Genomic DNA, 458,798 nt, shown 5'->3' with positions numbered 1-458,798 from the left:
GGGGCGACCGCGCTGGAAAAGGCCCACGGCGGGCGCGGGGTGCTGTTGGGCGGCGTGCCGGGCGTGCTGCCGGGCCGAGTGCTGGTGATCGGCGGCGGCGTGGTGGGCTTCAACGCAGCGCAGATGGCCGTTGGCCTTGGCGCGGACGTCACCATTCTGGACCGCGATCCCGAAGTGCTGGAGCGGCTGGGCACCCACTTCGAAAGCCGGGCCAAGACCCGCTTTTCCAACCGCGCCAACATCGAACAGATGATCTGCGAGGCGGAACTGGTGATCGGCGCGGTGCTGATCCCCGGTGCCGCCGCCCCCAAGCTGGTCACGCGCGACATGCTGAAATGCATGAAGCCGGGCGCGGTGCTGGTCGATGTCGCGATCGATCAGGGCGGCTGCTTCGAAACCAGCCGCGCCACGACTCATGCCGACCCGACCTATGTGGTGGACGGTGTGGTGCATTACTGTGTCGCCAACATGCCCGGCGCGGTCGCCCGGACCAGCACTTACGCGCTCAACAACGTCACCCTGCCCCACGCCCTGCGCATCGCGGACATGGGCTGGCAAGCGGCGCTGAAAGCCAACCCGCATCTGGCGAACGGGCTGAACGTCCATGCTGGCAAAGTGACGTATGAGGCCGTGGCGCGCGAACTGGGCTATGCCTTCACGCCGGTCGCGGACGTGCTGGGGTAAGGCCCTCAGCACACCATCGCTCGTCACCCTGAACTTGTTTCAGGGTCCATTTCGCCGACGACAGCAGGCGCTCCTTGACGCAGCAAGACCTGTCCGCTGAGCTGCCACCGGATGGCTCTGCGTTCGCGGCATGATGGACCCTGAAACAAGTTCAGGGTGACGGGTTTTTGGGCGGGTGCGCTGCCCCCTAACCCTCATTCCCGAACGGGCGGAACGGTTCGGCCACCTCCTTCGGCACCCGCACGATCCGTCCCGCCGCGCGGTCGATGATCGCCCAGGTGGTTCTTGCGCTGACCAGCACTTTCCCATCCGCACCGCGGAAATCGACCCGCCGGTCAAACCGCGCGCCGGTCGGCCCTTCGGGAATGAAGGTTTCCGCCGTCACGCTTTCGCCCAGGCCGATGTTGCCGCGATAGTCGATCTCGTGCCGGGTCACGACCCAGACGTATTGCGCCTGATGCTCCGGCGCGGCGACGGCGGACCAGTGCGCGGTGGCGATCTGCTGGATCCAGTCGACCCAGACCGCGTTGTTGACGTGGCCCAGCTCGTCGATGTGTTCGGGGCCGGCCGTAAAGGTCTGGGTGTGGCGGTTGCTCATTCCTCCACCCCCAGCTGCCACAGGATAAACGCGAACTCTTCGGCCGTTTCCTTCAGGCTTTCGAACCGGCCCGACTTGCCGCCATGCCCCGCGCCCATGTTGGTCTTGAGGAGCAGTTCGTTGCGGTCGGTCTTCATCTCCCGCAGCTTTGCCACCCACTTGGCCGGTTCCCAATAGGTCACGCGCGGATCGTTGAGGCCCGCCGTCACCAGCAGCGGCGGATAGTCCTGCGCGCGGACCTGATCGTAGGGGCTGTAGGACCGGATCAGCTCGAACGCGGCCTTGTCCTCGATCGGGTTGCCCCACTCGGGCCACTCGCCAGGCGTCAGAGGCAGGGTCGGGTCCAGCATCGTTGCCAGGACATCGACGAACGGCACGTGCGCCACCACTGCGCCCCACAGACCGGGATCGGAATTGATCACCGCGCCCATCAGTTCGCCGCCCGCCGAACCTCCGGAGATGCTGATCCTGCCCGCCTGCGTCAGCCCGCGCGCGATCAGTCCGTTCGCCACATCGACGAAATCGGTGAAGGTGTTGGTGCGCCGCTCCAGCTTGCCCGCCTTGTACCAAGCGCGGCCCAGATCATCCCCGCCGCGAATGTGGGCGATGGCATAGGCAAAGCCGCGATCGACCAGGCTGAGCCGAGTGGTCGAAAACCCCGGCTCGATCGCAATGCCATAGGCGCCATAGCCATAGAGGTGCAGCGGCCCCGCGCCCACCCGATCGCGCCGCATCACCACGCTGACCGGGATCGCCGTGCCATCGCGCGCGGGGATTTCCAGCCGCTCCGTCACATAGAGCGACGCGTCATAGCCGCTGGGGATTTCCTGCACTTTCAGCGTGGTCAGCGTGCGCGCGGCGACCGAATAGTCCAGCACGCTCGCCGGGCTAACCATGCTTTCATACGACAGCCGCAGCGTATCGACCGCCCATTCCGGATTATCACCAAGGCCAGCGGAATAGCTCGCTTCCGGAAACACGATCGGTTCGACGCGGGCCGGATCGTCGTAATAGCGCACCTCGATCTGGTCGAGCCCCGCGCGGCGGCCTTCGATCACGTAGAAATCGCGGAACAGGTCAAACCCGGTCAGGTAGAACGCATCGGACCCTGCGATCAGCGTCGTCCAATTACCCGGATCGGCCAGCGGCGCGGTGGCGAGGCGGAAGTTCTCGTGGGTATCGTTGGCGTGGATGAACAGCGTGTCCCCGCGCAAGTCGACGTCATATTCCACCCCGGTCTGGCGCGGCCTGACGAGGATCGGCCTGGCCAGCGGATCGGCGACGGGAACCAGCCGCACTTCGCTGGTTTCATGGTCGCTGCTGCCGATGATCAGCCATTCCTCGTTGGCCGACAGCGACGAGCCGACGCGGAAGCCCTCGTCGTCCTCGTGATACAGCTCGATATCGGTATCAAGCGGCTGGCCCAGCCAGTGCAGCCGGGCGTTGTCGGTGCGCCACTGTTCGTTGGCGAGCGAATAGACCAGCCCCTTGTCCCCAGCGACCCAGACGAGGCTGGAGAGCGTGCCGGGGATCTCGTCCGGCAGCAGTTCGCCCGTCGCCAGATCCTTGATCCGCGCGGTAAAGCGTTCAGAGCCGTTGTCGTCGATGGCGTAGGCCAGCAGCCGCCCGTTGGCCGAAACTGAGAGCGCGCCGAGGCGGAAGTATTCGTGGCCCTGCGCCAGCGCGACTTCATCCAAGATCAGCTGGTCCGCACCACCGGACACCGGCCTGCGCCACCACTTCTTGTACTCCGCGCCTTCCTCGAACTCGATCCAGTAGAGGTAATCGCCATCCTTCTGCGGGACGGACTTGTCGGCTTCCTTGATGCGCGCGCGCATTTCCTTGAACAGCGCGTCGATCCGGCCCTGCTGGCTGGCCATGCGCGCCTCGAACCAGGCGTTTTCGGCCTTGAGGTGGTCCAGCACGGCCTTATCCGTCACTTCGGGATAACCGGGATCGCGCAGCCAGGCGTAATCGTCGGTCACGGTGGTGCCGTGATGCGTGGTGCTGGATGGAATCTTTGCGGCCAAAGGGGGTGTAGTAAGTGTCATCCGCCGAGTCTATGTTGCCTGCATAGTTGTCGCAACCCGGACTGAACACACCATGCTGATGAATACCCACGAAGCCCGCCTCGATGCCCTGCGCAAGGAACTGAAAGCGCGCGGGCTGGACGGCTTCGTGATCCCGATCTCCGATGAGCACATGAGCGAATATGTCGGGGGCTATGCCCAGCGGCTGGGCTGGCTGACCGGGTTTGGCGGATCGGCCGGCACCGCCGCCGTGCTGGCGGATCGGGCCGCGATCTTCGTTGACGGGCGCTATACGATCCAGGTGCGCGAGCAGGTCGACGGGCGGCTCTATGAATTCCAGTCCGTCCCGGCGACCAGCGTGGCCGCATGGCTGGGCGAGCATGCGCCTGCCGGCGGCAGGATCGGCTATGATGCATGGCTGCATGGCAAGCCGTGGGTCGATGCCGCCGCCAAGGCGCTTGGCGCGCACGGCGCGGCGCTGGTGGCTGTGGAGAGCAACCCGATCGACGCGATCTGGGCCGACCGCCCCGCCCCCTCGCTTGCCCCCGCGATTGTCCACACGACCGAGCACGCCGGTCTGGCGAGTGAGGCGAAACGCGCGATGGTTGCCGAATGGCTGGGCGAACGCGGACTGGACGCGGCGGTGATTTCCGCGCTCGACGGCGTCGCCTGGCTGCTCAACATTCGCGGCGCGGACGTGGACCGCACGCCTGTGGCGCTGTCGTTCGTGCTGGCCCATGCCGATGGCACGGCGGACCTGTTCATCGCCGAGGAAAAGGTGACGCCGGAACTGCGCGCGCATCTGGGCAACGCCGTCACCATTCGCCCGCGTGAGGCCTTCGTGCCGCAGTTGCAGGCGCTGGGCGGCAAGAAGGTGGCAGTCGATCCCGAACGCTCTGTCCACGCGATCTTTGCCGCACTGGAAGGTGCCGGGGCAAGCGTGGTCGAGCTGACCGATCCCACCGTCCTGCCCAAGGCGGTCAAGAACCCCACCGAACAGGCCGGACAGCGCGCCGCGCAGGCCCGTGACGGCGCGGCGATCGCCCGGTTCCTGCACTGGCTGTCGGTGGAGGCCCCGAAGGGCACGGAAACCGAGCTGTCGGCGGCGGCGCGCCTACAAGCCTTCCGCGAAGAGACCGGCCTGCTGCGCGACCTGTCGTTCGATACGATTTCCGGCGCGGGTCCCAATGCGGCGATCCCGCATTACCGGGTGTGCGAGGAATCGAACCGCACGATTGCGCCGAACAGCATCTACCTCGTCGATTCCGGTGGGCAGTATGCCGATGGCACCACCGACATCACCCGCACCGTCTGGATCGGTCCCGGCGAACCGACCGCCGAACACAAGGATCGCTTCACCCGCGTGCTGAAAGGCCACATCACGCTGGCGCTGGCGGTGTTCCCCAAGGGCACCGTGGGCAGCCAGCTGGACAGCTTTGCGCGGATGCACTTGTGGGCGGCGGGCCTCGATTACGCCCACGGCACCGGCCACGGCGTCGGCAGTTTCCTATCGGTCCACGAAGGGCCGCAGCGAATTGCCAAGGCGCAGGGCGGGCAGGCCGGGACCGGGCAGGAACTGCTCGCGGGCATGATCCTGTCCAACGAGCCGGGCTACTACAAGGCGGGCGATTTCGGCATCCGCACCGAGAACCTGGTGCTGGTCGAGCCGCGCGACATCCCCGGCATGGAGGGCGAATACTTCGGCTTCGAAACGCTGACTTTTGCGCCGATTGACCGCACGCTGGTCGATTGCGCGCTGCTGACGCGCGACGAGGTGAGCTGGTGGAACGACTATCACGCCAGGGTGGAGGAACTTCTCGCCCCGCAGCTGTCCGGCGCAGCGCTCGACTGGCTGAAAGCCGCCTGCGCGCCGCTTTGACGGGCGCAGCTTGCAGCCGGATGAACAAGCGCGCGCAATTGTGACAATTGACGACAAAACAGCCGCGCTTCGGCATAATCGCGCGACAAGGCAGGTCTAGACACAAAACCATGAAGTCGCGGGGTTCCCCGGTTCCCCCCTCCCCCCTCCCTTCCGGGACCTCCGCGACTTCAACCCTTTGATGGATGGGAACTTGTTATGATCAAGAAAGCTATGCTGGGCGTTTCGGTTGCCCTGTTCGCCGTCAGCGGCGCCGCGATTGCGCACAACCATGGTGCCGGGCACGGCCCCGGCCACGGTGACCCGATGGGCGACAAGACCGTGACCCGCGCCGAAGCGCAGACTCACGCTGCCGCAATGTTCGCCAGGATGGACGTCAACAAGGACGGCAAGATCGACGCCGGCGATCGTGAAGCCCGCCAGATGGCCCGGTTCGACGCGGCTGACGCCAACAAGGATGGCGCCGTGTCACGCGATGAGTTCGCCGCCGCCCGCAAGGCAGCCGGTGAACGCCGCGCCGAATGGAAGGCCAAGACCAAGGGCGACCATGCCGAACACGGCAAGCGGATGGGCCGCCACGGTCCCGGCATGAAGGGCGGCATGATGATGCTCGCCATGGCCGACACCAACAAGGACAAGGCCGTGAGCAAGGACGAGTTCCTGGCCGCACACGCCAAGCACTTTGACATGGCGGATGCCAACAAGGACGGCTCGCTGACCCCGGATGAGCGCAAGGCGGCCCAGGCCAAGATGCGCGAACACATGAAGTCGATGCGCGGCAAGGGCGGCATGACCCCGCCCCCCGCCGGCTGATGACCTGGCGCGGAGCCTGCTGCCCTCATGCCTGACACCGCGCCAATCCGCCTGCTGCTCGTCGATGACGAGCCGGGCCTGCGTGAACCCCTGGCCGAGTACCTCTCGCGCCAGGGGTTTGCCGTTACCCAGGCGGCCAGCGCCGCCGAAGCGCGCAGCATCCTGCGCGACGATGTGCCCGATCTGGTGCTGCTGGACATCATGATGCCGGGCGAGGACGGACTGTCCCTGTGCCGGCATTTGTCCGAGGCCCGGGCCATTCCCACCATCCTGCTGACCGCCAAGGGCGAGGCGATGGACCGGATCATCGGGCTGGAAATCGGTGCCGACGATTACGTGGTAAAGCCGTTCGAACCGCGCGAACTGGTCGCCCGCATCCGCTCGGTCCTGCGCCGCGCGGCCAAGGGTGCCGCCGCGCCGGTAGAGGACGAACTGTTCGAGTTCGAAGGCTGGCAGCTCGATCCGCTCAAGCGCCGCCTGACCTCGCCCGAAGGCGCGCTGGTCAGCATTTCCTCGGTTGAGTTCCGCTTGCTGATGGCGTTCCTTGAGCACCCCCGGCAAGTGCTGGACCGCGACCGCCTGCTCGACATGGTGCAGGGCCGCGAGGCACACCTGTTCGACCGCGCGGTCGACAACCAGGTCAGCCGCCTGCGTCGCAAGATCGAGGTCGACAGCCGCAACCCGACAATGATCCAGACCGTGTGGGGCGGCGGCTATATGCTCGCCGCTGATGTGCGCCGGATCAAGGCACCGGCGTGAAGCCAGACCACCCGTTTCTGGCGCGGCTCTGGCCCCGCAGCCTGCAAGGGCAACTGCTGCTGGGCATCGCCCTGGCAGTGCTGCTGGCGCAGGGCATCAGCGCCGCGCTGCTGTGGCGCGCGCAAGTGGAGCGCCGCGAAGCCGCGCTGATCCACACCGCCGCGATCCGCATCGTCACCGCCAGCCGCGAGGCCGCCGAGGAACAGATCGAACGCCGCCGTCCCGGCTCTCGCCTGCTCGCGGCCGCGCGGCAGCTGCGGATCGAACGGCTGGATGCATCACCTCTGCGCCCCGGCGACGTGCGCGAGCACGAGGCCGAGGAGGAACTGGCCGAAATCCTGACCAATCAGGGCATGGAAATTACCAGCGCCGTCGTGGTGCACCGTCCGCTGGGCGACGATCCGCGACTGGCCGGCAAGCTGGCGCGGCAGGCGGCAATGATGGGCGAGCATGGCCGCCCGCAGCCCGATCACCTGCTGGTCGCCGCCGTCGAGCAGAAGGCTGGCGGCTGGCTGCTGGTGCGCGTTCCCGTGCCCAAGGGCGATCCGGCGATCATGGCGTCGTTCATCGGCCAGACGCTGTTGCTGTTCGCGCTGCTGGTGGGGGCCATCGCGCTGATTGTCGGTCGAATCACCCGGCCACTGGCGGCACTGACCCGGCGGCTGGAACGCTTCGCGGCGACCCGTACCGCCGACGGCCAGATGCAACCCGAAGGGCCGGACGACATCCGCCGCCTGATCGTGGCGCACAATGCGATGGAAGGGCGGATCGCTGCCCTGCTCGATGAAAAGGACGTGATGCTGGGGGCGATCGGGCACGACCTGAAAACGCCGTTGGCCGCGCTGCGCGTGCGGATCGAAAGCGTCGAGGACGAAGGCGAGCGCGCCAAGATGGCCGCGACGATCGAGGACATCGTCCGCAGCCTCGACGATATCCTCTCGCTCGCCCGCGTCGGCCGCCCCAGCGATCCGCGCGAGCCGACCGAACTCTCCGCGCTCGTTGCCAACATTGCCGAGGAATTCGAGGACATGGGCGAGCCGGTCAGCTTTGCCCCGTCCGAACGGATCGTCGTGCCGCTGCGCACCACCTGGCTGCGCCGCGCACTGCGCAATCTGGTCAGCAACGCTCTGCGCTATGGCCAGAGCGCGCGCATCACCCTCACCCGCGAAAACGGCTTTGCCGTGATCCGGGTGGAAGACGACGGTCCCGGCATTCCCGACGCCGATCTGGAACGGATGCTGGAACCCTTCACCCGCGGCGACCCGTCCCGCAACAGCGTAACCGGCGGTGCGGGCCTGGGCCTCACCCTGGCGCGCGCCATTGCCGAACAACACGGCGGCAGCCTGCGCCTCGCCAACCGGCAGAGCGCGGGCGGGGTCAGCGGACTGATCGCGACGTTGATGTTGCCGCTGGGTTAGATCTGTTCAGCCCGAACAGGCCGCGCAGAGGCCGCGCAGTTCCACGACCGGGCGGATATCGGCAAAGCCCGCCTGCTTCGCCGCGCTGACCAGTGCGCCGGTCAGGCGGTCGTCGTCGATGTGGAGCGCCTGACCGCAAGCGTCGCAGATCAGGAAGATGCAGTCGTGGCGGCAGCCAGGGTGGGGGTTGGCGATGTAGGCGTTGGCGCTTTCCACCCGCCGCGCCAGGTTCGCTTTCACGAACAGGTCGAGAATGCGGTAGACGCTGTTGGCGGCGACCCGCTTGCCACGCGCATTCGACACCCCTTCGGCGATGTCATAGGCGGACGCGGGGCGATCCTGCGCGGCCAGCACCTGAAACACTTCGGCGCGCATGTCGGTCCACTGCTCACCCGCATCGACCAGCGCGCGCTGCGCGGCGTCGACCAGGCTTTCGCCCGAATGTTCGTGATGGTGGTGCTGATGCATCGCAGTCATGGCGATGGCTATAGGCCCAAGGCGCGGCGGCGGCAATCAGCGCCGCGCTGCTGCAATCAGCGGATCAGCGCGTCCGGTCCGGATGGGCCGGTGCCGCTTCGGCCGAGGGGATCACCTGATGGGCCAGGCTTGTGCCGCCCTGCAGGCCAACCGCGCCGAGCAGACCCAGCGCGCCCAGCACGAAGCCGATGGCGAATGAACGGTAAAGATCCGGCTTGAAAAGACCCATCGGTAACGGCTTGCTCTGCTGTTTACTCTTGCTGCGGCTGCTCTGCCGATTTTCGCGTTACCGTCGAGTGAACAAGCGCAGGTTTTGCGCCGCAACACGCCCAAGCGAAGGATCGCTGCGACGAATTGCGGCACAGGTATTTGTCCGCAGGCAGATCAGTGGCGGAAGTGGCGCATTCCGGTGAAGACCATCGCCAGGCCCGCCGCGTCCGCCGCCGCGATCACTTCGTCGTCGCGAATCGAACCGCCGGGCTGGATCACTGCCGTCGCGCCCGCTTCGGCGGCGGCCAGCAAGCCATCGGCAAACGGGAAGAACGCGTCCGATGCCACCGCGCTGCCGACGGTGCGGGGTGCGGTCCAGCCGAACTTCTCCGCTGCTTCCGCTGCCTTCATCGCGGCGATACGCGAGGAATCGCGGCGGTTCATCTGCCCCGCGCCGATCCCGGCGGTGACGCCGTCCTTGGCATAGACGATGGCGTTGGACTTGACGTGACGAGCCACCGTCCAGGCAAAGAAGCAGTCCTTCAGTTCCTGCTCGGTCGGCGCGCGCTTGGTCACGATCTTGAGGTCGTCCAGCGTGATCGCGCCATTGTCGCGGCTCTGCACCAGCAGCCCGCCGGTGATCGGCTTGACGTTCAGCCCGCCCCGGCGCGGATCGGGCAGATCGCCGGTGAGCAGCAGGCGCAGGTTCTTCTTCCTGGCAAAAGCCGCTCGGGCGGCGTCATCGGCATCCGGGGCAACGACGACTTCGGTGAAGATTTCGCAGATCGCTTCGGCCGTCGGGCCATCCAGCGGCACGTTGGTTGCCACGATCCCGCCAAATGCCGACACGTCGTCGCATGCCAGCGCGCCCTGCCAGGCTTCGAGCAGGGTGAACGCCTGCGCCACGCCGCAGGGGTTGGCGTGCTTGACGATCACCACCGCCGGGGCCTGCCCGCGGAATTCCGCCGCCAGTTCGAACGCGGCGTCGGCGTCGTTGTAGTTGTTGTAGGACAGTTCCTTGCCCTGCACCTGCTGCCCTTGCGCGATGCCGCGAATGTGCGGGCCGTTGGGGATGTAGAGCGCGGCCTGCTGGTGCGGGTTCTCGCCGTAGCGCAGCGTTTCGCGGCGGGTGCCGGTGACCGCCAGCATTTCGGGGAACAGCTGCTGCTGGTCGGCAAATGCGAACCACTGGCTGATCATGCTGTCATAAGCGGCGGTCGCGGCATAGGCGCGCGCGGCCATCAGCTTGCGGAACGGCAGACGGGTCGCACCGCCGGTTTCCTCCAGTTCGCCCAGCAGCCCGGCATAGTCCGCCGGGTTGGTCAGGATCGTGACATAGGCGTGGTTCTTCGCTGCCGAACGGACCATCGAAGGGCCGCCGATGTCGATGTTCTCAATGATCTCATCACGGTCCGCGCCCTTGGCGACGGTTGCTTCGAACGGATAGAGATTGACCACCACCAGATCGATCGCGCCGATGTCATGCTCTGCCATCGCGGCGGCGTGTTCCGGGTTGTCGCGCACCGCCAGCAGCCCGCCGTGGACCTTCGGGTGCAGCGTCTTGACCCGCCCGTCCATCATTTCGGGAAAGCCGGTCAGGTCCGAGATGTCGCGCACAGTCAGGCCCGCATCGCGCAGCGCCTTGGCCGTGCCGCCGGTGGAGACGAGGTCAACCCCGCGAGCGGCAAGGGCCTGCCCCAGTTCGACCAGGCCGGTCTTGTCGGAAACTGAAAGTAGCGCGCGGCGGATGGTGACGTCGGTCATGGATGCGAATCTCGGTGCAGGGGTTGGAAGGTTTGCGCGTTCCCATAGGGATTTTGCGCGCTTTGACTACCGCCCGTGTGCCGTTTGGCCGGGCAAATCAGCCCATTTTCTTGAGCAGCCAGGCGAAATTCCCGCCCCCGCGCGACACCAGCCCTTGCAGGACCAGCTGCTGGATTGGCTGCGGGCGGCCTTGCCCATCGGCCCAGATGCTTTCCTCGACCGTGATCTGCCCCCCGCCGCTGCGGAATTGCCAGAACGTGCCGTCGGGCAGCGCAAGGCCCGCGCCCTGCCCGTCTTCCGACAGGCGCACGTCGATGCCGGGGCCAAGGTGGAAGCGGATGGCGAAACTGACCTTGCCGTTCTTGCCCTTGCCGCCCGCCGGGATCAGCAGGTCTTCGCCGCGCAGTTCGGTGCCGTCATCGCGCAGGATCAGGATGCGACGGTGGGTCAGGCCATAACGCGCGGCATAGCCGTTATGGCTCGCTTCCAGCCGGGTTGCCCCGCCGCCTTTCGCTCCGGTCAAGGTCCGGCGATCGATATCCACTTCGGACACACCGCTGCCGATCTTGCCGTTGATCAGGATCGCGGTGGAATTGACATCGTCCAGCGTCAACGTGGAATGCGCCGCCGTGGCACGCAGGCCCTGCTCCAGCCGCACCGGCATCAAGCCGCCCGCGCAGCCCGCACCGCCGCAGTTGACGATGATCCGATGCCCCGCATGGCTCAACTCGAACGCCAGGGTAGAAGCGCAGCCCAGCCGGGCATGCTTGGCCAATGGCGGCGGCGCCGCATCGAACTGCAGGATTGCCTTTTGCGCAACCACGCGTTGGTAGCCCCACTGTCGCACATCGCGCAGCGGCCGCACCCGCACGCCAGTGGCAGCGATCAGCGCGGCCAGTTCATCGCCATCGATCGCCCACGCGCCCTGCCAGCTACCCAGCGAACCGTCGCCATGCGTAAGCGCCAGCAACGGCGGCACCAGCAGGCTGAGGATCGCTTCCAACGCGGTCGGCGGATCGGTGCGCAGCGCGTGATAGCAAGCGCGCAGCCGCACCAGCAGGGTGATCGCCTCGATCTGGCCCAACGGGCTGCGCGACAGCACGCCGCCATCGTCACCCACCAGTTCGCCCAGCGCACGGATCAGACCCGCTTCACCATAAAGACGGCGCGGCTTGCCATCGGGCAGCAACAGCCCGGCCGCGACAATCCCGCACCAGCCCGCCACTTCGCCCAGCAGATCCTCGGCCCGGCCGACGTTCTTGTCGAGCCAGCGCGCCGTATCTTCCAGGGTGGCAAGAACCTTGGCGCGCAACGCCTTGTCGCTGCCCGACAGGATAAGCGGTGCGTGGACCAGCCAGTTGAGCTCGCGCGTCCCGGCATTGGCAACGCTCCATGCCGGTCCCTTGCCCGGCCGCGCGGGCGGCTTGGGATTGGCCGCCAGCCACGCAGCCAACACCCGCTCCGCAATCGGCGCGACTTGTTCGCGCGGGGCGCAGGCTTCGAGATCGGCCAGCCAAGAAAAGCTGTGCACCACCCGCTCCAGCGGCGGGGCAACCCGCGCCGCGCCCGCGAAATCGATCTGCGCAATGGGTGCCTTGACGCCGTAGACTAGGAAATGTCCGGCGCGCAGCGCGGTACCCCCGGCGCGGTTGCCGGGCAGCGGATTGAGCACTGTGGCCAGCAGGCGCGGCTTGGCCTGTTTGCCGAACGGCGTGGTCAGCGCGCTGGCCGGAACCCCCAGCCGGTAGGCCAGCCGCACCAATCGCTCCCCCGCCGAAATCGCGGGCGGAGTGAAATCGGCCAGCGCCAGCGCCCGCCCCGGCTCGACCACTTCGCCCTGCGGGAGATAGGGATCGTCACCGGATGCAGCGCTGTCGTTCACCAAAGCCTCCGCAGTGTCGGGGTGCAGCGGAATCGCCCGCCCTTCCGCTACCGAACCGTCATTGTCCGTCGGGTCGCCCCGAGTGGAAGTGACGGCCTCCACCATCGCTCAGCCCACCGCCTTCAGCGCGGCGATATTGGCGGCGTATTGCTCCGGCCCGCCCTTGAAGGTCGCGGTCCCGGCCACCAGCACATCCGCCCCGGCCGCCACGCAGAGCCGGGCGGTATTCACATCCACCCCGCCGTCCACTTCAAGCCGGATGTCACGCCCGGTCTTGTCGATCATCTTGCGGATCGCCTCGATCTTGCGCAGCTGGCTGGAAATGAAGCTCTGCCCGCCGAAACCGGGATTGACGCTCATCACCAGCACCAGGTCCACTTCGTCGATCAGGTAGTCGAGCAGCTTGGCCGGCGTTGCCGGATTGAGCGAGACGCCCGCCTGCTTGCCCAGCGCCTTGATCGCCTGCACCGTCCGGTGCGCGTGCGGCCCGGCTTCGGGATGGAAGGTGATGATGTCCGCCCCGGCGTCGGCAAAGGCCTGCAGGTAGGGATCGACCGGCTGGATCATCAGGTGCACATCGAACACCTTGGCCGTGTGCGGACGGAGCGCCTTCACCACCATCGGGCCAATCGTGATGTTGGGCACGAAATGGCCGTCCATGACGTCGACATGGATCCAGTCCGCCCCGGCGGCATCGATGGCGCGCACTTCCTCGCCCAGGCGAGCGAAGTCGGCAGACAGGATGGACGGTGAAATCAGCGGTGCGGCCATGGCGCTTCAGCTTGCTCCCTTTTCTCGCGCTTACCCACCACATCTTGGGGCAACAAGGCACAGGCAGGGGTTTTCCACACTGGATGTCGCATATCCGGACATCCGCGTAGTGCACTGCGGCAATTGACCTCTCGCCCCTCGCCGGGCAGACCGCGCAGCATGACCGATGCTTCCCCTTTGGCGCACCCTGCCGTGGCCATGCTGGCGCGCGAAACCCGGCTGCACGAGGGCGTGACTCCGCGCGAAATCGGAAGCGTAACGGTCCCGCCGGGCAGGCATTGGCTGCATGAAGACAGCTTCCTGCTGGTGACCGAAAGCGGGCTGCGCTTCTTCTATCGCCGGAGTGAAGGGGTAACGATCGAGCGGCCAAACGGCCCGACCGACCCGGCCGAGGAATACCTGTGGCTGAACGGCAGCATCTATGCCGCGATTGCCTGCATCAACGGGCTTTACCCGATCCATGCCTCGGCAGTGGCCTGCGGCGGGCAGGTCTTTGCCTTCACCGGCCCGTCAGGCGCGGGCAAGTCCACGCTGGTAGCGCAGCTGACGCGGCACGAATTGCCGATGTTCTGCGACGATACGCTGGTGCTGGACCTCAGCCAGCCGGGCCAGGCGCTGTGCCTGCCGGGGCACAAGCGGCTGAAACTTTGGCCCGACGCGGTGGAAATGACCGGCGCGCGACCTGCGGAACAAGTGATGGCCAGCGTCCCCAAGTTCTACTCCGAACCAGCGGGCGGCACAGTGGTCGACGTGCTGCCGCTGGCCGAACTCTGCTTTCTGGAGGAGGGCGACACGGCCCGGATCGAACCGCTGCACGGCGGGGAAAAGCTGGTCCGCCTGCAGGACGATCACTATACGACCGACCTGATCATGGCGGCTTCGCGGCCGGACCGGATCGCCCGGTTCGCGCAACTGGCCAACCTCGCCCGCACGATCCGGCTGACCCGGTTCGTGCGGCCGCGCGATGCCAGCCGTTTCGCAGTGGACGCGGCGCTGGTCGAACGTCATGTAAAGGCGATGGCCCGCCCAGTATCGGAACAAGCGCAATGACCGGAATCCTGAACAAGTGCCCCGACCGGTTTGTAGAGACCGAGATCGACGATGAAATCGTGGTGATGGATCTCGAATCGGGCAATTTCTTTTCGCTCAAGGACACCGCGCTGGATATCTGGCGGTTGGTCGACGGAACCCGCAGCCCCGCCGACATCGCCGCCGAGCTGGCCAACGACTATGACGTTGCCGAGAGCGAGCTGGCCGACGACGTTGCGGCGTTCCTTGACGAGGCACTGACGGCGGGACTGCTCGAAGCCCGGTGAGCGGGGCGATGCGCGCATCCGAATCCTGGCGGTTGCGGCGCTTGACGCTGGAGGCGCTGCTGCGACTGTGCGCCGCGTGGCTGCTGGTGCGGTTCGTGCCACTGCGCCGCTGGCGCGACCGCCTCGGCACGGTCGTTACCACTGACCAGATTGCCGCCTTGCCGCCTGCCGATCCCCAGGCCATCGCCGAGGCCCGAAGACTGGCCCTGCACGTAGAGCGCGCGGCCCCCCGTCTGCCATTTGCCACCAAGTGCCTGCCACGCGCCATCGCGCTGGCCCGGATGCTGCAAGCCCGCGACCAATCCTACTGCCTGCGAATCGCCACGCGACCGGCGCACGAACGCGGCGACCGGGACGATCTGCACGCCTGGGTCGAAATCGGCGGAGCAAAAGTCATTGGCGACCTGCCCGGAACCTGGGTAGTTCTACTTAATTTGCTTGATTGACAATGCATTAGGGAATTCCGCCCGACCGCAATCCGACCCGTTTGGATTAACGTTGTTCGCAGTTGCAAAACCCAAGAGAATCGGGCACATAAAGAAAAAATTTACGGATGCAGGGGGTCGCGCACGCCGCCAATGTTATCCAAGGAGTTATTGTAGTGACCAAGACTGCCCCCAAGAAGGTTTGGACCAAGCCGACCCTCGCCCCGCTCGGCACCATCAACGATGTCGCCGCTGCGACCTCGGCTGCCTGCCAGGTGCAGGGCAATCCGCAGTGCACGGGCTCCAACTCGGTTCTGTCGTAAGCTTCAGGCGATTGACGGGCCACGGCCTGCAATCGACCTGCATTCACGACTAGATGTATTTCTATACACGTACTTGGGGCGACCCTGACTGGGTCGCCCCAACTCGTGCAGCCCAGTCACTTGGCCTGTTTGCCGGTCATCCTGCCGACCACTGTCGGGACGGGGCTGATTTCTTTGCAGAACTGCCCGCCCCCCGCGCCCGCGCCCGTCCCGGCTGGCGGGTGCCCCGCTCACCCTCTGGCTGCGCGGTGCTGCTGCTGGGCTGGATCGACAATCTTGCAGAACTGCGCGCCCAGCTGGGCGTGAACGGTTCACCCGAGCAGGTCTATGGCGCCGCCGTGGACCGCTGGGGGCTGGAGGCTGACCGCCATGTCGTGGGCGAATATGCCGCGCTGGTGGTCCAGTCCGAAGGCGCGATCCGCATGGCCCGCAGCCCGTGGTGCAGTTTTCCGCTCTATTTCCATGTCGGCAAGCACGGCTTCATGGCGTGCAACATCCCACGCCCGTTTTTCGCCGCCGGGCTGGACAAGCACCTGCACGAAGACGCAATCGAGCGACTGCTGGCATTCGAATTCGAAAGCGCTGAGCACGGCCAGTTCGAGGGGCTGGAACCCGTCCCTGGCGGTCAGGTCCTGACCATCACGCAGAGCGGTCGATCGGCCCACGCCTGGTACGATCCGCTGGCCGTTCCGCAGGTCCGCTTCAAACGCGATGAGGACTATGTCGAAGCAGCGAACGCCATGCTGGCCGAAGCGGTCGGCAAGGCGCTCAGCAACGCCCAGAAGCCGGCAATGACACTGTCTGGCGGGCTCGACTCCTCGATCGTGTGCGATGAAGTTCTGCGCCAGCTACCAGCCGACCAGCGGCTGACCAGCATCACGTTCGTGCCGATCCGGGAATGGGATGGTCGCACCGTCTCTAGCCTGTTCGGCGACGACGGCCCCTATGTACGCGAGTTTCTGCGCACCCACCCCCGGATCGATCCGATCTTCGTCGATAACCGCGACTATGACTTCCTGAGCTATAGCCAGGAAATGTTCATGGGGGCCGATGCCGGTCACCCGGCACAGGCGATGGGGCTGGTCCACACCGGCGTCTCGGTTGCCGCGCGCGATGCCGGCTGCGACTGGATCCTGTCCGCCGGGATGGGCAACCTGACCTTCAGCCAGGAAGCGCCGTGGGCCCCTGCCGAGTTTTTCCGCACGCTGCGCTGGAAACAGCTGTGGCACACCGCCCGCAACCGGATCGACGATCCGCGCCCGATCTGGCGGCGGATGGTGGCGATGGGGGTGATGCCCAACCTGCCCGAAGGGCTGCGGTGGAAGCTGCGCGATCTGGTCCACCGGGGCCAGGAAACGGGCGCGACGACCAATCCCTACCTCGCCGCCGATGGCCCGCTGGCGGCAAAGCTGAAAGCCCGCAATGCCGATGGCAACATCAGCGACCTCGATTTCTACACCTCGCGCGAGCGGCTGATCCGCAATGTCTATGACATATGGTGGCGCGGCGGGGAATCCCGGCTGGGGGCGTGGCAGGTGTTCGGCACGCGCGGGCGCGACGTGCTGGCCTATCGCCCGTTCATCGAGCTGTGCCTTGGCATGCCGACCGAGCAGTTCACCCGCAATGGCGAACGGCGGCGGCTGGCGCGGCGCATGGGCATAGGCCGCCTGCCCGAAGCGCAGCGCACCGAAGTGCGCCACGGCGACCATCTGGTCGACTGGCACGCCCGCATGACCCCCATGATCCCGCGCCTGCGCGAGGAAGTGCGCCAGATCGCCGAGCACCCACAGCTGGGAGCGCTGCTGGATACCAAGGCCATGCTGCGCGATCTCGACAACTGGCCCACCGAGGCCCCGACCGATATCCATTCGGTCAGCCGGCTGCGCTTTGCGCTGCCCGCGATGATCTATGTCCGGCGGTTCGTGGATTTCGAAACCGGGCGCAACCCGCAGTGAACCAGGACACGCCGCCCCTAGCAGACCGCCCGCGCCTGTTCGATCCGGCCGAGCATGGTCTGGCGGCTGCTTGGCTCGCTTTCCTGATGGTGCTGGGCGCGATTACCGAGGGGATCGGGATCGTCCTGCTGGTCCCGCTGCTGACCATCCTGGGCGACGGCGCGAGCGACGGGGGCCGGATTGGCGCCGCGATGGTGCAGCTGGGCCTGCCGATGCGGCTGGATGCCATGCTGGCGCTGTTCGTGGCGCTGGTGATCGTCCGCGGGCTGATTACCTATTACCGCGCGCTGGTGGCGATGCGCTTTGAAATGGTGCTGATCGACCGGCTGCGCGCGCGCGGCTGGCGATCGCTGCTGCATTGCGACTGGCGTGTGCTGCTGGGGATGCGCCGGTCCAACACCGCCAGCCTGCTGATCAGCCAGGTCGACCAGGCCGGCCTGTTCATCAACCAGGCGATCCTGGCGCTGGCCACGCTGGTCACGCTGGGCGGGATCGGCCTTGCCGCACTCGCGATTTCGCCACGGCTGACCATCGGCGCACTGATCGCAGGTACGGCCGTGCTGCTGGCGTTCCACGGCATGCGCCGCCGCGCCGCGCACCTGGGCGAGGCGCTGGGCGCAGCCTATGGGCGGATCTACAGCCAGCTGAACGAGGGGCTGGGCGCACTGCGCGTGATCAAGAGCCTGGGCCGAGAGGACCGCGCCGCGCGTGACCTGGCCGACCAGTTCGTCGATTTGCGCCGCGCGCAGCTGGATTACCAGCGTGACCTCGGCCGGGGGCAGCTGGCCCTGCAGGGCGGGGGCGCGGTGGTGCTGGCGCTGCTGGTCTGGGCCGCGCTGGAACGCTGGCACGCCGACGTCACCGTGGTCCTGCCGATGGTCGCGCTGTTCGCCCGTGCGCTGCCCTTGTTGGGGCTGCTTCAACAAGCGGGGCTGACCTGTGCCCATGCCCGTCCGGCAGTGACCGCCGCGCTTGACCTGATCGCCACTGCCGAAGCCGCGCGCGAGCCAGAGGCCGACCCGGCTGCCGCCCCGGCGCTGGCGCAGGCGATCCAGCTGGACAACGTAACCGTGCGGTTCGGTCCCGATGGCCCGCCCGCGCTGGACGGCGTGTCCGCCGCGATCCCGGCGCGCGGCGTCGTCGCACTGACGGGGCCATCGGGTGCGGGCAAGTCCACGCTGGCCGATCTGCTCGGCGGGCTGCTCTCGCCCGACAGTGGCACGGTGCTGGTGGATGACACCGCGCTTTCCGGCACGGCACGGCGCGCCTGGCGCGGCAAGGTGGCCTATGTCCAGCAAGACCCCGTGCTGATCAGCGGCACCATCCGCGACAATTTGCGTTGGGCAGCGGCGGAAGCCGAAGACGCCCGCCTGGAACAGGCGCTGCGCGATGCCTCCGCCGCGTTCGTGCTGGACCTGCCGCAGGGGCTGGACACGGTGATCGGCGATGGCGGCCGCGCGCTGTCTGGCGGGGAGCGTCAGCGTCTGATGCTGGCGCGCGCGTTACTACGCGATCCGGCGCTGCTGATCCTCGATGAAGCCACCAGCGCACTCGACGCGGCCAACGAGGCCCAGATCGCCGCCGCTGTTCGCGGGCTGCGCAGGCGGATGGCGGTGGTCATCATCGGCCACCGGGGGGCTCTGCTCGATCTGGCCGATGCCGAGATCCGGCTGGAAAGTGGCCACATCGTCGCGCCGCTGCCCCGATAATGCCCAATTCAGTCCATATTCACGCCCCGAATCGCATTGGGGAGCGGTAACGGCCGTCGTGCCGATGTGTTGAATGCTCCTGGTTCGCCGTGCGGACGAGGCTGTTTCCAGACAGGATAAGTGCCCATGATCATGCCGAAAGGTTTGCGTGCCCTGGCCGCGTCATTCGCGCCGATTGCGCTGGCATCCGCCGCGCTGGTGACCGCGACCGGCACTGCCGCGCAAAGCACCCCCACCCCGCCGCCGGGCTGCACCGGGCCTGCCAGCCAGACCTGGCTGAACGTCGTGGCCGAAGGGCTGAAGAACGGCGAAGGGCTGCTGGCTGTGACGCTTTACGCCGACGATTCCAGCAAGTTCCTGGTCAAGCGCGGGTCGTTGTATGTGGGCCGGGTGAATGCCCAGGCTGGCACCACGCGCGCCTGCATTTTCGTGCCCAAACCCGGCGTCTATGCGCTGGCGCTGTACCATGACGAAAACGGCAACCGCTCGTTCGACCGGACCGGTGTGGGCTTTCCGGCCGAAGGGTTCGGGTTTTCCAATAACCCGGCCACGCTGGCAGGGCTGCCGACGTTCAAATCGGTGCGGCTGAACGTGCCCAAGGCCGGGCTGACCACCCGCATCCAGATGAAGTATCCCTGACCGCCTGACCGGATCGGGGGGGCACCCCGGTTCGGTCAGCCGTAGATTTCAGGCAGTTGCGCCGGGGCCTGCGCTTCGGCGAGAGCGTGCATGTGCGGATCGTCCACGTCCAGCCACCATGCCGAGCCGATGTCGAGCGTTGCGGCGCGGCCCGCATCGGCCAGCCGCTGCATCCCTTCGGACAGACTGCCCGCCTGGCCGGCGTCGATCGCCGCCTGGATGGCCAGCGCCAGTTCCGGCGTGGCCAGAAACGCCCCGCAATCCACCGCGTCGTATTCGGGAATGGTCTTGCCGATGGCACGGATGAACCCGGCCTCGTCCATCTTGACCCAGGTGGCGTCATCCGGATCGACCAACGGATTGTCGCAGCGCCGATCAATCGCCAGCGTCACGCCCCGGTCCGCGCCCCCGGCCTTGGCAAGATCGCGCAGGATCGGCGCGGAAAAGATGTGGTCCGACATCATCAGCAGGTAATCGCCGTCGATCACGCTGGCCCCGGCCATCACCGACCAGCCGTTGGGCTTTGACCAATCCGCCACGCGCTGCGCCTCTACCGGAATCCCGGCGCGTTCGGCCAGCGCGGGCAGCGCCGCTTCCAGCCGATCCGCTTCGTGGCCCGTCACCACCACCACCCGCTTCACGCCCGCCGCCTTGGCCTGGCGCACGCCCAGTTCGAGCAGCGGGATGCCGGCAATCGGCGTCATCGGCTTTGAATCGGAAATGTCGCGCAGGCGGCTGCCAAAGCCGGCGGCAATGATCAGGGCGTCCATGATGGGGCTTTCAGGTTCCGGAAGGCTCAAAAACACAGCGGCGCCGGTCAGCCTGAACCGACCGGCGCCGCCAGTGTGCGTCAGTTAGACCGCGCGCTTATTCAGCGGCCAGCGGCGCAACCGCAGCGTATTCGTCCACCATCTGGGCAGCAACGTCATCGTTGAACTGCTCCGGCGGGTGCTTGCAGAAGTAGGCCGACGGACCGATCAGGGCGCCGCCCTCGCCACGCTCCAGCGCGACCTTGCAGCAACGGATCGCATCCATCACGCACGCGGCCGAGTTCGGGCTGTCTTCCACCGACAGGCGCAGTTCCAGGTTCATCGGAACGTTGCCCCACTGGTTGCCTTCCAGGCGCAGGAAGCACAGCTTGTTGTCCTTCTGCCAGGGAACATAGTCGGACGGGCCGACGTGGATGTTCTCGTCCTCGAGGCGGGTGGCAAGCATCGCCTGCACTGCTTCGGTCTTCGATTCCTTCTTCGAACCCAGGCGCTGGCGATCCAGCATGTTCATGAAGTCGGTGTTGCCGCCGGTGTTGAGCTGATAGGTGCGCTCAACCGTCACGCCGCGGGCGGCGAACAGGCTGGACAGCACGCGGTGGACGATCGTGGCGCCAACCTGGGCCTTGATGTCGTCGCCCACGATCGGCACGCCGGCAGCGCGGAAGCGGGCTTCCCATTCCGGACGGCTGGCGATGAACACCGGCATGCAGTTCACGACCGCAACCTTAGCTTCTAGCGCGCATTCCATGTAGAATTCGGTGGCTTCCTGCGAACCGACCGGCAGGAAGTTCAGCAGCACTTCGGCGCCGCTGTCCTTGAGGGCGGCGATGATGCCTTCCTTGGTCGCTTCGGGCGCGTCGGCCACGATGAAGCCCTTTTCACCGACCGTGGTCATGTGCGGGGCAACGCCGTCCGACACGCGGCCCATGATCACCTTCGCGCCGGTGGCGGGAACGTTGGGCATGAACACGGTGGTGTTGTTCGGCTGGGCGAATATCGCTTCGGCGATGTCCTTGCCCACCTTGCGGGCGTCGACATCGATGCCGAGCACGAACTCTGCATCACCAGCGCCATAGCCGCCGATCTTGTCGTGGATCAGACCTTCCGACGAATTGTTCTGGCGGTAATAGGCAACGCCCTGCACCAGCGAGCTGGCGCAGTTGCCCACACCGATGATGGCGACCTTGATAGGCTTCATTTTGGTTCGATCCCTTCCGAACGAAACTGCGAGTTTCCGCGAAACCCGCCTCATTGTGAAATCGCGCGCCAAAAGCAAGAAGTTTAGCGCGCGTCAAGCTGAATGACGGGCCATCACCGCGATGACGACAACCAGCCAACCCGCCGCGACGATGGCAAATGCATACAAGGCGAAGCTGGCCAGCCCCGCCACGATCAGAACCGCCCCGGCAAACGCGAAGAAATCGCGCATGGTCAGCCAGGTCAGCCATTCCATCACGCGTGAGCGGCGCTGGCTGAAGTGGACCTTAACCGCGTTGAACGTCAAGCCTTCCTTGCCGTGCCTGCTGCGCAGCCCGATCACGGTCAGCCCGGTGACCAGCATGGCCAGTCCGGCTGCCCCCGCCAGGGCTGCGTCAGTGATGCCCTGAAGCTGCAAATTCCACGCAACTCCGCCAATGCAGGCGAAGTTGGTAGCCGCATCGATCAGGCTGTCGAGCCGCGCGCCCTGCGGGCTGGAGCGGAACGTGGCGCGGGCGATCTCGCCATCGACGCCGTCGAAGATCGAGGCAGCCTGGAACAGCAGCGCGCCCGCGATCAACCCGCCGCGCGTCCCCAGCAGCAATGCCGCAAGCATCGCCACGGCCAGAAGCGCAGTGCCCCAGGTGGCGTGTACCGGGCGGATCCAGGCCAGCCTGAGCAGGCGGCGCGAGATCGATTGGGAAATCGGACGGTTGATGTGGCGGGAAATGATCCCGTCGCCCGCCTTGGCCGTCTGCCGCACGATTCGCCGTTCCAGCTCGGCAAGCGATTCGCCAGCGGTGCGCAGGCTGGCGATGCCTGCCGGGGCGGCCGGGGCAGGCAGCGTGCCTCCGGCCAGCGCCATGCCGGGCAGCGCGTGCGCGGCGGGGTGGGCGGCCAGGGCCTGTGCCTCGTCCATGAATTCAACAACCGCGCCTGCGGCGAGCCGGGCGACCTCGGCCTGCAGTTCCGCGCCGGGCTGCCAGGGGGCCGGCGCGGTTATCACGATGTGGGAATATCCGCCCTCGGCAGCAGTGCGAACCGCCCGCGCGGCAAGGGGCAGGCCGGCCACCAACTGATGCGCCACCGGAGCATCGGCGAACACGAGGAGGGCCGTGGTCTTGATCGTTCAGTCCTTTGCGGCTGGTCAGACTGCAATTAATTGCGGCGAAAACCGCGCGAGACACTGTTGCTGGCGACCGAACGGCATATAAGGGCGCACAAGGCGCTCGCCAAGGGGCGGGCGGGCACAACAACACGGGGCAAACGTGGCAGGATCAGCCGGAGCGGCACAACCACCCGTGGGCGCACCCCAGCGCCCACAGCGTCCGCGGGAATTGCAGGACCCGCTTAACCACTACCTTTATCATCCGCTGGCCTGGCAGCTGGCGCGGCGGCTGGCGCATACGCCGCTGACGCCCAACATGGTGTCGGTGTTCGGCGCGCTGATGGTGATCGCGGCGTCGATTGCCTACACCAGCCTGCCCTATCCGATTTCGGCGGCGCTGGGCATGGCGCTGCACATGGGCTGGCACGTGGTCGACGGGGCCGACGGCGATCTTGCGCGGCTGACCGGGCGGTCCAGCCCGATTGGCGAGATGGTGGACGGGCTGTGCGATTACCTCAGCCATATCGTGCTCTACCTGGTGCTGGGCTGGTGGCTGTCGGGCACCGGCGGCACGTTCAGCGGCGGGATGGCGTGGGGCCTGATCGTGTTCGCGGGCATCAGCCACGCGGTGCAGGCCAACCATGTCGAGGTGCAGCGCCGCCAGTACCAGTGGTGGGTCTATGGCACGCCCTGGCTGCGCCATTCGCATGGCTCGCAGGATTCGGCGACCTCGCGCACGATGTTTTCCGGCCTCGTCTCGGCCTATCTCAATGTTGCCAGCGGGATGACGCCGGACGCCTTGCGGATCGACGCGGCGGTTTCGGCCGCGGCGGGGGACCGCGCGCGGCTGGACACCATCGCCGCCGCCGTCCGCGCCGAAGCGCCGCCGCTGCTGCTGCTGTGCAAGATCCTGGGGCCGAACCCGCGCGCGATCGTGCTGGGGCTGTCGATGTTCGCGGGCAGCCCGGTGTGGTACATGCTCTATCAGTCGCTGGTGCTGAACGCGCTGCTGGTGGTGTCGGTGCTGGCCCACAACGCGGCGGCGCGGCGGATCGCGGTGAAGATTGACGCCTGATTTCAGGGCCTGATCTCTCGACAGGCGGGCAAGGGCGGCTATCATGCCGCCCATGCTGACCTCTCCCCTGCTTGAAGCCGCCCGCACCATCGCGGATGACCTCACCGCCCTGCGCCGCGCGATCCATGCCGAGCCGGAGCTGGGCCTCCACACGCCGCTGACGCGCGACAAGGTCCGCGCCGCGCTGGCGGGCCTGCCGCTGGAGTGGCGGGAAGGCCCCTCCACCACCGGCCTCGTCGCCACGCTGAAAGGCACCGCCGGTTCAGGCCGCAGCGTCCTGCTGCGCGGCGACATGGACGCGCTGCCCATGCCGGAGGAAACCGGCCTGCCCTTCGCCTCCACCATCCCCGGCACGATGCACGCCTGCGGACACGATGCCCACACCGCGATGCTGGCCGGCGCGGCGCGGCTGCTCTGCGCGCGGCGCGATAGCTTGCGCGGCGAAGTGCGGTTCATGTTCCAGCCGGGCGAGGAAGGGCACCACGGCGCGCGCTTCATGCTGGATGACGGGTTGCTCGGCGGCGGCGCGCATGGGCCGCTGCCCGATGCCGCCTTTGCCCTGCACGTCATGCCCAACGCCCCGCACGGGCTGGTGACGGGCAAGGCCGGGCCGCTGATGGCGGCGGCGGACCAGCTGGAGATTACCGTGCGCGGCGCGGGCGGCCATGCCTCGATGCCGCATCAGGCGCACGATCCGGTGCCCGTGGCGTGCGAGATCGTCACCGCGCTGCAAGCGCTCGTCACCCGCCAGTTCGACGCGCACGACCCCGTGGTCGTCACCATCGCCCGGATCGAGGGCGGCACCGCGCACAACGTCATTGCCGACTTCGCGAAGCTGAAAGGCACGATGCGCACCCTCTCCCCCCGCCACCGCGCGCGGCTCCACGCGGCGGTGCAGCAACTCGCCACCGGCATCGCCAGCGCCCACGGCCTCAGCGCGGACGTGGTGATCGAGGAAGGCTTCCCCGTCACCATCTGCGACCCCCGCGCGGTCGACCTGGCCGAAGCCGCCGTGACCGATCTGTTCGGCCCGCCCGCCTGGCGGCGGCTGGAACGCCCGATCATGGGTGCGGAAGACTTTTCCTATGTGCTGGAACAGGTCCCCGGCGCGATGCTGTTCCTGGGCGTCTCGCACGAAGGCGAGGACTGGACCCAATGCTGTGGCATCCACTCCACCCGGATGCTGCTGGACGAAACCGTCCTGCCCCAAGGCGCGGCGCTGCTGGCCGGACTGGCGGAGCGGTTTTTGGAGCGGGGGTTTGGGTAGGGGTTTATGCCACCCTTAAGCCCGCACCCCAACAAGCCCAAAGCCGCCCCACCCCCAAACACACCGTCACCCCGGACCTGATCCGGGGTCCCGCTTTCACTTCTCAAGCTACGCCTTCGACAAGCGATGGTTGCTCCGGTCTGGGGGGATTTATGAAGCTCTCAACTTCAGCCTCATTCAAGAACGGCGCCGCCTTGAGTGCATCATATAGATTAAGCATTCGACGTTCTGCTCGTTTGATGAAGTTCTCAAAGATCATACCTTTGGTTATGACCTTGCCTTGAACGATGGGCTCCCAGTTTACCATGTCCAAGCGCGTCCCAAGCACAAAGCACGTCACAGCTGTCGATGATGATATGTAGCCCAACCGAAGGAGCTCGCGTGCATATTTGCTCGCCTGCTCCATCTGTTCGTCTCGAATCACTACACCCGGCCGCTTCAATTCGACGATCACCAAATGTTCAATCTGATCCGGTTCCCCGTCGTCGCGACCGTACGATGGACGGCTATAAAACCCAATGCTGCTGTCCGGGAGGATCGCAAAATCAGGGCGGTTTCGCGTCGGCTTTACCTCCGCAGCCCCGACATCCCCTTTGAAAAGTTTCGTGATTACCGTCGCCATTGCCATGTTGGACGTGAACTCGATCGACTCGTATTCTGGCCCGAATACCCATAAAGAGCGCTCAAATAGCGGCTGCAAATCCCGGACCTCATCAGCCGTCTCGTCTCGCAGAGTCTCGTGCATCTGCCGGACCAGTTTCAGCCGTGTTTGGATTTGATCCAACGCGTCTTTGGCCACCCGCAGAGTCCAGTCAGTCAACAATTGGTTGAGTGCATCGAGATCCCCGGGCGGAAGGTCGTGCAGCTTTCCTATCAGCGAGTACTTGGAGGATGAAGCTTCAAGGTTCGCAAGTATTCCAGCAACTTGGGTCAGCTCGTCCCCGCTAAGGTTCGGACATCGATCAGCGACCTGTTCAACGAACTCATTTACCCGCTCTCGACTCAGTGGCGGCAGTCCACGCGAGTAGCCGTCAATACGCTCGTGCACTTCGGCCTTAATCTCCGCACGGCGGCTAGAAATTGCGTGTCTGACAAGATTGCGAATATGCTCGATCACTAGGTTTCGGGCTTGCTTCCACGCATCGTCATCTGAATCGAAATCGGACCAATCGGCCTTCACAGACTTCTCCAGAAAATCGGCCAGAACGATGAATGTAAAACGTTTTGCCTCGCTTGTACGCCCATCGATGACAGTAATCAGATCGTTGCCGCGCCACCCGATTTCACCAACAAGGCGCTTATTTACCCACCAGGCGATGCCATGCTGCCGTGTGGTTTTGTCCGCCTTCTGAGCGTCTATCATTAGGACTTTGGCGACACCAAAGCCTGGCACGTCTACGTCTGACCAGGCCATCTTCTCCTGCGAAAGGTCTTCGAAAGTAACGGGCACTCCGTCCACGCTCACAACGAATGCTGGGTCGGTCAGAAAACGCGAGCCGATGATTTCGCGCACCTGGTCAGCATTCAAGCCAAGCGGCGTTTCGCCCCCCGTAATCTCCGTTCCATGTCCATTTACGTCCTTCGAAATGTCGACTTGTTCAACATCAAAAGGCCTCTCCATGGTCCGGCAGCGTGACACAACAAAGGTGTGTTCCTTGCCATCACGCCAAGTACGGACCCGATAGGGATCTCCAAATAAGAATGCAGCATGGCGCCCCTTTCCGTTTTTACCGTGTACGGTACGCGGCGCGGCATTCTCTAAATCAGCCGGCGGAATACTCCGGGAGCCCTGTGCCTCCAGTCTGTTGTAGTTAAGCATTCGCCAGCGAAGCATGAAATCCTGAGCGCGCATGCCTTCACCGTTGTCACGAATCCGAAATGGACGTCCCACACGTGGCCAATCGATGTCCACCCGCGTGGCATGTGCGTCCCACGCGTTTGCGACAAGCTCGACAATAGCGGTTGATGGATCAGTGATAATTTGTCCCGCATAGCTCGCGAGAAATCGATCTCCAAAAAGTAGCCCGCTATCGGTCACTCACTTTCCTCCCCTCAACGTCCTGCAAGCACTATCACAAATAGTAACGTGATGTTGCAAAGGGGGAAGAGGCTTTAGGGAAAATTACTTTCGATTCAAGATTCTGCTGATCCTGAATTTTCTCCAAGGTGAAGCTGATATTCGGCCTTCGAACCCAGCACTCCCCCGCCAAGCCAACTCAATGCACGAACCGCGCCACCACATCACGATAGCTGCGCGACACTTTCACATCCGCCCCGGATTCCAGGATCAGGAAACACTCGCCGTTGGTGTGCGGTTTGACCTGGCGGACCTGGTTGAGGTTGACGATCCAGCTGCGGTGGACGCGCTGGAACACGCGCGGGTCCAGCCGGCGTTCCAGGTCCTTCATCGTTTCGCGCAGGATCAGGCTGTTGTCGGCGGTGTAGATGCACATGTAATCGCCCGCCGCCTCGATCCGCTCGATCGAATCCACATCGACCCGGAAGATCTGGCCGCGATCCTTGATGTTGATCAGCTTTTCATAGCGGGCGGTGCCTTCGCCATCGTCGGGCATCGCCTCGATCGCGTCGGGGGCGACTTCGGCCAGCACGGTCTTGAGCTTTTCGGCTTCCTCGGCCGAGCGCTTTTCCGCCAGGCGGGTGCGGACGCGTTCCAGCGTGTCGGCCAGCTTGTCCTCGTCCACCGGCTTCATCAGGTAGTTGACGGCGTTCGCCTCGAACGCGCGGACGGCGTGTTCCTGATAGGCGGTGACGAACACGATCAGCGGCGGTTCGATCTCCATCACGCCCTTGACCACGCTGAACCCGTCAAACCCCGGCATCTGGATGTCGAGGAACACCAGGTCGGGCTTCTCCGTCTTGATCTTGCGGATCGCCTCGCGCCCGTTGGAGCAGGTGTCGATGATCTCCACGTCGGGGAATTTTTCCAGCCGGAGCATCAGCCCCTGAATGGCAAGCTTTTCGTCGTCGACGATGATCGTGCGAATGGTCATGGCATTTCCAGGTCCTGTCCGCCGCCCGATGTGCGGCGTGGGAAGTATCAGCCCGCGATCCCGGCGCGCCGCTGCTCTGGCAGGGCGGCGGGCGCGGTTTCGCGGCGTTCGAAAGGCAGCTCGATCAGCACGGCAAACCCGCCTTCCGGCGGCTCCATCGTTTCGAAGCGATGGTTCTCGCCATAAGCCTGGGCCAGCCGGTCACGAATGTTCGCGAGGCCCACGCCAGTCGATACAGGTTCGCCGCCATCAAAGGTCACGCCGCTCAACCTGTTGCTGGCCGCGCTCATTTGCAATCCCGGACCCGTGTCCGAGACGACGATACGAAGGTTCTGGCCGACGAGTTGCGCCGAAATCGTGATCTCGGCCCCGGCCTCCTGCGTGCTGACCGCGTACTTGATCGCGTTCTCCACCAGGGGTTGCAGCAGCAGCGAGGGCAGCAGCGCCTGCTCGGTCACCGGATCGATCCGGAAACTGGTGCGCAGCCGCTCCTCGAACCGCATCCGCTCGATATCGAGGTAGAGCTTCAGCGTGTCCACTTCCTGCGCCACGGTGACCCGCCCGGTCGGCTCGTTCACCAGGGTATAGCGCAGGAACGAGGACAGGCGGCTGAGCATCGCGTTGGCCGGCTCGGTCTGTTTCAAGAGCACCAGCGTCGAGATCGAGTTCAGCGTGTTGAACAGGAAATGCGGGTTCAGCTGATAGCGCAGCATCGCCAGCTGGGCCTGGGTGGCCTGGTTCTCCAGCTGGATCAGCTGGTCGTTCTGCTCCTCGATCTGGAGGAAGAAGTTGATCGCATAGTACAGCGCCGACCACGCCCCCAGCAGCGTCGCATCGAGGTAGAACAGGCCGATGAACCGCTGCGCGAAGCCGACCGTCGCGTCGCCGTAATAGAGCTCGTTCACCCAGGCGTCGATGAAGGCATAGAGCGCCACCGCGAACGGCAGCATCAGCGCCGTCACGCCCCAGGTGATCAGCGGGCGGCGAGTAATCAGCTGGCGGTAGATCACCGACAGGATCAGCGTGATCGAGAACCCGGTCAGCGTGGAGATCAGCACCAGCACCAGGAACGAGAGCGACAGCCCGTTGGCCAGCCCCGACATCGCGCGCAGCAGCATCGCCCCGCCCCAGCCCAGCGCCTGCAAGCGCCAGAACGCGCGGTTCTTGTTGGCGAAGAACGGGGTCGGGCGAAAGGGCAGGACGGCCATAGACGCGTTCTAGCAGAAAACCGCGTGGCCAAGCCACCGGTTTGCAGGGCCGATAAGGATCAGGATTGCTCGGCCTCGCGAATGGCCTTGGCCAGCGCCTCGCGCCCGACCGCGCCGGTCATCAGCTGGTCGCCGACCACCCAGCTGGGCGTGCCGTCGATCCCCAGCGAGCGGGCATAATCGAGGTTGCCGCTCAGCTCTGCGTTCACCAGCGGGTCGGCCAGGAACTTGCGGGCCCGCTCCAGGTCCAGCCCGGCGGTCTGCGCGGCGGCGGCGATCGTTTCGGCGCTGGGCCGACCGGCCGCGAACATCGCGTGATGGAACTGCGCAAAGCGGCCCTGCTCGGCCGCGGCAAGCCCCCACTTGGCCGCATCCGCGCTTTGCGGCGAGAGGATCGGCAGATGCCGCACCACCACCTTCAGCTGCGGGAACTCCTTGATCAGCGCATCCACGTCAGCCACGCTGGACCGGCAGAAGGTGCAGGCAAAGTCGGTGAACTCCACCAGAGTCACCGTGCCCTGCGGGTTGCCCAGCACTGATCCGGGGAACGGCTCGAACAGTTTGCCGCCCACGCTGGTCAGCTGCTTTTCCGCCTCGCGGCGCTGCAGTTCCTGCATGGCCTGCGGCAGGATTTCCGGATTTTCCAGGATCGTGCGCTTGACCGCTTCTTCCGTGCGGTTGGATTCGAACAGCCAGCCGCCGATGGCCCCGACGATGAGGAGAATCAGTCCGGCGAGTGCGAACAGGATCGATCTGGCTTTGCTTTCAGTCATGACGGACAGCGCTACTTGCGTTTGCGCTGCTGTTCAATCGCCGCGCGGGCCTGCATGGCAATGTCCTGCGCGCGGATCCAGTCGGGCGAGCCCTTGGGCAGGGCCGCCTCGGCCGCCTCGGCGCTGCGCAGCGCCTGCGGGAACTGCCAGCTCATCACCTGCTGCTCGGCACTGGCCAGACGCGCGCGGGCGGTATCGCCGTTGGCGGCATAGACCACGCCCAGCTGGTACCACGCGAAGGGATTGCGCCGGTCCCGCGCGACGGCGGCCTTCAGCACGCGCTCGGCCTCCTTGAAGTTGGCCGGGTCCTCGGTCGCGATCAGGGCGTGGCCGAACGTGGTGGCGATCAGCGGCTGGTTCTGGGTCTTCTCGGTCGCGCGGCGCAGCGGCTCCAGCGCTTCGTGCGGGCGGCCCGATTCCAGCAGGATCTGCCCTTTCAGTTCGAGGAAATAGGGATCGTCCGGCGCCTTGGCGAGCAGCGCGTCGGCCTCGGCCAGCGCTTTATCGACGTGGGCGTCCTTGTGATAGGCATAGGCGCGGGCATAGCGGGCGGGAATGCCCGACATCGTGGCCGGCCACGCCCGCAAGGTCTGCTGCGGTTCGGAAACATAGCCGGACAGCTTTGCCTTTACCCGCTGGAACCGGGCTTCAAGTTCCGGATCGTAGGGTTTGTTGTAGGCCGGATCCTGTTCGTAAGTGTCCTGCAAGGTCGCGATGCGGTCCGACGTCATCGGGTGGGTGCGGTAGAACTCGTTGTCGTAGGTGCGCGAGTAGCCATAGCGATACTCCATGTTCTGGAGCTTCTTGAAGAACGCGATGGACCCCTTGCCGGATATTCCGGCCTTCGACAGGTACTGCGCCCCGGCGGCGTCGGCGCTGGCTTCCTGGCTGCGGTTGAATGCCAGATACTTGCCCAGCGCGGCCTGCTGACCGGCCATGATCACGCCCATGGCCGCTTCGCCTGCCCCGGCTGCCGCCGCCGCCGCACCCAGCAGCAGCGACATGATCGAGATGCCCTGCGCCGCCTTGCCGCCACCGTCGCTGATTACGTGGCCGCCGGTGATATGGCCGAGTTCGTGGGCAATCACGCCCTGCACTTCCCCCACCGACTGCGCTTCGTTGATCAGGCCGCTGTGCAGGTAGATCGCCTGCCCACCCGCAACGAAAGCGTTGAGCGAAGGATCGTTGATCAGCACCACGTCGACATTGTTGGGGTCCAGCCCGGCCGCCGCGATCAGGGGGGCGGACATGTCGCGGAACAGGGCTTCGGTTTCCGCGTCGCGCAGGATCGATTGGGCCGCGACCGGCTGTGCAGCCAGCACCAGCAGGGCCAGTACGGCCCCCAGGTGGGCCAGCAATCGAGAGACAGCGCGCATCAGGGAACCTATCGCGACCCAGCCTGAACCGCCGCTGAAGGCGCCCCCTGCGCCGCCAGGAACGCCAGCGCCGCATCCAGCACACGCGCATCGCGGCGGAACGGATGGGCCAGTTTCATCACCGTTCCGGCATGGTCCACTCCCTTCAGCACGACCGCCTGGGTCGGCGCGCCAGCGGCGGTCAGCGCCTTGGCCAGCGCGATGGAATTGCGCGGCTTGACCGTGACGTCCTCGTCCCCGGTCAGGAGCAGCATCGGCGGGGCGCCGGCGCGGGCAAAGCGGACCGGCTGGGTCTGCGCCGGGTCGGCCACATGGCCGAACGCGGCGACCGCCGAGTCGGTAGTGAACGGCGCGAAATCATACGGCCCGGACAGGCCGATCACCCCCTTCACAAAGCCGTTGGGCACGCCCTGCCGGTCCAGCCATTGCTGTTCCAGGCCCAACATTACCGCGTTGTAGGCTCCGGCGGAGTGTCCCATCAAGAACACCCGGCCCGGATCGCCGCCCAGCCGCGCGGCGTTGTCCATGGTCCAGCGCACGGCCGCGGCGCTGTCTTCCAGCATCGCGGGATAGCGCCCATCCGCGCCCAGCCGGTAACCCGGCAGCACCACCAGGTAGCCAGCGCGCGCCAGCGTGCGACCGACAAAGTGATAATCGCCCGGAATCCCGCTGTGCCACCCGCCGCCGTGAATGAACACCACCACCGGGTGGGGTCCGGGCTGGTCCGGCGCGATCACTTCCAGCCGCTGGGCAGGATGCGGACCGGTCGGCACCTCAGCCGCCGCCACGACCGTCCCGGCCGTGCCGCCCAGCACCCAGTCGGCCCCGTCAAGCAGCGCCACCGCATTGGTTGCCATCGCATAGCGCCAGGCGCCGAACAGCGCGGCTGCCACCAGTGCCAGAATAATGAGGGTCCAGCCCATCCAGCCAATCCGCCCGCGGTCAGAAGTTGCGTTCATCCCCGCTACCTAACCCGCAAAGCAACAGGGCGCCATGCCCAAGCATGACGCCCTGCCGGTCCCCTCTCGCCAGGGTATGGGTTCAGCCGACCAGCTTGCGCGCGGCGCGTTCCAGCAGCGGCACGTCGTCGGGCACTTCGCCAACCAGCACCACGGTGCCATCGGGCATCCGGCGGGCGATCAGCAGGGTAAATTCGCTGCCTTCCGGCGCGATGTCGGCAAAGCTTTGCGGTTCGATCTTGCGCAGCTTGCGGGCCAGCGCTTCACGCGGGGTTTCGCGGGCGGCGGCTTCCTTGCCGCTTTCCTCGCGCTTCAGCCGGCGCTCTTCGTTCACCACGCCCTTCAGGCCGCCGGGTGCTTCGGACAGGAAGCGCGAGAGCGTGCCGCGCGGCAGGCCGATGCGGTGGGCATGGCTGAGCGCGGAGGCATATTCGGTCAGGCGCGTCTTGTCGTAATCCGCCCCGAACACCAGCTTCACCACCGGTGTCATCGGCGCACGATCCTGCACGGTCAGGCCCGATTCGGTCACCAGTTCATCGAACTGCGCCGGGGCTTCGACAGCGGCCAGCGAGAAATCATAGGCCCGGCCAATCGCGGCATAGAGCGCGCTGCGGGTGCGGTCTTCGGAACCACGCGCAGCTTCGGCCAGTTCACGGGCGGACGCCAGCCAATCGGCCAGTTCCATGTCCGCCGCGTCAGGCTCTGGCAGGGCTTCGGACAGGACCAGCGCATCGTCGTCCAGCGGGAAGCCCGGCATCGCCAGGTCTTCACTGCCAAAGGCGGGCGACGGCAGGCTCAGCCCGCCCGGAGCGGACGGCGCGAAATCGGCCAGGTCCAGAACGTCGTCGCCATCGTCCCAGTCGTCATGGCTGCTGCCGGTCGCGACCAGATCGGCCGGTCCATCGGCCCAGTCGGTCAGGGCATCGGGCGTACGGTGCGATTGCGGCTCCAGCGCCTGGTCGATTTCCTGCAGCAGCGCATCGGTGGTGCGCTGATCGGCCAGTTCCTTCCAGTTGATCACGCCATAGATGAAGTCGATGGTGTCATCGTCGCTGGAGAACGGCAGCAGGATGCCGCGATAGAGAATCGTCGATTCGCGCTGGTTGACGAATTCCGCTTCGAACCCGATCGGCGCCTGATTGGCGATGATCTGCATGTAGTGGTCGGTAATCCGCGACAGCAGCGAGCGGCTGGGCACGTCCTCCAGGGTCTGGATGTCGCCCTCGGTCCCGCACTCATCGGCCAGCTTGTCGCCCAGGTACTGGATCGAGGGATTCTCGATCCCCCCGGTGAAGTCCAGCAGCACGCTGTACGGCCCGAAATCAGGCAGTGCTGCCGGATCGAGATCCTCGATCGAGGGAAAATTGCGGTTGTCGAGCAGGCTGGCCCAGTGGTTGTAGGCCCGCACCTGCATGCGGCGCTCGTCCTGCCCGACCGGGCTGGGCGGTACTTCGTGGCCGTCTTCGTCATCGGCGTAATCGTACGCCGGCGCGTCATCCGCGCCGCGATCCATGAAACTGCCCCGATACGTGTCCATGTGGCTTTCCCCGCCAAGTCCCTGTCTCAGGAACCCTTTTGGCGCGACATGGTAAACGAACCGTTAAGTTGCGCCGACGATATCCGCAAAGTCGCGGCAACGTGACGTCATGGCGCCATCCCGCCTCAAATCCGTCCTTCCTCGCGCGCGGGCATCGGGGCCAGCCAGCGCATGACCGGCAGGCTGAACGCCAGAAACGCGGCCGCGCCGTGGATGGCAGTGGGCACGCCCGTCAGGTCCGCCATCAGCCCCAGCGCATAAGCGCCCAGCGCCAGCCCGCCGAACGTCACCGCCTGATAGATCGCCAGACAGCGCCCGAGGATCGTTTCAGGCGAACGCAGCTGCATCGCGACGTTGAGCGTGGTGAACGTCGCCACCCAGGCCCCGCCCGCGACCAGCGCGCTGGCCAGCAGGGGCGCCAGCGTGGTGGCACTGGCCAGCGGCACCATCATCGCCGCAAAGATCAGCGCCGCCATGCTGACCACGGTTTCGCTGCCCAGCCGCCGCCGCGCGGGGGCGATCCACAGCGCGGTCAGGATCGAGCCGACCCCGAACGCGCCCAGCAGCAAGCCGTAATCCACCTCTGTCCCGTGAACGCGCTCGCGCACGATCACCGGCAACAAGGCGTGAAAGCCCGCCGCCCCCAGGCCAAAGGTCATGCCGCGCAGCAAGATCCGCCGCACCGGGCTGGAGCCGGCGCAAAACGCGATGCCGGTGCAGATCGAAGCCAGCATCGGCTGGCGCTGCGGCGGCGGCGCATCGGGCCGCCAGCGCAGCAAGACCACGATCAGCGCCAGATAGGACAGCGCGTTGAGCGCGAATGCCAGCGCCGGGCCGGTCAGGGCGATCAGCAGCCCGCCCAGCGCCGGGCCGACGCTACGCGCCAGATTGAACGCGATCGTGTTGATCGAGATCGCCTGCGGCAAATCGCCCGGCCCCACCTGCAACCGGACCGAGGCCTGCCAGGCCGGACCGTTGAGCGCGGTGCCCGCCCCGACGGTCAGCGTGAACGCCAGCAGGGTCAGCGGACCGATGGCCCCGGCCCAGGTCATCAGCGCCAGCGCGGCCGATGCCACCAGCATGATGCCCTGCGCCGCCAGCATCACCTTGCGCCGGTCGTGGTTGTCGGCAATCGCCCCGGCAAAGACCGCTAGCAGCAGGATCGGAATGGTGGTGCTGGCCTGGACCAGCGCGATCAGCTGGTGCGACTGCGTCAGGTCGGTCATCAGCCAGGCTGCCCCGGTCGATTGCACCATCGACCCCAGGTTGGAAGCCAGGTTGGCCGTCCACAGCGCGCGGAACGCCGGAAACCGGAACGGCGCCAGCGCCCGCCCCGGCGCGGTCAGGCCGCGCCCAGCTGACGGCGCTTCATCGTTCACAGCAGATAGCGCATCTTCGCCTGCTGGACGACATCGCCGCCGGTCACGTCGAACGCGGCCTTGGCAAATTTCGGCGGACCAAAGCTGACCGGGGCGTTGCGCGAAAAGCCATAGCCTTCCTTCGGCATCATGATCGCCATGTCCATCTTGCGGTTGCCGTTCTCGTCATGGATCAGCGAGATCGCATAGCGCCCCGCCGGAACATGCCCGAACTCGATCCGCACGGTACCCGCCGCCGGAACGATCGCGGTGCGCGCCGCCGGGTCCTTGCTGCAATCGGGAAAGGCCTTGGGCTGGGCCGTCAGGCAGGCCAGCACCTGGCCCTTGGCATTGCGCAGGCCGGTGACTTCCATGCTGACCTTGCCACCACCCGCAGCCGGTGGGGTGGCAGCCAGCAGGACCGGCGCGGCAATCAGAGCCGCGACAGCCCGCGATCCGTGCCGCACAACCGGTCCCAGACGCGGAAATAAAGTCCGTAATTGCATAGATAGCTTTCGTGATGCCGCTGGTGATGGCTGGCGGTTATCAGCCAGTTCCCCAACCGCGAATGAACCAGCCAGCGCGGGAACAGTTCCCAGCCCATGTGATTGGTGACGCCCATCAGCGTCATGGTGGCCAGCACCAGCCCCAGCACGCCGATGTGTACCGGCACGACGAACACCAGCGCGGGGATGACGATCGCCCCGGTCACCGCTTCGATCGGATGAAAGCTCATCGCCGCCCAGGCCGTGGGAGGCTTGCTGGCGTGGTGGACCGCGTGGGCCAGCCGGAACACGCGCGGGCGGTGCATCCAGCGATGGGTCCAGTAGAACCAGGTATCGTGCAGGAACAGATAGACCAGCAGCGAAACCGGCAACCACCAGACGGGATAGGCGTCGACCTCGGTATAAATCCGCGTCCAGCCGTGCTGCTGCCAGCCCCAGGCGACCAGTCCGGCCGGTGCGCCGTAGATTCCGGCAGAGGCCAGCGACCAGCCCAGTTCCTGGCGGATCTGCCGGTCCAGCCCCTGGTACAGCCCCGGTCGCACGCGCCGGGTTGCCCAGGCAAATGCCCCGGATGTGATCAGATAGCGCACCGCCACGATGACGGTCATCACCAGCGCGGAAAGCGCGGCGGCGGTCCAGCCGGGATGGTCGGTTGCAAGCATGGCAGGCTTATGCCCACGCTATCGCTGCTGGTGCAAGCGGCTGCGTGGGCATCAGGCCTGTTCGTGGATCAGTTGGCGCGGATCAGTTGGCGCGGGCCGCCGGGCCGCGCTGCTGCGGGCGCCCACCGCCATTGCCGCGCGGGCGGCGGTCGCCCTGCGGACGGCGATCCCCGCCGCTGCGCTCACCCTGCGGGCGCTCGCCGCGCGGACGGTCGCCAGCCGGGCGGGCGGTGGCAGGACGGGTGGCTTCCACCGCGCCGCGCCCTTCATTGCCCAGCGGGTTGAACACCGGCCCGCGCTGCGGCGCGGCAGGACGTTCGCCGCGATACGATTCGCGTGCCTGAGCATCGCGCGAGCGGCCATCGCGGCCCTGCCCGCCCCGGCTCTGGTTGTTGTTGCGGCCACCGCCGCCAGCACCGCGGCCACCCTGCCCGCGCGCCGCCGGACCACCACGCCCGCGCGCATCGCGCGCCTCGCGGCGGGCATCCTGCTCCGCCTCGGCCGGCTTGCGCACCGGCAGCGGCAGACGGGCGGCTTCCTGCTGGAAGTTCTCCGGCAGCGGCATCGGGTCCAGCTTCACCCCGGTCAGGCGCTCGATATCGCGCAGATAGGGCTTTTCGTCCGGCGCGCAGAAGCTCAGCGCGATCCCGTCCGCTCCGGCGCGCGCGGTGCGGCCAATGCGGTGGACATACTGCTCCGGCACGTTCGGCAGTTCAAAGTTGAACACGTGGCTGACGCCCGAAACGTCAATCCCGCGCGCGGCGATATCGGTCGCCACCAGCACCGGGATGCTGCCCTTGCGGAAGCCCAGCAGCGCGGCGGTGCGCTGTGCCTGGCTCTTGTTGCCGTGGATCGCGGCGGCATTGACCCCGGCGGTCGCCAGATGGCGCACCACGCGGTCCGCGCCGTGCTTGGTGCGGGTGAACACCAGCGCGCGGTCGATCGAATTGTCGGCCAGCCCGGCCTTCAGCCGCAGTGTCAGCAGCGCCTGCTTTTCGGACTGGTTGATGAACGTCACCCACTGCTCGATCCGCTCGGCCGTGGTAGCCTGCGGCGTCACTTCGACGCGCACCGGGTTGCTGATGAACTGCTTGCCCAGGTCGGCGATCGCCTTGGGCATCGTCGCGCTGAAGAACAGGCTCTGGCGGTCCTTGGGCAGCAGGTTGGCGACCCGCTTCAGCGGCACGATAAAGCCCAGGTCCATCATCTGGTCGGCTTCGTCCAGCACGAAGATCTCGACATGGCGCAGCGTCAGCGCGCGCTGGTCGATCAGATCGAGCAGGCGGCCCGGCGTTGCCACCAGGATATCGCAGCCCGGCACCAGCGCACGGGCCTGCTTGCCCACCGGCACGCCGCCGAACACGCACTGAACGGACAGGTTCAGGTACTTGGCATAGCCGCGCATGTTTTCGGCGATCTGCGCCGCCAGTTCGCGCGTGGGGGACAGCACCAGCATCCGGCAGGCGGCATTGTTGCGCGCCTTGGGATTGGCGGCCAGCCGGTGCAGCGAGGGCAGCGAGAACGCGGCGGTCTTGCCCGTTCCGGTCTGGGCGATGCCCAGGATGTCGCGGCCCTGCAGCAGGGCGGGAATGGCCTGGGTCTGGATCGGGGTGGGATCGGAATAGCCCTTGGCTTCAAGCGCACGCAGCAGCGGCTCGGCCAGGCCAAGGTCGGAAAAATAGGACATGGAAAACTCTCAAAATGAAGCGGCGCGCACGGGATCGAACCCGCAACGCGAAGCAAGTGTCGTTCGATGCGACCCTGCGTGAAAAAGGTGGCTTCAGGCGATAACGGCGACCGTAAGTCCGGGCAGGTCTTGCGCCGAAACGCTGACCTCACGCTGCCGGGACTGCACGGGAGACTGGCTCCGCGCGCCGATTGCTGAAACTGCATATAAGCAATGTTCGCAATAAAGCAAGATAATTGCGGCCTAACAGGAAATGCGCCGCTTAAGACTTGCGAATGACTGCCGAATCTGATTGCGTCAGGTGAGTATGCATCAGCCTCCCTCCCCTTGCGACGGCACCTGTCGGATCGATCCGGTGCGGCAATGGTGCCAGGGCTGCAAGCGCACACTCAATGAAATCGCCGACTGGCCGATCCTGAAGCCCCGCGAAAAGCGCGCCATCCTCAACCAGCTGCCCCTGCGACAGGGCTAGGCCCCCAAGGGTCGGCTGGCCCAGGTCAGACGCGCTGGTCCCAACTGGACAGGCGCGGGTCCAGCACGGACAAGTGCCGCCGCAGCGAGGCTCGCGCCAGGCGCTCAACCTCCACCTTGCGGCGCGCCGCCGCCAGCGGGACCGTCGCCGCCGGGCGCAGGATTTCGGCGTCATAGCCATCCGCCACGATCAGGCCGCAGCGTTCCGGCAGAAAGCTGGCGTCTTCCATGCACGCCCGGTCCAGATGCGGGGCAAGGCCCCAATAGAACCGGTCGCAAAAGTCCAGGTAATCGGTCCACTTGCCATCGCCCAGCAAATCGGCCCGGCTGACCTTGATCTCCACGATCACCAGTTGCCCCTTGGCGTCGATCCCCATCAGGTCAGCCCGCCGCCCGTTGCGCAGGGGCATTTCGGGCAGGCACCAGATGTCGTTGCGCGCGAACAAGCGGCAAATCCCGCGCGCCACGGCCTGCGCCTCGCGACTGAAGGCGTCATCGGCGGACGCGGGTAAACTGGGGGAGGGCTCGGCCATTGTCGAACCATAGGAACATATCATGAACCACGCAAGCCTGCGCGGCCGGTCCGTCTACATGAACCGGCGCGGCATGGGCGAATCGGCCGGCGGGGTCAGCGCCAGCAGCGCGGCGCGCGCCGCATGGAACTCCTGCCACAGGGCCAGCGCCGCCGCCGCCGGGCTGACGCCGCGCGCGTGCACCGCCAGCAAGGCGGCCATGCCCGGCTCCATGATCGCGGTCAGGTCCTCGATCCCCTGCTCCGCCATGCTGCGCCGCCAGCCCCCGGCATCGCGCATGATCGCCGGGAAATTGCGCACATCCGCCCGCATCGGCTCCGCGGCGATTCCCGCCAGCATCGCCACGACCCCGGCCGCATCGTGCAGTGCTGACCACTTCATGCTCATGGCACTGGCCGAAGCCTGCCCGAATTCCGCCCGGCCAGAGCCAGGCAGCGCGCCCCCGAGAGCAGAGCCGGGAGCAAGCGAGGACGGACCGAAATTGGTAGGAGCGTTCATCCGGCGAGTCCTAGCACCGCCGTGCTTGCCAAATCGCTAACTGCAAATGAGTGATAAAAGACACTGGCGCACCGCCGCCCACACTGCTAACCGCCCACCTCACAAGCACCCGTAGCTCAGCTGGATAGAGCGCTGCCCTCCGAAGGCAGAGGCCACAGGTTCGAATCCTGTCGGGTGCGCCACCGCTTCGCGTTTTGTCTCAAGGGCTTACGCCCTCGACAAAACTGCTCGCGAGCTCAATTTTCCCATAAACAGATCATAAGCAAATTCGGCTCATCGAATCTGCGCTGATCGGGCTGTGATAGAGGCTGTCTGCACGGTGTTTCACACACGGTCTTGGGCACGGCGTCAGAACTGCGCCGTGAAGGTGGCTACAGCGTGGAGACGCTTGATTGAGCAACTCACGATGCTGACGAGCGTGAGTGACGCTCACTCCCCTCCGAGGAACGTTGCCCTTCTGGTGTAGCCTTCGATCCCGCAAGTCTTGGCTTTTTGCAGCTCGGCCTTGGCTATGGTCAGATCACGATGGGGGCCAGTGAGGGTAATGTACAAGCTCGGTGCCAAACCCTCGTAGCGAACCGTTGAGTCGCTGATGGCGGCAATCCCACAGCGTTCGAGTTCAACAATCTTGGCCTGTGTAATCTCGACTTCTTGCGGGTGGCCTTCTTGGACCGAGGCATAGATGTTGAAAATGTGGGGATGTTGCGTTTGCGAAGGCTGCGCAAGAACTGGCATCTGCGTGACTGCACATGCCAGTGCAAGGAGGCTGAAGACTTTCGCTTTCATGTGTACCCCATTTGGACATTGGGCCACCGATACCGCGCTGACACGCTCATCGACAATCATAAATAGGCCCGGTAGCACAGCGTTTCGAAACACGGTGCTTCGGCACGGTACATCGGCCTTGATGCTGGACTAAATGCGCATGGAGCACTCAGGGGCGGGGTGCTCGACGGTGGATTACTGTGAGTGGTTCAAACAGCCATCGCCGCAGGCCCAACGGCAATCTAACCTCCGTGCGCTTGTGAAATTTGGCGAAAAAGGCCCAGCCCTCGTGAAGAAAGCTGGGCGTGAGTTGGAGGTTATGGATATGCATGCATATCCGCCCCTTGGGTCGCAAGATGCTCTTAGCGAGATGGGGGGCGCGGAGCAACATGCCTTCAATTATGAAAGCATTTATTCTGACCATTACGCCCCAGCCTCGATGAGAATAGCCAGTCTTCCTTGATCGAGCATATTGACAGCAGCAGCTCTTGTTGAGACATCCGACCGGTGTCTGTCGAACCCCTCCACATCCGGTTTTTAAACCTGTTGGGCGCTATCCGCGGCCTGTCGCCGTTCGATGTGATGACGGCAGAAGATGACCAGCTGCTAAGAAGCTTACTGATCCGATGGCATAGCACCACAGACATCTCTGTCGGCGAAATCATGAACAGCATGACTGAAGTGTCGGCGGCAACAGCCTATCGTCGGATTATCAGCCTGCGCGACAAAGGGCTGGTTAAGCTGCGAGTGGATCAAACTGACAAGCGTGTGAAGTTCGTCGACCCCACCGACTTGGCTTTGGACTACCGTAATCGCATCAACATCGCGCTTGAAGGGCTGGTAGAGGAAAGCCGCCTTGCATGAAGTTTGATGCCAAGACGCTGATCAAGCCGGTTACCAACGTTCTTGGAATAGCGATCGCTTGGTATGCACTTGCCCAATTCAACGCCTGGCTCTTTTCTGGCCTAGAGCACACATCGCGTGCACACTGGATCTTCCTACCCGCTGCCTTTCGTCCGCTGATAATTTTGATGTTTGGCTGGGTTGGCGCCGTAGGTCTGGTTCTGGGTGCGTACCTTACCGTGTATGGCACGGCGGATGGTGATGCGTTTCATGAAATGATTTTCTCGGTCATCTTGGGCATTACGCCTTGGATTGCTGTTTCTTTGGGTAAGTGGGCGCTGAACATCCCGCGCACTCTTGCTGGGCTTGGGGCGTGGCATATCGTTATGCTGTGCACGCTCTGCGCCAGCGCCAACGCGGTTGCCTTGAACGGTTATCTATGGGCGTCGGGACGCTTTGAAGGTGGCTTGATCCAGATTGTCACGGTGTTTGTCGGGGACTTGGTTGGGGCAGCACTTGTGCTTTTCCTAGTTGCGAATGTGCTGGCTTTCGTCATGCCTCGCAGATCGAGCATGTAAGCTACTCAAATTTTGGCGTGATAATCCAATTTCGACCGGCGTTTCCGGTCGACAGCCAGCCAAGTCTCACATGACGATCTGGGTGCGGCTGCGAGCACGGTGTTCGCAACACTGTGCTTGCGGCGGCTGGATCACGGTGCTGTCGCGGTGGATCATCGTGAGTGGCTCAAGCTTCAGAGCAGATGCCCATCTATCTCACCAAGCTCACCTAGTGCAGAACTGCGGGCAGTATCGCGCTTGCGCTTATAGGCGAGTACAGTCTGCAGCCTGACCTGCTGGTGACCACCAATGTCTTCAAATTGAAGGTCGCCGCGCTCGGCCAATACAGTCAGGAAGGGAACATGCACGTTCAGGATTTCGGCTGCGTCCTCGAAGGATAAGGTCATCAAGCTGCTAACTCCAACCGCCCTACGGCAATCTCGTCCTGATGCGCCCGCGCTTGTGCAAGCTCATATGCCGTCTGCATTCGCAGCAACGTGTCAGCATTGACGCCAAACGCCTTCTCGAAGCGAATGGCCATATCGGCAGACAGGCTTGCGTGGCCGTTCAGCAAGGTACTGAGTGCCTGACGGGAAACGCCGAAATGACGGGCAAGCGCAGCCACATTCATGCCGCTAGGCTCGACAATCTCGGTCTTCAGCCAATCTCCTGCATGAACTGCAAGGGAGGGGTGCATCTTAAGCGCCATGATAATCCTCCAAGTCCATATCAATCAGTGTCCCCGCGCTATCGATCCTGAATGTCAGGCGCCAGTTTCGGGTTACGGTCATCGCCCATGTTCCCGCCCTATCGCCCTTCAACTCGTGCAGACCAAAATTGGGCGGCACCGATAGTTCATCCAGCGACGCAGCGGCGTCGATGAAGGCCAGCATGTTGCGCAGGCGCTTCACATCTCCCACGAGGCCTTTGGCATTGCCGGTTTCAAAGAAGCGGCGCAGGCCTTTGTGGCTGATGCTTTCGACATCCATATGTCATGCCATACTTGACAGTATGAGAGGTGTCAAGTGATGCTTGACGCATCATTCCGGTCGACTTCATCCCCGAGCCGACATTAGCGCAATGGCATGGCCCGAGCGCGAGCAGACAAGGCGGACCTCGATAACCGCACTTTCCTTGACGGCGCCATCTACCTCTACCGCCGCAAGAACTCCAAGCAGGGTAAGTGGGACATCAGGCTCAAGGTGCTGGGGCACAAGGGCTACATTATCCGCAGCAGCGGAACAGCCAACGAGCACGAAGCCTACAATCGCGCCCATGAGCTTTATCTGGATTGCTTGGCCAAGCAGCGAGCAGGGCGTCAGCTGGACAGCAAGCGCATTGCATCAGGCTTGGACGATTTCCTTGCAGCGCATGAGCAGCTCAAGAAGCCCGCCGACTTCCAAACGGTGTTGGGCATGGCGCGAATGCTCAAAAGCATGGTTGGCAAGGATAGGTTCGATGAGCTCGACACGGCCTACATCGTGCGGATGCTGGACTACGTAGCGGCCAACGGACGCAAGGGCACCGCATCGCAAAACACCTGCCGTATCGAGGCCATTATCAGCGAGAGCAGTGTTCTTCAGGCACCAGCTCATCGCACTGCCAGAAGCTTTGCCGTTGTTCAGGACCGGCACAGGATCACGAGACAGCTCGTAGAGCGAACGTTCGGTGCGATCACGAAGCTTGGCCGCCAGCGTATTCCGGGAGGGCTTGAGCATGTACAAGTAGTCCTGCGTCTGCACGAGTTTCTCCGCGATATTCGGGCCGGGCTTGGCGTGCACAACAACCGAGGCCGAGGTCATGCAGCCCGAAATCAGCAGCTTCGACCCCGCACCATCGGGCACCATAGAGAGCAGGCTGTATTCCTGAGCAAGCTTGGCACCCGCAATCTTGCTCACCCGGTGTTTGGTCTCCTTGCCCGTGTCGATCAGCTCACCAAGGCTCAGCGCCCGCGACACAAACTCGGCGGCATCGTCAACCGGCAGCAGGGCCTTATTGTTGAGCTTGCGCAGCATGCCGTCGATTTCGCTGTTCTCGAGCGGCAGTTCGTCAATGATCGAGACAGTGCCGTTGTCATAGCGCCCGTACATGACCACCACATTGTCGCTGGTCGCATAGCTGGGAGCCATCGAGAAGCTGGTCTTGGCATCGGCGGCAGCGATGGCCTTCTTGATCTTGTCCTTGAGCGCCTTCTCAATGATGTCACGGTCCCCGGCTGAATAGCCCGCTTCGTCCGGTTCGCCGTGGCGCTGGATAAACAGCACCTTTTCGAAGCCGCCCGCGTCCTTGAGTGCGTCTACCAACGGCTTGATGCTGGTCAGCAGGTGGTCCTTGAACTTTGCATCCAGCCACTCGAGCACTGCGCAGTACCGGCTTGTGTTCGAAGCATGGTATTCGTGATCGAACTCAAGCACGAGGCGGCAGATGGTGGTGAAGCTGGACGCACCCTTGCGCGGCGTGTCGATCTTGTTGCGCTTTTCCAGCGCCCATTCTTCTTCTGTCAGGTTGGCATCTTCCACGATCTGCTTCGACACAACGGCCTTGGGGTTCTTGGCCAGCTCTGCCTTGAAGGCCGCCGCAGCTTCCTTGCGACCCGGAATAGCCTTGTTGTGCTCGTCGATCTTGTCATTACGAGCCTTGATCTGCTTTTCCAGCCAGTCCTTACCATCTTCCGACAGCGTGTTGAGATAAACAAGATACACGTGGGCGACGGCTTCCATTGCGGAATCCTTCGAGGCGATATAGGCCTTACGTGCCGCTGCCTTGTGCTTTTCCGCAATCACAGATGGCGACTGGGAAATGGTGTTTTCGGTTTCGGTGTAGTTCGTCATTTTGAGGTACTCACATTAAGAGTGAGCGTGTCCGTGGGATCACGCATCAGCCCGAGTTGGGCTGATGGGGAGACCATCTATTTTGACGAACGAGGGGGTGCGACGAGACTATCCTCCACGAAGGATAATCTCGCTGTGAGGCCAACACATCTGCATCGGACTGCTTGGGAAAGGCGCGGAAATGACCGAATACGGCGATATAAAGTTCTATTTCCAGTACGCCAATCCGGTTGAGACGGAAGATGAGCTCGCCGGGCAAAAGCGGCCCACCATGCGCGGCACTGAGCATACATGGCAAAATAGTCCGTACTTCTGGTGGTGGGCCTTTCTCCGAGAGAATGCGGATTACATTGCGACCTGTGACGGCAACGGCCAAGGGCCGTGCGGCACCCTCTATGCCGATTTTGGCGATGTTCGGCCTGACAACTTTATGGCTTGGTGGTGGGATCGCGGTCGCCAGCTATTCTGTGAGCCGCATGGTGCAGCGAGTCGCATCGTACCGCCCGGTGATCGCAGCTATGCTGATCCGGCATTTCGCATTGTGGTTGAGCTAGAAAGGTTCGGCGATACAGATCGCGCAGTTGCCGAAGTGCGCAGATTTCTCCAGCAGCAGCATCCCGAGGGTGAATTTGGGCGTGGAGGCCGAAACGTAAGTCGCGCACTCTATCAGCTATTCACCAAGCCCAATCTGCATTCTCTCCGCGAGCACTATCAGGCTCACCTGCTACTCAAGGCGCGGCCCGACATAAGTGATGACGAGTTCGTCAAACAAGCCAAGATCAAAGTTGGCAGTGCCAGTGTGGCAAGTGCCGCGAAGGCCTATCGGGCAAGCATCGCTTCGATGATCAAATACGCAGGCGAAGGCGTTTTTCCGATTATGACAGCTGCGCAAGCCAAGCGAATTCCTGCCTATCGCCAAAACCGAAAGCTTGCTGCACAAGAGCGCCGCCGGGAAATTGCAGCAGGCGTACACTGCATACCTTTTGGGCGACCGGAAGAGCCTGAGCCCGTGTTGTCAAATTCCATGCCGAACCATGGCTTTCGGGGTTTCATCCAACGTACCCGGTGCGATAAAACAATTCCGTCAGAGAGTTAGGCCGTTTTGGTTGTCCATATCAGCCCCTGACCATACAATGGGAATGGTCAGGTCCAAATCCATAACACCTTAAGGAACTCAAGATGAGCAAACTCGCTGAGCTGTTGGCCAAGAAGGCCGAACTGGAAAAGCAGATTGAAGCTGCCAAGCAGGCTGAGCAGGCTGATGCCATCAAGCAGATCGTAGAGTTGGCCAAGAGCTATGGCATTTCCTACGCAGACCTGAAGCCGCACCTGACCCGTCGTAGGAAACGGCGTGTTGTTGCGGACGCAAGCTGAGCCGAAGCTCGCCGCGATTACAGCGTTCAAACGCCATCTTGAGTACCTCACGTAGCGGGCAAGCTTGCACACTGCGCTCACGTCCGTTATTACAAACGTATGAACGCGACTATCAAGCTCACCAAAGTCGGCAACTCCACTGGCGCTGTGTTCCCCAAGGAACTGCTGGCACTCTTGCGTGTGGGGCCGGGTGATACGCTCTATGTCAGCGAAACCCCTGATGGTGGTGTTCGCTTGACGGCCTGCGATCCGGCGTTCGAGGCCAAGATGGCAGCTGCCGAGAAGATCATGCGTGAAGATCGCGACATTCTCCGCGTTCTTGCGCAGTGACCAGCAGCGACAAGGCTGAGCCTACTTGGATCGAGGTCGAAGTAGCCTTGGCCATTCATGACCGGCAGTTGGCTGAACATGGAGGCTTGTCGGGACTGCGCGATGCAGGCGGATTGGCATCGGCGCTTGAGCGTCCCCGAAACAAATGGAGCTATGGCGAGATAGACGCTGCTGAACTGGCAGCTGCCTACGCCTACGGCCTTGCTCGCAACCACCCCTTCGCTGACGGCAACAAGCGAACAGCATGGGTGCTGGCCCGACTTTTCCTCGTCCTAAATGGCCAGACGCTGCGATTTGCCCCTGAGGATGCGGTGCACACGGTTATGGCCTTGGCTGGCGGAACGCTAAGTGAAGAAGCGTTGGCGGACTGGTTCAGAGCTCATTTGACCACGGCCTGACGCAGCAATGGCGTCTAGCTTGCGCTGCAACAGCTCGTACAGCGTTCAAACGCCACATTTAGTAGTCAGTTAAAGGCCAAAGCCCGCCGCAGTGAATTCGAAATGCGCACTGGACGGAAACGCGGACAGGGCCAGCAATCGGCCATCCTGATACCGAAAATGCCAAGTCTGCTTTATATGCGGTGCTCGCTCAGCGAATGCGCTGGGTTCCAAGATCACGACATTGCAGCCACGTTGAGGATCGCGCACTGACGTCGTGCGGATCAGGGCAGTCTGCACCTCTCGTGCAGCACTGGCCAATTTCTGACATGCTAAATAATCCACCGGATCGGTCCAGCTTGCTTCCTGCGCGGCAAAGGGCTGCACTGTCAGATCAAGCGCCCGGTCACAGGCCACCTTCACATAGAAGCTGGAGTGCTCAACGGTTGCATTGGGCGGCGCGAAGCCGGGTGATCGGCTATAAAAGCGAAGGCGCCAGTAAGCCGCTTCGGCAATGGCGGTCGCCTCGGTTTCCGCAGAATAGAAAATGCCGGGGCGTTCATGTGCTTGCCGAAAACGACTGGCCTGCTTGTGGCCATAGCGGAATGGTGCTGCGAGTAGAAAGTCGAGATGTTGAGCACTTTCCGGCAGTGCAGGCTTCACCTCATCTGCCAACTGTTCGAGCACAGCTTGCGTGTCAGTATCGGTGGCTAGACGATTGGTCGATATGCGGTGCTGCGCTTCGACAACCCGCCATACCACGCCGGCATAGTGTCGATGCTCAGACGCGAGCGCGGTAGAAGTCCACATATTCACAAACACTAATGAGGCCACGCATTGTGTCGATCTCGTCGATTGGCTTACCACCTAGGTCGAGATTGGGTGTCGTCAGCCACCGCTTGGCCGCTGCATCGTCGCTGCCCAGCATGGCATCGAGACTACGGAACAGGCGCAAAAGGAACTGCCCTGCCTCGAAAGACTTGCTTGCCGGATCAAGGGCCGCAGTGCCTCGCTTTAGCCGGGTCACAGTAGGAGCAGAGACACCCAGAATGGTTCCCAGCTTGGCATTGCTCAGCCCCCAGAACTCAGCAATGCGAGCTATGGCAGCGGTAAGCGTTGAGCCTCGATCCGGTGTGGCGTTTGCTAGAGCAGACATTTCGCGCTCCTTTCATATGATCGATATATGGAAAATCGCATCAAATGAACAAGGAAAATGTGAGTGCGTTCGTTCGGCGTCAAATCTGCGCTGCAACAGCCCACACAGCGTTCAAGCGCCATGTTGAGCTACTCACGTAGCGGGCAGCATGGTCAGGCTACGCTAAGACGCTGTTTTTCAGGCTGAACTGTACGGTAGGGCACGGTTGTCTACGGCATAAACAAATAGGCAGAGGTCTATGCAAATTTGTGTCGAAGTTTCCGAGTGTTGGGCGCCTTGCACTGGCGGGAAATAAGCAGATCATAAACAACCGGAAAAATCGGCTAAATTTTCTCAACCCTTTCAACAGCTTGCAATAGCGTTTTGCCCTCCGAAGGCAGAGGCCACAGGTTCGAATCCTGTCGGGTGCGCCAGTTTCCCTTTACAAGCCCAATTCGCGAAGCCGCGCGAAGTCCCGCACGCTGGCCAGTGCCAGAGCTGTGGTTGCGTCAGACTGGGTCGCGAGACGTGCCAAGGGTAGCCGCTTGGCTGACTTTGGGCTTCGGGCGCTGGCCCTAAAAAAGCGCCCAGCCCTCGAATAGAGAGCCAGGCGTTAGTTGGGGTTACGAATATGCTGCATATCCGCCCCTCGGGTCACACCCATTCGGCTAGCGTCGCCAACGACTGCTGGCAAGATACTTTCATATTTGATAACATCTGTGTTAACCATCGGGGGCGATGGGAGGCAAGACGGTCGGCTCCGCTTAGTTGGGAGCCCGTATTGACAGGTGGGCCGATGACTGGAACTGAAACGCCGTGACTTCTAGCCCTCTCCATATCCGGTTGCTCAACCTGTTGAGCGCAATCCGCGAGTTGTCGCCGTTTGACGCGATGACTGCGGAAGAGGAGGAGCTGCTCAGGGACCTGCTGGTCCGCTGGCACAACGCCAGGGATATTCCCGTCAGTCTGATCATGAACAGCATGACCGAGGTTTCCGCCGCCACGGCTTACCGCAGGCTTATGAGCCTGCATGCCAAGGGGCTGATCGAGCTGCGCGTGGATCAGAGCGACAGGCGCGTGAAATTTGTCGATCCCACCGCACTGGCGCTGGACTATGGCGCGCGTATTCAAACTGTAATCAATGGATTGTTGGACGAAAGCCGCAGCAGGTGACCATCGATGCGCGCAGGTTGCTTCGCCAGACCCTGATCGTAGCAGCCGTTGCTCTGTCATGGTTCGGGCTTTTCAACCTCAATGCATGGCTGTTCTCAAACCTTGAGCACACAGCCAGAGCACATTGGATTTTCCTGCCGGCCGTGTTGCGCCCCGTGTCGGTCCTGCTGTTTGGCGGATGGGGAGCTTGCGGCCTTGTCCTGGGGGCCTACCTGACCGTTTACGGCACGGCGAACGGAAGTTACCTGCACGAGATCGTCCTTTCGTTGCTGTCCGGATTGCTGCCCTGGCTGGCGGTTTATCTGGGCAAATGGGCACTGGGTATCCCCGAAAGCCTGGCGGGTCTGCGCGCAATGCACATTGTCGCGATTTGCGCCCTGTGCGCGGGCGTCAATGCAATCGGCCTAAACGGCTATCTGCTGCTCGCCGGGCGGCTTCAGAACGATCCGATCCAGATCCTCACCATTTTTGTGGGCGATCTTATGGGGGCGGCAATCCCGCTCTTCATCATCTCCACCGCGCTCGCAATCGCGCTGCGCCAAAAAGCGAAAATCCGAGCCACGCAGGTTTTCCCCACCCGTTCCGGCCCGGATTTACGGTAAACAACCGCCAGCGGGGATCGGGACCAAGACGCGCACTAGCGGCGAACCAGAGAGACCTCGCCCCTGGCGACACAACTGCCGGACAAGGCGCGCTGCCCGATCATGCCCCTACGGCCGCGACATCGCCCGACGGGAAGGGCGAACGCAGGACTGCTCACAACCGCAGACTTCAAGGTTTCAGGGGATACCCAGACACAGGGTAATGGTGCCGCTTACGTGACTCGAACACGTGACCCCATCATTACGAATGATGTGCTCTACCAACTGAGCTAAAGCGGCGCTCCGGCGGTGGCGTTTAGCCGGGGGATTGGTCCGAGGCAACGCTGTCGACCGAATTTTTTGGAGGCCCGAGCCGGAATCGAACCGGCGTAAACGGATTTGCAGTCCGGTGCGTAACCACTCCGCCATCGGGCCTCACCCACGGTTGCCCGCAGGAACGGCGCCACTAGCCGAGGACGGCGGGCGGTGCAACTCGATTCATGCAGGAGGGGCATCGATCCGGGAAAAGGCCAGGGTGCGGCGGATCGGGTCGGCGGCATCGAGGCGAACCTGGAGCGGCATGCCGGGGACCACGCCGGTTGCCGGCGTCCGGGCGACGACCGGCAGGTCGCAAAGCTGGATGCGCGCGCCGGTTTCGCCGAGGTCAGTGACCACTGCGGAGAAATGCTCCCCCTCGCGGCCCGCCAGCATGGCGGTTTCGGCGAGATCGATCACGGCCCGTTCGACTTGTCCCGCACGGGCATCGGCCTTGCCCATGACCGACGGCAAACGGGCAAAGGCCGCGTTGACCGCATCGGGCACGGGTTGCCCGTTTGCCACGGCCAGCGCAGCCCGGATCACATAGCGATCAGCCAGCCGCCGGAGCGGCGCGGTGGCGTGCGCGTAAGTGGCCGCCATCGCGGCATGCCAGGGAACGACGCCGGGTTGCCACGGCTCGTAGCTGGCCCCCTGTCCCGCCCGCCGGATCGCCAGCATGAACGCAGCATCGCGCGGAGAGGCGGGGTCCAGCGTCCGTTCGAACTGTTCCAGCGGCATGGCATCGTCCCACGTCAGGGCAAAGGCGCGAGCGGTCTGCCGCAAGCGCGCGACTGCGAAGGCATCGGGCGCGGCCATGACCCGGAACAGGCCAGTAGCGTGGCTGTGGAGCAGGTCCGCCACCGCCATGTTGGTGGCCAGCGAAAGGGCCGCATTGCGGGTTTCCGATGGCAGCATCGGGCGAAACCGCAGAGCATAGCGCCCCTGCGCCGTGCGCTCCACTTCCTGTTCCGGTGGATCGACGCGGGCCGCCCCGCGTCGTTGTTCGGCCGCCGCGATGCGCGCGGTGACGTCCGCGAAGCCATCTGGCAGATCCTTATCCCGCACCGAATCGTAAGCCAGCTTGGCGCGGCTTTGAACGATCGCGCGCGTGATGGCATCGATCCGCACCGCACCATCGGGTGCAATACGCGTGGTGAACACCACCGCGGGGCGCGGCCCATCGGGCAGCAGGCTGGCCACCCCTTCGGCCAGGACGGGCGGATAGAGACCGGCCTTGCCATCGGGCAAATACGTGGTGACACCCCGCCGCCATGCCTCCTGGTCGACCGGGTCGTCATCGCCAACGAACCACGCCACGTCGGCAATGGCATAGTGCAGCAGGAAGTCCGCGCCGGACCGCTCGATCGCGAAGGCCTGATCCAGATCGGTCGCGCTGGCGGGGTCGAGCGTGACGAAATTGCGCCCCGTCCAGTCGGCATGATCGGTCGGCACGCGCCGCGCGGCCCGTTCGGCTGCGGCGAGCACATCGGGCGGAAAACTGTCCGGCACGCGGAACTGGGCCCGGATGGCCGCAAGTCCTTCACCCAGCAGGCGATCCGGATCACGAATGGCTCTCATCCGGCCAGCGCTAAACCGCCGCTGACGACTTGCCAAGCGATGCCGCAATGGGCGAGATAGCGGCGCAGCGGCATTGACGCCGCCCCCAACCCTTTTGTATGCATCGCTTACAAAATCCCACACCCGATGTGGAGAGGAGCATTTCGGACATGAAGACCCGCGCCGCCGTCGCCTTTGCGCCCAAGACCCCGCTGGAAATCGTCGAGCTGGACCTGGAAGGTCCCAAGGCCGGCGAAGTGCTGGTGGAAATCATGGCGACCGGCATCTGCCACACCGATGCCTACACGCTGGACGGGTTCGATTCGGAAGGCATCTTCCCCAGCGTGCTGGGCCATGAAGGCGCCGGGATCGTGCGCGAAGTGGGCGCGGGCGTGACCAGCGTGAAGCCGGGCGACCACGTGATCCCGCTTTACACCCCGGAATGCCGCCAGTGTAAGTCGTGCCTGTCGGGCAAGACCAACCTGTGCACCGCAATCCGCGCCACGCAGGGCAAGGGCCTGATGCCGGACGGGACCAGCCGGTTTTCCTACAAGGGGCAGACCATCTTTCACTACATGGGCTGCTCGACGTTCTCGAACTTCACGGTGCTGCCGGAAATCGCGGTGGCGAAGATCCGCGAGGACGCGCCGTTCCAGACCAGCTGCTACATCGGCTGCGGCGTGACCACCGGCGTCGGCGCGGTGATCAACACCGCCAAGGTGCAGGTGGGCGACAACGTGGTGGTGTTCGGCCTGGGCGGGATCGGCCTCAACGTCATTCAGGGCGCGCGGCTGGCCGGGGCGAACAAGATCATCGGCGTCGACATCAACCCCGACCGCGAGGAGTGGGGCCGCAAGTTCGGCATGACCGACTTCCTCAACACCAGGGGGATGAGCCGCGAGGACATCGTCGCCAAGATCGTGCTGATGACCGATGGCGGCGCGGATTACACTTTTGACGCGACCGGCAACACCGAAGTCATGCGCACCGCGCTGGAAGCCTGCCACCGCGGCTGGGGCACCAGCATCATCATCGGCGTGGCCGAAGCGGGCAAGGAAATCAGCACCCGCCCGTTCCAGCTGGTGACGGGCCGTAACTGGCGCGGGACGGCGTTCGGCGGGGCCAAGGGCCGCACCGACGTGCCCAAGATCGTCGACATGTACATGACCGGCAAGATCGAGATCGATCCGATGATCACCCATGTGATGGGGCTGGAAGAAATCAACACGGCGTTCGACCTGATGCACGCGGGCAAGTCGATCCGCAGCGTCGTGGTGTTCTGATTACCTGAACGGATTCAACGGGAGAAAAGCAATGTTTACGCACATCATGGTTGGCACCAACGATCCGGCCAAGGCCAAGCAGTTCTATGACGCGGCGCTGGGCGCGCTGGGCGTGGCGCCGGGTGCGAATTTCAATGGCCGCGTGTTCTATAGCGGTGCCGGCGGCAATTTCGGCGTCGGCACCCCGGCGAACGGCGATGCGGCGACTTATGCCAACGGCGGCACGATCGGCTTCGTTGCGGCGGACAAGGACCAGGTCGATGCCTGGCACGCTGCCGGCCTTGCCAATGGTGGCACCTGCGAAGGTGAACCGGGACCGCGTCCGGGCGCTCCGGGCAATGCCTATGGCGCGTATCTGCGCGATCCGGACGGCAACAAGATCTGCGCGTTCTGCCAGCTTCCGGGCTGAGGACGCATAACTGACATGGAGCAGGTCAGCACCAATCGCAGCCACGGCGGCACCCAGGGGGTCTATACCCACCAGAGCGCTACCACCGGCACGCCGATGACCTTTTCGGTCTTCGTGCCGGACCACGAACCTGGGCAGCGGCTGCCGGTGCTTTGGTATCTGTCGGGGCTGACCTGCACCCATGCCAACGTCACCGAAAAGGGCGAATACCGCGCCGCCTGCGCCAGGGCGGGCGTGATCTTCATCGCCCCCGATACCTCGCCGCGCGGGGATGACGTGCCGGATGACGCGGCATATGATTTCGGCAAGGGCGCAGGCTTTTACGTCGACGCGACGCAGGAGCCGTGGTCAGCGCAGTTCCGGATGCGCAGCTATATCGAGCAGGAACTGCCCGCGCTGGTGGCGCAGCATTTCCCGGTCGACATGGACCGTCAGGGGATCACCGGGCATTCGATGGGCGGCCACGGCGCGCTGACCATCGGCCTTCGGAACCCCGACCGCTTCCGTTCGGTCAGCGCGTTTTCGCCGATTGTCAGCCCGCTGAACTGTCCGTGGGGCAACAAGGCGCTGACCGGCTATCTCGGCCCGGACAAGGCCGCCTGGCGCGAATACGATGCCTGCGCGCTGATCGAGGATGGCGCGCGCCTGCCCGCCCTGCTGGTCGACCAGGGCGAGGCGGACAATTTCCTGCACGAGCAGCTGAAAACCGGCTTGCTGGTGATGGCCTGCCGCAAGGCGGGCATCCCGGCGACAATCCGGATGCACCCGGGTTACGACCATTCGTACTACTTCATCTCCAGCTTCATGGCCGATCACGTGGCCTGGCATGCCGAGCGGCTGAAGGCATGACCGACCCCGCGCGCCTGGCCGAAATCATCGCGGACCACGCGCACCGCGAAGGGCCGCTGCTGCCGATCCTGCACGCTTGCCAACGCGCCTTCGGCTGCGTCGATGCGGCGGCCGAAGCGCAGATTGCCAAGGCGCTCAACCTGTCCCGCGCCGAAGTGCACGGGGTGGTCAGCTTCTATCACGATTTCACCCCTGCCCCCGATCCGCGCCCGGCGGTTGAACTGTGCCGGGCAGAGGCCTGCCAGGCGCGCGGAGTCGAGGCACTGGTCGCGGCAGCGCAAGGCGCGGCCGGTGGCCGGGTGAACCTGAAGACCGTCTATTGCCTGGGCCTGTGCAGCGTCGGCCCCGCCGCGCGGGTGGGGGATGCGCTCCACGCCCGGCTGGACGAGGCGGCGCTGGTCGCGCTGGTGAACGCGCAATGACGCCCTCCCCCACCACAGTGCGCATTTCCGACGACGCGCTGGCGCTGGCCTGCGGGGCGGACGGCGTCGCGGCAGCGTTCGCAGCGGCGGGCTGCACGGTGGAACGCGTGTCCAGCTGGGGGATGCACTGGCTGGAACCGCTGGTGGAGATCGATGGACTGGGGTTTGGCCCCGCCACTCCGGCGGATGTAACCGCGATCCTTGACGGCACCTCATCCAAGGCGGTTGGCCGCATCGCCGATCACCCCTTCATCGCCGGGCAACAGCGGCTGACCTTCGCCCGCGCCGGGCGCACCCGCCCGACCAGTCTGGGCGACTATATCGCGACCGGCGGCTGGGCCGGACTGACGCGCGCCCGCGCGATGACGGCAGCCGAAGTGCTGACCGAAGTCACGGCATCGGGCCTGCGCGGTCGCGGCGGAGCGGGCTTCCCGGCGGGGATCAAGTGGCAAACCGTTGCGAATGCTCCCGGCACCCGCAAATACGTGGTCTGCAACGCCGACGAAGGCGATAGCGGCACCTTTGCCGACCGGATGCTGATGGAAGGCGATCCGTTCCAGCTGATCGAGGGCATGGTAATTGCCGCCCACGCGGTCGGTGCCGGGCAAGGTTACATCTACGTCCGCAGCGAATACCCCCACGCGATTGCCAAGCTGAACGCCGCGATCGCGCTGGCGGCCGAGCACATCGCCCCCTTCAAGATCGAAGTGCGGGTCGGCGCGGGCGCTTATGTCTGCGGCGAGGAAACCTCGCTGCTCAATTCCATCGAGGGCAAGCGCGGCGAAGTGCGCGCCAAGCCGCCGCTGCCCGCGCTGGAAGGGCTGTTCGGCTGCCCCACGGTGGTCAACAACGTGCTGACGCTGGCGGCGATCCCCCACATCCTGTCCGAAGGCGGTGCGGCGCTTTACGCCAGCCTGGGGGTCGACCGCTCTAAAGGCACAATGCCGATCCAGCTGGCGGGCAATATCAAGCACGGCGGGCTTTATGAAACCGCGTTCGGGATCACGCTGGACGATCTGGTGAACCGCATCGGCGGCGGCACGGCATCCGGCCGTCCGGTGAAGGCGGTGCAGGTCGGCGGTCCGCTGGGGGCCTATATCCCCCCGGCCCAGTTCCACCTGCCGTTCGATTACGAAGCCTATACCGTGGCCGACGCGCTGATCGGGCATGGCGGCGTGACCGTGTTTGACGACAGCGCCGACATGGGCGCCATGGCCCGCTTTGCCTTTACCTTCTGCGCGGCGGAAAGCTGCGGCAAATGCACGCCCTGCCGGATCGGTTCCACGCGGGGCGTCGAACTGATCGACCGCATCCGCAGCGGCGGCAAGGGCGCCCCCGATGCGGTGGAAAGCCTGCCCCAGATGCACAACGCCCGCAAGGCGGGTCGCAGTCGCGCGGACGATCTGCAACTGCTGGAAGACCTGGCCGAAACGATGAAGTTCGGCTCGCTCTGCGCGCTGGGCGGGTTCACCCCCTATCCGGTAATGAGCGCGCTGAAGCACTGGCCGGAGGATTTCGGGGAATGATCCTCGGCGCGGTCCTTGCGGGCGGGCAATCCAGCCGCTTCGGCAGTGACAAGGCGCTTGCCCTGCTGGACGGGCAAACCCTGCTGACCCGCGCGGTCGATACGCTGGCGCAGTGGTGCGACGCGGTAGTGGTCGTGGGCCGCCGCGAAGCCCCTGCCCCTACCATCCCGGACTGGCCGCGCGCCCAGATGGGGCCGCTCGGCGGGGTCGCCGCCGCGCTGCGGCACGGCGCGGCCACCGGCCACAGCGAAGTGCTGACGTGCGGGGTGGATTCGGTTGGCCTGCCCGACGATCTGCCCGCGCGGCTTGCCCCTGCCCCGGCCTATCTGGCGGATCAGCCAGTCGTCGGCCTGTGGCCCGCCAGCGCGGCAAGCGATGTGGCGGCCATTCTGGCCGGCACTGGCAAGCACAGCTTGCGCGCGCTGGCCGAACGGCTCGGCGCACGTGCCGTGACGCTGCCCGTCCATCCGGCTAATATCAACACGCCCGCCGATCTGGCCAATCTGGAGAATCGCGATGGGGTATGAACCGCAGGCCGATTTCGGCACGCCGGAAGTCCGCTCGGACACCACTGTCACGCTGACCATCGACGGACGGCAGGTCACCGTTCCCGCCGGGACCAGCGTGATGCGCGCGGCGGCGGAATGTGGCGGCTCGATCCCCAAGCTCTGCGCGACCGACAATGTCGCCGCGTTCGGTTCGTGCCGGATGTGCCTGGTCGAAATCGACGGACGGCGCGGCACGCCGGCCAGCTGCACCACCCCCGCCGAAGCGAACATGGTGGTCCATACCCAGACCCCGCGGCTGGAAAAGCTGCGGCGCGGGGTGATGGAACTCTACATTTCCGACCACCCGCTCGATTGCCTGACGTGCAGTGCCTCGGGCGATTGCGAGCTTCAGGACACCGCCGCGCAAGTGGGCCTGCGCGATGTGCGCTATGGCTATGACGGCGCCAACCACCTCGGTCTCGCGCCCGATACGTCGAACCCCTATTTCGATTTCGATCCCAGCAAGTGCATCGCCTGTTCGCGCTGCGTGCGCGCCTGCGACGAAGTGCAGGGCACGCTGGCGCTGACCATCTCAGCGCGCGGCTTTGCCTCCAAGGTCAGCGCGGGACAGACTGGCGACAATTTCCTGTCGAGCGAATGCGTGTCCTGCGGCGCGTGTGTGCAGGCCTGCCCGACCGCGACCTTGCAGGAGAAGGCCGTGAAGGAGATCGGCAAGCCCGAACGCGCCGTCATCACCACTTGCGCCTATTGCGGCGTCGGCTGCACCTTCCGCGCGGAAATGCGGGGCGAGCAGCTGGTGCGGATGGTGCCGTGGAAGGACGGCAAGGCCAATCGCGGCCATTCCTGCGTCAAGGGCCGGTTCGCGTGGGGCTATGCCAACCACCAGGACCGGATCACCAAGCCGATGATCCGCGACAGCATCGACGAACCCTGGCGCGAAGTCAGCTGGGACCAGGCCCTGTCCTTCACCGCCGCGCGGCTCAATGCGATCAAGGCGCAATATGGCGCGCGGGCGCTGGGCGGGATCACCTCCAGCCGCTGCACCAACGAAGAGACGTTTCTCGTCCAGAAGCTGGTCCGCTCCGGCTTCGGCTCCAACAACGTCGATACCTGCGCGCGGGTGTGCCATTCGCCCACCGGCTACGGCCTGTCCAAGACCTTTGGCACCAGCGCGGGGACGCAGGATTTCGACAGCGTGATGGACGCCGACGTCATTCTGGTAATCGGCGCGAACCCCACCGATGGTCACCCGGTCTTCGCCAGCCGCATGAAGCGGCGGCTCCGCCAGGGCGCGAAGCTGATCGTGATCGACCCGCGCCGGATCGATCTTGTCCGCAGCCCCCATATCGAGGCCGCGCATCACCTGCCGCTGCAACCCGGCACCAATGTCGCCGTGCTGACCGCGATGGCCCACGTGATCGTGACCGAGGGGCTGGCGGCGGAAGACTTCATCCGCGAGCGCTGCGACTGGGACGAGTATCAGGACTGGGCGCGGTTCGTATCCGACCAACGCCATTCACCCGAAGTGCTGGAAGCCGTAACGCGCGTTCCCGCGCATGCCTTGCGCGAAGCCGCGCGGCTCTATGCCACCGGGGGTAACGGCGCCATTTACTATGGCCTCGGCGTGACCGAGCACAGCCAGGGCTCCTCCACCGTCATGGCCATCGCCAACCTCGCCATGGTCACCGGCAACGTCGGGCGGCGCGGCGTGGGGGTGAACCCGCTGCGCGGGCAGAACAACGTGCAGGGCGCGTGCGACATGGGCAGCTTCCCGCACGAGCTGTCCGGCTATCGCCACATTTCGGACGCGGCGACGCGCAGCCTGTTCGAGGCGGAATGGGGCACGCCGCTGGACGCCGAACCGGGCCTGCGCATCCCCAACATGCTCGATGCGGCGGTCGATGGCACGTTCCGCGCGATCTACATCCAGGGGGAGGATATCCTGCAATCCGATCCCAACACCCACCACGTCGCCGCCGGGCTGAAGGCGATGGACTGCGTAATCGTCCACGACCTGTTCCTCAACGAAACCGCCAACTATGCCCACGTGTTCCTGCCGGGCAGCACGTTCCTCGAAAAGGACGGCACCTTCACCAACGCCGAACGCCGCATCCAGCTGGTCCGCAAGGTGATGGAACCGGCGAACGGTTTCGGCGACTGGGAAGTGACGCAGGAACTGGCCCGCGCGCTGGGGCTGGATTGGAACTATGCCCACCCCAGCCAAATCATGGACGAGATCGCCCGCCTGACCCCCACTTTCGCGGGTGTATCGTTCGCGCGGCTGGAGGCGGAAGGATCTCTGCAATGGCCGGTCAACGAAGCCCATCCCGATGGCAGCCCGATCATGCACGTCGATGGGTTCGTGCGCGGCAAGGGCAAGTTCATGGTGACGGACTATGTCCCGACCGACGAGAAGACCGGCCCGCGCTTCCCGTTGCTGCTGACCACGGGGCGTATCCTTAGCCAATACAACGTCGGCGCGCAGACCCGGCGGACGGCCAACACCGTTTGGCACGCCGAAGACCTGCTGGAAATGCATCCCACCGACGCCGAAAACCGGGGTCTGAACGATGGGGACTGGGCGCGCCTGACGAGCCGCACCGGCGAAACCACCCTGCGCGTCACCGTGACCGACCGGGTCGCGCCGGGGGTGGTCTATACCACCTTCCACCATCCCGCGACGCAGGCCAACGTCGTCACCACCGAGTTTTCGGACTGGGCCACCAACTGCCCCGAATACAAGGTGACCGCCGTGCAGGTCATGCCCAGCAACGGCCCTAGCGAATGGCAGGAAAGCTATGCCAGCTGGTCCGAAAAGAGCCGCCGGATCGCCACCGAGGCCGCCGAGTGATGGATACCGCGCCGCTCATCCACATGGCCAACCAGATCGCCCGCAACCTCGCCGCACAGGGTGAGGCAGCGGCGATCGAGCAGACCGCCCAGCACCTGATCGCGTTCTGGGACCCGCGCATGAAGGCAGGTATCCTCGCCGCCGATCCCACCCCACTCAGCCCGATTGCGCGGGCGGCGGTGGAGCGGCTGCGGGGCTAGCGGTTAATCGCGGCGGCTGATCAGCAAACCCGCGATCATCGCTGCGCAGAACGCACCGGCCTGAACGGGCTGAATGAACAGGTCGATCAGCGCCGGTCCGGGGCACAGCCCCGAAACGCCCCAGCCGAGGCCAAACAACGCCGAACCGCCAATCAGCTTTGCGTCGATCGTCTGTTCCGCCGGTTCACCCAGCGCATCGCCGCTGAGCGCCGCGCCCCGTCGCCGGGCGATCAGGAACAGGGGTGCGGCGACCAGCAGCCCCGCGCCCATCACGAAGGCGAGGCTGGGATCCCATGCGCCGGTAATGTCCAGAAAGCCGATCACCTTGTCCGGGCTGGTCATGCCCGAAATCGCCAGGCCGATGCCAAACAGCAGGCCCGCCAGCAGCGCCGCCGCACCCCTCACAGCCAGCCTCCCGCGCGGCGCACCAACACGGTTAGCACGGCCACGGCCATGAACGTCAGCACCGCCACCAGCGACCGCTTAGAGAAGCGCGCCAGCCCGCAGATGCCGTGGCCGCTGGTGCAGCCATTGCCCAGCCCCGTGCCGACCCCCACCAGCAGGCCCGCCACCACCAGCACCGGCAGCGACGCGCGCTCCAGCCCGGCGGCGAGTTCCGGTCCGCCGCGCCATGCGGCCAGCAGGCCGGCCAGCGCCACGCCCAGCAGGAACGCCGGGCGCCAGCTCCGGTCCGGCCCGCGCAGGCCGATCCGCAGGATGCCGCTGATCCCGGCAATCTGACCATTGCCAAGCCGCAGCACCCCGGCGGACAGGCCGATCAGCGCGCCGCCGACAATCGGGGCGATCAGGCTGGCGGGATCGAACGCCATGCTCTTAGAACTTGAACCCGGCCGACAGGCCGAACGCGGTTTCACCCAGCGAGATGTCCGCATCACCCGCGCCGTAGGGGGCAGGGATCGAGCCCGCGCCGCGCACCGTCTGCTTGGGCGCATGCATGACATAGCCCGTCAATTCCACGCCCGAACCGGTGGTGTAAGTCGCGCCCGCGGTCAGGTGGTGGGAAACGACGCCGGGTGCCAGGATGTTGAACAGCGTTTCCGCTGCCGGCACCGGGTTGCCCGAATGGCCATAACCGGTGCGCAGCGTCCACGTGTCGCTGGCGACATAGGTTACGCCCAGTTTCCAAGCGGTAATGTCGCGCCAGCCAAAGCCGGGGCCGCCCTCAGCGCCCAGCGGCTTGCCAAGGAACAGGTTGGACAGCGGATTGCCGACCGACTGGATGTCCGAATACTCGATCCGCTTGACGTCGGCGGCGATGGTCAGCGCGGCCGACGGCTTGACCGCGATACCCGCGCCATAAGAAGCGGGCACATCGAACCCGCCACCTTGCGCGAACAGGCCCGCATACTTGTCGAACTTGCCCGCCCAGATCTTGGACTGGTAGAACGCGCCGATGCTGACCGCGTCGCTGAACTGGCCGAGATAGCCCACGCGCACCCCGCCCCCGGCGGACCAGTCGGTACCGCGATCAGTGAAGTTGGCGGGGCTCTGCGAGGCAGCGGCGAAGGGCGAAATGCCGGTCGCGCGGAAGCCCTGGATAACCGCGATCGGCGAAACGCCAATGCTCTGCCCTTCGGCCAGCTTCACCGCCACGGTGGGGGTAACGAAAATCTGCTTGAGATCGATCCCGGCAGGGCCGGTTGCACCAAAGCTGGCGAAGGGATTGCTCTTGTAGACGGTGTTCATCCCGCCATTGCCATAGACCGCGATGCCCACGGCGACGCTGTCCGACAGCTGCCGGACATAGCCGAATTCGGGCAGGATGAACGGGTTCGCGCCATTGCCGCTGTAGCTGCCGTTCAGCCCCGCGCCATTGCCGCGGATCGTCGCGCCGCGATTGGGAATGAAAATCTCGACACCCACGTCCAGCCGCTCACCCAGCTGGGTTGCGGCGGCGGGATTGGCGGCAATCGACAGGGCATCCTGCGGCTGGGCGATGGCGACCCCGGCCGAACCCTTGGCCTTGGCGCCGATCCCGTTCAGGAAATAGCCGTCAGTGGCGTGGGCGGGGCTGGCAGCCAGCATGGCCAGACCGAGCGTGCCTGCCGAAACCAAAACGGCCGAAAGCGAAATCGTCTTCATCAAAATGCTCCGTCGGAAAATACGGTGGAACGACGAGCATCCTGGGCAGGGTAGCGCATCTGCTGATACGGACGAGAGCAAGCCCCGTTCGCATCAGCAGCCCCTAATATAGCGGGTTTAGCGCGGTCAATGCCGCGCCGCCGCCAAGACTGGTAGAAATTCTGGGGGCCGAAAAAGCCCCGGTTTACGCCATCAGGGATCGATGAAAACGCCGGTGCGCTTTTCCATCTGGCTCATCACTGCCTCGATCTGGTTCTTGGTGCCCATCAGCTTTTGCTGCTCCACGCTTTCCGCCATCAGGATCTCTTCCGGCGAGGCATGGAGGTAGTGGTTGAACAGGCGCTTGGCCGCACGCTGGGCATGGGGATTGCGGTTCGCGATTTCATGCGCCATCGCGGTAGCGCGGGCCACAGGGTTGGCATCGACGATGGTGGCAAAGCCGTATTCCAGGGCCTGTTCGCCGGTGAATTCGCGGTTGGTATAAGTCAGCTCGCGCAGCATGTCATCGCGCACCATGCCCCGCCACAGGGCGTAACCACCCATGTCGGGCACCAGCCCCCACTTCATTTCCATCACCGCCATGCGCGCGGTGGGATCGACCACGCGGATGTCTGCGCCGCTGGCAATCTGCAGACCGCCGCCAAAGCATACGCCGTGCACCGCCGCGATGACGGGCACCGGCAGCCTTCGCCACTGCATCGCCACCTGCTGGGCGTGGTTGGCGCTGCCATGGGTCCGTTCGGTCAGCGGCACGCGGTCATGCCGGTCGGTCTGGGCCATGCTGGTCAGGTCCAGCCCGGCGCAGAAGCTGCGCCCTTCCCCTGCCAGCACCACGCAGCGCAGCCCCGGCAGGTCATACAGCACCCGCCCCGCATCCAGGATCGCGGCGAACATGTCCGGGTCCAGCGCGTTCATCTTGTCCGAACGAATGAGGCGGACCTGCGCCACCCCGTTGCCTTCCACCCGGATCGAAACGCGGTTCGCCGGCTTGACCTCGTGTTCCATGGTAATCGTCCTGCTCCCGTCAGGTTGTGTGGTATGCGGCGGGAACCTTGCCCAATCCGGACCCTTCGTCCAGCGGCAAATAGCCTGTATCCCATGACGGTGAGCCATTCGTCCCCGGTACGCCTCCCACCCCGCCGACCGCCAGGCGATAGGCGCCATCGGGCAGCGTTTCGATCAGGCCGTCCAGCCCCGCGATGCGCAGCTTGCCGCGCAGCCGGCTGATATGCACGGCGAGGCTGTTGGTTTCGGGGCGAAAGGCCAGTCGCCAGATATCCTTCAGCAGGCTGCCGATCAGCACCGGCTCTCCCGGAGCATCGGCCAGCCGCCAGAGCAACGCGAATTCGCGCGGATGAAGCCCCAGCGGCCGCCCTGCCACCACCCCATCGCGATGCAGCAGGTCCAGCCGCAGCGGCCCGACCTGGCGGAAGCGGGGCAGCGATTGCATCGCCTCGCAGATCCGCAGCGCCCGGATTTCCAGTTCTTCCAGTTCGGGCTGCGGCCCCATCGCGTCGCCAAAACCCAGCCGAAGCAGCCGGGCACGCTCAAGGGCATCATCGACTCCGACCACCAGCGCGCGCCGACGACGCGACGGCGCCGCGCCAGAGAGTGTGACCCATTCGCTGATGCGGACACGTTCGGGCATGGCCAGCAGCGGCAGGAATTCACCCTGCGGCAGCACATCGTGCTCTCCCAGCAGTTTCCAGCCCAACCGGCGCAGATCGCACCGCGCTGGAACCGGTCCCGTTGCAAACCACTGAAATTGCCGCAAGGCGGCCCCCGGAATCACTATGGCACTTGCGGACAATCCGCACCACAGATCATCCGTCAGGGCAAGCGGGGAACACTACGGACCGGGTGGCCATACCACCCGCCCCGCAAGCAGCGCTGGTGCGGCGCGGCGATCAGGCCGCGCTGCTGTTAACGCCCATGCTGGCCAGATAGCGCTTGATGTTGCGCGCGGCCTGCCGCAGCCGCTGCTCGTTCTCCACCATCGCGATCCGGACGAACCCTTCGCCATCCTCGCCATACCCCACGCCGGGGGCAACAGCGACTTCGGCCTGAGTCAGCAGCTGCTTGGAAAATTCCAGGCTGCCCATGTCCTTCAGCGCCGGGGGCAACGGCGCCCAGGCGAACATCGACGCCTTGGGGCTGGGGATTTCCCATCCGGCGCGGCCGAAGGCCTCGACCATTACGTCGCGGCGCTTCTGGTAGAGATTGCGGTTCATCTCGACGATGTCCTGCGGGCCGTTCAGCGCGGCGCAGGCCGCAGCCTGGATCGGGGTGAACGCGCCATAATCCAGATAGCTTTTCACCCGCGTCAGCGCCGCGATCAGCTGGCGGTTGCCCACCGCAAAGCCCACGCGCCAGCCCGCCATAGAGTAGGTCTTGGACATCGAGGTGAATTCCACCGCCACGTCCTTCGCCCCGGGCACTTCCAGGATCGAGCGGGTCGGGTTGCCATCATAGTAAAGCTCGGAATAGGCGAGGTCCGACAGGACCCAGACCTTGTTTTCCTTCGCCCAGGCAACCAGCCGTTCATAGAACGCCAGATCGACCGTTTCCGCCGTGGGGTTCGACGGATAGTTCACGATCAGGATCGACGGACGCGGCACGGTGAAGCGCATCGCGCGTTCCAGCGATTCCCAATAGCGCTCGTCCGGCGTGGTCGGCACGCTGCGGATCGTCGCGCCCGCGATGATGAAGCCGAACGTGTGGATCGGATAGCTGGGGTTGGGTGCCAGCACGACATCGCCAGGTGCGGTGATCGCGGTCGCCAGGCTGGCCAGCCCTTCCTTCGAACCCATCGTCATCACGACTTCGGTTTCGGGGTCCAGCTCAACGCCAAAGCGGTTGGCGTAGTAGTTCGCCTGCGCCTTGCGGATGCCGGGAATGCCCTTGGACGCGGAATAGCCGTGCGCGTCGGGCTTTTGCGCCACTTCGCACAGCTTGTCGATCACGTGCTGCGGAGGGGGCAGATCGGGGTTGCCCATGCCCAGGTCGATGATGTCCCTACCGGCCGCGCGTGCTGCTGCCCGCATGCCGTTGACTTCGGCGATGACATAGGGCGGCAGTCGCTTCATGCGGTAGAATTCTTCGGACATCGGACCTTTCCAATCAGGGCGCGGAATTGCGCCGGTTTCCTTGCTGCCTTAGCACCAGCGCCGTCAATCCCAACGGCACACTCCACGCGACCCACGCGTCGACGGCATAAAACAGCTCGTAATGCCGCCCTTGCGCGAAAATTGCCCACAAAGCGAGATAGACCCGGAAAAAAATCGCTCCGGTCATCGTCGCGGCCATCAGCAGCATGCAGGCGCGGTGCGCTTCGGTCCGCCCGGCGCGGATGTGGCGCAGCCCCAGCCCCAGCAGCACCAGCCAGACCACGCCCTGCGCGGCAAAGCCCCAGGCGGACCAGCGCGTGACCGGGGCCACCAGCGCCACGGGAAAGGCGGTCACCCCGGCGAGCACCACATCGAGCGCGGCGATCCGGGCCAGCGGGCGGTGCCAGCGCGGCGCCCCGCTCAGCAGGATCGCCAGCGGGACCAGCACCAGCGCCAATGCGCCGCTGACCATATGCAGCGTGAAAGTAACCGGCAGCAATTCAGCCTTGACCGCCAGTTCTTCGGGAAAGTCATCGACGTGCAGCGGGGCCAGCAACGCCTTGTATGCGGTGGCTATTACAAATCCCGCAATTGCTGCTAAGACCACAGCCGAAAGCAACCGCGCCAACGGCTTGCGATTGATATCCGGATTACTGCGGGAATTGAACATCATGGACTTATTCCATCGCATGGCATGCTTGTCGATTGGTCTGCTGGGCATGGCGGCTAGCACCTCGGCCCTCGCCAACGCTCCGGCCACCAGCCTCTATTACGGGCGCTGGACCGTGGCGGAAGAACGCCCGGTCTTCACCGCTCGCGGCAAGCTGTACAAGACGATCGACATCGCCCCGTGCGGCAAGGATTTCTGCGGTGTGAGCGTGGCCGACGGTGGCAAGTGCGGCCCCACCCTGTTCCGGTTCCTGGGCAAGCGCGCCCGCGACGACTCGGACGATTACCTGCGTGGCCACGGCCTGTGGGGCAAGGTGAAGAAGAACATCGTGATCTATTCCTACACCGACGATGAAGCCACGCCGGTCACCCGCACGCTGGAACTGTACCTGGGCGATGGCTACGACTTTGGCGAACGGTCGGCCAATATGCCCAAGTTCCATGCCAATTATGCCCGCAAGACCGCCGCGATCTGCAAGGCGAAGTGAACGGCCAAATCAAATGACCGGGCCGCTGGCAAGTTTGTCACGGCGCTGCCATGATGCCCGCCCAAGCGTGAATGCCCCTGCGGCCTGAATGCCCCCTACGGAGTGCCGAATGCCTGACCAGTCCAGCCCGTTCGACAATCCCGCCGATGCCTTTGCCCAGATGCTGAAAGGGCCGCAGCAACTGTTTGCCCAACTGATGCCCGGTGCCGCCGCCGCGGGCGAGGATGAAGCCGTGGGCGATGCCGCGCAATGGGCTGCCAACGCGCAGCGGCTGCAGGCGCTGTGGCTGGATTTCCAGGCACAACAGGCCGCCGCCGCGGCCGACAAGCTGCCGGGCCTGGTCGGTGAACCACTCAACTGGCTGACCATGATGCAAGGCTGGATGCGCGCGCTGCCGCTGGCCAATCCCGACGCGCAAAAGCGGATGTGGGAAGACAGCCTGAAGCTGTGGGAAGGCGTGCTGGGACAATACGGCATCGGCCCGAAAGCCGCGGACAAGGGCGACGGCGGCCCCGATCTGCCACGCAAGGACCGGCGCTTTGCCGATCCCAAGTGGCGCGAACAGCCCTTCTTCGCGCTGGTCCACCAGACCTACCTGATGCTGGCCGAACAGATCATGGCGATGGCGGAAACGGTCGACGCGGGCGATGCCGTCAACCGGGACCAGCTGAAGTTCGCGGCCCGCACTCTGGTCGAGGCGCTCAGCCCCGCGCATTTTCCTCTGACCAATCCGCTGGTGGTGGAAAAGACGCTGGCCTCGCACGGCGAGAATCTTGTCAAGGGGATGGAACACCTGCTGGCTGACCTCAAGCGCGGCCAGCTGACCCATGTCGATCCGCAAGCCTTCCGGCTGGGGGAAAATATCGCGGTCACACCGGGCAAGGTCGTCCACCAGACCCCGCTGTATCAGCTGGTGCAATACAGCCCGGCCACGCCCAACGTGCTTGAAGTGCCGCTGGTGATCTTTCCGCCGTGGATCAACCGGTTCTACATCCTCGACCTGTCGCCGCAGAAAAGCTTCATCAAGTGGGCGACCGAGCAGGGCATCACCGTGTTCGTGGTGTCATGGAAATCGGCCGATGACAGCATGGCCGATGTGGTGTGGGACGATTATATCCGCGCCCAGATCGACGCGATCGACACCGTCCGTGCGCGGCTTGGCGTGAACAGCGTCCATACCATCGGCTACTGTGTCGCCGGAACGACGCTGGCCGCGACGCTGGCGGTGCTGGCCCGCCGGGGCGAGGCCGACAAGGTGAAGAGCGCGACCTTCTTCACCGCGCAGGTCGATTTCGAAAAGTGCGGGGAACTGAAAGTCTTCATCGACGACAAGCAGTTCGAAACGCTGGAAAAGCTCTCGGCGGAACATGGCTATCTGGACGGGCGCTACATGGCGGCCACGTTCAACCTGCTGCGCGGGAACGACCTGATCTGGAACTACGTGGTCAACAACTACCTGCTCGGTAACGATTACCCGGCATTCGACCTGCTGCACTGGAACGGCGACGTTACCAACCTGCCCGCGAAGTGGCATCAAAGCTACCTGCGCGACCTTTACCGTGACAACAAGCTGGTGATCCCCGACGCGCTGAGCGCAGACGGCACGCCGATCGACCTGACCCGCATCCAGACCCCGGCCTACATCCAGGCAGGCCGTGAGGACCACATCGCCCCGGCCGAAAGCGTGTTCCGCCTGACGCGGCACTTGCGCGGCGACAAGCTGTTCCTGCTGGCGGGATCGGGCCACATCGCCGGGGTGGTCAATCCGCCGTCCGCGAAGAAGTACCAGTACTGGACCAATCCCCGCCCCTGCGACTCGCTCGAGGAGTTCATCGCCGGGGCAACCGAGACGCCCGGCAGCTGGTGGCCGCACTGGCTGGACTGGCTGCGCGCGCAGGACAGCGCCGAAGTGCACGCCAAGGGCAAGCGCGTGCCCGGCGGACGCGGCGACAAGGTGCTGGAGGACGCCCCCGGCAGCTATGTGAAGGCCCGCTAGCCGGCGGTTTTCATGCTGCCGCAGCGTCTTTTGCTGCACTGCACAAAAATCATCTTGACTTCGCAAGTGCACAACCTATTTTGTGCACTGCAACATAACCCGTGCCGATGGTCGGTGCGGGCGCTGCGAAGGAACGCTTGCGATGGCTGAAGCCACCGACACCCAGACCGCCAGAACCAAGATGGACCAGGCCATTGCCGAAGTGACCGCCCAGGCCGAAGCGCCCGTGGCTGCCGCTGCGGATGCTGCCCCCGTCGACGCTGCGCCGGTTGCCGTGAAGGCCAAGCCCGCAAAGGCCGCCCCCGCCGCCAAGACCGCTGCCCGTGCCCCCAAGGCGCCGGCAGCTGCGGCAAAGCCGGCCACCGCTACCAAGGCAAAGGCAGCCCCCAAGAAGGCTGCCGCGAAGAAAGCCGCGCCGAAGAAGCCGGCGAAAATCACCAGCGTGAAGCCGGCTGCGCCCCGCGCGGCCAAGCCCTCCACCGTTTCGCAGATCAAGGATACCATCATGGCCAAGACCCAGAACACCGCCGAAGAATTCACCGCCAAGGTGAAGGACGCCGTTTCCGAAGCGCAGGACCGCGCCAAGGTCGCTTTCGAAAAGAGCACCGCTCTGCTGGGCGAAGCCGGCGAATTCACCAAGGGCAACGTCGAAGCCGTTGTCGAATCGGGCAAGATCCTTGCCGCCGGCCTGCAGGGCATGGGCAAGGACTATGTCGCCGAAACCAAGTCGGCGTTCGAAACCATGACCGCCGACGTCAAGGAACTGGCTGCGGTCAAGTCGCCGGCCGACTTCTTCAAGCTGCAGGGTGAAATCCTGCGTCGCAACTTCGACGCCGTGGTTGCCGCTGGCTCGAAGCATTCGGAAGCGATGGTGAAGCTGACCAACGAATCCTTCGCCCCGATTTCGAACCGCGTCAGCATCGCGATCGAAAAGGTCAAGAAGGCCGCCTGAGCGCGGACCTCTCCTCGCGGGCCCGGCACTCCCTCTCCTTAAGCCGGCCCCGCGAGTCCCCATACCGGGCCGGACAGTCACCAGGCTGTCCGGCCCGTTTGGTATTTCGCAACCCTTGACAGGCATTGCGGCGCATCCGGGGTTGTAACCGGCCCCCTCCTTGCGATATTTTGACATGATGCAGTCCTATCAGCCCACCCTGCCCCGCCCGATCCGTGCTGCCGAGGATTCCGATGGCGATTCCGGCACGGGTGGTCAGGGCCAGGTCGGAATCGCCACCAAGACCCGCGCAAAACCGAAGAAGCCCAGCCAGTTCAAAGTTCTGCTGCTGAACGACGATTATACCCCGATGGAATTCGTGGTGATGGTGCTGAAACGGTTCTTCCACATGGACCTGGAACAGGCGACGCGGGTGATGCTGCACGTCCACCAGAAGGGCGTCGGCGTCTGCGGGATCTTTCCCTATGAAATCGCCGAGACCAAGGTGAACCAGGTGATGGACTTCGCCCGCCAGAACCAGCACCCGCTGCAATGCACGCTGGAAAAGGCGTAAACCGGCTCCCGGCCTGAACCTTACGCCACTGCGGTTCCGAATAGGCTGCCGATCGCATAAGTCGCGGCCATCGCCAGCACGCCCCAGAACGCCACCCGCAGCACACCCTTGCCGACCGGCGCGCCGCCCACCGCCGCGCCGACGCCGCCCAGCAGCATCAGGAACAGCAGCGCCGCGACCGAAACGCCCAGCGCCAGTTGCCCCAGCGGCAGCAGCACTGCCGCACCCAGCGGCAGGGCCGCCCCGACGGCGAACGTGCCGGCAGACGTAATCGCCGCCTGCACCGGCCGGGCACGGTGCATCTCGCTGAGGCCCAGCTCATCGCGGGCATGGGCGCCCAGCGCATCGTGGGCCATCAGCGCATCCGATACCTGCAAGGCCAGATCGATCGGCAAGCCGCGCGCCTGATAGATTGCCGCCAGTTCCTGCCGTTCGAACAGGGGATCGCTGGCCAGTTCGGCGCGTTCCCGGGCCAGGTCGGCGGCTTCGGTGTCGGCCTGGCTGGCGACCGAAACGTATTCCCCCGCCGCCATCGACATCGCGCCCGCGACCAGTCCGGCGACACCCGCAATCATGATCGGGTCCTTGTCAGCCGCGGCAGCCGCCACGCCGACGATCAGGCTGGCGGTCGACACGATCCCGTCGTTCGCGCCCAGCACCGCCGCGCGCAGCCAGCCGATCCGCTCCACCGCATGCGTTTCGGTCATCGCGGCGAGGTCCTGGGACATGGCATGGCTCCTTGCTGGCTGCGCCTGTCTCCAGCCTAGGCCCGGAGTCTTGCGCCGCAAGCACGAATTGCCACTTTTACAGCGCCGCCCCCGCGTCTATGGGATGACACTGAACTGCGGGGCCGGCCCGCCAGAAGGTAAACGCCAAGCGCCCCTGTGAAGTTCCTGCCCGCCATTGACCGGTATATCCTGCGGCTCGTGCTGATGCCGATGTTCGCGGTGTTCATCATCGCGGCCTCCTTGCTCGTGCTCGACAAGATGCTGAAGCTGTTCGACTTCGTGGCGACCGAAGGCGGCCCGGTCAGCGTGGTGTTCAGGATGCTGGCCAATCTGCTGCCTGAATATGCCAGCCTGGCGATCCCGCTGGGGCTGTTGCTGGGCATCCTGCTGGCCTTCCGCAAACTCGCCACGTCCAGCGAACTGGACGTGATGCGCGCGGTCGGGCTGGGCTATACGCGGCTGCTGCGCGTGCCCTATGCGATCGCGCTGGTGCTGGCTGGAGTAAACCTGGTCATCGTCGGCTACCTCCAGCCGCTCTCACGCTATTGGTACGAACAGCTGCAGTTCGAATTGCGCTCCGGCGCGCTGGGCGCGTCGATCAAGGTGGGCGAATTCACCACCCTGCAAGACAAGATCGCCCTGCGGATCGAGGAAAGCCGCGAGGAAGGCCGCCAGCTGATCGGCATTTTCGCCCGCGTCAGCTCGCCGCGCGGACAAGTGCTGACCATTTCCGCGCGCGAGGGGCGGTTCCTGGCGCTCAAGGATTCCCCCGATACGGTGATCCTGCGCCTGACCCAGGGGCAGATCATTCAGGATGAACCGGGGAAGAGCCCCCGCGTCCTGAGCTTTTCCAGCCACGACCTGCCGATTGATCTGCCCGCGATCGAGAAGTTTCGCCAGCGCGGCGGGATGGAGCGCGAATACATCCTGCCCGAGTTGCTCCAGATCGGGTGGAACGATCAGGTGAGCGAAGCCGCCCGCAACGAAACCCGCGCCAGTTTCAACTACCGGATGGTCGAAGTGGTGATGATGCTGTTGCTGCCGCTGCTGGCCGTCGCGCTGGCGGTGCCGCCCAAGCGCTCCACCTCTGCGCTGGGGGTGTTCGTCTCGATCGTGATGGTTGTGGCCTATCACAAGGTCAACGAATACGGGCAGGCCGTCGCTGCGCTGGGCCGGGTCTCGCCAGAACTGGCGCTGTGGGGGCCGTTCGCGATCTTCGCCAGCCTGATCGTGTGGATGTACTGGCGGATCGCCTATGTTCCCGGCGGCCAGCCGATTGGCGCGCTGGAACGGTTCGCCGCCAATTTCGGCAAGTGGATGCGCAAACTGGCCGCGCGGTTCGGCCGTGACCGGGCAGGAGCGGCCTGATGCTGCAATTTTTCCCCTCGCGCACGCTGACCTGGTATCTGGCCAAGCTGTTTGTCGGCCGCATCGTCGCCGTGCTGCTGATGCTGGTGCTGGTGCTGCAGGCGCTCGACCTGCTCAGCGAAAGCGGCAAGATCCTGGGCGTGGCCGGCAATGACCAGTCGGACCTGTGGCACTATGCCTCGCTGCGCATTCCGCAGCTGGTGGCGCGGTTCCTGCCCTATTCGGTGCTGCTGGCGACGATCATCACCCTCGCCACACTGAACCAGAACAGCGAAGTCATCGCGATGAAGGCATCCGGCATGTCGGCCCATCAGGTGCTGGCGCCGCTGCTGATGACCGCCGCGCTCGTCTCCGCCATCAGCTTCGTCTTCAACGAGCGCGTCGTGACCCGCAGCACGGCCGCGCTGAAGGCCTGGCAGGCCGTGGAATACAAGGCCATCCCCAAGGACCCTGCCACCCGCACCAACGTCTATTTCCGCGACGGAACCAATATTCTGGCTGCCGGAGCGGTCAGCGGCAGCGGTGCCGCCACCGTGATGGAAAACGTCACCTGGTATCGCCGCGACGCGAACGGCATGGTGGTGGAGCAGCTGCGCAGCCCGCGCGCGACCTTCGCCGGCCCCGGCTGGACGCTGGTCAGCCCGGTGCGGTTCGATGTTGCCTCCACCGTGCGGACCGAGCTGCCGACCCGCGTGGTCGCAAAGGATGTCACGCCCGCGCAGGTCGCCATCACCAAGGTCGATCCCGATGCGCAGGATGCCATCACGCTGTATCGTTCGATCCAGGCGATGAAGGCCGCCGGACAGCGCACCAGCGAGCTGGAAGGCAAGTGGTGGCACAAGTTCTCCGGGCCGCTGTCGGCCCTGCTGATGCCGCTGCTGGGGGCGATTGCGGCGTTCGGCCTGGCCCGCTCCGGCCAGTTGCTGATCCGTGCGGTGCTGGGGATGGCGCTGGGCTTTGCCTATTTCGTGGTCGACAACGCTGCGCTGGCAATGGGCAATTTTGGCGCCTACCCGCCACTGATCGCGGCCTGGGCGCCGTTCGTGCTGTTTGCCCTGATCGGCGAGACAGTGCTGGTCCGCACCGAGGAATAACCCTTCAGCGCGGCAGCCCTTTAGCGCGGCAGCATCGTGCTGCGCGCGATTTTGGCCACCAGCGGGAACAGCCCCGGATAGCTCGCCCGTGCGTAAGTCGATCCCGCGCCGAGCTGCGCACTCAGCCGGCGGTGCGCTTCGCCCAGCGAATGATAGGGCATCGACGGCAGCAGGTGATGCAGCGCGTGATAGCGCAGGCCGACCGGCGCCCAAAGCCCGGCCCACAGCCCCGGCGGCGGCACGTTGACCGAGTCGAGATACTGCGCGGTGACGGTCATCGCGTCGCCGTCGTTCTCCCACAGGTGCGCCACCAGCGTGCGGATCTGGTTGAGCACTGCCGTGACCGAAATCACCGCCAGCCCGATCGCCAGTGGCCGCCAGTCATAGGCCCATGCGCTCCACACCAGGAACAGCGCCCATGCCGATGCGCCCAGTTCCTGCCAGAACACCATCCGCGCGAACGCGCCTTCGGGCGGGCGGCGGCGGAATTCCGGGTTGATCGACAGGGACGAGGCCCGTTCCCACACCAGTCGGCGCAGCGGCGGGATCACCGCGCCTAGCGGCACCAGCACCGCGCTGCGGATCAGCAGCCCGATAGGCAGCAGCACCGCGATCACGATGAACAGCGGCAGCGACCACGGCTTCATCAGCGCCAGCGGCAGGTATTCCGGGTCTTCCACCGTGCCATAGCGGGTGCGCGCATGGTGCAGCGTGTGGACCCCTTCATACATCAGCGACGGGGTCAGCATCGGAATGCCCACCAACACATTCCAAGCGAACCGGAAGCCCGGCAGCGCATCCCGGTGGATATGGGTCAGCTCGTGGATGAACAGCAGCGCGCGGTACAGCGCCAGCGCGGCCACCGCGCCGCAACCCAGCGCCAGCCAGCCATTGTCCAGCAGGATAGCCCCGGCCAGCGCGGCATAGCCCAGCGCGGCAGAGGCCAGCATGTCCGGCCAGTAGATGTCCGGGCGGGCGGCCGCGATATCGCGCGTCAGCTCCACCGCCGCGCGCAGCATGTCCTTGTCATCGGGAATGTCGGCAGACTTCACCTTCGGCGTGACCGGGGATGAAAAATCGGCAGTGTCGTGCGCAATCATGCAATCGTTCCAACGTGACCCGACCGGCAGAACCACCGGCGCCTGTGCATTGCCGCGTTCCCTGCCGCGCCCCGGCTTGACAACATGCCGGGTCCGCCCGCAGGTCGCAGGTTTCATCTACCCCTGCTTATTCGCAAACAAAGGCAAGATCGTGGCTCAGCACCTAATGATCGCTCCGGTATCCAGCAAGGCCGACTTTGGTGCCTTTATCGATCTCAGTTATCGGCTGAACGCCCACGATCCCAACTGGGTGCCACAGCTGCGGGCCGAGGAAGTGGCCAAGTTTTCCGCCGCCGGAAACCCCTATTTCGATCACGCGCGGGTGCACCTGCTGCTGGCGCGTCAGGGTGGCAAGGTTGTGGGGCGGGTCGCCGCGCACATCGATGAACTGGCGCTTACCCAGCCCGCCGAACAGGGCATGGGTCCGGGCACGGGTTTCTGGGGAGCGCTGGAGGCTGAGGACGGTGCCATCGCCGCCGCGCTGATCGCGGCTGCCGAACAATGGCTGAAGGATCAGGGCATGACCCGCGTGCTGGCGCCGATGAACCTTTCGGTCTGGGAAGAACCCGGCCTGCTGGTGCGCGGCCACGATCACCCGCCGATGGTGATGATGGGCCACCACCAGCCGCAAGTGCAGGGCTGGATCGAGGGACAGGGCTACACGAGCGCCAAGACGCTCTACACCTATGACCTCGACATCACGCAGGAGTTCCCGCCCCTGATCCAGAAGATCGTGGCGATGGGCGAAAAGAACAGCCGCATCCGCGTGCGCGGGGTGGACAAGAGCAAGTTCGATCAGGAAGCCGCGACGATCCTCGACATCCTCAACGATGCCTGGTCCGACAACTGGGGCTTCGTGCCGATCACCGACAAGGAAATCGCCCACACCGGCAAGAAGCTGAAGCCGCTGGTGCGCGAAGACCTGATCATGATTGCCGAGCTGGATGGAGAGCCGGTGGCCTTCATGATGACCCTGCCCGACCTCAACAGCATCCAGCATCGCACCGTGGGTAAGCACGGCAAGCCATCACTGCTGGGGTGGATCAAGCTGGGCCTGTGGATCCTGAAGCCGAAGAACGCCGATATGCGCGTGCCGCTGATGGGCGTGCGCAAGTCGCTGCAGGCCAGCCGCATGGCCAGCCAGCTGGCTTTCATGATGATCGAATACATCCGCCGCGCATCCGTGAAGAACTATGACGGCAAGCGCGGGGAAATCGGCTGGGTGCTGGATGATAACCAGGGAATGAACGCCATCGCCGATGCGATCAACAGCAAGGTCAACAAGGAATACCGGATCTACGAAAAGGCGTTGTAAGGGGGGGCTCTCCTGGTGCGCTGATCGCATCCGCGATCAGCTTGCTGTGCCATCCCGCTCGGCGCGGCGGTCCACGGTTGCGGCGGCGGCCACGTCCATCGTGACGTTGCCGACCGTGCGCATGATGTCGGGCAGCACTTCCACCGCCACCAGCAGCGCCAACGGGCCAACCGGCACGCCCATCGCGATCGCAATCGGGCCGATGGCGGTGACGAAGCTGATCGCGCCGGGCAGCGAGACGGAACCGATGGTGGTCGCCAGCGCGACCACCACGCCGGTTGCCAGCATCAGCGGAGTCAGTTCCATCCCCGCCAGCTTGGCGACATAGATCGCCACTGCCAGGTTCATCGCTGGCCCGGTCGCCCGGAACAGCGCCACCGCCAACGGCAGGACGAACTCACCGGTCGTATCGCGCAGCCCCAGGGTGCGGCACGCCGCCAGCATCGCGGGCAGGCTTGCCAGCGAAGACTGGGTGGAAATCGCCATCGCCTGCACCGGCAGCACCGCACGGGCGAACTTGCCCAGCGATTGCCGCGCCAGCACCACCGCCACGGCATAAGCCAGCAACAGCACGACCCCGCCCATCGACGCGACCGACAGGATGTAATGCACCAGCGCGCCCAGCGCCGCCGCGCCGCTTTGCCCCGCAACCAGCAGCGACAGCGCGAAGACGCCCAGCGGCGCGATCCACAGCACCCAGCCGATGATCGTCAGCATCGCACCGGTCACAGCTTCAAAGAACGTTACCATCAGCGTCCGGTGCGCTTCCGGCAGGCGGACGATGGCCAGCGCCAGCAGGCTGAAGAACACGATGATCGCGATCATCGCGGTCTCGGCGGCAGCGGCAAAGATGTTGGCGGGGACCAGTGATTTCAGAAAGTCCAGAATCGTCGGCACTTCGGCGGGAGCGGCGCTGGCCAGGCCGGATCGCAGCGCTGCGGCAGCACTTTCCGGGATTGGCACGGCTTCAAGCAGCGCCGGCATCGCAAACGCGGTAAACACCGTGCCAGTCGTCAGGACCGCGGCGAACATGCCGAGCGAAATCAGCGCGATCCGCCCGGCCCGCGCCGCCAGCACGGTCTGCACGATCCCGATCACGAGCAAGGCGGCGACCAGCGGGACGATGGTCATCTGCAAGGCGCGCAGCCACAGGGTGCCGACCAGATCGGCCAGCGGCAGCACCCATCCCGCTGCCGCGCGGCCTTCCAGCACGATGCCCAGCGCCAGCCCTGCCCCCAGTCCGCCCAGCGTCCACGCAACGGGGACGCGCACGGCGGGAATGAAGCTGCTGGTCCCGGTCGCAGACGGGCTGGCGGTGGTCATGAACGATGGTCCCCGGTCGGTTATTGTTGGCGTGACTTTACCCGTGCGGCGCGACATAGCAATTTGGAAGCAAATTCATGCTACGGGATGCTGATGGGACGGCAATTTTTCGGCACGGACGGGATCCGGGGCAAGACCAACGCCGGCGTGATGACCGCCGCAACCGCGATGAAAGTGGGCCAGGCGGCCGGCACGCGCTTCATGCGCGGCAGCCACCAGCACCGCGTGGTGATCGGCAAGGACACGCGCCTGTCGGGCTACATGCTGGAAAACGCGCTGGTGGCCGGGTTCACCAGCGTGGGGATGGACGTGATCCTGCTGGGCCCCCTGCCCACCCCGGCGGTAGCACTGCTGACGCGGGAGCTGCGCGCCGATGTGGGCGTGATGATTTCCGCCAGCCACAATCCGTATGAGGACAACGGCATCAAGCTGTTCGGCCCCGACGGCTTCAAGCTGTCGGATGAGGACGAGCTGGCGATCGAGGCAATGCTGGCGCAGGATCTGCCGCTCGCCCCATCTGACAGCATCGGCCGCGCCCGCCGGATCGAGGATGCGCGCGGGCGCTATATCCACGCCGTCAAAAGCGCGCTGCCACATGACGTGCGCTTCGACGGGCTGAAGATCGTGGTCGATTGCGCCAATGGCGCGGCCTATCAGGTCGCTCCCTCGGCCGTGTGGGAACTCGGCGCGGAAGTGATCGCCGTCGGTGTTTCGCCCAATGGCAAGAACATCAACGATCGCTGCGGATCGACTCATCTGGACCTGGTCAAGGAAACCGTGGTGGCCAGCGGCGCGGATATCGGCATTGCGCTGGATGGCGATGCCGACCGGCTGATCGTGGTCGACGAACAGGGTGAAACCGTGGACGGCGACCAGCTGATGGCGCTGATCGGCACGCAAATGGCGGCGCGCGGGCAACTGCGCGGCGGGGCGATTGTCGCCACGGTGATGTCCAACCTGGGCCTGGAGCGCTATCTCGCCGCCCAGGGCCTTGACTTGATCCGGGCCAAAGTGGGCGACCGCTATGTGCTCGAAGCGATGAAGGCCGGCGGATACAACGTGGGCGGGGAACAGTCCGGCCACATGATCCTGCTGGATCACGGCACCACGGGCGATGGCACCGTCGCCGCGCTGCAAGTGTTGGCCGCACTGGTCCAGTCGGGGAAGAAGGCCAGCGAGCTTTTGCACCTGTTCGATCCGGTCCCGCAGCTGCTGAAGAACGTGCGTTTTGCTGGTGGTAAACCGCTCGACGATCCGCACGTACAGGCGGCGATTGCCGATGCCGAAGCGCAACTGGCGGGGCGTGGCCGACTGGTGATCCGCCCGTCCGGCACCGAACCCGTGATCCGCGTCATGGCCGAAGGCGACGATGCCGCCAAGGTCGAGGCGGTCGTCGACGCGATCTGCGACGCGGTGAAGGAAGCGGCCCATGCTTGAAATGCGCCCCGATTGCGAAAAGTGCGGTTGCGATCTGCCGGCCGAAATGCCCGGCGCGTTCATCTGTTCGTTCGAATGCACGTTCTGCACCGAATGCGCTGACGGGCTGGACGAGCGATGCCCCAACTGCGGTGGTGAACTGCTCGACCGGCCGACACGGGCCAGGGCGCTGCATGCCAGGCATCCACCGTCAACCGAACGCAAGTTCAAGGGCTGATGGCACCCCCGCGTATCCTGTCCATCGCCGGGTCCGACAGTTCCGGTGGCGCTGGCATTCAGGCCGATATCAAGACGATCACCATGCTGGGTGGCTATGCGATGACCGCGATCACCGCGATCACGGCGCAGAACTCGCTGGGCGTGACCGCCGTTCAGGCCCTCTCGGCAGACATGGTCGCGGCGCAGGTCGATGCCTGCGTCAGCGATATCGGCGTTGACGCGGTCAAGATCGGGATGCTCGGCTCCCCTGAAATCGCCGCCGTGGTCGCTGACCGGCTGGAAGCGCTGGCGGTGCCGGTGGTGTTCGATCCGGTGATGATCGCCACCAGCGGCGCGGCACTGGCTGATGACGCGACGATTGCCGGGTTCGAACGGCTGATGCGGCTCGCGGTGCTGACCACGCCGAACGTGACGGAACTGGCGGCACTGGGCGGGCACGAAGCGATGGTCGCGCGCGGCGTCGCCTATCTCGCCAAGGGCGGCGATGCCGAGGGCGAACGGGTGGAGGACACGCTGATGATCCCCGGAGAGGCACCGCATGTCATGGCCGGAACCCGCATCCATACCCGCCACAACCACGGCACCGGCTGCACCTTGTCCAGCGCCATTGCGACCTATCTGGGCCGGGGACTGGCGCTATCGGAAGCGGTTGACCGCGCGCGCCTGTTCGTCCGCTCCGCCCTGCGCGCCGCGCCGGGATTCGGCGCGGGGCACGGACCGATGGGCCACCACGAAGCGCGCGGCTGATCAGCAGTCGAGTTCGTAGAACTCGACGATCTTGCGCCAGCCATCCTCTGCCGTTTCGACCCAATGGAACAGGTCGAGGTCGGCATGGTTGATCACGCCTTCGTCGGCCAGCGCCTCGAAATCGACGACCTTGGTCCAGAACTCCTTGCCGTAAAGCAGGATCGGGATCGGCTTCATCTTGCCGGTCTGGATCAGGGTCAGCAGCTCGAAGAATTCATCGAAGGTACCGAACCCGCCGGGGAACACCGCCACCGCCTTGGCCCGCAGCAGGAAATGCATCTTGCGCAGCGCGAAGTAGTGGAACTGGAACGCCAGCCGCGGGGTGACAAAGCTGTTGGGGGCCTGTTCGTGCGGCAGCACGATGTTGAGACCGATGGTTTCCGCCCCAGCTTCCACCGCGCCGCGATTGGCCGCTTCCATGATCGACGGACCGCCGCCGGAGCAGACGACGAACTGCCGCATGCCTTTTTCGACGATCCCGCAACTGGAGGCGATTTGCGCCAGCTTGCGCGCTTCCTCGTAATACCGGGCCTTGGCGGCCAGCCGTTCCGCCACGGCCTTGCGCTCCGGCGGGGCATTGGCGACCAGTTCCGCCGCCGCTTCGGGCGAGGGGATGCGGGCCGAGCCATAGCACACCAGAGTGGAGCCGATGTTGGCTTCCTCCAGCAGCATTTCGCACTTCAGCAGTTCCAGCTGGAACCGCACCGGGCGCAATTCCTCGCGCAGCAGGAAGTCGGTGTCGCGGAAGGCCAGCTTGTAGGCCGGGCTGCGGGTTTGCGGGGTCGAATGATCTTGCGCTTCGACAAACGAAGCCTCTTGCTCTGCCTTGTAGAAACGACGGCGATTGAGGCGCTTTTCCTGTTCTTCTTCAGTCATTCAGCCGTATCTGCCCGCCCGTTGCCCGGCTGTCAAAGAATCCGCGTCAGGCTGCCGCGGACAGGCGGCCACGCGCCTGCGCCACGGCGCGTTCGGCCACTGGACGGATCGCGGCATAGCCCGCCGGGGTCAGGTGGACGCCATCGTCCGACAATCCGGCGCGGGGCTTGCCATCGGGGCCGGCCAGCGCGGCGTGATAATCCGCGAACGGCACCCCGCGCCGCCGGGCCAGATCGCGCAGGCGGCGATTGAGGTCGGCGGTACGCGCGGTCGCGGCGATATCGTCCCGCCCCGGAATACCGGAAGCGGCGGGCAACCCGCCGATCACCACCCCGATGCCGTGCAGCTGCGCCAGATCGATCAGCGTTTCGAAATTGGCGATATAGGCGTCCGGCCCGATCAGCCCGGTATTGCCCAGGATGTCGTTCACCCCGGCCTGCATCACCACGATTTTCGGCTTCAGCCCCAGCACGTCCTGCCGGAACCGCAGCACCAGTTGCTGGCTGGTCTGGCCGGAAATCCCCCGGTTGATCCGCCCGCCGGTGAAGAACGTCGGGTCCGCCGCCGCCCAGTATTCAGTGATGGAATCACCAAAGAACACAACGTCGATCGGCGCGCCGCTGGCCAGCAGCCGGGCGTTTTCGTGGGTGTAGCGGCACAGCTCCACCCAGTCGAACTTCACCGGCTTGACCTCGTCCGCTTGCTGGGCAGGTGGCGGGCAGGGCTGGTCCGCCATCTGCACCTTTGGGCGCGGATCAAGGTTAGCGCGGTAATACCACCCCGTCAGCGCCAGCCCCAGCAGCAAGGCCAACGCGGCGATCCGCAGGCGGGGATTGCCCACGGCGCGCCCCTCAGATGATCCCGACCGCCTTGCCGGCGCGTTCGAACATGCCGATGATCGTCTGCACCTGCTCCGCGCTGTGCTCCGCGCACAGCGAGCAGCGCAGCAGCGTCATGTTCGCCGGGGTCGCGGGCGGGCGGGCGAGGTTCACGTAGAGCCCTTCCTTCAGCAGCGCTTCCCACATCGCCGCGCCGCGCTCCAGATCGGGCATGATCACCGCGATGATCGCGCTCTGCGGGGATTCGGTGCCGAGCTGAAAGCCCTTGTCGCGCAGCCCCTGGTGCAGCGTCTTGGAGTTCTCCCACAAGTGCGCACGCTTGTTGCCCGCGTGCATCAGCTTGCGGATCGAGGTCGACGCCGTCGCCACCACGCTGGGCGGCAGGCTGGCGGTGAACACGTAGGGACGGCAGACCAGCCGCATGATTTCGAACTTCGGGTGGTTCGACACGCAGAAGCCGCCAACCGTGCCGACCGACTTGGAGAACGTCCCGATCACGAAATCGACGTCGTCCAGGCAGCCCTGATCCTCGGCCACGCCGCGCCCGTTGGGGCCGATGAAGCCCATCGAGTGCGCTTCGTCGACCAGCACCATCGCGCCATGCTTCTTGGCGACCTCGATCATTTCCTTCAGCGGGGCAATGTCGCCCAGCATCGAATAGACGCCTTCCAGAACGACCAGCTTGCCCGCGCCTTCGGGAATGCGCTTCAGGCGCTTCTCCATCGCGTCGATGTCGTTGTGCTTGAACGGTACGACTTCGGCATCGCCCATCTTGCAGCCATCCCAGATGCTGGCATGGCTGTCGATGTCGAGGACGATGTAATCGCCCTTGCCCGCGATCGTGCTGATGATCCCCAGGTTGGCCTGATAGCCGGTGGAAAAGACCATCGCGTGGTCCATTCCGTAAAATTCCTTGAGCGCGTCTTCCACCGCGCGGTGCCCGGCATAGGTGCCGTTCAGCACCCGGCTACCGGTCGTGCCCGCGCCGAAATCGTCCAGTGCCTGCTTGCCCGCCTCGATCACGTCGGGATCGAACGTCATGCCCATGTAGTTGTAAGTGCCCAGCAGGATCGTTTCCCGCCCGTTGCAGATCGCCACGGTGGGCGAGAGCACCTTTTCCATCACCATGCCGAACGGATCGGTAACGCCGGTGGCCAGCAGCCCCGCGCGCATTTCAATCAGCGGATCGAACTTGGAAAACAGGTCGGTCATGGCCTGGCTTACCCTTGCAGCTTCACGACGGCATCGATCAGCTGGCCGTAGGTTTCGATCTCGGCCTGCTGGTTCATGCTGATGATGATGTCGAATTCGTCCTCGATCGCGGCGACGAAGTCCATCACGGTCAGGCTGTCGAATTCCAGATCCCCGGCAAAGGTGCTGGCATCGGTGATCGCCACGCCCTTCTTGTTGAACGGTTCGATCAGCGCGGCGATCTTTTCAGCGGTTGCGGCGCGGTCCATCTTGGTATGCTCCCGAAGTGTTTGCGGCCCTTTGGCCGATGAATGGGGCGGAATATAGGCGAAAGTTGTCCGTCAGGCAGTCGCGCGTTCGACCAGCGCCTTTACCGCCGCCATGAACGGGCCGATCGACACTGGCTTGGCCAGGTATCCCTCGGCCCCGGCGTCGCGGATGCGCTCCTCGTCGCCCTTGCCGGCATAGGCGGTGACGGCCAGCACCGGGATCGCGCGCAAGGTGGCGTCGGCCTTGGCCGCCTCGATCAGGTCCAGCCCGGAAACGTTGGGCATCTGGATGTCCATGATGATCAGGTTGGGAACGAACTGCCGCGCGCGGTCCAGCGCCTCCAGCCCGTCGGCCACCGGTTCCACCGCATAGCCCTGGCTTTTCAGGACGTCGCAGAACAGCTTGCGGTTGAGGTCGTTGTCCTCGACAACAAGGATGCGCTTTGCCATTGAACCGGCTTACCCGCTGCACACGAGGCTGACAATTCTTCGCGAACCCCAATCCCCCGGCCACGATGCCTTCACGCTGGCGCTGGGCGCGCTGGGCTGGGTGCTGGGCGATGGCCAGCGGGCCGAGCGGCTGCTGGCGCTGACCGGGCTGACGGCGGACGAATTGCGCGCCGGCCTTGGCGATCCCGCACTGCTGGGCGCGGTGCTGGATTTTCTGGCCGCGCATGAGCCGGATCTGGTCGCGGCAGCAGAGGAACTGGGCGTAAAACCGGCCGAACTGATGGCCGCGCGAGAGAGGTTGTAAGGCTGTGCAGGTATTGAGCGGGGCGCGGCCCCTGGTGATCAGCGATTGCGATGAAGTGCTGCTGCACATGATCGTCCCCTTTGCGGACTGGCTGGACGAAACGCAGGGCGTGACGTTCCGCATGGTCGGCAACGATTTTTCTAAGGCGGTCCGCTACAAGGACAGCGGCGAACTGGTCGAACCGGCGAAGATCTGGGAACTGCTGACCGGGTTCTTCGACAACGAAATGCACCGCCAGCACCCGATTCTGGGCGCGGTCGGCAGCATCAACACGCTGGCCGAGCAGGCCGATGTCGTCGTGCTGACCAACCTGTCGGACAAGCACAACGAGGCCCGCCGCCGTCAGCTGGCCGATCACGGCATCAACGTGCGGGTGTTCACCAATCAGGGGCCGAAAGGCCCGGCGCTGAAAGCGATCATCGACGAATACCAGCCCAGCCGGGCCGTGTTCATCGACGATCTGGCCCAGCATCACGGTTCGGTCGCGGAGCTGGTTCCGCATGTCGACCGGCTGCACCTCTGCGGAGAGCCCGTGCTGGCGCCGCATATCACCTGCGGGTTCGAGGCCGGTCACGCCCACGCGCGGATCGACACCTGGGAACACGCCCTGCCCTGGCTGCTGACGCGGCTGCATGGAGAAAACGCATGAACATCGAAGCGAAACTGGCCGAACTGGGCCTGACCCTGCCTGCCGCCGCCGCGCCGGTCGCGGCCTATGTCCCCGTCGTCGTCGCGGGCGGGCTGGCGCATGTTTCGGGGCAAGTCTCGATTGTCGATGGCCAGCTGCTCAAGGGGCGGCTGGGCGAGGACCTGACGCTGGAAGACGGCGTACGCGGCGCGCAGGCCTGCGCCCTGATGATCCTGGCGCAGCTGAAGGCCGCGCTTGGCTCGCTCGACCGGGTTGAGCGGATCGTCAAGCTGGGCGCGTTCATCAACAGCGCCCCCGATTTCACCGACCAGCCCAAGGTGGCCAATGGCGCGTCCGAGCTGATGGTCGCCGTGTTTGGCGAAGCGGGCAAGCACGCCCGCAGCGCGGTTGGCGTGCCGTGCCTGCCGCTGGGCGTAGCGGTGGAAGTGGACGCGATCGTTGCTGTTCGCCCTGCTTGACCGCTGGCGGGTTCCCCCGCCACGGCCTGACAAGGTCGCCTGGCTGAAGCAGTGGCACTTTGCCCACCGCGGCCTGCACGGTCCCAGCGTGAACGGGGAGTGCGTGCCGGAAAACTCCCCCACCGCCTTTGCCGGGGCGCTGGCGCGCGGGCTGGGGATCGAATGCGATATCCGCCGCTCGTCCGATGGGCAGGCGATGGTGTTCCACGATCCCACGCTGGATCGGATGACCGCTGAAACCGGCCGGGTGGCAGAGCGCAGCGCGGAGGAACTGGGCAGAATCGTGCTGAACGGCGGGACCGATACCATCCCGTCACTGCGGCAGTTGCTGGATCAGGTTGCGGGCCAGGTCCCGCTGCTGATCGAGATCAAGACGCCCGACAGCTCGCACGGCCGGGTCAGCCAGCTGTGCCTGGCGGTGCGGCGGGTGCTGGAAGGCTATCAGGGCCTCCATGCAATCATGAGCTTCGATCCCCGGATCGTGCGCTGGTTCGCGGATCATTCGCCGCTGACGTTACGCGGACTGGTCGTGACCGAGGAAAACGACAAGGCGCTGCCCGGCATGATCCGCCGCCGACTGGCGCTGTGGCATGCACGGCCCGAATTCCTGGCTTATGACATCCGCGACCTGCCCAGCCGCTTTGCCGCCCGCCAGCGGGCGCGCGGCCTGCCGGTGACAAGCTGGACCGTGCGCAGCCCCGAACACCGCGAACGGGCGGCGGAATACGCCGACGCCCCCATCGCGGAGAGCGCCGGAATCGCGTGAGGACGCACCGGTGAGCGAGGGCGAATACACCTGCCGGGCCGCATCGTCGGTGGGCGCGCTGCCTGCCGACCAGTGGGATGCACTGACGGCTGGCAATCCGTTCCTGTCTCACGCCTTCCTGTCCGCGCTGGAGGAATCGGGCAGCGTCGGCCCCGGCACCGGCTGGCACCCCGCCCCGCTGGTGCTGGAACGCGCCGATGGCACGCTGGCAGGGGCGCTGCCCGCCTACCTGAAGGACCACAGCCAGGGCGAATACGTGTTCGATCACGCCTGGGCCGATGCCTGGCACCGCGCCGGGGGCAATTATTACCCCAAGCTGCAAATCGCCGCGCCGTTCACCCCCGCCACCGGTCCGCGCATTCTGGCCGCATCGCCCGATCTGGCCCGGCCACTGCTGCGCGCGGCCGAAGCGGTATGCCAGCAGAACGACCTTTCATCGGCGCACGCCACTTTCATCGTGCCAGAACAACTGCCGCTGTTCGAAGCGGCGGGCTGGCTGCTGCGCAGTGACATCCAGTTCCACTGGGAAAACCGCGGCTATGCCAGCTTTGACGATTTTCTAGGCGCGTTGTCATCGCGCAAGCGCAAGGACATCCGCAAGGAACGCGCCGCCGCGCAGGACGGGGTCGAAATCCGCCACCTGACGGGCAGCGACCTGACCGAGGAACACTGGGACGCGTTCTGGGTGTTCTATCAGGATACCGGCGCGCGCAAATGGGGGCGGCCATACCTGACCCGCGCGGCGTTCAGTCTGATCGGGCAGTGGATGGCCGACCGGGTATTGCTGGTCATGGCCTATCTGGGGGACCGGCCGATTGCCGGAGCGCTCAATTTCATCGGGCCGGATGCGCTCTACGGCCGGTACTGGGGGGCTGTGGTCGACAAGCCCTTCCTGCATTTCGAGCTATGCTATTATCAGGCGATCGATGCCGCCATCGCGCGCGGGCTGGCGCGGGTCGAGGCCGGGGCGCAAGGCGGTCACAAGCTGGCGCGCGGCTATGAACCGGTGCAGACTTGGTCGGCCCACTACATCGCCCATCCCGGTTTCCGCAGCGCCGTCGCCGACTTTCTGGAGCGGGAGCGCACAGGGATCGCGCAAGACCAGCTCTATCTGGGCGAGCGGACGCCGTTCCGGAAGGGGTAGGCAAGCAGGATCAGGCGGCGCGGCGCTCCCCGGCGCGGAGCCATTCGCGCGCGCGGCGCTGGGCTTCGGCGATTTCGCGGGCGGTCATTTCATCGGAAATGTCGGCGCGGCACAGCTGGGCTTCGGCATGGCCCGCCACGGCGGCCAGATTGAACCACTTGTGCGCCTCGATCAGATCGCAGTCCACGCCGTGGCTGCCGGTCGAATAGGCCACGCCCAGGTCGTAGTAGGCGTTGATGTCGCCCTGCGCGGCAGCTGCCAGGCAGCTGGCTACCAGCATGTCCTCGGCCGTTTCATCGGCAGTGGCAAACGGCCCTTGAAAGTCGGCCCCCTTGATCCAGGTCGTGCTCATCGTCTGATACCCCCAACGCGGCAGGCGGCAGTGCCTGCTGACAGGGCGAACCTTCCCGAACATGGTCAACAAAAGGTTAATGGCCACGGTAAAATCTTTCCGCATGACAACTTCGGATCCGCGCCAACCCCTGGCGACCGGATATGACAAGGTGATGATGGGCACAGTTGCCCGGCCAATCGATTGCCGCTTGTGCGGGATTTGGCCGGGTTCTATAGGCGCGCTCGAACCGGCACCGGGAGGCTATCGGAAGAACCGAAGCCGCAGGGATCCCATGGGCCCGGCTGGTCTGGTTGTGGAGAGTATATGACGACTGTTCTGGGCGATGAAATCGACGTCCTGGCCAAGGCCAAGCGGGCCATTGCCGGCGACTATCTGCCATCCGACGCCGAAGAGTACATGTGCGAGGCACAGCTCGATTATTACCGGCGTCTGCTGCAGGAATGGAAGAAGCTGATCCTGTCGGCCGCGCAGGATACCCTGCAACAGCTGCAGGACGGCCCGATCCGCGAACCGGACCTCAACGACCGCGCTTCCAGCGAGACGGACTGGGGCATCGAACTGCGCACCCGCGATCGCCAGCGCAAGCTCATCGCCAAGATCGATTCGGCGCTGCGCCGCATCGAGGAAGGCGAATACGGCTATTGCGAAGTGACCGGCGAACCGATCGGCCTGGGCCGCCTGTCTGCCCGCCCGATCGCGACCATGACGGTCGAGGCGCAAGAGGCGCATGAGCGCCGCGAGAAAATTTCCCGCGACGATTAAGCACTTAGTCACGTTAACCGGTTGTTTGCCAGTCCAGTTTATCATTCGGCGAGGCTGAATTGGATAGTTCGGCCACCTATGGATGCTGACCGATCCCGGTCGGCGCACAGGGAGCGTTGGAACTGGCAATGAGCGACAACGAACACCGGCAGCTCGCGCGCGACAGCCTGTTCGTCATGGCTGAACTGCGGGTCGACGGCGTGGACGGCGAACAGCGGATCCGCGTGCGCAACCTCTCATCCGGCGGGCTGATGGCCGAGGGCGGCGGGCACGTTCTGCGCGGCCAGCTGGTCTGGGTGAAAGTCCGCAACATCGGCTGGGTCGAAGGCTCGGTCGCATGGGTTCAGGACAACCGCTTCGGAATTGCCTTCCGCGAGGAAATCGACCCCAAGGTGGCGCGTGCGCCGGTCGTGGCGGGCGAAGGCACGCCGCGCTTCGTGAAACCGGCGCTCAGCTATGTTCCCCTGGGCGAACTGCGCAAGATCTGACATTCCGCCGGTTGTAACCGGCCGCCAATTCCCCCAAAGACGGGACAAGCCATGTCCCGCCCTGCCTCGCTTTTGCGCAACGCCCTGATCGCCGCCTTGCTGGCCGCCACCTTGGGTGCCTGCGGCCGCAGCGATGACCGGGCGGTCGAAGTGGCGGTAATCGGCGATCCAGCCGCACCGTTCGTCACTGGCCCCCGCCTGCCTCTCGCCGCGCAGCTGGTCCGTGCCGCCTCCGCCGAAGGGTTGGTCGGCTTCGACGAGCAGGGCCGGGTGATTCCCGCCATCGCCGACCGCTGGATCGTCACCGACGATGGGCTCAGCTACATCTTCCGCTTACGCGACGGCAAGTGGCCGGGCGGCGGCGCGATCACTGGTGAAACCGGCCGGGCCGCGCTGGTCCGGGCGATTGGCGCGCTGCGCGGGACCGCGCTGGGCAGCGATCTGGCAGTGATCCGCGAAGTGCGGGCCATGGCCGGGCGCGTGATCGAGATCCGGCTGCACCAGCAGGCGCCGGACTTGCTGCAATTGCTGGCCCAGCCCGAACTGGGGCTGACCATGCGCGGCAACGGAGCCGGGCCGATGCGGCTGGAGCGCGACAAGCGCACGGCCATCCTGACCCCGATCCCGCCGGAAGACCTCGGCCTGCCCCAACCAGAGGAATGGGAAGCGCGCCGCCGCAAGCTGAACCTGGTCGGGCTTTCGGCGAAAGACGCCATTCGGCGGTTCAACGCCGGAGAGGCGGATGTGGTGCTGGGCGGGCGCTTCGCCGATTTCCCCCGGCTCGATGCCGCCGGCGTGCCGCGCGGGGCGATCCGGCTGGACCCGGTGACCGGACTGTTCGGGTTGGCCGTTGCCCGCGCCGAAGGCTTTCTCGGCGCGCCTGAAAACCGCGAAGCCCTGGCCATGGCGATCGACCGCGACGCGCTGGCCGCGGCGCTGAACGTCGGCGGGTGGACCGCCACGACCCGCGTGGTCGCCCCTGGCAGCGCCGACGACAACGGCACGGTTGCCGAACGCTGGCCCGGCCAGACCCTGGCCGAACGGCGGGCAGTCGCGGCGGCCAGGGTTGCTGCCTGGCAGGCGGAGAACGGCAAGCCTGCCGCGTTGCGGATTGCCCTGCCCGCCGGCCCCGGCGGCGATTTGCTGCTGCGCCAGCTGGCGGCGGACTTCGGCGCGATCGGACTGACCGTGCGCCGGGTCAGCGAAGCCGGCGATGCCGAATTGCGACTGGTCGACACGGTGGCGCGCTATGCCCGGGTCGGCTGGTTCCTCAACCAGCTGAGCTGCGGCAACGCGCGCGGCCCATGCAGCGCCAGCGCCGACCGGCTGGCCGAAACCGCCGTGGCCGAACCGGACCCGGTCAAGCGGGCTGACCTCTATGCCCAGGCCGAGGCGCAGCTGACGATTGCCAACACCTTCATTCCATTTGGCGTGCCGGTGCGCTGGTCGCTGGTGAGCGGGACAGTTACCGGCTTCGCCCCCAATCGCTGGAACATCCATCCCTTGATGCCACTGGCCATGCGCCCCAAATAAACCGGGCGGACCAATTGCGGTTCGCGCTACAAAGGGTCGTCGATGTCCGAAAACATGAACGCGCGCCGCGTCAACGTGCAGCGAATGGCGGCGGAACTTCCGCTGGGCACAGACCCCGCTTCGGTCCGCCGCCGGGTCGAGGCGCTCGAAATGTTGCTGGAGCGGGCGATCCGCATTCCCGTCGTCAACCGCCGCATCGGGCTGGACGCGGTGGCGGGCATAGTGCCTGTGCTGGGCGATCTGGTTACGGCCGCGATGGGGTTTTATGCCGTGTGGGAGGCACGAAATCTGGGCCTGCCACGCTGGAAGCTGTGGCGCATGATGGCCAATGTGGGGATCGATACCGCGATTGGCGCGGTCCCGCTGGCAGGCGACCTGTTCGACGTCCTCTATCGATCAAACACCCGCAATCTCAGGATTTTGCGGGCGCACCTCGACAAGCATCACCCCGCCGCCCGCGTGATCGAAGGGTAGCCGGTTCACCCTTTGCGCGAACGCCGGGAAATCCGACCGCCCCATTTACGGGAAATTAACCTTTCCACTTCATTTGTCATATGGTTAATGGCGGTCAACAACTCTTGAGAGAGAGTTAGCGACTGGGGATTTCGGGGCAAAAGGGGGTAACCCATGCGCGTACTGCTGATCGAAGACGAACCGACTACGGCGCGAGCCATCGAGTTGATGCTTACCACCGAAGGGTTCAACGTCTACTCGACGGACCTCGGCGAGGAAGGGCTCGATCTGGGCAAGCTCTATGATTACGACATCATCCTGCTTGACCTGAACCTGCCCGACATGCACGGCTATGACGTGCTCAAGAAGCTGCGGGTGGCCAAGGTTCAGACCCCTGTCCTGATCCTGTCCGGCATTTCGGAAATGGATTCCAAGGTTCGGTCTTTCGGCTTCGGTGCGGACGATTACGTAACCAAGCCGTTCCACCGCGAGGAACTGATTGCCCGCATTCACGCCGTGGTGCGCCGGTCAAAGGGGCATTCGCAATCGGTCATCCGCACCGGCAAGCTGGCGGTCAACCTGGATGCCAAGACCGTCGAGGTCGATGGCGCCCGCGTCCACCTGACTGGCAAGGAATACGCGATGCTGGAGCTGCTGTCCTTGCGCAAGGGCACCACGCTGACCAAGGAAATGTTCCTTAACCACCTCTATGGCGGGATGGACGAACCGGAACTCAAGATCATCGACGTGTTCATCTGCAAGCTCCGCAAGAAGCTGGCGCATGCCTGCGGCGGGGAAAACTACATCGAAACCGTCTGGGGCCGCGGCTATGTGCTGCGCGATCCGGGCGAGGAAGCCGAAGCGGCCTGATCCCCCGCCAGCCTTCCTGAAAACCCGAATGCGGCCCGCCCCTCTCCCGGCGGGCCGTTTTCATTTTGGGCGGTGCACAAGGGAGCGGTCAGTCGATCCGCGTGAAGTAGGTCGTCTCCAGCTTGGGCAGATCGCGGCCCGCCCAGACGATGGTTTCCGTCATGGACTTGCCATCCTTGGCAACGGCGTAGACCCGGGTCGAAACTGGCAAACCCTGTTTGCCCAGCGTCATCACCAGCGTGGTCGGCGCGGACATGCGCAGCGACACGGTATCGATGAAGTCCATGTTACCCGTGATTGCTACGGGCACTCCATCCGCCGCCGCCGTCGATTCCGCGCGGCGCACGGAGCCATCTGGCGCAACGATCTCGACTACGCTCGTCCACTTGCGATCCTGCGACACCCGGAACGTGATCGTCACCCGGCGGGGGCGTTCTTCCGCCGGAATCCGCATGACATCCAGCGACCAGGTCCCGGCCAATGGCGACTGCGCCACCGCCGTCTGGACTTGCGGGGACGTTGCCTGTTGCGTGAAATCCGCCGCCGTGAACATCAGCCCGGCAGCGGCGACAGAGAGTGCGATCAACATGGTTGTGGTTCCTTTCGACTGCGTGCGCCCGGTGCTGGGTGGCACCGCCGCTGCATCGGTCGAGGAACCGGGGGTGGTAAGATCGATATTCCTGTCCCAGATTTTCTGGGCATCCAGCAGGCGCGCCAATTCCCGGCTGCTGCCCACGCCGGTCTTGCGGCGCGCATCGCGCAACCGTTCATTGATCGAGGCTTCCGACCGACCCAACCGCACGGCGATGGTCTTGACGGTGTGGCCGGCCGTCAACAGCCGCAGGATTTCCAATTCGGTCTGGTTCAGCGCTGCGAATGAGCAGGGAATGCGTTCGGGGGCCGACATGCAACCTGCTCACCACATGGCCCCGTGCACGTCCATCCCAATTATTTTGGGGCGAGGCGCTCCGTGCGCCAGGCCATGCACGCGCTTGACCCCTGCCGGAGCGACTGCCAAACGCCCCGACCATGACTGCCTACAAACCCGGTGACCCGACCACGATCAACCGCCTCTATGGCCGCGCCAAGGGCAAGCCGCTGCGCCAGGGGCAGCAAGGGCTGGTCGACCGGCTGCTGCCGCAGATCGCGGTTCCCGCCGAAGGGGCGGTAACCGCCGAACGGCTGTTCGGACACGATTGTCCGCTCCATTTCGAGATCGGCTTTGGCGGCGGGGAGCATATGGCCGGGCGGGCCGACATGCTGCCTGACCATGGCTTCATCGGCGCAGAACCGTTCCTTAACGGCGTAGCCCAGGCGCTGACCCATGTTGACGGGGACAACGGCACGCGCCCGCCGCTGCCCAACGTGCGCATCCACCACGGTGATGCGCTGGAAGTGCTGCAGCGCATTCCGGACGGATCGCTTTCGTTCCTCTATCTGCTCCATCCCGATCCCTGGCCCAAGGCGCGCCATGCCAAGCGGCGGATGATGAACGACGGCCCGGTCGATCTGTTCGCGGCCAAGCTGAAACCGGGCGGGGAGTTCCGGTTCGGCACCGATCACGCGATCTACCTACGCCATGCCCTGATGGTGATGCGCCGCCACACCGACCAGTTCGAATGGCTGTGCGACAAGCCCCAGGATTTCCAGAAGCGCCCCGGCGGCTGGCCGGAAACCCGGTACGAGGCCAAGGCCCGCAACGTCTATGGCCACGAAGTGTGGTATTTCCGCTTCCGCAAACGCTGAGACGGACTGCCGCAGGAAAGTTTCGCTTCGGCGCTGGCGCGTAGAACTTTCTCGCCCCGGCGCGCGGCAAACTCTATTTAATTGGTCGACAATCCCGTCCCGGAGTCGGACCAGCCATGGATTTCGCGTCGATTGATCTAGCCGCCCTGCTGCCGTTCATCGCGGTCGGGTTCGCCGCGCAGCTGGTTGACGGGGCGCTGGGCATGGCCTTCGGGGTGATTTCGAACACTCTGCTGGTGGGCGTGATGGGCGTGCCGCCGGCACTCGCCTCGCAGCGGGTGCATCTGGTGGAATGCTTCACCACCGCAACGTCAGGGATCAGCCACCTCCTCCACGGCAATATCGACAAGCGCCTGTTCTTCCGGCTGCTGATCCCCGGCATGATCGGCGGGATCCTGGGCGCGTATGTGCTGACTTCGCTGGATGCAGGCGTGGTGAAGCCGTTCGTGCTGGCCTACCTGACCGCCATCGGCATTTACCTGCTGGTGCGGGGGCTGCTCTATCCGCCCAAAATCAAGGAAGCGAAGCTGATCGCGCCGCTGGGCCTGTTCGGCGGCTTTCTGGATGCGGCGGGCGGCGGCGGCTGGGGGCCGGTGGTGACGTCCAACCTGCTAATTCAGGGCGCGGACCCGCGCAAAGTGGTAGGCACGGTCAATTCGGTGGAGTTCTTCCTGACGCTGACCGTCTCCGCCGCGTTCATCTGGCATCTGGGTGTGGCCGACGTGGCCGGCGCCACGCTGGGCCTGCTGATTGGCGGCATTGCCGCTGCACCACTGGGCGCGTGGGCGGCCAAGCACTTCCCGCCCAAGCAGATGCTGATCCTGGTCGGCTTCGTGCTGAGCCTGACGAGCGCTTACGGCGCCTACAAGGCGCTGGGGCTGTAAGAACCGACCCGCGCCGTCCGCAGACCGGACGGCGCGGATGGCGCAGACTTACCCGGCGATCCCTGCCGCCGCCAGCACGGCCAGCGTGAGCACATCCGGCGCAATCGCGGTCATCGGCACGATCTGCACGGGCTTTTCCATCCCGATCAGCATCGGCCCGATCGTGGCGTTGCCCGCCAGTTCGCGCAGCAGCTTGGCCGAGATGTTGGCCGATTGCAGGCCCGGCATCACCAGCACGTTGGCCGGCGCGGACAGGCGGCTGAACGGATAGTTCGCCATCACGGTGGGGTTAAGCGCCGCATCGGGGGCCACTTCACCCTCGTATTCAAAGCCCGGCTTCTCGGCATCGAGGATCGCGACCGCTTCACGCAGGTTGTCCAGCCAGCGCCCCGGCGGATTGCCGAACGTGGAGTAGGACAGGAACGCAACGCGCGGTTCGTGGCCCAGACGGCGGGCGACGGCAGCGGTTTCCTTGGCGATGACCGCCAGTTCCTCGGCGCTGGGCCGCTCGTTGACGGTCGTGTCGGCCATGAACACGGTATAGTTCTTGCCGATCATCAGGTGGATGCCGAAGGGCAGCTTGCCCTCGCCCGGATCGAGCACCTGGCGCACTTCGCGGATCGTCTGGGCGAACGTGCGGGTCATGCCCGTCACCATGGCATCGCCCACGCCCAGCTTCAGCAAGGCAGAGGCAAAGACGTTGCGGTCCTGGTTGACCATGCGGCGCACGTCGCGTTCCAGGAAGCCCCGGCGCTGGAGCCGCTCGTAGAGCATTTCCACCATCGCCGGCACATGCTCGCTGACGGCGGAATTCTCGATCTGGTAGCTGTCGGGATTACCCACACCCAGTTCGACCAGCTTGGCGCGCACGGCCTCGGTCCGGCCGACCAGCACCGGCTCGCCATAACCGAAATCGCGGAACTGGATCGCCGCGCGCAGCACAACCTCGTTTTCCGCCTCGGCAAAGATCACCCGCTTGGGGTTGGCCTTCACCGTCTCGTAAACCTGCGTCAGCACCGACGTCGTCGGGTTGAGCCGCGCTTTCAGGCTGTGGCGATAGGCGTCAAAGTCCTCGATCGGCTTTTGTGCGACGCCGGTATCCATCGCGGCCTTGGCCACGGCGGACGACACGACTTCCATCAGGCGCGGATCGAACGGCGCGGGGATGATGTAGTCATGGCCGAACTGCTGGTTCTTGCCATAAGCGGCAGCGACTTCTTCCGGCACCTGTTCGCGCGCCAGTTCGGCAATCGCGATGGCGGCGGCGATCTTCATTTCCTCGTTGATCGCGGTTGCCCGCACGTCCAGCGCGCCCCGGAAAATGAACGGGAAGCCTAGCACGTTGTTGACCTGGTTCGGATAGTCCGACCGGCCCGTCGCCACGATCGCGTCCGGGCGGACGGCCTTGGCATCGGGCGGGGTGATTTCCGGGTCCGGGTTGGCCATGGCAAAGATGATCGGCTGGTCGGCCATGTCCTTGACCATGTCCTGCGTTACCGCTCCGGCCGCGGACAGGCCGAGGAAAATGTCCGCGCCCTTCAACGCTTCCTTCAGCGTGCGCTTGTCGGTGTGGATCGCATGGGCAGACTTGAACTGGTCCACCCCGTCACGCCCGACATAGATCACGCCCTTCGTGTCGCACACCGTCACGTTCTCATGGCGCACGCCCATCGACTTGATCAGCGCCGTGCAGGCCAGCGCGGACGCGCCCGCGCCGTTGACCACGACCTTGACGTCCTTGAAATCGCGGCCCGTCAGGTAGCACGCGTTGACAAGGCCGGCGGCGGCGATGATCGCGGTGCCATGCTGGTCATCGTGCATCACCGGGATCTTCATGCGCTCGCGCAGAGCCTGCTCGATCACGAAGCATTCCGGGGCCTTGATGTCTTCCAGGTTGATCCCGCCAAAGCTGGGTTCCATCATCGCGACCGCCTCGATGATCGCATCGGGGTCTTCGCTGTTCAGCTCGATATCGATCGAATCCACATCGGCAAAGCGCTTGAACAGCACCGCCTTGCCTTCCATCACCGGCTTCGATGCCAGCGCGCCCAGGTTGCCCATCCCCAGGATGGCGGTGCCATTGGAAATCACCGCCACCAGGTTGCCCTTGGCAGTGTAGTCATAGGCCGTGGCCGGATCGTCGGCGATGGCCTGCACCGGCACCGCGACGCCCGGTGAATAGGCAAGGCTCAGGTCGCGCTGGGTCGCCATCGGCTTGCTGGCGATGATCTCGATCTTACCGGGGCGGATGGTATTGTGATAGAACAGCGCCTCGCGCTCGGTAAAACGGACGTTGCTTTCGTCGGACACGGCAGGTTCTCCAGATATCGGCCTCGCCCTAACGGAAGGAAGCGCGACGCGATAGGGGAAAGCTGGGGTTTGCGGCTTTCCGAATCGTATGCATCGCAGCTAGTCCCTTGGCATGACCGCCGCCCCCGCCACCCCGATGATGACGCAGTACCTTGCGCTCAAGGCCGAGGCGGCGGATTGCCTGCTGTTCTACCGGATGGGCGACTTTTTCGAGCTGTTCTTCGAGGACGCGAAACAGGCCGCCCAGATCCTCGATATCGCGCTGACCAGTCGGGGCGAGCATCTGGGCGTGCCTATTCCGATGTGCGGCGTGCCGGTTCATTCGGCCGAAGGCTACCTCGCCCGCCTGATCAAGGCCGGGTGCCGGGTTGCCATCGCCGAACAGGTTGAAACGCCCGAGGAAGCGAAGAAGCGCGGCGGATCGAAGGCGCTGGTCGCGCGCGACATCGTCCGCTTCGTCACCGCCGGCACCCTGACCGAGGAAGCCCTGCTGGAGCCGCGCCGCGCCAATGTGCTGGCCGCCGTGTGCGACGTGCGCGGCACCATTGGCATCGCGGCCTGCGACATTTCGACCGGGCGAATGGAACTGGAAGAATGCGCGCCCGACCGGCTCGGCGCGGCGCTCGCCCGGCTGGGGGCCAGCGAGACGGTCGCGCCCGAAGGGCTGGAGGGCGTGCCGCCGGACACGATTCCCCGTTCACCGCGCGACTTTTCCAGCGACGGCGGCGAAGCCCGGCTGAAGGCCGTGCACGGCGTGTCCACGCTGGACGGGTTCGGTGACTTCACCCGCGCGATGCTGGCTGCGGCGGGCGGCCTGATCGCCTATCTGGACCACGTCGGGCGCGGCAAGCTGCCGCTGCTGCTGCCGCCGGTCGCGCGATCCGGCGATGCGGCGCTGGCGATGGACGAGGCCACGCGGGCGAGCCTGGAAATCCTGACCACCGCCCAGGGCACCCGGCGCGGCAGCCTGGTGGAGGCGGTGGACCGCTGCGTCACCGGCGCGGGCGCGCGGCAACTGGCCGATGACCTCTCCGCCCCGCTCACCGATGCCGCGGCGATTCAGGCGCGGCTGGCGCTGGTCGAATGGCTGCATGACGATCCGTTGCTACGCGCGGACTTGCGCGCGGTGCTGCGCGCCCTGCCCGATCTGGGCCGTGCGCTGGGGCGGATCGTGGCCGGGCGCGGTTCGCCCCGCGATCTCGGGCAATTGCGCGATGGCCTCAGCGAAGCGCGGCGCATCCATGACTATCTGGTGCAGCGCACGGAGCGCCCCGCCCTGCTGGATGCGCTGCTGCCCAGCCTGACCGGGCATGGCGCGCTGACCGATCTCTACGCCCGCGCGCTCGTCCCCGCCCCGCCGACCGAGCGCGGCCAGGGCGGCTTCATTGCCGAGGGCTATGACGCCGCGCTGGATGAACTGCGCCGCGTATCGGGCGATGCCCGCCGCGCGATTGCCATGCTGGAAGCGAAATACCGCGACCAGACCGGGATTGCCGCGCTGAAAATCCGCCACAACGGCGTGCTGGGCTATTTCATCGAAGTGCCCGCCAAGCACGGTGACGCGCTGATGGCACCCGACAGCGGCTTCACCCACCGCCAGACGATGGCCGGTGCGGTGCGCTTCAACGCGCTGGCATTGCACGAAGAGGCCAGCCGGATTGCCGAAGCGGGCGGCCATGCCCTCGCCGCCGAGGAAGCCCACTTCGAGGAGCTGATCGCCGCCGCCGTCGCCGCGCGCCACGCCATTGCCGCCACTGCCGCCGCGCTCGCCCGGATCGACGTTGCCGCCGGGCAGGCCGAGCGTGCGGCCGAGGGCGGCTGGTGCAAGCCGGTGATCTCCGACGGGCTGGGGCTGGACATCACCGGCGGGCGCCATCCCGTGGTCGAAGCCGCGCTGGCGGCCAAGGGTGAGCGCTTCATCGCCAACGACTGCCGCCTTGCCCAGCATGACCGGCTGTGGCTGGTCGGCGGGCCGAACATGGGCGGCAAGTCAACCTTCCTGCGCCAGAACGCGCTGATCGTGCTGCTTGCGCAGGCGGGCGGGTTCGTGCCGGCGGAGGCCGCGCGGATCGGACTGGTGGACCGCCTGTTCAGCCGGGTCGGCGCGTCCGACAACCTGGCGCGGGGCCGCTCCACCTTCATGGTCGAGATGGTCGAAACCGCGGCGATCCTGGCGCAAGCGACCGAGCGCAGCTTTGTGATCCTCGATGAAGTTGGGCGTGGCACTTCCACCTATGACGGGCTGGCGCTGGCCTGGGCGGTGGTAGAGGCCGTTCATGGCATCAACCGCTGCCGCTGCCTGTTCGCCACCCACTACCACGAACTCGCCCGGCTGGCCGAAAGCTGCGAGGCTCTGTCGCTCCACCACGTTCGCGCGCGCGAGTGGAAGGGCGAGCTGGTCTTGCTGCACGAGGTGAGCGAAGGTCCGGCCGACCGCTCCTATGGCCTGGCCGTTGCCAAGCTGGCGGGCGTCCCTGCCCCGGTCGTCGCGCGGGCGAAATCGGTGCTCGACCGGCTGGAAAAGGGCCGCGCGGAAACGGGCGGACTGGCCGCTGGTCTCGGCGACCTGCCGCTGTTCGCCGCTGCCGCCGCCGCGCCCGAAGAACCCGCCGATCCGGTGCGCGAACGCTTGCGCGATCTCGACGTCGATGCGCTCAGCCCGCGTGAGGCGCTGGACGTGCTCTATGCCCTGAAACGCGCGGCGGATAGCGACTGACGGGAAACCTTCGTTAACCCGGCGCTGCTATCGCTGGCAGCCATGTTCGGCTTTGGCCCCAGGATCAACCAGGTGTTCCGCAGTCGCGGGAAGGCGCTGGGGTGGTCGCTGGGCGTCTTGCTCACGGCCTATTGCACGGTGCCGGTCGCCGACCAGGCCCGAAAGCACGAGGACGCCAAAGTCGCGGCCGCGCACGCAGCGCACAAATCGCCGTGGAGCAAGGACCGATGAGCCGGTCCGTTCAGCCGCGCAGGGGGCGGCGCTGATGTATCAATTGATCTTTCGCAACTGGAAATTCGCTGCACTGTGGGCCATCGGCATCAGCGCCAGCGTCGCCGCGTTCTTTGAACCGGGCGGCGGGCAGGAACAGCTGGCTGCGAGTGCTGAAAAGATCGAGACTGCCCGCACCCTCGAAAACAACGTCGCCAGCCTGCCTGCGCCGCCCGTTGACGAAGTGGTCGTGGACGAGCCGCTGAGCGAGGAGGAGGTCGCCGCCGCCGAAGCAGGTGCGCCCGTGATGGACAGCACCGTTCCGGCCGAGAACGACCCGACCGAAGAACCCTAACGCGCGGGCAGCAGCGCGCCGAGTTCCGCTTCCACCCGGTCGATGATCGCACCCTGCATCCAGCGTTCCTGTGCGCGCTGGCTGGCCGCAGCACCATAGGTAGCGCGGCGCTCCGGGTCGTCGGCCAGCGCGGCAATTGCTGCCGCCAGCGCAGCGGCATCGCCCGGCGGCGTGATCACGCCGCAGCCGTCGACTTCGTCATAAAGGCCGGTGCCGGGTTCGGTCGTGGCGATCACCGGACGGCCCGACAGCAGCATGTTGGTCAGCTTCGACGGAAGCACCAGATCGGCCGCGCCCGCAATCTGCGGCAGCAGGTGCAGGTCCGCCATAGTCAGCATCGCGCCCATCTTTTCCGCGGGTTGCAGATCGTGCAGCTGGACGTTGGGCAGGCCAGTGGCGAGCCGCTCCAGCTCCGCCCGGTTCGGTCCTTCGCCGCAGATCACGAAGGCAATGTCATCGCGGTCCTTCAGCGCGCGCGCCGCCTCGACCAGAATCTCGATCCCCTGCTTGCGGGCGATATTGCCGGAATAGAGCGCGACCTTGCGCTGCCCCAGCCCCCATTCGGCGCGGATCGCGGCGGCACCGGCGGCATCCGGCGCAAAGCTGGCATTGGCCCAGTTGCGCACTTCCAGCACGCGCTGGGGGTCCACGCCCTTGGCCACCAGCTTGGCGCACATCTGCGGGCTGATGGTCGAGGCTCGGTCCGCCAGGCGCAGAATCCGGCTTTCGAACCACGCGGCAAACCGCCCGACCGCGCTGTCCTGCGGCAGCAGCCCGGTGGCAAGCGCGGCCTCAACCTCGAAGTCCTGGACATGGACCCACAGCTTTGCGCCCGCCAGCTGCGCCGCGATCCATGCGCAGACAACGCTGAACAGCGCCGGCGCGATGGCAATCACCACGTCCGGACGCTCGGCCCGGCGGGCCAGCCCGGCGCGGATGGCGAAGGGCAGCGCGGTCAGCGCAAAGCTGGCAAGGTGGATGATCCGCTTCAGCCCGCCCGGATCGGCCGGGACATAGTGCGGACAGCGCGTGATGGTAACGCCATTTTCCACGCCGTGGCGCCATCCGCCCCCGGCAAACGCCGGATCGACCCGCCATTTCGGATAATAGGGCTTGCCTGCGATCATCGCCACGCGGTGACCGCGCGCCACCAGCGCCTCGGCCAGACCAGCGCTATAAGGACCGATGCCGACCTGTTCGGGGGCATAGTTGATCCCGACGATCAACACCCGTCGTCCGGCGCCCGCCTGGCTCATATGGGTCAGCTGCCGCGCTTGGGAACGGCAAACGTGCCGGTCACCCGCCCGCCGGTGGTGCTGGCCCCGGAAACGCCGCCGCCGCGCCCGTCGACACTGGAAATGCCGGAATTGAGATCGATCACCAGCCGGCCGCCGTTCAAGGTATCGCCGCCCCGGCGCAGCGCGACATTACCCGCCAGCGTGATGATCCGACGGTTGAAATCATAGATCGCCACGTCGCCCCGCGCGCTTTCATCGCCGCGCGTCACCGCCACGCCGCCCGTCGCGTCGATCCGCTGGATCTTGAGCGAGCCCTCATCGGTAAACGCCACCGTGGTCCGCGCGGCCTGCATCCGCAATCCGCCCTGACTGATGTCGACATTGCCCGACAGGATCACGCGGTTCTGCTTGTCCTGCAATTCGATCCGGTCGGCGGCATAGCTGACCGGCGCATCGCTGTTGTGCCCGCCAATCGCCTGCGCGCCGGACTGGCCGACGGCCAGCAGGGCAACCGCGCCCAGCGCGAACCCGCCCATCAGCGAGCGCAGAGCCGTGGAAGTGAGAGAACGTGTGGCCATCATGGCATCCTGAGCTTCCCCGGCGACATCAGCAGCCGGGCGTGTCCATCAAGGGTTACAGTGCGCGCATCCAGATCGGCGATGATCCGGTCCGCGCTGAAAGTGCCGGCCGGGATCGCCCCGGTCACCCCGCCAGAGCCAACCACACGCCGCGCCTGCAGGTCGATCGCGATGGCGCTGGTGGTCATGCGGTAGCCATCGGCAGCGGTAAAGTTGACCGGGCCGGTCACGTCCACTGTCTGGCGGTCATAGTCATAGGTTCCGCCCCGGGCGGACAGTTCTGCCGGGCCATCGGACAGCTTGATCCGCGCCACGAGGTCTTCCATCCGCACCACCGGTTCATCGGCAGTGGCCTGAACCGCGCTGCCAGCGGTAACGGTAAAGGGACGCCCGGAATTGTCCTCGCCCCGGTACATCGCCTCTGACACCCGCAGCCGCTCGTTCACCACGGCCACCTTGGTCCGGTCGAGCAGGAAGCTGATTTCCCCGCGCGGCACCACCGGTCCCAGGATCATCGCCGCCGCAACCACCCCGATCAGCCCCGGCAGCCAGCGCGCGAGGATGTGGACCGTGCGGTCATGCGACCCGCCGGGCGCGGCCCATTGCCGGCGTTTGCCGCGGATCAGGTCGGCAGCCTGGGTCATCGGGGCAGGCGGTTACGCTTCATGGCTGAAGATGTCCTTGTCGGCCCAGCCCGCCAGATCGAGGCGGGCGCGCATCGGCAGGAAATCGAAACAGGCCTGCGCCAGGTCGGTCCGCCCTTCCCGCTCCAGCCGTTCGACCAGAATGGCGTGCATCGCGTGGAGGTGGCGCACGTCGGACGCGGCATATTCCTGCTGCGCATCGGACAGCACCGGGCCGCCCCAGTCGCTCGACTGCTGCTGCTTCGAGATTTCCTTGCCCAGCAGTTCGCGGACCAGGTCCTTCAGCCCGTGGCGGTCGGTATAGGTCCGCACCAGCTTGCTGGCGATCTTGGTGCAGAACACCGGCGCGGCGACGACGCCCAGGTAATGCTCGATCGCGGCCAGATCGAACCGGGCGAAATGATAGAGCTTCAGCCGGGCCGGATCGGCCAGCACCGCCTTCAGGTTCGGCGCGGCATAGTCCGTTCCAGGGTTGAACCGCACCAGGTGCTCGTTCCCCCCGCCGTCGGAAATCTGCACGACGCACAGCCGGTCGCGCGGGGTAATCAGCCCCATGGTTTCGGTATCGACGGCAATCGGGCCGGGGGCCAGGACGCCTTCGGGAAGATCTTCTTCGTGGAGATAGACAGCCATATCGGGAAAGTGCTTAGGCTGATCGCGCGTCAAGGGAAAGTCCCGGAATCAGGAACCTGTGCGGATGCCAAGCGATAATGCCATCCCCCCTAGCTGGCAGGGCGTGCTCGCCCCGGTGCTCGCCACGCCCGAAGCGCAGCGACTGGGTGGATTCCTGCGGGCCGAGGAAGCCGCGGGCAAGACAATCCATCCACCGCAGGGCACCCGTCTGGCCGCGCTGGACCTGACACCGCTGGACGCGGTGAAAGTGGTGATCCTGGGGCAGGACCCCTATCACGGGGCCGGACAGGCACATGGCCTGTCCTTCTCGGTCCAGCCGGGGGTCAAAGTGCCGCCAAGCCTGGTCAACATCTACAAGGAACTGGAAACGGACCTCGGCCTGCCGCGCCCTGCCCATGGCAACCTGACCAGTTGGGCGCGGCAAGGCGTGCTGCTGCTCAATGCCGCGCTGACGGTCGAGGACGGCAAGCCCGCATCCCACCAGGGCAAGGGCTGGGAGGCGATCACCGATGCGGTTGTCGGGGCGGTCGCGGCGAAGGCTGAGCCGTGCGTGTTCATGCTGTGGGGCAACCATGCCCGCAAGAAGGCGGAGCGCGTCGCGGGACTTGGCGCAGACAGTCACCACCTGATCCTGACCGCCCCGCACCCCAGCCCGCTCTCGGCGCACACCGGCTGGTTCGGCAGCCGCCACTTCAGCCGCGCCAACGCCTTTCTCGAGGCACATGGGCGCGGCGCGGTGGACTGGCGGGTGTAATGCGGGTCGGGCTGGCCCGGCTGGCCGCTGCCCTACTGGCGCTGGTCGCGCTCCCTTTGCAGGCCGAAGAAACGCCCCCCGGCGCCCTGCCGTTCGTGGCGGCCTCGCCCGGAGCGGGCGAGCGGCTGGTGCTGGCGCATTATTTTCCGCCCTTCCCGATCCAGATTGGCGAGCGGGGCGCGAGCGGCGACTATTATGAGCGGCACTACCTGCGGCCAGAGGGTGAGAACGGCAAGTTTGCGCGGGGCGGCGGCTATCTGCGCCAGCGCCCGCTGCTGCCGCCCGGCGGGCTGGCCGACGCGGCCGCCGGGTTCCGGCTGGACGTGGCCCGGGCCGCGCGGATCGGGATCGACGGGTTTGGCGTCGACCTGCTCGACCTCGATGGGCGGCACTGGCGCACCACGCTCGCCCTGCTTGACGCCGCACGCGATGCCGCTCCGGCGTTTCGCATCGGGCCACAGCCCGACATGTCCGCGCTGAAGGACGTGACACCGGCCCGCCTGGCCGAAGCGCTGCTGGTCTTCGCGCGTCACCCGGCCGCATTGCGCCTGCCGGACGGGCGCCTGCTGGTGATGCCGTTTGCCGCGGAGCGCGTGTCCGGCACCTTCTGGCAGGAGCTGGCGAGCCGGATGCGCAGCGCGGGCGCCCCGATCGCGCTGGTTCCGAATTTCGTCAACGCGCGCACCATGGACGCGTATGCCGGGCAATCGTGGGCCGCGGCGCTATGGGGCGATCGCGGGTCGGGCGCCGGCCCCACGCAGACCCGCTTTGCCGAACAGGCTCGGGCCGCAGGCTATCCGCGCTGGCTGGCGACGCTGGCGCCGCAAGACTTTCGGCCCAAGGATCTGATGGCGTGGGAAGTCGATGGCAGCACCGGACTGGCCAGCGCGTTCACGGCGGCGATGACCGGCAAGGCCGCCGGGCTCCATCTGGTGACGTGGAACGACTACAGCGAAGCCAGCGAACTGGCTCCATCCAGCGCCACCCGGTTTGCCTGGTATGACCTGACCGCATGGTACATCGCCCACTTCAAGCGCGGACGCCCGCCCGCCATCGTGCGCGACGGCCTGATCGTCCTGCACCGCCGCCAGCTGTTCAATCCCGTCGACATCGCGCGCGGCGCGGCATGGCAGCTGCGCGGGCGCGACGCCGTCAGCAACCGGATCGACGTGCGCCTGTTCCTGACGGCCCCGGCCAGCGTCAGCGTGACCACCGGCGGGATAAAAAGCGTTCGCAGCGTGCCCGCCGGGTTCCAGCGCTGGCAAGTGCCAGCCCGCCCCGGCGCAGTGCGCGTGCAGTTGACGCGGGCGGGCAAAGTGCTGGCCGATTGCACCAGCCCCCATGTGATCGCGGCGCACCCTGACCGCCACGATCCGCTCTACGCCGGATTTTCCAGCCTGCGCGGGTGCAATTAAACCGTAATTCAGACCTAACCCAGTCGCCGCCGGATCGCCGCTGCCAGCATTTCGCCCAGACGCGGCCCTTGGCGGGGATAGAGATAAGGCTCGATCAGTTCCGCCTCGATCAGCGCCAGCTGGCCGTCGGGCAGCCGCACCATATCGATCCGGGCATAGAGCGGTGCCTGCGCGAAGGGCAGCATGGCCAGCACTTGCGCCGCGCGTGAGATGTCCGCCGGATCCGGCTCCAGCGCCACCTCGCGCCCGCCATAGAGCGACTGGATGCGGTAATCCCCGTCCGCCGCCTGTTTCAGCAAGGCATGGCAGAACTGGCCATCGATGAAGATCAGGCTGTATTCGCCCTCGCTCTGGATCGCGGGCAGGAACGGCTGGATCATCCCAGCCTGCCCCAGCCGCCAATCGGCTGCCGGAGGGTCCGCGCGGGTAAAGCTGAACTGGCCGACCGCACCCGCTCCGACGCGCCGCTTCACCACCACCCGGTCGGTGTCGAAGTGGTCAAATGCGCGCAGGATATCGTCGGCGCCAGGATCGTCCGCCCACAGCGTCGGGATCGATGGCGCCCCGGCCTCCGCCAGTTCGCGCAGATAGCCCTTGTCCGCGTTCCAGCGCACGATCTCCGCCGGGTTGCAGACCATGACCCCGGCCGCTTCCAGCGCCTCCAGCCGGGCGAGAAATTCGGCCGGATGATCGGTATAGTCCCAGACCGTGCCCAGCACGGCCAGATCGAACCCGGTCAGCGCGTCCAGCGGCGCGCGCCAGTCGATCTCGGTCAGCGTGGCATCCATGCCGGCCAGCCCGCTGCGCAGCGCGGCGACCTGTACGTCGTGCTCAAACGCATCGGCGCGGCGGGTGGGCGATCCGGGCAGGGTGCCGGCACAGGCGAGGAAGGCGATCTTGCGGGTCATGCCCCTGCCCTAGCGCCGGGGCGCCGCCCGGGCAATTCGCCCTGGCCCAAAACGAACAGGGCGCGCCATGCGGCGCGCCCTGTCGTGTTCAGCCGGAAACGCCGGATCAGCGCGGCAGGACGCTGGCGCCCATCAGTGCCTCGTCCACGGCGCGGGCAGCCTGGCGGCCTTCGCGGATTGCCCAGACGACCAGGCTCTGCCCACGGCGCATGTCGCCGCACGCAAAGATCTTGGGATCGCTGGTGCGATAGCTGAAGGTATCGGCAAAGACATTGCCGCGGGCGTCCAGATCGACCCCGGCCTGATCCAGCAGGCCGGTCTTGCGCGGACCGACAAAGCCCATCGCGAGCAGGATCAGGTCCGCCTTCAGCGTGAATTCGCTGCCGGGGATTTCCTGCATCTTGCCATCGACCCATTCGACGCGAACGCAATCCAGCCCGGTCACCTGCCCGTCCTTGCCCTGAACGCGCTTGGTCAGGATCGCCCAGTCGCGCTCAACGCCTTCTTCATGGCTGGTCGAGGTGCGCAGCTTGAGCGGCCAGTCCGGCCAGGTCAGCAGCTTGTTTTCCTTTTCCGGCGGCTGCGGCATGATTTCGATCTGGGTGACCGATGCCGCGCCCTGGCGGTTGGAGGTGCCAACACAGTCGCTGCCGGTATCGCCGCCACCGATCACGACAACGTGCTTGCCCGTGGCGAGCAGCGAACCGCGCGGCGCGGCGCGCACTTCGTCATCGCCCGCGTTGCGCTTGTTCTGCTGGGTCAGGAATTCCATCGCCAGCCGCACGCCGGGCAGTTCCGCGCCCGGAATTTCCAGCCGGCGCGGTTCTTCCGACCCGCCCGCCAGAACGATCGCATCGAAGTTTTCCCGCAGCGAGTTGACCGAAATGGTCACGCCGACTTCGGTCGAAGTGCGGAACTCCACCCCTTCGGCTTCCATCTGCACCGCGCGGCGGTTGATCAGGTGCTTTTCCAGCTTGAAGTCCGGAATGCCATAGCGCAGCAGCCCGCCGATGCGGTCGTTCTTTTCGAACACCGTCACCGAATGGCCCGCGCGCGCCAGTTGCTGTGCCGCTGCCAGACCGGCCGGGCCAGAGCCGACGACGGCAACCGACTTACCGGTGCGCTTGGCCGGAACCTGCGGCGCAATCCAGCCGTTTTCCCAGCCCTTGTCGACGATCGCGCATTCGATCGACTTGATCGTCACCGGCTGGTCGATGATGTTCAGCGTGCAGCTGGCCTCGCACGGGGCGGGGCAGATGCGGCCGGTGAATTCGGGGAAGTTGTTGGTCGAATGCAGCACTTCCAGCGCATTCTGCCAGTCCCCTTCATAGACCAGGTGGTTCCAGTCCGGGATGATGTTGTTCACCGGACAGCCGTTGTGGCAGTAGGGAATGCCGCAGTTCATGCAGCGGCTGGCCTGCGCCTTCAGCGCCGGTTCCGCATGCGGAATCACGAATTCCTTGTAGTGGGTCAGCCGCTCCTTCGGGTCCGCATACGTGCGGTCCTGGCGGTCGAGTTCGAGAAAGCCGGTTTCCTTGCCCATGGTTCGGTTCCTTATTCCGCGGCCACCGAGGCGGCAGCCAGCCGCTCGGCCTCGAGTTGCTTGAGCGCCTTCGCGTAATCGCGCGGCATCACCTTGACGAACTTGCCCAGCGCATTGCCGAAGTCGTCCAGCAGCGCGCGGGCGCGCTTGCTGCCGGTGTGGAGGTGGTGGCGTTCCAGCAGCACCTTCAACCGTTCGGCATCGTGATAGAGCACATCGCCCATCCCGGCGTCGTTGACCCCATTGGAGCGCTGCGTCGGACGGCCCGCGCCGTCCTCCTCGTCACGCTCCGCCTTGATCGGCAGCAGGTCGACCTGTGCCATGTTGCACAGCTGCGCGAACTGGCCGTCCTCGTCATAGACGTAGGCGACCCCGCCAGACATGCCCGCGGCAAAGTTGCGCCCGGTCTTGCCCAGCACGGCCACAACGCCGCCGGTCATGTATTCGCAGCCATGATCGCCAGTGCCTTCGACCACCGCGACGGCGCCCGAATTGCGCACCGCAAAGCGTTCCCCGGCAACGCCGTTGAAATAGGCCTCACCCGCAATCGCGCCATAGAGCACTGTGTTGCCAACGATGATGTTCTGGGCCGGATCGCGGTCCACGTGGGCCGGCTGGCGCACGATCACGCGGCCGCCCGACAGGCCCTTGCCGACATAGTCATTGCCATCGCCGGTCAGGTCCAGCGTGATGCCGTGGGCCAGCCACGCGCCAAAGCTCTGCCCGGCAACCCCGGTCAGGCGGACCGAGATCGTGTTGTCCGGCAGGCCGGCATGGCCATACCGCTTGGCGACTTCGCCCGACAGCATCGCGCCGACGGTGCGGTTGACGTTGATCACCTTGCGCTCGATCACCACCGGCTGCTGCTTGTCCAGCGCATCGGCGGCGGCCGCGATCAGATCGTTGTCGAGCGCCTTTTCGAGGCCATGGTCCTGCGTGCCCGACCAGCCGAGCGACGGGCTTTCGCCCTGCGGGGCCTGATAGAGGATGCGCGACAGGTCGACGCCCTCGGCCTTCCAGTGATCGATCGCCTGGCGGGTATCCAGACGGTCCACCCGGCCGACCATTTCGCCCACGGTGCGGAAGCCCATTTCGGCCATGATCGCCCGCAGTTCTTCAGCCACGAAGAAGAAGTAGTTGATCACGTGTTCGGGCTGGCCGGTGAAGCGCGCGCGCAGCACCGGGTCCTGCGTGGCGACGCCCACCGGGCAGGTGTTGAGGTGGCACTTGCGCATCATGATGCAGCCGGCCGCGATCAGCGGCGCGGTGGCAAAGCCGAACTCGTCCGCGCCGAGCAGCGCGGCAACGGCCACGTCGCGGCCCGTGCGCAGGCCGCCATCGGCCTGCACCGCGATGCGGCTGCGCAGGTTGTTGAGCAGCAGGGTCTGCTGGGTTTCGGCAAGACCGATTTCCCAAGGGCTGCCCGCGTGCGTCAGCGAGGTCAGCGGCGAAGCGCCGGTGCCGCCTTCGTAGCCGGAAATCGTCACGTGGTCGGCGCGCGCCTTGGAGACGCCCGCGGCCACGGTGCCGACGCCCACTTCGGACACCAGCTTCACCGAGATGCGCGCACCGGTGTTGACGTTCTTCAGGTCGTGGATCAGCTGGGCCAGATCCTCGATCGAGTAGATGTCATGGTGCGGCGGGGGCGAGATCAGGCCCACACCCGGCGTCGAATGGCGGGTCTTGCCGATGGTCTTGTCGACCTTGTCGCCCGGCAGCTGGCCGCCTTCGCCGGGCTTTGCGCCCTGCGCCATCTTGATCTGGATGTCGTCGGCGTTGACCAGATATTCGGTCGTCACGCCAAACCGGCCCGAAGCGACCTGCTTGATCGACGAGCGCATGGTGTCGCCGTTCGGCAGCGGCTTGAACCGCGCCGGGTCTTCGCCGCCCTCACCGGTGTTCGACTTGCCGCCGATCCGGTTCATCGCCAGCGCCAGCGTGGTGTGCGCTTCCCAGCTGATCGAGCCATAGCTCATCGCGCCGGTGGCAAAGCGCTTCACGATTTCGCTGGCCGGTTCAACCTCGCTGATGTCCAGCGGCTTGTCCGCCTTCTTCAGTTCCAGCAGCCCGCGGATGGTCAGCATCCGGGTCGACTGGTCGTTGATGGTCTGGGCGAATTCCTTGTACTTTTCGGGCACATTGCCGCGCACCGCGTGTTGCAGCGCGGCGATGTTCTGCGCGGTCCAGGCGTGTTCCTCGCCGCGCAGGCGCAGGCCGTACATCCCGCCCACGTCCAGCATGTTGCGGTAGATCGGGTTGTCGCCATAGGCGGCCTGATGGCGGCGGACGGTTTCCTCGGCCACCTGCTTCAGGCCGATGCCCTCGATCGTGGTCGCGGTGCCAGTGAAGTACTTTTCGATCAGATCGCTCGACAGGCCGACCGCATCGAAGATCTGCGCGCCGCAGTACGACTGGTAGGTCGAGATGCCCATCTTGGACATGACCTTGAGAATGCCCTTGCCCACCGCCTTGATGTAGTTCTTCTGAACTTCATAGGTGGTCAGCGGCAGTTCCTTCTTCACGCGGATGTCTTCCAGCGTTTCGAAGGCGACATAGGGGTTGATCGCCTCGGCCCCGTAACCCGCCAGCACACAGAAGTGGTGCACTTCGCGCGCCTCGCCGGTTTCGACGACCAGGCCGGTCTGCATGCGCAGGCCCTGGCGGACCAGGTGCTGGTGCACCGCCGCCGTTGCCAGCAGCGCCGGCATCGGGATCCGGTCAGGCCCCTGCGCGCGGTCGGACAGGATCAGGATGTTCTTATCCTGCAGCACCGCTTCGGTCGCGGCCCAGCACATTTCCTTGAGCGCCATTTCCAGGCCATCGGCCCCGGTCTTGGCATCCCAGGTGATGTCGATCGTCTCGGTGCGGAACGCACCGTCCAGCGCGGCTTCGACCGAGCGGATCTTGGCCACTTCCTCGTTCGTCAGGATCGGCTGGTCGACTTCCAGACGCTTGTGCGTGCCGGCTTCCATGCCCAGCAGGTTCGGACGCGGGCCGATCATGCTGACGAGGCTCATCACCAGTTCCTCGCGGATCGGGTCGATCGGCGGGTTGGTGACCTGGGCGAAGTTCTGCTTGAAGTAATCGTAGAGCAGGCGCGACCGGCTGGACAGCACCGCGATCGGGGTGTCGGTGCCCATCGACCCGATCGGATCGTCGCCATTGCGGCCCATCGGCTCAAGGAACTTGGCCACGTCTTCCTGGGTGTAGCCAAACGCCTGCTGGCGATCGAGCAGGCTGGTGGTTTCCACCGCGACCTGCGCCAGTTCCGGCTCGACGACCTCAAGGTCCTTCAGCTTGTACTGGGCCGCCTCGAGCCACTGCTCGTAGGGCTCTTCCCCGGCCAGCTGGGCCTTGATTTCCTCGTCCTCGATGATGCGGCCTTCCTCAAGGTCGATCAGCAGCATCTTGCCAGGCTGGAGCCGCCACTTGCGGACGATGTTGTCTTCCTTGATCGGCAGCACGCCGCTTTCCGAGGCCATCACGACCAGATCGTCGTCCGTCACCAGGAAGCGTGCGGGGCGCAGGCCATTGCGGTCCAGCGTGGCGCCGATCTGGCGGCCATCGGTGAAGGCCACGGCGGCCGGGCCGTCCCACGGCTCCATCAGCGCGGCGTGGTATTCATAGAACGCGCGGCGCTTGGCATCCATCAGCGGGTTGCCGGCCCAGGCTTCGGGGATCAGCATCATCACCGCGTGGGCCAGCGGATACCCGCCCGCCAGCAGCAGTTCCAGCGCGTTGTCGAGGCTGGCCGTGTCCGACTGGCCGTGCGGGATCAGCGGCCACATCTTGTCGAGGTCGGCGCCCAGCAGTTCGCTTTCCATCGTGCGGCGGCGCGCGTTCATCCAGTTGACGTTGCCGCGCACCGTGTTGATTTCGCCGTTGTGGGCGATGAACCGGAACGGGTGCGCCAGCTTCCAGCTGGGGAAGGTGTTGGTGGAGAAGCGCTGGTGAACCAGCCCCAGCGCCGAAACGCAATCCGGATCGGTAAGGTCGTTGTAGAACCCGCCAACCTGCGTTGCCAGCAGCAGCCCCTTGTAGACGATCGTCCGGGTGGAGAAGCTGGGCATGTAGAGCTCGGTCAGGCCCGGCAGCCCATGCTTTTCAGCCAGCGCCGCCAGCGGGTTCTGGGTCTGCTTGCGGATTGCCAGGATCTTGCGTTCGAACGCTTCCTGATCCGGGCAGTTTTCGCCGCGCGCGACGAAGCACTGGCGGATCACCGGCATCGATTCCAGCACGGTCTTGCCCAGCCCGTCGGTGTTCACCGGCACATCGCGCCAGCCGACCAGCCGCTGGCCTTCCTTGGCAATGAACTTTTCGAACGTGCCGATGACGAATTCGCGGGCCTGTTCATCCTGCGGCAGGAAGCACATGGCCACGGCGTAGTCGCCCGGCTGGGGCAGCTTCAGCCCTTCGGCGTCCGCCCACTTGCGGAACATCGCATCGGGCAGCTGGATCAGGATCCCCGCGCCGTCACCCAGCAGCGGGTCCGCCCCGACCGCGCCGCGGTGGTCCAGGTTTTTGAGAATTTCGAGCGCCTGGCTAATGATCGCGTGGCTTTTCGCACCTTTAATGTGGGCAACAAAGCCCACACCACATGCGTCATGCTCATTACGGGGATCATAAAGGCCTTGAGGCGCCGGAAAACCCATCGATAAATCCATCCTGTGTCTGGCCGAATGCCTTGATTCGCGCGCAAACGCACGCAAATCGCGGATTTCCGGCAATTAAGCACAATCCATCACGCCGCGATAAGCAGCGAAAGTTGCGCTAGGGTTCCCCATGACGACAGGAAGCTGCTTTTGCAACTGCGAATGCGGCAAGAAACGCTTGGGCGCGGCCAAGCGTTTCGATGAATAGGTTTTCGGCGGGATTCCGGGCGGGCGGCGATGCGCCAGCCCGCCAGGCTCAGGCCGCTCCGCTCATCCGCTGAAGGTTGGCCAGCGCAGCGCGCAGGGCGCGCTCCGTCTCGGCAGGGTCCAGTGCCGCCGCAGCCGCCGGGTTGACGACCGGCTGCCCCGCCCCCAGCGACGATGGGGCGTCAAACTGGCGGAACGGGGCCGAATCCGCCGGGGCGGCAAAGGGCGTCGGCGCGGGGGCGAAAGCCGGAGCGGCAGCGGCAGCGTATGAGCCCGCCGCAGCCATTCCCAGCGCTGCCTGACCGGGGAAAATCACCACCGGCTCGAACGTGGCGGCATCCGCTTCGGGCTCCTCGATCCGCACGAACTGCGGGCGCGCCAGCGTCGGCAGGCCCAGGTCCAGCAGCGAACCGCACTTGTCCTCGGCCCCCAGTGCCTCGTCCTCGATGGTGGTTTCAGCCGGCTCGATCTCGGCCACCGGAGCGACAGGATCTGCCGCAGGCATCGTCAGCTGCCGGGGCGGCAACAGGCTGGCCAGCACATCGTCCTCATCTTCGACCACCGGATCTTCCAGGGGCAGCGGACGCAGTGCGGCCGGCATTGCCAGCGGAGCGGACGGAACTTCGGTGATCGCGGCACCGTCTTCAGGCGCCATCGCGACGGTCGGGGCGGCCTCGTTCAGGCGCGCCAGACCAACCGGCGGTGCTGGTTCCGCCGCCGCAACCGGTGCCGGCGCGCAATCAGGCACTGGCGCGCTGCGGGCAAAGGGTGCGGGAATCGGTTCGCTAGGCGCATACTGGGCGAATGGCGTGTAGGGTTCGGGCTGCGCGACTTCGGGCTGGACGGCATGGTCCTCGGCCGGAACGGCAGCAGATGGTGCAGCGACGGCCGCGGCAGCACGGGCTTCGCGGCGGCGACGCATCGAATCGGCCAGGCGCGCGGCCAGGTCGGCCATGCCCATCGTGCCCAGCGGCGGCAGCGGCACGGCGTCGGCCGGGCTTTCCGGCTGGTGCGCGGGTTGAGGCTGCGGCTCGAACCGGGCCTCTGGCATCGGCTCCGGCGTCGGCTCGGGCCGGGGTTCGCTGCCGGTCGGGACAGGACGGACAAACAACGGCGTGACTTCTTCCACTTCGAACACCGAAGTCTTGAAACCGGCAGCCTGAACGAATTCCTGGGGAACATGATCGTCGACGATCGCCGCCCCGAAGATCTGGCGCGCGGGTGCCGCCGCAACCGGTTCAGCGAAGGCCGGTTCCGCCGGGGCAACAAATTCCTGCCGCGACCCAGGCACCTGCATCGCTGCTGGCAGCGGCAGCGGCGCTTCCGGCGAAGCTGCCGCGGCAGGTGCGGCAGCAGCCCAATCCAGCGCCGGTGCGGCATCGACGGGTGCGGCAAAGCTGCCAAGATCCAGCGGCCCAGCCGGGTCCACAGCCGATGCGGCGTCGGCCATGCCGGCGTCCAGTTCCAGCTCGGAAATCGAGAAAATCTGCGGGGCACCGCCCGGCAGCGGGGCCATGTCATGCGGAACATAGGCCTGCTCCGGCAATTCCACCGCCAGCGAGCGGCGGCGTCCGGCCAGCATGCCCGCACCGCCGGCTTCATCGGCGTCCAGCGTGTCAGGAGCGGCGATCGGACGGCGGACCGGATAATCGGCCTGAACATCACTGCCACGGAGCGATGCGGCCGTTTCCTCACGCGCCACGCCGGTGCGCTTGCGCTGCCGGACCTCGACCTTGGGCCGGGTGATGCGGCGAGCGATCAGAAGGCCGATCGCACTGCCAAGGGCAGACAGGCCCAGCGCAACCAGAATGCGCGCGGTCACGCCCAGCGGCGGCGCGGCGGCGGGAATCAGCAGGTCGATCCGGCTGGCGATGACCATGCTTTCCAGCAGCGATGGCCGCACGGCCAGACTGCCGAGCCCGAACAAGGCACCGAACCACAAGGCCACGACTGCCGGGAACAGCGGATGCGCCGTGATCGGCTTGGCATTGCTGGCCTTGCGCTGTGATTTCGCCACTCTCGATACCCCGTTGGTTCAGTCTCAATCCGACCGAACCACCACGTCAGGCCGCGGCGGAAATCCGGTCATTGGCTGATTTGGCTATCAGGCGATGGTAAACATCCTGATAACGATAAACATTCCGGGACCAATCGTGGTTGGTGGTAACGTGTTGGTAACCAGCCGCACGGCGCGCATCCCACCCGGCGCGGTCGGCCAGCAGGTCCGCCAGCGCATCCGCACAGGCCGCCGGATCATCGGGCGCGAACAGCGCGGCGTTCACTCCGTCGGTCATCAACTCGCGGTGCCCGCCCACATCGGATGCGGCCACCAGCTTGCCCTGCGCCATCGCTTCCAGCGGCTTAAGCGGCGTCACCAGATCGGTCAGGCGGCTGCGCTTGCGCGGATAGGCCATGACATCGACCAGCGCGTAGTACCGCTCCACCTCGCTATGCGGCACGCGCCCAACAAAGCGGATCGCTGCGGCCGCCGGGCTGGCAGCAGCCTGCGCGCGCAGCTCTGCCTCGCACGGGCCGCCGCCGACCAGCAGCAGTCTGGCATCCGGCTGGCGCTGGACCAGTGCGGGCATCGCGGCGATCAGGTCGTCCAGCCCTTCGTAGTCATAGAAGCTGCCGATGAAGCCGATCACCGGGCCGTCGCCCAGCTCCAGATCATCCGCCAGCGCCGCCTCGCGCGGGGCAGCCTGTCCGAACAGGTCCAGGTCGACCCCGTTGGGGCTGAGCATGATCTTGCCGGCGGGCACGCCGCGCAGCACCAGATCGTCCTTCAGCCCCTGACAGATCGTGACGACCGCATCGGCCCCGGCGACGACATGGTTTTCCAGCGCGCGGGTCAGCCGGTATTTCAGGTTGCCTTCGGTGCCGGTGCCGTTGCTGACGGCGGCATCCTCCCAGAAGGCGCGGATTTCATAGACCACCGGAATGCCCAGCCGCCGTGCGGCGATCAGCGCGGCCTTGCCGTTCAGCGCGGGCGAATGGGCGTGGAGCAGATCGGGCCGCCACTCAGTCGCCAGCGCCACGATGGTATCGGCCAGCAGATTGACTTCGCGCCATTCCCGCAGCCCCGGTGGGCCGCCCGCCGTGCCGCGCGTGCGATGAAAGGTCAGCCCTTCGGCCTGTTCGACATCCGGGCCCGCCGCAACGTGGCGCAGGCCGGTGATCCCGCGCACTTCCAGCCCCATCGCCTCCTGCGCTTTCAGGATCGCGCGGGTGCGAAAGGTATAGCCGCTGTGCATCGGCAGCGAATGATCGAGGACATGGAGAATGCGCGTCATGGGGACTTTCCCTAGCCCCGGAACGCTTAACGCGGCGTCAACTCGCCGGTGCTAGGGCATTTTCGCAATGATCGACTACTTCGCCCTGGCGCTGACCCATGGCCTGCTGCTCCTGGGAGCGTGGCGGATGCTCCAGCGCGCCGATCTAGACCGCGAGGAGCCGGGCGATCCGGCTGCGGCCCCGCCCGCCGAACCCGCGCTGACCAACCCAAAACCGGGCCCCACCCGGCCAGGACTGCGCACCCGTGCTTGATCTGGCGCTCACCGGCTTTGTCTTCGTGTTGCTGGGCCTCGGCCTGCGCAAGCCGTTCCTGTGGGTGCTGGCCTATCTCTACATCGACATCCTCACCCCCCAGCGGATTTCCTGGGGGCTGCTGGCCTCGCTGCCGATCTCGCTGATCGCCTTCGTGCTGGCCTTTGCCGGCTGGGCCTTGCTGGACGACAAGCGCGACAGCCGCTTTACCTTGCGTCAGGGCCTGATCGTGGCCCTGCTGGTCTATTGCGGGCTGACCACGCTGACTGCGGACTACCCCGAATCGGCGGTCGAAAAGTGGGCCTGGGTGTGGAAGGCGCTGGTCTTTGCGATCTTCCTGCCGCTGACCCTGCGCACCCGTCTGCGGATCGAGGCCGCGGCACTGACCATCGTGCTGACGGTGGGGGCAATCGTGATCTCCGGCGGGATCAAGACGCTGGGCGGCGGTGGCGGCTATGGCTCGCTGCGGCTGTTCGTGCCGGATAACGCCGGCATCTATGAAGGGTCCACCCTGTCGACCATCTCGATTGCGGTGATCCCGCTGATCTGGTGGCTCGCGCGGTTCGGCACACTGTTCAAGCCCGGCAAGCTCGTCACGCTGTTCGCGCTGGCCCTGACCTTTGCCGCACTGCTGATCCCGATCGGCACGCAAACCCGCACCGGCCTGCTGTGCATCGCGCTGCTGGGCGTGCTGTCGCTGCGCGCGGTCAAGCGGCGGTTCCTCTACCTGGGGCTTGCCGGAGTGGTGGCGCTGGCGGCGATCCCGTTCCTGCCCGAAAGCTACACCAAGCGGATGAGCACGATCGAGAACCACCAGTCCGATCAGTCTGCCTCCACCCGTGTCGCGGTGTGGGAATGGACCTGGGAATACGCCAAGCACAATCCGTTTGGCGGAGGGTTCGATGCCTATCTGGGCAACAACCTGCGGGTCGAGACGGTGAAAGCGGTCGGCACCGGCAACAACATCACCTATCACAGCGAATACCACATCGAGAAAGCGCGCGCCTATCACTCAGCCTATTTCGAGATGCTGGGCGAACAGGGCTATCCCGGCTTCCTGCTGTGGTCGTGGGTTCAGCTGCTGGGCATCTGGCAGATGGAACGCATCCGCGCCCGGTGGAAGGACCGCAAGGGTCCCGGCGAGAACTGGCAGGCCCCGCTGGCCAACGCGCTGCAACTGGCGCAGCTGATCTATTTCGTCGGCGCGCTGTTCATCGGGATCGCGTTCCAGCCGGTCATGTTCATGCTGATCGGCTTGCAGTGCGGGCTGTGGAGCTATCTGCGGCGGATCGACAACCCTGCGCGCCCGCGCTTTGCCGGCGTGGACGGCAAGCCGGTGCTGCGCACCCATGCGGCGGTGCAGGCATGACAGCGCAGCCCTCCCCCCGCCACCTCGACGCGCTGACCGGCATTCGCGGGATCGCGGCCTGGGCGGTGGTGTTCTATCACATCCGCCTGTCGCTGGCCGCGCTGCTGCCGCCTGCGGTGATCGAGTGGCTGGCCAAAGGGTATCTGGCAGTCGACCTGTTCTTCATCCTGTCGGGCTTTGTCATCTGGTACAACTACGCCCCCCGCATCCGTCAGGGCGGCGCGGCGGAAACGCGGCTGTTCCTGTGGCGCCGCTTTGCCCGCGTCTGGCCGCTGCATGCCTTCATCCTGGCCGGGTTCATCGGCTTTGCGGCGCTGCTGCTGGCGACCGGGCGCGACATGGCCGGATACCCCCTGGCCGAATTGCCGCTGCATATCCTGCTGGTCCAGAACTGGGGCGTGACCAGCGAACTGACCTGGAACCACCCCGCCTGGTCGATCAGCACGGAGCTGGCGGCCTACCTGCTGTTCCCCGCCGTGGTCTTGCTGGCCCGGTGGGAGGACTGGCCCGACTGGGCGCTGCTCATGCTGGCGGCCGCGCTGGCGCTGTGCGTCCACCTGATTTTCGCCGCCAGCGGCCACACCGCGCTGGGCGAGGATATCGCCGGTCTTGGCCTGTGGCGCTGCCTGCCCGAATTCGCGATGGGCATGATCCTGTGCATCCTGTGGCAACGCTGGCAAGCCGCCCCGCGCGCCGCGCCGCTTGCCCTTCTGGCGGGGCTGGCCTGGGGTGCGGGCGGCATCATGCTGGGCCTGCCCGAAACCGCGCTGGTCCCGCCGGTGTTCTTCGCGCTGCTGCTGGCGCTGGCGCTGGACCGGTCGGCAATCTCCCGCCTGCTCGGCGGGCGGGTGCTGACCTATCTGGGCGAGATCAGCTACTCCACCTACCTCGCGCATTTCCTGCTGTTCATCCTGTTCAAGCTGGCCTTCGTGGACGACAGCCTGCAACTGGATGGGGTGCAGCTCGCCGGATTCGTCGCGCTGGTCGCGGGGGTATCGGTGGCACTCTATCACGGGGTCGAAAAGCCCGCGCAAAAGTGGCTGAACCGCCGCCCGCCGCGCTGGGCCAGCCGCCGCGCCGCCGTTCCCGCCGAGTGATTCGCACGGGGTAACCCGGCGCGCGCCCTGCTTGCCGTAACGGCAGCGTCAGGCGCGTTGCAACGGCCGCGCGCTTGGGCCATGAACAGGCCTTTCCATCTGTCAGGAGAGGCATATGACCCCGCAGGAACTGCAGGCCAAGGTTGGCCAGAACATCGGCGTTTCGGACTGGTTCGAAGTCAGCCAGGACCGCATCAACAAGTTCGCCGAAGCCACCGGCGACTTCCAGTTCATCCACATTGACGAGGAAAAGGCCAAGCTGACCCCGTTTGGCGGCACCATCGCGCACGGGTTCCTGACCCTGTCGCTGATCCCGGTACTGTCGGCGATGACCGAAGGCGCGCGCGTCAGCAACGTGAAGATGGGCGTCAACTATGGCGGCAACAAGACTCGCTTCATCTCGCCGGTCCGCGCGGGCAAGCGCGTGCGCGCCCATGTGAAGCTGCTTGACCTGGTCGAAAAGCGCCCCGGCCAGTGGCAGCAGACCAACGAATACACCATCGAGATCGAAGGCGAGGATAAGCCCGCCCTGATCGCCGAATGGGTGATGCAGTTCTTCGTGTGATCCGCGTCCTCCCCCGGATACCGACACACCAACCGATACTTCAAGGAAACTACCATGCGTGACGCAGTAATCGTCGCCGCCGCCCGTACGCCGATTGGCCGGGCCTATCGCGGCGCCTTCAATGCCACTCCGGGCGCCTCGCTCGGCGCGCTCAGCCTGAAAGCGGCGATCGAACGCGCCGGTATCGAAGGCGGCGAAGTCGATGACGTGCTGTGGGGCTCGGCCCTGCAACAGGGCACCCAGGGCGGCAACATCGCTCGCCAGGTCGCGCTGAAGGCCGGTCTGCCCGTCACCGTTTCGGCCATGTCGATGGACCGCCAGTGCTCGTCGGGCCTGATGGCGATTGCCACCGCGTCGAAGCAGGTGGTGATGGACCGGATGGACGTGGTCGCCGCGGGCGGCCAGGAATCGATCAGCCTGGTGCAGACCAAGGACATGCGCGTTGCCGCCGATCCCAGCCTGATCGCGATGCACAACGCGATCTACATGCCGATGCTCCAGACCGCCGAAATCGTCGGCAAGCGTTATGGCATCAGCCGCGAGGCGTGCGATGCCTATGCGCTCCAGTCGCAGCAGCGCACAGCCGCCGCGCAGGCCGCCGGGCTGTTCGCCGATGAAATCGTCCCCTGCTCGGCCACGATGGCCGTGACCGACAAGGCCACCGGCGAAGTGACGATGAAGGACGTGACGCTGGCCAAGGACGAGGGCAACCGGCCCGAAACCACGCTGGAAGGCCTGCAATCGCTGGGCCCGGTCCTGCCCGACGGGATCGTGACCGCCGGCAACGCCAGCCAGCTGTCAGACGGGTCCGCCGCCGTGGTGGTGATGGAAGCCGCGCTCGCCGCCAAGAAGGGCCTCGCCCCGCTCGGCCGTTATGTCGGCATGGCGGTTGCGGGCACCGAACCGGACGAAATGGGCATCGGCCCCGTGTTCGCGATCCCCAAGCTGCTCAGCCGGTTCGGCGTCAGCATGGACGATGTCGGCGTGTGGGAACTGAACGAAGCCTTTGCCGTGCAGGTGCTCTACTGCCGCGACAAGCTGGGCATCCCCGATGACCGGCTGAACGTGAACGGCGGCTCGATCTCCATCGGCCACCCCTATGGCATGACCGGCGCGCGCTGCACCATGCACGCCCTGCTGGAAGGCAAGCGCCGGGGTGCGAAGTATGTCGTCGTGACGATGTGCGTCGGTGGCGGCATGGGTGCCGCCGGCCTGTTCGAGGTCCTGTAACAATGCGCCTGTCCGCGCCCCGGATCGCCCCGCTGACCGATGCGGAGCTGACCCCGGAGGCGCGGGCAGCGCTGGACGCGGTCCCCGAATTCGCTCGCGCGTTCAATATCTTCCGAACCCAGGCGCACAAGCCCGCCGCGCTCACCGCGTTCCTCGCCTGGGGCAACTACATCCTCTCCGCAACCAACGCCCTGCCCGCGCGCGAGCGTGAACTGGCGATCCTGCGCACCGGATATTTGTGCAAGGCGGGCTATGAATGGGCCCAGCACTGCCTGATCGGGCAGCAAGCCGGGCTGACCGGCACCGAAATTGCCACGATCAAGGTTGGAGCCGCTGCGCCTGGGTGGAGCCCGCTCGACGCCGCGATCCTGCGCGCCTGCGATGAGCTGGTGCTAGACCACTTCATCACCGATCCCACCTGGGCCGCGCTGGCCGAGCTGGGCGACGAAGGCCGGATGGACCTGGTCTATACCGTCGGCCAGTACACCCAGGTCTCGATGCTGCTGAACAGCGCCGGGGTGCAGCTGGACGCGATCCTCACCCCCGATCCGGACCTCGATCATCTTTGAGCCTTTTCAGGGCTGACCTTGCCAAGGCCGGACGGTCCGCGCATCCTTGCGCCCGCGCTGTGGGGGGGACTGGGGCATGACCGGGCAACTCGGGATCATCGAAATTCTGGGCATCGCGGGCAGCGTCAGCCTGTTGTCGGGCTGGCGCCTGTACCTCTGCGTGCTGGCGACGGGCGCGGCGATGCGGCTGGGGGTGCTGCCGCTCCCCGAACATCTCGCCGCGCTCCAGATCCTCGCCAATCCGTGGGTCATGGGCGCGGCGGGGCTGGCGGCAGTCCTGGAATTCTTTGCCGACAAGGTGATGTGGCTCGATACCGTGTGGGACACCATCCACACGCTGGTGCGCCCGCTGGGCGGCGCGCTGCTGGCGCTGGCGGTGGTCGATCCGTCTGATCCGGCGACGCAGGCGATTGCCTTCATCCTCGGCGGCGGGGCCTCGCTGCTGGCGCATGGTGGCAAGGCCGGGGCGCGGGCCGTGGTCAACACCAGTCCCGAACCGTTCAGCAATATCGCGGTTTCCACGGCCGAGGACGTGGTGACCGGCGGGCTGCTGTTCCTCGCCTACCAATACCCGATAGCCGCCGGCGGCATCGCGCTGGCGCTGCTGGCGCTGACGGTCTGGCTGCTCCTGCTGGCCCGGCGGGTGCTGAAGCGCGTGTTTGCTGGGCCGGACCGCACGAGCTAGCCGGAATCCGTCACCCTGAACCTGGTTCAGGGTGACAGGTTCTGGCGGCTGCGGCTGCTTACGCCACCACCTTCAGCTGCGCGCGGTCGTGCTTGGCGATCCAGGCTTCGACGATGGGCGCGATCTTTTCGCGCCACTTGCTGCCGTTGAAGATGCCGTAATGGCCCACTTCCGGGGCGAGGTGATATTGCTTGCGCGCTTCCGGCAGGTTGGGGGTCAGGTGCAGCGACGCCTTGGTCTGGCCGATGCCGGAAATGTCGTCGCGCTCGCCCTCAATCGCCAGGATCGCGGTATCGGTGATCGCGCCCAGGTCCACCACCTTGCCGCGATGGACGAATTCGCCGTTGGGCAGCGAATGCTTTTGGAACACCACTTCGACCGTTTGCAGGTAATAGTCCGCGTTGAGATCGCAGACCGCGCGGTATTCATCATAGAACGCCTTGGTCGCGTCCGCGCTTTCGCCGTCGCCTTCAACCAGGTGCTTGAACATGTGGTAATGGCTGAGCATGTGGTTGCCCAGGTTCATGCTCATGAACCCGGCCAGCTGCATGAACCCCGGATAGACCCGGCGGCCCGCGCCCGGATACTGCAGCGGCACCGTGCCGATTACCGTGTGGCGGAACCATTCGATCGGGCGCTGCATGGCCAGGTCGTTGACCGTGGTCGGCGCCTCGCGCGTGTCGATCGGGCCGCCCATCATGGTCAGCGAGAGCGGGCGGCAGGGGTGCTTGTCCGCCGCCATGATCGCGGTGGCGGCAAACGTGGGAACCGAAGGCTGGCACACCGCCAGCGCATGCGCGCCGGGACCGATATGCTCGAAGAACTCGATCAGGTAGTCGATATAGTCGTCCAGATCGAAGCTGCCCGCGCTCAGCGGAACCATCTTCGCATCGGCCCAGTCGGTGATGTAGACTTCGCACCGCTCGATCATCCGGGCGACCGTGCCGCGCAGCAGCGTGGCGAAGTGGCCGCTCATCGGCGCCACGATGAACAGGCGCGGGGCGTTTTCGGGCAGGCCGGTGTGCGTGAAGCGCAGCAGGTTGCCGAACGGCTTGTGCATCACGATGGCTTCGGTGACCGGGAAGGTCTGCCCGTCCACCGTCACGGATTCGATGTCGAACGCGGGCTTGCCATAGCTGGCGGTGGCGTGCGCGAACACTTCCAGCGCCGATGCCATGATCGATCCGCCCGCCCCGTAACCAAACGGCAGCGCAGGGTTGCCCAGCATTTCCGCCCCGATCGAGGCCCAGCTGCTGGCGGCGTTCATCCAGGAACGCTGCAATTCATAAGCGGTGTAAAGCACGTCTCGTAAACCTCCTGCGCCCGGTTTTTCCGGCGTGTTTGGAGCACCGTGACTCGATTCGCACGATTGTGCAATGGCGAAATGAGTTCGCACTCGCACAATGAAACGTATTTGGCACTTACGGCGCGTTTCCACTGTGCTAGGGGGCGCAGCCATGAGTTCGCAAACCCAGCCCGCCAACGCTGCGGAGCAGCCTGCCACCGAAGCCAAGCCCGCCCGCAGCCTGGGTCCGCTGCGGATGATCTGGCGCGAAACCGCGAAGTATCCGCGCCAGGTCGCTTTCGCGGCCGTCGCCCTGATGGTCACCGCCACTGCCACGCTGGCGATTCCGGCCGGTTTCCGCCTGATCATCGACCGCGGCTTTGCCGAGGGCGGCGATCCGGAGAGCATCGGGCGCTGGTTCCGCTATCTGCTGCTGATCGTCGGCGTGCTGGGGCTGGGCACCGCGACGCGGTTCTATTTCGTGTCGTGGCTGGGTGAGCGCGTGGTGGCCGACATCCGCCTGAAAGTGCAGCAGAACCTGCTGCGCCTGTCACCCGCCTTCTTTGAAGAGAACAGCCCCAGCGAAATCTCCTCGCGCATGACGTCGGACACGGCGCTGATCGAACAGGTGGTCGGCACCACGGTATCGGTCGCCCTGCGCAACCTGATCATGGGCGTGCTGGGCATCGCCTATCTGTTCGCGCTGGCGCCGCGCCTGGCGCTGGGGCTGCTGGTGGGCATTCCGCTGGTGGTCCTGCCGATCGTCTGGTTCGGGCGGCGGCTGCGCAACATCTCGCGCACCAGCCAGGACCGGGTAGCCGACATCGGCTCGATGGTGTCGGAAATCCTGGGCGGCATGAAGATTGTCCAGGCGTTCAACCAGGAAGGGCGCGAGCTGGACCGCTTTGCCGGTGCGGTCGAGGCAACCTTCACCACCGCCCGCCGCCGCATCCTGCTCCGCGCGGTGATGACTGCGATGGCAATCATGATGATCTTCGGGGCCATCGTGATGCTGGTCTGGGAAGGCGCGGAAGGCGTGGCCGCCGGGACCATTTCGGGCGGGACGATCTTTGCCTTCGTGGTCACCGCCGGGATCGTCGCCGGTGCGTTTGGCGCGCTGACCGAGGTCTATGGCGATCTGCTGCGCGGCGCGGGTGCCGCCGGCCGCCTGAACGAATTGCTCAACGAAAAGCCCACCATCGCCGCCCCCGCGCGCCCGCTGGCGCTGCCGGTGCCGGCACGCGGCAAGCTGGCGTTCGAACAAGTCAATTTCCGCTACCCCACCCGTCTGGAAACCGCCGCGCTGGCCGATTTTTCGCTGACCATCGAGCCGGGCGAGACGGTCGCCATTGTCGGCCCCTCGGGCGCGGGCAAGTCCACCCTGTTCCAGCTGGCAGAGCGGTTTTACGATCCGCAATCGGGCACGATCAAGCTGGACGGCGTGCCCCTGACCGCGGTCGACCCCGCCGAAATCCGCCGCCGCATCGCGCTGGTGCCGCAGGAAGGCATGCTGTTTGCCGCCAGTGCGCGCGACAACCTGCGCTATGGCAACTGGGACGCCAACGACGAGGACATCTGGACCGCCGCCGCCGCCGCCAATGCCGAAAGCTTCCTGCGCGAACTGCCCGCCGGGCTCGACACGTTCCTGGGTGAAAACGGCGCGCGCCTGTCGGGCGGGCAGCGTCAACGCATGGCGATTGCCCGCGCGCTGCTGCGCGACGCGCCGATCCTGCTGCTGGACGAGGCGACCAGCGCGCTCGACGCCGAAAGCGAGCGGCTGGTGCAGGATGCGCTCGACCGGCTGATGGCCAGCCGCACCACGCTGGTGATCGCCCACCGCCTTGCCACCGTGCGACAAGCGGACCGGATCGTGGTGATGGACAAGGGTCGGATCGTCGAAACCGGCACCCACGACGCGCTGAGCAAGGCGGGCGGGCTCTATGCGCGCCTCGCCGCGTTGCAGTTTGACGACCGGGCTGGCGCTTCCGTCGAATAGCAGTCCGGCGCGCTGGCGCCCCCCGGCAGGAACGCGGCAACGAAACACCGCAATCACCTGCAATCACAAGGGGCCGCCATGCTGAAATCCGTTGTAACCCTGCTGTCCGCCAGCGCGCTTGCCGCCGCGCTGGCTACCCCGGCGCTGGCCAAGGATGCGCCTGCGCCCGCCGTTGCCGAAACCGCCAAGGCCTCTGATGCCAAATCTGCTGATGATTGGGGCTGGGGTATCAAGACCGCCAACATGGACACCTCGGTCAAGCCGGGCGACGATTTCAACCGCTTCGTCAACGGCAAGTGGCTCGACACCACCGAAATCCCGGCCGACCGCACCACCAGCGGCGCGTTCGCGGACCTGCGCGACCTGTCGGAAGAACGGATGCACGCCATCCTCGAGGAAATCGCCAAGGGCACCCACGCCCCCGGCAGCCCCGAAGCGCGCGTTGCCGCGGTCTACAAGGCCTACATGAACACCGACGCGATCGAGCAGGCGGGCCTGGCCCCGGCCTATCCGACGCTGGAAAAGATCTATGCCGCAAAGACCCTGACCGATCTGGTCACGCTGTTCGCGCAGCCGGGGGTCGATTCGCCGATCGGGCTGGGCGTTTCGCCCGACGCCAAGGACAGCCGCGTCAACGCGCTCTATGCCGGACAGGCCCGGCTGGGGCTGCCCGACCGCGATTACTATCTGGTCGATTCGCCCCGCAACAAGGACATCACCACCAAGTACAAGGCTTACCTGGCCTTCCTCGCCGGCGAACTGGGCTATGCCGATCCCGCGGCGACGGCCGAAGTCATCTTCCAGCTGGAAAAGAAGATGGCCGCGCAGAACTGGGACCGGGCGCTGGGCCGCAACCGCGACCTGACCTACAACAAGATGCCGGTGGCCGAATTCCTTGCGCTCGCGCCCGAAGTGCCGCTCAAGGCCGCGCTCGATGCATTGGGCGTCGGCGCTGCGGAACACATCATCGTCGCGCAGTTACCGCCGACCAAGGAAGAACTCGCCGCCGCGAAGTACACCCCCGAAATGGCCGCCAAGCTGGGTGGCGGGGTGCCCGCGCTGGCCAAGCTGATTGCCAGCGAGCCGCTGTCCGCCTGGCAGGCCTGGCTGGCCGTGCAGTATGTCTCGGGCCGGGCGGGCGTGCTGCCCAAGCGCTTCGACGAGGCACAGTTCGCGTTCTATGGCACCGTGCTGGGCGGCCAGCCGCAGCAGCGCCCGCGCTGGAAGCGGGCCATCGGCGCGGTCGAAGGGACGCTGGGCGAACTGTCGGGCAAGATCTATGTCGAGCGGCACTTCCCCGCCACCCACAAGGCGGCGATGGACAAGCTGGTGGGCAACCTGCGCGCCGCGATGGCCTATAACCTGGCTAACCTGAAGTGGATGGGACCGGAAACCCGCGTGCAGGCCAAGGCCAAGCTGGACGCATTCTCGCTGAAGATCGGGCACCCGGACACCTACAAGTCCTATCCCGGACTGGACGTGACCGAAACCAGTGCCTTCGCGAACGCCGAAGCGGCGACCCGCTGGTTCCAGCAGGACCGCATCCAGCGGCTGGGCAAGCCGGTGGACCGCACCGAATGGTTCATGCTGCCGCAGACGGTGAACGCCTATTACAACCCGTCGGGCAACGAGATCGTGTTCCCCGCCGCGATCCTGCAGCCGCCGTTCTTCAACCTGTCGGCCGACGACGCGGTCAACTATGGCGCGATCGGCGCGGTGATCGGCCATGAAATCGGCCACGGCTTCGACGATCAGGGCTCCAAGTCCGATGGCGACGGCAACTTGCGCAACTGGTGGACCGATGCGGACCGCGCGGCATTCGAAAAGCTGACCAGCGCGCTCGTGGGCCAGTACAACCAGCTCTGCCCGCTGGACGATGGCAAGACCTGCATCAACGGGCGGCTGGCGCTGGGCGAGAACATCGGCGACGTGGGCGGGCTCAGCCTGGCCTACCGCGCCTACAAGATGGCGCTGAACGGCAAGGAGCCCCCGGTGATCGACGGCTTCACCGGCGACCAGCGCTTCTTCATGGCCTGGGCGCAGGTCTGGCGGATCAAGTTCCGCGAAGCCGCACTGCGTCAGCAGTTGCAGACCGGCCCGCACTCGCCGGGGATGTACCGCATCCTGGGCGTGGTCCGGAATTTCGACGAATGGCACAAGGCCTTCAACGTCCAGCCGGGCGACAAGCTGTACCTGCCGCCCGAAGAACGCATCCGGATCTGGTAAAAAATTGTTGCAGCGCAGCGGACGCGGCTTGACTTAAGCGCGTCCGCCGCGTTCATCGCGTTCCCATGGATACTACGATCACCGCCATCCTCCTCGGCATTGTCGAGGGTCTGACTGAATTCATTCCCGTTTCGTCGACCGGGCATTTGATCCTGGCCTCCGAAATCTTCGGATACGATGCCGATACGTGGAAAGTATTCAACGTCGTCATTCAGCTGGGCGCGATCCTGGCGGTGGTGGTACAGTACTGGCGCACGTTCTGGGCCGTGGGCATGGGCCTGACCCGGCTGGAACCGATGAGCCTGATCTTCATCCGCAACATCCTGCTGGGCTTCCTGCCCTCCGCGGTGCTGGGGCTGCTGCTGAAGGATTACATCGACATCATGCTGGGCAGCCCGATGATCGTCGGCTGGGCGCTGGTGCTGGGCGGGATCGCGATCCTCGCCATCGAAAAGATCGCCAAGCCCGGCCCGGCCAGCGGCGTGGCACAGTTGCCCGTGCGGCAGGCGCTGGGCGTCGGGCTGTTCCAGTGCATTTCGATGATCCCCGGCGTCAGCCGCAGCGGCGCGACCATCATGGGCGCACTGGCGATGGGGATCGAGCGGCGCACGGCCGCCGAATTCAGCTTTTTCCTGGCGATCCCGACGATGATGGGCGCGACCACGCTGGAACTGTGGGACAACCGCGCCGCGCTGGCCGCCGGCAGTGGTCCGGTGGGCTGGAGCGAGATCGCGATCGGCTTTGTCGTGGCGTTCGTGGTCGCGCTGGCCGTGATCAAGGCCTTCGTCGCCTATGTCAGCAAGGCCGGGTTCGCGCCGTTCGCGTGGTACCGGATCGTCGCGGGCATCCTCGCGATCTGGCTGCTGTCGCGTTAGAATCTGTTCCACTGCCGTGGAAACGGCACCGGCCCACTCCCCGCCCGGCCACCCAACGGAATTGTACGCTGTGGGTGGCCGGGCGGGGGAGTGGGCCGGTGCCGCAGCTGATTCAGTGAAACTGAAGCAGGCTCTGGATCGCCATCACTAAACCGGTTTCGCCCCGCTGCCGCGTCCGCCGCGCAGGAGGTATTCCTGCGTCCCCCGGTGCAGCACGTCATCGACGTCGATCACCGCGCTGTTGGCATAGGTGAAGCCCGGCGGCAGCGAGCGGTAAAGCCGGTCGAAATCGCGGTCGACCGTGTCGTGATACAGCGCGTCAAAGCTTTCGATCACGAAATAGGTCGGCTGCAGATCGTCGATCACGTAATCGGTGCGCATCACCCGGTCGACGTTGAGCATGATCCGGTTGGGCGACTGCGCCTCCACCGCGAACACCGCCTCGGTCGGGCCGGACAGGATGCCCGCGCCGTAAGCCCGGATGCCGTCCGCTTCCTGGATGAGGCCGAACTCCACCGTGTACCAATAGAGCGCGCCCAGCGATTTCAGCCGGTTGTGGCGCATCGCCTTCCACCCGGCGCGGCCATATTCCTGCATGTAATCGGCATAAGTGGGGTCGGCCAGCATCGGCACGTGCCCGAACACGTCGTGGAACACGTCCGGTTCCTGGATGTAGTCCAGCGAATCGGCCCCGCGAATGAAGTTCCCCGCCGGGAAGCGGCGGTTGGCCAGATGCCAGAAGAACACGTGATCCGGGATCAACATCGGCACCGGCGCCACGCTCCACCCGGTCAGCGCGCCGAGTTCCTCGGACAGGCGGGCAAAGTCCGGCACCCCGCCCCGCCCCAGGTCGAGCCGCTCCAGCCCGGCCATGAAGGCACTGGCGGCCCGGCCCGGCAGAACCTCCAGCTGGCGGGCATAGAGCGTGTCCCACACCGCGTGCTCCGCCGGGGAATAGCGGCGCTGGGCTGGCTCCAGCCAGTCCTCGCCCACATGGGCCGGGCGCTGCAGCGGCGCGGTAAACACGCCCGCTCCCATTTCCGGCAGGCGGGTATAATCGGTCGGGTTCTGGTCGGCGGCGTTGGTCATGGTTACAAATGCAACCATATCACTGCCTGCGGCGGGCGGCAACCATCCGGCGCGGCGCGAAAAGGCCAATCCGCGCATCGACTCGCCTTGACTTCCCGGCGGTTCTGCCGCAATGGCGCGGACCTTGAAGGGCGGCGTCCGGGGATTCCCGATGCGCCGCCCATACAGTTTTGCACGGCTTTCGGGCCGAATCGGAAAGTTACAGGACAACCGCAATGGCGAAGCCCGCAACCGTCAAGATCCGGCTGGTCTCCACCGCCGACACCGGCTTTTTCTACGTCACGAAGAAGAACCCGCGCAACTCGACCGAGAAGTTCACGTTCAAGAAGTACGACCCGGTCGTGCGCAAGCACGTGGAATTCAAGGAAGCCAAGATCAAGTAAGGTTCATGGCGAGTTCAAGCCCCTGCGGTTAGCAGCCAGGCCATGAACCCGATGAAACTTCCTTTGATCCGCTCTTTCGCAAGTGCCGCCGCTTCGGCGGCGCTTGTCGTTTCCGCGACCGCTGTTTCGCTGGCGCCGGCCCCGCTCAGCGCGCAGGCCGCCACTGGCCCTGCCGCTTCGGGCCAAGCCGCCAGCGCCCAGTCCGATCTGGCCGGAGCGGTCGCCGCCTTGCGCGCCATCGGCACGATGCGCGCGGATTTCGTGCAGTCCGATCGCAACGGCCGCCAGGTGCGCGGCGTGCTGACGCTCAAGCGCCCCGGCAAGATCCGCTTCCAGTACGAAAAAGGCGTGCCGATGCTGATCGTGGCAGATGGCAGCGCGCTGACCTTCGTTGATTACGAAGTCCGCCAGGTCCAGCGCTGGCCGATCAAGAACAGCCCGCTGGGTGCGCTGCTCGATCCCAATCGCGATGTGATGAAGTATGGCAAGCTGATGCCCACGGGCAATCGCCAGATCGTCAGCATCGAAGTGCGCGACAAGGCACACCCGGAATATGGCGTGATCACGCTGGTCTTCATCCGCAAGCCCGGCGCGCCGGGCGGGCTGGAACTGTCCAGCTGGGCGAGCCTCGACTCGCAGAACACCCGCACGGTCGTTTCGCTGTCGAATCAGCAATACGGCGTGTCTGTGCCGGACAGCACCTTCCGCTACAACGACCCGCGCCGCCCGGTTCGGCGCTGATTGGCCACGCCTTGACGCAGGGTGTGCCAGGCCTGCGACAAACTGCGACAAATCCGTTCAGGTTGTTCATGGGCCAGCAAGCGAACCGGTAGTATACGTAATCTTGTCAGCGCGGCCTGAGGCGGGTTTCCCCCCTGTTGCCCAAGCCTCCACACAGGCGCGCAGACAGCGTGACGAACGCAAAAAGGAACCCTCGGTCCATTGCCCCCGGACCGAGGGTTTTCTTTTGTTGGGGCTGTGGATTGTCCCATGCCGGGCTGCGAACGCGGGCGTTCTGCGCTTCCGGTGCTCACGACCCAAAAGGTCGCTGCGCGCCGGTTCTCGAACACCCACATTCTCGCTCCGGCCTGAACCAATCCCGGTTCAGGAAAACCGTGCCAATAGTCCCTCCTCTTTAGAGGGAGCGGTCACGCGCAACCTGCTCCACTACCCCATCCCAACCCATTGCCCCGCCGCGCTGCCCACCCTATGGCGATGGGCATGGTCTCTATCGCTACCTGGAACATCAATTCCGTCCGTCTGCGCGCCGATCAGGTTGAGCGGTTTCTGAGGCAGGAGGCGCCGGACGTGCTGTGCCTGCAAGAGATCAAGACCGAGGAAAAGCACTTCCCCCACGCCGTGTTCGAAGCGGCGGGCTATGCCCACCGCGCGGTGCATGGGCAAAAGGGCTATCACGGCGTTGCCACGGTCAGCCGCATCCCCCTGCGCGAGGTCAGCCGGCATGACTGGCAGGACAATGGTGAGGCACGGCACGTGGGCGTGGAATTGCTCGGCCCCGGTCAGGGGCTGATCGTGGAAAACGTCTATATCCCCGCTGGCGGCGACATTCCCGACCGCGAGGCCAACCCCAAGTTCGGGCAGAAGCTGGACTTCCTGGGCCGGATGACCCGCTGGGCCGAGGCGCTGGATCGTCCGACCCTGATCGTCGGCGATTTCAACATCGCCCCGCTCGATTGCGACGTTTACGATCACAAGGCCCTGCTGAAAGTGGTCAGCCACACGCCTATCGAGGTGGAAACGCTGGGCCAGTTCCGCGACGCGCATGGCTGGGTGGACCTGGGCCGCCAGTTCATTCCCGCGCCGCAGCGCAACTATTCGTGGTGGTCGTACCGCTCGTACTGGCGCGACAAGGACCAGGGGCGGCGGCTCGATCACATGTGGGCCTCGCCCGATGTGGCAACGCAGGCACGCGGCCACCGGATCGTCGAGGAAACCCGCAAGTGGGACCAGCCATCGGACCACGTGCCGCTGATTACCGAGTTCGATCTGTGACCAGCCCTGCCCGCCGCGCCGCGCTGGCGATCGATGCCCTGCGCCACGGCTGGCCGATCCGGCTGGACGGGCGCATGACCCTGCTGCCCGCCGAAACCGGCTTTGCCCCCGGTGCCACCGCCCGGACCATGCTGATTTCCGCCGCACGCGCGGTAACGCTGAAGCTGGCCAACCAGCGCGATGCCGCCGTGCCCGAAGCCCCGGTGCTGATCCGCGCCGCCGATCCTTTCGACCTGCCGACAGCGCGGGCGCTGGCCGATCCGGCGCTGGACTTGCGCTATCCCATGAAGGGTCCGTTCCGGGCCGAGCCGCTGGATGATCCGGCGCTGGCCGCAGCGGGGATGGAACTGGCGCGGCTGGCCGGGATCCTGCCCGCGTTCCTGGTCGATCCGGACGGCTTGAGCGAAGCGCAGGACGTCAGCCCCGCCGACCTCACCGACTGGAAGGACACCGTCCACCTCGCCATTGCCACCCGCGCGCGCCTGCCGGTGGCGGCGGCGGAAGACGCGGAGATCGTCGCGTTCCGCGCGGCCGATGACTTGCGCGAGCATGTCGCGCTGGTGATCGGCACCCAGAACGCGGACCGCGCGCCGCTGGTGCGGCTCCATTCCGAATGCCTGACCGGCGACATCCTTGGCAGCCTGAAGTGCGATTGCGGCCCGCAGCTGGATGCCGCCCTGCGTGCCATGGCGGACGAGGCCCGCGCGGGCGGCTGGGGGGTGCTGCTGTACCTGCGCCAGGAAGGGCGCGGGATCGGCCTGATCAACAAGCTGCGCGCCTATCGCCTGCAGGATCAGGGGTTCGATACGGTCGATGCCAACAACCGGCTGGGCCTGCCGACCGAAGCGCGCGATTTTCCGGTCGCGGCGCGGATGCTGGAGCTGCTGGGCGTCGGCGCGATCCGGCTGATGACCAACAACCCGGCCAAGGTCGCCGCGCTGGAAGCGACCGGCGTGACCGTGACCCAGCGGGTGCCGCACCAGCTGCCGCCCAATCCGCACAATGCCCGCTATCTGGAAACCAAGCGCGACCGCACCGGGCATATCCTGAGTTGAAGGCGAACGAGAAAATGGGGGGGAAAGCGATGCAGATCAGGCGCGTGGCGATCGACACTCACCCCGAAAACACCGCGTTCCTGCTGCGCGAAGGCAACGGCTACTCGCCCGAACAGTTCCAGGCGCTGCGCAAGATCGAGATCGGCAACGGCAGCGTCTCGATCCTGGCAACGCTGGCCATCGTCGATGACAACTGCCTGCTGGAACCGGGCCAGATCGGCCTGGGTGAGCAGGCCTTTCGCCGCCTTGGCCTGCCAGAGGGCAGCGAAGTCACCTTTCGGCAGGCCCCTGTGCCGCCCAGCCTGGAACTGGTCCGCCGCAAGATCGACGGCGATACGCTGGACGACGCCGCCATCGCCGCGATCATCCGCGACATTGCCGCCTATCGCTATTCCCCGATGGAAATCGGCGCATTTCTGGTCGCCTGCGCCGGGTTCATGACCACGCAGGAAACGCTGGCGCTGACCCGCGCGATGGCGGATGCGGGGCGGCAGATGCAATGGCCAGCCGAACTGGTGGTGGACAAGCACTGCATCGGCGGCATCCCGGGCAACCGCACCTCGATGATCGTCGTCCCGATCATCGCCGCGCACGGGCTGACCATGCCCAAGACCTCGTCCCGCGCGATCACCTCGCCATCGGGCACGGCCGACACGATGGAAGTGCTGGCGGCAGTCGACCTGCCCGAAGATCGGCTGGTCGAAGTCGTGCGGCAGGAACACGCGGTGCTGGCCTGGGGCGGGCGGGTGAACCTTTCCCCCGCTGACGATGTGCTGATCTCGGTCGAACGTCCGCTGCGGATCGACACGTTCGAACAGATGGTCGCCTCGATCCTGTCCAAGAAACTGGCCGCGGGATCGACTCACCTGGTGGTGGACATCCCGGTCGGCCCCAGCGCCAAGGTCCGCTCCCGACGCGAAGCGATCCGCCTGCGCAAGCTGTTCGAATATGTCGGGACCAAGCTGGGGCTGGTGCTGGACGTGGTATTCACCGACGGTTCGCAGCCGATTGGCCGGGGCATCGGCCCGGTGCTGGAAGCGCGCGACGTGATGGCGGTGCTGCGCGGCGATCCCGACGCGCCGGAGGACTTGCGCGACCGCTCGCTGCTGCTGGCCGGGCACGTGCTGGAATTCGATCCCGCGCTTGAAGGCGGGCAGGGCTATGCCCGCGCGTGCGAACTGCTGGAATCCGGCGCGGCGCTGGCGGCAATGGAACGGTTGATCGACGCGCAGGGCCGAAGAGCCACCACGCTGCAACCCGGCGAGCATCGCCACGAAGTCCGCTCGCACCAGTTCGGCACCATCACCGCGATCGACTGCCACCTGATCGCCCGGATCGCGCGGCTCGCCGGGGCGCCGATGGACAAGGGCGCGGGGATCGATCTGCTGCGCAAGGTGGGCGATACCGTGCGGCCGGAAGACGTGCTCTATCGCATCCACGCCCATTCGGACACCGGCCTGCATTACGCCCGCGATCTGGCCGAGGGCGATTCCGGCTATACGATCACGCCATGAGCGCGGCGATCTTTGCCTTTCCGGAAATGCTGGCGCAGGCCGAAGCGCTGGGGCGCCGCTGCGCCGTGCCGGTGCATCCCGTGGGGGTGCGGCAGTTCCCCGATGGGGAAAGCCTGATCACAGCACCGGCCCATGGGGCGCACACTGCGCTGCTGCTGCGTTCGCTGGACGATCCCAACGCCAAGCTGGTCGAGCTGCTGCTGGCCAGCGCGGCGCTGCGCGATGGCGGCGTGCGCCGCGTGATCCTGATCGCGCCCTACCTGGCCTACATGCGGCAGGACATGGCATTTCATCCGGGCGAGGCGGTGAGCCAGCAGGTGATCGGGGGGCTGCTGGCGCAGTGGTTCGACGGCGTGGTCACGGTCGACCCGCACCTCCACCGGATCGAGCGGCTGGATCAGGCCATTCCCGGCATCCCGGCGCTGGCCCTCTCCGCCGCGCCCGCGCTCGTCGCGGCGCTGGCCGAGGAACTCGATCCCGCCACGGTGCTGGTCGGGCCGGACAGCGAATCCCGCCCGTGGGTTGAAAGCATCGCCGCGCCGCTGGGGCTGCACGTGCTGGTAGGCGAGAAAGTGCGCCACGGCGACCGGGCGGTGACGCTGGAGATTCCCGGCATTTCCGCCGTGCGGGATCGCCCGGCCCTGCTAGTCGACGATGTGATTTCCAGCGGCACCACCCTGATCGCCTGCGCCGATCTGCTGCGCGCGGCGGGGGCCAGCGGGATCGAGGCGGTGGCGACTCACGCGCTGGCCTCACCCGCCGACATGGCGCGCATGGGGGCGGCCGGCATAAGCCGCATTCGCGCGACCGACGCGACCACGCACCCGGCAGCCACCATCCCGCTGGCACGCGTGCTGGCCGATGCAATTCGCGCCGCCGGCTGGCTGGAAACGCCCTGACCGGTTGCACTGCGCGCCGCTTTGCGCAAAACGGCGGCCATGACCCAATTTGACCTCCCCGGTTTCGACCTGCCCGCCTTTATCCGCGCCACCCTTGACGAGGACCTAGGCCTTGGCCTGCCGGGCGGCGGGCATGACGTGACCAGCGAAAGCGTGATTCCGGCGGACGCAATGTTCACCGGGGTGATGGACAGCCGCGATGCGATCACGGTGGCGGGCCTGCCGGTGGCCGCCGCGTTCTTCCGCGCGCTCGATCCTGACATGCGAATCGAAGTGCTGGTGGAAGAAGGCGCGCGGGTGCCCGCCGGGACCGACCTGATGCGCCTGTCGGGCAAGGCGCGGGCGATGCTGACGGCGGAACGCTCCGCGCTCAACACCGTGCAGCACTTGTCGGGCATTGCCACGCTGACGCGCCAGTATGTCGATGCGATGCAGGGCAACGCCACCCTGCTCGACACGCGCAAGACCATTCCGGGGCTGCGCCACCTGGAAAAGTACGCGGTGCGGATGGGCGGCGGGCAGAACCACCGCATGGGCCTGTGGGACGCGGCGATGATCAAGGACAACCACGTTGCCGTCGCGGGCGGCGTGACCGAAGCGGTCCGGCGGGCGAAGGACGCCGGGATCAAGTGGATCATCTGCGAAGTGGACCGGGTCGACCAGATCGAAGCGGCGCTGGCGGGCGGCACCAGTCACCTGCTGTGCGACAACATGAACCCCGCCCAGCTGCGCGAAGCGGTGGCGCTGGTCGCCGGTCGCGTGCCGATCGAGGCATCGGGCGGGGTGCGGCTGGACACCATCGCCGAAATCGCCGCGACCGGCGTGACCTATGTCTCGGTCGGCCGCCTGACGCAAAGCGCGCCCGCTGCCGACATCGGACTGGATTTCAGCCCCCTGTGAAGCCAGCGGTGAAGCGCCTCGCGCTTGCGGTTCCGATCGCGCTGGCCGTGCCGGGAACGGCGCTGGCGCAGGCCTATCAATGCCGCGTACCCGACCGGATCGAGCTGCCCCGCCCGCCCCGGCAGGACAGCACTACGGTGCGCGCACCGGTCGCACGTTATACGCTGGCGGTCAGCTGGTCGCCGGAGTTCTGCCGCAGCCAGCGGGGCAAGGCGGCGAACGATTACCAGTGCAGCGGCAAGATCGGACGGTTCGGCTTCGTCCTGCACGGGCTGTGGCCCGAAGCCGCCAAAGGCCCGCCGCCGCAGTGGTGCGCGCTGGAGCCCCGCCCCAGCATCGAGGACATCCGCACCAACTTGTGTATGACCCCGGCCCCGTCGCTGCTGGAGCACGAGTGGGCCAAGCATGGCAGCTGCATGGCCGTAACCCCGGCGGGCTATTTCAAGGTGGCCAGCATCCTGTGGAATTCGCTGCGCCTGCCAGATGCGGACAAGCTGTCGCGCCGCGACGGCCTGACCGCTGCCGACCTGCGCCGCGAATTCGTGCGCCGCAATCCGGGCTTCACCGAACGCAGCGTGGGGCTGCAACTCAGCAACGGCGGCTGGCTGCGCGAGTTGCGGCTGTGCTATGACAAGGACTTCATGCCCACCCCCTGCCCGCCGCGCGGGTTTGGTCCGAAAGGTGCGGTCCCGCTGAAGATCTGGCGCGGGCTGTAACGCCGCAAAGAGAGCACCGAAAATGCCCGGAATTGATCCTTCCCTGCCGTTTCACCCGCTGGGCATGGCCGTGCTGACAATATCGGATACCCGCACGTTGGAAACCGACACATCGGGCGGCCTGCTGGCAGAGCGGCTGCAAACGGCAGGCCATGTCCTGCACGCCCGCGCCATCGTCACCGATGACATTCCCGCCATTCAGGCGTACTTGCGCGCTTGGCTGGCCCGCCCCGAGATCGAAGTGATCCTGACCACCGGCGGCACCGGCTTTTCCCCGCGCGACAACACGCCGGAAGCGGTGCGCCCGCTGCTGCGGCGGGAAATGGACGGATTTTCGATCGCCTTTCACCAGAAGAGCCTGACCACGGTTGGCGTGTCCTCCATGCAATCGCGCGCGCTGGCGGGGCAGGCGGGCGATGCCTTCATTTTCTGCGTGCCGGGTTCGACTGGCGCCTGCCGCGATGCCTGGGATGGCTTGCTGGAACTGGAGTGCGACAGCCGCCACCGCCCCTGCTCCATCGCCGGAGCGCTGCCCCGCCTGCGCGACGTCTGCGCATGATCACGTTCGACGCGGCACAGGCGCTGCTGGCCGGGGCGGTGCAGCCCTTGCCCGCCGAGAACGTGCCACTGATCGAAGCCGACGGGCGCGTGCTGGCGGAGCCGGTCCGTGCCGCGCTGGACGCCCCGCGCCGCGCCGTTTCCGCAATGGACGGCTATGCCCTGCGCGATGCAGACGCCGCCATTGGTGCAACGCTGCGCGTGATCGGCGAGAGCTTTGCCGGGGGCGCGTTGCCGCCACCGCTGGGCGCGGGCGAATGCGTGCGCATCTTCACCGGCGCGGCCCTGCCCGATGGAGCCGACCGGGTCATCATGCAGGAAAACTGCACCGCCGATGCGGGCGCGATGACCATCGCCCGTGAATACGGCCCCGGCTGGCACGTCCGCGCGGCAGGCAGCGATTTTCGCGCCGGGGACTTGCTGCTGCCGGCGGGGCGCCTGCTCGATCCCGGCGCAATCGTGACGCTGGCAGGGGCCGACCGGGACAGCGCACTGGTCCATGCCGCGCCGCGCGTGGCCCTGATCGCAACCGGCGATGAGCTAACCGCACCGGGAACAGCTCGCGACAATCCGCTGACGATCCCCGAATCCGTCTCGTTCGGCGTTGCCGCGCTGGCCCGGCAGCACGGCGCACGCATCGCGGCGCGGCTGCGCGGGACGGATGATCTGGCCGCGCTGACCGCGCTGGCGGGGCAGGCGCTGGAACAGGCCGATGTCGTGATCGTCACGGGCGGCGCATCGGTGGGCGAGCGGGACTTTGCCAAGCCGATGTTTGCCGCGCACGGGCTGGAACTGCTGTTCCCCAAAGTCGCGATCAAGCCGGGCAAGCCGGTCTGGCTGGGCCGGGCCAGCGGCCGCTGGGTGCTGGGCCTGCCGGGCAATCCGACTTCGGCAATGGTCACCGCGCGGTTATTTCTGGCCCCGCTGCTGGCCGCGCTGCAAGGGCGCGATCCTGCCGCAGTGCTGAACTGGCAGGACCATCCCCTTTCCGCCCCCCTGCCCGCCACGGGGGACCGCGAAACCTTCTGGCGCGCGCGCGGGCTGGCTGACGGGCTGGAGCCGGTGCGCAATCAGGATTCCGGCGCACAGGCCACGCTCGCCGCCGCCCAGTGGCTGATCCGCCGCGCTGCCGACAGCCCGGCGCTGGACGCGGGTCAGCCGGTCAGCGCCCTGCGCATCTGGCCCTAACGGACCTTTAGGCCGAGCTCACCCAGCAGCTGCCCGGCCTGCTCGCGCGAGATCGTCGCGCCGCGAAACTGGCGGGCGTCGACCAATCGCAACCCGCCCAGGTCCGCTCCGCGCAGGTCCGCACCGTCGAACCGCGCGCCCGCCACGTTGGCATCGCGCAAGCTGCATCCGTTGAATGTCGCTTCGCGGAAATCGCATTTACGCAGATCGGCTTGGGAAAAGTCGATCCGCTCCAGCACTTGCTGGCGGAAGGACAGGCCGACCAGCTTCGCATCGATCAGCAGCGTTTCCTCGAACGCCAGATCCATGGCGCGCGCATCGGTCAGGTCCGCGCCGGTCAGCTTGCAGCCCGCGAACCGCGCCGAGGTGAGCGCGGCGCGGCGGAACGCGGCGTTGTTGCAATCGCTCGCCCGGAACACCGCATCGCTGAGGTCGCTGCCGACAAAGCTGGCGAACCCTGCCCGGCACGATTGCCAGGCCGTGCGTTCCAGCACCGCGCCGGTAAAGTCCGAACGGCCCAGCTGGCACCGCTCGAACCGCCAGCCGGAAAGGTCCAGGCGGGTCAGGTCTTCGCCGGTCAGGTCACAGCTCAGCAGGTGCACCGGCCCCGCGGCCCGCAACCGCTCCAGATCGGCGCGGGTCAGGGTCTGGTCGGCAATGGTCTGGCTGGGCGTGGTCATGCCCCGCCCTAGCCGCGCCCCCGCGCTGGGCCAAGCGCCGCACGCTATTTGCCGGTGATCACCGCATGATCGGCCGCACTCACGGTATAGGTCACGAAATGCGCCGGTCCCGCCTTGGAGCGGATTTCGAAAACATAACGCGTCCCGACGCCCAGCTGGATCAGCGCCAGCGGGTTGATCGTGAAGGTCGCGCTGGACGGCACTTGTTGCACCGCCAGCCGCCCGCCGGTCAATGAAGTGGAGCTGTTGAGCGTGGGCTGGGTTCCGCCAGTGACAGTCCGCACCGCGCCAACCGCGATCGTCGCACTGGAGGGCGCGAGTTGCAGCACCACGCGGTCAGGCACGCGTGTGGTAACGACATGGGCCGGACACGATCCACGCAGGCGGTTCGTCATGCTGACCCGGACCCCGCCAGGCACCGCACTGGCGGTGAACGACGGATCGCAGCCATCGCTGGGGTTGACCGTCACCGGCACAACCTCGTTCTGGCCCGCCCAGCTGAACGTTACCGTGCCGCTGACGGGGGCGGCCACGTTAGCGGGTTGCAGCGGGGCTTCGGCCCGCAGCGGCGTGAAACGGCTATCCCAGCCGCCCATCAATTCGCGTTGATTGGCCGGATTGAGCGGTTCCCCGGCCAGCCAGCTACCCAGGGCCGAATCCGACAGCAAGACCCGCACCGGCCAGTTGGCTGTTTCAGGCAGCAGCGGCGCAGGATGAGTCACATGGAGCCGGGCAACCTCTCCGTGCACGATCCGCTGGGCAGAAGCGCTCACCACAAACCGGTCGAGCGGCTGGGCTACCACGCTGAACGGCAGCCCCTCGGCATAGTTCCGGTTATAGATCAGCTTCAGCGCATGGCGAACCTGGCGCTGGCTATCCGTCCCCTGAATCGGCACTTCCAGGCGCACGGTGTCGGTCCCGTTGGCAACGGCCCGCATCATGTTGGCGGTGACCGGGTCGACCCGCGGTTGCCCGTTCAGCACTTCAATCCCGTCCACCGCACTGGCCAGCGCTCTCGTGCTGGCGATGTCGTTGGGCGCGGTGGCCGCAGCACTCTCAACCTGCAAGGGTAATACGCAGCCTGCGGGCAGCGCCGTATCCAGTTGCACGTCAATTCGCACGATTCCGCGCTGCGCATGGCCGCCGATCACGCTGGCTTCATGCGGAAACCCGCTGCGGACGCGGTCCGGGTCGGTGCTGGCAGAGATGGCATAGGCCACGATCCGGGGCAAGGAGCGGCTGCCCGGCATCTCACCCGCACAGGCAAACGTCCCGGCGGACTGGGCATGCGCCGGTGTGGCCGGCAATCCGGATGCGGATAGCGCCACCAGCAGGAACAGGCGACGAAACTTGGCGGGCATGGACATTCTCCTGTGCCAGCTGAACCGAACCGGCTCAGCCGCGCGATGTGATGGTTACCGGCTGGGTCGGCGCGCGCACTTCGGTGCGGATGCATTCATCGCGGGTGCGCTGACTGTCGATCCGCAGCACTTCGCCCACCAGCCGGCAGCCCGGCGTGGGAGCAGCGGCCGTTTCGCCAATCGCGATGGTGTTGCTGGTGCCATCGGTGATCGCGGCTGTCCCGGTCGATCCAGTGCGCACGGGAGCGGACTCGCCGAAGGCAATCGTATTGCTGGCGCCGTCGACCACCGCCGTGGTCCCGCCGCGCCCCGGCAGGCAGGTGTCCGGCCCCGCCGCGACTGTCAGCGACGAGCCTGCCGGGCAGACCGGCACCGCCACCCGCTGCGCCGTGCAGCGCACCGCGACAACCCGCTGCGGCCCCGGCGCGGCGCTGGTTTCCAGGGTGAACCCGGCCGGGCAGGCAAAGAACGGCTGCGGCTCGGCCGAGGGGCTTCCGGCGGCCGGGGCAAACAGCAACGCAGCAAGGACGAGCGACATGGGCAGGACCTTTTCCGGATGCAGGCAGCCGGTGGCCCGGAGCCTGAGGAACGCCAGCAGGGTATGACCATGACCCGGAGCAGACAAGCCAAGCCCGCCCTGGGGGAAGTCTGCAACCGCCTTTGATATCAGGCATAATATTTTGTTTTCATGATATAATTCCCAGAAACTAGCCCAAATGGCCTAGCCCGTCGGGTGCGACATCTGGCCAATGGCGCGCGACAGCGGCGCTGCCACAGTAACGGCATCGGAATTGGAGATGCCGCCATGTATCGCACCGTCCTCGCCCTGATCCCCAGCGCCTTCGCGCTGGCGCTGCCGACCCCGGCGCTGGCCAACTGGGAAACGCTGGTCCACGTCCCCCAGAACACGCCCGATCGCTGCTCCTCGGATCAGAACAGCGGCGTGGTGCTGCTGAAGGCCAGCGAAAACCGCCCGCTGCGAATGGCGGCGGGCAGCAAGATCATGGTGGAGGTGTTCGGCCACGGGATCGACCTGCCGCGCACCTTCAGCATGGAAGGCGCGACCGTGACCTGGCAAGGCAGCACCGGCGGCGCGGAAAACGTGACCCGGCGCTGCGGCGCGATCGGATCGGTCAAGCTGTTCGTCAGCCTGCCCAACCCGCAGGCAGGCACACCGCTGGTGGGGGAACGCGCCACCGCACTGGTGATCGGTGATGTGCGGATACCGGTGACGGTCATCCTGCCTACCAGCTACGACCGGTTCGCCTGGCACCGGTTCAGCGGGCGCACCGATGGGGCCGCACTCTCGCCGCGCACGACCAATACTCCGTCCGGAACCACGACGGTTTCGTCCAGCCCATCGATCGCCCCCCCGCAGATCACGGTCCAGTCCGGCCCGACCTGCCAGGAAACGCAGACCTGCGGCGGTGGCGGAACCACCGGCTTCGTCGTCAACGGTCCGCGCGGCAGCACCGGGATCGCCCCGCGCGACGACTTCAAGGACAGGACGCTGGACCTGTGCATCCGGGGCCGCGGCGGCGACGTGCGGATTGCTGGCACCCGGCTGGAAATCATGCTGCCGGACGAACGCGGCGGCGATGTCCGCGATTGCCTGACCCGGCCGTCCTTTGCCGATGCTGATCAGCGCTATGTCCGCGCCGATGTGGTCGGCGTGCCGCTGAACACCACGGAACACATCCCGCAGATCCGGGCATCGGCGAGCGGCGGGTCCGAAGCGACGGCCAGCACGCTGCCCGAAGACAACGGCACCGCATCGATCCAGTTCAACCGCGATTTCATGCGGACCATGATCGGCGTGCGGAATTTCCGCCTGCTGGCAACCAACTTCGCCGGGCAGACCAAGGCGCTCGACGTGCGGGTCCAGTCGGTCGTGCCGTTCGGGGTAGAGGACATTTCCACGCCAACCCAGCTGGCCAGCACGGGCGGCATCCGCGTCCCGCGAATCGGTGGCGGCGGATCGGCAAGCCCGGCCCCGGCCGCGCCCGGTGCGCTGTCGTTCAGCCTCAACCTTGCCCCGTCGGATGCCGCCAGCCGCCCGCTGGTCTGGCAGGTACTGAACCCCACCGGCGGCACCGGCGGCTTTGCGGGGCTGTGCTTCGCCCAGACCGAGGGCACGCTCGCCCCGGCGGCTGGGGTCGACCGCGTCTCCGTTACCCTGACCCGCACCGCGAACACCGCCTGTCCCGGCAAGACCTTCGTGCTGGTGGCAGCGCCCAACGGCCGGCTGGATCACCAGCTCTATCGCAAGCGGCTGGAATTCACGCTGAAGTAAGCAGGGGGATCACCCGGTGAAGAGACTTGCCCACCCCGCCAGACTGCTGGGCGCCGCCGCCATCCTGGGAATGCTGCCACTGGCCGCGTCCCAGCTGAGGGCGGTGACCCAGTTCACCCCCGATCAGGGCGACAATGACGTCCGCGCGCTGGAGCAGGAGGTCGCGCAGCTGCGCAATCTAGTGAACCAGCTCCAGACTTCCAATGTCGACACGCAGATCAAGCTGGCCCGGCTGGAGGACAAGGTTGCGCCGCTGGAAACCGGCATTGGCCGGACGGCGCGCGACTTCACGATTGGCGGCGGCGACAACAACAAGACCATCACCATGAAGCTGGGGCGCTATTACCCGACTGGTATCGCAATGGACGGCAGGGACATGGTGCTGACCGCCGACACCATCGATCTGCGCGGCAAGGTCGTGCGGATCAGTGCCACCACCGCGATTTCGGTCAACGGCGGCGCAGTCGACATCGGCGGATCGAGCGTGAACGTGAAGGGATCGAAAGACTCCGTGATGAAGGGCAGCAAGGTGCTGGGGAACTGACGGTGCGCCGCCTGCTTCCTCCCCTGCACTCGCTGGCCGGCCTGATTGCGGCGCTGTGGCTGGCAGCGCCCGCCACCGCTGATCCGCCGCGCGTGGGCGAGCCGCCCCGCTGCCTCACCGCCAGCCACGAGCGGTTGTTGCTGCGCAAGGGCCGCGACATCTGCGCGCCCACGCTGAGCCGCAGCGGGCGGCCCACCGCCGCGGGGTTCATGCCGACCGACTGCGCCCTGCCGCACCAGACCTATCAGATTGACGCGGTCGGCCTGGCCGACCGTTGCCTCCCCCCGCACAAGACGGAGAAATGACCATGCCGCAAGCCCTTCGCCCCTTCACGCTTGGCCTGTTGCTGGCCGCCACCTGCGTGACGGTGCCGGACGCGGCGCTGGCCGCGAAGAAGAAAGTGCCGGAACTGGCCGACCTGTCCGCCACCGCACCGGGCGAGGTGATGGACAAGGGCCTCGCCGCACTGCGCGCCGGGGACAGCAAGCTGGCAATCCACGCCTTTGCCGAACTCGCCGCGCGCGAACCGCGCAACGGCACGGCGCAGGCGCTGCTGGGGCTGTCGTATCAGCTCTCCGCCGACCGCAACCCGCAGGCGCTCGACCTGGCCCTGGCCGGCTACGACCTCGCCGCGCGGGCCGAGCCGGGGCAGTACTGGCCCGCCGCAATGGCCGGACGCGGGGCGTTCGATCAGGGCAAGTACGACGATGCGCTGAACCACTTTTCCCGCGCCGCGCTGCTGCGGCCCAGCGATGCGGCAACGCTGTCTGCCGTGGCGGCATCAGCCTATATGAGCGGGGACGCCGCGCTCGCCAGCCTCGCCGCCGGACGCGCCGCCGCGCTCGATCCGGGCGCCAATGGCGAGAACCTGCGGCTGGCCGCGCTAGCGGCGGCGGCCAATGGCGAAGCCGCGCTGGCGCAGGAGCGGCTGGACACGCTGGCCGCCCGCTTCCCCGCCGTGGCCGATGGCATCCGCACGCGCGTGGCCGCGCTGGTCCAGACCGCCGCGCTCGATGCGCCGGTCGCCGCAGAGCCAGCTGCCGAACCGGTGGCGCCCGATCAGGTCTCGCTCGACGTGGCGATCATCCTCTCGCAGAACACCCAGCAGGAACGCAACGGCTTCAACATGCTCGACGGGCTCAGCCTGCAATACGGCACGGGCCGCCAATCCTCGCGCACGATCACCAGTGACAACGGCGTGCGCACCGGCAACGGCTATCAGCGCGTGCTGACCGCATCGATCTCGATCCCGCAGATCAACTACAACCTCAACCTGTTCAATCGCGGCGGGCAGAATTACTCGGTCGTCGCCCGTCCGCAGCTGACCGCCTATCGCGGGGAGCAGAGCGAATTCTTCGTCGGGCGGACCACCCGGGTGGCGGTCAACGGGGTGAACACCGCCAACCTGGAATCCATCGACATCGGGATCGACCTGAAAGTCACCCCGATCGAAATCACCCCCACCGGCACGCGAGTGCGGATCGAGGCCGGACGCAGTTTCCTGACCGCCGATCCCGCCGGGTCCTTTGCCGAGGCGCTGACCACGTTTCGCCAGCGCGTGGTGGCGACGGCCGAAATCGGGTTTGGCGAAACGCTGCTGCTATCGGGCCTGAACGAGGCGGTGGACGACCGGACTTATTCCAAGACCCCGCTGCTGGGCGACCTGCCAGTGGTCGGCAACGCCTTCAACGAGCGCAATTCCACCAAGCGGCGGGATTCAGTGATGGTGCTGGTCACCCCGGCGCGGCCGATGCTGGTGCCGGGCCGGGCCTGGGCACGCAGCGATGCGGCGGCCAGCCTGGTCAAGCTGTGGACCGAAGTGGTCGATCCGCGCAGCAACGCGGCGGTGACAGCCGAAGCACTGGGCAAGATGCGGCTGTTCACCCGCATGACCCGCAGCGACGCGACCTCGACCTTCCCCGATGCCCGGTCTGCCTCGGAACAGATGATCGGCGAACTGATCGCGCCCCGCAGTTACTGATCGTCCGCCAGAGCGTCCAGCAACGCCGCTTCGTCCACCGGCTTCAGCAACAGCACGCAATCCAGCGTGCCGACCTGCCGGGCGGTGGCCGGGGCAGCATCGCCGGTCATCACCACCACGCGGACCGCGGGATTGGCGCTGCGCACCAGCGCGACCGCATCCGCGCCGCTGTCCTGCGGGCCCAGGTGCCAGTCGGTGACGAGTGCGCCAGGCACCCAGCCCTGCGCCAGCACCGCGCGCACGTCCGCCACGGATTCGACCGCGCGCACATCCGCCCCGTGCAAGTGCAGCAGCTGCCCCAGCGCATCGCGCGCATCGGAATGATCGTCCACTACCAGCAGGCGCTGCCCGGCCAGCTCCGCCCCGGCACTCGCCGTGGGCATGGCGGCAGGCGCGGCTAACGCGGCCAGCGGCAAAGTGAGCGTAAAGGCGCCGCCCATCCGCCAGCGCGGATCGGCCACCAGCGCGCCGTCCATCAGCTGCGCCATTTCCCGCGCGATCGCCAGCCCCAGCCCCGATCCGCGCCCCAGCCGCCGCGAATCCGGCCCCTGCGAATAGGGCAGGAACAACGCTTCGGGCGGTGTGTCACCCAGCCCCACGCCATCGTCGAGCACGTGGATCGCCGCCCGGTCACCCGTGCCGCGCACCAGCACCCGCACGCGGCGACCGTTTGAATGCAGGATCGCATTGCTGACCAGGTTGCGCACGATCCGGGTCAGCAGCGCGGGATCGGCCAGCACGCAGCGGCGGGTTGGTGCAAAGCGCAGCGCGATGCCGGATTCCCGCGCGGCGGGGGCCAGTTCCTGCGCCAGCGCGGCGAACACGGTGCTGAGCGCCACCGGTTCCACGTCTGCGCGCAAGCTGCCGCTTTCCAGCCGCAGATGCTCGGCCATGCTTTCCAGCATGACCATCGCTTCGGCCAGTCCCCGGTTCACCCCTTCCGCTGCCTGCGCCCGCCGATCCGGATCGGTCACGCGCAGCACTTGCCGGAAGTAGAGCGAGGCCGCCTGCAACGGTTGGCGCAGATCATGCGAAGCGGCCGCAATGAACCGCGCGCGGGCATCGCGTTCGGCGTGCGTCGCAGCCAGCGCGTCGGCCAGATCCGCCGACATCGATTCCGCCCGCAGCCGCAGGGTGATGGCAGTGCGGATCGCCTGTTTCAGCACCAGCGCGGTGCCGATCATCAGCGCCCCGAACGCCAGCAGGAACACCGCCAGCGAAGTGGAATAGGCCGTTTCGCTGCGGAAGAAGAACAGCGCCGCCGATCCGAACACCGCGATCACCCCGAACACCACGGTGCCGATCGATTCCGCCGTTGAAATCACCTGCCCGCTGATCGCGGCGGAATAGAAAATCACCATCAGCAGCTGCAGCGGTTCCGACGCATACGGCAGCAGCACCCAGACGCTGGAGGCCACCGCCAGATCGAACAGCACCGCCACCACCTTGCCCAGCGGCGACCAGAACCGTTCGATCCGTTCGGCATCGGGCTGGCGCACGTGCACGATCATCGGCACGACCAGCATGATCGCCGTGACGCCCCCCATGAACCCCGTCCACGACCACAACGGAACGGTCGGGACCAGCGGTTCGAACAGCCAGTGGACATAGGCCAGCGTGCCCGCGACCAGCAGGCTCAGCAATCCGGAGAGGGCAAACTCCATGCGCGATTCCGCCGCGCGAACCTCGCGATGGATCTGCGCGTCGGGCGCGGTCACAGCAGCCCGCGCTGGTGCGCCACCATCACCGCCTCGGTCCGGTTGCCAGCCCCCAGCGCCGCCAGCACTTGTGCCACATGCGCCTTGACCGTGGCGGGCGAAATGCCCAGCTCGCGCGCGATCTGCTTGTTGGGTGAACCTTGCGCCAACAGTTGCAGCACGTGGCGCTGGCGCACGGTCAGCGTGGCCGGCGCGGCCCCCGCCCCGTTGGTCGGGACAACCCGGACCGGCGCAGGCTCGGCCAGCGCCAGCAGCCGCACGGCGTCCGGCAGATAGCGCCCACCCGCCAGCACCAGCCGCAGGGCCGCCTCCACCACTTCGGGCGGGGACGATTTCGGAAGAAACCCGGCGACGTCCATTTCCAGTGCCAGGCGCAGGTTGTGGGCATCGTCGCTGCCGGAAAAGACCACGATCGGCGTATCCGGACAGGCCGCCCGCGCCGCCGCCAGGTTGCCGCGGGCCTCCTCCCCCGGAATGTGCAGGTCCAGCATCAGCAGGTCCAGCCGGCCGATTTGCCGGATCTGCTCCAGCGCCTGCGCACAGTTCAGGGCAATATGGACCTGCGCATCGAACGCCGTTTCCAGGGTCATGCCCAGCGCCGCCGCGACTATCGGGTGGTCATCGCATATCAGGACCTGCATCCAACGCCCCTGTCTTGCGCGATCCCAATCACGCGCGTTAACGATTATGGCGCACCCGACTGCCTGGCAAGTAACTGTTGCGGAACAAGAACGCCTCGCGCTTGTCTGCAACGGCCATTGCGAAACTGGCTATTGTTATTAACGTATTAAAGTCTATTCTAATATAGGGCGCACAAGTTCATACAAGGATTTCCTGCACGGTGGGGGAAGGATCTTCTGACCGAGATGCCGGGGCCAACGGCTCGGCCATGGCCGGACCTGGTGCGTTGGCGACGCCGGGGATCGTCCGGCAGATGCTGGATACGGTGCCACTGGCGCTGATCGTGGTGGACCAGTCCGGCATTGTCCGCGCATTCAGCCGTCAGGCCGAGGAGATGTTCGGTTTTGCCGAATCGGAGGTGGTCGGCCAGAATGTCCGCATCCTCACCCCGCCCCACGTGATCGACCGCCACGACGAGAGCATGGACGCCTTTGCGCGGACCGGCCGGTCCCGGATCATCGGTGCGAACCGCGTCGAAATGGCGCGCCACCGCGCCGGGCATCAGTTCCCGATCGAGATCAAGGTCAACGAGATCACGCTGGAGGATGGGCCCGGCTACATCGGTTACCTGCGCGCGATCAGCAACGGCGACCTTCAGGAGCGCGAACCGCGCGCCATGCTGGCCGAGCTGGCCCAGGCCTCGCGGGTTTCGGCGATGGGCGCGCTGGCCACCGCCATCGCGCACGAACTGAACCAGCCGCTGACCAACATCGCCAACTACACCCAGGGGCTGTGCAACCTGGTTGAGCGGCAGGACGACTTCAAGGGCCGCGACGAAGTGATCCGGGTCCTGCACCTGTGCAGCAATCAGGCGGTGCGCGCAGGGCAGTTGATCCACCGGCTGCGCGATTTCGTGAAAGGTGGCAAACCGCACAGCGCGCCCAATGCCGTGACGGAGATCATCCGCGATGCCACCGCGCTGGCCATGATCAACGGCTACAAGCGCGCAGTCCATATCGACTACGACATCCCGGCCGATCTGCCGCCGGCTCTGGTCGATCATCTGCAAGGCCAGCAGGTGGTGTTCAACCTGCTGCGCAATGCGATCGAGGCGACCGACACCGAAAAGGGCGGCCAGCACGAAATCCTCATCTCGGCCCGGCAGCTTGACGAGGCACGGATCGAAATCTCGATCGAGGACGAAGGTCCGGGGATCGATCCGGCGATCGCCAATTCGCTGTTCGACAGCTTCGTCACCACCAAGGGCGGCGGCATGGGCGTGGGGCTGGCGATCTGCAAGCAGATCATCGAGGCCAATGGCGGCCAGATCAGCGCCGGCCGGTCCGAACGACTGGGCGGCGCCGCATTCCGGTTCACTCTGCCAATCTACTCGAACGGTCAGGAACGGCAGGACTGAAGCCATGCAGAAACGCGTATGCCATGTCGTCGATGACGATTCCGAAGTTGCCGAATCGACCGCGTTCCTGCTGCGGACGGAAGGATTTGAAACCACCACCCACGCCAGCGGGGAGGCATTCCTGCAGCGCCTGCCCGAACTGGAGCACGGCTGCATCCTGCTCGACATCAGGATGCCGGGGATCAACGGGCTGGATCTGCAACACCATCTGCGGGAGACGGGCGTGGACATGCCGGTGGTCATCATCACCGGTCACGGCGATGTCGACATCGCGGTCCGGGCCATGAAGGAAGGGGCGCTGGACTTCCTGCAAAAGCCCTTCTCGCGCGAGGAACTGCTGGCGGCCGTGGACGCCGCATCGCAAACGCCCCGGCGCAGCGTGCGCCCGTCGGACGAAGTGATCGACGCCTGCCAGCGGATCGAACGGCTGACCCGGCGTGAGCAGCAGGTGCTGCGGGGATTGACCAAGGGCCATGCCAACAAGGTCATCGCCTATGACCTGGACCTGAGCCCGCGCACGGTTGAGCTGTACCGCGCCAACGCCATGCGCAAGCTGGGCGTGCGCAACCTGTCGGAAATGCTGCACCTGGCGTTCCTGGCCGAACTCGACAGCGCCGATCTGGACGACGAGAGCTGATGATCGCCCGGGCGGCATTCGCGCCGCCTAGGGCAGCTCCACTCTCTCCCCGACGCGGTACAACCCGATCACACCGCGAGCGGGCCGCAACCCGATGACTTCGCCCGGCGCGAAGCGGGCACCGATAATGCGCAGCTCCCGCGCGCGATGCCCGCCCCCCGGTGACCAGGCGCAAAACAACTGGTGGTCGCGCAGCTTGATGCAGCCATCGCGTTCGCCGCGTTCATCAAGCGAAACGACTTTGGCACGCGCAGGCTCGGCGCGAAACAGGGGCAGGGATATCCGCCCATCGGGAATCAGCGGCAGCCAGAGCTGGTAGGATGGCAGCGGCTCCGCACCATGATCTTGCGGACGCGGGATCAGGCGCTGCGGCAGCGGAAGGGGATCAATACGGACACTCCACCAATTCATCACGCCAGCAACCTGTCTTGCGGCGGCATCCCGCCGCCCTGACCAACTGCCCCTCCACCCTGAACTCACCAGACTTGTCCAACCAGCGCCCCCGCCGCTATCGCAACGCCATACGGCACCGTGCGCGGCTGGCCGGATGGTCCAGCCCCCCGCTGCCGCCGCCACACCAGCCCCCACAGCGCCACGGTCAGCACCAGCCCGGTCAGCGCCACCAGGAACAACAGGCGGAAGCCCGCCGACAGCGGAAACCAGACCGCAACCGCCGCATAGAACTTGGCATCCCCGCCCCCGATCAGACCGGGCGCGAACAATGCCATGCCGGCCAGCAGGGCCACGCCCGCGTGCAACAGGTGCGTCGGCAGCGCCGCTGCCCCGCTCGCGGCCATCGTGACCACCACACCGGCCAGCAACGTCACCCCGCACAGCCAGTTCGGCAGGCGCCGCTCCCGCCAGTCCAGCCAGGCGGCATAACCGGCCGGGACCGCCAGCAAGGCGCTCTCCCAGATGACCGCAGATAACGGAGCGACGGGCATGGTGCGGCGCCGCTCAGTCCAGTTCGACCGGTTCGGCAAACGTGCGGTGAATCGGCGGCTGCCAGGCCAGCGCCAGCCGCGACCGCGTGGCCGACGCGCTGGGCAGGGTCGGCGCGATCGGACGCGGTGATACCACCGTCAGCCGGGCCGTGGCCGTGGGGGCCGGATCAACGGTCACCGCCGCGGGCTTTGCTGCGGCAGGGGCGGCAGCCGCGGTCCTGACCGCCAGCTCGCCCACCTTGACCGGCTCCGGCGCGGCCACGCGCAGCGCGCGGACCGGCGCGGTGCCACCCACCGAAACGGCCTTGCTGCCACCGCCGCTTGCCACGCGCAGGCCGGCTTTCAGCTGCGACGCAGGGGCAACGACCGGGGGCGGAGCGGGCCGTGCCGCCAGTTGCACCGCGCGGGTCTGCTCGAACCGGGCCAGGTTGGCGGCAAAGCGCCGGTCCTGCGGGTCCATCGCGACGGCCTCGCGGAAATAGCGTTCGGCCAGGTCGTTGCGCCCCAGCTGGGCATAGGCCACGCCCAGCCCGTTGGTCGCCTCCGCCGTGCAGGCGGGATCAAGCCGCGCCAGTCGCAACGCGGCCACTGCCGCGCCGTACTGCCCGTCCGCCAGCGCACGCTTGCCCGCCGCAAGGTCGGAATTGACCGGCACCGCCGTCAGTTCCTCCGTCGGCGCGCCGGTCAGCCGGACCCGCGTCAGGGGGGAGCCGCAGCCCGCCAGGATTGCCGTACCTGCGACAGCCAGCATCAGGTTCTTGCCGTATTGCACCATGTCACCCTCCCATCATCATCGGGAAAATCGTCTTCACCAGCCGCACCACGGCTGGCAGCATCAGCACGCCGATCATCACCGGCAGCATGCACACCACCAGCGGGATCGAGATCAGCACCGGCAGGCGGTGTGCGCGTTCTTCCGCCCGCAGCTGGCGCCGCTCACGCATTTCGGCGGCATAGACGCGCAGCGTGGTGGCGATGCTGGTGCCCAGCTTGTCGGACTGGATCACCAGCGTGGTGAACGAGCGGATTTCATCCACCCCGGCCGCTTCGCCCAGCTTGCGGAATGCATCCTCGCGCGAGGCGCCAGCGCGCAACTGCAGCGTGGTGAGCGAGAGCATTTCCGAGATCAGCGGGTGCGAAAACACCATTTCCCGGCCCACGCGGTCCATCGCCGCCTCGATGCTCAGGCCGGATTCGACGCAGATGATCAGCAAGTCCAGGCAATCGGGAAAGCCGCGCAGCAATTCGTCGCGGCGGCGGTCGGCCTTGGCCTGGATGAACAGGCTGGGAATGTAGAGCCCGATCAGCGCCAGCACCGCGCCGATCAGGTAAACCTTCAGGAACGGAGGCGGCTCGGCAGCGGAATAGGCCATCATGACATAGCCCAGAGGCAGCACGAATACCCCGATCAGCCGGGTCAGCGTGTAGATCCGCGGCGCGGCGGGCGAGGCATAGCCGGCCGCCCGCAACCGGGCGGTCAGGCGCTCGCTCTTGGTGTCGGTCAGGTCCAGCCCGGCTGCCTCGATCGCGGCAGCCAGCCGTTCCCACGCACCCGCCGTGGCATCGGCGCGCAGGCTGGCCGGGCGCAGCACCGAACTGCCATCGCCGTTCCCGCCGATCTGGCGCAGCTGCCCGCGCACCGCCAGCCGGTGGCTGAACCAGTTGGCAGCCGCATAGATCCCGGCGATCACCACCAGGAAGATCGCGGCCAGGGCGGCCAGGCGGGCAAGCGGGTTGGTTACGATAAGGTCAAGCATGGCTACACCTTCAGATCGACCATGTGGCGAATGATGAAGACGCCGAGGAAGTAGAGCAGGATCAGGCTGGCAAAGCCCCAGATGAAGATCGGGTCGGCCGCCACTTCGAGGTAGAACGCCGGATTGACCGTCACCATGCCCAGCAGCGAGATGATCGGCAGCACCGTCAGCATCCACCCGGTCAGCCGCCCTTCGGAGCTGAGTGCGCGGACCTTCATGTACATGGCCGCGCGGGCGCGGATCACCGAGGCCAGGTTTTCCAGGATCTCGGCCAGGTTGCCGCCCGTTTCGCTTTGCAGCGAAAGCGAGACGACGAACATCCGCATGTCCGCGTTGTCCCAGCGCTCCGCCATCGCCTGCAGCGCATCGGTCAGCTCTGCGCCGTACGACACTTCATCGGCGACCACGCCGAATTCGCTGCCGATGGGGTCTTCCATCTCGTGCGTCAGCAGGTCGATCGCGGAGGCGACCGGATGGCCGGAGCGCAAGGCGCGCACGAACACGTCAAGCGCCAGCGGAAACTGCTCTTCCACGCGCTTGCGCGCGCGCTGCGCCTGAACCGAGACCACCAGCAGCGGCAGCACCAGCCCGATGCACAGCCCCAGCACCAGCAGCAGCACGATCACGCCCGACGTAAGCTTGAAGCCGGCCGCTCCCGCCCCCAGCAGCATGACCGCGAAAACCGCCAGGCTGATGCCCAGCAGGATCAGCAGGGCAGTGCCGACACTGACAGGAACTTTCGCGGCGAAGAACTGGCGCTGCAGGCCGCGATAGGCATTGGCCATGAACGGCGGCAGGTGGGGAAATTCCGCCGGCTCGTTCTTGCGCAGGCGGGCGACGATCTGTTCGCGGTCGCCGCCTTCCTTGATCATCCGCAAGCGGGTGTTGATCGCCGCGTGCTTCTGCCGCTGGCGCCACAGCGCCCCCAGCACGACCTGCGCGGCCAGGAAGAAAGCCGAAAAGACCGACAGGAGAATGACGGCACGGACAATCGCGGTTTCCATCGGCCTATCCCAGCTTGACGTCGGGCCGGAACAGCTCCGGCTTCAGGGTGATGCCATAGGCCGCCGTCACCGAGAGGAACTTGGGCCGGATCCCGGTGGCCTCGAACTGCCCGATCACCCGGCCGTCGGTTGCCCGGTCAGTGATCCGGAAGCGGAAGATTTCCTGCATCGTGATGGTTTCTCCTTCCATCCCGGTGATTTCCGACAGGCTGACGACCCGGCGGTGACCGTCGACCAGGCGCTCGATCTGGATCACGATGTTGATCGCCGAGGCGATCTGGTTGCGCGCGGCACGCGGAGAAATGTCCACCCCGCTCATCCCGATCATCTGTTCCACGCGCGACAGGGCGTCGCGCGGGGTGTTGGCGTGCACCGTGGTCATCGACCCGTCATGGCCGGTGTTCATGGCCTGGAGCATGTCGAACGCTTCCCCGGCGCGGACTTCGCCGACGATGATCCGGTCCGGCCGCATGCGCAGCGCGTTCTTGACGAGATCGCGCTGGGTCACTTCACCGCGCCCCTCGATATTGGCCGGGCGGGTTTCCAGCCGGACGACGTGTTCCTGCATGAGCTGCAGTTCCGCGGAGTCCTCGATCGTGACGATGCGTTCGCGGTGGTTGATATAGGACGACATCGCGTTGAGCAGGGTCGTCTTGCCCGAACCGGTGCCGCCCGAAATCAGCACGTTGCGCCGCGAACCGACGATGGCCTTGAGCACTTCGGCCATTTCCTCGGGCAGGGTATCCAGCTCGACCAGCCGCTCCATCGTGATGGTCTTGCGCGCGAACTTGCGGATCGAGAGCATCGGCCCGTCGATGGCGAGCGGCGGAATGATCGCGTTGACGCGCGACCCGTCGGCCAGGCGGGCATCAACATAGGGTGAGGATTCATCGATCCGGCGCCCCACCGCGCTGACGATCTTCTGGATGATCCGCAACAGGTGGCGATCGTCCTGAAACCGGGTCGAGACCTTCTCCAGCAGGCCCCGGCGTTCCACGAACACGTTGTTCGCGCCGTTGACGAGGATGTCGGTGATCGTATCGTCCTTCAGCAGCGGCTCCAGCGGGCCAAGGCCCAGCAGTTCGTCCAGCACTTCATCCACCAGCGCGGCACGCTCTTGCGCATTGAGCGGTTCGCTCTGCGTCTTGAGCAATTCAGCCACGATTTCCGCGATATCGCGGTGGATCTGCTCGCGCGAGAGCTGGTCCAGCGCGGCCAGGTTGATCTTGCCCAGCAGATCGCGATGGATCGAAACCTTCAGCCGCAGCTTGCGGTCTTCCTCGGTCCGGTCGGGCTCTGCCGGCGATGCAGCGGCAGCCGGTGCCGCAGGGGCCGCGGCGGGCTGGCCTTCGGGCTGCTTGACGTTCCAGATACTCATAGCCGTTTCACCTGCCTTCCAGGTCCAGAAGCTTCGCCAGTCGTTCGATATCGCCCGCAAACCGGCTGTGCCGATGCAGGTCGGTCAGCAGCCGCCCTTCGTTCTGCGCCTCGGCCATATCGCCGTCCTCGTCGACGATCGTGGCGGCGACGTCGCAGCCCAGCGCCGCACTGGCATCCTTCAGGTCGATCGACCGGAACAGGCCGTGCTCGACCCGGTTGGCGACAATGCGGATGCGATCGGCCCGGACCCCCAGCGAGGCAAACAGGTCCAGCCGTCGCCGCGTCTGGCGCAGCCCTGCGACCGACAACTCGGTGACCAGCACCATCCGATCGGCCGCCAGCGCCAGCGACAACGACCAGTTCGACCAGTCGGCCGGCAGGTCCACCAGCACCATGTCGAACGTGCCGCGAACCACGCGCAGCAGCTCCAGCAGCCGGTCTTCATCCACGTTGTCCAGCGGCGTGATCGTTTCCGGAGCGGCGAGGATCGAAAAGCCGTGGCCACTGTCGGTCAGAGCGCTTTGCAGCAGTTCCGCATCCAGCCGGTCACCGGCGTCGAGCAGTGCCGAAACCGTTACCCGCGGCACCTGCCCCAGGTAGTAGGCCACTTCACCGGCCTGCAGATCGAGGTCGATCACGCACAGCCTGCCCGCATCCGTGCGGCGTGCGGCCAGGGCCGCAGCCAGATGGGTCAGGACCGTCGTGGCCCCGCATCCCCCGGTGCCACCGGCCACCACCACCAGCGGCGCCAGCGGTGCGGCGGCTGCCGCGCCGGACTTGCCGCTGGCCAGTTCCGCCAGTTGCCCGGCCAGTTCGGCGGGTTCCACCGGCAGGCGGGCAATATCACTGACGCCCTGGCGCAGCAGCGCCCGCGCCAGGGCGATGTCGGTCGATCCGAGCGCGGCGATCACCGGCAACCGGGGATTCTGCTGGCGCAGGCGTTCCACGCGCGCCAGCGATGCCGGGTTGTCTCCGGCCACTTCGATCACGACTGCGGCAGCGCCCGCCACCCAGCCATCCGCCACGGGATCAGCCAGTCCCGCCACATGGCATTCCAGTGCCCCCAGCAGCCCTAGGTCCGGCGATGCCCGCAACGCGGCGATCACCTCCTCGCGAGCGACGAAGGCCACGGCAGCCCCGCTCCGGATGGCGGGCTTGCGCTCTTTCAGGTCGGAAAAGGTCGTGCTGGTCATCATGGCATCAGGTGGCTTTCGCCCCGTCTCCGTCTTCGAGGGTAAGGGTCGAGCGAACCGGCGGCAGGGCAACCGTGCCACCGAACAGGGTCAGCGTGCGCAGCGAGATGCCGTGGACTTCGACGGTCACCAGCGGCGCGATGTCACTCAGCGGATCGCCAGCGTCATCCACGGCCGGGTCCCCGGCATAGCCGATGCCCGATCCGCTGTAGGTGATGGTCACATTGTCCGCCCTCAGCACCGGCGAGGAAACGCGCATCCGGGCGACGATGTTGTGGAACGCGGCGGAATTGGCGGTGCCAAGGTCCGGGCAGGGAGTCCGCGCGCAAGCGCAGCTGGCGGAACTGCCCGAACCGGTGCAGCGGATCGCGCCCAGCGCCTCGCGGCAAATCCGGTCCCCCGCCTCCAGCACGCCGCCGGGGCAGGACAGGCCGATGGTTTCATAAGTGTTCAGCCCGTTCGGCACGACTGCGGTCGCAACGGCATAGCGCGCGCCCATCTGGGCGGCCTTTTCCAGCTGGCCCAGCGTCCAGGCATAGCGGCCGACGTCGAACAGCCCGAACATCAGCAGCAGGGCCAGCGGCAGCACCATCGCGAATTCCGCCGCGCTGGCGCCGCGCCGATCGCGCAGGAAGGCGCGCCGCGCGCTCACAGCCCGATCACCGGCGCGCTGGCGCGCGCATTCATGCGGATGCCCGGATCGAAGATGCCCAGCCCCCCGAACAGCGAGGGATAGGGCACGCCCCGGGCCGCAACCGTGGCAACGGGGCCGGCCGCATCCAGTTCGCGATAGATCCCGGTATCGACGAAGGCGTTGCAATCGACGCTGACGAACACCGCATCGTCGCCCCAGCCGGGCACCAGCGGATGCATCGCGCTGTCATCAAGCTGACCGGTGCGGGTCAACAGCTTGATCTCCGCAATCCGCGCCGGCGGAATGATCGAGGTGGCGCCATCGCAGACCTCGGTCACTTCCAGCCGCCCGGCATAGCGGGCACCGTTGCGCACCGCCTCGACCAGCTTGTGCTGGGTCCAGATGAAGTGCCCGCCCTCGAACCCGCCGAACAACAGCAGGATCATCAGCGGCAACAGCATCGCCAGTTCGGCGGCGGCAGCACCGCTGCGGTTGGCCAGCTGGCGGCGGATCAAGGCGCGCAGGGTCCTCACCGGATCAGCACCGCCCGGTCCTTGCCGTAATACTGGAAGCCCGACAGGTTGCCCGGCCGCAGCGCGGGGCCGATCACTTCGGCGTGGATCGTGCCGGGTTCCGCCGGTTCGGACGGATCGAGAATCAGCACGTCCATCCAGCCCAGGATGTCGACCGGCTTGCGACCGGTGATGCCTTCGCACAGTGCGGCGGCAACAGTCACCACGCGGCGGTCCTTCTGGGTCGCCGACGGCGCCAGCGGGGTCGAGAACTTGGGCTGCGGGTAGCTGCAGTGATACGTGATGGAATGGCGATAGTTGGCACCGGTCTTTTGCGGCTTGGCATCCGGGTTGAAGCCAACGATCCGCGGAGCCAGGCGGGTCGCCTTGTTCGCGATCTCCCACTGATAGACCTCATAGCGGGAACCGGTGTCGAACGCGCTGGCCAGCACGCCGGGATGGTGCGCCGCCAGATAGCGCTCGATATTCCAGTTGCCGTCACCCAGGTAGGTGCAAGTGCCTGAATAGAAGCAGCTATCCAGCGTGAACGCATCGACCGAGGGGCGATCGATCACCGCAATATCCCCGAACGGTACCCAGCTGGGCTTGCCGGTCGGCACGGTCGCGGGGCAGCTTAGTGCACCACGCACATCGGCGATGGTCAGCGTGGCATTGGGGCTGGTGACTGTGCCGGTAAAAGCCAGCGCATAGTTCTTGCGGGTGTTTTCCGACGGGCAGAAATCCCCGTTTTCCTTGCACTGCAACTTGTTGGTCGGCATGTCGAAGCGCGTGTTAAGCGCTTCCGGTTCGGTATTGCGGAAGCCCGGTTCGGTGATCAGGTTTTCCAGGTTGATGCAGCCGGGATTGTTGTTCTCGCCCAGCTCGTACTGGCTGTCCGGCACGCCCTCGATGTCCAGAAAGCCCCAGTTGCCCGGCGCCAGCGGACTGATGTCCTTGCTGCTCTTCCAGCGCATCCGCAGCGCCTTGCCGGCGTCAGCCGGGAGCGGGAAATCGTTGCGGTCGACGCAGACCATGATCGACGGCACGTTGCAGGCCGCCCTCTTGAGCATGGCCATCGCATTGGCGCTGATCGCGCCAGAGGTGAAGGCCCCCACCACCGGGGTCAGCGCGTAGAACACCTTGCGCCCGTTGGCCGTGACCCGCACGACATGGGCGCGCGCGCCGTCGGCATCGCTGGTCACCTGCGGCCCGGTCGCATCGTTTTCATAGCTCTCGAAGAAAGTGAAGGTCAGGCCGCTGACCGTCGCGCCCTCGCCGTCGTTGGCGATCCGCGTAACGTTGGCATATTCGCTGGAAGCCTGCGCGAAAGTCGTGGTCGCCGCGTTGCGGGCGCGCACCATCGCGTCATCCTGTCCGTCCAGCTGGCTGGCGGCCGCCAGCGCGGCCTGGTCGGCGGCGTTCTGCAGCTCGCTCTGCATCGCGACCAGCCGACCATAATCGAACCCCACCCCGGCCAGCGCGATCAGGACCATCAGCACCAGGGCATAGAGGGGCGAGATATTGCCCCGCTCATCCCTTGCAAAAAGATGGGTGCCCTGTGTCACGCTCGCGCTCCCGGGATCAGGGGTTGCTGCCGGAACCGGTGCTGCTGCCGGAGCCGGAACTGACGGAGGTGCTGCGCACCCGTTCGGGTTTCTTCACGGTATCCTTGCGATACCGCTCCGCCGCCTGGCCTGCCTTGGCCGCGCTGGCGGGGGGCACCGCGTTCTCGTACGCGTTGTCGGGCTCCACCACCTGGGCCAGCATGGTCTGGCGGTTTGCCTCGCCAAAGGTCGAGGCGGGAGCCGTCCCGGCGCCATCATGAACGCAGCCGGCCATCAGGGGCACGGCGACCAGCGCCAGCCACTTCGCACGATCAGAATTCATAGCCCTTCTCCTTTTCCTGCGCGGGGGCATCGGCCGGAGCGGCCGTGCCGGGCACGGGCTTCAGCGCCTTGGGACGATAGCCTTCGCCATCGATCAGCACGTCGATCGCGCGCGGGTCCTCGATCCGGTCGGTCGGCAGGCGAACCTGCTCTGGCCGGATCGGCGCGACGAGGCGCGGCGTGACCACGATCAGCAGTTCCGTCTCGCCCTTCTGGAACCCGGAGGAGCGGAACAGCGCCCCCAGGATCGGGATCGAGCCGAGCAGCGGCACTTGCCGCACGGTGGTCTGGAAATCGCGCCGCAGCAGGCCGGCGATGGCAAAGCTTTCACCGTCGCGCAGTTCCACGGTCGTGCTGGCCCTGCGGGTCTGCAAGCCTGGCACCACGATCCCGTTGACCGAGACGGAGGCCGATGGATCCAGCGAGCTGACTTCGGGTTCCACCAGCAGGCTGATGACCTTGTCGGCCAGCACGGTGGGGGTGAAGCCAAGGCTGACGCCGAACGACTTGTATTCGATCGTCACGTCGCCGCTGGCGCGGTTGCTGTTGTCCACCGGGATCGGGAATTCCCCGCCCGCCAGGAACGATGCCTTTTCGCCCGACAGCGCCACCAGCGTCGGCTCGGCCAGGGTCTTGGACAGGCCCTTGCGCTCCAGCAGGTCCAGCGTCGCGTCGATATCGGTATCGCCGATGTGGAACGACTTGGTGATCGAGGCGAAGGCATCAGGCGCCGCCCCGCCCAGCGCGGTGCCGGTATTGAAACCGAAACTGCCGCCGCGCGACAGGCCCGATGCGCTGAAGCCGATCTTGTTGCCCAGCTGGCGATCGACTTCGGCAAAGCGTACTTCCAGCATGACCTGCTGGCTGCTGCCCATGCTGACCAGGTTGATCACCTTGTCACCGGCAAAGCTCTTGGCCAGTTGCGCCACGCGGTCAGCCGCGCCAGCGTCGTTGACCAGCCCGGTCAGCACGACCGAACCGTTGGACAAGTGCGCATCGACCTTGTTGCCCGGCACCAGCGTGCCGATCTGGTCGCGCAGGGCCTCGACATCGGGGCCGACCGCCACGTCCATCACCGCGATCACGCGATTGGCCCGGTCATACAGGGTCAGGCTGGTCGTGCCGAACGACTTGCCCAGCAGATAGACCGACCGCTCGGAGATCGGCAGGACATCGGCGATGTCGGCATTGCCGATCAGCGCCCGGCCGATGGCCCGGTCGGCGGAAACCACCCGGCTCTTGTTGACGGGAACTTCCAGCGCCCCGGCGTGGAGCGATTCCTCGGCCGCCTGGGCCAGCGCCGACGGTGCGGTCAGCGCGCTGGTCGCAAGGGCGATGGCGCAGATGCTGCTCTTGAAGATATTCATCTTACCCACCCTTCGTCTGGCCGACCGGATAGCTGGTCGGCTGAGTGCCGCGGACAATGGTCATGGTCGGGCCGGTCCAGGCCGGAGCCGGGGCTGCGCCCCCGCCAAAGCCAGGCAGGGCCGGCACGGTCAGCGAACCAGAACCGCCGGACTGACGGCCGGCCGCACTGGCCTGCGCCGGGGCCGCACGGCGCACGCCGCCCAGCTCGTAAGTCGTCACCGTGGCGACCGTGGCGGTGCCAGCGGCTGCCGCGACGGTGTCGGCATCGGTCGGCTTGCGCAGTACCAGGCTGAGCCGCCCGGCCTGTTCGGCCACGGCCAGCCGCTGGGCATCGCGCAGCGACACGGCCAGCGTGGCGGTGCGGGCAACCTTCGGCTCGCTCTGCTTGTTGTTGGCCAACTGGTCGATCGCCAGCACCTGGACGCTTTCCAGGATCACGTCGGAACGATGGACGGCCGTGCCGCCCGTGCCGTTGTCGATTTCGCGCGTCAGCAGGACATCGACCAGCGAACCCGGCAGGACAAAGCCCGCCACCCCGCTGACCGCGTTGACCGACACCGAAACCGCGCGCATCCCGTCGGGCAGCAGACCGGCCAGCGTTGCGCGGCCATCGGCCCCGCTGACATTGCTGGACAGCACCGGCTCACCCGGCACAATCGGGCGCAGCGCCACGCGATTGTCCTTCAGCGCGTCGGGAATGGAATTGAAGGCCCCCTGCGGCACCGACCCCGCGGGCCAGTCCTGCAAGCGGACGTTCTGGCTGGTCAACCGCCCGCCGAACTCCAGCGGCTGGGTGGCGACCACGATCCGGGTGAACTTCTGTTCGCCCGCCGGTCCCCCCTGCTGCTGTTCGACGCCGGAAAACCAGGCGTTGGCAAGAAGCACCGCAAACAGGCCGATGGCCACGGCGATGCCAAGCAAGACCCAATTGCGACTCTGCATGGCCACCCTCCTGGAAAAACGCATTCTTGGGAAGGCTGACCCCGCCGCGCCCATGCAGTCGGCGGGGTCATCCGTTCATCAGGCCATCGCTGGCCCGGCTGTCCGGATCAGCCGGCTGCCGGAGCTTCCGGCGGCGTGCCCGGAGCGCACGACGGGTCACCCGCGTTACAGGCCTCGATCTGCTGACCGGCCTTGTACATCGAGTTCTGGATCTGGACGCTGAGGTACAGCGCGGCCGCGCCGAGCGCGACGCCGACAATTGCGAGGATCAGGGCGTACTCGGCCGCCGAGGCACCCGATTCGTCCTTGAAGAACAGTTTGAGGAACGACTTCATGGCTACTTCCTTTTCTCGGCCCGCAGCGCCCCCGGCGCCGCAGTTGGTTGCGAGGCAAGGCCAGGGACAAGCCTGTCGTCCGGCCTCATCCCGAAAGTAAGAAACCTGTTAACCCGAACAATTTCGTGAAACTACGAGCGGGTCAGAGCCCGACTCGGCGCAGGATTACTGCCCCTTGCGCGCCGGCACCGGACTCACCGCGCGGCCATTGCGGCGCACTTCGTAATGCAGGTGCGGGCCGGTCGACCGCCCGGTGGAGCCGACCAGTCCGATCAGGTCACCCTTGCCCAGGCGCTGGCCGGGGCCCACCGCGATGCTCGCCAGGTGGGCATAGCGGGTTTCCACTCCGCTGCCGTGATCGATCGTGACCAGCAGGCCATAGCCCGCCGCCCACCCCGCCCGCGTCACGATCCCGCCGGTCGCGGCCAGCACTCTGGTTCCCGCCGGACGGGCCAGATCGATGCCGGAATGAAACCGGATCGAACGATAGATGGGATGGATTCGGTAGCCATATCCGCTGCTTACGCCGACCCGCCGATTGCGCGAAGACGCCGGCTCGGCAGTGTCAGGGCCGGGCAGCGGCTCCAAGCTGGCCATCGCTCCCGCGCCATCGGCGGCGCGGGCGATCTTCACCGCCGGTCCTGCCGGGGCCACCAGCACGGTGACCGATCCAGCGGGCGGCGGGGCGGCAACCGTGACGGGGGCAGAGGTTTCCCGATCCGGCGGGAGGGCCGCGACGGCCTGCGCCAGAACCGGCTGCGACATGGCCGCCAGCACCAGGGCGCCACCAAGGGCGGGATAACCACGCGACATCATGCAGGCGGCTGGGACCGAAACAGGCTGCCCGGCAATATCGTAATTCAACTATAGCAATGCTGCGCATTCCGAAAAATCAACAATTTGATCTAGATCAAATGCAGATTTTCAGAGGATTTACTTCACCGATTCATCCGGCGATTCTTGCGGTCGATGCTCATCAGAAAACCCAGCGACAGCATCACCGTCAGCATCGCGGAGCCGCCATACGACACCAGCGGCAGCGGAATGCCGACGACGGGGGCAAAGCCCGTCACCATCAGCAGGTTGATCGAGATGTAGAGGAACAGGCTGCAGGTCAGACCCGCCGCCAGCAGTTGTTCGAACCGGGTCGTCGCGCTGCGCGCCACTTGCCAGCCCCAGCGCAGCAACAGCCAGAACAGGGCAATCACCACGACCGCGCCAACCACGCCCCACTCCTCGGCAAAGGCGGGGAAGATGAAGTCGGTATGGGTTTCGGGCAGATAGTGCAGCTGGCTCTGGCTGCCTTGCAGATAGCCCTTCCCGAACAATCCGCCCGAACCGATCGCGATGAACGATTGCGAGATGTGATAGCCCGCTCCCAGCGGGTCGGATTCCGGATTGAGAAAGATCGTCACGCGGCGCTGCTGGTGCGGCATAAGCAGGTAGAAATAGGCCAGCGGAATGACCACCAGCGCCGCCAGCCCCGCGCCGATGTAGAGCCGCAGCGGCAATCCGGCCAGAAAGGTCAGGAACACGACCGAGAGCAACAGCAGCATCGCGGTGCCCAGATCGGGCTGGATCGCGATCAGGCCGAACGGCACCAGCGTCAGCGCGGCAGGCGGCCACATCCCCGCAAACGTGGCGGTAGCCCTTGGTGGCAGCATTTCGAAGAACCGCGCCAGCACGGCCAGTAAGGTCAACTTGACCAGTTCCGATGGCTGCAGCTGCATGAACCCCAGGTTGATCCAGCTACGCGCGCCGCCGCCGATCTGGCCGATCGCCAGCACCACCAGCAGCAGCACCAGACTGGCCCCATAGGCGGGGATCAGCAGCGGCTTGTAGGTATCCGGCGGGATGAAGGACATCACCAGCGCCATCGTCAGGAACACCGAAAACCGCATGATATGCGTTACCGCCCACGGCGATCCGGAGCCGCCCGCAACGGAATAGAGCGCAACCGCCCCGATCAGCGCCAGCGCCGTGACGATGGCGATGGCGCGCCAGGATTGATCGGCGATCGCGGCGGGAACGTGGAAGTGCATCGTGGCCCTGTAAGCGGCCAGTTGGCGCTGCCGTCAAGTGTCCAGTCGCGCGGGGCGGTGCGTTAAAAGCATGCGGAAACTTCTTTCGCAGCGCCGCCGGCCGACGGGATCAGGCAGGCCGTTCCTGCAATTGCAGGGTGCGGCCACGCCGGGTCAGGCCAAAGCGCTTGATCGCGCTGGTTCCGTCCGATGGCGTGGTGATGGTGTCCACGGCAATGAATTCCGCCAGCGCCGCCGTGCGACGCAGGGCGAGCCGGACGTAGCCCTGATGCAGGTTGTCAGTCCACACCACTTCCGGGTTGTGCGCCTCGAACGCGCGGTCCAGCTTTTCGGAGACGTCGGGGGCAAAGCCGCTGCCGATGAAATCGCCGGGCGAGGTCACGCCCGCCGTGCCGAGTTCCACCCCGGCGGGGCGGCCCTTGGCATCGGCCAGCCGGTTGGCCCAGAAGCTGTGGCTGTCCCCGGTCAGGAACACCAGATCGCCCGCGCCGGCCTTGCGGCTGAGCGCATAGAGCCGCTCGCGCGCCCATTCGTAGCCGTCCCAGGTGTCAGGATAGAACGGCAGGTTCCACTTGCCTTTCCAAGCCAGCGCCTTGGCTTCGTCGGACGCGCCGGACGAGGTGAAGGGATCCGGGATCAACCCTGCCGCGACCACATCGGGCACGCGGGTGCGGGCAATCGGCATGGGATTGCCGATCAGCCGCCACGGCTGACCCGCGCGGACCGAACGGCGCAGCGCGATATCAAGGTCCGCCTCCAGTTCCGGGGCGAGCATCGCGCGGCCCGGCGCATCGATGGTTTCGCGTTCCAGCCGCTCGGCATCGGCGCGGCTGGCGATCCTGGTGGCCCAGGGGCGGTAATCGACCTGTTCGGCGCGGGCAGTGTGGCGGGTTTCCAGCGTGAACAGCGTGGCCAGATCGCCAAAGCTGTAGCCCCGCCAGAACTGCGCGCGAGTGCGCCCCGCGCCGGGCTCGCGCACCGGCATCCATTCGTAATAGGCGCGGATCGAGGCTTCGCGCCGCGCGGCCCAATCGCCTTCCTTGTCCGGCTGATGGTTCTGCGCCCCGCCGGTCCACGGATTGTTGGCGCTTTCGTGATCGTCCCAGCAGGCCAGCAGCGGATGCGCGGCGTGCATCGCCTGCGATCCGGCGTCGGACTTGTACTGCGCGTGGCGGGTGCGGTAATCGCTGAGGCTGACGATTTCATGCGCGGGCTGATGCACCCGGCCCAAAGTGCGGGCCGTATCCGCGCCCCATTCGTCCGCACCATATTCATAGATGTAATCGCCGGTGTGGAGCACGAAATCGACCCCCGCATCCCCGGCAATCGCCGCATAGGCATTGAAGAACCCGAAGGCATAGTTGGAGCAACTGACCAGCGCGATCCCCAGCCGGTCGAGCCGCCCAGTCGGCAAGGTCCGCGTGCGCCCGGTGGGCGAAGTCATGCCGCCCGCGCGAAACCGATAGAAATAGCGTCCGCCCGCACGCAGGCCGGTGGCCAGCACTTTCACGGTATGGTCGCGCTCGGCAGTGGCCTCGGCCCGGCCCGTCGCGACCAGCTGGGTAAAGCCCGCATCGTGGGCCACGTCCCATTCCACCGGCATGTCCGCGCTGGTGGTTACCCGCGTCCACAGGACGACACTGGTCGCATCGGGATCGCCGCTCGCCACACCGTGCCGGAACAGCGCGTTGCCGTCTGGCGCGGCCGCCTGCGCCCGCCCTGCGGTCAGCGTCAAGGCGGTTCCGGCGGCAAGGCCCGCCAGCGTGGTGCGGCGCGTCAGGGCAAGGGCGGCGGATCGGTCGGTCATGGTCGGCTCCGGGGATAGATCGAACTGGGCAAGAACTTGTCAGCAAAACGGGCGGCAGGCACGAGGGAATGCCTGCCGCCCGGTATTTTACGTCAGCGGCTGGATCAGAAACCCGCCTTCAGCGTCACGAAGAACTGCTGCGGCGCGGCCACCAGCAGGGTCTGGCGATCCCCGCTGTTGCCGAACCCGCCCGAACCGATCGTGGCGATATACTGCTTATCCAGCAGGTTGGTCGCGTTCAGCTGCACTTCGATCCCGTCGGTCAGGCGATAGCCCAGCGAAGCATCGACAATCGCGCGGCCCGGCACCGAACGGTCGTTGGTGTAGGTGAAGAACCGCTTCGACATGTAGTTCACGCCGATCCGGCCAAACAGCGGACCCTGGTCATAGCTCAGCTCGCCCCGGATCATGTGCTTGGGGCTGTCGACCACGGTCTTGTCCTTGATCGCCGCCAACAGCACACCCGACAGGTTGAACACGTCGTTACGATACTTCGCATCGGTATAGCTGTAGGACGCGAACAGGCTCAGCCCGCCGCCCAGCTTGACGTCGCCGGCCGCTTCGAACCCGACCGAGCGGACCGAGCCGACGTTCTGGAGGACCGAGGGGCTGCCGACGATGCTGGGGCCGCTGGCCGCACCCAGCAGACGGTTGTGGAAGTTCACCAGGTAAACCCCCAGCACCCCGTTGAACACCGGATCGTTGTAACGCGCACCCAGTTCATAGGTGTCCGAGCTTTCCGGCTTCAGCGTGTTCCTGATGGCATCGAACCCGGTTTGGTTGGTGGAGAACGGACCCGTCGTGGTGGCCGATGCGAACGCGCGGGTCGCCTGGGTGAACCCGGCGAACACCTCTGCCTTGTCCGTCACCGCCCAGGCCAGGCCGACATGCGGCTGAAACCAGTCGGTCGCGTCGATCTTGCCCTGCGGGAAGCTGGCCTTGACCACGGCGGTCGCCTCGTTGGTCACCTTGAAGCCCTTCCAGCCGAAGTTCAGCTTCAGCTGACCCAGCTTGATCTGGTCTTCGACGAAATACTGCAGCGTGGTGGTATCGAAATCGAATTCCCACTGGGTGAAGAACGGGTTGGTCGGAAACTCGCGGAAATCGCGCCCGGCCTCGGTCCGGCTCTTGAAGTCATAGAACCGGCGCGCCTGGTTGAACTTGTTGGTTTCCCACCAGCCACCGACGGTCAGGGTGTTGTCGCCCATCACGTGCTTGACCGAGCCGAACACACCGGTGCGGTCGATTTCGTATTCGGTCGTGCGCATCGACATCGGCACGCCGTTCGGGCTGGGGACATAGGGGGTCGCCCACAGGCCCATGCCGCGGTTGTGGTGGTAATACCCGCGCAGCGCGACATCGAGGTTTTCGCCCAGCGGGCTCTTGATGCCGATGGCGGCGACGGTGTCCTTGCGCAGGCCAGCCGCATCATAATAGGCATCGTCGGCCGAAGTGACCGCGCCCGGATAGACCTTGCCCGCCGCCGCGTTGGAAATCGGCGCGCCGGTGTCACCGCGATTGTTGCCGATATCGGCGTACAGGATCGCGCGGGCATAGTCCGGATAGGTGTTGTCCCAGCCGTAACCCAGCCGGCTGAGCATATCGAGCGACATGTCCTGATAGTCCTGCTCGCGCCGGTCGGAATAGCTGAACCACGCATCCAGCGTTGCCGCGCCCAGCGGGGCAACCAGCTTGGCGTTGACCATGTGCTGGTCCTGCACGCCGTTGCCCTTGTACTTGTCAGTCGAACCGAAGCCATAGGACACGAAGCCGCGCAGGCCATTGGCCGTACCCAGGTTCAGGCGGGCAAAGCCGCGCACGGTGTTCTTGCTGCCATAGGTCGCGTTCACCTGTGCGGCGGCGCGGTCCAGCGGATCGATCGAGAACGATTCGACCGTGCCGCCAAGGTTGTTGGTCGATTGCGTGCCGATCGCGCCCGCGCCCTGCGACACGCGCACGACGCCGATGTTTTCCGGGCTGACGATGCGGCTGATGTGCAGGCCATTGTGGTTGCCATAGCTCATGTCGCCCAGCGGGATGCCGTCGAAATTGAAGCCCAGCTGGTTCTGGTTGAAGCTGCGGATGGTGACGCGGGTCGACCACTCATAGTTGCCGAACGCGTCGGCGGCCTGGATGTTGACGCTGGGCAGCTTTTCGATGGCGCGAATCGCGCTGGTGCCGGGCAGCAGGACGGCGATGTCAGCCGCCTTCACTTCCTGGACCTGGCGGGTTTCGCCCTTGCCGAACACGACGATGGCATCGCCTTCGGCTGCCGCTTCGTCAGCCGGAATGGCGGCATCCTGGGCCAGCGCGGGCGCGGACAGGAACGCGGTGGTGGAAAGCAGGAACGCGGAAAACTTGTGCATGGGAACCCCTGGTTGGAAACACTCCGGGGCGCCGACTAGCTGCCGCCTGTTACAGCTGGATGCAGCTTTGATGATGGTTATGTGACCGGTTCGTGGCGGAAGAGTTGCCCCAACGGCCGGGGTTCCCCGCACGCACCGCCTCGCCTATGCCGGGCCGACAACATTCGGGAACCGCCATGACACGCACAAACTTCACCGCCCTCGCCGCCCTCGCCGCCCTCGCCGCTGGCCTGCTGCTGCCCGTCAGTGCCGGACACGCGCAAAGCGCATCCCCTGCCACGGCAGACTTCGCTGCCGAGGACGCGCGGCTGACGGCATTTCTCGATGCCGAATTTGCCGAGTTCGTGAAGACCCAGCCGCAGCTGGCAACCCGGCTGGGGCTGAAAGACGGGGCGGACCGCTGGAACGACATCGGTGACGAGGCTGCCGCCGCGCAAGTGGCGTGGCGCAAGGCCAGCGTGGCGCGGATGCGCGCCGCGTTCGACCGCGCGAAACTGTCGCCCGAGGCGCAAGTCCATTACGACATCTGGGCGCTGGAAGCGGACCGGGCCGAACAGTCCCAGGCCAACCGGCGGTTTCGCCCGCCGTTCTACTCGCGGCTCTATTCGGTCCACAGCCAGCTGCCGGACTTTCTGGTCAACACCCATGCGGTGGCCGATGTGGCCGACCTGAAAGCCTACATCGCCCGCGTCCGCGGCATTCCCGCCGTGCTGGACGTGGCGATCAAGCGCAGCGAAGCCAGCGACGCCGCCGGTATCCGCGCACCGAAGTTCCAGATCGAAACCGTCATTTCCGGCAGCGAAAAGCTGACCAGCGGCGCGCCGTTCGATGACGGGCCGGACGCCGCGCTGTGGGCCGACGTCAAGGCCAAGACCGAGGCGCTGGTCACCGCGGGCAAGCTCCCCCGCGCCGAGGCGGACGCCCTGCTGGCCGACGCGCGCGCCGCGATCCTTGCCCTGAAGCCCGCCTATGACCGGGTGATCGCCTGGGCCAGGGGCAACCTGCCGACCGCCCCCAGCGGCAAGGTCGGCGCGCTGACCCTGCCGGGCGGCGCGGCCTATTACGCCAGCGAGCTGAAGCTCAACACCACGACCGATTACACCGCCGAACAGATCCACGCCATCGGCCGCGCCGAAGTGGCCCGGATCGAGGCGGAACAGGATGCCCTCGCCCGCAAGGCCGGGTTCAAGGACCGCCACGCGTTCTATGCCGAGCGCGCCCGGCTCTATCCGCCAAAGCCTTACGACGATGCGGTACGGGCCGAATACCTCTCCACCGCCAACGCCTTCGTCGCGCATACCCGCACGCTGCTGCCCAAGTATTTCGGCACACTGCCGGCGTTCGGGATTGAAGTGGTGCGCGAACCGGCATTTTCCGAGGTGCCCGGCGGCGCGGCCCATGCATCTCCCCCCAGCCCGGATGGCAAGCGGCCCGCGCGCACCTATGTCCACCTGGTCGGCAACACGCCGGACCCGGCGGCGCTCTACACCTTGATGTGCCATGAGGCCATTCCCGGCCACAACATGCAGGGCGACATCCAGGTGCGCCAGCAGGGTGGCCCACGGTTCCGCTCGGTCACTGGCTACGTCGCCTTTGGCGAGGGTTGGGGCCTTTATGCCGAGGCGATGTGCAAGGAAATGGGTGCATTCCCGGATGACGCGGCCGATTTCATGCGGCTCGACGCCGAACTGTTCCGCGCCGCGCGACTGGTGATCGACACCGGCATCCACGCCATGGGCTGGACCGAGGACGAGGCAGTGACCTACCTCAACACCACCGGCCGCCAGCCGATGCAGCGCGCTCGCTCCGAAGTGCGGCGCTATATCACGCTGCCGGGGCAGGCCACCGGCTACAAGATCGGGATGATCAAGATCGTCGAACTGCGCCGCAAGGCCGAAGCCGCACTCGGTGCAAAGTTCGACATCAAGGGCTTTCACGACCTGCTGATCGCCTCGGGATCGCAGCCGCTGTCGATCCTGGAACGGCGCGTGGATGAATGGATCGCCAAGCGCGCCGCCTGATACTGCTGATATCGCCCTGATTTATTTGTGCCCTTGTTCATCCTGACCGATTGCGCCGCACCCAATTTCGGTGCAATCGGTCAAAATACGCAAATGTGCGTATATACTTGGGGCAGATTGATCGGTCGTGGAGGCAGCGGCAGTTCTGGGGGTGGCGCTGGCGCTGGCCGTGGCGAGCACGCAGGATGCGTCGCCAGCTGATAGCCCCGTGCCGGCATCCACGCCGGTTCAGCTGACCCCGGCCCAGTTGTTCGCCTTTGCCGATGCCGCGCGCGATGCCGGCGATTTCACCGCCGCCGAAACCGCCTATCGCGCGCTGGCGGGCGATCCCGACATCGAATTGCGCAGCGAGGCACGGTTCCGCCTGGCACTGATGCTGGCCGACCGGATGGGCCGGGTGCGCGACGCAGCGGTCGAACTGCGCCGCATTCTGGACGGGCGCCCCGATGCCGCGCGGGTCCGACTGGAACTGGCGCGGATGGACGCGATGCTGGGGCGGCTGGGCGCGGCAGAGCGGGAAATCCGCGCCGCGCAGGCAACCGGGCAACTGCCGCCTGATGTCGAACGCGCGGTGCGCTTCTATGCCGCAGCGCTGGCCGCCGCCAAGCCGCTGGGCGGCTCGTTGGAGCTGGCGCTCGCGCCCGACAGCAACATCAACCGCGCCACCCGCGCCGACACGCTGGGCACGATCATCGGCGATTTCACGCTGAGCGAGGATGCCAAGGCCCGTTCCGGTCTGGGGCTGGCGGCGCGGGCACAGGCCTATGCCCGCCTGCCACTGGGGCCCAGGGTGCGGCTGCTGGCGCGCCTGTCGGGCAGCGGTGATTTCTATCGCGAAAGCGCGTTCGACGATTACGCGCTGGGACTGCAAGTGGGGCCGGAATTCGTGTCCGGCGCAGACCGGATTACCCTCTCCGCCGGTCCGACCTGGCGCTGGTATGGCCAGCAGGCATTCTCGCGCGGGTGGGGCGGATCGGCAGTGCTGGTGCACCCGCTGGGCAAGCGCACCCAGTTGCGCGCCGAAACCGCGATCTCGCGGCTGGATAACCAGCGCAACGATTTGCAGGATGCAACCGTCTATGCCGCCGCGCTGGGGCTGGACCGGGCCTTTTCCGCCAGCTTCGGCGGCGGGGTTCAGCTGCGCGCCAGCCGCACCGCCGCGCGCGATGCGGGCTGGTCGGACTGGACCGGGGCCGCATCGGCCTATCTGTTCCGCGAAATCGGCCGCACCACGCTGGTGCTGGATGGCAGCTATGCGCGCCTGACCGCCGATGCGCGGTTGTTTCTCTATCCGGAAAAGCGGGTCGACCGGCGCCTCAGCGCAGGCCTGTCCGGCACGTTTCGCGCGGTGCAATGGCAGGGGTTTGCCCCGTTCGTGCGCCTGCGCGTGGAGCGCAATCGTTCAACCGTGGGCATCCACGAATACAGCCGCCGCGCTGCCGAACTGGGCGTGACGTCGGCATTCTAAGGGGGAAGGACAGTATGAAGAACCGCAAAATCGAACTCGGCACCGTCGTGGCTCTCAGCCTGGCGCTGGCGCTGTCCGCCTGCGGCGGCGGCGGGGTCAGCAGCACGCCCGCACCTGCCCCCAGCCCTTCACCCACGCCCACCCCGACACCAACTCCCACGCCGACTCCGACGCCGACCCCCACCCCGACGCCCAACACCGATCTGATCGCGCCGCTGGAAAGCGAATCGTTCAAGAACGTTGCCTCGGTGGGCACGATCACGGCGCCCACCAATGGCGCGGCAGTTTCGACTTCCGCCTCGACCCTGCCACTGACCGTCTCCTACGATTCGACCAACCAGTCGTGGACGGTGTCAGATGGCACCCGCTCGCGCACGTTCCTGCAATCGAACATCGATGCGACCCAGTCGAACAGCCAGATCACCACGTTCAAGGTCACGTCCGGCACCACCACCGACTTCCTCTCGCTGACCACGACCGGCACCGCTGCCGGACAGACCCGCTATGTCGGCGCCGGCGTGTGGCAACGCCAGGTCAACGGCACGACCGCCATCGACGGACGCTTCACCGCGTTTGCCTATGGTGTGCAGACCTCCGATGGCAGCCTGCCGCGCACCGGTGCTGCCAGCTTTGACGTGAAACTGCTGGGCGCGCGCACGTTCAGCACCAACATCTATGCGCTGGGCGGCAGCGGCACGCTCTCGGTCGATTTCGCCTCGGGCGGGATCGCGGGCAAGGGGTTCTACGACGAAACCAACGTCGAAACCGGCCAGCGCGCCAGCGGCTACAACTGGAATGCCTATGCCTTCCTGTCGAAGTCGGCCAACAGCTTCATCGGCCAGATGGCGCTGAGCAGCTCGGGCACGGGGGAACTGCACGGCGCGTTCTTCGGCCCCGGTGCGGAAGAAGTCGGCGCGGCCTTTTCGCAGAACCCCAGCTCGGACGTTGCCGCATCGGGCGTGCTCTATGGCACGCGCGGGACGACGGGGGTCAACACCTCGACCAGCTTTGGCGCTCAAGCGACCGACCAGTTCTTTGCGCCGTTGTCGGCCTCGGCCAAGGGCACGCTGGACGGAGCCGGCAACCTGTCGGGCGTGGCCCAGGGCAGTGGACTGAACGTGGTCTATCAGGGCGAGAACGGCGCGCCCTACTGGCTCTATGGAGCCGACGGCCGGTTCATGCAGCCGACCCGCAGCAGCAATGTGCCGCTGTCGTATGAAATCTACACCAGCGGCGATTACCTGCGCGCCGGCATCCTGATCGACCGGCGCACCAGCACCGGGCAGCTCGACGCCTATGTCTACGGCTTCCCGACGGGCACTGCGGCGGTACCGCGCACCGGAACGGCAGCATTCAGCGTGTTCCTGAACGGCGGGATCGCCGCCAACGGTTCGAAATTTCAGGGCGTGAACGGCAACGGCAGCGTGAACGTCAACTTCCAGACCGGAGCGCTCTCCACGCTGGGCAGCTATATCGTCGGCAATGCCGTGCCCGGAACCGGGGCCGGGATGCCCGGAACCCAGACCGACACCGGCAGCTGGTCGGGCAGCGCCACGCTGTCGTCCAGTGCAAATGACTTCAACGGGTCGATCGCGTTCGACGGAACGACCGACTATTCCGGCAGCTGGAAGGGCAAGTTCTTTGGCCCTGCCGCCGAACAGATCGGCGCGGTGATCCAGGCCAGCAGCGCAAGCGGCGCAATCATGGCGGCCACGCTGGCCGGCGGACGCGGCAGCGACACCGGCGCCTCGCAGGTTGGCCTGCCCGGTCTGACCAGCACGACCACGCTGGCGGGCGGGTCGGCGCAGTATTACGTCGTCGATGGCCTCAGCCCGGCGGAACAGGTGCTGGCCGACCGTAATATCGAAGTCACGTATGACCCCACCAACAAGTCCTATGTGCTGACGTCCAAGACGACCGGCACCAATTTCGGCAGCGCCAAGCAGCTGTCCCAGACGCTGGCCGCGGCGGATTACAAGGCGTCGGAAAGCACGGCCGTATTCGATGTCTATCGTGGCTCCGATTATACCGCGCGCGTGTTCCGTCCCGGCAGCGGCAACACCGCCATCGCGCTGACTTACACCAGCTTCGCAGAGGTCGTACGAACCGACACGATCGATGGGCGACAGGTGAAGACGCGCTATTACGTGCCGTTCGGCGGGCTGACTCCCAGCTTCCAGATCCCGAAGTCGGGCACGGCCAGCTACTCCGGCGTCGTCTATGGTTACGGCCGCAATGGCGACACCCAGAACGAAGCCTCGCTTTCGGGCACCAGCCAGTTCACCGCCGACTTCGGCAGCGGCACGGGCAGCGCCACGCTCAGCCTGACCGCAACCGATGTGACCACCAATGCCGCGACCAGCCTGGGTGACTTCATCTACAGCGGGTCGCTGGCCGGGGTCTGCCCTGGCTGCGGGGTGGGCAATACGTTTTCGCTGCGCGGAACGGGCACCAATGTCAGCAGCAACAGCTTCCTGAACGGCATGTTCTTTGGCGCCAACGCGGCAGAATGGGCGGGGGCGTTCACGCTGATGCTCAATTCGCCGACCGGTCAGGCCGCTCGCAATTCGACCTATGCGGGCGTGACAGTCGGCAAGAAGAACTGATCGGCCGGACGGGCGGGCCTGAGTGTCAGGCTCGCCCGAACGCCGTGTGCTCGATCTCTGCCGCTGCGGCTGACAGGCGTGGCACCAGCATCTCGGTCGAATGAACCGGCGTGCCCGCCTGGGTAATCGAAATCGCGGCAAGCACCCGCCCGCCATCTTGCCGGATCGGCACGGCCACGCAGAACAGGTCGTCTGCCACTTCATGGTCATCCAGCGCGAACCCCTGCTGGCGGATTCGCTCCAGCTCCTGCGCGAGGGCTTCGGGCTGGGTAATGGTCCTGGCCGTCAGCGCCGGAAACGGCCCGCCCGCCAGATAGGCGCGCTGCTGTTCTTCCGGCAGGTGGGCCAGCAGCATCTTGCCGATGCCCGAACAATAGGCTTCCAGTTGCATGCCCACCCGCGTGAACAGGTTGCCCGCGCCTTGCCCGGTCTTGATCCGGTAGGTCACCATGTCGCCCTCCAAGGTGCCAAGCTGGATCACACAGCCCAGTTCAGCGGCCAGACTGTGCAGGACTGGCGCGGCTGCATTGGCGATTACCTGCTTTTCATCCAGCCGCCCCAGCAGGCCCAGCAGGCGCGGCCCCGCCACGTGCCCGCCCCGGCCGTGACGGGCGAGATAGCCCTCCTCCACCAGCGAATGGATCTGTCGATGGGCAGTCGCCGCAGGCACGCCCAGGTCCCTTGCGATCGCGGCCACGCTGCGCGCACCGCCGTCGGCGATCACGGCTTCCAGCATCGCCAGCGAACGCGAGAGCGAAGTCAGGGTGGGGGTGCCACGTCTCATTATATGAGATGATAGCCAGTCCCCCGTCTGGCGCAAGCGGGAAACCGGGCCTAGACCAGCCATCAAATCGAGAGAGAGGACTCGCATGACCATCACCCATGACGATCTCGCCCGCCGGCTGCGCGCGGCCTATACCGACGGTGTGATTGCCCCGATGCGCGACGGGCTGGACCCGGTCGACATCGTCGGCGCCTATGCCGTGCAGACGATCAACACCCGCTTCTGGGAAGCGCAGGGCCGCCGCATCGTCGGCCGCAAGGCTGGCCTGACCGCCAAGGCCGTGCAGGAACAGCTGGGCGTGGACCAGCCGGACTTCGGCGTGCTGTTCGATGACATGCGCGTGGCCGATGGCGGCGTGCTGGATGCGGCCAAGTGCATCCAGCCCAAAGCCGAGGCGGAAATCGCCTTCGTGCTGTCCGCCGACCTGCCCTCGCCCGACACCACGCCGGAAGACGTCGCCGCCGCCGTGGCGACGGTCCACGCCGCGATCGAGATCGTCGACAGCCGCATTGCCGACTGGAAGATCGCCTTCGCCGATACCGTGGCCGACAACGGCTCCTCCGCGTTCTTCGTGCTGGCCGAACAGGGGCTGCCGCTGGCCGGCCTCGACCTCGAAGGCGCGGCCATGGAAATGACGTTTGACGGCGAAGTCGTCTCCACCGGGATCGGCGCGGCCGCGCTCGGCAACCCGCTCAACGCCGCAGCCTGGCTGGCCCGCACGCTGGCCGCGCGGGGCGAGCCGCTGAAGGCGGGCGACGTGCTGCTGGCCGGGGCGCTGGGACCGATGGTTTCGCTCCAGCCGGGCAACGTGGTTCGCACCAAGGTCGCCGGGATCGGCGAATGCAGCTTCACTTACGGGAATGCGTGACATGACGAAGACGAAAGTAGCCATCATCGGTTCCGGCAACATCGGTACCGACCTGATGATCAAGATCATGCGGTTGTCCTCCGTGCTGGAAATGGGTGCCTTCGTGGGCATCGATCCGGAATCGGATGGCCTGAAGCGCGCCGCGCGGATGGGCGTGCCGATCACCGCCGAGGGGATCGACGGGCTGATCAAGATGCCTGAGTTCGCCGATATCGGCATCGTGTTCGACGCGACCAGCGCCTATGCCCACAAGCGCAACAGCGAACTGGTGCTGGCGGCCGGCAAGCGCATGATCGACCTGACCCCGGCGGCCATCGGCCCGTTCACCGTCCCCCCGGTCAACGGCGATGCCAACCTCGACGCGCTGAACGTCAACATGGTGACCTGCGGCGGGCAGGCGACAATCCCGATCGTCGCGGCGGTCAACCGCGTGTCCAAGGTGCACTACGGCGAAATCGTCGCCTCGATCTCGTCGAAGAGCGCCGGTCCCGGCACCCGCGCCAACATCGACGAGTTCACCGAAACCACCAGCCAGGCGATCATGGACGTCGGCGGCGCGACGCGCGGCAAGGCGATCATCATCCTCAACCCGGCCGAACCGCCGCTGATCATGCGCGATACCGTCTATTGCCTGTGCGAGGACGGCGATCAGGACGCGATCCGCCAGTCGGTGCTGGACATGGTTGCCGAAGTGCAGACCTATGTCCCCGGCTATCGCCTGAAGCAGGACGTGCAGTTTGAGCACATCGGCTCCAACCGCCCGCTGCGCATCCCTGAAATGGACGCAGAATACACCGGCCTCAAGGTTTCGGTGTTCCTGGAGGTCGAAGGCGCGGCGCATTACCTGCCTGCCTACGCCGGCAACCTCGACATCATGACTTCGGCCGCGCTCAAGACGGCTGAAAAGATCGCCCAACGCCACTACGCGGGAGCAGCGGCATGACTTTCGATCCGACCCAGACCAAGCTCTACATCCAGGACGTCACCCTGCGTGACGGGATGCACGCCATCCGCCACCAGTATGGCCTTGACCATGTGCAGGCGATTGCCCGCGCGCTGGACCGCGCCAAGGTGGACGCGATCGAGGTCGCCCACGGTGACGGGTTGCAGGGTTCCAGCTTCAACTATGGCTTTGGCGCCTATACCGACTGGGACTGGATCGGCGCGGTCGCCGAAGTGCTGGAACACAGCATCCTGACCACGCTGCTGCTGCCCGGCATCGGCACCGTGCACGATCTGAAGCATGCCTGCGAAATGGGCGTGAAGTCGGTCCGCATCGCCACCCACTGCACCGAAGCGGACGTGTCGAAGCAGCACATCGAAGCCGCCCGCAACCTGGGCATGGACGTGTCCGGCTTCCTGATGATGAGCCACATGACCAGCCCCGAAGCGCTGGCGCAGCAGGCCAAGCTGATGGAAGACTACGGCGCGCAGTGCGTTTACGTCACCGACAGCGGCGGGGCGATGAACATGGGCGAATATGCCGCGCGGCTGCAAGCCTATGACCGCGTGCTGAAGCCCGAAACCCAGCGCGGCGTGCACGCTCACCACAACCTCAGCCTCGGCGTCGCCAATTCGATGGTCGCGGTGGAAAACGGCGCGATCCGCGTCGACGCCAGCCTTGCGGGCATGGGCGCGGGTGCGGGCAATGCCCCGCTCGAAGTGTTCATCGCCGCAGCCGACCGGATGGGCTGGAACCACGGCTGCGACCTGTTCGCGCTGATGGACGCCGCCGAAGACCTTGTGCGGCCCTTGCAGGACCGCCCGGTGCGGGTGGACCGCGAAACGCTCACCCTGGGCTATGCGGGCGTCTACAGCTCGTTCCTGCGCCACGCCGAAAAGGCCGCGAACGACTATGGCGTCGATACCCGCACGATCCTCGCCGAAGTGGGCCGTCGCAAGATGGTTGGCGGTCAGGAAGACATGATCGTCGACATCGCGCTCGACCTGGTCAAGCAGCGCGACGCCGCCGTCGGCTGATGCGCATTGCGGTCATCGGCGCGGGCGCGATTGGCAGCGCGCTCGCCGCCGGGATCGCTCGCGCTGGCGCCGATGTAATGCTGGTAGCGCGGGGCGGACGCCTCGCGCTGCTACGCACTGAGCCAGTGCGAATGATCAGCGACAGCGGCGCTTGGGAACAAGCCGTTCCCGTGTGCGCGGCGGACGATCTGGCTGGTCCGTTCGATCTGGCGATCTGCTGCGTCAAGACTCCCGACCTGCCCGAAGCCCTCACCGCACTGCACGGCAAACTCGCCCCCGGCGGCGCGATGCTGACCCTGCAGAACGGGGTTGAAGCGCCCAAACAGGCCGCGGCGATCCTGCCCGGCGCAGCCATCGTTGCCGGGCGAATGCACGGATTCTTCGAATTGGACGGGGATGCCGTGCGCCACGTTGGCGTCGCCCCGTCGATCCTGCTGGGCTGCACCCACGGCGCGGCAGATCAGGCCGAAGCGCTGGTGCTGCAAGCACTGGCGGGTAGCGGGATTGCTGCCACTGCCAGCCCCGATATTGTCCGCGCACTGTGGGAAAAGTTCATGCTGGCGGCCTGCCTTGGCAGCACCGCCTGCGCGCTGGGCGTGCCCGCCGGGCAGGTCTGCGCCCACCCCGGGGGAGAGGCATTGCTGCGCGCGGCGATGGCGGAAGTCGCCGCACTGGCCCGCCTGGCCGGGGTGCAACTCGACGCGGCGGACATTGCCGCAACCATGGCCTTCGTCGGCACGTTTCCGCCAGAGGCCACCACATCGTTCCAGCGCGACCTGCTTGCCGGGCGACGCAGCGAATACGCCGCGCTGACGGGGGCCGTCCCCCGGTTGGCGGAGCGCTACGGCTTTACCCCGATGGTCTTTCGCCAGCTGGACGCCATGATCCACGCGCGGCTGCACGTGGTCTAGCGATCAGCCAGCAACAGCCGGCCTTGCCCCAGCAATGCCAGCACTTCGGAAATATCCCCGTGCGACACGGTAAAGCAGCCCAGGCTGCGGCCGACCCGGCCCGATGCGCGGGCCATGTTGTCGCTGACGTAATCGGCGCTGTGGATCACGATGGCACGGGCAAAGGCCTGATCGTTCTGCGGTTCAAGCCCGTGGACCCGGCGCGAACGGCCATATTTGCCGAAATAGGTATCCCCGATCAGGAAGGCGCCCCCGGACGAAGCGTTGGACCCGGCCCGGTTGGAAAACCGCTGGAGCACGCCGGTGTTGCCCGGATCGGACCCGCGCCCATGCGCAACCAGCAGATTGGTCAGCACCCGGCCGTTGTTGATGTCGACGATCTGGAAGCGCGGCTGCCCGGACGGCGCGCTGAAATCCACCAGCCCCACCCAGTCACGATTCAACACCCGCCCTCCGTGCGTAATCAGCGCAGACCTTGCCCGCGCCAGCAGAGGTGGCATGGTATCCAGCCGGACAGTGGCAAAGGTGGGAGAGGCGGCAAGCCCGATCGCACCCAGGCCAAGTCCGCCGATAAATCGACGTCTGTTCATTGTCATGCCGTGCAAACCCGCTTTATTGTTTGACAGGCATCTGGGGCTGGTCATGACAAAATTCAAATGGCTGAATCAAAAAATGCATAAAAAAACTTCTTTCGGCGCAGCTTTTTTATCAATCATTTCAATTGCTACTGCGCCGCATGTGCAAGCCGCGGAATGGAACGTCGAACAAGCGCGTCAACTGCGTCAATTATCTGCGTCATCACTGGAAGATGCTTTGCCAGTATTCTCAACGGCGGAATTTGATCGGGCGCTGGCGCAAGGCCCGGGATCGGAACTGGATGCAGCGGCAACCACGCTGGCGCTAAGGCTGGCCCGCGCGCACCTGTTGGGCACGGCCACCGATGCACAGCGCATCGGTTGGAAAATTGCCGATACTGATCGCACCACCGACCTGGCTGGCTGGCTGGAGCGCGCCCGCGCGGGTGACGGGCTCGCCACGTTCTTTGCCGCGCTGCGCCCGGCCCATCCTGATTATGCGGCGCTCCGCGCCGCCTATGCGCGTGAAACGGACCCGGATCGAAAGCTGGCATTGGCCCGCAACATGGAGCGCTGGCGCTGGCTGCCGCGCTCGCTGGGAACGGACTATATCCTGGTCAACACCGCCACGTTCGAGGCGCGCCTGTGGCGCGGCGGCAAACAGACGGGCACGTGGCGGGTGATCGTCGGCAAGACCTCCACCCCCACCCCGGTATTCGCGGCAACCGTGACGGGGGTCAATCTCAACCCGTGGTGGAATATCCCGGCCAGTATCGTGCGGGAAAAACGCGGGCGCTTTCCGGCCAGCCAGGGCTATGTCTATTTGGGCGGTCAATGGCGGCAGAAGCCGGGGCCGAACAACGCGCTGGGGCAGATGAAGCTGGTCATGCCCAATCCCTACCGCGTCTATCTGCACGACACGCCCAGCAAGCAGTTGTTCGAACGCGATGTGCGCGCATTCAGCCACGGCTGCATTCGCACCGGCGATGCCCTGGGCTTTGCCACCACCCTGCTGGAAGGGGTAAAAACCAGGGCGGAAATCGACCGCATCGTGCAGTCGCGCCAATCCGTGGTGATCGACCTGCCCCAGCCGTTGCCGGTTTACATCACCTATTTCACCGCTGCTCCCGGCGCGGACGGCACTGTTACCATCGCACCGGATATCTATCGCCGCGATGCGCGCGTTCCCGCCGCTCCGCCGTCAGGCGAAACTTGCGGAATCTAGGGAGTAAAGCGGACCTCGGCCATCAGGCCTTGCGCCCGGTTGGTGAGGTCCAACCGCAGTCCCAGCGTTGCGGCAAGGTCGCGCGCGATGGCCAGCCCCAGCCCTGAGCCGGGCACGGCGGGATCCAGCCGCACGCCCAGATCGAACACGCGCGCCAGCTCCGGCGCGGGGATACCCGGCCCGTCGTCGCTGATCGTGGCCGTGATCGCGCCATCGGCGGCGCAGGTGAAGGCCAGCACGACCTCCGCGCTGGCCCACTTGCCCGCGTTGTCGAGCAGGATCGAGAGCAGTTCGGCATAGTCCACCGGATCGACCGGCAGTGCCGTCCCGCTGCAACCGCCCACGGCCAGGCGAAAGTGCTTGCCCGGGTGAAGCCGCTCCATTGCCTTGAGGATCGGCAGGGCCACATCGGGCAGGCGCGTGGTCCGGCCCGAGGCAGGCTGTCCGGCGGAAGAACGGGCGCGGGCGAGCTGGTATTCGATCTGCTGCTCCATCGCCCCCGCCTGATCGAGCAGCACTTGCCCCGCCGCCGCGCTGTCGGGGCGCTCGGCCAGCCGCTCCGCTTCGTCCGTGATGATCGCCAGCGGTGTGCGCAGCGAATGCGCCAGGTTGCCCGCCTGGACCCGCGCCCGCGCGATCATATCCGAATTCTGGCGGATATAGGCGTTAAGGTCCGCCGCCAGCGGGGCGATCTCCACCGGATAGCGCCCTTCCAGTTCCACCGCCTCGCCCTGTCGCAGCCGCCCGATGGCGCGCGACAGGCGGTCAAGTGGATGCAGCCCGAACCCGATGATCGCCAGCCCGGTCGCCAGCAACAGCGCCCCCAGCCCCACCAGCCACAGCGTCAGGTCACGGGTAAAGCTGTTCACCAGCCGGTCGAGTTCGCGCTGGTCGGTGGCGATGACGAAATGGATGTCCTCTCCGCGCGGCCCGGTGCGGGTGAAGCCATAAGTGATCGCCGGGCCGGTGGGGCCATTGTCCAGCGTGTGCAGGATTTCCGGCGAGTGGGCGATGTGCTCGTCGAGGCTGCCGCGCGTCATCGAGCCGGACTTGAGCGGCGCGCGGCCATCGGCGGTGACCTGCCAGTAAAAGCCGGACAGCGGCTCTTCATAGCGCGGGTCGGACAGGGGCCGGGTCAGCACGATCCGTCCGTCTGGCGCCAGCGCGGTCAACCGCCCCAGTTCGCGGACGTGAACTTCCAGTTCCTCGTGATAGGATCGCTCCACGTGGGTGCGGAAAATGCCCACGGCGGAAAACCAGATCGCGCCGACACCCAGCACCACCCACAGCGTGATCGCCAGCAGGAACCGCAGCCGCAGGCTGCCCGGCAGGGGCGGACGCATCATCATCGTTCGAACCGGTAACCCATGCCGCGCAAGGTGGTGATCCGCCCGCGCCCAATCTTGCGGCGCAAACGGCCGACCAGCACTTCGACCGTGTTGAGTTCGCGCTCGCGGTCCAGCTCGTATAGGTCGTCCATGATGTCCGCCTGGGAGAGCACCTGCCCCGCGCGGCGCATGAACAGGTGCAGCAGCCGGAATTCCTGGCGGCTGAGCGCCAGTCCCTGCCCGGCCAGTTCCACCGTGCGCGCCAGCGGGTCCAGCCGCAGGTCGCCAGCCGCGATGGCGGGGCTGCGCGAACCGTGCTGGCGGCGAAATTGCGCGTTGAGCCGGGCCAGCAGCTCCTCGAACCGCACCGGCTTGACCACGAAGTCGTCCGCCCCGGCGTTCAGCCCCTCTACCTTGTCCTGCCAGCTGCCCCGCGCGGTCAGGATCACGATGGGGGTTTCCACCCGCACCCCGCGCCAGTGCCGCACCAGGTCCAGCCCGTCGCCATCGGGCAGCCCAAGGTCGAGGATAATGGCACCAAGCTGATCCACATCGGGCCAGTCCTCTGCCACGCTGCGACTGGTCGCCAGTTCGACCGCGAAGTCCGCCGCGCGCAGCCGTTCGCTCAACCGGCGGCCCAGTTCGACATCGTCTTCGACAAGCAGCAGGCGCATCGGGCTTCTCAATCGGGCACGCGGAATGACGCGCCATCGCGCACAAAACTGACAACAAGCTGGCAAACTGACAAGTTATTGTCAGCAAAGTTCGCCATGGGGGCAGCATGACCCAGCGCTCGCTCCTTTCGACCGTCCTGTTCGCCGCGCTCGCGGCGCTGTCCGCCTGTTCCGATTCCGCCGCGCCCGATGCGCAGGCCTCGGCCAGCGCAGATCCGCTCGCCGGGCTGGAAATCAAGGCGGTCAAGGCCGTGGCGGTCAGCAGCATTCCCATTGGCAGCGTGCCAGGCACTGTCACCCTGCCACCCGAAGCGCGCGTGGCGGTCACCGCGCCCTTCCCCGGCGCGGCGGTGCGCGTGTTCGTGATCGAAGGACAGGCCGTGCGACAGGGTGAGGCGCTGGCGCTGGTCCGCGCGGCAGAGCCGGTCCAGATCCGGGGCGAGCTGGTGCGCGCGCAGTCCGAAGTCACGCTTGCCGAGGCCCGCGCCAGCCGCCTGAACCAGCTGGCCAGCGAAGGGATCATTGCCCAGGCCCGCGCGGACGAAGCCCGTGCCGCGCTGGCGCAGGCCCGCGCCAGCCTGGCCGAACAGCGGCGGCTGGTCGCGCTCGGCGGGGTCAGCGCGGATGGCACGATGACCCTGCGCGCGCCCATCACCGGCCGCGTCGCCCACGTAGGCCCCGCCACCGGCGGCCCGGTTGACGGCACCGACGCGCCCTTCGTAATCGAGGCGGAAGGTGCCTATCAGGTGGAACTGCAACTACCCGAACGGCTGGCCCGCGCGGTGCGCCCGGGCATGGGCGTGGAGATCAGCCTGCCCGCCAGCGATGGCGCCAAGGCGCTGCCGGTGGCCGGGCAGATCCTGGCCGTCAGCCCGTCGATCGATCCCGCCACCCGCTCCGTCATGGCCCGCGCCAGCATCGGCGCGGCGCCCGGCATTGTAGCGGGACGCAATGTCAGCGTGACGATCCTGGGTAGCCAGGACAGTGGCGGCGTGGCGGTTCCGGCCGGGGCCGTCATCAAGATCGGCGGGGCAGACCATGTCTTCGTGGCCGAGGGCAAGACCTACAAGCCGCGCAAGGTCACGGTCGCCGCCACGGGCGGCGGGCAGGCCGTGATCGCCAACGGGCTGAAGGCGGGCGAAACGGTCGCAGCCAGCAGCATTGCGGAACTCAAGGCGATGAACGCGGAGTAACCGGCCATGCTGCGCACCCTTGTCGAAAAGGCGCTGTCCCTGCGCCTCGCGGTCCTTGGCATCGCGGTCCTGCTGGCCGGGCTGGGGGCGTGGTCGTTCCTGAAACTGCCGATCGATGCCTTTCCCGACATCAGCACCACACAGGTCAAGATCATCCTGAAGGCTCCGGGCATGACCCCGGAAGAGGTCGAAAGCCGGGTGGTCACCCCCATCGAAATGGAAATGCTGGGCATCCCGGAACAGACCGCGCTGCGCTCGGTCGCCAAGTACGCGATTGCCGACATCACCGTGGTCTTCAAGGACAAGACCGACATCTACTGGGCGCGCCAGCAGGTGGCCGAACGGCTGGGCGCAGCGCTGGGCGATATGCCCGCAACAGTCGAAGGCGGGCTGGCCCCGATTTCCACGCCGCTGTCAGAACTGTTCATGTTCACGCTGGAAGGGCCGCAATCGCTGGCCGAAAAACGCCGCGTGCTGGACTGGACGATCCGCCCCGCTCTGCGCACCGTGCCCGGCGTGGCGGACGTCAATTCGCTGGGTGGCTATGCCGAAACGTTTGAAGTGGCCCCCAGTGCCAGCGCGCTGGCGGCGGCGGGCCTCAGCACGGCCGACCTGATCGCCGCGATCGAAGCGAACAACCACAACGACGGCGCGGGCCGCCTGACCGCTGGCGAGGAAGCGCTGATCGTCCGCTCCACCGGCGCGATCCGAACGCTGGAGGATCTGGCGGCCGTGGTCGTGCGGGCCGATGGCGGCGCGGTGGTGCGGGTCGGCGATGTCGCCACCGTGCGCACCGGAAGCCTGACCCGTTACGGCGCGGTCAGCAAGGACGGCAAGGGCGAGGCGGTGCAAGGGCTGGTCATCGGCCTGCGCGGCGCGGATGCCAGCCAACTGGTCGACGGGGTCAAGCAGCGGCTGGAAGAGATCAAGCCCAGCCTGCCCGCGGGCATGCATGTGGATGTGTTCTATGACCGGTCGGACCTGATCGGGTCCGCCGTTGGCACGGTCGAATCCGCACTGGTCGAAGCGACGATCCTGGTCGTGATCCTGCTGCTGCTGTTCCTGGGCGATCTGCGCGCCTCGGTAATCGTGGCGCTGGCGCTGCCGATGGCGGCGCTGCTGACCTTCATCTTCATGCGCGCCATCGGCCTCACCGCCAACCTGATGAGCCTGGGGGGGCTGGCCATTGCCGTCGGCATTCTGGTCGACGGGGCGGTCGTGGTCGTCGAAAACGTGGTCGAGCGATTGTCCGACAAGAGCCATGCCAGCAGCAGCAAACTGCGCAACGTGTTCCTCGCCTCGGCCGAAGTGGCCAAGCCGGTGGCATCCGGGTTGGCGATCATCGCCATCGTGTTCCTGCCGCTGCTGACGCTGGAGGGGCTGGAAGGCAAGCTGTTCTCCCCCGTGGCGCTGACCATCGTGCTGGCGCTCGCCTCGGCACTGGTGCTGTCGCTGACGCTGGTGCCGGTGCTGGCGTTCTATCTGCTGAAGGTGAAGCAGGGCCATCACGAACCCTGGCTGATGCGCCAGCTGGCCCCGCGCTATGCGGCGCTGCTGGGCGCGGCGTTTAACCGGCAGAAGCGGGTCTTCACGCTGGCGGGCCTCAGCCTTGCTCTGGCTGCGGGGGCCTATGGCATGACCGGCAAGACCTTCCTGCCGGTGATGGATGAAGGCTCAATCATCGTCCAGCTCAGCAAGCTGCCGTCCATTTCGCTCAACCACAGCGTCGAAGGCGACATGAAAGTGCAGCGCGCGATCCTGGCGCAAGTGCCAGAGGTCGAGGCCGTGATCGCCCGCGTCGGATCGGACGAGCTGGGGCTGGACCCGATGAGCCCGAACGAGACGGACAGCTTCCTGAAGCTGAAACCGCGCGAGGAATGGCGGGTTCAGGACAAGCAATGGCTGGTGGATGAATTGCGCAAGGTGATGGAGCAGTTCCCCGGCATCGAACCGACCTTTACCCAACCCATCGAGATGCGCACCGCCGAAATGCTGACCGGCGCGCGCGGGGACCTGGCGATCAAGCTGTTCGGGCCGGACCTGAACGAGCTGGCGCGGCTGTCGGGCGAGATCCAGAAGCGGCTGGAAACCATCGATGGCACCAGCGAGGCGATGACCGTGGCGAACGATCAGGTCGATTACCTGCTGGTCGATATCGATCCGGTCGCCGCCGGCCGCGTGGGCATGCCGGTGGCCGACCTGCAAACCATGATGCGCGCCCAGGTGGAAGGCGTGCGCGCGGGAATCGTCGCGGACGGCGTGCGCCGCGTGCCGATCGTGCTACGCGGCGATGGTGCGCGCGAGTTGAGCGCGCAGGACTTTGCCGATCTGGTCTATCGCGCGCCATCGGGCCAGCTGGTTCGCGCCAGCGACGTGGCCCGCGTGGCGCAAGTCGAAGGACCGGTGAAGCTGGAGCATGAAAACGGTTCGCGCTTTGCCATGGTCCAGGCCTTCGTTTCGGGCCGCGATCTGGTGGGCTATGTCGAGGACGCCAAGGCCGACATCGCCGCCAACGTGAAGCTGCCGCAGGGCTATCGGCTGGAATGGGGCGGGCAGTTCGAGAACCAGCAACGCGCCACCGCGCGGCTGATGGTGGTGCTGCCGATCTCGATCCTGCTGATCTTCGCGATCCTCTATTTCACGCTGGGTTCGGTGCGGGCTTCGGCCCTGATCCTCACCAACATTCCCTTCGCGATGGTCGGGGGGATGATCGCGCTGGCGGTGTCGGGCGAATACCTCTCCGTCCCGGCAGCGGTCGGCTTCATCGCGCTGCTGGGCATCGCGGTGCTCAACGGGCTGGTGATGGTGACCTATTTCCGCCAGCTGCGCGATGGCGGCCTGCCGCTGAGCGAAGCCGTGCGGCGCGGGGCCGAGCGGCGGCTGCGACCGGTGCTGATGACCGCCAGCATCGCCGCCTTCGGCCTGGTCCCGCTGCTGTTCGCGACCGGCCCCGGTTCGGAAATCCAGAAGCCGCTGGCAATCGTCGTGATCGGCGGGCTGGTGTCGGCCACGTTGCTGACGCTGGTGCTGCTGCCGATCCTCTATGAACGGTTCGGGGAAAGCGCGGTTGAGCGCGAGGCGGGGGATGCCCTGCATCCGGTGAAGGACTGATAACCATGCGCGCCCTGATCTTCATCCTGCCATTGCTGGCGCTGGCCGCGCCGCTGTCTGCCGAACCCGGCCTGCCGGATGACGCGGCGATTGGCCGCGCGCTGGACGAACATCCCAGTGTTCAGGCCGCCCGCGCCCGGACCGAGGCCGCCCGCGCCCGCGCGAACGGACTGCGCGCGGGACCGCATGAGTTCACTTTTTCCGGCAGCTACATCCGCCGCTCGGTCGACCGCGAAGGCAAGTTCGACGAATATGACGCGCAAGTCAGCCGCGCGCTGCGCCTGCCCGGCAAGGGGCGGCTGGACCGCGAGATTGGCGCGTTCGGCGTGGAGGCAGCGGAAAATCTGGCCGAGGATGCGCGCCATCAGGCGGCGCTGCTGCTGGCCGGGCACTGGTTCGACTGGCTCTCCGCCTCAGCGCAGGCGCGGGTCGATGCCGCCGCCGTGACCAATTACGCAGCGGCACTCAAGGCGATCAAGCGGCGCCACGAGTTGCGTGACGCGGCCCAACTTGACGTAGACCAGGCCAGCGCCGCGCTGGCGGCGGCGCGGCTGGCGGCGGAACAGTCCGGCGGGATGGCGGCGCTGGCGCGGAGCCGATTGGCGAACCACTTCCCCGCCCTGCCCCTGCCGGTGGAAGCCCCCGATGTGCCGATGCCCGAGATCGCCGAGGCGCGCCTGTCACAGCTGCGCGACCTGGTGATCGCCAACAGCCATGAAATCGCCGCCGCCGAAGCCGAGGCCCGGCGCATGGCCGCCGTGGCCGACCGCACGAGCAAGGACCGGCTGGCCGACCCGTCCGTCGGCCTGCGGGTCTTTTCCGAGCGCGGCGGGGCCGAGCGCGGGGCGGGTGTGGTGTTTTCGGTGCCACTGGGCGGCAGCCACCGCAAGGCACTGGCCCAAGAGGCCGGAGCCAGCGCTTCAGCCGCGCGCGCCGAGGAGCAGCTGGCGCGCTTTGCCGTGCAGGAAACCGCCGATGCCGATGTGACCGAGGCGCGCTATCGCCTGGCCGCATGGCACCGCGCGCGCGAAACGGTGGAGGCGCAGATGGCCGCGCTGGGCAAGCTGCGGCGCGGGCACGAGTTGGGCGAGATCGACCTGGCCGACCTGCTGCTGGGTGAACGCATGGTCCACGATGCCTTCCGCATCGAGGCGTCCGCGCGCACCGAAGCGGTGCGCGCGATCACCAAGCTGCGGATCGACAGCCACGAGCTGTGGCTGGCTGACTAGCTCGTCGGCAGCAGGAACCCGGCGAAGAAGGCGGCCAGCCCCGCGTGGTCGTCCAGCGGCAGGATTTCCGCGACGTACTGGTCCGGGCGTACCACCACGACGCAGCCCGCCGCCCGGTCGATCCCGCGCATGGTGAAGATGTCGTCCCCGCTCTTGAGGTCGGCGCAGAACACCTTTTCATAGTCGCAGAGGCCATAGCGCCCCTTGTGCGGGCGCAGCAGCGACGGCATCGCCGGATAGACCAGATCGCGGAAACCCGGCTGGAACACGGCGCGCACATCAATCACCGCGTCGATGTTTTCGCCGGCGCGGGTGAAGCGGCGCAGCGGGGATGCCTCCGCCGTTTCCAGGAAGTCGCACAGCTGCGCCACCGGCGCGCCGGGCTGGCCGGTATCGCCTGCGCCCGCGAACAGGAACAGCCGCCAGCGCGCGTCGGCGTCAATGACGTGGCCCAGTTGCATCGGCATTGCATCGGCCAGCCGGATCACCGGCGCGGAATGGAGCCGCATGCCGATGGGGAAGCCAGTGGCCAGCGCCTGATGCTGCCCCGCCCCGGTCAGCGCGGAGGCTTCGTAGCAGACGGTCAGCCCGGCGGTGAAATCGCCGTTGGCGATGAATTCACGCTGCACGCGCGGCATTGCGGCGTCGGTATCGTCTTCGGGCCGGTTGCCGACCACGCGCGACCAGCGATGGTCGAAATCGACCAGGCTCTTGGCAGCGGCGCGCCGTTCGGCGGTATAGCTGTGGAGCAGCGCGGGAGCGGCGCGGCCCGTCAGCACTGCGCGCAGCTTCCAGCCGAGGTTGAACGCATCGCCCATCGACACGTTCATCCCCTGCCCGGCCTTGGGGCTGTGGGTGTGGCAGGCATCGCCGGCCAGCATCACCCGCGGCGCGCGGGTTGCGGCCTGATCGGCAGGAACATCGTCGAACCGGTCGGTCAGGCGGTGCCCGATTTCATAGATCGACCACCACACCACTTCCTTCACGTCCAGCGTGTGCGGCGCCAGGATGCGCTTCGCCTTGGCGATGATGTCGTCCACGCCCATTCCGCGATCGGCCACGCGCTCATCCTCGGCCAGCTGGTCCAGCTCGACATAGAGCCGCACCAGATAGCCGCCCTCGCGCGGGAGGACCAGGATTGCGCCCTCGCCCGCCGACTGGATGATCGCCTTCATGCGATAGTCGGGGAAGTCGGTGACCGCCAGAATGTCCATCACGCCCCAGGCCTGATGCGCGGCATCGCCGTGGAGCGCGCCGCCGATGGCCTGCCGCACGCTGGAACGCGCGCCATCGCAGCCCACGACATAGCGCGCGCGGATTGTTTCGCGCTGGCCCTCACGCTCTGGCGAAGTCCGTTCCAGCGTAACCGTGACGGGATAATCGTCCGCTGCCGGATCGACCACGACGTCCACCACCTTCAACCCGTAATCCGGCTCCAGCCGGGTCGGCGAATTCTTCATCACGTCCATGAACAGGTCATGCACGCGGGCCTGGTTGATCAGCACGTGCGGCATTTCGCTCAGCCCGTCGGCCACGTCCTGCACCCGCCCGACGCGGTGGATATGGCCGGGGTTGGCAGGGTCCGGGCTCCAGAAGGTCGTCTCGTTGATCCAGACCGATTCCCGCTTCACCTTGTCGGCAAAGCCGAACGCCTGGAACATTTCCATCGAGCGGACGTTGATCCCGTCAGCCTGGCCCTTTTCCATCGGCGTCAGCTTGGGCTCCACGATCATGGTGCGGATCGACGGTTCGAGCGAGAGCTGCGCGGCAAGGCACAGCCCCGCCGGGCCGCAGCCCGCGATCAGCACGTCGATGGTTTCAGGCAGCGGGCCGCTGCGGTCGCGCAAGTCTGCCGCGGGCGCGTGGACATCGGGATCGCCCGGACGGAACCCATCGAGATGAAACTGCATCGCCACTCTCCCTGCATCTGCGCCCTGGCGCTCTCGCTGAATTGATACGTGCACTTATCAATTTGAGTCAATCGAAAAGATAAGTGAACTTTCTAATTCGCCGAAACTCGGCTACCCCGCAGGGCGGCGCGGGGGCGGTTCCCTGCGCGGCAGGGGATTTCGCGCGATGCAGGCACTGGACATGGCTGGCCACCTGATCCGCCGGCTGCACCAGCATTCGACCCAGGTTTACACCGCCCGCACCCGCGAGGCCGGGTTCGACATAACTTCGGTCCAGTTCGCCGCGCTGGATGCGATCAAGGCCAACCCCGGCATCGACCAGGCCGGAGTGGCAGCGCTGATCGCCTATGACCGCCCGACCATTGGCGAAGTGATCAACCGGCTGGTGTCCAAGGGTCTGGTCGAACGCGCCATCAACGATGCCGACCGCCGCGCCCGCGTGCTGCGCCTGACCCCGCTGGGAGAGGAAACGTTCGCGCGATTGCTGCCGATCGTGCGCGAGGCGCAGAATGCAATCCTGGGCAATCTGGCCCCGGACGAGCGCACCGCCTTCATGGCGCTGGCCCGCTCCGCGATCCCGGCCGAATGAGCGCGCCGCCAACAAATGCCGCCCGCGCCGCGTGTTGCCATTGCCAAGGCATGGCGGCGCGGTAATACCTTGCGGCTCGAGGGAGTTGAGATGGAAGTAGAAACCAAGAAGCGGGAGCGGCAGCGCGGAGAACACCGCACGTCGGCCGCGAACCGGCAGAAGATCCTCGAGGCGACGCTGCAGGTGGCGCAGGAATACGGCTATCAGGGCACGACCATTCCGCGCGTCTCGCTGAAGGCGCAGTTGCCGACCGGCAGCGTCTATTGGCATTTCGAAAGCAAGGACATCCTGTTTGCCTCGCTGATGGACCAGAGCCGCGAATGGCTGGCGGAATTCCATCGCAAGCGCCGCCCGCTGCCGGGGGAAACCACCCGTCAGCACCTGGAGCGGATCTATTGCCGCGCGCCGGAAAACGAGGCGCTGATCACGCAGGACTTCTGGCGGCTGGGCGTGATCCTCAGCGTCGACCAGTCGGTGCGCGAGCAGGTGTCGCGCCAGCGCTTTCTGGACCTGCGGCAGGCGGTGATGGAAGAATACACCTCGTGGTATCGCCAGACCCTGCCGGCCGAGTTGCAGGAGCGCTGCCCCGATCGCGCCTTCCAGCTGGGCAAGTTCACGCTGGTCTGCGCCGACGGCAACCTGATCATGAATGCATCAGGCGATACCCTGCCCGGCTATCTGCGCATGGCGGGCATCAGCCTGATCGCGCTGGCGGAAGCACCACCCGAAGCGTTCTGACGCGCCGTCTATTTCTCGAAAAGGGCGGCGATGCTGCGCGCCGCGTCCTGTAACTCTGGCACATACTTCGTGCAGGCTTCCTCCAGCGGGATCGCGGAAGTCGGGAACGAGGTGCACAGCGCGCCGACCGCCGTGGAAAACACGATGACCGGCACCGCGATCGTGGTGGTCCGTTCCGGTTCGCCGCCAGAGCGCAGGGCATAGCCCTTTTCCGCGGCAATCGCGATCCGGTCGCGCGCGGCGGCAAGCATGTCTTCAAACGTCTGGTCGAACGTCTCGTCGCGCACCTGGTGCGCCTGCAACCGGGCGAGGATCGCTTCACGCTCCTCCGCGCCGCAGTGCGCCAGATAGACACAGCCCGTGGCGGTGGACAGGATCGGCAGGCGCAGGCCGGTCCGCCCGCGGTCGAACACGAACGGGTTATGATGGCGGGTGGTCGCCTGGATCACCATCATGTCTGCTTCGGGCGTGGTGAAAGTATGCGGCCAGCGAATCCGTTTTTGCAGCTGTTGCAGCACCGGCATGGCCTGCTCCGCCATGCGGTGTTCGGGCTTGTATCCCGCGCTCAGCGCCAGAATCTGCGAGGTGAGCCGGACCGAGCTGTGCCCGTCGACCCGTTCCAGATAGCCGAAGCTGCACAGGTTTTCGACAATCCGGTGCACCGCCGGCCGCGAGATGCCCGTGGCCCGGTGCAGGTCCACGACCGTGCAAATGCCCAGCTCGTTGATCGATTCGATGACCGTCAGCAACCGCCCGTCAATTGCCATTTGCCTTCTCCCGCCATGCCCCCGGTGTCAGGTCCCTTTTTTTATGGTGTGCCATGCAGACCCGGGACGCGCATCATACCATCACCCTGGCCATGATGCGCGCCCGTTGTTGAGCTGGCGGGGGTCAGCCGTCCGGATTGTCATCCAGGAAGCGGTGCACCATCGAATTGAACTCCTTGGCATGCTCCAGCTGCAGCCAGTGCCCGCAGCGGTTGACGATCAGCACGCGCGAATCCCGGATCATGCCAGCCAGACGGATGGCGTGAGTGAAGTGGGTCACGCGGTCGTCGCGGCCGTGCATCAGCAGGGTCGGCGCCTTGATGGTCGGGATCATCTCCTGGTTGAGGCGCACCATCGGTCCCTTGCCGTGCCCGCCGATCCAGTTGTCGACGTGGGCGCGCTGCGCCAGCGTGTTGTTCAGGCGTTCCTGGATCAGTTCGTCCGTCACATTGGAGGTGTCGAACGTCATGATGTTGGTCAGCGCGCGGATCGTTTCCAGGCTGGGTTCGAAATAGGCGCGCTCCAGCACCTTGACCCCTTCGGTCAGGCCGGCGGCCTCGAACATGCCCGGCACGCCAGAGGGCGAGCCCATGGTGATGAGGTGCGACACCAGGTCCGGCCGCTCATAGGCCAGGCGGATGACCGAGGCGCCGCCCATCGAATTGCCGACCACCGCAGCGCGGGCGATTCCCAGCGTTTCGAGCAGTTCGGCCAGCGCGCCGGAATTGTCGCGGTTCTCATAGGCGACCGGCTGCGAACGGCCCCAGCCCGGCAGGTCCACCGCGATAACGCGGAAGAATTGCGACAGGTAGGGGATGTTGGGGTTATAGTTGGACCAGCCCGAAGCGCCGGGTCCGCCGCCATGCACTAGCACCAGCGGATGACCCGATCCGCACTCATTGTAATGGATGTCCCAGTTCTTGGTGCGAACCTGCTTGCTGGTGCTTTCGAAGGTCGGATCGACCATGATATCCCTCTCCCTTACCCATGTCCGAAAAACGGACGCGTTGCTGTTTTTTCGTTCGGATTGCCGGTCTGCGCTGGCCAGAGGCCCGAAACGCGGGTCCAAAAAACCCAGACGCAAGGTGACAATCACCCCCGAACGTGTAATGACGATAGCAGGTTCCAGAATGATGGTTCAACAAAAATGCGATACCAGGGACCGGGGTGAAGACGGGCCGGGATCGGCAATGGGAGAGGGAACACAGCAATGACGCAACCGGCAGATCTGCCGCAAGCAGCGGTCATGCGCCGCCGCGCCATGTGGTCGAGCTATCTGGGCTCGGCAGTCGAATACTATGACTTCCTGCTGTATGGCATCGCCGCCACGCTGGTGTTCCCGAAAGTCTTTTTCGCGCTCGATCCCAAGGTCGCCACGCTGGCCTCGTTCGCCACGCTGGCGGTGGGTTATGTCGCACGGCCGCTGGGGGCGGTGTTCTTCGGCCACTATGGCGACCGGATCGGGCGCAAGAAGATGCTGATGATCACGCTCTACCTGATGGGCGTGTCCAGCTTTCTGATGGGGCTGCTGCCGTCCTACGAGATGATCGGGATTGCCGCCCCGCTGGCGCTGATCGCGCTGCGGCTGGTGCAGGGCTTTGCCGTGGGCGGCGAATGGGCCGGGGCCACGCTGCTGTCGATGGAGCACGCAGGCAAGAAATCGCGCGGGTTCGCGGCTTCGATCGTGGGATCGGGTGCGCCATCGGGCGCGGTCATGGCCACGCTGGCGCTGATGCCGTTCGCGGCGATGGCGCAGGACCAGTTCCTGACCTGGGGCTGGCGCATTCCCTTCCTGCTGAGCGCGGTGCTGGTGGTGCTGGCCGCGTGGCTGCGCAGTTCGGTGGAAGAAACGCCGGACTTCCTGGCGATGCAGGAAGCGCGCAAGCAGCAGGCCCAGCAGAAGCAGGAAATCCCCCTGCTGGTCGTGCTGCGCCGCTATCCGGGGCCGCTGCTGAACGGCGTGCTGGGCAGCCTGGCCTGTCTTGCGATGACCACCTTGACCGCCACGTTCATGGTCAACTACGCGATCAACGTGGGCGGCCATGCGCAATCGACCGCGCTGGGGCTGCTGACCGTCGTCAACGTGATCCACATCTTCGCGATCCCGGCTTTCGCGATCCTGTCTGACCGGATCGGGCGCAAGCCGGTGATGCTGGCGGGCGCGGTGACCGGGATGGTGCTGATCTTCCCGATCTTCCACCTGCTGACGATGGGCAGTGCCTGGGCGCTGCTGCTGGGGCTGGCGCTGGCCAACCCGGTGATCCACGCGATGATGGGCGGCCCGCTGAGCGCGTGGCTGGGCGAAAAGTTCGCCGCCGACATCCGCTACAGCGGCATGGCGGTGACGTTCCAGGTCGGCTCCACGATCAGCGCCGGGTTCGCCCCGCTGGTCGCCACCTGGCTGCTGATGCGCGGCAGCGGGACCGATCCGACCAATGTCGGCGTGTTCTTCATCGCGCTGTGCGTGATCTCGATCCTGGCGATCCTTCTCGCGCCGGAGAGCTTCCGCAAGACGCTCGCCGTGACCACCACCCAGACGGACGGCGAACGGCCCGCCGCCTGAGCGGCGGGCTTGTCCAAACTACGGACGCCCGGTCCGCGCCTGTTTCGCGCGGCCGGGGGATTGAACAAACAGCATACGGCACAACCCGGCACGACGTGATTCGTGCGGGATACTTTTCGAGGGGCGGGAATGGACAGGCTGGCAGACAAGGTCGCGATCGTATTTGGCGCGGGGCCGAACATCGGCGGGACCATTGCCCACTTCCTGGCGCGCGAGGGAGCCAGCGTGGTGGTGTCGGACATCAGCCTGGCCGCCGCACAGGAAACGGTGGACTTCATCCGCGCCAAGGGCTTCACCGCCCACCCGGTGCAGGGCAACGCCACGGTCGAGGATGACGTGCGCCGGATCGTGGCTGAAACGGTCGCGACCTATGGCCGGGTCGACATCGCGGTGAACATGGCGGGCCGCGTCCACTGGTCGCACCTGCTCGACATGGACATGGACGACTGGAACGAATCCGTCCTCAGCTTCCCGACCGCCGGCCTCCTCACCACCCGCTATACCGCGCAGGCGATGATCGATGCCGGGCATGGCGGTTCGATCATTCACCTGCTGTCCACCGCCGCCCATTTCGGCGAGGCGGACGGCACTGCCTATACCTCGTCCAAGGCCGCGCTGCTCAGCTTCGCGCGTTCGGCGGCGATGGACCTGGCGCAGTACGGCATCCGCGTGAACACGGTCACTCCGTGCGCGATGGAGCACCAGCTGTGGACGCTGATGCGCGACGAAGTGCTGGACCCGAACTGGCAGAAACCCACGCGCGGCGGGTTCTATTCGCGCGACGATTACCTGAAGATGCTGCCGCTGCAGCGCTTTCCGCGCGCGTCGGACCTGGCCTGGGCAACGGTGTTCCTCGCCTCTGACGAGGCGCAGATCATCACCGGGATCGACATCCCCGTCGATGCCGGGCTGCGGCACAAGTACCCGACGTGGACCCCCGGTGACCACACCGGCGTCAACATCCGCGACTTCGCGGCCAAGACCTACATCACCCGCTTTGGCGAACCGGTTGAAAAGCTGGTTCCAGAGCAGCACCCCGATCCGATCAGTCAGGAGAAATGACGATGAGCGATGCACCCACTCCGCTGCCGATGAAAGAACGCCTGCGCCAGCTGCACCTGACCGGCGCGGATACCAGCATGGGCAAGCTGCTGCGCAAGTTCTGGCAGCCGGTCGCGATCGCCGAGGCGCTGGTCGCGGGCAAGGCCAAGACGATCAAGGTCATGGGCGAAACCCTGACGCTCTATCGCGGGGAAAGCGGCAAGACGTTCCTGGTCGGCGGCTATTGCCCGCACCGGCTAACGCTGCTGGCCAATGGCTGGGTCGATGGTGACGAGATCCGCTGCATCTACCACGGCTGGCAGTTCAACGGCAGCGGCCAGTGCACCCACCGCCCGGCCGAACCGGACACCAAGCAGCCGCCGATCCGCGTGGTCAGCTATCCCACCCACGAATACGCCGGGCTGATCTTTGCCTACATGGGCGAAGGCGAGGCGCCGGAATTCTCGCTGCCGCGCAAGTCGGTGTTCGAACGCCCCGGCGCGCTGCAGTTCGCCCGGCTTGAAACCTGGCCGTGCAACTGGCTGCAACAGGTCGAAAACTCGATGGACGCGGTCCACGTCAGCTTCGTGCACCATTGGGGCACGGTCGGCTCGTTCGGCAAGGTCGTGGCCAACACCATTCCGGAACTGTCGTACGAGGAAACCGACGCCGGCATCCGCCAGACCGCCGTGCGTTCTGCCGGGTCGACCCGCGTGTCGGACTGGACCTTCCCCAACAACAACCACGTATCGCACCCGACGCTGGAGCCGGACGATCCGTGGGTGGACGTGGGCGTCTGGATGACCCCGGTGGACGATGAGAACACCATGCGGTTCCTGATCTATTCGATCCCGTCGACCGATCCCGCCACCGACGCCCGCATCCGCGAGTATTTCGAGAAGTATTCGGAATACAACCCGGCCGACCACCACGACGAGCTGTTCTTCGAGAACAAGATGCCGGACGACAAGCTGGTCCAGCTGACCTCCGCGCAGGACTATGTCGCCGCTGTCGGACAGGGCACCATCGTTGACCGGTCGCAGGAAAAGCTGGGCCGGTCGGACATGGGCATCGTCACCCTGCGCCGGATCTACTGGCGCGAGATGGAAGCGATCGAGCAGGGCCAGCCGGGCAAGCAGTGGCAGCGCCTGTCGCACGATGCCCACATGCCCAAGCAGGTCAACGAAGCCGTTTCCTGACCCGCCATCTGACCGCGCCGGCCCCGCCGCCTGGAGAAGCCTGAAGCCATGTACGAAACCATGCCCGACCATAACCTGCCGGAAGAGCTGATCCAGTTCCGCGACAGCATCCGCCGCTTCGTGGACCGGGAGCTGCGCCCGCTGGAAAAGCACGTGACGATCGAGGGCAAGCTGCCCAAGGACGTCGAGGACGCGGTGGCGGCCAAGGCCAAGGCCGCCGGTTTCTGGCTGATGGAAGTACCGGCAGAGCTGGGCGGCGCAGAGCTCGGCCTGCTGCCGCTGGCGATCTTCTGGGAAGAAATCGCCCGCACCACGGCGGTTTCGGCGCGCGACCACGGGATTTTCGGCCCCACGGTCGGCCCGATCCTGCTGGGCCTGCAGGGCGAAATGCGCGAACGCTATCTGATGCCGGTCCTGCGCGGTGAACTGAAGGCCTGCTTCGCCCAGACCGAACCCGATGCCGGTTCAGACCCGGCCTCGATGCGCACCCGCGCGGTCCGGACGGACAAGGGCTGGAAGATCAACGGGACCAAGCGTTACATCACCAAGGCCGCGACCGCTGACTTCGCGCAGGTCATGGCCGTGACCGACCCCGAAAAGGGCGCGCGCGGCGGCATCTCGTGCTTCATCGTCGAAATGAACACCCCCGGTGTGAAAATCGGCCCGGCCGAAATGACCATGATGGGCGACACGCCGTACGAGATCATTCTCGAAGACGCCGAAATCCCGGCCGAGAACCTGATCGGCGAGGAAGGCAAGGGCTTTGCCCTGGCGCAAAAATTCCTCAACCACGGCCGCATCCGCCACGGCGCGCATTCGTGCGGGGCAATGGCGCGTTGCCTGGAAATGACCGCCGCCTATGTGAAGCAGCGCAAGACCTTTGGCGCGCTGCTGTCTGATCGCCAGGGCGTGCAGTGGATGGTGGCCGATGGCTACATGCGGCTCCATGCCACGCGCCTGATGGTGCACGATGCCGCAGCCAAGCTCGACCTCGGCATGGATGCCCGCGTCGAGACCTTCATGGCAAAGGTCACGGGCGTCGAAAACGGCTTCAAGGTGATCGACGATTGCCTGCAGCTGCACGGCGGCATGGGCCTTACCCGCGAAACCCCGCTGGAACGCTACTGGCGCGACCTGCGCAGCTTCCGCATCACCGAAGGCCCGACCGAAGTGCTGAAGACCACGATGGCGCGCTCGATCCTCAAGAACGCGGGTCTCTGATGCAGGACGTGCTGTCCGCCCTGCTGGTCGTCGAACTCGGCACCATGGTCACCGCGCCGCTGGCGGGCATGATGCTGTCCGACATGGGCGCGCGGGTGATCAAGGTGGAACTGCCCGAAACCGGCGACCCGTTCCGCGCACATGGCGGGGGGCGCTACAGCCCGCCGTTCGTGGCCTACAACCGCGGCAAGGAAAGCGTGCAGCTGGACCTGCGCTCGCCCGAAGGTCTGGCGAACCTCAGGCGCCTGCTGGAACGCGCCGACGTGGTGCTGGAAAACTTCCGCCCCGGCGTGATGGAGAAGATGGGGCTGGATAATGCGGCCCTCGGCGCACTCAACCCGCGCCTGATCCGCGCATCAATCACCGGGTTCGGAACGGACGGCCCCTACAAGGACCGCCCGGCCTATGACAGCGTGCCGCTGGCGCTGTCGGGCCTGTCGTCGCTGCTGCTCGACCCGGAAGACCCGCGCATGTCCGGCCCGACCATCGCCGACAACATCACCGGCATGTACGCCGCACAGGGCATTCTCGGCGCACTGCTGCGCCGCACCGCCACGGGCCAGGGCGGCCATGTGGAGGTCAACATGCTCGAAGCGGCAATCTCGTTCATGCCCGATGCCTTTGCCCAATACAGCCGCGCGGGGATCGTTTCCGGCCCGGAAACGCGGGTGCGGATTTCGCAGGCCTATACTTTGCGCGCGGCGGACGGCCTGCTGGTGACAGTCCACTTCTCATCCGTGCAGAAGTTCTGGGAAGGCCTGCTGAAAGCAATCGAACGGCCCGATCTGGCCGCCGATGAACGCTTTGCCACCCCGGCGGCGCGGACGAAGCATTACCCTGAGCTGCGCGAGATCCTGCTGGACGTGTTCGCCGCCCGCCCCCGCGCGGAGTGGGTGCAGCGCCTTGCCGCCGAAGGCGTCCCCGGCGCGCCGGTCAACCGCGTGGACGAAGTGGCGGACGATCCGCAGGTTCGCCACCTTGGCACCTTCGCCCGCACGGTCCACCCCGAGATGGGCGAAGTGATCGGCATCAAGAGCCCGATCCGCCTCGACGGCGCGCGGCGCGACGATCCGCCCCCGCCCCCGGTGCTCAACGCCAACGCAGACGCGATCGCGGCGGAGTTCGGCTTCACCGCCTGATCGCAAGGGACGAAAGAAAGGGGCCACCCGCCAGATCGGCAGGTGGCCCCTGTTCTTTTCCGGACTGATCCCGGATCTCAGATCGTAAACTGCTCGAACGTCGCGGGGTGGAACAGGTCTTCCGGCGTCACCAGCCGCGAGGACAGGCCCTGACGGTGATGCTGGGCGAAGAAATCCTCCAGCACGTGGCGGTTCTTTTCGATGCCGTAGGTCCAGAAATCCTCGCCCATCAGCGCCATGTCGGCATGCAGGCGCTCATCCACGAACGGCATCGTGATCTTGCACGCCGACGTTTCGCGCAAGTGCTCCAGACACTGGTCCTTGGCCTCGGTAAACGCCTTCAGCACCGCGCCGGGCAGCCACGGGTGCGCATCGGCGATGCTGCGGCGCACGCCGACGATGTGCATAATCGGGAAGATCTGGCGGCGCTTGTAATAGGACATCGCCTCGACCATCGGGTCGTCGAACAGCCAGCCGATATTGGGCGTGCCAGCGGGCAGGTCCGGTGCGCGCGGGGCGATGTAGCCGTCGATCTCGCCCTCGGCCAGCAGCTGCGAAATCGTCTTGCCGGCGGGCGCGTCGATCAGGCGGATGCCCTCCGGCAGGTCCAGCTTGATCTTTTCCGGCCGGTCCGCATCGGAAATGCCGCCGCGCACCCAGGTGATGTCTTCCGGCGCGACGCCGTAATCCTGTTCCAGGAACGCGCGGATCCAGACCATCGCGGTCAGCTGGTATTCGGGCAAGCCAACCTTCTTGCCCTTCAGGTCTTCGGGCCGCTTGATCCGGTCCTTGCGGACATAGAACGCCGAATGGCGGAACATCCGCGACAGGAACGCGGGCACGCCGACATAGGGCAGCGTGCCGTTGGCCGCCTTCACGGTGGAGGACGACAGCGAGAGCTCGCAAATGTCAAACTCGGCCTGCCGGAACGCGCGGAAGAAGATTTCCTCTGGCGAGAGGCGCATGAACACCGGATCGACCCCGTCGATCTGCACGTCCCCATCGAACAGCGGACGGCAGCGGTCGTAATTGCCGACCGCGACGGACAGTTGCAGCTTGCTCACTTCAGGACCCTCTTGTCGGCATAGGCGGGATGGATGGCGACGGTCATGTCGGCAATGCCGGTGATCCCGCAGGCGATGGTGTCGCCGGGCACAACCGGACCAACACCTTCGCAGGTGCCGGTCATGATGATATCGCCCGGATGAAGCGTGTAGAAGCGCGAGGCGTAGGCGATCTGCTCGGCAATCGACATGATCATCCGCCCGGTGTTGGACGCCTGCCGCGCCTCGCCGTTGACATTGAGAAAGAAATCGAGCGCCTGCGGATCGGCCACTTCGTCCGCCGTGACCAGCCAGGGACCCAGCACGGCGTAGCTGTCACCCGACTTGCGCAGGCTGCGGTCTTCCGGCCCGCGCACCACCATGTCGAGCGCGATGGCATAGCCCGCGATCACCGACAGCGCCTCGTCCACGCCGATGTTGCTGGCGGTGCGGCCGATGACCACGCCCAGTTCCATCTCGTGATCGTTGCGGCGATCCGGGAAGCGCAGGGTGATCCCCTCGCCCGGCCCGACCAGCGCGCTGACCGCTTTCAGGAAGAAGCCCTGCTGTTCGATGCTGCCCCTGAACCGGTCGGAAAAGGTCGCCACATCGGATTCCGCCTCGACCACGTGCTCGTGATAGTTGACCGGCACGCCGATGATCTTGGACGGGTGCTGCACGGGGGAGAGGAACCGTGCCTCGGCCACCGGCTTCGCTGCCGAACCCGGAAGGGCGGCGGTGATCGCTGGCTTCAACGCATCGAGGTGGCGGATCAGCAGGTCGCCGGGGCTTGCCAGCCAGGGCTTGTCCCCCTGCGGCAGCACGGCCAGAGCCGCGCTGACATCGTGGACCATGCCGTCCTGCACCAGGCCCAGCTTGCCGTCGTCGTAAATCGCAATTCTCATGGTCAGTGCCGTTCCCGTTCAGGCGGTTTCTTCGGTCAACACACCCAGCCGCCGCATCACGTCGCGGTCGGACAGCATGAACAGGTGCGCTTCACCGCTGGTTGCCTCATGGCTGGCGAAATTGCCCTGCGGGATCGTGAAGAAGTCCTTCTCGCCCCACTCGATCACCTTGTCGCCAATCGTCGAGCGGCCCGATCCCGCCACGACCAGACAGGCGGTGCTGGCATTGCTGCGCCGCGCGGTGGTGGGACGCCCCTGTTCCAGCGCGACCATCGTGCAATCGAGCAGCGCCTGCGCCTGCCCGCCCGTGGCCGGGTTGGAATAGCGGATCGTGCGTGAGCCATCGGCCGCGGGCGGCGTGCTCGCCAGCGCGCGTTTCGCGTCGGCATAGGGATAGCGGAACACCGGCGAATGGCTCGCCGCCGGCACGCCCTCGGCCGGCAGGAAGCCGACCGCCGAGAGCGCCGCGTCGGGCAGCGTTTCGGGCAGGTCCACCACCGGCGGCGGCTGGAACTTGCCGGTGCCAAGATAGCCATGCAGCGGCACGTCCAGCGCATCGAGCCACAGCACCGGCGCATCGCCTTCGTGGCGGTGTTCGTGCCAGCACCATGCGGGCGTCAGGATCAGGTCGCCGTATTCCATCGGGCAGGGCTTGCCGTTGACGAAGGTCGTCGCCCCGCTGCCTTCCAGCACGAAGCGCAGCGCGCCCATCGAATGGCGGTGCGGGCGCGCGGTTTCACCGGGCAGCAGGCACTGGACGCAGGCCAGCATCGTGCCGACGGTGTATTCATCCTCCGGCCCCTTGGAATAGGGCGTCAGGTATTGCAGCACGCGGCGCTCCACCACATCGGGGGACGTCGCGCTGAAGGCATGCTCAAGCAAGGGGCGGGTCTTGGCCCATTCCCACAAGTGCGCGGCCTGCGGAGGTGCGGGCGGCTTGTGCGCGGTGGGGCTGAGCCACAGCGGCGCCAGATTGTGCGCGCGCCACTGGTCCAGCACCGCCTGGTCGATTGCGTCAGACGCCATGCCCGCCTCCCCTTTCAGTCCGGTGTCCGGATCAGACGATCACGCCCGCCGGAACCGGCTTGCCGAACATGTAGGCGGCCTGCGCGGCATAGACCGGCTCGTCCACGTTGCAGGCGTGGCACATCGCCACCGACATATCGCGGTAGAAGCGCTGGATCGGGTTGGTCACGCGCGCGACATTGCCTCCCACGGTGTCGAACACGGTGCGCGCGGCATCGGCAGCGCGGCGCACGGCGCGCACCTGGTTGCGGCGGGCTTCGTGCTGCAGCGCATTGGGGACGGTGCCGCCGGCCATCGCGATGTCATAGGCCTGCTGCAAACCATCCAGCAGCTGCAGCCGCGATGCCGCGATATCCGCGAGCGCCGAACCCAGCGCCGCCATCTGGTAGGGATTGTCGATCGACTTGATCCCGCCGCGGTTGACGCGTTCTGCCGCATATTCCTGATAGCTGCGCACCACGCCCTCGGCGATGCCGATGGTCGAGGCCGAGATCACGCCGGGGAACAGGTAGTCGAACGGCACTTCATAGAGCCGCGAGTCCGGACGGTTGGCACGGTGATAGTCGCGCGCGTTCAGCTTCTTCACGCTCAGCACGCGGTAATCGGGGACGAAAATGTCCTTCGCCTCGATGTCCTTGGACCCGGTGCCGCGCAGGCCCATCGTGTCCCAGCTGTCATGGTGAATTTCATAGTCGCTGCGCGGCATGATGAAGTGGTGCGGCTCGGTGAACTGGCCCGAGCCCGGCTCCATTTCGGCGAGGCCGCCAACGACGGCCCAGTCGCAATAATCAGTGCCCGACGAGAACGGCCAGCGCCCGGTCAGCCGCCAGCCGCCCTCCACCTTGGTGGCGCGGCCGAACATCGCGTAAGGCGATGCGGTCCAGGTATCGACGTCTTCGCCCCAGACTTCTTCCTGCAGGCGCGGATCGGTCTGCGCGAATTCGAAGCTGTGCAGCCCGACCACGCCACAGACCCAGCCCGCCGACGGGGCGTTGGAGGCGAGGTCCATGATCAGCCGGGCGAATTCCACCGGGTTGCCTTCCAGCCCGCCGTATTCCTTGGGCTGGAAGATGCGGATGATGCCGCTGTCGCGCAGGATTTCATGCGTCTTGGGCGTCAGCTGGCCCAGTTCCTCGCTGGCCAGCGCTTCTTCGGCCAGCACCGGCATCGCCGCTTCGATCCGCGCGCGGACATCGGCGACGTTGGTGACTTCAGCTTCTCCCGCTGCGGTGATTTTCGATACCTGCATGCTGCTGTCCTCTTGCTTCGATTGGGCGCCGGACGAACCGGGCGCGGCTTGCTTCAGTTTCCGACGATCATCGCGGGCGGCAGATCGGGGCGCAGTTCCTTGTGCCCCCAGATCGACGTGCGGGTGTAGCTCTTCGGCTCCCACAGATCGTCGATGGCCAGCCCGCCAAACCCGTATTCGATCCGCAGGACCGACGGCGAGAAGATGTAGGTCGACACCATCCGGTCATTGGTGTGGCAGCCGATCGACTTGCTGACCGGCACGTCCAGTTCCGCGCAGCGATCGACCGCGATGCCGACGTCGTCGAGCGAGTTGACTTCCAGCATCAGGTGGTGCGCGCCGCGCATCCCCGGAGCCGGGCTGCCGATGGCCAGCGAATGGTGGCGACCGTTGCAGTGATAGAACAGCAGTTCGCGCCCGCCGTCCGTAATCCGGTCCGACTGGTTGAAGCCCAGCACATCGCGGTAGAACCGGTCCGCCGCCGCCAGATCCGGCACCAGCAGGACGATATGGCCCATGCCCTGATCGCCGGTCTTGAACCCGCTCATCGGTCGGCCCGGCGTGAAGCTGCCGGGAGAAACGAACTGGCCCCAGGCGAGTTCGTGGCGAAAACCCATCGGATCGGTAAATGCATAGAACCCGGCCACGCGGCGGGCGGCGGCTTCCTCCGCGCTGGCCCTGGTCAGCACTGGCCCCGCTGCCTCGATCCGGGCCTTCAGGGCAAGTGCCTCTGCCTCGCCGGATAAGGCCCAGCCGATATAGGCAATGTCGTTCTGCGCGCCGGGATGCACCCACAGGCGGCAATCGGCATCATCCATGCGGAACCGCGCCGCGCCATCGGCGCCATCGTCAATCAGGTGAAGCCCCAGGATGTCGGACCCGAAACCGCGCCATTCGGCCACTGCCGGCGTGGTCAGCCCAAGATAAGCCATCGACCGAATCATCTCTATCTTCTCCCTGAATTCGGAATACTCTAGATTCGCCATTCTAGAAAATGAAAAATGTGGCCCCGGTCCGGCTTTCGCAGGTGCCGTCCGGTTGGCGGACAGCACCCGAAACAAACGGACCGGGGCCCCTGATTTTTCCTTGGTTTACTCGGACGCGGGCGGGATTGGCCCGGTCACGCCCTGCAAGGCCGGATCGCCGGGGAAGGCATCGTTCAGGATCTTCTGGCAGACCTTGGTCTTGTCCGAAGGATCGGCCTTCACGATTGCGCGGATATCGCCAAACTCCACGCCTTCGGCACTCTGCCGCTCGGCCGGCGATTTGCCCAGCCCGGCGTTGTAGTAATAGTCCCAGTACATCGCGCAGCGGTTTTCCGGCGGCAGATCGCCGCCCTTGCAACCCGCCAGCAGCAGTGTCGCGCTGGCCGCGGTGAAGGCCATCCTGAAGGTCATAGGCCGGATGTTCATCGTCATTCTCCTGTTCCGCCGGCACGGCGCGCGCGCCACATGGTAAAGGCCAGACCGGCCCACGAAATGACCAGCGAGAAGATGTCGTAATACCGCAGCGGGCGGTACACGGCATAACCCAGCCCGGTGGAGCCAATGAACACCGCCAGGCTCAGCACGATACAGGCGATGATCGCGTTCATTTCCGGCTTGCCCATCACAGCCCTCCTTCGGCGCGGACCTTGTCCGCATAGTTGTCCTTGTAGGCGCGGTTCGCGTTCCACAGCCACAGCGGCTCCAGCCGGGGCTTCAGCGCGGCGCCCAGATATCCGCTGTAAGCCAGCAGCAGCACGCCATTCAGGAACAGTTCCTGCGGCCCGGTGAACAGCTGGCGCGGCGTGGCGACGATGAACGTGTTCAGCCAGAAGATGTTCACCGAGGCGGGCATTTCCAGGATCAGCGCCAGCAGCACGAACCGATTGGTCAGCAGCATCACGCCGAACACGAATTCCATGTACTTGACCGCCTGGTACAACCCGATCGCGGCGTTCGCATCGGCCCATTCGCCGCCGATCCCCGGAATGGCGGGCATATAGCCGGTCAGGATGTAACGCCCGCCGGAAAACAGCAGATGCGCGCCAAAGAACAGGCGGATCCACGTTATGATGTAATACATCGTCTTGTTCTGGGCCACGCCCGTTCTCCCCATAGACCCTGACGCGGCGCGGCTGGCGGCGCGTCAGGTATGCTGATTGCTATCCGGTTGCTTGAAGATCGTCGGCAGCGCCGCCAGATCGCGCAGGCTGCCCGGCGCGGAATGCAGCGCCAGCATCGGCAGGTAATGCCGGACATAGGCCAGCGCGACGATCACGTTGATGTAGAGGCACGACACGCCCATGTACGTCGGGCTGAACAGCCGGTCGGTGCGCAGGTTCAGGAACACCGCGTTATAGAACACCACGGCCGACACCGGTAGCAGCAGCAGCGTCGCCGCCGGCACGAACACGCCGAAGATCAGGCACAGGCCGCCGATCACTTCCACCGTCTTCACAAAGTCGAACAGGCCAACCTCGACCATCGTCACCAGCATCTGGTTCGATGCGGGCAGCGTGCCGAACGGCTGCGGAAAGGCGGGCGGCAAGCCAAATTCCTGCGCCCAGTAGCTGTATCCGCTGTTCAGCATCCACGCGCCCAGAAACAGGCGCAGCAGCGTGATGACCGCGCGCCACAGCGTGCCGGCGTTCAGGGCGATTTCGATCCGGTCGTCGTTCACGATGCATCCTCCTGCCCTGGCGCGGCGAACCGGGTGGGATAACGCTCCCGCGCCGCGATCCGGCCATCCTTGATCGTGAACACGTCGATCACGTCCTGCGCCGGCTCTCCGCGCGCGGGACCGATGCGGTGGATCACGGCCACGGTCATGCCCTGCGCGATCACCTGCCGGACCTGGTGCGGGATGGGCGCGCCATCGCGGCGGTCCTGCGCGGCGGGGGCGCTGTCGGCGGCGTCCTTCGCGAAATAGCTGAGCTGCGCAGTGCCGCCCTGCCCCTGGGCATAGGCGCGGTCCATGAATTCGGCCACGATATCGCGCGGCAGCTTGCCCACCCCCGGCGCGGTCCAGTCCCAGCGCGGGTTGTAATGCATGGTGTAATAGACGGCGCCGGTGAACAGCAGCCCGATCCCGATCGACAGCGCCTTCAGGCTGGCGCGGCTTGCCGTTAGCATATCCCCTCCTCCGACATTAGCTGCGCCTGCCAGATGCAGCGCCCGCCACGCGGTTCTCGTTGCCGCAGGGCGTAGCACCGATCCAGAGCGACGATAAATGCCAATCCCCGGCGCTGTCCGAAAACCGGACGATGCGCCCATTGGGCTTTGCCCCACGCCCCGGTCCGGTCCAGCGTAATCGGCAAATCACAAGCATGATGGGAGAGAATTCGTGCCGTCCAGATCGTTCCAGTGGCAGTTCGTCACGTTCTTCCGCATCCTCTTTGCCAGCCACCTGCTCTATTCGGGCGGGGCCTATATCTTCTTTGGCTGGGTACCCTCCGCATTCTTCAACCCGGCCTCCCCGGTCGGGCACTTCATGGTGGAGCTGGACAAGGTCGGGCTCTACCCGCTGGTCAAGTACATCGAATTCACGCTGGGCCTGCTGGCGCTGGTCAACCGCTTCACCCCGCTGGTGGCGGTGATGGAGTTCCCGATCACGGTGATGATCGCCTATCTCAACATCGTGGTCGAAGGATCGCACGGGGCGCGGCATTACTACACCGGCGTGCAGGAACTGGTGATCAACGGCATGGTCCTGCTGGGCTATGGCGCCTATTACCGCTCGATGCTGAACATCCGCAACGAACCGCGCTGGCTGTGGCAGACGCCGGACAGCCAGCCCGCCGAAACCGGCAATGGCACCACGGCTATGGTGCTGTTCTTCGTCGGCTTCATGGCGCTGGTCATGGCCGCATCGTGGTTCATGGGATCCGCCGACCGCCGCCTGCCCCCGCGGGACTGGCTGCCGCCGCTAGCCTCGTTCATCGCGATGCTGGCGCTGCGCTTTGCCAGCCGCCCCGCCGCCGGGGACCGGGCATGAGCGGCGCGGGCCGAATCAGCCGCCGCGCGCTGGGGCTGCTGGGGCTGGGCGTGGCGGGGGCGGCCTCTCTGCCTGCCGCCGCCCGCGCGCGCCGCGCGGGCAAGCTTGCGCTGGAGGACCGCGCCGGGATCGAGGACCTGTTTACCCGCTACCTCTGGGCCTATGACTGCTCGGACGAGGACGAATTCATGAGCCTGTTCACCGCCGATGCGCTGGTGGTGGGCAAAGGCAACGCCTATCGCGACCACGCCGCCATCCTGGGCTGGTTCCGCAACCTCATCGCCATGCGTGAGCGCGAGGGCGACGACATCTGGATGCACGAGGCCGGGCAGTTCCGCTTTGTCCCCGCCGGGCCGGGCTGCATCGTCTATGCCTATGCCACCCACTTCAATGCCAACACCGCCAAGGCCACGCGCGGGGTGCGCAGCCTGGGGTACTTCACTTGCGAATGCGTGCCCGAAGGCGGCGCATGGAAGTTCCGCCGGTTCAGCATTTCCACCTGGGACCGCAACCTGGTGCCGTGGAAAAAGCCGCTGCCCTGGGCGGGGCTGTAAGCTCCGGTCAGGCCATCGCGGCGGTCAGGGCACGGATGTCCGCCAGCCTATCGATGCTGTCCAGAACGCTGCGCAGCTCTGCCTGACGGGCGGCCGCGATCCCGGCATAGTCCAGGCAGTCGTCGAACTTCGCGGTCACTTCCGCCGCCGTCATCGGCACGCCCGGATCGCCCTTCGCGGCGGCCACATGGCGGCGCAGGGTCTTGCCCCCACGCAGCGTCACTTCCACCACTGCCGCGCCCGGCCCGCCGGTCGGGTTGGCCAGCGCATCGTCCTGCACCGTCTCGATCCGCGCGGCCATGGCCCGGACATCGGCGCGCAGCAGTGCTTCGGGGGTGAAGTGGGCAATGCCGACCTTGCCATCGGTCAGCGCGGCGGCGACCACCCACGGCACGCTGAACTGCGCCTCGACCGTGGTGGCGGGCTGGCGCTTGCGTTCGATCGGAGTGGTCAGGAAACTCCATTCCGCCGGGCCGCTGCGCACCAGTATCCGCTCGATCTGGCTGGTGCGCGATCCCAATGCCGCCGCGAGCTGGAGCGCCGCATCCGCCGAAGTATGCGATCCCCGGCAAGACGGCCACGGCTTGAACGACATGGCCACCCCCGGATAATCCCGCCCCAGGCCGCCCAGCAGCAGATCGCGTGAATAGATCCCCTTGTGATATTGGGTGAACCAGCCCTTGCGCCCTTCCAGCACGCCGACCGGCCCCGTCACCCCGCGCGCCGCCAGCCGCGCCGCCAGCACCCCGGCGGCCGAGGCAAAGCCCGGTCCCATCCGCTTGGTCAGCGCGCCATCGACATGCGACTGCGCATTGCCCGCCGCCTGATGTGCGGCGATGCCCGCCGCGTGGACCAGCTGGTCCCGGTCCAGCCGCATCAGCCGCCCCGCGACCAGCGCTGACGAGACGTAGCCAACCAGCGTGGTGTTGTGCCAGCCGATCGCGAAGCCATCGACCCCCGGCTGCCCGGCGATGGACAGGCGGCAGGCGATATCGTTCGCCAGCGTCACCGCCGTCAGCAATTCCCGCCCGCTCACCCCGCCAACCATGTCCGCCGCCGCCAGTGCCGCCGGGAACATGATCGCGGAGGGGTGAAGGAAGCCGGGGCCAAACGTGTCGTCGTATTCCAGCGCGTGAACCATCACCGCGTTGATCCGCGCGGCTTCCTGGGCGGGCAGGCGCAAGTCGCTGCCCCACACAGCGCTTTCCCCCTTGCCGCCCAGCTCCGCGCCCAGATCGCGCAGCTGGCGCACGCCGCTTTCGCCCCGTCCGGCCAGCGCCACGCCGACGGTGTCGCGCAATTGCGCCCGGCTCGTCTCCAGCGCCGCCGAGTGCAGATCGTCATAACGCCCGCCCAGCATATGCTCGGCCAATGGAACGATGGCATCGGCCTGCGCGGCGGGGGTGGCGGCACGCGCGGCCCATGGCGCGGCCAGCGCGCCAGTCAGCGCGGAGCCGATGAACAGGCGGCGGTCGAACATGGCATTTCCTTTCCCGTCAGCCACGCGAAAGGGGCGGGACTTCGCGAAAAGCCCCGCCCCCTTGCGTTTTCCTTCAAGCCTGAGCGATCAGAACTTGTAGCTCAGCTCCACACCCACTTCGCGCGGGCGGCCCACGTCGAGCATGGTGAAACCGAACACCCGGTCGTGCGCCACGCCGGTCAGGCCTGGAGTGGGCTTGGACGACGGACCGCTGGGGTCGAACCCGCCGGTCAGGTAGTACTTGTTGGTCAGGTTGTTGCCGAACACCGCAACCGACCAGCCGGCCGCCGCTTCGAAGCTGATCCGGCCATTGAGCAGGCCGTAGGACGGCAGGACCACGAAGTTGGTCGGGCTGGGATAGCTCAGCTGCTTGTCCTTCCAGCCCCAGTTCAGGTCCAGAGCCACGTCGCCCGCTTCGCCCACCGGCACCTTGTAGCTGGCGCCCAGGGTGTAGGACCACTTCGGGCTGCGATAGAACGGCACTGCCGGGGTGATCGCCACCGCGCCGCTGGCGCCGCGGATGTCCTCGTCATACCCGGCATCGACGTAGCCCAGGCTGGCCTTGAGCACGAGATCCTGAACCGGGCTGGCCAGGAATTCAGCCTCGAAGCCCTTGACGGTGGAGTCGCCGTTGACGGTGTAGACCAGCGGCGGCGGACCGGGGTCGGCCAGCTGGATCTGCTGATCCTTGTACTTGGTCAGGAACGCCGTCAGGTTCAGGCGGACGCGGCGGTCGAACAGGTCGGTGCGGATCCCGGCTTCATAGGTCCACAGGTTTTCCGGCATGTATTCGTTCAGGCCGCAATCGGGCAGCGGCGAACGATAGCAGCGCGTCTGGATGCCATCGTTGAACCCGCCACCCTTGTAGCCCTTGGCTGCCGAGATGTAGGTCATGATTTCCGGCGACCAGCGATAGTCGATGCTGAAGCGCGGCGACACGCTAGACCACTTGCCGTTCACCGTCTGCGCCGCAGGGGTGGAAACCGAACCCGCCGGGCAGCTGGCCGGGGTGCCGACCGCAGCCACGCGCTGACCGCCAGCGATGCAGACCTGGCCGCGCCCTTCGCGGAACGAGGTGAAGGTCTTCTTGTCCTCGCCCCAGCGCACGCCGCCGGTCAGGCTGAGCGCGTCGGTGACGGCGAACGTCCCCTGCGTGAACAGCGCGACGCTTTCGGTCTTGATGTGCTTCGATTCAAAGCTGCCCTTGCCGACATCGCCCTGCGAAGCGCTGTTGGCCCCGGCCGAGGGATCGAACCGGCGACGGATGTTGATCGAATCGTCCCAGTAATAGAACGCCCCCGCGACCCACTTGAACCGGTTGTCGAAGAACGAGCCGTTCAGTTGCAGTTCCTGGGTGAAGTATTCGATGTTGGTCGTATCGTTCAGCTGGACCAAGGGGATCGGGGTGCGATCCCAGTCCTGGTTCTGGATCTGGTCGATGTCACGATAGCCGGTCAGCGACTTGACCGTGAGGTTGTCGGTCAGCTCATAGGCGATGGTCCCGGTCAGGCCATAGCTCTTGAACTTGTTGAGGTCCGGCGTCAGGCCGCCGTAGATCTCATACTTGCCGCGCACCTGGCCGTAGTAGAACGCAAAGTCCGACGCCGCGTTGGTGTAGCCCGAAGGCGAGACCGAGAGCGGCGCGGTGGCGCGCAGCGAGTTGTAGGCGGCCGGGCTTGGCGGCGGATCGCCCGGAATGCTCACGCCATAGAGCGCGGCCGGATAGAGGTCCGTCGGCGAAAAGTTCGTCGAAAGCGAGGGCTGGCCATTGTCGCTGGTGCGGATCAGGTCGGCCGACAGGCCCACTTCCAGACGGCTGGTCGGGTTCCAGCGCAGCTGACCGCGCATCGTGGTGGAATCCCCGCCGCCGACATAGGAATTGTCGATGATCCGGCGGACATAGCCATCGCGGCTCTTCTTCGCGAACGAGAAGCGCGCCGCCAGCGTATCGCCCAGCGGCAGGTTCAGCATGCCAGACACGTCGAACCGGTCACGCTGGCCAGCGGCGACCTTGATCGAACCTTCCAGCTTGTCAGCCGGTTGCTTGGTGACATAGCGGATCGCGCCGCCCGCCGTGTTGCGGCCGAACAGCGTGCCTTGCGGCCCGCGCAGCACTTCGACGCGCTCTACGTCCAGCAGATCCAGCAGCGCGCCGTTGGGGCGGGCGAACAGGATATCGTCGACATAGATGCCGACGGCGCCTTCCTGGGTGATGAAGCCCTGCGGCGCGCCACCGATCCCGCGGATCGCGACGTTGATGATCGCGTTACCCTGCGCGGCAGTGCCGCCGATGGTGACGTTTGGAATGAAGGTATCGAACCCGGCCAGGCTATCGGTGCCCTGGCGTTCCAGTTCCGGCCCACCGACCGCGACGATCGACAGCGGGGTGTCCTGAAGCTTGGTTTCGGACCGCTGCGCGGTCACGATGATTTCGGCAATGCCACCATTGCCGGTCTGGGCGTCCTCTTCCATGGCCGGCTGGGCCAGCGCGGCCGTGCCGGTCAGCGCCAGCATCATGGCGCCGGTGCTGGCACCCATGCGCGCAATGCTCTTCAGATCGAGCTTCATCATCATCCTCCCCACTTGTTCGTACCCAATGTATCGGCATCAGTCCCGTCGCCGGGCTGAATTCTTGTGCTGTTGGCGCGATCACGGTGACATCGTGCATCAGCCGCAATCCAACGCGTCGCCATTTCGTTGAATGGCAAATCTAGAAACTGCATTGTGCATAAATTCGGGGTGTGGGGGCGTCAACGCATCAACCGGTGCGCAGCCCTGTCTTTCGCCGGCTTGTCCGTAGTCTGGACAGCGCCGGAATGGCTCGTCATGCGGATCAGAGCTCCAGCGTCACCGTGACCAGATCGCCCTCGGCCAGGTCCTCACTGCGCCGCACGGCCGCTTTCACCGGCAGCATCCAGCCCTGTTCGCGCGAAGGGAAGACCGACGTGGCGAACACGGTATCGCCGATCGTCGCGCGCACTTTCAGCGATCCGAACCCGCCGATGGTCCGCTCCAGCCGCCGCATCAGCGCGGTGGCCGACAGCGCCTCGCCCGCCGCGCCGTCAATCGTCAGGAAATGCCAAGTGCCGTTGGTGCCCCCGTCCAGCGCCAGAGCGGGCCGGTGTGGGTAATACGCTCGGTCATTTGGCGCGCCGCACCGGCACCGGGATATTGCAGATGTCCGCGCCGCCGGCGGGCCGGATGAAGAACGCATCGCGCCGGTTCGCGCGGGCATCGGCATAGCGGGCAAAGCTGGCGCTCTCGGTGAAGAGGTATTCATAGGCCGGGAGATCGGCGAGTTCGGTGCCGAGCCGGACGGCGGTGATGGCGGTGCGCTCCTGCGCCGTTTCATAGAAGCCCAGCGGCCCGGTTCCGCGCGGCAGGCTGGAGAGATGCTCGATCCCCTCGATCACCCGGCCAACCAGCGCGATGTTGCGATCCAGATGGCGCGGGGCGTGGCCGATCACGGCATACAGCTCCGCCCCGGTTCCAGTATCGGGCGACATGTTGCGGCCCGCACCGACCATGCCATAGCAGTGGATCGGCCAGGCCCCGGCACCGCCAGTCTTCACGCGATCCAGCGCGACCGGCCAACCTGCCACGAACGCGGTCCGGTTGGCATAAGTGTCGCCGCGCGATGCGCCGGACACGACCGGCGTCCCTTTCGGCAAGACCGTGGTGTAGGCGCTTTCCGCCATCACCGCCAAATCGGTCGGCAGCGGCCTGGCCTTCGCCGCGTCTTCCGCCTCCGGATCGCCCCACTGCGCAACGTAATTGTCCTGCACACGGACCACGGCGGTCCCGTCCCAGAACCGCGCCGCCGCCAGCTTGCGGATATTGCCGGTCCAACCTTGCGAAAACGGCGCGGGCAGCAGCTGGATCACCACGCGGCGGGGCGTGCTGGCGGCGGTGGGGGCCAGGTCCATCACCAGCAGGTCTGCCGGTGCGATCCGCACCCAGTCGCTCGCCGGGGCCACCGCGACGATTTCGGGCGGAGACAGGGCGGGCCGGGTTTCAGCCAGCAACGATCCGGGACTCAGCAAGGCGGCGATGGGGAGGAGGAACATACGCATGGAATGACCATGCCATTGCCCCGACCGCAGGGGAAGGCCCGGCACCTCAGCGACCTTGCGCAGCCCCGGGATAGCCCAGACCGAAACCATAAGGATACAGCACACCGCCGCGCACTTCGGCATAGCCCGGCGCATCAGGATGCTGCTTCAACACCGCCGCGCGGTTGGCCGGCAGCGCGAACGGCAAGCGGCCCTGGGGACGGGCCGCGCCAGTCAAGACATCGAACTGCGCGCGGTCACTGACCCCGAAAGTGGCGATCAGGGCCCCAGCCTGGCGCACCTGACTAGCCTCGTCGAGGATGTAGGGGTTGCGGAAGTAGATCGAGATTACGACCCGGCCGGGATCGCCGATTTCCCGCATGGCGGCCTGAATTTCGGACAAAGACGGGGTCATCGTCCAGCTTTGCGCCTTGGCCATGTCCGAAAGCGCCAGCATGTTCGCCTCCCACGGGAAAGCCCCGCCAAAGATCAGGCCGCTGTCCAGGCAGCCATCGGCCGTTTCGGCCTGTTGGGGCTTGTCGGCCTCGTACACGCAGGGGTCCTGCGCCCCCCACGTGGCCTGACGCTGGCCGGTGCGCGGGTCAATCAGCGGAAATTCCGGGCCGACCGCCCTGCCCCCCAGCTCCGCCCCGCGCGAGGAATAGGCCCGCGCCCCGGCATTGCTGACCTGCACCTTGATCAGCACGGCATCCGTTCCGGCTGGCACCGGGGTCCGGGTGGCGGTGTTGCCATCGACCACCTGCAGTCCGGCATTGCGGGCTGCGGCCGGATCGAACCCCATGACATAGACCCGCGCGCCCGGTTTGAGCGGGAGCAGCCCGTTGCGGTTCTGCAGCAACACGATCGAGCGACGCTGCGCCGCAAGGCCAAGTTCACGATCTTCCGCGCGGCCGATCGCCGCCGGGGCGGCGGCAGCGTCGACATAGGGGTTCTCGAACAGGCCAAGCTGGAACTGCTCGGTCAACAGGCGCACCACTGCGGGGTCGATGTGTTCGCGCTCTCCCAGCCGTCCTGAACCAACCAGATCAATGATCGTCTGGTTGCGCGCGAATTCCGACAGCACGTCGGTGCCGCTGCGGATGGCAATGGCCGTCCTGTCGGCGGGGTCATAGGGGCGGCCGGTTTCCGGGTTGATGCGATAGCTTTCCAGACCCCAGCCGCGCTGTTCGATCACGCCGCTGTCGGAATTGACGTTGCCCTTGAAACCCAGCTTGCCGCGCAGCAGGTCGGTCACGATCTGGCGCGAGAACGCCATGCCGTTCTCTTCGTATTTCACGCCCTGATAAGTGACGCCGATCGGCACCCCGTAATAGGGCATGATCGACGATACGCCGCCAGCGATCGCGGTGCGGAAGGGCTTGAGGTGATAACCGAAGCCATACTTGCCGCCGGGATGGGTATAGAGCTGGTTCTTGCCGAAAGTATAATGCGGGTCCCAGCCCATTTCCTGCGGCCCGCCGCCGGGGAAATGCTTGATCGTCAGCGCCACGGACGAAGCGGGGGAGAGAGACGTGCCATCCGCCCGGACCGGCCCCTGCAGGCCCCCGACCAGCGTGCCGATGATCCCGCTCATCAGGTCGGCGTCTTCCGTAAAGGTTTCGTGGAACCGGGCCCAGCGCGGCTCGGTGCCCAGATCAGCCATGTAGCCGTACATCCCGCGCAGGCCGATGGCCCGCCATTCCCGTCCCATGACCCCAGTGAAATCCCGGATCAGGCCCATGTCGCCCCGCAACCGCGCCGGAATGGTGCCCCGCGCATCGACCGGCGCGCCCGCGCCAAGCACGGCGGCTGCCAGACCCGCTTCCTTGGGAAACTCGGTAAAGGCCCCTGCCCCGGCAGCGATCCCGAACATCGGGTTGGTTTCGACATGGTTGCGGGCATTGTCCTTGAACAGCGCGGGGATACCCAGCCGTCCGCCCTCCAGCCGTTCCTGCACCGCATTGGTAAAGCCCGCCATCTGCAGCGGGGTCTGCGGATAGCCGCCACGCAGGGCAAAGCCGGTCAGCTTGACGCTGCAATCCGGCGCTTCACCCACCACTTTCGCGCGCAGTATGAAACGGGTCATCTTCTGCGTGTCGATCAGGTCGCGCCCAAGATCGGAAATGCCGCCGCCGCAATCGGGGTTGTTGGTGGCGATCAGCATCATCCCGGCCTTTTCCGCCAGAGTCATGCGCTGCACCAGATCGGTGGCACGGGCTTTGGCCGGCAGCCGCCAATCCTCGTAGGGATCAAGCTGCCCGTTGGCATTCAGGTCCTTGAAGCGCAGCGCGCCCAGTTGCAGCACCGGCTTGGACCGGGCAGCGATCTCGGGCTGCGCCGGGGCGGTGTTGGCCAGCAGTGGCAGGGCGGACACGGCAAGGAACAGGGCAAGCGGGCGACGCATGGAAGGCTCCTGACAATCAGTCGAGATGGGCGTTGATGGCAGCGCGGTCAGCAGCGGAAGGGAGCCAGGCCGAAGCCAGCGCGCCATCCGGCCCGAACAGCGCCGACACCGGATCGGCTGATTGCGCAGCGGCGGAGAGCACACCGGCGCGCGGATCGTCGACCGGCCCGTTGGCTCCGCGCAAGTGCTGGATCCACCCGGCGATGCCCGTCAGAATGGCCGGGCATTGCTGCCCGCGCGCCTGATGGATCGCCAGCGTTTCCAGCCAGCGCTGGGGCAGCTTCTGGCTGCCATCCATCGCGATCTGGATCAGCTGGTGGTTCAAGGCGGGATTGGCAAAGCGCGCGACCAGGGCCTGCCCATAGCGCTCCAGGTCCTGGTCGGGCGCGGCCGCGACCGTAGGCGCGGCTTCGTCGCGCAGCAGGGTTTCGACCAGTTGCCGGATCGCCGGGTCGGCGATGGCCTGATGAACGTAAGCGTGGCCGCGCCGCAACCCGCAGTACGCCAGCAGCGAATGCGCTCCGTTGAGCATCCGCAGCTTGGCCATCTCATAGGGCCGAACATCGCTGACCAGTTCCGCTCTCACCGCTTCCCAGCGCGGACGCGGTGCGACGAACGTGTCCTCGATCACCCACTGGCTGAAAGGCTCGGTCATCACCGCGCCGTGATCGTCCAGCCCGATCCGCGCGGCCAGTTCGGCCCGGTCCGCAGCCGTGGTCGCGGGGACAATCCGGTCGACCATGGTCGATGGGCAGGCGCATTCCGCATCGAACCAGGAACGCAGGGCCGGATCGTGGCGGTCGAGGTATTCCCCCATCAGCCGCGCCAGCTGCCGCCCGTTGTCAGCCAGGTTGTCGCAGCTGAGCAGCGTCAGCCCGCCCGCCCCGGCTGCCCGGCGTTGCTGGAACGCCTCCGCCAGCAAGGGATAGAAACTGCCCGCCCCGGAAGCCGCGAAATCAAGGCTGCCATCCGCCGCCCGGCAATAGCCTTTTTCGGTGACCGTCAGACTGACGATGCCGGTCTGCGCCGCGCTCAGACTGCCCAGCACCGCATCGCGCGCCTGATCCGCAACGAGCACCCGCTGGACCGCGCCGACCAGCCGGGTCGCGGCCGCCCCGTCCGAACGCTCGGTAACGGTATAGAGCCCATCCTGCGGGTTCAGCTGCTCCGCGACGGCGGGCGAGCGCAACGATACGCCAACGATGGCGAAATCGCGGTCGCCCGCCGCCATTGCCCGGTCGGTATACCAGGCCTGGTGCGCCGGGTGGAACGCGCCGATGCCAAGGTGGACGATACCGACCTGCTGGCTGGCCCGGTCATAGCCGAAATCGGCCACCGCCTGATCGAGCCGCGCGCGGTTTCCTGCCGACAGCCTCACAGCCGGTATGCCGCCTTGGCCAGGTTGTAGGTCAGGTCCTGCGCCAGTTCGGCGGCTTCCCAATCCTCGATCCGGTGTTCGGCGACCAGCCGGGCCAGGAACGCGCAATCGACCCGCCGGGCCACGTCATGCCGGGCCGGGATCGACAGGAACGCCCGCGTATCGTCATTGAAGCCAACGGTGTTGTAGAACCCGGCCGTCTCGGTGGTCATCTCGCGAAACCGGCGCATCCCTTCCGGGCTGTCGTGGAACCACCATGCCGGCCCCAGCTTCAGGCAGGGATAATGCCCGGCCAGCGGCGCCAGTTCCCGGGCATAGGCACTCTCGTCGAGGGTAAAGAGAATCAGTGACAGTCCCGCCTCGTTGCCAAACCGGTCCAGCAACGGCTTGAGCGCATGGACATAGTCGGTACGGGTCGGGATATCCGCGCCCTTGTCGCGGCCCAGTGCGGTGAACAGACCCGCGTTGTGGTTCCGGAACGAACCGGGGTGCAACTGCATCACCAGCCCGTCATCAAGGCTCATGGCCGCCATTTCGGTCACCATCTGGGCCCGGAACAGCTCCGCCTCGGCGGGGGTGAACCGGCCGCTGCTGACTTTGGCGAACAGCGCCTCGCTCTCCGCTGCGGTCAGGTTGGCGGTCTGCGCAGTGGGATGACCGTGATCGGTGCTCGTCGCCCCCATCTCGGCAAAGAACGCCCGGCGGCGGCGGTGCGCGGCCAGATAGCCTTGCCACGACCGGCAATCCTCTCCGGTCAGGGCCGACAGGGCATCGAGATTGGCCTGAAACCCTTCGAACTCCGGATCGATCACCGGATCGGGCCGATAGGCAGTGATAACCCGCCCCTGCCACCCCGATGCCCGGATCGTCGCGTGGTGCTCCAGACTGTCCAGCGGGCTTTCCGTGGTGGCGATGACTTCGATATTGTACCGTTCGAACAAGGCGCGCGGGCGGAAACCCTGGGTCGCCAGCATTTCGGTGATCGTATCGAAATAGAGGTCGCTGGTGGCCGCACCCAGTTGGACGCCCATGCCGAACACCTCGGCAAAGACCCAGTCCAGCCACATCCGCGACGGGGTGCCGCGAAACAGGTGATAGCGCTCGGCAAACAGCCGCCAGCTCTCGCGCGGGTCGGCAGCGGGATTGCCAATGCCCAGTGCGGCCAGCGGCACTCCCTGCGAATAGAGCATCCGGAAGACATAGTGGTCGGGGTGCAACAGCAGTTCTGCCGCGTTGCCAAAGTTCGCATTGGTCGCGAACCATTCCGGATCGGTGTGTCCGTGCGGGCTGATGATCGGCAGGTCTTTGATCGTGCCGTAAAGCTGGCGCGCAATCGCGCGGGTATCCGGATCGACGGGCAGCAGCCGGTCGGGGTGCAGTTCAAGATTGGGCATAGTCACGAAATCCATCCGGTCATGCGGCCAAAGTCCAGCAGTCGCGCCGGCCAATCAACCAAAGAAGTGCCAGCCAGGTGCCGCAAGCCAAATCCGTGCCCGCCGCGGGCGTGCAGGTGGGTCTCGACCATCACACCCTTGGCCCGGAGCGCACTGCGCAGCGCCAGTGCATGTTCTGGTCCGACCAATGGGTCATCCTCGGCATGCACCAGATAGTGGGGCGGCGCATCGGCGCGGGCGTGCAGGTGCGGCGAATGGCGGGCAAGGTCATCCGCGCCCGTGGCAGCGCCGAACAATGACTGGCCGGCGGGCACAGTCGCCGCCAGCTGCTCCAGCAGCACGGCCGGATAGATGGGCGCGGCAAGATCAGGCCGGGCAGATAGACGGTCGACCGCATCCTGCGCCGGGTAGACCGGCTGGTCATGCCGGGCAGCCAGATTCGCGGTCAGATGCCCGCCGGCCGAAAAGCCGATCACTGCGATGCGGGCCGGGTCGATTCCCCATTCGCGCGCTCGGCTGCGCACCAGCCTGACGGCCCGCTGGGCGTCGGCCAGCGGGGTATCCAGCCCGCGTTCCCAGCCGTCATTCGGCAAGCGATAGGCCAGGGCAAAGCCCGCCACCCCACGGGCAGCGAACCACGCGGCAACATCCAGTGCTTCCTTGTCCCAGGCCATGTGGCGATAGCCGCCACCGGGGATCGCGATGATGGCCGCACCGTTTGGGCGCGACGGGCGAAAGTGATCGAGCCACGGCTGGATCACGCCGGTCAGACTGCGATCGCGAATGGCCGGATCGGCGGAACGCTCCGTCAGTTTGACGGCAAGTCCGGCGGGTACGGCCTCCGGCGCCCCGTTCGGCCAGAGGTCGATTCGGGAGACTTCCGCCGGTTGACCGGGCGAACTGGCACGCAGCGGCCCGGCAACCGTTGCCGCCCCCGCAGCCAGCCCAAGGCCCAGCAGATCGCGCCGCCCCAGGGTCACGCCAGCACCCGCGAGTGGCTGCAAGAACGCCAGCACCAGATCCGGCTGGAACCCGGCCGCAGCCGCTGGTCATCCAGGACCGTGTCAACCAAGCAAGTCATCATCGCTCCTTTTGGTCATACCAATTATCTTGACAGGCCTGACTGATCTGGTCAAGACATCAATCTCGATTGCAAACCAGTCTGGCATAGGAACCACCATGAAGATCAAGTCTGCCAAGGTCATCGTCACGTGTCCGGGACGCAACTTCGTGACCTTGAAGATCGAGACCGACCAGGGCGTCTACGGGATTGGCGACGCGACGCTGAACGGGCGTGAACTGTCGGTCGTGTCGTATCTTGAGGATCACGTTGTGCCGTGCCTGATCGGCATGGACCCGCGCCGGATCGAGGATATCTGGCAGTATCTCTACAAGGGCGCCTACTGGCGGCGCGGCCCGGTGACGATGCGCGCGATTGCGGCTGTCGACATGGCGCTGTGGGACATCAAGGCCAAGATGGCGGGGATGCCGCTTTACCAGTTGCTCGGCGGGAAGAGCCGCGACGGGATCATGGTCTATGGCCATGCCAATGGCAGCGACATTGCCGAAACGGTGGAGGCCGTGGGCCACTACATCGACATGGGCTACAAGGCGATCCGCGCTCAGACCGGCGTGCCGGGGATCAAGGACGCCTACGGCGTGGGGCGCGGCAAGCTCTATTACGAACCGGCCGACGCCAGCCTGCCTTCGGTCACCGGCTGGGATACGCGCAAGGCGCTGAACTATGTCCCGAAGCTGTTCGAGGAACTGCGCAAGACCTATGGCTTCGACCATCACCTGCTGCATGACGGCCATCACCGTTACACCCCGCAGGAAGCCGCCAACCTGGGCAAGATGCTCGAGCCGTACCAGCTGTTCTGGCTTGAGGACTGCACCCCGGCCGAGAATCAGGAAGCGTTCAAGCTGGTTCGCCAGCACACCGTCACGCCGCTGGCGGTGGGTGAGATCTTCAACACGATCTGGGACGCCAAGGACCTGATCCAGAACCAGTTGATCGACTACATCCGCGCCACCGTGGTCGGCGCGGGCGGGCTGACGCACCTGCGCCGGATCGCCGATCTGGCCAGCCTCTACCAGGTCCGCACCGGCTGCCACGGCGCGACCGATCTGTCGCCGGTCACCATGGGCTGCGCGCTGCACTTCGACACCTGGGTGCCCAACTTCGGCATTCAGGAATACATGCGCCACACCGAGGAAACCGACGCGGTCTTCCCGCATGACTACCACTTCGAAAAGGGTGAGCTGTTCGTGGGCGACACCCCCGGCCACGGCGTCGACATCGATGAGGCGCTTGCCGCCAAGTATCCCTACAAACCCGCCTATCTGCCAGTCGCCCGGCTGGAAGACGGCACCATGTGGAGCTGGTAAAGATGACTTTCGCAAAGACCCTGTTCGCCGGGGCGGCCCTGATCGCCCTGTCCGTCGCTGCGCCGGCGCAGTCGCCGTCGCCGGAACTCGGCAAGCTGGCCCGCCTGGGTACCGTCCACGAGCGCTATCAGGCCTACAACGTCGAAATGGTCGAAGTGACCGGCGGCCGGTTCTGGGCGCCCTATGGCGGTCCGGCAGACGAACGCTATCGCCAGCGTCCGCCGATCGACTTGTCCGATCCCCGGCTGATCGCGCTGGCCCGGGGGCTGGGCCCCAGCCTGATGCGGGTCAGCGGCACCTGGGCCAACAACACCTACCTCGAGGCTCCGGGCGAACGGCTGTCCGCCCCGCCGCCGGGTTTCGTCCAGGTCCTGACCCGCGCGCAGTGGCAGAACGTGGTTGCCTTCTCCAAGGCGGTCGATGCACCGATCGTGACCAGCTTTGCGGTCAGCAACGGCACCCGCGATGCCACCGGCGCATGGACGACGGTTCAGGCGCAGCGCCTGCTGGAGCTGACGCGTGAAAGCGGCGGCACCCTCTACGCCGCAGAATTCTTCAACGAACCGAACGTTCCCACCGCAGCCCCGGAAGCGCCGCGGCAGTACGATGCCGCCAACTATGGTTCGGACTTCCGGATCTTCCGTGACTGGGCCCGCAAGAACGTGCCCGAGATGCTGATTCTCGGCCCTGGCGGCGTCGGGGAAGCCGGGCTCCTCAAGGACGTTCCGGTGGCCAACGAGTTCGGCACGCATGTCAGCACCGAAAGCATGATGCAGCAGAACCCGAACAGCGTGGATGCGGTTTCCTACCACTTCTATGGTTCGGTTTCGCAGCGCTGCCTGGGGCTGGGGATCGGCACCGCGCAAAAGGCCGATGCGCTGACCGCCCGCTGGCTGGACCTGACTTCGCGCGATTACGATTACTATGCCGCGCTGCGCGACAAGTACGAGCCGGGCAAGCCGGTCTGGAACACCGAAACCGCGCAGGCCGCCTGTGGCGGATCGCCGTGGGCCGCGACGTTCCTCGACACCTTCCGCTACCTGAACCAGAACGGCGCGCTGGCACAGAAGGGGGTGCAGGTGGTGATGCACAACACGCTCGCCGCGTCCGATTATGCGCTGATCGATCAGGACACCCTGCAGCCGCGTCCCAATTACTGGGCCGCCGTCCTGTGGCAGCGGACCATGGGCGCAACCGTGCTGGCGGCACCGCGTTCGCCATCGCCGGCACTGCGCATCTATGCCCATTGCCTGCCGCAGAAGCAGGGCGGCGTCGGGCTGGTCGCGCTCAACACCGGTGAAGCCGCGCAGCAGCTGAACCTGGAAGGCAAGGCCACGACCTGGACGATGACCGGCCAGCCGCTCGACACCCGCGAGGTGCTGATCAATGGCAACAAGCCGGGCCTTGCCGCAAACGGCGAACTGACCGGCCTGGCCGGAACGCCGGTGAACGGCCGCCTGGCCATTCCGGGCCACGCAATCGCCTTTGCGGCAGTGCCGGGCGCCAACAATCCGGCGTGCAGGTAAACCTTGGCCCGGATCGTCCTGATCGGTGAAGCCATGCTGGAACTCGCCCGCAAGGGCGGGGACTGGCAGCTTGGCTATGGCGGGGATACGCTCAATACCGCCATCCACCTCGCCCGCGCGGGGCACGACGTGGCCTATCTGACCGCGCTCGGCACCGACCCGTTCAGCGCTGATCTGAAGGGACGCTGGGCCGCGGAAGGGCTGGATACCGCGCTGGTGCTGGATCACCCTACGCGCGGCACCGGGCTCTATGCCATTGCGACCGATGCGGCGGGCGAGCGCAGCTTCACCTATTGGCGCGATTCCAGCGCGGCACGCGAAATGCTGGCGCTGCCGGAATCGGCCGCGGCCCTCGCCGTGGCAGCGCGGGCCGATCTTGTCGCGGTTTCGCTGATCACGCTCGCCATCCTGCCCGCAGAGGGCCGGGCCCGCCTGCTGGAGCTGATCCGGCAGGTCCGGCAAAATGGCGGGCAGGTGGCGTTCGACGGGAATTATCGTCCGCGGCTGTGGGAATCGCCCGCAGCCGCGGCGTCCGCCCGTGACGCGGCGATTGCTGCTGCGACGATCGGTCTGCCGACACTGGAGGATGAACAGGCGATTGCCGGCCACCCGCTGACCGCCGATGCCGTTGCGGCTCACTGGCAGAACCTGGGGTGTGCGGAAACGATCGTGAAGCTGGGAGCGGATGGCTGTCGCCTGCCCGATGGCACGGTGCTGCCGCCAGCACGCCTGCTCAGCCCGGTCGATACCAGCGGCGCGGGTGATGCTTTCAATGCCGGCTATCTCGACGCCCGGCTGCGCGGTGCGACGCCAGTCGAAGCGGCGGGTGCGGCCCATGCGCTGGCCGGTTGGACGATCATGCGCCCCGGCGCGATCCCTGCGCAGGATTCCTGACGCGGTTGGGATATGCCGTCCGGCCTGACCAATCGGGCCTTGATCAGGCCAGCGTCACAAAGATTTCCGCCTCAATGACCCAGTCCGCCCCCACCTTTCGCCATTTGGCCGAATAGTCACCAGACGCGAGCACGGCGGCGCCGCCCCCGGAAATGCCCTGCCACTTGCCATGTTCCAGCGCGATCGGCTCAACCGGGGACGCGATGATCGCGTCTGGCAGGCGCACGTAGGTCATGCGTGCATGGGCGGAGAATTCGCGCTTCCACGCCTGCAACTGCGCCCTGCGGCCCGCGATCACGGCGCTGTCCGTGCCCGTGATCATCACCACATCCAGGGCCAGCAAGGGCGCGATGGCGGCCAGATCGGCGTCAGCCAGTGCGCGATTGAAGGCCGCGCGGCGCAGGCGGATGGCAAGGTCGGGCGAAGCGGTCATGCCCCTCCTTCGCCGCAATGCGCCGCCCCCGTCAATGGGCGGCACGCTGGCGTGGGCAATCGGCGCGCTCAGCCCGCAGCGTGCAACTGCTCGGCCCGCGCCTTCAGGGCCTGCGCCGTATCGTCGAAGGCCCGCTTGACCCACGGCCCGGCGAAGCGGAACACATGGATTCCATTCGCGCCCAGGAAGGCATCGGTGCTGTAATAAGTGCAGCTGTCCGGTCCGGTCGGCGTGATCACCTGATCGCGCCGCGCGGGATAGGGCCAGAAGTCCAGATTGGGAAACTCCCAGCTCAGCAACCGCTCGGGTTCAAAGCCGCAGACATACTCCAGATTGGGCACGGTCGGGCCGCCAGCCGTGGCATAGTTGATCAGCGTCATTTCCACCGGCGCGCCCATTTCCAGCGTGGAAACCGCACGAATGCAGAACGGGTTCCATTCGTTGTAGCGCGGCAGGTCCGTCAGCACCTGCCACACCACGCTGGCGGGGGCGTTGATCGCCACCGTTTCGCTGCGGGTTACGGCATTGGGGTCAAAACCCATCACCGGGTCTTCGGCGACGGTCTTTGCGGCCTTCATCCAGTCAAGCATCGTCGTTCTCCAGTTCCGCCAGTTTCACCACGCGGGCCGTCGGCAAGGGGTGTTCACGCGCACCCGCCCAGCGCAGCAGCGCGGTGCCTTCCCGGTGGTCGCAGGTGTCGATCCAGTTGGCGCTCGCCGCCTTGCCACCGGGCGCGCGGGCGGCACAGACGATGCGGACAGAGCCATCGGGCGCGGTCCGGGCCGAATGCTTGTTCACGGTGATCTGGCGAAAGCGATAGTCCAGGCTTTCCATCCACCAGTTGTCGAGCTGGAAGTTCCAGTAATAGCAATCGGGCGGGGTCACATCGATCACCCACGCCTCATCCGGCGCCAGCCGCCAATAGGCATGGGCATAATAGATGTCCTTCGCCCCGCCGCCCTTCTGGAACATCGCCTGGTCGATAGCCGGGAACTGGTTGGGCGTCTGCCGGAACAGCCGGGTCCAGTCGGCGAAAGTCTGCGCCACGCCGGTCACGAACTGCGCCGCCGCGCCGAACCCCGCCGCCAGCCGGTCAGCGCTGAGCGGGGCGGGAACGGCTGGTCCGCCGATCCGCTCGATACGGAATTCCCCGCCGCGTTCGGCCTCGCGGTCCAGCGCGGACTGGCGGATGATGATCACGCTGGCATCCGGTTCCAGCCGCAGCCAGTTCTTCCCCGCGTCCGCCCCGCGTGGGGGCTGGCAGCTGGCGATGATCTCCACCGTGCCATCCGGTCCCCACTGGATTTCGTCGTCCATCAGGCTGCCGGTGGCATGGGCGCTGCCATCGATGTGATAGCGCATCGCGTTGGCGACGATCGAGAAGTAGAACATCGACCCGCGCCGACCGGTGATGCGATAGTCGCTGCTCCCCGCAATCGACGCGTTCCAGTATGCGTTGTCTGGGTTGTCCGCGCCGATCTTTCCGGTCTCGTGGCTGAGCTGATAGAAGAACGGAAAATCCGGGTCGCTGGCCTCGACATATTGTTCCAGCGCCAGCTTGCTCAGGCGGGAAAGATACCGGAAGCCCTCGGTGCGGATCAGCGGATCGGCGGGCACGTCGTCCGCCAGGATCACGGCCCCCGCATCGGCCAGCCGGGCGCAGTAATCGCGCCAGGCCTGGGCGATGTCGGCGCTCATGCCGCGACCCAGTCGCCGCCGTTGACGTCCAGCATCACGCCATTCACTTCGCTGGCATAGTCCGACAGCAGGAAATAGATCGCCTTGGCGCAATCCTTGTCGGGCGGGATGCGCCCCACCGGGATCTCCTGCGCGCGCTGCTTGCGGAAGGCTTCACCCGCTTCACCCTGCGCGGCGAAGAACTGTTCCAGCGGCACACCGTCCATCCAGCCCATCAGCGCGGTATTGGCGCGGATGCCGGTTCCGGCCAGCTCCACCGCCAGTTGCCGGGTCAGCTGGTTGACCGCGCTCTTGGCCATGGCATAGCCCCCTTCGCCGGGCATCGGTCTGCGCGTGGCAAGCGTCGAGACGTTGACGATCGAACCGCTGCCCTGGCGCTTCATCTGCGGCACGACGGCCTGCGCCATGCGCAATCCGCCCACGGCGATCACGTCGAGCGCGCGCAGCACCTGATCGATCGGATGATCGATGATGCTGCCCCAGTCGGGATGATAGTAGGCGGAATGGATCAGGCCATCGATCCGCCCCCAGCGGTCCACCGCCGCCTTGGCCAGCGCATGGCACTGCTCGGTGCTGGCAACGTCGCACGGCACGGCAACCGCCTCGCCCCCGGCGGCTGTGATGTCGGCGGCCAGCGCATTGATGGCATCGACCGACCGGGCCGAGACGACCACTTTCGCCCCTTCCGCCGCCGCGCCCCGGCACATGGCCTGCCCCATGCCCGGCCCAGCCCCGGTGATGATGATGACCTTGTCCTTCAGGATCATGCGCTGCTCTCCCTTTATCTGCTGTTCACTTCGCCAGGTACTGGTCGTGGTAGAAGGCAAAATCTGCCGCGATCCCTTCCGGCGTCAGGCCGAACTCTTGCGCGCCGTATTTGTGGCGCGGGCGCGCATCGCGGGCATTGTCGGCCACGCACGCCTCCAGCGCGGCCTGCACCGCGCCGTCGCGGGCATGTCCCAGTTGCTCCAGCACCCGCTGTGCGGTGCCGACCGGATCGTTGACGGTGTCCTCGTAGCGCACGTCGATGATCTGGCCTGCCGGCAATTCCCGCCGCAGCGCTTCCAGCCGCTCCAGCCCGGTGCGGAACCGGCGGCTCCAGTGCGCGCCCTGGTCTTCCTTGCGGTAGGTGGACGAACTGTTGATGCTCAGCGATGCGCACATCGAACAGTAACTGGGCAGCACCTGCCCGACATGGCGGTGGGTCATGACCAGCTTCACGCCGGGCCACACCTTCAGCAGCCCGCCAATCCCGCCCAGCAGGTGATGCGGGGTCTTGAACACCCATGGCCGACGCGGTTCGCCCCGCAGCACCCGCTGGTGCTGGATCGCCTGCATGAAGCGATACAGGTCGCGGAAGGCCGGTTCGTGATCCTGATCGGCCTGCCAGTGGCCATAGGCATGGATCGGCATCATAGAATCGTATGTGGTGGACAGGAACGTGCGGTCCAGCAGCACGACTTCCTCGTTCACGGCCATCGCGTCCATCGGATCGATCGATTCAAAGTCGGGCCACTGGGTCAGCAGCCAGTCGACCATCTGCCGCGCGGCCTCCTGCCGGGGTGCGGGATCGCCCGCCGCTTCACCGGGCAGCGGCAGGGGAAAGGCCGTTTCCCACCACCACAGCGCCGTGAAACCGGGCACGGCGGCCAGCAGGCGATGCATCATCGTGGAGCCCGTGCGCGGCAGACCGATGATCGCGCAGGCCAGCTCGATCCGCTCGTCCGCCGCTGCGGGATGATCCTTGAAATACTGCACCAGCCGCAGTCGGTCGGACAGGGCGGACCGGATCCGCACCCCGGCCGAACTGTCGGGCGAAAGCAGTCCGGCATCCCGATTGACGTGATCGATCAGGCTACCCAGCGGCGCTTCGAACCAGGGGTCGCCAAAATCATCCAGCGCGGTTTCGATGCGGGCCTGCTCCATCAGGACCTGCGCGTCGAGCTGCCGGGTGACTTCGGCCTGATCGGTCATCTTTGTTCATCCCCCTTACTGGCCAATGCTGCCGACCATCGGCGCCAGTCTCTCTGCTGGGGCGAAAGATAGAGGGATGACAGCGCGAGTTACCTCCCATATGGGAGGGTGTGCCCCTGACCATCGCCGACGATACCGAACTGCTGCTGCCCCTGTTTGCCGGGATGCATGAAGGGCAGCGCTTCGCCACATTTCTGGACCGGCTGCGGCAGCGCACCGGGGCCGAATACATCGGCCTGTTCTTCCGCCAGGGCGATCTGGCGATCCATGATGTGACGGAATTCCATTCCGGGCGAAATCTGCGCGCCGACGCCCGGCGGCTGGGACTGGATCGGCTGGACCTGCTGGACCGGTTCCCGTTCGATCGACTGCAACCCGGACGGGTCTACGCGGTCAGCGAATTCGCCGACGTCGATGCCGAGTACGCGGCCTTTCGGGCGCGCTATATCACCGCGCTGGGAATCGCTGACGAGCGCATCGTGCGACTGGCGCTGGACGGCGGGATCAGCGCCTGGCTGCTGCTGGCGCGCGGGGCCGCCTGCACCGCTGCCGACGCCGCGTTGCTGGCCAACCTCGCGCCCTATGTCGCGCTGGCCCTGCGCGGCTTCGTGCATGAGGAGCGCCGCCGGATCGAGGCCGAGATGAACGCGGTGGCGCTGGAGCGGAGCGGGATCGGCTGGCTGCTGCTCGACCGCGAGGCCCGGCTGCTGGCGTGCGAGCCGGGACTGACCCGCTATCTGTCCGCCTTGCCCGGTTTCGCGCTGCGACCGGGCGAACGCCTGGTGCTGCCCGATGCGGCGGGAGAACGCCTTCTGGCCGAAACCGCAGCGCACTTTGCCCGGCACCCGCAAGCCCCCGTGCGCGCGCTGGAACTGAATGCGGAGCCGCGCGTTCATGCCGTGCTCCTGCCCAGCCGCACCCAGCCCGCCGCCGCGTCCAGCCTGCCGGTGCTGCAAGTAATCTGCCGCCACCCGCGCAGGGGCGGACGGCTGGACGGAACTGTGCTGGCCCAGCTGTCAGGCCTGTCCCGGCGCGAGGCGGAACTGGCCGTAAGGCTCAGCGAAGGCCGGTCGATCGCGGAGGCCGCCGGGGACATGGGCCTGACCCTGGAAACCGCGCGCAACTATACCAAGCGCATCTATGCCCAGCTCGATCTGCGCGGACAGGGCGACCTGATCCGCCATGTCCTGCAGAGCGGGGTCAGCCTCGCCTAGGCGGCGACGGCGGCCCAAAAATTGCCGTGTGATCGGCATGGCCCGGCCACCTCTCACCAAGTGAGAACACGGCCGGGCAGCCGGTTTGCGCACTATCTGGCTGCGCTTATTACGCCTGCGAGTCTGCCGGGAAACGCCCGGCGCAAGCGGGGATCAGCGATGCCGAAGACCTACCGGATTGGCCAGATCGTCCCCAGTTCCAACACCACGATGGAAACCGAAGTGCCGCGCATGCTGCTGGCACGCCAGACGATCCGGCCCGAACAGTTCACGTTCCATTCGTCGCGCATGGCGATGAAGCACGTGACCAAGGAAGAACTCGCGGCCATGGACGCGCAGAGCGTGGGGTGCGCGCGCCAGCTGGCCGATGCCGAAGTCGACATCATCGGCTATGCCTGCCTGGTGGCGATCATGTCGGCCGGGCGCGGCTATCACTGCGTCAGCGAGGAAACGCTGGGCAAGGCGGTGCGCGATGCGGGCCATGCCTGCCCGATCGTGACCAGCGCGGGCGCGCTGGTGCAGGTGCTGCGCGAAATGCGGGCACGCAAGGTCTCCATCGTCACGCCCTACATGCGGCCGCTGACCGACCTGGTGGTCGATTACATCGTCCACGAGGGGATCGCGGTCCAGGATTCAATCGCGCTGGAAATTCCCGACAACCTTGCCGTGGGACGGCGCGACCCGCTGGCCTTGATCAGCGATGTCGATGCGCTGGACCTGACCGGCGTTGACGCGGTCGTGCTGTCGGCCTGTGTGCAGATGCCATCGCTGCCAGCCATCGAGGCGGTTCAGGACAAGCTGGGCCTGCCCGTGCTGACCGCCGCGACCAGCACCACCCGGGTCATGCTGCAGCAACTTGGCCTTGAACCGGTCAGCACTGGATCGGGTTTTGCCTTGTCGGAACGGTTCCAACCGCTGCATTGACCCGGCGCCACCCCGGCTGCTTCGTCCGTTTGATATCGGACAATGAATCGTTGCCCGGCCACGGGAACCCTGCCCTGGCGCGGGGCGACCTGCTGCCCGGGATTGCAAAAGGTATGACTCCATGACTACTTCGCGTGTTACAAAACTCGAACAGCACCGGGCACGGCAGCTAGGGGAGCGCATGGAACCGAAGTATTATCAGAACTGGCATCTCGCCAATTCCGGGACCGAAGTTCTGGTGACCGAGTTCGAATGGGGCCTGATCCGGCTGCACGAAGCGTTCGCCCGCTGGGTTTCGACCGGCTCTGTTGCAAAGATTGGCGGCAGTCAGAGGTAGGCTGTCGCTCTGCGCCGATCAGGCGGCTGCTGCGAAATGGTGGTTGAGCATGCCCATGGCCTCCGTCAGCGCCGAGGGCCCAATGCCAAAAGCTCTCTCCACAAGGCGCACCTCGCCCCTGATGCCGGGCTGCAGGCACCAGGGGCGAGCCTGTCCTTTGCGCAGGGCTCGCATGACTTCGAATCCCTTGATCGTGGCATAGGCCGTGGGGATCGATTTGAAACCGCGCACCGGCTTGATCAGTATCTTGAGCTTTCCGTGATCGGCCTCGATCACGTTATTGAGATACTTCACCTGCCGGTGGGCCGTCTCCCGGTCCAGCTTTCCTTCGCGCTTCAATTCGGTGATCGCTGCACCATAGCTCGGCGCTTTGTCGGTATTGAGCGTGGCAGGCTTTTCCCAGTGCTTCAGGCCTCGCAGGGCCTTGCCCAGGAACCGCTTCGCTGCCTTGGCGCTGCGGGTCGGCGACAGGTAGAAATCGATCGTGTCGCCCCGCTTGTCGACTGCCCGGTACAGGTAGGTCCACTTGCCCCGCACCTTGACGTAGGTTTCATCCAGGCGCCAGCTCGGATCAAAGCCACGCCGCCAGAACCAGCGCAGCCGCTTCTCCATCTCCGGGGCGTAGCACTGGACCCAGCGATAGATCGTCGTATGGTCGACCGAAATGCCGCGTTCCGCCAGCATTTCCTCAAGGTCGCGATAGCTGATCGGATAGCGACAATACCAGCGCACCGCCCACAGGATCACATCACCCTGGAAATGGCGCCACTTGAAATCCGTCATCGTTCCGTCCGTCCAATCTCCGCCAAGCATGCTCAAGCTTCACGATTTTTGCAACAGAGCCTTTGAGAGAACTATCTTCGGCCTTCACACGCACGAAAGGCGGCGAAGCTCCGCCGTTAATCCGTCCGCCGGAGATCTCGCCCAGGCAGGCTGAAGGCCGAGCAAGCCTGACAGGCCCGAAAAGCCCGGCACGGGCGTCGGCGGCGATGACGGCGGCGGCATTATCCAGGGTTGATGATGGAAGTGGAGGATATCGACAACCTCTCGCGCAACCAAGACATCGCGGTCGGACTGCAAGTGATCTTGAAGCCACGGGCCCGTCCCACCCCGACATGGACCTCGATGCCCGAACGGACGTTAGATTTCGAGTTCTAGGCGTTCTGCGATGAAGGTTGGATCCCAGCCGGGATTGAAAGTGTCGACGTGGGTGAATCCGAGCCGCTCGTATAGGCCACGCAGGTTCGGGTGGCAGTCGAGCCGCAGCTTGGCGCACCCCTGCGTTCGCGCGGCATGGCGGCAAGCCTCGATCAGCGCGGAGCTGACACCCCGGCCCGCATGTGTCCGTCGCACCGCGAGCTTGTGCAGATATGCGGCCTCCCCCTTGAGGGCGTCGGGCCAGAACTCGGGATCCTCGGCCGACAAGGTGCAACAGCCGACGATGCCGTCGCTGCAACTCGCGACTAGGAGCTCGGATCTCAGGACGAAGGTCTCCGCGAATGTCCGGTCGATCCGCGCGACGTCCCAGGCGGGCGTTCCCTTGGCGGACATCCACGCCGCAGCGTCGTGCATCAGCCGCACAACCTCGTCGATATCACCCGAGCAGGCGACCCGAACGTTCGGAGGCTCCTCGCTGTCCATTCGCTCCCCTGGCGCGGTATGAACCGCCGCCTCATAGTGCAGTTTGATCCTGACGAGCCCAGCATGTCTGCGCCCACCTTCGCGGAACCTGACCAGGGTCCGCTAGCGGGCGGCCGGAAGGTGAATCCTGATGCCAGTGACGGCCGGACGGTGAAGGAAGCGGCCGAGCTGCTGGCCGTGCATCGTTCGACCCTTTACCGGGCGCTGGCGCGTGGCGAGGAAGTGACAAAGACCGAGGCCCGCCGACGTGGTGCGTTCGCCTCGATGATGAACGCCAGGAAGAAGGCCCCGCGTTCCTCGATGGCGACGGCCCGGCCGCCGACCTGCCGCCGCCGCCGTATCGAACGCAGAGCCTGCCGCAAATCCTGGCGGCCCTCCCCGATGACGAGCTGGCGAGCTGGCCCGGTGAGCTGGCCGACCAGGAGGGGGTCGTCTCAGAAAACGGAAAATAAAGCACGCTAAGGCGTAACTACCCTCGGCTACACCGCGTCGGCACCACGCGGCTCTTTCTCCCCTTGCAGCGAAGCAATCAGCGGGCAAGAAACGTTCCCTTGCCGCGCATGGCAGGCGAACACAAGTTCGGATAGCACGGTTTCCATGCGCGCCAGGTCGGTCATTTTTTCGCGCACGTCCTGAAGCTTGTGCTCGGCCAGGCTGCTGGCTTCCTCGCAGTGGGTGCCGTCATCCAGCCTCAGCAGCTCTGCGATCTCGTCGAGGCTGAATCCGAGCCGCTGGGCTGATTTCACGAAGCGCACCCGCGTCACATCCGCCTCGCCATAGCGGCGGATGCTGCCATAGGGCTTGTCCGGCTCCGGCAACAAGCCCTTGCGCTGATAGAACCGGATTGTTTCCACGTTGACCCCGGCCGCCTTGGCGAAAACGCCAATAGTCAGATTCTCCAAATTTTTTTCCATATCGCTTGACTCCGTACATTGGTACGGAAGTAAGCTTAAGCTATCCAATCCAGATTTGAAAGGACAAGCGTATGTCTGAACCTCAAAACGGGCGCGGGGCGCTCTTCACTGGCGGGCTAGCCGCCATCCTCGCCTCGGCTTGCTGCCTGGGGCCGCTGGTTCTGATCGCCCTGGGGTTCAGCGGCGCTTGGATCGGCAACTTGACGGTGTTGGAACCTTATCGCCCGATCTTCATCGGCGCGGCGTTGGTGGCGCTGTTTTTCGCCTGGCGGCGCATCTACCGACCGGCGCAAGCCTGCAAACCAGGGGATGTGTGTGCGATTCCCCAAGTGCGCGCTACTTACAAGCTCATTTTCTGGGTCGTGGCCGCGCTGGTTCTGGTCGCGCTCGGATTTCCCTACGTCATGCCATTTTTCTATTAATCACAGGAGTTCATCATGAAAAAACTGTTTGCCTCTCTCGCCATCGCTGCCGTTGTTGCCCCCGTGTGGGCCGCCACCCAGACCGTCACGCTGTCCGTACCGGGCATGACCTGCTCCGCTTGTCCGATCACCGTCAAGAAGGCGATTTCCAAGGTCGAAGGCGTCAGCAAAGTTAGGGTTTGCGTCCAGCATCCCACCAGTGATCCACGATCTGGATCAGTACCGCCAATTGTGTCGGGTTCAGGTGCAGACGGCGCTGCGCTCGCAGCAACAGGGATGGCAGCATGCAAAACCCGCTATCCATGACCTTCGCACCCCATTTCTGGCTAGCGGGGGACTTCCGGGACTTCTTCTCCGGTGCTACCTTATCTGTCGTTGTTTCGTCTTGATTCGTGTCAGTCAAGGCCCGACAAAAGGACCGCGATGCGCGTTGGTCGATCAAGTACAGCAAGGCCAAGGTCCGGGAAGGCGCTGACCCGAAGGCGGCAAAGCCCGTCGATCTCGCCATCCCGATGTTCGGCTACAAGAACCACATCGGCATCGACAAAGCCCATGGGCTGATCCGCACCTGGGATGCCAGCGCCGCCAATGCCCATGACGGTGCACGACTGCCGGACTTGGTCAGCAAGGCCAATACCGGTTCGGGCGTCTGGGCAGACACGGCCTACCGGTCGAAGAAAAACGAGGCTTTCCTGGCGGCAGGCATGTTCAAGAGCCACGTCCACCAGAAGCGCAAGCCGAGGCAGCCGCTGCCCGAGCGGATCGCCAGGGCCAATACCAGACGATCCAAGATCCGCGCCCAGGTCGAGCATGTGTTCGCGGGGCAGAAGCACCGGATGGGGCTCGTCGTGCGCACTATCGGCATCGCCCGCGCCACCATCAAGATCGGCATGGCCAACCTCGTCTATAACTTCCAGCGTCTGGCCTGGCTCGAGGGGCGAACTGCGGCTGCATGACATCAAAACGGTCCCAAGGGGTACCGGAAACACCAAAATCAGCCGGAGCCGTAGGCCACCGAAGGTAAATCGGGCAAACATCCAAGCCCTTCATGCCTTCGGCACACGTCCAGACGCGATCACGACAAAATTACTGGGTTCTTCGAGGTGTCCAACTGACTGCCCTGGTCGGTGTTGAAAATCTCCGGCTTGCCGTAGCGCGCCAAGGCTTCCTCCAGCGCCTCGACGCAGAAGTCCGCCTCCATCGTGATCGATACCCGGTGGGCGAGCACCTTGCGGCTGAACCAGTCGACGATCGCTACGAGATAGACGAAGCCTCTGGCCATCGGGATGTAGCTGATGTCGGTTGCCCAGACCTGGTTCGGCCGCACGATCGGCAGCTTGCGCAGCAGATACGGGTAGACCTTGTGCCCCGGCGCCGCCTTCGAGGTGTTCGGGCGGCGGTAGAGCGCCTCGATCGCCATCTTCTTCATCAGCGTCGCGACGTGGCAACGGCCGATCTCGATGCCCTCCTGACGCAGCAGGTCGCGCAGCATCCGGCTGCCAGCGAATGGGAACTCCAGGTGCAACTCGTCGATCCGCCGCATGACCTTCAGATCGGCGTCCGACACCGGCCGGGGCAGATAATAAACGCTGCCCCGGCTGATCCCCAGCTCCCGCGCCTGCCGCGTCAAGGGCAAGTCGTGCGAACGATCGATCATCGTTTTGCGCTCGGCAACAGTCCTGCCTTGCCGAGCGCGCCGGCCAAAAAATCATTCGCCAGCGTCAGCTCGCCGATCTTGGCGTGCAGTGTCTTCACGTCCACCGTCGGCTCGGACCCGTCCGCCGTGCCATCGGCGCCAAACACACCGGCAGCCCCTTCCAGCAACTGCGTGCGCCACGTCGTGATCTGGTTCGGATGCACGTCGAACAACTGCGCCAGCTCGGCCAGCGTCTTCTCACCCTTCACGGCGGCCAGCGCCACCTTCGCCTTGAAAGCCGGGCTGTGGTTCCGGCGCGGTCGTCTGCTCATCTCTTCTCCTGTCATACGGCCTTCCTGGCCGCCGTCAGGCAGAAAATCCACTTATCCCGCTGCCCAGATTCCTCAGGCCACCTCTTATCTCTTGTCGAGGATTGGGAGTCCAATGGACGAGGGACGCTAATTTCGGGGCTCTTAATCCGATAAATCATCAAGCAGATCGAGGATAAAGCGGTCAACCAAATGCATCCCTTCATGTCGCATAACGATGTCATGTGCCAATTTGCCGCCTAGCCTTACATCTTCGTCTGGTGCAAGGTTCCACTTGCGCATGATCCAGTCTGAAGGTCTACGGAAATACACCGTATTGGAGAACTCGTTCCTCCAAGCCGGATATCCGATTTCATCCAGTCTATGCTTGAGATAAATGGCGTTTTTGAGGATCAGCGCCGCATTTCGGCGATAACCTTCGATCCCAACCTTGTGGATTTGCCACCAGAACTTGAGTGGCCCCAGCGCCGAGCGCGAGCAACTGATCGTGGGGACCGCCGCATTTAGATAGGATACGTGAAATGGGTTCTGCCGTTGCAGCACTTCCGGCAGGGTGATGAACAGACCAAGAGGTTCGTCGAACCCGAAGAACTTGTGCCCACTTACTGCAATGGAATCAAAGCCGCAAATCTGCTGGTTCACCAGATCGGCGTGATCCGTGAAGGGCAGATAGCCTCCGAACAGCGCCGCATCGGCATGGCGGTAAACCGCAACGGGCCGTTTGTGAGCCAGAACGGCATTGATTGCGGCCTGATCATCCAGCCCACCTTTGAAGGTTGTGCCAATCGCCATGACGACTAATGCTGGGCGACGGGGATCAAGCGCCTGCTCAAAAGCCTCTATGTCCATCTCGCCACGGATATTCGTTGGTATCATCCGCATGTCGAGTTGTTGAAGGTGGGTCAGTTTCTTGATAGAATAATGGGCTTCTTGCGAAACATAGACGATCGGCGGATCCTCGCTCTGCGCGCGCAGGCAGTTGACACCGAAATAGATCCCGTGATTGTTGCCGTCCGTGCCGCTGCTGGTAACGATGCCCCAGTAATTGTTGGGGGTGAAACCATAAAGCGGAGCGAAAAAATCGATCACCTCGTTTTCGAACGAATGTGCGTTCAGTGCATAGGGACTGGGCTGGCGCGGATCGCCGATGTTATTCAGCGCCATGTCGGCGAGGCCGGACACCGCGTACCAGTGATAAAACTCAGAAAACTGGACATTCTGGTTAAACGGGTAGCCAACAGAGGTTGGCTTGTGTTTCCCCATCTCGCGGGAAAATTCTTCCAACTGCGCGCGCTGCAATTCACTTAGCATTTTTCAAATTTCCATTCGAATAAATTTCGTGCATGGCCCCATGCCTGCCGGAAACGGCGGCATCCGGTATTGAGCTTAGGATGTTGGTTTCCGCTTCAACACTCAGCGAGGAATTGGGCAACATTAACCGGCGTGATGACATCAATGCCCGTGTCAATTTGGCAGGGCAGCTGGACACCCCGACCGGCGAGCCAGAGCATCTGCACGATCATTGCACCTTGCATACGCGGCTTGGTCGCAGAGGATGCACGGATCACGCCATCACGGATGGCTTCAAGTATCGGACGGATCCCATCCATCGCCACGCACGCCACTGATGTCCAGCGACCCGAAAGTCGCAGCGCGTTGGCAATGCCGATCGGCCCAGCAGCATCACAGCACAGGTAGCCACGCAGATCGGCATGATCCGACAATGTTCGTATTGCGGCTTGCTCGGCCAGGGCAATGCTGTCGTGATCGGTGCCGCCATCCACAATCGTGATCCCGGGATGGTCCCTCAAAACCCTGCATTGAGCCTCAAACCTTTCGTGATGGTTTGGCGCGTCGGGCACCCCCTGCATGATTGCCACTTTGCCTGTACCACCAATGATTTCTATGAGCTTTTCTGCAGCAATGGCGCCCTGCCTAACAAAGTCATTGCCGATGCTGCACAAGCCGGAATGTGCTTCCGGACAGTCGAACAGCACCACAGGTACACCCGCAGCGCGCAATTGAAGAAGCGTGGGAAGGGCTTCCGGTGTAGCGACCGGGTCAACGGCCACGCCAGTGGGCAGTTCGTCCAGTAGCCCTGCTAAAATGGCTTCCTGAATGTTTGCTTCGGCCTTGTCAGGCGGGCGGTAGTCGATAGCAATCGTTCTCTTACCATAAGCGGCAAGCAAGTCGGCCTGGCGGTCGGCTCCTAGTCTCACTTCGTCCGACCATGGGTGAGCGATCTTTGGTACGATAACGAAGCGTTCGGATATCGTCATTTTGCCTTTGCCTTGTCATGGAACCGCTGCCTCAACCATTTCTGAATAGTCTTGCGCGCGACTTGTTCAGAATCTCAGGTTGAAGCCCACCGAAACATTGCCGGTTTTGTCATCAAGTCGGATGGGGATCACGCTCGAACCGGCTGGCCCGCATGCGCTATCGGCAGTAGGGCAGGAAAAGTTGACGGTACGATACCCGTAATCGGCATGAGTATAATCGATGAAAACCGCGATATGGGGTGCCAGATCCCGTTCCACCCCGGCTCCCAGCAGCCAACCGGAGCGCGTCGTGGTCTTGCTCGAAAAGACTTCGTTTTCGACCAGATAGCCTATTATCGTGTAGCGTTTGCGGCTTAGCGCCAAACCGGTCTTGCCATAAAGACGGAAACCGGCCGTGCTCACCCCCGCCCGACCAGCGAACTGGGCATTCCATTTCTCATCTGAACGGTCGTATTGGGGTATGTTATCACTGAATTGGAGATCTTTGTGCTCGCCGGAAACGCCATTTGGCCTGAAAGTTGCGACAGCGCCGACAAATAGGGGTCCCAGATCAAGGTCGTATCCGAGCTGAGCCCCAAAATGGACACCGTCGGAGCTATGTTCTCCCAGATACCCTACAGCAACGTCGTCCCAGAGGTTTGAGTCTTTGTCGTAAGTTGCGTGAGCGCCGGCATAGAATGTGCCGCTGGGCGGGGCCGACTGGGCCAACGCGGCAGGGGAACTGCACGCAGCAAGGAAAAGTCCACAGGTTGCAAGCCGCATGATGGCGCTGTTTTTGTTCATTGTGGGGTAGTCCTTTCAGAAAGTGTAGCGCAGTGAAAGAAGCGCACCATGCGCTTGCATTCTTGCTCGCGTTCCGCTGATCGCGATGGTGCGGGAACCCGATCTGCGGACTACGACAGCATCGCCTGCTGATGTTTTCAAGCTGCCGAGATCGGCATATCGGTAGGCTAGTTCGATTGACAATTTGTCGGACACCGGCAGCGCTCCGCCTGCTGTCAGCATATAGGTCAGATCGCTATTGTTGCCGGACGGCACAGCGGTGACGGCAGTCGGCCCCAAAACGGGGAATTTAAAGCTGATCGTACTAACTCGGTTGCGACTGATACCGAGCCCGCCACCCATGAAGGGCCGAATAGGTCCTGCTTTTGGCAAATCCCAATAAAGCGCCCCCAGCATGGCGAGTGATTCAACGGTTCCGGTGACCGGCTGCTCTTGCCCAGATCGGAGGAAATTGGAGTTGCCTCGAAATTTGCGCTTCCCGGACCAGCCGAGAAGAAACTCCCCCCGCAAACCAGGCGCCAGCCGAGCACCGATCCCAAGATCGACCACTGCGCTGCTTGCGGTGTCCAGCCTTGCCCCCAGAGGCGCGCCATCAATGCCGGTGCCACAGCCGAAAAGCGCTGGCGGAGCATTTGCGCCGCAATCGACGTCGTGTAAATTGGCATCAGCGCCTTTTGCGACACCTGTCCCCATCCGCATGTATATTTCGGATTGAGCCGTCGCCGGCGAGCACAAGCTGCACGCTGCGATCATCCCCAAAGCGGTTAAAAAGCGAAAGTCGAACAAAGCCCTACCTCAAGCGAGCAGCAAAAACCCTGGTGTCAAGTCAAAGCCAAGGTGGGTGGGTCCGGGAAGAAGGGCTTCCCGAACCCGCCTTTGGCATCAGAATCGATAGGCCACCGCAGCGCGAATAGTGTGCGTCGAAGGGTCGACACTGTATGGATAAGTATATTCTCCACTGATGGAGCCGTTCTTCTTTCCATATTTATCGAACAGATACTCTGCCCGCACAGTAAGCTTTTCTCCCACTGCGTGCTCGACGCCACCGCCAATCGTGAAGCCGGTGTAAGTATCGCACTCTTCACCCCATCCGGCGTCAACATCATCCACTTGGGCATGAGCAACCGCCAGACCGCCCGCAGCAAAGATCAGGGTCTTGCCGATTGGGTAACCGACGCGTGCGCGCAGGTGGCCGTTCCACTTGAGGTCAAAGGCACTATAATCGTTGTCCGATGTAGCGTTAGGACCGGCATCTGCGCCCGTAAGGCCGAAATCCGCCTCAATACCAAGAACGATGCCCTTCGCCTGAACATTGTATCCGGCCAGCACACCTCCGCTAATGCCTTGCGCATTGGGGTTGGTGTTCCGATCCAGACCATCTTCGTCCAGCGGTTCCGAGTAGTCGGGCTTGAAGGATGTGTAACCCGCGTGTGCACCGATGTAGGGGCCGCCCCACTGCGCTTCATTGGCTGAAGCATTGGCTGTTGTGGATGCCAGGATCGCCATTGCCGGAATTACATACTTTATGAATGACACTTTTTTCTCCTTTTGGATGCATCTGACGATGCAGCGCTATCTTTTAGAAAGTGGAGAAAAGTGCATTGACGGCCGTCAAAATCACCTCAAAACGGCGAATGTATCGATTTTTGATCAGCTGTGACAATTAGGAAACAAATTGAATTTTGAAAATTAAAATCATTTGAAATTTAATAATATATCTACATTTAACGGTCTTTGTCTGCTGTAACGGAGCGCCGCAACGGGAAATCGAAATAAAAGTCGGGATACGGTTCAGAATTCAAGGTGAAATGCCACCATTCCTGCTCGTAGGGCTGAAAGCCTGCATCCCGCATGACCAGTCGAAGCAACAGGCGGTGGGCGCGTGCTGATCGAGAGACAATATGCGCAGTGGGCGATGCTTTCGGGCCGAACCAGTCATAGACTGTACCCATGTCCAGTTCTTGCCCGGTGACAAGGTCAACGATCGTCACGTCAACCGTGGAGCCGCGAGAATGGCCGGATCTCGTGGCGATGTAACCCCGCTGGAATAGTTCCGATTTGGGAACGTCGGGATAATGGAGCGGCTTCCTTATCTGGTCATCCAGGTCTTTGGCCCAGCGCACGAAGTCGTTTACCGCACGGGCCGGGCGATAACAGTCGAAGGCTTTCAGACCTAATCCTAGCGGTTGCAGGTGCTTTTGCGCCCGTGCGAGAGCCGTTGCCGCGTCGGAGGTGAGTAGACAGACCGGCTCGTCATAGCCTGCAATGGGCCTGCCGACGAAATTGGCGGCGCCATAATAGCGCATGTCCACGACAAGGCCTGCGGCCACCGTTTCAGCGTCGACAAACCCGACCGGCATGGCCGGGTTTGTCGTATCCGCAAAGGCGGGTGTGCCCGGTGCAAGCGCGGCCAAACCTGCCAGCAGTGCCAGCACAGTCCGTTGCTTGAACCGAGGCACCCGTGCCATCGCCTTAAAACCGGAAACCGATACCCACGATGGCCGAAGCCGATGTGGTGTCATAGTAGTCGTGATAGGTTGAGGTGTCGAAAGTCACGGCGACATCCTGCTTATTGAACCATGTTTTTTGGACTTCCGTGAAGCCATAAAGTTGGCCGGCCACATTGTGCTTGTATCCAGCTCCGAGTCCGTAGCCCTTCAAATTCATCTTGCCGGTCGTCGTATCGCCAAAGAGCGGGCGATCAATTCGCCAGGTACCTTTCGCCCAGCTGTAGCTCAGCTTGCCGTAGAGCAATCCGCGCGACCCAACACGCACGCCCGGTTCCAGATTGACCGACCACATGTTTTTCATCCGCACGGATATGGCATCGTTTTTTTCATCGGGATTAGGTGCATAGTCCTGCACCGTGCGTCCGGCGTTCTGATTGCCCAGCACATAAGCAATATTGGCGCCAAGATTGAATCGCCCGAAGGAATGCGCGTAACCGGCGGCCATCGTTCCACTGATCTGTGTGTCACTGGGCTGCTCGTGAAACCAGGAGCCGAAGTCCATGTCGGATTTGCCCTCGGCTGCGCCAATGCCCACCTGAATGTAGGGGCCGTCAAAATCTTCGGCCATGGCAGGCGCTGCAAAGCCGACGATGGACGCAATAGCGGCCGGGAAAAGCTTGTTCATCTTGCACTCCTTGACTTGCATGGGGATATTGTTGGCTGGCTTCACTGGGCTGGCAGCAGCATCTCGAGCCGGGATCGCTCGTCATCGATGTGGAAGGAGACGTTCCGGGCGATGTTCTGGATCAGCATCGATCCAAGATCGTCTTCCCCTGCCGTCTCGATCGGGTTGTCCGCATCGGGGGCGGCGTCGAACACCAGCTTCAGTTCGCCGGTCTTTTCAGAATAATCGACATGTACCTTGACCGGGCCGCGCTGGAGATAAGGCCGGTAAAGCGAAAGCGTTTCCTCGATTATCAGCAGGATGTTGTCGCATAGCTTGCGCGACAGAACGTGCTTTTCGCAAAATTCTTCCACTTGGGCGTTGATCGCGTAGAGGTCATAGTCCGGTGTCTCGATCTGATACGAACAGGTTCGCACCCGATTGATGAAGGCCCAGGTTTTTTCACGCGTCGGCGCGGTGAAGATGACCTCGGGCGGCCCTTCCTCATAGACCACGCCCTCGTCCATGTAGAACACCCGGTTAGAGACATCGCGGGCGAACTCCATCTCGTGGGTTACAATGGCCATCGTCATGCCATCGCGGGCAAGGCGCCGGATAACCGAGAGGACTTCGCGCACCATGGTTGGATCAAGCGCGGAAGTCGGCTCGTCGAACAGGATGATTTCCGGTTCCATCGCAAGGCACCGAGCAATCGCCACGCGCTGCTTCTGACCTCCTGAAAGCTCATCGGGAAAGCTGTCGGCCTTTTCCGCCATGCCGACCAGCCGGAGCAGTTCCATCGACCGTGTCTCGGCCTGGTCGCGCGTCTGCCCTTTCAGCCGGATAGGACCAAGCGTCAAGTTTTCCAGTACGGTGAGGTGAGAGAACAGGTTGAACGACTGGAACACCATGTTCATCTTCTGCCGCAGCAGCGCAACGTCCGCCGCCGGGTCCATTACGTCGACCCCGTTGATAGTGATGCTGCCCGCAGTCGGCTGTTCCAGCAGGTTTAGGCAACGCAGGAAGGTTGACTTGCCGCAGCCTGAGGGGCCGATAATCGACACGACTTCGCCTCTGCGGATCTCGGCATTCACGTCCTTAAGAACCGTTAGGTCGCCGAACCGCTTGACCAGATGCTGCACCGTGATCATGCGCGCTCCTGAAGGTTGTGGCGCATCTTGCGGCGCCTTGTTTTAGGGTCGGTTGCACACTCCAGATACTCGATGGCCTGCATCAGCACCCAGGCGATCAGGAAATAGAGGACCGCCACCATCACCAGCGGAAAGAATGCATCGAACGTGCGGCTGCGGATGATGTCGCTGGCCTTGGTCAGGTCTTGAACTGCAATGTAGCCGACAATCGAAGTCATCTTCACCAGCGAAATGAACTCACCCTTGTAGACCGGCAGGATGCGCTGGATCGTCTGTGGGAGGATGATGAAGCGGAAGGTCTGCAGCCGGGTGAAGCCCATGGCGATTCCGGCCTCTGACTGTCCCTTGTCAATGCCGCTAATGCCGCTGCGATAGATTTCAGCCGCATAGGCCGCGAAGTTCAAGCCAAAGGCAATGACCGCGACCAGAACCGGATTGATGTCTACCGACGCGAAAACGACGTAGAAGATCAGCATCAGCAGGACCAGCACCGGCATCCCGCGCAGGATCGCGATATAGATGCGTGCCGGTACGTTGAGTATCGCGCGACTAGACATCCGCATGAAACAGACCAGACCGCCAAGGAGAGTGCCGAAGACAGTCGCCAGAATTGCAATGACGACTGTGGTGAGCAGACCGTCCAGAATCAGATGGTAGCGGTTCTCCTGCAGGATATTGATTCGAAAGCTGTCTGCGGTGCGCTTGAGGAAGCTTTCCGGCTTGGCACCAGCGAGGGCCACTGTCCCGTCGCCGCCCGCAATCCTGTCCTTGCGAGCGAAGGCATAGACCTGTCCGTTGAAGTAGGACGATCCGAAATCGATCTGCTGCTTACGTTCGTCGGTGATCGCGATGGACGCGGAGATCATGTCTACCTTGCCGGCGGCAAGCGCCGGGATCAGCGCGCCGAATTGCATGTCGGTAAAGCGCACGTCCATATCCAGCGATGCTGCAAAGCGGCGGATCATCTCGATATCGAAGCCGACCAGTTCGCCATTGTGCACCGCGACGAAGGGAAGACCCGCCGACATGGTTCCGACGATCAGCGTTCCGCGCCCGCCCCCCTGCGGCAACGGCGGCAGCTGGGTGGCGCCTTCATCCATCCATCGGCGCTTCATGGCATCGTACGTTCCGTTGGCTCGGTTGTCGGCCAGCCAGCGATCGAAAGCGACCCGCAGATCTGCTCTGTTCTTGCTGAAACCGACCCCCATCGGCGTGCTGAACAAAGGTTTGCCAAGCAGGCCGAATTCCGGGTTCTTGCGTAGGACATCGCGCAGCGGACTTTCGTCGAACAGCGCCGCATCGGCCTTGCCTGCCTTAAGCGCCATCACGACATCGCTTACCGTATCGAACTGCAGGATTTTAGCCTTCGGATAATGCTTGGTCGCGTAGCGGTCCTGCACCGAACTGGTGAGAACAGCGATGCGCTTGTCGGCAATGTCCTGCGGCCCTGTCATGACCGCCCCGGCTGCAACGGGCGCAGTTCCTTCTGTCACATCCGGCCTTGGCGCCAGCATGACCTGTGAATTGGCGTAATAGGTGCGGGTGAAGCTGACTTTCTTGGCTCGTTCGGCCGTATGGGTCATGCCCGATATGATGACGTCGATCTTACCGGATTGCAGGGCCGGGATCAGCGCCAGAAATTTCATATTGTAGAATTCGACCGGGCGGTTGAGCCGGGCTCCGATCAAGCGCGCCAGTTCCCCGTCGTGGCCCGTGACGCGACCCGTGGCGTCGACGAAGCTCATCGGCTCGCGGGTTGCCGAAACGCCCACCCGCAGCGGCGTGCCGGTTTTAGGCAGCTTGATGTCGAGTTCTTCATAGGGCGACAGGTCCGGCTTCAGCCAGCGCCGCTCCATGTCGGCCATCGTGCCGTCCGCCTTGAGCTCGCCGATTACGCCATCAATCTGCTTGAGCAGTCGAGTGTTGTCCTTTCGGATCGCGGCCGAGGTGTCCTCGTAATCGACGCGTTCTTCCAGAATGTGCAGGCGCGGATTTTTCTTCGACACCTGAAGGGCCGTCGGGTAAATCGTGATGATTGCATCAAGCTGCCCCGCATTCAGTGCAGTAACAGCGTCCATGATGTCATCGAACGTCTTGACCTGCGCCTTGGGGTAAAGCTTGCGCGCGGCAACTTCCCCGGTCGAGCCGGTCATGACCCCAAGGCGAGCTTCGCCAGCCTGATCGAGCCGTTCGATAACGGGTTTGCCCTGCTCCTTGCATGCACAGACGAGCAATAACAGCAGCAGGGCCAATTGCCGGAACGTCCATCGATGATTGAAATGCACGAGCCCCCCTTGGCGCGCTCAGATTTCTCTCGACACCCGCGGAAATCCGATCTCGCGAAACAGCTTGAAAACTTGCATAAATCTAAACCATGCGCATTGATATCGAGCAAATCACATTGCGCCATCTGGTGCTAGTTTCATAACGTATTGCCAATAAAGGTGCGCGCCTTAAATATCGGAGAAACAATGGAAATCGTGAGCACAAACATCAATGGCACGCTTGTGGTCATGCCAGAAGGCAGGATAGACAGCGTCACGGCAGAATCGTTCCAGACTGCTCTTTTGCCATTTCTGGAAGATGTGACCGCAATTGCTATAGACGGGTCGAAACTCTCTTATGTTTCGAGCGCCGGTTTGCGGGTATTCCTGATGGCCGCAAAATCGATGAAATCAAAGGGCGGAACGCTGGCTCTCTTTGGTCTTGTGCCAACAGTGGAGGAAGTTTTCGTGATCAGCGGCTTCTCGAAGATTATCCCGATCCACCCCGATCTGGACTGTGCCCTAGCTGCCTGACACCCCGCTTGCGGGCTCCAGCTGTTTGCGCAGAAATAGGACATTGCGGCCGCCGTCTCGACGGTAGCGCATCTCGTCCATGAAAGTGCGAACGAAATGGATCCCAAGCCCCCCGATGGGCCGCTCCTCGGTGCCAAGGCTAATATCTGGCGCGAGCGCGGCAACCGGGTTGAAGGGTATGGCATCATCGACAAGCGTGACCGTCAGGTCGCCCGCCACGGTGACGTCCAGAGTAATTCGGCCAGCGCGTCCGTCGGCGTATCCATGCTTGATGATGTTGACTACCAGCTCCTCAATCACGAGCTCCAGATGGGTCGTGGCGGCGTTCCCAAGGCCGGCATCGCTTGCAAAGGCGCGCAAGGCTTCTGCGAGTACCATGTATTGGTCCATCGAGTTGCCGATCGTTATGTGGAACTGGTGGCTCATCGCACCATTTCCACAGCAAGCATCGTGATATCGTCGGAAGGGGGTGCGCCATTGGCAAAAGCCTTGATCCGCGCGTCCATGCCGTCGACCAGTTCGCGTACCGGCCGGAATTTGAGCGCGTTCAACGCATCTAGCGTACGCGGCTCGCCCATTAGCTCGCCTCTGACGTCCATCGCTTCGGTCACGCCGTCGGAATAGACGAACAGCGTGTCGCCCGGCGCAAGCTGCGTGCTGTGCGCTTCAAAGTCGATGTCCTCGATCACCCCCATGGCCAGCGAGGGTGCGGAGCGCAGAAAGGCGAAGTCTCCGTCCTGACGCGCCAGTGCCGGCGGGTTGTGGCCCGCCGAAACATATTCGAGCCCGCCGGTGCGGGGATCGAGAATTCCCATGAATACGGTAACAAACATCATTTCGTCATTATCGGCGCACAGCATCCGGTTGGTCTGGGAGAAGATGCGAGCGAGATCGGCATCGTGCATGGCCTGATTGCGCAGGATCGTCATCACGATCACCATGAACAGTGCGGCCGGAACGCCCTTGCCGGACACGTCGCCCACGCAAAAGCACAGGCGGCCATCTTCCAGCACGAAGAAGTCGAAGAAATCACCGCCCACTTCGCGCGCGGGCTGCATAGTCGCGAACAGGTCGATTTCCCTGATATCGGGGAAAGGAGGAAAGATTCGCGGCAACATGCTTGCCTGAATACGGTTTGCGACATGCAACTCACTCTCCACCCGCTCTTTCTCACTGGTGACCTTTTGCAAGTTCGCGATGTAGGTTTTGAGTTCCGCCATCATCCGGCGGAATGCCTGCGCCAGCGTTTCGATCTCATCGCCCGTCCGAATATCGATGGTTGCATCGAGATTGCCCCTGCTCACCGCTTCGGTACTTTGCACCAAGGCAAGGATAGGCGCGGAAATGCGAGCAGAAACGATGATGACGACCAGGATTGTCGTAGTCAGAACCAGGGCGATGCCGATCACCACCAGCCGCATCAGCCGGTCGGCTTTGGCCATCATCTGCGCCTTGGGCATGGAAACGCCAAGACCCCAGTTCGGCGTATTGGGAATGGGGGTGTAAATCGTCGCGAACACCTCTCCGTCCGGACGGCGGTACTCACCGAAACCGGACTTGCCCTGCTTAAGGGCCGCGGCAATCGGTTCGAGCCCCGAATAGCCGTTGCGCGAAGACTCAAGCAGATTGAGCTTCATTCGAACGTTCGGCGATGGGTGCGAAATCAGGAGGCCCTTGTGATCCATAACCCAGCCGAAGCCGTTTTCGGCAACGCTGACCGCACCCGCGATTTCCGTCAGGGTATCGAGCAGGACGGTAGCGGCCACAAGGCCGACAACGCGCCCGTCCTTGTCTTTTACCGCCGACGCAATTACGAACACCGTCGCCCCGGTTGCGCGGGATACCAGCGGTTCGCTGATGACCTGATCGCGAGCACCGGACATGATCTCCCGGAAATAGGGTCGATCAGCAACATTGCCGTACGAACCGATCGAACTGACGTAGGCCCCTTGGCGGTCGGCGAAGAAAACCATTTCGTAGTCTTTGTTGGCACCGGCGATCTGCCTCTTGAGCTCTTGCTCGATTGCAGACGAGTCGCCGGAGCGCAGAATGCTCTCCCGCGATAATGTGCCGATATCTGTTTGATATCCTAGGAACAGATGGCCGAGGCTGCTGGATCGGGCACGCAACACGTCCTGGCTCAGATCCTTCGTCAACGGAACTACCGTGTCCCGAACCGCAACGAAGAAAAATGCTCCAAGCGTCAGCAGGATCGCGCTGAGAACTGCACCGAAGCCGATGAGCATCTTACCACGAATTGTTCTGAAGACCACTTGCACCTCCGGTTGACGTCGGAAGATACCTTATCATTTGTGTGCGAGCGCGAGTGCAATGACAACGATCAAATGTCCAGGTTGTTTGGCCGCGTGTGATTTTGATTTCTGTCATTGTGACAGCACGATTCCCGCGTCATTGAAAATGAAGGCAAGTCAGGGAGGCAATATGTTCACGACCGTAAAGACGCTGTTTCAAGAGTACGGCAGGCGCTCGATCGATGGCTGCATGGCCTGCATGGCTCCCGGCGGTCAGACGATGGCCTATGGCACGAACGCGAATGAAAAGCGGCTGGGCAGCGATGAGATCCGCGAGCAGTTCCTACTGGACTGGTCCCAGACATCGTCCGCCACGATTACCCCGACTTGGCATCATGAAGTGCAGCATGGTGATTGCGGCTGGGTGGTAGCGGATCTGCGATTTGATTTCGAGATGTTGGCTGGCAAGCAACAGGCAGAGACGCGCGCCACCTTTGTGCTCCAGCGCGATGGCGCTGGACGCTGGCTGATTGAGCATATGCACTTTTCTGCCCCGGCTGAACTCGCCACAAACACTCAGCTGGTCGATTAAAATCGGATACAGGCCGGCGCATACACCATTGCGCCGGGCTGTCGCTGCTTTACCCCAGATACTAAGGTCACTTTTATGAATTTGCCCCGCCGCGCGTTCATTGTCATGCTGGCATCGACGATGGTTGTCGCCTGTGGCCCCGGTGGAGCGCAGAAGAACGTGATACGCGTTGCCGTTTCGCCCGCTTCACCGCCCAACCTGTTTGAAGAGAATGGGGAGACCAAGGGTCTCGATCTCGACCTTTTTCGGGCCTATTGCGCCGCTCGCCGATGTGAGCTGCAGATCACCAGCTATGACTGGCAAGGCATGTTGGGCGCAGTGGTGAGCGGCAAGGCCGACGTCGCCTTTTCCGCGATCTCGATCACCGAGCCGCGGCGCAAAATGATGGACTTCTCCAAGCCTTATATGGAGAACACCTGGAACCTCGTCAGCCTGAAGTCCCGCGGCATCAAGCTGGACAGCCTGGCCGAGCTGAAGCGCTATACCATCGGCTATCCGCGCGGCATGGCTTACAGCGAATATATTCGGGCCGAGCTGGAACCGCAGGGGCTTTATTCACTCAACAAGGTAAAGGTTTATCCCAGCTATAACGAGGTCATGACCGACCTGCGGAATGGCCAAATCGACTTGGCCTTTCTCGATGGTCCGGTGGCGAGCGTCTATCGCAAGAAGTTGCCGATTCAGGATAGCTTTGTCCTAACTGGCCGGGACAGGTTTGGTTATGCCTTCCCGAAGGGCTCGCGCCTGCGAGAAGATTTCGATCGCTTTCTGGACGAGCTGGGCGAACCGGCGCGCAAAAAGATCATAGCCCGCTGGCTGGACTAACCGGATGAGCTTTGCGCAAATACTGCAGAGTCTGGTGGCCGGCCTTGGCTACACGGTTTTGGTCACGCTTCTCTGCGCGGCTACGGCACTGGTCGTCGCGCTTGCAATCATCGCCGCGCGCAGGCTGGGAGGCAAAGCCGCAGGCAATGCGCTAGACGCACTTGTCTATGTCCTGCGCGGAATTCCGGTGCTCGTGCTGTTGTTCATGGTTTTCTTTGGCTTGCCGGCCCTCGGCCTCGACATTCCGCCGCTCGCAGCCATGATGTTGAGCTTAGGCGCTGTTTCCGGAGCCTACCTGTCGGAGATTTTTCGCGGTTCGCTGCAGGCCGTTTCACAGGCTGAAATCCTCGCCGCACAGGCTTCGGGGTTCACCCCGTTCCAGTCCTTCCGCCTTATTGAACTGCCACAAATGATCCGCCTCTCCGTTCCCGGCATGGTTAACGAACTGACGAGCGTGATGAAATACTCACCCTTCGCCTACACGGTGGGTATTCCCGAGATCACCAAGCAAGCCATGGCCCTGACATCCACGACGATGCAGAGCCTGCAGATCTATACCGCCGTGGGGCTGCTCTATTTCGGGCTGTACCGCGCCATCCTTTTGGCTGTCGCATATGTGGAACGGCATTTCGCCATTCCCGGGTTTGCGGAGGAATAGACCGCGATGGCTCTGCTCGAAGTCCGCAACCTGGTAAAGACCTTCGGCACCAAGACGGTTCTCGACGGCGTGACCTTCGACCTTGAGGAGGGGCAGACAAAGGTCATCATGGGACCTTCGGGGTGCGGCAAGTCCACGCTGCTGCGCTGCCTGAACCGTCTGGAAGAACCAACCAGCGGCTCGGTCCGCTTCGATGGCAAAGAAATGACGGCCCCGACGGCCGACGTCCGGGCGCTGCGCCAACTCATCGGCTTCGTGTTCCAGAACTTCGCGCTCTACCGACACCTGACTGTCCTGGACAACGTCACCCTCGCCTTGCGGCAGTTGAAGAAGATGCCGGCTGCTCTTGCCGAGGAACGCGCGCTGCACGAACTGGCCCGCATGGACATGGCGGAGAAGCGCGATGCCTATCCTGCGTCACTTTCGGGCGGGCAAAGCCAGCGCGTTGCCATAGCCCGCGCGCTGGCGATGGAGCCACGGGTGCTGTTCTTCGACGAGCCGACCTCGGCGCTCGATCCGGTCATGGCCCGCGAAGTGGTGACTCTTATTAATCGGCTCTATTTGGAGAACGTCACGATCCTCTGTGTGACGCACGATCTCTATCTGGCCCAGTACATTTCCGACAGCATCATCTTCCTCGACCAAGGCAAGGTCCGGGCAGAAGATAAGGCGGAAAACCTGCTCTCAGGTCATGCCGACCCGGTGATTGCATCCTTCTTCGGCCGTAAGAGCTGAGCGATGGGGGGCAACTTTCCTGCCTTGCTGGTTCAATTGCAGGCCGATCTGCCCTCGCTTATCAGCGCGCTTGGCGAGACTGTGCTCCTGTCGGTCATTATCACTATCAACGGCCTGATCGGCGGGTTGCTGGTGTTCTATCTGACCCTGAGCAACAGCGGCGTCGTTCGCAAGATCATCAACGGCTACATTTCCATCTTCATCGGCACGCCGCTGATCGTCTTCCTGTTCCTGCTGTACTACGGCTTGCCGACCATCGGGATCCGGCTTTCGCCATTCGTTATCGCGGTCTTTGGTTTTTTCCTGAATGTCTCGGCCTACAACGCCCGGTTTCTGGTGACGGCCTACAAGGGGTTGCTGCCGACCGAACTGGAAGCCGCCAAGGCGCAGGGGTTTTCGCGCGGACAGATCTTTCGCCTTGTCACGGCGCCACAGGTGCTGCGGCTGGCAGCCCCTGCGCTGGCAAGTCAGGCCATCCAGAACACCAAGGACAGCTCGATCGTTTTCCTGATTCAGTACACCGAGTTCTTCGCTGGCATGCAGGAAATCGCCATGCGCAGTTTCCTGTTCTTCGAAACCTATTTCGTCACGGCACTGGTCTATCTGCTGCTGGTTTCGGTAATCGTTCTGGCCATGCGCAGGCTGGAACGGCGCTTTACCATACCGGGCCTGAGTTGACCCTGGAACCTAAGCTTGACATCTCGATGGTATCTTCCCGAACAAACTGAGAGAAAGCAACGGAGAACAAATTATGTATAATAAAATTCTCGTAGCTTACGATGGCTCAGAATTCAGCAATGCCGCTTTGCATCATGGCCGAGACCTTGCCCAGTTATGCGGAGCAGAACTCCATTTGCTCGGCATCGTCGCGACGAAAGCCTACGTGATATCGCCAGAAGTGTTCGGCGCCGTCGACCTCTGGGCTTTGGAAAGGGCAGAAGTCGAACACGCAATCGAGAGAGCCGCAATATTGCTTTCGGATACCGGAGTGGAGCTCGGCACCCACATCCGGGAGGGCAATCCGGTCGAGGAGATAGCCAACTGTTGCGCTGAACTGGATGCCGATCTCGCAATAATCGGCCACAGCGACAAGGGGCTTCTGGCGCGTTGGCTTGAAGGGTCTGTCGGCGCTGGGCTAGTCAAGGATTTGCCATGCAATCTGCTGATCGCAACGAGGTGAGCTTCAACTGTATGTTGATCGCGAAACAAGGGCCAATCTCAGGAATTGCAAACAGTATATGGCCGTAAGTGATCAACAAGACGTATTCGACTTCCTGCATTCCGGGACGACCTTTGCCGCCACGTCGGGGGGCGAGGACGTGCGGCGGATTGACACCCACTGCGCCAGCATCTTCCTAACCGGCGCTCGCGCGTGGAAGCTCAAGCGGGCGGTACGCTTTCCCTATCTCGATTTCTCGACTGTCGATTTGCGCAAGCAGGCGCTGACCAACGAGCTAATTCTTAATCGCCGCATCGCGCCGGACCTCTATCTTGGGCTCCACGCGATCACAAGGCAGCAGGGTGGCCAGTTGGAACTGGATGGACCGGGGGAGCCGGTGGACTGGGTGCTCGAGATGCGTCGCTTCGAGGATGGCGCGCTCTTGTCGGAACTGGCCGATCGTCACACCTTGCCGCCGGGCCTGTTGCAGGACCTGACTGATGGCATCGTCGCGTTTCATTGCGCCGCGGAGGTCGTTCCCGAACCCGATGGCCATGCCCGCTTCGCGGCTGTCGTGCGTATGAATGTGACTACGCTTGAGGCCTACGCAGATTTGCTGGGCGCAGAGAATGTGGCGGCGGTGGCTCGCGGCTTGTTCTCCGCACTGTCCGCTGGAGAGCACTTGCTTCGGCAACGGTCTGCGGCAGGCCGTGTGCGCCACGTGCATGGGGATCTCCACCTGGCGAACATCGCTGTCATCGCTGAGCGAGCAACGCCCTTCGACTGTCTTGAGTTCGACGCCGAACTGGCTACGATCGATACCCTCTATGACCTGGCCTTCTTGATCATGGACCTGTGGCAGCGCGATATGCGCGCCGAAGCCAACTTGGTGTTCAACCGTTATCTTGATCTTTCCGGCGAGGACGAAGGCGGCCTTGCCTTGATGCCATTGTTCCTAGCATGCCGTGCTGTGATCCGCGCCCATGTTGCGGCCGCGCAAGCCAAGCGGGCAGGCGCCGGACCGGGCCTCGCCGAGAATGCGCGCCGCTATCTTCGTCTGGCTTTGACGTTGCTGCACCCGGCGCCCGCTGTTCTGGTGGCTACGGGTGGCCTGTCCGGCTCTGGCAAGTCGACCCTCGGGCGAGGTCTGGCTCCGTGGATTGGCCGGGCACCCGGCGCGCGGATCGTGCGCAGCGACGTGTTGCGCAAACGTCTTGCCGGAGCTGCGCCGGAAACGCGCCTGCCTGATTGCGCCTATACTCCCGAGGCCGGCCAGACTGTCTATACCGAGATGATGGCCCTGACCGCCACAGCCCTCGACAACGGACAGGCCGCGGTTGCCGATGCCGTATTTGCGGCAGGCGAGGAGCGGGAGAATATCGAGCGGATCGCGGTAGAGCGTGCGATCCCGTTTCTCGGCCTCTGGCTCGACTGCGGCGAAAATCAACGTGTGGCGAGGATTGAAACGCGAAGACACGATGCCTCGGACGCCGATGCCGATGTAGCGCGTGCTCAGTCAAGCTATGCATTGCCAGATTTGAAGAGCTGGGAAACAGTGAACGCCAACCTTTCCAGCGCAGAGGTACTTGAATCTGCCTCCGCGCTATTGCGCCAACGCCAGATGCTATCTCGAGAGCCCGGAGTCCCTGCTCATGTTGCATGACCGCATCGCCTGCCCGCAACTTTTGTCGCGGGTGATGAGCGCAGACGATGCCGCCAGTCTCATTGCGCCGAGCAGCCGTATCGGCATGAGCGGTTTTACCGCGGCGGGCTATCCCAAGGCCGTACCGTTGGCGATGGCGCGGCGGATAGAGGACGCCCACGGTCGGGGCGAAAAGTTCGCCGTGCAAATCTGGTCGGGCGCATCAACCGGGCCCGAACTCGACGGCGCTCTTGCCAAGGCAGACGGTATCGAGTTCCGTATGCCTTACAATTCCGATCCCACCGCGCGCGACAAGATCAATAGCGGAAAGATAGAATATCTCGACATGCACCTGAGCCAGGTTGCGCCGATGGTATGGGAAGGGTTCCTTGGCACTGAAGATATTGCGGTGATCGAAGTCACCGGCATCCGCGCAGACGGATCACTTATCCCCTCGACGTCGGTCGGCAACAACAAGACCTGGATTGACCGCGCCCAAAAGGTGATCCTGGAGGTCAACCGCTGGCAGAATCCGGCGCTGGAAGGGATGCACGACATCTATTACGGCACCGCGCTGCCGCCGCATCGCGTTCCCATTCCGCTGGTAAAGCCCGACGATCGCATCGGAGAGCCGTGGTTCCGCTGCGACCCGGATAAAGTAATAGCGGTGGTCGAGACCGACGCTCCCGACCGCAACCAGACCTTGCCGCCGCCTGACACGCAGGCGCAGGCTATTGCCGGGCACCTGCTGGAATTCCTGCATCATGAAGTGTCTATGGGGCGGTTGCCGTCCAATCTGCTGCCCCTGCAGTCGGGCGTCGGCAGCGTAGCCAACGCCGTGCTGGCCGGCCTGCAAACCTCTTCGTTTCCGCCCATGACCGCCTTTACCGAAGTGATTCAGGACAGCATGCTGGACCTGCTGCTGACCGGGAAGCTCGCCTCTGCATCGTCTGCGGCGCTCTGCCTTGGACCCGAGGCCATGCAGCGGCTCACCGACAACATGGCCGAGCTGCATGACCGCATCATCCTGCGACCCCAAGAAATCAGCAATCATCCGGAACTGATCCGCCGTCTCGGTTGCATCGCCATGAACGGGATGATCGAGGCCGACATCTACGGCAACGTCAATTCCACCCACGTCATGGGATCGCGGATCATGAACGGCATCGGGGGTTCGGGAGACTACGCGCGCAACGCCTACATCTCCATCTTCACGGCACCTTCCACGGCCCGCAATGGAGCCATTTCCACCATCGTCCCGCATGTCAGCCATGTCGACCACATTACCCAGGACGTGCAGGTACTGGTGACGGACCAGGGGTTGGCGGACATGCGCGGCCTCTCGCCCAAGCGTCGCGCGAGTCTGGTCATCGAAAACTGCGCCCACCCCGATTTCCGGCCGCTGCTGAAGGACTACTTCGACCGCGCCCTGCGCGAATCCTACGGCCTGCAGACGCCGACGCTACTGTCAGAGGCCCTCTCGTGGCACCAGCGCTTCATAGATAGCGGATCGATGCATGTGTAATCAGCAAAAGGAGCTTGACCCGCATCAATGAACGCTCAGGGCAACAAGGTAATTTATTTTTGGCTGAATCGGTTCCGCTTTCAGGCCTGCCGGAGGAATTCAAAATGTCTCACGATTTATTTTTGCGCGCTGCAATAGAAGAAGCGCGGCAAGGCCTTTCCGAAGGCGGCATTCCTATAGGTTCGGTGATCGTGCATGAGGGCCAGATCATTGGCCGGGGGCATAACCGGCGCGTGCAAAAAGGCAGTGCTATCCTGCACGGTGAGATGGACGCATTCGAAAACGCCGGGCGACGTGATGCATCAGTCTATCAAGAGGCGACGCTTTATACCACGCTGTCACCGTGTTCGATGTGCAGCGGGGCGATTCTGCTCTACGGAATTCCGCGCGTGATCGTTGGCGAAAACAAGACGTTCATGGGCGAGGAAGAACTGCTCAGAAGCCGGGGTGTCGCAGTTGAAGTACTACAGGATGCGGAATGCATCGCGCTGATGGAAGCCTTCATCGCAAACAGTCCGAAGCTGTGGAACGAGGACATCGGCGAACCGGCAGACGCCTAACGATCTTTCGTTAATCGGCTGTCTGACTGGATAGGCAGAGGTGCCCATGTCTGCAAATGCACCCTCTTTCGAAATCCGTCCCATGGTTCGTGGCGAACTTGATCTCGTCATCGAATGGGCCGCCAGCGAGAACTGGAATCCAGGTCTCCACGATGCTGACGCCTTCTGGGCGGCAGACCCTTCGGGCTTCTGGATCGGCCTTTTTGATGGCCAGCCTGTGGCGGCAGTCTCGGCCGTGAAATATAGCCGCGATTATGGCTTCATGGGTCTTTATATAGTTCGCCCCGATCTGCGCGGTTGCGGCCACGGCCTCGCCATAGCGCAACAGGCGATGGCATATCTTGAAGGCTGTAATATCGGCCTCGATGGGGTGGTGGAGCAGCAGGAAAACTATCGCAAGTCCGGCTTTGTCGTGGCTCATCGTAACGTGCGCTACGTGCTCAATGCACCAGCATTCGCAAGCAGCGAACCCGATGATCGGCTGGTGCCGCTGTCCGGCCTGCCGTTCGAAGATGTCGCCCGCTACGATCGACAGTTCTTTCCGGCCGACCGAAGCGCGTTCCTGCGCAAATGGATCGCCCAGCTGGGCGCGACGGCGATTGGTTTTTGCGAAGAGGCGCGACTGCTGGGCTATGGTGTGCTCCGTCCCTGTCGCTCTGGCTTCAAGATCGGCCCAATGTTTGCCGAAACGCCTGAGATTGCAGCCAGTTTGCTTACGCGCCTGATCGCTTCCGCGCGTCCCGGCGAACAGGTTTTTCTCGACGTGCCGGAATGCAACCCCCGTGCGGTGGACCTTGCTTTGCGCTTTGGCATGGATGCAACGTTCGAAACGGCGCAGATGTACACGCATGGTGCGCCGGATATCGGCATGGACAAGACGTATGGCATCACGACATTCGAGCTTGGATAGCGCCGTCAAGAGGATGGTTACGTGATCAACTGCGGAACGTTCGACGGGAACATCATCGACATCCATGCGCGACGAACCTTCTTTGGCCGCGTGACATGGGTCGATGGGGTAATCGAATCTATCGTTGATTCAGGATCACCGCGCGAGGGCTATGGCTTTCTTTCGCCCGGTTTTGTCGATGCCCACGTCCATATCGAAAGCTCAATGCTGACCCCGGCTGAATTCGGCCGGATTGCTGTGCGCCATGGGACTGTCGCGACAGTTTCCGATCCCCACGAAATTGCCAACGTACTGGGGACGGAAGGCATCGACTTCATGGTCCAGTCAGCAAGAAAGGGGCCGCTGCACATCTGCTTTGGCGCTCCGCCGTGCGTCCCGGCAACTCCTTTTGAAACCTCCGGCGCCGCGATCGAACCAGCCGACGTAGAAAGGCTGCTTGCATCCGGCCACGCAGGCTATCTGGCGGAAGTAATGAACGTTCCGGGCGTCCTGGCCGGGGACGAGGCTCTTATGGCCAAGCTCTCCGCCGCAATCAGGCACGGAGTGCCGATCGACGGCCATGCTCCCGGCCTTTCAGGTGAGGCGCTCTTGCACTACCGCGCTGCCGGTATTGCGACCGACCATGAATGCATGACCCTGTCCGAAGCGGAGGAAAAGGCGGCTGCAGGCATGAAAATACTCATCAGGGAGGGTTCGGCCGCGCGCAATTTCGACGCGCTGCACCCCCTGATCGCGTCCCGGCCAGCACAGGTCATGTTCTGCAGTGACGATAAGCACCCCGATGACTTGTTGGCGGGTCACGTGAACGACCTGATCCGACGCGCGGTGGGCTTGGGGCACGACCTGTATGACGTGCTGCGCTGTGCTAGCACAATTCCGGTGATGCACTATCATCTCCCCATCGGCTTGCTGCGCGAGGGGGATCGGATGGATGCGGTCGAGCTTTGCGACCTTGCAGATTTCGCTGTCCGTAGCACCTGGATAGGTGGCCGCAAGGTTGCCGAACGCGGGGCCAGCCTGTTGCCGTTTGCAGGGACCACACTTCCTAACCGGTTTCACGCTCAGCCGATCAGCCCGTCCGATCTGGCACTACCCGCTTGTCATGGCGAGAGCGCCGGGCTTATCCGCGCAATTCGCGCAATCGATGGGCAACTGACCACGGAGCAGGTCGTCCGGCCCGCAAAAGTCCGTTTAGGCCAACTGGTTCCGGACCTGGAGCGCGACCTCCTAATGCTGGTCGTCATAAATCGCTACAATCCTGCGCCACCTGCCATTGCCTTCGTGGAAGGCTTCAGGCTCGCCAGCGGAGCCTTGGCATCGTCAGTCGCCCATGATTCTCACAATATCGTGGCCGTGGGCGCTAGTCTTGAAGCGCTCTGCCGCGCGATCAATGCGGTTATTGCAGCCCAGGGTGGTATTGCCGTAGCCTCGGACCACCGCACAGATATCCTGCCGCTACCGGTCGCAGGGTTGATCAGCGATTGCGACGGCGATCATGTGGGGCAGCTATACCGCGAACTGGATGGCCGGGCACACGCACTTGGCTGCACGCTCCGTTCACCCTTCATGACGTTATCGTTCATGGCCCTTCTGGTCATTCCGGCACTCAAGCTAAGTGACAAAGGGCTGTTCGATAGCGAGAATTTTTCATTTACGTCTGTCGATTCAGCGACAGCCTGAACTAAGTAATAGTCAATCGTTGGAAAAAAGGGGCGCACTCGGGCGCCCCTTCAAGATCACTCTGGAAGTTTTCTCTGATCAGAATTGATATGATAATCCCAAACGCACCTGATGGTTGGAAAAATCTTCTTTATATGTTTGTCCGTTGTCATATCGAAGGCTATTAACCTTCTCAAATATTTCTCCGTGTTGAACTACATTGTACTCAACTCGAAGGGACGTCTTTTTGCCGACTGCGGTTTCCAATCCGGCGCCAAATAATAATCCGATATTGTTATCCTTTATCGAATTCGTATACTGTTCATTCCCCTCGGAATCATCTCCTAGATAGAACCCGTAAGTGTCAGACATTTTTATGCGCGTCTGAGCAACGCCTCCGCGGAGATAAACGCCAGTTTTTTCATTCAAAAGAAATCCTAGGCGGGTCGTTGCACTAAAAGATGGATTGGCGCGTTCATAAAATTTCTGCTTGACACCATTTTTATCAAAATACGAAGCACTGAACTTCGAATTTGAAAGACCAGCACGTATCTCAACGCCAGTAAAAACATTTTCGTTTATTCTGAAATCATAGCCGGCATAGATTCCTCCAGCCAAGCCATTTAAGCTATATCCGTCATAATTTTCACTTTTAGTTGGATCTACAGATGTATCTTCATAGTTATCCTGAGTTTCTGCATGGTCATAGCCAATATCGATTCCCACGAATGGGCCGTCAAATGCACCAGCATGAGCCGGAACGGTAATATAAAAGCAAGCAGCAAAAGTAGCCGCAGAAACATAATATCCGCGAATTTTCAAATCTTCCTCCTGACTTGCACATGAAATCTACCCATAGTTAATTTCATGCCATGCCAGATCAGGCACTTCATTGATTTTCATCAATAACTCGTCTGTTTTGTCATTTGGATATACTGAAAGCCCTCTGGCCGGTGCCGCAAGAATTATGTTTCATCATTGCGAGCTTTAAAGCGATTATAAATTTGATAAACTTGCATTTTCTGTCTGAGGTGACGATGCGGCGCTAACGTCCGAATAATCACCGGTATGGGTGACCGGGACGATGCCCGCATGGAGGGTTTCGAGGCCGGTGTTGCGGACGCACATCATCGCGAGCGTTTTCGCCATCTTGGCAGCAATGCGCTTTTCGTCGTCCCGGTTCATCTGCCCACTATAGCTGGAAATCTTCCGCATAGTAGGCCCGAACCGCTTCTGCTTCGTACATGCTCAGCTCGGACAACGGGCCTGCTGCGGCATTGATCTGGGGTATCTCTACCGAGACACCATCCCCGCCAAACCAATCGACAATATCCCGCACCCCGGCCTCATAGTCTGCAAAGGGCAGCACGGTAACTCGAGGATCATCCAGCCATTCCGACTGCGGCCGATAAAAAGTGAGATTGCCGCCCCGGGGCTGGCGCAGAACACCTGGGACAAGAGGCGGCAACAATGCCGCAAGTATCTCTAGCGGCGGGACGCTGTCGATGACCGCGCGCATATCCAGATCGATGGCGTTGGGATCGGGTTCAAACCATCGCGGATGCCGCTCGACACCGACGAACCGCTCCGGAAATAGCTGCATCAATGAGTTCGGCAGACAGCGCTTGTGGAACTCGACCGCCGAGCAGAAACGCTCAACCGGGTCCCGCCAGAAGGCATAGATAGCCCTCGGCGCAATTACTTCTCCGGGAAAACGCGCCTCAGTCAGCCTGATCGCTTCCGGCACCGTCGGGTGCCGCCCCATTTCGCCAACCAGATCGACCCCGATCTGGCCAAGTACAGCCCGCGCTGTTTGCGACCCGTTCTTTGGCACGCCAATGAACAGCGTCTGGCGGTCATGCGAAATGATCATGGGTCAAATCCCGGTCGTGGTGTTGGTGTAAGACCCGGCCGCAAAGCTGTAAGACGGTGTGCCCGCGGTCAGAGTGCGGTTCAGCAATGAGAAGCTGCGGAAGGTCAGCGACCAGAAGGTGTTGCCGATGCTGGGGGATGAGGCGCTGTAGGTCACGCCCTGGGTCAAGGCACCGGCCACTGACCATGTCCCGGTTTTCGAACCATCGACTGGCACTTTGATGATAGCGCCGCACAGATCCATGTAACCGTAGGGCGAGAAATCCATCATGGTGTAGATGGAAAACACCATTGCCGTTGAGCTAACCGCCAGACCCGTGAGGCTGAAAGAGTTCGCGCCATTGCTCGTGTCGAGGCTGATGGAGCGGGACAGCAGCAGGGTGCCGTCGGTTGAAAACTGATAGATGTCCGCCCCGGCATAGACCGGCGCAAAAACCCTCAGGCTGCCGTCGGGGCCGAGGTTCACCGAACCACTGCCGTAGCTGGAAGGCAGGGACAGCTGCCACTGGATCACAGCGCCAGAACTGATCTTGAGCAGGCTCAGCGTGCCGTTGATGCCTGCGAGCCAGTAGATGTTGTTGCTGCTGTCTACCGCAACGCCATAGCCGTAATCATAACCCGTACTCCCGATTGAGCGCTGCCAGCTGACCGAGGGGGTGGCGGTGCTGATGACGGTGATCAGGGCGTCGATGTTGCCCGCTGTTGACGTCGAGGTGTTGCCCGAAAGGACCAGCAGGCTGCCGTCCGGGCTGAGGGCCATCTGGCTGGCATATTCGTTGCCGGAGCCACCAATCGAGCGCTGCCACAGAAGGGTGCCGGCGCTGTTGTATTTGGCGATCAGCGCGTCGGCATTTCCCGAGCCACCGCTCGAGGTTGAATAGCCAGCCACATAGACGCTGCCGGACGCATCGACCGCTGCATTGTACCAGAGATCCTGGCCCGAGCCGTTGAGGCTGCGCTGCCATTGCAGGGTGCCAGAGGTGTCGAGCTTGGCCAGCCAGCCATAGTAGTTGCTCGAATAGTAGGCCCCGGCAAGGTAGACATTGCCACTGGCATCGACCCAGCCGCCGTTGATGAAAGGCCCAGAGACATTTCGGGCCCAGATGAGCGTGCCGTCACGGTCCCATTTGAAGACCGCGCTCGTGGCGCTGGCGTAGATGTTGCCGCTGCTGTCCGTGCCCAGGATCAGGAAATTGACAACGGTCGAGCCAAAGGTCGCATACCAGAAGCTCTCGTTCGACTTCCCGTAAAGGTTGGAGAGCGAGATCGGTCCGGATGTGACACCAGCCAGCGTCCGCACGGCCGCTTCGCCGAGCGAAGTCGTGGCGGTCGATGTGCGGCCCAGTTCGACGGCGACATTGCCAAGCGAGATCGGCCCCGAAATCTGCAGCGTCATGCCCGGGCCTCGAGGCGATCGACCTTGTCGGCCAGGTCCTTCACGGCCTCGATCAGTACGCCGACGAGATTGCCATAGGCGACAGATAGCAGACCATCTTCATGGGTCGTGACCGCCTCGGGCACAATGGCTGCCAGCTCCTGGGCGATAAGACCAACGCCGCGATTGCCTGTGTCGCGCCGACTAAAGGTAACACCACGAAGTTTCCGGACACGGTCCAGCGCGCCAGTGATCGTCTCGATGTCAGTCTTCAGGCGGGCGTCGGAATAGGCGGTAATGTTGCCGGTCGCGGTAATCGATCCCGACACGGAAATACTGCCGGTGAAGCTGTCGCCGGCCTTGTTGGCAGGCGTATAGCCAAGAGCGCTCGTGACATCGCCGGAGGTCATCGATGAGCCCGCGGTGACCCGCCCTTTGGCATCGACCGTGACCTTGAGATAGGTTCCGGCCGTCACGCCGCTATTCGCCAGTGTTGCGGCAAATGACAGAGCCGCTGAGCCGTCAAATGCCGCGCTGGTGCCGGTTACATCGCCGGTCAGGGCAATGGTGCGCCCGGTCGCCCACCTGGTCGCTGTCGCGGCATTGCCGGTGCAGGATCCGGACGAACCGGTGATCGACCCACTGGCCGTGATGTAGCCGCTCGGGTTGGTCGAATTGTAGGGCGTGAAGCCCAGCGCGGTGGTGACCATGCCAGATGTCAGATTGCCGAAACCCACCTGAACGACCGTGCCGCCCGCAGTCTTTGAATAGAGCTTCTGGTCAGCCAGATTGACGGCGAGTTCGCCCGACTGCAGCGACGCGGCTGCAGGGACGCTGGACGCAGTTGAAGACCGCTTGAGCAGGATGGTGCTCGGCATCAGAAGGTTCCACCGTCCAGCGTCACGCCATCAATTGAGCCCCCGGTGATGGCGACGTTGCTCGCTGCCTGCGTCGACATGGTGCCAAGGCCAGAAATGTCAGTATTAGGAATGGTCGCGGATGCCGTGAACGCCGCCGTTCCGTTGCCCTTGAGGTAGCCGGTGAGCGTGATGGCCCCCGAGCCGCCTTTGGCCACGCCGAGCGTACCGCCGATATTGCCCAGCGTGAGGTTGGCTTCGTTGACATCTACGGTAGGGTTGCCCGCTACACCATCGCCATTGGTGACTGCGATCTTGGTCGAGCCGGCCGTCAGCGTGCGCGCTGCCACAGTCCCAGCGGCCGTACGGGCGACAATCCCGTTGGTGCCAAGGTTGTGGAGCGCCAGCGCCTGACCGGTCAGTGCGACAGCGTCAGCGGCCACAGCAATGCCTGTGCCGGCCCCCACGTCGATCGTGTTGCCGGTCTTGGTGAGGCCATTGCCGGCAACAATCTGTCCGGCGCCGTTGAACTGAACGAAGGTGACAGCAGTGGTGCCCAGCGTGCCGCCCGCATCAACCGTGCAGAGGTAGCCCACATCGGCGTTCACTGTGCCCTGTTCGACAAACAGGTAAGCCGAGACATGCTCGTCCCATGTCGAGAGATCGATCGCCCGAGCCCAGGCGCCAGAGGCAACCACATAGACGCCGTTCTGGGACGGCGTGGTCTGGTCCTTCACTAGCACGCGGTCGCCCGCGGCAAGCGCCACGCCGTCGATCGTCATGGTGCCGGACAGCGAGGCAATATTGGCAGTCGATGCGGCTTTCACCGAAGCCTTGGGATCGAGCCCCTGAACGGTCAGATCGACGTAGTTCTTGGTGGCTGCGTCCTGGGCTACCGTTGGGTCAGCAAGGCCTGTGATGCGCTGGCTGTTGAAGTCCACCGCAGCGGTAGGTGCTGCCAGCTGGTCGAGCCGGTTGGCGCGGACCCGGGCATCGGTGAAATAGAGGTTGGTGCCTTCGGCGACATCGCTGGTCGAGAGCGTGATGGCACCGGTGCGCCCTGCCACCGAAGTCACCGGGAACGTGATCGCGACATTGCTGGCCGAGGTCACGCGCCCTTTGGCGTCGACCGTGACCTGACCGACTTGCGTGGCAGAGCCATAGGAGCCAGCGGTGACGCCGCTGTTTGCAAGGGTGGCGGCAATGGTCGCATTGGCGGTGCCATTAAACGAGGCCGTACCGGTTACATCGCCGGACAGGCCGAGCGAACGCGCGATTGCCAGCGCGGTGGCGGTCCCGGCATTGCCCGAGATCGAACCCACAATCGTGCTCGAGAAGGTCTTGATCCCGGCGATGGTCTGGTCGCCCGAGAGCCCGACAAAGGCGCCCGGGCCGCCGATGGCGATGACCGAGGTCGCTGTTCCGCCAGCACCCCCGGTGCCGGTGCCGTAGTAGAGTGTGTTGTCCTGCTCGTTGAATGCGAGCTCGGCATTTGCGAGCGATGCTGGAGCCCCGGCCGCACCGCCTGCGGCCCGGCGCTTGATACGCAGGGTATTGGCCATCAGAAATTACCTCCGTCGACCAGTCTGGCCGCTTTCTCGTTGATCCATGTGTTGGTGGGGGATGAGTACGTGAGGACGTCGCCGCCCTCGGGTGCGGCCAAGGCCACGTCGGACAAGTCCGTCAGCGCGCTGAGCGGCCCGGGCGGACCTGGTGGGCCCTGAGGTCCGGTAAACCCGCGTGGACCTGAGATCCCGGCGTTTGAGACCTCGAGGGTTATGCTGGTGCCGTCGCTCTCGACGAGGATGGCCTGAACCGCCTCGATGATCTGCAGCGCGGCCGTCATTCGACATCAAACGTAAGGGTCGGCAGGACCTCACGCTCCCCGCTGTCATTCTCGAAACCGAGCGTCAGCCAGACCTTGCCAGCCCCTGCATGGAGGGGCGCTGTCTGCTCGTCGCTCCAGAGCACTTCGATCTGGCCGCCCGTTGCCGGCGGCAGAATAGCAAGCGCGGGCGGTGCAATGTTCGGGCTCTGGTCAATGACCATGAGCGCGAGACCGGAGAGATCTCGAGCGATCCCGGCGCCCTGGTCGGCAAAAAAGGTGGCGCGCACGCGCTTGGTGCCGCCCCGACGGATGGTCAGCCTGGTCATGCCTGCACCTGTGAGAAAGGAGGGTGGCGGGAGCCGCAGCCCCCGCCATTTGATCTCAGCCGATCCGGGTGGTCGCCGTCTTGCGGAACAGGACCCCGCCAATGCCGGTCAGCGCCAGGACGACGGTCAGGACGTCCGTCTGGCTGAGACCTTCCGGCAAGATGCCGATTGCGCCTGCAACGCCCCAGATGCTGCCAATGACGCCGGTCCAGATGGCCTTCGAGGTCCACCAGGGCTTCAAGTCTTCCATGTCAGTTCTCCAAAAGAAAACCCGCCAGAAGGCGGGCGGTTGTCCGGCTGCGCAAAGGGGCAGCGGATTGGTCGTGGCCTGATCAGGCCTCGTTGGTGGACAGAGTGCCGGTTGCAGCCAGTTGGACCGGCTTCGCGGTCGCTGGCACCTTGCGATATGCCGGCCGGCGCACGGCGATGCAGCGGTCCTTGGCAATCCGGGTGATGGTCACGCCATCAGACTGGTTACCGCCGAGCACATGGTAGGCGCCGTAATCCTCGCCGACATAGAGCCCGACATGGCCAGATCCCTGGCCGCGGCGAAACACCAGCGCATCGCCAAGCTGGGCTTTGTCAGCGGCCTTGCCAAACTTTGCCCAGTTGCGCGCCCAGAGCGGACCTTCGACGATTGGCTTGCCGCCCCGTTTGGCGACGACCGCCATGAACAGACCGCACCAGGGAATGCCATCCTCAAGATAGGTCCGGGCAAGCCCGACCTCCTTGGCCCATTCGAGGATCAGCGGATTGCTGGCTGGCCCGGCCACTTCAAAGGTGCCGTAAAGCTTGCGCGCTTCTTCCAGCATTCGCGGCAAAGGGCGCAGTTCATCGAGCCAGCCATAGGCCGGCGGCAGAGGGTTCATGGGAGTTTCTCCTGTGGGAGGTTAGCGGCCGGAAAAGCCCTTGAGCCGACATTGTCCTCGACCGAGTAGATCCCCTGGATCGTTTGGCCCTTGAAGGTGGACGGGCTCAGCGCTCCGCCGATCGGGTAATAGTTATTGGCAATGCCGAACCCATAGTAGATCCACCAGATGCCCTTGAACCCATCGGAATACTGACCGACTGCCATCTGGTAACGACTTGCACCACCAGATCCGAGCAGGACCCCAAGTACGCCCGACATCAGCTGATCCCAGTACCGGAGACGAACCAGACGTTGGTTTCGACCTTGATCAGCGTAGCGAGCCCACGCACGGCGAGCGTCCGGTTGCCAGTGCTGGTGGTGCCGGCCTGGCAAAGCGTAACGCCGGAACCCTGGGCGATGGTGATTGCTGAACCGCCATTGTTGATGATGGTGATGGTAGTGCCAAGCGGAAAGCTGACCGTGCCATTGGGGGGCACAGTGATGGTCTGCGCAGCAGAATTCAGCGAGTAGATGTGCTTGCCGTTGTCGGCCGCGACCAGCTGGTAGGACGCGCTCTGTGCATTCTGGGGTACTTCGCGAAAACCGATCGACCATGCTGAGCCGCCGGCGTCATTCACAGTGGAGCCAGTGGCCGCACCCGAGATCGTCTTGTTGGAAAGCGTCTGGCTATCTGTCGTCCCAACGACTGCGCCGGAGGGAACTGACCTGCCTGACCAGGAAGCGAGATTGGCGCTGTAGCCTTGTACATCGCTGCCGATGGCGAGGCCGAGATTGCTGCGGGCGGTGGCGGCATCGGCGGCACCGGTCCCGCCATTGGCAACGGCGAGAGTGCCCGTAATCTTGGAGCCGGCCAGAGAGGTCAGCCAGGCGGGATCAGCATAGGTACTGGTGGTCAGCACGGCATTGCCAGAAACCGAAGGCGCGGAGAGCGCTACGGTCCAAGAGGCAATCGTGCCGCTGCCACCCACCATGGCAACATTGACGACAAGCGCCCCGGTGCCGCTGGTGTAGGCCGTAATCTGCCCATGCATCCAGTTGGTGGGTGTGGCTGTGCTGGTGATGGTCACCCATTGGCCCACGACGAAGGCTTTACCGGTCTGGACTGTCAGGGATTTGGAGCCCGTGCCGATGGCAAGTGAGGTCGTGCTGGTGGCGCTGGTGCCGGGCGCGTTGACCGCGGTTGAGGCGCTAGCGGCCGCGTTGGTCGCGTAGCCATTGACCTCGACCGCCAGAGCATTGGCCTCCGTGCCGAAGGTCGGCAGCGCGCCGAGGAAAGCATCCGCACGCGCGGAGAAGTTCGCCGCATCCGTCCGGGACGGCGGCGTGGGCAGTGCTGTGATAGGCATGGAATTACCCCTCAGGGTGGATCAAGTGAGCCCTTCGATGGTCAGGCTGCAGTAGCTGACGGTCGGGTAGGCAAGGTCGATCGAGAACTCTTTGTAGAAGCCGTAGACGGTAAGGCTCTCGAAGCTTTCGGAGCCAATCCAGAGGACCGGCGAGGCGCGGAGCGCTGCAAGATTGCGGGCCACATCGTCGATGGCGCTGGTCGGCATGACCACCCGCGCGGTCATCCGCTTGGCAAAGGCGCGCTCGACCACCGAGGTGACACCGAACTGGTCGGTCTCTTTCCTCGAATAGTCGATGATGCCGATGTCGGCGCCGTGCTCGGTCTCGCCGATCGTAAACTGCCGGCCGAACAATAGCGCGCCGCAGGAAACGAGATCAGCCGGATTGTCGCGCGTAATGGTGACGGTGATGATACCGGCCTCGTAGACCGGCACATCGAGGAACAGCAGGCTGGATTTGCGCCCGACAGGTTCGAAGAACCAGGAGAACCAGTTGTCGATGGCCGTGCCGCCGACATTGAAGCTCTGGGTCTTCGAATAAAGCTGCGTGCCCGAAACCGTGAGCGACACTGTCGCGCTCTCCGCATCGGTGTCGATGAGTGCGACGCCGTCCGTGGCGCCTGGGGCCATCACAACCTGCAAGCTGCCAGCCCGGGTCGTGGCTGTCCCAACCCGGTCATCGAACATGGCCCAGCGGTTGGTCGGCCCCAGATCGAGCCACTTGGTCGGATCGCTCGCCGGGTTGACCCCGGTCGATGCCACCAGTGCTTCATAGCGCCGATGGGTTGCCGTCAGGATCACCCTGGCACCGACCGCATAGGCCGTCCCGGATGCCCAGACCGGGTGGTCGTTCTCCGGGGCCGTGCTGCTGGTCAACATGGCATCGGTCAGCGTGGTGGGCCGGATCAGCTTCATGCCGCCGTTCTCACGGCTAGGGCATCGCCATCTGGCGTCACGCGTTCGAGGATGCGGGCCGTCTTGATAGTCCCGGAGGCAATGGTTGCCGAGGCGATGCGCTGCTCATCGCGTAGGTCAGACAATTCCTGTTTCAGAGATGCCAGCCCATCGATCAGTACCGTGGCGCTGTCGTTTGCTGGCAACGACGCTGTCGCAGATTGATTGGAGGCGAACTGCTCCCACCAGGTCGGTGTGGCCGTGTCGCTGGTGACCTTGGCAGCGGTTTGCGCGCCAATGAGCCCGATCTTCACCGCAGCATTCTTGATCGCGATCGCCAGTTCAAAGGCGCGGAACACCTTCTCAGCGGCGAGCAGCGCCTTGTAACCGTCCGAGCCTTGCCTAAAGAAGCCCTTCGCGGCCGAGGCGAGATTACCATAGTGATTGATCTCAGCCGATGCCTGCGCCGCACGCGCGTCGGCATACTGAAACGAGGTGCGTCCATATTCGCGCTCGGCTTCAGCCACGCGCTGGGCTGCAGCCACCTGTGCTGAGGCAAAGCGGGTAATCTCGACCGTGATCGCGCCAATTGCCCCGCCGACCGAGCCGAAGGCATCAGCCATGTTCTGGGCCGCTGCTTCCGTGGCCGAGACCATGTCTTCCAGGCTTTGGAGGAACTGTTCCTGACCGCTTTGCGCAAAGTCTGCTTCCATCAGCCGAATGCGTGCGGCGCGATACCGCTCCCAAGCTTCGGCCCCGCGTTCGAGCACGATCTGTTCGCGCTCGGCCTCGAGATTGGCGAGTGCCTGCGCCCGGGCCGACTGGCCAAGCAAAGCGACCTGCTGTTCCAGCGGGCCGACCGTCTGGCGCAGGAACTCCGAGGTGGCGAATGCGCGCGTCGCCTGTTCCCAGGCTTCGCCGGCTTGGAGAATTGCAATGCGCGCCTCGTCGGTCGGCGCCTTGAGTGCGGCCATCGCAACTTCCATCCGCTTGATCTCGATCGGGGTCTTGCCGATCTTGGCAGTCTCAAGCGCGAGATTGGCGGCAAAGTCCCGGGCGGCCTGGAGCGCGCGTTCGGCTTCCGTTTCCTTGGGGCCTTTTGCGCTGCTTGCACGGTCAGTGCTGTCGCCGCGGATCTCTTCCGCCTTGGCGGCAAGCCGGGCCTTGGCAGCAGCGATGCTGTTTTCCCGCCAGCGTGCTGAAAAGGCGTCCATCATGCTCATCGCATCGCCAAAAGCGGACGCGAATTCATCGCGGACCTGTGCGCCCATGCGGGCAGTCGAGCCGGCAAAACTGTTTTCCATTCGCGGCAGAGCAACGCTCTCGATCCGGGTGATGGTGGCAAGCCCGACGCGGTCGAGCACAGGGTTTACCCATTCAGCCAGCCAGTTGAGCGCTGCGATCGCTTTGTTGGCGAGGTATTCGATCCCGCTGATTGCCAGATTGGCGGCGCCAACAGCGGCTTCTCCGATAACGCCGGGCAGTGCAGCCCAAGTCACGCGGATCGCATTGAGCGCATTGTAGCCGGTGGCATCGAAGGTCGCAGGGGTAGACAGGCTTCGAGACCGCCACGCCGCGCTTGGTAACCCCGGTCAGGACGACCAGTGTCAGGGCGGGCAGAGGAGTGCTCGATCTCGTTGGTGACTTGGACAAGCCCGTTTTGTCACGGGCTGCTTTCATCGGCAGGTGTGAGATTAGCCCGGGTCGGGGATTCCCCGTCTTTCTTTACATCCCGCAGCCCATGTTCGGGGGGCAAATAGACAACCTCGATCCCGTGGCAGTAGCACCGCCGGGTCCAAGACTGGTGCTTGTTCCGACAAGACGGACTGTTACGCTTCAAGAAGTCCAGCGACTTGATAAGCATCAGGCCACAATCATGGCGCTAGAGGATGTTCTCCTCTGGCAGACACGGAACGGGTTTCAATTGGTCGACGAACCCGGGAGACTCTTTGCGGCGCTAATCGATGGTGTCGTCGGCCTTGAGAAGGTCAAGAAGCCAACCGTCGCGGTGCCTGTGGGCACCACATGGGAAGACATAGAGTTCGATCTTGCAGATGCCGAGCAGTTCAATGTGAACTTCCTCGGGCGGAGCCGGATCGTAATCCCTCATGACCTCGACATGATTAAAGGCCCCCTAAACAAGCCTACGTTGCAATGGGAAATGCTTGAGAAATTCGCATACGCGCGCGGGCAGCCGGTGGGCTGCATCGGCATCCTGCGCCCGATGCTTCACAAGGGCACCTTCATTCAGGCGGTAGGTCGCGGGCTGCGCAAGGTTGATCCCCAACGTTACCCCGGCATCATCAAGACCGACTGCGTCATTCTCGACTTCGCAGGCGCGGCCATTCGTCACGGCTGCCTCGAGCAGGAAATTTCGCTCGACGATGACGACACGGACCCCGGCACGGCACCCTACAAGACCTGCCCGGACTGCGAAGCCGAGATCCCTCTCGGGACGGGTGAATGCCCGTTTTGTGGCCATGTCTTCACCCGCCAGGTCGGCGAGAAGCACATCCTGACCGACTTCGAACTGCTGGAGATCGACCTGCTGAACCAGTCGCCTTTCCAGTGGTGCGACGTCAGTGGCGATGGCTCGTCTCTGATCGCCAGTGGGTTCGACGCCTGGGCTGGCGTGTTCCATGACGGCACCCTCTGGCATGCATTGGGCGGTCCCAAGGCCGGTGCGCCGCGCAAGATCGCGATCGGGACCAAGGTGCAGGCTCTGGCTGAGGCCGACGATTTCTTGCGCTCGGCCGAAAACGGCCTGGCTGCCGCCAAGAGCAAGCGGTGGCTCAAGGAACCGGCATCTACCAAGCAGCTCGACTGCCTGCGCCGGGCGGGAGCCTCTGTGTCGCCGATGAACTTCGGCGTGTCCAAGTACGATGCCAATTGCCAGCTGCGCTACTACTGGAACCGCCATGCGATCACTTCGGCTGTCTTCGGGCAGGCGCACCGGAGCGCCGCATGAAACGCCCGAACCCGCTCCATCCCGACAAGATGTCGCCAGCCGCGCGGCGGGCTGAACTGTGCGATCTGCTTGGTGCGGGGCTCGCTCGCCTGCACCTGCGGAATACGGGTCAACTATCTGAAGAAGATGGAGACTTTCCGCTACACAACTCGCTCGAACAGAGCGGTAGTGCCGGTGCAACTCACCGGAGCAACGCACAATGAAACCTGATCCCGTACTCGCACGGCTGGCGGCCATGAAGGCAGCGCCCATCGCCGAACTGAAGAAGCAGTGGCGTGAACTGTTCAGCGAGGAGCCGCCGGCCTTCAACCGGCGCTACCTCGAAAGCCGACTGGCCTACCGCATCCAGGAACTCGCCTACGGCGGGCTGAAGGTGGAAACGGTCAAACGGCTGCAGCAACTGGGCGAGCAGCTCGATGGGGGCAACATCACTACCCGCCGGGTCCGTGCCGACCTGAAGCCCATCACCGGCACCCGCCTGATCCGCGAGTGGCAGGGGGTGGAGCACACTGTGACCGTCACCCTCGACGGCTTCGAATGGCAGGGGCGTCCCTACCAGTCGCTGTCCGCAATTGCCCGCGCCATCACCGGCTCACGCTGGAATGGCTGGGTCTTCTTCGGCCTCAAGGATCATCGGAGGGCAGCATGAACAAACCGCTCGTCCGCAAGCTGCGCTGCGCGGTCTATACCCGCAAGTCATCGGAAGAAGGGCTCGAGCAGGAGTTCAACTCGCTCGATGCCCAGCGCGAGGCCTGCGAAGCCTACATCGCCAGTCAGCGGTCAGAAGGCTGGGTGCCGGTCCGCGATCATTACGACGACGGCGGGATTTCTGGCGGTACGCTGGAACGCCCCGCGCTGCAGCGCCTGCTGGCCGATATCGAGGAGGGCCTGATCGACGTGGTGGTGGTCTACAAGATCGACCGTCTTTCGCGATCGCTGATGGACTTCTCAAAACTGGTCGAGGTTTTTGACCGGAACGATGTGACCTTCGTGTCCATCACACAGTCGTTCAACACCACGACCTCTATGGGCCGCCTGACCCTGAACATTCTGCTCAGCTTCGCCCAGTTCGAGCGTGAGGTGACCGCAGAGCGCATCCGCGATAAGTTCGCCGCTTCCCGTGCCAAGGGGATCTGGATGGGCGGTGTCCCGCCGCTGGGCTATGATGTCCAGTCGCGAAAGCTGGTGGTGAATGAAAAGGCGGCCGCCAACGTCCGCTACATTTTCCAGCGGTTCCGCGATGTCGGCTCGGCCACCCTTCTGCTGCGGGAATTGCGAGAGCGAGGCATCACGACCCGGCAAGGCAAGACGATTACCAAGGGCTACTTGTACCGCCTGCTCGCCAACAAGGCCTACATCGGCGAGGCCGTCCACAAGGGTAACAGCTATCCGGGCGAACATGACGCGATCATTGATCAGGAGCTCTGGGATGCTGTGCGCGCCATCACGAAGGAAAGTCCGCGGACCCGGGCGAATCGTGCGCGCGCCAATACGCCTGCGTTGCTGAAGGGTCTGCTCTGGGGTTCGGATGGCGGGGCGTTTTCACCGACCCACTCCTGCAAAAACGGCAAGCTCTACCGCTACTACGTCAGCCAGACGCTGCTCCGCCATGGAGCAGGCTCCACCACTGTCGGGCGCGTGCCTGCCGCCGAAATCGAAGGCGCGGTCGTCAACCAGCTGCGCGCCGTGTTCCGGCAGCCGGAAATCATCATCGGCGCATGGAAGGAGGCCGTGAAACACGCGCCCGCAATGACCGAAGCTCAAGCGCGGGAGGCCCTGATCAATGTGGACCCGATGTGGGATGAACTGTTCCCGGCCGAGCAGGCCCGGATCGTGCAGCTACTCGTCGACCGGGTCATCGTTGGCAGCGCCGGTCTCGAGCTGAAGCTGCGGGTGGACGGGCTCGATGCGCTGGCCCGCGAACTGCAGGTGCCGGAACTGGAGGAGGCAGCGTGAGCAAGGTCGTGATAATTCCCCAGACAGTTTCGATCCACATTCCGTTCCAGATCACCAAACGTGGCGGCCGCAAGGAGATGGTTCTGCCTGCTGGTGCCCAGCTTCAGCGCCCACGCACCGACAACACCGTGGTCAAGGCGCTGGCGCGAGCCTTCCGCTGGAAGCGCCTGCTGGAAACCGGTGCCTACACATCGGTGTCGGACCTCGCCGAGAAGGAAAAGATCGGTCTGAGCTATCTGACCCGGGTCCTGCGCATGACGCTGCTGGCCCCTGACATCATCGATGCAATTCTTGACGGCCGACAGGGTGACGGGATTGATCTTGCCACGCTGGCCGCGCCGTTCCCCAACGAATGGGGCGCGCAGCGGCGACACTTTGGAATCGACGCCTGATGGGGTGCATCTCCGTGAAAACCGCGGATGCTTTTTGCTGACGGCAGCGACCATGGCTTGCTATCGCAGGCAGCATGACCAACGCCCGCGCCGTCGATAGCTTCACCGAGATCGCCACCTTGCACATCATGCTCAAGGACTCTGACCCGCCGATCTGGCGCGAGGTTGAAGTTCCGACCTCGATCACCCTCAAGGTCCTGCATGATATCGTTCAGGTCAGCATGGGTTGGCTTGACTATCACCTGTGGCAGTTCGTCATCGGCGGTCAGACCTATGGCCTGCCCATGGACGAAGACTGGGGCAAAGCGCCGCGCAAGCCCGCCTCGCGAACCCGTCTGCGCGACGTCATTGGCCCGGGCATCACGCCGATCGATTACACTTACGACTTCGGCGACAACTGGGAACACGAGCTCGTTATCAGTGATGTTCGTCGCGGTGATCCCGGCAAGGCCTATCCCCGCTACATTGGCGGCGAGCGAGATTGCCCGCCCGAGGATTGCGGAGGCATTCCCGGCTTTTACGAGATGCTGGAAGCCAGGGCGGATCCAACCCATCCGGACCATGCCGAGATTAGCGAGTGGCTGGACGAATACGACCCTGACGAGCTGGATGTTTTTCCGATCGAGGTGGCGCTCGGCCGGATTGCCGCACGCCGCAATGCGGCGGCCAAGCGTATTCTGAAGCCGGCAAACGACTGAAAGGCCTGGGGCGCGGACAGCGCCACCCCTGCGGCGGGTTTACCGCACGGGCTGATCGCATCCGTTGACGAATCACAGCAACAGTGTTCTTTTTATGTTCCATTCATCCTGGAACCTGAAAAGTGCTGCGCTTCGTCGAATATCCCACCCCGCTCGAACTGCCTTTGTTTGGCTCGCCTGTAGAGGCTGGCTTCCCAAGCCCGGCCGATGACCACATCGAGGGCAAGCTCGACCTGAACGAGCATCTGGTGCGGCGGCCGGCCGCAACCTTCTTTGTGCGTGCGGCCGGGGAGTCCATGCGCGGCGCCTGATCCGGCATCCGCCACTCGCCGGAATGGATGGAAACCGCACTAGATCGTAACTACTCACTATGGCCATCCTGTCGATGCTGATGTGTGATGGGCCGTCACCCGCGGCAAATCGATTGCTTCCTGGTAATGCAATCGGCTCATCTACGCCTTGACGTGGCGCTTACCCGATCCTAAAAAATAGTGATTGATTACTATCTAAGGCGCGACTCATGCAGACCAGATATATGCCAGCTGACGATCGACGGGCCGTCACTGTCGAGGCCGTGGTGGCGCTGGCGGCGCAGCAAAACCCCGGCGACATCACGACCGCCGCGATCGCTGCACACATGGGGGTCACGCAAGGGGCGCTGTTCCGGCATTTCCCGACCAAGGAAGCCATCCTTGAGGCGGTCATGGATTGGGTGGCGGATCGGTTGCTGGCGCGGATCGACAAGGCATCTCACGGCGCGCCAACGCCGCTAGATGCGCTTGAAGCAATGTTCATGGCCCATGTCGGCTTTTTCGTGGAACATCCCGGCGTCCCTCGGATGCTGTTCGGGGAATTGCAGCGGGCCGAAATGACAGCGCCCAAGCGCGTGGCGCACAAGATGTTGCGACGTTACCGCGAGCGGCTCGTCACTGTGATCGAGGACGGCAAGTCAAGCGGGCAGCTGGAGCAGGGTAACGACACGGCCGCGCTCGGCACGCTGTTCATCGGAATGATCCAGGGGCTGGTGATGCAATCGCTGCTGGCCGGTGACGTGCAACTTATCCGTCGGGAAGCGCCGGGCGTATTCGCGCTGTTCCGCCGCGCAGTCGCGGTGCGCCCATGAACATCACCGCCATGCAGCGCCGCAAACTGGCGCTGATCGCTGTCATAGCCGTGCTCGGCGCTCTGCTGGCCTATGTGGCGCTGCGTTCCGGCCCATTGGCGCCGATTGCGGTCACGACGGCAAAGGTGGAGAGCCAGTCGCTGCGCCCGGCGTTGTTCGGGGTTGGCACGATCGATGCCGAACGCACCTACCGCGTCGGGCCGACGTTTGCGGGCCGGGTCAGGAGCCTGACCGTCAATGTCGGTGACCGTGTGGTGGCAGGCCAGACTATTGGTGAGATGGATCCGGTCGATCTGGATGACCGGATGGCCGCGCAAGCATCGGCCATGCAGGGTGCCGAGGCGGCTGTTCGCGAGGCCACCGCCCGGCAAGCCTATGCCGCAAGCGAGGCAGGCCGCTATGAAAGCCTGCTGGCCGCACGTGCCACCAGCGAAGAGGTGCTGGCCGCCAAACGGCAGGAACTGGTGGCGGCCAAGGCTGCGGCCGCGAACGCCCGGTCCAATCTGGAGCGGATGCGCGCAGACCTTTCCGGGCTGCAATCGCAACGCGGCAACCTGCGCCTCATTGCGCCGGCATCGGGAATTGTCACGCTGCGAGAGGTAGAGCCGGGCACGGTTGTGGCCGGTGGGCAGACCGTCATCGAAATCATTGATCCGGCGAGCCTGTGGGTCGATGTCCGGATCGATCAGGTGAGTTCGGCCGGGCTGCGGGCTGGATTGCCGGCGCGAGTGCAATTGCGATCGAGCGATGGGAAGGTTCTGCATGGCCGGGTGCTACGCATCGAGCCCAGAGCCGATCCGATCACGGAGGAAACCCTGATCAAGGTGGTGTTCGACACGCTTCCCACGCCGCTCCCCCCGCTTGGCGAATTTGCCGAAGTCACGCTTGACCTTGCCCCGATTGCCAAGGGTCCGGTTGTGCCGAATGCCGCAATCCGGCGGATGGGTGACCGCATCGGCGTATGGAAACTTGACGACGGGGACCCTGTGTTTGTGCCGGTCGAACTCGGCAAGGCCGATCTGGGCGGGCGCGTTCAGGTGCTCAAAGGGCTGGACGATGGCGATACGATCATCGTCTACAGCGAGCAGGAGCTCGGCCCAAACAGCAATATCAGCGTTGTTGATCGCATTCCCGGGGTCACGCCGTGATCAGCCTTGCCGGGCGGGACATCCTCCACAGCTGGGGGAAGTTCGTGTTTACCGGCGTTGGCCTCGGCCTGCTGATCGGGGTAACGCTGGTGATGGCCGGGGTGTATCGCGGCATGGTCGATGACGGGAAGGCACTGCTGGATAACAGCGGTGCTGATCTGTGGGTGGTGCAGCGCGACACGCTTGGTCCCTACGCGGAATCCTCCAGCATCAGTGATGATCTCTACCGCACCGTGCTGGCCATGCCGGGTGTCGCCGAGGCTGCCAATGTCACCTATCTGACGATGCAGGTCCGCCAAGGCGAGACCGACGTCAGGGCGATGGTGGTGGGCATCATGCCCGGCGCGGCATGGGGATCGCCGGGCTGGCCATCCTATCTGGTCGAAGGTCGCCAGATCACGCGGGGCCATTACGAGGCCGTCGCCGATATTGCCTCGGGCTTTGGGCTGGGGGATGAGATCACCATTCGCCGCAACCGGTATCAGGTGGTCGGGCTGACGCGCCGCATGGTGTCGTCCAGCGGCGACCCGATGGTGTTCATTCCGCTGAAGGATGCACAGGAGGCCCAGTTCCTGAAGGACAATGAAGCCATCTGGCAGAACCGTAGGCGAACTGCGGCCAACCCGGCGTTCAATCGTCCCGGACAGCCAGATATCCTCGATGCGGTGGATGCCTCCCAGGCCAGCAGCACGTCGGTCAACGCCATTCTGGTGCGGCTTGCGCCCGGCGGCGATGCCGAAGCTGTGGCCCAGGCGATCCGCCGCTGGAAAAGATTGACTGTCCACACCCGCGCCGAAATGGAAGACATCCTGATCGGCAAGCTGATCGCCACCTCATCACGGCAGATCGGGATGTTTCTGGCCATCCTGTCGATCGTCAGCGCAGCGATAGTCGCCTTCATCATCTACTCGCTGACGATGGACAAGATCCGCGAGATCGCGGTGCTCAAGCTGATCGGCACGCGCAACCGCACGATCGCGGGGATGATCCTCCAGCAGGCCCTTGCGCTTGGGACAATCGGCTTTGCGGTGGGCAAGATCACCGCCACTTTCGCCGCGCCATACTTCCCCAAATATGTGCTGCTGTTGCCGATGGATGCCATCGCCGGTTTCATCGCGGTGATGATCATCTGCGCGCTCGCCAGCCTGATTGCGATCAGGATGGCGTTGAAGGTCGATCCGGCCGAAGCGATCGGAGGCTGAGATGACAGCGCTTGGCATTCGCATCGAAGGACTGAGAAAACGCTACGGCGAAGGCGACACCGCTGTCGATGCCTTGAAGCATGTCGATATGGAGGTTGCGCCGGGAGAAGTGGTTGGTCTGATCGGCCCTTCGGGATCGGGCAAGAGCACGCTGCTCAAATGCCTTGGCGCGGTGATCGATCCGACCGCAGGCCGCATGACGCTGGGCGGCGAGGTGATTTACGATGATGGCTGGAAGGTTTCCGACCTGAGGGCGCTGCGCCGCGACAAGATCGGCTTCGTGTTTCAGGCACCCTATCTGATCCCGTTTCTCGATGTGGTGGACAATGTCGCGCTGCTGCCGATGCTGGCCGGGCTGCCCAATGCCGAAGCCCGCGCGCGCGCATTGGAATTGCTGACCGCGCTGGATGTGCACCACCGGGCAGCGGCCATGCCGTCGCAATTGTCGGGCGGGGAACAGCAACGCGTCGCCATCGCGCGCGGTCTGATCAATCGCCCGCCGGTGATCCTGGCTGACGAGCCGACGGCGCCGCTGGACTCCGAACGCGCCATGGCGGTGATGCGGATCCTGAATGAGATGGCCGAAAAATATCAGACCGCCATCATCATCGTCACCCATGACGAAAAGATCATTCCGACCTTCAAGCGAATTTATCATATCCGGGACGGCATCACGTCCGAAGAAGCGGGTGAAGGACGGCCCATCTCATGACCCTTGGCAAAAACCACACGCCGCTGCCGCAATCAGGAAAGCCGGTCTTGGCCACCCGCCATGCCGCCAGCCTTGCCTTGATGGTTGTGCTGGCCGGATGCGCTGCGGGGCCGGATTTCGAACGGCCCGCGCCGCCGGTGTCCGAAACCTATTCGTCCCATGCCGACAACGCGCTCGTCACGCCGGCTCCTTCCGCAGTGGACAGCGCCCAGCGGGTTGTGCCGGGAATGCCGGTGGCAGCGGAATGGTGGCGCACCTTCGGATCGCCGCGGCTCGATGCGTTGATTGCCGATGGCTTGCAGCACAGTCCCACACTGGCCGCCGCGCAAGCCACGCTGCGGCAGGCGCAGGAGCTGCAGCAAGCCCGCGCCGGATCGACGCAGTTGCCGCAGGCCGAAATCGGTGCATCGGCGCAGCGTCAGCGGTTCAATCCGGGAGCCTTGGGGCAGGATCAGGACCCCCGCGAATTCAGCCTTTACAACGCCGGCGTCACGGTCAGCTACAATCTCGACCCGGCCGGCAGCAATCGCCGTGCGATCGAGGCGCTGTCAGCGCGCGCCGACACGCAGGGGTTTGAATTGCAGGCCGCCCGGCTGACGCTGGCGGGCAACATTGCGACCGCTGCTTTCGCGCGAGCGCAGATCGCCGCGCAGATCGAAAGCACCACGGCGCTGCTCGCCAACATCGAAGAACAACGCGATATTGCCCGCGCTCGGCTGCGGCTGGGCAATGCCGCCGCCGATGAAGTGCTGGCGCTGGACACACAGACTGAGCAGCTCCGGGCCGGGCTTCCCGTGCTCAGGCAGCAACTGGCGGAAACCGAACATCTGCTGGCCACGCTGGCGGGCCGGGCACCCGGCCAGGGCGGTGTCCCCGATTTCGCGCTGAGCGAGTTCACCTTGCCGCAGGATTTGCCGCTGGTTGTGCCTTCGCAGCTTGTTCGCCAACGGCCCGACATTCTGGCGGCCGAAGCCATGGTCCATGCCGCCAACGCGGATTACGGCGTGGCCGTGGCGCAGATGTATCCGCAACTGAACCTCAGCGCGACGCTGGGCACGCAGGCGCTGACGGGCGACGCGCTGTTCGGCGGCCAGTCGATTGTCTGGAATATCATCGGGCAGTTGACCCAGCCGCTCTTCAACTCCGGCCTTCCTCATGAAAAACGGGCGGCGCTTGCCGGGTTCGATGCTGCCACGGCCCATTACAAGGAGGCGGTGCTGAAGGCCTTGCGCGACGTGGCCAATGTGCTGGTGGCGGTGGACACCGACGCCCACGCTCTCGCCGCGCAGTCCAGCGCCGCTGCTGCTGCTCAAGGATCGCTGAAGACGATGCAGCGACGCTACCAGCTTGGCGCGGCAAGCCATGTCGAGGTTCTGATCGCCGCCCAGCAGGCAGAGCGGGCACAGCTGGCGGTGATCGCGGCCCGGGCCGACCGTCTGGCAAACAGCGCCGCCTTCTATGTTGCGATGGGGGGCGGGCCAGTTCCAGCTGAGGTCACGGAGTAGCCTTTGATCTTTGCCTAATGCCGCCAGTAAATGGAACTATGCCTCCCGGCGCCCAGCAGATCATCTCCGTGTGGCGAGCGGTTCGGGAACATTGACCGAAAGCCTCGTCGATCCGAGCACCTATTTCCCTCGCCGTCACGCCGGAAACTCGCGCGACCCTGAAAACTCGCCGTTCAGCAAATCACCAAGTTGCAGGCGCGAAGCGCCCTGCGGCAGCTTCCTTAGAGTCGGCTTGCAGCTTTAGCTCGGCCGTGGTCAAGAACCCGTTATTTGGCAACCAGCCCAGTTGTTGGCGGGATGCCGGCAGCATTGGCCAAGCGCTCGTCGTCGGATATTGGCGAAACCCGCCGTTCGGCACCTCGCCGTCGGACGGCAGGAAAGTCTAAAATTCAGCCATCCAGGTTGACTGGTAACCTTGTCCGCTTTCTGGCGATCGACATGCTACCCACCAACCGACGTAGTTGCTCAAAACGGACATCTGAATTCCTCCGACGACCCTGCGCGGGGCGATCCCACACTCAGTCTAAGCGAGATGTCGATTTCATCGTCGAGCTTAGAGACCGGTCTCGATCTTATAAGCTCGAAACATAGGCACACCCTACGCGACAGGTCGCCATGATATTGCAATGAAATTAAACAAGAAAATGTCGGAACGTGCGCATGGCAGCTTCTCAATCAAATCCGACTGACCAATCGGATCAGATAAGTTGATCGTTATGCCGCTGGAAAAGCGATACATTTTTCAGACTTCAATCATGCGAATCTGATTAGAAGGTCGCAAGTTCAAATCTGACCCACATTGTCCCACGTTTTCCACAGGCATCCGGCTGATGAAGGGGCTCATCTGGGGGCCTCAGAAGGCTGCGGTGTAAAAATTAATACGATCTATCAATATATTGAGCCGACGATTGGCTTCCCTTCACCCGCTCCTGACCGGCCCCCACTGAGTGGTCCGCTATGTTTGTTAGTGTAAAACCGGCTCTGGTGCCATGGCTGGCCGCAGGTGGAGCGAAGCGGAACCGGAGGGCATGGAGGCTGCCGATCCAGACCTGCCTGACGCTGCTGTTGAACACATCAGCCACATGCTGACGCTAGCCAAGAGCAAGCATCAGGAGGCCATGGCGTTGCTCGGTACGCCTGATCCGAGCGCAGTTCCTCGACTGCGGGAGGTGCTTCGGTTGCTTGAGGAGGTCGAGCTTCTGGCCGACGACGCCTCGACTTACGTCGAGACCGGCGTGATGAAAGCGGCCCTCAAGGATCTGCACTTTCAGCAGGCCAGCGTTCAAATGGCGATTGCCCAGCTTGAGCAGATGACGGCGCGGTCACCCTGGGCAACGCCCTGGCCGTGGATCACGATTATGGCCCTGGCGCTGATCATCGCCCAAGCTTTGCGTTGATGCAGTGGTTGGAACCGGGACGGTTTTTGAGGTGAATCTCGGTTCTGACCCCAAAATGGCGCGCCAGAATATCTGCATATTTTCAATGCGATAAAGCTCTACACTAAAATCGGTGTAGTCGAGAGCTTTGGAGAATATCGGCAGAGAGAGAGCATGTCAGGGGCATATCAGGCCTAACCCGGTGGAGAGCCCTTTGCCTATAACCCTTGAAACAAACGGGATTTTTCGATCTCAACCCATGAAATAGAATGATTCCAATGGGTTAAATGGCGGAGCGGGAGGGATTCGAACCCTCGATACGCTTTTGACGTATACTCACTTTCCAGGCGAGCGCCTTCGACCACTCGGCCACCGCTCCGCATGCACTGGAAAGCGCGCCCTAGCGCCGGGGCGGGGATCGTGCAAGCGTTGCTGATGCGGCGGCAGTCGCTATCTTGGCCGGCATGACACGCACATTCGGCCTGGCCCCTTCGCTTGACGAGATTGAAACCATGGCCCGCGCGGCGTTGGCGCGGTTGCCAGAGCCGTTTGCCGGACATCTGGACGGGGTGCTGCTGGTGATCGAGGATTTTGCCGATGCCGATACGCTGGCCGATCTGGGCATCGCCGATCCGTTCGAGCTGACCGGCCTGTACGAAGGGATTCCGGTCGGCGAGAAACATCATGCCTCTGGCACGATGCCCGACCGGATCAGGCTGTTTCGCGCGGCGATCCTGGATGAGTGGATCGCGCGGGGCGACGAGCAACTGGAAACGCTGGTGGCCCACGTGCTGATTCACGAGGTGGGGCATCACTTCGGGCTGTCCGACGACGATATCGAGGCACTGGAAGCCGACGCCTGAAGCGCATGCACGCCGGGCGCGCAGCGCCTCCACCCTCGATGATCAGCCGCTGCGACCCGGCGCGGTTCGTGCGGGCCTGACCCGGTCCACCGCATTGATGTGGCGGGCCAGCAAGGCCGAGGCCTGGTCAAGATCGGCCCGGGCATAGGCTTCGAAAATGCGCCAGTGATCGAAATTGTAACGCGGCTTCCACGGCGTGCCCCGGGCCGATGCGAAGACGTGGCAGGAATAGGCGAGGTTCAGTTCGGCAATCGCCGCGATCAGCCGGGGCATACCGCAGGGCCTGGCCAGTCCGACATGAAACTCACGGTTGGCGGCTTCGTTCTCGAACACGTCAGGCGCGGCATCGGCGCGGCGCAGCACCGCCTCCAGCGCGCGCAGATGATCCCGCCCCGGCGGGCGGACGATCGATCGCAGGGCCAGCACTTCGAGCGCGCCGCGCATGGCGGCGATCTCACGCTCCGCCGCCGCATCCAGCGCGGCCACGCGCACACCCCGACGGGGCAGGGATTCGACCAGCCGCATGGCTTCAAGCCGGCGGAACGCCTCGCGCATGGTGCCCTGGCTGACCGCGAATTCGCGCGCCAGATCGTCCTGGCGCAAGCGCTGCTGCGGGGCGAATTCGCCGTGCAGGATCCGCCCAAGCAGAGCCTGCGCGATCCGGTCGACCAGACCGCCCTCATCACCGGGAAGGGTCACGCCATTCATTATCGATAATCAATCGCGAATCTTGCTGACGCCACCATGACCCCGCCCATACAGCGCAATGCCCACCGCAGCGACCCCGCAGATTATCGATAAAAGGACCAAGCCATGCCCACCGACCGGACCGATGCCGATTGCCGCACCGACTGGACCCGCGCGGAAATCGCCGCGCTGTTCGAGCTGCCGTTCGATAAACTGCTGTTCCAGGCCCAATCGGTGCACCGGGCGCATCATCGCCGGGGCGAGGTGCAGCTGTGCACCCTGCTATCGATCAAGACCGGCGGCTGCCCTGAGGACTGCGGCTATTGCAGCCAGTCGGCCCATGCCGCGAGCGGCGTCACCGCGGCCAAGCTGATGGACGTCGATGCCGTGCTGGCCAGCGCCGCAGAGGCACGGGGCGCCGGATCGCAGCGGTTCTGCATGGGCGCTGCGTGGCGCAACCCCAAGGATCGCGACATGCCCGCGCTGGTGCGAATGATTCAGGGGGTACGCGCGATGGGCATGGAAACCTGCATGACGCTGGGGATGCTGAGCGAGGACCAGGCCCGCACGCTGAAAGAGGCCGGGCTGGATTATTACAACCACAACATCGATACCAGCCCGGAGCATTACGCCAGCGTCATCACCACCCGCACGTTCCAGGACCGGCTGGATACGCTGGATCACGTCCGTGAAGCCGGGATCAACGTGTGCTGCGGCGGGATCGTGGGCATGGGCGAAACCCGCGCCGACCGGGTGGGCTTCATCCATGCGCTGGCCACCCTGCCCCGCCATCCGGAAAGCGTGCCGGTCAACGCCCTGATCCCGATCAGGGGCACGGTGCTGGGCGACATGCTGGAAGGCACGCCGCTGGCCCGGATCGACGAGATCGAATTCGTCCGCACGGTCGCCGCGGCCCGCATCACCATGCCCCGCAGCATGGTGCGCCTCTCCGCCGGACGCGAATCGATGTCGGACGCGGCACAGGCGCTGGCCTTCATGGCCGGTGCGAACTCGATCTTCACCGGCGACCGGCTGCTGACCACGCCCAATGCCGGTGACAGCCGCGACGCAGACCTGTTCGCGCGGCTGGGTCTGGCCCCGCTGCAAGGCGATGAGCCGATGCGCGCCTCAGCTGCAGAATGAAGGGCGCGCTACCCGGCGATGTAATCCGGCGCCGAAGGCGAGAAACACCGACAGGCTTGCCAACACTGCCGCGCCTGCCGGGTGGTTTGACAGCCGCCGCCTAGAACACCGCGCGGATTTCCGCCCGGCGCTGCGACTGGCCGGGGATGCCGTCGGCGTCCGGATGGTCGGTCGGCTGCGCGGCCAGTTTCGCGCGGGTTTCGATCGGCAGGCCGGGCAGCAGCCGGGACAGCGTCTCGGCCATCGCATCGGCGCGTTGCTGGGCCACTTGCGGGCGTTCGGCCAGTTTCCGCCCCGTCACCGTTTCCGGCTGGGTCGCGGCATAGCCGGTGATGATCAGCTTTTTCGGCTTGGCCGCGCGCAGCCAGGTCACCGCGTTATCGATGATGAAATCGTCGTACTGATAGACCAGGAAATCGCGGTCGAACTCGAAATAGGTGACGAAGGTCCGCTCCGAATAGGGGCCGGGCGGCACCGGGCGGGCGACCGACAGCGGCTGGATATTGCGCGGCGGCAGCTTGAACTTGCGCCCCGGATAGCCTTCTGCCGGCAGCACGTGCCGCACGCAGGGCGTATCCAGCCGGGACGTGCGCACCGGTTCCAGCACCGGGGCGCCGCAGGCGGTGGGAGCTTCGGCACTGACGCGCCCTTCGACCAGCACGCCCATGCCGACATCGGGCTTGTAGGGCGAATGGCTGACATCCCAGCGCAGCCCGGTGGCCGGATCGTCCGCCAGCCAGCAGCCCGATTTCTTGCCGCTGTCCGCGTCGCGGTAGACCGGGCAGGAGACGAACCGCACCAGCGCGCCCGTCTCGGCAGCGTGGGCGGAGAGCGGCGCCAGCAGCGCCAGCAGGGTTGCGGCGGATTTCACAGCACGCTCATCAGGTTCACCAGATCCTGCTTTTCCTGCTCGGTATAACCGATGTTGTAGCGCCGCTCGTAATAGTCGACCACGGCGCGCAGATCCTTGGCCAGCCCGTTGGAGAAATAGGGCGCGCGCGCCGCCAGCCCGCGCATGGATTGCAGCGTGATCTTGCCAACGTCGGCGCACTTGCCCGAAGTCAGCGCAAAGCCCGGATCATAGGTCAGGATCACCCGGCCATAGTGCGGATGCGGTTCGCCCAGGCAGGTCACGCGGAACAGCGGCAGATCGTCCCACGGATCGGCGAACGGCAGGGTGGTGGTGCCAAGGTCCACCTGCCCCGGCGCCACGTCATTCCCCATCTGCGTCATGTTGTGGCAGAACACGCAGGAATTGCGCACCGGGTTGCCGAACCCCATTCGGGAATTGATGCCGGCGCTGTCAAAGATCAGGAACGTGCGGTCGCGGAACACCCGCGCCCCGCGCGCCACCGACTGGCGGAAAGCCAGCTGCTCCGGCGTCAGGCGGGCGGCATCGGCCGGGCTGATCCGGTCCCACGCGGCAAATTCGCTCCACACCGGCGTGCCGATGCTGCCCAGCGCACCGGGCTGGCTGTCGCGCAGCTTCACCGGGCCGCCTTCCGCCCCCAGCGTATCGAGCGCCCCGCCCTGCACCGATTCCTGCTGCGCGGCATAGATCCGCAGTTCGAAGTCCCGGATCCGGTCGATCTGCTGCGGGGTCAGTTTGCCCATCAGCTGCAAGTGGCTGGCGGCGGCGTCTTCCATCTGCAGCCGCAGGTTGCCGGCGCGGTTGTCGGCCATCAGGTTGCCCGATTGCGGCTTGCCGTCATCCGGATCGAGCGGCAGCGCATAGCCCTGCTTGGGATCGAACGGGAACCCGACCGCGAGCAGGTATTTCAGGTTAGCGACCGGGCGCGGGCGGCGATAGACCGAGATGTTGCCGGCTTCCGGCCCGCGTCCGGGGCCGCTGTTGCACCCGTTGGGATCGCGCACGACCTCGATCCGGAAGTCGGGCTTGACCGGCTTGCCGTTGAAGCTGCGCACCGGCCACGGGCGCTCGATCCGCAGCAATCCGCGTTCCAGCAGCAGCGAGTGCGAGGCCCGCTCCCCTTGCGGCAGGGTCGGGCAGTTGGACCCGTCGATGGCGGCGAACAGCGGGTCCTTGCCCCCGGTCGCGTCCCAGCGTTCGCGGGCGGTGCGGGCCGAAAGGCTCATCCCGTCGGCGGGCTGGTGGCAGGTGACGCAGGCCCGGCCATTGGTGCCGATCGGTTCGAAAAAGGGATGGCCCTTCGTCTCGATCGGGCCATCGACGACCAGCGTGCGGATCGTGCCGTGATCGTTGGTGTAATCGAGCGTCGCGGGAAAGACCCGGCCCTCGCCCGGCGACCACCAGCGGTCGGGCGCGTCTGCCCCGACGCGCACAGATTGCGTGGCCGCCCCGGCCAGCACCGCCGCCGGCAGCCCCAACAGGAGCAACCGGCGGCGCAGCGCGCTGGAAGGGCGGCCGCGCGGCATCGCTTACTTGCCGATTTCGACCTTCAGGCGGACGCCGAAAGTGCGCGGCGCACCATAGATGATCCCGCCGTCCGCGCTGGAGCTGTTCTGGATCTGGGTGGCGACGTACTTCTTGTTGCCGATGTTGTTGATGAAGCCTTCCAGCTTGTACTTCGTGCCGAAGTCCAGCGTCAGGCGGGCATCGAACAGGTCACGCCCCGGAACCAGCGTGTTCACGCTGGGGAACGGCGTGGCGTACTGGCTGGCGAGGTGCGACCACTGCACGCGCGGGGTCACGTCCACATCGCCCAGCGCAAAGGTGTACTGCACCCCGGCGTTGACGGTCCATTCGGGCGAGAACGGCAGCACCCGGTCCTTCGGCACGAACCGCAGGTTGGCGGGGCAGCCCGCGTCGGTGCCCGGCGCGTTGGTGTCCGAAATGCAGGCCGAGTTGGCGAACTTGGCATCGAGGTAGCCGACCCCGGCGTTGAAGCTGAGGCCGCCGAACTGCCCGGTCAGCTCCAGCTCGCCACCCTTGGCGCGGCCCGCCAGCGCGTTCTGCGTGACCGGCAGACCGCCGACCAGGCTGGACAGCTGGATGTCCTTGTAATCCGAATAGAACAGGCTGCCGTTCAGGCGCAGGTGCCGGTCCAGCAACTCGGTCTTGAACCCGGCTTCATAGACGAAGTTGCGTTCGGGGATGAAGTTCGGGGTGTTGGGCGTCAGGTTGACCCCGCCCGCCTTGTAGCCCTTCGACGCCGAGAGATAGATCATCCCGTTGTCGTTGAAGTGATAGTTCACGCCGATCTTGCCGGTGAGCTGTTCCGTGCTGGCCGTGCCGACGGCGGGCGGGTTGAGCGCCGGACCAGCCGCGGCAAAGCGGGTATAGACCTGCTTGTCCCAGCTGTAGCGCCCGCCAACCAGCACTTCGAGCTGGTCGGTCACGAAGTAGTTCACCTGCCCGAACATCGAATAGGACGTGTTCTTGGCATGGGTGATGATGTCGCTGGACGAGATCAGGAAATCACGCGTGTTGCGGTTGTCGCGCAGCAGGGTGACCGGCACGTCCTCGTCCATCAGGAAGCCGCCGACCACCCAGCTGAGCGGCCCGTCACCGGTCGACAGCAGGTTCACTTCGGCCAGCAGGGTTTCGAACACGGTGTCGCCGCGGCTGACCCGGCCCGGATAGAGCGCGCGGTTGGCGCCGCTGGTCGGCAGGTTCGCGGGCACGGCCAGCGCGGTCGCGGTGCGGTCGCCATCGGTCTGGTCGTGGGTATAGCCATCCTGCCACGACAGCAGGCTGCGGACCTGGACGCTGTCCGACAGGTCATAGCGGACTTCGCCCGACACGCGGTAACCGGCCTGGTCCTGATAGGACCGTGCGTCCTCCTGGATCACGAACGGATCGGTGCTGACCGTGTCTCCCTGGCGCTTGACCGCGTTGTTGTCGGTCTGGACGTTGAAGTATTCGGCGCGCAGGTTGATGTTCAGCCGGCCATCGGCGCCGCGGAAGCGCAAGTTGGCACGCAGCGCGTCCATGTTGAGGTTGCCCGGCTGGCTTTGCGCATTGGCGGCAATGTTGCGGGTATAGCTGTCACGCTCTTCGTGGACATAGGCCAGCCGCATCGCGACGTCTTCGCCGCCAAAGCTGCCCGCGACCATCGCGCGCACGCGGTTGTAGTTGCCATAGCTGAAATCGCCGACCGCCGAGGTTTCGTTGAAGTTCGGATTGGGCGTGCGGACATAGATCGCGCCGCCGGTGGAATTCTGCCCGGTCAGCGTGCCCTGCGGACCGCGCAGCACTTCGATCGATTCGATATCGTAGAAGCTGTGGCCGATGAACTGTTCGTGCGGGATCAGCTGCCCGTCGATGTAATAGGCGACGCCGGGGTTCGACGTCGGCGCGGACTGGGCAATGCCGACGCCGCGAATGTTGATGAAGGTCGAGCGGTTGAACGTGTTGATCGCGATCGACGGGGCAACCTGCTGAATGTCGTTGAGGTTGGTGACACCCTTCTTCTGCAGTTCCTCGCCGCTGAACACGGTCGCAGAAATCGGGATGTCCTGCAGGTTCTGTTCGCGGCGCTCGGCCGTGACGACGATCTCGCTCAGGCCGCCGGTCGGCTCGGCAGCATCGGCCTGCGCCAGGGCAGGCGCGGAAATTCCGGACAGCAGCAGCACGGCAGCTGCGCGGTAGGTGCGGTTGGCAGTCATGGTAATCCTCCCCGTGGACTTTGACGCATCCTTTAGCGCGCGCCGCCCTTTATGCAAGCCCTTGCATGGAATTCCGGTGCGCCCAGATTGCCGCGCTCATGGCAATGCCGGTGGCCAGCGTCAGCGCTACACCCAGAGCCAGCGTACCGACCGGCGCAAACCGGCTGAGCGAGGCCGCCGCCAGCGCGCTCAGCAGCATCTGTGCCGCTCCGCAGATGCTGGTCGCGGTGCCTTCCAGCCCCGGCGTGCTGCGCAGGACGCGGGTGATGCCCGCCGGTCCGCTGATCCCCGCGCCCAGCCCCAGCACGATCATCGGCACCAGAAACGCGGCGAGCGAATGCAGCCCCGCCAGGGCGCCCGCCAGCAACAGCAGCGCCGATGTCAGCAGCAGGCCCGCCCCCGCCAGCAAGGCATGGCCGCGCCGGTCGATCCGCGCGACCGTGAACGTCCCGGCAATGCTGGCCAGTGCCACCAGCATCATCGCCAGCCCCACCTCGCGCGGGCGCAGCGCAAAGTCGTGGGTCAGCAGGAACGGGGTGGTGCCGATGAACATGTAGAGCGCGCTGCTGCCCCCGGCGATGGCCAGACTGGGAGCCAGAAAGCGCGGGTTGCGCGCCAGCCGCAACAAGGCCGGACCCAGTCGGACCACGCTGCCAGCGGCAGGCGGAGCCGCTTCGGGCAGGCTGCGCGATGCCAGCAGCGCGCCGCAAAATCCGGCCACGGTCAGCACCGCAAAGATCGCGCGCCACCCGGCCAGTTCACCAATCAGTCCGCCAATGGCCGGGGCCAGCGCGGGCGAAATCAGGATCACGGCCATCAACGAGGCCTGCCGGCGCGCGGCTTCCTCTGGCGGAAACAGATCGCTGACCAGCACCCGCGTGGTGACGACGCCCGCCGACGCGCCCAGTGCCTGCGCCAGCCGCGCGGCCAGCAGCAGTGGCAGGCTGGTGGCCACAAACGCCGCTGCGCTGCCCAGGCAATAAAGCAGCAGCCCTGCCAGCAGCACCGGCTTGCGTCCGCGCCGGTCGGCCACCGGCCCGGCGACCAGCTGGCCCGCCCCCAGCCCGACCAGATAGACCCCGATCACGAACTGCGCATCGGCGGCACTCGCCCGCAAGTCCGCCGCCAACAGCGGCAGCGCCGGAACGATCAGCTGGGTCGCCAGCGATCCCAGCGCGGCAATCGCCGCCAGCAACAGGATCGTGCCCAATCCGGGTGGACGGCTGGTGGCGGCGGCGCCCCGCATCAGCCGCTGGGCAGTTGCCGCAACTGGCGGCGCGCGACCAGACACAGCGCGGCGCAAACGACCGCAATGCCGAACAGCAGCAGCGTGGGCGGCAGGAACGATCCGCTGGCCTGGCGCAAGGCGCCCATCGCGGCGGGGATGGTCGCCCCGGCAAAGCTGCCCAGCATGTTGATCATCACGATCCCCATCGCCAGCGCGCGTGGCGGCAGCAGCTTGGTCGGGATCGCCCAGAACGCGGCGACCGTGCAGCCGGTGCAGGCCCCGCCCAGCACCAGCATCGCCAGCCCCGGCAGCCCCGGACCCAGCAGGAATGCGGCCAGCAGACCCGCACCGCCAATCAGCGCCGGGATCGCCACGTGCAGCACCCGTTCGCCGGTCTTGTCCGAATGGCGCGCGTTCAGCACCAGCGCGATGGCCGCTGCCGCATTCGGCAGCGCCACGATCAGCCCGGTCTGCGTCGCGCTGAGCCCTGACAGCCCCTTCACGATGGTCGGCAGCCAGAACATCACGCCATAATTGCTGGCAAGGATGCAGAACCAGATCGCCGCGCAGGTCCACCCCACCGGGCTGCGCAGGGCGGCCCACCGTTCGCTGCGATTCCCATCGGCGGGCGGCTTTTCCGCGCCCTTCACGTTGGCGGTAACCCATGCCCGCTCATCCGGCGTCAGCCAGCGCGCCTCGCGCGGGGCATCGGGGAAATAGGCCAGCGCGAAGCCCGCCAGCACCAGCGCGGGCAGCCCTTCCATCAGGAACATGAACCGCCAGCCCGCGATCCCCAGCGGATTGTCGAGGTCCAGCAGCCAGCCTGACAGCGGCGCGCCGATCACCTGGCTGATGTTGATCGACATGATCGGCACCGCCAGGATCGTCGCGCGCCAGCGTTCGGGCGCCCACTGGCTGAGGTAGATCATGAGACCGGAAGACAACCCCCCTTCCATGAAGCCGATGAACAGCCGCAGCGCATAGATCTGCCATTCGCTGGTCACCGCCGCCATCGCGCTGGCCCCCAGGCCCCACGCAAAGGTGATCAGCGCCAGCCAGCGGCGCATCCCCAGCGCTTCATAGGCCAGCACGCTGGGATACTTGGCCAGGACATAGCCGATGAACAGCACCCCGGCGGCAAACCCGTACTGCGTGCTGGACAGGCCCAGGTCCGCGTTCATCTGCAGGGCGGCGAAGCCCACGTTGGTCCGGTCGATCGCGCCGACCAGAATGAACAGCGCGCAGGGCAGGACCAGCCGCCACAGCACCTTGATGCCAACCGCCTGTTCGATCCCGGCCTCGCTGCGTGGAACTGCGCTGTCGCTCACCCTGTTTCCCCCGACTGCAAGCTGCATGATAGCGCTTGCATGATTCCGCCTCGATACTTATGCCCCGCCATCATGGCAAATGGCATTCAGGATTTCGACCCCTCGCTTCCCGAAAGCTTTGACACCGCGCACGATCTGTTCGCCGATCTGCGCGCGCGCTGCCCGGTGGCGCATACCACCGAAATGGGCGGCTTCTGGGCGCTGACCCGGTATGAGGACGTGAAACGCGCCGCCAGCAGCCCCGAAACCTTCATCACTTCGGTCCAGAACGTGGTGCCCAAGGTGGCGTTCACCGGGCGGCGACCGCCGCTGCATCTCGATCCGCCGGAACACACGCCGTATCGCCGCACCCTGAACCCGCTGCTGTCGCTGGCGCATTCGGAACAGTTCGCACCGGTCGCGCGGCGCCACGCCCGCGCCCTGCTGGCTCCATTGGTGGCGGCAGGCGGGGGCGACATCTGTTCGGAATATGCCAGCTATCTGCCCGTGCAGGTGTTCGGCGAATGGATGAACGTTCCGCCGCACTGGGTGGAACCGCTGCATCAATCCGGGCGGGCCTTCATCCTGGCGGTCAACATGAACGATCCGGAAGCGATGAAGGCAACCAGCCTGAAGCTTTACGACATGGCGCGTGAATTGATCGCGCTGCGCAAGGCGGAGCCGCGCGATCCCGCGCTGGACATTACCAGTGCCTTGCTGGAAGCGCGCCACAATGGCGAGCCGCTGCCCGATGAACTGATCGTTGGCATGGTCCGCCAGGTGCTGGTGGTCGGCATCGTGGCCCCCACGGTGCTGATGGGCAGCATTGCGATCCACTTGTCGCGCGATCAGGCCTTGCAGGCGCAACTGCGCGCCGATCCGGCGAACGTACCTGCCGCCGTGGAGGAATTCCTGCGGCTCTACACCCCCTATCGCGGGTTTGCCCGCACGGCGGTGGAAGATGTCGAATTCGGCGGACGGACGATCCCGGCGGGCGAAGCGATCGCGCTGGTCTATGCCTCGGCCAACCGCGATGAGGACGTGTTCCCCAATGGCTGCGAATTCATCCTGAACCGGCCCAACATCGCCGCGCATCTGGCCTTCGGGCGCGGACCGCACAATTGCCCCGGCGTGCATCTGGGGCGGATGGAAGTGCGGGTCATGCTGGAAGAATTGCTGGCCGCCACCACCGGGTTCGATCTGGCCGGCCCGGTCGTGCCCGCGCGCTGGCCGGAAATCGGCGCGATTTCGGTGCCGTTGCGCTTCGCGGCCTGATCGGGCAAGTCCGGCGCATGGCGCCAACCCGCAAGAACCCGACCCTGGATGATGTCGCCGCCCAGGCCGGCGTTTCCTCGGCCACGGTCAGCCGCTTCATCAACAACCCGGAAGTCGTCGCGCCCGCCACGGCCGAACGGATCCGCGCGGCGATTGCGGCTACCGGATACATCCCCAACCTGCTGGCCAGCGGGATGGCTTCCAACAAAAGCAAGATGGTGGCGGTGCTGATCCCGCACCTGACCGATTCGATCTTCAACGACACGATCGAGGCGATGGTGGAGGAACTCTCCGCCGCCGGGCTCAACGTGATGCTGGGGATCACCGGGGTGTCCTCGGCGCGCACCAGCGAGCTGATCCGCGGCGCGCTCAGCCGCCGGGTCGATGCGATCATCTCGTCCGGGCCGCTGGAACCGGAGATCGTCGAACTGGTGCGGCGAAGCCCGGCGCTGTTCATCCAGATCTGGGAACTGCCCGCCGAACCGGTGGGCCTTGCCGTGGGCTTCTCGCACGAGGCGGCGGGGCGCGACATGGCGCGGTTCCTGATGTCGCGCGGCTATCGCCGGCCGCACCTGATTACCGCCGATGGCGCCCGCGCGGGGCAGCGCCGCGATGCCTTTGTCGCCGAATGGCAGGCGCTGGCCGGGGGTGAGGTGACGCTGGCGACCGTCGACATCCCGTCCCGCTATGGCCACGCCCGCCGCGCCTTTGCCGATATCCGCCGCCTGCCGGAACTGCCCGATGTCGTGGTCTGCGGATCGGACTATCTGGCGCAGGGCCTGATCGTGGAGGCCCAGGCCGCCGGGCTGCGCGTGCCGGACGGGCTGGCCGTGGTCGGGTTTGGCAACAGCTCGATCGCCGGGGAAATGCGCCCGACGATCACCACGGTCGACGTCGATGGCCGCCGCATCGCGCGCGAAGCCATCGCCGCAATCACACGCCACGCCGCGGGCGAGCCACCGCGTGAACAATCAATCGATGTCGGTTTCCGCCTGATCGCCCGCGAAAGCGCGTGACGGCGCTTGCAAGCGCGGCCACCCGCGCCTAGCAACCGGCCCCGAATCTGGAACTGGAACGGGGCGGAAATCGATGCGGATCTGTATTGCCGGGGCAGGGATCACCGGCTGCGCGGCGGCCATGCTGCTGGCCGAAGCCGGGCATGACGTAACCGTGTTCGAAGCCGTTCCCGAAGTGAGCGAACTGGGTGTCGGCATCAACCTTCTGCCCCACGCGATCTCGATTCTCGACCGGCTGGGGCTGGCCGACCAGTTGGAAGACCTGGGCGTCGCCACGGCGGAGCTGGTCTATACCAACCGCCACGGCCAGCGCATCTGGGGCGAACCGCGCGGCCGGTTTGCCGGCTATCCGGTGCCGCAGGTGTCGATCCACCGCGGCAAGCTTCAGGTGGCGCTGTTCAAGGCGGCCAGGGCGCGGCTTGGTGCCGACAAGGTGCAGACCGGTCACCGGCTGGTCGCGGTCGATGACCGCTCGCCGGTCTCCGCCACGTTTGAACGGCCCGATGGCAGCCGCGTGACGGTAGAGGCCGATGTGCTGGTCGGCGCCGACGGCATCCACTCCACCCTGCGCCGGCTGCGCTATCCGGACGAGGGCTTGCCGCGCTATGGCGGGCGCATCCTGTGGCGCGCCACATCGCGCGCCAAGCCGTTCATGACCGGCGCATCGATGATCATGGCCGGGCACCAGGACCGCAAGTTCGTGTGCTATCCCATCGACCGCCCCGGCGCAGACGGATTGCAGACGATCAACTGGATCGCCGAACTGACCGTCGACCAGATGCCCGAGCGCGAGAACTGGAACAAGGAAGGCGACAAGGCCGATTTCGCCGGCGCTTTTGCCGACTGGACGTTCGACTGGCTCGACGTTCCGGGCCTGATCGCGGACGCCGACAAGGTGTTTGAATTCCCGCTGGTGGACCGCGATCCGCTGCCCGCCTGGACGTTTGGCGTCACCACCCTGCTCGGCGATGCCGCGCATCCGATGTACCCGATCGGCTCCAACGGTGCCTCGCAGGGCATCCTCGATGCCGACGCGCTGGTCCGGGCGCTGGCCGAACACGCCGACCCGGCCGCAGCCCTGCGCGCCTATGAGGCAGAGCGCCTGCCCGCCACCGCCAAGATCGTGCTGGCCAATCGCGGCAACGGCCCCGAAATCTGCATGCAGCTGGCCGAAGAACGCGCGCCGGACGGCTTCGCGCGGATCGAGGACGTGTTTGCCGAGGGCGAACTGGAAGCCATCGCTGCCCGTTACAAGGCGGTGGCCGGCTTTTCCAAGGAAGCCGTGGCCGCCAAGGTCGGACTGCAACCGGCATGACCCCGTTCGGCCAGCCGCCGCTGTTCTCCCTGCGCGTGCTGGTCGAGGCGCCCGCCGCGCTGGACCCGGCCAGCGGCGGACCGGTGCGGCTGGTGCGGATCACGGGCGGCACGGTGAGCGGCGGCCTGAGCGGCGCGATCCTGCCCGGCGGAACCGACTGGCAGGAACTGGGACCAGACGGCGCCATCGGGATCGAGGCGCGCTATCTGCTCGAATTGGACAGCGGCGCGCGGGTAGAACTGCAATCGCGCGGATTGCGCGGGGCCGGGGCCAGCGGATTCTGGTCCAGCATCTGGCTGCGCACCGCTGATTCCGCGCACGCTGCGCTCAATCAGGCGCAATATCTTGGGCTAGGCCGCAAGCTGGACGATTGCGTCGCCATCGACGTGTTCGCGTTACCCCAGCTCTAAATCCCGATTTACGGGCGGTATCGACGGCGCCCGGACGCCCTGCAAGCGCTTGCGCAACCTGCCAGAATTGTTATTGTTCATTACGATTATGGCAGCGCACCACGCCTATGCCGGATCGGGCGGGGAGAGACGCATGACCCATATCCTGCTGGCCACCGGCGATCTGGCGATGGACCGCGCTGATTACGACGAAAGCTTTGTCGCCACCCGCGATCTGCTGGGCGCGGCGGACATTACCTTTGGCCAGCTGGAAACCAGTTTTGCCGAGCGGGGGGAGCGCTTGCCGCAAGTGCGCCACGCCGTGCTCGCCCGCCCGGATGGCGCGGCGGCGCTGGCGCGTGCGGGGTTCGACGTGATCTCGATGGCGGGCAACCATTGCATGGACTGGGGCGCTGGGGCGTTCTTCGAAACGCGCGCCAATCTTGAGGCGGTGGGGCTGGCCGTGGTCGGTGCGGGCGCAACAATCGTCGAAGCGCGGCGGCCGGTGCTCCGCACGCTGGGTGACGGAACGCGGGTGGCGATCCTGGCCTATTCCAGCATCCTGCCGCACAGCACCTGGGCCGACGAACGCCGCCCCGGCTGCGCCCCGATGCGCGCGCACACGATCTATGAGCAGATCGAGCACGACCAGCCCGGCACGCCCGCGCGGGTTCATACCTATCCCCACCGCGAGGATCTCGCCGCGATGGAGGCCGACATTCGGGCTGCCAAGGCGCAAGTGGATGTCGTGATCGTTTCGCACCACTGGGGCATCCACTTCGTCCGCGCGGTGATTGCCGATTACCAGCGCGATGTTGCCCGCGCCGCGATTGCCGCCGGGGCCGACGCGATCCTGGGCGGGCACGCGCACATCCTGAAAGGGTGCGAGGTAATTGACGGCAAGCCGGTGTTCTATTCGCTTTGCAATTTCGCCACCGACCTCAGGATGGACGAGGCCCACGCCAAATCGAGAAGCTGGAACGAGATCCGCGTGCTGGCCGAGGAGTGGGAGCCGGACTTCGAAGGACTCTACAATTTCCCCACCGCCGCGCGGCTCTCGATCATCGCAAGGCTGGAAATCGCGGGCGGCAAGCTGCTTCGCGCCGGGTTCCTGCCGCTGCACATCGGCCGTGATGCCGTGCCCCGGCTCGCCGTACCGGGCAGCGCCGAACACGCCGCCGTGGTCGATTACATGACTGCCGTGACCGGCGAGGCCGGGCTGAATGCCCGCTACCGGGCGAGCGCGGACATGGTCGAACTGGAGGGCGTGGCATGAAGGCGGTGCGAGCATTTCCGCTGGAAGGCTTCGTCTTTCTCTATTTCCTGGCCTACCTGCCCAACGTCATCATCACCAAGCTGGTGACCAGCACGCCCAATGCGGCGCTGGGCCGGCCGCTAACCGGGCTGGAGACGCTGCCGGCCTCGCTGATCATCAACCTGGTGCTGACCTATGCCTTCATCTGGCTGTCAGGCTGGCACAAGGATGCCAACGCGGTGCAAGTGGGCGCCACACGCGTGCCGGTGCCGACGCGCTATACCGTGCTGTCCGGGATCGGGACCTCGCTGGTGCTGTTCACGGTGCCGCTCTCGTTCACCTTCGAAGGGGTCAGCATCCCGTTCATCCAGCTGATCATGCGCGGCGACATTCTGGTGATCGCGCCGCTGGTCGATCTGCTGTTCGGGCGCAAGGTCCGCTGGTGGAGCTGGACCGCGCTGGTCATGGTGCTGATCGCGCTGGTCATCACGTTAAGCGACCGAGGCGGCCTGCACCTGCCGCCGCTCGCGATCCTGACAGTGGTGCTTTACACCATCGGCTACTTCATGCGGCTGGTGGTGATGACCAAGATTTCGAAGTCGGGCGATCCGGCGTCGGTGCGGCGTTACTTCGTGGAGGAGAAGGTCGTGGCGCTGCCGTTGTCGGTAGCCATTCTGGCGGCGATTTCGGCGTCCGGGATCGGCGGGCAGGCGGGCGAGCTGCACTGGGGCTTCATCGATGTGTGGCGCGATCCGGCACTCGTCTCGATGCTGGGCATTGGCAGCACGCTGACGGTGATTTCGGTGCTGGCGATCATCATCCTGCTCGACCCGCGCGAGAACGCCTATTGCGTGCCGCTGGAGCGCGCGGCCAGCCTGGTCGCGGGCGTGGGTGGGGCGATCCTGCTGGCAGCCTTCTGCGGGTTGAAGGAGCCGCGCCCGGCAGAGCTGGTCGGCGCGGCCATCCTGATCGGCGCGATCGTGTTGCTCTCACTGGCTCCCCGTCTCGCGGCGAAGCGTCAGGGTTAGCGCGGCGCGTCCCCGAACAGCGCCCCGACGTCGGGGCAATCTTCCAGCGTCAGAATCCGCGCCGCCAGTTGCCGCGCGGCCGCCCCGGACAGGGGCCGCCGGGCCCGGCCTGCGCAATCGACGAACTTGCGCACCAGCGCCGCCTCGTCCAGCGGCCGGGCCGGACAGCCCAGAGCGTTGTCCACCTCGGCGCAGAGCTGCCGCCCATCGGCCAGATGCACGGTCATCGCGCCGCCCGATCCGCGCAGCCAGCCGCTTTGGGGGCGGACTTCCGGACGGACCCGCGCCGCCAGTTCCAGGATCGCCGGATCGGCCAGCCGCTGAGCCGAAAACCCATCCAGATCGACCGCCCCGTGCCGCAGCGCCAGCGCGGTGCAGAACGGAATGCTGAACTTCGCATCGATCGCAACTTGCGGCGCGTTCTTGCGGGCTGCCGGCTCGGTCAGCATCCGCTGGACTTCGTCGATCCGGACATCGATGGCGGTGATCGCGTCCGGCGAGAAGCCGTGTTCGCCGCGCAGGCGCAGTGCCAGTTCGATGAACGGGTGCGTTCCCCGGCAGCTGGGCCAGGGCTTGAAGGTCAGCCGCTCGATCCAGAACCGTTCGCCCAGACCATCGCTGAGGTCGGCGGGATCGAACTGTCCGCCGGCATAAAGCGCATAGAACCCGCCCGGCCCTTCCAACGGAGCTTCAAACCCGGACACGCCCTCACGGGCGAGCATGGCTGACAGGACCGCCGCCTGTGCGGGAAATGCCTCGCGCACGGCGCGGATCACGGTGGCCGGACTGTGCTTGATTTCGCCCGGCATCGTCACCTGGCACAGCGTCAGCGACAGGGCATCGCGCAGCTGTTCCGCACCCAGCCCCAGCAAGTGGGCACTGCCCGCCGCCGCGCCGAACCCGGCCAGAATGGGCGGAGGATACCAGCCTCCGTCCTCCATCTGCCGCCGCAGGGCCAGCCCCATCCGGCAGGACAAATCACACCCAATGGCCAGCGCGGTCAGAAAGCGGGCCCCGTCAACCGGCCCTTCCGCCTGCGCCAGCGCGATCAGCGCGGGGACCAGACTGGCATTGGGATGGCCGGGGGCGAGATCGAAAGCGTCTTCATAATCCAGCGCGTGAGCCATCGCGCCGTTGGCCAGCGCGGCAAACGGGGCGCTGGCCAGCTGCCCGGTCCCCAATACCGCGCACGGACCCGATCCGGTCGCGGCGGCCAGCGCCGCGAAGGGCCGCACTTCGTCTGAAAGGCCGCTTGCCCCCAGCATTACCCCGCAGGCATCGAGCAGCACCTGCTTGGCCGCCGTCACGGTGCTGGCGGGCAGATCCGCAAACCGCACGGCAGCAAGGCGCTGCGTCACGAGGTCGCTGATGCCGGTGTTCATCGTCATGCCTTGCCGCGAGACCGCCTCAGGCGATCTCGCGCATTCCCAGCCAGTCGAGGATTTCGGCGCGGTGTTCATCCAGCCGGGGCGGCGGCACATCCGTGCCGGGGCCATCCGGGGTCATCCGGAACCCGGCATTGGGGATCGCGATGTTCCCGCCTCCTGGCAGGCCCGGCACGGTCAGCGGCAACAGCGCGTCCGCGCCCGCCAGCGCGGCGGCTTCATCCACGCGGCGAACCATCCCGCACGGCACACCGATCGCGCTCAGGTCGCGTTCCCAGTCGGCAGCGTCGCGGGTCAGCATCACAGCGGCCAGTTCAGCCTTCATCGCATCGAAATTGGCGCGGCGGGCATCGGGCCTGGCAAAGCGGGGATCATCCAGCCAGTCCAGCCGCCCGACATGGCGGGCCAGCGCGTCGAACTGGTTGGGCTGGACCACGCCGAGCGACACTTCGCGCCCGTCACGGGCGATAAACAGCGATGCGGTGGGCAGGCCGGAATAGCCGGTGTTGCCCATGCGCGCCATCGGCGTCCCGGTCGCCAGGAACGGGGTGAGCGCGGAGGTCATGAAGGCCAGGCTGGCATCGAACATCGACACGTCGATGTAGCTGCCTGCCCCGCCCCCGGCGCGCCGCATCAACGCCCCCAGAATGGCCAGTGCGGCGGTTTGCCCGGTCAGCGTGTCGACGATGGGAAACCCGATCCGGATCGGCGGGTCCTGCTCGTCGCCGCTCAGCATCATCATCCCGCTGGTGGCCTGCACGATGTTGTCGATGGCCGGCCAGTCCCGCTGCGGGCCGACCTGACCATAGCCAGAGATCGAGCAGAACACGATGTGCGGGTTGAATGCGGTGACGTCCTGATAGCCCAGCCCCAGCCGGTCGATCACGCCGGGGCGGAAGTTTTCCAGCAGCACATCGCAGCGTTCCACGATGGCGCTGGCAATGGCCTTGTCCTCGTCGTTCTTCAGGTCGAGCGCGATCGACTTCTTGCCCGCATTGGCCGCGATGAACGCCGGGGACATGCCATCATAGCGCCGGTCGCCGCCGTAATTGCGGAAATTGTCGCCCCCGCGCGGCTCGATCTTGATCACTTCCGCGCCCATCAGGCGCAGCAGGTGCGAGGCATAGGGCCCGGCCATGACGTGACTGAAATCGGCTACGCGAATGCCGGCGAGAGGTTGGGTCATGGGTTCTCCGGAAACTGCTTGCGCGTGATTGTCCAGCCGAATGTGGTGCACAGGCGGCAGTCGCGGCCGACGAACCACTTTGCGGCGGCGGCATCGCCTTTCAGCTGCCAGTCGAGCCAGGCGGTAGCCGCCCGGCCCCAGTCGCCGCCGCCCGCCAGCCGGAACGTGCCGCCGTGGCCGACTGGCAGATTGGCCCCCAGCACCGGAACATGGCTCAGCCGCGCGACATCGTCGGCGGCATTGGCGAAGGCGATGTCGGCAGGGCCGCCGATGAAGTAGGCGACCGGGGTGTGCAGCTTTTTGAGGTCGTCCTTGGTGATCCGCACCCCGCTGAGGCCAGTGCCCATGCGGTTATAGACCCCGCTATTGAAGGCCACCACGGTGGCGATGCGCGGGTCCGCTCCGGCAGCCAGCGCCTGCAGGCCGCCGCAGCTGTGCCCCATCGCCGCAATCCGGGTCAGGTCGATCCGACCAGCCCAGCGGCTCCTGGCGCCCTTGCGCGCGGTCTGGACCCAGTCGATTGCGGCAAGATACTGCGCGACGGTTGTCTCATCCGGGGTGGCGCGGGGCGGGCTGCCCGGCGGGGGGGCGTCGGCGGCGGGCAACTGGTCGAGCACCGGGGATTCTTCCCTGGCGCTGCCATTGGCGATCACGACATAGCCGTGGCTGGCGATCTCACGCAGGAAGTGGCTGGCGGACAGGCCGTTGTCGCGGCATCCGCCATTGCCCCACAGCACCAGCGGCATTCGCGCGCGGGGCAGGCGCGCGGGGCGATAGACGGTGTAGCCCGGCGCGTCGTTCCAGCTCTCGGCGATGGCGGGGGTTGGCCCGCTGCCTGCCGCCGGACCAATGGTGCGGGCCGTGAGCGCGCTGGCCTGAACTGGCGAAGCGAGGGCCAGTGCGACGGTCGCCGCGATCAGGGTCAGCCGGACCGTCATGCGCCGCTCCGGCATTCAACGCGGTTGCGCGCCGGGATCGATGCGCGCGCCGCGCGGAAGGCCTGCATTCCGTCGATGCCGAAACGATCGAGCAGGCGCGCGTTGCTCTCCGCCTCGCGCAGGTAGAGCGCGTCGAAGCGCTGCTGGTCCGCTGCGGGCATGGGGGTGATGCGCACCTTCTTGGCACGGGCTTCGTCCAGCCCCCGGATTTCCGCCGCACGGATTTCCTCTGCCAGTGCGGCTTCCCACACGGCGATGCCGTCTTCCAGCACCTGCTGCTGGGCCGGGGACAGCGCATCCCACCGCCGCTGGTTCATCGCCCGCGCCGGATAGGCCCCGCGCGGCACCGACAGCGTGTTGAAGTAATCCGCCGTCTCGGCAAAGTGAAGCGAGCGGAACGTGTCGCCCGGCGCCACCACCCCGTCGATCACGCCCTTGGACATGGCGGAATAAACCTCGCCCATCGGCATGTTGACCGGGTCCGCTCCCAGCGCGCGCAGTACCGAAAGCAGCTCGGTCGGCGCACGCAGGCGAAGGCCCTTGAGGTCGTCCAGCGTATTAACCGGGCGGCTGGTGGTGACGATCCCCGGCAGCGATCCACCCTGCACGGCCAGCACTTTCAGACCGGCGAGTTCCCGCCCGATTTCCGGGCTGGCAGCCGCGATGCAGCGGAACAGCGCAACTTGCGCCTCGATGCTGTCCGCTCCGGCATAGAAGCCCGACTGGATCCGGATCAGGTGCGTGCCGCCCCGGATATAGATCGGCGTGATCAGTCCGATGTCCGCAACGCCGTGGCGCAGTTCCTCCATCGACATGTCGGCGGACAACAATCCGCCCGACCACACCGGCCTGATCCGCAGCGCCCCGCCAGACCGCTGCGCCACGAAATCGATCCAGCGTTGGTCGGCCCGGCTGAACGGGTGCGACGGCGGATAGGGCGTGGCATAAGTCAGCTCGGTCACGCCCGTCGGCACGGGCCGGGCGCAGGCCGCGAGCGCGATCAGCAGCAAGAGGACCAGCGCCCTCATGCCAGGCCTTTTTCCGTCAGGAAATTGCCCACCAGCGTGACCATCCGGTCATGGTCCCAGTTCTTGGCATCGACCATGTCGGCATCGATCATCAGCACCGGAATGCCCGCCTGCTCCAGCGAGAGCGCGGTCAGCCGGGTGCCGGATTGCGACAGGCGGTTATCCGGCGGCAGCAGCACCACGGCGGCATCCAGCCCGCAGCGCTCTGCCTCGCTTTCCATCCAGCCGTTCATCCACGGCGGCAGGTGCAGCACCTCGTTCATCGAACAGATCCGGCTGGCCAGCGCCTCCATCGGCCGGTCCTTGAGCTCGCGGATGTACTGCGGCCCGGCGAAAGGCATGTACATCGACCACACGAACACCGCGCCCATCCGCTCTTCCAGCGCCTGGTAAAAGCCCGGATCGTGCCACACCCCGGCACCGATCCACATCAGGCGGATACGCTCGTCATCCGCCGCACCCTGCCCCTGCGCGATCCGGTCCAGCACTTCGTCGCGGAACCGGCGGGCGTGGTTCACTGCCCAATCCGACCCGCGATGCCATTGCGGGATCATCGTGTTGGACATCTGCTCGCCAATCGAGACCGGACAGGGCCGGGCCTTGGCCAGCGCCTGGTTGGCTTCCCAGATATAGCCTTCCTGCTCGTTGATCCGCTCCATCAGGTGATGCAGCTTCGCCTCGTCAAAGCGGCGGCCGGTGCGCTTTTCCAGCAGGGTGATCAGGTCGCGCATTTCCGAAACCATCAGCGCGATCCGGTCGGGCTGATAGATCTCGTCCCAGTCGCGGTTGGAATGCGCGAACCAGCGCGGGTCCTTGTGTTCCCACGCGGGCGCTTCCATCGCGAAGAATTCGGTCCCCATCGCCTCGGCCCACTGGCCGAAGACGTGCTGGATGCAGTCGCAGGTCAGCCGCGCGACCAGCACGGTCGGGGTGGGCAAGCCACCCCACGGCGCAGTCTTGGGATCGTTCGCCAGCGTGCAGGCCAGCCCCAGCGAGCAGTACTTGCAGCTGTTTTCGGGATAGCCATGCTCGGCCATGACCTCGAAGTAGCGGCCCGACAGCTGCTTGGCGGAGATATAGGCCGACCACCACTGGTTGGTGATGATCGGGATGTCCATCACGTGGAAGATCTCGTGCGGGGTATCGGCCTGGACAATGGCGAACGGCTCGCCCTCATCCACCACCCGCCGCTTCAGGTCGATGCCGAACTGCTTCTGATAGGCATTGGCCGCGGCCGTGCAGGCCAGGGTCTGGCGCATCCGCTGGCCGGTGGGGGTGGTCATTGGAAAACTCCTGCTGCTGCAAGCTGGGCGATCCGGTCATCCGAAAGGCCGCAAAGGGTGCGCGCCACTTCGGCGCAATGTTCGCCCATGGCGGGTGCGCGGTATGGCTCCAGCCGATCCCGCGAAAACAGCATGGGCGTGGCGATGTGGCCGAACGGCCCCAGCAGCGGATGCGGCAGGGTCACCAGCGCGCCGCGCAGCGCCAGTTGCGGATCATGCTCGATCATGTCCTCCGCGTCCTGCACCACGCCGCAGGCGATCCCGGCGGCCTGCAACTGGGCAGCGATGGCATGATCTTCCCGCGTGCCGGTCCAGCTGGCGATGTCCGGGCCGGTGATCGCCAGCAGCTTGGCATGCTGCTCGGGCGTGAAGGCGCTGATCGCGACCCAGCGATCATCGCCGGCCGCAGGGAAAACGTCCTGGAACAGCACGCCCGCATCAGCATTGCCGCTGCGCTGGGGCCGTTCGCCGCGCCGCGCCGCCGCCAGGCTGGCGCGCATCTGCTGGACGCAGATTTCATACATCGATGCATCGATATGGCAGCCCCGGCCATGTTCGCGCCGGAATTGCAGCGCGGCGGAAACGCCGGCCGCCATGACGAACGGCACGATCACATCGCCATAGGGCACCGCGCCGGGGATCACCGGAGCGCGATCCGGCCAGCCGGTCAAGAACGTGCGGCCCGACAGCGCCCCGCCGGTGCCGTCCACCCCCCATTCCTGCGCCATTGGCCCGGTCTGGCCGAACACGCTGCCTGATACCATGATCACGCCGGGATTGCGCTGCACCAGCGTATCGTAGTCCAGCCCCAGCTTCTTCATCGTGCCGGGCGAGAAATTCTCAACCACCACGTCGGCCCAGTCGATCAGCGGGTTCAGCACTTCGCGCGCTTCGGGCTTTTTCAGGTCGAGCGACAGGCTGCGCTTGGAGCTGTTGAGGTGCGCGAACCACGGCTTGTCGTCCCAGTTGCCCGCGCGTGAGGCTGAAACCTGCACGTCAAGCCGGGCCAGATCCGGACGGGTGCGCGATTCGATCTTGACCACATCCGCGCCCAGATCGCCAAGCGTCTTGGTGGTGATCGATCCGACCAGCGCCCAGGCAAAGTCCAGCACGCGCACACCCGACAGCGGACCGGGGCGCGCGCCGGTGTGGATCGCGGGCAGGGGTGCCGCCGGGCCTTCGCGGAACGAGGCGAAGCGGTCTGGCAGGCCATCCGCCGTGGCGAGAAAGCCGCGCGCGGCCAGATGCGGGTCGTTCAACACATCAGCGGGCTCGTTCACCACGCAAGCGTTGATCCCGCGGCGCAGGCCCTCGCTGGCCATTTCCGCCTTGGTCCGGGTGCGGAAGAACGCGTCGATCGCGGCCTCCCATTCGGCGCGCGTTTCGGCGGGCAGGGTTGAGCGATTATAGGCCAGCCAGTCCACCCCGCGCAGCGGATTCGGCATCCCGGCCTCGTCGATCCAGTCCGACAGCGCCTGGTTGGCGGGCGCGCCCAGCCGTCCGGTCATCAGCGAATGGAAGCAGTACCCATCGGCCAGTTGCCAGATCGCCCGCACCGTCGCCCGGCCATAGGCCAGTGCCCCGCCGACCCGCGCCAGCTTGCGCTGGTCGAACTGCCAGACGAGGATGCCGTTGAAATTGCGGCTGAACGCGACCTGCTGGATCGAAACATCGACATGCTGGCCTTGCCCGATGGTGCCGCGCGCGTAATGCGCCGCCATGGCTCCGGCCGCAGCGACCATGTCGGCGTGGAAGGTGCAGGCATCCAGCGCTTCCTTGACCGGCGGCAGACCGGGTTCGCCCGTCACGCGCAAGGCTCCGCCCATCGCCGAGGCGACCAGCTCGCCGCCCTGCCAGCCCGCCCGGACCCCGTCCGAGCCAAAGGGGGTGACCGAGACATGGACCGCACTGGCCGGGATCGCCACGCCTTCCAGCGCACCCAGGCCCAGATCGTCGATCACGAACGACGCACCTTCCACCGCGCCGCCCAGTTCCGCCCCCAGCGAGGCGAGGTAGCGTGCGAGCGGGCGCTCTGCCATCGCCCCCAGCACGGCCACCCGGTGTCCTGCGAGCAGCTTCATGCCGCGACCTCCTTCAGGAAGGCCGTGATTTCGGCGTCCAGCCCATCGTCCGCCCGCCAGCTGCGGCGCGAGAGTGCCAGTGTCGGGATGCCGGCCTCGGCCAGCGCGCGCCGCTGTGCCGGCAAGTGCCAGACAAGGGCTTCGTCCTCTTCCACGAACCACAGCACCGCGGCCTTGGCCGATACCGCCCGAGCGGCCTGCACGACTGCTGCGCCGCGATTGAAAAAGCCGCGCGGGCCGGGCTGCCATTCATGGAGGCGATGGCCGATAGCGGCGCAGGGATCGCCTGTGCCAACCGCCACGCCGGGGCATTCGCGCGCCCAAAGTTGCTCCAGCGTGTCACCATGAGGCTGGAACCCGGCGGCGGCGATCATGGCGCTAACCCGCTCGTCCGGCGGGGGCGTTCCGGCCAGCAGGCAGGCCGGGCCAGCTGCAGGGGCAGGAGCAGGCACAGAGGCCGCGTCCGCCCGGACCAGTTCCGCCTCGATGGCCGCGTCGCTGACGCCGAACCGGCTGGCCAGCGCCCGCACCGATGCGACAGTGCGCGCGGCGCTGGTGGCGCGGCCGATGAAGCCGACATCGAACAGGATCGGCTCCGGCCCGCGCAGCAACCCGCGCCGCCGCAGTTCACAGACGTAGTAATAGAGCCGCTGGGCATTGTCGTCGCTGCGCGTGAAAACCACGGCGTCCAGCGCGTCAAAGCGCCCTTGGGCCCAGTCCTCAAGGATCGAGAACGCCCAGGTCGCGAACTTGCTTTCCAGCCACTGCCCGGCCAGCGGAAAGGCGCGGTCGATGTCCCAGGTCAGCGGTCCGGCATAGCGGCCCGTGGCCCGAAGAACCTGCAGGGGAAGGTCAGTGCCGACAGAAGCGATCATCGTTATTGCCCAAGATAGCCCGGCAGCCACATGACCAGCGCCGGGAACAGGATCAGAAGGAACAAGTGCACCAGGTCACTAGCCAGGAACGGAGCGACGCCCTTGAACACGCGCGCGATGCTGACGTCCTTGGCCACGCCCTGAATGACATAGAGGTTCATGCCCAGCGGCGGGTGGACGAAGCCGATCTCCATCGCCCGGACCAGGAAGATCCCGAACCAGATCGGCGACATGCCCGTCGCGGTGACCACCGGCAGCAGGATCGGCGTGGTCAGCAGCATCAGCGCCAGCCCGTCGAGCACGGAGCCCAGCAGCAGCAGCAGGATTGCCACCACCACCAGTGTCGCCATCGGGCCCAGTCCCAGCCCGGTCACTGCGTCGCCAATCGCCTCGGCCAGCCCGGTGACGCTGACGAACACCGAAAAGATCAGCGCCCCGATCACCACCAGCAGGATCATCCCACTGGTGCGCAGGGTTTCATCGAACGCGGTGAACAGCATCGTGCGGTTCAGCCGCTTGCGCCATGCGGCAATTGCCAGTGCGCCCGCTGCGCCCACGGCGGCCGCTTCGGACGGGCTGAACAGGCCCACCGCGATCCCGCCGATCACGAAGCTGATCAGCAGCAGCATGTCTGCCACCCGGCGCAGCGCGCGCCAGCGTTCGGACCAGGTCGCGCGTTCGCTGGCGGGGGCCAGGTCCGGCCGGACCCGCATCAGCAGCCAGATCACCAGAGCATAGAACAACGCCTGCGTCAGGCCAGGGATAATGGCGGCGGTGAACAGCTTACCGATCGATTGTTCGGCAATGATCCCGAACACGATCAGCGCGCCCGACGGGGGGATCATCTGGCCCAGCGTGCCGCCCGCGGCGACCGTGCCGGTGGCCAGCGCATCAGAATAGCCGCGCCGCCGCATTTCGGGCAGGGCGACCATCCCGATGGTCGCGGCGGTAGCCAGGCTGGACCCGTTGATCGCGCCAAACCCGGCACACCCGGCGACCGAGGCATAGGCGAGCCCGCCCCGGCGATGCCCAAGGAACTTCGCGGCGACGTCGAACAGGTCACGGCTGGCGTTGGCGGAAAAGAACAGCTGCGCCATCAGGATGAACAGCGGCAGGGTGCCCAGTTCATAGCGGGTCAGCGTTTCGACCGTGGTGACCCCGGCCTTGATCAGCGCCGGTTCGAACCCGATCACCACGATCAGGCCCAGAATGCCGATCAGCCCCAGCGCCGCGCCAATCGGCACGCCCAGCAGCAGCAGCGCGACCAGCGCGGCGATCCCGACCATTCCGGTTTCGGGGTTGGCGTACATCAGGATTTCCTTGTCAGCGCCTGACGCAGGGCGATCACCACCCCGGCCAGCAGCGCGGCATTGGCAACCGCGCGCATCCAGCGCCACGGCACGCCGACCAGTTCGCTTTCCTCGTGGCTGTGCCACAGGTCCAGCGCGATCCAGACCGATCCGGCCAGCAAGGCCGCCAGGAACAGCGCCAGCGAGAGCAGCGCGATCCGCTTGGACCAGTCCTTGTATGGATCGCGAAGGCGGTCGATCAGGAAGTGGATCTGCGCATGGCTGCGCGCGATGGTGGCGCACAGCAGCGCCAGCGATCCGGCCACCAGCACCGCCACCTGAACCATTTCGATGGCCCCTTCGACCGGCAATCCGGCATGGCGCCCGGCCACGGCCAGCGTATCGATCGCGGTGGCGGCGAGCAGGCCCAGCCCGCCGGTCCAGATCAGCAGGTTCTTCATTCCGCTTCCCTTACCCAGCCGTCCGCATCCACGCTGATCGGTGGCAAGCCGGCGGCGACGGTGATGCATTCCAGATACCGCGCGATGGCCTGGCGGCGCTCCGCATCGGCCAGCACCGGGCGTCCCGGCGCTTCGACATGGACCGGGACGATGCCCGTGCGCAGCGTGCCGTCCGCAGCCCATTCGAGCCGCCCCAGAAAGGCATTGATCGCTTCGGGATGGAATGGGGCGAGATCATAGGCCGGGTCCGGTTCGAACCCGAACATGCGCTTGCGCCGCTCGGCCCACTCGCGCCGGGCGGGGTGGTCCTGCGCGGGGCTGAGCGCGCGGGTGACGACGCAGCCGTTGCCCAGCCCGTGAAAGATCGGGCGGCCATGGTGAAACTCGATCCCGCGCACGATGTGGGCATGATGCCCGATCACCACGTCCGCCCCTGCTTCGATGGCGGCATGGGCAAGCGGACGCTCATAGGGAGCAAGGCGTGCGGGGGTGTGGACCAGCCCCTTGTGCAGCGCCACGATCACCAGATCGGCGGTGGCGCAGGCATGGGCGATATCGCGGTGCAGTGCTTCGAACGCTTCCGGTGCGGCCCGCTCAAGCGGCGCGGCCGGGGCGATGGGAGAGCCATCGGCGGTTTCGACGCGCAGGTAATTGCAGCCTGCCCGGGCCGGAGTGGCCCAGCTCGCTTCCGGCCCGACGCAATTGTAGCTGAGCAATGCCACGCTGCGGCCCGCGCGCTCGATCCGCGCCGGCGCGGCGGCGCGGGCCAGATCCAGCCCCGCCCCGCAATGCGCCACGCCCAGCCGGTCCAGCCCGGCCATCGTGTCGACAATGCCCAATTCGCCGCAATCGGCCATGTGATTGCCGGCGAGGCTCAGCATGGCAAAGCCCGCACGGGCAATCGCGCCCAGGTTTTCCGGCGGCGCGCCGGGTGCGGGCACGTCTCCGGCCAGTTCGCTGCCGCGCGTGGTGTGCGGCACTTCAAGGTGACCGATTGCCAGATCGGCTGCGGCAATCGCCGGGGCGATGCCGGACAGCCAGTGGTCACCGTCCGGCTCGTCGAGCACGAGGTCGCCGGACAGCACCAGGGACAGGGCGCGAGGCTCGATCATGCTAAGTCTCGCGCCCTTTCCGGCTTAGAACGACTTGCGGATGGTGGCTGCGAACACGCGGCCCAGCGGATCGGCGGCGGTTGCGTCATACCCGCCGCTGCCGTTGCCGCTGGGGGCGATGTTCACATACGGCGGACGTTCGTTGAACACATTGCGCACTTCAAGCCCCAGCGTGAGCCCGCTGGTCAGCAGGTTGCCGCCGTCCTTATCGCCAACCTTCCAGGTGAGCGACAAGTCAACCGGGTTGAACGAGCCGACCGACTGCGCCGGGTTGGCGATGTTGTTGGTGTAACCGCCGACATGGGTCAGCAGCGCCCGCAGGCTGAGCGGCCCATGATCCCAGGTCACGCTGCCGCGCAGCTTGAACTTCAGCGGGTTGAAGATCAGGTTCAGCTGATCGTTCAGCGGCGCGGCGGGGGTAACCGCTACCCGGTACTTGGTGAGGTACGTCCCGCTGAGGTTGAAGGTCAGGCTGTCATTCGCGGAAATGTCGGTGCGGTAATTGGCGGTGAAGTCGATCCCCCGGGTGATCGAAACCCCCAGGTTCTGGCTGCGCCCGTCAACGAACACCGTGACGGCGGATGCCCCGCCCACCGGCAGCGTGCCGACCACGCCGATCCCGGCATTGATGTAGCTCTGCACCTGCGCGCCCGCAGCGGTGCCGGTGTAGAGAATGTTCGTGCCGTTATAGATCGACGCGTTGCCCAGGATCGCCAGGTTGGACAGGTTCGCGATCACCTGGTTTTCGTACTTCACATCCCAGTAGGTGACGCCCAGCTTCAGCCCCGGCAGCGGATCGAAATCGGCCCCGATCGACCAGGTGCTGGCCGTTTCCGGCCGCAGGTTCAGGTTCTGGCCCGAAAGCGCGACGCCGGTGATCGTGCCGCCGGTGGGATTGGAATAGTTCTGGACGAACAGGTTGTTCGAGTTGCCGTAGATTTCGGGAATGGTCGGCGCGCGGAACGAGGTGCCATAGCTGCCGCGCAGCTTAACCCCGTCAACCGGAACCCAGTTGATCCCGAACTTGGGATTGGTGGTGCTGCCGACGTCGCTGTACTTGTCGTGACGCACGGCGGCGTTCAGTTCCAGCCGCTCGAAGCCGGGCGTCGCGTTGCCCGACCCGAAGATCGGGACATAGACTTCGGCATAGACCGAATCCACCGAACGGCCAAAGTTGCGGAAGGTCAGCGGCGTGGTCGGCCCGCCGCGCGCGGAGCCGAGCGCGACCTTGAATTCCTGGCGTTCGTAACCGGTCGCCAGCTTCACCGAACCGCCCGGCAGCTCGAACAGCGCGCCGTTGAGGCGGGCTTCATAGGTCTTCAGGCGGCCATTGGTCGGTGCGATGAAGATCTGGTTTGCCAGCGTGGCGTAGAGCGCCGGATCGGTGCGGCCCCCACCATAGATGTCAAACGCGGTCGCGGGGTTGCTGCTGGCCAGGGCGGCATTCAGCGCGGCGTTGTTGATGCCGTAATACGATTCCGACAGGTCGCGCGTCTTGCCGTATCCGGCCAGCAGTTCCAGTTCGAAATCGTGCGGCAGCTTCACCTTCACGCTGGGGGTGATCTGCCAGCTTTCCGCAAAGCCGTAGGAGTCGTTCGCCGGCAGTTCCTTGAACATGTAGTCGACGGTGTAGCTGGTGCCCGCGAAGCCCGCCGGGCGGACGAAGAAGGCATTGGTCTGCGGCACGCTGACCGAGGCCGACGAATAGGCCGAGCGGCGGTAGAAGCTGCGCTTCGAATAGAACGCGTCGAGCGAGACCGTCAGCCAATCGGTCAGATCGAACCGGCCGGTGCCGTTGACCGAGTCATACTTCTGACGCGGGAACAGGTCTTGGCGGCTCTGGATATCGCACTTGTTGCTGCTGCCCGCGACCAGCGACCCGGCGGTGGCCTGGGTGACGCCTCCGGCCGGGATGGCATAAGTCACGCCGCCAGCGCGGATCGTGCCGGGATAGCAGCGCGTGGTGCGGCCATCCGGCCCGCCGAACGCGGTCTGGTTGCTCGTGAAGAACGCGCGGTCGTCACCCGACAGGTTGTCGCGCTCGACATGTTCATAGGCGATCATCACCTGGCCGCGATCGAACACCTTGCCCAGCGCCAGGCCCAGAGCCTTTTCATCGAACTTGCCATCGTCGGAGATGCCATAGCGGCCCATCGCCTCGGCCCCGTTGAGGGTGCGCCGTGGGATGATGTTGACCACGCCGGCCACCGCATCCGAACCATAGATGGCCGATGCGCCGTCCGCGACCACTTCGACGCGCTCCACCCCCAGCGAGGGCAGGATCGACGGATCGACCGAACGGCTGTTGTTGGTCACGCGGTGGCCGTCGATCAGCACCAGCGTCGCGTAGGGGCCAATGCCGCGCAGGTTGACGGTGTTGCCATAGACGATGTTGCCGCTGCCGCCCGACTGGCCGCGCGAGTTTTCGGACACGCCAAGGTCGAAGTTCTGCGGAATTTCCTTGATCATGCGATCAACGGTCGAAGCCCCGGAGGCTTCAATTTCCGACCGTCCCAGCGCGATCACGGTCGCGCCGACGGGCGCTTCCCCGCGCACGCGGCTGCCGGTTACGACAATCCCGTCTTCAGCGGTGTTGGCCTCATCCGCCTGATCCTGCGCCAGGGCCAGGTCGGCCCAGCCCAGCGTGGCCAGGCAGCAGCCCAGCAACAGTGCAATCCGGCGCGTGCGCCGCGTGGTAGATCCCGTCATTATCCTCACTCCCTCATTATCGGGCGCGCGGCCCTATTCCCGTTCCAAATCTAGTCCATTACCGGCAAATCTATGGCAGACCCGCTGCCTGCCCCCCGCCAGATCGTGATTTGTGGCGGCGGGTCCTGCCGGATCTCGCGCAAGTTGCGCTGGCGCGGATCGGCTCCCGTCACGGTCAGCCGCAGGCGATGGCCGGCGGGCACGACCTGCGACAAGGCGGTCAGGGCAAAGTCGATCCGGGCCTTGCTGCCAACCGGCAGCGGCGCGACATCGGCCCGCAGCCCGGAATGATAAGGCGCGCCCAGCGTATCATAAGGCGCCTTGGCGGTCTTGCGATGCGACAGGGCAAGGCGGCCAAAGGCGATGACCTGTGCCTTGCCGGCTGAATCGACCTGATCGAGATAGGCCCAGACGTGCGCGTCGGGCCGGTCGGCGCTGACCGTCAGCCGCACGACCGGCATGCCCACCAGCTTGAGCGGCGCGGCCAGCGGCGCGCTGGTCCAGGCAAGGCCGTGACGGTCCATCGGCTGGGCCCAGAATGCGAAATAGTCAGCGTCGGGCAGATTGTAATCCACCCGGAAAGTATCCCGGCCCGCGCGGTCAGGCCGCTGTTGCAGCGTGCCATCATTGGCGGCTTGCGAAGTGCCGCTGCGCCCGCCCGCGAGGTGCCAGGTCATGGGCCGGGCCTCGGTGCCGGGCAGCCGGTCAGACCGGACCCAGCCTTGCCCTTCGACCCAGTAGGTCGCGCGCGGGGCCTGCGCCAGACCGTTGGCCGCGCCCTTCAGGTGATGGTCGAAATAGCGCACGACCTCGCCCGTGAAGTTGAAGCCCGGCGGCGGCACGCAATGGCTGCCGGGGCCGACCAGCAGGCGGCTGCCCGTGATGTTGGCGGCAGACAGGATCGACTGCGCGGTCGGCTCGTCCTGCCAGTTGCCCCAGAAATAGGTAGCGATCCCGGCGGCCTCGATCCGGTCGACGTAGTTGAACATCGCCACTTCGTTCCAGAACGCATTGCCGGTGAAGCGGGACAGGCTGTCACGGTGGGGCATGCCGTACCACAATGGTGCCATCGGGGTGTTGCGCGCGTGTTCGGCCACGGCCGCACGCAGCAGCGCCGCATCGCCATCGCCGTCGACCGGTAGGCTGGCCAGATCGACTTCGGCGGGTTCATCCGGGCGGGTGTTGAACTGCGCGGTGATGCCGCCATTCCGGACGAAGGCATACTTGTCGAGATCGGAGGCCCCGACGAACACCGCCTTGAGCGAGGGCGGCGTGGTCGATGCCGTGTGGAAGGTGGTGCCTCCCAGATAGGAGCAGCCGATCATGCCAACCTTGCCGGTGGAGAAATCCTGCCGGGCCAGCCATTCGACCAGATCATGGCCGTCATAGGCCTCGGTTCGGTCCTGAAAGCCCCGGCGGCTGCCAAAGCTGGCCCCCTTGCCGCGAATGTCGGCCACGGCGACGACGTATCCGGCGCGGATCAGCGAACGCAGCGCCAGCCGGTCTTCCAGCGCGGCTTCCTGCACTTTCCCCTGGGCGTCGCGAAAGCGCGCGCGATAGGGCGTCAAGACGAAGATCACCGGCAGCCGGGCCGTTTCGACCCCCTGCGGGGTGGCCGGGCGATAGATGTTGACCGCCAGCCGCGTGCCATCGCGCACCGGAACATACAACGATGTCCGCTGGACGTTTTCGTAAGGCTGGACGTGCGGCGCGAGCGCATCAGCCGACGGGCCCTGCGCATGCGCGGCAGGCGGAAGCGGGGCGATCACCATCGCCAGCATCGCCATGACCGTTGCGGTCGCGCGCATTCCCTGCCTCTCCTGTCCTTCTTGTGGCCCTGTGATCCGTGATGCGGGGCGCAGAGGCAATCAAAAAAGCGCTGACGAAATTGTTGACAATCTGCCGGAGAGCCCGCAGCCACGGGGCATGACCGATCCTGTCTTTACCGGGGGCGAGCGTGCGCCCACCGGCGTCGAAGTCGCCGCCTGGATCCGCCAGCGCATTCGCCGGGGCAGTTTTGCACCGGGGCAGCGGCTGATCGAAGTGGACATCATCCGGCAGACCGGTGCAAGCCGGTTCAAGGTCCGCGAGGCATTTCAGCGCCTTGAAGGCGAAGGGCTCGTCGAGACGGAAGAGTTTCGCGGCGCCTCGGTCCGCTCGGCCAGCATCGACGAAGTGCGCCAGATCTACCGGGCGCGCATCGCGCTGGAGGGGATCTGCGCGGCGGATTTCACCCGCAAGGCCTCAGCCGAACAGATCGCCAAGCTGGAACGCCTGCAGGACGAACTGGACGCCTGCGTCACCGAGAACGCGCCCGAACGGTTCGGCCGGCTCAACCTGGAATGGCATGCCCTGCTGGTCGAAGGCGCGGAGAACGATGTCATCCGGCAACTGCTGGAACGCCTGAACGTGCCCATCCACCGCCTGCTGTTCGAATCCTTCTACAGCCCGAACCGGCTGAAGCATGCCAATGCCGATCACCACCGGATCCTGCGGGCAATCAAGGCGGGCGATGCCGACGGCGCGGAAGCGGCCATGCGCGCCCATGTCGGCAACGGGTTTTCCACCCTGTCCAACATCAGCGACGAATTCTTCGGCTAGCTTCTGTCTCCGCCGTGTCCAGCGGACTGTCCGTCGCTGCCAGTGCGGCATCGATCGCCTCGGCACTGGCCCCGATCCGGGCGGAAACGTCCGCATAGCGTTGCTCGAATTCCGGCTCGCGGTTGCAGCCGCCCAGCATGAGCAGCCCCGCCGGCAGGATGAGGCAGGCAAGGCGCATCAGTAATCCTTCCGGATCCGCAAGTTGACGCTGTTCGCGCCGGACCCGCCCGCCTGGCTGAGCAGCGACAGCCACCGGGTCAGGCTGACCTCAAGCTGGGTAGCGGTAAAGCCGCGCGCGTCGGTGATGAGTTCCACGTAGATGTCATCGGTCAGGTAATGGCCCGCGGCCAGCGCCGTGCCGCGCCCGCTGGCTTCGTCCGAAGCCAGGATGCGCAGCCGGCTGAGGCCCGTTGCCGAACGCAGCCGCCCCAGCGGGTTCAGCCCGCCGCCGCTGGCCCGCAAGGCATTCAGCGAGGATGCCAGCTGCACCGCCTGAATGGCCGAGAGGTTGGCGATCGAACTGCCGAACAGCACGCGCGAGAGGACTTCGTCATCGGGCAGCGCGGGGGTGGAACTGAATGTCACCTGCGGGTCGGTGGCGCGCCCGCTTACCCGGACGCTGACGGCCAGATCGCCAATATCGTCGGTTGCGGCAATGGCCACCGCCGGATCGTTGACCGGACCGCCGGTGAACGTGATCCGGCCCTCCTGCAGGCCAAACGAATGGCCCGCAAAGTCCAGCGTCCCCCGGACCAGCCGGACCTGCCCGGTCAGCCGGGGCGCGGCGCTGGTCCCGGTCAGGTCAAAGCTGGCGCCCCATTCGGAATCGAGCCCCATGCCGGTCACGTGCAGCCGGTCTTCGGCCCGCAGGCGCAAATCCAGCCGCAGCGACGGAAACAGGTTCCCCGCTGGCGGCGCCACTTCATCGCCGGTGATGCGGGCCGCGCGGCGATCCGGCTTGAAGCGGACCCCGGTCAGGCGCGGCACGCTGGCCGCCCCTTCACGCACGATCTGATAGCGCGTTTCAGGCAGGCGCAGTTCGCCGCTGAGCACGGCTGCCTGCCCAGCCTGCTTGGTCAGCCGCACGATTCCGGTGGCCGATGCGGACAAGGCCTCGCTCCGGGCCAGGCGGGCATCGGCCAGCGTCGCCGCCAGATCCATGGGATAGCCCTCCGCCGCTGACAGGCCGATCCGGCCGCTGGCCTTGATCGTCCCATTGCCCGCCCGCGCGGAAAACGCGCCCAAATCCAGCGTGCCGCCCGTGAAACGGCCGCTGAAGTCCACATGGGTCAGCCGCGTGCCATAGGCCACGTTCTCATACGTCAGCCCCTGCCCCCGGACGATGCCGCTAAGACACGGATCGGCCACCCGGCAGGAAAAGTCGGCTGCCAGCGCGACCGGGCCGGCGATCGATTGCCCAGCCAGTCCGGTCAGGGAAAACAGCGTGTCGGCGTTGCCGTCATAGCGGATGCCGCCGCCCAGCGGTGCGGCCCGCAGCCGGTCGGTCCAGTCCCCGCCGGTTGCGGGCAAAGGACCAAGGCTGGCCACCAGCCGCCCGATCACCGCGCCGCGCCGGCGGATCACGGCGCGGGCCTCTGCCCCGGCGGGGGCCAGCCTGGCGATGACGTTGACAGCAACCGGCTGGCTGATCGACGTGGCGCTGGTCCGGGTGAAATCGGTCAGCATCAGGCGCGCTTCAGCCTGCGGGATCGCATCCGCACCGTCCTGTACAAAATCGATACTGCCGCTGGCCGATCCGCCGATGCCGTAACCCGGCGCGAACGCGTTGACGATGGCCAGGTCAATCTTCTCGATCCGGCTTTGCACGGTCAGGCCGGGGCCATAGGAGCCGGCGATCCGCGCGCTGCCGCCGCCCACCGCAAGACTGGCCGGCAGCAGTTCATAACGTCCGGCGCCGGGCACGATCCGGGCCGGGGCCGTGGTGCGGATGGTCTGCCCGCGCACCCGCCCCTGCAGCGCCACCCGCCACAACCTGGGCGCAAGGTCGGCGTTCAGCGCCAGCCGGAACGGCGCGCCGCTGGTCCCTTCGATCAGCGCGGCGGCATGGCCGCGCCCTCCCTGATAGTCCACTTTCACGCGTCCCGCCGCCAGGTCGAACCCGCCCAGCCGCGTGCCGGAGAGTTGGACATCGGCCATCACCAGCGGCTGTTCGAGCAGGACAACGCGCCCGGTTGCCGTTGCTGACCCGATCGACAGCCGCGCCGGACCGGCGAACACCGCGTCCTGCGCCTGCAGCGAAAACTCCGCCGCCTGATGCCGCCCCTGCGCTGCCAGCTGCAACGATCCGCGAACCCCGTTGCCCTGGGCGGCCAGCGTCCCGGCGAAGGGACCAGCCGGGGTCTGGGTCAGGCTGCCCGTAAAGTCCACGCCCGACAGGGTCGCGCGGTTGATCTGCAATGCGGTGCGCGCGCCCAGCCCCAGGGTGACATCGGCGCGCAAGGGGCCGTAATCGGTATCCCCACTGGCATCGAGCCGATAACCGGCGGCAACTGTCGTGATCCGGGCATCCAGATTGGCAAGGCCGATGCCCAGATCGGGACGCGCGGCCAGAACGCGCGCCCGTGGGCTCTCCACAGTACCGTCCACACGCAGACCGAGCACCCCATAGCGCGGCGAAGTCCCCGCCGCATCGAGCGCGATCCGGCCATCCGGGAACCATGCCCCCTGCCCGCCGGTGATCCGCAGCTCTGGCGCAACCAGCCGCAAACCGGCCAGCCGCGCGACCCCGTCCGCGCCGTATCCGACCTGCGCCGATGCGACGAGGTTGCCGCCAAAATAGGACCGCAGCGCATCGCTGGCGAGGCTGGTGGAACGCGCCCGGACGGCGCCATCCACCGCAAACCCCGGCCCCGCCTGCTGCATGTCCAGCCGGGTCTGAATGCTGAAGGTACCGACACTGGCAAGATTGTAGCGATCGATCCGGCCATCGACCGCGCCGGAAACGCGCCCCTTGGCGAAATCGGCGGCCAGGATGACCCCGGCATCGATCCGGTCCGAGCGGACCCGCAGATTGTCCGCCACGATCCGGGGCCAGCGGGCCGCCAGATCACCCGTCACCGTGATATTGGTCAACTGGCCCCCGGCCACCGCGTCCAGCCCGGTGATCTGCCGCACTTGCGCCGTGACGGGGATCAGCCACTGGTCCCGCCCGCCCCGCGCGGTGCCGCGCGCGGCGATCCCGGTCATGGCAATCCCGCCCACCGTCAGGCTGCGCGCGTCCAGCCGATAGACGATTTCCGGCCCGGCAAGGGCGCCGTCCGCCACCAGATCGGCTTTCAGCCCCGCGCCCGTGACGCTTCCAGCCAGAGGCACCGGACCGGGCAGCACCAGACCAAGCCCGAACCGCTCGAACCGATTGGCGCCAAGGTCGATCAGCCCGTTCGGGACAAGGCGGAAGTCCCGCCCCGAAATCACGCCCGAAACGGCGGCGCGGCGCTGGCTCAACCGGGCCGAGAGATCCACCTTGGCGACTGTCGCCGGCTGCAGCCCGGCAACGTCTCGCCAGATCTGCCCCGGCCAGGTCGGACCATTCACGGCAAACGTGCCATCGCGCGCGGTGAGCGCCAGTCTGGCCAGTTCCTGTCCGCCCAGACTGGCACCCACGGTGCCATTCCATTGCATCCAGTCGCCCCGCCCCCCGGCAGTCACCACCAGCGCGCGATCAAAGCCAGACAGCGCGGCAATCACTCCGTCTGCCGGAGCGTGCAGCGCCAGGTCCAGTGCCAGCTGGCGCTCAGCCGGGCGGGCATCCAGCGTCAGCGCCAGACTGTCGCCGCCTGCGCCTCCGTCGCCGCCCACGGTCACCGCGCGGGTGCGAATCTGCGCGCGCCCGTCGGCGATATGGGCGCTGCCGCGCAAGGTCAGCACGCGCTGCTTTCCCGCCACGGCCGGCTGCGCGATCAGCCGGTCGATCCGCAACGCGGCGATGTCGATATCCAGATCGGGCAGCAACGGCCCCTCGTCCGGCCCGCCTGGCGTCAGCTCCGGGATGCGGTGCAGGACCACTTCCCCCGCGCTGATGCTGCGAATGTCGATATGGCCGCGCAGATAGGCCAAGGGCCGCCAATCAAGCGCGAGGCGCGGTGCGGAGAGCACCGTTCCCCGGCCATCGCGCAGCGCCAGATCGTGCAGGGTCAGCGCGCCATAGAGCGATCCCTCGATCCGCCCCACCGAGATACGCAGCCCGCTTGCAAGGGTCTGGCCGGACAGTTGCCGCGCGACCAGCCGGTGGCCGGGTGCGGTATCCAGCGCCGCGACCAAGAGCGCCAGCAGCAATCCCGCACCCAGCAGCGCAAGCGCGGCGATCCGCAGCGGACGCCAGCGCGGACGCCGGGGCTGGGCGGTGTCCGCTGCGGGTGGAGCCGCACTGTCCATCAGAACGCCTGCCCGATCGAGACATAAACGTTGATCAGGGCTTCACCCGGCCTGCGCGCCAGCGGCGTGGCGACGTCGAGCCGGACCGGGCCGAAATTGGTGTAGAACCGCCCGCCAATCCCCACGCCATAGCGCAGATCATTGAATTGCGGCGTGGTTTCGCGCCAGGCCTGCCCGGCATCGATGAACGCCACCAGTCCATAGTCGCCAACGCGATACCGCGCTTCCAGCGATCCTTCGGCCAGGCTGCGCCCGCCGACCGGACGCCCATCAGGGGCCTGCTCTCCCAGCGATTGAAACGCGAACCCGCGCACCGACCCGCCACCGCCCGCATAAAGCCGGCGCGACGGCGCGATATCCGCCAGCTCCGCCCCCTGGATCGTCCCGATCCGGACCCGCCCGGCCAGCACCAGCGCCTTGCCCACCTGCTGATAGGCCGATGCCTCGATCCGGGCGCGGGCATAGGAATTGAACCCCTGGTTCAGGGTCGCTTCGGGCTGGATCAGGGTGGTCAGCCGATAGCCAGCGGTGGGGTTCAGAAGGCTGTCGGTGGTGTCAAAACCCAGCTGCGCGCTGCCCGCTGCGACATAATAGGTCTGGCGTGGACGCGTCCGGGTTGCCGCATCGTAATCGGTTTCGCCGGTCGCCAGCACCTCGACGCCCAGAGAATACGTCAGCCGCTTCTGCCACAGCGGGGTCGAATCCCGGCTGATCCGCGCCGCCAGCCGCCCAGTATAGGCACTGTAGGCCTCGTAATCGCTGCGAAACGCCTCGGCCGCGAACTCGATCGTGCGATCGCGCTGACCGGCATTGGCCCGGCGAAATGTCGCGCCAAGGCTCTGCTCCTGCGTGCCCAGTGCCGCCTGTGCGATCACGGCTCCCTCGGGCGGAAACAGGTTGCGGTGAGTCCAGCTGGCCTTGGCGGTCAGGCCCTGGCCGGCAGCATAGCCCACCGTCCCGGCAATGGTGCGCGGCGGCCCCGCTTCCTGCTGGACCAGCAGCGTGACGGGCTCGGTCCCGTCGCCCGCCGGCGCGCCGCCGCGCTGCGGCTCCACCGCCACGGCGCTGAACAGGCCGGTGGCGACCAGCGCCTTGCGCAGGTCATCGACCTTGCGGCTGTCGTAGAGTTCCCCCTGGCGAAAGCGTGACAGCACCCTGATGTGCTCGGCGCCAAATGCCTGCCGACCGGTGGTGGCAAAATCGGCAAACCGCCCGCGCGGCCCGGTCGTGACCGGCAGGGTATAGCTGCCCGTGCCGGCTTCGCGGTCCAGCACGATGTCGCGTTCACCCACTTGCGCGAAGGGATAGCCGTTTTCCGGCAGGGCAACCGCCACTTGCGCTTCGGCCGCGAGGACCTGCTCGGCCAGGATCGGATCACCCGTGCGCAGCCCCAGGTTATCCCGGATCAGGCCCGGCGGATCAGTCGGCCCCGCAGTGATGACGATGTCGGAAAAGGCAAACCGCCGGCCGGGTTCGACCGACAGCGTGGCAATGGGCGCGGCGCCCGTCGCTTCGGCGGCAAGCACCAGGCGGCTGCGGATGTTAGGCGCATACCATCCCTGCGCCGTCAGAATGGTCTGCAGCAACTGGCTGTCCTCGGCCAGACGGGCGCGGATCATCGCCAGATTGCCGGCCCGGCCCTTGCCCTTGCGCAGCGCCGACAGCGCGTTGAACGATGCCAGCAGATCCGCATCCGTTTCGCGGTCGGCGATTTCCAGCCCGTCCAGCTGCACCTGATACGCGACGGTCACGTCGCCAGGTTCGCCCGGAACCGGGTCGGCCGCTGCCTCCTGCGCCAGCATCAGAGACTGTTCGCTCGCCTGATCCAGCGGCGGCAATGGTGCGGCCAGCTCTGCGTCCTGTCCGGGCGGGATCGCAGCCGCAGCCTCTGGCTGGTCCGGCGGCGGAGCGGCCACGCGGCGTTCGAAGGCTTCGACCGATTCCAGCGGCGCGCCAAGTTCCGGGTCATCGTCCGGGCCGAGCGGCGGGATCGCCGCATCGAACTCCGGGTCCGGAATGACCGGCTCTGCCGTGGGCGGGGTTGCTTGCGCCAGAACCGGCATGGACCACAGCGGCAGCGCGGCCGCCAGAGCCAGCATCGCGGGGGACCGGGCAAACCGCCGGGGGCTGGAATGATCGGTCGGGCAAGCCATCAGGAATTCAGCGAATCACTCCAGTGTTCGCCAACCATAGCCGCCATCGACCGCAAACCGAACCCGCGCACCGGGATTGCGCTTCTGGCGGGGCTGGGTCACTGTGCGACGCGGTGATTTCGCCGGTCGGGACCGGTCTATCCCGCGGAAGGGCGCATGCAGGAAACGATCGCTTCGCTGACGCTGAACCCCACGATCGACACGTCCTATGTGGTCGAGCGCATGGCCCACACGCACAAGATGCGCGCCCAGGCCGAACATTACGATCCCGGCGGCGGCGGCATCAACGTGGCGCGGGTGCTGGTGCGGCTGGGGGGATCGGCGCGGTGCCATTACCTGTCGGGCGGGGCCACCGGGATCGCGCTCGACGGGCTGCTGGACCAGCACCAACTGGTGCGCGTACCGACCCGGATCGCCGGCGACACCCGGATCGCCGTGGCCGCGCTGGAACTGGAAACCGGCAAGGAATACCGCATCATTCCCCCCGGCCCCACCGTGCAGGAAAGCGAGTGGCGGGCATGCCTGGAGCGGCTGGGCGAGATAAATTGCCGCTACCTGGTGGCGAGCGGATCCCTGCCCCCCGGCGTGCCCAACGATTTCTACGTCCGCGCGGCCCGGATTGCCGATGCGCGCGGGGCGCGTTTCGTGCTCGACAGTTCCGGGCGGGGGCTGAATGCCGCGCTGGCGGCGGGCGGAGTTCATCTGGTCAAGCCAAGCCTGGGCGAACTGAGCCACTTCATCGGCCATGACCTGCCCGACGATACCGCGATTGCCGCCGCGGCACGCGGGATCGTGGCGCAGGGCCTGGCCGAGATCGTGGCCGTGACCATGGGCCACCATGGCGCGCTGGTGGCCAGCGCGGAGCAGGTCCTGCGATTGCCGGCCATCCCCATCCAAGCAGCCAGCGCGGTCGGGGCCGGGGACAGCTTTCTGGGCGCGATGATCTTTGCGCTGTCGCAGGGGGATACGGTGGAGGAAGCCGCGAAACTGGGCCTTGCCGCCGGTGCGGCGGCGGTGCTGGCGCCGGGCACCGGCCTGGCCCACCCCGCGGACATCCGCCGCCTGCGCGCGATGATCTGAACCGGGCATGGCATCCTCCCCGCTGCTGACCGGCCTGAGCGATGCGGAAGCCGAACTGCGCCTGCAGACGCACGGCCCGAACGAGCTGCCCCGGACCGGTCAGCGCACCATCGCCCGGATCGTCGCGGACGTGCTGCGCGAACCGATGCTGGCAATGCTGCTGGGCGCGGGCGCGATCTATCTGGCGCTGGGCGACCGGGGCGAGGCGCTGATCCTGATCGCCTTCGCCGGGCTGTCGATCCTGATCACCATCATCCAGGAAACCCGGACCGAGCGCGCGCTTGAAGCCTTGCGCGACCTGACCAGCCCGCGCGCGCTGGTCATTCGTGACGGGGTGCGCAAGCGCATTGCCGGGCGCGAAGTGGTGCCGGACGACCTGATCGTACTGGCCGAGGGCGACCGCGTGCCAGCCGATGGCCGGATCGTGCGCGGGGACGGCCTGATGCTGGACGAATCCCTGCTGACCGGCGAATCCGTTCCTGTGCGCAAGACCGCTTGCGATCCGGCTGCGCCCGTGGCCGCGGCCCGCCCCGGCGGCGATGACCTGCCATTCGTCTATTCCGGTTCGCTGGTGGTGCGCGGATCGGGACTGTGCGTGGTCACTGCCACCGGACCGGCCAGCGAGATCGGACAGATCGGACGCGTGCTGGCCACGCTGGAAACCGAAGCCCCGCGCCTGCGGATCCAGACACGTCGACTGGTCGTGGGGTTTGCCGCGGCGGGGCTGGCGGCCAGTGCGCTGGTCGTGCTGCTGTATGGCCTGCTGCGCGGTTCGTGGCTGGAAGCGGCGCTGGCGGGAATCGCGCTGGGAATGTCGATGCTGCCGGAGGAGTTTCCGGTGGTGCTGACCATCTTCATGGCCATGGGGGCGATGCGCATGTCGCGCAGCCGCGTGCTGACCCGCCGCGCGGCGGCGATCGAGACGCTGGGCGCGGCGACGACGCTGTGCACCGACAAGACCGGCACACTGACCCAGAACCGGATGCGGATCGCGCAGCTGTGGCTGCCCGATGGCCGCAGCTTTGACCCCGACGCCCAGGCTGCCGAGCTGCTGGCCGAGGATTTCCACCTGCTGGCCGAATGCGGCATCCTGGCCAGCGCGCAGCAGCCGGTCGATCCCATGGAAACGGCCTTTCACGAGCTGGGCGACGCGCTGGCCCCGGCCACAGTCAGGGCGCGGCAGGATGCGGGCTGGACGCTTGACCGGCACTATCCGCTGGACCCGGCGCTGCTGGCCATGTCGCACGCCTGGAGCAATCCCGGCGGAGCGGAGGAGCGGGTGATCGCCACCAAGGGCGCGCCCGAAGCCATTGCCGATCTGTGCCACCTGCCCGACAGCGAACGGGCCCGGCTGAAGGCGGCGGTCGATACCATGGCCGAGCAGGGCCTGCGGGTGCTGGGCGTGGCCGATGCCCGCTGGCCGGCGGCAGACCTGCCGCCTTCACAGCACGACTTTGCCTTTACCTTTCGCGGGCTGGTCGGACTGGCCGACCCGCTGCGCGCATCCGTTCCCGAAGCAGTGCGGCAATGCCGGGCGGCGGGCATCCGCATCGTCATGATCACCGGCGATTACCCGCAAACCGCCCGCGCCATTGCCCGCGCCGCCGGGATCGACGCGGATGACGTGCTGACCGGGGAGGAGCTGGCCGCGCTGTCCGACGATGCGCTGCGCCAGCGGATCGGCACCATCGGCGTCTGCGCGCGGATCATGCCGGAGCAGAAGCTGCGGCTGGTCGAGGCGCTGAAGCAGGCGGGCGAGATCGTGGCGATGACCGGCGACGGCGTGAACGATGCGCCATCGCTGAAGGCGGCGCACATCGGCGTGGCGATGGGCGGGCGCGGCACCGATGTCGCGCGCGAGGCGTCCGCCATCGTCCTGCTTGACGATGACTTCGGCTCGATCGTCAAGGCGGTGCGCATGGGCCGGCGCATCTATGACAACTTGCGCAAGGCGATGGGCTTCATCGTCGCCGTGCACATCCCCATTGCCGGTCTGGCGCTGCTGCCGCTGCTGACCGGGATGCCGCTGCTGCTGGGGCCGATCCACATCGCCCTGCTGGAAATGATCATCGACCCGGTCTGCTCGCTGGTGTTCGAGGCCGAGGAGGACGAACGCGATGTCATGGCGCGGCCACCGCGTGCGCCGGATACGCCGCTGTTCTCGCGCTCGCTGGTGGGTTGGTCGGCGGTTCAGGGCGGCATCGCCCTCGCCCTGACGGGGGGGCTGGCGTGGCTCTTGTGGCAATCCGGGATCGCTGCGGAACAGCTGCGCGCGGCCGTGTTCCTCGCGCTGGTCGCCGTCATCGCGGGCCTGATCCTGGTCAACCGCCGCTACAGCGCATCGCTCGCGGCGGCACTGGGGCGGGCCAATCCGGCGCTGGCCATCGTCATGGGCGTGGTGGCCGTGATCATGCTGGCAACGCAGTTCATCCCCCCGATTGCAGACCTGTTCGGCTTTGCGCGCATTTCCGCGGCGGAAGCCGGCATGGTCGCGCTGTTGGGGATCGGCCAGCTCGTGCTGCTGGAACGGCTCAAACCGCTTTGGAGCAAGCGCCTGATCGGCTGATCAACCCATACCGCAAACCGCACATCAAGAGGGGTGAGGACGGGTTCGGCCTGTGCTAGCATTCCCATCGACAGGAGCCTTGCCCCGCAGGATGGACACCGCCGCACCGCCACTGGCCTTTTCCGGCACGGACCTGCGCAAGGTCTATCAGACCGGCGAAACCGAAGTGCACGCCCTGCGCGGGGTGGACCTGGCGATCCCCGCCGGTGAAATCGTGGTGCTGCTGGGCCCGTCGGGCAGCGGCAAATCGACCCTGCTGAACATCATCGGCGGACTGGACCGGACGACATCAGGAACGCTGTTCTACCGCGACCTCGATCTGGCGGCGATGGACGACAAGGCGCTGACCCGGTTCCGCCGGGCCAACGTGGGCTTCATCTTCCAGTTCTACAACCTGATCCCCAGCCTGACCGCGATCGAGAACGTGCGGCTGGTGACCGACATCGCCGAACATCCGATGGACCCGGCACAGGCGCTCGCGCTGGTCGGCCTGCAGGACCGCCAGCACCACTATCCGGCCCAGCTGTCCGGCGGGGAGCAGCAGCGCGTTGCCGTAGCCCGCGCGGTGGCCAAGCAGCCGGGTGTGCTGCTGTGCGATGAACCCACCGGCGCGCTGGACAGCGCCACCGGCATCCGCGTGCTGGAAACGCTGGCCCGCGCCAACCGCGAACTTGGCACGACCGTGGTGATCATCACCCACAACGCCGGGATCGCCGCGATGGCGCACCGGGTGTTTCATTTCCTGGATGGCCGGATCGCCCGGATCGAGGTGAACGCCGCGCCGGTCGATCCGGCCGGGATCAGCTGGTGAAAGCGCTCGACCGCAAGCTGCTGCGGGATCTGTGGCATATGCGCGGACAGGCGCTGGCAATCGCGGTGGTGCTGGCGGCGGCCACGGCCACCTTCGTGCTGTCGATGGGCGTGCACCGCTCGCTGACGGCCACGCGCGACGCCTATTACGCGCAGAACCTGTTTGCCGATGTGTTCGCCAGCATGACCCGGGCCCCGCGCAGCGTGGTCGACCGGGTCGCCGCCGTGCCGGGGGTGGCGCGGGTCGAAGGGTCGATCCAGCAATACGCCACGCTGGATTTCGCCGACCGGCTCGCGCCGGTGCGGGCGCTGATCAATTCGCTGGACGAGCGCGGCCAGTCCCGTCTCAACCGGCTGGTGCTGCGCAGCGGCCACTTGCCGCGCGCGGGCGAGCCGGGCGACGTCGTAATCGACGAAGCCTTTGCCAAGGCCAACGACCTGCGCCCCGGTGCCACGCTTGACGCGCTGATCTATGGCAGCAAGGAACGCCTGACGGTGGTCGGCATCGGCCTCGCTCCCGACTACATCTATGCCCTCGCCCCCGGCGACATCATCCCCGACGACCGCCGCTTTGGCGTGCTCTGGATGGGGGAGAAGGCGCTCGAAGCCGCAACCGACCGGACCGAGGCGATCAACACGCTGTCGCTGCTGCTGGAACGCGGCGCGTCCGAAGCCGACGTCATCCGCAAGATCGACGCGATCCTGGCCCCTTATGGCGGGACGGGCGCCTATGGCCGCAAGGATCATGTCTCCCACGCGTTCCTCGACAACGAGCTGATGCAGCTGGAAGCGATGACGCGGGTGATCCCGCCGGTGTTCCTGCTGGTGTCCACGTTCCTGGTCTATATCGTGCTGGGCCGCATGATCCGGACCGAGCGCACCCAGATCGGGCTGATCAAGGCGTTCGGCTATTCCGACTGGGCGATCGGCTGGCACTACCTGAAGTTCGCGCTGGTGGTGGCGGCGATGGCAACCGTACTGGGATCGGCCGCGGGCATCTGGATGGGCCGGGCGATGACGCGGCTCTATGCGCAGTATTTCCGCTTTCCGTTTCTGGAATACCACATGGCCCCGTCGGTCTTTCTGCTGGCGGCGGGGCTGGCGATCGGCGCGGCGGCGCTGGGTGCGCTGGGCGGCATGCGCGCGGCGGTGCGACTGGCGCCGGCGGTGGCGATGTCCGCCCCGCCCCCGCCGGTCTATCGCCCCGGCCTGACCGAGCGGCTGGGCGAGGCGGCGGGCGTATCGGCTATCGGCCACATGATCCTGCGCCACATCGCCCGCTGGCCGTGGCGCTCCGCCATCACGGTAACGGGGGTGGCGCTGTCCATGGCGCTGCTGTTTGCCACGCTGCAGTTCCTTGATTCCAGTCGGACGATGCTGGATTCCTTCTTCTTCCGCGCCCAGCGCCAGGACCTGACCGTGACCTTTACCGAACCGCGCGCGGAGCAGGCGCTGTTCGCGCTGGCGCAGGTGCCGGGGGTGATCCGGGTGGAGCCGATCCGGGCCGTCCCGGTCAAGCTGGGCAACGCCAACCGGCAGGAGCGCGCCGCGATCGAGAGCGCCATGCCGCAATCGCAACTGACGATGCGGATCGACAGCGACGGCCAGGTTCTGGCCCTGCCCCCGGCGGGGCTGATGCTCAGCCGCCAGCTGGCCGACAAGCTGGCTGTGCGCGCCGGCCAGCGGGTGCGGGTGGAGTTGCTGGGCGGGCGGCGCCCCGTGCAGTTCCTGCCGGTGGTCAGCGTGGTGGAGGAATTCATCGGCGAACGCGCCTATGCCTCTGACCGGACGCTGGAAGCCATCGCCCGCGATGCCGCCCCAGTGGGTGCCGCGCTGCTGCGGATCGACCCGGCGCAGCGCGACCGCATCCTGACCGAGCTGAAGGCCATGCCGCTGGTCCTGGGAGTGAGCGAGCGCGACGCCGCATTGCAGAAGTTCGAGGAGATGATCGACGACAACATGGTGACGATGCTGGTGTTCTACATCGGGTTCGCCTCCGCGATTGCCGTCGGCGTGGTCTATAACAGCGCGCGCATCCTGTTTTCCGAACGCGCGCACGAACTCGCCACCTTGCGCGTGCTGGGCTATCATCGCAGCGAAGTGGGGATCGTGCTGATCGGGGAATTGGCGCTGCTGGTCGTGCTGGCGGTGCCGGTGGGGTGCATCATGGGATACTGGCTGGCGCAGTTGATGACCGCGATGTTCAGTTCGGACCTGTTCCGCCTGCCTTTCGCACCGTCGCGCGCCAGCTATGGCTGGGCGGCGCTGGTGGTGCTGGGGGCCGGAATGCTGACGGCGCTGGTGGTGGCGCGGCGGGTGCTGCACCTGGACATGGTGCGCGTGTTGAAAGGCAGGGACTGAACGGCATGGCGGATCTGGTCAAACGCTGGCGCTGGGCCCTGATGATCGCGGGGTTGCTGCTGGCCGCGCTGGCCTTTGCCTTCTGGCCGGATGCGGTCGCGGTGGACACGGCCGCCGTCTCGCGCGGGGCGATGGCCGAAGGCGTGACCGACGATGGCGTGACCCGCGCCGAAGACCTCTATGTGGTTTCCGCCCCGGTCACCGGCACGCTTTCCCGGATCGAGCTGGAAGCGGGCGACACGGTGACGCGCGGCGCGCTGATCACCACCATGACCGGCCGGCCCGCAACCCTGCTCGACCCCCGCACCCGCGATCAGTTGCAGGCTGCACTGCAAGCCGCCCGCGCGGCGGAGGCCGGGGCCAGGGCCACCACAGCCCAGGCCCGGCGCGATCTGGCCCGCGCGCAGGAAGTGGCCCGCCAGGGCTTTCTGCCGCGCGCGCAGCTGGAAGCGGCGCGCACCCGCCTTGCCATCGCCCAGGCTGGCGCCACCCAGGCCAGCGCCGAAGTGGCGCGGATCGCGGCCGGGCTGGCCGAATCCAGCGGTGCGGCGGCCGGGCAGCGCGTGGCCGTGCGCGCGCCTGCCAGCGGGTCGGTCCTGTCGGTCATAACCGAGAGCGAGGGGATCATCGTGGAAGGCACCCCGCTGGTCACCATCGGCGATCCCGCCCGGATCGAGGTGGTGGTCGACCTGCTTTCGCGCGAGGCGGTGCAGGTGAAGCCGGGCAACCGGGTGGAAATCACCCAGTGGGGCGGGCCGCAGCCGCTGATCGGGGTGGTGAAACGGGTGGAGCCGTTCGGCCGCCTGAAGATTTCCGCACTGGGGATCGAGGAACAGCGCGTCAACGTGATCATCGGCTTCGAACCGCAATCGCTGCCCGCCGCAGCCCGGCTGGGGCATGGTTACCAGATCGATGCCACGATCCTGCACTGGCGCACCGATGATGCCGTGCGACTGCCCATCGGCGCGCTGTTTCGCGGCAGCGACGGCGGCTGGCGGGTCTTCGTTGCCGAAGGGGGCCGGGCGCGGGAGCGCAAGGTGCGGATCGGCCATCTGAACGACGAATTCGCCGAAGTGCTGGATGGCGTTGCCGCGGGCGATGCGGTGCTGATCAACCCCGGCAACACCGTCGCCGACGGCACGCGGATCACGCCCCGGAACTGACACTCGCCGCCGGCGCGTGCCGGGGGGCGCGCAGCGCGGCCCACGTGAACGGGATGGCCAACAGGGCCAGCACGTCTGCCCCCAGCAGCGGCCAGGTCCAGCTGCGTAGCGATCCCGCCGCCGCCAGCGCATCGCTCGCCACGCCGATGGCGAGCGAGACCGCGCCGAGCGCGAAGATGTTGATCAGCAGCATGTTCAGCCCGGTTGACGTGGCCTTCAGCCGCGCGGGCAGCAGTTCCTCGATCACGGCAAAGATCGGGCCATACAGCACGGTCATGTAGAGGATCGAGCCAACCATCCCCAGCAGGAACGGCAGCGATCCCCCCGGTGCCAGCCGATAGAGCGGCAGCAGCGGACCGATCACCAGCAGCGTGACAAGCGCGGTGCGCGCCCGGTCCCAGCCCAGCCGATTGTATGCCCAGTCGCCCAGCAACCCGGCGCCGAAGGTTCCGGCCAGCCCGACGATCAGGAACATCCCGCCATAGACCGCCGCGGCCGTCTCTGGATCATAGCCCTTCTCACCCACCAGCCACAGCTGCACGAACGGGCTGGTCCCGGTATGGGCATGGGCGGCGATGATCGCCAGCGAAGCCCAGAAGCCGCGCCGGGCAATGCGGAACGCGGCGGCCAGCGCGCTGAGATTGCCCAGCAGGGTGGGGCGGTGCGACAGGTCGGGCGGATCGTCGCGCAGCCGCACCAGCACTGCCAGCGCGACCAGCCCGATCCCGCCCATCGCGACGAACGTCCAGCGCCAGCCGAGCACCGGGCCAAGCAGGCCCGCAATCAGGAATCCCCCGCCGATCCCCAGCGGAATCCCCGCAAAGAACAGCCCCAGCGCTCCGGCCTTGAACCGTTCGGACACCCGCGCCAGAATGATGTTGCTGGCGGTGGGCACCAGCGTCGCTTCCCCGGCGGCCACAAAGGGCCGCGCGGCCAGCATCGTCCAGAACCCCTGCGCCAGCCCCGCCAGCGCGGTGAACAGGCTCCAGATGCCCAGCCCGGCGGACAGCACCTTTACCCGCCCCAGCCGGTCCGCCAGCACACCCGCCGCCAGCGCGGCAAAGGCATAGACCCCGCTGAACGCCAGCCCGGCGATCAGCGCGAACTGGCTGCGGTTCAGTTCGAGGTCGCGCATGATATCGGCGGCAAAGGCTGCCACCAATTGGCGGTCGATCTGGTTGACGATGTGCAGCAGCGTCAGGAACAGGATCAGCCCGGTGGGGAAGCCTTTGGTCTTGCTGTTGCCAGGCGCGGCGCCATTGTCGCTCATTCAGACCATTCCCCCGTTCGGACTGATGATCTGCCCGGCCAGATAATGTCCATCCCCCGCCAGATAGAGCACAAGTCCCGCATACTCGTCCATCGTGCCCAGCCGTCCGGCCGGAATGATCTGGAACAGGCGCCCGCGCGCTTCTGCGTCGAGCGAGGCGAGGTACTGATCGAACATCGGGGTCGCCACGCCGCCCGGTGCAATCGCGTTGACGAAGATGTTCGCCCCCGCCACTTCCGCCGCGACCGAGCGGGTGAACGCGATCACCGCGCCCTTGGTGGCCGAATAGTGCGGGCTGTGCGCGCTGTAGGTCGAAAGCCCCGCGATGGAGGCAATATTGACGATCCGGCCAAACGCGCGCGGCTCCATCTGGCGCAGCGCGGCGCGGGTGCAGAAGAACACCCCGTGGACGTTGACGCCCCAGTAGCGCAGCCAGTCATCGTCGCTCATAGCGCTGGTGAAGCCCAGCGAGGTTCGCGGCTCCGGCGTGGTGAGGTAGGCATAGTGGCGGTTGCGACGGACCTCGTCCTGCGGCCCGCCGGGGACCAGTGCGGCGTTGTTGACCAGCACCTCGACCGGGCCGAGCGCCTGCTCCACGCTGGCGAAGAAGGCGTCCACGCTGGCGCTGTCGCTGACGTCGCAGGGGGCGGCAAAGACCTCGCACCCGGCGGCGCGCAAGTCAGCGGCGGTCTGTTCCAGCTCGTCCGTCAGGATATCGCACAAGGCAAGGCGACCGCCAGCCGCGCCCAGCGCGGCGGCGATCGCCCGCCCGAGTCCGCGCGCCGACCCGGTGACAACGCAGACTCTCCCCCATACCGAATTCACGCGTATTCCCACCGCGGCACGCCGCGCTGGCCAGGCTGGCGGTTGGGCGCATAGCCCAGCTTGCGCAGCGTCTCGTCGGTGGACTGATAGAAGGTGCCGATCTGGTAGATCGCCTTGGCTTCCGGCCCGCTGGCGACATCGCGGTGCAGCTCGTTCGCCAGGCGCACCATCTGTTCGACCTGCTGAACGCTGGTCATGCGCTCGCCCTTGCGGCTCCACAAGTTGTCCTCGATCCCGACGCGGACGTGCAGGCCAAGGGCAATCGCAATGGCATTGAACGGGGCGACATTGCGCATCACCGATTCAATCGTCAGCACCGCACCATCGGGCACGCGGCGGGCAAATTCGATCAGGTCGGCCGGGTGCGTCCCGGCCGCGCCGCTGCCGATGGCGACATAGTTCAGCACCAGCGGGCCGTTGTAGTGACCCTTGCGGATCAGCCGCTCGACCGTTTCCAGCTGGCTGAGGTCGCCGACCATGAAGTGCGGCTGGATGCCATTGGCGACCAGGCGCTTCAGGTGCTCTTCCATGAACACCGGGCCGCATTCGAAGTACATGTTGCGATATGCTTCGAACATTGCCGGGTTGGTCAGGCAGGTGCCGGCGATATCGTCGGCGTTCATCAGCGCGGAAATGTCCATCTGGTTGGTGTTGACCGCGATGGTGACCTGATCGGGCTTGGGCTTCAGTTCGGCCAGCATGTGGCGGGTGTCGTCGGACAGCCACTTGGCCTCGGCCCCTTCGCCTTCAGGGGCAAAGCTGATCGAGCCGCCGACCTGGATCAGCATGTCCGGGCAGGCGGTGCGGATGCGATCGATCATCTCGTTGAACATCGACAGGCGCTTGGACCCGGTGCCATCCGCTTCGCGGCAGTGCAGGTGCAGCACGGTCGCCCCGGCGTTATAACAGTCAACCGCCTTCTGGACCTGATCGGCCATGGTCACCGGGATGTCCTCCGGGAAATCCCCCGGCAGCCACTGCGGGCCATAAGGGGCGACCTGGATTACCAGCTTTTCCTGGTTTTCGGGCAACAGGCTGTCATCGAGGAATTGCATGTTCAGTCCTCCGTGGAAACGGGCGTGGATGCGGGAGCGGCGGGCACGGGCATTCCCCGCGCCGTCATTTCATCGACCAGATGCGGCGTGCCCAGCGCTACCGAGTGGATTCCCAGCACGGCGACCAGTTGCAGCACGGCCATGATCTCTTCCGGGGTCGCCCCCAGATCGAGCGCCTTGGCGATGTGCCGCTTCACCCCCGGCGAATACATGTGGGTGCAGCTGGCATCGACCGCGATGGCAAGGAACTCGTACGTCTTGGGATCGATGATCCCCTTGCGGACGGAATGGGTTCCCATGTCGAGGAACTTTTCCATCCATTCGGGATCGAAGGCGGCGGCCTGGTCCCAGGCCCGGTTCCAGCCCCCGGTGGCGCGCGCGGCATCGCTGATCGGCGTCTTGGTCACCTCAGATCCCTCCCCAGAAACGGCGCTGTGCCCGTTGGAACCCTTGATGCAGCTTTCCGGGTTTCATTTCTTCATTATTTGAGCCATAAACTTATTCATATGAGCCACGTTCGCAGCCTGACGGTTCGTGCCGCCGCCCTGACCGGGCTTGGCGCGCTATGCCGCAGCTATGGCGTGGAAGCCGCCCAGCTGCTGCGGCAGGCCGGCCTGCCCCCCGGAATCGAACAGGAACCGGATCGCCGCATCCCGGTGCTGGCCGTGAATCAGGTGTTCGAACTGGCCGCCAGCGCCTGCAACCGCGATGATTTCGGTCTGCGAATTTCCGAGTTGCGGGGCTTTTCGAACCTCGGACCGATCAGCCTGATCGCGCGCGACGAACCGACCATCGGCGGTGCGCTGGCCGTGATCGAGGCCTATCTGCCACTGCATAACGATGCGCTGGTCGTAACCCGCGAGACCTTCGGGGATATCGTGGTGCTGCGGTCCAGCATTCCGGTGCCGGGTCAAAAAACGCAGGCTTTGGACATCGCCATCGCAATGCAGCACCGGATCTTGCGGCATCTGGCCGGGCCTTTGTGGCAGCCAGAGGAAGTCCGCCTGACCCGCAGCGCGCCGATCGAACCAGCCCGTTTCCGGCAGGCCCTGGGGCCGCGTATCCGCTATGACGCCGACTTTGATGGCATCGTGATCCGCCGCGCCTTGCTGGATCGGCCGAACCCCTTGGCCGAGACGGCGTTGCAGCCCTATGCGGCACAAATGCTGCGCCTGACCGCCGGCCCCAGCGGCCTGTCGATGACGGACAAGGTCCGCCGTGTGCTGGCGATGCTGCTGTCCAGCGGGCGCTGCACGGCGGAGTATGTAGCCGGCCAGCTGGGCATATCGCGCCGGACGCTGACCCGCGAACTGGCGGATGAAGGCACCCGGTTTCTTGCCCTGCTGGACGAGGCGCGCGACGATGTCGCCCTCCGTCAGATGGCCGCCGGCATTCGCAATCTGGGGGAAATCTCAGAGCTGCTTGGGTTTTCAGGCCCCGCCGCGTTCAGCATGTGGTTCCGCAAGCGTCACGGCATGTCACCGCGCGCGTGGCGCAATCAGGCCGGCAGGGAGCCGGTCTGACGCAGCGCTTCGCCCAGCACCAGCGCGGCCGACGAGGCCAGGTTCATCGACCGGACCGGCGCGCGCATCGGAATGCGCAAATGGGCATCGCAAGTGGCCGAGACTGACGCCGAAACCCCCGCACTCTCCTTTCCGAACAACAGGATATCGTCCGGCGCGAACCGGAAATCATAGACCGATTGGGTGCTTTTGGTGGTCAGCAGGACCAGCCGCCCGGCCACTGTTTCGCGAAAGGCATCGAACCCGGCGTGGCGGGTGACGGACACGTGATCGATGTAGTCCATCGCGGCCCGCCGCACCCGGCGATCGTCCCACACAAAGCCCAAGGGCTCGATCAGGTGGACCGAAGCGCCCAGACAGGCACCAAGCCGCAGGATCGCGCCGACGTTGCCGGCGATTTCAGGTTCGAACAGGGCAATGCGCATGGCGCCGTGCTTGGCCCCGGCTCGCGCGGCGCGCAAGCCCAAAGCAAACGGTCAGATCCGCTCCGCCTGGGCCACGGCATCGCTGGCGCGCAGCGCGCTGACGATCCGGGTCAGGTGAGCGAGGTCGCTGACTTCCAGGTCCACTTCATAACCGCCGAACAACTCGTCGCGCTGGGTCATTTCCAGCGAGACAATGTTGGCGCGGTTGCCTGCGAAGATGCCGGTCGCCTCGGCCAGCGTGCCGGGGCGGTTGTAGAGCACCATCCGCAGCCGCCCCACCGCACCGGTGGTCCGCTCGCCCCACGAAAGGTCGAGCCAGTCGCTGTCCGTACCCGAGGCCAGTGTCATGCAGTCGATCGAGTGGACTTCCACACCCTTGTCGGGCTGGCGGATACCGACGATGCGGTCGCCCGGCACGGGGTGGCAGCATTCGGCCAGCTGCACGCCCACCCCCGGTGTCAGCCCCCGGATCGAGATTGCGCGTTCCTGTCCGGACCACTGCTCCGGTTCGGCCAGCCCGGCGGCGCTGCCGGGGATCAGGGCTTCCATCACCTGCCGGTCGTCCAGCTTCGCAGTGCCGATGGCGACCATCAGCTCCTCTTCGCTGGCCAGCCCCAGCCGCTTGATCGCATCGCGCACCGCCTTCTTGCCGATCTTCGACGGCAGGTGGCCGACGATCTGGTCGAACAGCTGACGCCCGATCGCGGCGATTTCCTGCCGTTCCTTGGCTCGCACCGCACGGCGGATCGCGGCGCGCGCCTTGCCGGTAACGACAAAGCCCAGCCACGACAGCTGCGGCGAAGCCTTGCGGCTCTTGATGATTTCGACGACGTCGCCGTTGGCCAGCGGCGTGCGCAGCGGCATGTGGCGTCCGTTGATCTTGGCGCCCACGGCAAAGTTGCCAAGGTCGGAGTGGACCGAATAGGCAAAGTCCACCGGGGTCGATCCCTTGGGCAGCTGGTGCAGCGCGCCCTTGGGCGTGAAGGCGAAGATCCGGTCCTGATAGATCGCCAGCTTGGTGTGTTCGAGCAGTTCCTCGGCATCGTGGCTGGCATCGACGATCTCGATCAAGTCGCGCAACCAGCCCACCTGCCCGTCCGGCGTGCCGCCCTGCTTGTAGGCCCAGTGCGCGGCCAGCCCGAATTCGTTGGTATTGTGCATTTCGTGCGTGCGCACCTGCACTTCCATCCGCATCGAGTTTTCGAAGATCAGCGAGGTATGGAGCGAACGATAGCCGTTCGATTTCGGCGTCGAGATGTAGTCCTTGAACCGCCCCGGAATCATCTGCCAGGTGGTGTGCAGCACCCCCAGCGCCTTGTAGCAATCGGCCACGCTGTCGGTCAGCACGCGGAAGGCCATGATGTCGGTGATCTGCTCGAACGTCACGTGGCGTTCGGCCATCTTCTTCCAGATCGAATAGGGGTGCTTCTCGCGGCCCGAAACCTCGACCCGCAGGCCCGCCTCGGCCAGTGCCTGCTTGATCGAGAGCGCAATCGCGTCAACCTGCCCGCCCTCGCTGCTGCGGATCTGGGCCAGCCGCCCGGTGATCGTGGCATAGGCTTCGGGCTCCAGCTGTTCGAAGGCCAGCAGCTGCATTTCGCGCATGTATTCGTACATGCCCACGCGCTCGGCCAGCGGGGCATAGATATCCATCGTTTCGCGGGCGATCCGGCGGCGCTTGTCCTCGCTCTTGATGTAATGGAGCGTGCGCATGTTGTGCAGCCGGTCGGCCAGCTTGACCAGCAGGACGCGCAAGTCCTCGCTCATCGCCAGCAGGAACTTGCGCAGGTTTTCCGCCGCGCGTTCCTTTTCGGTCATCGCCTCGATCTTGGACAGCTTGGTCACGCCGTCGACCAGCTTGGCGACGTCCGGGCCGAACAGGCGCTCGATCTCCTCGGTGGTGGCCAGCGTGTCCTCCACCGTATCGTGGAGCAACGCGGTGATGATCGTTTCCTGGTCGAGCTTCAGCTCGGTCATCAGGCCCGCCACCTCGACCGGGTGGCTGAAATAGGGATCGCCGCTGGCGCGCGTCTGGGTGCCGTGCTTCTGCACCGTGTAGACATAGGCACGGTTGAGCATCGCTTCGTCCGCATCGGGAGCGTAGCTCATGACCCGTTCGACAAGTTCGTACTGGCGCAGCATTATCGGCCTAGATGGGCGGACTTGGGGGGCAAGGGCAAGGCCCTTGCGGAATAAATCAGCGCCACACCGCTTCGGGCGGCAGGCTCATCAGGATCGCGTCGATGTTGCCGCCAGTCTTGAGGCCGAACAGCGTGCCCCGGTCGTAGACCAGGTTGAATTCGGCATAGCGGCCGCGCCATTCCAGCTGCTGCTGCTTTTCGGCCGGGGTGAAGGCCATGCCCATCCGGCGGCGCACCAGGCGCGGGAACACGTCCAGGAATGCCTCGCCCACGTCGCGGGTGAAGGCAAAATTCGCTTCCCATTGCGCATCGTCGGCGCATTCCAGGTGGTCATAGAAGATTCCGCCGACGCCGCGGTGGACGCCCCGGTGCGGGATATAGAAATAGTCGTCGGCCCAGGCCTTGAACCGCGGGTAGTAGTCCGCGTCGTGCGCATCGCAGGCAGCCTTGAACGCGGCGTGAAACTCGGCCGTGTCCTCGGCGTAGGGGATCGGCGGATTGAGATCGCCACCGCCGCCGAACCACGCCTTGCCGGTGGTCAGGAAGCGGGTGTTCATGTGCACGGCCGGCACGTGCGGGTTGGCCATGTGCGCGACCAGGCTGATGCCGGTGGCGGTAAAGCCGGGATTGTCGGCCCCTGCGCCGTGGATCGTCTTGGCGAATTCAGGCGCGAACGTGCCGTGGACGGTGGAGACGTTGACGCCCACCTTTTCGAATACCTTGCCCTTCATCACCCCGCGCACGCCGCCACCGGGGTTCGGATTGCCCGCTTCCTCGCGGCTCCACGGGGTATATTCGAACGTGGCATCGCTGCCCGCTTCGCGCTCGATCGCCTCGAACGCGGTGCAGATGCGGGTGCGCAGGGCTTCGAACCAGTCCTTGGCGCGGGCGGTATGGGTCGTCCATTCGGTCATGGACCGCCCTTGCCAAGCGAATCCGCTTCCGGCAAGGAAAAGCCATGGTTCCCTTTTCGTTCGCAGGGCAGGAATTGGCGCTGGTCGGCCAGCGCGCGCTGTACTGGCCGCGCGAGCGGGCGCTGCTGGTGGCGGACCTGCATCTCGAAAAGGCCAGCTTCTTTGCCCGCTTCGGCCAGATGCTGCCACCCTATGACAGCCGCGAAACGCTGGAACGGATCGCGCTGGCGGTGCGCGAAACCGGGGCGCGGCGCGTGCTGTGCCTGGGGGACAACTTTCATGACGAAGGCGGCGCGGCGCGGCTGGAACCGCATGCGGCAGGGATGCTGGCAGCATTGACCCGCGCGACCGACTGGGTCTGGATCACCGGCAACCATGATCGGGGCGAAGTGGGCGAAGGCACCGCGCTGCCCGAACTGGAACTGGCCGGGCTGGTCTTGCGCCACGAAGCGCTGGCGGGCGAGACCCGGCCCGAAATGTCCGGCCATTTCCACCCGAAGCTGCGGATCGCGGCGCGCGGACGGCACATCAGCCGGCCCTGTGCGGTGCGGTCGGAAACCCGGCTGATCCTGCCCGCGTTCGGCACGCTGACCGGCGGGCTGGACGCCGCCGATCCCGCGATCATCGCCGCGCTGCAACCCGCGCGCAGTGCCGATGCGCTGCTCAGCGCGAAGGGCAAATTGCTGCAATACCCGCTCTGGCGCGCGAAATAGGGGCTTTGCGCCGGAAATCGCACCTTTTCCCGGCGCGCGATTCGGACTAAGAGCGCGCGCACAAGAGTCTTGAGGAGTCCCGACTATAGCACCCCCACCCCGGCGCATGATGACGCCCCCCGTCAAGAGCGGGCCACGCTACAACAACATGATCACCTCGGACAAAGTCCGCGTCATCGACGAAAATGGTGAGAACATTGGCGTGATGTACACGCGCGAAGCCATTGAGCAGGCGGCAGAAGTCGGCCTTGATCTGGTGGAAGTGTCGCCCAACGCCGATCCGCCGGTGTGCAAGTTCCTCGACGTCGGCAAGTTCCGGTACGAGGCGCAGAAGAAGGCCAACCTGGCCCGCAAGACCCAGAAGACGCAGGAGATCAAGGAGATCAAGATGCGTCCGAACATTGACGATCACGACTATGACGTGAAGATGCGGGCGATGCACAAGTTCATCGGCGAGGGGGATAAGGTGAAGGTCACCCTGCGCTTTCGCGGCCGCGAATTGTCGCACCAGCAGCTGGGCATGAACCTGCTGCGCCGCGTGCAGGAAGACATCGCCGACGTAGCCAAGGTCGAAGCCTATCCGCGCATGGAAGGCCGCCAGATGCTGATGGTGGTGTCGCCAAAGTAAGACGAACGGGGTAGCGCCCGCCGCAGATGCGGGCGCCCCTGCTGGGGGAACGCCGGGATGACCGCACGCCGTATCGGCTTCTGGGTGGGCATCGCCGGCTTCCTCGCCACCCTGATCCTGCCTGCTCCCGGCGGAATGCCGGCTGCGGCCTGGCCCGCTGCCGGGCTGGTCTGGCTGATGGCGGCGTGGTGGATGACAGAGGCCTTGCCGCTGTCGGCCACCGCCATGCTGCCATTCCTGGTCCTGCCGCTGACCGGCGTGGCCGATGCCAACAAGACGGCGGCAGCCTATTACTCCCCGATCATGTTCCTGTTCGTCGGCGGCGCGTTTCTGGCGCTGGCGATCGAGCGGACCGGGCTGCACCGGCGCCTCGCGCTGTTCATCATGCGCCATGCCGGGTTGACGCCGGGGCGGTTGCTGCTGGCGGTGATGAGCGCGACCGCGATCCTCTCGATGATGATCTCGAACACCTCCACCGCGCTGATCATGATGCCGATGGCGCTCGCCATGCTGGCCGCTGGCGGCGTGCGCGAGGGGGAAACCGGCGGGATTGCCGGCGCCTTGCCGATGGGGATTGCCTTTGCCGCGTCGATCGGCGGGCTCGGCACGATGGTCGGCACCCCGACCAATGCCATCGCCGCGGGGCTGCTGGACAAGTCGCTGGGACTGAAGATCACGTTCCTGGAATGGAGCCTCTATGCCATGCCGGTCGTGCTGATCGGCGTGCCGCTGGCCGCGCTGATCATCGCGCGGGTGCAAAGGCTGGGTCAGGACCGGTTCGATCCGGCGGCCGCCCGCGCCGCGATCAGCCATACCGACGCCTGGTCCATCCCTGAACGGCGACTGCTGCCGGTGGTCGTGCTGGCGTTCCTCGCCTGGATCACCCAGCCCTGGCTGGAGGGGCTGTTTCCCAAGGGCGGGCTGACCGACGGAACCATTGCCGCGGCGGCTGGGCTGGTGCTGTTCATCCTGCCCGACGGCACGGGCCGCAAGATGCTGAACTGGCACGAAGCCAATCGCGCACCGTGGGACGTGGTGCTGATGTTCGGCGGCGGGCTGGCCATGGCAATGGGGATGACCGAATCCGGCCTGGCCGCGTGGCTGGGTCAGATGCTGCTGCCGCTGGCCAGTGTTCCGCTGCCGATCGTGGCGCTGGCGCTGGTTGCGTTCGTGATCGTGGTGACGGAATTTGCCAGCAACATCGCCACCGCCAGCGGCATCCTGCCGGTCGTCGCGGCGCTGGTTGTCGCCTTGGGCGCAGACCCGATCCTGCTGGCCCTGCCGGCTGCCATCGCGTCAACGTGGGGCTTCATGCTGCCCGCCGGGACCGGCCCCAATGCACTGGCCTGGTCCACCCGGCATATCGCCATGGGCAACATGATCCGCGCCGGCCTGATGCTGGATGTGGCCGGGGTATTCCTGATTGTCGGCGTCGTGTGGGGCGTCGCCCTGATCTAGCGGAGGAACCAATTCCCCCGGACCGGCGCATTCTGTCCGGACCCGGAGGAATGGCTAATCGGCGATTGCGCCGTTTTGCTTCCTTCGATGCGACCCGAAGGAGCCACGCAGCTTTTGCTTTATGACTTGGTCCTTATATAAGAATCATCCGATTCTGCAAGTTTGGAGCAGCCCTTTCCCACAAATTGTTTGCATCACTTACCAGCATCGACCAGCGCCTGAACCTGCTTGTAGAATGCTTCGCGCGCATCGGGTTCCGGCCCCTTGGTGGCACGGGTCCAGTTGGCATTCGATGCGATCACCAGCTTGCGCTTGGGGTCGATGAAGATGCCCTGCCCGAAGATGCCCTGCGCGGCGACCGAGCCGTCGTCATAAGTCCACCACTGATAGCCATAGCCGCGCCCCGGCTCGCCGATGTCCTTCTGCTTGACGGTCGCAGCTGCGAACCAGTCGGCGGGGACGATCTGCTGGCCTTGCGCGGTCTTGCCGCCCGCCAGCACGAACAACCCGAACCGCGCAAAGTCGCGCGTGGCGGCCTGCAGGCAGCACCCGGCGATTTCGTGCCCAGTCTTACCTTTCAGCCAGGTCGCGGGGGCCTCCATGCCGGCCGGTTGCCAGATCTTTTCCTGCAGATACTGCGCCAGCGGCTTTTTCACGGCCGATGATACCAGCACCCCGATCAGGTTGGTTTCGCCGGTGTTGTAGTGCCACACTTCGCCCGGCGGATGGGCGCGCGGCAGCTTGCGCAGATAGCTGACCGTCGCATCGACGCCCGGATCGGGCGTGACAGCGTTGAACTGGGCGACATCGGCCTTCGGGTCTTCGTAATCCTCGTTCCAGCGCACCCCCGAACTCATCGTCAGCAATTGCCGCACGGTCACGTCGTCATAGGCAGAACCGCGCAAATCCGGGATGTACTGGCTGACCTTGTCGTCCAGGCTCTTGATCGCCCCGTCCTGCACCGCCGCGCCGACCAGCGTGGAGGTAAACGACTTTGCCACCGAGAAGCTGGTCCAGCGCCCCTTGGCGTCGAAATCGAGGCCATAGCGCTCCAACCGGATCTTGCCGTCCTGCACGATCACGATCCCCGCCGCGCGCTGCTGCGCCAGGTATTGGTCAATCCCCGGCACCTCCAGCGGCTTGCCCACGGGCAGCGGCAGGGGGCTGGCCGAAGGCGCGACGTCGGCCGCTTCGGCCAGCACGGGCAGGCGGTCCATCCCCCGGAACGCGGCGTCGCGCTGATCCTGCGACCACATCAGCACATCGGCATTGGTCGGCAGCGCCGCGAGGATGCCGCGGGTTTCCTTGTCGAGGCTGCCATACCATGCCCCGCCCGCCAGCAGGGCCGCAGCCAGAGCGCCCAGCGCGATCGTCCGTTTCCGCATATTCCCTCTCCCGCGTTGTGTTGTGGCGGGCAGCATAGCCGGTGCGCCGCCAAGCGAAAGGGGGCGAAAGACCTACCAGCCCCGTTCGGCTAAACCGATGAATTGGTTTGCAGGCCGCCCGCGCCCCTTGCTTCGCAAGTGCAACATGGCCTAACCCTATACCCGGAGGCGTGGCGGGAGGAACGGTTGCCCGGCGGCGCGACAGCGCCCAGCCGTCGGCCGAGTGTTCTATCAGGGGAGTCCACTGTCCGTGCCATCCACCCGCAGCGCCGAATTCACCCAGATCAGCGACCGCATCGTCGAAGTGCTGCGCCGCCGCGTCGGCAAGGACGAGCGCGCCGCCAAGCCGCACGACTGGTACACCGCCGCCGTCTATACCCTGCGCGATGCGGTGATCGACCGCTGGATGGATTCCACCCGCCGCACGTATGAAACCAAGGGCAAGCGGGTCTATTACCTCAGCCTGGAATTCCTGATCGGGCGGCTGCTGCGCGATGCGCTGTCGAACATGGGGATGACCCGCGCGATGGAACAGGCGCTGGCCGACCATGGCTTCGACCTGGCCACGCTGGAGGAGCTGGAGCCCGATGCCGCACTGGGCAACGGCGGGCTGGGGCGGCTCGCGGCGTGCTTCATGGAAAGCCTCGCCAGCCTGGACATCCCGGCCTACGGCTATGGCATCCGTTACGTGAACGGGATGTTCCGCCAGCGGATCGACGATGGCTGGCAGGTCGAATTGCCCGAAACCTGGCTGGCGCACGGCAATCCCTGGGAATTCGAGCGCCGCGAAAGCGCCTATCGCATCGGCTTTGGCGGCGACATCGTGATGCAGGGCGACCGCGCGCAGTGGAACCCCGGTGAACAGGTCGAAGCCGTGGCCGTCGACACGCCGGTGGTCGGCTGGCGCGGCAAACGGGTCAACACGCTGCGGCTGTGGACCGCCAATGCCATCGACCCGATCAAGCTGGACGCGTTCAACGCGGGCGATCACTTTGCGGCGCTGGAGGACGACTTGCGCGCCAGCAGCCTGGTGCGGGTGCTCTATCCGGCGGATTCCAGCCCGGCCGGGCAGGAACTGCGCCTGCGGCAGGAGTACTTCTTCACCTCCGCATCCATCCAGGACATCTTGCGCCGCCACGTGCAATTCCACGACGATGTCCGCACCCTGCCCGATCAGGCCGCGATCCAGCTGAACGACACCCACCCGGCAGTGGCCGTGGCCGAACTGATGCGGCTGCTGACCGACGTGCACGGGCTGGACTTCGACGAGGCGTGGGACGTCACCCGCCGGACCATTGCCTATACCAATCACACCCTGCTGCCCGAAGCGCTGGAATCCTGGCCGCTGCCGCTGTTCGAACGACTGCTGCCGCGCCACATGCAGATCATCTATGCGATCAACAGCCGCGTGCTGCGCGAGGCGGGCAAGGCCGGGATGGACGGCGCGGCCATCGCCGCGATCTCGCTGATCGACGAGGGCGGCGAACGCCGCGTGCGGATGGCCAACCTGGCCTTTGCAGGCGCGCACAGCGTCAACGGGGTGGCAGCACTGCACACCGACCTGATGAAAAGCACGGTCTTTGCCGACCTGCACAAGCTCTACCCCACCCGGATCAACAACAAGACCAACGGCGTCACTCCGCGCCGGTGGTTGCAGCAGTGCAATCCGGGGCTGACCGCCATCCTGAAAGACGCGATCGGCGACACGTTCCTGGGCGACGCGGCAGAGCTGTCCGCGCTCAATGCGCTGGCCGGCGATGCCGCACTGGGTGAGCGCGTGGCCGAAGTGAAGCGCGCCAACAAGGTTGCGCTGGCCGCACATCTGAAAGACCTGACCGGAATCCGGCTGGACCCCGATGCGCTGTTCGACGTGCAGGTGAAACGCATCCACGAATACAAGCGCCAGCTGCTCAACCTGATCGAGACGGTCGCGCTGTATGACCAGATCCGCAGTCACCCGGAACGCAACTGGGTGCCGCGCGTCAAGATCTTCGGCGGCAAGGCGGCGTCGAGCTATCACAACGCCAAACTGATCATCAAGCTGGCGGGCGACATCGCGCGGCGGATCAATTCCGATCCCAGCGTCGGCGGGCTGCTGAAAGTGGTGTTCGTGCCGAACTACAACGTCAGCCTGGCCGAACGGATCATTCCGGCGGCGGACCTGTCGGAACAGATTTCGACCGCTGGGATGGAAGCATCGGGCACCGGCAACATGAAGTTCGCGCTGAACGGCGCGCTGACCATTGGCACGCTGGACGGCGCGAATATCGAGATCAAGGACCGCGTCGGCGATGACAACATCGTGATCTTCGGGCTGACGGCAGAGGAGGTGGCTGAGCAGCGCGCGAACGGATACAATCCGCGCGCCGTGATCGAGGGAAGCCGCGAATTGCAGCAGGCGGTCTCCGCGATTGCCTCGGGCGTGTTCTCGCCCGACGATCCGCACCGCTATGCAGGCCTGATGGGCGGACTGTATGACCACGACTGGTTCATGGTCGCCGCCGATTTCGACAGCTACCACGCCGCCCAGCGCGAGGTGGACCGGCGCTGGCAGGACCAGCCCGGCTGGCGCACCAGCGCAATCCGCAACATCGCCAATGTCGGGTGGTTCTCATCCGATCGCACGATTGGCGAATACGCGCGCGAAATCTGGGGCGTGCTGAAGTAATGGCGCCTTGCCATACCGCCGATGAAAACGAATGCGCGGGCGGCGGCGCGCATACGATTTCCCTGTATCTTCCGGGGGCCAAGCAGGGCTAGGTAATGTTACCCGATCTGATCCGGGCTGTGACAGGGGGAATGCTTGAAGCCGCCAGGTGCCGCTATTTCCGCTCTGCTCGAAGGCCGCCATGCCGATCCCTTTTCCTTGCTGGGGCCGCACGAAGGCCCGGCCGGAACTTTTGCCCGCGCGGTCCTGCCTGGTGCGGAAACGGTCGAAGTCTTCAGCCTGAAAGGGGCGAAGCTGGGCAAGCTGGAACAGGTCGATCCGCGCGGACTGTTCGAAGGGAAGCTGCGCGGCAAGCCCAAGCCGGTGCAGTATCGCTGCAGCGCGAATGGCCACGAATGGTGGGTGACCGATCCCTACAGCTTTGGCCCGGTGCTGGGGCCGATGGACGATTTCCTGATCGCGGAAGGCACCCATTTCCGCCTGTTCGACAAGCTGGGCGCGCATCGTATCGAACACCAGGGGGTGCAGGGCGTGCATTTCGCCGTCTGGGCCCCCAACGCCAGCCTGGTGCGGCTGGTCGGCGATTTCAACGATTGGGACCCGGCCCGTCACCCGATGCGCCGCCGCGCCGACATCGGGGTGTGGGAAATCTTCATTCCCGACATTGGCCTGGGCCGCGCCTACAAGTTCCACATCACCGGCCCTGACGGCACCGTGCTGCCGCTGAAAGCCGATCCCTATGCCTTCGCCGCCGAACTGCGCCCCAGCACCGCATCGCTGACCGCCCAGCCCGGCAAGGGCGAATGGGGCGACAGCGCGCACCGCGATTACTGGGCGAAGGCCGATCCCCGGCGTGAGCCGATGGCCATTTATGAAGTGCACCCCGGATCGTGGCAGCGCGACGAGACCGGCTGGTTCCTGAGCTGGGACGAACTGGCGGAGCGGCTGATCCCCTATGTCACCGACATGGGCTTCACCCACATCGAATTCCTGCCGGTGGCCGAACACCCCTATGACCCCAGCTGGGGTTACCAGACCACCGGGCTTTACGCCCCATCGGCCCGGTTCGGCGATGCCGCGGGGTTCGCCCGCTTCGTCGATGGCGCGCACCGCGCGGGTGTGTCGGTGCTGGTGGATTGGGTGCCGGCGCACTTCCCGACCGATGCGCATGGCCTCGCCCATTTCGATGGCACCGCGCTTTACGAGCACGAAGACCCGCGGCTGGGTTTCCACCCGGACTGGAACACCGCGATCTACAACTTCGGGCGCCGCGAGGTGGCCGCGTTCCTGATCAACAACGCGCTGTTCTGGGCCGAGAAATACCACATCGACGGACTGCGCGTCGATGCCGTCGCCTCGATGCTCTACCGCGATTACAGCCGCAAGGCCGGGGAATGGATCCCCAATGCCGAAGGCGGGCGCGAGAACTGGGAAGCGGTGGAATTCCTCCGCGCCATGAACCGCGCGCTCTATGGCACCCACGCCGGGGTTATCACCATCGCCGAGGAAAGCACCGCCTGGCCGGGCGTCACTCTGCCCGCGTTCGACGATGGGCCGCGTTCCAACCTGGGCTTCGGGTTCAAGTGGAACATGGGTTTCATGCACGACACGCTGCAATACATGGCCCGCGATCCGATCCACCGCCGTCACCATCATGACGAGATCACGTTCGGCCTGATGTATGCCTTCAGCGAAAACTTCGTGCTGCCGCTGAGCCATGACGAAGTGGTCCACGGCAAGGGATCGCTGCTGAACAAGATGAGCGGCGACGAATGGCAGAAATTCGCCACCTTGCGCGCCTATTACGGCCTGATGTGGGGCTATCCCGGCAAGAAGCTGCTGTTCATGGGGCAGGAATTCGCGCAGCTGCGCGAATGGAGCGAGGCGCGCGCGCTGGACTGGGAACTGTGCGATGCCGCGCCCCACGCCGGGGTGCAGGCGCTCGTGCGCGATCTCAACCGGATCTACACCGGCAAGGCGGCGCTGCACGCGCGCGATTGCGAAGCCGAAGGGTTCGAATGGCTGGTGGCCGACGATGCCCAGGCCTCGGTCTTTGCCTGGCTGCGCAAGGCACCGGGCGCGCCACCGATCGCGGTGGTGAGCAATTTCACCCCGCAGGTCCACGACTCCTACCGCCTGCCGCTGCCGCATGACGGCGTCTGGCGCGAAGTGCTCAATTCCGATGCCGCGATCTATGGCGGAAGCGGGCAGGGCAACATGGGCATCGTGACCGCCCGCGCTGGCGCGGCGCAGGTGGTGCTGCCGCCGCTGGCAACGGTGATGTTCGAATTCGAAGGGTGATCCGGGACGCAGGCATCTGGGGCACCGCAATTGGGGCAGGAGACGACGACGATGATGGCAAAACGGCAGGCATCCCCGGCACGGCCGCTGGCGCGCGATGCGATGGCCTATGTCCTAGCCGGCGGGCGCGGCAGCCGGTTGATGGAACTGACCGACCGGCGCGCGAAGCCGGCGGTCTATTTCGGCGGCAAGACCCGGATCATCGACTTCGCGCTGTCCAACGCGCTCAATTCCGGCATCCGCCGCATCGGCGTGGCGACACAGTACAAGGCGCACTCGCTGATCCGGCACTTGCAGATCGGGTGGAACTTCTTCCGCCCTGAACGTAACGAGAGCTTTGACATCCTGCCCGCCTCGCAGCGCGTTTCGGAAACGCAGTGGTACGAAGGCACGGCCGATGCGGTGTATCAGAACATCGACATCATCGAAGGGCACGGGCCGGAATACATCGTCATTCTGGCGGGCGATCACATCTACAAGATGGATTACGAATTGATGCTGCAACAGCACGTCAACCAGGGCGCGGACGTAACCGTGGGTTGCATGGAAGTTCCCCGCGCCGAGGCCAAGGGCTTTGGCATCATGGCGGTCGATGCGGACGACCGGATCACGCAATTCGTCGAAAAGCCCGAAGATCCACCCGCGATGCCGGGCAAGCCGGACGTCTCGCTCGCGTCGATGGGGATTTACGTGTTCACCACGAGATTCCTGTTCGAGCAACTGGAACGCGATGCCGCCGATCCGGAATCGACCCGCGATTTCGGCAAGGACATCATCCCCTACCTGGTGAAACACGGCAAGGCGGTGGCGCACCGCTTTGCCGACAGCTGCGTGCGCGGCAAGGATGAAACCGGGGTCTATTGGCGCGATGTCGGCACGGTCGATGCCTATTGGGAGGCCAACATCGACCTGACGCAGGTCATCCCGCAGCTCGACATGTATGATCGCGACTGGCCGATCTGGTCGCACGCCGAAATGGTCCCGCCCGCCAAGTTCGTCCACGACGAGGACGGCCGCCGGGGCGAGGCGGTGTCATCGCTGGTATCGGGCAACTGCATCATTTCCGGCGCGCACGTGAACCGCAGCCTGCTGTTCACCAGCGTGCTGGCCCGCAGCTGGAGCCGGGTGGAGGAATCCGTGATCCTCCCCTGGTGCGACATTGGCCGCGGCGCGCGGCTGAAGAAAGTGGTGCTGGACCGGGGCGTGAAGATTCCGCCGGGACTGGTCGTGGGCGAGGATCCGGTGCTGGACGCGCAGCGGTTCCGCCGCACCGACAAGGGCATCTGCCTGATCACCCAGCCGATGATCGACAAGCTGGACCTGTAATGCCGTTATCTGTCCTCTCCGTCGCTTCCGAAGCCGTCCCGCTGGTCAAGACCGGCGGGCTGGCTGACGTCGCGGGCGCCCTGCCCGGCGCGCTGGCGCCGCATGACGTGGCCATGACGACGTTGCTGCCGGGATTCCCCTCGGTCATGGCGGCGGTGAAGCGCGGCAAGGTGCTGCACAGCTATGACAGCCTGCTGGGCGAACCCGCGCGGCTGATCGCGGGGCAGTTGGGCGCGGCCCCGCTGATCGTGCTCGACGCGCCGGGGTTCTTCGCGCGCGGGGGCAGCCCCTATGCCGATGCGGGCGGCCAGGACTGGGCCGACAACTGGCGCCGCTTCGCCGCGTTCGGGCGCGCCGCGGCCGATCTGGCCGGCGGGCTGGTCAAGGGGCGCAGCTTCGATCTGGTCCACGCGCATGACTGGCAGGCGGCGATGGCGCTGGCCTATCTGCGTTTCGCCCCGCTGGCGGGCAGCGCGGCCGTGCCGTCGGTCATGACGATCCACAACATGGCGTTCCAGGGCTATTTCGGCGCGGACATCTTCGGCAGCCTCGGCCTGCCGCGCGCCGCGTGGAGCATCGACGGCGTCGAAAGCTATGGCGGCGTCGGCTTCCTCAAGGCGGGGATGGAAGCTGCCAGCGTCATCACCACCGTCAGCCCCACTTATGCCCGCGAAATTCGCGAGGCGGAGTTCGGGATGGGGCTGGAAGGCCTGATCCAGAGCCGGGGCGAACGGGTGCGCGGGATCGTCAACGGGATCGACACCGGCGAATGGAACCCGGCGACCGACCCCCACATCGCCCAGACTTTTACCGCACGGACGCTGGCAAAAAAGGCCGCGAACAAGCGCGCGCTGGAGGCGGAGTTCACCCTTGAACCCGGCGACGGCCCACTGTTCGTCGTGGTCAGCCGGCTGACCTGGCAAAAGGGTATCGACGTGCTGCTGGAAGTGCTGGACCACCTCGCCGGAAGCGGCGGGCGGCTGGCGCTGCTGGGCAGCGGGGACCAGTCGATCGTCGATGGCCTCCACGCCGCCGCCGCGCGCCATCCGGGGCGGATCGCGGTGCGGATCGGCTATGACGAGGCGCTGTCGCACCGGATGCAGGCGGGCGGGGACGCGATTCTGGTCCCCAGCCGGTTCGAACCCTGCGGCCTGACCCAGCTTTACGGCCTCGCCTATGCCTGCGTGCCGGTGGTGGCGCGCACGGGCGGGCTGGCCGATACCGTGATCGACGCGAACCTTGCCGCGCTGAACGCGGGGGTGGCGACCGGCGTGCAATTCACCGGCGTTCATTATGGGGCGCTGACTGGCGCGATTGACCGCGCAATGCGGCTTTATCACACGCCGGGGGCGTGGCAGATGCTGCAGAGAAACGGCATGAAAGCCGATTTCAGCTGGACCAACAGCGGGGCTGCCTATGCCACGCTCTATCGGGAACTGACAGGCACGCAATGACGGCAATCACGCACGCAACCACGCCTTATGACGGGCAAAAGCCGGGCACATCGGGCCTGCGCAAGAAAGTGCGGGTGTTCGCCCAGCAGGGCTATGCCGAAAACTTCGTGCAGGCGGTGTTCGACGTGGTGGAGCGCGCGCCCGGATCGACTCTCGTGGTCGGCGGTGACGGGCGCTATTACAACCGCACCGTGATCCAGCAGGTGATCCGCATGGCCGCCGCCAACGGCTATGGCCGGGTGCTGGTGGGGCAGGGCGGCATCCTGTCTACCCCGGCGGCGAGCCACGTGATCCGCAAGTACGGGGCGAGCGGCGGGCTTATCCTGTCGGCCAGCCACAACCCCGGCGGGCCGGATGAGGACTTCGGCATCAAGTACAACATCGCCAACGGCGGCCCCGCGCCGGAAGCCGTGACCGAGGCGATCTATGCCCGCACGCAAACCATTGACCGCTGGGTGGCCGAAGACACGCCGGACATCGACCTCGATTCCATCGGCACCGCAAAGGTCGGCGGGCTGACAGTCGAAGTGATCGATTCCGTCGCGGACTATGCCGCACTGATGGAAACCCTGTTCGATTTCCCCGCGATCCGCGCGGCGGTAGCGGGCGGGCTGACGATGGCGTTCGACGCGATGAGCGCGGTGACCGGGCCTTACGCGACCGAAATCCTGGAACGACGGCTGGGCTTCCCCGCCGGGACGGTCCGCAACGGCGTGCCGCTGGAGGATTTCGGCGGGCATCACCCCGATCCCAACCTGGTCCACGCGAAGGACCTCTACAATCTGATGATGAGCCCCGCCGCCCCCGATTTCGGGGCGGCATCGGACGGCGACGGCGACCGCAACCTGATCATCGGGCGCGGCCGGTTCATCACCCCGTCGGATTCGCTGGCGATGCTGGCGGCCAACGCGCACCTTGCCCCCGGTTACGCGGGCGGGCTCAAAGGCATTGCCCGCTCCATGCCGACCAGCGCGGCGGCAGACCGGGTGGCGGCAGCGCTGGGCATCCCGGCGTTTGAAACACCCACCGGCTGGAAATTCTTCGGCAACCTGCTCGACGCCGGCATGGCCACCATCTGCGGCGAGGAAAGCGCCGGGACCGGATCGGACCATGTCCGCGAGAAGGACGGGCTGTGGGCGGTGCTGCTGTGGCTGAACATTCTGGCCGTGCGCGGCGTCTCGGTCGATGCGCTGGCGCGCGAGCATTGGGCGAAGTTCGGGCGCAACTACTACGCCCGCCACGATTACGAGGCGCTGCCGACCGAGGCCGCCAATGCGCTGATCGCGGACCTGACCGCTGCGCTGCCGACGCTGCCGGGGCAGGCGTTCGGCCCGCTGACCGTGGCGGCGGCCGACAGCTTTGCCTACCTCGACCCGGTCGATGGCTCGACCAGCGCCAACCAGGGGCTGCGCGTGCTGTTCGAGGGCGGATCGCGGATCGTCTTCCGCCTGTCCGGCACCGGCACCGAAGGGGCGACGCTGCGGGTCTATCTGGAACGGTATGAACCGGCGGACGGCAATCTCGACGCCGACGTCGGCGTGATGCTGGCCGATCTGATCGCGGCGGCGGAAGCGATTGCCGGGATCACCCGCCACACGGCCCGCACCGCACCCGACGTCATCACATGAGCCTTGGCGCGAAGGTCGCAGCGGGCGAAACCCGCTTCACCGTCCGCTCCCCCCACGCCGCCGCCGTCGATGTGTGCCTGTTCGATGGCACCGCCGAGACCCGCCTGCCGATGACGCGCGACGGCAATGACTGGACACTCGCCGTGCCCGGCGATCTGTCCGGCACGCACTATGGCTACCGCGCATCGGGCGATTGGGCACCGGAACGCGGGCGCTGGTTCGATCCCGCGAAGCTGCTGGTCGATCCCTATGCCATCGAACTCGATCGCCGCTTCGCCTATGATCCGCGCCTGTCTGAATACGGCGCGGATACGGCCGATCTCGTCCCGCGCGCAGTCGTTCAGGGCGCGTTGCCAGTGGTGCCGCCCGCCCCGCCCCGGTTCGCGCGCGGCGGGCTGATCTATGAACTCAACGTGCGCGCCTTCACCATGCTGCACCCGGATATCCCGGCGGCGCAGCGCGGAACGGTGGCGGCGCTGGCGCATCCGTCGGTGATCGCGCACCTGCAAAAACTGCACGTCAGCGCGGTGGAGCTGATGCCGATCACCGCGTGGATCGATGAGCGGCACCTGCCGCCGCTGGGGCTGACCAACGCCTGGGGCTATAACCCGGTCGCGCCGATGGCGCTCGATCCCCGGCTTTGCCCCGGCGGCGTGGCGGAACTGCGCGAGACGGTGGCGGCGCTCCACGCGGCGGGGATCGGCGTGTTGCTCGATCTGGTGCTGAACCATACCGGCGAGAGCGACGTCCACGGCCCGGTGCTGTCGCTGCGCGGCCTGGACAATGCCGCCTATGCGCATGAACCGAATGGCGCGCTGATCAACGATACCGGCTGCGGCAACACGCTGAACTTCGGCCATCCAGCCGTGCGCGCACTGGCGCTGGAGACGCTGCGGCATTTTGTGCGCCACTGCGGGGTGGACGGGTTCCGGTTCGATCTGGCCCCGGTTCTGGCGCGCGGCCCCGGCTTTGATCCAGCCGCGCCGTTCTTTGCGGAGCTTGCCGCCGATCCCCGGCTGGCCGACCGGGTGCTGATTGCCGAACCGTGGGACATCGGCCCCGGCGGCTATCAGCTGGGCCAGTTCCCGGCGAACTGGCTGGAATGGAACGACCGCTTCCGCGATGACGTCCGCCGGTTCTGGCGCGGCGATGTGGGGGTAGGGCTGCTGGCGACGCGGCTGGCAGGATCGGCGGACCTGTTCGGGCCGGACTGCCGCAGCGTGAACTTTCTGGCCGCGCACGATGGCTTCACGCTGGCGGACTGCGTAGCCTACGAGCACCGCCACAACCACGCCAATGGCGAGGACAACCGCGACGGACACGGCGAGAACTTCAGCTGGAACCACGGCTGCGAGGGACCGAGCCATGACCCCCGCGTCAACGCCGCCCGCGCGGAGGACTTGCGCGCCATGCTCGGCACGCTGTTCGCTTCAACCGGCACGGTGATGCTGACGGCGGGGGATGAGTTCGGCCGCACCCAGCACGGCAACAACAACGCCTATTGCCAGGACAACGCCGCGTTCTGGCTGGACTGGGCGGGCCGCGACACCGCGCTGGAAGACCACGTGGCCGCGCTGTCCGCCGCGCGCGCCGCCCGGCGGGCGGAATTTGCGCAGTTCCCGCAAGGGGGCGAATGGCTGGCCCCGTCCGGCGCGGCGATGACCGTGGCCGATTGGGAAGACCCGGCCAGCGACGGGTTCGATTACCACGTCGGCGGCGCGCGGCATTTCCGCATTCGCCGCGCGGAACGCAGCGCCGCGATCTGACCGGAAACGAGAGCGGGCCTCCCTCCGCACTGGAGGAAGGCCCGCCCCGGTTTCAGCGTGTGCGCGCGATCAGAAGTGGACCGTCACCGACGCGCGGTAGGCCTGGTTCTTCACATCGTCGCGGCCGATGGTGGTATCGGCGCTGACCGACAGGTCGACCTTGCCGGTCGCCAGAGTCAGCCCGGCGCTGGCTTCGAACCAGTCCTTGTCATACCCGGCCAGGGCAAAGCCGGGGTTGACCCCGCCCAGCCCGCCCACGAACCGCGCGGCCAGCGTGGTCGGCTGGTCGTTGAATTCGTGGACATAGTTGACCGAAGCGGTCGGACGGATCTTGCCGACGCCGTTCAGGACGAACCCGGCCCGGCCCTGCACGCTCTTGGCGGCAAAGCGGTCATAGACCAGCGCGGTCGGGCCACCCGATTCGACCGAGCGTCCGAAATCAAGCCACCCGGCCCGCACGCCAACCCGCGGGCCGAACTTGATCGACTGGCCGAATTCGGCGCCCAGGTTCACTTCGGCAGCCAGGGCCAGCACGTCATCCTGCGAGCGCAGAGTATAAGTGTTGCCCGGCAGGCTGCCGTTGCGGGTGGTGTCGCTGCGGAACTGCCCGGCGGACAGCTGGGTTTCGCCATAGAGCACCCCAAGCGACTGCTTGGCATAGAACGTGCCCTGGATCAGGCGACCCTGCACGCCGCCGCCAGCGACGCCGGTCTTGCCGTCGATGTCGGTATAGGACAGCGCAAAGCCGATCAGGCCGTTGCTGCCCATCTCCGCCTCGATCCCGCCAGCCAGGTACCAGCCGTCGAACTGGTCGTTGCCACCCAGCGGCAGCGCGGTGGCCATCGGGCGGCTTTCACCGTCGAGGTAACCACCGGCCAGGAACGCGCTCATCGTTTCAGGCAGGCGACCATCGGCCGTGCGGGTTTCGGCCATGCCGCCATCCGGGCCCTGGAAGTGGTGAACGCCGCGGTTGAGGTTGCCCACATAGGCCAGGGTCTGCACCGGACGGCCGATATAGGCGACCGTGCCGCCCAGGCTGCCCGGCTCCAGCGTGTTCAGGCGCTGGCGGATCAGGCGCGAGTTGTTGTCGAGCGCGACCGTTGCCATCGCCGAACGCAGCGTTTCCGTGCGCGGGGCCAGCGAATCCAGCACCGTGCGGATGGTCGCCGCCGACTGGAGGTCAAGCACGTCATAGAGGCCCGGCATGTTGCCAACCGCGCGGTTGGCGTCGAGCAGCTGGGCATAGGCCACCTGCACCGGCGAACTGGTCGACACGACGCTGGCGTAGCTGGCCGCATCGATCCGCAGCTGCACCGCATTGCTGCTGTAGATCGCGGTCGGACGCAGGATCGCGCTGAGTGCGGCCGGGCTGGAGAAAGTGCCCGAAACGCCGCCTTCCGCCGACAGGATCGTGTAGCGATCGCCAAAGCGCACGGTGGTGCCGGCAACCGGCGTAATGCCCAGCGCGCCGCCGATGCTGGCCGCGCCGGCGCTGGAGCCGTTGGCAACCACGCTGATGCGGTCGGACGTGCCGTTGGGCCCCAGGTTGACCAGATAGCCGGTAGCCGACGACATGATCAGGTTGCCACCGAACGTCAGCGTGCCGACGCTGCTGGCGGTGCCGGGGATGATCTGGCCCATGACGCTGGTCACGAACGGCGCGTTGATCCGGCCCGAACCGAACAGCGCCCCGCCCAGCAGGCTGTAATCGCCGACCGAAGTGAACGTGCCGTTGACGGTGTTGGTGCCCGCGAACTGGGTGGTACCCATCAGCGTGGTCAGCGATGCACCGCCCGCCACGACGAGGTTGGCCCCGGCGGTGCCGATGGTCAGCCGGTCGATCGTGACGTTCGCGCCCGACAGCGTAGTGGTGCCGTTGGCGCTGAGCGTGACATCGTAATACTGGCCGCGCGCGCCGGTCGCGCGGACGGGATCGACGTTGTTGGGCACGAACCCGGTCGCACCCGGCAGCCCGTTTGCCAGGGTCGGCGTCGGCAGGACCGGGGTTGCCGATTCCTGCGCTTCCAGCATGACTTCGCTGAACACGCGGGTTTCGATGCCCTGGCTGCCGGCGCTGTTTTCAGCGATGGCGACCGTATCGGCGTTGTTGCCGGTCGTGGCCGCCGGCGGGCGCGTGTTGACCAACGCGCCGGTGGCGAGATCCTGGCACTCATAGGAATTGAATGCCGCGGATTCGAAGCAGGCCTGGCCGAAATCGCCGCTGGTGCCGTTCTTCTGCTCACCCGGCTTGGTCGGCACACCGTTGACCAGCGAGCCACCCGACAGGATCATGTAGGCTGGGTCCAGCGTGGTGAGCCAGTGGTTCGGGTCGGTCCACGAACCGTCGCCCGACTTGGCCGAGACATAGTGATACGGGTTGTTGGCGGCGATCCAGTCCCAATAGAGATAGAGCGGCTGGTAGAAGCTGACGGTGCCATAGCCATTGGCGGGCTGGCCGTTGAAGAACCGGGTGTAACCACCCGACAGCACGCCGATCACGACCTGCTTGGCAAAGTTCTGCAGGATCAGCGGACCGCCGGAATCCCCGCTGGCCGTGGTCCCTTCGCTGGGCTTGCCGTCCTTGATCCGGGCGGGATCGCGGAACGCGTTGAAATCGAAGATGCTGGCCCCGGGCGTGCCCCGAAGCGGATCGTCGAAGTCCATGAAATAGAGGTTCTGCTTGAGGCCCGACGGCGGCTCACCGAACAGGAACTGTTCGAACGTGTCGAGGTCGGTCAGCGCGCCGATCATGTTTTCGGCCGAACGGCGACGGAAGTCGATCGAGGCGCTGGACCCGGCCGTGCCGGTGCCGTTGCGGCCGTAACCTGTAATCGCGACGTTATAGCCGGTGCCCGCCGCGCCGATCGCGCCCGGATCGGGCAACGGCGAAAACAGCAGCGCCCAGGTGGGAATATTGGCAGCCGGCGTATCCAGCGTGGCCAGCGCGACGTCGCCATAGAGGAAGCTGTTTGCCGCCGGTTCCAGCGAGAAGTCGTTATAGACCACCTGGTTCACGTTGTAGACCGACGAGACAAGGTTGGTCTTGCCGGCCAGCGAACCGCTCAGCCACTGGATCAGCTCGTCCGGCGCGCCCGGCGCTTCGGCGCGCAGGTTGGCTTCGAACCCGAACATGATCGGCGTGCCGCCCGACGCGTTGCCATAGGCGGTGGCGGCGCGGCTGTTGACGCAGTGCGCCGCGAAAATGACCGTGCGCGGATTGATCAGCGTGCCGGTGCACAGCCCGACCGTGCCGTTGCCGTTGTTGATCACCATCTGGCCAACGCCAGTGATGTTGGTGGTATCGCGCGCGGTAACCTGGGTGCCCGGATTCGCGATCAGGATTTCGGGATCCGCATCGACAGCGACGATCCGGGGACCGGCCTGCGCTTCGGGATCGGTAGCTTCGACCCGGCCCGCCGCGCCGTGCGCTTCGGGCGCGGTCGCCGCGATCTTGCCGGCGCCATCCTGGGCAAACGCGGCTTGCGCGCCGGCAAACAGCAACGCGGTCGAGGCAAGCCAGCCCGCACGACGGAGCGAACGGTTCAGTTTCATATCCTGCATGGAAACCCCACAAAAAATTTGGTGTGGCGCGTCATGCATCAGTCATTTGACATTGAGAACCCCTAATAAGTACTGTGGAAATAATATTTCCAACAATTACTTCAAACTGTCACTTCGTTACCCCAGTAAAAGTAGAGGACACATACAAACCGGCGCATTGCGCTCCCCGCTTGCCCGCTGGCGCGGGGACGGATTAGGGTCGCGTCCTGCAACCGATGCCGGAGCCACGATGACCCTTGCCAGCCGCCCGCGCCGCAGCGCGCTCTATCTGCCCGCCTCCAACGCGAAAGCCCTGGCCAAGGCCCGCACCCTGCCCTGCGATGTCGTGATCCTCGATCTGGAAGACGCGGTCGCGCCGGAACTGAAAGACGCCGCGCGCGAGGCCGCCATTGCCGCCGTGTTCGAAGGCGGGTTCGGAGAGCGCGAACTGGTGATCCGCGCCAATGCGCTTGGCACCGAATGGGGCGCGGCGGATCTGGCCGCGATTACCGCTGCCGGACCGGACGCGGTGCTGGTGCCCAAGGTCAGCAGCCCCGCCGACATCCGCGCTTGCGACGCCGCGCTGGCCGCCGCGCCGCCGCACACGCAGCTGTGGGTGATGATCGAGACCTGCGCCAGCGTCGCCCAGCTGGACGCCATCGCCGCCTGCGCCGCCGATACCCGGCTGGCGCTGTTCGTGATGGGCACGAACGACCTTGCCAAGGAAATGCGCGCGCGCCTGACGCCAGGGCGCGCACCGTTCCTGCCGATCCTGACGCTGACTGTCGCCGCCGCCCGCGCGCATGGCGTGGCGGTGCTGGACGGGGTGTGCAACGAGTTCCGCGATCTGGCCGTGTTCCGGGCCGAGGCGGAACAGGGGCTGGACTGGGGGTTTGACGGCAAGACCCTGATCCACCCGGACCAGATCGAGCCGTGCAACGCGGTCTTCACCCCCGGCGCGGCGGAAGTGGCATGGGCGCAGACCGTGGTTTCCGCCTTCGACCAGCCCGAAAATGCGGGCAAGGGTGCGATCAAGGTGGACGGCAAGATGGTGGAGCTGCTCCATCTGGAGCAGGCCCGGCAAATGCTGGCCATCGCCGCGCAGATTGCGGCGAGAACCTGACCGGATAGCAGCCCGGCCGGGCAAACCGGCGGGACCAACCAAGGAAGAGACGATGCTGAACGGGATCAAGGTCATCGACCTGACGACAGTGGTGTTCGGCCCCTATTGCACCCAGGTGCTGGCCGATCTGGGCGCGGACGTGATCAAGGTGGAAAGCCCCGGGATCGGCGATGCGTTTCGCTGGGCCGGCATCCCCGCCGCGACGCCGGGCATGGGGCCGCAGTTCATGGCGCTCAACCGGGGCAAGCGCTCGATCGCGCTGAACCTGAAGGACGAGGGCGACAACGCGGTGATGCGCGGCCTGCTGGCCGATGCCGATGTGCTGGTGGTCAACGTGCGAGGCAAGGCGCTGGAGCGGCTGGGGCTGGATTACGATGCGGTCCGCGCGCTGCGGCCCGACATCATCTATGTCCACTGCGTCGGCTTCGGACAGGACGGCCCCTATGCCGATCTGCAGGCCTATGACGATGTGATCCAGGCGGCGAGCGGAACCGCCACGCTGCTGCCGCGCGTCGATGGCGATCCGCGGCCGCGCTATCTGCCCTCGCTGGTCGCGGACAAGGTCGCCGGGCTGCATGCGGCCTATGCCACCCTCGCCGCGCTGTTCCACCGCCAGCGCACCGGCGAAGGCCAGCGCGTGGAAGTGCCGATGCTGGAAGTGTTCACCAGCTTCATGATGCTGGAGCACCTGGGCAACCAGACCTTCGATCCACCCACCGGCCCGGCGGGGTATGAACGCCAGCTCGACCCCGATCGCCAGCCCTTTCCCACCAGCGACGGCGCGGTCAGCATCGTCGCCTATACTCCCGATGCCTGGGACCGGATCTTCACGCTGCTGGAAGACCCGGACTTCATCACGGCAGAGCGCTTCGCCACGCCGCGTGGACGGTTTGAGCATTCGGCGGAGCTCTACCAGCACATCGCCGCATTGACCCCGAACTTCACCACCGCCGAAGTCGTGGCGCGATGCCACGCCGCGCAGATCCCGGCCCAGCCGGTGCGCGATCTTGGCGAAGTGATGGACGATCCGCACTTCATCGCCACCGGCTTCTTCCGCCGCCGTGAGCACCCCAGCGAGGGCGCCTATTTCGAAGTGCCCCAGCCGCTGAAGTTCGGCGCCATGCCTTATACCCCGCCGCGTTTCCCGCCGGGCATCGATGAACATGGCGCGGAAATCCGCAGTGCGGTTGAAGGCCGGGATTGACTCACAGCAGCAGGTCTTCAACCTGCCAGCCAAACGCGGCGCGCCAGATGCCGTGCGGACCATTGCAAGAGGATGCCAAGCATGAACGGGGCCGAAGCCTTTATCCAGACGCTGAAACTGTGCGGGGTGGAGGTCTGCTTTGCCAATCCCGGCACGTCGGAAATGCAGCTGGTTGCCGCGATCGACCAGACGCCGGGAATGCGCGCGATCCTGGGCCTGTTCGAAGGCGTGGTGACCGGCGCGGCGGATGGCTATGGCCGCATGGCCGACAAGCCCGCCGTTACCCTGCTGCACCTCGGGCCGGGGCTGGGCAATGGCCTGGCCAACCTGCACAACGCACGCCGCGCCGGTTCGCCCGTGATCAACATGGTCGGCGATCACGCGACCTATCACCTGCACTACAACGCCCCGCTGACGTCCGACGCCGCCGGGGTGGCGCGGCCGATGTCGGACTGGGTCCGCGTGTCGCAGTCGGAACGCGATCTGGCGCAGGCCGGGGCCGAAGCCTTTGCCGTCGCGCAAAGCTATCCGGGCAAGATCGCCACGGTGATCGTGCCCGCGGACCACGCCTGGACCGAAGGGTCGGCGGCAGTGGCCCCGCCCACCCTGCCTGCGCCGGCGCAGGTTCCCGCCGAAGCCATCGCCCAGGCCGCCGCCGCGCTGCGCGAAGTGGACGGGCCGAAGTGCCTGTTCCTGGGAGGCCGCGCGCTGCGCGAGGATGCGCTGGTGCAGGCCGGGCGGATCGCGGCGGCCACCGGCGCGCGGCTGGTCTGCGAAACCTTCGCCACCCGCCACCAGCGCGGCGCGGGCCGGGTCGCGGTGGAGAAGCTGCCTTATTTCGGGGAAATGGCCGAAGCCTATCTGGCCGATTTCAAGGCCATCGTGTTCGTCGGCACCGAACCGCCGGTGTCGTTCTTTGCCTATCCCGGCAAGCCCAGCTTCCTGTCCCCGCCCGGCGCGGCGCTGGTGCGCATGGCATCGCTGCGCGAGGATGCGCTGGGCGCGCTGACCGGCCTTGCCGATACGCTGGGCGCCCCGCCAGAGCCCGCGCTGGTGCAGGCGCCGACCCGTTTCCCGGCAGAGGACGGACGGCTCAATTCCGCCAACCTCGGCGCGATTTTGGCCGAACTGCTGCCGGAAAACTGCATCGTCTCGGACGAGAGCGCGACCTCTGGCGGCGCGGCTTTCGCGATGTGTGCGGGCGCGGCGCAGCATGACTGGTTGCAGCTGACCGGCGGCGCGATCGGGCAAGGCCTGCCGCTGGCGGTCGGCGCGGCAGTGGCCTGCCCGGACCGCAAGGTGATTGCGCTGCAAGCCGATGGCTCGGGCATGTATACCAACCAGGCGCTCTGGACGATGGCGCGCGAGCAACTGGATGTTACCACGATCCTGCTCAACAACGGTTCCTACGCGATCCTCAATATCGAACTGATGCGCGTGGGCGTGCAGAATCCGGGGCCGAAGGCGCTCTCGATGCTCGACCTGAAGCACCCGGAAATCAACTGGGCGGAAATTTCCACGGGCATGGGCGTTCCCGCCGTGCGCGTATCCACGGCAGAGGAATTCCGCGCCGCGCTGGCCGATGCGCTCGCGGCCAAGGGTCCGCGCCTGATCGAGGCGCTGCTGTAATGGGCCAATCACTCAACTTGCTGCCCGCCTCGGTCGATGATTTCCGGCGCGTGGCGGAACGGCGCCTCCCCCGCTTTCTGTTCGATTACATCGATGGCGGCGCGGGCGCGGAAGTGACCCTGCGGCGCAACACCGCCGATTGGGAAGCGGTGCAGCTCAACCAGAAAGTGCTGGTCGATGCCTCGCGCATGGACACTTCGGTTGAGCTGTTCGGGCAGAAGCTGGCGATGCCGCTGGTGCTGGCCCCGGTCGGCATGGGCGGGATGACCGCGCGGCGCGGCGAAGTGCAGGCCAAGCGCGCGGCGGACAAGGCCGGCATTCCGTTCTGCCTCTCCACCGTGGGTATCTGCCCGATGGAGGAAGTGAGCCAGGTTTCGCCCACCCCGTTCTGGTTCCAGCTCTATATGCTGAAGGACCGGGGCGTGGTGCAGGATATCCTGAACCGCGCGGCGGCGCACGGGGTCGATACGCTGGTGTTCACCATCGACCTGGCCGTGCTGGGCACGCGTTATCGCGACATTCGCAACGGCATGGCGGGCGGGCTGGGTCCGTGGGGGCGGCTGCGCTCTGGCGTGATCGACTACATGCTCCACCCGCGCTGGGCCGTGGACGTGGGGCTGCGCGGCGGGCCGCACGGGTTCGGCAACATCGCGCCCTATGTCCAGCAATCGAAGAACCCGCGCGATTACCTCAACTGGACGGGCTCGCAGTTCGATTCCTCGGTCACCTGGACAGACATCGAATGGCTGCGCCAGGTCTGGCCGGGCAAGCTGGTGCTGAAGGGCATCCTTGACGTTGCCGACGCGCGCGATGCGGTGCGCGTGGGAGCGGACGGCTTGATCGTATCCAACCACGGCGGGCGCCAGCTGGACGGGGTGGCTTCCACCGCCACGATGCTGCCACGCATTGCCGATGCGGTGGGGGATCAGACCACGCTGCTGGTCGATGGCGGCATTCGCAGCGGGCAGGATCTGGTCCGCGCGCTGGCGCTGGGGGCAAAAGCCGCGCTGGTCGGGCGGCCGTGGGTCATGGCGCTCGCCGCCGGAGGCGAGGCGGCACTCACGCGGATGCTGGGCCTGATCAAACAGGACATGCGCACCGCACTGGGGCTGACGGGGATACCCAACGCCCGCGATGTGACCCGCGCCGCGCTGCTGGAGCAATGACGATGGACCTGCTGAACGCGTTGCGCGACATTGTCGGCGATGGCGGCGTGCTGACGGGTGAGGACCTGACCACCCGCGCCGCTGACTGGCTGGGGCTGAGCACGTGCCAGGCCAAGGCGGTGATCCGCCCGCGCAGCACCGCCGAACTCTCCGCCGTGATGCAGCGTTGCCACGCTGTGCGCCAGCCGGTGATCGGCACCGGCGGGCTGACCGGCCTGGTCCACGGCACCGACGCGCAGGGCCATGAAATCCAGATCTCGTTCGAGCGGATGCGCAGCGTGATCTCGGTCGATCCGGTCGGGCGGACGATGCTGGTCGAGGCTGGCACGCCCTTGCAGGTCGTGCACGAGGCGGCGGCAGCACATGGCCTGATCTATCCGGTCGATCTGGGATCGCGCGGATCGTGCACCATCGGCGGCAATATCTCCACCAACGCGGGCGGCAACACCGTGGTGCGATACGGGATGACGCGCGACAACGTGCTGGGGCTGGAAGCGGTGCTGGCCGATGGCACCGTCATCTCCTCGCTCAACACCCTGCTGAAGAACAACGCCGCCTATGACCTGAAGCAGCTGTTCATCGGCAGCGAAGGCACGCTGGGGCTGGTGACGCGCGCGGTGCTGAAGCTCTACCCCCAGCCGCTCAGCGAGGGGACGGCGCTGGTCGCGCTCGACAGCTTTGACGCGGTGATGGCCTTCTTCGCGCATTGCGGGCGGCGGCTGGGCGGGCTGCTCTCCTCGTTCGAGGTGATGTGGCAAAGCCATTATGAATTGATCGCGGTAAACAGCGGCCGCCACAATCCGCCCTTGCCCGGTGGCCATGGCTATTACGCCATCGTCGAGGCGACCGGCACCGATGCCGAACGCGACGAGGCCTTGTTTGCCCAAGTGCTGGGCGAAGCACTGGAACAGGGCCACGCCAGCGACGTCGTGATAGCCGCCAGCAAGGCACAGCGCGCCGCGATCTGGGGCATCCGCGAAGATATCGAGGGCCTGTTCGGGGCTCTGACTCCCAGTTGCACCTTCGATGTCAGCATGCCGATCGCGGCGATGGATGACTACGTCCTGAAACTGACCGCCGCCGCCCATGCCGAATGGGGCGCGGACACGCGGGTCGTGGTGTTCGGGCACCTGGGCGATGGCAACCTGCACATCCTGGTCGCGCCGCGCCCGTGGAGCGCGGAAGCACCGCACAAGGTCGAAACGCTAGTCTATGAACCGCTGCGCGCGCTGGGCGGCTCGATTTCGGCCGAACACGGCATCGGGCTGGAAAAACGAGCCTGGCTGAACGTGTCGCGCACGCCCGAGGAAATCGCGCTGATGCACACGCTGAAAGCCGCGCTCGATCCGCTGGGGCTGCTCAATCCCGGCAAAGTGCTGCGCTGATTTTTCAGCATCATGAAAAACACTGCGCAATGTTGAAATAAGCCGGAGCGCCCGATAGGCCGCCGATAACGATTCCGAAGGGAGACAGGCGATGAGCGGGATGCTCGAAGGCAAAGTCGTGGCAATCACCGGTGCCGGGCGCGGCGTGGGGCGGGAGATCGCCCTGCTCTGCGCAAAACACGGTGCGGCGGTGGTGGTGAACGATCCCGGCGTGGGCGGCGGCGGCGAAGGCGGCGATGCCGGTCCGGCGCAGCAAACCGTGGACGATATCGTCGCGGCCGGCGGCAAGGCCTGGGCGAACCTGGCCAGCGTGGCCGACCCGGTCGGCGCGGCCAGCATCATCGAGGATGCGGTGCAGCGCTTCGGCCGGATCGACGCGGTGGTCAACAACGCGGGCATCCTGCGCGACACCATCTGGCACAAGATGAGCTTTGAAGACTGGCGCGCGGTGATCGACGTGCACCTGCACGGCAGCTTCAACGTGTCAAAGGCAGCCACCCCCTATTTCCGCGAGCAACAATCCGGCAGCTTCATCCACTTCACCAGCACCAGCGGCCTGATCGGCAACATCGGGCAGGCCAACTATTCGGCGGCCAAGCTGGGGATCGTCGGCCTGTCGCAGTCGATCGCGCTCGACATGGCGCGGGTCGGCGTGCGGTCCAACTGCATCGCCCCCTTCGCGTGGAGCCGGATGACCGCATCGATTCCGGCCGAAACGCCCGAGCAGAAGGAACGGGTCGAACGCCTGAAGACCATGAGCGCGGACAAGATCGCGCCGCTGGTGGTCTACCTTGCCTCCGATGCGGCGAAGGACGTCAGCAACCAGATCTTCTCCGTCCGCAAGAACGAGATCGTGCTCTACAACAAGCCGCGCCCGATCCGGTCGATGACCAAGGTCGAAGGCTGGACGCCGGAGACAATCGCGGACGAGCTGATCCCCGCGTTCAAGCCCAGCTTCGCACGCGCGGACGAAGTTTCGGCGCACGTCTTCCCTTACGATCCTATCTGAGGAACCACCCATGAGCACCCCCGGAATGGACACTGACGTCTTTGAACAGTTCATCGAACAGCTGCACCGCTATGTCCGCGAACGGCTGATCCCGGCCGAGCGCGAGATCATCGAGACGGATCGCATCCCGGACGAGATCCTCGACGAAATGCGCGACATGGGCCTGTTCGGCCTGACCATGCCGGAGGAATTTGGCGGCGCGGGGATGAACGTCACGCAATATGCGCAGACCATCCGCACCCTGTCCTATGCGATGCCCGCGTTCCGTTCGATCATCTCGATCAACATCGGCATGGTCTGCTCGGCGCTGAAGAACGGCGGCACCGATGCGCAGAAGGCCGAATGGCTGCCGCGCCTGGCCGCCGGTGAAATCGCCAGCTTCGGGTTGACCGAGCCGGGCTCCGGATCGGATTCCGCCGCGATGCAGACGATGGCGGTGCGCTCTGGCAACGGCTGGGTGCTGAACGGGACGAAGCGGTACATCACCAACGCGCCCTTCGCGAAGGTCGCGCTGATCATGGCCCGCACCAGCAAGGAAGCCCTGCCCAAGAACGCCCACGTTTCGGCGTTCCTGGTGCCGATGGATACGCCGGGCGTCTCGGTCGGCAAGTCGGACAAAAAGATGGGCCAGTCGGGCAGCCACATCGCCGACATCATCATGGAAGACGTTCACCTGCCCGCCGACGCGCTGCTGGGGGACACCGAAGGACGCGGCTTCGTCACCGCGATGCAGAGCCTCGACAACGGGCGCATCTCGGTCGGCGCGGCGGCGACCGGCTATGCCCGCCGCGCGCTCGACAGTGCGCTGCGCTATGCCAATGAGCGCAAGGCCTTTGGCGAACCGATCGCGCAGTTCCAGCTGATCCAGCAGATGCTGGCCGACAGCGAAATCGAGATCTACGCCGCGGAATCGATGCTGGCCGACGTCACCGCCCGCGCCGACCGGGGCGAAAACGTGCTGCGCAAGGCCGCCGCGTTCAAGGTCTTCGCCACCGAGATGTGCGGCCGCGTGGTCGACCGCGTGGTGCAGGTCTATGGCGGGGCGGGCTATCTGGCTGAATACGATGCCGAACGCTTCTTCCGCGATGCGCGCATCTACCGCATCTACGAAGGCACGACCCAGATCCTCCAGCTCCAGATCGCCAAGCACATGCTGCGCGAATGGAAAGCAGAGCAGGGCTGAGCCGATGTACGATATCCTGACCGGCCTGTCGGTGGTGGAGGTTTCCTCCTTCGTCGCATCGCCTACCGCCGGGCTCTACATGGGCCAGTTCGGCGCGGACGTGATCCGGGTCGACCAGATCGGCGGCGGGCAGGATTTCCGGCGCTGGCCGGTGACAGAGGCCAACGACTCGCTCGGCTGGGAAAACCTCAACCGCGCCAAGCGCAGCCTCGCGCTCGATTTCGGCAAGCCCGAAGCGCGGGAGCTGCTGACCGAGCTGATCCGCAAGACCGGGCAACTGATCACCAACCTGCCGGTCAGCGGCTTTCTGGCGCACGACCGGCTGGCCGAGGGACGACCCGATCTGGTGACGGTGCGGGTGATGGGCTGGCCGGATGGCTCGGTCGCGCTGGACTACACCGCCAACGCCGCCGTCGGCTACACCGCGCTGACCGGCCCGCTGGAAGACCCGCGCCCGGTCAACCACGTGCTGCCCGCGTGGGACCTGCTGACGGGTGCCTATGCCGCGTTTGCCCTGCTCGCCGCGATCCGGCGGCGCGAACAGACCGGGCTGGGCGGCGAAGTGCGCCTGCCGCTGACCGACATCGCGATGGGCAGTTCCGCCAACCTCGGCCGCGTGGCCGAAGTGCTCTATACCGGGCAGGACCGCGAACGGCTGGGCAATGCCGTGTTCGGCACGATCGGCCGCGACTTCGTGACCCGCGATGGCGACCGGCTGATGATCGTCGCGATCAACGAACGCCAGTGGCAGGGGCTGGTCAAGGCGCTGGGGCTGGCCGAAGGGCTGGCCGCGCTCGAGGCCGATCTGGGCGTGCGCTTTGCCGGCGACGATGGCACCCGCTTCCGCAATCGCGCCGCGATCTTTGCGCTGATCGAGGCCGAAGTGGCGAAATACGATCATGCCGATCTAGCCGCGCTGCTGGATGCCAACGGCGTGGTCCACGGCCCCTATCGCACGATGGTAGAGGCGGTAAACGATCCCCGCCTGCTGACCGCGAACCCGATGTTCGCGCCCTCCACCGGCAATCCCAGCGGCTTTGACTACCCCGCCGCCGGAGCCTTTGCCACTTTGCCCGGCATGGAGCGCAAACCCGCCGCCCCCGCCCCGCGCATCGGCCAGCACAGCGAAGCCGTGCTGGCGGACACGCTGGGGCTGTCTTCCGGCGAAATCGCCCGCCTGATCGACTCTGGAATCGTAGGAACCAACTGATGACCCAATTGCGTCGCGCTGCCATCGTCGCCCCGATCCGCACCCCTGTCGGCAAGTTCGGCGGCGCGCTGTCCTCGCTCACCGCCGGACAGCTGGGCGCGGTGATTCTGAAAGCGCTGATGGAGCGCACGAAGATCGACCCGTCGCGGGTCGATGATGTCGTGTTCAGCCAGGGCTATGGCAATGGTGAAGCGCCCTGCATCGGCCACTGGTCGTGGCTGCTGGCCGGCCTGCCGGAGGAAGTGCCCGGCTATCAGCTGGACCGCCGCTGCGGATCGGGCCTGCAGGCGATCATCAACGCCGCGATGATGGTGCAGACCGGGATGAGCGACGTGGTCGTCGCGGGTGGCTGCGAGTCCATGTCGAACGTCGAGCATTACACCACCGACATCCGCAAGGGCGTGCGCGCGGGCAACCTGACGCTGCATGACCGCCTGACGCGCGGCCGCGTGATGAGCCAGCCGATCGAGCGCTATGGCGTGATTTCGGGCATGATCGAAACCGCCGAGAACCTCGCCAAGGACTGGGCGATCAGCCGTGAAGCCTGCGATGCCTATGCCGTGCGCAGCCACCAGCGCGCCGCCGCCGCGTGGGCGAACGACCTGTTCGCGGATGAGCTGGTGCCGGTCGAGATCCCGCAGAAAAAGGGCGATCTGATCGTCTTCGCGCATGACGAGGGCTACCGCGCCGACGCCACCATGGAAACCCTGGGCAAGCTGCGTCCGATCGAGGGCGGCGTGGTGACCGCCGGGAACGCCAGTCAGCAGAACGATGCCGCCGCCGCCTGCCTGGTGGTGGCCGAGGACAAGCTGGAGGAACTGGGCCTGGAACCCATCGCGTTCTTCCATTCGTGGGCGGCGGCGGGCTGCGATCCCAGCCGGATGGGCTTTGGCCCGGTCCCCGCGACCGAGCGCCTGTTCGCGCGCAACGGGTTGTCGTGGAATGACATCGGCCTGATCGAACTGAACGAAGCCTTCGCCCCGCAAGTCCTCGCCTGTCTGAAGGGCTGGGGCTGGTCGGACGATGACAGCCGCCACGATATCCTGAACGTCAATGGTTCGGGCATTTCGCTGGGCCATCCCATCGGCGCGACCGGTGGCCGCATCCTGGCCAACCTGACCCGCGAAATGCAGCGCCGCGACGTCCGCTATGGGCTGGAAACGATGTGCATCGGCGGCGGTCAGGGCATCGCGGCGGTGTTCGAGAAGGCCTGAACCATGCGGGACGCCATCGATCTGGCCCACGTCCTCGGCGCGGCGCAGGCCTATCGCGCCGCCGCGCTGGAAGCGCTGGCGCAGCGGCTGGAAACCCGCCAGATCGATGACGAACAACGCGCCGCGCACGGCTTTGCGTGGATCGCCACGAGCGTCGCCGCGCTGGAAGCGGTGCACGGCTGGCGGGTGGCGAACGGCGATGCCAATCCGCTTGACGCACAAGTGGCCGAGCTGGCCTTTGCCGAAACGATCGCGCAACTGGTCGGCGGCTTGCCGATGGGCCAGAACGAGCTGGCCCGCCCGGCCGACCTTGGCCTGTCCCACGCCGCGCGCGATCTGGCCCACGCGGCCCGTGACCTGATCGAGGTGGATCATGCCCCCTTGCGCGCCGCCATCGCCGCCGCGCTGGCCAGCGGGCACTGGCCCAGCGAGACGCTGCACGACGCCGAACTCGACGCGATCCGCGACCAGTTCCGCAAGTTCACCGACGCCGAGATCCTGCCCCACGCGCACCAGTGGCATCTCGCCAACGCGCTGATCCCCGACGCGACCGTGGCGGCCATGGCCGATCTGGGCACGTTCGGGGTTTGCATTCCGGAGGAATTCGGCGGGCTCGGCCTCTCGAAGCTGGTAATGTGCCTGGTGACCGAGGAACTGTCGCGCGGGTGGATCGGCGCGGGTTCGCTCGGCACCCGCAGCGAAATCGCGGGCGAGTTGATCGGCATGGGCGGCACGGCGGAGCAAAAGGCCCACTGGCTGCCGAAAATCGCCAGCGGTGAAGTGCTGCCGACCGCCGTGTTCACCGAGCCGGATGTCGGCTCCGATCTTGGGTCCCTGCAAACCCGGGCGCGGCGCGACGGGGCAGACTGGGTCATCACAGGCTCCAAGACCTGGATCACCCATGCCAGCCGGTCCGACCTGATGACGCTGCTGGCGCGCACGGTTTCAAGTGCTTCTGGCCCGGATGCCAAGGGCTATGCCGGCCTGTCGATGCTGCTGGTTCCCAAGCCGCGCGGGACCGAAGCCGACCCATTTCCGGCGGACGGCATGGCCGGCAGCGAAATTGAAGTGCTGGGCTATCGCGGGATGCGCGAATACGCGCTGTCGTTCGATGGCATGCGCGCGCCCGCCGATGCGCTGCTGGGCGGTGAGGAAGGGCAGGGCTTCAAGCAGCTGATGCGCACCTTTGAGGGTGCCCGCATCCAGACCGCCGCCCGCGCCGTGGGCGTGGCCCGCCGCGCGCTCGAACTGGGGCTGGACTATGCGCTAAACCGCAAGCAATTCGGCAAGGCGATCGTGGCGTTCCCGCGCGTGGCCGACAAGCTGGCGATGAGCCTGTGTGACCTGATCCTGAGCCGCGAACTGACCTATGCCGCCGCCCGCGCCAAGGATTCGGGCAAGCGCTGCGACATCGAGGCTGGCATGGCCAAGCTGCTCGCCGCGCGCGCCGCGTGGAGCAATGCCGATGCCAGCCTGCAGATCCACGGCGGCAACGGCTATGCGCTGGAATACGAAATCAGCCGCGTGTTGTGCGACGCGCGCATCCTCAACATCTTCGAAGGCGCGGCGGAGATTCAGGCGCAAGTGATCGCGCGCGGGCTGGTGGGCGGACGCAACTGATGAGCGAATGGAACGACTGGATCGGCCGCACCGAAACCCGCATGGACCGGGTCGATCCCGGCATGGTCACGCGCTGGCTGGCCACGCTGGACCGTGCCGCCCCCGTGGACGAAAGCGTGCCGCAAGGCCTGCATTGGTGCCTGTGCCTGCCTGACGCGCCGACCGCCGCACTGGGGCCTGACGGCCACCCGCGCCGCGATGACAGCCCCGACAGCTTCCTGCCGCCGGTTCCCCTGCCGCGCCGGATGTGGGCGTCCAGCAAGGTGGAGTTCCACGCCCCGCTGCGTCCCGATGACAGCGTCACCCGCACCTCGCGCGTGGCATCGATCACGGACAAGCAGGGTGGTTCGGGGCGGCTGGTGTTTGTCGAGGTGGAGCATGACACCCTCACCGCCAGCGGCCTGGCTGTGCGCGAGGTGCAGTCCATCGTCTACCGCGATGCCGCCGCACCCGGCACCCCGCCCGCGCCGCCGCCGCTGGGCGAAGGGCAGTTCGATCCAGCCCCGTGGGACGCGCACCGCGCGCTGACTCCAGCCGAACCGCTGCTGCTGCGGTTTTCCGCGCTGACGTTCAACAGCCACCGCATCCATTACGACCTGCCCTATGCCACGGCGGAAGAAGGCTATCGCGGGCTGGTCGTCCACGGCCCGCTGACCGCGACCTTGCTGCTTGATCTCGCGCAGCGGGAGCTTGGCGACAATGCCCTGAAAAGCTTTGCCTTTCGCGGCCTGTCTCCGGCGATTTGCGGCGAAATGCTGCACCTTGTGCTGCGCAACAAAAATGGCGCGGCAGAGCTTGGCGCCTTTGCGGCGGACGGGCGCCATGTGATGAGTGCCAGCGCCGCCCTTTAACCTTTGGGTAACGTGCCGGTGCGACAAGGCTGGCATGTCCAAAGCCTTTGCCCTTGCCGCGAATCGGATCGCCATGCCTGCACCGGCCGAAGCTGCACGCTCGGCTATCGTCTGCGGCTGCGCCCTGTTGCTGATCGCCGCCGGTCAGGCGCTGCCCGTGCTAGGCCTGTAACAGCCGCCACAGCGCGGCCAATGCCGATACCCCCAGCACCGCGCCGGTAAACGTGCGCCACGCCGCATCGCTGACTTTGCCGAAGGCGTGATTGCCGGCCCAGTTGCCCAGCAGCACCGCCGGAAACAGGATCGCGGCTAGCATCGGCTCGCGCACTGTCGCCACCCCCAGCAGGCTGGCCGATGCGACCCCGGCGATGCTGGTCGCCATGAAGATCGTCATCATCGACGCGCGGGCCAGTTGCGGCGAAATCTGGCGGCGCAGGTAATACGGCACGACCGGCGGCCCCGGCATCCCGGCAAACCCGGTGAGCACGCCAGAGGTAATGCCCGTGGTCCCGGTTTCCAGCGTGCCGGGCGCATGATGCTCCGCGCGTTTCGGCAGCAGCACCAGCACGAAACTGCCCAGCGCGATCAGTGCGATCACCAGCCGCGCGACGGCCGGATCGGTGATTGCCAGCAGCCACACCCCCAGCGGCGTGAACAACACCGCCAGACCGCCGATGACGTAGGCCGACTTCTCGCTATTGCCCAGGATCTTGCGCAGGCCGACCAGCCCGATCAGCACGCCCAGCCAGTTCGACACGACCACCGCCTCGCCCGGCGGAATGGCCAGCCCCAGCACCGGCACCAGCAGGATCGCCATGCCAAACCCCGCCAGCCCGCGGACGAACGCCGCCGCCAGCGCTGCCGCCAGCGCGATGGCCAGCTGCTCAGGGCTCAGTCCGGCCAGCAAGTCAGCGCAGGTCCGGCGGCGTGGCTTCGCCCTTCAGCATCGCAATCGCCTCTGCCAGCGGCATGAAGCGCTGGCGCTCCTCGCCCAGCGTGCGGACGGCAACGGTGCCTTCCTCGGCCTCGCGCTTGCCGACCACCAGCAGGTGCGGAACCTTCTGCAGCGAGTGTTCGCGGACCTTGTAGTTGATCTTCTCGTTGCGCAGATCGGTTTCCACGCGGATTCCGGCCGCCTTCAGCTGCTCGGTCACATCGCGGGCATAGTCATCCGCATCGGACACGATCGTCGCCACCACGGCCTGCACCGGGGCGAGCCAGACGGGCAGCTTGCCGGCGTAATGCTCGATCAGGATGCCGATGAAGCGTTCGTACGAACCGAAGATCGCGCGGTGCAGCATGACCGGACGGTGCTTGCCGCCGTCTTCCGCGACATAGCCCGCGTCCAGCCGCTCGGGCAGCACCCGGTCCGACTGGATCGTGCCAACCTGCCAGGTGCGGCCAATCGCGTCGGTCAGGTGCCATTCCAGCTTGGGCGCATAGAACGCGCCTTCACCGGGGAGTTCTTCCCAGCCGTATTCCTCGGTCGCCAGCCCCGCACGGTGGACCGCATCGCGCAGTTCCGCTTCGGCCTGGTCCCACATCTCCTCGGTGCCAAACCGCTTTTCAGGGCGCAGCGCCAGCTTGATCGAGTAGGTGAACCCGAAGTCCTTGTAGATCCGGTCGGCCAGCGCGCAGAAATCCTGCACTTCCGACACGATCTGGTCTTCGCGGCAGAAGATGTGCGCGTCGTCCTGCGTGAACTGGCGCACGCGCATCAGCCCGTGCAGCGCGCCATGCGGTTCGTTGCGGTGGCAGCAGCCGTTTTCATAGAAGCGCAGCGGCAGGTCGCGGTACGACTTGATGCCCTGGCGGAAGATCAGGACGTGCGCCGGGCAGTTCATCGGCTTCAGCGCCATCCAGTCCGCCTCGCCCGAAATCACCGGCCCGTCGTCCTCGGTGTTGGGGACTTCGTCGGGGATGACGAACATGTTCTCGCGGTACTTGCCCCAGTGGCCGGACTGTTCCCACTGGCGGGCGTCCATGACCTGCGGGGTCTTCACTTCCTTGTAGCCCGCGCCGTCGATCGCGCGGCGCATGTAGGCTTCGAGTTCCCGCCAGACCATGTAGCCCTTGGGGTGCCAGAACACGCTGCCGTGGGCTTCCTGTTGCAGGTGGAACAGGTCCATTTCCGCGCCCAGCTTGCGGTGGTCGCGCTTGGCGGCTTCTTCCAGCCGGTGGAGGTGTTCCTCCAGCTGCTTCTTGTTGAGCCAGCCGGTGCCATAGATGCGGCTGAGCATCGCGTTGTTCTGATCGCCGCGCCAGTAGGCGCCCGACACGCGCGTCAGCTTGAAGGCGTTGGGGTCCAACTTGCCGGTGGAGGGCAGGTGCGGCCCCCGGCACATGTCCAGCCAGTCATCGCCGGACCAGTAAACGGTCAGCGTTTCGGCGTCGGGCAGTTCGGCGGCCCATTCGGCCTTGAAGCTTTCGCCCTGCTGCTTCCAGCGCGAGATCAGCTGCTCGCGGCTCCACTCCTCGCGCCGCAGCGGCTTGTTGGCGCCGATGATCTTGCGCATCTGCGCCTCGATCGCGGGCAGGTCTTCATCGGTGAAGGGCCGCTCGGCTGGCGCGAAATCGTAATAGAAGCCATCGTCGGTCGAGGGGCCGAACGTGATCTGCGTGCCGGGGAACAGCGCCTGCACCGCTTCAGCCAGCACGTGGGCATAGTCATGCCGGGCCAGGTCCAGCGCATCCGCCTCATCCTTCGCGGTCACCAGCGCCAGCTGGCAATCGCCATCGAAGGGCCGGGTCAGGTCGCGCAGTTCGCCATCGATGCGCGCGGCCAGTGCCGCCTTGGCAAGGCCGGGACCGATCGCGGCGGCGACATCCGCCGGAGTGGAGCCCACGGGCATTTCGCGGACGGAACCATCGGGCAGGCTGATCTTGAGAAGCTGAGACATGACCCGCCCTTAGCCGCGCCGGGCGTTTCCCTCAACCGCTCTCGAACTTTCGTTGGCCGGCCAGCACCGTCATCCGCTTGGCACCGCCCAGCGCCAGGTCGCGCTGGCGCACGGTTTGCACGAAACGCCATTCGCCATGGGCCGCCGTTGGCATCAGTTCGACCGCCAGATAGCCGCGCCGCGCGGTATCGCACCACTGCAGCGCGGGGTTGGCCGCCACACTTTGCCGCGCCAGGTCATCCGGCCTGATCCAGCCGAGCGTACCTTCGGCGCCCGGCGAGGTCACGCTGTGCCCGGCCATTTCCACGCCGACCCGCGCGCCCTGGTGCTGATGGTCGAACGCCCAGGCGTTGTGGCTGTCGCCCGCCAGCACCAGCAGGTTGGCATCGGCGGCCAGCGCGGACTGGTAAACCCGCTCCCGCGCGGCGGGATAGCCGCTCCACATGTCCATGCTCCACGGAATGCCATGCCTTCCCGCCGCGACGCTGGATTGCAGCCGCAGCTTCAGCCAGTCCGGCGCGGCGGCGGGAAGCCCTTCCAGCACGCCTTCGGTCATCACCAGCGAGCCCATGACGACTTGCTGCGCCAGCACCTGCCAAGGCTTGTTGGCGCGGGTGGAAGCCTTTAGCCCGCGCGCCAGCCAGTTTTCCTGCTCCGTTCCCAGCAAGGTGCGCGCGGGATCGCGCCACGCCCCGTCACGGAACGCGGTCAGCGCCGCGTCAATCCGCCCCGGTGCCGCAGACCGGAACGCTTCCTGCAGATCCAGCGCCTGCAGCCGCGCGACATGGCGGGTTTCCAACTTGAAGATCGTGGCGAGATTGCCGATTTCGTAGGCCGTCCAGTAATCGTCCGACACCGGCATCCATTCGCGGTACACCCGCTCTGCCGCTGCCTTGCGCACGGCCCAGTCGCCTTCATTGGGCTGGTGGTTTTCCGCCCCGTCCTTCCAGGTGTCATTGGCGGTTTCGTGATCGTCCCACATCACCACCATCGGCAGGATCTGGTGGATGCGCTGCAAATCGGGATCGCTGCGATAGGTGGCGAAGCGTTCGCGGTAACCCGCCAGCGTCACCGCCTCGTCCAGCGGCAGGGTCCGCCCCGCCACGGCCTGCTTCGCGGTGGGATAGGTGCCGCGCGCATATTCATAGAAATAGTCGCCCAGATGCAGCGCGAGATCGAAATCCCCCGATTCCGCCGCATGGGCATAGGCATTGAACCAGCCGAACCCGAAGTTGGAGCACGAGAACACCGCCAGCCGGAACCGCGAGACCTTGCCCACCGGCAGGGTGCGGGTCCGCCCGGTCAGCGACATTTCGCCCGATGGCGCGACGAAGCGGTAATAATACCACTTGCCGGGGGACAGTCCGCGCGCCCACGCCTTGGCGCAGCAATCCGTGGCGGGGGAGGCAAGGCAATCGCCCGACGCCGCGACTTTGGCAAAATCGCTGGTTTCGGACACTTCCCACGCCAGCTTTGTGTCCGCGCTGGCCACATAGCGAGTCCAGAGCAGGACTTGGGTCGGCCCCGGCTCGCCACTGGCAACGCCGTGGGTAAAGCCGCCAGCGCTGGCCGCCGCCGCAACCGGCGCGGACAGCCCGGCCAGCCCCAGCGCCCCCAGTTTCAGCAGATTGCGCCGGGTGGTCGGCACGGCGGGTGCGGGTGGCGGCAGGCTCATCGGCTTCTCCCTCTCATTCTCCGCCCGCGAAGCTATCGGCGTTTCGTGACAGCGCAATGGCATATCGCGCCGCGATGCGGCATGAGGGCGGCATGACCGAGCCCCGTTTTCACGCCATGCCCGATGGCCGCCAGATCGCCTTTCGCTTCGCGCCCGCAACCGGCGCAGATACCGGCCCGACGCTGGTGTTCTTGCCGGGCTACAAATCCGACATGGCGGGGGGCAAGGCCTGCGCGGTATTCGACTGGGCACGGGTCAACGGACGCGCTTGCCTGCTGCTGGACTATTCCGGCTGCGGGCTGAGCGATGGCGATTTTGCCGACGGCACGCTGTCGCGCTGGCGCGAGGAAGTGCTGGCGCTGATCGCCGCGCATTGTCCGGGGCCGGTCACCCTGATCGGATCGTCGATGGGCGGATGGCTGATGCTGCTCGTCGCGCTGGCGATCCCGGCGCAGGTCCACGCGCTCGTCGGGATTGCCGCCGCGCCGGACTTTACCGACTGGGGCACTTCGGCCGAACAGCAAGCCGAACTCGCGGCGGGCCGGGCGGTGTTCGAGGACAACCCCTATGGCCCCGAACCCACGCCGACCCATCCCGGCTTCTGGGCGGATGGACAGGCGCAGCGTTTGCTGGGCGGCGAAATCGCGCTGACCTGTCCGGTGCGGCTGCTCCACGGCCAGCAGGATGCGGATGTGCCGTGGGGCCTGTCGCTGCAACTAGCCGAGCGGCTGCGTTCAGCCGATGTGCAGGTGACCCTGATCAAGGACGGCGATCACCGCCTCAGCCGAGATGCGGACATTGCGCTGTTGCTGCGGACCATCGCGGCGCTGCCCTGATTTTGCCGGAGAATCCATGGCCCTGCCCCTGATCCTGCTGCCGCTGCTCGCCCAAGTAGGCCCCGGTCCTGCGCTGCCGCAGGCCCCGCTGGAGATCAAGCGCCAAGAAAATCGAATTCGGCCGGACAAGGTGATCGACACGCCCGCGCTGCCGCCCAGCCGCCTGACGCAGTGCCTGACGCTGGCGCGCAGCGATCCCGCCAGCGCAGTAGAGCAGGCGGGAACCTGGCTGGGAACCGTCACCGGCTCCGCGCGGGTCGAACCGGGTCACTGCCTGGGCGTTGCGCTGACGGGGGTGGGCAAGCTGGACGAAGCCGAGGCCGCGTTCCTTGCAGCGCGCGACGACACCCCGGCAATGGAGCGGGCCAACCGCGCGCGGCTGGGCGCGATGGCGGGTAATGCCGCGCTGGCCGCCGGTTCGCCCGAACGCGCCCTCACGGCGCTCGACGCCGCGCATGGCGAGGCACTGGGGGCAGGCAACCTCAACCTCGCGGGCGAAATCTCGATCGACCGCGCCCGCGCGCTGGTGCTGCTGAAGCGCGAGGGCGATGCGGCCGCCGCGCTTGCCTCTGCCCGCACCAACGCACCGGAGAACGCGGTGGGCTGGCTGCTCTCGGCCACACTCTCGCGCCGACAGGGCAAGCTGGCCGAGGCGCAGCAACAGATCGAACTGGCCGCGCAACTGCTGCCAGTCGATCCAGAAATCGGGCTGGAAGCAGGGGTGATCGCTGCGCTGGCGGGCCGCGACGATGCCGCGCGGCGCAGTTTCCGCTCGGTCCTGAACGCCGCGCCCGGCAGTCCGGCGGCAAAAACCGCACAAGCCTATCTTGACCAACTGGGGCCAGAGGCGACACCATCGCCGCGATGATCGATCTTTCCGTCCTCGACCTGGTCCCCGTCCGCGAAGGCGGTACCGTCGCCGCCGCCATGGCCGACGCCGCCGCACTCGCCCAGTGCGCCGAACGCGCGGGCTACAAGCGGTTCTGGGTGGCCGAACACCACGCGATGGACGGCATCGCGGGCGGGGCAGCCTCGGTCGTGCTGGCGCATATCGGCGCGGCGACGTCCACCATCCGGATCGGATCGGGCGGGATCATGCTGCCCAACCATAACCCGTTCGTGATCGCGGAGCAGTTCGGCACGCTCGACGCGCTCTATCCGGGGCGGATCGACCTGGGGCTGGGCCGGGCGCCCGGCGCGGACGGACGGCTGGGGCAGGCACTGCGCAAGGATCTGATGCGCGCGGCGGAATACTTCCCCAACGACGTCGTCGAATTGCGCGCGCTGTTTACCGGCGATCTGGACCTGCCGCTGCGCGCGACGCCGGGATACGGCGCAAACGTGGAAATGTGGATTCTCGGCTCCAGCCTGTTCGGCGCGCAGCTCGCCGCCGCACTGGGTATGCCCTATGCCTTCGCCTCGCACTTTGCGCCCGATCACCTCGACGCCGCGCTGGAACTGTACCGCAAGCAATTCCGCCCCTCCGCCGCGCTGGAGCGCCCGCACGCGATGGCGGCGATGACCGTGATTGCCGCCGATACGGACGAGGAAGCCGTGCTGCTCGCCTCGTCCATGGACCAGAGCTTCGTCGCGCTGCGCAGCGGCACGCCGGGGCGGCTGAAACCGCCCGTTCCCGGCTATCGCCAGACCCTGCCCCCGCATGCACTCGCCATGCTGGAACACATGCGACAGGCCAGCGCGGTGGGTTCGCCTGAAACGGTGCGCGAACAGATCGGCCGATTCGTGGAACGCACCCGCGCGGACGAGCTGATCGTGGCCGGGGCCACCTTCGATCCGGCGGCGCGGCACAAGTCACTCGAATTAACAGTCAAAGCGCTCGGCTAAGCGCAATTCCCTAGGGGCAAACTGGTTGCAGCGGAGACCGGTTCGTCCTACACTGCGCAAATATGCTACTTAAGATAGCAATATTATAACACGCAGGAGCTGGTGGTGATGCCACCGGAGGAGAGCGCATTTCATGGTTTCGAAGCCCGTCCATTCCGCTGATGATGTCGCCCTGATCGAAGCTCTGGGGATGCGCCTGAGCAACGCGATCCTGCCGGGAGACGCCGCCTTCAGCGCCGATGGCCTGGCCCAGGCCGCACAGTTCGTGCTGGCCACCGCCGCAGTGCGCACCAGTGGCGATCCCGCCATCGCGATCGAGTCGGTCTCCGGCGGCGCGAGTGAGCGGTTCATGCGGATCGCGGTGATCAACGACGACATGCCGTTCCTGGTCGATTCGATCGCCTCTACCATTGCCGCGCACGGCCTGGCGATCGACCGGCTGGTCCACCCCGTGCTGCCCGTGCGCCGCGATGGCGACGGACGCCTGAGCGCGATCCCAACCGGCGATGCAGCGGGCGAAAAACGCGAATCGATGGTCTATCTGGAAACCCCGCGCGCCGATGCCCGTCAGCGCCGCGCGCTGGAACAGGCGCTGGCCGCGACGCTGGCGGATGTCCGCGCCGCGGTGGCGGACTGGAGCGCGATGCAGGCCGCGATGGCCGCCGATGCCGATACCGCCCCCGACAGCGAAGGCGCGGCACTGCTGCGCTGGTTCAAGGACGGGATGCTGACCCAGCTGGGCCACGTCGTGCGCCGCCGCGACGGCAGCCAGACCGGTGCACTGGGCATTTGCCGCAAGAGCGCGAAGGCGCTGCTTGGCCCGATTTCCTATGACCGCGCGTTCGCGTGGTTCGATGGGCAGGCAAAGGGCGTGCGCGTGCCGCTGGTGGTGAAATCCAACCAGGTCAGCAACGTCCACCGCCGCACCCCGCTGGACCTGTTCATCGTCCCCGTGCTGGAAGGCGGGCAGGTAGTCGCGCTGTCCGTTCATGCCGGCATCTGGACCAGTGCCGCCATGACCGCCGCGCCGCCCCAGATCCCCCGGATGCGCTCGCAGCTGACCGACATGGCGGCCCGGTTCGGCTTCTCGCCGCAGGGCCACGCCGGCAAGGCACTGGTCCATGCGCTGACCGCGTTGCCGAATGACGTGCTCATTTCGCTGGCCGATGCGGACGTCGAACGGCTCGCCACCGCGATGATGAGCCTGACCGACCGGCCCCGGCCCAAGCTGGCGCTGGTGCCCGCTGCGCTGATGCGCCACCTGTTCGCCTTTGTCTGGCTGCCGCGCGACATCATGTCGACCGCGACGCGGCTTCAGGTTCAGGCCATGCTGGTCGAAGCCAGCGGTGCGCCCGTGCTGGACTGGAGCACCGAAATCGACGGCCATCTGGCGCTGATGCGCTTCGTCCTCGACCTGCCCGAAGTCGCCAGCCTGCCGGACGAGGCCGCGCTGGATGCCCGCCTGCAGGCCATGCTGCGCGGCTGGGTCGAAGCGGTCGAAGTGGAAATCGCCGCGAGCGAAGACCCTTCGCGCGCCGCCGCCATTGCCGCCCGCTTTGCCGATGCCTTCCCGCTCGCCTATCGGAACGACTATGGCCCGGCCGAAGCCGCGCGCGACATCGCCCGGCTGCGCAAGCTGGCTGGCGAGGGTGAGAGCGGACCTTCGCGCGGTGCGCGCCTCCACGCCATGGCGGGAGACGATGCGGGCACGCTGCGATTGAAGCTGTACCAGCGCCACGGCGCGCTGGCGCTGTCCGATGCGGTTCCGGCGCTGGAAAACTTCGGCTTCCGCGTGATCGAGGACATGCCGACCGATCTGGATGAAGGTCGCGCCGGGACGATCCACGATTTCATCCTGGCCACCCCTGCCGGACAGGACCCTGCCGGGCTGCTCGACCGCGCCGAAACCATCGAGGCCGCGCTGGCCGACGTGCTGAACGGCGCGGCCGAGAACGATCCGTTCAACCGCCTGATCACCGCCACCGCCCTGTCCGCGCAAGAAGCCGACTGGCTGCGCGCATGGTACCGCTATCTGCGTCAGGCCGGGCTGAACTATACGATCCAGACCGCGGTCGATGCGCTGCAGAACGCGCCCACCGTCACGCGCGGGCTGATCGCGTTGTTCGTCGCCCGGCATGATCCTGCCTTCCAGGGTGATCGCGCGGCAGCAGAGGCGGCGGCACAGGCCGCGATTCGCGATGGGCTGGCCGGGGTATCGGCAATCAACGACGACCGTCTGCTGCGCCAGTATCGTGCCGTGGTGGAAGCCATGCTGCGCACCAACGCCTTTGCTCCGGCCGGGGCCGATGCGCTGGCGTTCAAGCTGGATTCGGCACTGGTGCCGGGTCTGCCCAAGCCGCTGCCGTGGCGCGAGATCTTTGTCTATTCACGGCGGGTGGAGGGCATTCACCTGCGCTCCGGCCCGGTCGCGCGCGGGGGCTTGCGCTGGTCTGACCGGCGCGACGACTTCCGCACCGAAATCCTCGGGCTGATGAAAGCCCAGCGCGTCAAGAACGCAGTCATCGTCCCAAGCGGCGCGAAGGGCGGGTTCTATCCCAAGCAGCTGCCCGATCCCGCGCGGGATCGTGACGGCTGGCTGACCGAGGGCAAGGACAGCTACAAGCTGTTCATCCGCACGCTCCTGTCCATCACCGACAACATCGTCGACGGCAAGGTCGTCCACCCGCCGCGCGTGACCGTGCGCGATGGCGAGGACCCCTATTTCGTGGTCGCCGCCGACAAGGGCACCGCCACCTTTTCCGACACCGCCAATGCGCTGGCCGATGAACGCGATTTCTGGCTGGACGATGCTTTCGCCAGCGGCGGGTCCAAGGGCTATGACCACAAGGCGATGGGCATTACCGCCAAGGGCGCGTGGCTGTCGGTCCAGCGGCACTTCCTGGAAATGGGCGTCGATGTGCAGACCGATCCGGTCCGCGTCGCCGGCTGCGGCGACATGTCGGGCGACGTGTTCGGCAACGGGATGCTGCTGTCGCGGTCGATCCAGCTGGTCGCCGCGTTCGACCACCGCCACATCTTCCTCGATCCCGCGCCCGACGCGACCAAGAGCTGGGCCGAGCGCGCCCGGATGTTCGCCCTGCCGCGCTCCAGCTGGGACGATTACGACAAGGCGCTGATTTCCGATGGCGGCGGCGTGTTTGCCCGCAGTCTGAAGGAAATCCCGCTGTCCCCGCAAGTGCAGGCCATGCTGGGGCTGGATGTGGAAGCGATCGACCCCGACAGCCTGATCACCGCGATCCTGAAGGCGGATGTCGACCTGCTGTGGTTCGGCGGGATCGGCACCTATATCAAGGCGTCGAGCGAGAACAACGTGGCAGTGGGTGATCCCGCCAACGATGCCCTGCGGATCGACGGCGCGGATGTGCGCGCCCGCGTGATCGGCGAGGGCGCCAACCTGGGCTGCACCCAGGCGGGCCGGATCGAATACGCGCTGCGCGGTGCCGATGGCCGGGGCGGGCGCAACAATGCCGACTTCATCGACAACTCCGCCGGGGTCGATTGCAGCGACAACGAGGTCAACATCAAGATCGCCCTGGCCGGAGCCAAGCGGGCCGGGCGGCTGGATGAGCCGGCGCGCGTCGAACTGCTCACCGCGATGACCGACGAAGTGTCGGCGCTGGTGCTGGAAGACAACCGCTTGCAGGCGCTGGCCCTGTCCATCGCGCAGGCGGGCGGACCGCAGGCAACCGCATCGCACATCCGCCTGATCGAGACGCTGGAGGCAGGCGGACATCTGGACCGCAAGACCGAAGGCCTGGCCGACAGCGACGTGCTGGCCCGCCGCGCCGCGGACGGACGCGGGCTGACCCGCCCCGAACTGGCCGTGCTCATGTCCAGCGCCAAGCTGGTGCTGCAGGATGCCCTGGAAAGTTCTGCCGTGGTGGACGATCCGGGGCTGGAGGACGAACTGCTGGCCGCCTTCCCGGCTCCGATGCGCGAACCTTTCGCGCAGGATATCCTGGCGCATCGGCTGCGGCGCGAAATCATTGCCACCAAGCTGGCCAACCGGATGATCAACCGGCTGGGCCTGATCCATCCGTTCGAACTGGCCGAGGAGGAGGGCGCGACGCTGGCGCAAGTCACCGCCGCGTTCATCGCCGCCGAACGCCTGCTGGGGATGCGCGACGTGTGGAGCGCGATCGAAACCGCCGCAATGCCCGAAGCCGCGCGCATTGCGCTGTTCGACCGGGCCTCTGCCGCAATGTCGGACCACATCGCCGATCTGCTCCGCATCGGCCATGGCTCGAACGAACCGTCACGGCTGGTCGCAGAACTGGCCCCCGGCGTTGCGGAACTGCGCGATGGCGCCGCCGGGTTGCTGGCCGGGGAAGCGCTGGCGCAATCCAACCGGATGCGCGCCGAACTGGCCGCGCTGGGTGCACCAGACGCCCAGAGCGCGATGGTCGCAACGCTGTTCGACCTGGATGGCACCATTGGGCTGGCCCGCCTGTCGCGCGATAGCGGCGTCAGCGCCCGCGCGATCACCGCCGCGTTCACCGATCTGGGCGCGCGGCTGGGGCTGGACTGGGCGCAGATGACCGCCGCGCGGATGAACCCGTCCGACCCGTGGGAGCGCCTGCTGGTCAACGGGCTGGCCCGCGATTTCCAGCAGATGCGGCTGGACTTCCTGCGCCGAGTCATGGGCCAGACCGGCGATGCCGGGGCTGCCGTGGCCGGATGGGCCGAAACCCATGCCGCCGCGATCGGCCAGTTCCGGCAAATGGTGAAGCGGGCGCAAGGCGCGGTGCCCGTCGCCCCGGCCATGCTGGCGCAAGTGGCGAGTCAGGCGCGCAACCTGCTGGGACGTTAAGGCTCCAGCAGGCCGAGCGCCCAGCGTGCGGCATCCGCCACCGCTGCGTCCGGATCGTCCAGCAACGCCCGCACCGGCCCGGCCAGCGCCGGATCACCGCTGTTGCCCGCCGCGTAGAGGCAGTTGCGGACCATCCGGTCCCGCCCGATCCGCTTGATCGGACTGCCGGAAAACAGCCGCCGAAAGCCTGCATCGTCGAGCGCCAGCAGGTCCGCCAGCCGGGGCGCGACCAGTTCCGCGCGCGGCAGAAACGCCTTCATCCGCGCGGCGCTGTCGGCAAACTTGTTCCATGGGCAGACGGCCAGGCAATCGTCGCAGCCATAGATCCGGTTACCCAGCGCCTTGCGGAACTCCAGTGGCACCGGGCCTTTCAGCTCGATCGTCAGATAGGAAATGCAGCGCCGCGCATCGAGCTGATAGGGCGCGGGGAACGCCGCCGTGGGACAGGCGCGCTGGCAGGCATCGCACGATCCGCAGCGGTCGCGCCCCGGTGCGTCCGGTTCGAACGCCAACGTGGTGTAAATCGCACCGAGAAACAGCCAGCTGCCATGTTCGCGGCTGACCATGTTGGTGTGCTTGCCCTGCCAGCCAAGGCCGGCCGCGGCGCCCAGCGGCTTTTCCATCACCGGGGCAGTATCGACGAACACCTTGACGTCCGCCCCGCCCAGGTCGCGTTTCTCCGCCTCCATCACCAGCCAGCGGGCCAGCGCCTTCAGCGCCTTTTTCACCGTGTCGTGATAATCCTGCCCCTGCGCATAGACCGAAATCCGGCCCCGCTCCGGCGCGGCTTCCAGCGCCAGCGGATCGGCGGCGGGGGCATAGCTCATCCCCAGCGCGATCACGCTTTGCGCCTCTGGCCACAGGCCTTGCGGGCTGCGGCGATGGTGCGCGCGGTCCTGCATCCAGGCCATGTCGCCGTGGCGCCCTTCGGCCAGCCAGGCCTCCAGCCGCGCCGCGCGCAGCGCATCCTCTGCCGCCGGGGCGATCCCGCAGGCGACAAACCCCAGCCGCCGGGCTTCGGCGGCCAGATCGTGCTTCAGGGCCGTGATTGCCGCCGCGTTAACCAAACTTCCTGTTGCTCCTGTTCACGGCCCTGCCATTACTGCCCCCAACCATGAATCTAGGGGAAGCACCAGTGGTGAGCAACGCGGGCGCGGGGGCAAATCGTCCGCTGGCGATCGAGGCACGTGGAATCGTCAAGCGGTTCGACGGCTTCACGGCGGTCGACGGGGTTGACCTGACCGTTCCCGAAGGCGCGATTTACGGCATTCTGGGGCCGAACGGCGCGGGCAAGACCACGACGCTGCGGATGCTGCTGGGGATCATCGACCCGGATGAAGGCGTGCGCCGCATCCTGGGCCATGACCGCCCGCACGAGGTAGCGCACACCATCGGCTACCTGCCCGAAGAGCGCGGGCTCTATCCATCGATGAAGGCTTATGAGGCGATTGCCTTCATGGGCGCGCTGCGCGGCCTGCCGCTGGCCGAAGGGCGGCGGCGCGGGCGCGAACTGCTCGAACAGCACGGGCTGGGCTATGCCGCCGACCGCCAGATCCGCCAGCTGTCCAAGGGGATGGCGCAGCAGGTCCAGCTGCTCGGCACGCTGGTCCACAACCCCCGGCTGGTAGTGTTCGACGAACCGTTTTCCGGCCTCGATGCGCTGAACCAGGGCAAGCTGGAACGGATGATGCGCGGCCTCGCCGAAAGCGGCGTGACCGTGATCTTCTCGACCCACGTGATCGCCCATGCCGAGCGGCTGTGCGACGAGGTGGCGATCATCGCCGGGGGCAAGGTGCCGTTCGCCGGGCCGGTGGACGTCGCGCGTGACCGCATCCGCCCGCAAGTGCGGCTGGAAACCCGCGCCAGCGACGGCCCCTGGCGCGCGGCCCTGCCCGCCGATGCCCGGCACGAGGGCGCCTACTGGATGTTCTCGCTCCCCGAAACCGGGGTGGAGCCGCTGCTCCGCGCGCTGATCGAAGGGGAGGCGGGCATTCTCTCGCTCTCCATCGAGCGCGCCGGGCTGCACGATGCCTTTGTCGCCATCGCGGGCGAGGCTGCGGCCCGCGCGCTGGAAGAATCGCCCGAGGAGGTCCGCTGATGTCCGCCGCTCCCGTATCCGGCCGCCTCTCCACTCTCGCCGCCGCGCTGGTGATCGCGCGGCGCGATTTTACCGCGATCCTGTTTTCGCGCAGCTTCTTCTTCTTCCTGCTGGGGCCGCTGTTCCCGCTGATCGTCGGCGGGCTGGCTGGCGGGATCGGCGCAAGCGTGAAGGAAACCACCGCCCGCCCGGAACTGGGGATCGCGATGAGCAAGGCCGATGTCGCGGCCATGTCTGCCGCCTATCGCCAGTTGCAGGGCCAGCTGGCCTATCTGCCGGATCTGGTGGTCGTGGCCGAACTGGAACCGGGGCAGGCGTTCGACGCGGGCGCCGCCGTGCGCGACCGCAAGCAGAACCTGGCGGCCGTCATCACCGGCACACCGGCACAGCCGGTGCTGACCGGCACGCGCGACCTGATCGAACGCTGGCAGGGACCGGTTTCGCTTGCCGCCGCGCAGGCGCTGGGCAATGCGCCGGCGTCCTATCCCAAGGTCGAACTGTCCAATCTGGTGACCAAGACCACGGCCGATGAAAACCGCAGCCGGGTAACCACCGCGCAACTGGGCCAGACGGTGCTGTTCCTGCTGACGATGCTGCTGGCGGGCATGGTGCTGTCCAACCTGGTCGAGGAAAAGGGTAACAAGATCATCGAGATCCTGGCCGCCGCAATCCCCATGGATGCGGTGTTCCTGGGCAAGCTGTTCGCGATGCTGGCGGTATCGTGGGTGGGCATCACCGTGTGGGGCGTGACCGGTACGGCCGTGTGGCTGGCGGCCGGCAATTCGCTGGCGGACTATCCGGCCCCGGCGGTCGGCTGGCCGATGTTCTTTGGGCTGGCGGTGCTCTATTTCTCGATGGGATACCTGCTGCTCGGCTCGCTGTTCCTGGCCATTGGTTCGATGGCGTCCACCGTGCGCGAAGTGCAGACGCTGTCGATGCCGGTGACGATGCTGCAATTGCTGAACTTCTTCTTTGCCAGCTATGCGATGGCCCGGCCCGGCAGCGCGATCGAGATCGCGGCGACTGTCGTGCCGTTCAGCAGCCCGTTCGCCATGCTGGCCCGCGCCGCACAGGACCCGCGGCTGTGGACGCATGGCCTGGCGCTGGCCTGGCAGGTGGTCTGCGTGGCGATCTGCGTGAAGGCCGGGGCTACCCTGTTCCGCAAGTGGGTGATGAAGAGCGGCCCGGCACGCGGCGGGCGCAAACGGCGCTGGTTCGGACGGCGGGCAAAGGCCGAAACGGCGGTTTGATCCCCTGCGGTCTGGCTATTGACTCTCCGGTAAGTAAAGCGGGATAAGTCCTTAAGGGCAACGTATCGATAACCTGCGTGCCGGAGAGGAAAATTCATGGCCACCCAACCGCTTAACGCCGCGAATCCGTTCACCTATCGTCGTTCCCCCTCGGCCACCGAGGCCTTCGAGGCATGGCTGAAGGAACATGGCCAGGAACTGCCCAAGCACACCCATCCATGGGACGTGTCGCGCTCTGACATCTATGTCGAGGATCGCTGGCAGCCGATCTTTGCCGAAATGCGCGCGAAGGCGCCGATCAACCGCGTGCCGGAATCGCCCTATGGCGCGTACTGGAACGTGACCACGGCCAAGACCATCCAGCACGTCGAGGCGCTGCCGGAGCTGTTCTCATCGTCGTGGCAGTATGGCGGCATCACCATTGGCGACCCGCCGGAAGATGTCGATCCCGCCGTGCTGGAAGAACGCCGCCTGCCGATGTTCATCGCGATGGACCGGCCCGAACACACTGGCCAGCGCCGCACCGTGGCCCCCGCGTTCACGCCGGGTGAGATCGACAAGATGGCGGCAGAAGTGCGAATGCGCACGGCCGCCACGCTCGACAGCCTGCCGTGGGGCGAGGAGTTCGACTGGGTCGACAAGGTGTCGATCGAACTGACCACCGGCATGCTGGCGATCCTGTTCGGCTTCCCGTGGGAAGACCGCCGGCTGCTGACGTTCTGGTCGGACTGGGCAGGCGATGTAGAACTGGGGCTGGCGCGCGGGCTGGAAGACCTGCGGTTCGGCATCCTCAGCGAAATGGCGCATTACTTCCAGCAGCTGTGGATGGAACGCATGGGCGCCGCGCCCAGCCGCGACCTCATCTCGATGATGATCCATTCCGATGCGATGAGCCACATGAGCCCGCAGGAATTCATGGGCAACCTGGTGCTGCTGATCGTGGGCGGCAACGACACCACCCGCAACACCATGTCGGGCATCGTGCATGCGCTTGATCAGTTCCCCGACCAGCGCGCGATCTTCGAAGCCGACGGATCGGTGATTCCCAACGCGGTGCAGGAATGCATCCGCTATGTCACCCCGCTGGCCCACATGCGCCGCACCGCGACCGAGGATGCCGACCTGTTCGGCAACCAGATCGCCAAGGGCGACAAGCTGATCCTGTGGTACATTTCCGCCAACCGCGACGAGACGGTGTTCGAAAACCCGGACAAGCTGATCATCACCCGCGAAAATGCCCGGCGGCACCTGTCGTTCGGCTATGGCATCCATCGCTGCGTCGGCGCGCGGCTGGCCGAACTGCAACTGAAGATCCTGCTGGAGGAAATGCGCGAACGCCGGATGCGCGTGAACGTGACCGGCAAGGTGGAACGCGTGCGCGCGAACTTCGTCCACGGCTTCCGCCGGCTGGATGTGACGCTGTCGAAGTTCTGAGGCTCTGTGGGGCGGGCCGCGAACCTCAGTTCCGGCCCGCTTCCACTTCCCACAATTGCAGGCCGGTCTTGCCCGGCAGCATGACCGGTCGCAACCATTCCGGCGCGCGACCTGCCAGCAGCCGCGCCATCAGTCCGTCTGGCGCGGCGCGCTGGTAATTGCCCGCCTCGATCAGGCCGGGGCAGATCATCACATAGCGGGCACCGCGCCGCGTCACGATGGCCCTCGCCGCATCCGGCTGGGCAATGAACGCGGCAATCACATCGTGCAGCGCCTGCGGCGCGCGGTGATGCGCGGTGGCGATCACGCGGTGATGCGTCTCGGCCAGCAGGACCGGGCCGATGTCGATGGGGGCGAACACCGTTGCCGGGGCCAGCGCGTTCAGCGCAGGCGCGGCGGCGCGGATATCGCAGGCCAGCTGGGCAGAGGGCATGGGGGCCGCAGTGCCGGCCGGTGCGGCGGTCAACTTGCCCAGCGCGATCAGCGGCACGCCCGGCATGACCACAGCGGCAATCGCCAGCAACCCGGCAACGCGCGGCAGGGGCCGCTTGAAGCCGCGCACCCGGCGATGCCATTCGCGCACTTGCCAGGCCAGCGGCACGGCAGCGATGGCGCAGGCAAATGCGGAGGACCGGGCAACGACAACCGCCAGCAGAATCGTCCCGGCGAGCAGCACAGCATAATCAAACCAGAACCGCCGTGGCCATCCTTGCGATGCCAGCCACAGGCGGACGGCGCCATAAAGGCCCGCCAGCGGCACCGCGATCATTTGCGCGATCACGGCGGGCTTTTGATACCATACCGGCATCCCTTCATGGACATTGCTGTACCAGAAGCTGCGCACCAGCGGATCGAGCGCCGCGAACGGTCCGCCCGCGCAATGCGGGGCCAGCGCCAGGATCGTGATGCCCGCCAGCGCCGCACAGGCGCCAAGGCCCAGCGCGCGCGCCAGCACCGGCAAGGGCGGCAGCGCGGCCAGCACGGTCGCGGCCAGCGCGGCAACCGTCAGCCCCGCGAGGTAAGCCGGCGAGAGGCTGTCGCAATGACTGGCCATGTCGGTCAGCCCATGCGTGCCCAGGAACGCTGCCACGCCGACAATCGCCAGCGCCTGCAGGAACCCGGCGGGGCCGCTGCGCATCGCGGGATCGATCACCGCGCGCAAACCCAGCACCGCGCCGAACAGCGCGGCAATCGGCAGCAGTTCCAGGCTGATCGTCATACCCAGCGCCAGCGCCGCGCCGCTCAGCCACCCGGCCCGCCAGGCAGTGCGCGCGGTGAGGCCATTGAGCGCGGCCAGCACGGCCACGACCTGCCAGCCGTGATGGTCGATCCGCAGCGGCTGCAATTGCGCGGTGAGCGGCGTGGCGAGCGCGAGCAGCAAAATGGTGAAGTAGATCAGGTTCTCATCGACCAGCCGCCAGGCCAGCCGCGCCGCCAGCAGCATCGCCGCGCCCAGCGTGAGCAGCGGCACCAGCACCAGCGCGGCGTGCTCCGCCAGCGCCGGGCCCAGCAGCGGGCGCAGCGCCAGTTGCACCCCCGCCAGCGGCAGGTCGACCAGCCGCGACCAGTGCATCAGCATGCCCTGCGGCGGATCGATGCGGTATTGATGGAGATCCCAGAAGCCCTGTCCCGCCAGCAGATCGCGCACTTGCACCATGCGCAGCGTGTCGTCGGCATCGGGCAGGTTCAGGGCGGCAATCGCGGACCACTTGGTCGCGACATAAATCATGCAGACAATCAGCCAGACCAGCCCCACCCGCACGGTCAGTTCAGCGGGAAAGGGCGGTCGGCGGCGCTCGCCCAACCTCACGAAGCGCTGCCCGTGGCACCGCTGTCCGGGCGGAAGATCACCTTTTCACGCAGCAGCCAGGTCGCGGTAAAGCTCGCGGCGATGGCCAGCAGCTTGGCCAGGCGCGGATCGGTGCCCAGCATATCGCCCGTACCGACAATCGCCGTGGTCAGCGCCAGCCCGAACAGGGCCGAACCCACGAACATCGCCTTTTGCCGGGTCCGCTGCGGTCCGCGCGCGGCCACCCCCTGCTGGAACACCGCGCGGCTGGACAGCAGCCAGTGCGCGACGATCCCCAACGAATAGCCCGCCGCAGCGGCCGGAGCCCCCGGCACGCCCAGCGCCAGCAGCGCAAGGAACGAACCAAGGTCCACCCCCAGCGCCAGCGCGCTGGCCGCAAGGTAGCGCAGCAGGACCACGTTCCGGAGAGCGGCGATGCGGTTCATGGCCAGCCCGTTTCCTTATGCGGCGTCGCGCTGCTTGGGCGCGGCGATGCGTTCGGGCACCTCGCGGACCGATGCCAGCGCGGCGGCCTGGTCCTCGCTCACTTCGCGACGCGCGGTCGGCAGGGCCGCCTGTTCGCCTTCGTCGCCGGCTTCGTGATACTCGGCATCCTCGTTCACGCACCACACGTCATAGACGCGCTGCCCGGCGATGATGTTCTCGACCGTCAGCATCGCGGTCATCATCGCGTGATCCTGATTGTTGTAGCGGTGCATCCCGTTGCGCCCGACCATGTGCAGGGTGGGGTGGGCGCCTTCCAGCTCGCGGCGCATGGCATCGACGTGCGCGGCATAGTCCTCGTCATAGACCGGATAGGCCTTTTCCTGCCGGACCACGGCCCCGCCGATCACCTGTTCGGCCGAAACCAGCCCCAGCGTGGCAAGCTCGCGCGTCGCCAGCTCGACCAGATCGTCGTCCGCCATCGACCACAGCCCGTCGCCTTCGAAGCAGAAGTATTCCAGCCCCACGCAGGCAACGCTTTCGTCCGGCACCATTTCCGGCGACCACGACCGGAAGTTCTGGATGCGGCCAACCTTTACCTTGCTGTCGTGGATGTAAATCCAGTTGTCGGGGAACAAGTCATCCGATCTGATCTTCAGCGCGACGGTCAGGAAGTCGCGGTAACGCAGCTGCTTGGCGTTCAGGCTGGTCTGCGGCAGCGGGTGGAGCCGCGCGGCGAGTTCGCGCATCGGCGCGGAACTGATCGCATGGCGCGCGCGCACCACGGTTTCGCCGTGTTCGCCCGTGGCGGTCATGCGCCAGCCGCCCTGCCCGTCGCTGGCCAGCTGCTTCAAGGCATGGCCTATCAGCACTTCGCCCTTGCCGCTGGCCACGATCTTGTCGCGCGCGGCATCCCACATCATGCCGGGGCCGAGGCGCGGATAGCGGAAGGTTTCCAGCAGCGTCTTGGTCTGCATCCCGTCGTTGGGTGCCTTGTTCAGGCCCAGACTGCGCTTCAGCCCGTCGACCACCGCACCCCACAGCGACAGCCCCTTGATCCGCTGCGCGGCCCAATCGGCGCTCATCTCGTCGCAGGGCATGCCCCAGACCTTCTCGGTGTAGGTCTTGAAGAAGATCGAATAGAGCTTCTGGCCGAACTGGTTGACGGTCCAGTCCTCGAAGCTTTTGACCTGCTTGTTTGGGAATGCCTTGGCCTTGGCAAAGCTGATCATGCACAGCGTGCTGCGCACGATCCCCAGGTTCCACAGCGCTTCGAACGCGCGCAGCGGATAGCTGTAGAATTTGCCCTCGTAATAGATCCGGCTCATCCGGGGGCGCTGGATGAAATCATCCGGCAGGATCTCGTTCCACAGATCGACCACCTGTTGGCTCTTCGAAAAGAACCGGTGTCCGCCGATGTCGAAGCGATACCCCTCGTGCTCCACCGTGCGGCTGATCCCGCCAACGTAGTGTGCGTCCTTTTCGATGATCGCCACCGAAAGCCCCGCCTTGGTCAGCAGGTATCCGGCGGTCAGGCCTGCCGGGCCAGCCCCGATGATCGCGACATCGACGGTCTTTTCATGATTCGGCGCCGCACCATGCGCACCGGGAAGTCCTGCAATTGACATTCTGCCCCCGCTTGAAAGCTTGAGGCAGGAGTGAAGGAAAATGCCTAATCACTGGTTAACGCGGGGACGGGATCGGTCGATCCCGCTCATTCCGGGGGCGCCCTGCAACCCTGCCACCAGCAACGCCAGCTCATCCAGCCGGAATGCTTCCTGGAACACCAGTCCATGGTTAACGCCGCGCCGCCAGCGCACGCGGGCATGGCGCAGGGGAAAGTCCGGCGATTCGATCCGCACCGGCTGGCGTAATGCCAGTGGCGGGTCGGCACGAACCAGCGCGCCCAGTTGCGACAGATCACACAGCGTTACCGCCTGGGCCGCTCCATCGGCCCACACCATGACCGGCAATTCCAGATGCAGACGGATGTGGCGCCGGGGAAATGGCCCGGCTTCTTCGTCCACCAGGCGATGGGGATCGACCGGCGCGTCCCGAAACCGGAACCCGGCATGGCCATCGGCCTGCCACACCGGATCGAGCGCGAACTGCTCACCCTGACCCAGTTCCAGCTGCCAGTCCGCCGAATCGGGCAGCGGATGGAACAATCGCACTTTCAGGCCGGTGGCGGAAACGTCGCGCAGGATGCACAAGTATTCGCGATCCGCAGCGATCAGCTTGGCCGCGCGCAACAGCAGGGTATAGCGCTGCGCCGCCCGCTGTTCGGGCGTTGCCGCATCCGCTCGTGTCGATTCGCCGCTTGCGGCCATGCACCTGTCCCTGGAACGCCGCCCGGACAGCGTTTCCGGGCAGATCCGGACTTAACGCAAGTCGGTTAACCCGCCCGCGCACAGGCCATAGGGGAAAGCCCGATGCCGGATCGGGGATGGCTTCAAAGCTGAGGGAAGTGGATGCCCCGCGAGGATTCGAACCTCGATAGACGGAATCAGAATCCGTAGTCTTGCCATTAGACGACGGGGCAACAGGCGGTGGCCTCTAGGGCGGGTTCGCGCCCGCGTCAAGCCACTGCTCTTGCCCCGGATGGCAACTCGCTCTACGCATGATCTCAGGTACTCGCCGCGATCGGCGGGAAAACGATAAGAGACGCAGGCAAAGTATGGCGGACAAGTTTCCGCCGGCAGTGTGTGAATTACAGGATTCGAAGCCGGACGGGGCAAGGCAGGGCCGGCGCGAGCAATCGCCGTCCAAGCCCCCTTCCGCTTCCCGTGCACGCAGGCCGGACGGCCAGACAGATCGATTCGCCCCCCGTTCGGGTCAATCACCGGCGGGCGAACCCGCGAGCGGACCGCCCGGCGGGCGCCCCGCACCGCACGGCCGACAGGCCTTTGCCGCGATCGACCTTGGCACCAACAATTGCCGGTTGCTGATCGCCCGCCCGGCGGGTGAACACTTCGTCGTGATCGACGCCTTCAGCCGCGTGGTGCGGCTGGGCGAGGGGCTGGCCCAGACCGGGCGGCTGAGCGATGCGGCGATGGATCGGGCGCTGGGTGCACTGCAAATCTGCGCCGACAAGCTGCGCCGGCGCGGGGTCCACCTCGCCCGCTCGGTGGCGACGGAGGCGTGCCGCCGTGCCGAGAACGGCCCGGCCTTCATCGAACGGGTCTATGAACGGACCGGAATCCGGCTCGATATCATCAGTGCCAAGGAGGAAGCGCGGCTGGCAGTGCTGGGTTGCCACCTGCTGCTGGAAGCCGGCGATGGCCCGGCGATGATCTTCGACATCGGCGGGGGATCGACCGAGCTGGTGCTGGTGGAAAGCATGAACGGCCAGGTGCCGCGGATTCGCGACTGGCAAAGCGTGCCCTGGGGCGTCGTTTCGCTGACCGAGACCTGCGGCGAAGAACCCGATACGGCCACCGGGCGCGCCGCGCGCTATGCCCGGATGCGCCAGCTGGTGCGCGATAGCCTGGCCCCCTTTGCCGAGCGGATCGCGGCCGCCCTGCGCGACGAACCGGCGGGGCTGCCGCTGCGCCTGCTGGGAACCAGCGGCACGGTGACGACGCTGGCGAGCCTGCACCTCGACCTGCCGCAATATGATCGCCGCGCGGTCGACGGGTTGATCGTGCCGGCCGAATCGATGCGCGGGATCAGTTCCAGCCTGGCCGACATGACGCCGGACCAGCGCCGCGCGCTGCCGTGTATCGGGCGCGAACGCAGCGACCTGGTGGTTGCGGGCTGCGCCATTCTGGAAACCATCCTCGATTTGTGGCCCGCCGACCGGCTGGGCGTCGCCGATCGCGGCATCCGCGAGGGCATCCTGCGCTCGCTGATGTCGGCCGAAGGCGCAGGCGAACGAACCCGTGCGGCGCTGCGCCGGATCAAGCGTGAAGGTGCGAAATGAGCAGATCCGGCGGCCCGGTCGAGAAACGGCTGAAAAAGGCAAAGGGGCGGACCGCCAGTTCGACCCGCTGGCTGACGCGCCAGCTCAACGATCCTTACGTGAAGGCCGCGCGCGATGCCGGATGGCGCAGCCGCGCCGCGTTCAAACTGATCGAGCTGGACGAAAAATTCGGCCTGATCCGGGGGGCGAATCGCGTGGTCGACCTGGGCATCGCTCCGGGCGGGTGGAGCCAGGTGGTGCGCAAACTGAACCCGCGCGCCGCCGTGGTCGGCATCGACCTGCTGGAAACCGATCCGATCGACGGCGTGACAATCTTCCAGATGGACTTCATGGCCGATGAAGCCCCCGCCGCGCTGATGGGGGCGCTGGACGGCGCGCCGGACCTCGTCATTTCCGACATGGCTGCCAACACCGTGGGCCACAAGCAGACCGACCACTTGCGGACGATGGGCCTCGTGGAGACGGCGGCCGACTTCGCGATCCAGAACCTGGCCCCCGGCGGCGCATTCGTGGCGAAAGTACTGGCGGGCGGGACCGATACCGACCTGCTCGGGCTGCTGAAGCGCCACTTCACCACCGTGAAGCACGCCAAGCCCCCTGCCAGCCGCAAGGATTCGTCCGAATGGTACGTGATCGCCCAGGGTTTCAAGGGGCAGGCTGAGCGCGGTGAGGACGCGGCCTAAGCCGGATCGCACACCGCGCGGCGATAGAGGTGCCAGGTCGCGTGGCCCAGCACCGGCAGGGCCACCAGCAAGCCCAGGAACGCCGGCAGCATCGCCGCGAACAACGTGACGGCGATCACCCCGGCCCAGACCAGCATCGTCAGCGAATTGGAGCGCACGACCGCCAGGCTGACGATGATCGCGGTCATGAAATCGACCTCACGGTGGACCAGCATCGGCAGGCTGACCACCGTGACCGCATAGAACGCCCAGGCCAGCACCGCTCCGACCGCGCCGCCGACCACCAGCATCATCATGCCAGCGCGCGTGCCGAACAGCGCCAGCGATTCGGTGCCGATCCCCGATTCGGCCAGGAATACCGCGAAGATGCCGTGCGCGATCATCAGCCAGAACCCGAAGGCGACGAACACGATCGCCCCCATGCTGACGATCTGGTCATCCCCGCCGCGCCCGCGCAGCGCGCCGAGCACCGCGCCCCAGGTCATCGGCAGGCCCGCCTCGCGGCGGCGGCTGACTTCGTAAAGACCGACCGCGATGAACGGGGCCAGCAGCGGAAAACCCGCCGCCGCCGGGACCAGCCAGGCGACCTCACCCCGATTGAACAGCGCGAAATAAAGGAACAGCCCCGCCGCGACATAGACGCCGGCGAAGAACAGGCCATACCCCGGACAGGCCCGGAAATCCCCCCAGCCCGCTGCCAGCGCGGCGCGCAGCTCCGCCCAGCCCAGATTCCTTGCCACCGTGACCGGCGCGATCTGCGCCTGATTTGCCGACGCCATGGCACACCCCTCCTTTGCCCATGCTGGCGGAAAGGTGCCTCAACTGCGCTTTGGCATCAAGCGCCGCGCACGCATGGCAAAAGGGGCAGAGCCTTGCGGCCCTGCCCCTTTTCCTGAACCGGTCGGTTCGGTGCGCTTACTTCGCCGCCTTGATGTAGGCGATGACGTCAGCCCGGTCCTGCGGGTTGCTGAGACCGGCGAAGGTCATCTTGTTGCCAGCCGCAAACGCGCGCGGGTTGGTCAGCCAGGCATCGAGCGTGGCATCATCCCACACGCCGCCCTTGCCCTTCAGCGCGTCGGAATAGGCAAAGCCGGCGGCATGGGCGCCAACCTTCGAACCGGCCACGCCGTTCAGGTTCGGACCGATGCCGTTGGCCCCGCCAGCGTTGACGGTGTGGCAGGCGACGCACTTCTTGAAGACCTGTTCGCCCTTGGCGGCATCGCCAACCACGGCAGCGGCCACTTCCGCACCCGCTTCCGCGCCTTCGGCAGCAGCGGGGACGGCGGGCAGCGGCAGGTTCGAACCCTGCGCGTTGAGGTAGACCATCAGATTGGCACGTTCAGCCGGATCGCTGATCCCGGCGAAGCTCATCTTGGTGCCTTCGGCGAACTTCTTGGGGTTGGTCAGCCATTCGTTCATGGTTGCCCAGTCCCACTTGCCGCCCTTGGCCTTCAGCGCATCGGAATAGGCAAAGCCGGCAACGTGGCCACCAACGGCCGCGCCGAACACGGCGTAGAGATTCGGACCAATGCCGTTCGCGCCGCCCTGGTTGATGGTGTGGCAGGCCACGCACTTCTTGAACGTGGCTTCACCCTTGGCCGCATCGGCCGTGGCCAGCAGCGCTTCGATCGCGACGGTCTTTTCACCGCCTTCAGCCGCAACGCCTTCAATCTCATAGCCCATCTTTTCCGGGCGGTGTTCCTTGTCAGCCTTGAAATAGTGGCCGCTGATGCTGGCGAGGCCGAGTGCGACGACGCCGGAAAACAGCGTCCAGCCAGCGATGGTATTAAAACGATCAGCCATGGAACATGCCCCGTGGGTAAAAGCCCTGCAATTGCGCGCCGCTCTAGTGGCGAGGCCGGACAAGTGCAAGAGCCATTGCGGCCTCTCTGTTTGCAGCCTAGCCATTGCGATCATGTTTTCACGATCTGACACGGGCGGGGGGATAATCGACGCATGAGCTGGGCCCCCGAAATCGAGGAACTGCGCCGCCGCGAAGCGCTGGCCGAGCAGATGGGCGGTGCCGAGAAAGTGGCCCGCCAGCACGCGCGCGGCAAGCTGGACGCCCGGGCGCGGATCGCCGGGCTGGTCGATGCCGGGTCGTTCCGCGAAATCGGCAAGATTGCGGGCAAGGGCCATTACGGCCCTGACGGTGAACTGCTGGACCTGTCCCCCAGCAACGTGATTTTCGGCCGTGCCAATATCGAAGGGCGGCCCGTGGTCGCCTCTGCCGATGACTTCACCGTGCGCGGCGGAGCGGCGGACGCGGCGATCCACCGCAAGTTCGTGCAATGCGAACAGATGGCCCACGCGCTGAAGATCCCGCTGATTCGCATGATCGACGGCACCGGCGGGGGCGGATCGGTGAAAACGCTGGAAGAAATCGGCGCGACCTATGTTCCGGCCACGCCCGGCTGGGGCGAGATCGTGAAGAACCTCGATACCGTGCCAGTCGTGGCGCTGGCGCTGGGGCCAACGGCAGGGCTGGGTGCGGCGCGAGTCGTCGCCAGCCACTATTCAATCATGGTCAAGGGCCTGTCGCAGCTGTTCGCCGCCGGTCCCGCCGTGGTCGAGGCGATTGGCGAGGCCAGCGACAAGGAATCGCTCGGCGGCAGCGCAATCCACACCCGCAACGGCGTGGTCGATGAGGAAGTGGCCGACGAGTACGAGGCCTTTGCCCGTGCCCGCCGCTTCCTGTCCTATCTGCCCGCCCACGTCGGCCAGCATGCCCCGCGCACCGCGCCGATCGATCCGGTGGACCGCCGCGACGAGGCGCTGCTGTCGATCGTCCCGCGCGAGGCCAAGCAGGTCTATTCGATGCGCCGCGTGCTGGAAGCGGTGTGCGATGCAGGCAGCGTGTTCGAAATGGGCCGGATGTGGGGGCGCGCCGCCATCACCGCCTTTGCCCGGCTGGATGGTTGGCCAGTCTGCGTGATCGCCAGCGACCCCAGCTACCTGGGCGGTTCATGGGAAGCGCGCACTAGCGAGAAGGTGGAGCGGTTCATCAAGCTGGCCGACCAGTTCCGCCTGCCGGTGGTCCACCTGGTCGACAACCCCGGCTTCATGATCGGCTCCGCCGCGGAAAGTGCGGGCACGATCCGCTATGGCGTCAACGCGATGAACGCGATCTACCGGGCGAGCGTGCCGCTGGCCTGCGTGCTCGTGCGCCGCGCCTATGGCATCGCAGGCAGCGCGATGAGCAATGCCGAGGCGTTCCAGTACCGCTTTGCCTGGCCTTCGGGCGACTGGGGCAGCCTGCCGATCGAAGGCGGGATCGAGGTCGCCTACAAGAGCGAGATCGAGGCCGCAGCGGACCCCGCCGCGCATCTCGACGCGATTCGCGAACGGCTGAACCGGGTGCGCAGCCCGTTCCGCACCGCCGAGAAGTTCGGGATTGAGGACATCATCGACCCGCGCGACACCCGCCCGCTGCTATGCGAGTTTGCCGGGCTGGCATGGGCGGCCCTGGGGGCCTGAGTTTCGCGCGAGATCAGGCGCCCAGATAGTCCGCCAGCGCGGCCTGCTGCGCGGCATCCAGCCGCAAGCCCAGCTTGGTGCGCCGCCACAGGATATCCTCCGCACTGACCGCCCATTCCGTCTGGCGCAGGTAATCGACCTCCGCCCCGGTCAGCCCGCCGCCGAAATCGCGGCCCAGCGCCTGCCAGCCCTCCGCGCCAGCCAGCCAGCGCTCGGCCCGCGTGCCATAGGCGCGGGCAATGCGGTCGACGCTGGCGGGATCGAGGAAGGGGTAGCGCTCGGCCAGATCGGTCATCAGCGCAGGCAGCCCGTCGATCGCGAAATCTCCACCCGGCAAGGGCGCACGCGTGGTCCAGCCCTTGCCACCGGCGGCCGGCAGGCGCTGGGCCAGCAGATCCACGGCCTCTTCCGCCAGATGGCGATACGTCGTGATCTTGCCGCCATAGACGCTGAGCAGCGGCGCCCCCTCGCCCGCATCGGACAAGTCCAGCCGGTATCCGCGCGTCGCCGCTTCGGGGCGGCCAGAGCCATCATCGATCAGCGGGCGCACTCCGGAATAGGTCCAGACCACGTCCGCCGGGGTGATCGCGGTGTTGAAGTACCGGCTCGCCCCGTCGCAGAGATAGGCGATCTCCTCGTCGCTGGCGCAAATCGGTGCACCGGGTTCCTGATCGCGGTCAGTCGTGCCGATCAGGGTGAAATCGCGCTCATAGGGAATCGCGAAGAAAATCCGTCCGTCCGCCAGCTGGAAGAAATAGGCGTAGGGGTGGTCGAACACCTTGCGCACCACGATGTGCGATCCGCGCACCAGCCGCATCCCGTAGTCGGGTGTCGTGCCGATCAGCCCGTCGACTTTCAGCACTGACGGCCCGGCGGCATTGACCAGCGCGGCGGCGTGGAACTGGCCAGAAGGCGTGTCGATCACCCAACCAGCGCCATCACGCCGCGCGGCAGTGACGGGGGTGCGGGTGCGCACTTCGGCCCCGCGCTCTGCCGCGTCGAGCGCGTTCAGCACGACCAGCCGCGCATCGTCGACCCAGCCGTCGCTGTATTCGAACGCCGGACCGAATTCCGCCTTCAGCGGCGCGCCTGCCGGGTGGCGTTTCAGGTCGATGCTGCGGGTGGCAGGCAGGCGCTTGCGCCCGCCGATGTGGTCATAGAGGAACAACCCCAGCCGCAGCAGCCAGCGCGGGCGCAGGCCCTTCACGTGCGGCAGGACGAAGCGCAGCGGGTGGATGATGTGCGGGGCAATGGCCCACAGCGCCTCGCGCTCGGTCAGCGATTCGCGGACCAGGCCGAACTCGTAATGCTCTAGATAGCGCAGCCCGCCGTGGATCAGCTTGGTTGAGGCAGAGGAGGTGCCCTGCGCCAGATCGCCTGCTTCCAGCAGCAGCACCTTGGCCCCGCGTCCTGCCGCGTCGCGGGCAATCCCCGCGCCGTTCACGCCGCCGCCAATCACGGCCAGATCGAATTGCGTCATGCCTGCAACCTCAATGCATCCCTGGGTCGGGCACCGGCCGCGCCACGCCCGGCGGCGTGATCCGGCGGAACAGCCGCCCCTTTTCGCTGTACAGCACCAGCACCAGCGCCAGCAGGCCGAACCCGAACAGCGCATAGGCCAGCGGCTGGGCGGTATCGTTGAACGCCGCCCCGACCATCGACCCCAGCACCGACCCGATCACCATGCGCAGGAACGATTGCAGCGACGAGGCCGCCCCGGCAATGCGGGCGAAAGGCTGGAGCGAAATCGATCCGAAGTTCGCGCCGATGAAGCCCATCAGGCACATGTTCGCGGTCATCAGGCCCACGAAGATCCAGATGCTTTCATGCTGGCTGTGCGCGTGCCAGACCTGCCCCGCGCCGACCGCGATATAGATCAGCAGCGCCGCATGCGACACGCGCCGCGCGCCGAACCGTTCCACGATCCGTGAGTTGGAGAAGTTCGCCAGCGCCATCGCCCCGGCCATCGCCGCGAAGAACAGCGGAAAGCGCTCACCCGCGCCGTAGTGCTCCGCAACCAGTTGCTGCGCGCTGTTGATGTAGCCGAACAGGCCGCCCAGCAGCACCGAGGTGCCCAGCACATAGCCGATGGCCGCGCGGTTGGTGGCCGATTCCCACATGTTCGCCGCGACCACGCCGGGTTCGATCCGCTGGCGGTATTCGGGCTTCAACGTTTCGGGCAGGCGCAGGAACACCCAGATCCAGATCGCCGCCGCCATCAGCGCCATGCCGCCAAAGATCCAGCGCCAGCTGGCCACCCACAACACCGCCTGGCCAAAGCTGGGGGCCAGCATCGGCACGATCATGAACACGACCGAGATGGTCGACATCGCCCGCGCCATGCGGTCCCCGCCGAACCGGTCGCGGATGATCGCGCCGGGCAGGACCGACAGGCCCGCGCTGCCCAGCGCCTGCAGCGCGCGCGCCACCAGCAGCATCGTGAAGTCGGTAACCAGCGCACAGGCCAGCCCCATCAGGATATAGATTGCCAGGCTGCCGAACAGCACACGCCGCCGCCCGAACCGGTCCGCCAGCGCGCCGGGGATCAGCGATCCGAAACCGGCGGCAATCAGGAACACGCCGACCACCAGCTGGCGAGCATTGGGATCGTCCTGCCCCAGGTCGCTGGCGATCACCCCCAGCGCGGGCAGCATCGAATCGATGCACATCGCCTGCAGGGCCATCAGCATGGCCATCATCGCGATAAACTCGCGCTCGCCCAGGCGGGCGTCGGCAGCTGGCGGGGCAAAGGACGACATCAGCCCCCAATGGCCCGATGTGACACCGCTGGCCAGACTCTTTTCGTATGCAGGGCGCACGCTATCATGCAGGCATGGCCGAACCGCCTCCCGACAGCGAACCGGACGACGATATCGCCCCCGGCCTGCGCAAGGTGATCCACATCGACATGGACGCCTTTTTCGCCAGCGTGGAACAGCGCGACGATCCCGCGTTGCGCGGCCAGCCGGTCGCGGTTGGCGGGGATGGGCCACGCGGCGTCGTGGCGGCGGCGAGTTACGAGGCGCGGCGCTATGGCGTGAAGTCGGCCATGGCCTCGGTCACGGCGCGGCGGCTTTGCCCGAAGCTGGTGTTCCGCCGCCCCCGGTTTGATGTTTACACCGCCGTATCGCGCCAGATCCGAGAGATCTTTCTGGACTATACCCCCCACGTCGAGCCGCTCAGTCTGGACGAGGCCTATCTTGACGTGACCGAGGATCTGAAGGGCATCGGCAGCGCCACCCGCATCGCCCAGCTGATCCGGGCGCGGATCAAGGCCGAAACCGCGCTGACCGCCAGCGCGGGCGTGTCCTACAACAAGTTCCTGGCCAAGCTGGCAAGCGACCAGAACAAGCCCGATGGCCTCTGCGTGATCCGCCCCGGCCAGGGCGCGCAGTTCGTCGCCGCGCTGCCGGTGCGGCGGTTCCACGGGGTTGGCCCGCGCGGGGCGGAGAAGATGGCGCAGCTGGGGATCGAAACCGGCGCGGACCTTGCCGCCAAGGACATCGATTTCCTGCGCCGCCACTTCGGCAGCCAGGCCGATTACCTCTACCGCGCGGCCCGCGGCATCGACCTGCGCCGGGTCAAGGCCAATCGCCCACGCAAGTCGGTCGGCGCCGAACGCACGTTCGAGCGCGACATTTCCGCCGGATCGGCGCTGCGCGAGACGCTGGAACGGATCATCGGCCTGACGTGGGAACGGATCGAGCGCAGCGGCGCGCAGGGCCGCACCGTGACGCTGAAGCTGAAGCACACCGATTTCACCGGCCTGACCCGCGCCCGCTCCACCGCACAGCCCGTCGCCAGCCGCGCCGAATTTGCCGCCATCGCCCACGCCCTGCTGGATGAAGTCGTGCCGCTGGCCCAGCCGATCCGGCTGATGGGGCTGACGCTATCGCACCTGGACGGCGAAGAGGACGCTACGCCGCCGCCGACTGGCCCCGACGCGCAGCTGTCGCTGCTGTGACCCAGTCCGCCAGATAGCGATCCACCAGATACGACAGGTCCGGCGGCAAGGCATCAAGCGCGAAGAACTCCGCCGCGATCACTTCGCGGCCATCGCCCGCTACCGTGCCAGTGGCCGTGCCGGTCACCAGATGGACGCGATTGATGGTGCCGTAGAGCGGCTCGTCCACTTGCCCGAACAGAATCGGAGCCGCCAGCGCGCAGCCCGTTTCCTCGGCCAGCTCGCGCAGGGCCGCCGCCAACGGGTCTTCTCCCCGGTCGACTCCGCCGCCCGGCAGCATCCAGCGTCCGCTACCGTAGGAATGCCGGATCAGCAGCACCCGCTCTGCCTCGTCAAAGGCCAGCACCCGGCACCCGATCAGCAGCGGCTTGCGCCATTGCCACCAGCGAATCCGCACCGCATGGGCCAGCGTCAGGCCGGCGCGGTGCAGGGGGGCGGGGATCAGGTGAAGCATGTCACCGGTTGATGCGCCGCCGCCAGCAGGCGCGCAACCGGCAAATCGTGTTCACCCCGGATCGCGGCGTCAAACACCGCGCGCTTGTCCGCCCCGCGCATCACGAACAGCAGCGCATCGCTGTTCAGCAGTGCCGGGATCGTCAGGCTGAGCCGCGCGAACGGCGCTTCCGGCGGCAAGGGATCAGGCACCAGCTGCCGCAGCATCTGGGGATCGTCCACTTGCGGATCGGTGTTGGGAAACAGCGAGGCAATGTGCCCGTCCGCGCCCATCCCCAGCCAGGTCAGCGCGAAATGCGGCGGCACGGCATCTTCAGCCAAGGCGACCACCCGCGCACCCAGCGGCTCCAGCGCCGCGCGGATGCGGCCGACGTTGCTGGCAGGGTGATCCTCGGCCACGATCCGGTCATCCCCCGGCCAGACCGCGATCCGCGACCAGTCCAGATCGCGATCCGCCAGCGCGGCGAGAATCGGGAACGGGGTTGAACCGCCGGGGATCGTGATCGCAATTTCGCCCTCGCTCTCGCCCAGCGCCTGTTCCAGCCGCTCCGCCAGCCACGCCGCAATGGCGCTGTCGTCAGCGCCTTCGATGATCGTCACATTTGCCATGCTGGACGCAATAGCACCGCCGCCCGGTGGCCGGAACGGCGGTGCAATGGTATTCTTTTGTGCTGCCAGTTGCGCGGTTACTTCAGCAATTGCCCCAGGAACCACACCCGCTGTTCGGCCTGATCGGTCCAATCGTCGATCACCCCGTCGGTGGCGTTGTCTCCTGCCGCACCAGCCGCCGCCTTGGTTTCGCGCAGCGCGGCGATCAGCGTTTCGTTGTCGGCCTTCAGCTGGGCGATCATCGCTGCGGCCGAGAGATCGGCGTCATCCTCGTCCTTGATCCGGCTCTTGCCAGCAATCGCGCCGATCGACGTCAGCGTGGCAGCGCCGTTCTTGCGGACGCGTTCGGCGATCAGGTCGGTCAGCGCGAAGATCTCGGCGGCCTGTTCGTCGAACAACAGGTGCAGATCGCGAAACTGCGGGCCGCCGACGTGCCAATGGAAATTCTTGGTCTTGATGTAGAGCGCGAAACAATCGGCGAGCAGCGCGTTCAGGCTGTCGACCAATGCGGCCTTGGCGTTGTGATTACCCATGATCTTGCCCTTTCCCTCAGTGATGGCTGCTTCTACCGCCGCACCGAAAATCATTCAAAACGATTAAAATGGAAAGTTTGATCGCATTGAGCGATTATATCCGCCCGGTCGCCCGCAGCGCCAGCACCGCGGCCACCACCAGCACAACCGCGCCCAAGCCGCGCCGCAGCGGGACGACCGAACGCTGTGCCAGCGCCCCCGCCGCGATCCAGCCAGCCGCGATCACACCGGCACCCCCGGCCGCGCCGCCCAGTGCGGCAGGCAGGATCGCACCGGTCGCCACCGCAATTCCGAACAGCATGAAGCGGGCCGCATCGGTCAGTTGCTGGACGAACAGCACCAACGCGAATGCCCCCAGCGAATCGGTCGGCTCCCTGGGCGTCGGGCTGGCCCGCGCGATCAGCATTTCCGCGCCCGCCAGCCCCAGCGCCAGCGCCGCCAGAAACAGCCGCGCATTGCCGTTCAGCATGGGAATGACCAGCGCCGCGCCGCCCGCCGCGATGCCCGCTGTCAGCGCCGCACTGGCCGCGCCGACCAGCAACACCGCCGGACGCTGCCCGCGCCGATGGCTCAGCGCAGCGACCAGCAACTGATCGCGCGCGCCGATCCCGGTGACGAGCAGGGCAATGAAGGCAAACAGAAATCCTGACACCGCGCCGTGCTGCCAAGGTGCAGGGCGTGCGGTCAAGCGAAACAGGCAGTTACCCCAGCAGGCTGCGCGATTCGGCGATGGCGGCGATCCCGCGCTGGCCGCCCTGCCGGTCCAGCTGGACGACGATGTCGATCACCGATGCGGCATATTCCAGCGTTTCCGCGCGGGTCAGGCCAATGCCGGTCTGCATCGCCATCAGCGCGATCTGTTCCAGCGCCCCGCGCGGGGTATTGGCGTGGACTGTGGAAAATGACCCCGGATGCCCGGTATTGATCGCGCGCAGGAAGCTGACCGTTTCCGTGCCGCGCAACTCGCCCAGCACGATCCTGTCGGGCCGCAGCCGCAGCGCGGCCTGGAGCAAGTCGTTGGCCGAAACCTTGGCTTCGCCCAGTTCGCCCTTCACCGCGATCAGGCCGACGCCGTTGGCCCCCGGCAGGCGCAGTTCGGCGGTATCTTCCACCAGCACGATGCGTTCCTGCACCGGAATTTCGCGCAGCAGGGCGTTGAGGAACGTGGTCTTGCCGGTCGAGGTGCCGCCCGCGATCAGGATCGTGCGGCGGCGGCGCACGGCATCGCGCAGAAAGGCAATCGGCTCTGCCAGCGGATCGGGTACAGGGGTATCCGGCGCGAGGGTGATCGGCCCGCGATCATAGGCGTCGAGCGGCAGATCGAGCAGGCGGTGGCGGCGAATCGCCAGCGCCCAGTGCCGCCGCGTGGCGGGCGGGCCGCAAAGCTGGATGCGCGCGCCGTCGGGCAGGGTTGCCGCCAGCAGCGGATGCTCACGGTTGATGCCCTGATGGCTGACGCGGGCGACCTGTTCGGCCAGCCGTTGCAGCAGCTGGTCGGTCACTTCGGGCAGGGCGATGCGCTGCATTCCGGCTTGCGCCGCGTCCTCCACCCACAATTCGCCCGGCGCGTTGACCAGCAATTCGGTCACCGTCTCGCGCTCCAGCCAGGGGCGGAACGGGGCAAGGTAGGCGTCAAGATAGACGCTGCGCGGCGGCGCGGGCGCGGCCACCGGCAGCACCAGCGGGGCCGTGCTCATTCCCCGCTGACCCGCGAAAAGTCGAGGTCACGGGCGGTGAACACCCGGATCGGCTGCCCCTGGCGCACGCGCACCGTGGGGCCGATCTGGCCGGACTGGCCGACCGCTGCGGCCGCGGCGGATTGCCCGCCCCCCGCAATGATCACCCCGGCATTGCCGCCCAGCGCCGACAGTCCGCCAACCACCGACAGCAGCATGGCCGAGCCGAACCGTTCGAAGAAATGCGTGTTGACCTTGCCCGCCAGCCCGGTTTCCCCTGCAAAGCCAACGGCGGGCGAGGCGATGTTGACCGAGACGCCATCAGGCCGGATCAGCCGCGTCCAGATCACATAGGCGCGCTTTTGCCCCGCCTGCAGCCCGCTCTTGTACTGACCGATCAGCCGCGAGGAACGCGGGACCAGCACGCGGCTGCCATCGAACGAACGCACATCGACCGACACGACCGCGCGGACATAGCCCGGCACGTCGGTATCGATCGCGGTTTCCAGCACGGCGGGGATCAGCGTGCCCTGCGTGACCGTGGTCTTGGGGTCGAAGCTGGCGGCGGCGGTCGCGGCAGACCCGCCGACCCCGCCGATCCGGGTCGCAAAATCATCCGCGCCATTGCCGCTGGCACCCGCAGGCGCCGCAACTGGCGCGGCAGGAGCGCCTATCGGCACCGGCAGCGAACTCGCGTCGAACACGACCGTGGGCGATGCCGCCGGGTTGCTGGCCGGCGCGGCCAGCGCCGCGCCCTGTGGCGGGGCCGCCAGCACGGCCTGCTGGGGCGGCGCGGCAAGGTTTGGATCGCCCGCTGGCGTGATCGCGGCGGCGGGCACGACGGGTGCGGCTTCAACTGGCGGCGGCGCGGCAGCGGGGACAGGCTGCGGAGCCGCAACCGGCTGCTGGCCGGTGCGCGCGGCATCCATGCTCCACAGCGTCACCCCGCCCAGCACCGCAACCAGCGTAACCCCGGCAAAAATCCCCAGCCCCTCGCCGCGCGGCTTGCGCTGGGTGACGGCGGGCAGGACGTTGCGCGTGGTAAGGTCGATGATCTCGGCCCCCTGGCACTCGCGCGGATCGTGGTCGTCCTGCGGGGCAATGCGTTCGGGCAAGCGGTTGGCGCGCATGGCTTACTGCTCCTTTGCCGGCGCGGCGGGCAGGGCGGCGAGCGCGGGCTGCTTGCGCGGGGGACCGGCGTTCTCGATGGTGGCAAAGTCCTTGCCCGATCGCAGCACGATCAGCCCCGGCACCCCATCGATCACGATCACGTCGCCGCGCACGGCAAAGTTGACCGGGCCTTCGGTGCCCGCCTCGTCGCGGATCTGGATCGCGGGGATCGGCGTGCTGGCGGACCATTGCAGATAGGTCGCCATGCCATCGTCATAGACCCGCGCGGGCAGCAGCGCCGCCTTGCCCTTGCTGCGCCAGGCGAAGTTCAACGTCGCGGGATCGACCGGCTGGTCCGCGCCCTTGGCGGCAATTACCTGCGATTCCTCCGCCGTCAGCGCGGGAGTAGCGGCCGCCTGCACCGGCTTCGGCTCGTCCGGATACTTGAAGCGCAGCACATAGAGCGGCGCGGCGGATGCACCCGACACGAGGTCGAAGAAATAAGTCCGGCGGTCCGTCACCACAGTCATGTTGGTCTGGGCGCGGACGGCCAGCGGCTTCACGAACAGCAGGTTCGCGCGCTTGTTGGGCGTGACCTGCCAACTGTTCGAATCGCCGATGGCGACGTTCTCGATCCGCTCATCCTCGGCAAAGGCGATCGAGGCCTGGACGCCCAGCTTGCCCTCGACCCGGACCACCTCGTCCGGATTGAACAGGCGCGTGGCAAGGCGGGCGTCTTTCGCCAAAAGCGGCGAGGCCGTGGCCGCCAGCAAGGCAGCGGTCAGCAGCGGAATGCGGATCATCGAATCATCTCCCGAACGGGGTTGCTCGGCTGGGAACGGAACCGGCTGCCGATCCCGCGCGCGCGGCGATTGGACAGCGGAGGCAAGGCAGGCGCACCGCTGGGCGCGGCTAGCTGGGTAATGACAGTGCGGCTGGTGCGGGACGGGGCGGAACTGCTGGCCAGAGCGGCTGCGCCATCGGCGGTCATCACCGGCGCGGCGACCAGCGCGGAGCGGCGCCCCGAATTCGCGGCGGCGGCGAGCGGAGCATAGGGCGTGGCAGCGGCACCGGCTGGTGCGGGAGCAGCCGGGGCCGCATCGCCGCTTTCCGCCGGATCGGACTTGGCCAGCCCGAACACCTGCCAGCCGGACACCACCGACCCGGAGACTTTCAGCACCATCGCCATCAGCGCGACATGGACCGATGCGATCATGAACAGCGCCAGCGCGGCGCGGCCATCGACCCCGCCTTCGGCCGAACGGAGTGCGGCGACGACGGGGATCAGCAGTTCCATCACGATCCCGCCGCCCGTCACCACGAACAGCGGCGTCACCGCAGTCAGCACCACGCCGCGCAGCCACCCGGCGGTGAGGCCGCGCGTGCCGCCGAACAGGGCGAACACTACGAACACCGGGCCTACCGCCAGCAGCACCGCCAGCGCGATCCGCGCCGTCACCAGCACGCCCACCGTGCCGAGCAACAGCAGCAGCGCGCCCAGCCACATCAGGTTGCCGGGGGTAAAGCTGCCGCCCGCCGCCTGCCCGCTGGGCTCGCCATTGGTCGCGCCGGGCTGGGCGACTTCGGCGATGGCGGCAAAGATAATGTCGATCCGGTCGGCGAAGATCTGCGTGGCAGAGCCTTTCGCACCGGTCAGCACGCTGGCGATCTGGTCCGGCGCGCCGATCGCCAGGTTCCAGACCACGCTTTGATAGGCGACCCAGCTGGTCGCGAACGTCAGCACCAGCCCCAGCGTCATCATGCGCGGGGTCAGCGCAGAAATCCCGATCCGGCTGCGGCCGGTCAGCAGCGAGACGGCAAAGAACGCGATGTACAGCGTCAGCAGGATCGTCAGCGCCGGAACCAGCGCGCCGTCACCGCCGAACAGCCGTCCGAACGCCGCCGCCGTGGTTTCACTGGCCAGGCAATCGACCGCGCGCAGCGCCGGGGCGACCCCGGCGGCGGCGTTGGCGGCCAGAGTTTCGCAGGCGCTCATTCCGCCGCCTCGGTCCACAGATCGGCTTGCGTGTCACCCGGCCAGAGTTCACCGGTCAGCGCCGGATACCACGCGGCAGGCGCATCGCCATATTCGGCGCGCAGGGCGTCCAGACGGCGCACGGTGCTTTCACGGCCCGACAGCAGGGTGAGCACTTCGGGCATGCCCGACAAGTCCAGCCGCACCACGACCGAGGCGTCGGGCTGGCGGATCAGAAAGCAGCGGCTGCGCGCGGGCAGGGTGCGGATCAGGTCCAGTTCGTGCGCGGTCAGGCCAAACCCTTCGCAGTAATCCTCCGCCCGCGCGCGAGCGTTGGGCATGAAGATCATCGTTGCGGTCTGCTCGACCAATGCCGTCGAAATCCGGCTGTCGAGCGCATCGCGCGCGCTTTGCGTGGCGAAGCCGACCAGCGCGTTGCGCTTGCGCAGGGTCTTCAACCAGTCGCGGATGCGGGCGGCGAAAACCTCGTCGTCGAGCGCCTTCCAGCCCTCGTCGATCAGGATCATCGTGGGCTCGCCGTCCAGCCGCTCCTCGATCCGGTGGAACAGGTACATCATCACCGGAGTGCGCAGGCGCGGGGTCTCCAGCAGTGCGGTCATGTCGAACCCCAGCGTGCGGGCGGACAGGTCCAGCCGGTCATCGGCGTTGTCGAACAGCCAGCCATGCTCGCCATCCCCGATCCAGGCGTCCAGCCGGCTGGCGAGATCGCCGGGCTGCGGACGGCGCGTGCCGGCCAGCAACTCGCGGAAGTGGCTGAGGCGGCGCAAGGCCGGATCGTTGGCATAAGCGGCATCGACCGCCGCGCTGATCGTCGCCAGTTCCTCCGGCCCGGACGCGCCCAGCAGCACGCCCAGCCAGTCGCGCAGGAACGCACGGTTAAGCGGCGAATCGGGCAGGGCGAGCGGATTAAACCCGCTGGGGCTGCCCGCCGCGATCCGGCTGTAACGTCCGCCGATTCCGCGCACGAACACTTCCGCGCCGCGATCCTTGTCGAACAGGATGGTGCGGGGAGAAAACTTCTGCGCCTGCGCGGCCAGGAAGTTCATCACCACGGTCTTGCCCGAACCCGACGGGCCGATCACCGTGAAGTTGCCCAGATCACCGTTGTGGAAATTGAAGAAGAACGGCGTGGAGCTGGTCGTCTGGAGCAGAGTCACCGCATCGCCCCAGTGGTTCCCGCTCGCCTGCCCCAGCGCGTGGCCGTGGAGCGAGCCGAAACAGGCCATGTTGGCGCTGGAAATCAGCGCGCGGCGTACCACCAGATCCTCGTTGCCGGGGAACTGGCCCCAGAAGCACGGCTCCAGGTTGACGTCCTCGCGCACGGCAATCGCCCCGGCATCGGCCAGCGCGGCGGCGCAGGCAGCGGCCGTTTCGTCCAGCGTATCCAGCCGGTCCGACCGCACCAGCACCGACAGGTGGTGATCGCCAAAGCCGACCGCGCCCACGCCCAGCGCATCGCGCGCGGCCTGCATTTCGCGGCGCTCCGCCATGGCTTCCTCGTCTGCCGAGCGCAGGCGGCGAATGGCAAGGTCGATCCGTTCGCGCGCGACCTGCCGGTCGGCGGGGGCATAGCTTTCGGTCAGGACCAGCTCGCACGGCAGGCGCAGCAGCGCGTCAGTCAGGCCGGGGCCGGTGCCGTCGGGATAGTCCTTCAGGCTGATCATCGCGGCAAAGCTGGCATCGCCCGCGCCCCGCTGTTCCAGCGCATCGAGGCCGAAATTGATCCGCTTGTAGGGCAGCATCCGCCCCAGATCCGTGTCCTCTGCCGGACGCCGCACCGGGCGCATTTCACCGTTGGTCAGCGCGGAGAGCAGCTCCAGCCCTTCGCTGCACCGCCCGCCCGCGCCGTCGTAATCACCCAGCAGCCGCGCGCCATAGCTGCCCAGCGAGGCGACCATCGCACTGGCGGCGGCCCGCAGCGCGCGGACATCCGCCGGATCGGCCTCGATCCGGTCCGCGCCGCGCTGCCTGAACATCCGGCCGATCCGCTCCGGCCAGCCCGCCCTGCCGCGCGCCGGGCGGCGCACCAGCGTGACGAACTGGTCGTTCACGAACAAGGCCCCGCCCGCCAGCTTGTCACGCCAGCGCGCGTCGATATGCGCGGCGATGGGATCGTCGAACCGCGCGTCCAGTTCCACATGGACCCGGCGGCGCACGACATGGTGATAGAGCACGAACCGCGCATCGAGCGCGCTGCGCAGCAACACTTCGCGGGTGGCAGCATGGGCGTTCAGCTCATCGCTGTCCGCCGTTTCAAAGCTGAGCCCCGGCACCAGCAGCGACAGCATGACCGATCCATCGCGCAGCAGCACGATGTTATCGTCGAGTAGCCGCAGATAGGGCAGCCGGTCGCCCACCAGGGCCTCCTTGCGGCCCCAGCTGGCGATGGATTCGGCCTTGCCGGAAAAGATACCCATTATCGCCCGTCCTTCATGGCGCGTAGGAATTGCAGCCCCAGCGCTGCCAGTTGCGCACGCGCGGGCAGCGGCTGACCCTGGTGATCCACAGGTCGAACACGCGCGGTTCGCGCAGGCACGCCAAGTAACCAATGCCATGGATCAGAGCGGCAGCGGGCAGGGCCAGGAAGCTCTTGGTGATCAGGAACAGCTCGGTCGTGACCGCGGCGTTGATGATGAAAAAGCTGTAGGTCACGCCCGCGAACATCTGCGGCCGGGTCAGCGCCCGGTGGACCGGAAACCGCGCGAGTTCCATCGCGCGTCAGCCCGCCATCGCGGCGGACTGGATGCCCGAAACGATCGCACCCGCGCCGAACAGGATGAACGTGCCGATGATCACCGTCGCGCCAAAGCGCCAGTTCATCCGGCCCGTCAGCATCATGAAGCCCACGGCAGCGACCGCCATGACCGCGACAGCCGTGGCGACATTGCCCAGCAGCGTCCCTTGCAGCCAGCCGAGCGCGGCGACGATCGGGCCAGACCCGGCAGGGTTGGCAGCCTGCGCGAACGCGGTTTGCGGCATAGCGGCCAGAACGGCGGCGGAAAACAGGGTGCGCAGCGAACGCATGACAATCATCTCCGGACAGGTTGGGACAGCCGCGCCATGATCGCGGCGACATATTCACGGGTTTCACGAATGGCGGGAATCCCCCCGGCGGCCTCAACCCGGCCCGGCCCGGCGTTATAGGCGGCCAGCGCCTTTTCGACGTCGCCGCCGAACGCATCGAGCTGCATCCGCAGATAGCGCGCGCCGCCTTCCAGGTTGGCGCTGGGGTTGTGAGGATTGACGCCCAGGTCGCGCGCCGTCCCCGGCATCAACTGGGCCAGGCCGCGCGCGCCAACCGGCGAAACCGCCCCGGTGCGCCACCGGCTCTCCTGCCAGACCACCGCTTCCAGCAGGGCCGGGCTGATGTCGTACTTGGCAGCCAGCTCCGCCACGCGCCCACGCCAGTCCTGCGGACCGGCCCCGGCATCGACTTCGGTGAGCGAGGCTTGCGCGGCGGCCGGGCCATCAATCGGCGCGGCGGACTCGGCATACGTGACGGGCGCGGGCACGCGGGGACCACCCGCCACCCAGCTGGCACCATCGCCGCCGATCTCCAGCACATCGGCGCGGGCGGCGGCCGGGGCAGCGGCCCACACGGCGACCATTCCGGCCAACAGTACTCGAATCGGCGAATTGTGCAGCATTACGCCCTCCTTGCGGGCGCAATGCGCTTTTTACATGACAGCTCTGTGACGATCTATCGTCATGACGACAAGAACGCCACCCAAAGGATAAACTATAGTATCCGTGCGCGTGCGGACGCGAGGCGCGCTCGGAGAGCGATTGTCACCGAACCGCCAGCGTCTTGCCTTCCTGCAGTTGGCTCATCGCCAGGCGAGCGGCGCGGCGGGAGTCCATCCAGCGGCCATCGGCCAGTTGCAACTCGTAGCGTTCCGGGCTGGCGATCGCGGCGGTCAGGACCGTGCGGGCATCGGCCAGGTCACCCATCCGGGCATGAGCGGCGCCGAGGTTGATCAGCGCGGCGGGATCGTTCGCATCAACCTTGCGATTCGCCTGAATCCGCTCGATCGCGGCTTGCGGTTGACCGGCGGCGAGTTCGCTGTAGCCAACATCCGCCCGCTCACCGCGCGCTTCGACCAGCACGGCCGGGGCAGCGGACTGGGCCGCCAGCAGGGCGGCGAGGATAAGGGTCTGGGCCATGACATCTCTCCGTTTTTCTGGATTCGTTGAGATCAGGCTATGCCCGACCCGCAGTGCGCGCAAAAAATTTCGGCGATTGTCATAAAACCGCAACAATGCGGATTTCGTCAGATCCGCCGGTTTGGCCGGTTGATTCGAATTACAACAGTATGACACGGCGTGTCACACTACAGTCGCATATCCATTCAAATAACGGTCAAGAAACCGCAAACAAACTGTCACCCCGGTTCCCTAGTTGGCGAGTCGCGACGGCACACTCGCCCGCGTCGCTCGAATTACCCAAGGGGACCTATCGTGAAGAACATCCAAGGCTTGTTCCTGGTCGGCTGCAGCGCCCTGGCGCTCGCTGGTTGCGGTCCGAGCGACATCGCTTCGCCCGGCACCGGCGGCAACGTCATCATCACCCCGGCACCGACGCCGACCGCCACGCCCACCCCGACGCCGACCGGCGGCACCGTGACGCCCGCGTCCGGCTGCCCGACCATCGCCGACCCGCAGGGCCTGACCGATGCCGGCACGATCACCGGCCCGACCGGCACCTGGCGCGTGTGCAGCCTGCCCGCGCGGATCAACCGTTCGATCACGCTGACCAAGGTTCCGGGCCTGCTCTACCAGCTGCCGGGCCGCGTCGATGTGGGCACCGATGGCGGGCCGACCGCTTCGTCGGCTGACAGCAACGTCACCCTGACCATCGAACCGGGCGTAATCGTCTATGGCGGCACCGGCGTTTCCTGGCTGCACGTCAACCGCGGCAACAAGATCAGCGCCGTCGGCACCGCCACCGCGCCGATCGTGTTCACCAGCCGCGACAACGTGCTGGGCCTCAACACCGACAGTTCGTCGGGCCAGTGGGGCGGCGTGGTGCTTTCGGGCCGCGCGCCGATCACCGACTGCTCGGCCTCGGGCGCAACGCCGGGCACCACCGCCTGCGAACGCCAGACCGAAGGTGCGACCGACCCCGCGATCTATGGCGGCGCGACCGCAAACGACAATTCGGGCCGGATGAGCTACGTCCAGATCCGCTATTCGGGCTATGTCCTGTCGGGCAACAGCGAGCTGCAATCGCTGACGCTGCAGGGCGTCGGTTCAGGCACCGTGCTGGATCACATCCAGAGCGTGAACAGCTCTGACGACGCGATCGAAGTGTTCGGCGGCCGGGTCAACATGAAGCGCCTGGTGCTGGTTGGCGCGGAAGACGACTATCTGGATACCGACACCGGCGTAAAGGCCAACTTCCAGTACGTCATCGGCGTGCAGCGCCAGGGCATCGGCAACGGCATGATCGAGGCCGATTCGGACAACGCGCTGGACGGGCAGACCCCGCGCCAGAACGTGAACCTGGCCAACTTCACCTTCATCCACCGCAACAACACCGGCGATACCAGCGCCGCGATGCTGCTGCGCGGCGGCACCGACTACACGATGGTCAACGGCGTGGTCTCCGCGCCGAACTATCCGTGCCTGCGCGTCAGCCGCACCCAGACCGCCTCGGTCACGCAGGATGCGGCCATCGACGAATTCGGTGCGCCGCGCTTCCGCTCGGTCGCGATGCAGTGCGGGACGACCAAGTACGTCGGCTCCAGCCTGACCGCCGATCAGGTGGCCGCACTGTTCGGTTCGGGCAGCAACAACAACAACGATGCCTTCACGCCGACGCTGGCCAGCGTGTTCATCAACGGGGCGAATGAAAGCGCGGTTGCCGCCTTCGATGCCGCCACGCTGAACGGGGTGACCTTCAACGGCATCACGCTGACCCCGGCCGGGTTCTTCACCACCACCAACTACATCGGCGCGGTCAAGGACGCCGCCGACACCTGGTATCAGGGCTGGACCTGCAACAGCACCGCCGCCTCCTTCGGCAGCGGCAACACCGGCCTGTGCACTTCGCTGCCGACCAACTGATCGGCCGCCTGCAACCGTGACGGGGGGGCGGCCGACACCCGGCTGCCCCCTTTCGCACACCCGATTTCAAGACCCACACTCCTTGGGGGAAATTCACGATGAACACGCCGCGGCTTGCAGCCCTGCTGCTGCTTTCGACCGCCCTGGCCACGCCCGCGCTGGCCCAGACGCAAGACCGGCCCGATCCGCCGGTCGACGAGGCCGCGCCGGCCGCGGATGCCGCCCCGGCCGAGGAAGCGCCGGCAGAGGAACAGGTCGACATCTCGCTGCCCGGCGAAATCGTGGTGACCGGCGCGCGCGACCGCAATGTCACCCGTTCGGCCGATCAGGTCGTCTCGGTGCTGTCCTCCACCGAAATCGCCCGTACCGGCGAAGGCAACATCGCGGGTGCGCTCGGCCGCGTTACCGGCCTCAGCGTGGTCGGCAGCGGGTTCGTCTATGTGCGCGGCCTGGGTGATCGCTATTCGCTGGCGTTGCTCAACGGCTCGCCGCTCCCCAGCCCCGAACCGCTGCGCCGCGTGGTGCCGCTGGACATTTTCCCGACCAACGTCGTTGCCTCGTCGCTGGTCCAGAAAAGCTATTCCGCCAACTTCCCCGGTGAATTCGGCGGCGGCGTGATCAACCTGACGACCACTGCCGTGCCGAAGGAAAGCTTCCTCACCATCAGCACCGGGATCAGCGGCGACACCGAAACCACCGGCCATTTCGGCTATACCTATTTCGGCGCCAAGAGCGACTGGACCGGCTTCGACAACGGCAGCCGCAACGCCCCGCCCGCGCTCGCCGCGTTCTTTGGCAGCGGGCTGACCATCGATGATCCGTCGGTGAACCGCCAGGAGATTGCCGGGCAGATGGTGCGCTTCAGCCGCGCCACCCTGCAGAAGATGGACCAGGTGCCGGTCAACTATTCTGCCTCGCTCAGCGGCGGCACCGCGATCGAGCTGAGCGGCGACGCCGTGCTGGGGATCGTCGCCACCGCGGGCTTCAGCAACAAGTGGACCACGCGCGATTCGATCCAGCAGCGCGCCTCCACCCAGGACCTGTCGGAGCTGGAATCGGATTACCGCCGCGTCGTGACCGACAACCGCATGGTCAGCAACGCCCTGCTGGGGCTGGGGCTGGAACTGGGGCGGCACAAGTTTCGCCTGACCAACCTGTACATCCGCGATACCATCAAGCAGGGCCGACTGGCCGCCGGGACCGATATCCAGACCGGTTTTTCACGGATGAACCAGGATACCGCATGGTTCGAACGCCAGCTGATCGACAGCCAGTTCGTCGGCGAGCTGCGCTTTGGTGACCTCAACATCGACCTGCGCGGCACTTATGCCAATTCGCAGCGCGAGGCCCCGTATGAAACCTCGATCGGCTATGTCCGCACCAACGCGGCGAACGACCTGTTCGGGCAATATTACATCAACCGCCTGAACAACGGCCAGCAGGGCTATGCTGCCGTCTCGTTCTCGGACCTCAACGAAGACCTGTGGTATGGCGGAATCGACGTCAGCTATCTGCTGACGCCGCGCCTCACCGCCAGCGTGGGCTATGCCTTTACCGGTACGCAGCGGTCATCCAGCCGCCGCGAATTCCAGTTCATCGCCCCGTCGGACTTCAACCTCAGCAACGAAAGCGTCGGCGTCGCGATGCTGCGCCCGGACCTGCTGCTGGCCCCCGGCATCATCGATTATTACAACATCAACCTGGTCGAAACGACGCAGAGCGACCCTGCCTTTGCCGCCGCGCTGCGCATCCACGGTGCCTACGGCAAGCTCAACTACGAGCCGATCGACGGGCTGAGCATCGATCTGGGCGTACGCTTCGAAAAGGCGCGCCAGTCGGTCAGCCCGGTGCAGGTGTTCAATGTGCCGTCCAACTCGGGCGCATCGACCTTGCTCAACAACGATCACTGGCTGCCGTCGGCCACGGTGACGTGGGAAGTCGCTCCGAAAATGCAGGTGCGCGCCAACGCATCGCAGACCATCGCGCGGCCCCAGTTCCGCGAAATGATGTTCCAGCAGTATTACGATCCGGAATCCGACCGCCTCTATCGCGGTAACCCGCTGCTCAGCGACAGCAAGCTGACCAACGCCGAAGCCCGGTTCGAATGGTACTTCGCCCCCGAGCAGCGCTTCTCGCTGGCGGGCTTCTACAAGCAGATCGACAAGCCGATCGAAGCCTATACCAGCTTCACCGGCAACGCGCTGGAAACCAGCTATGCCAACGCCCCGCGCGCGACGCTGTACGGCGCCGAAGTGGAGCTGACCAAGTACCTCGACCTGTCGGAAATGGGCGGCCCGCTCACCACCCGGCGGCTGGTGGCGGTGGCCAACTATACGTACACCAAGTCCAAGCTGGGCGTCAGCGCGAACGATACCGTGCCGGTCTATCTGGGCCGCATCTCGATCCAGCCGGCCACCAACTATTTCGTCGATGGCACGCCGATGACCGGCCAGTCGGACCATATCGCCAACCTGCAGCTGGGGTTCGAGGATACCGACAGCCTGTCGCAGCAGACTTTCCTGCTGTCCTATTCCAGCACCCGCGTGGTCAGCCGGGGCGGCGGCGGGATGCCCGACATCATCGAACGGCCCGGCCTGCGGCTGGACTTTGTCGCGCGCCAAGGCGTGACGCTGGGCGGGCAGGAGATCGACCTGAAGTTCGAGGCCCGCAACATCACCGGCCGCAGTCACGAGGAATTCCAGCAGGCGGGCGGGAACCGGGTGGAAATCAACACCTACAAGGTCGGCCGCAGCTTCTCGCTCTCGGCCTCGCTGAAATTCTGAACTCCCTGCGCGAGAGGCTGCTTTGCGGCGGCCTCCCGGCAACTCAACTCGGCGGCCCGTTCCCTCTGGGAGCGGGCCGTTTTTTGCGCATGCGGGCGTTCGGGAAAAGTCCGCTCAGGCGGGGTCGAGCACGTAGCCGAGCGAGCGCACCGTGCGCAATTCGTGCGCCACGCCCTGCGTCACCAGCGCGCGGCGCAGGCGGCCGATCCAGACGTCGACCGTGCGCTCATCAATCGGCGCGTCGTGCTTGCCCAGCGCCTGAATCAGCTGCTGGCGGGTGAATACCCGGCCGGGATGCTCGACCAGAAATCGCAGCAGCCGGAATTCGTTGGGCATCAGGCGGATCGGCTGGCCCTGCCAGCGGGCCTGGAACGCGGTCAGTTCAATGGTCAGTTCGCCCAGGCTGATCGACTGGCGGCGCGGCAATTCGCCAAGGCTGCCCAGGCTGGACAGCGCGCGGTCCAGCAGCGACCGGCGGGTGGGCGTGCCGATCAGGTAATCATCCGCACCGGCCCGCAGCGCCCGGCGGCGCGCATCTAGATCGTCCTCGCCCAGCACCATCGTGATCCGCGCTTTCGCGGTCAACGGATCGCAGCGCAGCTGGCGGCACATTTCCAGCCCGGAAATTCTGGGCAGCACCCAGTCGACGAAAATCCACACCGCGCCTTCCAGCAGCGGCAGATCGCTGGTCCGGCCCAACAGGTGGAACGCGACAGTCAACTGATCGTGCACATAGGGCGCCAGACCATCGTCCGGTTCGCGCGTCAGGATGATGTCGATGTGCTGCATGGGCCCCGTCCGATTGATCCGCTGCCTGTGCCAAGCCCATGTGTCGTCTGCGTGACGGTTTGGTGTCAGCGCGGATGCGAACCCGCGCTTGCGCACTGCGGCTCAGCCCCGCAAAGAGAATGCGGCGGCCAAATGTCTGCCCGAACAGGAGTCTCTGGATGTCCCTTCGCGACCGGCCTGCGTCCGTCGCAGCCAGCGCCCCGCGGGCGATCATCGACATCGGATCCAACACGGTCCGGCTGGTGATCTATGGCGGACCGCCGCGCGCCCCCGTGGTGCTGCACAACGAAAAGGTAACCGCCCGGCTGGGGCGCGGGCTGGCGGAAACCGGGCTGATTGCGGACAAGGCCGCGGCCCAGGCACTGGCCGCGCTAGCCCGCTATGCCGCACTGCTGCGGATCCAGGGGATCAAGTCGGTCGATGCGGTGGCGACAGCGGCGGTGCGCGATGCCGCCAACGGACCGGAACTGATGGAGCGCATTCGCGCGCTGGGGCTCAAGCCGCGCCTGCTGAGCGGCGAGGAAGAAGCGCTGGCCAGCGCCCACGGGGTACAGGCCGCATTCCCCGGCGCGCACGGCGTCGTGGCAGATCTGGGCGGGGGCAGTCTGGAGCTGGTTCATGTCGATCCCACAGGCTGCGAACACGGGGCGAGCATGCCGCTGGGCACCCTGCGCCTGCCCGCACTGCGCAGCAGCGGACCGGCCGCGTTTCGCGCTGCCGTGCGCAGGCACTTGTCGGCGGCGGGTTGGGCGGGCAGCCAGCAGCAGCCGCTCTATCTGGTCGGCGGATCATGGCGCGCGCTGGCGCGGGTCGCGATGCAGCGCGATCGCTGGCCGCTGGACGATCCGCACGGTTACGAGCTGACCGCCCAATCCGCCGCCGCGCTGGTCAAGGCGCTGAGGGCGAACAAGCCCGGCAAGGGGCCGGCCGGAGCCGGGGCACTGGCCGGAGTGCCCGCCGGGCGGCTTGCCGCGATGCCCGATGCCGCCGCCCTGCTCGAAGTCCTGCTGCAGGAACTGGCCCCGACACGGGTGGTCTTCTCGTCATGGGGGCTGCGCGAAGGCGTCCTGCTGGCCGGGCTGGAACGAACCGCCCTGCAGGAACCGCCGTTGCTCGCCGGGATCGCGGACTTCGCCGCCGCGCGCGGCACCCCGCCCCCGCTGGCCCGCCAGGTCGCGGACTGGACTGCCCCCGCCGCGGGCGAACCCGCCGACGAGCCCTTGCGCATCGCCGCGACCATGCTCGCGTTGGCCAGCTTTCGCGCCGAGCCCAACCGCCGCGTGACCGAGGCGCTGGACTGGGCGCTGCACAAGCGCTGGATCGGCGCATCGGCGCAGGACCGCGCCATGCTTGCCGCGACCGCACTGGCCAATGCCGGAAAGACCGATCTGCCGCCCGTCCTGCTCCAGCTGGCAACGCCGGAACGGCTGCGTCAGGCCGTCGGCTGGGGGCTGGCGATCCGCCTGTGCCGCAAGTTCAGCCTGTGCGCCGTCGAGGTGCTGGAAAAGTCCGAACTGGTCCGTTCAGCGCAGGGTCTGCACCTTTCAGTCACCCCTGATCTGGCCCCGCTCGTGACCGAAAGCGTGAACAAGCATCGCCGCAATCTGGCGCAATGGCTGAGCCTGCCCTGTCCCTGAGCTGCCCGCCGCGCCGCAAAGCGCTCAGCCGGCGCTGCTTGCCCCTAGTTCCCGTGCCGCCGCCGCCGCTATGGTTTCGGCCCGGTCGGCGGCGACTCCCAGTCCGGTCAGTCCCAGCACCAGCATGCCTGACAACACCGCCGCAGCCTCATCCCGCCCCAGCTTTCGCTCGACGATATGAGTAATCAGCATCTGGCACAGCGCCAGCCAGAACAGCACGCCATTCTCGCGCGCCGCCGGCCGCAGCAAGCCATTGGCCAGTGCGGCTTCGACATCGGCCACCAGCCCGCGATTCAGGGGATGTGCCCGCGCCGTGGACGATCCCTGGCCCCGCATCAGCACGGCGCTGCGCCGGCGCTGTTCGAGCGCGAACTGGGCAGCAATCTGCATGCCCCCGGCAATCCGCTCCAGCGGGTCGCTGACGGCCGCGTTGCGGGCCGTGACCAGCGCCTCGACCTCCATTCTCACTTCCGCTGAAATGGCGGCTGCAAAATCCTGCTTGTCAGCAAAGTGATTGAAAAAGCTTCCTTTCGCCACCCCGGCACGGGCCACCACATCATCGATCGGGATTGCATCGATCGGACGGTCCGCCAGCAGGTCGAACCCCGCCGCAATCAAGGCTGCGCGGGTGCGCGCGGCGCGCGGAGACAGGCTGGACTGATCGGCGATGGACATGGAGATCGCATACTTGACCATTCAGTCAAAAACAAGCAAGGTGACTAAATAGTCATAATCGAATCGGGAGAGCCGCCATGCCGGTCATCAGGATCGAAGACATCGCCCACGTGCGCTTTGCCGCGCCCGATCTGCCAGCCATGCGGGCGTTTCTGGCGGATTTCGGACTGTCCTGCTTCGAGGCTGGCGGGCGTCTTTATGCCAAGGGGACGGACGGACGGCCGTTTCTGCACGTTACCGAACCGGGTGAAGCCCGGTTTCTGGCGCTTGGGCTACGCGCTGCCAGCATCGCAGATCTGGAAGCCCTTGCGGCCCACGAGGGCGTGGACGTGGAGGGCATGGCGGAACCGGGCGGCGGGCAGATGGTGCGCCTGACCGATCCCGACGGCTACCGCGTTGAAGTCGTGGCCGGACAGGAAACGGCCACACCAGAACCGAAGGTGGCCGATGCACCGCGCAACACCGTTGCTGCCAAGCCGCGCCAGAGCGCGACCGTCCGCCTTGAGGCCGCTCCCGCCCATGTTCACCGGATCGGGCATGCCGTGCTGAAGGTCCGCGACTTCAGGAACTCGGAGGCGTGGTACAAGGAGCGGTTCGGACTGCTCACTTCGGATGAAGTCGAGGCGGCCAAGGACGTGCCGCTGGGCGCATTCATGCGTTGCGACCTGGGTGATCGACCGGCCGACCATCACACGCTGTTCCTGGCGCAATTGCCGGGTGAACTGGGCCTGCTCCACGCCGCATTCGAAGTGGCCAACCTTGACGACCTGATGCTGGGCCACCAGCACCTGAAAGCCGCCGGGCGGCAGTCCGCGTGGGGAGTGGGGCGGCACATCATGGGCAGCCAGGTGTTCGATTACTGGAGGGACCCGTTCGGCAACGAGCTGGAACACTGGACCGATGGCGACCTGTTCACGGCCGCAGACCCGCCCCAGAAGCTGCCGATGAGCGCTTTGCTGGCAGTCCAGTGGGGCAGTCCGCATCCCATGTTCGCTGGCAGGCTGGCCCCGCCGCCCGGCCTGATCTCGTTTGCAACCGCGCTGATCCTGCGCATCAAGCGGCTGCTGCGCCGCAATCCGAAAGGTCAAACCGCATGAAACTCGCCACGTATACCGCCAACGGCCAGACCCGCACCGGGATCGTCGTCGGCGACAGCATCATCGACACCGGCCTGAACGGCACCATGATCGACCTGATCGCCAACTGGGAGGCGGTGAAGGACGATCTGGCGGCCAAGGCGGCGACTGACAGCGGCGTGCCGCTTGCTTCGGTCAAGCTGGAAGCGCCGGTTCCGCGGCCGGGCAAGATCTGGGCGATCGGACTCAACTATGCCGATCACATCGCGGAATCGAAGATGGGCACGCCCGAGCGCCAGGTCTGGTTCACCAAGGCCCAGACATCGGTCAATGGTCCCTACGATCCCATCCTGATCGCGCGGGGAACGGCAACGCCGGATTATGAAGTCGAACTGGTCGCGATCGTCGGCAAGGGCGGCAAGCACATTGCCGCCGCCGACGCTCCCGCAGCGATCTTCGGGTATTGCGTGGGCAACGACGTGACCGAGCGGATGTGGCAGCATGCCGGGCCGCAGTGGTCGCTGGGCAAGAGCTTTGACACGCATGCGCCGATGGGGCCGTGGATCGTCACGGCGGACGAAGTGGGCGATCCCCATGCGCTGGGCATCCGCTGCTTCGTCAACGGCGAGAAGCGGCAGGAATCGAACACCGCGCACCTGGTCTTCAATATCTGGCAGCAGGTTGAGCATCTCTCCACCGGGATGACACTGGAGCCGGGCGACGTGCTGTTCACTGGCACTCCGGGCGGCGTCGGTGCGGCGATGGACCCGCGCCAGTTCCTGCAACCCGGCGATGTCGTGCGCTGCGAGATCGACGGGCTGGGCCACATCGAAGGCGTAATGGCGGCAGAAGCCTGAAGCCTCGCCCCGGAATGGAGGGACAGATGCCCGAATTCGATTGCGACGTCCTGATTGTGGGCGGCGGCCCGACTGGCGTGACGCTGGCGCTGATCGCCGCGCGGCACGGGGCCAGCGTGATCGTGTGCGAGCGCGAGGCGGAGATCTATCCGCTGCCGCGCGCCGCGCATGTCGATCATGAAGTGATGCGCATCTTTCAGTCGGTTGGCGCGGCCGACGCCATCGCGGCAACCAGCCGGACAACGATGCATTACGACTTCCTGACCGCCAGCGGAGAAATCCTGCTGCGCTTCGAAGGGTCGGATCGGGTCGGGCCAGGCGGCTGGCCATCGGCCAACATGATCCACCAGCCATCGGTCGAGCGCGTGCTGCGCGGCGAGCTGGAGCGAACCCCGCAGGCCGAACTGCGCAGCGAATGGCGCTTTACCGCGCTGCACCAGGAAGCCGGCGGCGTAAGCGCGACGTTCGAGACGCCAAACGGCCAACGCACCCTGCGCTCCCGCTGGCTGGTCGGCGCGGACGGAACGCGCAGCCCGGTCCGGGCGGCGGCCGGCATTGAACTCGATGACCTGCAGTTCGACGAACCCTGGCTGGTGATCGATACCATCGTGCACGATTTCGACCGCCTGCCGCCGGTCAACCTGCAGATCTGCGATCCGGCGCGCCCCACCACCTGCGTGCTGATGGGCGAAGGCCGGCACCGCTGGGAATTCATGATGCTGCCGGGCGAAACGGCCGAACAGATCATGGACGACGCCTTTGTTGCGGCCTTGCTCAAGCCGTGGAATGTCGATGGTGCCGTGTCGCTGGAACGCAAGGCCGTCTATCGCTTCAACGCCCGTGTGGCGAAGGATTGGCGCAAGGGGCAGGTGCTGCTGGCGGGCGATGCCGCGCACCAGACGCCGCCCTTCGCCGGTCAGGGAATGTGCGCGGGGATTCGCGACGCCGCCAACCTTGGCTGGAAACTGGGCATGATTGCCCGGGGTGCGGCGGACGATGCGCTGCTGGACAGCTATCAGGTTGAACGCGAACCGCACGTGCGGGCCACGATCGCGCTCGCCGTGATGATGGGGCAGACGGTGTGCATCACCGATCCCGTTGCGGCCGAAGCGCGCAACCAGCAAATGCTGGCGGCCCGCGCCGCGGGACAATCACCCGATGGGGCCGTGGAATTCCCGCCCCTCGCCACCGGATGCATGCTCGGCGGCACCGCCGGCGCGGGCAGTTATTTTCCGCAGTTCATGGCGGCCGAGGGCGAGCGGATCGACGATGCCCTGGGCGAACAGGCCTGGCTGATCGGGACGATCACGCCGGGGATCGCCGCCCCGGCCGGCGTATCCCTCGTCAGCCTGGACGCAGCGCCGCTCGCACCGTGGCGCAAGGCCGCTGCCCAATGGTTGACCGAGCGCGGCGCCGAAGCGGTGCTGGTGCGGCCCGATCGCTATGTTTTCGGAACGGGCGACGCCGCCAGCCTGCTGTCGGCATGGGCGCAGCGATGACCTGACAGCGCTGGTGCGGACGGTGGGACTCGAACCCACACGATCAAGGATCAAGGGATTTTAAGTCCCCTGCGTCTACCATTCCGCCACGTCCGCACGGCGCAGGGCCTGCCTGTGGCAGATTGGTTGCGGCATTGTCCAGCCGCCATTCGGGGCTGCATCTGCCATCACCGGGGATGGATGGGTCGGTCCGGAACGATCAATCGGCGTTAAGCCGGGCGCGCATTTCCTTGCCCGGTTTGAAGTAGGGCACTTTCTTGCCCGGAACATCGACACTGTCGCCCGTGCGCGGATTGCGCCCCTTGCGCGCATCGCGCTCACGAGTGGAAAATGCGCCGAAACCGCGCAATTCCACGCGTCCTCCGCGCGCCAGGCGCTCGGCGATTTCGTCGAAGAAGACGTTGACCACCTTCTCGATCTCTTCTGCCCGCAGTTCCGGGTTTTCCCGCGCGAGCAACTGCAGCAATTCGGACCTGATCATTATCACGCCTTTCCGCGGGCTGCGGATGCAACCCGGCCCCGATTGGAAAAAAGCGCGGCACAGCTTTCGACCCGGTACAAGCGGCACTGCACGATCCGGTAGTGCCAAAACCGGCAAGTCGGCGCAACGAATAAAGTTAACCGAGATAAGCCCGAATTAACCTTCTTGCAGAAGGTCCGTCAGCACGATGCCGAGCCGGTCCATCCGCTGGCGGATTGCGGGCCATTCGACCGCCAGAAACGCATCCCGTTCCGACCGTCGCAGCCGCTCCGCCGCCCCCCGCGCGACGAACATGCCGACCCCGCGCTGGACTTCGACCAGGCCATCAAGCTGGAACTGCTGATAGGCCTTGGCCACCGTCAGCGGGTTGGCCCCCTGTTCGGCCGCGAAGGCCCGCACCGAAGGCAGCATCGCGCCTTCGGGATAAGTCCCGTCGATGATCGACGCAGCGATCTTGTCGCGCAGTTTCAAATAGACGGGCTTGCTGGAATCAGGCATGGTGCATCAGTGCCATAATACAGCGTATCACGCAAGCAGAACCGCGCTGGCGGGAACCGTGCATGCCGATCTTTGCGGCCGGAATCATCCTGTTTCACAACCGCGCAATATTCTGCTTCAATCCCTCGCAAACCCCGCTAATCTCCCCCCACTTCGGCGCGCCGCCTCGCGATGCGCGCCGCATCAATGATTACGGGGGTTTGAATGAAAGACATGGCGCTGTGGAACGAGGGGGACTGGATCGCGGCCATCGCGGTCGTCGTTCTCGGCATCTTCCTGGCAATCGGCAGCAAGATCGCGATCCAGAAGGAACCGGAATTCGCAGGCCACCCCAAGGGCCTCTACATGCTGTTCTTCGCGGAAATGTGGGAACGCTTTTCCTATTACGGCATGCGCGCGCTGCTGATCTTCTACCTCACCAAGCACTGGCTGTTCAGCGATGGTAAGGCGAACCTGATCTATGGCGCCTACACCAGCCTGGTCTATATCACCCCGGTGCTGGGCGGCTATCTGGCTGACCGCTATCTGGGGCAGCGCAAGGCCGTGCTGTTCGGCGGCTTGCTGCTGGCGGTCGGCCACAGCCTGATGGCGGTTGAAGGCGTCCACGGACTAACCGATCCGCTGCTGAAGCAGGCTGACCCGGCCATCAACGTGTTCTGGGCGGCGCTGGCGTTCATCATCGTCGGCTCGGGCTTTCTCAAGGCCAACATTTCGGTGATGGTGGGCCAGCTCTACAAGCTGACCGACGTGCGCCGCGACGGGGCCTACACCGTGTTCTACATGGGCATCAACGTCGGGGCGGCGATCGGCACGATCCTGGTCGGCTACCTCGGCGAGACGATTGGCTGGGGCTATGGCTTTGGCCTGGCCGGCATCGGGATGCTGCTTGGCCTGGTGGTGTTCGTGCTGGGCAAGGGCGCGCTGAACGGGGCGGGCGAGGCACCGGCCCCGCTGACCAAGTCGCGCGAGATGACACTCTATGGCATCGGCGTGGCGGCGGTCGCGGTTTGCTGGGCACTGGTTCAGTACCAGTCGGTGATCCAGAGCCTGCTGGTCGTCTCGGGCGTCGGCCTGCTCGGCTACGTGCTCTACGAAACCTTCAAGCTGCCCAAGGAGCCGCGCGAACGGATGTTCGCGGTGCTGTTCCTGATCAGCCTCAACCCGCTGTTCTGGGGCCTGTTCGAACAGGCCGGCGGCTCGATGAGCCTGTTTACCGACCGCTACGTCGATCGCGGCGCGACCCCGGCGTCGCTGTTCCAGTCGATCAACCCGATCTACATCATCATTCTGGCCCCGTTGTTCGCGGGCCTCTGGCAGTGGCTGGGCAAGCGCGGGATGGAACCGTCGGCACCGGCCAAGTTCGGCCTGGCGCTGGCGCAGATGGGCCTTGCCAACCTGGTGCTGGTGTGGGGCGCGCAGGCCTTCGGCATTGCCGCGATGACGCCGGTGCTGTTCGTGTTCCTGTATTACCTGCTGGCCACCACGGGCGAGCTGTGCCTGTCCCCGGTCGGCCTTTCGGCCATGAACCGCCTGGCACCCAGCTATCTCGCCTCGCTGATCATGGGGGCGTGGTTCTACATGACGGCGGTCGGCAACTTCGTCGCGGGCAAGATCGGTGAAGCCACCGGCGGCCACGGCGGGGAAATGAGCAAGGAAAAGCTGCTGGAAATCTATGAAATGTTCGGCTGGATCTCGATCGGCGCGGCTGTCGCGGTCCTGCTGATTTCGCCGGTCGTGAAGCGCTGGATGCACCTCGACACGCTGGAAGACCGGCCGGAACCGAAGGCGGAGTAAGTCATGATGAAGAAGTTGCATCGCCCGCTGCTGGCAGCGGCCGCCTGTGCGCTGGCGCTGGGCGCTACCGTGCCCGGCATCGCCAAGGCCAAGGACGCGAAGAAGGAACCCAGCGCCGCCGCCAAGGCCGCGCGGGATTTCAACAAGGATCCCTACCCGTCCAGCTACAAGCCCTATCCCGGCGCGGCGACGGCGCTGGTTGGTGCAACCGTGTTCGACGGCAAGGGCGGCCGGATCGAACGCGGCACGCTGCTGTTCCGCGATGGCAAGCTGGTCGCGCTGGGCGGCGCGGACCTCGCGATTCCCGAGGGCTTCCAGCGGATCGACGCCACCGGCAAGTTCGTGACGCCGGGCATCATCGACGCGCACAGCCATCTGGGTGATTACCCCAGCCCCAGCGTGCAGGCCCATTCCGATGGCAACGAAGCCACCGCGCCGACCACGCCCGAAGTCTGGGCGGAACACAGCGTCTGGCCGCAGGACCCCGGCTTTACCCGCGCGCTGGCCAATGGCGGCGTGACCGCACTGCACGTGCTGCCGGGCAGTGCCAACCTGATGGGCGGGCGCGGCGTGACGCTGAAGAACGTTCCCGCGCGCTCGGTTCAGGGGATGAAGTTCCCCGCCGCGCCTTACACCCTGAAGATGGCCTGCGGCGAAAACCCGAAGCGGGTCTATGGCGGCAAGGGCCGCGCGCCCTCCACCCGGATGGGCAACTTTGCCTATAACCGCGCGACCTGGCTGAAGGCGCAGGACTATCGCCGCAAGCGCGACGAGGGCAAGCTGGAGAGCCGCGACCTGGCGATGGAAACGCTGGTCGGGGTGCTGGACGGCGAGATCCTGGTCCAGAACCACTGCTACCGCGCCGACGAAATGGCACTCGTCCTCGATATGGCGAAGGAATTCGGCTACAAGGTTTCCGCGTTCCACCACGCCGTCGAAGCCTACAAGATCGGCGATATGCTGAAGGCCAATGACACCTGCAGCGCGGTCTGGGCGGACTGGTGGGGCTTCAAGATGGAAGCCTATGACGCGATCCCCGAAAACGCCGGGCTGCTCTACAAGGCGGGCGCGTGTGTGGTGATCCATTCGGACGACGAGAACGGCATCCAGCGGCTCAATCAGGAAGCCGCCAAGGCGCAGGGCGATGCCCGCCGCGCCGGGGTGGACATTTCCGACGCCGAAGTGGTCCGCTGGCTGACGCTGAACCCGGCCAAGGCCGTGGGGATCGACAAGCTGACCGGCAGTCTGGATGCGGGCAAGGCGGCGGACGTGGTGCTGTGGAACGGCAACCCTCTGTCCAATTACTCGCGCCCCGAAAAGGTCTGGGTGGATGGCGCGCTGCTGTTCGATGCGGGCAATCCGAAGCACCGCCCGGTGACCGATTTCGAGCTGGGCCAGCCCGGTGAAGGAGACGTGAAATGAGCGCCCGCAAGCTGACTCTCGCGCCGGCCGCCCTGCTGGCCGCGCTGCTCACCTCGGTCGCCACACCCGCGCTGGCGCAGGACATGGCGATCACCAACGCCACTGTCGTGATCGGCGATGGCTCTGCCCCGATTCCCGGCGGCACCGTGGTGGTGCGCGGCGGCAAGGTCGTCGCGGCCGGGGCCGGGGTAGCCGTGCCGGCTGGCGTGCGGACCATCGATGCCGGCGGCAAATGGGTTACGCCCGGCCTCGTGGTCGCGGTGACCGATCTGGGGCTGGTCGATGTCGAGGCGGTCGAGGAAAGCAACGATGGCGAAGCGGGCAAGGCCCCGTTCAGCGCCGCGCTGGACATTGCCCCCGCGATCAACCCGGTCGCCCAGCCGATCCTGATCAGCCGGGCAGCGGGTGTTACCCGCGCTGCCGTGGCACCGCTGGATACCGGCGCGATCTTTGGCGGGCAGGGCGCAATCATCGATCTGGGGGCAGACAACCAGGCCGTCACCCAGCCGCGCGCGTTCCAGTATGTCGATCTGGGCGAAACCGGTGCGCGCCGGGCCGGGGGCAGCCGCGTTGCCGTTCACGCCGTGCTGCGCAACGCGCTGGTAGAGGCGCGTGAGCTGGCGCGACGGGGCGGCGGAGCGGGTGCAGACCCGCGCCTGGCCGATGCCGCGCCGGAACGGCCGGGCGATGCCCTGCTCACCCGGTTCGACGCTGCGGCGCTGATCCCGGTCGTCAGCGGTCGCCAGCCGCTTTACGTCCGGGCCGAACGTGCGGCGGACATCCGCATCGCACTGGCGCTGAAGACCGATTTCCCGGCGCTGAAGCTGGTGATCGTCGGCGCGTCCGAAGGCTGGATGGCGGCGCGGGAACTCGCCGCGTCGGGCGTGCCGGTGCTGGCCACCCCGCTGAACGACCTGCCTGCCTCGTTCGAGCAGCTGGGCGCGACCCAGTCGAACATCGGGCGGATGGCCGCAGCGGGCGTCAAGGTCGCGCTGGGCGCGTTCTTTGACCAGCCGCGCCATGCCCCGCAATATGCGGGCAATCTGGTGGGCCTGACCAAGGTGCCCGGCGCGACCGGGCTGTCATGGGACAAGGCCTTTGCCGCGATCAGCTCGGTTCCCGCCGAAATCATCGGCCAGGGCGACAAGTTCGGGAGCCTGAAGCCGGGCCGCGCCGGGGACGTCGTGATCTGGGACGGCGACCCGCTCGAAGCGGGTTCCGGCGTGACGCAGGTGTTCATCGACGGGGTCGAACAACCCCTGACCAACCGCCAGACGCGCCTGCGCGACCGGTATCTGATGCCAACCGAGGGCGCATTGCCCAAAGCCTACGACTGGTAGGAGCATAACCAAGGGAGGGTTCCGACATGAATGAAGCGCTTGCCAACCTGATCGCCGCAGCGGTCGCTTTCGTCGGAACCCACTTTGCCTTGTCCCACCCCTTGCGCGGCACCGTGGTGCGGACCGTGGGGGACAAGGGCTTTCAGGCGGTCTATTCGCTGGTCGCGCTGGGTACGTTCGCATGGATGGCGATGGCCTTTCGCGCCGTCCCGCCCGACACCGCACCGCTGTGGGACGGCACCGGCCATGCGATCTGGGGCCTTGCGACGGCACTGATGCTGCTCAGCAGCGTGCTGCTCACCGGATCGTTCTTCGGCAACCCGGCACTCCCCGATCCGCGCGCGGCGGCACTGGCCGAGAAAGCCCCGCACGGCGTGTTCCACGTGACCCGCCACCCGATGATGTGGGCCTTCGCGCTGTGGAGCGTGGCGCACGTGCTTGTTTCCCCCACCCCGCGCGTGATCGTGCTGGCGCTGGCGATGGCCGTGCTCGCGCTGGTGGGATCGCACATGCAGGACCGCAAGAAGGAAGCCGCGATGGGCGCCGCCTGGCAAGGCTGGGAAGCCCGCACGAGCTTCTGGCCGCGCCTGGGCGGGCTGGCCAAGGCGGGAGCGCTGCCGTGGATCGGCGGGATTGTGCTGTGGCTGCTGGGCAGCTGGGCGCACGTGTGGCTGGCCTATGTCCCGGCGGGGCTGTGGCGCTGGATCGGGTAATCGGGGGGCAGGCCGCGCTGGCTTAGCCGTCTGGCTGGGCCGCGTCCGCCGCCGCAATCCGCGCGGCCAGATCGCGCTCAAAGGCGGTCGGCACGATGTGCGCGTTGATCGCGCTGAACACCTGTTGCTTCGAACAATTCAGATGCGCCGTCCAGATCCAGGCATCGCCGAAGAACCCTTTCGCGGCAGTGCCGTTGATCCGGTAGATCAGGCGGCGCCACCTGCCTTCAATCGGAAACCTGGACGGCTTGTAAAGCAGCAGCCAGATCAGGCCCTGGTCGGTTCCGACCCGCTTGATCGAACGGAGCGGAATGACCCTGGCCGAGTGGGCGCGCAGGAGCAGCCCGTTGCCGTCGATCCGCAATTGCACCCGGCGGTCGAACATGCTGCGCAGGAACGCGGCCATCCCGCCGCCGAAGAACAGCAGGCCCAGCGCGCCAAGGATCGCGATCAGGAAGCCGCCATCCGCCAGTCCCTGCGTCAGCATGACAGCGGAAAATGTGGCCAGCGGCGCGGCCAGCAGCGTCCAGCCCAGCAGCTTGGGGATCGAATAGCGCGCCTCGAACGGAGTGGCCGCGCTATCCGCCATGTCAGGCCCGCGCTTCCTCAACCCCCGCCGAGTTGTGGCGCAGCGCCTTCAGCACGCATTCGACGATCTGCGGGGCGTTGAGGCCCGCCGCGTCGTATTGCTTGTCGGGCGAATCGTGGTCCTGGAACACATCGGGCAGGCGCAGGGTGCGGATTTTCAGGCCCGCGTCGGTCAGCCCTTCGTCGCTGGCCATGGTCAGCACGTGCGCGCCCAGCCCGCCGATGGAGCCTTCCTCCACCGTCACCACCACATCGTGCGTGGTCATCAGGCGGCGGATCAGGTCGGTGTCGAGCGGCTTGGCAAAGCGCAAGTCGGCCACCGTGGTCGACAGCCCCTTGGCCTCCAGCGCGTCAGCCGCCTTCAACGCTTCGGCAAGGCGCGTGCCGAGCGAGAGCAGCGCCACCTTGGTGCCTTCGCGCACGATCCGGCCCTTGCCGATTTCCAGCTGCTGCGGGACTTCTGGCAGGGGCACGCCCACGCCATTGCCGCGCGGATAGCGGAAGGCGATCGGGCCGCTGTCATGGCAAGCCGCGGTATAAGTCATGTGGACCAGTTCCGCCTCGTCCGCCGCGGCCATCACCACCAGATTGGGCAGGGTGGCAAGGTACGTGATGTCAAAGCTGCCCGCATGGGTCGCGCCGTCGGCGCCGACCAGCCCGGCCCGGTCAATCGCGAAGCGCACCGGCAGGTTCTGGATCGCGACGTCATGAACGACCTGGTCGAACGCGCGTTGCAGGAAAGTGGAGTAGATCGCGCAGAACGGCCGCATCCCCTGCGCGGCCAGGCCAGCGGCAAAGGTGACGGCGTGCTGTTCGGCAATGCCAACGTCAAAGCTGCGGTCCGGGTGCGCCTTGGCGAACTTGTCCACCCCGGTGCCCGACGGCATCGCGGCGGTGATCGCGCAGATCGTGGGATCGGTGTCCGCCAGCTTGGCCAGCGTTTCCCCGAAGACGTTCTGATAGGCGGGCGCGGTGGCGGCGGCCTTGACCTGCTGGCCGGTCACCACATCGAACTTCTGGACGCCGTGATACTTGTCCGCCGCCTGTTCGGCCGGGACATAGCCCTTGCCCTTTTGCGTCACGACATGGATCAGGCACGGCCCTTCCGCCGCATCGCGGACGTTTTCCAGCACCGGGATCAGCTGGTCCAGGTTGTGGCCGTCAATCGGGCCGACGTAGTAAAAGCCCAGTTCCTCGAACAGGGTGCCGCCCATCGCCATGCCGCGCGCGAATTCGTCGGTCTTCTTGGCGGCGCGGTGCAGCGGTTCGGGCAGCTTGCGCGACAGGCGGCGGGCCAGTTCGCGCAGTTCCAGAAACGGCCGTGACGACACCAGGCGGGCCAGATAGGCCGACAGACCGCCCACCGGGGGCGCAATCGACATGTCGTTGTCGTTCAGGATCACGATCAGGCGGTTGCCGGCCGCTTCGGCGTTGTTCATCGCCTCGTAGGCCATGCCCGCGCTCATCGCGCCGTCGCCGATCACGGCGATGCCCTTGCCCGGCGTACCCGCCAGCTTGTTGGCAATGGCAAAGCCCAGCGCGGCGGAAATCGAGGTGGAGGAATGCGCCGTGCCGAACGGGTCGTATTCGCTCTCGCTGCGCTTGGTGAAGCCGGACAGGCCACCGCCCTGCCGCAAGGTGCGGATCCGGTCACGCCGCCCGGTGATGATCTTGTGCGGATAGGCCTGATGGCCAACGTCCCACACCAGCCGGTCGTCAGGGGTGTTGAACACGTAATGGAGCGCCACGGTCAGCTCCACGACCCCCAGCCCCGAACCGAGGTGCCCACCGGTCTGCCCGACGGCGGCGATCATTTCGGCGCGCAGTTCATCCGCCAGCTGGCGCAGCTGGGCGGGCGCAAGCTTGCGCAGGTCATGCGGGGTGTCGACGGTGTCGAGCAGCGGCGTTGCCGGGTTTGGACTCATCCAAAGCGCCTTACACACAAGTATCTATGGTGTCGATTGATACAAAAGGTGGTGGGCGCCGGGACCATGCGCAAGTCCCGGCGCGCCATCACCTGCCTCAAGGCGTCAGCGCAGCAGTCCGCCCAGCAGTCCGCGCGCGAAGCGGCCCAGCAACTGGCCGCCCAGCGCGGTGCCGATACTTCCAGCCGCCGCACTGGCAGCCGAGGCGAGCGGGGAACCGCTGCTTTTCTTGCCGCTGATCTTGCGGGCAACCATCGTGCCCGCGCTGGCGGCTGCAGCGCCAAACGCGGCCTTGCCGGCCTTTTCCCACAGGCTGGGCGACTGGCGCGGCTGGGCGCGCTGGGTTTCCTCGCCCTGCTCTTCCACCACTTGCGCGGCGGCGGCGGCATCGCTGGCCTTTTGCGCCAGCACTTCGGCGGCGGATTCACGGTCCACCGCCTGGTCATACTTGCCGTCGAACGGACTGATCGACTGGATGATCGCACGCTCCTTGGGCGTGACCGGGCCAAGCCGCGAACGCGGCGGGGCAATCAGCGTGCGCTGGACAATGCCCGGCGCGCCGTCCTCGTCCAGCGTGGAGACCAGCGCCTCGCCAACGCGCAGCTCGGTAATCACCTGCTCCACATCGATGTCGGGGTTGATCCGGAACGTTTCCGCCGCGGCGCGGATCGCCTTCTGGTCGCGCGGGGTGAAGGCGCGCAGCGCGTGCTGAACGCGGTTGCCCAGCTGGCCCGCGATCTTTTCGGGAATGTCGATCGGGTTCTGGGTGACGAAGAACACGCCCACGCCCTTCGACCGGATCAGGCGCACCACCTGCTCCACCTTGTCGAACAGCGCCTTGGGGGCATCGTCGAACAGCAGGTGGGCCTCGTCAAAGAAGAACACCAGCTTGGGCTTCTCCACATCGCCGACTTCGGGCAGCGCCTCGAACAGCTCGGACAGGAGCCACAGCAGGAAAGTGGCGTAAAGCTTGGGGCTTTGCATCAGCGTGTCGGCGGCGAGCACGTTGATCACGCCCTTGCCGGTGTCGTCGCAGCGGATGAAATCGTTGATCTCGAACGCCGGTTCGCCAAAGAAATTCGCCGCGCCCTGGCTTTCGAAGGCCAGCAGCTGGCGCTGGATCGTGCCGACGCTGGCCTTGGAGATGTTGCCATATTGCGCGGCCAGCTCGCTCGCCCGTTCGGCGCAGGCGATCAGCACCTGTTGCAGATCTTCCAGATCGAGCAACAGCAGCCCGTTGTCGTCCGCCCACTTGAAGGCGATGGTCAGCACGCCTTCTTGCGTCTCGTTCAGACCCAGCAGCCGCGCCAGCAGCAGTGGCCCCATTTCGGAGATCGTGGTGCGGATCGGGTGGCCCTGCTTGCCGTAGAGATCCCAGAACACCGCCGGATTATCGCGATAGGCATAATCGGTGATGCCCAGTTCGGCGGCGCGCGCCTCCAGCTTGTCGGCGTGCTTGAAGTCCTTGCTGCCAGCCATCGTGATCCCGGCCAGATCGCCCTTCACGTCGGCCAGGAACACCGGCACCCCGGCGGCCGAGAACTGTTCGGCGATGCCCTGCAAGGTCACGGTCTTACCCGTGCCGGTGGCCCCCGCGATCAGCCCGTGGCGGTTCGCCCGGCTCAGCAGCAGGTGCTGGCGCTCTCCGTTGGCGACAAGGCCGAGGTAGATATCTGTCATGTGCAACTCCAAGCGACTCTGATTGCAGGGAATAAGCGCCGCCATGCACTTGTGCGAGTGGCTTTTTGCATGGCGGGCAATCCCTCGCTAGAAGCGCCCTCAAATGGCTGAACCGTTCATCCTGTTAGACGACGCCCGCCCCAGCGGCGCCAGCGACGCCAGGCTCTATCGCGCCCCGCGCGAGATCGTTGTCGCGCGGCGCGTGGAAGACGTCGCCCCGGCGCTGGCGCGGATCGAGGAACTGCGCGCGGAAGGCTTCGAACTGGCCGGATACATGGCCTATGAGGCGGGCCTCGCGCTGGAGCCGCGCCTGGCCCCGCTCGCCGCAGCGCGGGTCGGCGCGGCGGGGCCGCTGGTGTGGTTCGGCGCGTTCGACGGCTTCGAGGCCATCGCGGCCGATGCCGTGCCGGACTGGCTGGCCGCCCATGCCGAGCCGGGGATTGCCCAGATCGGCCCGGTCGAGCCGCAAGTCTCGCCCGGCGCCTATGCCCGGATGTTCGGCGCGATGCAGGACGCGATTGCGGCGGGGGACATTTATCAGGCCAACCTGACCTTTCCGCTCGCGGGGTCCTTCCGGGGCGATCCGCTGGCGCTCTATGCCGCGATCCGGCCCGCTGCGGGCGCGGGTTATGGCGGGATCGTGTTCGATGGCACGCACTGGCTGCTCAGCCTCTCGCCAGAGCTGTTCTTTGCCACGCGCGACGGGGCGGCGCTGGTCAAACCGATGAAGGGCACGCGCCCGCGCGGCCGCGACGGCGCGGAAGACGCGCGGCTGGCGCAGGAGCTCTCCTCCTCGGTCAAGGACCGGGCCGAGAACCTGATGATCGTCGACCTGATGCGAAACGACCTGTCTCGCGTGGCCGAGGCGGGCAGCGTCAAGGTGGACCGGCCCTTTGCGGTCGAAAGCTATCCCACGGTCCACCAGATGGTCACCACCGTGCGGGCGCGGTTGCAGCCGGGGCGCGGCGCGGCAGACCTGCTGCGTGCGCTGTTCCCGTGCGGTTCGATCACCGGCGCGCCCAAGATTCGGGCGATGGAACTGATCAATGTGGTGGAACGCGATGCGCGCGGGCCGTATTGCGGCGCCATTGGCCGGATCGATGCCGCTGGCGATGCCGCGTTCAATGTGGCAATCCGCACCTTGCGGCTGACGCCGGGCGAAAACGGGCGCGGCAAGGCGGTGCTGGGGGTCGGCTCGGCCATCGTCGCGGATAGTGAGGCACTGCCCGAATGGCGCGAGTGCCTGGTCAAAGGGGGTTTCGTGCGTCTCTACGCCGCCGGATGCGATCTGATCGAGACGATGCGCTTCACCCCAGAAGACGGCATCCCGCTGCTGGAACTGCACCTGGAACGGATCAAGGCGAGCGCAGCGGAACTGGGCTTTGCGTTTGATCGCCATGCCGTCCGTAATGCGATTCAGGCGCTGTGCTTCGAGGCCGATGCGCCCGCGAAGGTCCGGCTCGTGACCGCGCGCAGCGGGGCCTACACGCTGGAGCTGGGCGAACTGCCCCCGCCCTTCGCCGGCCCCGCCCAATGCGCGGTGATGCGCCTGCCGATCGACGCGGGCGACTGGCGACTGCGCCACAAGAGCAGCGACCGCGGCTTTTACGACACCGGCCTGAAAGCCGCCCACGCAGCGGGCGCGCAAGAGGCGCTGTTCCTGCGCGATGATGGCCTGCTGACCGAAGGCTGCTTTACCAACCTGTTCGTCGAGCGCGACGGCAAGCTGCTGACCCCGCCCGCCGGGCTGGGCCTGCTGCCGGGGGTGCTGCGCCGCTCGCTGATCGAAGCGGGCCGGGCCGAGGAGGCGGAATTGACTTTGGACGATCTGGCTGACGGATTTCTGATCGGCAACGCCCTGCGCGGGCTAATGCCGGCGGTGTTGCTGCCATGATTTCCGAAGCTTTGGCCCGCGTCGCCGCATCGCGCACCACCGCGATGACCGACCGCGCGATGGAACTGCGCGCAGCTGGCCATGACATCATCTCGCTATCGGTGGGCGAGCCGGACTTTGCCACGCCCCCGCACGTCATCGCCGCCGCCAAGGCCGCGCTGGATGCGGGCGACACCAAATACACCGCCGTTCCCGGCACCCAGCGCCTGCGCGAAGCCGCCGCGCTGCATTTCCAGCGCGATCTGGGGATCACCGTTCCCCCTTCGCAGGTGATCGTCAGCGCTGGGGGCAAGCAGGCGATCTTTCACGCGCTGCTTGCCACGCTGAATGCGGGCGATGAAGTGCTGATCCCCGCACCGTGGTGGGTCAGTTATCCGGAAATCGTGCGCTTCGCCGGGGCGGACGTGGTTGCCATGCCGACCGACGCCGCCGGGGGGTTCCGCATCACGGCCGCGCAGCTGGAGGCCGCGATCACGCCCAAGACCCGCTGGCTGCTGCTCAACAGCCCCGGCAATCCCACCGGCGCGACGTATCCGGCCGAGGAACTGCGCGGCATCGGCGAAGTGCTGCGCCGCCACCCGCAAGTGCTGGTGATGAGCGACGATATCTATGCCCCGCTGCGCTACACCCCCGGCACCCACGCCACGCTGGCGGTGGAATGCCCGGACCTGGCCGAGCGCGTGCTGACCGTTTCGGGCGTATCCAAGAGCCACGCGATGACCGGCTTTCGCATCGGCGTGTCCGCGGGGCCGCTCTGGCTGATTTCCGCGATGGCGCGGCTGCAATCCCATTCGTCGGGCAATCCGGCCTCGATCAGCCAGGCCGCCGCGGTGGCCGCGTTCGAAGGCCCGCAGGACTTTCTGCTCGACTGGCGCGAAAAGTTCCGCGCGCGGCGCGATCTGTGCGTTGCGGCGCTCAACGCCATTCCAGGCCTGTACACCCCGGTGCCTGACGGTGCATTCTATTGCATGGTCGATGCCGGACCGCTGATGGCCCGCTTTGGCGATGACGAGGCGCTGTGCCTGCACTTGCTGGAACACGGCGTGGCCGTGGTCGCCGCGTCTGCCTTTGGCGGCAGCGCGGGCTTCCGGATCAGTTTTGCCGCGGACGACGCGCGGCTTGAAGAAGCGCTGCGGCGCATAGCCAAGGCCCTTACCTGACATGCAATTTACCATCCTGTTCGAAGACGGCGAAGCCCTGGTCATCGACAAACCCGGCGGCTTGCCGCTTGACCGCCCGCGCGCCGGGGGGCCGTGCATCGAGGATCACGTGGAGCAGCTCCGGCTGGGCTTCCAGCGTTCCCCCGCGCCGGTCCACCGGCTGGACCGCGACACCTCCGGCTGCCTGCTGCTGGCCCGCAATCCCAAGGCGCTGAAGCGGTTTTCCGCCGCGTTCGAGGAAAAGCAGGTCGAAAAGCGCTACCTTGGCGTGGTCGCCGGGGTAGTCGAAGGCGACGAAGGCACGATCGAACTCGCGCTCAAGAAGATCAGCTCTGCCGCCGATGGCTGGCGGATGATCCCGGCCAGGGCGGGCAAGCCCGCCGTCACCCACTGGCGCAAGCTGGCGGTGCACAATGGCCTGACGCTGGTGGAATTCCGCCCCGAAACCGGCCGCACCCACCAGATCCGCGTCCATGCGGCATCGGGTCTGGGCCTGCCGCTGCTGGGCGATCCCATTTATGGCGCCGGGACCGTACCGGGGGCCAAGCGCACAATGCTCCACGCCGCCGGGCTGGTCCTGCACCGCGAAGGCAAGGACCCGATCCGCGCCGCCGCGCCCCTGCCCGCCGATTTCGCCGCGCTGGGCTTTAGCGACGTGGCACCCGCCGGGCACGAGGACGGTTCAGCCGAAGCCTGAAATCGGCTAGGCTGGGGCCATGGTGCTGATCCCCGTCACCCGCCACATCGCCATCGACAGCGACGAGCTGGTCGAAAGCTATGCCCGCGCGTCCGGGCCGGGCGGGCAGCACGTCAACACCACCGACAGCGCGGTGATGCTGCGCTTTGATGTCGCGAACTCCCCCAACCTCCCCGAAGCGGTCAAGCTGCGGCTGGCCGAACTGGCCGGTTCGCGGCTGACTCGCGACGGGGTGCTGGTGCTGCGCAGCGACGGCGCGCGGTCGCAGCTGGTCAACCGGCAGGACGTGCGCGACCGGCTGCTGGCGCTGATCCGCGAAGCCACCATCGTCCCCAAGAAACGCCGCCCGACCAAGCCGACCAAGGCCTCGCAGCAGCGCCGGGTGGAAGGCAAGGCCAAGCGCGCCGCCGTGAAGGCCGGGCGCGGGCGGGTTAAATTCGACTGATCAGCGCGTTGGCGCGGGCGTTGGTGCGGGCGCGGCCTGCGTTGGCGGCGGAGTGACGGGCAGACGCTGCCCTTCCAGCATTTCCGCTGCTTCATCCAGCGCCTTCGCTTCGCCCACGCTGACACCGCCGGGGCCGGGGGCGTTGTCCTGCTTGCCGCAAGCGGTCAGGCAAAGCAGGGCGATCAGGATCGGAACGGCGCGCATCGCGGCATCATACCAGCCGTGCCCCTGAAACGAAAGCGGGCGGCACTTCCCCACCGGGAAGGCCGCCCGCTCCGTGCGTTAGTTTGAAAGCTTACGGCTTGGGCGCTTCCGCCGGAGCCGCTACCGGCTCCATCGCCGCACCCGCATCGGCCGCGGCGGAGGCATCAGCCACCGGGGTCGCCTCGACATCGCCCATCGCTTCTTCGGCCGGCATTTCGACGTTGTCCGCCTGGGCTTCTTCCGAAGCGCTGTCAGAGCTGCCGCAAGCCGAAAGGGCCAGCGCCGCGACGGCGGAGAAAGCGGCAATCGTGAATTTCTTCATAGGTTTAACCTTACCTGTTTGCGGTCCGAAGGGGCGGAAATCCGCCGTCTTGCGATCATTTCTAGCCGAGCGGGCGGGGGCTGCCAACCGCCTTTCACGCCCCGGCAAACAGCGCGCCCTGACGCGGGTTGTATTCATATAAAGATATCTTTATATGCCGCCGCCATGAAGATCGACCCGACCTTGCGCGCGCTGGCGGACCCCACCCGGCTGCGGATCATGCGGCTGCTGGCGCACATGGAACTGGCGGTGGGCGAACTGGCCCAGGTGCTGGGGCAAAGTCAGCCGCGCGTATCCCGTCATGTCCGCATCCTGTGCGATGCCGGTCTGGCTGAACGCCGCAAGGAAGGCAGCTGGGTGTTCCTGCGCAGCGCCATCGGTGAAAACCGCGCGCCGCCGCTGGGTGCCGCCGCCGCCAGGCTGCTGGCTGTGGCCGAGCGCGATGACGCCGCCTTTGCCGCCCGCTGCGGCGAAGACCGTCGCCACCTTGCCGCGATTCGCGCCGCGCGTGAGGAAAGTGCCGAAACCTACTTCGCCCGCCACGCCGCCGAATGGGATACGCTGCGGGTGCTGCACACGCCGGATGGCCCGGTGGAGGCGGCGCTGGCCGAGGCGCTGGGCAACGCCGGCCTTGGCGCACTGCTCGACGTCGGCACCGGCACGGGCCGCATGGCCGAGCTGTTCGCCCCGCGCGCCAGCCACGTCACCGCGCTCGACAAGAGCCCGGAAATGCTGCGCATCGCCCGCGCCCGGTTGCAGCACCTGCCCGCCGATCAGGTCGAGCTGGTGCAAGGTGATTTCACCGCGCTGCCGTTCGATGCCGGCAGTTTCGACACGCTGCTGTTCCACCAGGTGCTGCACTATGCCCAGGCGCCCGAACAAGTGCTGGCCGAGGCCGCGCGCGTCACCCGCGCGGGCGGGCGGATCGCCGTGGTCGACTTTGCCGCGCATGATCGCGAAGACTTGCGCACCCAGCATGCCCATGCCCGCCTGGGCTTTTCGGACGAACAGATGCTGGCGCTGCTGTCCAACGCCGGGTTCGCCGCCGCGCCGCCGGTCGCGCTGCCGGGCAAGCCGCTGACCGTGAAGATCTGGACCGCCGCGCGGTCTGCCGCCCCCGTTTCCTCCCCGAAACCCCCTGCCACACAGGAATCCCGTCCATGAGCCCCGCCATCACCCTGCGCGGGGTTGAAGACCGTCCGCTGTTCGTCACCATCCCCGGCGACTTCCGCGTTTCGTTCGAATTCTTTCCGCCCAAGACGGAAAAGATGGAGCAGCAGCTGTGGGATGCGGTGGTCGAACTCGCGCCGCTGGACCCCAGCTTCGTCTCGGTCACCTATGGCGCGGGCGGTTCCACGCGCGAGCGCACCCACGCCACGGTGGCCCGGATTGCGAATGAAACCCGGCTACCCCCCGCCGCGCACCTGACCTGCGTCGCCGCCAGCAAGGACGAGATTGCCGAAGTCGCCGACCGCTATTGGGAAGCGGGCGTGCGCCACGTGGTCGCCCTGCGCGGCGATCCGCCGCCCGAAACCGGCGGCAAGTTCGTGCCCCATCCCGATGGCTACGCCAGCGCCGCCGAACTGGTGGCCGGCCTGAAGGCGCGCCATCCCTTCGAAATCTCCGTTGCGGCCTATCCCGAAGTCCATCCCGAAGCGCTCAGCGCACAGGCTGATCTCGACAACCTCAAGCGCAAGCTGGATGCCGGGGCGGACCGGGCGATCACCCAGTTCTTCTATTCAACCGACGCCTATTTCCGGTTCATCGACAAGGTGCTTGCCGCCGGGATCACCGCACCGATCCTGCCGGGGATCATGCCGGTCACCAATTTCGCCGCGATCCGCCGGATGAGCGGGAACACCGAAATTCCGGGCTGGATGGTCAACCTGTTCGACGGCCTCGATGCCCTGCCGGGGCCGCGCGCGCATATTGCCGCTGCCGTCGCCGCTGACCTGTGCCGCCGCCTTTACCAGGGCGGGGTGCGCGATTTCCACTTCTACACTCTCAACCGCGCCGACCAGACTTATGCGATCTGCCACCTGCTCGGCCTGCGACCCAAGGACCATGCCGCATGACCCCGCGCGAATCCCTGCTGGCCCAGGCGGCCCGGCGCATCCTGATTACCGACGGCGCGTTCGGCACCGAAATCCAGAACTGGAAGCTGACCGAGGCGGACTATGCCGGGTCGCTGGGGCTGGCCAAGGACCAGAAGGGCAACAACGACATTCTGGCGCTGACCAAGCCCGAAGTGCCCGAATCGATCCACCGCGCCTATTTCGCGGCCGGAGCGGACATCGCCGAAACCAACACGTTCTCCGCCAACCGGATCAGCCAGGCGGACTATGCCGCCGAACATCTGGTGCGCGAAATCAATGTCGAGTCAGCCCGGATGGCCCGCCGCGTCGCGGATGAATTCACCGCGCAGGATGGCCGTCCGCGCTTTGTGGCGGGCGCGATCGGGCCGACCAACAAGACGCTCTCGCTGTCCCCCGACGTCAACGATCCCGGCTTTCGCGAGATCGACTGGGATCACCTAGTTGAAGTCTATCACGAACAGGCCGCCGCGCTGGTTGAAGGCGGAGCGGATTTCATCCTGGTCGAAACCGTGTTTGACACACTGAACTGCAAGGCCGCGATCATGGCGGTCAAGCAGCTGGAGCGCGAGCTGGCCCGCGAAGTGCCGCTGATGCTGTCGATGACACTGACCGACCTGTCGGGCCGCAACCTGTCGGGCCATACGGTCGAGGCGTTCTGGTACGCGGTGCGCCACGCGAAACCGGTGACCGTGGGGCTGAACTGCTCGTTCGGGGCGACCCAGCTGCGCCCGCACGTGCGGGCACTGTCGCAGATCGCCGATACGCTGATCATGGTCTATCCCAATGCGGGCCTGCCCAATGAGCTGGGCCAGTATGACGAGCTGCCCGGCACCACCGCCGCGCTGGTGCGCGAGTGGGCCGAGGCCGGGCAAGTCAACGTGCTGGGCGGCTGCTGTGGCTCCACCCCCGCGCATATCGCGGCGATTGCAAAGGCCGCCGCCGCCCTCCCCCCGCGCGCGCTGCCCACGCCGGAGCGCGTGACCCGGCTGGCCGGGCTTGAACCTTTTATCATGGCTGCCTGATCCAATGACCGTCCAATCAACTGACCGCCCGACCGGATCGTCGTTCGTCAATGTTGGCGAACGCACCAACGTCACCGGCTCTGCCGCGTTCAAGAAGCTGATCCTGGCGGGGGACTACGCCAAGGCGGTCGAAGTCGCGCGCCAGCAGGTGGAAAACGGGGCGCAGATCATCGACGTGAACATGGATGAAGGGCTGCTCGACGCCGTCCACGCCATGACCACGTTCCTGAAACTGATCGCCGCCGAACCCGATATCGCCCGCGTGCCGGTGATGATCGACAGTTCGAAGTGGGACGTGATCGAGGCCGGCCTGAAGTGCGTATCGGGCAAGCCGATCGTCAATTCGATCTCGATGAAGGAAGGCGAGGAAGCCTTTCTGCAGCAGGCCCGCCTGTGCATGGAATATGGCGCGGCGGTGGTCGTCATGGCGTTCGACGAGAAAGGCCAGGCCGACACCAAGGACCGCAAGGTCGAAATCTGCGAACGCGCCTACAACCTGCTGACGGGCATCGGCTTTCCGCCCGAAGACATCATTTTCGATCCCAACGTGTTCGCCGTGGCGACCGGGATCGAGGAGCATGATCGCTACGCGCTCGACTTCATCGAGGCCACGCGCGAAATCAAGGCGCGCTGCCCGCATGTGCACATTTCGGGCGGGCTGTCGAACCTGTCGTTCAGCTTCCGCGGGAACGAGACGGTGCGCCGGGCGATGCACTCCGTGTTCCTCTATCACGCCATTCCGGCGGGCATGGACATGGCCATCGTCAATGCCGGGCAGCTTGACATCTATGATCAGATCGACCCCGTCCTGCGCGAAGCCTGCGAGGATGTGATCCTGTGCCGGGCGCCCGCCGCCGGGGGCGAGCGGACCGCCACCGAGCGGTTGATCGACCTCGCCGAAAGCTACAAGGGCCAGGACAAGGTTGCCGAAAAGGCCGCGGAGGAGTGGCGCGGCTGGGACGTCGTGCGGCGGCTGGAACACGCGCTGGTCAAGGGCATCGACGCCCATATCGTCGAGGATACCGAGGAAGCCCGCCTGCTTCACGCGCGCCCGATCGAAGTGATCGAAGGCCCGCTGATGGCCGGGATGAACACCGTTGGCGACCTGTTCGGCGCGGGCAAGATGTTCCTGCCGCAAGTGGTGAAATCCGCCCGCGTCATGAAAAAGGCGGTCGCCCACCTGATCCCCTACATCGAGGCGGAGAAGGAAGCCGGGGCCAAGGCCAAGGGCCGGATCGTGATGGCGACCGTGAAGGGCGACGTCCACGACATCGGCAAGAACATCGTCGGCGTCGTGCTGCAATGCAACGGCTATGAGGTGATCGACCTGGGCGTGATGGTGCCGTGGTCGACCATTCTGGAAACCGCGAAACAAGAAGACGCCGACATCATCGGTCTGTCCGGCCTGATCACCCCCAGCCTCGATGAAATGGTCACCGTGGCGGAGGAAATGCAGCGCGCCGGATTCACCATTCCGCTGCTGATCGGCGGGGCGACCACCAGCAAGGTCCACACCGCGCTGAAGATCGATCCCGCCTATGACGGCCCGGTGATCCACGTGCTGGATGCCAGCCGCGCGGTGGGCGTGGCCAGCCAGCTGCTGTCCGATACCCAGCGCGATCCGTTCGTGAAGGCAACGGCGGAAGACTATCGCCATGTCCGCGATGTTCGCTCCGGCAAGGACGCCTCGATCCTGCTCAGCCTTGAGGACGCGCGCGCCAACAGCTTCAAGCCGGACCTGTCGGAAAAGGCCCCCCCGCCCGAACAGCCCGGCATCCACGTATTCCCGGACTGGGATCTCGCCGATCTGGTCGAATGCTTCGACTGGACTCCGTTCTTCCGCGCGTGGGAACTGGCCGGCACGTTCCCCGCGATCCTGTCGGACGAGATCGTCGGTGAAAGCGCGCAGGCGCTCTACAAGGATGCGCGGGCGATGCTGGAGCGGATCGTCAGTGAAAAGTGGCTGACCGCGCGCGGCGTCGTCGGCTTCTGGCCCTGCGCGCGCGATGGCGACGATGTGGAGCTCTATCTGGCAGAGGAGGAACGCCACGTGCGCCTGCCGTTCCTGCGCCAGCAGATCCGCAAGAGCAAGACCCGCGCGAACTTCTGTCTGGCCGATTTCGTCGACCCGGACGGGGACTGGATCGGCGGCTTCGCGGTGGGCATCCACGGGATCGAACCGCATCTGGAACGCTTCCGCGCAAACCATGACGATTACAACGACATCCTGCTGAAAGCGCTGGCCGACCGCTTTGCCGAAGCCTTTGCCGAGCGTCTGCACCAGCACGTGCGGACCACGTTGTGGGCCTATGCCCCCGGCGAGCAGCTGACCAACGAGGCGCTGATCCGCGAGCAGTATCGCGGCATTCGCCCCGCCCCCGGCTATCCCGCCTGCCCGGACCACAGCCTGAAGCCGATCCTGTTCGATCTGCTGAACGCGGGCGAAAACGCCGGGATCGTGCTGACCGAAAGCCAAGCGATGCTGCCGACGGCGGCGGTGTCGGGCTTTTACTTCGCCCACCCCGAAAGCCAGTATTTCGGCGTGGCGCGGATCGGCCGCGACCAGCTGGAAGACTATGCCGCACGGCGGGGCATGCCGCTGGCCGAAACGGAGCGCTGGGTAAGGCCCAATCTGGATTGAGCGCGGCGCTCGACACTGGCGGCGGTGGCTGGCTAAGGTCCGGCCATGCGCCGCCTTGTCCTCCTGCTTGCCCTGATCGCCGCCCCGCTCAGCGCCGCCCCGCCCGCGTCGGTTGCCGTCGCGTTCGACCGGTCATCGCAGCACACCGTGCTGGCGGAAGGGCTGGCCGACAAGGCCACTGGCCGCAAGGTCAGCGCCGATGATCCGGTGCGGATCGCCAGCGTATCCAAGCTGGTGACCGCGCTCGGCGTGCTCAGGATGGTCGATGCCGGGCAGCTCGACCTGGATCGCGATGTTTCGGATTACCTCGGCTGGCGCCTGCGCAATCCCCACTTTCCCGATGCGCCGATCACGCTGCAGCTGTTGCTGTCGCATCAGGCCAGCCTGAGCGACGGGGGTGAACTCTACATCATCCCGCTGGGCGTTACCTTGCGCGAACGGCTGGCCGATCCGCGCATGTGGGATGCCGCGCATCCGCCCGGCAGTGGCTGGTTTGCCTATGCCAACATCAACTTCCCAGTGGCTGCCAGCGTCATGGAGCGGGTAAGCGGGGAGCGGTTCGACCGGCTGATGCAGCGGCTGGTGCTGCGCCCGCTGGGGCTGGATGCCTGTTTCAACTGGGGGGATGGCTGCTCCGCGCAGGCCGTCAGCCGCGCCGCCGTGCTGTATCGTGCCACTGGTGAAGTGGCGCGCGATGATCTGAACGGCCAGCGCCCGCCCTGCCCGGTCGTGGTGCAGGATGGCCAGCCTTGCGATTTGGCCCGTTATGTTCCCGGCTGGAACGGCGCGCTGTTCAGCCCGCAAGGGGGGCTGCGGATTTCGATGCGCGATCTCGCCCGGATCGGCCAGATGCTGGCGCGCGGCGGGCGCGGGTTCCTCGCCCCCGCCAGCTTCGCCGCACTGACCGCGCCGCAGTGGAGCGCCGCCACGGGCCGTGGCGGGATCGGCGAGTATGGCGAAAGCACCGGCTTTTTCTGTGGCTATGGACTGGGCCTGCACCGCATCGGCGGGGGCGGCAGCGCATGCCGTGACGGCCTGTTCGGCGATCGAACGCCACGGATCGGCCACGCGGGCGAGGCTTATGGCCTGCGCTCTGGCCTGTGGATCGATCCGGTGACTGGCAAGGGCCTGGCGTTCTTCACCACACAAGTTCCCGATGACGAACCGCGCGGGCGCAGCGCCTTCACCTTGCGCGAGGAAGCGATTGTGGAGAGATCGCGGCACTGACCTTTGCGCTTTGCCGCACCGGGCGCTAGGCGGACGGCGTGACGGAAACCCACGTTCTTGACCAGCTGCACGCCACCTTCGGCTTTTCCGCCTTTCGGGGTGTGCAGGATCAGGTGGTCAGCCGTGTGCTGGACGGGCAATCGACGCTGGCAGTGATGCCGACCGGCGCGGGCAAATCGCTGACCTATCAGCTGCCCGCCGTGATGCTGCCGGGGACGTGCGTTGTCATTTCCCCGCTGATCGCGCTGATGCACGACCAGTTGCGCTCGGCGCTGGCCAACGGAATCCGCGCCGCCACGCTGACCAGCGTCGATGCCGACCGCGAGCAGACCATCGACCGGTTCCGCGCGGGCGAGCTGGACTTGCTCTACGTCGCGCCCGAACGCGCCAGCCAGGGCCATTTCCGCGAGTTGCTGAGCAAGGCTCCCGTCTGCCTGTTCGCCATCGACGAAGCGCACTGCGTGTCCGAATGGGGCCACGATTTCCGCCCGGACTACCGTGCGCTGCGGCCGTTGATGGACGCGTTTCCGGACGTCCCGCGCCTGGCGCTGACCGCCACCGCCGATGCCCAGACCCGCGCCGATGTGCTGGCCCAGCTGGGGATTCCTGCTGACGGCCTGATCGTTGCCGGGTTTGACCGGCCCAACATCCGCTACGCCATCCGCCACCGCGACAACCCGGTGCGCCAGCTGACCACGCTGATGGCCGAACAGCCCGGCCCCGGCATCGTCTATGCCCCGACCCGCAAGAAGGTGGAGGAGCTGGCCGACAAGCTCTCCGCCGCCACGGGCCGTCCGGTGCTGCCCTATCATGCAGGGCTGCCGCCCGAAGTGCGCGCGGCCAACCAGGCGGCGTTCGTGGCATCCGAAGAGATGGTGATGGTCGCGACGGTCGCCTTCGGCATGGGGATCGACAAGCCCGACGTGCGGTTCGTTGCCCACGCCGGCATCCCCAAATCGATCGAGGGCTACTATCAGGAAACCGGACGCGCGGGGCGCGATGGCGATCCTTCGGTGGCGGTCATGCTTTGGGGTGCGGACGATTTCGCCCGCGCGCGGATGCGGCTGGAGGAAGTGGACGAAACCCGCCGCGTGGGCGAGCGCGCCCGGCTGGACGCGCTGGCCGCGCTGGTCGAAACCGGCAGCTGCCGCCGTGCCGTGCTGCTGCGCCACTTTGGCGAACATCCGCCCGAGACCTGCGGCAATTGCGACAACTGCCTGGACGCACCGGGCATCCGCGATGTGACCGAACTGGCGCGCAAGGTCCTGTCCGCCGTCTATCGCACCGGGCAGAGTTATGGCTTTGGCCATATCCAGAAAGTGCTGCTGGGCCAGCACGACGACCGCGTGGTGCAGCGCGGGCATGACCAACTGAGCGTGTTCGGGATCGTCAGCGCGGACGAGGCGCCGCTGCTGCAGCCGCTGGTCCGGGCGCTGCAGGCACGTGGCAGCCTGCTGCCGACCGAGCATGGCGGTCTGGCGCTGGGTGACGATGCCCGCGTGATCCTGAAAGGCGAAGTGCCGGTCATGCTGGCAATCGCACCGAAGCAGGAGCGCGCCCGCAAGGACCGGCGCGGCGGCAGCGCGCGGCGCGGGTCTGCCGGGGCCGCGAACCCGGTTGGCGATCCGCTGTTCGACGCGCTGCGCGCGCTACGCCGCGATCTGGCTCAGGACGCGGGCGTGCCGCCCTATGTCATCTTCCACGATGCCACCTTGCGCGAAATGGCGGAAATCCGCCCCGCCTCCCTTGCCGCGCTGGGTGAAATCGGCGGTGTTGGCGCGCGCAAACTGGAAGCCTATGGCGATGCATTCCTGAGCGTGATCCGCCAGCATTAGATGCTGTTGCAAATCGCTAGCAACAATTCGCTTGACCAGATGGGCTGAATGTCGTCAGGGGGCGATCTCGAACCACGGAGCCCCCAATGCCCGCATTCGAGACCCTGCTTTCCCCTGTCATCCTGTTCTTCATCCTTGGCGCACTGGCCGCCGCGGCACGATCGGACCTGTCCGTGCCAGAGCCATTGGCCAAGAGCCTGTCGCTCTACCTGATGGCCGCGATCGGCCTGAAGGGTGGCATCCAGGTCGCGCAGGCCGGGTTCTCGCCGCAACTGGTGCAAGTCTCGGCCGTCGGAATCGCGCTCAGCTTTGGCCTGCCGCTGATTGCCTTCGCGCTGCTGCGGGCGCTGGCCGGGCTGGACCGGCTCAATGCCGGGGCCGTGGCGGCGCACTATGGCTCGGTCTCGATCGTCACGTTCGTCACCACCGCCGATGCCCTGACCCGCGTGGGCATCGCCCCGGCCGGCTACATGGTCGCGGTGATGGCGCTGATGGAAACCCCGGCCATCGTTACCGGGCTGCTGCTGGCGCGCGGCAGCGGGATGGTGGCGCCGGGACAGCGCGGCAAGCTGGTGCGCGAGGTATTCCTGAACGGATCGGTCGTACTGCTGCTGGGCGCTTTCGCCATCGGGCTGGTGCTGGGGCCGGACCGCTACAAGCCGATTGCCCCGGTCTTCACCACCGGCTTTACCGGATTGCTCTGCCTGTTCCTGCTCGACATGGGGCTGGTCGCGATGCGGCGCCTGCGCGAAAGCCGCGCGTTGAACTGGCGGATGGCCGCGCTGGGCATTGCCCTGCCGCTGATCAACGGCACGATCGGCCTGACTTTGGCGATGCTGCTGGGGCTGGATGCGGGCACCGGCGCAGCGCTGGCCATGCTGGCGGCGAGCGCATCCTACATCGCGGTTCCCGCGGCGGTCCGGCTGGCGATGCCGGACGCCGATCCCGGCATCTATCTGTCGATGTCGCTGGCGGTCAGCTTTCCCTTCAACATCCTGGTCGGCATCCCGCTGGTAACCCAGCTGGCGCCGCTCGTGCTTGGATAGGACCAACCGATGATTGCAACCTATACCCGCAAGCGCATCGACATCCTGGTCGACGCCCCGTTGTGCGAATGGGTGGTGGAACAGGCCGCCGCCGCCGGGATCGTCCACCATTCGGTGCTGCCGGTGCAGTCCGGGCTGGGGCGCGGCGGCCCCTGGCGTGATGATGATGGCTATGCCAGCGTGGCCAAGCGGATGTTCATCGCGCTGACCAATGGGGACAAGGTGGACGCCCTGCTGGAACTGCTGGCCCCCGACATCGAGCGGTTCGGGCTGGTGATCGCCATCCAGGACGTCCAGGTGGTGCGCGGCGAGCGGTTCTAGGCCGCCCGCCGCGTCACCGGCCTGACAGGGTCAGTGCGCGGAGGATTCCGCCCCGCGCGTCTTCCACAACGAGTAGCCCACACCCGCCGCGATCAGGCCGAACGTCACGCCCAGGCTTGCCACCGGCGGGAACTTGTCCCCGCCCAGCAGGAAGTCGGAGACGAAGATCTTCGACCCGATGAACACCAGCACGGCGGCCAGCGCATACTTCAGGTAGTGGAAACGGTGGATCATCGCCGAGAGCGCGAAATACAGCGCGCGCAGGCCCAGGATCGCCATGATGTTGCTGGTGTAGACGATGAACGTATCGGTCGTGATCGCGAAGATCGCCGGCACGCTGTCCACCGCGAACACCAGGTCAGCCAGGTTGATCACCACCAGCGCCAGGAACAGCGGGGTCGCCGCACGCACCATCTGGCCGGTCTTTTCATCCTGCACCTTCACGAAGAAGTGCTGACCGTGATGTTCCTTCGTCACCCGCATATGGCTGGAAATCCAGCGGATCACCGGGTTCTTCGCCAGATCCGGCTCATGATCGCTGGCCCACATCATGCGGATGCCGGTGTAAACCAGGAACGCCGCGAAGATGTAGAGCACCCAGTACGCTTCGGCCACCAGTGCCGCGCCAGCCGCGATCATCGCGCCGCGCAGCACGATCACCGCGATGATGCCCCACAGCAGCGCACGATACTGGTACATCCGCGGGATCGCGAAGAAGGTGAAGATCAAGCTGATGACGAAGACGTTGTCGATCGACAGCGCCTTTTCGATGAAGAAGCCGGTGTAGTACTTCATCCCCAGGTCGGCGCCCTTGGCATACCAGACCCAGACGCCGAACAGCATCGCCACGCCGATGTAGAACGCCGACAGCTTCAGCGATTCGGCGATGCCCATTTCCCGGTCTTCCTTGTGCAGGATGCCAAGGTCAAATGCGGTCAGCGCCAGGACGAGTATGCCGAACGACAACCAGAACCAGACCGGTGTGCCCAGCCAGTCCATGAACAGAAATTCCATGTTTCAATGCCCCTGAAATGCAAAAGCCCGGCGCGGGCCGAAATGACCGCCGCGCCGGGATAAGTAGTTTCGGCTCAACGCGCCAGCTTGCGGCGGCGCATCAGCCGATTGATCCGGTCCTTGATCGCCAGCTTGAGCTTTTTCAGCCGCAGCACTTCGAACGGATCGGCCGTCCGCCGCGACTGGGCGCGGCGCAGCAGATCGTCGAGCTTCTGGTGACGCTCAAGCAAACGGTACACATGATCGGACATGGTTTCGGTCCCTTTCGTAACGTGTTGACGTACGATCGGATGCGCCGAGCCAGGATCGGGGTAGAGGGATGGGAACTGAACCCGGACCCTATGGCATCGGCACATCCGATGCGGTCCGACATCACGCTGCGCATGGCCTGGAGGGGGTAGCCACACGCGGCGCCAGAGGGGCCCGGTTCCGCCCGATTTTTATATGACCGATTCGCTCCGATTTCAAGTCCATTTGACAAGGTGCCCTCGAATGATATTAATGTGATATCACTTTAAGGGGGATTTCCATGTCCGAGTCGCATCCCGCCATGACGTCCAGCCGCGAAAAGGGCGTCTGGAGCACCAGTGGCTATCTGATGTTCGTTGTTTTCCTGGGCCTGCTCGCGCTGACGGTCACGCGCGTGATCTGGGTCGCGTCGGGACCGGACCTGACCGAGGGCGAGGTCTGGGCGTTCCTGATCCCGACCTTCCTGTCCGTGCTGGCGCTGATCGTCATTTCCGCCGGGTTCTACATGATCCAGCCCAATCAGGCTGCCGCCATCACCCTGTTCGGCGCCTATCAGGGCACCGACCGCAATCACGGGTTGCGCTGGGTCTGGCCGTGGATGGGCAAGACCAAGATCTCGGTCCGCGCCAACAACGTCGTGTCCGAAAAACTGAAGGTCAACGACCTGCGCGGCAACCCGATTGAGATCGCGACCAATGTCGTCTGGCGCGTCGCCGATACCGCGCAGGCGCTCTACGACGTGGACGATTACAAGGCCTTTGTCGAAGTGCAGATCGAAGCCGCCGTCCGCGCGATCGGCTCACGCTATCCCTATGACGATATCGAGCACAGCGAGACGACCCTGCGCGGCAGCCATGATGAAGTGAACGCCGAACTGCGCGCCGAACTCAACCGCCGGATGGTGGTGGCCGGGCTGACAGTCGACGAATGCGGGCTGACCCACCTGGCCTATGCGCCCGAAATCGCCGGGGCCATGCTGCGCCGCCAGCAGGCCGAAGCCGTGATCAGCGCCCGCAAGAAACTGGTCGAAGGCGCGGTAACGATGGTTGAAATGGCGCTGCACCAGTTGTCGGAAAAGGACGTCGTCCACCTTGATGACGAGCGCAAGGCGGCGATGGTGTCCAACCTGATGGTCGTGCTGTGCGGGGAACGCGATACGCAGCCGGTGGTCAACGCCGGGTCGCTTTACTAACGCACTGATCATGTCCGGACCGGCCAAGAAATCCTTCCCGTTGCGGCTCGATCCGGCGCTCTATGCGGCGCTGGAACGGGTGGCGGCGGGGGATTTCCGCTCGGTCAACGCCCAGGTCGAAGTCCTGCTGCGCGAGGCGCTCGCCCGGCGCGGCATCAAGCTGGCCCCGGCCGAGCCACCGCGCCGAGGCCGCCCTCCCAAAGAACCGGCCAAGGAGTCAGCCGATGACTGAACGCACCCCCTGGTTTTCCGCCAAGACCCATGGATACGGCGCCGGATGGCCAATAGCCTGGCAAGGCTGGGCGCTGATCGCCGCCTACCTTGCCGTGCTGGGCGTGGTCGGCTGGCTGGACCGGCTGGGCTTCGGCTCCACCCGGATCGCCGCCTTTGCCCTGTTCGTCAGCGCCACCGCCACGTTCCTGTCGGTGGTCGCCCAGCGTACGCGGGGCGGCTGGAAATGGCGCTGGGGCAAGCGCGACTAGCCGCAGCTGCGGCCTTTGCGCGATCTTAACGGGTCGCTGCCATGCTGGCGGGCATGAAGAACCCTGCCACACTACCGCTTGCCGTCGCCGCGCTGGGCGCGCTGATCCTGCCGATGGGCATTGCCGCTGCCCAGCAGGGCACGCCCTATGTCGTGGTCGAGACCGGACAAGGCTATGCCCGCCTGCAAGACGCGGTCAACGCCATCGGCGACGGAATGGGGACGATCCAGGTTGCCCCCGGCCGCCACAGCGATTGCGCGGTTCAGGGCGCGGGCGACATTGCCTATGTCGCGGCCACGCCGGGACAGGCCGTGTTCGACAACGTGGCGTGCGAGGGCAAGGGCGCGCTGGTGCTGCGCGGGCGCAGCGCCAAGGTTGCCGGGCTGGTCTTTGCCAATATCCGTGTGCCCGATTTCAACGGGTCGGGCATCCGGCTGGAAAAGGGCAACCTGACCGTCAGCCAAAGCTGGTTCCGCGACAGCCAGCAAGGCATCCTGGCCGGAATCGATACCGCATCCAGCATCACGATCGACAAGTCCACGTTCACGCGCCTTGGCACTTGCGAGGGGCCGGGCGGATGCGCGCATTCGATCTATATCGGCGATTACGGATCACTGTCGGTCACCCGCAGCCGGTTCGAGGCGGGGCGCGGCGGGCATTACCTGAAAAGCCGCAGCCGCCGGATTGCCGTGCTCAATTCCAGCTTCGACGACACCGCCGGGCGCGGCACGAACTACATGATCGACCTGCCGGGCGGGTCATCCGGGCGGATCGCCAACAACTGGTTCGTGCAGGGGCCGAACAAGGAAAACCACTCGGCATTCATTACCGTCGCGCCAGAAGGCAAGCAGTATAGCTCGGCCGGGTTGGTGATCGATGGGAACGATGCGCGGTTCGCGCCGGGCGTGAACTGGGAAAGCACATTCGTCGCCAACTGGACCGATGATGCGGTCCAGATCGGCACCAACCGGCTCGGACCGGGGATCAAGCGCACCGACCGACGCTGACCGGCCCCGCCAAGCGCGGCTGACCGCGCCACCCGGGCACTCCGGGCCGGCGCGGTCAGCACGTCTGGATCAGGGCTTGGCCTGGGGAGCCGCAGCCGATGCGTTTTCGGGCAGACCGCCCAGCTGGGTCACCATCTTGGTATAGGCATCGAGATAGGCCAGCACGATGATCTGGCCGATCGCGGTGTCCTGATAGCCGCCGCCGCCAGCCGCGCCAAAGGTGCCGCCGCTGAACAGGCCGCCGCCCGCGCCCCAGCTGAGGTCGGACTTGCGGTAATAGCCTTCGACCAGCGCTTCTTCCTCGGTCGTGCGGGCGTTGACGACGGACAGGGTCACGTTGGCCTCGCCCTTCTTGATGCTGATCCCCCCGGCAATGGCGCCCGCCGCGCGGCCGAACAGCCCGCCGCCGATGCCGCCGAGCAGACCGCCCACGCTGTTGCCGCCGGAATTGCGGTTGGCCGAGACGATATCGGGTTCAAGGAAGTAATCCGCCGCCTTGACCTGACCCTTGCCGATGTTCGAGCCATCCTGCAGTTCGCCGCTGTCGGCCAGCGCGCGTTCCATCGCGCGGCTGCCCATCGAACGACCACGGTTAACCAGCGAGAAACAGCCCGACTTCTGCACGAAGACCTTCAGGATCGCCTCCGGGCTGCCCAGGTTGAATTCACGCCACCACTGGTTGTCGGGCTCGACAATGGCAATCGTGCCCAGCTTCCTGGTGCAAACCGGAATTTCGCGAGTGCCCTTGGCCTGGGCCTGGCGCCCGGAAGAGCCTTTTTCCTTGGCGGCGAATGCGGGGCTGCCGGTGGCGAGCAGGGCCAGCGCGAGGGCGCCGGCAATGGTCTTGCGCATGAAAATCTCCATCACTCCTGCGGGCGGCACCCCGTTAGGCTTCCCCCCTCTTGGACTTGGGCGCGACCCAATCGGCCAATTGTAACCCGTCTCCAGACGCTTGGCTTGCAAAATTGCGCCAGCGCGCCCGACTTGCCCGAACCGGCCAGTTCAGACAGGCTGGTTGTCGATCAGCCGGGTCGAGCCGATCCGCGCCGCCACGAACAGCCGCCCGGCCTCGCTGCCGGGACCATCCAGCAGCGCGATGCTGTCCGACCCGCGCACTTCGGCATAATCGACCGTGTGAAACCCGCCCGCCAGCAGATCGGCCCGCAGCGCATCAAGCGCCGCCGCATAGGCCGTGCCGCCGCGCATCGCCGCGATCGCCGCCTGCATCGCCCGCGGCAGGCAGGCCGCCTGCGCGCGCTGGTCCGCATCGAGGTAGGCGTTGCGCGAGCTCATCGCCAGGCCATCGGCTTCGCGCACGGTCGGCACACCGATGATCGCATCGACATGCGGCGCGGTCAGATCCAGATCGCGGGCCATGCGCCGGATCACCGCCAGCTGCTGCCAGTCCTTTTCCCCGAACAGCGCCATGTCGGGCCGGACCTGGTTGAACAGCTTGCACACCACGGTTGCCACGCCATCGAAATGGCCGGGCCGCGCCGCCCCGCACAGTCCGTCGCTGACCCCGCTGACCGAAATGTTGGTGGCATAGCCGGCCGGATACATCGCCTCCACCGTCGGCGCCCACAGCAGGCTGACGCCTTCGGCCTCCAGCAGCGCCGAATCGCGGGCCAGCTGGCGCGGATAGGCGTCCAGATCCTCGTTCGGGCCGAACTGGCGCGGGTTGACGAAGATCGACACGGCCACGTGGGCCGCGCGTTTGCGCGCCTCGCGCACCAGCGTCAGGTGGCCTTCGTGCAGCGCCCCCATCGTCGGCACCAGGGCCAACGGACCATCGGCCCGCAGCGCATCGACCGCACTGCGCAGTGGAACAAGCTGGCTGATGGTTTGCACGCGCGATTCCCCTTGGATAAAGCCGGTTACCGAACAGCGCCCTTGCCGCAGGCGGGCGTTCGCAGCAACCTTTGAAGAACCGGGAACCCCAAGTGTCAAACGCCCCCACCACGTCCAGTGCCAGCACGCCGCATCGAATCGTGTTCGCCAATGAAAAGGGCGGGACGGGCAAGTCGACCACCGCGGTCCACGTCGCCATTGCGCTGGCCTATCAGGGTGCGCGCGTGGCCGCGATCGACCTCGACCCGCGCCAGCGCACCCTGCACCGCTATCTGGAAAACCGCAGCGAAACGGAACGGCGGCGCGAGATCACGCTGCCCAACGCGAAATTCGCGGTGTTCAACGGCACCACGATCGAGGAGCTCGACGCGCTGACCGCGCAGATGAGCGCGGACGTCGATTTCCTGATCTTCGACACCCCCGGCCGCGACGATGAATTTGCCCGGCACGTGGCAACCGGTGCCGATACGCTGGTCACCCCGCTGAACGACAGCTTTGTGGACTTCGACCTGATCGGGCAGGTCGATGCCGAAACCTTCAAGGTCCGGCGGCTGTCATTCTATGCCGAACTGATCTGGGAAGCGCGCAAGAAGCGGGCAATGGCCACCATCAAGGACAACCGCCGCGAAATGGACTGGGTCGTGGTCCGCAACCGCACCCAGCACACCGAAGCGCGCAACATGCGCCGCCTCGACAGCGCCCTGACCGAATTGTCCAAGCGGGTCGGCTTCCGCGTTGCCAACGGCCTGTCCGAACGCGTGATCTATCGCGAGCTGTTCCCGTCGGGCCTGACCCTGCTGGACAAGGGCCACCTCGGCGAACTGGGAACCAGCCACCTCGTCGCACGGCAGGAACTGCGCGCCTTGCTGCAGGGGCTGAACCTGCCGATGCCGCGCACCACCCAGCCCGAACTGGCGCTGGCCCCGGCGACCGGGGCCTGACCCGGCATGGGCCGGATCCTGCTGCTGGCAGCGCTGGCCGTGCTGGCCTGCCGCATCTTCACCGGCAAATGGCCGTGGCAGCTCTGGCGGGAATCGGAACGCGCCCAGAAAGAGGCCCAGGCCCGCGCCCTGCTGGGGGTTGAGCGCACCGCCTCGCGCGAGGCGATCATCGACGCGCACCGCCGCCTGATCGCCCGCGTCCACCCGGACCGGGGCGGCACGAACGAACAGGTCCACGCCGCCAACGCCGCGCGCGACCTGCTGCTGGACCGGATTGACCGGCAACTGCGCGGCTGATCGTGGCCCACCGGTTCCACCGCTCGATCCTGCGCGAATACGATGTGCGCGGCGTGGTGGGGCAAACGCTGGGCCCGGACGATGCCCATGCCATCGGCCGCAGCTTTGCCACGCTGGTGCGCCGCGCCGGTGGGCAGGCAGTGGTGGTGGGGCGCGACGGGCGGGTCAGCTCGCCGGAACTGGAAGAAGCCCTAGTTGCGGGTCTGAACGCCAGTGGCGTCGATGCCGTGCGGATCGGCCTGGGGCCGACGCCGATGCTGTATTACGCCGAAGCGACCTTACCAGATGTGCAGGGCGGCATTCAGGTAACCGGCAGCCACAATCCCGCAGATCACAATGGCTTCAAGATAGTACTTGGGGGCCTTCCGGTGTTCGGAGACGATCTCCAGCACCTCGGTAGCCTGGCCGCCACGGGCGACTGGCTGGCTGGACAGGGACGCCATGAGCACCGCGATGTCCTCGGCGCTTATGTCGATCGCCTGGCTGCCGGGCTGCACGGGATCAGCCTCGATGCGCTGGCCCGATTTCGGATCGGCTGGGACGCGGGCAACGGGGCCGCCGGCCCCGCCCTCGAACGTTTGACGCAACAGCTTCCTGGCGAACACCATCTGCTCTTCACCCAAGTGGATGGGACGTTCCCGAACCATCATCCAGATCCTACGGTAGAGCGAAATCTGGACGATCTGCGGGCGCTCGTCGCGGCCAAGTCACTCCATTTTGGCGTGGCTTTCGATGGCGACGGCGACCGGATCGGCGCGGTCGACGCTGCCGGGCGGGTAATCTGGGGTGACCAGCTGCTCATGATCTACGCCGAAGACCTCCTGACGCGCCTGCCGGGATCCACGATTGTCGGGGATGTGAAGGCATCGGGAGTGTTATTCGACCGGATCTCTACGCTCGGTGGTAATCCCTATATGTGGAAAACCGGACACAGCCTGATTAAATCCGAAATGAAACGAATTTCCGCCCCGCTGGGCGGCGAGATGACCGGGCACGTCTGTTTTGCCGATGATTACTATGGATTTGACGACGCGCTCTATGCCGCCGTGCGGCTGATCGCGGCCTCGGTCCGGCTGGGACGCTCGGTCACCGACTTGCGCGGGGCCATTCCCGAAGTGGTCAATACGCCCGAGCTGCGCTTTCAGGTGGACGACGTCCGCAAGTTCGCGGTGGTGGACGAAGTCCGCGACCGGCTGGAACAGGCGGGTGCGCGGGTCAACCCGATCGACGGGGTGCGCGTCACCACGCCCGATGGCTGGTGGCTGCTGCGCGCGTCGAACACCCAGGACGTGCTGGTGGTCCGCGCCGAAAGCCGGGATCAGGCCGGACTGGAGCGATTGCTGGTCGATGTGGACGCGCAGCTTGCGCAGTCAGGCGTATCGCGCGGGCCGCAAGTGGCGCACTAGATCAGCCAGGGCAGCGCCCCCAGCGCGGCAATGCAGCTTGCCGCCATGACCACCGCCCCCGGCCAGGCCTGCCGCCACCCGGCCATGCCGAGCGCAGCCCCCGCCTTGACCAGCGTGTTCAGCAGGATCGGCGGCATCAGCACCAGCGCGGCGATCTGCGGCGCAATCGCGCCCGAAGGCAGGTGCCCCATGGTAATGATCGCCGAATCGACATCGACCATGCCCGACAGGGCCAGCACGGTCGCCAGCCCGGCATCGCCGTAACGTTCCAGCACCCAGTGCGCGACCACGCTGAGCACCATGACCAGCACCATCAGCACCAGCGCGGGCTTGATCGCAAAGGGATTGCGCAGCGTCGTCGCCGCGCCGCCCGCATGGGTACCGTCCTGTCGGCGGCGGATCAGCCACGCAGTGCCGATCAGGCTGACCAGCATCCCTGGAGTCGCCCACAACGCCAGCGTCGGCAGGGCAAAACCTGCCAGCGCCCCGGTCAGGACGATCACCCGCGCAAACATCACGGCTGAAGCCAGCGCGATTCCGGCGTTGAGCACGGCCCGGTCCCCGTCGCCCCCGCGCAGCTGGCTGGCCAGCGCCGCGGTGACCGCGGTGGAAGATACCACAGCCCCGGCCGCGGCGGTGGCCAGCGTCGCCTGCGATTCGCCCAGCCGCTTGGCCGCGACGTAACCGGCCAGCGAAAAGCCGCAGACCAGCACCACCACCATCCACAACTCGCGCGGGCGCCATGCATCATAGGGGCCGAACGGCGTGTTTGGCAGCAGCGGCAGGATGACCAGCGCGATCAGGGCGAAGCGGGCAATGGCGAGCACTTCGCGTTCGTCCAGCGCGCCAACCCAGCCGTGCAACTGGTTGCGCATCGCCAGGATCATGACCATCACCCCGGTGGCCGCGCTGGCCAGGGCAAAGCTGCTGCTACCGGCCAGAAAGCCGCAGGCCAGCGTCAGCAGACCCACGAGGCTGGCCGTGCCGCTGATCGACGGGTTGCGCTGGGTGCTGCGCCAGTATCCCATCACCACCAGCGCGCCGGTGGCGGCCAGCAGCACGGTCGCCAGCCCTTCGGCCCGCTGTTGCAGTGCCCCGGCGATGCCACCGGCCAGCCCCAGCAGGCCAAATGTGCGAATCCCGGCAAAGCGGGCGCCATCCTGCTCGGCCCGCAGCGCCCAGCCCCGCTGCACGCCCACCAGCAGGCCCAGCGCCAGGGCCAGGCCGATCGCGGTCAGGGCCGGGTCGGCCAGCAGAGTCCCGAGTTCCATCACCCGCTGATGGCAGGCGCGGCGCGGCGATGGAAGGGGCTTTGCATGGCCGGATCGCTGTTGCCTCGGCCGTCGCCGGACGGCAGGGTGCGGTGCATGTCCCGTGCATCGCTTCCCGCCTCGCTGGCTGACTGGTTCACTGCCCGCGGCTGGCGGGTCCGGCGGCACCAGCTCGAGATGCTGGCAGCGGCAGATGCGGGGCGGCACGCGTTGCTGGTGGCCGATACCGGCGCGGGCAAGACGCTGGCCGGGTTCCTGCCGACGCTGGCCGCCTTCACGCCCGAACGGCTTTCCCATGCAGCGCCGCCCGATGGGCTGCACACGCTCTATGTTTCCCCGCTGAAGGCGCTGGCGCACGATGTGCAGCGCAACCTGATGACGCCGATTGCGGAACTGGGTCTGCCGATCCGGGTCGAAACCCGCAGCGGCGACACGCCATCGGACCGCAAGGCCCGCCAGCGCGCCAACCCGCCGCATATCCTGCTGACGACGCCCGAATCGCTCTCGCTGCTGCTGAGCTACCCCGAAAGCGCGGCCATGTTCGCCAGCCTGCAGCGGGTGGTGATCGATGAAGTGCACGCGTTTGCCAATGGCAAGCGGGGGGATCTGCTGGCCCTGGCAATGGCACGGTTGCAGGCCCTGGCACCGGCGATGCGCCGCGCCGCGCTGTCGGCCACAGTCGCCGATCCGGCGGACTACCAGCGCTGGCTGGCCCCCGGCGGGGTGGTGGGCGATGTCGCGCTGGTTGAAGGGGAGGCCGGCGCGCCGCCGGACGTTGCGATCCTGCTGCCGGACAGTGCCCGCGTGCCGTGGGGCGGCCATGCCGCCGCCTGGGCCGTCCCGCAGCTGTATGATGCGATCAAGGCAAACCGCACCACGCTGGTGTTCTGCAACACCCGCTTCCTGGCCGAACTGATCTTTCAGCAGTTGTGGGATGCGAACGAGGATCACCTGCCGATCGGCATTCACCACGGTTCGCTGTCGAAGGAAGCGCGGCGCAAGGTAGAAAGCGCGATGGCCGATGGACGATTGCGGGCGCTGGTGGCGACGGCCAGTCTCGACCTCGGCGTGGATTGGGGCGACGTCGATCTCGTCGTGCAGATGGGCGCGCCCAAGGGCTCGTCGCGGCTGCTCCAGCGGATCGGGCGGGCCAACCACCGGCTCGATTGCCCCAGCCGGGCGCTGCTGGCGCCGGGCAACCGCTTCGAGTTTCTGGAGGCGATGGCAGCGCTCGACGCGGTCGAGGCCGGCCAGCGCGATGGGGAGGGCTTCCGCCCCGGCGCGCTGGACGTGCTTGCGCAGCACGTGATGGCCACCGCCTGCGCCGGGCCGTTCGACGGGGGAGACCTGCTTGCGCAGGTGCGGTCGGCGGTGGCCTATCAGTGGGTCGATCCGGCCCTGTGGGAACGAGTGCTGCAGTTCGTCGCAACCGGGGGCTATGCCCTGAAGGCCTATGACCGGTTCCAGCGGATCGTGCTGGGCCGGGACGGCCTGTGGCGGCTGACGCACCCGGATCAGGCAGCGCGGCACCGGCTCAATGCCGGGATCATCCTCGACACCGAAATGGTCGAGGTGCGCTTTCGCAACGGGCGGTCGCTGGGCCGGGTCGAGGAGAGCTTCGCCGCCAGCCTGTCGCCCGGCGCGACGTTCCGGTTTGCCGGGCTGGACCTGGAAGTGGAGGCCATGCGCGAAACCGAGCTGGTGGTCCGCGCCGCGCGCAAGACCGGCCAGATACCCAGCTACATGGGCGCGCGGATGCCCTTGACGACGCACCTCGCGGACCGGGTTCAGGCCATGCTGGCGGACCGCGCCGGATGGGGCCGGTTTCCCGACGATGTGCGGGAATGGCTGGAAATGCAGGACTGGCGCTCGGCCTTGCCCCGGCCGGGACGCTTGCTGGTGGAAAGCTTTCCGGAACGGGAGCGGCACTACACCGTGTTCCACACGTTCGAAGGCTGGCCGGCGCATCAATCGCTCGCGATGCTGGTGACCCGGCGGATGGAGAATCGCGGCCTCGGACCGCTCGGTTTCGTGGCCAACGATTACGGCTTTGCAGTGTGGAGCGTGCGGCCGGTGGACGATCCGGGCGCCTTGCTTTCACCCGATATCCTGACCGACGAGTTCGTGGACTGGGTCCAGGACAGCTATTTGCTGCGCCGGGCCTTTCGGGAAGTCGCGGTGATCGCGGGGCTGGTCGAACGCCATCACCCGGGCAAGCGCAAGACCGGGCGGCAGGTCACGTTTTCGACCGACCTGATCTATGACGTCCTGCGCAAGTACGAGCCGGACCATTTGCTGATCGAGGCAGCCTGGGCCGATGCGCGCGAGCGGATGACGGATGTGGGCCGACTGGCCGGTGTGCTGGAGCGGGCCGAGCGCGAACTGCACCACGTCGTGCTGGACCGGGTCAGCCCGCTGGCGGTGCCGCTGCTGGTGATGATCGGGCGTGAAAGCCTGCCGCAGGGCAGCGCCGACGACGACTTGCTGGTCGAAGCGGAAAGCCTGGCGGCGCGCGCCATGTCCGCTCCATCCGATGACAGGGCCGATGATTGGGTCGAGCCGCCACCAGAAGACGACTGAGGGGCCCCAGACAGGAAAAGGGGGCGGTTTTCACCGCCCCCCTCAGTCCGTTCGGTCCGTAGTCCCCGAGGGGATTACTGGGCGTTCGGAGCCGTTTCCGACTTGCTGAATTCGGAATACTGTTCGTTGCCGACGAATCCGAATGCGGTCACCCCGGAGCCCTTGATGATGTTCAGCACGTTGGCCGAAGTTTCATACGGAGCCTGCGGATCGGGCTGGAACTGGAGTTCCGGTTCCGGCTTGATCGCCAGGGTAGCCTGAAGCACCGTCACCAGCTGGTTCGTGGTGATCGAAGCGCCGTTCCAGAGAATGTCGCTGTTCGGCATGATGACCAGCTTGTTCTTCTGGCGTTCGATCGGAACGTCAGGGGTGACGGGGGCGGGCGACGGCAGATCGATGTTGATCGCGTGGGTCGCCACGGGAATGGTGATGATGAACATGATGAGCAGAACGAGCATGACGTCGATAAGCGGCGTCGTGTTCATTTCCATCATCGGTTCGCCATCATCGCTGCCGGCTGACATTGCCATGGTGGTTTACTCCTAAAGTCTGGTCAGGCCGGGCTTAGCCGTTGGGATCGACCGGGGTCGAAATGAACCCGACGGTCGGGTAGCCGGAGATCTGCACGTTGTAGATCGCACCAGCCACGCAGCGCCACGGAGCGTTCACGTCACCACGAATGTGCACTTCCGGAATGAGTTCCGGATTGTCGCGCAGCGCTTCGGGGCCGCCGGCACGCTTCACGATGCTGTCGAGCCGCTTGAAGGCCTGGTCACGCAGTTCGTTCGAATCGACCGGCGTGATGTTGTTGAAATAGATCCGGCAATCACCGCCCAGGTTGGCCCCTTCGAACCCCGGGTCACCTGCGCTGCGACCAGCAGCGTCGGTGGTGCTCACGGTCAGGAGCAGGTTCTCGACCTTGTCCTTGGACTCCTGCGAGACAATGACGGGGATCTTCAGCTTCTGGATCGTCTGGATCGCGACCGGAACCGCGATGAGGAAGATGATCAGAAGCACCAGCATCACGTCCACGAGGGGCGTGGTGTTGATTTCCGACATCGGCTTCTCATCGCCGCCGGCGCCGCCTACTGACATCGCCATGTGTTACATCCTATTCTAACGTTTCCCCCGCCCGTGGGCCGATCGGTCGATCGGTGGCCACGGACCGGTTGGAACCGCCGCCGGGCGGGGATCACCCCAACCCGGCGCCGGGTTGGCGACTTCAGGCCTTGGCAGCCGGAGCAGCAGGCTTGGCAGCCGCAGCCGGAGCGGCGGTCACGGCCGGCTTGACCGCACCCTTCGAGTTGATGTTCGCCAGCACGTCGGTCGAGAAGCCCGACAGCAGTTCGGCGATGCGCTTGTTGCGAGCCTGCAGGTAGTTGTAGGCAAGCACGGCCGGAACGGCGACGAGCAGACCCAGCGCGGTCATGATCAGAGCTTCACCGACCGGACCCGCGACCTTGTCGATCGAGGCCGAACCGGCGATGCCGATGGCAATCAGCGCGCGATAGATGCCGACCACGGTACCGAACAGACCGATGAACGGCGAGGTCGCACCGACGGTGGCGAGGAACGGCAGGCCCGAAGCCAGACGCGAGTTGATGCTGGCTTCCGAACGAGCGAGCGAACCGTGCAGCCAGTCATGGGCTTCCAGGGCGTCGGTCATCTTGCCGTGGGCTTCTTCAGCCTTCAGGCCGTCGTCGACCAGCTGGCGCCAGGCGCTGTTCTTGTCGAGCTTGGCAGCGCCCGACTTCAGGTCGGGAGCCTTCCAGAAGGAAGCCTTGAGTTCGTTGTACTGACGCAGGATCTTCGACTGTTCCAGCCACTTGGTGAACAGGATGAAGAACGAACCGAACGACATGCCGCCCAGGATGACGACGGTGGCATAGGCGATGAAACCGCCCTGTTCGAGGGCTTCCTTGA

Annotated in this window: 426 protein-coding genes, 6 tRNA genes and 2 pseudogenes (2 of these 434 running past the window's edge); 215 read left to right on the top strand and 219 right to left on the bottom strand. The window is 65.9% G+C overall.

The window, feature by feature from the left end; all coding sequences use genetic code 11:
* Positions 1–684 carry the 3' portion of an alanine dehydrogenase gene (gene ald / locus IE113_RS03125; RefSeq protein ID WP_189538916.1) on the top strand. It extends 432 nt beyond the left edge of the window, so the window shows 684 of its 1,116 coding nt (coding positions 433–1,116); the start codon falls outside the window, past its left edge; its stop codon occupies positions 682–684.
* A 187-nt stretch (positions 685–871) separates the two neighbouring features.
* Here ald and IE113_RS03120 read toward each other — a convergent pair whose 3' ends face one another.
* Both IE113_RS03120 and IE113_RS03115 read right to left on the bottom strand, forming a co-directional pair.
* Positions 872–1,282, bottom strand: a complete 411-nt coding sequence (locus IE113_RS03120) for an acyl-CoA thioesterase (protein WP_189538915.1) — start codon at positions 1,280–1,282, stop codon at positions 872–874.
* A complete protein-coding gene (locus tag IE113_RS03115) occupies positions 1,279–3,333 on the bottom strand; it encodes a S9 family peptidase (protein ID WP_189538914.1) in 2,055 nt (684 codons plus the stop codon). Before IE113_RS03115 ends, IE113_RS03120 begins: the two co-directional genes overlap by 4 nt.
* Before the next feature lie 52 nt (positions 3,334–3,385).
* On the opposite strand from IE113_RS03115, the gene IE113_RS03110 reads away from it, so the two are divergent.
* From IE113_RS03110 to IE113_RS03095, 4 genes are all read left to right on the top strand, one after another.
* Entirely contained in the window at positions 3,386–5,191 is a 1,806-nt protein-coding gene (locus tag IE113_RS03110; RefSeq protein WP_189538913.1) for an aminopeptidase P family protein, read from the top strand.
* 198 nt (positions 5,192–5,389) lie between these two features.
* The gene (locus IE113_RS03105) at positions 5,390–6,004 is read left to right on the top strand and encodes an EF-hand domain-containing protein (protein ID WP_189538912.1); all 615 of its coding nucleotides are present in this window, start codon (positions 5,390–5,392) and stop codon (positions 6,002–6,004) included.
* Positions 6,005–6,031: 27 nt separating this feature from the next.
* Positions 6,032–6,763, top strand: a complete 732-nt coding sequence (locus IE113_RS03100) for a response regulator (RefSeq protein ID WP_189538911.1) — start codon at positions 6,032–6,034, stop codon at positions 6,761–6,763.
* Positions 6,760–8,181, top strand: a complete 1,422-nt coding sequence (locus IE113_RS03095; protein ID WP_229822113.1) for a sensor histidine kinase — start codon at positions 6,760–6,762, stop codon at positions 8,179–8,181. Before IE113_RS03100 ends, IE113_RS03095 begins: the two co-directional genes overlap by 4 nt.
* A 6-nt stretch (positions 8,182–8,187) precedes the next feature.
* Here IE113_RS03095 and IE113_RS03090 read toward each other — a convergent pair whose 3' ends face one another.
* From IE113_RS03090 to rpe, 5 genes are all read right to left on the bottom strand, one after another.
* Positions 8,188–8,658 (bottom strand): Fur family transcriptional regulator, encoded by a 471-nt coding sequence (locus IE113_RS03090; RefSeq protein ID WP_373297834.1) that lies wholly within the window; start codon positions 8,656–8,658, stop codon positions 8,188–8,190.
* 64 nt (positions 8,659–8,722) lie between these two features.
* Complete coding sequence (locus IE113_RS03085; RefSeq protein WP_189538910.1) at positions 8,723–8,887, bottom strand: hypothetical protein; 165 nt, start codon at positions 8,885–8,887, stop codon at positions 8,723–8,725.
* Between the two features lie 155 nt (positions 8,888–9,042).
* Positions 9,043–10,632 carry a bifunctional phosphoribosylaminoimidazolecarboxamide formyltransferase/IMP cyclohydrolase gene (gene purH / locus IE113_RS03080; protein WP_189538909.1) on the bottom strand — a complete coding sequence of 530 codons (1,590 nt, stop codon included), beginning with the start codon at positions 10,630–10,632 and terminating at the stop codon, positions 9,043–9,045.
* Between the two features lie 97 nt (positions 10,633–10,729).
* A complete protein-coding gene (locus IE113_RS03075; RefSeq protein WP_189538908.1) occupies positions 10,730–12,619 on the bottom strand; it encodes a heparinase II/III family protein in 1,890 nt (629 codons plus the stop codon).
* Between the two features lie 3 nt (positions 12,620–12,622).
* Positions 12,623–13,285, bottom strand: coding sequence for a ribulose-phosphate 3-epimerase (rpe, locus tag IE113_RS03070; protein WP_189538907.1), 663 nt, complete (start codon positions 13,283–13,285; stop codon positions 12,623–12,625).
* A gap of 159 nt (positions 13,286–13,444) precedes the next feature.
* Between rpe and IE113_RS03065 the strand changes: the two genes are divergently transcribed.
* The 7 genes from IE113_RS03065 to IE113_RS03035 all read left to right on the top strand — a co-directional run bounded on the left by IE113_RS03065 (position 13,445) and on the right by IE113_RS03035 (position 19,652).
* Complete coding sequence (locus IE113_RS03065; RefSeq protein WP_189538906.1) at positions 13,445–14,335, top strand: hypothetical protein; 891 nt, start codon at positions 13,445–13,447, stop codon at positions 14,333–14,335.
* Positions 14,332–14,601, top strand: a complete 270-nt coding sequence (locus tag IE113_RS03060; protein ID WP_189538905.1) for a PqqD family protein — start codon at positions 14,332–14,334, stop codon at positions 14,599–14,601. The genes IE113_RS03065 and IE113_RS03060 overlap by 4 nt, the downstream gene beginning before the upstream one ends.
* 8 nt (positions 14,602–14,609) lie before the next feature.
* The gene (locus IE113_RS03055) at positions 14,610–15,047 is read left to right on the top strand and encodes a lasso peptide biosynthesis B2 protein (protein ID WP_189538904.1); all 438 of its coding nucleotides are present in this window, start codon (positions 14,610–14,612) and stop codon (positions 15,045–15,047) included.
* 155 nt (positions 15,048–15,202) lie between these two features.
* Positions 15,203–15,349 carry a hypothetical protein gene (locus tag IE113_RS03050; RefSeq protein WP_189538903.1) on the top strand — a complete coding sequence of 49 codons (147 nt, stop codon included), beginning with the start codon at positions 15,203–15,205 and terminating at the stop codon, positions 15,347–15,349.
* A gap of 221 nt (positions 15,350–15,570) precedes the next feature.
* A complete protein-coding gene (locus IE113_RS03045) occupies positions 15,571–17,304 on the top strand; it encodes an asparagine synthase-related protein (protein ID WP_189538902.1) in 1,734 nt (577 codons plus the stop codon).
* The gene (locus tag IE113_RS03040; protein WP_189538901.1) at positions 17,301–19,013 is read left to right on the top strand and encodes an ABC transporter ATP-binding protein; all 1,713 of its coding nucleotides are present in this window, start codon (positions 17,301–17,303) and stop codon (positions 19,011–19,013) included. The genes IE113_RS03045 and IE113_RS03040 overlap by 4 nt, the downstream gene beginning before the upstream one ends.
* Positions 19,014–19,139: 126 nt before the next feature.
* Entirely contained in the window at positions 19,140–19,652 is a 513-nt protein-coding gene (locus IE113_RS03035) for a DUF2141 domain-containing protein (RefSeq protein ID WP_229822111.1), read from the top strand.
* Between the two features lie 35 nt (positions 19,653–19,687).
* On the opposite strand, the gene IE113_RS03030 is transcribed toward IE113_RS03035, so the two are convergent.
* From IE113_RS03030 to IE113_RS03020, 3 genes are all read right to left on the bottom strand, one after another.
* Complete coding sequence (locus IE113_RS03030; RefSeq protein WP_189538900.1) at positions 19,688–20,422, bottom strand: phosphocholine cytidylyltransferase family protein; 735 nt, start codon at positions 20,420–20,422, stop codon at positions 19,688–19,690.
* Positions 20,423–20,519: 97 nt separating this feature from the next.
* A complete protein-coding gene (locus tag IE113_RS03025; RefSeq protein ID WP_189538899.1) occupies positions 20,520–21,620 on the bottom strand; it encodes an inositol-3-phosphate synthase in 1,101 nt (366 codons plus the stop codon).
* 93 nt (positions 21,621–21,713) lie between these two features.
* Positions 21,714–22,724: a CDP-alcohol phosphatidyltransferase family protein gene (locus IE113_RS03020; protein WP_189538898.1), complete on the bottom strand. Its 1,011-nt coding sequence runs from the start codon at positions 22,722–22,724 to the stop codon at positions 21,714–21,716.
* Positions 22,725–22,956: 232 nt separating this feature from the next.
* Between IE113_RS03020 and IE113_RS03015 the strand changes: the two genes are divergently transcribed.
* A complete protein-coding gene (locus IE113_RS03015; RefSeq protein WP_229822109.1) occupies positions 22,957–23,802 on the top strand; it encodes a CDP-alcohol phosphatidyltransferase family protein in 846 nt (281 codons plus the stop codon).
* A gap of 43 nt (positions 23,803–23,845) precedes the next feature.
* Positions 23,846–25,069 carry a M20 metallopeptidase family protein gene (locus IE113_RS03010; protein ID WP_189538896.1) on the top strand — a complete coding sequence of 408 codons (1,224 nt, stop codon included), beginning with the start codon at positions 23,846–23,848 and terminating at the stop codon, positions 25,067–25,069.
* A gap of 103 nt (positions 25,070–25,172) precedes the next feature.
* Here IE113_RS03010 and IE113_RS03005 read toward each other — a convergent pair whose 3' ends face one another.
* The 11 genes from IE113_RS03005 to IE113_RS02955 all read right to left on the bottom strand — a co-directional run bounded on the left by IE113_RS03005 (position 25,173) and on the right by IE113_RS02955 (position 38,146).
* A complete protein-coding gene (locus IE113_RS03005; RefSeq protein WP_189538895.1) occupies positions 25,173–27,107 on the bottom strand; it encodes an ATP-binding protein in 1,935 nt (644 codons plus the stop codon).
* A gap of 178 nt (positions 27,108–27,285) precedes the next feature.
* Positions 27,286–28,080, bottom strand: a complete 795-nt coding sequence (locus IE113_RS03000) for a LytR/AlgR family response regulator transcription factor (RefSeq protein WP_189538894.1) — start codon at positions 28,078–28,080, stop codon at positions 27,286–27,288.
* Between the two features lie 47 nt (positions 28,081–28,127).
* On the bottom strand, positions 28,128–29,288 hold the full coding sequence (locus IE113_RS02995; protein WP_189538893.1) for a sensor histidine kinase: 1,161 nt from the start codon (positions 29,286–29,288) through the stop codon (positions 28,128–28,130).
* A gap of 59 nt (positions 29,289–29,347) precedes the next feature.
* Positions 29,348–30,061 (bottom strand): DsbA family protein, encoded by a 714-nt coding sequence (locus IE113_RS02990; RefSeq protein WP_189538892.1) that lies wholly within the window; start codon positions 30,059–30,061, stop codon positions 29,348–29,350.
* Positions 30,062–30,072: 11 nt separating this feature from the next.
* On the bottom strand, positions 30,073–31,437 hold the full coding sequence (locus tag IE113_RS02985) for a M48 family metalloprotease (protein WP_189538891.1): 1,365 nt from the start codon (positions 31,435–31,437) through the stop codon (positions 30,073–30,075).
* 8 nt (positions 31,438–31,445) lie between these two features.
* The gene (locus tag IE113_RS02980) at positions 31,446–32,360 is read right to left on the bottom strand and encodes an alpha/beta hydrolase (protein ID WP_229822107.1); all 915 of its coding nucleotides are present in this window, start codon (positions 32,358–32,360) and stop codon (positions 31,446–31,448) included.
* Positions 32,361–32,478: 118 nt separating this feature from the next.
* Positions 32,479–33,933 (bottom strand): PAS domain-containing protein, encoded by a 1,455-nt coding sequence (locus tag IE113_RS02975; RefSeq protein WP_189538890.1) that lies wholly within the window; start codon positions 33,931–33,933, stop codon positions 32,479–32,481.
* Between the two features lie 125 nt (positions 33,934–34,058).
* Positions 34,059–35,312: an MFS transporter gene (locus IE113_RS02970; protein WP_229822105.1), complete on the bottom strand. Its 1,254-nt coding sequence runs from the start codon at positions 35,310–35,312 to the stop codon at positions 34,059–34,061.
* Positions 35,309–35,665 (bottom strand): DUF2141 domain-containing protein, encoded by a 357-nt coding sequence (locus IE113_RS02965; RefSeq protein ID WP_229822104.1) that lies wholly within the window; start codon positions 35,663–35,665, stop codon positions 35,309–35,311. The genes IE113_RS02970 and IE113_RS02965 overlap by 4 nt, the downstream gene beginning before the upstream one ends.
* A 59-nt stretch (positions 35,666–35,724) precedes the next feature.
* Positions 35,725–36,459, bottom strand: a complete 735-nt coding sequence (locus tag IE113_RS02960) for a sterol desaturase family protein (RefSeq protein ID WP_229822102.1) — start codon at positions 36,457–36,459, stop codon at positions 35,725–35,727.
* Positions 36,460–36,541: 82 nt separating this feature from the next.
* Positions 36,542–38,146 (bottom strand): DEAD/DEAH box helicase, encoded by a 1,605-nt coding sequence (locus tag IE113_RS02955; RefSeq protein WP_189538888.1) that lies wholly within the window; start codon positions 38,144–38,146, stop codon positions 36,542–36,544.
* 307 nt (positions 38,147–38,453) lie between these two features.
* Between IE113_RS02955 and IE113_RS02950 the strand changes: the two genes are divergently transcribed.
* Positions 38,454–38,618, top strand: coding sequence for a DUF1289 domain-containing protein (locus tag IE113_RS02950; protein ID WP_189538887.1), 165 nt, complete (start codon positions 38,454–38,456; stop codon positions 38,616–38,618).
* A 25-nt stretch (positions 38,619–38,643) separates the two neighbouring features.
* Here the strand turns inward: IE113_RS02950 and IE113_RS02945 are convergent, their stop codons facing one another.
* Complete coding sequence (locus IE113_RS02945) at positions 38,644–39,150, bottom strand: MmcB family DNA repair protein (protein WP_189538886.1); 507 nt, start codon at positions 39,148–39,150, stop codon at positions 38,644–38,646.
* 54 nt (positions 39,151–39,204) lie between these two features.
* On the bottom strand, positions 39,205–39,648 hold the full coding sequence (locus IE113_RS02940; protein ID WP_229822101.1) for a hypothetical protein: 444 nt from the start codon (positions 39,646–39,648) through the stop codon (positions 39,205–39,207).
* 105 nt (positions 39,649–39,753) lie between these two features.
* On the opposite strand from IE113_RS02940, the gene IE113_RS02935 reads away from it, so the two are divergent.
* A tRNA-Arg gene (locus IE113_RS02935) sits at positions 39,754–39,830 on the top strand.
* A gap of 247 nt (positions 39,831–40,077) precedes the next feature.
* Here the strand turns inward: IE113_RS02935 and IE113_RS02930 are convergent.
* A complete protein-coding gene (locus IE113_RS02930; RefSeq protein ID WP_189538885.1) occupies positions 40,078–40,434 on the bottom strand; it encodes a hypothetical protein in 357 nt (118 codons plus the stop codon).
* Positions 40,435–40,920: 486 nt separating this feature from the next.
* Here IE113_RS02930 and IE113_RS02925 point away from each other — a divergent pair, with 486 nt between their 5' ends.
* Both IE113_RS02925 and IE113_RS02920 read left to right on the top strand, forming a co-directional pair.
* Entirely contained in the window at positions 40,921–41,277 is a 357-nt protein-coding gene (locus IE113_RS02925) for a winged helix DNA-binding protein (protein ID WP_189538884.1), read from the top strand.
* Positions 41,274–41,834: a hypothetical protein gene (locus IE113_RS02920; protein ID WP_189538883.1), complete on the top strand. Its 561-nt coding sequence runs from the start codon at positions 41,274–41,276 to the stop codon at positions 41,832–41,834. The genes IE113_RS02925 and IE113_RS02920 overlap by 4 nt, the downstream gene beginning before the upstream one ends.
* 173 nt (positions 41,835–42,007) lie before the next feature.
* On the opposite strand, the gene IE113_RS02915 is transcribed toward IE113_RS02920, so the two are convergent.
* The 4 genes from IE113_RS02915 to IE113_RS02900 form a co-directional block, all read right to left on the bottom strand.
* Positions 42,008–42,220, bottom strand: a complete 213-nt coding sequence (locus IE113_RS02915) for a helix-turn-helix domain-containing protein (RefSeq protein ID WP_189538882.1) — start codon at positions 42,218–42,220, stop codon at positions 42,008–42,010.
* Positions 42,220–42,522, bottom strand: a complete 303-nt coding sequence (locus IE113_RS02910) for a HigA family addiction module antitoxin (RefSeq protein WP_189538881.1) — start codon at positions 42,520–42,522, stop codon at positions 42,220–42,222. The genes IE113_RS02915 and IE113_RS02910 overlap by 1 nt, the downstream gene beginning before the upstream one ends.
* Positions 42,512–42,802, bottom strand: a complete 291-nt coding sequence (locus tag IE113_RS02905) for a type II toxin-antitoxin system RelE/ParE family toxin (protein WP_189538880.1) — start codon at positions 42,800–42,802, stop codon at positions 42,512–42,514. The genes IE113_RS02910 and IE113_RS02905 overlap by 11 nt, the downstream gene beginning before the upstream one ends.
* A gap of 354 nt (positions 42,803–43,156) precedes the next feature.
* A complete protein-coding gene (locus IE113_RS02900) occupies positions 43,157–44,644 on the bottom strand; it encodes a hypothetical protein (RefSeq protein ID WP_189538879.1) in 1,488 nt (495 codons plus the stop codon).
* A gap of 181 nt (positions 44,645–44,825) precedes the next feature.
* Here IE113_RS02900 and IE113_RS02895 point away from each other — a divergent pair, with 181 nt between their 5' ends.
* The 4 genes from IE113_RS02895 (at position 44,826) to IE113_RS02880 (ending at position 46,746) form a co-directional block, all read left to right on the top strand.
* Positions 44,826–45,740, top strand: coding sequence for a hypothetical protein (locus IE113_RS02895; RefSeq protein ID WP_189538878.1), 915 nt, complete (start codon positions 44,826–44,828; stop codon positions 45,738–45,740).
* Between the two features lie 83 nt (positions 45,741–45,823).
* Positions 45,824–46,018 carry an H-NS family nucleoid-associated regulatory protein gene (locus IE113_RS02890; protein ID WP_189538877.1) on the top strand — a complete coding sequence of 65 codons (195 nt, stop codon included), beginning with the start codon at positions 45,824–45,826 and terminating at the stop codon, positions 46,016–46,018.
* Positions 46,019–46,117: 99 nt separating this feature from the next.
* On the top strand, positions 46,118–46,348 hold the full coding sequence (locus IE113_RS02885; RefSeq protein ID WP_185684771.1) for an AbrB/MazE/SpoVT family DNA-binding domain-containing protein: 231 nt from the start codon (positions 46,118–46,120) through the stop codon (positions 46,346–46,348).
* Positions 46,345–46,746 (top strand): type II toxin-antitoxin system death-on-curing family toxin, encoded by a 402-nt coding sequence (locus IE113_RS02880; protein ID WP_189538876.1) that lies wholly within the window; start codon positions 46,345–46,347, stop codon positions 46,744–46,746. Before IE113_RS02885 ends, IE113_RS02880 begins: the two co-directional genes overlap by 4 nt.
* Positions 46,747–46,815: 69 nt before the next feature.
* On the opposite strand, the gene IE113_RS02875 is transcribed toward IE113_RS02880, so the two are convergent.
* Together IE113_RS02875 and IE113_RS02870 are read right to left on the bottom strand one after the other, a co-directional pair.
* Complete coding sequence (locus IE113_RS02875; protein WP_189538875.1) at positions 46,816–47,535, bottom strand: RES family NAD+ phosphorylase; 720 nt, start codon at positions 47,533–47,535, stop codon at positions 46,816–46,818.
* On the bottom strand, positions 47,507–47,881 hold the full coding sequence (locus tag IE113_RS02870) for an antitoxin Xre/MbcA/ParS toxin-binding domain-containing protein (protein ID WP_189538874.1): 375 nt from the start codon (positions 47,879–47,881) through the stop codon (positions 47,507–47,509). Before IE113_RS02870 ends, IE113_RS02875 begins: the two co-directional genes overlap by 29 nt.
* Positions 47,882–48,676: 795 nt before the next feature.
* Between IE113_RS02870 and IE113_RS02865 the strand changes: the two genes are divergently transcribed.
* Positions 48,677–49,033, top strand: a complete 357-nt coding sequence (locus IE113_RS02865) for a hypothetical protein (RefSeq protein WP_189538873.1) — start codon at positions 48,677–48,679, stop codon at positions 49,031–49,033.
* The gene (locus tag IE113_RS02860) at positions 49,030–49,635 is read left to right on the top strand and encodes a hypothetical protein (RefSeq protein ID WP_189538872.1); all 606 of its coding nucleotides are present in this window, start codon (positions 49,030–49,032) and stop codon (positions 49,633–49,635) included. Before IE113_RS02865 ends, IE113_RS02860 begins: the two co-directional genes overlap by 4 nt.
* A gap of 203 nt (positions 49,636–49,838) precedes the next feature.
* On the opposite strand, the gene IE113_RS02855 is transcribed toward IE113_RS02860, so the two are convergent.
* The 3 genes from IE113_RS02855 to IE113_RS02845 all read right to left on the bottom strand — a co-directional run bounded on the left by IE113_RS02855 (position 49,839) and on the right by IE113_RS02845 (position 51,510).
* Positions 49,839–49,914: transfer RNA gene (locus IE113_RS02855), tRNA-Thr, on the bottom strand.
* A gap of 61 nt (positions 49,915–49,975) precedes the next feature.
* Positions 49,976–50,049: transfer RNA gene (locus tag IE113_RS02850), tRNA-Cys, on the bottom strand.
* A gap of 63 nt (positions 50,050–50,112) precedes the next feature.
* Positions 50,113–51,510 carry an RNB domain-containing ribonuclease gene (locus IE113_RS02845; RefSeq protein ID WP_189538871.1) on the bottom strand — a complete coding sequence of 466 codons (1,398 nt, stop codon included), beginning with the start codon at positions 51,508–51,510 and terminating at the stop codon, positions 50,113–50,115.
* Between the two features lie 149 nt (positions 51,511–51,659).
* Between IE113_RS02845 and IE113_RS02840 the strand changes: the two genes are divergently transcribed.
* Genes IE113_RS02840 through IE113_RS02805 form a run of 8 tightly spaced genes read left to right on the top strand, consistent with a single transcriptional unit; the run spans position 51,660 to position 59,538 of the window.
* Positions 51,660–52,772 carry an S-(hydroxymethyl)glutathione dehydrogenase/class III alcohol dehydrogenase gene (locus tag IE113_RS02840; RefSeq protein ID WP_189538870.1) on the top strand — a complete coding sequence of 371 codons (1,113 nt, stop codon included), beginning with the start codon at positions 51,660–51,662 and terminating at the stop codon, positions 52,770–52,772.
* A 31-nt stretch (positions 52,773–52,803) separates the two neighbouring features.
* Positions 52,804–53,181: a VOC family protein gene (locus IE113_RS02835; protein WP_189538869.1), complete on the top strand. Its 378-nt coding sequence runs from the start codon at positions 52,804–52,806 to the stop codon at positions 53,179–53,181.
* A 15-nt stretch (positions 53,182–53,196) separates the two neighbouring features.
* The gene (gene fghA / locus IE113_RS02830) at positions 53,197–54,030 is read left to right on the top strand and encodes an S-formylglutathione hydrolase (RefSeq protein ID WP_189538868.1); all 834 of its coding nucleotides are present in this window, start codon (positions 53,197–53,199) and stop codon (positions 54,028–54,030) included.
* Positions 54,027–54,452, top strand: a complete 426-nt coding sequence (locus tag IE113_RS02825; protein ID WP_189538867.1) for an NAD(P)H-dependent oxidoreductase subunit E — start codon at positions 54,027–54,029, stop codon at positions 54,450–54,452. The genes fghA and IE113_RS02825 overlap by 4 nt, the downstream gene beginning before the upstream one ends.
* Positions 54,449–55,978: an NADH-ubiquinone oxidoreductase-F iron-sulfur binding region domain-containing protein gene (locus IE113_RS02820; RefSeq protein WP_189538866.1), complete on the top strand. Its 1,530-nt coding sequence runs from the start codon at positions 54,449–54,451 to the stop codon at positions 55,976–55,978. Before IE113_RS02825 ends, IE113_RS02820 begins: the two co-directional genes overlap by 4 nt.
* Positions 55,975–56,505, top strand: a complete 531-nt coding sequence (gene mobA, locus IE113_RS02815) for a molybdenum cofactor guanylyltransferase (RefSeq protein ID WP_189538865.1) — start codon at positions 55,975–55,977, stop codon at positions 56,503–56,505. The genes IE113_RS02820 and mobA overlap by 4 nt, the downstream gene beginning before the upstream one ends.
* Complete coding sequence (gene fdhF, locus IE113_RS02810) at positions 56,495–59,338, top strand: formate dehydrogenase subunit alpha (protein ID WP_189538864.1); 2,844 nt, start codon at positions 56,495–56,497, stop codon at positions 59,336–59,338. Before mobA ends, fdhF begins: the two co-directional genes overlap by 11 nt.
* Complete coding sequence (locus IE113_RS02805) at positions 59,338–59,538, top strand: formate dehydrogenase subunit delta (protein ID WP_229822100.1); 201 nt, start codon at positions 59,338–59,340, stop codon at positions 59,536–59,538. Before fdhF ends, IE113_RS02805 begins: the two co-directional genes overlap by 1 nt.
* A gap of 3 nt (positions 59,539–59,541) precedes the next feature.
* Here IE113_RS02805 and IE113_RS02800 read toward each other — a convergent pair whose 3' ends face one another.
* The 7 genes from IE113_RS02800 to IE113_RS02770 all read right to left on the bottom strand — a co-directional run bounded on the left by IE113_RS02800 (position 59,542) and on the right by IE113_RS02770 (position 65,304).
* Entirely contained in the window at positions 59,542–59,943 is a 402-nt protein-coding gene (locus IE113_RS02800; RefSeq protein ID WP_189538863.1) for a DUF6691 family protein, read from the bottom strand.
* Positions 59,940–60,368 carry a YeeE/YedE family protein gene (locus IE113_RS02795; RefSeq protein ID WP_189538862.1) on the bottom strand — a complete coding sequence of 143 codons (429 nt, stop codon included), beginning with the start codon at positions 60,366–60,368 and terminating at the stop codon, positions 59,940–59,942. The genes IE113_RS02800 and IE113_RS02795 overlap by 4 nt, the downstream gene beginning before the upstream one ends.
* Positions 60,369–60,372: 4 nt before the next feature.
* The gene (locus tag IE113_RS02790) at positions 60,373–61,641 is read right to left on the bottom strand and encodes an OmpP1/FadL family transporter (protein WP_189538861.1); all 1,269 of its coding nucleotides are present in this window, start codon (positions 61,639–61,641) and stop codon (positions 60,373–60,375) included.
* A 192-nt stretch (positions 61,642–61,833) separates the two neighbouring features.
* Entirely contained in the window at positions 61,834–62,646 is an 813-nt protein-coding gene (locus tag IE113_RS02785) for a crotonase/enoyl-CoA hydratase family protein (RefSeq protein WP_189538860.1), read from the bottom strand.
* A gap of 19 nt (positions 62,647–62,665) precedes the next feature.
* Entirely contained in the window at positions 62,666–63,355 is a 690-nt protein-coding gene (locus tag IE113_RS16270) for a winged helix-turn-helix domain-containing protein (RefSeq protein WP_229822099.1), read from the bottom strand.
* A gap of 193 nt (positions 63,356–63,548) precedes the next feature.
* Positions 63,549–64,748, bottom strand: a complete 1,200-nt coding sequence (locus IE113_RS02775) for an LL-diaminopimelate aminotransferase (RefSeq protein WP_189538859.1) — start codon at positions 64,746–64,748, stop codon at positions 63,549–63,551.
* A 13-nt stretch (positions 64,749–64,761) separates the two neighbouring features.
* Positions 64,762–65,304, bottom strand: coding sequence for a DUF2306 domain-containing protein (locus IE113_RS02770; RefSeq protein ID WP_189538858.1), 543 nt, complete (start codon positions 65,302–65,304; stop codon positions 64,762–64,764).
* A 142-nt stretch (positions 65,305–65,446) separates the two neighbouring features.
* Between IE113_RS02770 and IE113_RS02765 the strand changes: the two genes are divergently transcribed.
* The 4 genes from IE113_RS02765 to clpS all read left to right on the top strand — a co-directional run bounded on the left by IE113_RS02765 (position 65,447) and on the right by clpS (position 69,406).
* Entirely contained in the window at positions 65,447–65,905 is a 459-nt protein-coding gene (locus IE113_RS02765; protein ID WP_189538857.1) for a hypothetical protein, read from the top strand.
* A gap of 109 nt (positions 65,906–66,014) precedes the next feature.
* On the top strand, positions 66,015–67,901 hold the full coding sequence (locus IE113_RS02760; protein WP_189538856.1) for a PHA/PHB synthase family protein: 1,887 nt from the start codon (positions 66,015–66,017) through the stop codon (positions 67,899–67,901).
* Positions 67,902–68,043: 142 nt separating this feature from the next.
* Positions 68,044–68,853, top strand: a complete 810-nt coding sequence (locus IE113_RS02755; RefSeq protein WP_189538855.1) for a phasin family protein — start codon at positions 68,044–68,046, stop codon at positions 68,851–68,853.
* Between the two features lie 175 nt (positions 68,854–69,028).
* Entirely contained in the window at positions 69,029–69,406 is a 378-nt protein-coding gene (gene clpS / locus IE113_RS02750; protein ID WP_229822098.1) for an ATP-dependent Clp protease adapter ClpS, read from the top strand.
* 20 nt (positions 69,407–69,426) lie between these two features.
* Here clpS and IE113_RS02745 read toward each other — a convergent pair whose 3' ends face one another.
* Positions 69,427–70,134, bottom strand: a complete 708-nt coding sequence (locus IE113_RS02745) for a VIT1/CCC1 transporter family protein (protein ID WP_189538854.1) — start codon at positions 70,132–70,134, stop codon at positions 69,427–69,429.
* Positions 70,135–70,290: 156 nt separating this feature from the next.
* Between IE113_RS02745 and IE113_RS02740 the strand changes: the two genes are divergently transcribed.
* The gene (locus tag IE113_RS02740; protein WP_189538853.1) at positions 70,291–71,502 is read left to right on the top strand and encodes an LptF/LptG family permease; all 1,212 of its coding nucleotides are present in this window, start codon (positions 70,291–70,293) and stop codon (positions 71,500–71,502) included.
* Entirely contained in the window at positions 71,499–72,596 is a 1,098-nt protein-coding gene (lptG, locus tag IE113_RS02735) for an LPS export ABC transporter permease LptG (protein ID WP_189538981.1), read from the top strand. The genes IE113_RS02740 and lptG overlap by 4 nt, the downstream gene beginning before the upstream one ends.
* Before the next feature lie 20 nt (positions 72,597–72,616).
* Here lptG and IE113_RS02730 read toward each other — a convergent pair whose 3' ends face one another.
* Entirely contained in the window at positions 72,617–73,696 is a 1,080-nt protein-coding gene (locus tag IE113_RS02730) for a fatty acid desaturase family protein (RefSeq protein ID WP_189538852.1), read from the bottom strand.
* A 148-nt stretch (positions 73,697–73,844) separates the two neighbouring features.
* Here IE113_RS02730 and IE113_RS02725 point away from each other — a divergent pair, with 148 nt between their 5' ends.
* The gene (locus IE113_RS02725) at positions 73,845–75,011 is read left to right on the top strand and encodes an N-acetyltransferase (protein WP_373297836.1); all 1,167 of its coding nucleotides are present in this window, start codon (positions 73,845–73,847) and stop codon (positions 75,009–75,011) included.
* A gap of 36 nt (positions 75,012–75,047) precedes the next feature.
* Here IE113_RS02725 and IE113_RS02720 read toward each other — a convergent pair whose 3' ends face one another.
* The gene (locus IE113_RS02720; protein WP_189538851.1) at positions 75,048–76,334 is read right to left on the bottom strand and encodes a dicarboxylate/amino acid:cation symporter; all 1,287 of its coding nucleotides are present in this window, start codon (positions 76,332–76,334) and stop codon (positions 75,048–75,050) included.
* Between the two features lie 93 nt (positions 76,335–76,427).
* On the opposite strand from IE113_RS02720, the gene glmM reads away from it, so the two are divergent.
* The 3 genes from glmM to thiD are packed head-to-tail and all read left to right on the top strand — an operon-like array spanning position 76,428 to position 78,737.
* Positions 76,428–77,771, top strand: a complete 1,344-nt coding sequence (gene glmM, locus IE113_RS02715; RefSeq protein ID WP_189538850.1) for a phosphoglucosamine mutase — start codon at positions 76,428–76,430, stop codon at positions 77,769–77,771.
* Complete coding sequence (locus IE113_RS02710) at positions 77,764–77,988, top strand: DUF1272 domain-containing protein (RefSeq protein WP_189538849.1); 225 nt, start codon at positions 77,764–77,766, stop codon at positions 77,986–77,988. Before glmM ends, IE113_RS02710 begins: the two co-directional genes overlap by 8 nt.
* Positions 77,988–78,737 (top strand): bifunctional hydroxymethylpyrimidine kinase/phosphomethylpyrimidine kinase, encoded by a 750-nt coding sequence (gene thiD / locus IE113_RS02705; RefSeq protein ID WP_189538848.1) that lies wholly within the window; start codon positions 77,988–77,990, stop codon positions 78,735–78,737. The genes IE113_RS02710 and thiD overlap by 1 nt, the downstream gene beginning before the upstream one ends.
* Here thiD and IE113_RS02700 read toward each other — a convergent pair whose 3' ends face one another.
* The 5 genes from IE113_RS02700 to IE113_RS02680 form a co-directional block, all read right to left on the bottom strand.
* Positions 78,738–79,613: an LOG family protein gene (locus IE113_RS02700; protein ID WP_189538847.1), complete on the bottom strand. Its 876-nt coding sequence runs from the start codon at positions 79,611–79,613 to the stop codon at positions 78,738–78,740.
* Between the two features lie 46 nt (positions 79,614–79,659).
* A complete protein-coding gene (locus tag IE113_RS02695) occupies positions 79,660–80,454 on the bottom strand; it encodes a GDSL-type esterase/lipase family protein (protein WP_189538846.1) in 795 nt (264 codons plus the stop codon).
* Positions 80,455–80,464: 10 nt separating this feature from the next.
* Positions 80,465–81,664: a serine palmitoyltransferase gene (gene spt, locus IE113_RS02690; protein WP_189538845.1), complete on the bottom strand. Its 1,200-nt coding sequence runs from the start codon at positions 81,662–81,664 to the stop codon at positions 80,465–80,467.
* Positions 81,665–81,672: 8 nt separating this feature from the next.
* Complete coding sequence (locus tag IE113_RS02685) at positions 81,673–81,912, bottom strand: acyl carrier protein (RefSeq protein ID WP_189538844.1); 240 nt, start codon at positions 81,910–81,912, stop codon at positions 81,673–81,675.
* Positions 81,913–81,984: 72 nt separating this feature from the next.
* Entirely contained in the window at positions 81,985–82,362 is a 378-nt protein-coding gene (locus IE113_RS02680) for a response regulator (RefSeq protein ID WP_189538843.1), read from the bottom strand.
* Between IE113_RS02680 and IE113_RS02675 the strand changes: the two genes are divergently transcribed.
* The 5 genes from IE113_RS02675 to IE113_RS02655 all read left to right on the top strand — a co-directional run bounded on the left by IE113_RS02675 (position 82,349) and on the right by IE113_RS02655 (position 85,683).
* The gene (locus IE113_RS02675; protein WP_189538842.1) at positions 82,349–82,666 is read left to right on the top strand and encodes a DUF3572 domain-containing protein; all 318 of its coding nucleotides are present in this window, start codon (positions 82,349–82,351) and stop codon (positions 82,664–82,666) included. The genes IE113_RS02680 and IE113_RS02675 overlap by 14 nt on opposite strands.
* 67 nt (positions 82,667–82,733) lie before the next feature.
* Positions 82,734–83,315 (top strand): HAD family hydrolase, encoded by a 582-nt coding sequence (locus IE113_RS02670; RefSeq protein WP_189538979.1) that lies wholly within the window; start codon positions 82,734–82,736, stop codon positions 83,313–83,315.
* Complete coding sequence (locus IE113_RS02665) at positions 83,312–83,773, top strand: RidA family protein (protein WP_189538841.1); 462 nt, start codon at positions 83,312–83,314, stop codon at positions 83,771–83,773. Before IE113_RS02670 ends, IE113_RS02665 begins: the two co-directional genes overlap by 4 nt.
* Positions 83,754–84,539 carry a glycerophosphodiester phosphodiesterase family protein gene (locus tag IE113_RS02660; RefSeq protein ID WP_189538840.1) on the top strand — a complete coding sequence of 262 codons (786 nt, stop codon included), beginning with the start codon at positions 83,754–83,756 and terminating at the stop codon, positions 84,537–84,539. The genes IE113_RS02665 and IE113_RS02660 overlap by 20 nt, the downstream gene beginning before the upstream one ends.
* A 10-nt stretch (positions 84,540–84,549) precedes the next feature.
* Complete coding sequence (locus tag IE113_RS02655) at positions 84,550–85,683, top strand: GNAT family N-acetyltransferase (RefSeq protein ID WP_189538839.1); 1,134 nt, start codon at positions 84,550–84,552, stop codon at positions 85,681–85,683.
* A gap of 10 nt (positions 85,684–85,693) precedes the next feature.
* Here the strand turns inward: IE113_RS02655 and IE113_RS02650 are convergent, their stop codons facing one another.
* Positions 85,694–86,035 carry an SEL1-like repeat protein gene (locus tag IE113_RS02650; protein ID WP_189538838.1) on the bottom strand — a complete coding sequence of 114 codons (342 nt, stop codon included), beginning with the start codon at positions 86,033–86,035 and terminating at the stop codon, positions 85,694–85,696.
* A gap of 306 nt (positions 86,036–86,341) precedes the next feature.
* Between IE113_RS02650 and dksA the strand changes: the two genes are divergently transcribed.
* The 5 genes from dksA to ctrA all read left to right on the top strand — a co-directional run bounded on the left by dksA (position 86,342) and on the right by ctrA (position 90,144).
* Positions 86,342–86,800 carry an RNA polymerase-binding protein DksA gene (gene dksA / locus IE113_RS02645; protein WP_189538837.1) on the top strand — a complete coding sequence of 153 codons (459 nt, stop codon included), beginning with the start codon at positions 86,342–86,344 and terminating at the stop codon, positions 86,798–86,800.
* Positions 86,801–86,928: 128 nt separating this feature from the next.
* The gene (locus IE113_RS02640; protein WP_189538836.1) at positions 86,929–87,288 is read left to right on the top strand and encodes a PilZ domain-containing protein; all 360 of its coding nucleotides are present in this window, start codon (positions 86,929–86,931) and stop codon (positions 87,286–87,288) included.
* 51 nt (positions 87,289–87,339) lie between these two features.
* Positions 87,340–88,821, top strand: coding sequence for an ABC transporter substrate-binding protein (locus IE113_RS02635; protein ID WP_189538835.1), 1,482 nt, complete (start codon positions 87,340–87,342; stop codon positions 88,819–88,821).
* Positions 88,822–88,863: 42 nt separating this feature from the next.
* Positions 88,864–89,295, top strand: coding sequence for a DUF4112 domain-containing protein (locus tag IE113_RS02630; RefSeq protein WP_229822096.1), 432 nt, complete (start codon positions 88,864–88,866; stop codon positions 89,293–89,295).
* Between the two features lie 153 nt (positions 89,296–89,448).
* On the top strand, positions 89,449–90,144 hold the full coding sequence (ctrA, locus tag IE113_RS02625) for a response regulator transcription factor CtrA (RefSeq protein WP_189538834.1): 696 nt from the start codon (positions 89,449–89,451) through the stop codon (positions 90,142–90,144).
* An 88-nt stretch (positions 90,145–90,232) separates the two neighbouring features.
* Here ctrA and IE113_RS02620 read toward each other — a convergent pair whose 3' ends face one another.
* Positions 90,233–91,051 carry a helix-turn-helix domain-containing protein gene (locus IE113_RS02620; protein ID WP_189538833.1) on the bottom strand — a complete coding sequence of 273 codons (819 nt, stop codon included), beginning with the start codon at positions 91,049–91,051 and terminating at the stop codon, positions 90,233–90,235.
* 122 nt (positions 91,052–91,173) lie between these two features.
* Here IE113_RS02620 and trmB point away from each other — a divergent pair, with 122 nt between their 5' ends.
* Positions 91,174–91,890, top strand: a complete 717-nt coding sequence (trmB, locus tag IE113_RS02615) for a tRNA (guanine(46)-N(7))-methyltransferase TrmB (RefSeq protein ID WP_189538832.1) — start codon at positions 91,174–91,176, stop codon at positions 91,888–91,890.
* A gap of 116 nt (positions 91,891–92,006) precedes the next feature.
* Entirely contained in the window at positions 92,007–92,774 is a 768-nt protein-coding gene (locus IE113_RS02610; protein WP_189538831.1) for a sulfite exporter TauE/SafE family protein, read from the top strand.
* 48 nt (positions 92,775–92,822) lie between these two features.
* Here the strand turns inward: IE113_RS02610 and IE113_RS02605 are convergent, their stop codons facing one another.
* A complete protein-coding gene (locus tag IE113_RS02605) occupies positions 92,823–95,084 on the bottom strand; it encodes an NADP-dependent malic enzyme (protein ID WP_189538830.1) in 2,262 nt (753 codons plus the stop codon).
* A gap of 112 nt (positions 95,085–95,196) precedes the next feature.
* On the opposite strand from IE113_RS02605, the gene mutS reads away from it, so the two are divergent.
* Both mutS and IE113_RS02595 read left to right on the top strand, forming a co-directional pair.
* On the top strand, positions 95,197–97,800 hold the full coding sequence (gene mutS, locus IE113_RS02600; RefSeq protein WP_229822095.1) for a DNA mismatch repair protein MutS: 2,604 nt from the start codon (positions 95,197–95,199) through the stop codon (positions 97,798–97,800).
* A 265-nt stretch (positions 97,801–98,065) separates the two neighbouring features.
* Positions 98,066–98,365: a hypothetical protein gene (locus IE113_RS02595; RefSeq protein ID WP_189538829.1), complete on the top strand. Its 300-nt coding sequence runs from the start codon at positions 98,066–98,068 to the stop codon at positions 98,363–98,365.
* Here IE113_RS02595 and IE113_RS02590 read toward each other — a convergent pair.
* The 4 genes from IE113_RS02590 to IE113_RS02575 are packed head-to-tail and all read right to left on the bottom strand — an operon-like array spanning position 98,362 to position 101,458.
* On the bottom strand, positions 98,362–99,621 hold the full coding sequence (locus tag IE113_RS02590) for a WcaI family glycosyltransferase (protein ID WP_189538828.1): 1,260 nt from the start codon (positions 99,619–99,621) through the stop codon (positions 98,362–98,364). The two genes, IE113_RS02595 and IE113_RS02590, sit on opposite strands and share 4 nt — an antisense overlap.
* 5 nt (positions 99,622–99,626) lie before the next feature.
* The gene (locus tag IE113_RS02585) at positions 99,627–100,181 is read right to left on the bottom strand and encodes an LptA/OstA family protein (protein ID WP_373297833.1); all 555 of its coding nucleotides are present in this window, start codon (positions 100,179–100,181) and stop codon (positions 99,627–99,629) included.
* Positions 100,181–100,825 carry an LPS export ABC transporter periplasmic protein LptC gene (locus tag IE113_RS02580; protein WP_189538826.1) on the bottom strand — a complete coding sequence of 215 codons (645 nt, stop codon included), beginning with the start codon at positions 100,823–100,825 and terminating at the stop codon, positions 100,181–100,183. The genes IE113_RS02585 and IE113_RS02580 overlap by 1 nt, the downstream gene beginning before the upstream one ends.
* Before the next feature lie 12 nt (positions 100,826–100,837).
* Positions 100,838–101,458, bottom strand: coding sequence for a ribonuclease D (locus IE113_RS02575; RefSeq protein ID WP_189538825.1), 621 nt, complete (start codon positions 101,456–101,458; stop codon positions 100,838–100,840).
* Positions 101,459–101,522: 64 nt separating this feature from the next.
* On the opposite strand from IE113_RS02575, the gene ung reads away from it, so the two are divergent.
* Both ung and IE113_RS02565 read left to right on the top strand, forming a co-directional pair.
* On the top strand, positions 101,523–102,212 hold the full coding sequence (ung, locus tag IE113_RS02570) for a uracil-DNA glycosylase (RefSeq protein WP_189538824.1): 690 nt from the start codon (positions 101,523–101,525) through the stop codon (positions 102,210–102,212).
* Positions 102,212–103,627, top strand: coding sequence for an endo-1,3-alpha-glucanase family glycosylhydrolase (locus tag IE113_RS02565; protein ID WP_189538823.1), 1,416 nt, complete (start codon positions 102,212–102,214; stop codon positions 103,625–103,627). The genes ung and IE113_RS02565 overlap by 1 nt, the downstream gene beginning before the upstream one ends.
* 14 nt (positions 103,628–103,641) lie before the next feature.
* Here IE113_RS02565 and IE113_RS02560 read toward each other — a convergent pair whose 3' ends face one another.
* The 5 genes from IE113_RS02560 to IE113_RS02540 form a co-directional block, all read right to left on the bottom strand.
* Positions 103,642–104,535: an ATP-grasp domain-containing protein gene (locus IE113_RS02560; protein ID WP_189538822.1), complete on the bottom strand. Its 894-nt coding sequence runs from the start codon at positions 104,533–104,535 to the stop codon at positions 103,642–103,644.
* A gap of 106 nt (positions 104,536–104,641) precedes the next feature.
* Positions 104,642–106,078: a glutamate synthase subunit beta gene (locus IE113_RS02555; RefSeq protein WP_189538821.1), complete on the bottom strand. Its 1,437-nt coding sequence runs from the start codon at positions 106,076–106,078 to the stop codon at positions 104,642–104,644.
* 11 nt (positions 106,079–106,089) lie between these two features.
* Positions 106,090–110,730 (bottom strand): glutamate synthase large subunit, encoded by a 4,641-nt coding sequence (gene gltB / locus IE113_RS02550; protein ID WP_189538820.1) that lies wholly within the window; start codon positions 110,728–110,730, stop codon positions 106,090–106,092.
* Positions 110,731–110,986: 256 nt separating this feature from the next.
* Entirely contained in the window at positions 110,987–112,954 is a 1,968-nt protein-coding gene (locus tag IE113_RS02545; RefSeq protein WP_189538819.1) for a hypothetical protein, read from the bottom strand.
* 46 nt (positions 112,955–113,000) lie between these two features.
* Positions 113,001–114,230, bottom strand: a complete 1,230-nt coding sequence (locus IE113_RS02540; protein ID WP_189538818.1) for a TIGR04063 family PEP-CTERM/XrtA system glycosyltransferase — start codon at positions 114,228–114,230, stop codon at positions 113,001–113,003.
* A gap of 67 nt (positions 114,231–114,297) precedes the next feature.
* Between IE113_RS02540 and IE113_RS02535 the strand changes: the two genes are divergently transcribed.
* From IE113_RS02535 to IE113_RS02505, 7 genes are all read left to right on the top strand, one after another.
* Positions 114,298–114,483: a hypothetical protein gene (locus IE113_RS02535; protein WP_189538995.1), complete on the top strand. Its 186-nt coding sequence runs from the start codon at positions 114,298–114,300 to the stop codon at positions 114,481–114,483.
* Positions 114,476–115,852: a putative O-glycosylation ligase, exosortase A system-associated gene (locus IE113_RS02530; RefSeq protein ID WP_189538817.1), complete on the top strand. Its 1,377-nt coding sequence runs from the start codon at positions 114,476–114,478 to the stop codon at positions 115,850–115,852. The genes IE113_RS02535 and IE113_RS02530 overlap by 8 nt, the downstream gene beginning before the upstream one ends.
* On the top strand, positions 115,849–116,949 hold the full coding sequence (locus IE113_RS02525; RefSeq protein WP_189538816.1) for an acyltransferase family protein: 1,101 nt from the start codon (positions 115,849–115,851) through the stop codon (positions 116,947–116,949). Before IE113_RS02530 ends, IE113_RS02525 begins: the two co-directional genes overlap by 4 nt.
* 115 nt (positions 116,950–117,064) lie before the next feature.
* Positions 117,065–117,514, top strand: a complete 450-nt coding sequence (locus tag IE113_RS02520; protein WP_189538815.1) for a MaoC family dehydratase — start codon at positions 117,065–117,067, stop codon at positions 117,512–117,514.
* Between the two features lie 54 nt (positions 117,515–117,568).
* Positions 117,569–118,744, top strand: a complete 1,176-nt coding sequence (locus IE113_RS02515; protein WP_189538814.1) for an acetyl-CoA C-acyltransferase — start codon at positions 117,569–117,571, stop codon at positions 118,742–118,744.
* A gap of 2 nt (positions 118,745–118,746) precedes the next feature.
* A complete protein-coding gene (locus IE113_RS02510) occupies positions 118,747–119,313 on the top strand; it encodes a carboxymuconolactone decarboxylase family protein (RefSeq protein WP_189538813.1) in 567 nt (188 codons plus the stop codon).
* A 76-nt stretch (positions 119,314–119,389) separates the two neighbouring features.
* Positions 119,390–119,998 carry a DUF4126 domain-containing protein gene (locus tag IE113_RS02505; RefSeq protein ID WP_189538812.1) on the top strand — a complete coding sequence of 203 codons (609 nt, stop codon included), beginning with the start codon at positions 119,390–119,392 and terminating at the stop codon, positions 119,996–119,998.
* A gap of 58 nt (positions 119,999–120,056) precedes the next feature.
* Here the strand turns inward: IE113_RS02505 and IE113_RS02500 are convergent, their stop codons facing one another.
* Positions 120,057–121,301, bottom strand: a complete 1,245-nt coding sequence (locus IE113_RS02500; RefSeq protein WP_189538811.1) for a polyhydroxyalkanoate depolymerase — start codon at positions 121,299–121,301, stop codon at positions 120,057–120,059.
* 154 nt (positions 121,302–121,455) lie between these two features.
* On the opposite strand from IE113_RS02500, the gene IE113_RS02495 reads away from it, so the two are divergent.
* The 3 genes from IE113_RS02495 (at position 121,456) to IE113_RS02485 (ending at position 126,380) form a co-directional block, all read left to right on the top strand.
* Entirely contained in the window at positions 121,456–123,279 is a 1,824-nt protein-coding gene (locus tag IE113_RS02495) for an ABC transporter transmembrane domain-containing protein (protein WP_189538810.1), read from the top strand.
* Positions 123,280–123,357: 78 nt separating this feature from the next.
* Positions 123,358–125,505: a M13 family metallopeptidase gene (locus IE113_RS02490; RefSeq protein WP_189538809.1), complete on the top strand. Its 2,148-nt coding sequence runs from the start codon at positions 123,358–123,360 to the stop codon at positions 125,503–125,505.
* Between the two features lie 65 nt (positions 125,506–125,570).
* A complete protein-coding gene (locus tag IE113_RS02485) occupies positions 125,571–126,380 on the top strand; it encodes an undecaprenyl-diphosphate phosphatase (protein WP_189538808.1) in 810 nt (269 codons plus the stop codon).
* Positions 126,381–126,527: 147 nt separating this feature from the next.
* Here the strand turns inward: IE113_RS02485 and phhA are convergent, their stop codons facing one another.
* Positions 126,528–127,418: a phenylalanine 4-monooxygenase gene (gene phhA / locus IE113_RS02480; protein ID WP_189538976.1), complete on the bottom strand. Its 891-nt coding sequence runs from the start codon at positions 127,416–127,418 to the stop codon at positions 126,528–126,530.
* A 266-nt stretch (positions 127,419–127,684) separates the two neighbouring features.
* On the opposite strand from phhA, the gene rpmG reads away from it, so the two are divergent.
* The 10 genes from rpmG (at position 127,685) to IE113_RS02430 (ending at position 136,695) form a co-directional block, all read left to right on the top strand.
* Positions 127,685–127,852 carry a 50S ribosomal protein L33 gene (gene rpmG, locus IE113_RS02475; protein WP_028640675.1) on the top strand — a complete coding sequence of 56 codons (168 nt, stop codon included), beginning with the start codon at positions 127,685–127,687 and terminating at the stop codon, positions 127,850–127,852.
* 42 nt (positions 127,853–127,894) lie between these two features.
* A complete protein-coding gene (locus tag IE113_RS02470; RefSeq protein WP_373297832.1) occupies positions 127,895–128,593 on the top strand; it encodes a LolA family protein in 699 nt (232 codons plus the stop codon).
* Positions 128,594–129,073: 480 nt separating this feature from the next.
* A complete protein-coding gene (locus tag IE113_RS02465; protein WP_189538806.1) occupies positions 129,074–129,865 on the top strand; it encodes an exodeoxyribonuclease III in 792 nt (263 codons plus the stop codon).
* Positions 129,862–130,920, top strand: coding sequence for a GTP cyclohydrolase II (ribA, locus tag IE113_RS02460; protein WP_189538805.1), 1,059 nt, complete (start codon positions 129,862–129,864; stop codon positions 130,918–130,920). Before IE113_RS02465 ends, ribA begins: the two co-directional genes overlap by 4 nt.
* A 29-nt stretch (positions 130,921–130,949) precedes the next feature.
* Entirely contained in the window at positions 130,950–132,434 is a 1,485-nt protein-coding gene (locus IE113_RS02455; RefSeq protein ID WP_229822094.1) for a thymidine phosphorylase family protein, read from the top strand.
* A complete protein-coding gene (locus IE113_RS02450; protein ID WP_189538803.1) occupies positions 132,431–133,333 on the top strand; it encodes a ribose-phosphate diphosphokinase in 903 nt (300 codons plus the stop codon). Before IE113_RS02455 ends, IE113_RS02450 begins: the two co-directional genes overlap by 4 nt.
* Positions 133,334–133,372: 39 nt before the next feature.
* Entirely contained in the window at positions 133,373–134,233 is an 861-nt protein-coding gene (gene nadC, locus IE113_RS02445; RefSeq protein ID WP_189538802.1) for a carboxylating nicotinate-nucleotide diphosphorylase, read from the top strand.
* A gap of 8 nt (positions 134,234–134,241) precedes the next feature.
* Positions 134,242–134,949 (top strand): ribonuclease T2 family protein, encoded by a 708-nt coding sequence (locus tag IE113_RS02440; protein ID WP_229822093.1) that lies wholly within the window; start codon positions 134,242–134,244, stop codon positions 134,947–134,949.
* Between the two features lie 22 nt (positions 134,950–134,971).
* The gene (locus tag IE113_RS02435) at positions 134,972–135,508 is read left to right on the top strand and encodes a molybdenum cofactor synthesis domain-containing protein (protein ID WP_189538801.1); all 537 of its coding nucleotides are present in this window, start codon (positions 134,972–134,974) and stop codon (positions 135,506–135,508) included.
* Positions 135,505–136,695, top strand: coding sequence for a molybdopterin molybdotransferase MoeA (locus IE113_RS02430; RefSeq protein WP_189538800.1), 1,191 nt, complete (start codon positions 135,505–135,507; stop codon positions 136,693–136,695). The genes IE113_RS02435 and IE113_RS02430 overlap by 4 nt, the downstream gene beginning before the upstream one ends.
* Here the strand turns inward: IE113_RS02430 and IE113_RS02425 are convergent.
* Genes IE113_RS02425 through IE113_RS02415 form a run of 3 tightly spaced genes read right to left on the bottom strand, consistent with a single transcriptional unit; the run spans position 136,692 to position 139,274 of the window.
* A complete protein-coding gene (locus IE113_RS02425; protein ID WP_189538799.1) occupies positions 136,692–137,375 on the bottom strand; it encodes a pentapeptide repeat-containing protein in 684 nt (227 codons plus the stop codon). The genes IE113_RS02430 and IE113_RS02425 overlap by 4 nt on opposite strands.
* A gap of 44 nt (positions 137,376–137,419) precedes the next feature.
* Positions 137,420–138,736, bottom strand: a complete 1,317-nt coding sequence (locus IE113_RS02420) for a hypothetical protein (RefSeq protein WP_189538798.1) — start codon at positions 138,734–138,736, stop codon at positions 137,420–137,422.
* Positions 138,737–138,770: 34 nt separating this feature from the next.
* On the bottom strand, positions 138,771–139,274 hold the full coding sequence (locus IE113_RS02415) for a DUF1559 family PulG-like putative transporter (RefSeq protein WP_189538797.1): 504 nt from the start codon (positions 139,272–139,274) through the stop codon (positions 138,771–138,773).
* 267 nt (positions 139,275–139,541) lie between these two features.
* Between IE113_RS02415 and IE113_RS02410 the strand changes: the two genes are divergently transcribed.
* The 4 genes from IE113_RS02410 to IE113_RS02395 are packed head-to-tail and all read left to right on the top strand — an operon-like array spanning position 139,542 to position 143,554.
* Positions 139,542–141,029: a hypothetical protein gene (locus IE113_RS02410; protein ID WP_189538796.1), complete on the top strand. Its 1,488-nt coding sequence runs from the start codon at positions 139,542–139,544 to the stop codon at positions 141,027–141,029.
* 16 nt (positions 141,030–141,045) lie between these two features.
* On the top strand, positions 141,046–141,573 hold the full coding sequence (locus IE113_RS02405; RefSeq protein WP_189538795.1) for a hypothetical protein: 528 nt from the start codon (positions 141,046–141,048) through the stop codon (positions 141,571–141,573).
* 2 nt (positions 141,574–141,575) lie between these two features.
* A complete protein-coding gene (locus tag IE113_RS02400) occupies positions 141,576–141,878 on the top strand; it encodes a hypothetical protein (RefSeq protein WP_189538794.1) in 303 nt (100 codons plus the stop codon).
* A gap of 2 nt (positions 141,879–141,880) precedes the next feature.
* Complete coding sequence (locus IE113_RS02395) at positions 141,881–143,554, top strand: secretin GspD/PilQ domain-containing protein (RefSeq protein WP_189538793.1); 1,674 nt, start codon at positions 141,881–141,883, stop codon at positions 143,552–143,554.
* Here the strand turns inward: IE113_RS02395 and IE113_RS02390 are convergent.
* Positions 143,548–145,272: an ATP-binding response regulator gene (locus tag IE113_RS02390; RefSeq protein WP_189538792.1), complete on the bottom strand. Its 1,725-nt coding sequence runs from the start codon at positions 145,270–145,272 to the stop codon at positions 143,548–143,550. The genes IE113_RS02395 and IE113_RS02390 overlap by 7 nt on opposite strands.
* On the bottom strand, positions 145,269–145,913 hold the full coding sequence (locus IE113_RS02385) for a LuxR C-terminal-related transcriptional regulator (protein WP_189538791.1): 645 nt from the start codon (positions 145,911–145,913) through the stop codon (positions 145,269–145,271). Before IE113_RS02385 ends, IE113_RS02390 begins: the two co-directional genes overlap by 4 nt.
* A 248-nt stretch (positions 145,914–146,161) precedes the next feature.
* On the opposite strand from IE113_RS02385, the gene IE113_RS02380 reads away from it, so the two are divergent.
* Both IE113_RS02380 and IE113_RS02375 read left to right on the top strand, forming a co-directional pair.
* Positions 146,162–147,310 carry a sensor histidine kinase gene (locus IE113_RS02380; RefSeq protein WP_189538790.1) on the top strand — a complete coding sequence of 383 codons (1,149 nt, stop codon included), beginning with the start codon at positions 146,162–146,164 and terminating at the stop codon, positions 147,308–147,310.
* 4 nt (positions 147,311–147,314) lie between these two features.
* Positions 147,315–147,947 (top strand): response regulator transcription factor, encoded by a 633-nt coding sequence (locus IE113_RS02375; protein WP_189538789.1) that lies wholly within the window; start codon positions 147,315–147,317, stop codon positions 147,945–147,947.
* Positions 147,948–147,974: 27 nt separating this feature from the next.
* On the opposite strand, the gene IE113_RS02370 is transcribed toward IE113_RS02375, so the two are convergent.
* The 18 genes from IE113_RS02370 to IE113_RS02285 all read right to left on the bottom strand — a co-directional run bounded on the left by IE113_RS02370 (position 147,975) and on the right by IE113_RS02285 (position 166,117).
* Positions 147,975–148,358, bottom strand: coding sequence for a hypothetical protein (locus IE113_RS02370; protein WP_189538788.1), 384 nt, complete (start codon positions 148,356–148,358; stop codon positions 147,975–147,977).
* A 65-nt stretch (positions 148,359–148,423) separates the two neighbouring features.
* Complete coding sequence (locus IE113_RS02365) at positions 148,424–148,891, bottom strand: A24 family peptidase (protein ID WP_189538787.1); 468 nt, start codon at positions 148,889–148,891, stop codon at positions 148,424–148,426.
* Positions 148,892–148,904: 13 nt separating this feature from the next.
* A complete protein-coding gene (locus IE113_RS02360; RefSeq protein WP_189538786.1) occupies positions 148,905–149,666 on the bottom strand; it encodes a tetratricopeptide repeat protein in 762 nt (253 codons plus the stop codon).
* A 1-nt stretch (position 149,667) separates the two neighbouring features.
* Entirely contained in the window at positions 149,668–150,648 is a 981-nt protein-coding gene (locus tag IE113_RS02355) for a type II secretion system F family protein (protein WP_189538785.1), read from the bottom strand.
* A gap of 2 nt (positions 150,649–150,650) precedes the next feature.
* Entirely contained in the window at positions 150,651–151,652 is a 1,002-nt protein-coding gene (locus tag IE113_RS02350) for a type II secretion system F family protein (protein ID WP_189538784.1), read from the bottom strand.
* A 4-nt stretch (positions 151,653–151,656) separates the two neighbouring features.
* Complete coding sequence (locus tag IE113_RS02345; protein WP_189538783.1) at positions 151,657–153,030, bottom strand: TadA family conjugal transfer-associated ATPase; 1,374 nt, start codon at positions 153,028–153,030, stop codon at positions 151,657–151,659.
* A 7-nt stretch (positions 153,031–153,037) separates the two neighbouring features.
* Positions 153,038–154,225: a CpaE/TadZ family protein gene (locus tag IE113_RS02340; RefSeq protein WP_189538782.1), complete on the bottom strand. Its 1,188-nt coding sequence runs from the start codon at positions 154,223–154,225 to the stop codon at positions 153,038–153,040.
* A gap of 7 nt (positions 154,226–154,232) precedes the next feature.
* The gene (locus IE113_RS02335; protein WP_189538781.1) at positions 154,233–154,877 is read right to left on the bottom strand and encodes a TadE family protein; all 645 of its coding nucleotides are present in this window, start codon (positions 154,875–154,877) and stop codon (positions 154,233–154,235) included.
* Positions 154,874–155,392 carry a TadE/TadG family type IV pilus assembly protein gene (locus IE113_RS02330; protein WP_189538780.1) on the bottom strand — a complete coding sequence of 173 codons (519 nt, stop codon included), beginning with the start codon at positions 155,390–155,392 and terminating at the stop codon, positions 154,874–154,876. The genes IE113_RS02335 and IE113_RS02330 overlap by 4 nt, the downstream gene beginning before the upstream one ends.
* Entirely contained in the window at positions 155,389–156,936 is a 1,548-nt protein-coding gene (locus tag IE113_RS02325; protein WP_189538779.1) for a pilus assembly protein TadG-related protein, read from the bottom strand. The genes IE113_RS02330 and IE113_RS02325 overlap by 4 nt, the downstream gene beginning before the upstream one ends.
* A 16-nt stretch (positions 156,937–156,952) precedes the next feature.
* Positions 156,953–157,258 carry a hypothetical protein gene (locus IE113_RS02320; protein WP_189538778.1) on the bottom strand — a complete coding sequence of 102 codons (306 nt, stop codon included), beginning with the start codon at positions 157,256–157,258 and terminating at the stop codon, positions 156,953–156,955.
* Positions 157,248–158,624: a type II and III secretion system protein family protein gene (locus IE113_RS02315; protein ID WP_189538777.1), complete on the bottom strand. Its 1,377-nt coding sequence runs from the start codon at positions 158,622–158,624 to the stop codon at positions 157,248–157,250. Before IE113_RS02315 ends, IE113_RS02320 begins: the two co-directional genes overlap by 11 nt.
* A gap of 1 nt (position 158,625) precedes the next feature.
* Positions 158,626–159,567, bottom strand: coding sequence for a Flp pilus assembly protein CpaB (cpaB, locus tag IE113_RS02310; protein ID WP_189538776.1), 942 nt, complete (start codon positions 159,565–159,567; stop codon positions 158,626–158,628).
* Positions 159,568–159,674: 107 nt separating this feature from the next.
* On the bottom strand, positions 159,675–159,902 hold the full coding sequence (locus tag IE113_RS16265) for a Flp family type IVb pilin (protein ID WP_229822092.1): 228 nt from the start codon (positions 159,900–159,902) through the stop codon (positions 159,675–159,677).
* A 165-nt stretch (positions 159,903–160,067) separates the two neighbouring features.
* A complete protein-coding gene (locus IE113_RS02300) occupies positions 160,068–160,718 on the bottom strand; it encodes a M23 family metallopeptidase (RefSeq protein ID WP_229822090.1) in 651 nt (216 codons plus the stop codon).
* Between the two features lie 122 nt (positions 160,719–160,840).
* Entirely contained in the window at positions 160,841–161,944 is a 1,104-nt protein-coding gene (gene rodA, locus IE113_RS02295; protein ID WP_189538775.1) for a rod shape-determining protein RodA, read from the bottom strand.
* A 109-nt stretch (positions 161,945–162,053) separates the two neighbouring features.
* Complete coding sequence (locus IE113_RS02290; RefSeq protein ID WP_189538774.1) at positions 162,054–163,751, bottom strand: alkaline phosphatase D family protein; 1,698 nt, start codon at positions 163,749–163,751, stop codon at positions 162,054–162,056.
* 104 nt (positions 163,752–163,855) lie between these two features.
* The gene (locus IE113_RS02285) at positions 163,856–166,117 is read right to left on the bottom strand and encodes a TonB-dependent receptor (RefSeq protein WP_189538773.1); all 2,262 of its coding nucleotides are present in this window, start codon (positions 166,115–166,117) and stop codon (positions 163,856–163,858) included.
* Positions 166,118–166,293: 176 nt separating this feature from the next.
* Here IE113_RS02285 and IE113_RS02280 point away from each other — a divergent pair, with 176 nt between their 5' ends.
* The 3 genes from IE113_RS02280 (at position 166,294) to IE113_RS02270 (ending at position 172,212) form a co-directional block, all read left to right on the top strand.
* Positions 166,294–168,138: a DUF885 domain-containing protein gene (locus IE113_RS02280; RefSeq protein ID WP_189538772.1), complete on the top strand. Its 1,845-nt coding sequence runs from the start codon at positions 166,294–166,296 to the stop codon at positions 168,136–168,138.
* Positions 168,139–168,265: 127 nt separating this feature from the next.
* Positions 168,266–169,606 carry a surface lipoprotein assembly modifier gene (locus IE113_RS02275; protein WP_229822088.1) on the top strand — a complete coding sequence of 447 codons (1,341 nt, stop codon included), beginning with the start codon at positions 168,266–168,268 and terminating at the stop codon, positions 169,604–169,606.
* A gap of 14 nt (positions 169,607–169,620) precedes the next feature.
* Entirely contained in the window at positions 169,621–172,212 is a 2,592-nt protein-coding gene (locus IE113_RS02270; RefSeq protein WP_189538771.1) for a transferrin-binding protein-like solute binding protein, read from the top strand.
* 25 nt (positions 172,213–172,237) lie between these two features.
* Here the strand turns inward: IE113_RS02270 and IE113_RS02265 are convergent, their stop codons facing one another.
* Entirely contained in the window at positions 172,238–172,996 is a 759-nt protein-coding gene (locus tag IE113_RS02265; protein ID WP_189538770.1) for an IclR family transcriptional regulator, read from the bottom strand.
* A gap of 85 nt (positions 172,997–173,081) precedes the next feature.
* On the opposite strand from IE113_RS02265, the gene IE113_RS02260 reads away from it, so the two are divergent.
* Genes IE113_RS02260 through IE113_RS02245 form a run of 4 tightly spaced genes read left to right on the top strand, consistent with a single transcriptional unit; the run spans position 173,082 to position 176,755 of the window.
* A complete protein-coding gene (locus tag IE113_RS02260) occupies positions 173,082–173,864 on the top strand; it encodes a 2-keto-4-pentenoate hydratase (RefSeq protein ID WP_189538769.1) in 783 nt (260 codons plus the stop codon).
* A gap of 1 nt (position 173,865) precedes the next feature.
* Positions 173,866–174,807: an acetaldehyde dehydrogenase (acetylating) gene (locus IE113_RS02255; protein WP_189538768.1), complete on the top strand. Its 942-nt coding sequence runs from the start codon at positions 173,866–173,868 to the stop codon at positions 174,805–174,807.
* Entirely contained in the window at positions 174,804–175,844 is a 1,041-nt protein-coding gene (gene dmpG, locus IE113_RS02250) for a 4-hydroxy-2-oxovalerate aldolase (protein ID WP_189538767.1), read from the top strand. Before IE113_RS02255 ends, dmpG begins: the two co-directional genes overlap by 4 nt.
* Positions 175,844–176,755: a ketopantoate reductase family protein gene (locus IE113_RS02245; RefSeq protein WP_189538766.1), complete on the top strand. Its 912-nt coding sequence runs from the start codon at positions 175,844–175,846 to the stop codon at positions 176,753–176,755. The genes dmpG and IE113_RS02245 overlap by 1 nt, the downstream gene beginning before the upstream one ends.
* Here IE113_RS02245 and IE113_RS02240 read toward each other — a convergent pair.
* Positions 176,752–177,198, bottom strand: a complete 447-nt coding sequence (locus IE113_RS02240) for a murein L,D-transpeptidase catalytic domain family protein (protein WP_229822087.1) — start codon at positions 177,196–177,198, stop codon at positions 176,752–176,754. The two genes, IE113_RS02245 and IE113_RS02240, sit on opposite strands and share 4 nt — an antisense overlap.
* 55 nt (positions 177,199–177,253) lie before the next feature.
* On the opposite strand from IE113_RS02240, the gene IE113_RS02235 reads away from it, so the two are divergent.
* Entirely contained in the window at positions 177,254–178,555 is a 1,302-nt protein-coding gene (locus IE113_RS02235) for a L,D-transpeptidase family protein (protein ID WP_229822085.1), read from the top strand.
* Here the strand turns inward: IE113_RS02235 and IE113_RS02230 are convergent.
* Together IE113_RS02230 and IE113_RS02225 are read right to left on the bottom strand one after the other, a co-directional pair.
* Positions 178,552–179,898 carry a sensor histidine kinase gene (locus IE113_RS02230; protein WP_189538764.1) on the bottom strand — a complete coding sequence of 449 codons (1,347 nt, stop codon included), beginning with the start codon at positions 179,896–179,898 and terminating at the stop codon, positions 178,552–178,554. The genes IE113_RS02235 and IE113_RS02230 overlap by 4 nt on opposite strands.
* 2 nt (positions 179,899–179,900) lie before the next feature.
* Positions 179,901–180,557, bottom strand: coding sequence for a response regulator (locus tag IE113_RS02225; protein WP_189538763.1), 657 nt, complete (start codon positions 180,555–180,557; stop codon positions 179,901–179,903).
* Positions 180,558–180,664: 107 nt separating this feature from the next.
* Between IE113_RS02225 and IE113_RS02220 the strand changes: the two genes are divergently transcribed.
* The 3 genes from IE113_RS02220 to IE113_RS02210 are packed head-to-tail and all read left to right on the top strand — an operon-like array spanning position 180,665 to position 186,090.
* Positions 180,665–181,750 carry an efflux RND transporter periplasmic adaptor subunit gene (locus IE113_RS02220; RefSeq protein ID WP_189538762.1) on the top strand — a complete coding sequence of 362 codons (1,086 nt, stop codon included), beginning with the start codon at positions 180,665–180,667 and terminating at the stop codon, positions 181,748–181,750.
* A 6-nt stretch (positions 181,751–181,756) separates the two neighbouring features.
* Entirely contained in the window at positions 181,757–184,861 is a 3,105-nt protein-coding gene (locus IE113_RS02215; protein ID WP_189538761.1) for an efflux RND transporter permease subunit, read from the top strand.
* A 5-nt stretch (positions 184,862–184,866) separates the two neighbouring features.
* The gene (locus IE113_RS02210; RefSeq protein ID WP_189538760.1) at positions 184,867–186,090 is read left to right on the top strand and encodes a TolC family protein; all 1,224 of its coding nucleotides are present in this window, start codon (positions 184,867–184,869) and stop codon (positions 186,088–186,090) included.
* On the opposite strand, the gene IE113_RS02205 is transcribed toward IE113_RS02210, so the two are convergent.
* Complete coding sequence (locus tag IE113_RS02205) at positions 186,087–188,000, bottom strand: FAD-binding monooxygenase (RefSeq protein ID WP_189538759.1); 1,914 nt, start codon at positions 187,998–188,000, stop codon at positions 186,087–186,089. The two genes, IE113_RS02210 and IE113_RS02205, sit on opposite strands and share 4 nt — an antisense overlap.
* 166 nt (positions 188,001–188,166) lie before the next feature.
* Between IE113_RS02205 and IE113_RS02200 the strand changes: the two genes are divergently transcribed.
* Complete coding sequence (locus tag IE113_RS02200) at positions 188,167–188,589, top strand: MarR family winged helix-turn-helix transcriptional regulator (protein ID WP_189538758.1); 423 nt, start codon at positions 188,167–188,169, stop codon at positions 188,587–188,589.
* Positions 188,590–188,679: 90 nt separating this feature from the next.
* Positions 188,680–189,327, top strand: coding sequence for a TetR/AcrR family transcriptional regulator (locus tag IE113_RS02195; protein WP_189538757.1), 648 nt, complete (start codon positions 188,680–188,682; stop codon positions 189,325–189,327).
* Between the two features lie 8 nt (positions 189,328–189,335).
* Here the strand turns inward: IE113_RS02195 and IE113_RS02190 are convergent, their stop codons facing one another.
* Positions 189,336–190,094, bottom strand: a complete 759-nt coding sequence (locus IE113_RS02190) for an IclR family transcriptional regulator domain-containing protein (RefSeq protein ID WP_189538756.1) — start codon at positions 190,092–190,094, stop codon at positions 189,336–189,338.
* Between the two features lie 124 nt (positions 190,095–190,218).
* Positions 190,219–191,061 carry an alpha/beta fold hydrolase gene (locus tag IE113_RS02185; protein ID WP_189538755.1) on the bottom strand — a complete coding sequence of 281 codons (843 nt, stop codon included), beginning with the start codon at positions 191,059–191,061 and terminating at the stop codon, positions 190,219–190,221.
* 243 nt (positions 191,062–191,304) lie between these two features.
* Between IE113_RS02185 and IE113_RS02180 the strand changes: the two genes are divergently transcribed.
* The 5 genes from IE113_RS02180 (at position 191,305) to IE113_RS02160 (ending at position 197,257) form a co-directional block, all read left to right on the top strand.
* Positions 191,305–192,657, top strand: coding sequence for an MFS transporter (locus tag IE113_RS02180; protein ID WP_189538754.1), 1,353 nt, complete (start codon positions 191,305–191,307; stop codon positions 192,655–192,657).
* 129 nt (positions 192,658–192,786) lie between these two features.
* On the top strand, positions 192,787–193,719 hold the full coding sequence (locus IE113_RS02175; RefSeq protein WP_189538753.1) for an SDR family NAD(P)-dependent oxidoreductase: 933 nt from the start codon (positions 192,787–192,789) through the stop codon (positions 193,717–193,719).
* A 2-nt stretch (positions 193,720–193,721) separates the two neighbouring features.
* Entirely contained in the window at positions 193,722–194,897 is a 1,176-nt protein-coding gene (locus tag IE113_RS02170) for a Rieske 2Fe-2S domain-containing protein (RefSeq protein WP_229822083.1), read from the top strand.
* Between the two features lie 48 nt (positions 194,898–194,945).
* Positions 194,946–196,118 (top strand): acyl-CoA dehydrogenase family protein, encoded by a 1,173-nt coding sequence (locus IE113_RS02165; RefSeq protein WP_189538752.1) that lies wholly within the window; start codon positions 194,946–194,948, stop codon positions 196,116–196,118.
* Complete coding sequence (locus tag IE113_RS02160; protein WP_189538751.1) at positions 196,118–197,257, top strand: CaiB/BaiF CoA transferase family protein; 1,140 nt, start codon at positions 196,118–196,120, stop codon at positions 197,255–197,257. Before IE113_RS02165 ends, IE113_RS02160 begins: the two co-directional genes overlap by 1 nt.
* Before the next feature lie 77 nt (positions 197,258–197,334).
* Here IE113_RS02160 and IE113_RS02155 read toward each other — a convergent pair whose 3' ends face one another.
* The 10 genes from IE113_RS02155 to IE113_RS02110 all read right to left on the bottom strand — a co-directional run bounded on the left by IE113_RS02155 (position 197,335) and on the right by IE113_RS02110 (position 204,596).
* Complete coding sequence (locus tag IE113_RS02155) at positions 197,335–198,321, bottom strand: ABC transporter substrate-binding protein (protein ID WP_189538750.1); 987 nt, start codon at positions 198,319–198,321, stop codon at positions 197,335–197,337.
* Positions 198,318–199,205, bottom strand: coding sequence for a fumarylacetoacetate hydrolase family protein (locus tag IE113_RS02150; RefSeq protein WP_189538749.1), 888 nt, complete (start codon positions 199,203–199,205; stop codon positions 198,318–198,320). Before IE113_RS02150 ends, IE113_RS02155 begins: the two co-directional genes overlap by 4 nt.
* Before the next feature lie 18 nt (positions 199,206–199,223).
* Positions 199,224–200,231 carry a cupin domain-containing protein gene (locus tag IE113_RS02145; RefSeq protein WP_189538748.1) on the bottom strand — a complete coding sequence of 336 codons (1,008 nt, stop codon included), beginning with the start codon at positions 200,229–200,231 and terminating at the stop codon, positions 199,224–199,226.
* 31 nt (positions 200,232–200,262) lie between these two features.
* On the bottom strand, positions 200,263–201,480 hold the full coding sequence (locus tag IE113_RS02140) for an acyl-CoA dehydrogenase family protein (RefSeq protein WP_229822081.1): 1,218 nt from the start codon (positions 201,478–201,480) through the stop codon (positions 200,263–200,265).
* Between the two features lie 53 nt (positions 201,481–201,533).
* Positions 201,534–202,412: a VOC family protein gene (locus IE113_RS02135; RefSeq protein ID WP_229822080.1), complete on the bottom strand. Its 879-nt coding sequence runs from the start codon at positions 202,410–202,412 to the stop codon at positions 201,534–201,536.
* A 159-nt stretch (positions 202,413–202,571) separates the two neighbouring features.
* The gene (locus tag IE113_RS02130) at positions 202,572–202,892 is read right to left on the bottom strand and encodes a hypothetical protein (protein ID WP_189538746.1); all 321 of its coding nucleotides are present in this window, start codon (positions 202,890–202,892) and stop codon (positions 202,572–202,574) included.
* A 2-nt stretch (positions 202,893–202,894) separates the two neighbouring features.
* Positions 202,895–203,089: a hypothetical protein gene (locus IE113_RS02125; RefSeq protein WP_189538745.1), complete on the bottom strand. Its 195-nt coding sequence runs from the start codon at positions 203,087–203,089 to the stop codon at positions 202,895–202,897.
* Entirely contained in the window at positions 203,089–203,565 is a 477-nt protein-coding gene (locus tag IE113_RS02120; protein ID WP_229822079.1) for a hypothetical protein, read from the bottom strand. The genes IE113_RS02125 and IE113_RS02120 overlap by 1 nt, the downstream gene beginning before the upstream one ends.
* 45 nt (positions 203,566–203,610) lie before the next feature.
* Positions 203,611–204,144, bottom strand: a complete 534-nt coding sequence (locus IE113_RS02115; protein WP_229822078.1) for a DoxX family protein — start codon at positions 204,142–204,144, stop codon at positions 203,611–203,613.
* Entirely contained in the window at positions 204,141–204,596 is a 456-nt protein-coding gene (locus tag IE113_RS02110) for a hypothetical protein (protein ID WP_189538744.1), read from the bottom strand. The genes IE113_RS02115 and IE113_RS02110 overlap by 4 nt, the downstream gene beginning before the upstream one ends.
* Before the next feature lie 211 nt (positions 204,597–204,807).
* On the opposite strand from IE113_RS02110, the gene IE113_RS02105 reads away from it, so the two are divergent.
* A complete protein-coding gene (locus tag IE113_RS02105) occupies positions 204,808–205,458 on the top strand; it encodes a hypothetical protein (RefSeq protein ID WP_189538743.1) in 651 nt (216 codons plus the stop codon).
* Positions 205,455–206,012 carry a nuclear transport factor 2 family protein gene (locus tag IE113_RS02100; protein WP_189538742.1) on the top strand — a complete coding sequence of 186 codons (558 nt, stop codon included), beginning with the start codon at positions 205,455–205,457 and terminating at the stop codon, positions 206,010–206,012. The genes IE113_RS02105 and IE113_RS02100 overlap by 4 nt, the downstream gene beginning before the upstream one ends.
* Before the next feature lie 7 nt (positions 206,013–206,019).
* Here the strand turns inward: IE113_RS02100 and IE113_RS02095 are convergent, their stop codons facing one another.
* The 8 genes from IE113_RS02095 to IE113_RS02060 form a co-directional block, all read right to left on the bottom strand.
* Entirely contained in the window at positions 206,020–207,492 is a 1,473-nt protein-coding gene (locus tag IE113_RS02095) for an MmgE/PrpD family protein (RefSeq protein ID WP_229822077.1), read from the bottom strand.
* A gap of 87 nt (positions 207,493–207,579) precedes the next feature.
* The gene (locus IE113_RS02090; protein ID WP_189538741.1) at positions 207,580–210,060 is read right to left on the bottom strand and encodes a TonB-dependent receptor; all 2,481 of its coding nucleotides are present in this window, start codon (positions 210,058–210,060) and stop codon (positions 207,580–207,582) included.
* A gap of 265 nt (positions 210,061–210,325) precedes the next feature.
* A complete protein-coding gene (locus IE113_RS02085) occupies positions 210,326–210,706 on the bottom strand; it encodes a DUF1905 domain-containing protein (protein ID WP_308430031.1) in 381 nt (126 codons plus the stop codon).
* The gene (locus IE113_RS02080) at positions 210,633–211,565 is read right to left on the bottom strand and encodes a peptidylprolyl isomerase (protein ID WP_189538740.1); all 933 of its coding nucleotides are present in this window, start codon (positions 211,563–211,565) and stop codon (positions 210,633–210,635) included. The genes IE113_RS02085 and IE113_RS02080 overlap by 74 nt, the downstream gene beginning before the upstream one ends.
* Before the next feature lie 46 nt (positions 211,566–211,611).
* Positions 211,612–213,948 carry a glycoside hydrolase family 3 protein gene (locus IE113_RS02075; RefSeq protein WP_189538739.1) on the bottom strand — a complete coding sequence of 779 codons (2,337 nt, stop codon included), beginning with the start codon at positions 213,946–213,948 and terminating at the stop codon, positions 211,612–211,614.
* 16 nt (positions 213,949–213,964) lie between these two features.
* A complete protein-coding gene (locus tag IE113_RS02070) occupies positions 213,965–215,326 on the bottom strand; it encodes a mannitol dehydrogenase family protein (RefSeq protein ID WP_229822076.1) in 1,362 nt (453 codons plus the stop codon).
* Positions 215,323–216,720: a glucuronate isomerase gene (gene uxaC / locus IE113_RS02065; RefSeq protein WP_189538738.1), complete on the bottom strand. Its 1,398-nt coding sequence runs from the start codon at positions 216,718–216,720 to the stop codon at positions 215,323–215,325. Before uxaC ends, IE113_RS02070 begins: the two co-directional genes overlap by 4 nt.
* Before the next feature lie 2 nt (positions 216,721–216,722).
* On the bottom strand, positions 216,723–217,700 hold the full coding sequence (locus IE113_RS02060; protein WP_189538737.1) for an alpha/beta hydrolase: 978 nt from the start codon (positions 217,698–217,700) through the stop codon (positions 216,723–216,725).
* 199 nt (positions 217,701–217,899) lie between these two features.
* Here IE113_RS02060 and manD point away from each other — a divergent pair, with 199 nt between their 5' ends.
* Genes manD through IE113_RS02045 form a run of 3 tightly spaced genes read left to right on the top strand, consistent with a single transcriptional unit; the run spans position 217,900 to position 221,528 of the window.
* On the top strand, positions 217,900–219,108 hold the full coding sequence (gene manD, locus IE113_RS02055; protein ID WP_189538736.1) for a D-mannonate dehydratase ManD: 1,209 nt from the start codon (positions 217,900–217,902) through the stop codon (positions 219,106–219,108).
* A gap of 2 nt (positions 219,109–219,110) precedes the next feature.
* A complete protein-coding gene (locus tag IE113_RS02050) occupies positions 219,111–220,634 on the top strand; it encodes a glycosyl hydrolase family 79 N-terminal domain-containing protein (RefSeq protein WP_189538735.1) in 1,524 nt (507 codons plus the stop codon).
* A 3-nt stretch (positions 220,635–220,637) separates the two neighbouring features.
* Entirely contained in the window at positions 220,638–221,528 is an 891-nt protein-coding gene (locus tag IE113_RS02045; RefSeq protein WP_268248087.1) for a sugar kinase, read from the top strand.
* A gap of 43 nt (positions 221,529–221,571) precedes the next feature.
* On the opposite strand, the gene IE113_RS02040 is transcribed toward IE113_RS02045, so the two are convergent.
* From IE113_RS02040 to IE113_RS02020, 5 genes are all read right to left on the bottom strand, one after another.
* Positions 221,572–221,961 (bottom strand): DUF4440 domain-containing protein, encoded by a 390-nt coding sequence (locus IE113_RS02040; protein ID WP_189538734.1) that lies wholly within the window; start codon positions 221,959–221,961, stop codon positions 221,572–221,574.
* 68 nt (positions 221,962–222,029) lie between these two features.
* Positions 222,030–222,551, bottom strand: coding sequence for an SRPBCC domain-containing protein (locus tag IE113_RS02035; protein ID WP_189538733.1), 522 nt, complete (start codon positions 222,549–222,551; stop codon positions 222,030–222,032).
* Positions 222,544–223,659, bottom strand: coding sequence for a DUF1214 domain-containing protein (locus tag IE113_RS02030; protein WP_189538732.1), 1,116 nt, complete (start codon positions 223,657–223,659; stop codon positions 222,544–222,546). The genes IE113_RS02035 and IE113_RS02030 overlap by 8 nt, the downstream gene beginning before the upstream one ends.
* The gene (locus IE113_RS02025; protein ID WP_189538731.1) at positions 223,656–224,426 is read right to left on the bottom strand and encodes an SDR family oxidoreductase; all 771 of its coding nucleotides are present in this window, start codon (positions 224,424–224,426) and stop codon (positions 223,656–223,658) included. Before IE113_RS02025 ends, IE113_RS02030 begins: the two co-directional genes overlap by 4 nt.
* Positions 224,427–224,451: 25 nt before the next feature.
* Positions 224,452–225,633: a sulfotransferase family protein gene (locus IE113_RS02020; RefSeq protein ID WP_189538730.1), complete on the bottom strand. Its 1,182-nt coding sequence runs from the start codon at positions 225,631–225,633 to the stop codon at positions 224,452–224,454.
* A gap of 110 nt (positions 225,634–225,743) precedes the next feature.
* On the opposite strand from IE113_RS02020, the gene IE113_RS02015 reads away from it, so the two are divergent.
* The 3 genes from IE113_RS02015 (at position 225,744) to IE113_RS02005 (ending at position 228,108) form a co-directional block, all read left to right on the top strand.
* Entirely contained in the window at positions 225,744–226,847 is a 1,104-nt protein-coding gene (locus IE113_RS02015; protein WP_189538729.1) for a helix-turn-helix transcriptional regulator, read from the top strand.
* A 159-nt stretch (positions 226,848–227,006) separates the two neighbouring features.
* Positions 227,007–227,771, top strand: a complete 765-nt coding sequence (locus IE113_RS02010; RefSeq protein ID WP_308430030.1) for a maleate cis-trans isomerase family protein — start codon at positions 227,007–227,009, stop codon at positions 227,769–227,771.
* A 181-nt stretch (positions 227,772–227,952) separates the two neighbouring features.
* Positions 227,953–228,108: a hypothetical protein gene (locus IE113_RS02005; protein ID WP_189538728.1), complete on the top strand. Its 156-nt coding sequence runs from the start codon at positions 227,953–227,955 to the stop codon at positions 228,106–228,108.
* A gap of 18 nt (positions 228,109–228,126) precedes the next feature.
* Here IE113_RS02005 and IE113_RS02000 read toward each other — a convergent pair whose 3' ends face one another.
* Positions 228,127–228,891: an IS6-like element IS6100 family transposase gene (locus tag IE113_RS02000; RefSeq protein WP_001389365.1), complete on the bottom strand. Its 765-nt coding sequence runs from the start codon at positions 228,889–228,891 to the stop codon at positions 228,127–228,129.
* A 357-nt stretch (positions 228,892–229,248) separates the two neighbouring features.
* Entirely contained in the window at positions 229,249–229,749 is a 501-nt protein-coding gene (locus IE113_RS01995; RefSeq protein WP_000376623.1) for a GNAT family N-acetyltransferase, read from the bottom strand.
* A gap of 63 nt (positions 229,750–229,812) precedes the next feature.
* Between IE113_RS01995 and IE113_RS16260 the strand changes: the two genes are divergently transcribed.
* Complete coding sequence (locus IE113_RS16260) at positions 229,813–230,211, top strand: MerR family transcriptional regulator (RefSeq protein WP_229822073.1); 399 nt, start codon at positions 229,813–229,815, stop codon at positions 230,209–230,211.
* A 17-nt stretch (positions 230,212–230,228) separates the two neighbouring features.
* Here IE113_RS16260 and merR read toward each other — a convergent pair whose 3' ends face one another.
* The gene (gene merR / locus IE113_RS01985; RefSeq protein ID WP_001694572.1) at positions 230,229–230,651 is read right to left on the bottom strand and encodes a mercury resistance transcriptional regulator MerR; all 423 of its coding nucleotides are present in this window, start codon (positions 230,649–230,651) and stop codon (positions 230,229–230,231) included.
* An 83-nt stretch (positions 230,652–230,734) separates the two neighbouring features.
* On the opposite strand from merR, the gene IE113_RS01980 reads away from it, so the two are divergent.
* From IE113_RS01980 to IE113_RS01970, 3 genes and pseudogenes are all read left to right on the top strand, one after another.
* Positions 230,735–231,085, top strand: coding sequence for a mercuric transport protein MerT (locus IE113_RS01980; protein ID WP_001294666.1), 351 nt, complete (start codon positions 230,735–230,737; stop codon positions 231,083–231,085).
* A 15-nt stretch (positions 231,086–231,100) separates the two neighbouring features.
* A complete protein-coding gene (locus tag IE113_RS16485) occupies positions 231,101–231,391 on the top strand; it encodes a cation transporter (RefSeq protein WP_444544206.1) in 291 nt (96 codons plus the stop codon).
* Positions 231,392–231,486: 95 nt separating this feature from the next.
* Positions 231,487–232,041 (top strand): annotated as a pseudogene (locus IE113_RS01970) (transposase); the annotation flags it as partial.
* A 155-nt stretch (positions 232,042–232,196) separates the two neighbouring features.
* Here IE113_RS01970 and IE113_RS01965 read toward each other — a convergent pair.
* The 10 genes and pseudogenes from IE113_RS01965 to IE113_RS01920 form a co-directional block, all read right to left on the bottom strand.
* Positions 232,197–233,053, bottom strand: a pseudogene (locus IE113_RS01965) (IS3 family transposase); the annotation flags it as partial.
* Between the two features lie 141 nt (positions 233,054–233,194).
* Positions 233,195–234,361 carry an aminotransferase class V-fold PLP-dependent enzyme gene (locus IE113_RS01960; protein ID WP_189538727.1) on the bottom strand — a complete coding sequence of 389 codons (1,167 nt, stop codon included), beginning with the start codon at positions 234,359–234,361 and terminating at the stop codon, positions 233,195–233,197.
* A gap of 95 nt (positions 234,362–234,456) precedes the next feature.
* The gene (locus tag IE113_RS01955) at positions 234,457–235,329 is read right to left on the bottom strand and encodes a substrate-binding domain-containing protein (protein WP_189538726.1); all 873 of its coding nucleotides are present in this window, start codon (positions 235,327–235,329) and stop codon (positions 234,457–234,459) included.
* A gap of 66 nt (positions 235,330–235,395) precedes the next feature.
* The gene (locus tag IE113_RS01950; protein WP_189538725.1) at positions 235,396–236,112 is read right to left on the bottom strand and encodes an outer membrane protein; all 717 of its coding nucleotides are present in this window, start codon (positions 236,110–236,112) and stop codon (positions 235,396–235,398) included.
* A 15-nt stretch (positions 236,113–236,127) separates the two neighbouring features.
* The gene (locus IE113_RS01945) at positions 236,128–236,898 is read right to left on the bottom strand and encodes an outer membrane protein (protein ID WP_189538724.1); all 771 of its coding nucleotides are present in this window, start codon (positions 236,896–236,898) and stop codon (positions 236,128–236,130) included.
* A 96-nt stretch (positions 236,899–236,994) separates the two neighbouring features.
* The gene (locus IE113_RS01940; protein ID WP_189538723.1) at positions 236,995–237,648 is read right to left on the bottom strand and encodes an outer membrane protein; all 654 of its coding nucleotides are present in this window, start codon (positions 237,646–237,648) and stop codon (positions 236,995–236,997) included.
* Between the two features lie 188 nt (positions 237,649–237,836).
* A complete protein-coding gene (locus tag IE113_RS01935; RefSeq protein WP_229822071.1) occupies positions 237,837–238,547 on the bottom strand; it encodes a M15 family metallopeptidase in 711 nt (236 codons plus the stop codon).
* A 37-nt stretch (positions 238,548–238,584) separates the two neighbouring features.
* Entirely contained in the window at positions 238,585–239,247 is a 663-nt protein-coding gene (locus IE113_RS01930; protein WP_189538721.1) for an outer membrane protein, read from the bottom strand.
* 41 nt (positions 239,248–239,288) lie between these two features.
* Positions 239,289–240,377, bottom strand: a complete 1,089-nt coding sequence (locus IE113_RS16255; RefSeq protein WP_189538720.1) for an amino acid ABC transporter ATP-binding protein — start codon at positions 240,375–240,377, stop codon at positions 239,289–239,291.
* Positions 240,374–242,629, bottom strand: a complete 2,256-nt coding sequence (locus IE113_RS01920) for an ABC transporter substrate-binding protein/permease (protein WP_229822070.1) — start codon at positions 242,627–242,629, stop codon at positions 240,374–240,376. The genes IE113_RS16255 and IE113_RS01920 overlap by 4 nt, the downstream gene beginning before the upstream one ends.
* Before the next feature lie 219 nt (positions 242,630–242,848).
* Here IE113_RS01920 and IE113_RS01915 point away from each other — a divergent pair, with 219 nt between their 5' ends.
* Positions 242,849–243,175: an STAS domain-containing protein gene (locus IE113_RS01915; RefSeq protein ID WP_189538718.1), complete on the top strand. Its 327-nt coding sequence runs from the start codon at positions 242,849–242,851 to the stop codon at positions 243,173–243,175.
* On the opposite strand, the gene IE113_RS01910 is transcribed toward IE113_RS01915, so the two are convergent.
* Both IE113_RS01910 and IE113_RS01905 read right to left on the bottom strand, forming a co-directional pair.
* Positions 243,164–243,601, bottom strand: a complete 438-nt coding sequence (locus IE113_RS01910; protein ID WP_189538717.1) for an ATP-binding protein — start codon at positions 243,599–243,601, stop codon at positions 243,164–243,166. The genes IE113_RS01915 and IE113_RS01910 overlap by 12 nt on opposite strands.
* Complete coding sequence (locus tag IE113_RS01905; RefSeq protein WP_189538716.1) at positions 243,598–245,448, bottom strand: SpoIIE family protein phosphatase; 1,851 nt, start codon at positions 245,446–245,448, stop codon at positions 243,598–243,600. Before IE113_RS01905 ends, IE113_RS01910 begins: the two co-directional genes overlap by 4 nt.
* Before the next feature lie 169 nt (positions 245,449–245,617).
* On the opposite strand from IE113_RS01905, the gene IE113_RS01900 reads away from it, so the two are divergent.
* The 11 genes from IE113_RS01900 (at position 245,618) to ade (ending at position 255,713) form a co-directional block, all read left to right on the top strand.
* A complete protein-coding gene (locus tag IE113_RS01900; protein WP_189538715.1) occupies positions 245,618–246,019 on the top strand; it encodes a nuclear transport factor 2 family protein in 402 nt (133 codons plus the stop codon).
* Between the two features lie 75 nt (positions 246,020–246,094).
* A complete protein-coding gene (locus IE113_RS01895; protein ID WP_229822067.1) occupies positions 246,095–246,844 on the top strand; it encodes a transporter substrate-binding domain-containing protein in 750 nt (249 codons plus the stop codon).
* A gap of 4 nt (positions 246,845–246,848) precedes the next feature.
* Positions 246,849–247,502, top strand: coding sequence for an amino acid ABC transporter permease (locus IE113_RS01890; RefSeq protein ID WP_189538714.1), 654 nt, complete (start codon positions 246,849–246,851; stop codon positions 247,500–247,502).
* A gap of 6 nt (positions 247,503–247,508) precedes the next feature.
* On the top strand, positions 247,509–248,237 hold the full coding sequence (locus tag IE113_RS01885) for an amino acid ABC transporter ATP-binding protein (protein WP_189538713.1): 729 nt from the start codon (positions 247,509–247,511) through the stop codon (positions 248,235–248,237).
* 36 nt (positions 248,238–248,273) lie between these two features.
* Positions 248,274–248,915 carry an amino acid ABC transporter permease gene (locus IE113_RS01880; protein ID WP_229822064.1) on the top strand — a complete coding sequence of 214 codons (642 nt, stop codon included), beginning with the start codon at positions 248,274–248,276 and terminating at the stop codon, positions 248,913–248,915.
* A gap of 73 nt (positions 248,916–248,988) precedes the next feature.
* Complete coding sequence (locus tag IE113_RS01875; protein ID WP_189538711.1) at positions 248,989–249,417, top strand: universal stress protein; 429 nt, start codon at positions 248,989–248,991, stop codon at positions 249,415–249,417.
* A gap of 58 nt (positions 249,418–249,475) precedes the next feature.
* The gene (locus IE113_RS01870; protein WP_189538710.1) at positions 249,476–251,059 is read left to right on the top strand and encodes a bifunctional aminoglycoside phosphotransferase/ATP-binding protein; all 1,584 of its coding nucleotides are present in this window, start codon (positions 249,476–249,478) and stop codon (positions 251,057–251,059) included.
* The gene (scpC, locus tag IE113_RS01865) at positions 251,049–252,563 is read left to right on the top strand and encodes a succinyl-CoA:acetate CoA-transferase ScpC (protein ID WP_189538709.1); all 1,515 of its coding nucleotides are present in this window, start codon (positions 251,049–251,051) and stop codon (positions 252,561–252,563) included. Before IE113_RS01870 ends, scpC begins: the two co-directional genes overlap by 11 nt.
* A gap of 14 nt (positions 252,564–252,577) precedes the next feature.
* Complete coding sequence (locus IE113_RS01860) at positions 252,578–253,123, top strand: nucleoside deaminase (protein ID WP_229822062.1); 546 nt, start codon at positions 252,578–252,580, stop codon at positions 253,121–253,123.
* 82 nt (positions 253,124–253,205) lie between these two features.
* Positions 253,206–254,033, top strand: coding sequence for a GNAT family N-acetyltransferase (locus IE113_RS01855; protein ID WP_189538708.1), 828 nt, complete (start codon positions 253,206–253,208; stop codon positions 254,031–254,033).
* A 21-nt stretch (positions 254,034–254,054) separates the two neighbouring features.
* Positions 254,055–255,713: an adenine deaminase gene (gene ade, locus IE113_RS01850; RefSeq protein WP_229822060.1), complete on the top strand. Its 1,659-nt coding sequence runs from the start codon at positions 254,055–254,057 to the stop codon at positions 255,711–255,713.
* Positions 255,714–255,791: 78 nt separating this feature from the next.
* Here ade and IE113_RS01845 read toward each other — a convergent pair whose 3' ends face one another.
* The 14 genes from IE113_RS01845 to IE113_RS01780 form a co-directional block, all read right to left on the bottom strand.
* The gene (locus IE113_RS01845; RefSeq protein WP_189538707.1) at positions 255,792–256,514 is read right to left on the bottom strand and encodes an outer membrane protein; all 723 of its coding nucleotides are present in this window, start codon (positions 256,512–256,514) and stop codon (positions 255,792–255,794) included.
* Between the two features lie 174 nt (positions 256,515–256,688).
* Complete coding sequence (locus IE113_RS01840) at positions 256,689–256,877, bottom strand: hypothetical protein (protein WP_189538994.1); 189 nt, start codon at positions 256,875–256,877, stop codon at positions 256,689–256,691.
* A gap of 7 nt (positions 256,878–256,884) precedes the next feature.
* Positions 256,885–257,565, bottom strand: a complete 681-nt coding sequence (locus IE113_RS01835) for a hypothetical protein (RefSeq protein ID WP_189538706.1) — start codon at positions 257,563–257,565, stop codon at positions 256,885–256,887.
* 3 nt (positions 257,566–257,568) lie between these two features.
* Entirely contained in the window at positions 257,569–258,960 is a 1,392-nt protein-coding gene (locus IE113_RS01830; protein ID WP_189538705.1) for an NHL repeat-containing protein, read from the bottom strand.
* Entirely contained in the window at positions 258,957–259,817 is an 861-nt protein-coding gene (locus IE113_RS01825) for a tail fiber domain-containing protein (protein ID WP_189538704.1), read from the bottom strand. The genes IE113_RS01830 and IE113_RS01825 overlap by 4 nt, the downstream gene beginning before the upstream one ends.
* Positions 259,817–261,358, bottom strand: coding sequence for a beta strand repeat-containing protein (locus IE113_RS01820; RefSeq protein ID WP_189538993.1), 1,542 nt, complete (start codon positions 261,356–261,358; stop codon positions 259,817–259,819). Before IE113_RS01820 ends, IE113_RS01825 begins: the two co-directional genes overlap by 1 nt.
* Positions 261,358–261,642, bottom strand: coding sequence for a hypothetical protein (locus tag IE113_RS01815; RefSeq protein ID WP_189538703.1), 285 nt, complete (start codon positions 261,640–261,642; stop codon positions 261,358–261,360). The genes IE113_RS01820 and IE113_RS01815 overlap by 1 nt, the downstream gene beginning before the upstream one ends.
* Positions 261,639–261,950, bottom strand: coding sequence for a hypothetical protein (locus tag IE113_RS01810; RefSeq protein WP_189538702.1), 312 nt, complete (start codon positions 261,948–261,950; stop codon positions 261,639–261,641). Before IE113_RS01810 ends, IE113_RS01815 begins: the two co-directional genes overlap by 4 nt.
* A gap of 55 nt (positions 261,951–262,005) precedes the next feature.
* Complete coding sequence (locus IE113_RS01805) at positions 262,006–262,200, bottom strand: hypothetical protein (protein ID WP_189538701.1); 195 nt, start codon at positions 262,198–262,200, stop codon at positions 262,006–262,008.
* An 82-nt stretch (positions 262,201–262,282) separates the two neighbouring features.
* Positions 262,283–262,819: a TIGR02594 family protein gene (locus IE113_RS01800; protein ID WP_189538700.1), complete on the bottom strand. Its 537-nt coding sequence runs from the start codon at positions 262,817–262,819 to the stop codon at positions 262,283–262,285.
* Positions 262,816–263,079 (bottom strand): hypothetical protein, encoded by a 264-nt coding sequence (locus IE113_RS01795; protein WP_189538699.1) that lies wholly within the window; start codon positions 263,077–263,079, stop codon positions 262,816–262,818. The genes IE113_RS01800 and IE113_RS01795 overlap by 4 nt, the downstream gene beginning before the upstream one ends.
* Positions 263,079–264,167 (bottom strand): hypothetical protein, encoded by a 1,089-nt coding sequence (locus IE113_RS01790; RefSeq protein ID WP_189538698.1) that lies wholly within the window; start codon positions 264,165–264,167, stop codon positions 263,079–263,081. The genes IE113_RS01795 and IE113_RS01790 overlap by 1 nt, the downstream gene beginning before the upstream one ends.
* Positions 264,168–264,188: 21 nt before the next feature.
* Positions 264,189–265,082, bottom strand: a complete 894-nt coding sequence (locus tag IE113_RS01785; protein WP_189538697.1) for a hypothetical protein — start codon at positions 265,080–265,082, stop codon at positions 264,189–264,191.
* Positions 265,079–266,560: a hypothetical protein gene (locus IE113_RS01780; RefSeq protein WP_189538696.1), complete on the bottom strand. Its 1,482-nt coding sequence runs from the start codon at positions 266,558–266,560 to the stop codon at positions 265,079–265,081. Before IE113_RS01780 ends, IE113_RS01785 begins: the two co-directional genes overlap by 4 nt.
* Before the next feature lie 425 nt (positions 266,561–266,985).
* Between IE113_RS01780 and IE113_RS01775 the strand changes: the two genes are divergently transcribed.
* From IE113_RS01775 to IE113_RS01720, 12 genes are all read left to right on the top strand, one after another.
* Entirely contained in the window at positions 266,986–268,029 is a 1,044-nt protein-coding gene (locus IE113_RS01775) for a zinc ribbon domain-containing protein (protein WP_189538695.1), read from the top strand.
* A gap of 199 nt (positions 268,030–268,228) precedes the next feature.
* Positions 268,229–268,678 carry a DUF2924 domain-containing protein gene (locus IE113_RS01770; RefSeq protein ID WP_189538694.1) on the top strand — a complete coding sequence of 150 codons (450 nt, stop codon included), beginning with the start codon at positions 268,229–268,231 and terminating at the stop codon, positions 268,676–268,678.
* Positions 268,675–269,985 (top strand): recombinase family protein, encoded by a 1,311-nt coding sequence (locus tag IE113_RS01765; RefSeq protein WP_189538693.1) that lies wholly within the window; start codon positions 268,675–268,677, stop codon positions 269,983–269,985. Before IE113_RS01770 ends, IE113_RS01765 begins: the two co-directional genes overlap by 4 nt.
* On the top strand, positions 269,982–270,377 hold the full coding sequence (locus tag IE113_RS01760) for a hypothetical protein (protein ID WP_189538692.1): 396 nt from the start codon (positions 269,982–269,984) through the stop codon (positions 270,375–270,377). Before IE113_RS01765 ends, IE113_RS01760 begins: the two co-directional genes overlap by 4 nt.
* A 74-nt stretch (positions 270,378–270,451) precedes the next feature.
* Positions 270,452–271,075 carry a plasmid pRiA4b ORF-3 family protein gene (locus IE113_RS01755; protein WP_101797239.1) on the top strand — a complete coding sequence of 208 codons (624 nt, stop codon included), beginning with the start codon at positions 270,452–270,454 and terminating at the stop codon, positions 271,073–271,075.
* A 122-nt stretch (positions 271,076–271,197) separates the two neighbouring features.
* Positions 271,198–271,386, top strand: coding sequence for a S24 family peptidase (locus IE113_RS01750; protein ID WP_207759220.1), 189 nt, complete (start codon positions 271,198–271,200; stop codon positions 271,384–271,386).
* 209 nt (positions 271,387–271,595) lie between these two features.
* Positions 271,596–272,198 (top strand): TetR/AcrR family transcriptional regulator, encoded by a 603-nt coding sequence (locus IE113_RS01745; RefSeq protein WP_101797240.1) that lies wholly within the window; start codon positions 271,596–271,598, stop codon positions 272,196–272,198.
* Positions 272,195–273,346 (top strand): efflux RND transporter periplasmic adaptor subunit, encoded by a 1,152-nt coding sequence (locus tag IE113_RS01740; protein ID WP_101797241.1) that lies wholly within the window; start codon positions 272,195–272,197, stop codon positions 273,344–273,346. Before IE113_RS01745 ends, IE113_RS01740 begins: the two co-directional genes overlap by 4 nt.
* Positions 273,343–274,548: an ABC transporter permease gene (locus IE113_RS01735; protein WP_094473000.1), complete on the top strand. Its 1,206-nt coding sequence runs from the start codon at positions 273,343–273,345 to the stop codon at positions 274,546–274,548. The genes IE113_RS01740 and IE113_RS01735 overlap by 4 nt, the downstream gene beginning before the upstream one ends.
* 1 nt (position 274,549) lies before the next feature.
* Positions 274,550–275,260, top strand: coding sequence for an ABC transporter ATP-binding protein (locus IE113_RS01730; RefSeq protein WP_094473001.1), 711 nt, complete (start codon positions 274,550–274,552; stop codon positions 275,258–275,260).
* Positions 275,257–276,765, top strand: a complete 1,509-nt coding sequence (locus IE113_RS01725; protein WP_101797242.1) for an efflux transporter outer membrane subunit — start codon at positions 275,257–275,259, stop codon at positions 276,763–276,765. Before IE113_RS01730 ends, IE113_RS01725 begins: the two co-directional genes overlap by 4 nt.
* Before the next feature lie 1,028 nt (positions 276,766–277,793).
* Positions 277,794–278,162, top strand: a complete 369-nt coding sequence (locus IE113_RS01720; protein ID WP_189538691.1) for a hypothetical protein — start codon at positions 277,794–277,796, stop codon at positions 278,160–278,162.
* A gap of 267 nt (positions 278,163–278,429) precedes the next feature.
* Here the strand turns inward: IE113_RS01720 and IE113_RS01715 are convergent.
* Positions 278,430–278,520: transfer RNA gene (locus tag IE113_RS01715), tRNA-Ser, on the bottom strand.
* Between the two features lie 85 nt (positions 278,521–278,605).
* Here IE113_RS01715 and IE113_RS01710 point away from each other — a divergent pair.
* Positions 278,606–279,004, top strand: coding sequence for a metallopeptidase family protein (locus tag IE113_RS01710; protein WP_189538690.1), 399 nt, complete (start codon positions 278,606–278,608; stop codon positions 279,002–279,004).
* Between the two features lie 42 nt (positions 279,005–279,046).
* Here IE113_RS01710 and IE113_RS01705 read toward each other — a convergent pair whose 3' ends face one another.
* Positions 279,047–279,703 (bottom strand): GntR family transcriptional regulator, encoded by a 657-nt coding sequence (locus tag IE113_RS01705; protein WP_229822059.1) that lies wholly within the window; start codon positions 279,701–279,703, stop codon positions 279,047–279,049.
* A gap of 114 nt (positions 279,704–279,817) precedes the next feature.
* Between IE113_RS01705 and bioB the strand changes: the two genes are divergently transcribed.
* Positions 279,818–280,834: a biotin synthase BioB gene (bioB, locus tag IE113_RS01700; protein WP_189538688.1), complete on the top strand. Its 1,017-nt coding sequence runs from the start codon at positions 279,818–279,820 to the stop codon at positions 280,832–280,834.
* A 100-nt stretch (positions 280,835–280,934) separates the two neighbouring features.
* Here bioB and IE113_RS01695 read toward each other — a convergent pair whose 3' ends face one another.
* From IE113_RS01695 to IE113_RS01675, 5 genes are read right to left on the bottom strand one after another with little or no spacing between them, the layout of a single operon-like run.
* Positions 280,935–281,705 (bottom strand): hypothetical protein, encoded by a 771-nt coding sequence (locus IE113_RS01695; protein WP_189538687.1) that lies wholly within the window; start codon positions 281,703–281,705, stop codon positions 280,935–280,937.
* Entirely contained in the window at positions 281,702–283,231 is a 1,530-nt protein-coding gene (locus IE113_RS01690) for a hypothetical protein (protein WP_189538686.1), read from the bottom strand. The genes IE113_RS01695 and IE113_RS01690 overlap by 4 nt, the downstream gene beginning before the upstream one ends.
* Positions 283,232–283,234: 3 nt before the next feature.
* Positions 283,235–285,424, bottom strand: coding sequence for a TonB-dependent receptor (locus IE113_RS01685; RefSeq protein ID WP_189538685.1), 2,190 nt, complete (start codon positions 285,422–285,424; stop codon positions 283,235–283,237).
* A 49-nt stretch (positions 285,425–285,473) separates the two neighbouring features.
* Positions 285,474–286,670, bottom strand: a complete 1,197-nt coding sequence (locus IE113_RS01680) for a Bcr/CflA family efflux MFS transporter (protein ID WP_189538684.1) — start codon at positions 286,668–286,670, stop codon at positions 285,474–285,476.
* Positions 286,670–287,980, bottom strand: a complete 1,311-nt coding sequence (locus IE113_RS01675) for an MFS transporter (protein ID WP_229822058.1) — start codon at positions 287,978–287,980, stop codon at positions 286,670–286,672. The genes IE113_RS01680 and IE113_RS01675 overlap by 1 nt, the downstream gene beginning before the upstream one ends.
* Positions 287,981–288,052: 72 nt before the next feature.
* Here IE113_RS01675 and IE113_RS01670 point away from each other — a divergent pair, with 72 nt between their 5' ends.
* The 6 genes from IE113_RS01670 (at position 288,053) to IE113_RS01645 (ending at position 294,237) form a co-directional block, all read left to right on the top strand.
* A complete protein-coding gene (locus tag IE113_RS01670; RefSeq protein ID WP_189538682.1) occupies positions 288,053–289,234 on the top strand; it encodes a cytochrome P450 in 1,182 nt (393 codons plus the stop codon).
* Between the two features lie 17 nt (positions 289,235–289,251).
* Positions 289,252–290,250, top strand: coding sequence for a LacI family DNA-binding transcriptional regulator (locus IE113_RS01665; RefSeq protein ID WP_189538681.1), 999 nt, complete (start codon positions 289,252–289,254; stop codon positions 290,248–290,250).
* Positions 290,251–290,323: 73 nt separating this feature from the next.
* Entirely contained in the window at positions 290,324–291,565 is a 1,242-nt protein-coding gene (locus IE113_RS01660) for a flavin-dependent oxidoreductase (RefSeq protein ID WP_189538680.1), read from the top strand.
* On the top strand, positions 291,562–291,975 hold the full coding sequence (locus IE113_RS01655) for a DUF3237 domain-containing protein (RefSeq protein WP_189538679.1): 414 nt from the start codon (positions 291,562–291,564) through the stop codon (positions 291,973–291,975). The genes IE113_RS01660 and IE113_RS01655 overlap by 4 nt, the downstream gene beginning before the upstream one ends.
* A gap of 73 nt (positions 291,976–292,048) precedes the next feature.
* On the top strand, positions 292,049–293,230 hold the full coding sequence (locus IE113_RS01650; RefSeq protein ID WP_229822056.1) for a CapA family protein: 1,182 nt from the start codon (positions 292,049–292,051) through the stop codon (positions 293,228–293,230).
* Positions 293,227–294,237: a hypothetical protein gene (locus tag IE113_RS01645; RefSeq protein ID WP_189538678.1), complete on the top strand. Its 1,011-nt coding sequence runs from the start codon at positions 293,227–293,229 to the stop codon at positions 294,235–294,237. Before IE113_RS01650 ends, IE113_RS01645 begins: the two co-directional genes overlap by 4 nt.
* Here the strand turns inward: IE113_RS01645 and IE113_RS01640 are convergent.
* The 12 genes from IE113_RS01640 to IE113_RS01585 are packed head-to-tail and all read right to left on the bottom strand — an operon-like array spanning position 294,234 to position 310,392.
* Entirely contained in the window at positions 294,234–295,619 is a 1,386-nt protein-coding gene (locus IE113_RS01640; protein WP_229822054.1) for an MmgE/PrpD family protein, read from the bottom strand. The two genes, IE113_RS01645 and IE113_RS01640, sit on opposite strands and share 4 nt — an antisense overlap.
* Positions 295,620–295,644: 25 nt before the next feature.
* Complete coding sequence (locus IE113_RS01635; RefSeq protein WP_189538676.1) at positions 295,645–296,808, bottom strand: CaiB/BaiF CoA transferase family protein; 1,164 nt, start codon at positions 296,806–296,808, stop codon at positions 295,645–295,647.
* Positions 296,805–297,746 carry an alpha/beta hydrolase gene (locus tag IE113_RS01630; RefSeq protein ID WP_189538675.1) on the bottom strand — a complete coding sequence of 314 codons (942 nt, stop codon included), beginning with the start codon at positions 297,744–297,746 and terminating at the stop codon, positions 296,805–296,807. The genes IE113_RS01635 and IE113_RS01630 overlap by 4 nt, the downstream gene beginning before the upstream one ends.
* Positions 297,743–298,774, bottom strand: a complete 1,032-nt coding sequence (gene dctP, locus IE113_RS01625; RefSeq protein ID WP_189538674.1) for a TRAP transporter substrate-binding protein DctP — start codon at positions 298,772–298,774, stop codon at positions 297,743–297,745. Before dctP ends, IE113_RS01630 begins: the two co-directional genes overlap by 4 nt.
* Entirely contained in the window at positions 298,771–300,057 is a 1,287-nt protein-coding gene (locus tag IE113_RS01620) for a 2-hydroxyacyl-CoA dehydratase subunit D (protein WP_189538673.1), read from the bottom strand. Before IE113_RS01620 ends, dctP begins: the two co-directional genes overlap by 4 nt.
* Positions 300,054–302,138, bottom strand: coding sequence for a CaiB/BaiF CoA-transferase family protein (locus IE113_RS01615; RefSeq protein ID WP_229822052.1), 2,085 nt, complete (start codon positions 302,136–302,138; stop codon positions 300,054–300,056). Before IE113_RS01615 ends, IE113_RS01620 begins: the two co-directional genes overlap by 4 nt.
* Positions 302,135–303,013, bottom strand: a complete 879-nt coding sequence (locus tag IE113_RS01610; RefSeq protein WP_229822050.1) for a hypothetical protein — start codon at positions 303,011–303,013, stop codon at positions 302,135–302,137. The genes IE113_RS01615 and IE113_RS01610 overlap by 4 nt, the downstream gene beginning before the upstream one ends.
* Before the next feature lie 2 nt (positions 303,014–303,015).
* Entirely contained in the window at positions 303,016–304,323 is a 1,308-nt protein-coding gene (locus tag IE113_RS01605; RefSeq protein ID WP_229822048.1) for a TRAP transporter large permease, read from the bottom strand.
* Complete coding sequence (locus tag IE113_RS01600; protein ID WP_189538672.1) at positions 304,323–304,763, bottom strand: TRAP transporter small permease subunit; 441 nt, start codon at positions 304,761–304,763, stop codon at positions 304,323–304,325. Before IE113_RS01600 ends, IE113_RS01605 begins: the two co-directional genes overlap by 1 nt.
* Complete coding sequence (locus IE113_RS01595; RefSeq protein WP_189538671.1) at positions 304,760–305,875, bottom strand: CapA family protein; 1,116 nt, start codon at positions 305,873–305,875, stop codon at positions 304,760–304,762. Before IE113_RS01595 ends, IE113_RS01600 begins: the two co-directional genes overlap by 4 nt.
* Positions 305,876–305,899: 24 nt before the next feature.
* Positions 305,900–308,584 (bottom strand): TonB-dependent receptor domain-containing protein, encoded by a 2,685-nt coding sequence (locus tag IE113_RS01590; protein WP_189538670.1) that lies wholly within the window; start codon positions 308,582–308,584, stop codon positions 305,900–305,902.
* A 50-nt stretch (positions 308,585–308,634) separates the two neighbouring features.
* On the bottom strand, positions 308,635–310,392 hold the full coding sequence (locus IE113_RS01585; RefSeq protein WP_229822045.1) for a CocE/NonD family hydrolase: 1,758 nt from the start codon (positions 310,390–310,392) through the stop codon (positions 308,635–308,637).
* A gap of 118 nt (positions 310,393–310,510) precedes the next feature.
* On the opposite strand from IE113_RS01585, the gene IE113_RS01580 reads away from it, so the two are divergent.
* Entirely contained in the window at positions 310,511–311,185 is a 675-nt protein-coding gene (locus IE113_RS01580; RefSeq protein ID WP_189538669.1) for a GntR family transcriptional regulator, read from the top strand.
* On the opposite strand, the gene IE113_RS01575 is transcribed toward IE113_RS01580, so the two are convergent.
* From IE113_RS01575 to IE113_RS01565, 3 genes are read right to left on the bottom strand one after another with little or no spacing between them, the layout of a single operon-like run.
* Positions 311,163–311,363, bottom strand: a complete 201-nt coding sequence (locus IE113_RS01575) for a hypothetical protein (protein WP_189538668.1) — start codon at positions 311,361–311,363, stop codon at positions 311,163–311,165. The genes IE113_RS01580 and IE113_RS01575 overlap by 23 nt on opposite strands.
* A complete protein-coding gene (locus IE113_RS01570) occupies positions 311,363–315,580 on the bottom strand; it encodes a translocation/assembly module TamB domain-containing protein (protein ID WP_189538667.1) in 4,218 nt (1,405 codons plus the stop codon). Before IE113_RS01570 ends, IE113_RS01575 begins: the two co-directional genes overlap by 1 nt.
* Positions 315,580–317,679, bottom strand: coding sequence for a BamA/TamA family outer membrane protein (locus IE113_RS01565; protein ID WP_229822042.1), 2,100 nt, complete (start codon positions 317,677–317,679; stop codon positions 315,580–315,582). Before IE113_RS01565 ends, IE113_RS01570 begins: the two co-directional genes overlap by 1 nt.
* Positions 317,680–317,889: 210 nt before the next feature.
* Here IE113_RS01565 and IE113_RS01560 point away from each other — a divergent pair, with 210 nt between their 5' ends.
* The 5 genes from IE113_RS01560 (at position 317,890) to IE113_RS01540 (ending at position 325,713) form a co-directional block, all read left to right on the top strand.
* Positions 317,890–318,813, top strand: coding sequence for a 1-phosphofructokinase family hexose kinase (locus IE113_RS01560; protein WP_189538665.1), 924 nt, complete (start codon positions 317,890–317,892; stop codon positions 318,811–318,813).
* Between the two features lie 7 nt (positions 318,814–318,820).
* Positions 318,821–321,379: a cation-translocating P-type ATPase gene (locus IE113_RS01555; RefSeq protein ID WP_189538664.1), complete on the top strand. Its 2,559-nt coding sequence runs from the start codon at positions 318,821–318,823 to the stop codon at positions 321,377–321,379.
* 91 nt (positions 321,380–321,470) lie between these two features.
* Positions 321,471–322,190 carry an ABC transporter ATP-binding protein gene (locus IE113_RS01550; RefSeq protein WP_189538663.1) on the top strand — a complete coding sequence of 240 codons (720 nt, stop codon included), beginning with the start codon at positions 321,471–321,473 and terminating at the stop codon, positions 322,188–322,190.
* Positions 322,187–324,550, top strand: a complete 2,364-nt coding sequence (locus tag IE113_RS01545; protein WP_189538662.1) for an ABC transporter permease — start codon at positions 322,187–322,189, stop codon at positions 324,548–324,550. The genes IE113_RS01550 and IE113_RS01545 overlap by 4 nt, the downstream gene beginning before the upstream one ends.
* Positions 324,551–324,555: 5 nt before the next feature.
* Positions 324,556–325,713 (top strand): efflux RND transporter periplasmic adaptor subunit, encoded by a 1,158-nt coding sequence (locus tag IE113_RS01540; RefSeq protein WP_189538661.1) that lies wholly within the window; start codon positions 324,556–324,558, stop codon positions 325,711–325,713.
* Here IE113_RS01540 and IE113_RS01535 read toward each other — a convergent pair.
* Genes IE113_RS01535 through IE113_RS01520 form a run of 4 tightly spaced genes read right to left on the bottom strand, consistent with a single transcriptional unit; the run spans position 325,697 to position 329,270 of the window.
* On the bottom strand, positions 325,697–326,983 hold the full coding sequence (locus IE113_RS01535) for an MFS transporter (protein WP_189538660.1): 1,287 nt from the start codon (positions 326,981–326,983) through the stop codon (positions 325,697–325,699). The two genes, IE113_RS01540 and IE113_RS01535, sit on opposite strands and share 17 nt — an antisense overlap.
* Complete coding sequence (locus tag IE113_RS01530; RefSeq protein WP_189538659.1) at positions 326,984–327,808, bottom strand: SDR family NAD(P)-dependent oxidoreductase; 825 nt, start codon at positions 327,806–327,808, stop codon at positions 326,984–326,986.
* Positions 327,805–328,863, bottom strand: coding sequence for a beta-keto acid cleavage family enzyme (locus tag IE113_RS01525; protein WP_189538658.1), 1,059 nt, complete (start codon positions 328,861–328,863; stop codon positions 327,805–327,807). The genes IE113_RS01530 and IE113_RS01525 overlap by 4 nt, the downstream gene beginning before the upstream one ends.
* A 2-nt stretch (positions 328,864–328,865) precedes the next feature.
* Complete coding sequence (locus IE113_RS01520) at positions 328,866–329,270, bottom strand: carboxymuconolactone decarboxylase family protein (protein WP_229822040.1); 405 nt, start codon at positions 329,268–329,270, stop codon at positions 328,866–328,868.
* Positions 329,271–329,369: 99 nt separating this feature from the next.
* Here IE113_RS01520 and IE113_RS01515 point away from each other — a divergent pair, with 99 nt between their 5' ends.
* Positions 329,370–330,386, top strand: a complete 1,017-nt coding sequence (locus IE113_RS01515) for an AraC family transcriptional regulator (RefSeq protein WP_189538657.1) — start codon at positions 329,370–329,372, stop codon at positions 330,384–330,386.
* Here IE113_RS01515 and IE113_RS01510 read toward each other — a convergent pair.
* The 3 genes from IE113_RS01510 to hemF are packed head-to-tail and all read right to left on the bottom strand — an operon-like array spanning position 330,362 to position 333,866.
* On the bottom strand, positions 330,362–330,811 hold the full coding sequence (locus IE113_RS01510) for a tRNA (cytidine(34)-2'-O)-methyltransferase (RefSeq protein ID WP_189538656.1): 450 nt from the start codon (positions 330,809–330,811) through the stop codon (positions 330,362–330,364). The genes IE113_RS01515 and IE113_RS01510 overlap by 25 nt on opposite strands.
* Positions 330,812–330,862: 51 nt before the next feature.
* Positions 330,863–332,953 carry a RelA/SpoT family protein gene (locus IE113_RS01505; protein ID WP_189538655.1) on the bottom strand — a complete coding sequence of 697 codons (2,091 nt, stop codon included), beginning with the start codon at positions 332,951–332,953 and terminating at the stop codon, positions 330,863–330,865.
* A 55-nt stretch (positions 332,954–333,008) separates the two neighbouring features.
* A complete protein-coding gene (gene hemF / locus IE113_RS01500; RefSeq protein WP_189538654.1) occupies positions 333,009–333,866 on the bottom strand; it encodes an oxygen-dependent coproporphyrinogen oxidase in 858 nt (285 codons plus the stop codon).
* Positions 333,867–333,910: 44 nt separating this feature from the next.
* On the opposite strand from hemF, the gene pdeM reads away from it, so the two are divergent.
* From pdeM to IE113_RS01485, 3 genes are all read left to right on the top strand, one after another.
* Positions 333,911–334,579 (top strand): ligase-associated DNA damage response endonuclease PdeM, encoded by a 669-nt coding sequence (gene pdeM / locus IE113_RS01495; RefSeq protein WP_189538653.1) that lies wholly within the window; start codon positions 333,911–333,913, stop codon positions 334,577–334,579.
* A 106-nt stretch (positions 334,580–334,685) separates the two neighbouring features.
* Positions 334,686–335,207 carry a translation initiation factor IF-3 gene (infC, locus tag IE113_RS01490; protein ID WP_189538652.1) on the top strand — a complete coding sequence of 174 codons (522 nt, stop codon included), beginning with the start codon at positions 334,686–334,688 and terminating at the stop codon, positions 335,205–335,207.
* 57 nt (positions 335,208–335,264) lie between these two features.
* On the top strand, positions 335,265–336,665 hold the full coding sequence (locus IE113_RS01485) for an SLC13 family permease (RefSeq protein WP_189538651.1): 1,401 nt from the start codon (positions 335,265–335,267) through the stop codon (positions 336,663–336,665).
* A 194-nt stretch (positions 336,666–336,859) separates the two neighbouring features.
* Here the strand turns inward: IE113_RS01485 and IE113_RS01480 are convergent, their stop codons facing one another.
* The gene (locus tag IE113_RS01480) at positions 336,860–338,050 is read right to left on the bottom strand and encodes a serine hydrolase domain-containing protein (RefSeq protein ID WP_189538650.1); all 1,191 of its coding nucleotides are present in this window, start codon (positions 338,048–338,050) and stop codon (positions 336,860–336,862) included.
* A gap of 250 nt (positions 338,051–338,300) precedes the next feature.
* Here IE113_RS01480 and IE113_RS01475 point away from each other — a divergent pair, with 250 nt between their 5' ends.
* The 6 genes from IE113_RS01475 to glgX all read left to right on the top strand — a co-directional run bounded on the left by IE113_RS01475 (position 338,301) and on the right by glgX (position 349,193).
* A complete protein-coding gene (locus IE113_RS01475) occupies positions 338,301–340,718 on the top strand; it encodes a glycogen/starch/alpha-glucan phosphorylase (RefSeq protein ID WP_189538649.1) in 2,418 nt (805 codons plus the stop codon).
* 135 nt (positions 340,719–340,853) lie between these two features.
* On the top strand, positions 340,854–343,019 hold the full coding sequence (gene glgB, locus IE113_RS01470) for a 1,4-alpha-glucan branching protein GlgB (protein WP_189538648.1): 2,166 nt from the start codon (positions 340,854–340,856) through the stop codon (positions 343,017–343,019).
* Between the two features lie 54 nt (positions 343,020–343,073).
* Positions 343,074–344,345, top strand: a complete 1,272-nt coding sequence (glgC, locus tag IE113_RS01465) for a glucose-1-phosphate adenylyltransferase (RefSeq protein ID WP_189538647.1) — start codon at positions 343,074–343,076, stop codon at positions 344,343–344,345.
* The gene (gene glgA / locus IE113_RS01460; RefSeq protein WP_189538646.1) at positions 344,345–345,799 is read left to right on the top strand and encodes a glycogen synthase GlgA; all 1,455 of its coding nucleotides are present in this window, start codon (positions 344,345–344,347) and stop codon (positions 345,797–345,799) included. Before glgC ends, glgA begins: the two co-directional genes overlap by 1 nt.
* Positions 345,796–347,427 carry an alpha-D-glucose phosphate-specific phosphoglucomutase gene (locus tag IE113_RS01455; protein ID WP_189538645.1) on the top strand — a complete coding sequence of 544 codons (1,632 nt, stop codon included), beginning with the start codon at positions 345,796–345,798 and terminating at the stop codon, positions 347,425–347,427. Before glgA ends, IE113_RS01455 begins: the two co-directional genes overlap by 4 nt.
* Positions 347,424–349,193, top strand: a complete 1,770-nt coding sequence (glgX, locus tag IE113_RS01450) for a glycogen debranching protein GlgX (protein WP_189538644.1) — start codon at positions 347,424–347,426, stop codon at positions 349,191–349,193. The genes IE113_RS01455 and glgX overlap by 4 nt, the downstream gene beginning before the upstream one ends.
* Positions 349,194–349,262: 69 nt before the next feature.
* On the opposite strand, the gene IE113_RS01445 is transcribed toward glgX, so the two are convergent.
* Complete coding sequence (locus IE113_RS01445) at positions 349,263–352,745, bottom strand: autotransporter domain-containing protein (RefSeq protein WP_189538643.1); 3,483 nt, start codon at positions 352,743–352,745, stop codon at positions 349,263–349,265.
* Between the two features lie 238 nt (positions 352,746–352,983).
* On the opposite strand from IE113_RS01445, the gene IE113_RS01440 reads away from it, so the two are divergent.
* The 12 genes from IE113_RS01440 (at position 352,984) to IE113_RS01385 (ending at position 366,499) form a co-directional block, all read left to right on the top strand.
* The gene (locus tag IE113_RS01440) at positions 352,984–353,856 is read left to right on the top strand and encodes an HpcH/HpaI aldolase/citrate lyase family protein (RefSeq protein ID WP_189538642.1); all 873 of its coding nucleotides are present in this window, start codon (positions 352,984–352,986) and stop codon (positions 353,854–353,856) included.
* Positions 353,857–353,908: 52 nt separating this feature from the next.
* Positions 353,909–355,060 carry a CaiB/BaiF CoA transferase family protein gene (locus IE113_RS01435; RefSeq protein ID WP_189538641.1) on the top strand — a complete coding sequence of 384 codons (1,152 nt, stop codon included), beginning with the start codon at positions 353,909–353,911 and terminating at the stop codon, positions 355,058–355,060.
* 81 nt (positions 355,061–355,141) lie between these two features.
* Positions 355,142–356,689 (top strand): acetolactate synthase large subunit, encoded by a 1,548-nt coding sequence (locus IE113_RS01430; protein WP_189538640.1) that lies wholly within the window; start codon positions 355,142–355,144, stop codon positions 356,687–356,689.
* Positions 356,689–357,855: an L-lactate dehydrogenase gene (locus IE113_RS01425; RefSeq protein ID WP_308430026.1), complete on the top strand. Its 1,167-nt coding sequence runs from the start codon at positions 356,689–356,691 to the stop codon at positions 357,853–357,855. The genes IE113_RS01430 and IE113_RS01425 overlap by 1 nt, the downstream gene beginning before the upstream one ends.
* Before the next feature lie 2 nt (positions 357,856–357,857).
* Positions 357,858–359,240 (top strand): FAD-binding oxidoreductase, encoded by a 1,383-nt coding sequence (locus tag IE113_RS01420; RefSeq protein WP_189538639.1) that lies wholly within the window; start codon positions 357,858–357,860, stop codon positions 359,238–359,240.
* Between the two features lie 91 nt (positions 359,241–359,331).
* Complete coding sequence (locus IE113_RS01415; RefSeq protein ID WP_229822038.1) at positions 359,332–360,249, top strand: SDR family NAD(P)-dependent oxidoreductase; 918 nt, start codon at positions 359,332–359,334, stop codon at positions 360,247–360,249.
* A 10-nt stretch (positions 360,250–360,259) separates the two neighbouring features.
* A complete protein-coding gene (locus tag IE113_RS01410; protein ID WP_189538638.1) occupies positions 360,260–361,432 on the top strand; it encodes an acyl-CoA dehydrogenase family protein in 1,173 nt (390 codons plus the stop codon).
* Between the two features lie 4 nt (positions 361,433–361,436).
* Positions 361,437–362,642: a CoA transferase gene (locus IE113_RS01405; RefSeq protein ID WP_189538637.1), complete on the top strand. Its 1,206-nt coding sequence runs from the start codon at positions 361,437–361,439 to the stop codon at positions 362,640–362,642.
* A complete protein-coding gene (locus tag IE113_RS01400; protein ID WP_189538636.1) occupies positions 362,642–363,856 on the top strand; it encodes an acetyl-CoA C-acetyltransferase in 1,215 nt (404 codons plus the stop codon). The genes IE113_RS01405 and IE113_RS01400 overlap by 1 nt, the downstream gene beginning before the upstream one ends.
* A 3-nt stretch (positions 363,857–363,859) precedes the next feature.
* Positions 363,860–365,476: an acyl-CoA dehydrogenase family protein gene (locus IE113_RS01395; protein ID WP_189538635.1), complete on the top strand. Its 1,617-nt coding sequence runs from the start codon at positions 363,860–363,862 to the stop codon at positions 365,474–365,476.
* Complete coding sequence (locus IE113_RS01390) at positions 365,476–366,327, top strand: HTD2 family dehydratase (protein ID WP_189538634.1); 852 nt, start codon at positions 365,476–365,478, stop codon at positions 366,325–366,327. Before IE113_RS01395 ends, IE113_RS01390 begins: the two co-directional genes overlap by 1 nt.
* 34 nt (positions 366,328–366,361) lie before the next feature.
* On the top strand, positions 366,362–366,499 hold the full coding sequence (locus tag IE113_RS01385) for a hypothetical protein (protein WP_189538633.1): 138 nt from the start codon (positions 366,362–366,364) through the stop codon (positions 366,497–366,499).
* Here the strand turns inward: IE113_RS01385 and IE113_RS01380 are convergent.
* Genes IE113_RS01380 through IE113_RS01370 form a run of 3 tightly spaced genes read right to left on the bottom strand, consistent with a single transcriptional unit; the run spans position 366,488 to position 370,902 of the window.
* Positions 366,488–367,234 (bottom strand): sulfite exporter TauE/SafE family protein, encoded by a 747-nt coding sequence (locus IE113_RS01380; protein WP_189538632.1) that lies wholly within the window; start codon positions 367,232–367,234, stop codon positions 366,488–366,490. The two genes, IE113_RS01385 and IE113_RS01380, sit on opposite strands and share 12 nt — an antisense overlap.
* A 1-nt stretch (position 367,235) precedes the next feature.
* A complete protein-coding gene (thrS, locus tag IE113_RS01375; protein ID WP_189538631.1) occupies positions 367,236–369,227 on the bottom strand; it encodes a threonine--tRNA ligase in 1,992 nt (663 codons plus the stop codon).
* A 31-nt stretch (positions 369,228–369,258) separates the two neighbouring features.
* Positions 369,259–370,902, bottom strand: a complete 1,644-nt coding sequence (locus tag IE113_RS01370) for an alkaline phosphatase D family protein (protein ID WP_189538630.1) — start codon at positions 370,900–370,902, stop codon at positions 369,259–369,261.
* A 92-nt stretch (positions 370,903–370,994) separates the two neighbouring features.
* Between IE113_RS01370 and IE113_RS01365 the strand changes: the two genes are divergently transcribed.
* The 4 genes from IE113_RS01365 to IE113_RS01350 all read left to right on the top strand — a co-directional run bounded on the left by IE113_RS01365 (position 370,995) and on the right by IE113_RS01350 (position 378,414).
* Entirely contained in the window at positions 370,995–371,738 is a 744-nt protein-coding gene (locus IE113_RS01365) for an alpha/beta fold hydrolase (RefSeq protein WP_189538629.1), read from the top strand.
* A 16-nt stretch (positions 371,739–371,754) separates the two neighbouring features.
* Positions 371,755–372,606 (top strand): tetratricopeptide repeat protein, encoded by an 852-nt coding sequence (locus tag IE113_RS01360; protein ID WP_189538628.1) that lies wholly within the window; start codon positions 371,755–371,757, stop codon positions 372,604–372,606.
* Positions 372,603–373,583, top strand: coding sequence for an LLM class flavin-dependent oxidoreductase (locus IE113_RS01355; RefSeq protein WP_189538627.1), 981 nt, complete (start codon positions 372,603–372,605; stop codon positions 373,581–373,583). The genes IE113_RS01360 and IE113_RS01355 overlap by 4 nt, the downstream gene beginning before the upstream one ends.
* Positions 373,584–373,716: 133 nt before the next feature.
* On the top strand, positions 373,717–378,414 hold the full coding sequence (locus tag IE113_RS01350) for an NAD-glutamate dehydrogenase domain-containing protein (protein WP_189538626.1): 4,698 nt from the start codon (positions 373,717–373,719) through the stop codon (positions 378,412–378,414).
* Here the strand turns inward: IE113_RS01350 and queG are convergent.
* Positions 378,411–379,481, bottom strand: coding sequence for a tRNA epoxyqueuosine(34) reductase QueG (queG, locus tag IE113_RS01345; protein WP_189538625.1), 1,071 nt, complete (start codon positions 379,479–379,481; stop codon positions 378,411–378,413). The two genes, IE113_RS01350 and queG, sit on opposite strands and share 4 nt — an antisense overlap.
* 47 nt (positions 379,482–379,528) lie before the next feature.
* On the opposite strand from queG, the gene IE113_RS01340 reads away from it, so the two are divergent.
* From IE113_RS01340 to IE113_RS01330, 3 genes are all read left to right on the top strand, one after another.
* On the top strand, positions 379,529–380,512 hold the full coding sequence (locus IE113_RS01340) for an ABC transporter ATP-binding protein (protein WP_189538624.1): 984 nt from the start codon (positions 379,529–379,531) through the stop codon (positions 380,510–380,512).
* Positions 380,512–381,762 (top strand): ABC transporter permease, encoded by a 1,251-nt coding sequence (locus tag IE113_RS01335; protein WP_189538623.1) that lies wholly within the window; start codon positions 380,512–380,514, stop codon positions 381,760–381,762. Before IE113_RS01340 ends, IE113_RS01335 begins: the two co-directional genes overlap by 1 nt.
* Before the next feature lie 96 nt (positions 381,763–381,858).
* Entirely contained in the window at positions 381,859–383,196 is a 1,338-nt protein-coding gene (locus IE113_RS01330) for a cytochrome P450 (protein ID WP_189538622.1), read from the top strand.
* A 25-nt stretch (positions 383,197–383,221) separates the two neighbouring features.
* Here the strand turns inward: IE113_RS01330 and IE113_RS01325 are convergent, their stop codons facing one another.
* From IE113_RS01325 to IE113_RS01305, 5 genes are all read right to left on the bottom strand, one after another.
* Positions 383,222–385,006, bottom strand: a complete 1,785-nt coding sequence (locus IE113_RS01325) for a hypothetical protein (protein WP_189538621.1) — start codon at positions 385,004–385,006, stop codon at positions 383,222–383,224.
* Positions 385,003–385,431, bottom strand: coding sequence for a GtrA family protein (locus IE113_RS01320; RefSeq protein WP_189538620.1), 429 nt, complete (start codon positions 385,429–385,431; stop codon positions 385,003–385,005). The genes IE113_RS01325 and IE113_RS01320 overlap by 4 nt, the downstream gene beginning before the upstream one ends.
* A 15-nt stretch (positions 385,432–385,446) precedes the next feature.
* The gene (locus IE113_RS01315; protein ID WP_189538619.1) at positions 385,447–387,057 is read right to left on the bottom strand and encodes an NAD(P)/FAD-dependent oxidoreductase; all 1,611 of its coding nucleotides are present in this window, start codon (positions 387,055–387,057) and stop codon (positions 385,447–385,449) included.
* Between the two features lie 48 nt (positions 387,058–387,105).
* A complete protein-coding gene (locus tag IE113_RS01310) occupies positions 387,106–387,759 on the bottom strand; it encodes a PilZ domain-containing protein (RefSeq protein ID WP_189538618.1) in 654 nt (217 codons plus the stop codon).
* Between the two features lie 138 nt (positions 387,760–387,897).
* A tRNA-Gln gene (locus IE113_RS01305) sits at positions 387,898–387,971 on the bottom strand.
* A gap of 399 nt (positions 387,972–388,370) precedes the next feature.
* Between IE113_RS01305 and IE113_RS01300 the strand changes: the two genes are divergently transcribed.
* Entirely contained in the window at positions 388,371–389,351 is a 981-nt protein-coding gene (locus IE113_RS01300; protein ID WP_444544205.1) for a Ppx/GppA phosphatase family protein, read from the top strand.
* Complete coding sequence (locus IE113_RS01295; protein WP_189538616.1) at positions 389,348–390,034, top strand: RlmE family RNA methyltransferase; 687 nt, start codon at positions 389,348–389,350, stop codon at positions 390,032–390,034. The genes IE113_RS01300 and IE113_RS01295 overlap by 4 nt, the downstream gene beginning before the upstream one ends.
* On the opposite strand, the gene IE113_RS01290 is transcribed toward IE113_RS01295, so the two are convergent.
* A complete protein-coding gene (locus tag IE113_RS01290) occupies positions 390,031–390,813 on the bottom strand; it encodes a DUF2189 domain-containing protein (protein WP_189538615.1) in 783 nt (260 codons plus the stop codon). The two genes, IE113_RS01295 and IE113_RS01290, sit on opposite strands and share 4 nt — an antisense overlap.
* 136 nt (positions 390,814–390,949) lie before the next feature.
* Positions 390,950–391,837, bottom strand: coding sequence for a c-type cytochrome (locus IE113_RS16425; RefSeq protein WP_189538614.1), 888 nt, complete (start codon positions 391,835–391,837; stop codon positions 390,950–390,952).
* A 153-nt stretch (positions 391,838–391,990) separates the two neighbouring features.
* Here IE113_RS16425 and IE113_RS01280 point away from each other — a divergent pair, with 153 nt between their 5' ends.
* Positions 391,991–393,511: an acyl-CoA carboxylase subunit beta gene (locus IE113_RS01280; RefSeq protein WP_189538613.1), complete on the top strand. Its 1,521-nt coding sequence runs from the start codon at positions 391,991–391,993 to the stop codon at positions 393,509–393,511.
* 13 nt (positions 393,512–393,524) lie between these two features.
* Here the strand turns inward: IE113_RS01280 and IE113_RS01275 are convergent, their stop codons facing one another.
* Both IE113_RS01275 and IE113_RS01270 read right to left on the bottom strand, forming a co-directional pair.
* A complete protein-coding gene (locus tag IE113_RS01275; RefSeq protein ID WP_189538612.1) occupies positions 393,525–394,991 on the bottom strand; it encodes a glycerol-3-phosphate dehydrogenase in 1,467 nt (488 codons plus the stop codon).
* A gap of 10 nt (positions 394,992–395,001) precedes the next feature.
* Positions 395,002–396,270 carry a multidrug effflux MFS transporter gene (locus IE113_RS01270; RefSeq protein ID WP_189538611.1) on the bottom strand — a complete coding sequence of 423 codons (1,269 nt, stop codon included), beginning with the start codon at positions 396,268–396,270 and terminating at the stop codon, positions 395,002–395,004.
* 74 nt (positions 396,271–396,344) lie between these two features.
* Between IE113_RS01270 and dinB the strand changes: the two genes are divergently transcribed.
* Positions 396,345–397,475 carry a DNA polymerase IV gene (gene dinB, locus IE113_RS01265; protein ID WP_189538610.1) on the top strand — a complete coding sequence of 377 codons (1,131 nt, stop codon included), beginning with the start codon at positions 396,345–396,347 and terminating at the stop codon, positions 397,473–397,475.
* Here the strand turns inward: dinB and IE113_RS01260 are convergent.
* From IE113_RS01260 to IE113_RS01200, 13 genes are all read right to left on the bottom strand, one after another.
* Entirely contained in the window at positions 397,429–397,929 is a 501-nt protein-coding gene (locus IE113_RS01260; protein WP_189538609.1) for an NUDIX domain-containing protein, read from the bottom strand. The genes dinB and IE113_RS01260 overlap by 47 nt on opposite strands.
* Complete coding sequence (locus IE113_RS01255; RefSeq protein WP_189538608.1) at positions 397,917–398,537, bottom strand: 6-phosphogluconolactonase; 621 nt, start codon at positions 398,535–398,537, stop codon at positions 397,917–397,919. Before IE113_RS01255 ends, IE113_RS01260 begins: the two co-directional genes overlap by 13 nt.
* 77 nt (positions 398,538–398,614) lie before the next feature.
* Complete coding sequence (locus IE113_RS01250; RefSeq protein WP_189538607.1) at positions 398,615–399,070, bottom strand: Dps family protein; 456 nt, start codon at positions 399,068–399,070, stop codon at positions 398,615–398,617.
* A gap of 94 nt (positions 399,071–399,164) precedes the next feature.
* Positions 399,165–399,722 (bottom strand): hypothetical protein, encoded by a 558-nt coding sequence (locus IE113_RS01245; RefSeq protein WP_189538606.1) that lies wholly within the window; start codon positions 399,720–399,722, stop codon positions 399,165–399,167.
* A gap of 49 nt (positions 399,723–399,771) precedes the next feature.
* Entirely contained in the window at positions 399,772–400,767 is a 996-nt protein-coding gene (locus tag IE113_RS01240) for an ATPase, T2SS/T4P/T4SS family (protein ID WP_189538605.1), read from the bottom strand.
* A complete protein-coding gene (locus tag IE113_RS01235; RefSeq protein ID WP_189538604.1) occupies positions 400,764–401,876 on the bottom strand; it encodes a TrbI/VirB10 family protein in 1,113 nt (370 codons plus the stop codon). Before IE113_RS01235 ends, IE113_RS01240 begins: the two co-directional genes overlap by 4 nt.
* A gap of 3 nt (positions 401,877–401,879) precedes the next feature.
* Complete coding sequence (locus IE113_RS01230) at positions 401,880–402,659, bottom strand: TrbG/VirB9 family P-type conjugative transfer protein (protein WP_189538603.1); 780 nt, start codon at positions 402,657–402,659, stop codon at positions 401,880–401,882.
* A complete protein-coding gene (locus tag IE113_RS01225) occupies positions 402,656–403,852 on the bottom strand; it encodes a TrbL/VirB6 family protein (protein WP_189538602.1) in 1,197 nt (398 codons plus the stop codon). Before IE113_RS01225 ends, IE113_RS01230 begins: the two co-directional genes overlap by 4 nt.
* The gene (locus IE113_RS01220) at positions 403,849–406,269 is read right to left on the bottom strand and encodes a VirB4 family type IV secretion/conjugal transfer ATPase (RefSeq protein ID WP_189538601.1); all 2,421 of its coding nucleotides are present in this window, start codon (positions 406,267–406,269) and stop codon (positions 403,849–403,851) included. Before IE113_RS01220 ends, IE113_RS01225 begins: the two co-directional genes overlap by 4 nt.
* 13 nt (positions 406,270–406,282) lie before the next feature.
* A complete protein-coding gene (locus IE113_RS01215; RefSeq protein ID WP_189538600.1) occupies positions 406,283–406,564 on the bottom strand; it encodes a VirB3 family type IV secretion system protein in 282 nt (93 codons plus the stop codon).
* Between the two features lie 6 nt (positions 406,565–406,570).
* On the bottom strand, positions 406,571–406,876 hold the full coding sequence (locus IE113_RS01210; RefSeq protein WP_268248085.1) for a TrbC/VirB2 family protein: 306 nt from the start codon (positions 406,874–406,876) through the stop codon (positions 406,571–406,573).
* A 5-nt stretch (positions 406,877–406,881) separates the two neighbouring features.
* Positions 406,882–407,499, bottom strand: coding sequence for a lytic transglycosylase domain-containing protein (locus tag IE113_RS01205; RefSeq protein ID WP_373297831.1), 618 nt, complete (start codon positions 407,497–407,499; stop codon positions 406,882–406,884).
* Positions 407,500–407,641: 142 nt separating this feature from the next.
* Positions 407,642–408,016 (bottom strand): tetratricopeptide repeat protein, encoded by a 375-nt coding sequence (locus IE113_RS01200; RefSeq protein WP_189538598.1) that lies wholly within the window; start codon positions 408,014–408,016, stop codon positions 407,642–407,644.
* A gap of 294 nt (positions 408,017–408,310) precedes the next feature.
* Here IE113_RS01200 and IE113_RS01195 point away from each other — a divergent pair, with 294 nt between their 5' ends.
* Positions 408,311–409,918 (top strand): beta-helix domain-containing protein, encoded by a 1,608-nt coding sequence (locus IE113_RS01195; protein ID WP_189538597.1) that lies wholly within the window; start codon positions 408,311–408,313, stop codon positions 409,916–409,918.
* Positions 409,919–410,016: 98 nt separating this feature from the next.
* Positions 410,017–412,701 carry a TonB-dependent receptor domain-containing protein gene (locus tag IE113_RS01190; RefSeq protein ID WP_189538596.1) on the top strand — a complete coding sequence of 895 codons (2,685 nt, stop codon included), beginning with the start codon at positions 410,017–410,019 and terminating at the stop codon, positions 412,699–412,701.
* Positions 412,702–412,815: 114 nt separating this feature from the next.
* On the opposite strand, the gene IE113_RS01185 is transcribed toward IE113_RS01190, so the two are convergent.
* Positions 412,816–413,490 carry a winged helix-turn-helix transcriptional regulator gene (locus IE113_RS01185; RefSeq protein WP_189538595.1) on the bottom strand — a complete coding sequence of 225 codons (675 nt, stop codon included), beginning with the start codon at positions 413,488–413,490 and terminating at the stop codon, positions 412,816–412,818.
* Positions 413,491–413,648: 158 nt separating this feature from the next.
* On the opposite strand from IE113_RS01185, the gene IE113_RS01180 reads away from it, so the two are divergent.
* Positions 413,649–415,127: a Ppx/GppA phosphatase family protein gene (locus IE113_RS01180; protein WP_189538594.1), complete on the top strand. Its 1,479-nt coding sequence runs from the start codon at positions 413,649–413,651 to the stop codon at positions 415,125–415,127.
* A gap of 24 nt (positions 415,128–415,151) precedes the next feature.
* On the opposite strand, the gene IE113_RS01175 is transcribed toward IE113_RS01180, so the two are convergent.
* Positions 415,152–415,802, bottom strand: a complete 651-nt coding sequence (locus IE113_RS01175) for a TetR/AcrR family transcriptional regulator (RefSeq protein ID WP_189538593.1) — start codon at positions 415,800–415,802, stop codon at positions 415,152–415,154.
* 77 nt (positions 415,803–415,879) lie between these two features.
* Between IE113_RS01175 and IE113_RS01170 the strand changes: the two genes are divergently transcribed.
* Genes IE113_RS01170 through mhpA form a run of 3 tightly spaced genes read left to right on the top strand, consistent with a single transcriptional unit; the run spans position 415,880 to position 419,234 of the window.
* On the top strand, positions 415,880–416,899 hold the full coding sequence (locus IE113_RS01170) for a VOC family protein (protein WP_189538592.1): 1,020 nt from the start codon (positions 415,880–415,882) through the stop codon (positions 416,897–416,899).
* A complete protein-coding gene (locus tag IE113_RS01165) occupies positions 416,896–417,735 on the top strand; it encodes a fumarylacetoacetate hydrolase family protein (protein WP_189538591.1) in 840 nt (279 codons plus the stop codon). The genes IE113_RS01170 and IE113_RS01165 overlap by 4 nt, the downstream gene beginning before the upstream one ends.
* Before the next feature lie 26 nt (positions 417,736–417,761).
* Positions 417,762–419,234, top strand: a complete 1,473-nt coding sequence (gene mhpA / locus IE113_RS01160) for a bifunctional 3-(3-hydroxy-phenyl)propionate/3-hydroxycinnamic acid hydroxylase MhpA (RefSeq protein WP_189538590.1) — start codon at positions 417,762–417,764, stop codon at positions 419,232–419,234.
* Positions 419,235–419,245: 11 nt separating this feature from the next.
* Here mhpA and IE113_RS01155 read toward each other — a convergent pair.
* From IE113_RS01155 to IE113_RS01145, 3 genes are all read right to left on the bottom strand, one after another.
* Positions 419,246–419,330 (bottom strand) — tRNA-Leu (locus tag IE113_RS01155).
* A 103-nt stretch (positions 419,331–419,433) separates the two neighbouring features.
* The gene (locus IE113_RS01150) at positions 419,434–419,715 is read right to left on the bottom strand and encodes an integration host factor subunit beta (RefSeq protein ID WP_189538951.1); all 282 of its coding nucleotides are present in this window, start codon (positions 419,713–419,715) and stop codon (positions 419,434–419,436) included.
* Between the two features lie 156 nt (positions 419,716–419,871).
* Positions 419,872–420,213, bottom strand: a complete 342-nt coding sequence (locus IE113_RS01145) for a GntR family transcriptional regulator (protein ID WP_189538589.1) — start codon at positions 420,211–420,213, stop codon at positions 419,872–419,874.
* 204 nt (positions 420,214–420,417) lie between these two features.
* On the opposite strand from IE113_RS01145, the gene IE113_RS01140 reads away from it, so the two are divergent.
* Genes IE113_RS01140 through IE113_RS01125 form a run of 4 tightly spaced genes read left to right on the top strand, consistent with a single transcriptional unit; the run spans position 420,418 to position 425,482 of the window.
* The gene (locus IE113_RS01140; RefSeq protein ID WP_189538588.1) at positions 420,418–422,007 is read left to right on the top strand and encodes a peptide MFS transporter; all 1,590 of its coding nucleotides are present in this window, start codon (positions 420,418–420,420) and stop codon (positions 422,005–422,007) included.
* A gap of 3 nt (positions 422,008–422,010) precedes the next feature.
* Positions 422,011–423,429, top strand: a complete 1,419-nt coding sequence (locus IE113_RS01135; RefSeq protein WP_189538587.1) for an amidohydrolase — start codon at positions 422,011–422,013, stop codon at positions 423,427–423,429.
* Positions 423,426–424,769 (top strand): amidohydrolase family protein, encoded by a 1,344-nt coding sequence (locus IE113_RS01130; RefSeq protein ID WP_189538586.1) that lies wholly within the window; start codon positions 423,426–423,428, stop codon positions 424,767–424,769. The genes IE113_RS01135 and IE113_RS01130 overlap by 4 nt, the downstream gene beginning before the upstream one ends.
* A 26-nt stretch (positions 424,770–424,795) precedes the next feature.
* Positions 424,796–425,482 (top strand): NnrU family protein, encoded by a 687-nt coding sequence (locus IE113_RS01125; RefSeq protein WP_189538585.1) that lies wholly within the window; start codon positions 424,796–424,798, stop codon positions 425,480–425,482.
* Positions 425,483–425,504: 22 nt separating this feature from the next.
* Here the strand turns inward: IE113_RS01125 and IE113_RS01120 are convergent, their stop codons facing one another.
* The 3 genes from IE113_RS01120 to IE113_RS01110 form a co-directional block, all read right to left on the bottom strand.
* Positions 425,505–426,071 carry a hypothetical protein gene (locus IE113_RS01120; protein ID WP_189538584.1) on the bottom strand — a complete coding sequence of 189 codons (567 nt, stop codon included), beginning with the start codon at positions 426,069–426,071 and terminating at the stop codon, positions 425,505–425,507.
* A gap of 1 nt (position 426,072) precedes the next feature.
* Entirely contained in the window at positions 426,073–427,995 is a 1,923-nt protein-coding gene (gene dxs / locus IE113_RS01115; protein WP_189538583.1) for a 1-deoxy-D-xylulose-5-phosphate synthase, read from the bottom strand.
* 105 nt (positions 427,996–428,100) lie between these two features.
* A complete protein-coding gene (locus tag IE113_RS01110) occupies positions 428,101–429,675 on the bottom strand; it encodes a helicase HerA-like domain-containing protein (protein WP_189538582.1) in 1,575 nt (524 codons plus the stop codon).
* Between the two features lie 103 nt (positions 429,676–429,778).
* Between IE113_RS01110 and pabB the strand changes: the two genes are divergently transcribed.
* The 4 genes from pabB to arfB are packed head-to-tail and all read left to right on the top strand — an operon-like array spanning position 429,779 to position 433,871.
* On the top strand, positions 429,779–431,569 hold the full coding sequence (pabB, locus tag IE113_RS01105) for an aminodeoxychorismate synthase component I (RefSeq protein WP_189538581.1): 1,791 nt from the start codon (positions 429,779–429,781) through the stop codon (positions 431,567–431,569).
* Positions 431,566–432,729 (top strand): pyridoxal phosphate-dependent aminotransferase, encoded by a 1,164-nt coding sequence (locus IE113_RS01100; RefSeq protein ID WP_229822035.1) that lies wholly within the window; start codon positions 431,566–431,568, stop codon positions 432,727–432,729. The genes pabB and IE113_RS01100 overlap by 4 nt, the downstream gene beginning before the upstream one ends.
* Position 432,730: 1 nt before the next feature.
* Positions 432,731–433,426, top strand: coding sequence for an RluA family pseudouridine synthase (locus IE113_RS01095; RefSeq protein ID WP_189538580.1), 696 nt, complete (start codon positions 432,731–432,733; stop codon positions 433,424–433,426).
* A gap of 19 nt (positions 433,427–433,445) precedes the next feature.
* On the top strand, positions 433,446–433,871 hold the full coding sequence (gene arfB / locus IE113_RS01090; protein ID WP_189538579.1) for an alternative ribosome rescue aminoacyl-tRNA hydrolase ArfB: 426 nt from the start codon (positions 433,446–433,448) through the stop codon (positions 433,869–433,871).
* Here the strand turns inward: arfB and IE113_RS01085 are convergent, their stop codons facing one another.
* Together IE113_RS01085 and IE113_RS01080 are read right to left on the bottom strand one after the other, a co-directional pair.
* Complete coding sequence (locus IE113_RS01085) at positions 433,872–434,075, bottom strand: hypothetical protein (protein WP_189538578.1); 204 nt, start codon at positions 434,073–434,075, stop codon at positions 433,872–433,874.
* Positions 434,076–434,166: 91 nt separating this feature from the next.
* Entirely contained in the window at positions 434,167–434,397 is a 231-nt protein-coding gene (locus IE113_RS01080) for a hypothetical protein (RefSeq protein ID WP_189538577.1), read from the bottom strand.
* A 165-nt stretch (positions 434,398–434,562) separates the two neighbouring features.
* Here IE113_RS01080 and IE113_RS01075 point away from each other — a divergent pair, with 165 nt between their 5' ends.
* The 8 genes from IE113_RS01075 to IE113_RS01040 all read left to right on the top strand — a co-directional run bounded on the left by IE113_RS01075 (position 434,563) and on the right by IE113_RS01040 (position 444,585).
* Positions 434,563–435,561 (top strand): ArsR/SmtB family transcription factor, encoded by a 999-nt coding sequence (locus tag IE113_RS01075; RefSeq protein ID WP_189538576.1) that lies wholly within the window; start codon positions 434,563–434,565, stop codon positions 435,559–435,561.
* Positions 435,558–436,472 carry a methylenetetrahydrofolate reductase [NAD(P)H] gene (gene metF / locus IE113_RS01070; protein ID WP_189538575.1) on the top strand — a complete coding sequence of 305 codons (915 nt, stop codon included), beginning with the start codon at positions 435,558–435,560 and terminating at the stop codon, positions 436,470–436,472. The genes IE113_RS01075 and metF overlap by 4 nt, the downstream gene beginning before the upstream one ends.
* On the top strand, positions 436,469–437,515 hold the full coding sequence (locus tag IE113_RS01065) for a homocysteine S-methyltransferase family protein (RefSeq protein ID WP_189538574.1): 1,047 nt from the start codon (positions 436,469–436,471) through the stop codon (positions 437,513–437,515). The genes metF and IE113_RS01065 overlap by 4 nt, the downstream gene beginning before the upstream one ends.
* Positions 437,516–437,519: 4 nt before the next feature.
* Positions 437,520–440,156 (top strand): methionine synthase, encoded by a 2,637-nt coding sequence (gene metH / locus IE113_RS01060; RefSeq protein ID WP_189538573.1) that lies wholly within the window; start codon positions 437,520–437,522, stop codon positions 440,154–440,156.
* A gap of 45 nt (positions 440,157–440,201) precedes the next feature.
* Complete coding sequence (locus tag IE113_RS01055; protein ID WP_189538572.1) at positions 440,202–441,383, top strand: serine hydrolase domain-containing protein; 1,182 nt, start codon at positions 440,202–440,204, stop codon at positions 441,381–441,383.
* A 38-nt stretch (positions 441,384–441,421) separates the two neighbouring features.
* Positions 441,422–443,218, top strand: coding sequence for a DNA helicase RecQ (gene recQ, locus IE113_RS01050; RefSeq protein WP_189538571.1), 1,797 nt, complete (start codon positions 441,422–441,424; stop codon positions 443,216–443,218).
* 86 nt (positions 443,219–443,304) lie between these two features.
* Positions 443,305–444,264 carry a sodium-dependent bicarbonate transport family permease gene (locus IE113_RS01045; protein ID WP_189538570.1) on the top strand — a complete coding sequence of 320 codons (960 nt, stop codon included), beginning with the start codon at positions 443,305–443,307 and terminating at the stop codon, positions 444,262–444,264.
* Positions 444,265–444,273: 9 nt separating this feature from the next.
* Positions 444,274–444,585 (top strand): P-II family nitrogen regulator, encoded by a 312-nt coding sequence (locus tag IE113_RS01040; RefSeq protein ID WP_189538569.1) that lies wholly within the window; start codon positions 444,274–444,276, stop codon positions 444,583–444,585.
* 30 nt (positions 444,586–444,615) lie between these two features.
* On the opposite strand, the gene IE113_RS01035 is transcribed toward IE113_RS01040, so the two are convergent.
* Both IE113_RS01035 and IE113_RS01030 read right to left on the bottom strand, forming a co-directional pair.
* Entirely contained in the window at positions 444,616–445,599 is a 984-nt protein-coding gene (locus IE113_RS01035) for a TerC family protein (protein ID WP_189538568.1), read from the bottom strand.
* A gap of 74 nt (positions 445,600–445,673) precedes the next feature.
* Positions 445,674–445,850: a DUF465 domain-containing protein gene (locus IE113_RS01030; protein WP_189538567.1), complete on the bottom strand. Its 177-nt coding sequence runs from the start codon at positions 445,848–445,850 to the stop codon at positions 445,674–445,676.
* A gap of 278 nt (positions 445,851–446,128) precedes the next feature.
* On the opposite strand from IE113_RS01030, the gene IE113_RS01025 reads away from it, so the two are divergent.
* From IE113_RS01025 to IE113_RS01010, 4 genes are read left to right on the top strand one after another with little or no spacing between them, the layout of a single operon-like run.
* On the top strand, positions 446,129–447,040 hold the full coding sequence (locus IE113_RS01025) for an SPFH domain-containing protein (protein WP_189538566.1): 912 nt from the start codon (positions 446,129–446,131) through the stop codon (positions 447,038–447,040).
* A gap of 10 nt (positions 447,041–447,050) precedes the next feature.
* Positions 447,051–447,272, top strand: coding sequence for a type II toxin-antitoxin system antitoxin (locus tag IE113_RS01020; RefSeq protein ID WP_189538565.1), 222 nt, complete (start codon positions 447,051–447,053; stop codon positions 447,270–447,272).
* Positions 447,265–447,522 carry a hypothetical protein gene (locus IE113_RS01015; protein ID WP_189538564.1) on the top strand — a complete coding sequence of 86 codons (258 nt, stop codon included), beginning with the start codon at positions 447,265–447,267 and terminating at the stop codon, positions 447,520–447,522. The genes IE113_RS01020 and IE113_RS01015 overlap by 8 nt, the downstream gene beginning before the upstream one ends.
* A 53-nt stretch (positions 447,523–447,575) precedes the next feature.
* Positions 447,576–448,529, top strand: a complete 954-nt coding sequence (locus tag IE113_RS01010; protein ID WP_229822034.1) for a right-handed parallel beta-helix repeat-containing protein — start codon at positions 447,576–447,578, stop codon at positions 448,527–448,529.
* A gap of 69 nt (positions 448,530–448,598) precedes the next feature.
* Here IE113_RS01010 and IE113_RS01005 read toward each other — a convergent pair whose 3' ends face one another.
* Both IE113_RS01005 and panC read right to left on the bottom strand, forming a co-directional pair.
* Positions 448,599–449,381 (bottom strand): CsgG/HfaB family protein, encoded by a 783-nt coding sequence (locus IE113_RS01005; protein ID WP_229822033.1) that lies wholly within the window; start codon positions 449,379–449,381, stop codon positions 448,599–448,601.
* A 150-nt stretch (positions 449,382–449,531) separates the two neighbouring features.
* Positions 449,532–450,380: a pantoate--beta-alanine ligase gene (gene panC, locus IE113_RS01000; RefSeq protein ID WP_189538562.1), complete on the bottom strand. Its 849-nt coding sequence runs from the start codon at positions 450,378–450,380 to the stop codon at positions 449,532–449,534.
* Positions 450,381–450,472: 92 nt separating this feature from the next.
* Between panC and IE113_RS00995 the strand changes: the two genes are divergently transcribed.
* Genes IE113_RS00995 through pgmG form a run of 3 tightly spaced genes read left to right on the top strand, consistent with a single transcriptional unit; the run spans position 450,473 to position 453,024 of the window.
* On the top strand, positions 450,473–451,321 hold the full coding sequence (locus tag IE113_RS00995) for a division plane positioning ATPase MipZ (RefSeq protein WP_189538561.1): 849 nt from the start codon (positions 450,473–450,475) through the stop codon (positions 451,319–451,321).
* 6 nt (positions 451,322–451,327) lie between these two features.
* Positions 451,328–451,618 carry a DnaJ domain-containing protein gene (locus IE113_RS00990; protein WP_189538560.1) on the top strand — a complete coding sequence of 97 codons (291 nt, stop codon included), beginning with the start codon at positions 451,328–451,330 and terminating at the stop codon, positions 451,616–451,618.
* A gap of 2 nt (positions 451,619–451,620) precedes the next feature.
* Complete coding sequence (gene pgmG, locus IE113_RS00985; protein WP_189538559.1) at positions 451,621–453,024, top strand: phosphoglucomutase/phosphomannomutase PgmG; 1,404 nt, start codon at positions 451,621–451,623, stop codon at positions 453,022–453,024.
* Here pgmG and IE113_RS00980 read toward each other — a convergent pair.
* A complete protein-coding gene (locus tag IE113_RS00980) occupies positions 453,021–454,295 on the bottom strand; it encodes an MgtC/SapB family protein (protein WP_189538558.1) in 1,275 nt (424 codons plus the stop codon). The two genes, pgmG and IE113_RS00980, sit on opposite strands and share 4 nt — an antisense overlap.
* Before the next feature lie 96 nt (positions 454,296–454,391).
* Between IE113_RS00980 and IE113_RS00975 the strand changes: the two genes are divergently transcribed.
* Complete coding sequence (locus tag IE113_RS00975; RefSeq protein ID WP_189538557.1) at positions 454,392–456,875, top strand: ligase-associated DNA damage response DEXH box helicase; 2,484 nt, start codon at positions 454,392–454,394, stop codon at positions 456,873–456,875.
* 74 nt (positions 456,876–456,949) lie between these two features.
* Here the strand turns inward: IE113_RS00975 and IE113_RS00970 are convergent, their stop codons facing one another.
* The 3 genes from IE113_RS00970 to IE113_RS00960 all read right to left on the bottom strand — a co-directional run.
* Positions 456,950–457,405 (bottom strand): ExbD/TolR family protein, encoded by a 456-nt coding sequence (locus IE113_RS00970; protein WP_189538556.1) that lies wholly within the window; start codon positions 457,403–457,405, stop codon positions 456,950–456,952.
* A 34-nt stretch (positions 457,406–457,439) separates the two neighbouring features.
* Complete coding sequence (locus IE113_RS00965) at positions 457,440–457,976, bottom strand: ExbD/TolR family protein (protein WP_189538555.1); 537 nt, start codon at positions 457,974–457,976, stop codon at positions 457,440–457,442.
* A gap of 121 nt (positions 457,977–458,097) precedes the next feature.
* On the bottom strand, positions 458,098–458,798 hold the 3' portion of the coding sequence (locus IE113_RS00960; RefSeq protein WP_189538554.1) for a MotA/TolQ/ExbB proton channel family protein. It continues 67 nt past the right edge of the window; only the last 701 of its 768 coding nucleotides appear in the window; its start codon lies off the right edge, out of view; its stop codon occupies positions 458,098–458,100.

The sequence above is a fragment of the Novosphingobium arvoryzae genome (assembly GCF_014652615.1).
GTDB lineage: Bacteria > Pseudomonadota > Alphaproteobacteria > Sphingomonadales > Sphingomonadaceae > Novosphingobium > Novosphingobium arvoryzae.
This window is presented reverse-complemented; position numbering and strand designations above follow the sequence as displayed.

Bases quoted from the DNA above. Each gene is read 5' to 3' on its own strand.
- IE113_RS03075 (WP_189538908.1), bottom strand. From the start codon at position 12,619: ATGGTGGAGGCCGTCACTTCCACTCGGGGCGACCCGACGGACAATGAC.
- IE113_RS02915 (WP_189538882.1), bottom strand. From the start codon at position 42,220: ATGACCTTATCCTTCGAGGACGCAGCCGAAATCCTGAACGTGCATGTT.
- IE113_RS02110 (WP_189538744.1), bottom strand. From the start codon at position 204,596: ATGCTAACGGCAAGCCGCGCCAGCCTGAAGGCGCTGTCGATCGGGATC.
- IE113_RS01385 (WP_189538633.1), top strand. From the start codon at position 366,362: ATGTCCAAAGCCTTTGCCCTTGCCGCGAATCGGATCGCCATGCCTGCA.
- IE113_RS01170 (WP_189538592.1), top strand. From the start codon at position 415,880: ATGCCGGTCATCAGGATCGAAGACATCGCCCACGTGCGCTTTGCCGCG.
- IE113_RS01745 (WP_101797240.1), top strand. From the start codon at position 271,596: ATGCAGACCAGATATATGCCAGCTGACGATCGACGGGCCGTCACTGTC.
- IE113_RS02560 (WP_189538822.1), bottom strand. From the start codon at position 104,535: ATGACCCGCAAGATCGCCTTCCTCGCCTGTGCCGGCACCCTGCCCGGA.
- IE113_RS01615 (WP_229822052.1), bottom strand. From the start codon at position 302,138: ATGAAGCTGCTCGCAGGACACCGGGTGGCCGTGCTGGGGGCGATGGCA.
- IE113_RS01415 (WP_229822038.1), top strand. From the start codon at position 359,332: ATGAGCGGGATGCTCGAAGGCAAAGTCGTGGCAATCACCGGTGCCGGG.
- thiD (WP_189538848.1), top strand. From the start codon at position 77,988: ATGGCACCCCCGCGTATCCTGTCCATCGCCGGGTCCGACAGTTCCGGT.
- IE113_RS02950 (WP_189538887.1), top strand. From the start codon at position 38,454: ATGCATCAGCCTCCCTCCCCTTGCGACGGCACCTGTCGGATCGATCCG.
- IE113_RS01515 (WP_189538657.1), top strand. From the start codon at position 329,370: ATGAGCCACGTTCGCAGCCTGACGGTTCGTGCCGCCGCCCTGACCGGG.
- IE113_RS02505 (WP_189538812.1), top strand. From the start codon at position 119,390: ATGACCGGGCAACTCGGGATCATCGAAATTCTGGGCATCGCGGGCAGC.
- IE113_RS01175 (WP_189538593.1), bottom strand. From the start codon at position 415,802: ATGTCCATCGCCGATCAGTCCAGCCTGTCTCCGCGCGCCGCGCGCACC.
- IE113_RS02840 (WP_189538870.1), top strand. From the start codon at position 51,660: ATGAAGACCCGCGCCGCCGTCGCCTTTGCGCCCAAGACCCCGCTGGAA.
- IE113_RS02515 (WP_189538814.1), top strand. From the start codon at position 117,569: ATGCGTGACGCAGTAATCGTCGCCGCCGCCCGTACGCCGATTGGCCGG.
- IE113_RS02370 (WP_189538788.1), bottom strand. From the start codon at position 148,358: ATGAATTGGTGGAGTGTCCGTATTGATCCCCTTCCGCTGCCGCAGCGC.
- IE113_RS01225 (WP_189538602.1), bottom strand. From the start codon at position 403,852: ATGAGCGCCTGCGAAACTCTGGCCGCCAACGCCGCCGCCGGGGTCGCC.
- IE113_RS02020 (WP_189538730.1), bottom strand. From the start codon at position 225,633: ATGACCGATCAGGCCGAAGTCACCCGGCAGCTCGACGCGCAGGTCCTG.
- IE113_RS02235 (WP_229822085.1), top strand. From the start codon at position 177,254: ATGGTATCCAGCCGGACAGTGGCAAAGGTGGGAGAGGCGGCAAGCCCG.
- IE113_RS01210 (WP_268248085.1), bottom strand. From the start codon at position 406,876: ATGCGTTCGCTGCGCACCCTGTTTTCCGCCGCCGTTCTGGCCGCTATG.
- IE113_RS02525 (WP_189538816.1), top strand. From the start codon at position 115,849: ATGACAGCGCAGCCCTCCCCCCGCCACCTCGACGCGCTGACCGGCATT.
- IE113_RS01045 (WP_189538570.1), top strand. From the start codon at position 443,305: ATGCCCGCATTCGAGACCCTGCTTTCCCCTGTCATCCTGTTCTTCATC.
- IE113_RS02125 (WP_189538745.1), bottom strand. From the start codon at position 203,089: ATGGGCAAGCCGGAAATGAACGCGATCATCGCCTGTATCGTGCTGAGC.
- IE113_RS02205 (WP_189538759.1), bottom strand. From the start codon at position 188,000: ATGCAGTTTCATCTCGATGGGTTCCGTCCGGGCGATCCCGATGTCCAC.
- IE113_RS01240 (WP_189538605.1), bottom strand. From the start codon at position 400,767: ATGAGCACGGCCCCGCTGGTGCTGCCGGTGGCCGCGCCCGCGCCGCCG.
- IE113_RS01440 (WP_189538642.1), top strand. From the start codon at position 352,984: ATGACCCTTGCCAGCCGCCCGCGCCGCAGCGCGCTCTATCTGCCCGCC.
- IE113_RS02535 (WP_189538995.1), top strand. From the start codon at position 114,298: ATGATCGACTACTTCGCCCTGGCGCTGACCCATGGCCTGCTGCTCCTG.
- IE113_RS00990 (WP_189538560.1), top strand. From the start codon at position 451,328: ATGGGCCGGATCCTGCTGCTGGCAGCGCTGGCCGTGCTGGCCTGCCGC.
- IE113_RS01435 (WP_189538641.1), top strand. From the start codon at position 353,909: ATGCTGAACGGGATCAAGGTCATCGACCTGACGACAGTGGTGTTCGGC.
- IE113_RS01080 (WP_189538577.1), bottom strand. From the start codon at position 434,397: ATGAAGAAATTCACGATTGCCGCTTTCTCCGCCGTCGCGGCGCTGGCC.
- glmM (WP_189538850.1), top strand. From the start codon at position 76,428: ATGGGACGGCAATTTTTCGGCACGGACGGGATCCGGGGCAAGACCAAC.
- IE113_RS01680 (WP_189538684.1), bottom strand. From the start codon at position 286,670: ATGCGGGGCGCCGCCGCCACCAGCCGTCCACCCGGATTGGGCACGATC.
- IE113_RS02795 (WP_189538862.1), bottom strand. From the start codon at position 60,368: ATGGCGTTCGATCCCGCCAGCCTGATCGCCCCGATTGTCGGCGGCGCG.
- IE113_RS01710 (WP_189538690.1), top strand. From the start codon at position 278,606: ATGACACGCACATTCGGCCTGGCCCCTTCGCTTGACGAGATTGAAACC.
- IE113_RS01445 (WP_189538643.1), bottom strand. From the start codon at position 352,745: ATGAAACTGAACCGTTCGCTCCGTCGTGCGGGCTGGCTTGCCTCGACC.
- IE113_RS01620 (WP_189538673.1), bottom strand. From the start codon at position 300,057: ATGACCACCCCCACCGGCCAGCGGATGCGCCAGACCCTGGCCTGCACG.
- IE113_RS01670 (WP_189538682.1), top strand. From the start codon at position 288,053: ATGGCAAATGGCATTCAGGATTTCGACCCCTCGCTTCCCGAAAGCTTT.
- IE113_RS02995 (WP_189538893.1), bottom strand. From the start codon at position 29,288: ATGGCCGTCCTGCCCTTTCGCCCGACCCCGTTCTTCGCCAACAAGAAC.
- IE113_RS02085 (WP_308430031.1), bottom strand. From the start codon at position 210,706: ATGCGTTCTTCATCCGGCCCGCCGGCGGCGCGGACATCTGCAATATCC.
- IE113_RS01870 (WP_189538710.1), top strand. From the start codon at position 249,476: ATGGCCGTAAGTGATCAACAAGACGTATTCGACTTCCTGCATTCCGGG.
- IE113_RS03010 (WP_189538896.1), top strand. From the start codon at position 23,846: ATGCCGCCCATGCTGACCTCTCCCCTGCTTGAAGCCGCCCGCACCATC.
- fghA (WP_189538868.1), top strand. From the start codon at position 53,197: ATGGAGCAGGTCAGCACCAATCGCAGCCACGGCGGCACCCAGGGGGTC.
- IE113_RS01525 (WP_189538658.1), bottom strand. From the start codon at position 328,863: ATGCAATTCCTCGATGACAGCCTGTTGCCCGAAAACCAGGAAAAGCTG.
- IE113_RS01595 (WP_189538671.1), bottom strand. From the start codon at position 305,875: ATGATCGAGCCTCGCGCCCTGTCCCTGGTGCTGTCCGGCGACCTCGTG.
- IE113_RS02040 (WP_189538734.1), bottom strand. From the start codon at position 221,961: ATGACCGCTTCGCCCGACCTTGCCATCCGCCTGCGCCGCGCGGCCTTC.
- IE113_RS01340 (WP_189538624.1), top strand. From the start codon at position 379,529: ATGAATCTAGGGGAAGCACCAGTGGTGAGCAACGCGGGCGCGGGGGCA.
- IE113_RS02410 (WP_189538796.1), top strand. From the start codon at position 139,542: ATGTATCGCACCGTCCTCGCCCTGATCCCCAGCGCCTTCGCGCTGGCG.
- IE113_RS02755 (WP_189538855.1), top strand. From the start codon at position 68,044: ATGGCTGAAGCCACCGACACCCAGACCGCCAGAACCAAGATGGACCAG.
- IE113_RS02450 (WP_189538803.1), top strand. From the start codon at position 132,431: ATGAGCGCGGCGATCTTTGCCTTTCCGGAAATGCTGGCGCAGGCCGAA.
- IE113_RS01275 (WP_189538612.1), bottom strand. From the start codon at position 394,991: ATGACGCAATTCGATCTGGCCGTGATTGGCGGCGGCGTGAACGGCGCG.
- IE113_RS01885 (WP_189538713.1), top strand. From the start codon at position 247,509: ATGGCTCTGCTCGAAGTCCGCAACCTGGTAAAGACCTTCGGCACCAAG.
- IE113_RS01035 (WP_189538568.1), bottom strand. From the start codon at position 445,599: ATGGAATTTCTGTTCATGGACTGGCTGGGCACACCGGTCTGGTTCTGG.
- ctrA (WP_189538834.1), top strand. From the start codon at position 89,449: ATGCGCGTACTGCTGATCGAAGACGAACCGACTACGGCGCGAGCCATC.
- glgX (WP_189538644.1), top strand. From the start codon at position 347,424: ATGAGCCTTGGCGCGAAGGTCGCAGCGGGCGAAACCCGCTTCACCGTC.
- IE113_RS02380 (WP_189538790.1), top strand. From the start codon at position 146,162: ATGGCCGGACCTGGTGCGTTGGCGACGCCGGGGATCGTCCGGCAGATG.
- IE113_RS01055 (WP_189538572.1), top strand. From the start codon at position 440,202: ATGCGCCGCCTTGTCCTCCTGCTTGCCCTGATCGCCGCCCCGCTCAGC.
- IE113_RS01770 (WP_189538694.1), top strand. From the start codon at position 268,229: ATGAAACCTGATCCCGTACTCGCACGGCTGGCGGCCATGAAGGCAGCG.
- IE113_RS01835 (WP_189538706.1), bottom strand. From the start codon at position 257,565: ATGATCATTTCGCATGACCGCCAGACGCTGTTCATTGGCGTGCCAAAG.
- IE113_RS01540 (WP_189538661.1), top strand. From the start codon at position 324,556: ATGGCGGATCTGGTCAAACGCTGGCGCTGGGCCCTGATGATCGCGGGG.
- IE113_RS02540 (WP_189538818.1), bottom strand. From the start codon at position 114,230: ATGACGCGCATTCTCCATGTCCTCGATCATTCGCTGCCGATGCACAGC.
- IE113_RS02175 (WP_189538753.1), top strand. From the start codon at position 192,787: ATGGACAGGCTGGCAGACAAGGTCGCGATCGTATTTGGCGCGGGGCCG.
- mobA (WP_189538865.1), top strand. From the start codon at position 55,975: ATGATCCTCGGCGCGGTCCTTGCGGGCGGGCAATCCAGCCGCTTCGGC.
- IE113_RS01815 (WP_189538703.1), bottom strand. From the start codon at position 261,642: ATGACGGCCGCGCTGCAGATCATCGAGGCGGTTCAGGCCATCCTCGTC.
- IE113_RS02820 (WP_189538866.1), top strand. From the start codon at position 54,449: ATGACGCCCTCCCCCACCACAGTGCGCATTTCCGACGACGCGCTGGCG.
- IE113_RS02885 (WP_185684771.1), top strand. From the start codon at position 46,118: ATGAACGCGACTATCAAGCTCACCAAAGTCGGCAACTCCACTGGCGCT.
- IE113_RS02420 (WP_189538798.1), bottom strand. From the start codon at position 138,736: ATGCCCGCCAAGTTTCGTCGCCTGTTCCTGCTGGTGGCGCTATCCGCA.
- IE113_RS01030 (WP_189538567.1), bottom strand. From the start codon at position 445,850: ATGTCCGATCATGTGTACCGTTTGCTTGAGCGTCACCAGAAGCTCGAC.
- IE113_RS01730 (WP_094473001.1), top strand. From the start codon at position 274,550: ATGACAGCGCTTGGCATTCGCATCGAAGGACTGAGAAAACGCTACGGC.
- IE113_RS01200 (WP_189538598.1), bottom strand. From the start codon at position 408,016: ATGGCCCAGACCCTTATCCTCGCCGCCCTGCTGGCGGCCCAGTCCGCT.
- IE113_RS02640 (WP_189538836.1), top strand. From the start codon at position 86,929: ATGAGCGACAACGAACACCGGCAGCTCGCGCGCGACAGCCTGTTCGTC.
- IE113_RS02165 (WP_189538752.1), top strand. From the start codon at position 194,946: ATGTACGAAACCATGCCCGACCATAACCTGCCGGAAGAGCTGATCCAG.
- IE113_RS02665 (WP_189538841.1), top strand. From the start codon at position 83,312: ATGAACATCGAAGCGAAACTGGCCGAACTGGGCCTGACCCTGCCTGCC.
- IE113_RS02875 (WP_189538875.1), bottom strand. From the start codon at position 47,535: ATGTGGACTTCTACCGCGCTCGCGTCTGAGCATCGACACTATGCCGGC.
- IE113_RS02025 (WP_189538731.1), bottom strand. From the start codon at position 224,426: ATGATCCTGAAGGACAAGGTCATCATCATCACCGGGGCTGGGCCGGGC.
- IE113_RS02680 (WP_189538843.1), bottom strand. From the start codon at position 82,362: ATGGCAAAGCGCATCCTTGTTGTCGAGGACAACGACCTCAACCGCAAG.
- IE113_RS02130 (WP_189538746.1), bottom strand. From the start codon at position 202,892: ATGAACATCCGGCCTATGACCTTCAGGATGGCCTTCACCGCGGCCAGC.
- IE113_RS02290 (WP_189538774.1), bottom strand. From the start codon at position 163,751: ATGACCGACCGATCCGCCGCCCTTGCCCTGACGCGCCGCACCACGCTG.
- IE113_RS01800 (WP_189538700.1), bottom strand. From the start codon at position 262,819: ATGAACCCTCTGCCGCCGGCCTATGGCTGGCTCGATGAACTGCGCCCT.
- IE113_RS01900 (WP_189538715.1), top strand. From the start codon at position 245,618: ATGTTCACGACCGTAAAGACGCTGTTTCAAGAGTACGGCAGGCGCTCG.
- IE113_RS01425 (WP_308430026.1), top strand. From the start codon at position 356,689: ATGGGCCAATCACTCAACTTGCTGCCCGCCTCGGTCGATGATTTCCGG.
- IE113_RS02385 (WP_189538791.1), bottom strand. From the start codon at position 145,913: ATGCAGGTCCTGATATGCGATGACCACCCGATAGTCGCGGCGGCGCTG.
- thrS (WP_189538631.1), bottom strand. From the start codon at position 369,227: ATGTCTCAGCTTCTCAAGATCAGCCTGCCCGATGGTTCCGTCCGCGAA.
- IE113_RS02585 (WP_373297833.1), bottom strand. From the start codon at position 100,181: ATGGCCACACGTTCTCTCACTTCCACGGCTCTGCGCTCGCTGATGGGC.
- IE113_RS01280 (WP_189538613.1), top strand. From the start codon at position 391,991: ATGAGCTGGGCCCCCGAAATCGAGGAACTGCGCCGCCGCGAAGCGCTG.
- IE113_RS01825 (WP_189538704.1), bottom strand. From the start codon at position 259,817: ATGCCGAGCACCATCCTGCTCAAGCGGTCTTCAACTGCGTCCAGCGTC.
- trmB (WP_189538832.1), top strand. From the start codon at position 91,174: ATGACTGCCTACAAACCCGGTGACCCGACCACGATCAACCGCCTCTAT.
- IE113_RS02730 (WP_189538852.1), bottom strand. From the start codon at position 73,696: ATGATTGCGCACGACACTGCCGATTTTTCATCCCCGGTCACGCCGAAG.
- dxs (WP_189538583.1), bottom strand. From the start codon at position 427,995: ATGAGTCCAAACCCGGCAACGCCGCTGCTCGACACCGTCGACACCCCG.
- IE113_RS02350 (WP_189538784.1), bottom strand. From the start codon at position 151,652: ATGGAAACCGCGATTGTCCGTGCCGTCATTCTCCTGTCGGTCTTTTCG.
- IE113_RS01185 (WP_189538595.1), bottom strand. From the start codon at position 413,490: ATGCAGCACATCGACATCATCCTGACGCGCGAACCGGACGATGGTCTG.
- IE113_RS02230 (WP_189538764.1), bottom strand. From the start codon at position 179,898: ATGCGTCCGCCCCTGCCGGGCAGCCTGCGGCTGCGGTTCCTGCTGGCG.
- IE113_RS01785 (WP_189538697.1), bottom strand. From the start codon at position 265,082: ATGAAGCTGATCCGGCCCACCACGCTGACCGATGCCATGTTGACCAGC.
- IE113_RS03000 (WP_189538894.1), bottom strand. From the start codon at position 28,080: ATGACCATTCGCACGATCATCGTCGACGACGAAAAGCTTGCCATTCAG.
- IE113_RS01390 (WP_189538634.1), top strand. From the start codon at position 365,476: ATGAGCGAATGGAACGACTGGATCGGCCGCACCGAAACCCGCATGGAC.
- IE113_RS02965 (WP_229822104.1), bottom strand. From the start codon at position 35,665: ATGGAAGTCACCGGCCTGCGCAATGCCAAGGGCCAGGTGCTGGCCTGC.
- IE113_RS02910 (WP_189538881.1), bottom strand. From the start codon at position 42,522: ATGGCGCTTAAGATGCACCCCTCCCTTGCAGTTCATGCAGGAGATTGG.
- IE113_RS02685 (WP_189538844.1), bottom strand. From the start codon at position 81,912: ATGGACCGCGCCGCAACCGCTGAAAAGATCGCCGCGCTGATCGAACCG.
- IE113_RS02720 (WP_189538851.1), bottom strand. From the start codon at position 76,334: ATGACCACCGCCAGCCCGTCTGCGACCGGGACCAGCAGCTTCATTCCC.
- metH (WP_189538573.1), top strand. From the start codon at position 437,520: ATGACCGTCCAATCAACTGACCGCCCGACCGGATCGTCGTTCGTCAAT.
- IE113_RS01015 (WP_189538564.1), top strand. From the start codon at position 447,265: ATGACTGAACGCACCCCCTGGTTTTCCGCCAAGACCCATGGATACGGC.
- IE113_RS03120 (WP_189538915.1), bottom strand. From the start codon at position 1,282: ATGAGCAACCGCCACACCCAGACCTTTACGGCCGGCCCCGAACACATC.
- IE113_RS02565 (WP_189538823.1), top strand. From the start codon at position 102,212: ATGCGGGTCGGGCTGGCCCGGCTGGCCGCTGCCCTACTGGCGCTGGTC.
- IE113_RS02635 (WP_189538835.1), top strand. From the start codon at position 87,340: ATGTCCCGCCCTGCCTCGCTTTTGCGCAACGCCCTGATCGCCGCCTTG.
- IE113_RS02930 (WP_189538885.1), bottom strand. From the start codon at position 40,434: ATGAAAGCGAAAGTCTTCAGCCTCCTTGCACTGGCATGTGCAGTCACG.
- IE113_RS16485 (WP_444544206.1), top strand. From the start codon at position 231,101: ATGAAAAAACTGTTTGCCTCTCTCGCCATCGCTGCCGTTGTTGCCCCC.
- IE113_RS01140 (WP_189538588.1), top strand. From the start codon at position 420,418: ATGAAAGACATGGCGCTGTGGAACGAGGGGGACTGGATCGCGGCCATC.
- glgC (WP_189538647.1), top strand. From the start codon at position 343,074: ATGGCAAAACGGCAGGCATCCCCGGCACGGCCGCTGGCGCGCGATGCG.
- IE113_RS02590 (WP_189538828.1), bottom strand. From the start codon at position 99,621: ATGAGCCAGGCGGGCGCCGGACGACGGGTGTTGATCGTCGGGATCAAC.
- IE113_RS02355 (WP_189538785.1), bottom strand. From the start codon at position 150,648: ATGCTTGACCTTATCGTAACCAACCCGCTTGCCCGCCTGGCCGCCCTG.
- IE113_RS01125 (WP_189538585.1), top strand. From the start codon at position 424,796: ATGAATGAAGCGCTTGCCAACCTGATCGCCGCAGCGGTCGCTTTCGTC.
- IE113_RS02430 (WP_189538800.1), top strand. From the start codon at position 135,505: ATGATCACGTTCGACGCGGCACAGGCGCTGCTGGCCGGGGCGGTGCAG.
- IE113_RS01040 (WP_189538569.1), top strand. From the start codon at position 444,274: ATGATTGCAACCTATACCCGCAAGCGCATCGACATCCTGGTCGACGCC.
- dmpG (WP_189538767.1), top strand. From the start codon at position 174,804: ATGACTTTCGATCCGACCCAGACCAAGCTCTACATCCAGGACGTCACC.
- IE113_RS02010 (WP_308430030.1), top strand. From the start codon at position 227,007: ATGCCGAAGACCTACCGGATTGGCCAGATCGTCCCCAGTTCCAACACC.
- IE113_RS01360 (WP_189538628.1), top strand. From the start codon at position 371,755: ATGGCCCTGCCCCTGATCCTGCTGCCGCTGCTCGCCCAAGTAGGCCCC.
- IE113_RS03100 (WP_189538911.1), top strand. From the start codon at position 6,032: ATGCCTGACACCGCGCCAATCCGCCTGCTGCTCGTCGATGACGAGCCG.
- IE113_RS02895 (WP_189538878.1), top strand. From the start codon at position 44,826: ATGACCGAATACGGCGATATAAAGTTCTATTTCCAGTACGCCAATCCG.
- IE113_RS02485 (WP_189538808.1), top strand. From the start codon at position 125,571: ATGGATACTACGATCACCGCCATCCTCCTCGGCATTGTCGAGGGTCTG.
- IE113_RS01065 (WP_189538574.1), top strand. From the start codon at position 436,469: ATGACCCCGCGCGAATCCCTGCTGGCCCAGGCGGCCCGGCGCATCCTG.
- IE113_RS01560 (WP_189538665.1), top strand. From the start codon at position 317,890: ATGCAGGAAACGATCGCTTCGCTGACGCTGAACCCCACGATCGACACG.
- IE113_RS02095 (WP_229822077.1), bottom strand. From the start codon at position 207,492: ATGTTCGACCGCCGCCTGTTCATCGGCTCCGCGCTGACTGGCGCGCTG.
- IE113_RS02575 (WP_189538825.1), bottom strand. From the start codon at position 101,458: ATGGCTGTCTATCTCCACGAAGAAGATCTTCCCGAAGGCGTCCTGGCC.
- IE113_RS02900 (WP_189538879.1), bottom strand. From the start codon at position 44,644: ATGACGAACTACACCGAAACCGAAAACACCATTTCCCAGTCGCCATCT.
- IE113_RS02080 (WP_189538740.1), bottom strand. From the start codon at position 211,565: ATGCGTATGTTCCTCCTCCCCATCGCCGCCTTGCTGAGTCCCGGATCG.
- IE113_RS01135 (WP_189538587.1), top strand. From the start codon at position 422,011: ATGATGAAGAAGTTGCATCGCCCGCTGCTGGCAGCGGCCGCCTGTGCG.
- IE113_RS02135 (WP_229822080.1), bottom strand. From the start codon at position 202,412: ATGGCTTATCTTGGGCTGACCACGCCGGCAGTGGCCGAATGGCGCGGT.
- IE113_RS02365 (WP_189538787.1), bottom strand. From the start codon at position 148,891: ATGCCCGTCGCTCCGTTATCTGCGGTCATCTGGGAGAGCGCCTTGCTG.
- IE113_RS01330 (WP_189538622.1), top strand. From the start codon at position 381,859: ATGGCCACCCAACCGCTTAACGCCGCGAATCCGTTCACCTATCGTCGT.
- IE113_RS02160 (WP_189538751.1), top strand. From the start codon at position 196,118: ATGCAGGACGTGCTGTCCGCCCTGCTGGTCGTCGAACTCGGCACCATG.
- IE113_RS02150 (WP_189538749.1), bottom strand. From the start codon at position 199,205: ATGAGAATTGCGATTTACGACGACGGCAAGCTGGGCCTGGTGCAGGAC.
- IE113_RS16255 (WP_189538720.1), bottom strand. From the start codon at position 240,377: ATGATCACGGTGCAGCATCTGGTCAAGCGGTTCGGCGACCTAACGGTT.
- IE113_RS01400 (WP_189538636.1), top strand. From the start codon at position 362,642: ATGACCCAATTGCGTCGCGCTGCCATCGTCGCCCCGATCCGCACCCCT.
- IE113_RS02245 (WP_189538766.1), top strand. From the start codon at position 175,844: ATGCGCATTGCGGTCATCGGCGCGGGCGCGATTGGCAGCGCGCTCGCC.
- IE113_RS02990 (WP_189538892.1), bottom strand. From the start codon at position 30,061: ATGACTGAAAGCAAAGCCAGATCGATCCTGTTCGCACTCGCCGGACTG.
- IE113_RS02185 (WP_189538755.1), bottom strand. From the start codon at position 191,061: ATGGTCGATCCGACCTTCGAAAGCACCAGCAAGCAGGTTCGCACCAAG.
- IE113_RS01575 (WP_189538668.1), bottom strand. From the start codon at position 311,363: ATGCGCCTTGCCTGCCTCATCCTGCCGGCGGGGCTGCTCATGCTGGGC.
- IE113_RS02435 (WP_189538801.1), top strand. From the start codon at position 134,972: ATGCCCGGAATTGATCCTTCCCTGCCGTTTCACCCGCTGGGCATGGCC.
- IE113_RS00965 (WP_189538555.1), bottom strand. From the start codon at position 457,976: ATGGCGATGTCAGTAGGCGGCGCCGGCGGCGATGAGAAGCCGATGTCG.
- IE113_RS02225 (WP_189538763.1), bottom strand. From the start codon at position 180,557: ATGCGCCTGCTGCTTGTCGAAGACGATGTCGAACTGGGCCGCCGGTTG.
- IE113_RS16425 (WP_189538614.1), bottom strand. From the start codon at position 391,837: ATGGCTGATCGTTTTAATACCATCGCTGGCTGGACGCTGTTTTCCGGC.
- mhpA (WP_189538590.1), top strand. From the start codon at position 417,762: ATGCCCGAATTCGATTGCGACGTCCTGATTGTGGGCGGCGGCCCGACT.
- IE113_RS01790 (WP_189538698.1), bottom strand. From the start codon at position 264,167: ATGCCTATCACAGCACTGCCCACGCCGCCGTCCCGGACGGATGCGGCG.
- IE113_RS02945 (WP_189538886.1), bottom strand. From the start codon at position 39,150: ATGGCCGAGCCCTCCCCCAGTTTACCCGCGTCCGCCGATGACGCCTTC.
- IE113_RS01645 (WP_189538678.1), top strand. From the start codon at position 293,227: ATGAAGGCGGTGCGAGCATTTCCGCTGGAAGGCTTCGTCTTTCTCTAT.
- IE113_RS01960 (WP_189538727.1), bottom strand. From the start codon at position 234,361: ATGCTAAGTGAATTGCAGCGCGCGCAGTTGGAAGAATTTTCCCGCGAG.
- IE113_RS02090 (WP_189538741.1), bottom strand. From the start codon at position 210,060: ATGAAGCTCGATCTGAAGAGCATTGCGCGCATGGGTGCCAGCACCGGC.
- IE113_RS03055 (WP_189538904.1), top strand. From the start codon at position 14,610: ATGCGCGCATCCGAATCCTGGCGGTTGCGGCGCTTGACGCTGGAGGCG.
- hemF (WP_189538654.1), bottom strand. From the start codon at position 333,866: ATGACCGAATGGACGACCCATACCGCCCGCGCCAAGGACTGGTTCGAA.
- IE113_RS02510 (WP_189538813.1), top strand. From the start codon at position 118,747: ATGCGCCTGTCCGCGCCCCGGATCGCCCCGCTGACCGATGCGGAGCTG.
- IE113_RS01820 (WP_189538993.1), bottom strand. From the start codon at position 261,358: ATGGCCAATACCCTGCGTATCAAGCGCCGGGCCGCAGGCGGTGCGGCC.
- IE113_RS02280 (WP_189538772.1), top strand. From the start codon at position 166,294: ATGACACGCACAAACTTCACCGCCCTCGCCGCCCTCGCCGCCCTCGCC.
- IE113_RS02555 (WP_189538821.1), bottom strand. From the start codon at position 106,078: ATGGGCAAGGAAACCGGCTTTCTCGAACTCGACCGCCAGGACCGCACG.
- IE113_RS01830 (WP_189538705.1), bottom strand. From the start codon at position 258,960: ATGACGCTGCAGATTTCGGGGCCGATCTCGCTTGGCAATGTCGCCGTC.
- IE113_RS01250 (WP_189538607.1), bottom strand. From the start codon at position 399,070: ATGGGTAATCACAACGCCAAGGCCGCATTGGTCGACAGCCTGAACGCG.
- IE113_RS02745 (WP_189538854.1), bottom strand. From the start codon at position 70,134: ATGTCCCAGGACCTCGCCGCGATGACCGAAACGCATGCGGTGGAGCGG.
- IE113_RS01410 (WP_189538638.1), top strand. From the start codon at position 360,260: ATGAGCACCCCCGGAATGGACACTGACGTCTTTGAACAGTTCATCGAA.
- IE113_RS01130 (WP_189538586.1), top strand. From the start codon at position 423,426: ATGAGCGCCCGCAAGCTGACTCTCGCGCCGGCCGCCCTGCTGGCCGCG.
- IE113_RS02210 (WP_189538760.1), top strand. From the start codon at position 184,867: ATGCGCGCCCTGATCTTCATCCTGCCATTGCTGGCGCTGGCCGCGCCG.
- IE113_RS01580 (WP_189538669.1), top strand. From the start codon at position 310,511: ATGACCGATCCTGTCTTTACCGGGGGCGAGCGTGCGCCCACCGGCGTC.
- IE113_RS01605 (WP_229822048.1), bottom strand. From the start codon at position 304,323: ATGTACGCCAACCCCGAAACCGGAATGGTCGGGATCGCCGCGCTGGTC.
- IE113_RS02035 (WP_189538733.1), bottom strand. From the start codon at position 222,551: ATGCTTGACTGGATGAAGGCCGCAAAGACCGTCGCCGAAGACCCGGTG.
- IE113_RS01585 (WP_229822045.1), bottom strand. From the start codon at position 310,392: ATGCGCGCGACCGCAACGGTCATGGCGATGCTGGCGATGGTGATCGCC.
- IE113_RS02375 (WP_189538789.1), top strand. From the start codon at position 147,315: ATGCAGAAACGCGTATGCCATGTCGTCGATGACGATTCCGAAGTTGCC.
- IE113_RS01640 (WP_229822054.1), bottom strand. From the start codon at position 295,619: ATGAACACCGGCATCAGCGACCTCGTGACGCAGCGCCTTGCTGCCGTG.
- rodA (WP_189538775.1), bottom strand. From the start codon at position 161,944: ATGCACTTCCACGTTCCCGCCGCGATCGCCGATCAATCCTGGCGCGCC.
- IE113_RS01740 (WP_101797241.1), top strand. From the start codon at position 272,195: ATGAACATCACCGCCATGCAGCGCCGCAAACTGGCGCTGATCGCTGTC.
- dinB (WP_189538610.1), top strand. From the start codon at position 396,345: ATGGCCGAACCGCCTCCCGACAGCGAACCGGACGACGATATCGCCCCC.
- IE113_RS01190 (WP_189538596.1), top strand. From the start codon at position 410,017: ATGAACACGCCGCGGCTTGCAGCCCTGCTGCTGCTTTCGACCGCCCTG.
- IE113_RS02455 (WP_229822094.1), top strand. From the start codon at position 130,950: ATGCAGATCAGGCGCGTGGCGATCGACACTCACCCCGAAAACACCGCG.
- IE113_RS02075 (WP_189538739.1), bottom strand. From the start codon at position 213,948: ATGCGTCGCCCGCTTGCCCTGTTCCTTGCCGTGTCCGCCCTGCCACTG.
- IE113_RS01290 (WP_189538615.1), bottom strand. From the start codon at position 390,813: ATGGCGTCGGCAAATCAGGCGCAGATCGCGCCGGTCACGGTGGCAAGG.
- IE113_RS01840 (WP_189538994.1), bottom strand. From the start codon at position 256,877: ATGAACCGGGACGACGAAAAGCGCATTGCTGCCAAGATGGCGAAAACG.
- IE113_RS01590 (WP_189538670.1), bottom strand. From the start codon at position 308,584: ATGACGGGATCTACCACGCGGCGCACGCGCCGGATTGCACTGTTGCTG.
- IE113_RS02425 (WP_189538799.1), bottom strand. From the start codon at position 137,375: ATGACCACGCCCAGCCAGACCATTGCCGACCAGACCCTGACCCGCGCC.
- IE113_RS02495 (WP_189538810.1), top strand. From the start codon at position 121,456: ATGAGTTCGCAAACCCAGCCCGCCAACGCTGCGGAGCAGCCTGCCACC.
- cpaB (WP_189538776.1), bottom strand. From the start codon at position 159,567: ATGCAGAGTCGCAATTGGGTCTTGCTTGGCATCGCCGTGGCCATCGGC.
- IE113_RS01120 (WP_189538584.1), bottom strand. From the start codon at position 426,071: ATGGCGGATAGCGCGGCCACTCCGTTCGAGGCGCGCTATTCGATCCCC.
- IE113_RS01610 (WP_229822050.1), bottom strand. From the start codon at position 303,013: ATGATCGCTTCTGTCGGCACTGACCTTCCCCTGCAGGTTCTTCGGGCC.
- IE113_RS02490 (WP_189538809.1), top strand. From the start codon at position 123,358: ATGCTGAAATCCGTTGTAACCCTGCTGTCCGCCAGCGCGCTTGCCGCC.
- IE113_RS16260 (WP_229822073.1), top strand. From the start codon at position 229,813: ATGTCTGCGCCCACCTTCGCGGAACCTGACCAGGGTCCGCTAGCGGGC.
- IE113_RS02650 (WP_189538838.1), bottom strand. From the start codon at position 86,035: ATGAGCACGACCTGGATCAAGGGGGCCGACTTTCAAGGGCCGTTTGCC.
- IE113_RS02340 (WP_189538782.1), bottom strand. From the start codon at position 154,225: ATGACCAGCACGACCTTTTCCGACCTGAAAGAGCGCAAGCCCGCCATC.
- IE113_RS01335 (WP_189538623.1), top strand. From the start codon at position 380,512: ATGTCCGCCGCTCCCGTATCCGGCCGCCTCTCCACTCTCGCCGCCGCG.
- IE113_RS01095 (WP_189538580.1), top strand. From the start codon at position 432,731: ATGCAATTTACCATCCTGTTCGAAGACGGCGAAGCCCTGGTCATCGAC.
- IE113_RS02955 (WP_189538888.1), bottom strand. From the start codon at position 38,146: ATGTCCTATTTTTCCGACCTTGGCCTGGCCGAGCCGCTGCTGCGTGCG.
- IE113_RS02980 (WP_229822107.1), bottom strand. From the start codon at position 32,360: ATGGGCTGGACCCTCATTATTCTGGCACTGGTGGCAGCCGCGCTGTTC.
- IE113_RS01795 (WP_189538699.1), bottom strand. From the start codon at position 263,079: ATGTCGGGCGTACTTGGGGTCCTGCTCGGATCTGGTGGTGCAAGTCGT.
- IE113_RS01930 (WP_189538721.1), bottom strand. From the start codon at position 239,247: ATGAACAAGCTTTTCCCGGCCGCTATTGCGTCCATCGTCGGCTTTGCA.
- dksA (WP_189538837.1), top strand. From the start codon at position 86,342: ATGACGACTGTTCTGGGCGATGAAATCGACGTCCTGGCCAAGGCCAAG.
- dctP (WP_189538674.1), bottom strand. From the start codon at position 298,774: ATGAGGGCGCTGGTCCTCTTGCTGCTGATCGCGCTCGCGGCCTGCGCC.
- IE113_RS01370 (WP_189538630.1), bottom strand. From the start codon at position 370,902: ATGAGCCTGCCGCCACCCGCACCCGCCGTGCCGACCACCCGGCGCAAT.
- IE113_RS01810 (WP_189538702.1), bottom strand. From the start codon at position 261,950: ATGACCAGGCTGACCATCCGTCGGGGCGGCACCAAGCGCGTGCGCGCC.
- IE113_RS01910 (WP_189538717.1), bottom strand. From the start codon at position 243,601: ATGAGCCACCAGTTCCACATAACGATCGGCAACTCGATGGACCAATAC.
- IE113_RS01315 (WP_189538619.1), bottom strand. From the start codon at position 387,057: ATGTCAATTGCAGGACTTCCCGGTGCGCATGGTGCGGCGCCGAATCAT.
- IE113_RS01955 (WP_189538726.1), bottom strand. From the start codon at position 235,329: ATGACGATATCCGAACGCTTCGTTATCGTACCAAAGATCGCTCACCCA.
- IE113_RS01355 (WP_189538627.1), top strand. From the start codon at position 372,603: ATGATCGATCTTTCCGTCCTCGACCTGGTCCCCGTCCGCGAAGGCGGT.
- IE113_RS02255 (WP_189538768.1), top strand. From the start codon at position 173,866: ATGACGAAGACGAAAGTAGCCATCATCGGTTCCGGCAACATCGGTACC.
- IE113_RS03105 (WP_189538912.1), top strand. From the start codon at position 5,390: ATGATCAAGAAAGCTATGCTGGGCGTTTCGGTTGCCCTGTTCGCCGTC.
- IE113_RS00980 (WP_189538558.1), bottom strand. From the start codon at position 454,295: ATGGAACTCGGGACTCTGCTGGCCGACCCGGCCCTGACCGCGATCGGC.
- IE113_RS02760 (WP_189538856.1), top strand. From the start codon at position 66,015: ATGCCTGACCAGTCCAGCCCGTTCGACAATCCCGCCGATGCCTTTGCC.
- IE113_RS02620 (WP_189538833.1), bottom strand. From the start codon at position 91,051: ATGTCGGCCCCCGAACGCATTCCCTGCTCATTCGCAGCGCTGAACCAG.
- IE113_RS01660 (WP_189538680.1), top strand. From the start codon at position 290,324: ATGCGGATCTGTATTGCCGGGGCAGGGATCACCGGCTGCGCGGCGGCC.
- IE113_RS01145 (WP_189538589.1), bottom strand. From the start codon at position 420,213: ATGCCTGATTCCAGCAAGCCCGTCTATTTGAAACTGCGCGACAAGATC.
- IE113_RS01720 (WP_189538691.1), top strand. From the start codon at position 277,794: ATGGAGGCTGCCGATCCAGACCTGCCTGACGCTGCTGTTGAACACATC.
- IE113_RS01895 (WP_229822067.1), top strand. From the start codon at position 246,095: ATGAATTTGCCCCGCCGCGCGTTCATTGTCATGCTGGCATCGACGATG.
- IE113_RS01395 (WP_189538635.1), top strand. From the start codon at position 363,860: ATGCGGGACGCCATCGATCTGGCCCACGTCCTCGGCGCGGCGCAGGCC.
- IE113_RS02710 (WP_189538849.1), top strand. From the start codon at position 77,764: ATGCTTGAAATGCGCCCCGATTGCGAAAAGTGCGGTTGCGATCTGCCG.
- IE113_RS01950 (WP_189538725.1), bottom strand. From the start codon at position 236,112: ATGAACAAAAACAGCGCCATCATGCGGCTTGCAACCTGTGGACTTTTC.
- IE113_RS01365 (WP_189538629.1), top strand. From the start codon at position 370,995: ATGACCGAGCCCCGTTTTCACGCCATGCCCGATGGCCGCCAGATCGCC.
- IE113_RS02030 (WP_189538732.1), bottom strand. From the start codon at position 223,659: ATGAGCGCCGACATCGCCCAGGCCTGGCGCGATTACTGCGCCCGGCTG.
- IE113_RS02285 (WP_189538773.1), bottom strand. From the start codon at position 166,117: ATGCACAAGTTTTCCGCGTTCCTGCTTTCCACCACCGCGTTCCTGTCC.
- IE113_RS03035 (WP_229822111.1), top strand. From the start codon at position 19,140: ATGATCATGCCGAAAGGTTTGCGTGCCCTGGCCGCGTCATTCGCGCCG.
- IE113_RS02835 (WP_189538869.1), top strand. From the start codon at position 52,804: ATGTTTACGCACATCATGGTTGGCACCAACGATCCGGCCAAGGCCAAG.
- IE113_RS02630 (WP_229822096.1), top strand. From the start codon at position 88,864: ATGTCCGAAAACATGAACGCGCGCCGCGTCAACGTGCAGCGAATGGCG.
- IE113_RS01165 (WP_189538591.1), top strand. From the start codon at position 416,896: ATGAAACTCGCCACGTATACCGCCAACGGCCAGACCCGCACCGGGATC.
- arfB (WP_189538579.1), top strand. From the start codon at position 433,446: ATGGTGCTGATCCCCGTCACCCGCCACATCGCCATCGACAGCGACGAG.
- IE113_RS01010 (WP_229822034.1), top strand. From the start codon at position 447,576: ATGAAGAACCCTGCCACACTACCGCTTGCCGTCGCCGCGCTGGGCGCG.
- IE113_RS02195 (WP_189538757.1), top strand. From the start codon at position 188,680: ATGGAAGTAGAAACCAAGAAGCGGGAGCGGCAGCGCGGAGAACACCGC.
- IE113_RS02395 (WP_189538793.1), top strand. From the start codon at position 141,881: ATGCCGCAAGCCCTTCGCCCCTTCACGCTTGGCCTGTTGCTGGCCGCC.
- IE113_RS02805 (WP_229822100.1), top strand. From the start codon at position 59,338: ATGGATACCGCGCCGCTCATCCACATGGCCAACCAGATCGCCCGCAAC.
- IE113_RS02465 (WP_189538806.1), top strand. From the start codon at position 129,074: ATGGTCTCTATCGCTACCTGGAACATCAATTCCGTCCGTCTGCGCGCC.
- infC (WP_189538652.1), top strand. From the start codon at position 334,686: ATGATGACGCCCCCCGTCAAGAGCGGGCCACGCTACAACAACATGATC.
- IE113_RS01295 (WP_189538616.1), top strand. From the start codon at position 389,348: ATGAGCAGATCCGGCGGCCCGGTCGAGAAACGGCTGAAAAAGGCAAAG.
- IE113_RS02580 (WP_189538826.1), bottom strand. From the start codon at position 100,825: ATGACCCAGGCTGCCGACCTGATCCGCGGCAAACGCCGGCAATGGGCC.
- IE113_RS01855 (WP_189538708.1), top strand. From the start codon at position 253,206: ATGGTTCGTGGCGAACTTGATCTCGTCATCGAATGGGCCGCCAGCGAG.
- IE113_RS01215 (WP_189538600.1), bottom strand. From the start codon at position 406,564: ATGGAACTCGCGCGGTTTCCGGTCCACCGGGCGCTGACCCGGCCGCAG.
- IE113_RS02825 (WP_189538867.1), top strand. From the start codon at position 54,027: ATGACCGACCCCGCGCGCCTGGCCGAAATCATCGCGGACCACGCGCAC.
- IE113_RS01350 (WP_189538626.1), top strand. From the start codon at position 373,717: ATGGTTTCGAAGCCCGTCCATTCCGCTGATGATGTCGCCCTGATCGAA.
- IE113_RS01310 (WP_189538618.1), bottom strand. From the start codon at position 387,759: ATGGCCGCAAGCGGCGAATCGACACGAGCGGATGCGGCAACGCCCGAA.
- IE113_RS01420 (WP_189538639.1), top strand. From the start codon at position 357,858: ATGGACCTGCTGAACGCGTTGCGCGACATTGTCGGCGATGGCGGCGTG.
- IE113_RS01685 (WP_189538685.1), bottom strand. From the start codon at position 285,424: ATGACTGCCAACCGCACCTACCGCGCAGCTGCCGTGCTGCTGCTGTCC.
- IE113_RS01455 (WP_189538645.1), top strand. From the start codon at position 345,796: ATGACGGCAATCACGCACGCAACCACGCCTTATGACGGGCAAAAGCCG.
- IE113_RS01100 (WP_229822035.1), top strand. From the start codon at position 431,566: ATGATTTCCGAAGCTTTGGCCCGCGTCGCCGCATCGCGCACCACCGCG.
- IE113_RS02265 (WP_189538770.1), bottom strand. From the start codon at position 172,996: ATGAGACGTGGCACCCCCACCCTGACTTCGCTCTCGCGTTCGCTGGCG.
- IE113_RS01535 (WP_189538660.1), bottom strand. From the start codon at position 326,983: ATGAGCGACAATGGCGCCGCGCCTGGCAACAGCAAGACCAAAGGCTTC.
- IE113_RS02345 (WP_189538783.1), bottom strand. From the start codon at position 153,030: ATGAGTATCTGGAACGTCAAGCAGCCCGAAGGCCAGCCCGCCGCGGCC.
- IE113_RS01725 (WP_101797242.1), top strand. From the start codon at position 275,257: ATGACCCTTGGCAAAAACCACACGCCGCTGCCGCAATCAGGAAAGCCG.
- IE113_RS01805 (WP_189538701.1), bottom strand. From the start codon at position 262,200: ATGGAAGACTTGAAGCCCTGGTGGACCTCGAAGGCCATCTGGACCGGC.
- IE113_RS02960 (WP_229822102.1), bottom strand. From the start codon at position 36,459: ATGCTTGCAACCGACCATCCCGGCTGGACCGCCGCCGCGCTTTCCGCG.
- mutS (WP_229822095.1), top strand. From the start codon at position 95,197: ATGACCGCCGCCCCCGCCACCCCGATGATGACGCAGTACCTTGCGCTC.
- IE113_RS01565 (WP_229822042.1), bottom strand. From the start codon at position 317,679: ATGCTGGCTCTGGCGGCCGCGCTGCCGCTGTGGTCCATGCCGGTTCTG.
- IE113_RS02595 (WP_189538829.1), top strand. From the start codon at position 98,066: ATGTATCAATTGATCTTTCGCAACTGGAAATTCGCTGCACTGTGGGCC.
- IE113_RS01430 (WP_189538640.1), top strand. From the start codon at position 355,142: ATGAACGGGGCCGAAGCCTTTATCCAGACGCTGAAACTGTGCGGGGTG.
- IE113_RS02220 (WP_189538762.1), top strand. From the start codon at position 180,665: ATGACCCAGCGCTCGCTCCTTTCGACCGTCCTGTTCGCCGCGCTCGCG.
- IE113_RS02905 (WP_189538880.1), bottom strand. From the start codon at position 42,802: ATGGATGTCGAAAGCATCAGCCACAAAGGCCTGCGCCGCTTCTTTGAA.
- IE113_RS00975 (WP_189538557.1), top strand. From the start codon at position 454,392: ATGTCCCGTGCATCGCTTCCCGCCTCGCTGGCTGACTGGTTCACTGCC.
- manD (WP_189538736.1), top strand. From the start codon at position 217,900: ATGAAGATCAAGTCTGCCAAGGTCATCGTCACGTGTCCGGGACGCAAC.
- scpC (WP_189538709.1), top strand. From the start codon at position 251,049: ATGTTGCATGACCGCATCGCCTGCCCGCAACTTTTGTCGCGGGTGATG.
- IE113_RS02170 (WP_229822083.1), top strand. From the start codon at position 193,722: ATGAGCGATGCACCCACTCCGCTGCCGATGAAAGAACGCCTGCGCCAG.
- IE113_RS02520 (WP_189538815.1), top strand. From the start codon at position 117,065: ATGACCCCGCAGGAACTGCAGGCCAAGGTTGGCCAGAACATCGGCGTT.
- IE113_RS02775 (WP_189538859.1), bottom strand. From the start codon at position 64,748: ATGTCCGAAGAATTCTACCGCATGAAGCGACTGCCGCCCTATGTCATC.
- IE113_RS01600 (WP_189538672.1), bottom strand. From the start codon at position 304,763: ATGAAGAACCTGCTGATCTGGACCGGCGGGCTGGGCCTGCTCGCCGCC.
- IE113_RS01655 (WP_189538679.1), top strand. From the start codon at position 291,562: ATGACCCCGTTCGGCCAGCCGCCGCTGTTCTCCCTGCGCGTGCTGGTC.
- IE113_RS00970 (WP_189538556.1), bottom strand. From the start codon at position 457,405: ATGGCAATGTCAGCCGGCAGCGATGATGGCGAACCGATGATGGAAATG.
- glgA (WP_189538646.1), top strand. From the start codon at position 344,345: ATGCCGTTATCTGTCCTCTCCGTCGCTTCCGAAGCCGTCCCGCTGGTC.
- IE113_RS01510 (WP_189538656.1), bottom strand. From the start codon at position 330,811: ATGCGCATTGCCCTGTTCGAACCTGAAATCGCCGGCAACGTCGGCGCG.
- IE113_RS01485 (WP_189538651.1), top strand. From the start codon at position 335,265: ATGACCGCACGCCGTATCGGCTTCTGGGTGGGCATCGCCGGCTTCCTC.
- IE113_RS01980 (WP_001294666.1), top strand. From the start codon at position 230,735: ATGTCTGAACCTCAAAACGGGCGCGGGGCGCTCTTCACTGGCGGGCTA.
- IE113_RS01570 (WP_189538667.1), bottom strand. From the start codon at position 315,580: ATGGACAGTGCGGCTCCACCCGCAGCGGACACCGCCCAGCCCCGGCGT.
- IE113_RS03090 (WP_373297834.1), bottom strand. From the start codon at position 8,658: ATGACTGCGATGCATCAGCACCACCATCACGAACATTCGGGCGAAAGC.
- IE113_RS02470 (WP_373297832.1), top strand. From the start codon at position 127,895: ATGAACCCGATGAAACTTCCTTTGATCCGCTCTTTCGCAAGTGCCGCC.
- IE113_RS01630 (WP_189538675.1), bottom strand. From the start codon at position 297,746: ATGACGGTCCGGCTGACCCTGATCGCGGCGACCGTCGCACTGGCCCTC.
- IE113_RS01205 (WP_373297831.1), bottom strand. From the start codon at position 407,499: ATGCTGCACAATTCGCCGATTCGAGTACTGTTGGCCGGAATGGTCGCC.
- IE113_RS01665 (WP_189538681.1), top strand. From the start codon at position 289,252: ATGGCGCCAACCCGCAAGAACCCGACCCTGGATGATGTCGCCGCCCAG.
- IE113_RS02790 (WP_189538861.1), bottom strand. From the start codon at position 61,641: ATGAAGACGATTTCGCTTTCGGCCGTTTTGGTTTCGGCAGGCACGCTC.
- pdeM (WP_189538653.1), top strand. From the start codon at position 333,911: ATGGTTCCCTTTTCGTTCGCAGGGCAGGAATTGGCGCTGGTCGGCCAG.
- IE113_RS01255 (WP_189538608.1), bottom strand. From the start codon at position 398,537: ATGGCAAATGTGACGATCATCGAAGGCGCTGACGACAGCGCCATTGCG.
- IE113_RS01690 (WP_189538686.1), bottom strand. From the start codon at position 283,231: ATGCCGCGCGGCCGCCCTTCCAGCGCGCTGCGCCGCCGGTTGCTCCTG.
- IE113_RS01480 (WP_189538650.1), bottom strand. From the start codon at position 338,050: ATGCGGAAACGGACGATCGCGCTGGGCGCTCTGGCTGCGGCCCTGCTG.
- IE113_RS01915 (WP_189538718.1), top strand. From the start codon at position 242,849: ATGGAAATCGTGAGCACAAACATCAATGGCACGCTTGTGGTCATGCCA.
- IE113_RS02360 (WP_189538786.1), bottom strand. From the start codon at position 149,666: ATGGTGCAATACGGCAAGAACCTGATGCTGGCTGTCGCAGGTACGGCA.
- clpS (WP_229822098.1), top strand. From the start codon at position 69,029: ATGATGCAGTCCTATCAGCCCACCCTGCCCCGCCCGATCCGTGCTGCC.
- IE113_RS02845 (WP_189538871.1), bottom strand. From the start codon at position 51,510: ATGAGAGCCATTCGTGATCCGGATCGCCTGCTGGGTGAAGGACTTGCG.
- rpmG (WP_028640675.1), top strand. From the start codon at position 127,685: ATGGCGAAGCCCGCAACCGTCAAGATCCGGCTGGTCTCCACCGCCGAC.
- IE113_RS02785 (WP_189538860.1), bottom strand. From the start codon at position 62,646: ATGGAACACGAGGTCAAGCCGGCGAACCGCGTTTCGATCCGGGTGGAA.
- IE113_RS02870 (WP_189538874.1), bottom strand. From the start codon at position 47,881: ATGTCTGCTCTAGCAAACGCCACACCGGATCGAGGCTCAACGCTTACC.
- IE113_RS02005 (WP_189538728.1), top strand. From the start codon at position 227,953: ATGGAACCGAAGTATTATCAGAACTGGCATCTCGCCAATTCCGGGACC.
- ung (WP_189538824.1), top strand. From the start codon at position 101,523: ATGCCAAGCGATAATGCCATCCCCCCTAGCTGGCAGGGCGTGCTCGCC.
- spt (WP_189538845.1), bottom strand. From the start codon at position 81,664: ATGACCGACCTGTTTTCCAAGTTCGATCCGCTGATTGAAATGCGCGCG.
- IE113_RS01220 (WP_189538601.1), bottom strand. From the start codon at position 406,269: ATGGGTATCTTTTCCGGCAAGGCCGAATCCATCGCCAGCTGGGGCCGC.
- IE113_RS02180 (WP_189538754.1), top strand. From the start codon at position 191,305: ATGACGCAACCGGCAGATCTGCCGCAAGCAGCGGTCATGCGCCGCCGC.
- IE113_RS01890 (WP_189538714.1), top strand. From the start codon at position 246,849: ATGAGCTTTGCGCAAATACTGCAGAGTCTGGTGGCCGGCCTTGGCTAC.
- IE113_RS02940 (WP_229822101.1), bottom strand. From the start codon at position 39,648: ATGAACGCTCCTACCAATTTCGGTCCGTCCTCGCTTGCTCCCGGCTCT.
- nadC (WP_189538802.1), top strand. From the start codon at position 133,373: ATGACCCAATTTGACCTCCCCGGTTTCGACCTGCCCGCCTTTATCCGC.
- IE113_RS01765 (WP_189538693.1), top strand. From the start codon at position 268,675: ATGAACAAACCGCTCGTCCGCAAGCTGCGCTGCGCGGTCTATACCCGC.
- IE113_RS02190 (WP_189538756.1), bottom strand. From the start codon at position 190,094: ATGGCAATTGACGGGCGGTTGCTGACGGTCATCGAATCGATCAACGAG.
- IE113_RS02140 (WP_229822081.1), bottom strand. From the start codon at position 201,480: ATGCAGGTATCGAAAATCACCGCAGCGGGAGAAGCTGAAGTCACCAAC.
- fdhF (WP_189538864.1), top strand. From the start codon at position 56,495: ATGGGGTATGAACCGCAGGCCGATTTCGGCACGCCGGAAGTCCGCTCG.
- IE113_RS02200 (WP_189538758.1), top strand. From the start codon at position 188,167: ATGCAGGCACTGGACATGGCTGGCCACCTGATCCGCCGGCTGCACCAG.
- IE113_RS01505 (WP_189538655.1), bottom strand. From the start codon at position 332,953: ATGCTGCGCCAGTACGAACTTGTCGAACGGGTCATGAGCTACGCTCCC.
- IE113_RS02890 (WP_189538877.1), top strand. From the start codon at position 45,824: ATGAGCAAACTCGCTGAGCTGTTGGCCAAGAAGGCCGAACTGGAAAAG.
- IE113_RS01085 (WP_189538578.1), bottom strand. From the start codon at position 434,075: ATGCGCGCCGTTCCGATCCTGATCGCCCTGCTTTGCCTGACCGCTTGC.
- IE113_RS16265 (WP_229822092.1), bottom strand. From the start codon at position 159,902: ATGAAGTCGTTCCTCAAACTGTTCTTCAAGGACGAATCGGGTGCCTCG.
- purH (WP_189538909.1), bottom strand. From the start codon at position 10,632: ATGACCGACGTCACCATCCGCCGCGCGCTACTTTCAGTTTCCGACAAG.
- IE113_RS02675 (WP_189538842.1), top strand. From the start codon at position 82,349: ATGCGCTTTGCCATTGAACCGGCTTACCCGCTGCACACGAGGCTGACA.
- IE113_RS02270 (WP_189538771.1), top strand. From the start codon at position 169,621: ATGAAGAACCGCAAAATCGAACTCGGCACCGTCGTGGCTCTCAGCCTG.
- gltB (WP_189538820.1), bottom strand. From the start codon at position 110,730: ATGGGTTTTCCGGCGCCTCAAGGCCTTTATGATCCCCGTAATGAGCAT.
- IE113_RS02610 (WP_189538831.1), top strand. From the start codon at position 92,007: ATGGATTTCGCGTCGATTGATCTAGCCGCCCTGCTGCCGTTCATCGCG.
- IE113_RS02985 (WP_189538891.1), bottom strand. From the start codon at position 31,437: ATGCGCGCTGTCTCTCGATTGCTGGCCCACCTGGGGGCCGTACTGGCC.
- IE113_RS01150 (WP_189538951.1), bottom strand. From the start codon at position 419,715: ATGATCAGGTCCGAATTGCTGCAGTTGCTCGCGCGGGAAAACCCGGAA.
- IE113_RS01875 (WP_189538711.1), top strand. From the start codon at position 248,989: ATGTATAATAAAATTCTCGTAGCTTACGATGGCTCAGAATTCAGCAAT.
- IE113_RS03110 (WP_189538913.1), top strand. From the start codon at position 3,386: ATGCTGATGAATACCCACGAAGCCCGCCTCGATGCCCTGCGCAAGGAA.
- IE113_RS02050 (WP_189538735.1), top strand. From the start codon at position 219,111: ATGACTTTCGCAAAGACCCTGTTCGCCGGGGCGGCCCTGATCGCCCTG.
- IE113_RS01995 (WP_000376623.1), bottom strand. From the start codon at position 229,749: ATGGACAGCGAGGAGCCTCCGAACGTTCGGGTCGCCTGCTCGGGTGAT.
- uxaC (WP_189538738.1), bottom strand. From the start codon at position 216,720: ATGCCCAATCTTGAACTGCACCCCGACCGGCTGCTGCCCGTCGATCCG.
- IE113_RS02670 (WP_189538979.1), top strand. From the start codon at position 82,734: ATGATCGTCCCCTTTGCGGACTGGCTGGACGAAACGCAGGGCGTGACG.
- IE113_RS02700 (WP_189538847.1), bottom strand. From the start codon at position 79,613: ATGACTGAAGAAGAACAGGAAAAGCGCCTCAATCGCCGTCGTTTCTAC.
- IE113_RS02920 (WP_189538883.1), top strand. From the start codon at position 41,274: ATGAAGTTTGATGCCAAGACGCTGATCAAGCCGGTTACCAACGTTCTT.
- IE113_RS01635 (WP_189538676.1), bottom strand. From the start codon at position 296,808: ATGACCCAACCTCTCGCCGGCATTCGCGTAGCCGATTTCAGTCACGTC.
- IE113_RS03030 (WP_189538900.1), bottom strand. From the start codon at position 20,422: ATGGACGCCCTGATCATTGCCGCCGGCTTTGGCAGCCGCCTGCGCGAC.
- IE113_RS03115 (WP_189538914.1), bottom strand. From the start codon at position 3,333: ATGACACTTACTACACCCCCTTTGGCCGCAAAGATTCCATCCAGCACC.
- IE113_RS02975 (WP_189538890.1), bottom strand. From the start codon at position 33,933: ATGGACACGTATCGGGGCAGTTTCATGGATCGCGGCGCGGATGACGCG.
- IE113_RS01025 (WP_189538566.1), top strand. From the start codon at position 446,129: ATGTCCGAGTCGCATCCCGCCATGACGTCCAGCCGCGAAAAGGGCGTC.
- IE113_RS02000 (WP_001389365.1), bottom strand. From the start codon at position 228,891: ATGACGGATTTCAAGTGGCGCCATTTCCAGGGTGATGTGATCCTGTGG.
- IE113_RS01550 (WP_189538663.1), top strand. From the start codon at position 321,471: ATGGACACCGCCGCACCGCCACTGGCCTTTTCCGGCACGGACCTGCGC.
- IE113_RS01260 (WP_189538609.1), bottom strand. From the start codon at position 397,929: ATGCTTCACCTGATCCCCGCCCCCCTGCACCGCGCCGGCCTGACGCTG.
- IE113_RS03085 (WP_189538910.1), bottom strand. From the start codon at position 8,887: ATGGGTCTTTTCAAGCCGGATCTTTACCGTTCATTCGCCATCGGCTTC.
- rpe (WP_189538907.1), bottom strand. From the start codon at position 13,285: ATGGCCGCACCGCTGATTTCACCGTCCATCCTGTCTGCCGACTTCGCT.
- phhA (WP_189538976.1), bottom strand. From the start codon at position 127,418: ATGGGAGCGGGCGTGTTTACCGCGCCGCTGCAGCGCCCGGCCCATGTG.
- IE113_RS01270 (WP_189538611.1), bottom strand. From the start codon at position 396,270: ATGTCGTCCTTTGCCCCGCCAGCTGCCGACGCCCGCCTGGGCGAGCGC.
- IE113_RS01180 (WP_189538594.1), top strand. From the start codon at position 413,649: ATGTCCCTTCGCGACCGGCCTGCGTCCGTCGCAGCCAGCGCCCCGCGG.
- pabB (WP_189538581.1), top strand. From the start codon at position 429,779: ATGGCTGAACCGTTCATCCTGTTAGACGACGCCCGCCCCAGCGGCGCC.
- IE113_RS02300 (WP_229822090.1), bottom strand. From the start codon at position 160,718: ATGATGTCGCGTGGTTATCCCGCCCTTGGTGGCGCCCTGGTGCTGGCG.
- IE113_RS02145 (WP_189538748.1), bottom strand. From the start codon at position 200,231: ATGGCGTCTGACGCAATCGACCAGGCGGTGCTGGACCAGTGGCGCGCG.
- IE113_RS02320 (WP_189538778.1), bottom strand. From the start codon at position 157,258: ATGAATTCTGATCGTGCGAAGTGGCTGGCGCTGGTCGCCGTGCCCCTG.
- IE113_RS01755 (WP_101797239.1), top strand. From the start codon at position 270,452: ATGACCAACGCCCGCGCCGTCGATAGCTTCACCGAGATCGCCACCTTG.
- IE113_RS01075 (WP_189538576.1), top strand. From the start codon at position 434,563: ATGAAGATCGACCCGACCTTGCGCGCGCTGGCGGACCCCACCCGGCTG.
- IE113_RS01230 (WP_189538603.1), bottom strand. From the start codon at position 402,659: ATGATCCGCATTCCGCTGCTGACCGCTGCCTTGCTGGCGGCCACGGCC.
- IE113_RS03060 (WP_189538905.1), top strand. From the start codon at position 14,332: ATGACCGGAATCCTGAACAAGTGCCCCGACCGGTTTGTAGAGACCGAG.
- IE113_RS01555 (WP_189538664.1), top strand. From the start codon at position 318,821: ATGGCATCCTCCCCGCTGCTGACCGGCCTGAGCGATGCGGAAGCCGAA.
- IE113_RS02315 (WP_189538777.1), bottom strand. From the start codon at position 158,624: ATGAATATCTTCAAGAGCAGCATCTGCGCCATCGCCCTTGCGACCAGC.
- IE113_RS02415 (WP_189538797.1), bottom strand. From the start codon at position 139,274: ATGTCGCTCGTCCTTGCTGCGTTGCTGTTTGCCCCGGCCGCCGGAAGC.
- IE113_RS01320 (WP_189538620.1), bottom strand. From the start codon at position 385,431: ATGAACCGCATCGCCGCTCTCCGGAACGTGGTCCTGCTGCGCTACCTT.
- IE113_RS01235 (WP_189538604.1), bottom strand. From the start codon at position 401,876: ATGCGCGCCAACCGCTTGCCCGAACGCATTGCCCCGCAGGACGACCAC.
- IE113_RS03025 (WP_189538899.1), bottom strand. From the start codon at position 21,620: ATGAAGCCTATCAAGGTCGCCATCATCGGTGTGGGCAACTGCGCCAGC.
- IE113_RS01005 (WP_229822033.1), bottom strand. From the start codon at position 449,381: ATGCGCAAGACCATTGCCGGCGCCCTCGCGCTGGCCCTGCTCGCCACC.
- IE113_RS02100 (WP_189538742.1), top strand. From the start codon at position 205,455: ATGAGCGGCGCGGGCCGAATCAGCCGCCGCGCGCTGGGGCTGCTGGGG.
- IE113_RS02260 (WP_189538769.1), top strand. From the start codon at position 173,082: ATGACCATCACCCATGACGATCTCGCCCGCCGGCTGCGCGCGGCCTAT.
- IE113_RS01020 (WP_189538565.1), top strand. From the start codon at position 447,051: ATGTCCGGACCGGCCAAGAAATCCTTCCCGTTGCGGCTCGATCCGGCG.
- IE113_RS02215 (WP_189538761.1), top strand. From the start codon at position 181,757: ATGCTGCGCACCCTTGTCGAAAAGGCGCTGTCCCTGCGCCTCGCGGTC.
- bioB (WP_189538688.1), top strand. From the start codon at position 279,818: ATGCCCACCGACCGGACCGATGCCGATTGCCGCACCGACTGGACCCGC.
- metF (WP_189538575.1), top strand. From the start codon at position 435,558: ATGAGCCCCGCCATCACCCTGCGCGGGGTTGAAGACCGTCCGCTGTTC.
- IE113_RS01405 (WP_189538637.1), top strand. From the start codon at position 361,437: ATGTACGATATCCTGACCGGCCTGTCGGTGGTGGAGGTTTCCTCCTTC.
- IE113_RS03065 (WP_189538906.1), top strand. From the start codon at position 13,445: ATGACCGATGCTTCCCCTTTGGCGCACCCTGCCGTGGCCATGCTGGCG.
- IE113_RS01110 (WP_189538582.1), bottom strand. From the start codon at position 429,675: ATGACAGATATCTACCTCGGCCTTGTCGCCAACGGAGAGCGCCAGCAC.